The organism is Mucilaginibacter agri (genome assembly GCF_009928685.1).
GTDB lineage: Bacteria > Bacteroidota > Bacteroidia > Sphingobacteriales > Sphingobacteriaceae > Mucilaginibacter > Mucilaginibacter agri.
In genome coordinates, this window is sequence record NZ_WWEO01000043.1 from 115,344 (window position 1) to 576,716 (window position 461,373).

General features: G+C 42.0%; 424 protein-coding genes, 3 tRNA genes, 1 pseudogene and 1 riboswitch (2 of these 429 running past the window's edge). Of the genes and pseudogenes, 298 read left to right on the forward strand and 130 right to left on the reverse strand.

Features of this window, described 5'->3' with window-relative positions:
• From GSY63_RS13365 to GSY63_RS13390, 6 genes are all read right to left on the reverse strand, one after another.
• Nucleotides 1–554: the 5' end (the start) of a M20/M25/M40 family metallo-hydrolase gene (locus tag GSY63_RS13365; RefSeq protein WP_166586325.1), read on the reverse strand. 841 nt of this gene lie to the left of the window's left edge; 554 of the gene's 1,395 nt are visible here — the first part of the coding sequence; its start codon is at nt 552–554; its stop codon lies off the left edge, out of view.
• Nucleotides 555–745: 191 nt separating this feature from the next.
• Complete coding sequence (gene recG / locus GSY63_RS13370) at nt 746–2,851, reverse strand: ATP-dependent DNA helicase RecG (RefSeq protein ID WP_166586326.1); 2,106 nt, start codon at nt 2,849–2,851, stop codon at nt 746–748.
• A gap of 10 nt (nt 2,852–2,861) precedes the next feature.
• Nucleotides 2,862–3,797 carry an EamA family transporter gene (locus GSY63_RS13375; RefSeq protein WP_166586327.1) on the reverse strand — a complete coding sequence of 312 codons (936 nt, stop codon included), beginning with the start codon at nt 3,795–3,797 and terminating at the stop codon, nt 2,862–2,864.
• Nucleotides 3,797–4,177: a RidA family protein gene (locus GSY63_RS13380; RefSeq protein ID WP_166586328.1), complete on the reverse strand. Its 381-nt coding sequence runs from the start codon at nt 4,175–4,177 to the stop codon at nt 3,797–3,799. The genes GSY63_RS13375 and GSY63_RS13380 overlap by 1 nt, the downstream gene beginning before the upstream one ends.
• A 10-nt stretch (nt 4,178–4,187) precedes the next feature.
• On the reverse strand, nt 4,188–4,331 hold the full coding sequence (locus GSY63_RS13385; protein ID WP_166586329.1) for a DUF6728 family protein: 144 nt from the start codon (nt 4,329–4,331) through the stop codon (nt 4,188–4,190).
• Between the two features lie 67 nt (nt 4,332–4,398).
• The gene (locus tag GSY63_RS13390) at nt 4,399–5,757 is read right to left on the reverse strand and encodes an OmpA family protein (protein ID WP_166586330.1); all 1,359 of its coding nucleotides are present in this window, start codon (nt 5,755–5,757) and stop codon (nt 4,399–4,401) included.
• A gap of 150 nt (nt 5,758–5,907) precedes the next feature.
• Here GSY63_RS13390 and GSY63_RS13395 point away from each other — a divergent pair, with 150 nt between their 5' ends.
• Nucleotides 5,908–7,197: an aminopeptidase P N-terminal domain-containing protein gene (locus tag GSY63_RS13395; RefSeq protein WP_166586331.1), complete on the forward strand. Its 1,290-nt coding sequence runs from the start codon at nt 5,908–5,910 to the stop codon at nt 7,195–7,197.
• A gap of 8 nt (nt 7,198–7,205) precedes the next feature.
• Here GSY63_RS13395 and meaB read toward each other — a convergent pair whose 3' ends face one another.
• A complete protein-coding gene (gene meaB / locus GSY63_RS13400) occupies nt 7,206–8,123 on the reverse strand; it encodes a methylmalonyl Co-A mutase-associated GTPase MeaB (RefSeq protein WP_166586332.1) in 918 nt (305 codons plus the stop codon).
• 74 nt (nt 8,124–8,197) lie between these two features.
• Here meaB and GSY63_RS13405 point away from each other — a divergent pair, with 74 nt between their 5' ends.
• The 9 genes from GSY63_RS13405 to GSY63_RS13445 all read left to right on the forward strand — a co-directional run bounded on the left by GSY63_RS13405 (nt 8,198) and on the right by GSY63_RS13445 (nt 17,695).
• The gene (locus GSY63_RS13405; RefSeq protein WP_166586333.1) at nt 8,198–9,076 is read left to right on the forward strand and encodes a glycosyltransferase family protein; all 879 of its coding nucleotides are present in this window, start codon (nt 8,198–8,200) and stop codon (nt 9,074–9,076) included.
• Between the two features lie 40 nt (nt 9,077–9,116).
• Nucleotides 9,117–10,139, forward strand: coding sequence for a glycosyltransferase family 4 protein (locus GSY63_RS13410; protein WP_166586334.1), 1,023 nt, complete (start codon nt 9,117–9,119; stop codon nt 10,137–10,139).
• 11 nt (nt 10,140–10,150) lie between these two features.
• Nucleotides 10,151–11,104: a hypothetical protein gene (locus GSY63_RS13415; RefSeq protein ID WP_166586335.1), complete on the forward strand. Its 954-nt coding sequence runs from the start codon at nt 10,151–10,153 to the stop codon at nt 11,102–11,104.
• 11 nt (nt 11,105–11,115) lie between these two features.
• Entirely contained in the window at nt 11,116–11,919 is an 804-nt protein-coding gene (locus GSY63_RS13420; RefSeq protein WP_166586336.1) for a DUF5672 family protein, read from the forward strand.
• 178 nt (nt 11,920–12,097) lie between these two features.
• Complete coding sequence (locus tag GSY63_RS13425) at nt 12,098–13,930, forward strand: ABC transporter ATP-binding protein (RefSeq protein ID WP_166586337.1); 1,833 nt, start codon at nt 12,098–12,100, stop codon at nt 13,928–13,930.
• Nucleotides 13,931–13,941: 11 nt separating this feature from the next.
• Nucleotides 13,942–14,706 carry a glycosyltransferase family 2 protein gene (locus GSY63_RS13430; protein WP_166586338.1) on the forward strand — a complete coding sequence of 255 codons (765 nt, stop codon included), beginning with the start codon at nt 13,942–13,944 and terminating at the stop codon, nt 14,704–14,706.
• Nucleotides 14,687–15,796 carry a glycosyltransferase family 4 protein gene (locus GSY63_RS13435; RefSeq protein WP_166586339.1) on the forward strand — a complete coding sequence of 370 codons (1,110 nt, stop codon included), beginning with the start codon at nt 14,687–14,689 and terminating at the stop codon, nt 15,794–15,796. Before GSY63_RS13430 ends, GSY63_RS13435 begins: the two co-directional genes overlap by 20 nt.
• Before the next feature lie 57 nt (nt 15,797–15,853).
• Entirely contained in the window at nt 15,854–16,684 is an 831-nt protein-coding gene (locus GSY63_RS13440; RefSeq protein ID WP_166586340.1) for a hypothetical protein, read from the forward strand.
• Between the two features lie 147 nt (nt 16,685–16,831).
• A complete protein-coding gene (locus GSY63_RS13445) occupies nt 16,832–17,695 on the forward strand; it encodes a hypothetical protein (RefSeq protein ID WP_243749227.1) in 864 nt (287 codons plus the stop codon).
• A gap of 102 nt (nt 17,696–17,797) precedes the next feature.
• On the opposite strand, the gene GSY63_RS13450 is transcribed toward GSY63_RS13445, so the two are convergent.
• The 3 genes from GSY63_RS13450 to GSY63_RS13460 all read right to left on the reverse strand — a co-directional run bounded on the left by GSY63_RS13450 (nt 17,798) and on the right by GSY63_RS13460 (nt 21,461).
• A complete protein-coding gene (locus GSY63_RS13450; RefSeq protein WP_166586342.1) occupies nt 17,798–19,210 on the reverse strand; it encodes an MAC/perforin domain-containing protein in 1,413 nt (470 codons plus the stop codon).
• Between the two features lie 335 nt (nt 19,211–19,545).
• Entirely contained in the window at nt 19,546–20,637 is a 1,092-nt protein-coding gene (locus GSY63_RS13455; protein ID WP_166586343.1) for an acyltransferase, read from the reverse strand.
• A gap of 158 nt (nt 20,638–20,795) precedes the next feature.
• Nucleotides 20,796–21,461, reverse strand: coding sequence for a porin family protein (locus tag GSY63_RS13460; RefSeq protein ID WP_243749228.1), 666 nt, complete (start codon nt 21,459–21,461; stop codon nt 20,796–20,798).
• Between the two features lie 125 nt (nt 21,462–21,586).
• Between GSY63_RS13460 and GSY63_RS13465 the strand changes: the two genes are divergently transcribed.
• Entirely contained in the window at nt 21,587–23,320 is a 1,734-nt protein-coding gene (locus GSY63_RS13465; RefSeq protein WP_166586345.1) for a glycoside hydrolase family 3 protein, read from the forward strand.
• 256 nt (nt 23,321–23,576) lie between these two features.
• Nucleotides 23,577–26,741: an ATP-dependent helicase gene (locus GSY63_RS13470; RefSeq protein ID WP_166586346.1), complete on the forward strand. Its 3,165-nt coding sequence runs from the start codon at nt 23,577–23,579 to the stop codon at nt 26,739–26,741.
• Nucleotides 26,742–26,779: 38 nt separating this feature from the next.
• On the opposite strand, the gene GSY63_RS13475 is transcribed toward GSY63_RS13470, so the two are convergent.
• Nucleotides 26,780–27,628: an NAD-dependent epimerase/dehydratase family protein gene (locus GSY63_RS13475; RefSeq protein WP_166586347.1), complete on the reverse strand. Its 849-nt coding sequence runs from the start codon at nt 27,626–27,628 to the stop codon at nt 26,780–26,782.
• A 210-nt stretch (nt 27,629–27,838) separates the two neighbouring features.
• On the opposite strand from GSY63_RS13475, the gene GSY63_RS13480 reads away from it, so the two are divergent.
• Nucleotides 27,839–29,197 carry a M28 family metallopeptidase gene (locus GSY63_RS13480; RefSeq protein WP_208094542.1) on the forward strand — a complete coding sequence of 453 codons (1,359 nt, stop codon included), beginning with the start codon at nt 27,839–27,841 and terminating at the stop codon, nt 29,195–29,197.
• A 201-nt stretch (nt 29,198–29,398) separates the two neighbouring features.
• On the opposite strand, the gene GSY63_RS13485 is transcribed toward GSY63_RS13480, so the two are convergent.
• Nucleotides 29,399–29,605 (reverse strand): hypothetical protein, encoded by a 207-nt coding sequence (locus GSY63_RS13485; protein WP_166586348.1) that lies wholly within the window; start codon nt 29,603–29,605, stop codon nt 29,399–29,401.
• A 204-nt stretch (nt 29,606–29,809) separates the two neighbouring features.
• Here GSY63_RS13485 and GSY63_RS13490 point away from each other — a divergent pair, with 204 nt between their 5' ends.
• Both GSY63_RS13490 and GSY63_RS13495 read left to right on the forward strand, forming a co-directional pair.
• A complete protein-coding gene (locus GSY63_RS13490; protein ID WP_166586349.1) occupies nt 29,810–30,820 on the forward strand; it encodes a sensor histidine kinase in 1,011 nt (336 codons plus the stop codon).
• Between the two features lie 2 nt (nt 30,821–30,822).
• Nucleotides 30,823–31,557 carry a LytR/AlgR family response regulator transcription factor gene (locus GSY63_RS13495; RefSeq protein ID WP_166586350.1) on the forward strand — a complete coding sequence of 245 codons (735 nt, stop codon included), beginning with the start codon at nt 30,823–30,825 and terminating at the stop codon, nt 31,555–31,557.
• 38 nt (nt 31,558–31,595) lie between these two features.
• Here the strand turns inward: GSY63_RS13495 and GSY63_RS13500 are convergent, their stop codons facing one another.
• The 3 genes from GSY63_RS13500 to metK all read right to left on the reverse strand — a co-directional run bounded on the left by GSY63_RS13500 (nt 31,596) and on the right by metK (nt 34,332).
• Nucleotides 31,596–32,375: a lysophospholipid acyltransferase family protein gene (locus GSY63_RS13500; RefSeq protein ID WP_166586351.1), complete on the reverse strand. Its 780-nt coding sequence runs from the start codon at nt 32,373–32,375 to the stop codon at nt 31,596–31,598.
• Nucleotides 32,376–32,419: 44 nt separating this feature from the next.
• On the reverse strand, nt 32,420–32,983 hold the full coding sequence (locus tag GSY63_RS13505) for an NUDIX domain-containing protein (RefSeq protein ID WP_166586352.1): 564 nt from the start codon (nt 32,981–32,983) through the stop codon (nt 32,420–32,422).
• A gap of 98 nt (nt 32,984–33,081) precedes the next feature.
• Entirely contained in the window at nt 33,082–34,332 is a 1,251-nt protein-coding gene (metK, locus tag GSY63_RS13510; protein WP_166586353.1) for a methionine adenosyltransferase, read from the reverse strand.
• 224 nt (nt 34,333–34,556) lie between these two features.
• Here metK and GSY63_RS13515 point away from each other — a divergent pair, with 224 nt between their 5' ends.
• The 29 genes from GSY63_RS13515 to GSY63_RS13655 all read left to right on the forward strand — a co-directional run bounded on the left by GSY63_RS13515 (nt 34,557) and on the right by GSY63_RS13655 (nt 60,172).
• Nucleotides 34,557–35,444 carry a diacylglycerol/lipid kinase family protein gene (locus GSY63_RS13515; protein WP_166586354.1) on the forward strand — a complete coding sequence of 296 codons (888 nt, stop codon included), beginning with the start codon at nt 34,557–34,559 and terminating at the stop codon, nt 35,442–35,444.
• A 5-nt stretch (nt 35,445–35,449) separates the two neighbouring features.
• A complete protein-coding gene (locus GSY63_RS13520; RefSeq protein ID WP_166586355.1) occupies nt 35,450–35,791 on the forward strand; it encodes a translation initiation factor in 342 nt (113 codons plus the stop codon).
• A 383-nt stretch (nt 35,792–36,174) separates the two neighbouring features.
• On the forward strand, nt 36,175–37,002 hold the full coding sequence (locus GSY63_RS13525) for a MotA/TolQ/ExbB proton channel family protein (protein WP_166586356.1): 828 nt from the start codon (nt 36,175–36,177) through the stop codon (nt 37,000–37,002).
• An 89-nt stretch (nt 37,003–37,091) separates the two neighbouring features.
• Complete coding sequence (locus GSY63_RS13530; protein ID WP_166586357.1) at nt 37,092–37,706, forward strand: ExbD/TolR family protein; 615 nt, start codon at nt 37,092–37,094, stop codon at nt 37,704–37,706.
• Between the two features lie 3 nt (nt 37,707–37,709).
• Nucleotides 37,710–38,246 carry an ExbD/TolR family protein gene (locus GSY63_RS13535; RefSeq protein ID WP_166586358.1) on the forward strand — a complete coding sequence of 179 codons (537 nt, stop codon included), beginning with the start codon at nt 37,710–37,712 and terminating at the stop codon, nt 38,244–38,246.
• Between the two features lie 41 nt (nt 38,247–38,287).
• Nucleotides 38,288–39,115: an energy transducer TonB gene (locus GSY63_RS13540; protein WP_166586359.1), complete on the forward strand. Its 828-nt coding sequence runs from the start codon at nt 38,288–38,290 to the stop codon at nt 39,113–39,115.
• Nucleotides 39,116–39,346: 231 nt separating this feature from the next.
• Entirely contained in the window at nt 39,347–40,264 is a 918-nt protein-coding gene (locus GSY63_RS13545; RefSeq protein ID WP_166586360.1) for a PstS family phosphate ABC transporter substrate-binding protein, read from the forward strand.
• A gap of 22 nt (nt 40,265–40,286) precedes the next feature.
• The gene (locus GSY63_RS13550; RefSeq protein WP_166586361.1) at nt 40,287–42,005 is read left to right on the forward strand and encodes a tetratricopeptide repeat protein; all 1,719 of its coding nucleotides are present in this window, start codon (nt 40,287–40,289) and stop codon (nt 42,003–42,005) included.
• 87 nt (nt 42,006–42,092) lie between these two features.
• Nucleotides 42,093–42,464 carry an NADH-quinone oxidoreductase subunit A gene (locus tag GSY63_RS13555; RefSeq protein ID WP_166586362.1) on the forward strand — a complete coding sequence of 124 codons (372 nt, stop codon included), beginning with the start codon at nt 42,093–42,095 and terminating at the stop codon, nt 42,462–42,464.
• A gap of 118 nt (nt 42,465–42,582) precedes the next feature.
• Nucleotides 42,583–43,125 (forward strand): NADH-quinone oxidoreductase subunit B, encoded by a 543-nt coding sequence (locus tag GSY63_RS13560; RefSeq protein ID WP_166586363.1) that lies wholly within the window; start codon nt 42,583–42,585, stop codon nt 43,123–43,125.
• On the forward strand, nt 43,125–43,631 hold the full coding sequence (locus GSY63_RS13565; RefSeq protein WP_166586364.1) for an NADH-quinone oxidoreductase subunit C: 507 nt from the start codon (nt 43,125–43,127) through the stop codon (nt 43,629–43,631). The genes GSY63_RS13560 and GSY63_RS13565 overlap by 1 nt, the downstream gene beginning before the upstream one ends.
• A 4-nt stretch (nt 43,632–43,635) precedes the next feature.
• Entirely contained in the window at nt 43,636–44,847 is a 1,212-nt protein-coding gene (locus GSY63_RS13570) for an NADH-quinone oxidoreductase subunit D (protein ID WP_166586907.1), read from the forward strand.
• Nucleotides 44,840–45,364 (forward strand): NADH-quinone oxidoreductase subunit NuoE family protein, encoded by a 525-nt coding sequence (locus tag GSY63_RS13575; RefSeq protein WP_166586365.1) that lies wholly within the window; start codon nt 44,840–44,842, stop codon nt 45,362–45,364. The genes GSY63_RS13570 and GSY63_RS13575 overlap by 8 nt, the downstream gene beginning before the upstream one ends.
• On the forward strand, nt 45,364–46,725 hold the full coding sequence (gene nuoF / locus GSY63_RS13580; RefSeq protein WP_166586366.1) for an NADH-quinone oxidoreductase subunit NuoF: 1,362 nt from the start codon (nt 45,364–45,366) through the stop codon (nt 46,723–46,725). The genes GSY63_RS13575 and nuoF overlap by 1 nt, the downstream gene beginning before the upstream one ends.
• 144 nt (nt 46,726–46,869) lie before the next feature.
• Nucleotides 46,870–47,265, forward strand: a complete 396-nt coding sequence (locus tag GSY63_RS13585; RefSeq protein ID WP_166586367.1) for a gamma-glutamylcyclotransferase family protein — start codon at nt 46,870–46,872, stop codon at nt 47,263–47,265.
• A gap of 2 nt (nt 47,266–47,267) precedes the next feature.
• Nucleotides 47,268–48,269: a 2Fe-2S iron-sulfur cluster-binding protein gene (locus tag GSY63_RS13590; RefSeq protein ID WP_166586368.1), complete on the forward strand. Its 1,002-nt coding sequence runs from the start codon at nt 47,268–47,270 to the stop codon at nt 48,267–48,269.
• Nucleotides 48,269–49,318 carry an NADH-quinone oxidoreductase subunit NuoH gene (gene nuoH, locus GSY63_RS13595; RefSeq protein ID WP_166586369.1) on the forward strand — a complete coding sequence of 350 codons (1,050 nt, stop codon included), beginning with the start codon at nt 48,269–48,271 and terminating at the stop codon, nt 49,316–49,318. Before GSY63_RS13590 ends, nuoH begins: the two co-directional genes overlap by 1 nt.
• Nucleotides 49,319–49,333: 15 nt before the next feature.
• Complete coding sequence (locus GSY63_RS13600) at nt 49,334–49,831, forward strand: NuoI/complex I 23 kDa subunit family protein (protein ID WP_166586370.1); 498 nt, start codon at nt 49,334–49,336, stop codon at nt 49,829–49,831.
• A 58-nt stretch (nt 49,832–49,889) separates the two neighbouring features.
• Entirely contained in the window at nt 49,890–50,390 is a 501-nt protein-coding gene (locus GSY63_RS13605; RefSeq protein ID WP_166586371.1) for an NADH-quinone oxidoreductase subunit J family protein, read from the forward strand.
• The gene (nuoK, locus tag GSY63_RS13610) at nt 50,390–50,719 is read left to right on the forward strand and encodes an NADH-quinone oxidoreductase subunit NuoK (RefSeq protein WP_166586372.1); all 330 of its coding nucleotides are present in this window, start codon (nt 50,390–50,392) and stop codon (nt 50,717–50,719) included. Before GSY63_RS13605 ends, nuoK begins: the two co-directional genes overlap by 1 nt.
• Before the next feature lie 140 nt (nt 50,720–50,859).
• On the forward strand, nt 50,860–52,758 hold the full coding sequence (nuoL, locus tag GSY63_RS13615) for an NADH-quinone oxidoreductase subunit L (RefSeq protein ID WP_166586373.1): 1,899 nt from the start codon (nt 50,860–50,862) through the stop codon (nt 52,756–52,758).
• A gap of 22 nt (nt 52,759–52,780) precedes the next feature.
• Nucleotides 52,781–54,250 carry a complex I subunit 4 family protein gene (locus GSY63_RS13620; protein ID WP_166586374.1) on the forward strand — a complete coding sequence of 490 codons (1,470 nt, stop codon included), beginning with the start codon at nt 52,781–52,783 and terminating at the stop codon, nt 54,248–54,250.
• A 43-nt stretch (nt 54,251–54,293) separates the two neighbouring features.
• On the forward strand, nt 54,294–55,676 hold the full coding sequence (locus GSY63_RS13625) for an NADH-quinone oxidoreductase subunit N (protein WP_166586375.1): 1,383 nt from the start codon (nt 54,294–54,296) through the stop codon (nt 55,674–55,676).
• A 53-nt stretch (nt 55,677–55,729) separates the two neighbouring features.
• Nucleotides 55,730–56,365, forward strand: a complete 636-nt coding sequence (locus tag GSY63_RS13630) for a DedA family protein (protein ID WP_166586376.1) — start codon at nt 55,730–55,732, stop codon at nt 56,363–56,365.
• Between the two features lie 25 nt (nt 56,366–56,390).
• Nucleotides 56,391–56,939 (forward strand): inorganic diphosphatase, encoded by a 549-nt coding sequence (locus GSY63_RS13635; protein WP_166586377.1) that lies wholly within the window; start codon nt 56,391–56,393, stop codon nt 56,937–56,939.
• Between the two features lie 6 nt (nt 56,940–56,945).
• Nucleotides 56,946–58,289 (forward strand): hemolysin family protein, encoded by a 1,344-nt coding sequence (locus tag GSY63_RS13640; protein ID WP_166586378.1) that lies wholly within the window; start codon nt 56,946–56,948, stop codon nt 58,287–58,289.
• Nucleotides 58,290–58,301: 12 nt separating this feature from the next.
• Complete coding sequence (locus GSY63_RS13645; RefSeq protein ID WP_166586379.1) at nt 58,302–59,009, forward strand: 16S rRNA (uracil(1498)-N(3))-methyltransferase; 708 nt, start codon at nt 58,302–58,304, stop codon at nt 59,007–59,009.
• Entirely contained in the window at nt 59,009–59,668 is a 660-nt protein-coding gene (locus tag GSY63_RS13650) for a DUF4159 domain-containing protein (protein ID WP_166586380.1), read from the forward strand. The genes GSY63_RS13645 and GSY63_RS13650 overlap by 1 nt, the downstream gene beginning before the upstream one ends.
• A 6-nt stretch (nt 59,669–59,674) precedes the next feature.
• Nucleotides 59,675–60,172, forward strand: coding sequence for an acetyl-CoA carboxylase biotin carboxyl carrier protein subunit (locus GSY63_RS13655; RefSeq protein ID WP_166586381.1), 498 nt, complete (start codon nt 59,675–59,677; stop codon nt 60,170–60,172).
• A gap of 79 nt (nt 60,173–60,251) precedes the next feature.
• Here GSY63_RS13655 and GSY63_RS13660 read toward each other — a convergent pair whose 3' ends face one another.
• The gene (locus tag GSY63_RS13660; RefSeq protein WP_166586382.1) at nt 60,252–61,970 is read right to left on the reverse strand and encodes an SUMF1/EgtB/PvdO family nonheme iron enzyme; all 1,719 of its coding nucleotides are present in this window, start codon (nt 61,968–61,970) and stop codon (nt 60,252–60,254) included.
• Between the two features lie 231 nt (nt 61,971–62,201).
• On the opposite strand from GSY63_RS13660, the gene porV reads away from it, so the two are divergent.
• Both porV and ispF read left to right on the forward strand, forming a co-directional pair.
• On the forward strand, nt 62,202–63,386 hold the full coding sequence (gene porV, locus GSY63_RS13665; protein WP_243749229.1) for a type IX secretion system outer membrane channel protein PorV: 1,185 nt from the start codon (nt 62,202–62,204) through the stop codon (nt 63,384–63,386).
• Entirely contained in the window at nt 63,383–63,862 is a 480-nt protein-coding gene (ispF, locus tag GSY63_RS13670; RefSeq protein WP_166586383.1) for a 2-C-methyl-D-erythritol 2,4-cyclodiphosphate synthase, read from the forward strand. The genes porV and ispF overlap by 4 nt, the downstream gene beginning before the upstream one ends.
• A 17-nt stretch (nt 63,863–63,879) precedes the next feature.
• On the opposite strand, the gene GSY63_RS13675 is transcribed toward ispF, so the two are convergent.
• From GSY63_RS13675 to GSY63_RS13685, 3 genes are all read right to left on the reverse strand, one after another.
• On the reverse strand, nt 63,880–67,251 hold the full coding sequence (locus GSY63_RS13675; RefSeq protein ID WP_166586384.1) for a glycosyltransferase: 3,372 nt from the start codon (nt 67,249–67,251) through the stop codon (nt 63,880–63,882).
• Nucleotides 67,252–67,331: 80 nt separating this feature from the next.
• Nucleotides 67,332–67,517, reverse strand: a complete 186-nt coding sequence (locus GSY63_RS13680) for a FeoB-associated Cys-rich membrane protein (RefSeq protein WP_317168571.1) — start codon at nt 67,515–67,517, stop codon at nt 67,332–67,334.
• A gap of 53 nt (nt 67,518–67,570) precedes the next feature.
• A complete protein-coding gene (locus GSY63_RS13685) occupies nt 67,571–68,299 on the reverse strand; it encodes an FkbM family methyltransferase (protein ID WP_166586386.1) in 729 nt (242 codons plus the stop codon).
• A 125-nt stretch (nt 68,300–68,424) separates the two neighbouring features.
• Between GSY63_RS13685 and GSY63_RS13690 the strand changes: the two genes are divergently transcribed.
• From GSY63_RS13690 to GSY63_RS13710, 5 genes are all read left to right on the forward strand, one after another.
• Nucleotides 68,425–69,252, forward strand: a complete 828-nt coding sequence (locus tag GSY63_RS13690; protein ID WP_166586387.1) for a type 1 glutamine amidotransferase — start codon at nt 68,425–68,427, stop codon at nt 69,250–69,252.
• 487 nt (nt 69,253–69,739) lie between these two features.
• A complete protein-coding gene (gene typA, locus GSY63_RS13695; protein WP_166586388.1) occupies nt 69,740–71,554 on the forward strand; it encodes a translational GTPase TypA in 1,815 nt (604 codons plus the stop codon).
• 83 nt (nt 71,555–71,637) lie between these two features.
• Nucleotides 71,638–72,969 (forward strand): flippase, encoded by a 1,332-nt coding sequence (locus tag GSY63_RS13700; protein WP_166586389.1) that lies wholly within the window; start codon nt 71,638–71,640, stop codon nt 72,967–72,969.
• Nucleotides 72,966–73,613 (forward strand): class I SAM-dependent methyltransferase, encoded by a 648-nt coding sequence (locus tag GSY63_RS13705; RefSeq protein WP_166586390.1) that lies wholly within the window; start codon nt 72,966–72,968, stop codon nt 73,611–73,613. Before GSY63_RS13700 ends, GSY63_RS13705 begins: the two co-directional genes overlap by 4 nt.
• Before the next feature lie 14 nt (nt 73,614–73,627).
• Nucleotides 73,628–74,527, forward strand: a complete 900-nt coding sequence (locus GSY63_RS13710; RefSeq protein ID WP_166586391.1) for a glycosyltransferase family protein — start codon at nt 73,628–73,630, stop codon at nt 74,525–74,527.
• A gap of 88 nt (nt 74,528–74,615) precedes the next feature.
• Here the strand turns inward: GSY63_RS13710 and GSY63_RS13715 are convergent, their stop codons facing one another.
• The 3 genes from GSY63_RS13715 to GSY63_RS13725 form a co-directional block, all read right to left on the reverse strand.
• The gene (locus GSY63_RS13715) at nt 74,616–75,362 is read right to left on the reverse strand and encodes a class I SAM-dependent methyltransferase (RefSeq protein ID WP_166586392.1); all 747 of its coding nucleotides are present in this window, start codon (nt 75,360–75,362) and stop codon (nt 74,616–74,618) included.
• Nucleotides 75,363–75,414: 52 nt separating this feature from the next.
• A complete protein-coding gene (locus GSY63_RS13720; protein ID WP_166586393.1) occupies nt 75,415–76,932 on the reverse strand; it encodes a gliding motility-associated C-terminal domain-containing protein in 1,518 nt (505 codons plus the stop codon).
• Nucleotides 76,933–77,020: 88 nt separating this feature from the next.
• Nucleotides 77,021–80,203 carry a S41 family peptidase gene (locus tag GSY63_RS13725; protein WP_166586394.1) on the reverse strand — a complete coding sequence of 1,061 codons (3,183 nt, stop codon included), beginning with the start codon at nt 80,201–80,203 and terminating at the stop codon, nt 77,021–77,023.
• 49 nt (nt 80,204–80,252) lie between these two features.
• Between GSY63_RS13725 and GSY63_RS13730 the strand changes: the two genes are divergently transcribed.
• Nucleotides 80,253–81,551: a glycosyltransferase gene (locus GSY63_RS13730; protein WP_166586395.1), complete on the forward strand. Its 1,299-nt coding sequence runs from the start codon at nt 80,253–80,255 to the stop codon at nt 81,549–81,551.
• The gene (locus GSY63_RS13735) at nt 81,544–82,296 is read left to right on the forward strand and encodes a glycosyltransferase family 2 protein (RefSeq protein ID WP_166586396.1); all 753 of its coding nucleotides are present in this window, start codon (nt 81,544–81,546) and stop codon (nt 82,294–82,296) included. The genes GSY63_RS13730 and GSY63_RS13735 overlap by 8 nt, the downstream gene beginning before the upstream one ends.
• Nucleotides 82,297–82,836: 540 nt before the next feature.
• Here GSY63_RS13735 and GSY63_RS13740 read toward each other — a convergent pair.
• The 4 genes from GSY63_RS13740 to uvrB form a co-directional block, all read right to left on the reverse strand.
• Nucleotides 82,837–85,314 (reverse strand): YfhO family protein, encoded by a 2,478-nt coding sequence (locus GSY63_RS13740; protein WP_166586397.1) that lies wholly within the window; start codon nt 85,312–85,314, stop codon nt 82,837–82,839.
• Between the two features lie 66 nt (nt 85,315–85,380).
• On the reverse strand, nt 85,381–85,677 hold the full coding sequence (locus GSY63_RS13745; protein ID WP_166586398.1) for a hypothetical protein: 297 nt from the start codon (nt 85,675–85,677) through the stop codon (nt 85,381–85,383).
• A 6-nt stretch (nt 85,678–85,683) separates the two neighbouring features.
• Nucleotides 85,684–85,938, reverse strand: coding sequence for a DUF4834 family protein (locus GSY63_RS13750; RefSeq protein ID WP_166586399.1), 255 nt, complete (start codon nt 85,936–85,938; stop codon nt 85,684–85,686).
• A 195-nt stretch (nt 85,939–86,133) separates the two neighbouring features.
• Nucleotides 86,134–88,158, reverse strand: coding sequence for an excinuclease ABC subunit UvrB (uvrB, locus tag GSY63_RS13755; protein WP_166586400.1), 2,025 nt, complete (start codon nt 88,156–88,158; stop codon nt 86,134–86,136).
• Nucleotides 88,159–88,591: 433 nt separating this feature from the next.
• Between uvrB and GSY63_RS13760 the strand changes: the two genes are divergently transcribed.
• Complete coding sequence (locus GSY63_RS13760) at nt 88,592–90,241, forward strand: ArnT family glycosyltransferase (RefSeq protein WP_166586401.1); 1,650 nt, start codon at nt 88,592–88,594, stop codon at nt 90,239–90,241.
• A gap of 103 nt (nt 90,242–90,344) precedes the next feature.
• On the forward strand, nt 90,345–91,037 hold the full coding sequence (locus GSY63_RS13765) for a YjjG family noncanonical pyrimidine nucleotidase (protein ID WP_166586402.1): 693 nt from the start codon (nt 90,345–90,347) through the stop codon (nt 91,035–91,037).
• Between the two features lie 24 nt (nt 91,038–91,061).
• Here GSY63_RS13765 and GSY63_RS13770 read toward each other — a convergent pair whose 3' ends face one another.
• Complete coding sequence (locus GSY63_RS13770) at nt 91,062–91,733, reverse strand: ion channel (protein ID WP_166586403.1); 672 nt, start codon at nt 91,731–91,733, stop codon at nt 91,062–91,064.
• A gap of 419 nt (nt 91,734–92,152) precedes the next feature.
• On the opposite strand from GSY63_RS13770, the gene GSY63_RS13775 reads away from it, so the two are divergent.
• The 15 genes from GSY63_RS13775 to GSY63_RS13845 all read left to right on the forward strand — a co-directional run bounded on the left by GSY63_RS13775 (nt 92,153) and on the right by GSY63_RS13845 (nt 105,546).
• The gene (locus GSY63_RS13775; protein ID WP_166586404.1) at nt 92,153–92,821 is read left to right on the forward strand and encodes a PKD domain-containing protein; all 669 of its coding nucleotides are present in this window, start codon (nt 92,153–92,155) and stop codon (nt 92,819–92,821) included.
• A 104-nt stretch (nt 92,822–92,925) separates the two neighbouring features.
• Nucleotides 92,926–93,438, forward strand: coding sequence for a DinB family protein (locus GSY63_RS13780; RefSeq protein ID WP_166586405.1), 513 nt, complete (start codon nt 92,926–92,928; stop codon nt 93,436–93,438).
• A 638-nt stretch (nt 93,439–94,076) separates the two neighbouring features.
• Nucleotides 94,077–94,931, forward strand: coding sequence for a UDP-2,3-diacylglucosamine diphosphatase (locus tag GSY63_RS13785; protein ID WP_166586406.1), 855 nt, complete (start codon nt 94,077–94,079; stop codon nt 94,929–94,931).
• 81 nt (nt 94,932–95,012) lie between these two features.
• Nucleotides 95,013–95,591 carry a hypothetical protein gene (locus tag GSY63_RS13790; protein ID WP_166586407.1) on the forward strand — a complete coding sequence of 193 codons (579 nt, stop codon included), beginning with the start codon at nt 95,013–95,015 and terminating at the stop codon, nt 95,589–95,591.
• A gap of 37 nt (nt 95,592–95,628) precedes the next feature.
• Nucleotides 95,629–96,633: a glycosyltransferase family protein gene (locus tag GSY63_RS13795; protein ID WP_166586408.1), complete on the forward strand. Its 1,005-nt coding sequence runs from the start codon at nt 95,629–95,631 to the stop codon at nt 96,631–96,633.
• A gap of 36 nt (nt 96,634–96,669) precedes the next feature.
• Nucleotides 96,670–97,653 carry a DUF6427 family protein gene (locus tag GSY63_RS13800; protein WP_166586409.1) on the forward strand — a complete coding sequence of 328 codons (984 nt, stop codon included), beginning with the start codon at nt 96,670–96,672 and terminating at the stop codon, nt 97,651–97,653.
• Nucleotides 97,654–97,698: 45 nt separating this feature from the next.
• Nucleotides 97,699–98,391, forward strand: coding sequence for a phosphoribosylformylglycinamidine synthase subunit PurQ (gene purQ, locus GSY63_RS13805; protein WP_166586410.1), 693 nt, complete (start codon nt 97,699–97,701; stop codon nt 98,389–98,391).
• Nucleotides 98,391–99,131 (forward strand): type III pantothenate kinase, encoded by a 741-nt coding sequence (locus tag GSY63_RS13810; RefSeq protein WP_166586411.1) that lies wholly within the window; start codon nt 98,391–98,393, stop codon nt 99,129–99,131. Before purQ ends, GSY63_RS13810 begins: the two co-directional genes overlap by 1 nt.
• Nucleotides 99,124–100,458: a hypothetical protein gene (locus GSY63_RS13815; RefSeq protein WP_166586412.1), complete on the forward strand. Its 1,335-nt coding sequence runs from the start codon at nt 99,124–99,126 to the stop codon at nt 100,456–100,458. The genes GSY63_RS13810 and GSY63_RS13815 overlap by 8 nt, the downstream gene beginning before the upstream one ends.
• Nucleotides 100,459–100,491: 33 nt before the next feature.
• On the forward strand, nt 100,492–101,049 hold the full coding sequence (lptC, locus tag GSY63_RS13820; protein WP_166586413.1) for an LPS export ABC transporter periplasmic protein LptC: 558 nt from the start codon (nt 100,492–100,494) through the stop codon (nt 101,047–101,049).
• A 127-nt stretch (nt 101,050–101,176) separates the two neighbouring features.
• The gene (locus GSY63_RS13825; protein WP_243749230.1) at nt 101,177–103,285 is read left to right on the forward strand and encodes a peptidylprolyl isomerase; all 2,109 of its coding nucleotides are present in this window, start codon (nt 101,177–101,179) and stop codon (nt 103,283–103,285) included.
• Between the two features lie 72 nt (nt 103,286–103,357).
• Nucleotides 103,358–103,873 (forward strand): DUF2480 family protein, encoded by a 516-nt coding sequence (locus tag GSY63_RS13830; RefSeq protein ID WP_166586415.1) that lies wholly within the window; start codon nt 103,358–103,360, stop codon nt 103,871–103,873.
• 9 nt (nt 103,874–103,882) lie between these two features.
• Nucleotides 103,883–104,668: a DUF3108 domain-containing protein gene (locus tag GSY63_RS13835; RefSeq protein ID WP_166586416.1), complete on the forward strand. Its 786-nt coding sequence runs from the start codon at nt 103,883–103,885 to the stop codon at nt 104,666–104,668.
• 1 nt (nt 104,669) lies between these two features.
• The gene (locus GSY63_RS13840) at nt 104,670–105,248 is read left to right on the forward strand and encodes a DUF3109 family protein (protein WP_166586417.1); all 579 of its coding nucleotides are present in this window, start codon (nt 104,670–104,672) and stop codon (nt 105,246–105,248) included.
• 4 nt (nt 105,249–105,252) lie between these two features.
• Nucleotides 105,253–105,546 (forward strand): hypothetical protein, encoded by a 294-nt coding sequence (locus tag GSY63_RS13845; protein WP_166586418.1) that lies wholly within the window; start codon nt 105,253–105,255, stop codon nt 105,544–105,546.
• Between the two features lie 71 nt (nt 105,547–105,617).
• On the opposite strand, the gene GSY63_RS13850 is transcribed toward GSY63_RS13845, so the two are convergent.
• Entirely contained in the window at nt 105,618–105,938 is a 321-nt protein-coding gene (locus GSY63_RS13850) for a GIY-YIG nuclease family protein (RefSeq protein WP_166586419.1), read from the reverse strand.
• Between the two features lie 134 nt (nt 105,939–106,072).
• Nucleotides 106,073–108,001, reverse strand: a complete 1,929-nt coding sequence (gene dxs, locus GSY63_RS13855) for a 1-deoxy-D-xylulose-5-phosphate synthase (RefSeq protein ID WP_166586420.1) — start codon at nt 107,999–108,001, stop codon at nt 106,073–106,075.
• Between the two features lie 134 nt (nt 108,002–108,135).
• Between dxs and GSY63_RS13860 the strand changes: the two genes are divergently transcribed.
• Genes GSY63_RS13860 through GSY63_RS13870 form a run of 3 tightly spaced genes read left to right on the forward strand, consistent with a single transcriptional unit; the run spans nt 108,136 to nt 113,334 of the window.
• A complete protein-coding gene (locus tag GSY63_RS13860) occupies nt 108,136–108,891 on the forward strand; it encodes a segregation and condensation protein A (protein WP_166586421.1) in 756 nt (251 codons plus the stop codon).
• Between the two features lie 24 nt (nt 108,892–108,915).
• Nucleotides 108,916–110,187 carry a serine hydroxymethyltransferase gene (gene glyA / locus GSY63_RS13865; protein WP_166586422.1) on the forward strand — a complete coding sequence of 424 codons (1,272 nt, stop codon included), beginning with the start codon at nt 108,916–108,918 and terminating at the stop codon, nt 110,185–110,187.
• A gap of 15 nt (nt 110,188–110,202) precedes the next feature.
• Complete coding sequence (locus tag GSY63_RS13870) at nt 110,203–113,334, forward strand: PAS domain S-box protein (protein ID WP_166586423.1); 3,132 nt, start codon at nt 110,203–110,205, stop codon at nt 113,332–113,334.
• Nucleotides 113,335–113,562: 228 nt separating this feature from the next.
• On the opposite strand, the gene GSY63_RS13875 is transcribed toward GSY63_RS13870, so the two are convergent.
• A complete protein-coding gene (locus GSY63_RS13875; protein WP_166586424.1) occupies nt 113,563–114,261 on the reverse strand; it encodes a ComF family protein in 699 nt (232 codons plus the stop codon).
• A 30-nt stretch (nt 114,262–114,291) separates the two neighbouring features.
• Nucleotides 114,292–115,365, reverse strand: a complete 1,074-nt coding sequence (gene rlmN, locus GSY63_RS13880) for a 23S rRNA (adenine(2503)-C(2))-methyltransferase RlmN (protein WP_166586425.1) — start codon at nt 115,363–115,365, stop codon at nt 114,292–114,294.
• A gap of 156 nt (nt 115,366–115,521) precedes the next feature.
• On the opposite strand from rlmN, the gene GSY63_RS13885 reads away from it, so the two are divergent.
• The 14 genes from GSY63_RS13885 to sov all read left to right on the forward strand — a co-directional run bounded on the left by GSY63_RS13885 (nt 115,522) and on the right by sov (nt 136,605).
• Complete coding sequence (locus GSY63_RS13885; protein ID WP_166586426.1) at nt 115,522–116,685, forward strand: amidohydrolase family protein; 1,164 nt, start codon at nt 115,522–115,524, stop codon at nt 116,683–116,685.
• A 38-nt stretch (nt 116,686–116,723) separates the two neighbouring features.
• Nucleotides 116,724–117,011, forward strand: a complete 288-nt coding sequence (locus tag GSY63_RS13890; RefSeq protein WP_208094543.1) for an acylphosphatase — start codon at nt 116,724–116,726, stop codon at nt 117,009–117,011.
• Between the two features lie 24 nt (nt 117,012–117,035).
• A complete protein-coding gene (locus tag GSY63_RS13895) occupies nt 117,036–118,574 on the forward strand; it encodes an oligosaccharide flippase family protein (RefSeq protein WP_208094544.1) in 1,539 nt (512 codons plus the stop codon).
• Complete coding sequence (gene dut / locus GSY63_RS13900) at nt 118,571–119,005, forward strand: dUTP diphosphatase (RefSeq protein ID WP_166586427.1); 435 nt, start codon at nt 118,571–118,573, stop codon at nt 119,003–119,005. Before GSY63_RS13895 ends, dut begins: the two co-directional genes overlap by 4 nt.
• A complete protein-coding gene (locus GSY63_RS13905) occupies nt 118,956–120,740 on the forward strand; it encodes a tetratricopeptide repeat protein (RefSeq protein ID WP_166586428.1) in 1,785 nt (594 codons plus the stop codon). The genes dut and GSY63_RS13905 overlap by 50 nt, the downstream gene beginning before the upstream one ends.
• On the forward strand, nt 120,718–121,521 hold the full coding sequence (locus GSY63_RS13910) for a DUF4292 domain-containing protein (RefSeq protein ID WP_166586429.1): 804 nt from the start codon (nt 120,718–120,720) through the stop codon (nt 121,519–121,521). Before GSY63_RS13905 ends, GSY63_RS13910 begins: the two co-directional genes overlap by 23 nt.
• Before the next feature lie 18 nt (nt 121,522–121,539).
• Nucleotides 121,540–122,844, forward strand: coding sequence for a murein hydrolase activator EnvC family protein (locus GSY63_RS13915; protein ID WP_166586430.1), 1,305 nt, complete (start codon nt 121,540–121,542; stop codon nt 122,842–122,844).
• A gap of 58 nt (nt 122,845–122,902) precedes the next feature.
• Nucleotides 122,903–123,370: a Sec-independent protein translocase subunit TatA/TatB gene (locus GSY63_RS24835; RefSeq protein WP_243749231.1), complete on the forward strand. Its 468-nt coding sequence runs from the start codon at nt 122,903–122,905 to the stop codon at nt 123,368–123,370.
• 39 nt (nt 123,371–123,409) lie between these two features.
• Complete coding sequence (locus GSY63_RS13925) at nt 123,410–123,586, forward strand: Sec-independent protein translocase subunit TatA/TatB (protein WP_166586431.1); 177 nt, start codon at nt 123,410–123,412, stop codon at nt 123,584–123,586.
• Nucleotides 123,587–123,690: 104 nt separating this feature from the next.
• On the forward strand, nt 123,691–125,121 hold the full coding sequence (gene gatA, locus GSY63_RS13930; RefSeq protein WP_166586432.1) for an Asp-tRNA(Asn)/Glu-tRNA(Gln) amidotransferase subunit GatA: 1,431 nt from the start codon (nt 123,691–123,693) through the stop codon (nt 125,119–125,121).
• 61 nt (nt 125,122–125,182) lie between these two features.
• Nucleotides 125,183–126,451 (forward strand): lytic transglycosylase domain-containing protein, encoded by a 1,269-nt coding sequence (locus tag GSY63_RS13935; protein WP_166586433.1) that lies wholly within the window; start codon nt 125,183–125,185, stop codon nt 126,449–126,451.
• A 120-nt stretch (nt 126,452–126,571) separates the two neighbouring features.
• Nucleotides 126,572–128,860 (forward strand): NADP-dependent malic enzyme, encoded by a 2,289-nt coding sequence (locus GSY63_RS13940; protein WP_166586434.1) that lies wholly within the window; start codon nt 126,572–126,574, stop codon nt 128,858–128,860.
• 32 nt (nt 128,861–128,892) lie between these two features.
• On the forward strand, nt 128,893–129,474 hold the full coding sequence (ruvA, locus tag GSY63_RS13945) for a Holliday junction branch migration protein RuvA (RefSeq protein WP_166586435.1): 582 nt from the start codon (nt 128,893–128,895) through the stop codon (nt 129,472–129,474).
• A gap of 30 nt (nt 129,475–129,504) precedes the next feature.
• Nucleotides 129,505–136,605, forward strand: a complete 7,101-nt coding sequence (gene sov / locus GSY63_RS13950; protein WP_449560056.1) for a T9SS outer membrane translocon Sov/SprA — start codon at nt 129,505–129,507, stop codon at nt 136,603–136,605.
• Nucleotides 136,606–136,667: 62 nt separating this feature from the next.
• Here sov and GSY63_RS13955 read toward each other — a convergent pair whose 3' ends face one another.
• The 3 genes from GSY63_RS13955 to GSY63_RS13965 form a co-directional block, all read right to left on the reverse strand.
• Nucleotides 136,668–137,384, reverse strand: coding sequence for a head GIN domain-containing protein (locus tag GSY63_RS13955; protein ID WP_166586436.1), 717 nt, complete (start codon nt 137,382–137,384; stop codon nt 136,668–136,670).
• 110 nt (nt 137,385–137,494) lie between these two features.
• Nucleotides 137,495–139,324 carry an AsmA family protein gene (locus tag GSY63_RS13960; RefSeq protein ID WP_166586437.1) on the reverse strand — a complete coding sequence of 610 codons (1,830 nt, stop codon included), beginning with the start codon at nt 139,322–139,324 and terminating at the stop codon, nt 137,495–137,497.
• A 3-nt stretch (nt 139,325–139,327) separates the two neighbouring features.
• Nucleotides 139,328–141,154: a hypothetical protein gene (locus GSY63_RS13965; protein ID WP_166586438.1), complete on the reverse strand. Its 1,827-nt coding sequence runs from the start codon at nt 141,152–141,154 to the stop codon at nt 139,328–139,330.
• Nucleotides 141,155–141,269: 115 nt separating this feature from the next.
• Here GSY63_RS13965 and GSY63_RS13970 point away from each other — a divergent pair, with 115 nt between their 5' ends.
• The 11 genes from GSY63_RS13970 to GSY63_RS14020 all read left to right on the forward strand — a co-directional run bounded on the left by GSY63_RS13970 (nt 141,270) and on the right by GSY63_RS14020 (nt 153,051).
• A complete protein-coding gene (locus GSY63_RS13970) occupies nt 141,270–142,754 on the forward strand; it encodes a MiaB/RimO family radical SAM methylthiotransferase (RefSeq protein ID WP_166586439.1) in 1,485 nt (494 codons plus the stop codon).
• A gap of 43 nt (nt 142,755–142,797) precedes the next feature.
• Complete coding sequence (locus tag GSY63_RS13975) at nt 142,798–143,187, forward strand: four helix bundle protein (protein ID WP_166586440.1); 390 nt, start codon at nt 142,798–142,800, stop codon at nt 143,185–143,187.
• 52 nt (nt 143,188–143,239) lie between these two features.
• Nucleotides 143,240–144,484, forward strand: coding sequence for a sigma-54 interaction domain-containing protein (locus tag GSY63_RS13980; RefSeq protein ID WP_166586441.1), 1,245 nt, complete (start codon nt 143,240–143,242; stop codon nt 144,482–144,484).
• A 2-nt stretch (nt 144,485–144,486) separates the two neighbouring features.
• Complete coding sequence (locus GSY63_RS13985; protein WP_166586442.1) at nt 144,487–145,011, forward strand: LptE family protein; 525 nt, start codon at nt 144,487–144,489, stop codon at nt 145,009–145,011.
• A 21-nt stretch (nt 145,012–145,032) separates the two neighbouring features.
• Nucleotides 145,033–146,646, forward strand: a complete 1,614-nt coding sequence (locus GSY63_RS13990) for a hypothetical protein (RefSeq protein ID WP_166586443.1) — start codon at nt 145,033–145,035, stop codon at nt 146,644–146,646.
• A 7-nt stretch (nt 146,647–146,653) separates the two neighbouring features.
• On the forward strand, nt 146,654–146,989 hold the full coding sequence (gene secG / locus GSY63_RS13995) for a preprotein translocase subunit SecG (protein WP_166586444.1): 336 nt from the start codon (nt 146,654–146,656) through the stop codon (nt 146,987–146,989).
• A 238-nt stretch (nt 146,990–147,227) separates the two neighbouring features.
• Nucleotides 147,228–147,518 carry a co-chaperone GroES gene (locus GSY63_RS14000; protein ID WP_166586445.1) on the forward strand — a complete coding sequence of 97 codons (291 nt, stop codon included), beginning with the start codon at nt 147,228–147,230 and terminating at the stop codon, nt 147,516–147,518.
• 86 nt (nt 147,519–147,604) lie between these two features.
• On the forward strand, nt 147,605–149,242 hold the full coding sequence (gene groL / locus GSY63_RS14005; RefSeq protein WP_166586446.1) for a chaperonin GroEL: 1,638 nt from the start codon (nt 147,605–147,607) through the stop codon (nt 149,240–149,242).
• A 199-nt stretch (nt 149,243–149,441) separates the two neighbouring features.
• Nucleotides 149,442–150,458, forward strand: coding sequence for a hypothetical protein (locus tag GSY63_RS14010; RefSeq protein ID WP_166586447.1), 1,017 nt, complete (start codon nt 149,442–149,444; stop codon nt 150,456–150,458).
• A gap of 321 nt (nt 150,459–150,779) precedes the next feature.
• On the forward strand, nt 150,780–151,565 hold the full coding sequence (locus tag GSY63_RS14015; protein WP_166586448.1) for a mechanosensitive ion channel family protein: 786 nt from the start codon (nt 150,780–150,782) through the stop codon (nt 151,563–151,565).
• Between the two features lie 58 nt (nt 151,566–151,623).
• Nucleotides 151,624–153,051 (forward strand): L-serine ammonia-lyase, encoded by a 1,428-nt coding sequence (locus GSY63_RS14020; protein ID WP_166586449.1) that lies wholly within the window; start codon nt 151,624–151,626, stop codon nt 153,049–153,051.
• Here the strand turns inward: GSY63_RS14020 and GSY63_RS14025 are convergent.
• Genes GSY63_RS14025 through GSY63_RS14035 form a run of 3 tightly spaced genes read right to left on the reverse strand, consistent with a single transcriptional unit; the run spans nt 153,048 to nt 155,142 of the window.
• Nucleotides 153,048–153,782, reverse strand: a complete 735-nt coding sequence (locus GSY63_RS14025; RefSeq protein WP_166586450.1) for an SGNH/GDSL hydrolase family protein — start codon at nt 153,780–153,782, stop codon at nt 153,048–153,050. The genes GSY63_RS14020 and GSY63_RS14025 overlap by 4 nt on opposite strands.
• Entirely contained in the window at nt 153,779–154,501 is a 723-nt protein-coding gene (lipB, locus tag GSY63_RS14030) for a lipoyl(octanoyl) transferase LipB (protein WP_166586451.1), read from the reverse strand. The genes GSY63_RS14025 and lipB overlap by 4 nt, the downstream gene beginning before the upstream one ends.
• Nucleotides 154,498–155,142 carry a 4'-phosphopantetheinyl transferase family protein gene (locus tag GSY63_RS14035; protein ID WP_166586452.1) on the reverse strand — a complete coding sequence of 215 codons (645 nt, stop codon included), beginning with the start codon at nt 155,140–155,142 and terminating at the stop codon, nt 154,498–154,500. Before GSY63_RS14035 ends, lipB begins: the two co-directional genes overlap by 4 nt.
• Nucleotides 155,143–155,218: 76 nt before the next feature.
• On the opposite strand from GSY63_RS14035, the gene dcd reads away from it, so the two are divergent.
• On the forward strand, nt 155,219–155,755 hold the full coding sequence (dcd, locus tag GSY63_RS14040; RefSeq protein ID WP_166586453.1) for a dCTP deaminase: 537 nt from the start codon (nt 155,219–155,221) through the stop codon (nt 155,753–155,755).
• Nucleotides 155,756–155,807: 52 nt separating this feature from the next.
• Entirely contained in the window at nt 155,808–158,519 is a 2,712-nt protein-coding gene (locus tag GSY63_RS14045; protein WP_166586454.1) for a carboxypeptidase-like regulatory domain-containing protein, read from the forward strand.
• Nucleotides 158,520–158,528: 9 nt separating this feature from the next.
• Here GSY63_RS14045 and GSY63_RS14050 read toward each other — a convergent pair whose 3' ends face one another.
• Nucleotides 158,529–159,437: a hypothetical protein gene (locus GSY63_RS14050; protein ID WP_166586230.1), complete on the reverse strand. Its 909-nt coding sequence runs from the start codon at nt 159,435–159,437 to the stop codon at nt 158,529–158,531.
• 103 nt (nt 159,438–159,540) lie between these two features.
• Here GSY63_RS14050 and GSY63_RS14055 point away from each other — a divergent pair, with 103 nt between their 5' ends.
• A complete protein-coding gene (locus GSY63_RS14055) occupies nt 159,541–159,822 on the forward strand; it encodes an ATP-dependent Clp protease adaptor ClpS (RefSeq protein ID WP_166586455.1) in 282 nt (93 codons plus the stop codon).
• A gap of 134 nt (nt 159,823–159,956) precedes the next feature.
• Here GSY63_RS14055 and GSY63_RS14060 read toward each other — a convergent pair whose 3' ends face one another.
• On the reverse strand, nt 159,957–161,021 hold the full coding sequence (locus tag GSY63_RS14060; protein ID WP_166586456.1) for a branched-chain amino acid aminotransferase: 1,065 nt from the start codon (nt 161,019–161,021) through the stop codon (nt 159,957–159,959).
• 90 nt (nt 161,022–161,111) lie between these two features.
• On the opposite strand from GSY63_RS14060, the gene GSY63_RS14065 reads away from it, so the two are divergent.
• Nucleotides 161,112–161,567 (forward strand): hypothetical protein, encoded by a 456-nt coding sequence (locus tag GSY63_RS14065; protein ID WP_166586457.1) that lies wholly within the window; start codon nt 161,112–161,114, stop codon nt 161,565–161,567.
• On the opposite strand, the gene GSY63_RS14070 is transcribed toward GSY63_RS14065, so the two are convergent.
• Nucleotides 161,564–162,511, reverse strand: coding sequence for a tryptophan 2,3-dioxygenase family protein (locus GSY63_RS14070; RefSeq protein WP_166586458.1), 948 nt, complete (start codon nt 162,509–162,511; stop codon nt 161,564–161,566). The genes GSY63_RS14065 and GSY63_RS14070 overlap by 4 nt on opposite strands.
• 63 nt (nt 162,512–162,574) lie before the next feature.
• Nucleotides 162,575–162,641, forward strand: a riboswitch (Fluoride riboswitch).
• A 26-nt stretch (nt 162,642–162,667) separates the two neighbouring features.
• On the opposite strand from GSY63_RS14070, the gene GSY63_RS14075 reads away from it, so the two are divergent.
• On the forward strand, nt 162,668–163,984 hold the full coding sequence (locus tag GSY63_RS14075) for a voltage-gated chloride channel family protein (protein WP_166586459.1): 1,317 nt from the start codon (nt 162,668–162,670) through the stop codon (nt 163,982–163,984).
• 72 nt (nt 163,985–164,056) lie between these two features.
• Nucleotides 164,057–164,533 (forward strand): universal stress protein, encoded by a 477-nt coding sequence (locus tag GSY63_RS14080; RefSeq protein WP_166586460.1) that lies wholly within the window; start codon nt 164,057–164,059, stop codon nt 164,531–164,533.
• 91 nt (nt 164,534–164,624) lie between these two features.
• On the opposite strand, the gene GSY63_RS14085 is transcribed toward GSY63_RS14080, so the two are convergent.
• Together GSY63_RS14085 and GSY63_RS14090 are read right to left on the reverse strand one after the other, a co-directional pair.
• On the reverse strand, nt 164,625–165,917 hold the full coding sequence (locus GSY63_RS14085) for an HAD-IB family phosphatase (protein WP_166586461.1): 1,293 nt from the start codon (nt 165,915–165,917) through the stop codon (nt 164,625–164,627).
• A 303-nt stretch (nt 165,918–166,220) separates the two neighbouring features.
• The gene (locus GSY63_RS14090; protein WP_166586462.1) at nt 166,221–167,189 is read right to left on the reverse strand and encodes an SDR family NAD(P)-dependent oxidoreductase; all 969 of its coding nucleotides are present in this window, start codon (nt 167,187–167,189) and stop codon (nt 166,221–166,223) included.
• Between the two features lie 74 nt (nt 167,190–167,263).
• On the opposite strand from GSY63_RS14090, the gene GSY63_RS14095 reads away from it, so the two are divergent.
• The 3 genes from GSY63_RS14095 to GSY63_RS14105 all read left to right on the forward strand — a co-directional run bounded on the left by GSY63_RS14095 (nt 167,264) and on the right by GSY63_RS14105 (nt 171,036).
• The gene (locus GSY63_RS14095) at nt 167,264–168,448 is read left to right on the forward strand and encodes a formimidoylglutamase (protein WP_166586463.1); all 1,185 of its coding nucleotides are present in this window, start codon (nt 167,264–167,266) and stop codon (nt 168,446–168,448) included.
• A 59-nt stretch (nt 168,449–168,507) separates the two neighbouring features.
• A complete protein-coding gene (locus GSY63_RS14100; protein WP_243749233.1) occupies nt 168,508–169,653 on the forward strand; it encodes a TlpA disulfide reductase family protein in 1,146 nt (381 codons plus the stop codon).
• A 231-nt stretch (nt 169,654–169,884) separates the two neighbouring features.
• A complete protein-coding gene (locus GSY63_RS14105; protein WP_166586464.1) occupies nt 169,885–171,036 on the forward strand; it encodes a TlpA disulfide reductase family protein in 1,152 nt (383 codons plus the stop codon).
• A gap of 235 nt (nt 171,037–171,271) precedes the next feature.
• Here the strand turns inward: GSY63_RS14105 and purD are convergent, their stop codons facing one another.
• Nucleotides 171,272–172,546, reverse strand: coding sequence for a phosphoribosylamine--glycine ligase (gene purD / locus GSY63_RS14110; RefSeq protein WP_166586465.1), 1,275 nt, complete (start codon nt 172,544–172,546; stop codon nt 171,272–171,274).
• A 117-nt stretch (nt 172,547–172,663) separates the two neighbouring features.
• Between purD and GSY63_RS14115 the strand changes: the two genes are divergently transcribed.
• The 5 genes from GSY63_RS14115 (at nt 172,664) to GSY63_RS14135 (ending at nt 179,729) form a co-directional block, all read left to right on the forward strand.
• Nucleotides 172,664–173,416 (forward strand): hypothetical protein, encoded by a 753-nt coding sequence (locus GSY63_RS14115; protein WP_166586466.1) that lies wholly within the window; start codon nt 172,664–172,666, stop codon nt 173,414–173,416.
• A gap of 207 nt (nt 173,417–173,623) precedes the next feature.
• Nucleotides 173,624–176,929, forward strand: a complete 3,306-nt coding sequence (secA, locus tag GSY63_RS14120; protein ID WP_166586467.1) for a preprotein translocase subunit SecA — start codon at nt 173,624–173,626, stop codon at nt 176,927–176,929.
• Between the two features lie 224 nt (nt 176,930–177,153).
• Nucleotides 177,154–177,603 (forward strand): SPOR domain-containing protein, encoded by a 450-nt coding sequence (locus GSY63_RS14125; protein WP_166586468.1) that lies wholly within the window; start codon nt 177,154–177,156, stop codon nt 177,601–177,603.
• Between the two features lie 2 nt (nt 177,604–177,605).
• The gene (locus GSY63_RS14130) at nt 177,606–178,790 is read left to right on the forward strand and encodes a M20 metallopeptidase family protein (protein WP_166586469.1); all 1,185 of its coding nucleotides are present in this window, start codon (nt 177,606–177,608) and stop codon (nt 178,788–178,790) included.
• 9 nt (nt 178,791–178,799) lie between these two features.
• Entirely contained in the window at nt 178,800–179,729 is a 930-nt protein-coding gene (locus GSY63_RS14135; protein WP_166586470.1) for a hypothetical protein, read from the forward strand.
• A gap of 203 nt (nt 179,730–179,932) precedes the next feature.
• Here GSY63_RS14135 and GSY63_RS14140 read toward each other — a convergent pair whose 3' ends face one another.
• Both GSY63_RS14140 and asnS read right to left on the reverse strand, forming a co-directional pair.
• On the reverse strand, nt 179,933–180,307 hold the full coding sequence (locus tag GSY63_RS14140) for a VOC family protein (RefSeq protein WP_166586471.1): 375 nt from the start codon (nt 180,305–180,307) through the stop codon (nt 179,933–179,935).
• 249 nt (nt 180,308–180,556) lie between these two features.
• Nucleotides 180,557–181,993: an asparagine--tRNA ligase gene (gene asnS, locus GSY63_RS14145; protein WP_166586472.1), complete on the reverse strand. Its 1,437-nt coding sequence runs from the start codon at nt 181,991–181,993 to the stop codon at nt 180,557–180,559.
• A gap of 197 nt (nt 181,994–182,190) precedes the next feature.
• Here asnS and dnaG point away from each other — a divergent pair, with 197 nt between their 5' ends.
• The 5 genes from dnaG to GSY63_RS14170 all read left to right on the forward strand — a co-directional run bounded on the left by dnaG (nt 182,191) and on the right by GSY63_RS14170 (nt 187,029).
• Nucleotides 182,191–184,158 carry a DNA primase gene (gene dnaG, locus GSY63_RS14150; RefSeq protein ID WP_166586473.1) on the forward strand — a complete coding sequence of 656 codons (1,968 nt, stop codon included), beginning with the start codon at nt 182,191–182,193 and terminating at the stop codon, nt 184,156–184,158.
• 3 nt (nt 184,159–184,161) lie between these two features.
• Complete coding sequence (locus tag GSY63_RS14155) at nt 184,162–184,524, forward strand: YraN family protein (RefSeq protein WP_166586474.1); 363 nt, start codon at nt 184,162–184,164, stop codon at nt 184,522–184,524.
• A 13-nt stretch (nt 184,525–184,537) separates the two neighbouring features.
• A complete protein-coding gene (locus tag GSY63_RS14160; RefSeq protein ID WP_166586475.1) occupies nt 184,538–185,608 on the forward strand; it encodes a glutaminyl-peptide cyclotransferase in 1,071 nt (356 codons plus the stop codon).
• A gap of 307 nt (nt 185,609–185,915) precedes the next feature.
• Entirely contained in the window at nt 185,916–186,425 is a 510-nt protein-coding gene (locus tag GSY63_RS14165; protein ID WP_166586476.1) for an RNA polymerase sigma factor, read from the forward strand.
• Nucleotides 186,412–187,029, forward strand: coding sequence for a hypothetical protein (locus tag GSY63_RS14170; protein WP_166586477.1), 618 nt, complete (start codon nt 186,412–186,414; stop codon nt 187,027–187,029). The genes GSY63_RS14165 and GSY63_RS14170 overlap by 14 nt, the downstream gene beginning before the upstream one ends.
• A gap of 39 nt (nt 187,030–187,068) precedes the next feature.
• On the opposite strand, the gene GSY63_RS14175 is transcribed toward GSY63_RS14170, so the two are convergent.
• Together GSY63_RS14175 and pgi are read right to left on the reverse strand one after the other, a co-directional pair.
• On the reverse strand, nt 187,069–187,392 hold the full coding sequence (locus GSY63_RS14175; RefSeq protein WP_166586478.1) for a hypothetical protein: 324 nt from the start codon (nt 187,390–187,392) through the stop codon (nt 187,069–187,071).
• A gap of 258 nt (nt 187,393–187,650) precedes the next feature.
• On the reverse strand, nt 187,651–189,297 hold the full coding sequence (gene pgi, locus GSY63_RS14180) for a glucose-6-phosphate isomerase (RefSeq protein ID WP_166586479.1): 1,647 nt from the start codon (nt 189,295–189,297) through the stop codon (nt 187,651–187,653).
• A 221-nt stretch (nt 189,298–189,518) separates the two neighbouring features.
• On the opposite strand from pgi, the gene GSY63_RS14185 reads away from it, so the two are divergent.
• From GSY63_RS14185 to GSY63_RS14200, 3 genes are all read left to right on the forward strand, one after another.
• Nucleotides 189,519–189,953 carry a hypothetical protein gene (locus GSY63_RS14185; RefSeq protein WP_166586480.1) on the forward strand — a complete coding sequence of 145 codons (435 nt, stop codon included), beginning with the start codon at nt 189,519–189,521 and terminating at the stop codon, nt 189,951–189,953.
• A gap of 98 nt (nt 189,954–190,051) precedes the next feature.
• Nucleotides 190,052–191,144, forward strand: a protein-coding gene (gene prfB / locus GSY63_RS14190; protein ID WP_166586481.1) for a peptide chain release factor 2 whose coding sequence is annotated in 2 segments (ribosomal slippage) — nt 190,052–190,111 and nt 190,113–191,144 — 1,092 coding nt in all. Because the reading frame shifts where the segments join, the coding sequence is not laid out codon by codon here.
• A gap of 946 nt (nt 191,145–192,090) precedes the next feature.
• Nucleotides 192,091–193,008 (forward strand): alpha/beta hydrolase, encoded by a 918-nt coding sequence (locus GSY63_RS14200; protein ID WP_166586483.1) that lies wholly within the window; start codon nt 192,091–192,093, stop codon nt 193,006–193,008.
• Between the two features lie 181 nt (nt 193,009–193,189).
• Here GSY63_RS14200 and GSY63_RS14205 read toward each other — a convergent pair whose 3' ends face one another.
• Entirely contained in the window at nt 193,190–194,050 is an 861-nt protein-coding gene (locus GSY63_RS14205; protein ID WP_166586913.1) for a transglutaminase-like domain-containing protein, read from the reverse strand.
• A gap of 40 nt (nt 194,051–194,090) precedes the next feature.
• Between GSY63_RS14205 and GSY63_RS14210 the strand changes: the two genes are divergently transcribed.
• Both GSY63_RS14210 and GSY63_RS14215 read left to right on the forward strand, forming a co-directional pair.
• Nucleotides 194,091–194,876 carry an O-methyltransferase gene (locus tag GSY63_RS14210; protein WP_166586484.1) on the forward strand — a complete coding sequence of 262 codons (786 nt, stop codon included), beginning with the start codon at nt 194,091–194,093 and terminating at the stop codon, nt 194,874–194,876.
• 31 nt (nt 194,877–194,907) lie between these two features.
• Nucleotides 194,908–195,429, forward strand: coding sequence for a hypothetical protein (locus tag GSY63_RS14215; RefSeq protein WP_166586485.1), 522 nt, complete (start codon nt 194,908–194,910; stop codon nt 195,427–195,429).
• Between the two features lie 46 nt (nt 195,430–195,475).
• Here the strand turns inward: GSY63_RS14215 and GSY63_RS14220 are convergent, their stop codons facing one another.
• Nucleotides 195,476–196,612: a BamA/TamA family outer membrane protein gene (locus GSY63_RS14220; protein ID WP_166586486.1), complete on the reverse strand. Its 1,137-nt coding sequence runs from the start codon at nt 196,610–196,612 to the stop codon at nt 195,476–195,478.
• 780 nt (nt 196,613–197,392) lie between these two features.
• On the opposite strand from GSY63_RS14220, the gene GSY63_RS14225 reads away from it, so the two are divergent.
• From GSY63_RS14225 to GSY63_RS14325, 21 genes are all read left to right on the forward strand, one after another.
• On the forward strand, nt 197,393–198,373 hold the full coding sequence (locus GSY63_RS14225; RefSeq protein ID WP_166586487.1) for a deoxyhypusine synthase family protein: 981 nt from the start codon (nt 197,393–197,395) through the stop codon (nt 198,371–198,373).
• Nucleotides 198,374–198,631: 258 nt separating this feature from the next.
• A complete protein-coding gene (locus GSY63_RS14230; RefSeq protein ID WP_166586488.1) occupies nt 198,632–199,900 on the forward strand; it encodes a c-type cytochrome in 1,269 nt (422 codons plus the stop codon).
• Nucleotides 199,901–199,938: 38 nt separating this feature from the next.
• A complete protein-coding gene (locus tag GSY63_RS14235) occupies nt 199,939–202,983 on the forward strand; it encodes a TAT-variant-translocated molybdopterin oxidoreductase (RefSeq protein WP_166586489.1) in 3,045 nt (1,014 codons plus the stop codon).
• A 23-nt stretch (nt 202,984–203,006) separates the two neighbouring features.
• Entirely contained in the window at nt 203,007–204,479 is a 1,473-nt protein-coding gene (gene nrfD, locus GSY63_RS14240) for an NrfD/PsrC family molybdoenzyme membrane anchor subunit (RefSeq protein ID WP_166586490.1), read from the forward strand.
• Between the two features lie 2 nt (nt 204,480–204,481).
• The gene (locus GSY63_RS14245; protein ID WP_166586491.1) at nt 204,482–205,018 is read left to right on the forward strand and encodes a DUF3341 domain-containing protein; all 537 of its coding nucleotides are present in this window, start codon (nt 204,482–204,484) and stop codon (nt 205,016–205,018) included.
• Nucleotides 205,011–205,586 carry a c-type cytochrome gene (locus tag GSY63_RS14250; RefSeq protein ID WP_317168575.1) on the forward strand — a complete coding sequence of 192 codons (576 nt, stop codon included), beginning with the start codon at nt 205,011–205,013 and terminating at the stop codon, nt 205,584–205,586. Before GSY63_RS14245 ends, GSY63_RS14250 begins: the two co-directional genes overlap by 8 nt.
• 10 nt (nt 205,587–205,596) lie before the next feature.
• On the forward strand, nt 205,597–206,862 hold the full coding sequence (locus tag GSY63_RS14255; protein WP_166586493.1) for a quinol:cytochrome C oxidoreductase: 1,266 nt from the start codon (nt 205,597–205,599) through the stop codon (nt 206,860–206,862).
• 50 nt (nt 206,863–206,912) lie between these two features.
• Nucleotides 206,913–208,106, forward strand: coding sequence for a cytochrome c oxidase subunit II (locus GSY63_RS14260; protein WP_166586494.1), 1,194 nt, complete (start codon nt 206,913–206,915; stop codon nt 208,104–208,106).
• Between the two features lie 18 nt (nt 208,107–208,124).
• Nucleotides 208,125–210,017, forward strand: coding sequence for a cytochrome c oxidase subunit I (locus tag GSY63_RS14265; protein WP_208094545.1), 1,893 nt, complete (start codon nt 208,125–208,127; stop codon nt 210,015–210,017).
• Between the two features lie 90 nt (nt 210,018–210,107).
• Complete coding sequence (locus GSY63_RS14270; protein ID WP_166586495.1) at nt 210,108–211,166, forward strand: COX15/CtaA family protein; 1,059 nt, start codon at nt 210,108–210,110, stop codon at nt 211,164–211,166.
• Nucleotides 211,163–212,050: a heme o synthase gene (gene cyoE / locus GSY63_RS14275; RefSeq protein ID WP_166586496.1), complete on the forward strand. Its 888-nt coding sequence runs from the start codon at nt 211,163–211,165 to the stop codon at nt 212,048–212,050. Before GSY63_RS14270 ends, cyoE begins: the two co-directional genes overlap by 4 nt.
• 2 nt (nt 212,051–212,052) lie before the next feature.
• The gene (locus tag GSY63_RS14280) at nt 212,053–212,637 is read left to right on the forward strand and encodes a cytochrome c oxidase subunit 3 (protein ID WP_317168576.1); all 585 of its coding nucleotides are present in this window, start codon (nt 212,053–212,055) and stop codon (nt 212,635–212,637) included.
• 20 nt (nt 212,638–212,657) lie between these two features.
• Complete coding sequence (locus tag GSY63_RS14285; RefSeq protein WP_166586497.1) at nt 212,658–213,386, forward strand: cytochrome c oxidase subunit 3; 729 nt, start codon at nt 212,658–212,660, stop codon at nt 213,384–213,386.
• A 20-nt stretch (nt 213,387–213,406) separates the two neighbouring features.
• Nucleotides 213,407–213,754 (forward strand): cytochrome C oxidase subunit IV family protein, encoded by a 348-nt coding sequence (locus tag GSY63_RS14290; RefSeq protein ID WP_166586498.1) that lies wholly within the window; start codon nt 213,407–213,409, stop codon nt 213,752–213,754.
• Nucleotides 213,754–214,455: an SCO family protein gene (locus GSY63_RS14295; RefSeq protein WP_166586499.1), complete on the forward strand. Its 702-nt coding sequence runs from the start codon at nt 213,754–213,756 to the stop codon at nt 214,453–214,455. Before GSY63_RS14290 ends, GSY63_RS14295 begins: the two co-directional genes overlap by 1 nt.
• Nucleotides 214,455–215,033, forward strand: coding sequence for a DUF420 domain-containing protein (locus GSY63_RS14300; RefSeq protein WP_166586500.1), 579 nt, complete (start codon nt 214,455–214,457; stop codon nt 215,031–215,033). Before GSY63_RS14295 ends, GSY63_RS14300 begins: the two co-directional genes overlap by 1 nt.
• Before the next feature lie 24 nt (nt 215,034–215,057).
• The gene (locus GSY63_RS14305) at nt 215,058–215,333 is read left to right on the forward strand and encodes a hypothetical protein (protein WP_166586501.1); all 276 of its coding nucleotides are present in this window, start codon (nt 215,058–215,060) and stop codon (nt 215,331–215,333) included.
• A 45-nt stretch (nt 215,334–215,378) separates the two neighbouring features.
• Nucleotides 215,379–215,786, forward strand: a complete 408-nt coding sequence (locus tag GSY63_RS14310) for a DUF983 domain-containing protein (RefSeq protein ID WP_166586502.1) — start codon at nt 215,379–215,381, stop codon at nt 215,784–215,786.
• Nucleotides 215,764–216,426: a DUF2461 domain-containing protein gene (locus tag GSY63_RS14315; protein WP_166586503.1), complete on the forward strand. Its 663-nt coding sequence runs from the start codon at nt 215,764–215,766 to the stop codon at nt 216,424–216,426. Before GSY63_RS14310 ends, GSY63_RS14315 begins: the two co-directional genes overlap by 23 nt.
• A gap of 11 nt (nt 216,427–216,437) precedes the next feature.
• Nucleotides 216,438–217,289, forward strand: a complete 852-nt coding sequence (locus GSY63_RS14320) for an OmpA/MotB family protein (RefSeq protein WP_243749234.1) — start codon at nt 216,438–216,440, stop codon at nt 217,287–217,289.
• 47 nt (nt 217,290–217,336) lie between these two features.
• Nucleotides 217,337–218,113: a metallophosphoesterase family protein gene (locus GSY63_RS14325; protein WP_166586504.1), complete on the forward strand. Its 777-nt coding sequence runs from the start codon at nt 217,337–217,339 to the stop codon at nt 218,111–218,113.
• A 200-nt stretch (nt 218,114–218,313) separates the two neighbouring features.
• Here the strand turns inward: GSY63_RS14325 and GSY63_RS14330 are convergent, their stop codons facing one another.
• Genes GSY63_RS14330 through GSY63_RS14345 form a run of 4 tightly spaced genes read right to left on the reverse strand, consistent with a single transcriptional unit; the run spans nt 218,314 to nt 221,214 of the window.
• Nucleotides 218,314–218,511, reverse strand: a complete 198-nt coding sequence (locus GSY63_RS14330) for a hypothetical protein (RefSeq protein WP_166586505.1) — start codon at nt 218,509–218,511, stop codon at nt 218,314–218,316.
• 15 nt (nt 218,512–218,526) lie between these two features.
• Nucleotides 218,527–219,075, reverse strand: a complete 549-nt coding sequence (rfbC, locus tag GSY63_RS14335; RefSeq protein WP_166586506.1) for a dTDP-4-dehydrorhamnose 3,5-epimerase — start codon at nt 219,073–219,075, stop codon at nt 218,527–218,529.
• Between the two features lie 4 nt (nt 219,076–219,079).
• On the reverse strand, nt 219,080–219,382 hold the full coding sequence (locus tag GSY63_RS14340; protein WP_166586507.1) for a DUF4286 family protein: 303 nt from the start codon (nt 219,380–219,382) through the stop codon (nt 219,080–219,082).
• A 17-nt stretch (nt 219,383–219,399) separates the two neighbouring features.
• Nucleotides 219,400–221,214, reverse strand: a complete 1,815-nt coding sequence (locus tag GSY63_RS14345; protein WP_166586508.1) for a tetratricopeptide repeat protein — start codon at nt 221,212–221,214, stop codon at nt 219,400–219,402.
• A gap of 148 nt (nt 221,215–221,362) precedes the next feature.
• Between GSY63_RS14345 and GSY63_RS14350 the strand changes: the two genes are divergently transcribed.
• The 5 genes from GSY63_RS14350 to GSY63_RS14370 all read left to right on the forward strand — a co-directional run bounded on the left by GSY63_RS14350 (nt 221,363) and on the right by GSY63_RS14370 (nt 227,629).
• Nucleotides 221,363–223,255 (forward strand): alpha/beta hydrolase family protein, encoded by a 1,893-nt coding sequence (locus GSY63_RS14350; RefSeq protein ID WP_166586509.1) that lies wholly within the window; start codon nt 221,363–221,365, stop codon nt 223,253–223,255.
• A gap of 12 nt (nt 223,256–223,267) precedes the next feature.
• Entirely contained in the window at nt 223,268–224,914 is a 1,647-nt protein-coding gene (locus tag GSY63_RS14355) for a sensor histidine kinase (protein WP_166586510.1), read from the forward strand.
• A gap of 3 nt (nt 224,915–224,917) precedes the next feature.
• Nucleotides 224,918–225,607, forward strand: coding sequence for a response regulator transcription factor (locus GSY63_RS14360; RefSeq protein ID WP_166586511.1), 690 nt, complete (start codon nt 224,918–224,920; stop codon nt 225,605–225,607).
• Between the two features lie 102 nt (nt 225,608–225,709).
• Nucleotides 225,710–226,420 (forward strand): head GIN domain-containing protein, encoded by a 711-nt coding sequence (locus GSY63_RS14365; RefSeq protein WP_166586512.1) that lies wholly within the window; start codon nt 225,710–225,712, stop codon nt 226,418–226,420.
• Nucleotides 226,421–226,552: 132 nt separating this feature from the next.
• Nucleotides 226,553–227,629: a serine hydrolase domain-containing protein gene (locus GSY63_RS14370; RefSeq protein ID WP_166586513.1), complete on the forward strand. Its 1,077-nt coding sequence runs from the start codon at nt 226,553–226,555 to the stop codon at nt 227,627–227,629.
• A 64-nt stretch (nt 227,630–227,693) separates the two neighbouring features.
• Here GSY63_RS14370 and GSY63_RS14375 read toward each other — a convergent pair whose 3' ends face one another.
• The 3 genes from GSY63_RS14375 to GSY63_RS14385 all read right to left on the reverse strand — a co-directional run bounded on the left by GSY63_RS14375 (nt 227,694) and on the right by GSY63_RS14385 (nt 231,478).
• Nucleotides 227,694–228,725 (reverse strand): hypothetical protein, encoded by a 1,032-nt coding sequence (locus tag GSY63_RS14375; protein WP_166586514.1) that lies wholly within the window; start codon nt 228,723–228,725, stop codon nt 227,694–227,696.
• A gap of 7 nt (nt 228,726–228,732) precedes the next feature.
• The gene (locus GSY63_RS14380; protein WP_166586515.1) at nt 228,733–230,451 is read right to left on the reverse strand and encodes an ArnT family glycosyltransferase; all 1,719 of its coding nucleotides are present in this window, start codon (nt 230,449–230,451) and stop codon (nt 228,733–228,735) included.
• Nucleotides 230,452–230,557: 106 nt separating this feature from the next.
• Nucleotides 230,558–231,478, reverse strand: a complete 921-nt coding sequence (locus tag GSY63_RS14385) for a PfkB family carbohydrate kinase (protein WP_166586516.1) — start codon at nt 231,476–231,478, stop codon at nt 230,558–230,560.
• Between the two features lie 87 nt (nt 231,479–231,565).
• Between GSY63_RS14385 and GSY63_RS14390 the strand changes: the two genes are divergently transcribed.
• The 15 genes from GSY63_RS14390 (at nt 231,566) to GSY63_RS14460 (ending at nt 249,867) form a co-directional block, all read left to right on the forward strand.
• Nucleotides 231,566–231,639 (forward strand) — tRNA-Asn (locus GSY63_RS14390).
• Between the two features lie 338 nt (nt 231,640–231,977).
• Nucleotides 231,978–232,970, forward strand: a complete 993-nt coding sequence (locus GSY63_RS14395; protein ID WP_166586517.1) for a phosphatase PAP2 family protein — start codon at nt 231,978–231,980, stop codon at nt 232,968–232,970.
• 746 nt (nt 232,971–233,716) lie between these two features.
• The gene (locus GSY63_RS14400; RefSeq protein ID WP_243749235.1) at nt 233,717–234,421 is read left to right on the forward strand and encodes a polysaccharide biosynthesis/export family protein; all 705 of its coding nucleotides are present in this window, start codon (nt 233,717–233,719) and stop codon (nt 234,419–234,421) included.
• Nucleotides 234,421–236,790, forward strand: coding sequence for a GumC family protein (locus GSY63_RS14405; protein WP_166586519.1), 2,370 nt, complete (start codon nt 234,421–234,423; stop codon nt 236,788–236,790). The genes GSY63_RS14400 and GSY63_RS14405 overlap by 1 nt, the downstream gene beginning before the upstream one ends.
• Nucleotides 236,791–236,816: 26 nt before the next feature.
• A complete protein-coding gene (locus GSY63_RS14410; protein ID WP_166586520.1) occupies nt 236,817–238,112 on the forward strand; it encodes a nucleotide sugar dehydrogenase in 1,296 nt (431 codons plus the stop codon).
• A gap of 42 nt (nt 238,113–238,154) precedes the next feature.
• Complete coding sequence (locus GSY63_RS14415; RefSeq protein WP_166586521.1) at nt 238,155–239,159, forward strand: SDR family oxidoreductase; 1,005 nt, start codon at nt 238,155–238,157, stop codon at nt 239,157–239,159.
• Nucleotides 239,160–239,249: 90 nt separating this feature from the next.
• Nucleotides 239,250–240,635 carry a murein biosynthesis integral membrane protein MurJ gene (murJ, locus tag GSY63_RS14420; RefSeq protein ID WP_166586522.1) on the forward strand — a complete coding sequence of 462 codons (1,386 nt, stop codon included), beginning with the start codon at nt 239,250–239,252 and terminating at the stop codon, nt 240,633–240,635.
• A 344-nt stretch (nt 240,636–240,979) separates the two neighbouring features.
• Nucleotides 240,980–241,768, forward strand: coding sequence for an O-antigen ligase family protein (locus GSY63_RS14425; RefSeq protein WP_166586523.1), 789 nt, complete (start codon nt 240,980–240,982; stop codon nt 241,766–241,768).
• Nucleotides 241,769–241,798: 30 nt separating this feature from the next.
• Complete coding sequence (locus GSY63_RS14430) at nt 241,799–242,890, forward strand: glycosyltransferase family 4 protein (RefSeq protein ID WP_166586524.1); 1,092 nt, start codon at nt 241,799–241,801, stop codon at nt 242,888–242,890.
• 145 nt (nt 242,891–243,035) lie between these two features.
• Entirely contained in the window at nt 243,036–243,461 is a 426-nt protein-coding gene (locus GSY63_RS25075) for an acyltransferase (RefSeq protein WP_317168577.1), read from the forward strand.
• A gap of 4 nt (nt 243,462–243,465) precedes the next feature.
• Nucleotides 243,466–245,322 (forward strand): asparagine synthase (glutamine-hydrolyzing), encoded by a 1,857-nt coding sequence (gene asnB / locus GSY63_RS14440; protein ID WP_166586526.1) that lies wholly within the window; start codon nt 243,466–243,468, stop codon nt 245,320–245,322.
• The gene (locus GSY63_RS14445; RefSeq protein WP_166586527.1) at nt 245,291–246,349 is read left to right on the forward strand and encodes a glycosyltransferase; all 1,059 of its coding nucleotides are present in this window, start codon (nt 245,291–245,293) and stop codon (nt 246,347–246,349) included. Before asnB ends, GSY63_RS14445 begins: the two co-directional genes overlap by 32 nt.
• Before the next feature lie 2 nt (nt 246,350–246,351).
• Nucleotides 246,352–247,470 carry a glycosyltransferase gene (locus GSY63_RS14450; protein ID WP_208094546.1) on the forward strand — a complete coding sequence of 373 codons (1,119 nt, stop codon included), beginning with the start codon at nt 246,352–246,354 and terminating at the stop codon, nt 247,468–247,470.
• 43 nt (nt 247,471–247,513) lie between these two features.
• Nucleotides 247,514–248,689: a right-handed parallel beta-helix repeat-containing protein gene (locus tag GSY63_RS14455; protein ID WP_166586529.1), complete on the forward strand. Its 1,176-nt coding sequence runs from the start codon at nt 247,514–247,516 to the stop codon at nt 248,687–248,689.
• A 20-nt stretch (nt 248,690–248,709) separates the two neighbouring features.
• Nucleotides 248,710–249,867 carry a glycosyltransferase family 4 protein gene (locus GSY63_RS14460; RefSeq protein ID WP_208094547.1) on the forward strand — a complete coding sequence of 386 codons (1,158 nt, stop codon included), beginning with the start codon at nt 248,710–248,712 and terminating at the stop codon, nt 249,865–249,867.
• Nucleotides 249,868–249,888: 21 nt separating this feature from the next.
• Here GSY63_RS14460 and GSY63_RS14465 read toward each other — a convergent pair whose 3' ends face one another.
• Genes GSY63_RS14465 through GSY63_RS14475 form a run of 3 tightly spaced genes read right to left on the reverse strand, consistent with a single transcriptional unit; the run spans nt 249,889 to nt 252,273 of the window.
• Nucleotides 249,889–251,055 carry an aminotransferase class I/II-fold pyridoxal phosphate-dependent enzyme gene (locus GSY63_RS14465; RefSeq protein ID WP_166586530.1) on the reverse strand — a complete coding sequence of 389 codons (1,167 nt, stop codon included), beginning with the start codon at nt 251,053–251,055 and terminating at the stop codon, nt 249,889–249,891.
• Complete coding sequence (locus tag GSY63_RS14470) at nt 251,048–251,671, reverse strand: acetyltransferase (RefSeq protein WP_208094548.1); 624 nt, start codon at nt 251,669–251,671, stop codon at nt 251,048–251,050. The genes GSY63_RS14465 and GSY63_RS14470 overlap by 8 nt, the downstream gene beginning before the upstream one ends.
• Nucleotides 251,671–252,273: a sugar transferase gene (locus GSY63_RS14475; protein WP_166586531.1), complete on the reverse strand. Its 603-nt coding sequence runs from the start codon at nt 252,271–252,273 to the stop codon at nt 251,671–251,673. The genes GSY63_RS14470 and GSY63_RS14475 overlap by 1 nt, the downstream gene beginning before the upstream one ends.
• A 500-nt stretch (nt 252,274–252,773) precedes the next feature.
• On the opposite strand from GSY63_RS14475, the gene GSY63_RS14480 reads away from it, so the two are divergent.
• The 3 genes from GSY63_RS14480 to GSY63_RS14490 all read left to right on the forward strand — a co-directional run bounded on the left by GSY63_RS14480 (nt 252,774) and on the right by GSY63_RS14490 (nt 255,810).
• Nucleotides 252,774–253,298: a YceI family protein gene (locus GSY63_RS14480; protein ID WP_166586532.1), complete on the forward strand. Its 525-nt coding sequence runs from the start codon at nt 252,774–252,776 to the stop codon at nt 253,296–253,298.
• A 144-nt stretch (nt 253,299–253,442) separates the two neighbouring features.
• The gene (locus GSY63_RS14485) at nt 253,443–254,993 is read left to right on the forward strand and encodes an MFS transporter (RefSeq protein WP_166586533.1); all 1,551 of its coding nucleotides are present in this window, start codon (nt 253,443–253,445) and stop codon (nt 254,991–254,993) included.
• Between the two features lie 46 nt (nt 254,994–255,039).
• Nucleotides 255,040–255,810, forward strand: coding sequence for a TlpA family protein disulfide reductase (locus tag GSY63_RS14490; protein WP_166586534.1), 771 nt, complete (start codon nt 255,040–255,042; stop codon nt 255,808–255,810).
• A 1-nt stretch (nt 255,811) separates the two neighbouring features.
• Here GSY63_RS14490 and GSY63_RS14495 read toward each other — a convergent pair whose 3' ends face one another.
• Together GSY63_RS14495 and GSY63_RS14500 are read right to left on the reverse strand one after the other, a co-directional pair.
• Nucleotides 255,812–257,212 carry an FAD/NAD(P)-binding protein gene (locus GSY63_RS14495; RefSeq protein WP_166586535.1) on the reverse strand — a complete coding sequence of 467 codons (1,401 nt, stop codon included), beginning with the start codon at nt 257,210–257,212 and terminating at the stop codon, nt 255,812–255,814.
• Between the two features lie 166 nt (nt 257,213–257,378).
• Nucleotides 257,379–257,648, reverse strand: coding sequence for a UBP-type zinc finger domain-containing protein (locus tag GSY63_RS14500; protein WP_166586536.1), 270 nt, complete (start codon nt 257,646–257,648; stop codon nt 257,379–257,381).
• 110 nt (nt 257,649–257,758) lie between these two features.
• On the opposite strand from GSY63_RS14500, the gene GSY63_RS14505 reads away from it, so the two are divergent.
• From GSY63_RS14505 to GSY63_RS14520, 4 genes are all read left to right on the forward strand, one after another.
• On the forward strand, nt 257,759–260,536 hold the full coding sequence (locus GSY63_RS14505) for an outer membrane beta-barrel family protein (protein ID WP_166586537.1): 2,778 nt from the start codon (nt 257,759–257,761) through the stop codon (nt 260,534–260,536).
• A gap of 1 nt (nt 260,537) precedes the next feature.
• A complete protein-coding gene (locus tag GSY63_RS14510) occupies nt 260,538–261,302 on the forward strand; it encodes a GLPGLI family protein (protein WP_166586538.1) in 765 nt (254 codons plus the stop codon).
• 218 nt (nt 261,303–261,520) lie between these two features.
• Entirely contained in the window at nt 261,521–261,700 is a 180-nt protein-coding gene (locus GSY63_RS14515; protein ID WP_166586539.1) for a hypothetical protein, read from the forward strand.
• A 139-nt stretch (nt 261,701–261,839) separates the two neighbouring features.
• Complete coding sequence (locus GSY63_RS14520; protein WP_166586540.1) at nt 261,840–263,171, forward strand: sigma-54-dependent transcriptional regulator; 1,332 nt, start codon at nt 261,840–261,842, stop codon at nt 263,169–263,171.
• Here GSY63_RS14520 and GSY63_RS24845 read toward each other — a convergent pair.
• Nucleotides 263,162–263,476 (reverse strand): hypothetical protein, encoded by a 315-nt coding sequence (locus tag GSY63_RS24845; RefSeq protein ID WP_243749236.1) that lies wholly within the window; start codon nt 263,474–263,476, stop codon nt 263,162–263,164. The genes GSY63_RS14520 and GSY63_RS24845 overlap by 10 nt on opposite strands.
• Between GSY63_RS24845 and GSY63_RS25185 the strand changes: the two genes are divergently transcribed.
• The 6 genes from GSY63_RS25185 to GSY63_RS14550 all read left to right on the forward strand — a co-directional run bounded on the left by GSY63_RS25185 (nt 263,457) and on the right by GSY63_RS14550 (nt 270,868).
• A complete protein-coding gene (locus GSY63_RS25185) occupies nt 263,457–263,510 on the forward strand; it encodes a potassium-transporting ATPase subunit F (RefSeq protein WP_394367171.1) in 54 nt (17 codons plus the stop codon). The two genes, GSY63_RS24845 and GSY63_RS25185, sit on opposite strands and share 20 nt — an antisense overlap.
• An 11-nt stretch (nt 263,511–263,521) precedes the next feature.
• The gene (gene kdpA / locus GSY63_RS14530; RefSeq protein WP_166586541.1) at nt 263,522–265,237 is read left to right on the forward strand and encodes a potassium-transporting ATPase subunit KdpA; all 1,716 of its coding nucleotides are present in this window, start codon (nt 263,522–263,524) and stop codon (nt 265,235–265,237) included.
• A gap of 82 nt (nt 265,238–265,319) precedes the next feature.
• On the forward strand, nt 265,320–267,347 hold the full coding sequence (gene kdpB, locus GSY63_RS14535) for a potassium-transporting ATPase subunit KdpB (protein WP_166586542.1): 2,028 nt from the start codon (nt 265,320–265,322) through the stop codon (nt 267,345–267,347).
• Between the two features lie 19 nt (nt 267,348–267,366).
• On the forward strand, nt 267,367–267,930 hold the full coding sequence (locus GSY63_RS14540) for a K(+)-transporting ATPase subunit C (protein WP_166586543.1): 564 nt from the start codon (nt 267,367–267,369) through the stop codon (nt 267,928–267,930).
• 17 nt (nt 267,931–267,947) lie between these two features.
• Nucleotides 267,948–269,075 (forward strand): sensor protein KdpD, encoded by a 1,128-nt coding sequence (locus GSY63_RS14545; RefSeq protein WP_166586544.1) that lies wholly within the window; start codon nt 267,948–267,950, stop codon nt 269,073–269,075.
• 26 nt (nt 269,076–269,101) lie between these two features.
• Complete coding sequence (locus tag GSY63_RS14550) at nt 269,102–270,868, forward strand: ATP-binding protein (RefSeq protein ID WP_166586545.1); 1,767 nt, start codon at nt 269,102–269,104, stop codon at nt 270,866–270,868.
• Between the two features lie 118 nt (nt 270,869–270,986).
• On the opposite strand, the gene GSY63_RS14555 is transcribed toward GSY63_RS14550, so the two are convergent.
• The 3 genes from GSY63_RS14555 to GSY63_RS14565 form a co-directional block, all read right to left on the reverse strand.
• Nucleotides 270,987–273,209: an ATP-binding protein gene (locus tag GSY63_RS14555; protein ID WP_166586546.1), complete on the reverse strand. Its 2,223-nt coding sequence runs from the start codon at nt 273,207–273,209 to the stop codon at nt 270,987–270,989.
• 364 nt (nt 273,210–273,573) lie between these two features.
• Nucleotides 273,574–273,723, reverse strand: coding sequence for a hypothetical protein (locus GSY63_RS14560; protein ID WP_166586547.1), 150 nt, complete (start codon nt 273,721–273,723; stop codon nt 273,574–273,576).
• A gap of 68 nt (nt 273,724–273,791) precedes the next feature.
• Nucleotides 273,792–273,944 carry a hypothetical protein gene (locus tag GSY63_RS14565; protein ID WP_166586548.1) on the reverse strand — a complete coding sequence of 51 codons (153 nt, stop codon included), beginning with the start codon at nt 273,942–273,944 and terminating at the stop codon, nt 273,792–273,794.
• Nucleotides 273,945–274,111: 167 nt separating this feature from the next.
• On the opposite strand from GSY63_RS14565, the gene GSY63_RS14570 reads away from it, so the two are divergent.
• The 4 genes from GSY63_RS14570 to GSY63_RS14585 all read left to right on the forward strand — a co-directional run bounded on the left by GSY63_RS14570 (nt 274,112) and on the right by GSY63_RS14585 (nt 279,020).
• Complete coding sequence (locus GSY63_RS14570; protein ID WP_166586549.1) at nt 274,112–274,471, forward strand: hypothetical protein; 360 nt, start codon at nt 274,112–274,114, stop codon at nt 274,469–274,471.
• A 166-nt stretch (nt 274,472–274,637) separates the two neighbouring features.
• Complete coding sequence (locus GSY63_RS14575; protein WP_166586550.1) at nt 274,638–277,349, forward strand: carboxypeptidase regulatory-like domain-containing protein; 2,712 nt, start codon at nt 274,638–274,640, stop codon at nt 277,347–277,349.
• 127 nt (nt 277,350–277,476) lie between these two features.
• Nucleotides 277,477–277,989 carry a hypothetical protein gene (locus tag GSY63_RS14580; protein ID WP_166586551.1) on the forward strand — a complete coding sequence of 171 codons (513 nt, stop codon included), beginning with the start codon at nt 277,477–277,479 and terminating at the stop codon, nt 277,987–277,989.
• Between the two features lie 47 nt (nt 277,990–278,036).
• Complete coding sequence (locus tag GSY63_RS14585) at nt 278,037–279,020, forward strand: acetyl-CoA carboxylase carboxyltransferase subunit alpha (protein WP_166586552.1); 984 nt, start codon at nt 278,037–278,039, stop codon at nt 279,018–279,020.
• A gap of 550 nt (nt 279,021–279,570) precedes the next feature.
• On the opposite strand, the gene GSY63_RS14590 is transcribed toward GSY63_RS14585, so the two are convergent.
• Nucleotides 279,571–280,158, reverse strand: coding sequence for a DUF4304 domain-containing protein (locus GSY63_RS14590; RefSeq protein ID WP_208094550.1), 588 nt, complete (start codon nt 280,156–280,158; stop codon nt 279,571–279,573).
• A 185-nt stretch (nt 280,159–280,343) separates the two neighbouring features.
• Between GSY63_RS14590 and GSY63_RS14595 the strand changes: the two genes are divergently transcribed.
• Nucleotides 280,344–280,742: a (R)-mandelonitrile lyase gene (locus GSY63_RS14595; protein ID WP_166586554.1), complete on the forward strand. Its 399-nt coding sequence runs from the start codon at nt 280,344–280,346 to the stop codon at nt 280,740–280,742.
• 15 nt (nt 280,743–280,757) lie between these two features.
• The gene (locus tag GSY63_RS14600; protein ID WP_166586555.1) at nt 280,758–281,174 is read left to right on the forward strand and encodes a putative quinol monooxygenase; all 417 of its coding nucleotides are present in this window, start codon (nt 280,758–280,760) and stop codon (nt 281,172–281,174) included.
• A gap of 390 nt (nt 281,175–281,564) precedes the next feature.
• Here the strand turns inward: GSY63_RS14600 and GSY63_RS14605 are convergent, their stop codons facing one another.
• Complete coding sequence (locus GSY63_RS14605; RefSeq protein ID WP_166586556.1) at nt 281,565–284,708, reverse strand: protein O-mannosyl-transferase family; 3,144 nt, start codon at nt 284,706–284,708, stop codon at nt 281,565–281,567.
• 213 nt (nt 284,709–284,921) lie between these two features.
• Between GSY63_RS14605 and GSY63_RS14610 the strand changes: the two genes are divergently transcribed.
• The 11 genes from GSY63_RS14610 to GSY63_RS14660 all read left to right on the forward strand — a co-directional run bounded on the left by GSY63_RS14610 (nt 284,922) and on the right by GSY63_RS14660 (nt 295,865).
• Nucleotides 284,922–284,992, forward strand: a tRNA-Gln gene (locus GSY63_RS14610).
• 147 nt (nt 284,993–285,139) lie between these two features.
• Nucleotides 285,140–286,084, forward strand: a complete 945-nt coding sequence (locus tag GSY63_RS14615) for a ribose-phosphate pyrophosphokinase (protein ID WP_166586557.1) — start codon at nt 285,140–285,142, stop codon at nt 286,082–286,084.
• A gap of 148 nt (nt 286,085–286,232) precedes the next feature.
• Nucleotides 286,233–286,811 carry a 50S ribosomal protein L25/general stress protein Ctc gene (locus GSY63_RS14620; protein ID WP_166586558.1) on the forward strand — a complete coding sequence of 193 codons (579 nt, stop codon included), beginning with the start codon at nt 286,233–286,235 and terminating at the stop codon, nt 286,809–286,811.
• A gap of 256 nt (nt 286,812–287,067) precedes the next feature.
• Nucleotides 287,068–287,628, forward strand: a complete 561-nt coding sequence (gene pth, locus GSY63_RS14625; protein ID WP_166586559.1) for an aminoacyl-tRNA hydrolase — start codon at nt 287,068–287,070, stop codon at nt 287,626–287,628.
• A gap of 115 nt (nt 287,629–287,743) precedes the next feature.
• Nucleotides 287,744–290,167, forward strand: a complete 2,424-nt coding sequence (locus GSY63_RS14630) for an outer membrane beta-barrel protein (protein ID WP_166586560.1) — start codon at nt 287,744–287,746, stop codon at nt 290,165–290,167.
• A gap of 9 nt (nt 290,168–290,176) precedes the next feature.
• Nucleotides 290,177–290,524, forward strand: a complete 348-nt coding sequence (locus GSY63_RS14635; protein ID WP_166586561.1) for a Spx/MgsR family RNA polymerase-binding regulatory protein — start codon at nt 290,177–290,179, stop codon at nt 290,522–290,524.
• Nucleotides 290,525–290,594: 70 nt separating this feature from the next.
• Entirely contained in the window at nt 290,595–292,565 is a 1,971-nt protein-coding gene (locus GSY63_RS14640; RefSeq protein WP_166586562.1) for a M1 family metallopeptidase, read from the forward strand.
• Nucleotides 292,566–292,666: 101 nt separating this feature from the next.
• Nucleotides 292,667–293,356, forward strand: coding sequence for a hypothetical protein (locus GSY63_RS14645; RefSeq protein WP_166586563.1), 690 nt, complete (start codon nt 292,667–292,669; stop codon nt 293,354–293,356).
• 112 nt (nt 293,357–293,468) lie between these two features.
• Nucleotides 293,469–294,239, forward strand: a complete 771-nt coding sequence (locus GSY63_RS14650; protein ID WP_166586564.1) for a prolipoprotein diacylglyceryl transferase family protein — start codon at nt 293,469–293,471, stop codon at nt 294,237–294,239.
• Nucleotides 294,211–295,608 carry a radical SAM protein gene (locus tag GSY63_RS14655; protein ID WP_166586565.1) on the forward strand — a complete coding sequence of 466 codons (1,398 nt, stop codon included), beginning with the start codon at nt 294,211–294,213 and terminating at the stop codon, nt 295,606–295,608. Before GSY63_RS14650 ends, GSY63_RS14655 begins: the two co-directional genes overlap by 29 nt.
• On the forward strand, nt 295,605–295,865 hold the full coding sequence (locus GSY63_RS14660; RefSeq protein WP_166586566.1) for a hypothetical protein: 261 nt from the start codon (nt 295,605–295,607) through the stop codon (nt 295,863–295,865). The genes GSY63_RS14655 and GSY63_RS14660 overlap by 4 nt, the downstream gene beginning before the upstream one ends.
• 60 nt (nt 295,866–295,925) lie before the next feature.
• Here GSY63_RS14660 and GSY63_RS14665 read toward each other — a convergent pair whose 3' ends face one another.
• Nucleotides 295,926–296,771, reverse strand: coding sequence for a sulfurtransferase (locus tag GSY63_RS14665; protein ID WP_208094551.1), 846 nt, complete (start codon nt 296,769–296,771; stop codon nt 295,926–295,928).
• Between the two features lie 173 nt (nt 296,772–296,944).
• Between GSY63_RS14665 and GSY63_RS14670 the strand changes: the two genes are divergently transcribed.
• The 5 genes from GSY63_RS14670 to rpsJ all read left to right on the forward strand — a co-directional run bounded on the left by GSY63_RS14670 (nt 296,945) and on the right by rpsJ (nt 301,631).
• Nucleotides 296,945–297,823, forward strand: coding sequence for a tetratricopeptide repeat protein (locus GSY63_RS14670; protein ID WP_166586567.1), 879 nt, complete (start codon nt 296,945–296,947; stop codon nt 297,821–297,823).
• A 270-nt stretch (nt 297,824–298,093) separates the two neighbouring features.
• On the forward strand, nt 298,094–298,507 hold the full coding sequence (rpsL, locus tag GSY63_RS14675) for a 30S ribosomal protein S12 (RefSeq protein WP_107826625.1): 414 nt from the start codon (nt 298,094–298,096) through the stop codon (nt 298,505–298,507).
• Between the two features lie 19 nt (nt 298,508–298,526).
• The gene (gene rpsG, locus GSY63_RS14680) at nt 298,527–298,994 is read left to right on the forward strand and encodes a 30S ribosomal protein S7 (protein WP_166586568.1); all 468 of its coding nucleotides are present in this window, start codon (nt 298,527–298,529) and stop codon (nt 298,992–298,994) included.
• A gap of 88 nt (nt 298,995–299,082) precedes the next feature.
• Nucleotides 299,083–301,194, forward strand: a complete 2,112-nt coding sequence (fusA, locus tag GSY63_RS14685; RefSeq protein WP_166586569.1) for an elongation factor G — start codon at nt 299,083–299,085, stop codon at nt 301,192–301,194.
• A gap of 131 nt (nt 301,195–301,325) precedes the next feature.
• Nucleotides 301,326–301,631 (forward strand): 30S ribosomal protein S10, encoded by a 306-nt coding sequence (gene rpsJ / locus GSY63_RS14690; RefSeq protein WP_022830652.1) that lies wholly within the window; start codon nt 301,326–301,328, stop codon nt 301,629–301,631.
• 184 nt (nt 301,632–301,815) lie between these two features.
• On the opposite strand, the gene GSY63_RS14695 is transcribed toward rpsJ, so the two are convergent.
• Nucleotides 301,816–302,265, reverse strand: a complete 450-nt coding sequence (locus GSY63_RS14695; protein ID WP_166586570.1) for a hypothetical protein — start codon at nt 302,263–302,265, stop codon at nt 301,816–301,818.
• A gap of 226 nt (nt 302,266–302,491) precedes the next feature.
• Here GSY63_RS14695 and GSY63_RS14700 point away from each other — a divergent pair, with 226 nt between their 5' ends.
• Nucleotides 302,492–304,867 (forward strand): ABC transporter permease, encoded by a 2,376-nt coding sequence (locus tag GSY63_RS14700; RefSeq protein WP_166586571.1) that lies wholly within the window; start codon nt 302,492–302,494, stop codon nt 304,865–304,867.
• 133 nt (nt 304,868–305,000) lie between these two features.
• Here the strand turns inward: GSY63_RS14700 and GSY63_RS14705 are convergent, their stop codons facing one another.
• Together GSY63_RS14705 and GSY63_RS14710 are read right to left on the reverse strand one after the other, a co-directional pair.
• On the reverse strand, nt 305,001–305,153 hold the full coding sequence (locus GSY63_RS14705) for a hypothetical protein (protein ID WP_166586572.1): 153 nt from the start codon (nt 305,151–305,153) through the stop codon (nt 305,001–305,003).
• Nucleotides 305,154–305,244: 91 nt separating this feature from the next.
• A complete protein-coding gene (locus GSY63_RS14710; RefSeq protein ID WP_166586573.1) occupies nt 305,245–306,042 on the reverse strand; it encodes a hypothetical protein in 798 nt (265 codons plus the stop codon).
• A 139-nt stretch (nt 306,043–306,181) separates the two neighbouring features.
• Here GSY63_RS14710 and GSY63_RS14715 point away from each other — a divergent pair, with 139 nt between their 5' ends.
• On the forward strand, nt 306,182–307,462 hold the full coding sequence (locus GSY63_RS14715) for a prephenate dehydrogenase (RefSeq protein WP_262887367.1): 1,281 nt from the start codon (nt 306,182–306,184) through the stop codon (nt 307,460–307,462).
• A 94-nt stretch (nt 307,463–307,556) separates the two neighbouring features.
• On the opposite strand, the gene GSY63_RS14720 is transcribed toward GSY63_RS14715, so the two are convergent.
• Nucleotides 307,557–309,437 (reverse strand): M1 family metallopeptidase, encoded by a 1,881-nt coding sequence (locus GSY63_RS14720; RefSeq protein ID WP_166586575.1) that lies wholly within the window; start codon nt 309,435–309,437, stop codon nt 307,557–307,559.
• A 331-nt stretch (nt 309,438–309,768) separates the two neighbouring features.
• Here GSY63_RS14720 and rplC point away from each other — a divergent pair, with 331 nt between their 5' ends.
• The 30 genes from rplC to GSY63_RS14870 all read left to right on the forward strand — a co-directional run bounded on the left by rplC (nt 309,769) and on the right by GSY63_RS14870 (nt 325,702).
• Nucleotides 309,769–310,386, forward strand: coding sequence for a 50S ribosomal protein L3 (gene rplC, locus GSY63_RS14725; protein ID WP_166586576.1), 618 nt, complete (start codon nt 309,769–309,771; stop codon nt 310,384–310,386).
• A 1-nt stretch (nt 310,387) separates the two neighbouring features.
• Complete coding sequence (gene rplD / locus GSY63_RS14730; protein ID WP_166586577.1) at nt 310,388–311,017, forward strand: 50S ribosomal protein L4; 630 nt, start codon at nt 310,388–310,390, stop codon at nt 311,015–311,017.
• A gap of 1 nt (nt 311,018) precedes the next feature.
• Nucleotides 311,019–311,309 carry a 50S ribosomal protein L23 gene (gene rplW / locus GSY63_RS14735; RefSeq protein WP_166586578.1) on the forward strand — a complete coding sequence of 97 codons (291 nt, stop codon included), beginning with the start codon at nt 311,019–311,021 and terminating at the stop codon, nt 311,307–311,309.
• An 8-nt stretch (nt 311,310–311,317) separates the two neighbouring features.
• Nucleotides 311,318–312,142 (forward strand): 50S ribosomal protein L2, encoded by an 825-nt coding sequence (gene rplB / locus GSY63_RS14740; protein ID WP_166586579.1) that lies wholly within the window; start codon nt 311,318–311,320, stop codon nt 312,140–312,142.
• Nucleotides 312,142–312,408: a 30S ribosomal protein S19 gene (gene rpsS, locus GSY63_RS14745; protein WP_166586580.1), complete on the forward strand. Its 267-nt coding sequence runs from the start codon at nt 312,142–312,144 to the stop codon at nt 312,406–312,408. The genes rplB and rpsS overlap by 1 nt, the downstream gene beginning before the upstream one ends.
• Before the next feature lie 3 nt (nt 312,409–312,411).
• Nucleotides 312,412–312,840 (forward strand): 50S ribosomal protein L22, encoded by a 429-nt coding sequence (gene rplV / locus GSY63_RS14750; protein WP_166586581.1) that lies wholly within the window; start codon nt 312,412–312,414, stop codon nt 312,838–312,840.
• A gap of 6 nt (nt 312,841–312,846) precedes the next feature.
• Nucleotides 312,847–313,737 (forward strand): 30S ribosomal protein S3, encoded by an 891-nt coding sequence (gene rpsC, locus GSY63_RS14755; RefSeq protein ID WP_166586582.1) that lies wholly within the window; start codon nt 312,847–312,849, stop codon nt 313,735–313,737.
• 46 nt (nt 313,738–313,783) lie between these two features.
• Entirely contained in the window at nt 313,784–314,206 is a 423-nt protein-coding gene (rplP, locus tag GSY63_RS14760) for a 50S ribosomal protein L16 (protein ID WP_166586583.1), read from the forward strand.
• Between the two features lie 92 nt (nt 314,207–314,298).
• Nucleotides 314,299–314,508: a 50S ribosomal protein L29 gene (gene rpmC, locus GSY63_RS14765; protein WP_166586584.1), complete on the forward strand. Its 210-nt coding sequence runs from the start codon at nt 314,299–314,301 to the stop codon at nt 314,506–314,508.
• A gap of 18 nt (nt 314,509–314,526) precedes the next feature.
• The gene (gene rpsQ / locus GSY63_RS14770) at nt 314,527–314,781 is read left to right on the forward strand and encodes a 30S ribosomal protein S17 (RefSeq protein ID WP_166586585.1); all 255 of its coding nucleotides are present in this window, start codon (nt 314,527–314,529) and stop codon (nt 314,779–314,781) included.
• A gap of 1 nt (nt 314,782) precedes the next feature.
• On the forward strand, nt 314,783–315,151 hold the full coding sequence (rplN, locus tag GSY63_RS14775) for a 50S ribosomal protein L14 (protein ID WP_067059744.1): 369 nt from the start codon (nt 314,783–314,785) through the stop codon (nt 315,149–315,151).
• 2 nt (nt 315,152–315,153) lie between these two features.
• Nucleotides 315,154–315,495: a 50S ribosomal protein L24 gene (gene rplX, locus GSY63_RS14780; protein WP_166586586.1), complete on the forward strand. Its 342-nt coding sequence runs from the start codon at nt 315,154–315,156 to the stop codon at nt 315,493–315,495.
• Nucleotides 315,495–316,064: a 50S ribosomal protein L5 gene (gene rplE, locus GSY63_RS14785; RefSeq protein WP_166586587.1), complete on the forward strand. Its 570-nt coding sequence runs from the start codon at nt 315,495–315,497 to the stop codon at nt 316,062–316,064. Before rplX ends, rplE begins: the two co-directional genes overlap by 1 nt.
• Nucleotides 316,057–316,326, forward strand: coding sequence for a 30S ribosomal protein S14 (gene rpsN, locus GSY63_RS14790; RefSeq protein WP_166586588.1), 270 nt, complete (start codon nt 316,057–316,059; stop codon nt 316,324–316,326). The genes rplE and rpsN overlap by 8 nt, the downstream gene beginning before the upstream one ends.
• A gap of 162 nt (nt 316,327–316,488) precedes the next feature.
• Nucleotides 316,489–316,887: a 30S ribosomal protein S8 gene (gene rpsH / locus GSY63_RS14795; RefSeq protein ID WP_166586589.1), complete on the forward strand. Its 399-nt coding sequence runs from the start codon at nt 316,489–316,491 to the stop codon at nt 316,885–316,887.
• A gap of 19 nt (nt 316,888–316,906) precedes the next feature.
• Nucleotides 316,907–317,464: a 50S ribosomal protein L6 gene (gene rplF, locus GSY63_RS14800; protein ID WP_166586590.1), complete on the forward strand. Its 558-nt coding sequence runs from the start codon at nt 316,907–316,909 to the stop codon at nt 317,462–317,464.
• 5 nt (nt 317,465–317,469) lie between these two features.
• Nucleotides 317,470–317,820, forward strand: coding sequence for a 50S ribosomal protein L18 (gene rplR / locus GSY63_RS14805; RefSeq protein ID WP_166586591.1), 351 nt, complete (start codon nt 317,470–317,472; stop codon nt 317,818–317,820).
• Between the two features lie 13 nt (nt 317,821–317,833).
• Nucleotides 317,834–318,352, forward strand: a complete 519-nt coding sequence (gene rpsE, locus GSY63_RS14810) for a 30S ribosomal protein S5 (RefSeq protein WP_166586592.1) — start codon at nt 317,834–317,836, stop codon at nt 318,350–318,352.
• Nucleotides 318,353–318,357: 5 nt separating this feature from the next.
• Entirely contained in the window at nt 318,358–318,537 is a 180-nt protein-coding gene (rpmD, locus tag GSY63_RS14815; RefSeq protein WP_166586593.1) for a 50S ribosomal protein L30, read from the forward strand.
• A gap of 2 nt (nt 318,538–318,539) precedes the next feature.
• On the forward strand, nt 318,540–318,986 hold the full coding sequence (gene rplO, locus GSY63_RS14820) for a 50S ribosomal protein L15 (RefSeq protein ID WP_166586594.1): 447 nt from the start codon (nt 318,540–318,542) through the stop codon (nt 318,984–318,986).
• Between the two features lie 6 nt (nt 318,987–318,992).
• Nucleotides 318,993–320,348, forward strand: a complete 1,356-nt coding sequence (secY, locus tag GSY63_RS14825; RefSeq protein WP_166586595.1) for a preprotein translocase subunit SecY — start codon at nt 318,993–318,995, stop codon at nt 320,346–320,348.
• A 16-nt stretch (nt 320,349–320,364) separates the two neighbouring features.
• On the forward strand, nt 320,365–321,150 hold the full coding sequence (gene map / locus GSY63_RS14830; protein ID WP_166586596.1) for a type I methionyl aminopeptidase: 786 nt from the start codon (nt 320,365–320,367) through the stop codon (nt 321,148–321,150).
• 70 nt (nt 321,151–321,220) lie between these two features.
• Complete coding sequence (infA, locus tag GSY63_RS14835; RefSeq protein ID WP_090643449.1) at nt 321,221–321,439, forward strand: translation initiation factor IF-1; 219 nt, start codon at nt 321,221–321,223, stop codon at nt 321,437–321,439.
• Nucleotides 321,440–321,448: 9 nt separating this feature from the next.
• Nucleotides 321,449–321,565: a 50S ribosomal protein L36 gene (gene rpmJ, locus GSY63_RS14840; RefSeq protein ID WP_074487407.1), complete on the forward strand. Its 117-nt coding sequence runs from the start codon at nt 321,449–321,451 to the stop codon at nt 321,563–321,565.
• Nucleotides 321,566–321,634: 69 nt separating this feature from the next.
• Complete coding sequence (rpsM, locus tag GSY63_RS14845; protein WP_166586597.1) at nt 321,635–322,012, forward strand: 30S ribosomal protein S13; 378 nt, start codon at nt 321,635–321,637, stop codon at nt 322,010–322,012.
• 154 nt (nt 322,013–322,166) lie between these two features.
• On the forward strand, nt 322,167–322,556 hold the full coding sequence (gene rpsK, locus GSY63_RS14850) for a 30S ribosomal protein S11 (RefSeq protein ID WP_166586598.1): 390 nt from the start codon (nt 322,167–322,169) through the stop codon (nt 322,554–322,556).
• Between the two features lie 63 nt (nt 322,557–322,619).
• Nucleotides 322,620–323,228, forward strand: coding sequence for a 30S ribosomal protein S4 (rpsD, locus tag GSY63_RS14855; protein ID WP_166586599.1), 609 nt, complete (start codon nt 322,620–322,622; stop codon nt 323,226–323,228).
• Nucleotides 323,229–323,356: 128 nt separating this feature from the next.
• Nucleotides 323,357–324,349, forward strand: coding sequence for a DNA-directed RNA polymerase subunit alpha (locus GSY63_RS14860; protein ID WP_166586600.1), 993 nt, complete (start codon nt 323,357–323,359; stop codon nt 324,347–324,349).
• Nucleotides 324,350–324,569: 220 nt separating this feature from the next.
• Nucleotides 324,570–325,130: a 50S ribosomal protein L17 gene (gene rplQ / locus GSY63_RS14865; RefSeq protein WP_166586601.1), complete on the forward strand. Its 561-nt coding sequence runs from the start codon at nt 324,570–324,572 to the stop codon at nt 325,128–325,130.
• A gap of 131 nt (nt 325,131–325,261) precedes the next feature.
• Nucleotides 325,262–325,702 carry a DUF1569 domain-containing protein gene (locus GSY63_RS14870; RefSeq protein ID WP_166586602.1) on the forward strand — a complete coding sequence of 147 codons (441 nt, stop codon included), beginning with the start codon at nt 325,262–325,264 and terminating at the stop codon, nt 325,700–325,702.
• Nucleotides 325,703–325,776: 74 nt separating this feature from the next.
• Here the strand turns inward: GSY63_RS14870 and GSY63_RS14875 are convergent, their stop codons facing one another.
• Nucleotides 325,777–326,289: a hypothetical protein gene (locus GSY63_RS14875; protein WP_166586603.1), complete on the reverse strand. Its 513-nt coding sequence runs from the start codon at nt 326,287–326,289 to the stop codon at nt 325,777–325,779.
• Between the two features lie 173 nt (nt 326,290–326,462).
• Here GSY63_RS14875 and dnaK point away from each other — a divergent pair, with 173 nt between their 5' ends.
• Entirely contained in the window at nt 326,463–328,367 is a 1,905-nt protein-coding gene (gene dnaK, locus GSY63_RS14880; RefSeq protein WP_166586604.1) for a molecular chaperone DnaK, read from the forward strand.
• A gap of 190 nt (nt 328,368–328,557) precedes the next feature.
• Here dnaK and GSY63_RS14885 read toward each other — a convergent pair whose 3' ends face one another.
• From GSY63_RS14885 to GSY63_RS14895, 3 genes are all read right to left on the reverse strand, one after another.
• A complete protein-coding gene (locus GSY63_RS14885; RefSeq protein ID WP_166586605.1) occupies nt 328,558–329,271 on the reverse strand; it encodes a TMEM175 family protein in 714 nt (237 codons plus the stop codon).
• Nucleotides 329,272–329,371: 100 nt separating this feature from the next.
• Nucleotides 329,372–329,758, reverse strand: coding sequence for a hypothetical protein (locus GSY63_RS14890; RefSeq protein WP_166586606.1), 387 nt, complete (start codon nt 329,756–329,758; stop codon nt 329,372–329,374).
• Nucleotides 329,759–329,900: 142 nt separating this feature from the next.
• Nucleotides 329,901–332,219: a glycoside hydrolase family 31 protein gene (locus tag GSY63_RS14895; RefSeq protein WP_243749237.1), complete on the reverse strand. Its 2,319-nt coding sequence runs from the start codon at nt 332,217–332,219 to the stop codon at nt 329,901–329,903.
• Between the two features lie 248 nt (nt 332,220–332,467).
• Here GSY63_RS14895 and GSY63_RS14900 point away from each other — a divergent pair, with 248 nt between their 5' ends.
• Nucleotides 332,468–334,870 (forward strand): ABC transporter permease, encoded by a 2,403-nt coding sequence (locus tag GSY63_RS14900; protein ID WP_166586608.1) that lies wholly within the window; start codon nt 332,468–332,470, stop codon nt 334,868–334,870.
• Nucleotides 334,871–335,026: 156 nt separating this feature from the next.
• Here the strand turns inward: GSY63_RS14900 and GSY63_RS14905 are convergent, their stop codons facing one another.
• The 6 genes from GSY63_RS14905 to GSY63_RS14930 all read right to left on the reverse strand — a co-directional run bounded on the left by GSY63_RS14905 (nt 335,027) and on the right by GSY63_RS14930 (nt 340,624).
• Nucleotides 335,027–335,926 carry a nucleotidyltransferase family protein gene (locus tag GSY63_RS14905; RefSeq protein WP_166586609.1) on the reverse strand — a complete coding sequence of 300 codons (900 nt, stop codon included), beginning with the start codon at nt 335,924–335,926 and terminating at the stop codon, nt 335,027–335,029.
• An 86-nt stretch (nt 335,927–336,012) separates the two neighbouring features.
• Entirely contained in the window at nt 336,013–337,128 is a 1,116-nt protein-coding gene (locus GSY63_RS14910; RefSeq protein WP_166586610.1) for a M42 family metallopeptidase, read from the reverse strand.
• 100 nt (nt 337,129–337,228) lie between these two features.
• Nucleotides 337,229–337,633 carry a GNAT family N-acetyltransferase gene (locus GSY63_RS14915; protein WP_166586611.1) on the reverse strand — a complete coding sequence of 135 codons (405 nt, stop codon included), beginning with the start codon at nt 337,631–337,633 and terminating at the stop codon, nt 337,229–337,231.
• A gap of 251 nt (nt 337,634–337,884) precedes the next feature.
• Nucleotides 337,885–339,426: an acyl-CoA carboxylase subunit beta gene (locus tag GSY63_RS14920; RefSeq protein WP_166586612.1), complete on the reverse strand. Its 1,542-nt coding sequence runs from the start codon at nt 339,424–339,426 to the stop codon at nt 337,885–337,887.
• A gap of 469 nt (nt 339,427–339,895) precedes the next feature.
• Nucleotides 339,896–340,360 carry a hypothetical protein gene (locus GSY63_RS14925; protein ID WP_166586613.1) on the reverse strand — a complete coding sequence of 155 codons (465 nt, stop codon included), beginning with the start codon at nt 340,358–340,360 and terminating at the stop codon, nt 339,896–339,898.
• On the reverse strand, nt 340,361–340,624 hold the full coding sequence (locus tag GSY63_RS14930; protein ID WP_166586614.1) for a hypothetical protein: 264 nt from the start codon (nt 340,622–340,624) through the stop codon (nt 340,361–340,363).
• Between the two features lie 430 nt (nt 340,625–341,054).
• Between GSY63_RS14930 and GSY63_RS14935 the strand changes: the two genes are divergently transcribed.
• The 5 genes from GSY63_RS14935 to can all read left to right on the forward strand — a co-directional run bounded on the left by GSY63_RS14935 (nt 341,055) and on the right by can (nt 345,416).
• The gene (locus GSY63_RS14935; RefSeq protein WP_166586615.1) at nt 341,055–341,390 is read left to right on the forward strand and encodes a hypothetical protein; all 336 of its coding nucleotides are present in this window, start codon (nt 341,055–341,057) and stop codon (nt 341,388–341,390) included.
• A 149-nt stretch (nt 341,391–341,539) separates the two neighbouring features.
• A complete protein-coding gene (locus GSY63_RS14940) occupies nt 341,540–343,138 on the forward strand; it encodes a SulP family inorganic anion transporter (protein ID WP_166586921.1) in 1,599 nt (532 codons plus the stop codon).
• 37 nt (nt 343,139–343,175) lie between these two features.
• Nucleotides 343,176–343,871 carry a carbonic anhydrase gene (locus tag GSY63_RS14945; RefSeq protein ID WP_166586922.1) on the forward strand — a complete coding sequence of 232 codons (696 nt, stop codon included), beginning with the start codon at nt 343,176–343,178 and terminating at the stop codon, nt 343,869–343,871.
• A 112-nt stretch (nt 343,872–343,983) separates the two neighbouring features.
• Nucleotides 343,984–344,733, forward strand: coding sequence for a YoaK family protein (locus tag GSY63_RS14950; protein WP_166586616.1), 750 nt, complete (start codon nt 343,984–343,986; stop codon nt 344,731–344,733).
• Nucleotides 344,734–344,744: 11 nt separating this feature from the next.
• On the forward strand, nt 344,745–345,416 hold the full coding sequence (gene can, locus GSY63_RS14955) for a carbonate dehydratase (protein ID WP_166586617.1): 672 nt from the start codon (nt 344,745–344,747) through the stop codon (nt 345,414–345,416).
• Between the two features lie 235 nt (nt 345,417–345,651).
• On the opposite strand, the gene pruA is transcribed toward can, so the two are convergent.
• Complete coding sequence (gene pruA, locus GSY63_RS14960; protein WP_166586618.1) at nt 345,652–347,286, reverse strand: L-glutamate gamma-semialdehyde dehydrogenase; 1,635 nt, start codon at nt 347,284–347,286, stop codon at nt 345,652–345,654.
• Between the two features lie 132 nt (nt 347,287–347,418).
• Between pruA and GSY63_RS14965 the strand changes: the two genes are divergently transcribed.
• Nucleotides 347,419–347,787 (forward strand): glyoxalase superfamily protein, encoded by a 369-nt coding sequence (locus GSY63_RS14965; RefSeq protein WP_166586619.1) that lies wholly within the window; start codon nt 347,419–347,421, stop codon nt 347,785–347,787.
• Between the two features lie 5 nt (nt 347,788–347,792).
• Here the strand turns inward: GSY63_RS14965 and GSY63_RS14970 are convergent, their stop codons facing one another.
• Entirely contained in the window at nt 347,793–348,701 is a 909-nt protein-coding gene (locus GSY63_RS14970; RefSeq protein WP_166586620.1) for a serine hydrolase, read from the reverse strand.
• A 221-nt stretch (nt 348,702–348,922) separates the two neighbouring features.
• Here GSY63_RS14970 and lpxK point away from each other — a divergent pair, with 221 nt between their 5' ends.
• Genes lpxK through GSY63_RS14985 form a run of 3 tightly spaced genes read left to right on the forward strand, consistent with a single transcriptional unit; the run spans nt 348,923 to nt 352,848 of the window.
• Complete coding sequence (gene lpxK, locus GSY63_RS14975) at nt 348,923–349,987, forward strand: tetraacyldisaccharide 4'-kinase (protein WP_166586621.1); 1,065 nt, start codon at nt 348,923–348,925, stop codon at nt 349,985–349,987.
• Complete coding sequence (locus tag GSY63_RS14980; RefSeq protein ID WP_166586622.1) at nt 349,950–350,771, forward strand: purine-nucleoside phosphorylase; 822 nt, start codon at nt 349,950–349,952, stop codon at nt 350,769–350,771. The genes lpxK and GSY63_RS14980 overlap by 38 nt, the downstream gene beginning before the upstream one ends.
• Nucleotides 350,764–352,848, forward strand: a complete 2,085-nt coding sequence (locus GSY63_RS14985; protein ID WP_243749238.1) for a putative porin — start codon at nt 350,764–350,766, stop codon at nt 352,846–352,848. Before GSY63_RS14980 ends, GSY63_RS14985 begins: the two co-directional genes overlap by 8 nt.
• A gap of 74 nt (nt 352,849–352,922) precedes the next feature.
• Here GSY63_RS14985 and GSY63_RS14990 read toward each other — a convergent pair whose 3' ends face one another.
• Complete coding sequence (locus GSY63_RS14990) at nt 352,923–353,306, reverse strand: endonuclease domain-containing protein (RefSeq protein WP_166586623.1); 384 nt, start codon at nt 353,304–353,306, stop codon at nt 352,923–352,925.
• A gap of 70 nt (nt 353,307–353,376) precedes the next feature.
• Nucleotides 353,377–354,558 (reverse strand): asparagine synthetase B, encoded by a 1,182-nt coding sequence (locus GSY63_RS14995; RefSeq protein ID WP_166586624.1) that lies wholly within the window; start codon nt 354,556–354,558, stop codon nt 353,377–353,379.
• A gap of 255 nt (nt 354,559–354,813) precedes the next feature.
• On the opposite strand from GSY63_RS14995, the gene GSY63_RS15000 reads away from it, so the two are divergent.
• Complete coding sequence (locus GSY63_RS15000; protein ID WP_166586625.1) at nt 354,814–355,251, forward strand: peptidylprolyl isomerase; 438 nt, start codon at nt 354,814–354,816, stop codon at nt 355,249–355,251.
• Between the two features lie 89 nt (nt 355,252–355,340).
• Nucleotides 355,341–355,763, forward strand: a complete 423-nt coding sequence (locus tag GSY63_RS15005) for a DUF5606 family protein (RefSeq protein ID WP_166586626.1) — start codon at nt 355,341–355,343, stop codon at nt 355,761–355,763.
• A gap of 120 nt (nt 355,764–355,883) precedes the next feature.
• Here the strand turns inward: GSY63_RS15005 and GSY63_RS15010 are convergent, their stop codons facing one another.
• From GSY63_RS15010 to GSY63_RS15030, 5 genes are all read right to left on the reverse strand, one after another.
• Nucleotides 355,884–356,828, reverse strand: a complete 945-nt coding sequence (locus tag GSY63_RS15010; protein ID WP_166586627.1) for a cation diffusion facilitator family transporter — start codon at nt 356,826–356,828, stop codon at nt 355,884–355,886.
• Between the two features lie 41 nt (nt 356,829–356,869).
• A complete protein-coding gene (locus tag GSY63_RS15015) occupies nt 356,870–357,808 on the reverse strand; it encodes an aspartyl/asparaginyl beta-hydroxylase domain-containing protein (protein WP_208094552.1) in 939 nt (312 codons plus the stop codon).
• A gap of 100 nt (nt 357,809–357,908) precedes the next feature.
• On the reverse strand, nt 357,909–358,382 hold the full coding sequence (gene rlmH, locus GSY63_RS15020) for a 23S rRNA (pseudouridine(1915)-N(3))-methyltransferase RlmH (protein ID WP_166586628.1): 474 nt from the start codon (nt 358,380–358,382) through the stop codon (nt 357,909–357,911).
• A gap of 205 nt (nt 358,383–358,587) precedes the next feature.
• On the reverse strand, nt 358,588–361,140 hold the full coding sequence (locus GSY63_RS15025) for an outer membrane beta-barrel family protein (RefSeq protein ID WP_166586629.1): 2,553 nt from the start codon (nt 361,138–361,140) through the stop codon (nt 358,588–358,590).
• Nucleotides 361,141–361,484: 344 nt separating this feature from the next.
• On the reverse strand, nt 361,485–364,472 hold the full coding sequence (locus tag GSY63_RS15030; protein WP_166586630.1) for a leucine--tRNA ligase: 2,988 nt from the start codon (nt 364,470–364,472) through the stop codon (nt 361,485–361,487).
• Between the two features lie 137 nt (nt 364,473–364,609).
• On the opposite strand from GSY63_RS15030, the gene dctA reads away from it, so the two are divergent.
• The 4 genes from dctA to sucD all read left to right on the forward strand — a co-directional run bounded on the left by dctA (nt 364,610) and on the right by sucD (nt 368,309).
• Nucleotides 364,610–365,869, forward strand: coding sequence for a C4-dicarboxylate transporter DctA (gene dctA, locus GSY63_RS15035; RefSeq protein WP_166586631.1), 1,260 nt, complete (start codon nt 364,610–364,612; stop codon nt 365,867–365,869).
• A 581-nt stretch (nt 365,870–366,450) separates the two neighbouring features.
• The gene (locus tag GSY63_RS15045; protein WP_166586633.1) at nt 366,451–367,008 is read left to right on the forward strand and encodes a PPC domain-containing DNA-binding protein; all 558 of its coding nucleotides are present in this window, start codon (nt 366,451–366,453) and stop codon (nt 367,006–367,008) included.
• 12 nt (nt 367,009–367,020) lie between these two features.
• Nucleotides 367,021–367,143, forward strand: a complete 123-nt coding sequence (locus GSY63_RS25005; protein WP_262887364.1) for a hypothetical protein — start codon at nt 367,021–367,023, stop codon at nt 367,141–367,143.
• A 287-nt stretch (nt 367,144–367,430) separates the two neighbouring features.
• Entirely contained in the window at nt 367,431–368,309 is an 879-nt protein-coding gene (gene sucD, locus GSY63_RS15050) for a succinate--CoA ligase subunit alpha (protein ID WP_166586634.1), read from the forward strand.
• Nucleotides 368,310–368,694: 385 nt separating this feature from the next.
• On the opposite strand, the gene GSY63_RS15055 is transcribed toward sucD, so the two are convergent.
• Together GSY63_RS15055 and GSY63_RS15060 are read right to left on the reverse strand one after the other, a co-directional pair.
• A complete protein-coding gene (locus GSY63_RS15055; RefSeq protein WP_166586635.1) occupies nt 368,695–369,117 on the reverse strand; it encodes a VOC family protein in 423 nt (140 codons plus the stop codon).
• Between the two features lie 22 nt (nt 369,118–369,139).
• Nucleotides 369,140–369,964, reverse strand: coding sequence for an SDR family oxidoreductase (locus tag GSY63_RS15060; protein ID WP_166586636.1), 825 nt, complete (start codon nt 369,962–369,964; stop codon nt 369,140–369,142).
• Between the two features lie 160 nt (nt 369,965–370,124).
• Between GSY63_RS15060 and GSY63_RS15065 the strand changes: the two genes are divergently transcribed.
• The 3 genes from GSY63_RS15065 to GSY63_RS15075 all read left to right on the forward strand — a co-directional run bounded on the left by GSY63_RS15065 (nt 370,125) and on the right by GSY63_RS15075 (nt 372,766).
• Nucleotides 370,125–371,648 (forward strand): serine hydrolase domain-containing protein, encoded by a 1,524-nt coding sequence (locus GSY63_RS15065; RefSeq protein ID WP_166586637.1) that lies wholly within the window; start codon nt 370,125–370,127, stop codon nt 371,646–371,648.
• 28 nt (nt 371,649–371,676) lie between these two features.
• The gene (locus tag GSY63_RS15070; RefSeq protein WP_166586638.1) at nt 371,677–372,141 is read left to right on the forward strand and encodes a hypothetical protein; all 465 of its coding nucleotides are present in this window, start codon (nt 371,677–371,679) and stop codon (nt 372,139–372,141) included.
• 259 nt (nt 372,142–372,400) lie between these two features.
• Nucleotides 372,401–372,766 carry a methionine-R-sulfoxide reductase gene (locus GSY63_RS15075; protein ID WP_166586639.1) on the forward strand — a complete coding sequence of 122 codons (366 nt, stop codon included), beginning with the start codon at nt 372,401–372,403 and terminating at the stop codon, nt 372,764–372,766.
• Nucleotides 372,767–372,803: 37 nt separating this feature from the next.
• Here the strand turns inward: GSY63_RS15075 and GSY63_RS15080 are convergent, their stop codons facing one another.
• Nucleotides 372,804–374,111, reverse strand: coding sequence for a DUF885 domain-containing protein (locus GSY63_RS15080; RefSeq protein WP_166586640.1), 1,308 nt, complete (start codon nt 374,109–374,111; stop codon nt 372,804–372,806).
• Between the two features lie 115 nt (nt 374,112–374,226).
• Between GSY63_RS15080 and GSY63_RS15085 the strand changes: the two genes are divergently transcribed.
• Nucleotides 374,227–374,439: a cysteine-rich CWC family protein gene (locus GSY63_RS15085; protein ID WP_166586641.1), complete on the forward strand. Its 213-nt coding sequence runs from the start codon at nt 374,227–374,229 to the stop codon at nt 374,437–374,439.
• A gap of 138 nt (nt 374,440–374,577) precedes the next feature.
• On the opposite strand, the gene GSY63_RS15090 is transcribed toward GSY63_RS15085, so the two are convergent.
• Nucleotides 374,578–374,910: a hypothetical protein gene (locus GSY63_RS15090; RefSeq protein WP_166586642.1), complete on the reverse strand. Its 333-nt coding sequence runs from the start codon at nt 374,908–374,910 to the stop codon at nt 374,578–374,580.
• Between the two features lie 501 nt (nt 374,911–375,411).
• Between GSY63_RS15090 and GSY63_RS15095 the strand changes: the two genes are divergently transcribed.
• The 8 genes from GSY63_RS15095 to GSY63_RS15130 all read left to right on the forward strand — a co-directional run bounded on the left by GSY63_RS15095 (nt 375,412) and on the right by GSY63_RS15130 (nt 381,390).
• On the forward strand, nt 375,412–375,825 hold the full coding sequence (locus GSY63_RS15095) for a putative periplasmic lipoprotein (RefSeq protein WP_166586643.1): 414 nt from the start codon (nt 375,412–375,414) through the stop codon (nt 375,823–375,825).
• 45 nt (nt 375,826–375,870) lie between these two features.
• Nucleotides 375,871–376,083: a hypervirulence associated TUDOR domain-containing protein gene (locus GSY63_RS15100; protein WP_166586644.1), complete on the forward strand. Its 213-nt coding sequence runs from the start codon at nt 375,871–375,873 to the stop codon at nt 376,081–376,083.
• 155 nt (nt 376,084–376,238) lie between these two features.
• Nucleotides 376,239–377,003 (forward strand): ABC transporter ATP-binding protein, encoded by a 765-nt coding sequence (locus tag GSY63_RS15105; RefSeq protein ID WP_166586645.1) that lies wholly within the window; start codon nt 376,239–376,241, stop codon nt 377,001–377,003.
• Nucleotides 377,004–377,123: 120 nt separating this feature from the next.
• Complete coding sequence (locus tag GSY63_RS15110; protein WP_166586646.1) at nt 377,124–378,221, forward strand: ABC transporter permease; 1,098 nt, start codon at nt 377,124–377,126, stop codon at nt 378,219–378,221.
• Nucleotides 378,222–378,294: 73 nt separating this feature from the next.
• A complete protein-coding gene (locus GSY63_RS15115) occupies nt 378,295–379,032 on the forward strand; it encodes a DUF2490 domain-containing protein (RefSeq protein WP_166586647.1) in 738 nt (245 codons plus the stop codon).
• 137 nt (nt 379,033–379,169) lie between these two features.
• Nucleotides 379,170–380,468, forward strand: coding sequence for a phosphopyruvate hydratase (eno, locus tag GSY63_RS15120; RefSeq protein WP_166586648.1), 1,299 nt, complete (start codon nt 379,170–379,172; stop codon nt 380,466–380,468).
• A gap of 56 nt (nt 380,469–380,524) precedes the next feature.
• Nucleotides 380,525–380,941, forward strand: coding sequence for a DUF7683 domain-containing protein (locus GSY63_RS15125; RefSeq protein WP_166586649.1), 417 nt, complete (start codon nt 380,525–380,527; stop codon nt 380,939–380,941).
• A gap of 92 nt (nt 380,942–381,033) precedes the next feature.
• Nucleotides 381,034–381,390 (forward strand): B-box zinc finger protein, encoded by a 357-nt coding sequence (locus GSY63_RS15130; protein ID WP_166586650.1) that lies wholly within the window; start codon nt 381,034–381,036, stop codon nt 381,388–381,390.
• Between the two features lie 71 nt (nt 381,391–381,461).
• Here GSY63_RS15130 and GSY63_RS15135 read toward each other — a convergent pair whose 3' ends face one another.
• Complete coding sequence (locus GSY63_RS15135; protein ID WP_166586651.1) at nt 381,462–381,833, reverse strand: hypothetical protein; 372 nt, start codon at nt 381,831–381,833, stop codon at nt 381,462–381,464.
• A gap of 321 nt (nt 381,834–382,154) precedes the next feature.
• Between GSY63_RS15135 and GSY63_RS15140 the strand changes: the two genes are divergently transcribed.
• Both GSY63_RS15140 and GSY63_RS15145 read left to right on the forward strand, forming a co-directional pair.
• Nucleotides 382,155–383,495: a DEAD/DEAH box helicase gene (locus GSY63_RS15140; protein WP_166586652.1), complete on the forward strand. Its 1,341-nt coding sequence runs from the start codon at nt 382,155–382,157 to the stop codon at nt 383,493–383,495.
• A gap of 118 nt (nt 383,496–383,613) precedes the next feature.
• Nucleotides 383,614–383,937, forward strand: a complete 324-nt coding sequence (locus GSY63_RS15145; protein WP_243749239.1) for an FtsB family cell division protein — start codon at nt 383,614–383,616, stop codon at nt 383,935–383,937.
• 327 nt (nt 383,938–384,264) lie between these two features.
• Here GSY63_RS15145 and GSY63_RS15150 read toward each other — a convergent pair whose 3' ends face one another.
• The 3 genes from GSY63_RS15150 to fabG are packed head-to-tail and all read right to left on the reverse strand — an operon-like array spanning nt 384,265 to nt 387,429.
• Nucleotides 384,265–386,355, reverse strand: coding sequence for a vWA domain-containing protein (locus GSY63_RS15150; RefSeq protein ID WP_166586653.1), 2,091 nt, complete (start codon nt 386,353–386,355; stop codon nt 384,265–384,267).
• A gap of 54 nt (nt 386,356–386,409) precedes the next feature.
• Nucleotides 386,410–386,652, reverse strand: a complete 243-nt coding sequence (locus tag GSY63_RS15155; protein WP_166586654.1) for a DUF3253 domain-containing protein — start codon at nt 386,650–386,652, stop codon at nt 386,410–386,412.
• Between the two features lie 33 nt (nt 386,653–386,685).
• Nucleotides 386,686–387,429 carry a 3-oxoacyl-[acyl-carrier-protein] reductase gene (fabG, locus tag GSY63_RS15160; protein WP_166586655.1) on the reverse strand — a complete coding sequence of 248 codons (744 nt, stop codon included), beginning with the start codon at nt 387,427–387,429 and terminating at the stop codon, nt 386,686–386,688.
• A 268-nt stretch (nt 387,430–387,697) separates the two neighbouring features.
• On the opposite strand from fabG, the gene GSY63_RS15165 reads away from it, so the two are divergent.
• From GSY63_RS15165 to GSY63_RS15200, 8 genes are all read left to right on the forward strand, one after another.
• Nucleotides 387,698–388,291 (forward strand): DUF5683 domain-containing protein, encoded by a 594-nt coding sequence (locus tag GSY63_RS15165; protein WP_166586656.1) that lies wholly within the window; start codon nt 387,698–387,700, stop codon nt 388,289–388,291.
• Nucleotides 388,292–388,375: 84 nt separating this feature from the next.
• Complete coding sequence (locus tag GSY63_RS15170) at nt 388,376–389,719, forward strand: alpha-L-fucosidase (protein ID WP_166586657.1); 1,344 nt, start codon at nt 388,376–388,378, stop codon at nt 389,717–389,719.
• 229 nt (nt 389,720–389,948) lie between these two features.
• Nucleotides 389,949–390,293 carry a nuclear transport factor 2 family protein gene (locus GSY63_RS15175; RefSeq protein WP_166586658.1) on the forward strand — a complete coding sequence of 115 codons (345 nt, stop codon included), beginning with the start codon at nt 389,949–389,951 and terminating at the stop codon, nt 390,291–390,293.
• Between the two features lie 7 nt (nt 390,294–390,300).
• Nucleotides 390,301–390,873: a Crp/Fnr family transcriptional regulator gene (locus GSY63_RS15180; protein ID WP_166586659.1), complete on the forward strand. Its 573-nt coding sequence runs from the start codon at nt 390,301–390,303 to the stop codon at nt 390,871–390,873.
• 52 nt (nt 390,874–390,925) lie between these two features.
• Nucleotides 390,926–391,600 (forward strand): MarC family protein, encoded by a 675-nt coding sequence (locus GSY63_RS15185; protein WP_166586660.1) that lies wholly within the window; start codon nt 390,926–390,928, stop codon nt 391,598–391,600.
• A gap of 164 nt (nt 391,601–391,764) precedes the next feature.
• A complete protein-coding gene (locus GSY63_RS15190) occupies nt 391,765–392,415 on the forward strand; it encodes a porin family protein (RefSeq protein WP_166586661.1) in 651 nt (216 codons plus the stop codon).
• A 177-nt stretch (nt 392,416–392,592) separates the two neighbouring features.
• The gene (locus GSY63_RS15195) at nt 392,593–394,437 is read left to right on the forward strand and encodes a KAP family P-loop NTPase fold protein (RefSeq protein ID WP_166586662.1); all 1,845 of its coding nucleotides are present in this window, start codon (nt 392,593–392,595) and stop codon (nt 394,435–394,437) included.
• Nucleotides 394,438–394,574: 137 nt separating this feature from the next.
• On the forward strand, nt 394,575–395,762 hold the full coding sequence (locus GSY63_RS15200) for a C1 family peptidase (protein ID WP_166586663.1): 1,188 nt from the start codon (nt 394,575–394,577) through the stop codon (nt 395,760–395,762).
• Between the two features lie 111 nt (nt 395,763–395,873).
• Here GSY63_RS15200 and GSY63_RS15205 read toward each other — a convergent pair whose 3' ends face one another.
• The 6 genes from GSY63_RS15205 to GSY63_RS15230 all read right to left on the reverse strand — a co-directional run bounded on the left by GSY63_RS15205 (nt 395,874) and on the right by GSY63_RS15230 (nt 404,081).
• Complete coding sequence (locus GSY63_RS15205; RefSeq protein WP_166586664.1) at nt 395,874–396,668, reverse strand: SDR family NAD(P)-dependent oxidoreductase; 795 nt, start codon at nt 396,666–396,668, stop codon at nt 395,874–395,876.
• 125 nt (nt 396,669–396,793) lie between these two features.
• On the reverse strand, nt 396,794–397,291 hold the full coding sequence (locus GSY63_RS15210) for an FUSC family protein (protein WP_166586665.1): 498 nt from the start codon (nt 397,289–397,291) through the stop codon (nt 396,794–396,796).
• Between the two features lie 95 nt (nt 397,292–397,386).
• Complete coding sequence (locus GSY63_RS15215) at nt 397,387–399,747, reverse strand: S9 family peptidase (RefSeq protein WP_166586666.1); 2,361 nt, start codon at nt 399,745–399,747, stop codon at nt 397,387–397,389.
• A 186-nt stretch (nt 399,748–399,933) separates the two neighbouring features.
• Complete coding sequence (locus GSY63_RS15220; protein ID WP_166586667.1) at nt 399,934–400,407, reverse strand: DUF4920 domain-containing protein; 474 nt, start codon at nt 400,405–400,407, stop codon at nt 399,934–399,936.
• Between the two features lie 86 nt (nt 400,408–400,493).
• Nucleotides 400,494–403,634, reverse strand: a complete 3,141-nt coding sequence (locus GSY63_RS15225; RefSeq protein ID WP_166586668.1) for an AsmA family protein — start codon at nt 403,632–403,634, stop codon at nt 400,494–400,496.
• Nucleotides 403,635–403,859: 225 nt separating this feature from the next.
• Entirely contained in the window at nt 403,860–404,081 is a 222-nt protein-coding gene (locus GSY63_RS15230; protein WP_166586669.1) for a YdeI/OmpD-associated family protein, read from the reverse strand.
• Between the two features lie 79 nt (nt 404,082–404,160).
• Between GSY63_RS15230 and GSY63_RS15235 the strand changes: the two genes are divergently transcribed.
• Nucleotides 404,161–405,363 (forward strand): polysaccharide deacetylase family protein, encoded by a 1,203-nt coding sequence (locus GSY63_RS15235; protein WP_166586670.1) that lies wholly within the window; start codon nt 404,161–404,163, stop codon nt 405,361–405,363.
• Nucleotides 405,364–405,367: 4 nt separating this feature from the next.
• Here GSY63_RS15235 and GSY63_RS15240 read toward each other — a convergent pair whose 3' ends face one another.
• Nucleotides 405,368–407,698, reverse strand: a complete 2,331-nt coding sequence (locus GSY63_RS15240) for an ATP-binding protein (protein WP_243749241.1) — start codon at nt 407,696–407,698, stop codon at nt 405,368–405,370.
• 1,016 nt (nt 407,699–408,714) lie between these two features.
• Here GSY63_RS15240 and GSY63_RS15245 point away from each other — a divergent pair.
• The 3 genes from GSY63_RS15245 (at nt 408,715) to GSY63_RS15255 (ending at nt 411,206) form a co-directional block, all read left to right on the forward strand.
• On the forward strand, nt 408,715–410,334 hold the full coding sequence (locus GSY63_RS15245; protein ID WP_166586672.1) for an amidase: 1,620 nt from the start codon (nt 408,715–408,717) through the stop codon (nt 410,332–410,334).
• A 77-nt stretch (nt 410,335–410,411) separates the two neighbouring features.
• Nucleotides 410,412–410,738 (forward strand): hypothetical protein, encoded by a 327-nt coding sequence (locus tag GSY63_RS15250; RefSeq protein ID WP_166586673.1) that lies wholly within the window; start codon nt 410,412–410,414, stop codon nt 410,736–410,738.
• 123 nt (nt 410,739–410,861) lie between these two features.
• Nucleotides 410,862–411,206 carry a hypothetical protein gene (locus tag GSY63_RS15255; RefSeq protein ID WP_166586674.1) on the forward strand — a complete coding sequence of 115 codons (345 nt, stop codon included), beginning with the start codon at nt 410,862–410,864 and terminating at the stop codon, nt 411,204–411,206.
• A gap of 47 nt (nt 411,207–411,253) precedes the next feature.
• On the opposite strand, the gene GSY63_RS15260 is transcribed toward GSY63_RS15255, so the two are convergent.
• Together GSY63_RS15260 and carA are read right to left on the reverse strand one after the other, a co-directional pair.
• Entirely contained in the window at nt 411,254–412,312 is a 1,059-nt protein-coding gene (locus GSY63_RS15260; RefSeq protein WP_166586675.1) for a tetratricopeptide repeat protein, read from the reverse strand.
• A 124-nt stretch (nt 412,313–412,436) separates the two neighbouring features.
• A complete protein-coding gene (gene carA / locus GSY63_RS15265) occupies nt 412,437–413,537 on the reverse strand; it encodes a glutamine-hydrolyzing carbamoyl-phosphate synthase small subunit (protein ID WP_166586676.1) in 1,101 nt (366 codons plus the stop codon).
• 199 nt (nt 413,538–413,736) lie between these two features.
• On the opposite strand from carA, the gene panB reads away from it, so the two are divergent.
• Nucleotides 413,737–414,552: a 3-methyl-2-oxobutanoate hydroxymethyltransferase gene (gene panB / locus GSY63_RS15270; RefSeq protein ID WP_166586677.1), complete on the forward strand. Its 816-nt coding sequence runs from the start codon at nt 413,737–413,739 to the stop codon at nt 414,550–414,552.
• Nucleotides 414,553–414,656: 104 nt separating this feature from the next.
• The gene (locus GSY63_RS15275) at nt 414,657–415,406 is read left to right on the forward strand and encodes an RluA family pseudouridine synthase (protein ID WP_243749242.1); all 750 of its coding nucleotides are present in this window, start codon (nt 414,657–414,659) and stop codon (nt 415,404–415,406) included.
• 115 nt (nt 415,407–415,521) lie between these two features.
• Here the strand turns inward: GSY63_RS15275 and yiaK are convergent, their stop codons facing one another.
• Together yiaK and GSY63_RS15285 are read right to left on the reverse strand one after the other, a co-directional pair.
• Nucleotides 415,522–416,511, reverse strand: coding sequence for a 3-dehydro-L-gulonate 2-dehydrogenase (yiaK, locus tag GSY63_RS15280; RefSeq protein WP_166586678.1), 990 nt, complete (start codon nt 416,509–416,511; stop codon nt 415,522–415,524).
• A gap of 164 nt (nt 416,512–416,675) precedes the next feature.
• Nucleotides 416,676–417,716 carry an NAD(P)-dependent alcohol dehydrogenase gene (locus GSY63_RS15285; protein ID WP_166586679.1) on the reverse strand — a complete coding sequence of 347 codons (1,041 nt, stop codon included), beginning with the start codon at nt 417,714–417,716 and terminating at the stop codon, nt 416,676–416,678.
• 179 nt (nt 417,717–417,895) lie between these two features.
• Between GSY63_RS15285 and GSY63_RS15290 the strand changes: the two genes are divergently transcribed.
• Both GSY63_RS15290 and purN read left to right on the forward strand, forming a co-directional pair.
• Entirely contained in the window at nt 417,896–418,387 is a 492-nt protein-coding gene (locus GSY63_RS15290; RefSeq protein WP_166586680.1) for a lipocalin family protein, read from the forward strand.
• Nucleotides 418,388–418,466: 79 nt separating this feature from the next.
• Nucleotides 418,467–419,045: a phosphoribosylglycinamide formyltransferase gene (gene purN / locus GSY63_RS15295; protein WP_166586681.1), complete on the forward strand. Its 579-nt coding sequence runs from the start codon at nt 418,467–418,469 to the stop codon at nt 419,043–419,045.
• Nucleotides 419,046–419,139: 94 nt separating this feature from the next.
• Here the strand turns inward: purN and GSY63_RS15300 are convergent, their stop codons facing one another.
• On the reverse strand, nt 419,140–420,441 hold the full coding sequence (locus GSY63_RS15300; protein WP_166586682.1) for a hypothetical protein: 1,302 nt from the start codon (nt 420,439–420,441) through the stop codon (nt 419,140–419,142).
• A gap of 188 nt (nt 420,442–420,629) precedes the next feature.
• Between GSY63_RS15300 and purH the strand changes: the two genes are divergently transcribed.
• The 6 genes from purH (at nt 420,630) to rodA (ending at nt 427,995) form a co-directional block, all read left to right on the forward strand.
• Complete coding sequence (gene purH / locus GSY63_RS15305; protein ID WP_166586683.1) at nt 420,630–422,156, forward strand: bifunctional phosphoribosylaminoimidazolecarboxamide formyltransferase/IMP cyclohydrolase; 1,527 nt, start codon at nt 420,630–420,632, stop codon at nt 422,154–422,156.
• Nucleotides 422,157–422,271: 115 nt separating this feature from the next.
• Nucleotides 422,272–423,294 (forward strand): rod shape-determining protein, encoded by a 1,023-nt coding sequence (locus tag GSY63_RS15310; RefSeq protein WP_074487496.1) that lies wholly within the window; start codon nt 422,272–422,274, stop codon nt 423,292–423,294.
• Between the two features lie 86 nt (nt 423,295–423,380).
• Nucleotides 423,381–424,229, forward strand: a complete 849-nt coding sequence (gene mreC / locus GSY63_RS15315; RefSeq protein ID WP_166586684.1) for a rod shape-determining protein MreC — start codon at nt 423,381–423,383, stop codon at nt 424,227–424,229.
• Entirely contained in the window at nt 424,207–424,725 is a 519-nt protein-coding gene (locus GSY63_RS15320; protein ID WP_166586685.1) for a rod shape-determining protein MreD, read from the forward strand. The genes mreC and GSY63_RS15320 overlap by 23 nt, the downstream gene beginning before the upstream one ends.
• A complete protein-coding gene (mrdA, locus tag GSY63_RS15325; RefSeq protein ID WP_166586686.1) occupies nt 424,722–426,725 on the forward strand; it encodes a penicillin-binding protein 2 in 2,004 nt (667 codons plus the stop codon). Before GSY63_RS15320 ends, mrdA begins: the two co-directional genes overlap by 4 nt.
• Nucleotides 426,715–427,995 (forward strand): rod shape-determining protein RodA, encoded by a 1,281-nt coding sequence (gene rodA, locus GSY63_RS15330; RefSeq protein ID WP_166586687.1) that lies wholly within the window; start codon nt 426,715–426,717, stop codon nt 427,993–427,995. Before mrdA ends, rodA begins: the two co-directional genes overlap by 11 nt.
• Nucleotides 427,996–428,330: 335 nt before the next feature.
• Here rodA and GSY63_RS15335 read toward each other — a convergent pair whose 3' ends face one another.
• Entirely contained in the window at nt 428,331–429,845 is a 1,515-nt protein-coding gene (locus GSY63_RS15335) for a hypothetical protein (RefSeq protein ID WP_166586688.1), read from the reverse strand.
• Between the two features lie 74 nt (nt 429,846–429,919).
• Between GSY63_RS15335 and GSY63_RS15340 the strand changes: the two genes are divergently transcribed.
• From GSY63_RS15340 to GSY63_RS25215, 10 genes and pseudogenes are all read left to right on the forward strand, one after another.
• A complete protein-coding gene (locus tag GSY63_RS15340; protein ID WP_166586689.1) occupies nt 429,920–430,498 on the forward strand; it encodes a thymidine kinase in 579 nt (192 codons plus the stop codon).
• A gap of 91 nt (nt 430,499–430,589) precedes the next feature.
• Nucleotides 430,590–430,883 (forward strand): putative quinol monooxygenase, encoded by a 294-nt coding sequence (locus tag GSY63_RS15345; RefSeq protein WP_166586690.1) that lies wholly within the window; start codon nt 430,590–430,592, stop codon nt 430,881–430,883.
• 115 nt (nt 430,884–430,998) lie between these two features.
• A complete protein-coding gene (locus GSY63_RS15350) occupies nt 430,999–431,367 on the forward strand; it encodes a response regulator (protein WP_166586691.1) in 369 nt (122 codons plus the stop codon).
• Nucleotides 431,368–431,433: 66 nt separating this feature from the next.
• Entirely contained in the window at nt 431,434–431,868 is a 435-nt protein-coding gene (locus GSY63_RS15355) for a DUF2147 domain-containing protein (protein ID WP_166586927.1), read from the forward strand.
• 194 nt (nt 431,869–432,062) lie between these two features.
• The gene (locus GSY63_RS15360; RefSeq protein ID WP_208094553.1) at nt 432,063–433,010 is read left to right on the forward strand and encodes a hypothetical protein; all 948 of its coding nucleotides are present in this window, start codon (nt 432,063–432,065) and stop codon (nt 433,008–433,010) included.
• A 23-nt stretch (nt 433,011–433,033) separates the two neighbouring features.
• The gene (locus GSY63_RS15365; RefSeq protein ID WP_166586692.1) at nt 433,034–434,587 is read left to right on the forward strand and encodes a phosphatase PAP2 family protein; all 1,554 of its coding nucleotides are present in this window, start codon (nt 433,034–433,036) and stop codon (nt 434,585–434,587) included.
• A 118-nt stretch (nt 434,588–434,705) separates the two neighbouring features.
• Nucleotides 434,706–435,737: a WD40/YVTN/BNR-like repeat-containing protein gene (locus GSY63_RS15370; protein WP_166586693.1), complete on the forward strand. Its 1,032-nt coding sequence runs from the start codon at nt 434,706–434,708 to the stop codon at nt 435,735–435,737.
• A gap of 95 nt (nt 435,738–435,832) precedes the next feature.
• Nucleotides 435,833–435,905 (forward strand) — tRNA-Lys (locus GSY63_RS15375).
• 245 nt (nt 435,906–436,150) lie between these two features.
• A complete protein-coding gene (locus GSY63_RS15380) occupies nt 436,151–436,543 on the forward strand; it encodes an Arm DNA-binding domain-containing protein (RefSeq protein WP_166586694.1) in 393 nt (130 codons plus the stop codon).
• Nucleotides 436,544–436,830: 287 nt separating this feature from the next.
• Nucleotides 436,831–437,107, forward strand: a pseudogene (locus tag GSY63_RS25215) (ATP-binding protein); the annotation flags it as partial.
• A gap of 124 nt (nt 437,108–437,231) precedes the next feature.
• On the opposite strand, the gene GSY63_RS15390 reads toward GSY63_RS25215, so the two are convergent.
• From GSY63_RS15390 to GSY63_RS15475, 18 genes are all read right to left on the reverse strand, one after another.
• On the reverse strand, nt 437,232–438,314 hold the full coding sequence (locus GSY63_RS15390) for a glycosyltransferase family 4 protein (RefSeq protein ID WP_166586695.1): 1,083 nt from the start codon (nt 438,312–438,314) through the stop codon (nt 437,232–437,234).
• On the reverse strand, nt 438,311–439,669 hold the full coding sequence (locus GSY63_RS15395) for an O-antigen polymerase (protein WP_166586696.1): 1,359 nt from the start codon (nt 439,667–439,669) through the stop codon (nt 438,311–438,313). The genes GSY63_RS15390 and GSY63_RS15395 overlap by 4 nt, the downstream gene beginning before the upstream one ends.
• Nucleotides 439,669–440,700 carry a glycosyltransferase family 2 protein gene (locus tag GSY63_RS15400; RefSeq protein ID WP_166586697.1) on the reverse strand — a complete coding sequence of 344 codons (1,032 nt, stop codon included), beginning with the start codon at nt 440,698–440,700 and terminating at the stop codon, nt 439,669–439,671. The genes GSY63_RS15395 and GSY63_RS15400 overlap by 1 nt, the downstream gene beginning before the upstream one ends.
• Entirely contained in the window at nt 440,690–441,787 is a 1,098-nt protein-coding gene (locus GSY63_RS15405; protein ID WP_166586698.1) for a glycosyltransferase WbsX family protein, read from the reverse strand. The genes GSY63_RS15400 and GSY63_RS15405 overlap by 11 nt, the downstream gene beginning before the upstream one ends.
• Nucleotides 441,788–442,429, reverse strand: coding sequence for an acyltransferase (locus GSY63_RS15410; protein WP_208094554.1), 642 nt, complete (start codon nt 442,427–442,429; stop codon nt 441,788–441,790).
• A 128-nt stretch (nt 442,430–442,557) separates the two neighbouring features.
• Complete coding sequence (locus GSY63_RS15415; RefSeq protein ID WP_262887365.1) at nt 442,558–443,508, reverse strand: glycosyltransferase family 2 protein; 951 nt, start codon at nt 443,506–443,508, stop codon at nt 442,558–442,560.
• 12 nt (nt 443,509–443,520) lie between these two features.
• Nucleotides 443,521–444,873, reverse strand: coding sequence for an MATE family efflux transporter (locus GSY63_RS15420; RefSeq protein WP_208094555.1), 1,353 nt, complete (start codon nt 444,871–444,873; stop codon nt 443,521–443,523).
• Between the two features lie 3 nt (nt 444,874–444,876).
• Nucleotides 444,877–446,181: a lipopolysaccharide biosynthesis protein RfbH gene (gene rfbH / locus GSY63_RS15425; RefSeq protein ID WP_166586700.1), complete on the reverse strand. Its 1,305-nt coding sequence runs from the start codon at nt 446,179–446,181 to the stop codon at nt 444,877–444,879.
• Nucleotides 446,182–446,196: 15 nt separating this feature from the next.
• On the reverse strand, nt 446,197–447,261 hold the full coding sequence (locus tag GSY63_RS15430) for an NAD-dependent epimerase/dehydratase family protein (RefSeq protein ID WP_166586701.1): 1,065 nt from the start codon (nt 447,259–447,261) through the stop codon (nt 446,197–446,199).
• Nucleotides 447,242–448,273, reverse strand: coding sequence for a 4-hydroxy-2-oxovalerate aldolase (gene dmpG, locus GSY63_RS15435; protein ID WP_166586702.1), 1,032 nt, complete (start codon nt 448,271–448,273; stop codon nt 447,242–447,244). Before dmpG ends, GSY63_RS15430 begins: the two co-directional genes overlap by 20 nt.
• A gap of 32 nt (nt 448,274–448,305) precedes the next feature.
• A complete protein-coding gene (locus GSY63_RS15440; protein ID WP_166586703.1) occupies nt 448,306–449,247 on the reverse strand; it encodes an FkbM family methyltransferase in 942 nt (313 codons plus the stop codon).
• A gap of 21 nt (nt 449,248–449,268) precedes the next feature.
• The gene (locus tag GSY63_RS15445) at nt 449,269–450,132 is read right to left on the reverse strand and encodes an acetaldehyde dehydrogenase (acetylating) (protein WP_166586704.1); all 864 of its coding nucleotides are present in this window, start codon (nt 450,130–450,132) and stop codon (nt 449,269–449,271) included.
• A gap of 6 nt (nt 450,133–450,138) precedes the next feature.
• A complete protein-coding gene (locus tag GSY63_RS15450; protein ID WP_166586705.1) occupies nt 450,139–451,965 on the reverse strand; it encodes a thiamine pyrophosphate-binding protein in 1,827 nt (608 codons plus the stop codon).
• Nucleotides 451,966–452,068: 103 nt separating this feature from the next.
• Complete coding sequence (locus GSY63_RS15455) at nt 452,069–453,115, reverse strand: NAD-dependent epimerase/dehydratase family protein (RefSeq protein ID WP_166586706.1); 1,047 nt, start codon at nt 453,113–453,115, stop codon at nt 452,069–452,071.
• Nucleotides 453,105–454,214, reverse strand: a complete 1,110-nt coding sequence (gene rfbG / locus GSY63_RS15460; RefSeq protein ID WP_166586707.1) for a CDP-glucose 4,6-dehydratase — start codon at nt 454,212–454,214, stop codon at nt 453,105–453,107. Before rfbG ends, GSY63_RS15455 begins: the two co-directional genes overlap by 11 nt.
• On the reverse strand, nt 454,199–454,972 hold the full coding sequence (gene rfbF / locus GSY63_RS15465) for a glucose-1-phosphate cytidylyltransferase (protein ID WP_166586708.1): 774 nt from the start codon (nt 454,970–454,972) through the stop codon (nt 454,199–454,201). The genes rfbG and rfbF overlap by 16 nt, the downstream gene beginning before the upstream one ends.
• 4 nt (nt 454,973–454,976) lie before the next feature.
• Nucleotides 454,977–456,020: a ferredoxin--NADP reductase gene (locus tag GSY63_RS15470; RefSeq protein ID WP_166586709.1), complete on the reverse strand. Its 1,044-nt coding sequence runs from the start codon at nt 456,018–456,020 to the stop codon at nt 454,977–454,979.
• A gap of 1 nt (nt 456,021) precedes the next feature.
• The gene (locus GSY63_RS15475; protein ID WP_166586710.1) at nt 456,022–457,107 is read right to left on the reverse strand and encodes a Wzz/FepE/Etk N-terminal domain-containing protein; all 1,086 of its coding nucleotides are present in this window, start codon (nt 457,105–457,107) and stop codon (nt 456,022–456,024) included.
• A gap of 399 nt (nt 457,108–457,506) precedes the next feature.
• Between GSY63_RS15475 and GSY63_RS15480 the strand changes: the two genes are divergently transcribed.
• The 5 genes in view from GSY63_RS15480 to GSY63_RS15500 are tightly spaced (at most 3 nt apart) and all read left to right on the forward strand, a layout consistent with a single transcriptional unit that may run on beyond the window.
• Nucleotides 457,507–458,097: a DapH/DapD/GlmU-related protein gene (locus tag GSY63_RS15480; protein WP_166586711.1), complete on the forward strand. Its 591-nt coding sequence runs from the start codon at nt 457,507–457,509 to the stop codon at nt 458,095–458,097.
• Nucleotides 458,098–458,100: 3 nt separating this feature from the next.
• The gene (locus tag GSY63_RS15485) at nt 458,101–459,162 is read left to right on the forward strand and encodes a glycosyltransferase family 4 protein (RefSeq protein ID WP_166586712.1); all 1,062 of its coding nucleotides are present in this window, start codon (nt 458,101–458,103) and stop codon (nt 459,160–459,162) included.
• 1 nt (nt 459,163) lies between these two features.
• Nucleotides 459,164–460,291: an NAD-dependent epimerase/dehydratase family protein gene (locus GSY63_RS15490; protein WP_166586713.1), complete on the forward strand. Its 1,128-nt coding sequence runs from the start codon at nt 459,164–459,166 to the stop codon at nt 460,289–460,291.
• Between the two features lies 1 nt (nt 460,292).
• Entirely contained in the window at nt 460,293–461,282 is a 990-nt protein-coding gene (locus GSY63_RS15495; protein WP_166586714.1) for a CgeB family protein, read from the forward strand.
• On the forward strand, nt 461,279–461,373 hold the start of the coding sequence (locus GSY63_RS15500) for an NAD-dependent epimerase/dehydratase family protein (protein ID WP_166586715.1). The gene runs 796 nt beyond the window's last position; only the first 95 of its 891 coding nucleotides appear in the window; its start codon is at nt 461,279–461,281; the stop codon falls past the right edge of the window. The genes GSY63_RS15495 and GSY63_RS15500 overlap by 4 nt, the downstream gene beginning before the upstream one ends.

Genomic DNA, 461,373 nt, shown 5'->3' on the forward strand with positions numbered 1-461,373 from the left:
TTAGAAGCAGCGTCCGGACCGGAGCGACGCTGATCGCCAGCAGTACCATAAGCTGCTCCGGTTTCTATAAAACGCTCGTCGAACGGTCGGTTAAAGAAAACGATCTTGCCTTTTATTTTATCAGCGCCTAAAGCGTCTAATTCTTTCAGGTCGTGCAGTTCGATAACCTCGGCAGTGATGCCCTCTTTTGGTGTAGCAACCGACATACCCAATGCAGCCAGTGCAACCGGGGTGCGGGTTTTGCCGTCGATGATAAAACCTTGTTCTTTTTCGCCACGAACCCAATGTGGTACCATAACTTCTTGCAGGTATACTTTATCAAAGCCGTAGCTTTCCATCAGCTTTTTGCCCCATTCCACTGCCTTTTGCGCATTGGTCGATCCACTTAAACGCTGACCGATGTTTTTGCACAGATAATGCAAATTATCATAAGCTTGGCCGTTAACAAGTGCTTCGTCATAAATTTTGCGGATAGTTACAGAGTCAGTTTGGGCACTTGCCGATAAGCTAGCCGCACCAATTAATAGGGCAGAAAGTAGGGGTTTTAGTTTCATGCAATAAAGGGTATGTTGTGGGTGGAAAGTTAAAGGTTTCGGGGATAAAGTCAAAGTAACGAATGTGAGGGACTGTATCTTTTTCGCTTATGTCATTGCGAGGTACGAAGCAATCTCGTCGTAAATCTATTCGATATGTATTGCTACGAGGTTACTTCGTACCTCACCATGACAAATCTAAATATTGAAAATTAAGAGATCTTATCCCAAGTTAACCCACCACTCTTAGTTTGCAGCATCTGATGTAAGATCTGGTTTTCAGGATGCGTTAGCTGTGGGTCTTGTTCGAAGATGTCTTCTACCTGGTGGCGAATGTTAGTCAGCAATTCCTGATCTGTGGCCAGGTTGGCCATTTTAAGGTCGAGTACGCCACTTTGCTGGGTGCCTTCAATATCACCCGGGCCGCGCAGCTCTAAGTCGATCTCGGAGATCTTAAAGCCATCATTGGTAGAAACCATGGTGTCCAAGCGGATGCGACCTTCACGACTTAGTTTATGGCTGCTCATCAGGATACAGAACGATTGTTCTGCACCTCTACCAACCCGCCCGCGTAACTGGTGCAGTTGCGACAGGCCGAAGCGTTCGGCATTCTCGATGATCATTACCGAGGCATTGGGCACGTTAACACCCACCTCAATTACGGTAGTAGCCACCATAATATGGGTTTCGCCTTTTACAAAACGTTGCATCTCCGCTTCTTTGTCTGCTGCCGCCAGTTTACCATGCACTATGCTGATGCGATAGTCGGGCAACGGAAATTCGCGCGACATGACTTCGATACCATCTTCAAGGTTCTTCAGGTCGAGTTTTTCGCTCTCCTTAATCAGTGGATAAACTACATAAACCTGCCGGCCTTTGGCAATCTCCTGCTTCATAAAGCCGAACATGCGCAAGCGCTGATTTTCGTAAAGGTGAATGGTTTCTATCGGCTTACGCCCTGCGGGTAGCTCGTTAATTACGGAAACGTCCAGATCGCCATACAAAGTCATGGCTAATGTACGTGGGATGGGTGTTGCCGTCATCACCAGCACATGCGGTGGTAATGCATTTTTGTGCCATAGTTTAGAGCGTTGCTCCACGCCAAAACGGTGTTGTTCATCTATCACAGCAAGCCCCAGGTTTTTAAACTGAACTTTATCTTCTAGCAGGGCATGAGTGCCAATTAAGAGTTGCAGGCGGCCGTCCTTCAGCATTTCGTGGATAGGTTTGCGGGCCTTTTGTTTAGTGGAACCGGTTAGCAGGGCTACCTCAATAAAATCGTCGCCCACTAAGCTTTTGATAGAATGATAGTGTTGTGTAGCCAAAATCTCAGTTGGGGCCATTAAGCATGCTTGGAAACCATTATCTATCGCCATCAGTACCGTCATTAATGCCACCACAGTTTTACCGCTACCCACATCACCTTGCAGCAAGCGGTTCATTTGTACGCCACGCTGCGTATCCTGTCGGATTTCTTTCAATACTTTCTTTTGCGCGTTGGTTAAATCGAAAGGAAGTTTCTGTTGATAAAACGTATTGAAATACTGATCAACCTTACTAAATATAAACCCCTTGAATTTTTGGGTGCGCAGAAGTTTATTCTTTAGTAATTTAAGCTGAATGTTAAACAGCTCCTCAAATTTAAGCCGGTGTTGGGCTTCGTGCAGGGCAGTAGCATCTTCGGGAAAGTGGATGCTGCGGTAAGCCTGTTGCCTGCCCATCAGGCGGTTCTTTTGCAGAATATATTGCGGCAGGTTTTCGTGTATATCCTTGCCGTGCTGTTCCAACAGCGTGGCAGTAAGCTTTTGGATTCCCTTGCTATCCAACGAAAACGTTTTGAGCTTTTCGGTAGAACTATAACCGGGTTGCAGGGTTAAATTACCTTTGCGTTTAAGTGCTTCGGGGCTGTAAGGTTCAATTTCCGGGTGAGCCATTTGGGCCTTACCGTTAAACGAACCGGGTTTGCCAAAAATAATATAAGCCTGGCCGGGGACTAACGTTTTTTCGACCCATTTGATGCCTTGAAACCACGCAAGCTCCATAGTGCCGGTATCGTCTTTCACTTGCGCAACCAAGCGCTTAACGCGCTTGTCGCCAATTAGTTCTTTATGAGTTAGGCGGGCTATTAACTGTACATGTGGCAGGTCGGCATTAATGTCCTTAATCTTATAGAACTTGGTACGATCGATGTATTTAAATGGGAAATGCCTCAGTAGATCTTCGAAAGTAAAGATGCCCAGCTCTTTTTTAAGCATCTCGGCACGGGTAGTACCAACGCCCTTAACATAATCAACCGATGTTTTAAATACCTGATCCAAACCGGAGAGCTTAAATAAGTTGAGTTTGTATTTCTTTTTTGCGATTGAACAGGTTGTCAATCATCCCCCAGTTGAATACGATAACCGAAGCCAAAAGCAGTATATAACCCAGCAACTGTGATTGGTCAAACGCTTCGTGAAAATATACAAAGGCTACCACAAAGGTCATGATAGGGTTAATGTATATGGTGATACCCAAGGTTGATGACGGAATACCTGTTAATGCAAATAAACTAAGTAATAAAGGTATCAACGTAAACAGCACGGCAACCACGGTAATGTTTATCCAGAAATCTGAAGATTGAGGCAAGCCATTAAACTCGTGCGAGTAAAATGGCAATAGCATCAAAGCAGAGATTAGTAGCTGCAAAGCCAGCATATTAATTTTATCGAACTGTGTTAGTACCCGTTGAATGATGAGGTAAATAGCGTAAAATATAGCCACCACAAATGACCACAGCATATCTGTAACCGAGCCGGTAGAAAGAATAACAATGCTTAATAATGCAATGACAATGCCCGCTACTTTAACTTTCGAAAGCTGTTCTTTGAGTATCAAAAATCCACCGCCTGCAGTTAAAAGCGGACAAATGAAATAAGCAAAAGCCGCTACCTTAACACTAATATGGTTTACTACATAAATGTACGAGAACCAGTTACCAGTGATCATAACCCCAGTGGCAAACAGCAACCATAAAGCTTTGCTGCGTTGTTTCGGCTGCATCGCTTTTAAAGTCGATATATCTTTGCTTATGGTTTTTGAACGAAACACCAGATTATAGATCCAGATAATAATTAGCGAGGTAAACACACGGTAATAGAGAATCTGTGATGAAGCATAACCCACATGGTGCAGGTGCTTTAACGGAATAGTTAAAAAGCCCCATATAAAAGCAGCCCCAATGGCCGCCAGCAAATATATAAATGAGGCTCTTTTTTGTTTCATTAAGCCAAAGTAGCAATTACAGATATTTCGACGTTTACATTTTTGGGTAAAGCGGCGGCCTGTACGGTTTCGCGGGCGGGGAAATTATCAGTAAAGTATGATCCATAAATTTCGTTAACTACTGCAAAGTTGCCCATGTCTTTTAAAAAGATGGTGGTTTTAACAACTGAGGAAAAGTCTGCACCGGCTTCGGTTAAAATAGCCTTTAGGTTCTCCATTACCAGTTTGGTCTCAGACGGGATATCGCTGGTAACCAATTCGCCGCTTTGCGGGTCGAGGGCTATCTGACCCGATACAAATAATAAATTTCCGGTGGCTACAGCCTGGCTGTACGGGCCAATAGGCGCAGGCGCCTTTGTGGTGTTTATAATAGTTTTCATAAGTATAGTTTCACTTTTTGATCAGGAATACATCAATCAGTTTCCAGATGATGCCGGCCAGGAACATGATAATAGCCAGTGCATTAATAAAATGCATTACTTTCAGATTAAAGCTCACGGGCCTGTTCGGGTCCTTTTTGCGAAAGAAGTACATAAAACAAAGTTAAACAAAAAAGGCGTCCCACCGGGACGCCTTTTCGTAATACTAATTTTGGTGTTAATTATTTTTGTGAGAACTCAACACGACGGTTTTGAACGCGTCCTTCTTCAGTTGAGTTGTCAGCGATTGGTTTAGTTTCACCAAAAGCTTTAACTTTTAAACGTCTTGCTTCAACACCAGAGTTAACTAAGTAAGTTTTTACTGAGTTAGCACGATCTTTAGATAAACGCATGTTGTGAGCAGCAGTACCTTCAGATGAAGCGAAACCATCTAACTCAACAGTTTTAGCAGTGTTTGAACGTAAGTCAGCAGAAACTGCATCTAAAGTTGGGTAAGAAGAAGTTCTTAATACTGAGCTATCAAAGTCAAACTGGATGTTTGTGTAAGCAGCTGGAGCAGCAGCACCACCAACAGTAACTGTATCTTTTTTCAATGGGCAACCTGCACCATCAACTACAGTACCTGCAGGAGTGTTAGGGCATTTGTCGAATTGATCAGAAACACCGTCACCATCAGAATCTTTTTTCAGATCGTTAACTGCGTTTTCAACGTTAGATACACGGCCTTTTAAAGCTTCAACTTCTTGACGTAAAGCTGCATCATACAGTTCATCATACATCATAGCTACTGGATTAACCCAGTCTAAGTTAGCTTTAGATTTAGGACCGAAAGTGTACTCTAAACCAGCATAACCGTAAGAGTATTTGTCTTTAGAAGGGTAACCTCTGTTTAAACCATCAAGGATGTCATCATCAGTGAAGTTTTCAGTGTAACCTAAGTTCAGAGCCCATGAATCAGCTAAGCGGAATTTAACGCCTACGCCTACAGGGATAACTAAACTTTTAACATAGTGGTTAGAACCATCAGCGTTTTGGTAAACGAAGTCAGTACCATTACCTAAAACCATAGTAGGGTTGTACCATACTAAACCAGCACCTGCAGTAACGAAGAAGTTAATTGCATTTTTGCGGCGTAAGTAATCGATAGTTGCAACGTTAACAACACCGCTTAAAGTTCCGCTGTAGAATTTAGTGTCGAAAGATTGACGGTCATCACGGATACCGTTAAGTGCATCTTCGTTGGTACCTTTTACTTTACCACCGTGGAAATCACCCTGGATACCGAATGAATGAGCTACTTGCCATCTTAATGATGCACCATAACCATAGCTGGTTTTCCAGTTCGTGTAGTCATTAGAACCACCTGTAGCAACAACAGGAGCGGTAACGCCGCCGTTGATACCAAGGCTAAAAGTGTTGTACTGTCCTCTACCGCCAAATACCTTAGCAGTAGTAGTGCCAGAAGACATTTTCGTTGTGTCTGTGGTCGTAGTGGTTGAAGTTTGCGCTTTCACCATCCCTACAGCCATCAAAGACGCAACTGATAAAGCGACTGTTTTCTTTAATGTAGAATAGTTCATAGTTTTTAGATTAAACAATTTTAATTGTGATTTTTTTTTCAAAATTAGTAATTATGTTTGAAACGTTACCAAACACCGTTCCAAAACTGTCATTTACTTAGACAAATAGAATAAAAATTTGTTTAAAAAATGTATAATACAATAATAAGTATGAAATATCCTACCATCAAAAGCGAATTATTTACTAAGAATAGAAATAATTTCGTTTCCCGATTAAAGCCCCAGTCTATAGCTATATTTCATTCTAACGATGAATTTAATCGTAGTGGCGACCAGAATTACATTTTTAAGCAAAATCCCGACTTTTTTTATTTGTCGGGAATAGATCAGGAGCAAAGCATATTAGTGCTTTTTCCAGATTGTCCTAATCCACTATACAAAGAAGTACTCTTTTTAAGACAAACGAGTGAACACATTGCCATATGGGAAGGACACAAGTACACTAAAGAAGAAGCCACGCAAACATCCAGCATCAAAACTATCTTGTGGTTAGACAGCTTCGACAGCGTTTTGCATGGCATTATTAATTATGCCGAGAACGTTTACATTAATACCAATGAGAACGACCGTTATGTGTATGAAATACCAACGCGTGATGTCAGAAAGTATCAAACGCTGAAAGAAAAATATCCGCTGCATAACTTTTTACGTTCGGCACCCATACTACGCGATTTGCGGGTTGTAAAATCGGATATAGAAATTGAACTAACCAAAAAAGCCTGCGAAATTACACGAGATGCATTTGTGCGTGTGCTGAAATTTACAAAACCCGGTGTAGGCGAATATGAAATAGAGGCCGAGATCATCCACGAATTTATCAGGCAGCGGGGAACCGGGCATGCGTATAGCCCAATTATAGCGTCGGGGCCAAATGCCAATGTATTACATTATATAGATAATAACCAGATCTGTAAAGACGGTGATGTGATTTTATTCGATTTTGGTGCAGAGTATGCTAACTACAATGCCGACATGAGCCGATCTATACCGGTTAATGGCCGCTTTACTGCACGCCAACGCGATGTATACAATGCTGTATTACGTGTAATGCGCCAGGCAACCCAACTAATTGTGGCTGGTACAGTTTGGAATGAATATCACGAAGAGGTTGGCAAAATTATGACCAGCGAACTTGTTGGCCTCGGTTTGCTGGATAGTACCGATGTTAAAAACCAGGATCCTGCGGCACCTCTATATAAGAAGTACTTTATGCACGGCACCTCACATCATTTGGGCCTGGATGTGCATGATTACGCCAGCCGTTACAAATCATTTGAAGTAGGTAACATTTTAACTTGCGAGCCTGGTATTTATATCCCGGCGGAGGGTTTAGGTATCCGTTTAGAAAACAATATCCTGATTACCAAAGATGGAAATGTAGACTTGATGGCCGATATCCCGGTTGAGGCAGATCATATCGAAGAGATCATGAACTCGTAAAACCCCTCCTAAATCTTCCCCGATGAAGAAGCGTTTAAGAAATATTCCGCGGTAAACCTATATAAATTAAACTGCGGATCATTAATTAAGGCTTCGGCAATTTGTTGCCGGAGCTTTTTTTTGTCTACTTCGGCCATGCGGCGCTCCTTTATTATATGGTATGCTTTTTCAGCCGCGAGGAAAGCTTTGCGTTCGTTGGTTTTGAACGGGCTATCGGCAATAAATTCAGTTATCGCGTTAATGCCTGTATTTTCTGAGGCTACAGTTTTAAAGACAGGGATGCTATTATGCTGATCGGTTAATAACGTTTTAAGTTTTCCAGCAAATTCATCAGCACCCGCACGATCGGCCTTGTTAATAATAAAGGCATCAGCAATTTCCATTAATCCCGACTTGATGTTCTGAATTTCGTCGCCGGCTTCGGGCACTAAAACTACCAGGGTAATATCAGCCAGTCCGGCAATTTCTACTTCCGATTGTCCTACGCCTACTGTTTCAATTAATATATAATCAAATCCGGCAGCGCGTAATACATCGGCCATCTCTATGGTTTTGCCCGATAATCCACCCAACGAACCACGCGTAGCCAACGACCGGATAAAAACTTGAGAACTATTAAAATGCGGAGCCATACGAATACGGTCGCCCAGTAAGGAGCCGAAGTTAAACGGCGAAGTGGGGTCGATGGCGAGAATAGCCACGTATTTATCATCCGTAATTAATTCGCTGATCAGGTTGTTTACCAATGTGCTTTTGCCGGCACCAGGTGGCCCGGTTATTCCTATAATAGGTATGTTATTGTCGATAGCTAAGTTCTGAAGCAAATTTGCTGCACCATCCAAATCATTTTCCACCATGGTTAATGCCCTTGCCACCGATCTGAAATTGGTGTAATGAGGAGTTATGGTAGTATTGGAGCCTGGCATTTCATAACAAATGTATTGAAATTACGCAATCATACCGCTTATGTACATATACCTTATATTTGCAGGCATTAAAAATGAAAGTAGCAGGTTTTACCTTTATCAGAAACGCGGTTAAAAACGACTATCCGGTTGTTGAAGCCATAACGTCCATATTGCCAATATGCGATGAGTTTGTAGTAGCCCTGGGTAACAGCGATGACGAAACCGAACAATTGATTAAAGGGATTAACTCTCCTAAGGTCAAAATAATCCACACCGTTTGGGACGAATCCCTGCGCGAAGGAGGTTCTGTATTCGCCGTTGAAACTGATAAGGCTTTTAACGCTATATCGCCTGACGCCGACTGGGCCTTTTACATTCAGGGTGATGAGTGTGTGCACGAGCAATATCTGCCGGTTATAAAAAAGGCAATGGAAGACAACCTCAGCAATATGCGCGTAGAGGGATTGTTGTTTAAATACCTGCATTTTTATGGTTCTTACGATTATTACGGGCATTCGCGCCGCTGGTATCGGCGCGAGATAAGGGTGTTACGTAATAATAAAGCAATCCACTCGTACCGGGATGCACAGGGTTTTCGTTGGGGCGACCGCAAGATCAATGTAAAACTTATTGATGCCTATATTTACCACTATGGTTGGGTAAAGCCGCCAAAAGGTTTGGAAAATAAACTGCGTAATTTTAACCAGTTTTATCATGACGACAATTGGCTGGCCGAAAATCTGCCCCAAACCTTTGAGTTCAGTTACCACAATGCCGACCGCTTATTGCCGTTTACAGGTACACATCCGGCTGTAATGCAACCGCGCATAGCGGCAACCAACTGGAACCTAAACATAGATCAGGATAAGCTGAAAAAGCAAATGAACTTTAGGCGTAAGGTCTTGCAAAAAATAGAAGATTTAACCGGTTGGCGCGTAAGCGAATACCGTAATTATAAAATTATTAAATAAGCAAATGTCCAAACCATCGGTTTTAATAACTTTCGATTCTATGAAGGACCTTAACCGCGGGTACTATTCATTTGGTAAAGGGCTGGGCGATGCGTTGATCAGGCAAAATCACGGACGGTTTAAACTAAGTTTCTACGTTTTTAAAATAACTGAAGCACTGTTTGCTGGCAAGGTTGGTATTTATTTATTATCAGTCTGGCACAAAATTTTTTTTTCTGCCGGTAATAAGTTCGATATCGTTCACTTTACAGATCATACTTTTCGGCTGAAGCCGCAACGGGTGAAAGCCCTAAGGATTATGACTTTGCACGATATGAACAAAGTTCATGTTAAAAAAAGCAAACCGGCCAGTATCGAACGGTATCTGAATAGAATGCGAAAAAACATGGCCTATTGCGACAGGGTTGTAACGATATCACAATTCGTAGCTAACGATGTGTTGCACTATTTTCCAGAAGTTAAAGACAAATTAAGTGTAATTTACAACGGCGCAGATAAACTGGTTGTTCCCGAAAATCATCTGCCTGTATTTTTGCCTTCACAACCGTTTTTATATACTATCGGGCTGTTATCTAAACAAAAGGGGTTTCATTTTTTGCCGGCATTGCTTGTTGGTAATGATTATCATTTGGTTATAGCTGGGATAGAAACTCCCCACAAGCAGCAAATTATCGAAGAGGCCGAAAAATATAACTGTATGCACCGAGTTCACATAACCGGCCCTGTGAGCGATGATGATAAAGCCTGGTATTACAAGAATTGTGAGGCGTTTTTATTTCCCTCAATTGCGGAGGGTTTCGGTTTGCCGGTAATCGAAGCCATGTATTTTGGAAAGCCTGTTTTTTTGTCAAAATTTACATCGTTGCCCGAGGTAGGCGAAGATGCAGCCTACTATTTTGATAGTTTCGAGCCACAACATATGCAGGAGGTTTTTGCCAAAGGGATGCATGATTTTAAGGTTAAGAACAGAGCAAATGAGATGGTTATACAGGCCGAAAAATTTTCATGGGATAAGGCGGCTGATCAATATCTCCAGTTATATCATAGTTGTTTACAACGGTAATTAATTGTATCATGTTTAAAAAGAGAAATATTGTAAGCAAGCTGTTTTTAAAGTTTACAGATACCCCAAAGTACAAAGCCTATAAGTGGGATTTAACCAATTATAAGAACACCAATTTTGCCGAATCGTTAAAGGGCTCGGGCCGGATAAATAGCCTTGATAAAATAAAGCTGTTAAGTGAGGCCGCAGGTGAGCTTAATCTAATACATAGTGGCCACGCCGGAGATATAATTTACGCCTTGGCTACCATTAAACGTATACACGAACTTACGGGCGCTGCAATTAATTTATACTTTAAATTAGGCAGGGAGGTAAATCTTCCAAATTATGGCAGCCATCCGGTTGGCAATGTTATGCTTAACCAAAAAATGGCCGATATGCTAATACCGCTGGTAAGTTCGCAACCTTATATAAGTACCTGTGAAGTATATCAAAATCAAGAAGTACAGATTGATCTGGATTACTTCCGGGCCGGCCTCATCCATCAGGACAAAGGCAATATCGCCCGTTGGTGTGGCTACATAACGGGGGTAAATCCACAGTTATATAAAAGCTGGTTAAGGGTGCAGCCTGATATAAACTATGCAGACAGTATTATTATTGCCCGTAGTATGCGCTACCAAAATACATCGATCAGCTATTCGTTTTTAAACAATTACAAGAACCTGAAATTTATAGGCGTTGCAGAAGAGTACGAAGCCATGAAGGTTATATTGCCCCAAATAGAGTGGATTAAAGGCAATGATTTTTTGCAACTATCACAAATAATTGCCGGTTGTAAATTTTTTATCGGTAACCAATCCTTTCCATATTCACTGGCAGAGGCATTGAAGGTGCCACGGATATTGGAAGTAGCTTTCGAGGTTATAAATGTGGTACCCGAAGGTGATAACGCTTATGATTTTCTTTTTCAGGATCATTTCGAGTCGGTGGTTAAACTATTAGATAACGCATCCCCTCAATAAGCAGTAATAACATGTTACAGAAAGTTGCAATTGTAATTCCATTTTATCGCGATGCTATATCCCCTTACGAAAAAATAGCGCTGCAACAGTGCGAAAACGTGTTAGCCGCTTACCCCAAAATTGCTATAAAGCCCAATAGTCTAAAAATACCGGTTGACGCTAACATGGTATCAATTGAAGAAGAAGTAAGTTTTGATGACAGTTTTTTTAAAGGTATTGAGGGGTACAATAAATTAATGCTGTCGCCAATCTTTTATGAGCAGTTTTTGGCATACGAATACATCCTGATATATCAGATGGATGCTTTTGTTTTTAAAGATGAGCTTGCCGACTGGTGCAGCCAAAATTGGGATTATATTGGTGCGCCGTGGATTAGGAAACAAATAGTAAGCAATCCTTTTAAGGCAGCGGTGTTAAAAGCTCAGCAATATTTATCTACCGAGTTTAATCTTAAAAAACGTGGTGTGCCTAACAAATATCAGTTTGAAAACAGGGTTGGCAACGGGGGGTTCTCATTACGAAGAGTAAGACCATTTTATGAGGTTTGCGTTAGTATGGATAAGCAGATTAAAGAATATCTGGCATACACCGCTCATCAATATAATGAAGATGCTTTTTGGAGTATTGAGGTTAATAGAAAGAAGAAGATGCTTAACATCCCTGATTGGCAAACCGGGTTAAAATTTGCTTTTGAATATGCCCCGCAAACTGCCTACGGGCTTAATGGATACCAACTACCCTTCGGCTGCCATGATTGGGATAATTACCTGGAATTTTGGGGGCCGATTTTTGGTAAATTAGGTTACGAAATATAGGTAATTGCCAATAAGCAATCGGCGTCTCCCAACCCAAAGTTTTCCAACTATTTTAGAATAATAAACTTGGTAAAAGCCCTTGTTGTCGTTGCAGATTTTTCAAATTGGTAGCAAGTAAATTTATGTTAAATAAATAATCCCGCCGTTATTAGTACTTTTGCAGAATTTTAGAAACTAGATGAAGACATATTTCAGGCTGCTCTCTTTTGCAAAACCAATTGAGAAGTTTGCCATTCCTTATATCATTTTTACGCTCCTGTACGTATTTTTCAGCACGATGGTGCTGGCATTACTGGGGCCGTTACTTAATACATTGTTTTTAACCAGTGTTAGCGCGGCTGCGCATGGCGTTCAATTAGCAAAACCAACTTCTTTTCTTGATTTTCAGGCCTGGTTTAAATACTATCTGCAGTATTATGTAAGTAATTATGGGGCCTGGGGGGCTTTAAAGTTTGTAGTTGCGGTAATTATAGCTGCGGTTATATTAGGCAACTTGTTCAGGTACTTATCAGCCCGCACTATGGAAAACCTGCGTGTACATACGCTTTTAAATTTCAGAAAAGCAGTTTTTGATAACGTGATGAACCTCCATTTGGGTTATTTCAGCAATGAGCGTAAGGGCGATATCATATCCAAAGTTGCTTCAGACGTACAGGTGGTGCAATATTCGGTAACAGGTACGCTGCAGGTTATTTTTAAGGAGCCGGTTACACTTATTGCCTTTTTGGTTACGCTATTCTTAATTTCAACCAAACTTACCCTGTATTCTTTGTTGGTAATACCAGTTTCGGGGTTTATTATTTCCCGGATTGTAAAGCGTTTAAAGGCGCAGGCAATTGCGGCCCAACAGTCCTATGGAAATATGATTAGCTATTTGGACGAGGCGCTCTCTGGCATAAAAATTATTAAGGCATTTAACGCCGTTGATTTTATCAAAGGTCGTTTTAACAGCGAGAATAAAAATTATTCACGAATAACCAAGTCCATGGCCAGGCGTCAGCAACTGGCATCGCCGGTTTCAGAGGCGATGAGTGTTACCATGGTGGCTTTTATTGTATTGTATGGTGGTTATTTGATATTGAACCACAAATCGGAGCTAAGTCCGGGACAATTCATTGCCTATATCGCTTTATTCTCACAGTTGATGCGCCCAGCAAAGGCTATTTCAGATTCATTTAGCAACATACACTCGGGTATCGCGGCAGGCGAGCGTGTACTGGAACTGATAGACACCAAGCCTGCCATAACTGACGCACCTGACGCCAAACCAATAACCGACTTTATTCAAGGTATACAGTTTAAGGACGTAACCTTTGCCTACGACGAAAAAGTGGTATTGTCGAATATTAATTTTACCGTGCCAAAAGGTAAAACGGTTGCATTGGTGGGTCCTTCGGGAGGTGGTAAATCTACCATGATGGACCTCATCCCACGTTTTATCGAACCTCAAAAAGGCGAGATTTTGATAGATGGCCATGATCTGCGGTCATTGACTACCAACTCCGTTCGTGCGCTAATGGGTATTGTTAACCAGGAGTCTGTATTGTTTAACGATACTATATTTAACAACATTGCTTTTGGTAAGCCCGATGCCACACAAGAGCAGGTAGAAGCTGCCGCACGTATTGCCAACGCCCACAATTTTATAACGGAAACCGAAAACGGTTACCAAACCAATATTGGCGATAGGGGTACAAAGCTTTCGGGCGGGCAGCGCCAACGTATTTGTATTGCGCGCGCTGTACTGGCCAATCCTCCTATTATGCTGTTAGACGAAGCAACCTCGGCATTGGATACAGAGTCAGAAAAACTAGTGCAGGATGCGTTGAACAATCTGATGAAAAACCGTACCTCTCTTATAATTGCACACCGTTTAAGCACCATACAAAGTGCAGATATTATTGTGGTATTGGAAGCGGGTACAATTGTAGAACAGGGTACGCACGCCGAATTATTTGCAGCCAATGGCTTGTACAGGAGGCTTATTGATATGCAAACTTTTAATAGTTGATCTGAGCTTTTATGACAGAAGGCGGCATACGTTTACAATCCGAAGGCAAAAAGCAGCCAAAACTTAGCATTATAACGGTAGTTTATAACGCCGTTTCGTTAATACCTGGTTTTATGGAGAATGTATTGGCCTATCGTTCGGCAAATGTGGAATTGGTAATGCTGGATGGCGGCAGTACCGACGGCACGCTCGAACTGCTGCAACAATACAGCAATAAAATTGACTACTGGCGCAGCGAACCCGATGAAGGTATTTATGATGCCATGAATAAAGCTGTTGAATATACCCGCGGACAATGGGTGTATTTTATGGGGGCCGATGACAGATTGTTGGGCGGCTTTAACAAGGTTGTAAACGCTTTGCGTAATAGCCATGTAGTATATTATGCTAAAGTGGTATTATGGGGCGATATAAGGGGCAAAGCTTATAAGAAGTATGACTTTATTAAGATGGAAATATGCCATCAGAGTATATTTTATCCAAAGAAGGTTTTTGATTATTATCAATACGAAACGCATTACAAAATTCTGGCCGACCAACACTTTAATATCAGATGCTTTGCCGATAAGCGCTTTAAATGGCAATTTTTAGACGATCTGGTAGCTATATATGACACCCGTGGCTTTTCTGCCAATAAGGTAGACACCCTGTATTATCAGCATTATAACCATATGGTTAAAAAGTATCTCGGGTTATGGGTGTATACGAGATACAGGTTCAGGAAATATAAATTAATGCGAAAACAAAATAAGCAAAATGGTAAAGGTTCTTTATGATTATCAGCATTTTAGCGAGCAGCGATATGGTGGTATAACCAGATATTTTGCCAATATTATTTCCGAAATACATCATACCGCTGATATTGAATGCGAAGTTGCAACCCTATATACCAATAACTACTACATCAAGGATATACCTTTACCATTCAAGAGTGGCCTTGTTAAAAAGTTATTAAGTAAAAAGAATAAGCGCGAGATCAAATGGAATCGGGCTTATAGCAAATACTTAATAAAACGGGGAAACTACGATGTTTTTCATCCTACTTATTATCATCCTTATTTTTTACCATATATAAAGAAGCCATTCGTTGTAACTGTGCACGACATGATTCACGAAAGATTCCCGGAAGCGTTTTTGACAGATGATATCGTATCGGGGTACAAACGCCATGTGGTTGTTAAAGCAGATAAGGTAATTGCCATTTCTAATTCTACCAAAAACGATTTAATAGAGCTACTGAATATACCTGAAGATAGAATTGAGGTTATTTATCATGGAGTTAATATCAAGGAGTTTTCGCCAGTAAAAGTTCCCAGAACGCTGGATATACCAGACTCTTTTATTTTATACGTTGGCAGTAGAGACATATACAAAAACTTTAATCGACTGGCCGAAGCATTGGTGCCAATATTTCGACAGCACGATAACATGTATTTGGTTTGCACGGGAGGTATGCCATTTAGCAAGGCCGATATCAAATTTTTAACCGATATTGATATAATCCATCGATGCATAAGGCTAAGTGTAACCGACGATGAACTTACAGAACTTTATCAGCACGCAAAGGCTTTTGTATTTCCATCGTTGTATGAGGGCTTCGGTTTTCCGATATTAGAGGCTTTCCAAAATAGCTGCCCAGTACTATGCAGTAATACCAGTAGTTTTCCCGAGGTGGGCGGAGATGCAGTTAAATACTTCGACCCCGAGAACGTTAACGATATTTCAGATGCAGTTTTGAGCGTGCTGGTTGATGATGAATTAAAGAATAGTCTTGTTGAAGCAGGGAAAAAGCGATTGCAGCTTTTCCCGCTACAGAAATGTATTGATAAAACCATTTCTTTGTATCACCAACTTGCAGGTAGGTGATTGCACAATCGGGCAATTTCCCTCATAAGGTGGTGTTAAATAAAAATGATTTGATAAATGGAGCAAACAGCTAATCTTGATTTCGCTATCAGGGAGGTAGGGATACAGCCCGAGTACGAGTTCTCTGTCTGCACCTTGGTAACTAATAAAGCAGAGTATGCTGAAATGGTGACCTCTTTTATAGATGCAGGCTTTAGTAAAGATATTTGTGAATTTCGGTATATAGATAACAGTACGGACAACAGTTTTGATGCCTACGCTGGGTTAAATTTGTTTTTGCAGCATGCAAAAGGACGGTACATTATTTTATGCCATCAGGATATTTTAATAAACTTCGACGATATAAGCATATTAAGAAATTGTATAGATGATATAGCTGTTATCGATAAAAACTGGGGCATTTTAAGCAATGCCGGTGGGCTTGAGGGAGATTTGTATCGTCGGTATGTATTAAATGTGGCTTACCCCGATGGCTTGCATCAAATGGTAGGGACGCTACCTCACAAGGTTGCCAGTGTAGACGAGAATTTTATCGTCGTAAAACGTTCTGCCAATCTTGCACTATCATCAAATTTGAAAGGATTCCACTTATATGGAACCGATTTGTGTTTAATAGCCGAGCTTTTGGGTTATAGTGCTTATGCAATTAATTTTAAGATTACCCACAAAAGCCTCGGCAACCCTAATAAAGATTATTACCGCATTCAGGAAAGCCTGATTGATAAATATGCGTATTTTATGCGTAGCAGGCGGATAGTAACTACCATAAGCGACTTTTATTTATCGGCTTCTAAGTTCCGTACAAAGTTGTATGAAACTAAATGGGGCAAGAAAATCGCACGAAAATCTGTAAAGATCAAATCAAATAAAAACAGATTTGATAGCTAGGCTCCCAAGCCATATCATACCGAAATTGCAATTAAGCATTTAACTTAATGCTAAAATGGTATTTTTGCCCCAAATCCTACCTGCACTATGTTGTTAAAAAACCATAAATTAACTTCCGCACTTCAATTAATAAACCAACAAATTTCTTTGCTGAAAGAAGAAACAAGCGTTCAAAAAATATTGCAGGCTAATATTCTATCCCGGTTAAATAACGCCAATACGCCTAACATTTTACAAAATATTCAACTGGCCGAGTTTAAGGTATTTTCACAATGGGGAGATGATGGCATTATCCAATTTTTGGTCAACTATCTGGATATTAAAACCAAAACCTTTATAGAATTTGGTGTGCAGGATTATACTGAAGCCAATACCAGGTTTTTGTTAATGAATAATAACTGGAGTGGTCTGATTATGGATGGATCTGCAGAGAACATGGAGCGGGTTAGGCAAGACGATCTGTATTGGAAATATAACCTAACGGCCCTTAACGCTTTTATTACCTGCGAGAATATAAATGATTTGATAGCACAAAATGGATTTAAAGGCGAGATAGGACTGTTGCACGTAGATATTGATGGTAACGATTATTGGGTTTGGAAGGCTATAACGGGTATTTCGCCGGTAATTGTAATTGTGGAATACAACAGTATTTTTGGAAAGGACAATGCCTGGACGGTGCCTTACAAAGCGGATTTTTATCGTACCAAACAGCATTATAGTAATTTATATTTCGGTGCATCGCTACCCGCACTGTGTGACATGGCCGAAGAAAAAGGATATGCTTTTGTAGGCAGCAATAGCCACGGTAATAATGCGTACTTTGTAAGAAAAGACGCTGTTAAAGATTTAAAAATAGTTAATGCTACCGAGGGTTATGTGCTGTCTCAATTTAGAGAAGGCCGTGATAAAGAAGGCCGGTTAACCTATGCGTCGGGCGAGGCTCGCTTAAATGAAATTAAGGGCCTGGAAGTTTTTAACACAAGGAGCGGAAAATCAGAACGTATTTAAATACTACAAGTACCTGGTATCCGTTTTGGTGATTCTAAAACTAGAAAGGGCCGATACAAAGTTAAAGTATCGACCCTTTCTTATAGAAGTTACAGGTTTATATTAGTTTGTGGCTAATGGGAAAACGTAGAATCCAATTCCATGAGAAACCCAGCCCGCACCAGCGTTGTAGTTACTAATGGTGGAAAAAATATGATCATGCGTTGTCGCGTTATAATATATGTATTCAGGAACTGTACCCGGTACTTGAGTTGTATAAGCATAAAACGTAATGCCATCTTTTTGGTAACCTACCCACGATGTTGGAGAAACCGAATCTGGATTGGTTGCGTAGAAGTGGTCTGATGTGTTAGGATTTGAGAATTGATAAACCGGCACAGTCCCACCGTATTGCACATTATAAGCATTGAAACCTAATACTTTATTTGAATATCCAGGGATTATGGCCGTTAGGTTAGGATCGGCGCTAAGAATGTGTTTATTTTGTGATGGATTATAATAACCATAAACAGGTGCTGGAAGTAACGATGCTTTATTGGCTGCGAGATACTGTACTATGTAGTCATGTAATGCTGCTTGTTTGGTAGCATCGGGTACCAATTCTGATAATTCCAATAGACCTGTGGTGCCAATATCAATCAGCTCTGAGTTTGCCACCGTTGAGCTGCTTTGCCAGTTGGAAATATTTACCGTAGGAGGGGTGCTTGAACCCAAAGCGATATCTCCAATCAGCGCTCTTGATGGATCGCCTCCATGTGTTGCATAATGAATAGTTTGGCTGTAATTCTTGCTGCTTTGTGAGGTTGTAGAATTTATTCCGGTATTAATGCTGAAAATTTTTCCAACCCCGACATCTAAACCTGCAGAAGACGCGGTTTGTCTATCCGAGCTTGTAGTGGCAGATTGATACATGATACTAAGTTTTGCTCCCAATATGGCATCTATTAGTACGTGCGTTCCGTAATGGCTAACGATATAGGCAGGCGATTGATTTTGTACATCGGTTAAGAATGTAGCATTTAAATAGTTCTTAAGTAAATCGGTTGTTGCGTTTATCTTAAGGCGTTTTTGTTGAATAATCAGATTGTAGCTACTGTAAACATATTGTGATGAAAATGCCGATGTGTCTTTAAAAGATGCTTTAATTGTAGCTTTAAACAGAGCATTGTCAGATCCGACAGAGATATTTGGCGCTACGGTTTTTAGGTAGCTTATAGCATCTGTGCCAACATTAAGGTTTGCAGTTTGTGTTTTTGATAAATCAGTTTCAACTCTGTCAGGATAATCGGCTTGCAAACGATCAATGTCTAATACTTTAAAAGTACTAGCATTAGGATTCGCATACTCGCCCAGCACGTTGTAGCCATAGCCGAGTACATCCCATAGGCCATCGCCGGATGAGTTTGGTTTTTTAACAGCAGATTTTGTTGGTGTTTGTTCAGACAGGATGTCTTGTTTTTTGCAGGAAGTCCATAATGCTCCCGCAAAAAGAAATAGCAATAAATTTCTTTTCATGTGTAAATAAAATGATAAAGTTTAGGAATTTAAACCTGGCGCAATATATGCCTATAAATTTAATTTACAATAAATAAATTAAGAGTAAAGTTTCTTTATTGGAATTAATTGGTGGTTTTATTTCTAAAATGGAAAATAAACGATGAGAATAGCCCTGTATTTTATTAACTGAAAAGAAATTTTAATTGACGTAATTTATGTAAAAGTTTGGTTCTCAAAAAAATATATACTAAGACGGTTATGCCCCCTCTAATGGAATTTCAGTGATGTAACTTTTATGTTATAATGAATCAAGCAAAAGTAGAAGTGCGTGGCTTAGGGATAGTTTAAGGGTTTTAATTACCGATTAGTCTTCTGACTGGTGTTTTATTAATACCCATCACTAGCAGCCATGTAATACAATAAGCCATTACAAAAGAGAGCATCTTTATAGCGAAAAACGGCAAAGCCGGCTGGCTCTGGATCTCCGGATGGAAAGGTCTCAATATTTCGGGTACCGCAAATACTACAATAATGTAGTGTATAAGGTAAATGCCATAGGTTGTTTCCCTTGGTTTTAAATATCCTATAGATTTTATATTTCCTATTTTTAAAAGCAACGCAAATACTGCGAGAGAAAATAAGATGTTGCTGATCCGTAGTGTATTGATTGGGTCGATACTGTTATTTGCTTTAAGAATGGCAATTTCGTACATAGATGCTCCGTAGGTTAAAAGCACAAAAAGTATGAGCAGGTAATATGGCGTTTTTTGAATCTGGATCTCTACTAAATGCCAATGCTTGCGCATTTGTGCTCCAAGCCACAAGAAAAATACAAACCCTAATATGGCAACTGTATGAATAGGGTCTATCCATTCATAATGTATATTAATACAGTAAAATATAGTAAAACTTAACAGTACGGCGCCGTAATATATATTGTACAAATATTTTTTAAAGATGAGCAGAAGCGTTATACTAACCATAAAGTTGATGATAAACCAATAATTGGTATATAAGTATACTTGCTTTATCTCGTCAAGTATTGCATCCAATGTTAGTCGGTGCTCGTGGTACATTCGGTCTTTAACATGCGTGTTTATGGCAAAACATAACACAAAAATCAGCGACCAAAAAAGCCAAGGGCCAAATGTGTTTCCAAATCGGCGTTTAAGATATTGCCCCGGTGTATAATCCGTAAACTTGTCGCCGATTAAAAAGCCCGATAACAGAAAAAATATTACTGTGCCAAACTTTCCTGCCTGTACAAATAGCCAGTAAGGCCAGTATTTTGATGAAGTAGTAGGAAAATCATAGCTGCCCAAGCTGTGCTCATAAACGATGCTCATCATAGATATACAGCGGATCACATCGATAAAAGCATAATTCTTTTTCTTCTTTGGTTCCTCGTTTATCAGATTTTGTTGCATGGTCGGCGTTTCGGGCATAGGTACACAAACGTGTATGTTGGGCAGATATTTTACAATGCTACCACTTTAACCTTAAACAAATGCGGTTTGTAACAAACCTTTTAAATTAAAACAATAAAGCCACCCGGATTTAACCCCGGATGGCTCACTCATTAATCACTTACACAAAACTAAACTTAAAATCTGAAGCCTAAGCCAAACTGCCAGGCCTGGTTGCGATAATTGGGTACGTAGATATCGCCATCGTCGTTAATACGATTAAGGTCAAGACTGTAACGGGCACGTAGCTCCACGTTACGGCTCAAATCGAAACTTACACCGGCCACACCGCCAATAAGGGTTTTATTATAACCATCAGTAGTATTGTTAAAATACTGTTGCGACGACTGCGAGAACCCGTTATTATAGGTATTGGTAGTGGATACCAAAAACGAAATCTGCGGACCAACCACAATATTAAAGCCCGGCACCACATGAAATTTGGCTAACAAGGGTACATCAATAAAATCGGCACGTTGTTTAAACTGACCGTATCCGGTTTGCGCGGTGTAGCCTTTCTGAGAGTACAATACCTCGGGGGCGAATGACAACGGATATAGTATAGGAAGATCTAAACCGATACCCACGTTTGCTCCAATCTTGGTGTCGGTATCAAATTGATAGTTGCCGCTGCTTTTAATAACGTTGGCAACATTTATACCACCTATAATGCTAAATGCGGGGCGAAAGTTATTGTCGTAAGTACGCTCATGACGGCGCGGTTGGGGGCGGCGATAATATTGGGCGCTAACCGAACCCGCCATTAAAAGCAGGGTGATTGCAACAAAGAAGTGTTTTTTCATAATTGAGTTTTTATTTTTGTAAAATCTATTTTTAGAGGGCATCTAAACACAAAGGTTTATTTGCTGTTAAAAATTTTAATTAAGGCAATGCGCATTGCGTTGTCTGTCACCAATAAACCATCGGGATGACTCCTTATAAAAACTACTTATACTTGCCGCTACTCGCCTTGTTTTGTTTGATCAGTTTAGGTGTATCAGCACAACAGCAACAAACATCTTTTATTCAATCACTATCGCAACAAAACCAATGGGTTGATTCGGTTTATAATAAACTGAGCAAAAAGCAACGCGTCGCCCAATTGCTTTTTGTGCGTGCCCATACTAACAAGGGGCAAGCTTATGCCGACTCGGTTGGCGAAGTGATAAGGCACCAGCAGGTTGGTGGATTAGTTTTTTTTCAAGGCGGACCGGGCAGGCAGGCTGCGTTGACTAACACCTACCAAAAGTTAGCCCATGTACCTTTAATTGTTGCGATGGATGGCGAGTGGGGCTTAGGCATGCGCCTGGATTCTACCATATCATTCCCCTACCAGATGACGCTGGGTGCTATACAGGATAATAACCTGATCTATAAAATGGGGCAGGAAGTTGCCGCCCAGTTTAAACGCATAGGTGCGCAAATGAATTTTGCGCCCGATATGGATGTTAATAATAACCCCGATAACCCGGTGATCAACTATCGTTCTTTCGGCGATAATAAATATAATGTTGCACAAAAAGGTATAGCCTACATGCAGGGCATGCAAAGCGGCGGCTTGTTAACTACGGCCAAACACTTCCCTGGCCATGGCGATACTAACGTAGATTCGCACCAGGACTTACCGCAACTGCCCTTTACCCGCACACGTCTGGATTCGTTAGAGGAGTATCCATTTCGCGAGGCTATAGCAGCAGGTATCAGCGGCATTATGATAGCACACATGAATATTCCGGCTTTAGATACCACACCGCGCTTACCATCTACACTTTCGCATCCCATCATAACCGGCATCCTCAAAGATTCTTTAGGTTTTAAAGGGTTGGTAGTATCTGATGCCATGGAAATGAAGGGCGTAACCAAGTACTTCCCCAATGCCGAAGCTGACGTTCGCGCTTTTATCGCAGGCAATGATATTTTGGAATTGTCCGAAAACTCTGATCGCGCCATTAAACTCATCCGTAAAGCCATCCGCAAAGACAAAGTTGCCAAGGACGAATTTATAGCCCGTGTAAAAAAAGTATTGGCTGCTAAATATTGGTTAGGATTAAACAATTATCAGCCGGTTAATACGGCTAACCTCAGCACAGATATTAATAACCCAGCGGCCAAGGCGCTGGTACAACAACTGGGCGATGCCGCAGTTACCTTGCTTAAAGGCGATACGCTGATCAATTCGTTAAACCCTAATAAAAGAACGGCGTTGATCAGTATTGGCGTTACCGAACTTACCCCATACCAACAGCAACTCGGTCATTACTTTACCAATAGTACGCCATTTTATGTAGGTAAAGATATGCCCGTTGCCGATATGAATGCCATGCTGCAAGGTCTGAAAGGTTTCGATCAGGTAATTATTGGGATACATGATACACGCCTGCGCCCGGGCAGTAAGTTAGACTATAGCACAAATGTAAAGTTGTTGATCGCAGAACTTTCCGCACACCCTAACACGGTTGTCAGCGTTTTTGCAAACCCGTATACTATTGCAGGTTTGCCGGGTATAGAAAAAGCCGGAGCGCTGCTTGCCTGCTATCAAAAAGACGAGTTTATGCAACAGGCGGCCTACAAGGTGATCACCAAACAATTAAAGCCAACAGGTAAATTGCCGGTAAGCGTTAATTTGTTCTTTACCAATGGCATGGGTGTGGTGATGCGGTAGTTAGCTATAGCTGGATTCTCTGATTTGTCATTGCGAGTCCCAACGGCAGTCGGGACGGCAATCTCGTAATCTACAGATCGAATAACATTAGCGACGAGATTGCTTCGTACCTCGCAAGGACAAAATTTAAACGTTATTACAGGTTAACCACATCACATTTCCGGGGTTAACTCCAAAAGAACGACAGTGGCGCGAACATGCCAGCACGTAAAACGTATTACGTTCAACGTATAACCTTTTTGTAACTTTACCCCTAATGAATCAAGCACTGGCAGAAAGATATAATGCAAAGTTTCAGGAGATCATCTCAGGACTGAATGAGGAACAATTGGCGGCCGTTAACCGCATAGACGGCCCTGTGATGGTGGTAGCTGGCCCCGGTACGGGTAAAACCCAGATATTAGCTGCACGGATAGGTAAGATATTACTGGATACCGATGCCCGCCCCGACGAGATTTTGTGTTTAACTTATACCGATGCCGGTGCCGTTGCCATGCGCAAACGCTTGTTCGAATTTATCGGTCCGGATGCTTATCGTATTGGTATTTATACCTTCCACGCATTTTGTAATGAGGTAATCCAGGAGAACCTCGACTATTTCGGCAAGCTTACTTTAGAGCCCTTAACCGACCTGGAATCTGCCGTGCTGTTTCGCGAACTGGTAGATGAGTTTTCGAACGATCACCTGCTGAAACGTTTCACCGGCGATATCTATTACGAAGCTCCGCGCCTAAAGAGGCTGTTCTCTACCATGAAGAATGAGAACTGGGATGCCCAAATGATAGAGAGAGCTGTGAACGAGTATCTCGAAGACCTGCCCAACCGCGAAGAGTTTATCTATAAAAAAGCCAACGCTGCCCGTGGTATCCAAAAAGGCGACTTGAAGCAAAAAGATATTGATGCTGCCCACGAGGTAATGAAGAAGCTATTGGCCGCCGTAGCCGAGTACCGCAACTTCGAGGCAAAAATGAAAATGCGTAACCGGTACGATTATGACGATATGATCATTTGGGTATTGCGTGCTTTCCGCGAAAATGAAGACCTGTTGCGAAGGTACCAGGAGCGGTACCAATATATCCTGGTAGATGAATTTCAGGATACCAGCGGTTCGCAAAACGAATTGCTAAAACATTTGCTTAATTACTGGGATACCCCCAACGTGTTTGTGGTAGGCGACGACGACCAATCGGTTTATCGTTTCCAGGGTGCCAACATGAAGAATATATTGGACTTTGCGAATGATTACGCCAACGTACTGCATACCGTAGTACTTAAAAATAACTATCGGTCTAACCAGGCTATTCTGGATATTTCGAAGATATTAATCGATAATAACCAGGAGCGTTTAACCCGTCAGCTCCGGCTCAACAAAAATCTTACGGCCTCGCATCCGCGTTTTGATAAAATTGCGGCTGAGCCCGAGATTCGCGAATATGACAATATCGACCACGAGCTGGTTGATGTTGGCAATCAGATAGAAAAACTGATAGCCGAGGGCGTTGAACCGGGCGAAATAGCCGTGATTTACCGCAACCATAACCAGGCAGAGGAGTTGATTCACTACTTGGACATGCAGAAGATAGCCGTTAACACTAAACGGAAGATTGACATATTGACACTGTCTTTTGGCGAGAAGATCATCAACATACTCCGCTACCTCGCTGCAGAGTTTGATTCGCCCTATAGCGGCGATGATCTGCTGTTCGAGATTATGCATTACGATTTCTTCAACATTAAGCCCGTTGAAATTGCCCGTGCCAGTATCGAGGTATCGAAGGTTAACTACAGTACCTGGGAGAAAGGCGAGAAAACATCTATCCGCCGTTACATCAGCGAGATTAGTGTAGCGCGTCAGCCTGGATTGTTTGATGCGATACAGAACACCGAGATGAAGCAACTGGTAAGCGATATTGAGGAGTTGCTTAAAGCATCAGCCAGTTTAAGCTTGCAGCAGTTTTTTCAGCAGGTAGTTACCAAATTGGGGATCCTGGCCTACATTATGAAACAGCCCGACAAGGGCTGGCACATGGAAGTACTTACCAACCTCTTCAACTTTATTAAAGACGAACATCGTAAAACACCCGAGACTAAGCTTAAGGACATTATTGCGACCATCGAACTGATGAAACGTAACAACATCAGGCTGGATCTAAACCAGGTGATCTACTCCGAAAACGGGGTTAACTTTCTTACGGCACACGGTTCTAAAGGCTTGGAGTTTGAATACGTATTCCTCATCGGTTGCAATAAAAAAGTTTGGGACACCAAAGGCCGTAATATGGGCTATAGCTATCCCGATACGTTGATACAGGCCGCCACTGATGATATGGCACAAAAGGAAGAATCGCGGCGGTTATTTTATGTAGCAGTAACCCGCGCCAAGCAACATCTTTTTATTTCGTACCCGGCACAAGATAAAAAAGGTAAAGACTTGGAAGCATCGCAATTTGTGGGCGAAATACTGGCCGAGACCCAATTAAAAGTTCAACGACCGCAGGTGAGTGCTGATGCGCTGTTTACCTACATGGCCACACAATTTAACGAGGACGATAAGCCTGCGCTTGATCTGATTGATAATGCATACATCAATGTACTGCTTCAAAACTATACGCTATCGGTATCGCACTTAAATAGCTATCTGGATTGCCCGCTGAAGTTTTACTTCCAAAACCTCATCCGCGTACCATCGGGTTTAAGTTCTGCCGCGGCGTTTGGTTCGGCAGTACACTATGCGCTTAACCGCGTGTTCAGGAAGCTGAAGGATAATAACGACGAGTTTGTTTCGACGGATGATTTTCTGAAAGAATTCCGCTGGTTTATGTACCGCAACAGAGATCTGTTTTCGACAGATGATTTTAAACTGCGCCTAAGCTATGGCGAACGGATACTGCCTGCCTACTATGAACTGCATGTGCCTAAATGGAATAAGGTAGCAATTACCGAGCGAAGCATTAAAAATTTAGCCATTGAGGGCGTACCGGTAAAAGGTAACCTCGATAAAATTGAGTTTAGTGGCAACCAGGTTACCGTAGTGGACTATAAAACCGGAAAGCTAAAATATGCCAAAGAAAAGCTTGCCCGCCCCAGCCCGGATAACGAAAACGGTGGCGATTACTGGCGGCAGGCGGTGTTTTACAAATTACTGGTAGATAACGACCGCACCAACGATTGGTATGCCGTAAGTGCCGTATTCGACTTTATTGAACCTATCAGCGAGGGTGAATATTACCAGGAGAAATTTGTGATCAACCCCAATGATTTAGTATTGGTGAGCAACCAGATTAAAACCGTGTATCAAAAAATCATGAACCACGAGTTTAATACAGGTTGTGGCAAGGCAGATTGCGACTGGTGCCGCTTTGTACGCACCAACTTTAAACAGCCCGGCAAAATATTAGAGGTAAACGAGGAGGACGTTTAGGCAGTGGCAGGGGTAATGGCAGTAGCAGTCGTTTGGTTTTAGTTGTTTAAGCTTAAAAGGTACTCAAATACGTATTTGGGGTTGTAGCTTAACAGTTGTTTGGCTTTATTACAATTATAAACGCGATCAATGCTTTTTGGTAATGCCCAGCCGTTTGACTCGTACATTTTCTCTATGTCAGGATAATACTTTTTAATAACCTCCACGGGATTATGCTTTAACGCAACCACATCCTCTTTGTTAAATGGCGAACCGCTTGTGATGTTGAAGATCTCAAATTCCGCGAAGCTGTGATCCAAAGCGAGTCGTAAGGCTTCCGCTGCATCCCGCTCGTCGAGGCCACGGTACAGGCGGTGGTTAGCTTTCAGATTATCGTCTTCGGGTAAAAAACGACCGACGCGGTAAACTGAGGTTTGCAAACCCTCCTTATAAAAGAAATCCTTGCATAGTTGCTCAGCTGTTTGCTTGGTAATATCGTAGATATCCCGTGGTTGTTCGTTCAGTTCTTCGGTAACCCAAACGGCCTGGTTGGCATCAACCATGGCGTCTCCATAGATTGAAGTTGTGCTGATGTAAAGAAATTTGTTTACTCCGTTTTTAATGCTGGCATTTAGCAGGTTTAGTGTGCCGTAAATATTGGCATCTATAAAACTTTCGCGCGGATAATTGAGCTCGTAATGTTTACCATGTATAGCTGCCGAATGGATTATGACATCGAATTTCTGAGCAATCTGGAGTACAGCTGCCCCGTCTCTAATGTCGGCTACGATATCTGTAGTCGACGAAGAAATCATATCAAGGCCTGTTACCTCATGCCCGAAATCTCTTAAATGATTAACGGTAACCGAACCTAATCTGCCTGCCGAACCGGTAACTAAAACTTTCATAAATGCTTTACTTAGACAGCAAAAATATGGACCATTCATTGGGAATGCATTGTCAAAAATAACTTAAAAATAGTTAGAGATGGAAGATCTGCTCCCGCGATCAACTATTAATATCGGGCTGGCTACCTTCTGTCAAAGTAAAAATCTTGTTTCCTGTATCTTGTCTCTTGCTTCTATATATTACATTGCGATACTAACTCCCTTTAAACTATGAAGTGTAAATTTTTACTCCCTTTACTTTTCGCATTGCCGGCAGCGGCACAAACCACTACAATAAAACAGGATGCGGCCATTAATCAAATGGTTGATGAAGTATCATCAAAAAATATCGAAGCCATTGTGCGTAAGCTGGTGAGCTTTAAAACCCGCCATACCCTAAGTGACACCCTGAGTAAAACAGAAGGTATAGGTGCAGCCCGCAACTGGATCAAAGCCGAAATGGAAGGTTATGCAAAGGCCTCGGGCGGGCGCATGCATGTGGAATTCGACACTTTTACCCAACCCGCTGGTGGCCGTATTGATAAGCCGACGGTGCTAAAAAATGTACTTGCTATTTTAAAAGGAACAGACCCTAATGATAAGCGGATCTATATAGTGTCTGGTCACTATGATTCGAGGGTGAACGATGTGATGGACGCTAAGTCTTTTGCCCCCGGCGCTGTTGATGATGCCTCGGGCACCGCAGTTTCAATGGAAATTGCGAGGGTAATGTCTAAACGGTCTTTCCCTGCTACCATTATTTTTATGGCTGTTGCAGGCGAAGAGCAAGGTTTAAATGGATCTACTAACGTGGCCAAACGTGCCAAAGACGAGAAATGGGCCGTTGATGCCATGTTAAATAATGACATTGTGGGTAATACCTACGGCATGGAAACCGGCTTGAAAGATAACCGCAGCGTGCGTGTATTTAGCGAAGGCGTTGCCTCAACCGTGGCTGATGCCGGTAACGAAAAAGTTTTAGCTGCGTTGATCAATAACGGTGGCGAAAATGACAGCCCATCTCGCGAACTGGCCCGCTACATTAAAGAAGTGGCTGAGCGTTATGTGCCGCAATTGGATGTAAAAATGATCTATCGTCGAGACCGTTTTCTCCGTGGCGGCGATCATACGCCCTTCCTGAAACAGGGTTTCGCAGCCGTAAGATTTACCGAGATGAATGAGGATTTTAACCGCCAGCATCAAAATGTGCGTAAAGAGAACGGCACAGATTATGGCGATATGCCCGAATTTGCCGATTACGACTATATTCAAAAAGTTGCCCGTATGAACCTTTCGGTATTGGCTAACCTGTCTTTAGCCCCGGCCGAGCCACAAAACGTAGGCATAACCACAAGCGGCCTAACCAATAAAAGCACCCTGAAATGGGAAGCACCTGCCGCAGGCAAAAAGCCAGCTGGCTACTACGTGTTAATGCGCGAAACCATCAGCCCTTATTGGGAAAAGAAATTTTATGTAACTGATACTACAGCCACATTAGATTATTCGAAGGATAATTATTTCTTCGCCGTACAGGCTGTTGACGCTGACGGGCATGAAAGCCAGATGGTGTATCCAAAACCTGTTAGGTAGACTGGTATTGCCTTAGGGCGAGCCTAAAAAAATAAATGCTGCCCTCTTGCGATTTAAGCAAGTTGAGCAGCATTTTTATTTTAGTTGGTCTACCCGCGCTGTCTGACTCTAAAAAGTCATTTACTGCATCGGGTACATTAAGTGATAATTACTTTACTACTTGATTGACGCCGAAATTAAACGGCAGCCCATCCGATGCTATTACCAAATAGTTTGTTGAGCGATAGCGCAAACAGCTTTAACTACACCAACGCTTTTATGAAACAGCGAAGTTGCGTGAGCAATTGTATTATCAGCAGCAAATTCTTTGGCTTGTTCTACCTGGTAGCTGATACCCATTACAAGGGCAATCATTACAGGTATAAGTAATAATATAAATGGATTAAGGTTAGAGATAAGCTTTTTCATTTCTGTGATTGTTTTGACATAACAAAGGAACATTTAAATAATTTCATGCTAAAATCATTTAGACCAACTGGCTGCAATTATAGATGAACGCCTTAATAATAAATGTTTCCTGTTCATCGTAACAAAATGCCCGTTCATCGGTCAAACGGGGGTATACATATAATAGCTGCTGGTTAATTTGATGCTAATATTATCTTTAATGCCATGAAAAAAGGCTGGCAAGTTTTCTGGCATGTGTTTTTTTGGGTGAGTGTGATCTCATTTTTTGTGTTCCTTATCCACAGCAACACGAAAATGAGCTGGAACCAGGCACTGGTTATTTTCCTAAGTTATATCGCAGTTAATATAGGTTTGTTCTACATTAACCTCCTGGTATACATTCCCTTGTTTCTTAATAAAAAGAAATTCAGGTTATATACCGTTAGCCTTATTATAACGGTAATATTGTTTGGGTTGGGTAAATACGCTTTCGCAGTTTTTTTCCGACCCAGCACGCTGATGGAGAAGGGTCATGTACTAACCTTTGGCGTATACTTCCTGAGCACGCTGTTTTCCAGCATCATGTTTGTGTTTCTGAGTACTGTGCTGAAGTTTACCATGGACTGGTTTTTAAATGAACGTGTGCAGCGCGACCTTGAAAACCAACGCCTTACTGCCGAACTTTCTTTTCTGAAGTCGCAGATTAATCCACACTTCCTGTTCAATTCTCTAAATACTATTTATTCGCTGGCCTACCAACGGTCGGAAACCACGCCAGAAGCTGTTTTAAAGCTATCCGAAATTATGCGGTATATGCTTTATGAATGTAATGATAACAAGGTTGATCTGGATAAGGAACTTAAATACCTGCAAAACTATATCGATTTGCAAAAGATCCGTTTTGGGAACAAAGCCTTTATAGATTATACGGTTAATGGAGAAGTTGATCACCAGCGGATTGTACCCTTATTGTTGATCTCGTTTGTAGAAAATGCCTTTAAACATGGCGTTGCCAATGACCCCGAGCATCCAATTGTACTAACACTTACCGTTAGCGAAAGTAAACTGAATTTTTACGTGCATAACAAAAAGCACCAGCATAACCGCGATGCGGCAGGTGGGATAGGGTTACACAACGTACAACGCCGATTAAATTTATTATATCCTGATAAGTATACGCTAACAATACACAACGAAGCGGATACTTATTCTTGCGAATTATCATTAGTTTTATAGCCATGATCAAATGTCTGGTAGTTGATGATGAGCCTTTAGCCCTGCACATACTGGAAGATTATATTTCCAAAGTGCCTTTTTTGGAGCTGGTGAAGGCCACCACAAACCCTATAGAAGCTTTAACTTTAGTACAGGATGGAGGCATCGACCTCGTGTTTTTAGACGTTCAAATGCCCGAACTTACTGGCTTGCAGTTTCTGAAAATATCCAATGGCCGTGCAAAAGTAATATTGACTACCGCCTACCCGCAGTACGCATTAGAAGGGTATGAGCTTGATGTGGTTGATTACCTACTGAAACCTATAGCTTTTGATCGTTTCTTTAAATCGGCGCAGAAAGCTCAAACTGTAATTAACCCGGCTGTTGCAAAGGCGGCGGTTAAAGAAGAGCCACAGCAAGCGCAGTACGACGATTTTATGAGCGATTTTATTTTCGTAAAGACGGAGCATAAAATACAAAAGGTGTATCTGCACGATATTATGTTTATAGAAGGATTGAAAGATTATATCTCCATCTTCACGCCGGAAGAACGTATTATCACATTGCAGAATATGAAGAAGATGGAAGACGCATTGCCCGAAAAGCATTTTATCCGCGTGCATAAATCTTACATCGTAGCACTAAATAAGATTGATAGCATAGAGCGTAGCCGTATTAGTATAGCCGATAAAGTAATACCGATTGGCGATACCTACCGCGACGCCTTTTTTGACAAGATAGAGGATAAGAATATTTAACCTCTCCCCAAACCTCGCCGAAGGAGAGGGAGCTTAATTTAGCCTCTCGATTCTTGATTCTTGTCTCTTGGTTCTGACAACGGTTGTCCTAGAAAATTTCTGATCTCATCTTCAGACTTTTGTACAGCTTCTTCAATAGTTGCTGATGATTTCGGATCTATTGGGTCGAGGACCGTAAATTTTAAATGCTCGAAAGTATCTAGCGGAAATGATCCATATCGAACCATTTTCCATGAGTTTTCTACCGCGATCGGTACCAGTAAGGCATCCGGACATTTTTTGAGGATGGTGGCAATACCGGCGGCCCTGAAAAATTTCATGTTGCCATCTTTGGCGCGTGTGCCTTCAGGGAATATTACGGTAGACCAGTTATTCTCTTTCATCCGGGCACCTAATTTCATTAACTCGGTAATGGATTGGCGCTGATCTTTGCGGTCAATATTCGCTCCACCACCTACTTTTAAATTATAAGAAATAGATGGGATACCTTTAGTAAGTTCTATTTTGGAGATAAATTTAGCATGGTATTTACTTAATCGCCATATAATAGGAGGGATATCATACATGCTTTGGTGGTTGGCTACAAAAATCATCGGCCTGTCGAGCGGCAAATTTTGATTATTTGTCCAACTTACACGGTTGCCTAATAAATAATAGGTGCAAGTAAGGCCGCAGTTTAAAATATCAACCGAATATTTATGTGCACGGTAACCCAAAAAACGATAGCAAAACCACTGTATAGGTTGGAAAATTACCAGCAATAAGCCGAACGCGATATAATGTATAGGCGTTAATATGATTCCGAAAAGTCTTCTCATTTGGCGGCAAAGTTATGGTTTTGTGCTAAATGCAAAAACAGCTTTTACGGCAATCGGTTTTCTAATATTAAAAGTTGTATCCGTAAAACAGCGGCAACAGTAAGCGAATCGGTAATTTCATTATTGCAAACCATTCGGTAAACCTGGTTAAAGGGTACTTTGTTAACAATCAGCTGTTCGGTCTCTTCGGGTTCGGCTTCAAACTGCTCCAAACCACGAGCTAAGTATACAATCCCTAATTCGTCTGTCACAGAGTTAGAAAGATGAATTCTTTGTAGTTCCGTCCAGTATTTAGCTTTTAACCCGGTTTCTTCTAATAACTCACGTTTGGCAGCATCCAGTGGGGCTTCGTCTAATGGACCGCCGCCTTCAGGCATCTCCCAGCTGTATTGGTTAATGGTAAAACGATATTGTCCTACCAGGTAAGTATTCATTTCATCATCCAACGGAAATACCCCGATAGCACGGTTTTTAAAATGTACCTTACCGTAAATACCCGGATTGCCTGATGGATTAAGTACTTGGTATTCCGTTATATTGATCCAGGCATTATCGTAAACCGGATTCTCGTCTGTAATTTTCCAGGGGTTGTGGGTTGGGTGGTGCATGGATAAATATAGTAATCGTTAAATGATATCGCTTCTTTGCCAATAAAAAAAGCGACCTGATATTCAGATCGCTTTTCTCAACATAATATCGAATTATCTTATAAACCGAAAGCGGCTTTTACCTTTTCAACGTAATCCAATTTCTCCCAGGTAAACAGTTCAACCTCTTTAGAGATCGATTCGCCGCTAGGGGTGTAAAAAGTTTTGGTTACTGTTTCGCTTGGTTTACCAAAATGGCCATAAGCTGCAGTTTCGCTGTAAATAGGGTTACGCAGTTTAAAGCGGGTTTCGATAGCATAAGGGGTCATGTCGAAAATAGTTTCAACTTTTTTCGCAATCTCACCATCGTGTAAATCTACTTTACCGGTACCATAAGTGTTTACGTAAATACCCATAGGTTGTGCAACACCAATAGCGTAAGATACCTGCACCAACACCTCGTTGCAAATACCTGCCGCTACTAAGTTTTTAGCAATATGACGGGTAGCGTAAGCAGCAGAACGGTCAACTTTTGACGGATCTTTACCAGAGAAAGCACCTCCACCGTGTGCGCCTTTACCACCGTAAGTATCCACAATAATTTTACGGCCCGTTAAGCCGGTATCACCATGTGGGCCACCAATAACAAATTTACCAGTTGGGTTAATGTGATATTTAATAGCATCGTTAAAGAAGTGTGCATATTTAGGGTAACGTGCCTTAACGCGAGGGATCAGGATGCCGATAATGTCTTCGCTGATTTTAGCAAGCATTGCTTTTTCCTCGTCAAAATCATCATGCTGGGTAGAAATTACAATAGCATCAATGCGCTGAGGCTGGTTGTTATCATCATACTCTAAAGTAACCTGCGATTTGGCATCTGGGCGTAAGTATTTGATCTCAGTATTCTCGCGACGGATAGCAGCCAACTCTAGTAACAAGGCGTGTGCGATATCCAGCGCTAATGGCATGTAATTATCAGTTTCGATGGTTGCATAACCAAACATCATACCTTGGTCGCCCGCGCCCTGCTCTTCTTTAGCAGTGCGGTCAACGCCTTGGTTAATGTCTGGCGACTGCTCGTGAATGGCTGATAATACACCGCAAGAGCTGCCATCAAACATGTATTCGCCTTTGGTATAACCAATTTTGTTGATCACATCGCGGGCAATTTTTTGTACGTCTAAATAAGCTTTTGATTTTACCTCACCAGCGAGGATAACTTGCCCGGTGGTAACTAAAGTTTCGCAAGCCACTTTCGATTCAGGATCAAAAGCTAAAAAATTATCTATTAAAGCGTCTGAAATTTGGTCGGCAACTTTGTCCGGATGCCCCTCTGATACAGATTCTGAAGTGAATAAATATGACATAAATTTTTTTTAAGTACAGATATTATAAAGAAAAAAGGGAAGGGGCTGCGCAAGGCAATCTGAAAAAAGGAGCACGGTTTTAGCACTTTTTTATGTGGTTGCAATCCGGTCTTATCAACTGTGTAAGACAAACTAAATCAGTCCACTTCCGATCGGCAAAATTAAAACATTTTTATTTAAAGCCAAATAAGGTTTACTTTTGATGCCATTATTTAAGTCCGAAATTGAAAAAGAGAGCATTGTTTATTATCAACCCGGTTGCAGGCGGCAAAAGCAAGGATAAAGTGCCGGCGTTGATAGACCTCCATCTGGATAAAAATGTTTTTACCTACGATATAGTATTAACCCAGGCCCCGGCCGAAGCGCGTGTATTAGCTAAACAAGGTATAGATAATTATGATATAATTGTGGCCGTTGGTGGTGATGGCACTGTGAACGAAATTGCATCAGCTTTGGCGGGCAGCAAAGCCGTATTTGCAATAATACCATATGGCTCTGGTAATGGGCTGTCGAGGTTTCTGGATATACCAATGGATACGGCTGAAGCTATAAAAAACCTAAACCATTTATACGTAGAAACTATAGATGGCGCACAATTTAATGGCAAATGGTTTTTTAATATGGCAGGAATGGGTTTTGACGCTCATATTAGCGAAGTGTTTTCCCATCAAAAAAAGAGGGGGTTTATTACTTATTTTGAATCTGCTGTAAAAGAAATCGTTAATTATAAACCGCAGGCTTACCTGTTGAACATAGATGGAAAGCAATATGAGCGCGAAGCATTTATGCTCAGTTTTGCAAACTCATCACAGTATGGTAATAATGCCCACGTTTCGCCAAAGGCTTCCGTACAGGATGGGTTGATAGACGTTTGTGTAATTAAACCCTTCCCTCTATACCGTTTTCCGGAGATGGGATTGCGCATGTTCTTTAAAACGGCAGAAAACTCTAAGTATGTAGAGATCATTAAGGGCAAACAGATTGAAGTTAAGCGTCAGCAGGCAGGGCCGGTGCATCTGGACGGTGAACCGCAAACCTCTGGCACTGATATACAAATTGAAGTGATGCCCGGTATATTAAATGTAATAGTGGGCAAAGCCTATAAACAATAAGGGTTATGGCAAATAAAAATAAGCAGACGTTTGGGGTAGTTTATTCAACCGATCCTGATTTTCAGTACCAAACAGAAAACAATAATGGCCAGGATACGTTGCCTCCGCAGCAACAAAATTTGAAGATCTTTCTGGATAGAAAAGGGGGAAGCAAGCTGGTAACACGTATAAACAGCTTTATTGGAACCGATGAAGATCTGGAGGTCTTAGGAAAAAAACTAAAGTCGAAATGCGGGACAGGTGGTTCTGTAAAAGATGGCGAGATACTAATACAGGGCGATTTTAGAGATAAAATACTTGGCTATCTGCAAGCCGACGGCTACAAAGCAAAAAAGGCAGGCGGATAATTTAATAGCTAATAAACAAAGTGTTAAAATTTATTTAATAATTTAGCTTTGTATAACAAGCTGTAAACTAAGTGATATTTTCACTCAGTAATTGTGAAATCGACACTATATCACCTTAGTTACACACTTTTTGTAGGATATTGCTTGTTATTATTAAAAAAAATAGTTTTTATTGTAAAAAATTGTCTGCGGGTGATACAATTTTTTTGACGATTAGATGTTACTTAATAACTTAGAGAACTGCGGATTTCTGATGTTGTTAAATAATTGTTAAGTAAGCTATTGTAATAATTAAAACATTAGCTTTGTTATCCGCATTTAGAGCATGCACATTAATTAACTTATATTATAAACAAAAACTAAAAACTAAAATTTAAAAAGTAATGGCAAACGCACCAAAACCAACTACACCGGTTAAAAAGGAAAGCTCAGGTACTTCAGGCGTATTCGCTACACTTGCAATTCCAATCGCATTTGTAGTAGCAATCTTGATCTATATGTTCATCTTAGGTGACCCAAGTCACTTTAAAGGTGGTAACCCAGAAGGTGATCCAGCCGATTATTTTGGTACAGTACACAAAGGTGGCCCAATTGTACCTGTACTTGTAACTTACCTGTTAATGGTATTTATCTTCTCTATCGAGCGTTTTATTGTAATCGGTAAAGCTTCTGGTACAAGCAGCGTTGATGCCTTTGTTAAAAGAATTCAAGGTTTCTTAAATGCTGGTAACATCGATGCAGCTTCTGCAGAGTGCGACAAACAAAAAGGTTCTGTTGCAAACGTTATCAAATCTGGCTTAAAGAAATACAAAGAAATGGAAACTGAAGCCAACATGGATGTTGAGCAAAAAACTTTAGCTATCCAAAAAGATATCGAAGAAGCTACTGCATTGGAAATGCCAATGTTAGAGCAAAACTTAACTATCATCGCTACTTTAGTATCAATCGGTACCTTAACCGGTCTGTTAGGTACAGTACGTGGTATGATCGCGGCTTTCGCGGCTTTAGGTACTTCAGGTGCAGCAAGTTCATCACAACTGGCAGCTGGTATCTCTGAGGCGTTGATCAACACCGCTATCGGTATCTTAACTTCATGTTTATCAATCATTTTCTATAACATCTTTACTTCTAAGATTGATAAACTTACTTATGCTATTGACGAAACTGGTTTCAGCATTGTGCAAACATTTGCTGCATCTCACAAACATTAAGATATTTAGTGTATAGTTTTGGTCCCCTCTTATTTTTATAAGAGGGGATATATATAACCTTCACTTGATATTTTTAATAAACAGACAATATGCCCAGAGTAAAAATTAAAAGAAAAAGTACAGTAACAGACATGACGGCCATGTGCGACGTTGCGTTCCTGCTGCTTACGTTTTTCATCTTAACAGCAAAACCAAAAGTACCAGATCCGGTAGAGTTGGATGTACCTGCTTCGACAGTTACTATTAAACAACCGGAAGAAAATATCGCTACGCTTGTAGTTGGAAAAGGTAAAGTGTTTTTTGACATCACCGGCGCAAAGGTTCGCGAGGCAACTCTTGAGCAAATGGGTCAGAAATACGGCAATATTTCTTTTACGCCAACCGAGAAGACCAGATACGCGAACATGCAGGCTGTTGGTGTGCCAATGAACCAGATGAAACAATACCTGGATTTGGAGAGCGATCAGCGCGAGGCCTTTAAACAACCAGGTATCCCTACCGACTCGGTAAGTAACGAATTGTTTAACTGGGTTCGTGAAGCTCGTTTAGCTACTAGAGCCTTGAATAACGCAGATCTGCGTATTTCTATCAAAGGTGATAGCAAAGAAGAGTATCCGACCATTAAAAAGGTTATCGATATCCTGCAGAAACAAGAAGTTAACAAGTTTAGTTTAATTACTTCTTTAAGAAGTGCTAAAAAATAAAACATGGCAGAATTAGACACCTCCTCCAAGGAGGGCAAAGGCGGGAAGGTAAGAAGTAAGAAAGCATCAACTCGTGTGGATCTAACAGCAATGGTAGATTTAGCGTTCTTGTTGATCACTTTCTTCATGCTTACCACTACCTTGAACAAGCCCCAGGCAATGGACTTGACAATGCCGGATAAAAATGAGAAAAAGCAGGACGACAACATGGCGGTAGCGGCTTCCAGAACCATGACTATTTTACTTGGCAGCGATGACAAGTTAGAATGGTACATTGGTGAACCTGGTAAATCTGCACCTACAGTTGAAGGATACGGCAAAGACGGCATCCGTAAAACATTGCTTGAAAACAGTCAGAAAGTTAAGGCATCAACCGGTAAAGATATGTTCGTAATCATTAAACCAAGTGATAAATCTGTGTATAAAAACACAGTTGACATTCTTGATGAAATGGCAATCGCAAACATTCAAAGCTATGGTATTGTTGACATTACAAAAGCTGAAGTAGATGAGCTTACCAAGCAAGGCATCTATAAATAATATTAGTTAATTAATAGCGTTTAAAAAATAAAACCTAAAAGATGTTAGGATCAAAGTTAGACATATTGAAGCCCGAATGGCTTGATGTTGTGTTTGCAGGTCGTAACAAAGAATACGGTGCTTACGAGCTAAGAAAAGAAAACCCGAAGAATGTTAATAAGTCTTTGGTGATAGCTATCGTACTGTTTGTTTTTGTTATCTCTTTGCCAACTATCATCAATTGGATTTCGGGTATCATTCCGAAAGCTGACGAGAAAGTCAAAATTACGGATGTGGTATTACAACCACCGCCACCAGTAGATCAAACTAAAAAACCACCTCCGCCGCCTCCTGAGCCGCCTAAACCAAAGGTAGACCAGGTTCGTTTCCCGCCTCCGATTGTGAAGCCAGATAACGAGGTGCGTGAAAAAGATCCACCAACTATCACTGAATTAAAAACTGCAGACCCAGGTCAGCAAGATGTTAAGGGTGACCCTAACGCTGAGATCCGTATTGATGAGCCGGTTGGTAAATCAGACGTTAAACAAGTTGTTGAGGAGGACCCTAACCAGATCTTTACTTCTGTTGAGCAATCTGCAGAGTTCCCTGGTGGTTTAGAGAAATTTGGTGCTTACCTTGGTAAAAACATTCGTTACCCAGCCGTAGCACGTGAAAATAACGTTCAAGGACGTGTAATTGTACAGTTTGTTGTTGAAAGAGACGGTTCACTTACAGATATTCACGTAGTACGCGGTTTAGGTAGCGGTACAGACGAAGAAGCAGTACGTGTATTGAAAGCTTCTCCGAAATGGAAACCAGGTATCCAAAACGGTAGACCTGTAAGGCAACAATACACCGTGCCAATCAGCTTTACCCTGCAAGATCAATAATAATCTTCATGTCATATCAAATTCATGATAAGCAAAAATCGCTCAAAAGGCGGTTTTTGCTTATTTTAGGAGCTACTACATTTGTTTTCATACTGGCCCTTGGCCTTATGATCATGTTTTGGGACAGAATGCCTCTAAATCTATCTAAAGTGCAGCGTATCCTTTTCGGATCGTTGGTAATAATCTATGCCATACTAAGATTTTCACGATTGTTTAAGAAAGATGATGCAAATGAATAATAGCATTAAGCTAATACTGCTAACGTTTGTCGCAATATTGTTATTCATAACATGTAAGCAAAAAGTTAACAGCTATAATGCCAATGACGATGAGCCCCACAAAGGCACTATCACCATAGCAGCAGACGAATCATTTAAACCAATTGTTGACGAAGAGGCGGCTGTTTTTACCGGTATTTATACGGAGGCAAAACCGAAGTTTAACTACCAGACGGAGAATGCTGTATTGCGTAGTTTCTTAAATGATAGTGTTAGGGTGGCTATTTTGTCGAGAGAATTGGACACAAATGAGGTAAGGATTTTGAAAAATCGTACCTTACCACCAGAAATATTGCCATTTGCAGTTGATGCAGTAGCGATAATTGTTAATAAAGCGTCAAATGATACGCTGATAACGGTAAGTGACATAAAAAATATGCTTGCCGGGAATACTAAAACAGACAAGAGTATCGTTTTTGATAATCCGAACTCAAGTTTGGTAAGATATTTGAAAGAGTTTACAGGGAGTAAAGAGTTGGTGCAAAAAAATATCTACGCGTTAAAATCTAACAAAGAAGTACTAAATTATGTTAACCAGCACGAGAACGCCATTGGCATTATCGGTTTCAGCTGGCTTAACGACCCTGATGCTGATTATGCTGCTGCCGCTAACAGCGTTAAAATTGTTGGCGTACGTAATGAAGCAAGTAAAGAATTTGCCAACGAGTACTTTAAACCTTCACAGACTACACTTGCTCTAAAGCAATATCCGCTAAGTCGCCGTTTGTACATTATTAACAGTACAGGCAAATTGGGCTTGGGTAGAGGGTTTGCGGATTTTATAACAAGCGAAAGGGGGCAGCGGATCATTTTAAAGTCGGGCTTATTGCCAGATTCGATACCGCAGCGATTAATTAATATTAAAAAGTAACTAACAAACTATAAATTAAGCCATGAAACTAATAAGTAAAGTAGCGTATGCCGCAGCGGGCTTGGTATTTATAGGTTCATCAGTTTTTGCGCAGAGTCTTGCCGACGCCAAAAAAGCTATTGACGCCGAACAATATCAAAAAGCTAAATCAATCTTAAAGAACCTTACCACTACACAACCTACAAAAGATGAGAATTTCTTTTATTTAGGTTGGGTATACACCATACAAGATTATGCAGATTCTGCCAAAGCAGTATTTAATCAAGGTGTTGCAGCTAACCCAAAATCAGCATTAAACTATGCAGGTTTAGGTGTGCTGGCGCATTTAGATAAAGATAACTCTGGTGCTACTCAAAATTTTGATAAAGCAACTTCAATGGCGGGAAAAGACAGCAAGCCATATTTATACATTGGTAAAGGTTATCTGTTATTAAATAACGGTGCAAAAGCAGTTTCTGCAGCAGATGCAAACGCGGCCATTGCTGTTTTGAACAAAGGCCTTGCTGCAAACCCTAAAGATGCTGATGTTAACATCGCCCTAGGTGATGCTTACCGCTCTCAATTAAAAAGCTCTGAGGCTTATAAATATTACTCAGATGCTACCAATATTAATCCTCAGTCTGCCCTTGCTAACGTAGAGATTGGTGTACTTTGGAAATTTGCCAACAACTTTGAAGATGCTGAAAAGCAATTCCAAAAGGCATTAAGCATCGACCCTAATTTCGGTCCTGCTTACCGTGAGTGGGCTGAAACTGATCTTCGTTGGGCTTTAACTGATCCAAAAATGGCGTCAGAAAAAGTAAAACAAGCTGCTGATCAATACCGTAAATATATCAGCTTAACGGATATGTCTACAGAGTCTCGCATGCGTTATGCCGACTTCCTGATCCAGGCTGGTGATTACAAAACATTGCAAACAGAAGCTGCTGCATTATCAGCGTCAGCTGGTTCAAACCTGCGTGTTTACCGTTACTTAGGCTATTCGGCTTATGAAAACGGTGACTATGCTGCCGGTTTAACTGCAATGAACAAATGGATTAGCCAGGCTGGTGAAAAACGTATCATCCCTCGTGACTACCTTTACTTAGGCCGTTTAGAGTTAAAATCAGGTCAGGATTCACTAGGTATCCAGGCTTTACGTAAAGCGTACCAGTTAGATTCAACTCAGACAGATGTTTTCGTTGAGATCGCTAAAAACTACTATGCTAAAAAGCAATATGCACAGGCAGGTGAGGCTTACAAAGTTTATACTGAAAAAACTAAAGCCCCTAAACTACAGGATTACCTGAACGAGGGCGTTAGCTACTACTATGCATATCAGGATGATTACTACAACACTAATCCTGCTATTAAAGCTAAAGCTGATACCAACATGCTTAACAATGCAGATTCTGCATTCAGCAAAATTCAGCAAAGAGCAACAACTCCAATTCCTGACGTAACTTTATTCCGTGCACGTATTGGTGAGTTGCGCGAAACCGACAGAAACAACATCAAAGGTTTTGCTAAGCCATACTACGAAGCTTATATTACCCAGGTTACTGCACGTGGTGTAAAAGACACTGAGAAGAAAAGCTTAGCAGAAGCTTACGCTTACATGGGTAACTTCTATCAGTTTAAAGAAAAGGATGCTGCGAAGGCTGACGATAACTTCACCAAGGCCCGCGATCTGGATCCAACAAATAAATCAGTCCAGGCTTACTTCGCTAAAAAAGGCGGAGCGCCGGCTAAAGGAAAATAAAAACAACATTCAGCTTAAAAGCTGAATAAAAAAAGACCTCTGCAAAAGAGGTCTTTTTTTATTTTATCTCATTGCTATATTTGCACCATGGAAGTACACAGTTTACCGGTTAATTATCTGCCGATTATATTTCAGATGCTTGTAGCCATCGGTTTTGTGGTAACAACAATGTTTGCTACCCACAAACTAGGCCCTAAGCGTAATACAAAAGATAAACTTACCCCATTTGAGTCGGGTATCGAAGTAGTTGGTAATGCGCGTACCCCTATCTCCATTAAATACTTTCTGGTAGCCATACTGTTTGTATTATTTGATGTGGAGGTAATTTTTATGTATCCATGGGCGGTAAACTTCCGCGATTTGGGTAAAGATGGCATGATCGAAATGTTCATTTTTATGGGTACACTGTTGCTTGGCTTTTTCTACATCCTCAAAAAGGGCGCTTTAGACTGGGAATAGGTTTAGATTGATTCTAAATACGCTTCGCTAAGCCCCACAGTGGCATTAGCAACGTAATTTATTTGTAATTTTGTGTATATCCGTTAAGCGGGTAACATATCTTTTTTGAGATAATTCAATGAGTGATATTAAAATAGTTGATGCGCCTGCGGGTGTAGAGGGGGCGGGGTTTTTCGCCACATCTCTTGATAAAGCCGTTGGTTTAGCACGTTCATATTCGCTTTGGCCTTTGCCATTTGCAACGTCATGCTGCGGTATCGAATTTATGGCCACTATGGCTTCACATTATGACCTTTCTCGTTTCGGCGCCGAGCGTTTAAGTTTCTCGCCGCGTCAGGCCGATTTGCTGATGGTTATGGGTACTATTTCTAAAAAAATGGCGCCTGTGCTTCGTCAGGTATACCTTCAAATGGCCGAACCCCGTTGGGTAATGGCTGTTGGTGCTTGTGCATCAAGCGGCGGTATATTTGATACTTACTCTGTTTTGCAAGGCATTGATGAGGTTATTCCGGTTGACGTTTATGTGCCAGGTTGCCCTCCGCGCCCCGAAGCTATTATCGATGGCTTCATGAATATTCAGAAATTGGTTCAAACAGAATCTTTACGCAGAAGAGATACGCCTGAGTACCAGGCTTTATTAGCTAAATACGGAATTTTATAATGGGTAAGATAACCAACGAAGAGCTGCTTCAAAAGTTAACTGCGCAATTTGGCGATAAAGTAGCCAATGCAACTGAGCCCTATGGTTTGCTTACTGTTGAAACAACACGCGAGCAAATTATTGATGTATTAGGCTGGTTAAAAGAAGATAAAGAATTACAGTTTATCTATTTAACAGATATTACTGCTATACACTACCCGGAGCAACAGGGCAAAGAGGTTGGCGTTATTTACCACGTGCATAGCCTGGTAAATAATATCCGCATCCGTGTTAAGTTGTTTTTGGCTGATGGTGATGTAAATACGCCTTCGGCAACGGTGCTTTGGCATGGCGCGAACTGGATGGAACGCGAAACGTATGATTTCTTTGGTGTTAACTTTACCGGTCACCCCGATTTACGCCGCATACTGAATGTGGATGATATGACGGTGTACCCAATGCGTAAAGAGTATCCGTTGGAAGATCCGAACAGGGTAGATAAAAAAGATTATTTTTTTGGAAGATAGAACGATGCAAGATTTTCCGGCATATACCGACACTAATTTACAAAGTGAGTTATCAACCCTAAACTTAGGGCCAACTCACCCCGCTACCCACGGCGTTTTCCAAAACGTTTTGCAGTTGGATGGTGAGCGTATTGTAAGCGGTGTTTCAACCATTGGTTATATACACCGTGCTTTTGAAAAAATAGCAGAACACAGGCCGTTTTATCAGATTACGCCACTTACCGACCGTTTAAACTATTGCTCGGCCCCGATTAACAATATGGGCTGGCATATGACGGTTGAGAAGCTGTTGGGTATCCAAACACCTAAACGTGTGGACTACCTGCGTATCATCATCATGGAACTTTCGCGTATTGCCGACCATATTATTTGTAATGGGGTATTGGGTGTTGATACCGGTGCCTTTACCGGTTTCCTTTACATGATGGAGCACCGCGAAGCCATTTATGAAATTTACGAGGAGGTTTGCGGATCGCGTTTGACAACTAACGTTGGCCGTATCGGTGGTTTCGAGCGTAACTTTAATGATATCGCTTTTGCCAAAACCCGTAAGTTTTTACAAGATTTCCCCAAAGCGTTAAACGAGTTTCAGAACTTGTTTAACCGTAACCGCATATTTGTTGATCGTACTAAAAACGTAGCGCCCGTTACCGCCGAAACTGCTTTAAGCTATAGCTGGAGCGGCCCGATCTTACGTGCTACCGGTGTTGACTACGATGTTAGAGCGATGAACCCATATTGCTCTTACGAAGATTTCGACTTTGAAGTTCCGGTAGGTACAACAGGCGATGTTTACGATCGATTCCTGGTACGTAACGAAGAAATGTGGCAGAGCTTGCGCATTATTGAGCAGGCCCTGGCTAAAGTAGAAAAAGAAGATCCAAATATATTCCACGCTGATGTGCCTGAGTTTTACCTGCCTCCAAAAGAGGAAGTGTACAACAATATGGAAGCATTGATCTATCACTTTAAAATAGTGATGGGCGAAATTGAAACTCCGGTTGGCGAAGTTTACCATAGTGTAGAAGGAACCAACGGCGAGCTTGGATTTTACCTGGTTAACGATGGCGGCCGCTCGCCTTACCGCCTGCACTTCCGCAGGCCAAGCTTCATCAACTATCAGATGTATGCACCAATGAGCCGCGGCATGATGCTGTCTGATGCCATTATTAACATGAGTAGTTTAAACATTATTGCCGGAGAGTTAGATGCTTAAAGTTGAACATACCCAGGAGCCTGTTGAATTTTCTGCCGATTTGCTGAGCAAATTTGCTGATAAGGTTAGCCGCTATCCGGAGGGTAAACAAAAGTCGGCTTTGTTGCCTATACTGCACGACGTACAGGCCGAATTAGGTTGGTTAAGTCCGGTGGCTATGGATAAAGTAGCTGCTTACTTAAATATTGAACCAATAGAGGTTTATGAGGTTGCTACCTTTTATACCATGTACTTATTGCGTCCGCAGGGTAAATATCTTTTAGAAGTTTGCCGTACCGGCCCATGCTGTTTAGTAGGTGCCGAGAAAATAATGGACCACCTAGAACAGAAATTAGGTGTTAAGGAAGGCGAAGTTACTGCCGACGGTTTATTTAGCTGGAGAGGCGTAGAGTGCCTTGCAGCCTGCGGCTTTGGCCCGGTGTTGCAGATTGGCCCTGAATATACTTTCTACGAAAATTTAACACCGGATTCGGTAGATCAGTTAATTAGTGATTTAACAGCAAAAGCTAATAACTAATGGCACGCAAATTATTACTTGAACATATAAACGTACCGGGCATCAATACTTATGATGTTTACCGCTCTAAAGGTGGTTACGCTTCTGTTGAAAAGGCTTTAAAAACCCTTTCGCCAGAGGATGTGGTAGAAGAGGTTAAAAAATCGGGTTTACGTGGCCGTGGTGGTGCGGGTTTCCCAACGGGTATGAAGTGGAGCTTTTTGGCTAAGCCAGAAGGTGTAGCACGCTACCTGGTTTGTAACGCCGACGAATCAGAACCAGGTACTTTTAAAGACCGTTATTTGATGACCTATATCCCTCACTTATTAATTGAGGGGATGATTGTTGCCAGCTATGCATTGGGCGCTAAAGTATCATACATCTACGTACGTGGTGAAATGATGCCGCAGATCCGCATACTGGAAAAGGCAATTGCTGAAGCTAAGAACGCCGGCTTTTTAGGTAAAAACATATTGGGTACAGGTTACGATCTGGAACTTTACGTTCAGCCAGGGGGCGGTGCTTATATATGCGGTGAAGAAACTGCACTGTTAGAATCATTGGAAGGCAAGCGTGGTAACCCACGTATTAAGCCACCTTTCCCGGCGATAGCTGGTTTGTATGGCTGCCCAACTGTGGTAAATAACGTAGAATCTATCGCTGCTGTTGTGCCGATTATTAACGATGGTGGCGACGAGTATGCGAAAATCGGTATTGGCCGTAGTACAGGTACTAAACTGATCTCTGCAGGTGGTAACGTTAAGAAACCAGGTGTATACGAGATTGACTTAGGTTTACCGGCCGAAGAGTTTTTATACTCCGATGAGTATTGTGGTGGTATTGCCAATGGCAAACGCTTAAAAGCGGTTGTTGCCGGTGGTTCATCAGTGCCAATTTTACCTGCTAACTTATTCTTAAAAACGATAAGCAACGAAGCTCGCTTAATGAGTTACGAATCATTATCAGACGGTGGTTTTGCTACCGGTACCATGATGGGTTCGGGCGGTTTTATCGCGTTCGACGAAGATCAGTGCATCGTTCGTAATACCTGGAATTTCACCCGTTTTTACAGCCACGAAAGTTGTGGACAATGTTCGCCTTGCCGTGAGGGTACCGGATGGATGGAGAAAGTTTTACATCGTTTAGAAAACGGCCACGGTAAAATGAGCGACATGGACCTACTGGTTGATGTTTCTAAGAAGATAGAGGGAAATACCATTTGTCCGCTGGGTGACGCAGCAGCTTGGCCTGTAGCCAGTGCGATCCGCCACTTCAGAGATGAATTTGAATGGCACGTTACCAATGCGGCAACAGCGGTAACACGTAACTATGGTATTGCGCATTATGCTGATCCGCTGGTTATTGCGGAGAAAGCAGGATAAGAGAAATACAGGCGTCATTGCGGGGAAGCCCCCTCTAAATCTCCCCCGATAGGGGAGACTTTTAAAAAAGGAGGCAACGCCCTCTCCTCCGGAGAGGGTTGGGTGAGGCTCTGAATGAAGTGATAGATATTATAAAGTTCTACAATGGAGTATCTGTTTGTTTACGGAACATTACTGAAGGACTTTAAGCATAAGGCAAGATTTCCGGTAGAGGAGCACTTGCAATTTATCAGCGAAGCAACCGTAAAAGGCGCTTTGTATGATTTAGGAAACTACCCCGGTTATGTTGAAGAACCAACCGGAGATGTGAAAGGTGAAATATACCTTGTTAGCGAAATAGATAAGGTATTTGAAATACTTGATGAATATGAAGGCTTGTTTGATAATGAGCCCGAATACATCAGGAAGAAGAAAGAGATAGAAATACCCAACGGCGAAACCATCGAAAGCTGGATATATATTTATCAGCAAGCGATTCGCCCGGAACATAAGAGAATAATGAACGGCGATTACCTCGCTTTTATTAGAAATAAAGGTTAATAATGTTTAAAGTAACAATAGACGGAATACCTGTTGAAGTAGAGCCGGGAACCACCATCCTGAATGCCGCAAGGCAGATCGGGGGCGACATCGTTCCACCGGCTATGTGCTACTACTCGAAACTGGAAGGCAGTGGCGGTAAATGCCGTACCTGTTTGGTTAAAGTGAGCAAAGGTTCTGAAAAAGACCCTCGCCCTATGCCAAAACTGGTAGCATCATGCCGTACCACGGTAATGGATGGCATGGAAGTGCAAAACATTACATCGCCCGAGGTTATCGAAGCACGTAAAGGTGTGGTAGAAATGTTGTTGATCAACCACCCGCTGGATTGCCCTGTTTGCGACCAGGCTGGCGAATGCCACCTGCAGGATCTGGGTTTTGAGCACGGTTCGGCCAAAACACGTTACGAATTTGATCGTCGTAAATTTGAGCGTATCGATATTGGCGATAAGATCCAGCTGCACATGACGCGTTGTATCCTTTGCTACCGTTGCGTTTTCACTGCCGATCAGATTACTGATAAACGTGTACACGGTATTTTAAACCGTGGTGATCATGCCGAGATCTCGACTTATATTCAACAAGCAGTTGATAACGATTTCTCTGGTAACGTAATTGACGTTTGCCCGGTAGGTGCATTAACCGACAAAACTTTCCGCTTTAAAAACAGGGTATGGTTTACCAAACCTGTAGAAGCACACCGCGATTGCGATCACGAAAAATGTAATGGTAAGGTTACTTTATGGTACAAAGGCGAGGATGTTATCCGCGTTACTGCCCGTAAAGATGTATATGGCGAGGTTGAGGAGTTTATCTGCAACACCTGCCGTTTTGATAAAAAGAAAACTGCTGATTGGGTTATTGAAGGCCCGCGTAAGGTTTCTCATAAATCGGTTATCAGCTCAAACCATTACGATACATTAAAGCCGCTGCCTGTGGTTAAAACTAATCCATTATTGCAGGAAGCGAATAAAGATCAATTTGAAAGGGAGACAAGACTATAATGGAACTTTTAGATATCGGTATAAAGTTTATACTTATTGTAGTGATCTTTTTGATCAGCCTGGTAGTTGCTATGTACTCTACCTACGCCGAGCGTAAAGTTGCTGCCTTTTTTCAGGATAGGGTAGGCCCAAACAGAGCTGGTCCTTGGGGTATTTTACAACCGTTAGCAGATGGTGGTAAAATGTTTATGAAAGAAGAGATTATCCCAACCCGTGCAAGTGGTTTATTGTTCATTGTTGGTCCATCGCTGGCCATCATGACGGCCTGTATCGGTTCTGCAGTTATTCCGTGGGGACAATCTTTACAATTTGGTTCCAGAACAGTTGATCTTCAGGTTACAGATATTAACGTTGGTATCCTTTACATTTTCGGTGTAGTATCTTTAGGTGTTTATGGTATCATGATCGGTGGCTGGGCTTCTAATAACAAGTATTCGTTATTAGGTGCTATCCGTGCCGCATCGCAAAATATCAGTTACGAGGTCTCTATGGGCTTATCTATCATTGCGCTTATTATGGTGTCGGGGTCGTTAAGTTTAAAAGATATCGCTGCACAGCAACATGGTTTTTGGGCTAATGGTTATTTCACCTGGAATTTCTTCAAGCAGCCACTAGGTTTCATCATCTTTATAGTATGTGCGTTTGCAGAAACCAACCGCAGCCCATTCGATTTACCGGAATGTGAAACCGAGTTGGTAGGTGGTTATCATACCGAATATTCATCGATGAAACTTGGTTTTTACCTGTTTGCAGAGTACATCAATATGTTCATTTCATCGGCAGTAATGGCTACGTTATATTTTGGTGGCTATAACTATCCTTTTATGGATTCGGTTGCTGCGTCGGTAGGCCCTAACGCTGCGGTTATACTAGGTGTAGTGTTGATGTTTGCTAAAGTATTCGGATTCATCTTCTTCTTTATGTGGGTTCGCTGGACTATCCCGCGTTTCCGCTACGATCAGTTGATGAACCTGGGCTGGCGCACCTTGATCCCATTGGCTATCTTTAATATTGTGTTGACAGGCCTTTTTATGACCTTTTTTAAATAGAACGGAACTAGGATAATGGAACCATTAAGTAATAAGCGAAAAGTACTTGACTTTAAACCACTCACGCTGCTGGAGAGATCATATCTGCCAGAGATTGCGAAGGGGTTGAGCATTACGATGAAGCATTTTTTTAAGAAGCCGGTAACCATCAGCTATCCTGAGCAAAAACGTGAGTTTTCTGAAAACTTCCGTGGCCAGCACTCGCTTAAACGCGATGAAGAAGGCAAGGAGCGTTGCACAGCTTGCGGCCTTTGCGCATTATCGTGCCCTGCAGAAGCCATCACCATGACGGCAGCCGAGCGCCAGCCGGGTGAAGAAAACCTGTACCGCGAAGAGAAATACGCTGCAGTTTACGAGATCAATATGTTGCGTTGCATCTTCTGCGGACTATGCGAAGAAGCTTGTCCTAAAGAGGCTATTTATCTGGACGGGGATATTGTACCTACGGATTTTTTAAGAAAAGACTTTATATACGGCAAAGACAAATTAGTTGAGCCACCATTAAATCAATAAAGAAGTTTTATACCTTTGCCCATCTTTTAAAATGAGCAAAGGTATTTTGTAATACATCATGAGTACATTTTACTTCATCGCATTTTTATCTATTTTCTTTTCACTGCTGGTAATTTTTGCAAAAAATCCGGTGCATAGTGTGTTGTATCTGATACTCACCTTTTTCACCTTTACCATCCATTACGTTTTATTAAACGCACAATTTTTGGCTGTAGTAAACTTTATCGTTTACATGGGGGCTATTATGGTGCTTTTCTTATTCGTGATGATGCTACTCAACCTTAATAAGGACGCCGAACCTGGCAAGCATTATTTGGTTAAGCTGGCCGGTGTAATTGCAGGTGGTTGTTTACTGGTAACCTTAGTTGGTACATTAAAGCTAACAGCAAAGTCAGACCCGGTTATATTGCAAAATGCTAATCTAGGTTTAGTTAAAAACTTAGGTAAAGTTTTATTCAACGAGTTTTTACTGCCGTTCGAGATATCATCTGTGTTGCTTTTATCAGCAATGGTAGGTGCGGTATTATTGGCTAAAAAAGAACAAAGAGCAACTGTATAATGGCAAACATCACAGAAACCATACAAACTGTTCCGCTTAATCATTACATCCTGTTAAGCGCAATTATTTTTTCTATCGGTGTAATCGGCGTATTAATCCGTCGTAACGCTATCGTAGTATTTATGTCGGTTGAGTTGATGCTTAACGCCGTAAACCTGTTACTTACTGCATTCTCTGTTTACAAGGGCGATGCATCAGGACAGGTATTCGTATTTTTCGTTATGGCACTGGCCGCAGCAGAAGTTGCTGTTGGGTTGGCTATCATCGTAATGATCTACAGAAATACGCACTCAACAGATATCAATGTGTTGAGCAGATTGAAATGGTAAGTTTTTGATTTCGAATTTCGTGCCCAAGGCTTTGGGTTTCGAATTTGATCTCAGTAAAATATACAATAAGGTTAAAAAGAAGACAACGTAAAAACGTATCACGTCTAACGTAAAACGTAAAAAACGTCCAACGTAAAACAATGAATAATTATCTCTGGCTTATTCCTTTACTGCCTCTTGCAGGATTTATTATTAACGGACTCGGCCGAAATGCTTTACCTAAAAATCTGATCGGTGCCATTGGTAGCCTGGTTATCCTCGTTGCCTTCGGTTTAAGTGTTGAAGCATTTTTACAAGTACAATCAACCGGTCACCCTATCGAAGTAAACATATTCACTTGGATTAAGGTTGGCAATTTCACCGTTCCATTTGCTTTCCTGGTAGATCAATTAAGCGCCATAATGCTATTGATCATCACTGGCGTAGGTTTCCTGATCCATTTATACTCTATAGGCTATATGCATGATGATGCAGGCTTCGGTAAGTTTTTCGCTTATCTAAACCTGTTCGTATTTTTTATGCTGCTGCTGGTTATGGGTTCTAACTACGTAGTAATGTTTATAGGTTGGGAAGGCGTAGGTTTATGCTCATACCTGCTTATCGGATTCTGGTTTACCAACGCCGATTATGCAGATGCTGCTAAAAAAGCCTTCGTTATGAACCGTATCGGCGACTTGGGTTTCCTGATCGCTATATTTTTAATGATCCATTACTTCGACAGTGTAAGCTTTAACGAAGTGTTTGCTAAGGTGCCAGGTTTACATGGTGCAAAGGTAACGCATGTGCTTACCCTGATCACCATGTTGTTATTTGTAGGTGCCACAGGTAAATCGGCGCAAATTCCATTGTTTACCTGGTTACCAGATGCGATGGCCGGCCCAACTCCGGTTTCGGCGCTGATCCACGCTGCTACCATGGTTACAGCAGGTATTTATATGATTGCACGCTCGCACGTAATGTTCGATCTGGCTCCGTTTACTACCAACATTGTTGCCATTATTGGTTTAGCAACTGCAGTATTTGCTGCGCTGATTGCATTGACTCAAACAGATATAAAAAAGGTACTGGCTTATTCAACCGTATCTCAATTAGGTTACATGTTTTTAGGTTTAGGCGTTGGCGCTTATACTGGCTCATTCTTCCACGTTATTACACACGCTTTCTTCAAAGCGTTGTTATTCCTTGGTGCAGGTTCTGTTATTCACGCGGTAAGCGGCGAGCAGGACATGCGTAAAATGGGTGGCCTTTACAAAAAACTGCCTATTACGTTCTGGACTATGCTGATGGGGACTATTGCCATATCAGGTATTCCTCCATTCTCAGGGTTCTTTTCTAAAGATGAAATTTTAGCACATACATACCAGTATAGCCCGATTATGTATTACATCGGTGTTATTACGGCTATGTTCACTTCGTTCTATATGTTCCGCATGTTGTTCCTTACTTTCTTCGGTAAGTTCAGAGGCACACACGAGCAAGAGCATCATTTACATGAGTCGCCGGCAACTATCACTATCCCGTTGATCGTGTTAGCTATTCTTTCGGTATTTGGCGGTGCCCTAAACATTCCGGCAATATTAGGAGGTCACGAGTGGTTAGCACACTGGTTAACTCCATTATTTGGCGAAGCTAAAGAAGGCGGCCACGAAGGCGGTATTCCAGAAATGGGACTAATGGCTATTTCTGTAGGTGCTGCGGTTATTGCATTGGTCTATGCTTATATCAAATATATCAGCAAGGCAGATATCCCTGTAGCGGATACAGAAGAGCGTCCGCTACTAACAGCATTATCATACCACAAATTTTATATCGACGAATTATATGATACGATTATCCGCAAGCCGCTTGATGCGATTTCGGTGTTCTTCTATAAAGTAGTTGATAAAATGGGTATCGACGGATTAGTGAATGGCTTGGGAAGCGGTACCGTAGAATCGAGCAAAGGTTTGCGTTTATTGCAGACTGGTAATGTCGGTTTCTACATATTTATGATGGTGATAGGTATTATTGCCGTATTGGTTTATAGTTTAAAATTTTAGCCACAAGCGTTACAATTAGGAAATGACGGTTCTTATATTACTTTTTCTACCACTTGTTGCAGCACTTGCCGTGTTGCTGTTTAAAAACGAAACAGCAAAGCATGCGGCGCTTTTGTTTTCTGTTATTGAGCTTGGGCTTGCTGTTTTCTTTATTACCAAATTTGTACCCAATGCAAGCACCCAATTTGCTGTAGACTATCCGTGGATACCTAAACTGGGTATTTATTTCACGGCGGGTATAGATGGTATTAGCATGGTTATGGTATTATTAAATACCTTACTGGTACCAATTATCATTTTAGCATCTTATAACCATAACCATAAAAATGCCAACGCATTTTATGCGCTTATTTTGTTTATGCAAAGCGCCATGCTGGTTGTATTTACAGCGTTAGACGGTTTCTTGTTCTACGTAAGCTGGGAAGCAGCCCTGTTGCCAATTTATTTTATCTGTGCGCTTTGGGGCGGCGAGAACCGCATCAAAATTACCATCAAGTTTTTCATTTATACTTTCGCGGGCTCGTTGTTTATGTTGTTAGGCATTATCTACCTGCACCTACAAACGCCTGCACGTACTTATGATATTCAAGACTTTTATGGCCTTACCCTTTCTTTAAAACAACAGAGCTGGGTGTTTTGGGCGTTTTTCTTAGCGTTTGCTATCAAGATGCCGGTATTTCCTTTCCATACCTGGCAGCCGGATACATATACCGAAGCGCCTACAGCAGGTACCATGTTATTATCGGGTATTATGCTGAAGATGGGTGTGTATGGCGCTATCCGCTGGATGATCCCTGTTGTGCCCCTTGGTTTCGACCACTGGCAATACGTGGTGATCACTTTAGCTGTTATAGGCATCGTGTATGCTTCACTAATTGCCTTTAACCAAAAAGACGGTAAACGTTTAATCGCATATTCGTCAATCGCTCACGTAGGCTTAATTGCCGCAGGTGTTTTTGCCTGGACAATGAGCGGCGTACAAGGTGCTATGATCCAGATGCTGAACCACGGTATCAACGTAGTGGGTATGTTCTTCATTATGGATATCATCAGCCGCAGGTTAAAAACGCGCGACCTGAACGAGATGGGCGGCATAGCGAAGGTTGCTCCGCAATTTGCCATCGCGTTCCTGATCATTGTATTAGGTACGGTAGCATTACCTTTAACTAATGGTTTCATCGGTGAGTTTTTACTGTTGAACAGTATGTATGAGTATAACATCTGGCTGGCTGCGTCTGCTGGTTTAACCATCATATTGGGTGCGGTTTATATGCTCCGTATGTACAAGAAGGTGATGCAAGGTGAAACCAATGCACTTACCCTACTTTTTACCGACATTACCGGTACCGAGAAATTGGTGTTGGGTATTATATGTGTTTTGATTGTTTTCCTTGGTGTATTCCCGAATATTGTGATGCACCTTTCTGATGCTTCGGTTAAAGAACTGGTACAATCTGTTAATGATAAAATTTTACGGGCAGGCAAATATTAATAGCCAAAGCCACGACATAATTATTTAGCGAAGAGTTTAAAAAATGAATACCTTAATACTGATATCTGTCTTACCTATAGTACTGTTGTATTTGGGCTTATACAAAGCTAAAAATGCTTTACTACCGGTTACTGTTATTGGTTTATTAGTAGCTGCCGGCTTGGCCGTGGCTCAATGGAACAGCAATGCACAGCCTATTTATCATGACATGATGTTGTTCGATCGTTATGCGATCGCCTTCTCTGTGATAACTATTGTTTCTACTATATTGATCGTGTTATTGTCGAAAGGCTTTTTCGAAAGAATCAGCGAGCACGTAGCCGAGTACTATGCTATTATGTTATTTGCATTGGCGGGTATTGTGGTTATGGTATCATACTACAACCTAGTAATGCTGTTTATCGGTATCGAGATCATGTCGGTAAGCTTGTACATATTGGCAGGTATCAGAAAGCGTGATGTGGCATCGAACGAAGCTTCATTAAAATACTTCCTGATGGGAGCTTTCTCGACGGGCTTCTTATTGTTTGGTATCGCATTATTATACGGAGCTTCAGGTTCATTCAACCTGGCAGTTATCCGCGACTATACTTTAACTCACCCGCGTAACATCGATCCGCTGTTTTACGTTGGTATCCTGATGATTATTGTAGGCCTTTGCTTTAAGCTTGGTGCTGCACCTTTCCACTTCTGGACCCCAGACGTGTACGAAGGTTCGCCATCGTTGATTACTGCATTTATGTCTACCGTAGTTAAAACTGCTGGTATTGCCGCGTTCCTGAGACTATTCTCTGCTTGTTTTGCGAGTATTGCCGATTTCTGGATGCCGGTATTATTGGTAATCACAGTTGTTACTTTATTCATCGGTAACATCACCGCGTTGTATCAGCATAGCTTTAAACGTATGCTGGCTTACTCGAGCATCTCGCATGCAGGTTACCTGTTATTCGCTATCGTAGCTTTGGGTACTGCTTCTGCTAACTCGGTGTTTATGTATGCTACAGCATATTCAATTGCATCTATCATCGCCTTTGGCGTATTAATATTAGTTCAGCAGCAATCCGGCAGCGATGATTTCGATAGCTTTAACGGTTTGGGTAAAAGCAATCCATTCCTGGCCTTTGTGTTAACTATCGCTATGCTTTCATTAGCTGGTATTCCGTTAACTGCTGGTTTTATAGGTAAGTTCTTTATGTTCTCGGGCGCAATATCGCGCTACCATATCTGGTTGGTTGTTATAGCTGTTATTAACGCTATTATCAGCATTTACTATTACTTTAAGGTTATCATAGCCATGTACTTCCGTAACACCGCGGAGCGTGTTGCTTTGGCTGTACCAGGCTACTTCGGTTTTGTGTTAGGCTTATCGGCATTTGTAACCATTCTTATAGGTATTTATCCGGGTATTATTTCCAACTTCATTTAATCTGGGCTATACTTCATTTTAATATAATATTTGTAGTTTTACGAATATTGTGAATGGAAAGCTTTTGGGATCACCTGCATAATATTACCGATGCTAAATCTATTATAAGCCAGGGGGGCTTTTACCTCTTGCTTGTTGTTGTATTTGCTGAGACAGGATTGTTTTTCGGTTTCTTTTTACCGGGGGATTATCTGCTATTTATGGCAGGGCTGCTATGCGCCACAGGAGCTTTCGACGTGCCTGTGTTCACATTGGTATCGTCGTTAATTATAGCAGGCATATTAGGTAATTACATGGGCTACTGGTTTGGTTATCGAACAGGCCCGCTTGTTTTTAATAAAGATGATTCGATCTTTTTTAAAAAGCGGTATATTGTAATGGCCGAAAAATTCTATGAAAAATACGGAGGAATGGCACTTATATTGGGAAGGTTTTTTCCAATAATCAGAACTTTTGCTCCTATCTTTGCAGGTGTTGTGAAGGTTAAGTTCCGAAAATTTAGCTTATACAACATTATAGGCAGTATAGCGTGGGTTTGTACCTTAACATTGTCAGGATATTTTTTAGGTAAAAAATATCCCCAATTAAAAGATTATCTTCAGTATATTATACTGGCATTAATAATAATTACAACAATTCCGCTAGTTATTGCTTTTTTCAAAAAAACACTATCTAAAAACGAAACATAAGTTAAATCATCACTTTACATCAATAATGAGTACACAACATCCCTGGCACCAGGTTTCTACAGGCGAAAATGTTCCTGAAGTAGTTAATGCAATCATCGAGATCCCTAAAGGATCCAAAGCTAAATATGAGATAGATAAAGAATCAGGCTTGTTGAAACTTGATCGTGTTTTATTCTCTTCTGTAATGTATCCTGCTAACTACGGTTTTATCCCGCAAACTTATTGCGATGATAAAGATCCGTTGGATATATTGGTTTTATGTTCTGTTGACGTGTTCCCAATGTCTATTATCGAGGCTAAGGTTATCGGTGTAATGCACATGGTGGATAATGGCGAGCAGGATGATAAAATTATCGCCGTTGCTAAAAACGACATGTCTGTTAATTACATCAACGACTTGAATGAGCTGCCTCCGCACGCTATGAAAGAGATAGTTCGTTTCTTCCAGGATTATAAGAAACTGGAGGGCAAAAACGTTACCATTGAGCATCTGCTAGGCCGACGTTACGCCCATAAAGTAATTGCTGAAAGTTTGGAGCTTTATACTTCTACTTTCCCCGAGTACCAACAATAATACTGAATGGACCCTGCCAATATAGACATAAACGGTTTTCATATATTTTTAACCATATTTCTGGTTCTCCTCAACGGTTTCTTTGTAGCCGCAGAGTTCGCAATAGTGCGGGTTAGAGGGTCGCAGATAGAAATACAAGCCAAAGCAGGTAGCCAGATGGCTAAAGTTGCCCGCGGCATAATGCATAATCTGGATGGATACCTGGCTGCTACGCAGCTGGGTATCACCATTGCCTCTCTGGGCTTAGGTTGGGCCGGCGAATCTGTCGTGACCAATATAATGCTCAATCTCTTCAAGTTTTTCGGCTTAGAAATTACCTCGTCATTTATTATCAGCACAAGTCACGTTGTCGCGTTTATTGCTATTACGTTTCTGCATATCGTATTTGGTGAGCTGGCTCCAAAAACACTGGCTATACAACGTTCGGTACGTACTGCCATGGCGGTATCTTTACCGCTACGCTTTTTCTACGTAGTGTTCAGGCCAGCTATTTGGGTGTTAAATACCTTTGCCAACTTCATTCTGAGCATTTTTGGTGTGAAGGCTATACATGGCGAAGATGCACATCACAGTTCCGAAGAACTGCAATATATTTTGGAGCAAGGTAAAGAAAGCGGCGCAATCGATTCGTCTGAGCACGAACTGATCAAAAACGTTTTTGATTTTAACGAGCGCGTTGTAAAAAATATCATGGTTCCGCGTACCAAGATATCCGGTATAGATCTGGATACTACTCCTGCCGAATTATTGGAGACCTTAATTACCGAAGGTTATTCGCGTATGCCTGTTTATGATGATACCATAGATAAGATTATTGGTATTGTGCATGCTAAGGACATTTTACCCCTGCTGGCACGCCAGGAGGAGATTTCTTTAAAGAACATTATCCGCAAGCCATACTTTATTCCCGAAACTAAACGTATCAGCGATTTAATGGCCGAGTTGCAACAAAAACGTATTCAGATAGCCATTGTGTTGGACGAGTTTGGCGGTACTGCCGGTATGGTTACCCTGGAGGACATTGTTGAAGAACTAGTGGGTGAGATACAGGACGAATACGACGAGGAAAAGCCTATCGTAGAAAAGGTAAACGATCGCGAATTTATAGTGAACGCCTTGGCTCCCATATATGACGTAAACGAACAGTTACCGCACGATTTGCCGGAGGATGGCGATTTCGATACGGTATCGGGCTGGTTAGGCCATATTTTTGGTAAGATCCCAGATGTTGGCGAGCAGAAAGAAGCTAACGGTTATAATATTACGGTACTGAGAAAATCAGACCAGAACATCGAATCGGTTAAGCTGGAATTGTTGCTTAACGAGGAAGATACTGTGGATTTGCACTAAACTTGATGCACTATGCACCTGTTTTACACACCCGATCTGGTAGCTGGGCAATCGCACTACCAGCTAAATGAAGAAGAAAGTAAGCATTGCATCCGTGTGCTCCGTTTGGAGAAAGACGCACAGGTGCAACTGATAGACGGTAGGGGCGGATTATATACAGCTACTATTGTAGATCCGCATCCTAAACGTACTTTGCTGGGTATTACAACATCTTCACAGGAATACCAAAAGCGAAATCATTATCTGCACATAGCGGTTGCTCCTACTAAAAATATCGAACGTATAGAGTGGTTTCTGGAGAAAGCTACGGAAATTGGTATTGATGAGATTTCGTTAATCATCTGCCAACGATCGGAACGAAAGGAAGCCAAGGTAGATCGTTTGAATAAAATTATTACGGCAGCCGTTAAACAATCGTTAAAGGCTTATCACCCAATATTGAACGAAGCTATAGCGTTACCCAAATTGCTGAGCAAGCCCTTCACCGGGCAAAAGTTTATAGCCCATTGCGAGCCGGGTGATAAGATCGACCTGAAATCGGCCATAGAGCCAAACGGAAATTACCTGGTATTGATAGGACCCGAAGGTGATTTTACCCCACATGAAATAGATGAAGCTTTAAAAAGTGATTTTAAACCCATAACTTTAGGAGATAGCAGGTTGCGTACCGAAACCGCTGCACTTGAAGCCTGCTTTGAAATTAACTTTTTAAACCGCTAATGAAAATAAGGTTAAGCATTATTGTAATAGGACTGGGTCTATTGGTGTGTAGTTTTACGAAACCTGCCTATCGACTGGCCCGCTTAAAGTATAATGGCGGTGGTGACTGGTATGGCGATCGGACTGCACTAACTAACCTTATTAAATTTTGCAACAGTAATCTGCACACCAATTTCGAGGCCGAAGAAGAGACGGTAGAGGTTGGTAGTGCCCAGCTTTTTAATTATCCATTTGTTTTTATGACAGGCCATGGCAACGTGGTATTCTCCGATCAGGAAGTGCGTAACCTCCGCAAATATTTAACTGGTGGAGGCTTTCTGCATATTTGCGATAACTACGGGTTGGATCAGTTTATTCGTCCGCAGATGAAAAAGGTTTTTCCTGAGCTTGATTTTTTGGAGTTGCCGTTGAATCATCCCATCTATCACCAGAAATATGATTTCCCTAACGGATTGCCTAAAGTTCATGAGCACGATAATAAACGGGCGCAAGGTTTCGGGTTAATCTACAAAGGCCGAGTAGTTTGTTTTTACGACTATCAGTGCGATTTAGGCAACGGCTGGGAGGATTATGGAACCTACGCCGGCGATGCGCAGGAAACCCGCCAAAAAGCCCTTAAAATGGGTGCTAACTTAGTTCAGTATGCGCTAATACAATAAAGCTATATGTATCAGATAAAAGTAAACAATAAACAAGACTTTTCTGCCGATCGTAAAAACGGTGCACTGACTATAAACGGACTACCAATTGAGGCCGACGTTGCGAAGATTGGCCCTTCGGTATACCATATACTTCATAACAATTTGTCTTACGAAGCAGAGGTTGTGAGCTTTGATCCGGTTGCTAAAACAGCGGAGATTAAAGTAAATGGAAATTTATATTCCATTACATCTAAAGATCAATTTGACATTTTGTTAGAGCAGCTGGGTTTAAATCATCTAAATAGTGGTATAGTTGGCGATCTTAAAGCACCTATGCCTGGTCTGGTTTTAAAGGTATTTGTAAAAGACGGTGATACACTGCAAAAAGGAGATAGCCTCTTTGTACTGGAGGCAATGAAGATGGAAAACATTATTAAAGCTCCCGCAGATGCAACTGTAAAATCTGTAAAAATTGCGGCGGGAGATAAAGTAGAAAAGGGGCAGGTGCTGATAACTTTCTAATCTGCCTGATGCTATAAAAGGCTATAAAAAGCGAAAGGCCGTTCAATACTGAACGGCCTTTCGCTTTTATGTTGTTAGCTTATTTAGCTTTTGTTTTGTAAGGTTTTGGCTTGCGCTCAACAAAGTGAGGGCGGCTGTCTGGGTGAATTTCAGTTGCACCAACCATAGTCATTGCGCAACGGAAACCAACTTCGGCACTAGCGTCATCCTCATTCATAAAACGACGGGTAGCTGGGTTTAACCATAAAGCCCTGTCATTCCACGAACCACCTTTGTACACTTTTGAGTGGTCGTTAACCAGCGTAGTAACTCCGTATAATACACTGCTGGTAGAGTCTTCAAAACCTCTTGCATCCGGGTTGTATGGTTTACCCGCAGCGGCAGATTTAATTTCGCCATTTGCAGCAACTGCAGCAGGAGTAGTAGTGGCGGCTGGCGTGCCAGCAGGCGGCGCTGCTGCAATACCAGCTGGTAAAGCGTTAGCGTTATTAACTGTTGCAGCTTGTTGTTGCTCAACACTAAGCTCGCTCCATTTTTTCTTTTTGCCTGCTTTTGCAGGATCCTTAATAGGGCGGCCGTATTTGTCTTTAGCTAATAAGCCTTTTTCGGCATCAGCCATACGTTTGTCTTTAAACTCGTTACCACGGAACGGGTTAAAATCATCTACATCCTCAAAAGACATTTGACGATAAGTATCAGCAGTCCACTCATTAACGTTACCAGCCATGTTAAACAAGCCGAAATCGTTTGGTACATATGATCTAACCGGAGCAGTAATATCGGCTTTATCATTCAGGTAACCACCAACACCCATATTGTCACCATCACCACGTTTAAAGTTAGCTAAGATCAAACCGCGGGTTCTTCTTTTGGCAGAGCGAACGCCCATGCCATTCCAAGGGTACATTTTACCGTCGGTAATATTTTCGTTTTCAGTGTTACCGATAAGGCCTAAAGCAGCATATTCCCATTCAGCTTCCGATGGTAAACGGTAAGCTTGTTTTAGGATACCGTCTTCCATGCTCACAGGGCGTGTAGGCTTGCCTTTGCTGCCTTGTGCCGGTTTAGCATTAGGGTTCAAGTCTGGCATCATCTTTTTACCATCAATGCCTGCTCCTTTATATTGTCCGTTTAAATAAATATCCGTGTTAAATGGCTCTTTGCTGCCACCAGCTGCAGTTGCGCCACCAGCAGGTGCTTTTTTACCCCCGCCTTTGCCCGAAGCATCTTTCCATGTAGCCAGCTTGCCGCTTTCACGTAAAATATTTTCGTTCATACGGTCGGTACGCCAGATGCAGTAGTCTTGAGCCTGATCCCAGGTAACACCTACTACGGGATAATCCTGAAAAGAAGGGTGTCTCAGGTAGTTGTCAACATAAGGCTCGTTGTAAGATAGCGGGCTGCGCCATACCAAAGTATCGGGCAGTGCATTGTAATATAGTTCTCTATCACCAGGATAGTTGATATTTAACCAATGTAAATACTCTAACCAATCCACGTTGGCAACTTCGGTATCATCCATGTAGAATGAAGGAACTGTTACACGGCGACGTACGTTATTGTAATCGTAAGTAACATCTTGATCGGCGCTACCACCCAGTACAAATGTACCACCTTCAATTGGTACTAAACCGGGTCCCGGGGCGGGGTGAGTTTTAGCAAATACCTGGAAACCTCCATTGTATTTATCGTTGTAACGCATACCTGTTTTTGCAGATTGAGGATGCTTGCTGCAACTGCTTAGCATTGCACCCATTCCCAATATCACAACTGCGCACCAAGTAAAATTTCTAGTCATATCGTACATGTAGTTATCAGAATGTAAATATAATTATTTTTTAAATATCTAATTCGCAAATTTATTGACAGACGTTCAAAAAAGAAGTCCAATCATTAAGCTTTTTACGGCAAAATAGAACTTGAGTTACAATTATTTATGTAAAAGTGTTGTAATTAGTTTTGTTGCTTATTGTTTAACTGACAGAATAACAATATTATTGTCCTGCTAGCCCCAAAACAGTAGTTAATTTTGAAAAAGCAGTTGTTGCCGAAACTAACAGGTATAGTGCTAATATTTAGTTTATTAGCGCCATTTGAATCCCTTGCCCAGGTTATAGGCCGAGGTGGAACTAACACTAACGGGAGTAATTCCGGCGCTATTGTTACAGGCGTTCCGTTTTTAAATATTGGCCCCGATTCACGTTCGGGCGCACTTGGCGATGCAGGAGTTGCGCTATCGCCCGATGTAAATGCAAGCTTCTGGAACCCGTCTAAACTTGCCTTTTTAGAAAGCAATAATGCGCTCGGTATTTCGTACAGCCCATGGTTGCATAAGCTGGTGCCTGATGTAAGCCTTTCTTATTTAAGCTATGCCCATAAATTGGACGATAGAAATACCATTGGTGCCTCTTTGCGGTATTTTAATTTAGGATCTATTCAATTGGTTGATGAAAGCCAGCAGGACCTGGGTACTTATACGCCCAATGAGTTTTCTGTAGATGGAACATTTGCGCGTAAGTTTGGTAAAGAGTTTTCGTTGGGATTAACGCTGCGATATATACATTCCAATTTATACAACGGTACTTTTTCCGCAGGGCAGCAAACAAACTCGGTTAATGATATCGCTACGGACGTATCTTTCTTTTATCAGCATCCCGGCGAAGAGTTGGGCAAACCATCATTGTTTGCCTTTGGCGCCAACATATCCAATATTGGGCCAAGTATAAGCTACACCAACAACGGTGATAAATATTATCTGCCTACTAATTTAAAAGTCGGTATTGCCAATACGTTAAATATCGACGAATATAGCCAGCTAACTTTTGCATTTGATATTAATAAATTATTGGTACCCACCACTAAGTATGATGCCCAGGGCAATATAACCTCGGGTAATAAATCTGTACCTGCTGCCGTATTTGGATCATTTAGTGATGCACCGGGCGGTTTTAGCGAAGAAATGAAAGAAATAAGTTACTCGCCAGGCTTGGAGTACTGGTATAATAAACAATTTGCTTTGCGTGCTGGGTATTTCTACGAAAACCCAAGCAAAGGAAACCGGCAGTACCTAACCCTGGGTGCCGGTCTTAAATATGATATTTTCGATCTGGACTTTGCTTATCTTGCTGCCAGTCAGCAAAAAAGTCCGTTGGCCAATACCCTTCGTTTTTCGGTGTTGATCAATTTCCAATCGGGTAAACCAAAAACCAAATGAGTAAGATACGTGTAGGATTTGGGTTTGATGTACATCAACTTAAAGAAAATCATCCTTTTATTGTTGGCGGTGTTCATTTAGAGCATCATTCGGGGGCATTTGGCCACTCGGACGCCGACGTGTTATTGCATGCGATATGCGATGCCCTGCTTGGCGCAGCAAACCTGCGTGATATTGGCTATCACTTCTCTAACAAAGACGAGCGCTGGCGTGGAATCAGCAGCCTGGTGTTATTGGAGCATGTAGTTGTACTGTTGCAAGAGAAAGGTTGGTCTATAGGTAACATCGACGCCATGATATGCCTCGAGGCACCAAAGATTAATCCGCACGTACCTGATATGAAAGTTAATATCGCCAAGGCCGCAGGCATCAGTGAAGAAGATATCTCTATCAAAGCAACTACTAATGAGCAGTTGGGCTTTATTGGCAGGGAAGAGGGTGTAGTTGCTTACGCAGTTTGCCTGATAGAAAAATAATAAGAAAGAAACTACTGCTATTCTTTAGCAGTAGTCTCTTTTACACTTACATTACCGGTACGTTTTAGTACGCCCCATCCACTTAACTCGCCTTTTACGGCTTTACGCATCGATTTAAACAACACGTAATACATCAGCTGTCGCCAGATGAAACGTTGCGGAATAATGTATATCAGTTTTTTGTAGTCTTCTTTCTCCATCCAGAAGGCGATAGCAGATACAATACAATCCAACACAATAAATGCGCAGTAATAGAAAAGTATCTTACCCGGTTTATCGCTAAATAAACCGATTATCATCAGCAAATCTGCCAGCGGCGAGAATAGTGGCAACACAATCTGGAATATCAAAATGTTAGGCATGCCAACCATACCGAAGAATTTATATTTCTTATTGAACAGCGCATCGCGGTTTTTCCAGAAACTTTGTATTACGCCAAAGCTCCAGCGGAAACGTTGTTTTAACAGTGCGCCTAACTGTTCAGGTGCTTCGGTATACGCAACGGCTTCGGCACAATTTTTAACAATGTAACCTTGTTTCAGTATGCGCATGGTTAAATCGCAATCTTCGGCAAGGGTATCATAAGTAAAGCCACCTGCTTTAAATATTGCTTCCTTACGGAAAGCCCCAATTGCGCCCGGGACTACGGTGATGCTATTCAGTAAGTCAAACGCGCGACGATCCATATTTTGAGCCGTAATGTACTCGATAGACTGCCAGCGGGTAATCAAATTGTTTTCGTTACCAACCTTTACTGTACCAGCCACAGCGCCGATCTCATCATCCGTGAAATACGTCATGAGGTGGAAGATTGCATCTTCTTTTAGCTGGGTATCTGCATCGATACAAACCACAAAATCGTGATTAGAGCGGTCTATACCGAAGTTCAAGGCAGATGCTTTACCGCCGTTAGGTTTGGTTAATACTTTAACCAAAGGATGGTTGCCATAAGCGGCGTCAACTACTGCAAATGTTGCATCTTTAGATCCGTCGTCTACAAAAATAATTTCCAGCGACGGGTACTGCAGATTTAATAAGCTCTCGATTGTTTTGATAGCCGTAACCTCTTCATTATATGCCGGAACAATGATGCTCACCGGTTGAAGTTTCGGGTTAGCTAACCTTGCAGGAGTTGATTTTTTATCTTCACTATACTGCCTCAACGCCAATATACCGATCATCAGAATACGGCCCATTGCCAGGAATATGGCCGTAAAGAACAAGTACATGATAAACCAGTTGCCCAAAAAGTAGCCTACTATAAAAATGTTATACAAGCTGCCGGTAATACCACTGTTGGCATCGTCCTTAATTGGCGGCATCAGGTCGTCTTTGGTTTTATGCAGCACGTCGGCTATGGTTGTAAATTGATAGCCGTGCGATTTAAAGTAATGAATAATGGCTGGAAGTGCCTTAACTGTTTCCTCTCGCGTATCCCCTCCGGCATCGTGCAGCAATATCATCGAGCCCTTATCGTGATACCTGATGGTACGTGCAATAATACTATCGGCAGTTACACCAGGCTGCCAATCCCATGGATCGATAGATTCGCCGATGTTGATATAGCTTTGGCGGCGGCTTTCTGCAACCGGGATAACCTCGGCCAAGGTAGTAGGCTCGGCATCGGCGTTAAAAGGTGGGCGGAACAGAATTGTGCTTCTCCCGGTAACCGATTCTATTAAGCGCCTGGTCGCGTTTAACTCGAGGTTTACGCGCTGGATACTTACGGTAGAAATATCGGGGTGGAAGAAGGTGTGGTTACCAATCTCGTAACCCTCATCAAATTCGCGCCGCAAAATTGGTATATTCTTTTCGGCCATTACCCCTACTACGAAGAAGGCTGCCGGAACATTTTCTTTCTTTAAAATATCTAGAATGCGCGGTGTGTAATCCGGATCGGGACCATCATCAAAAGTTAACACCACTTTTTTAGGCGAATAACCATAGCGCCTGATCACATATTTGGTAGGCAGCTTAATATAGGTCTGATTGGTGATCACGAAGTTGGTGCTATCCATTTTTACATCAATGGAACCAGTGCGTGGGGTGGTTATGAGATCCAGTACTTCACCATCGCCATCGTAATCAATTTTATCATTTAAACCAACTGTGCTTAAGCGTTTAACATCTACCCCGGTTTTACGCAATGAATCTATCGATAGGTTTTTTTGGAAGAAGGTCCACAAGCGCGGATCTTCTGCCCCCAGACGCCAAAGGGCAACACCTCCGGTAGCCCAATCATCGGCCATACGGATAATGTTGAAATTGGTAGCTGCATCGGTAAAGTAAATGGTATGCGGCAAGCTGTCTTTATCAAAATACTGATAATGCAGGTTGGCCGAAGCAGGGTCGTAAATAACTTTTTTGTTATTTTCTTGCGCCGTGCTGATAGCCTGTTGATATCCGATTGACTTACCTACACTGTTCTCCGTCCAATCGTAACCGCCACCGGCAACGGTTAAGATTATCTTCTCGCTGGGGACGATGCTGCAAACCCTGTCGAGAATTTCTTCAACCCAGTGCTGGTGCGAAATATCACCCGCATTGCTCTGTTCGTTATGCTGATCGAAAGCCATAACGAATATGTAATCATTAAATTTCTGGATTTTTTTAAGGTCGTACTGCTCGTCGTCGGGAATAACGTTTTGGGTAACTAAGAAACCTTTACTGTGCAGGGTGCTATAAAGTTCTTCCTCAAAAGCATTATACTGAGGCGTATTACGGTCTTGTATATCGTCGAACGCCAAGTTAATACCCTTAAGATTGTATTTGGTAAGGTTTTTAATAATGCTGTTGATGAAAACAGTGCGCAGTTGCTTGCTTTTGGTGATACGGACTACGTCGTCCCTGTCGAAAGCACCGCTAACGTTATTAAAGTTAATGTAGTTACTTAGGGAGACGACAATAGGTTTGTGATACTTCTTATTCAGATTTAACAAACCCGTATCCATTTTGGCGGTAATGGTATCGTTATTCGGCGTTACCGAAAAGCCTTCGGTTACCACCATGTCCAGTTTACCCAGGTGGTCTACCAGCGAGTTATAGGCCTGGGGTTCCCAGGGGCGATAAAAACCTGCATTGATACGGTCTTTATTGTTGGGGTGGGTAATCTGGTGCTGCCTGCGTGCACGGGCTAAAGCCTGTATTTCTGCCTTCTCAATCTTAAAATCTTTATATCGTTTTGATCTTTTAAGCTGATCTAACTCTTCCTTACTGAATTTTTTAGGCGCAGGCGCTAAATTTGGTAAGGTTGGATACTGTTTTGAAGTGATGGTAATAGCTGCAGCTACTACGGCGGCGGCCAGAATAATAATTATAGCACGGCTTAACCATTTAAAACGGTTCCAGCGTTTGGGAGTATCAGATTGAAATATTTGCCTATTAGCCATTAATTGGATAAACTTTAAACAAAATTAAAAGTTTGCTATGAAGGTTGTATGAAATGAAAAAAGCCGATGTAATATACAGCTTATTCGGGTTTGATATTAGAAAAATCAACGCCGCATTTGCAGTTAGAACCGCAAGCCTTCTTGGCTGTAAGACTTCTGTACATCATTCTGCCTACATAAAACAGAGCGGCTGCGAAAAGTATTACGATAATGATTGTTTGAACCATGGTGCAAAAATACAATAATATTAAGTACGTAAATAACATTAAGTTATTATTGATACATGGATGATAATGTAAGCTCCCGGACTATTTTGGCATTATTGGCTTATAAATATAAAGTTGGTTTCTTCCTGATCTTTAAAATCAACAAGGGCTTTGTTCTCAAATACCTTTACAGCGTAGCCAAGTTCTTTAAGATAGTTCATTACCAGGGGGCGCATTTCGTTATCCCATAGTTCGCAGTAAATAACCGGTTTATGCCTGGTTAATAATTGTTGCCCGCCCTTAAGTACATAGTATTCGAAGTTTTCGACATCTATTTTAATGCCTGCAATTTTTTCTGCCGATTGTAAATAATCCAAATCGTCCAGCTTTTTTACGGGTACGGTGATAATCTCGCCTTCGTCTGGACTGTCGGTTGCTTCATTATACATATGGCAAAGCCCTTGCATTTTAACGCCATTTATAATAGGGATCACCATTTTCAGTTCGCCGGGCGCATCGGCTAAGCCGATTTCGTGCAGTACCACATTTTTAAGTTTAAAGTGTTTGATAACACGCTTTAACGCACTAATATTCGGTGGAACGGGTTCGAAAGAGTGTAGCGTTAAGGATGGAAATTTCTTAGCCATCGGCACAGATGTGATACCAATATTGGCGCCGATATCCAGCAATGTTGTGCCCTGCGGTATGAGATCCAGAAACTGAAGAAAGCCCTGTTCGTATTTATCGTGTTTAAGTAAAAAAGCTTTAAACCTGGAAAAGTAATAGAGATAGTTCTCGTATCCGAGTAATTTCTGAAGTGTTAAGATGATCTTTTTCTTCATTTATAATTTATTGGCGTTTATTGGTTGGCTAAATATAAAATTTTAATGCAGTTAATATTATAGAGTTGTAGGTTTATGAGGGCTGCGATAATATAAATTTGCACGTGTTAAAAACGAATTGATAGATGACCGACAACAAGCAAGCCATTAAAGTAGCCATATTAGACTTATACAATGGCACAGCCAACAAGGCCATCGGTGGGTTTGAGAAAATACTGGAACAGTATCGACTCCTAAAAAATGTTGAACTTGCCTGGGAGGTTTTTGATGTGCGAAAGTCCAATCAGCTTCCAGACACCAGCTTTGACATTTACATTTCGAGTGGTGGCCCGGGCAATCCATATAGTGAGGCAGAAGAATGGGATAAAAACTATTTCAAATTGGTTGACGAACTCTTTGAACACAATGCTTCTCCCGAGAAGCCCAAAAAACATGTGTTGTTTGTTTGTCACTCCTTTCAACTGATGTGCAGGCAGTATAAACTGGGAGAGGTCTCGCTTCGCAATATATCTTCGTTTGGGGTAGTGAAAGTAGATTTTGTACATGGTGGAAATGAGGATGTAATGTTTAAAGGATTAAGCGATCCATTTTATGCAGTTGACTCGCGCAGCTGGCAGGTAATTAATCCGGATATAGACGCTTTCAAAAAAATGGGTGCCAGTTTGCTTGCTATTGAAAGAGACAGAGGGGATGATTTGCCTCGTGGGTTAATGGCCATCCGTTTCAGTGACTATTTTATAGCCACTCAATTTCACCCGGAGGTCGCGCCGGATATTATGCAAATACGTTTGTTAATGGATGATAATAAACGGGATGTTATTGCTGAGTATGGGGAAGGTGGTTATAGGCTAATGCTTGACGAAGTGTATGATGAAGGGAAACTGATGCATGCGTATAATACGATTATTCCTAATTTTTTGAATGAGGCGATAAATCATGCAAGAGGAATTTGAGACCCCGGATCCACATGGGCCGATACTTGCGGCAATATGGATAGGAGCCATAATTCTATGGGCATTTAAGGGATTCAAAGGCTCGTTTAAATCTCAATTAAATTACAAAGACCAAAGAAAAAATATATGGGTAGGGTATATAACGCAATTGCTTATAATTTTTGTGTTGGCGTATTTTGTCTATAAGAGATAAAATTTGCCGCATGACACACCTCTTTGAGCGCAACTACAAATTGCGCAGTCTGTGCTTCTCCTCTCGAGAGGGAATTATTGTTCAGTACCCATCGCAATAACTTTAAGTAGGGGTGAGTCCGCTGCAACCTAAGTTCGAAACAATCATCAATCTTAATCTAGAACTAACACAGTCTTAACACTTAAGCAGTATTAAATCTCCAAATAAAACATCTGACACTGCAATTACTTGTTAATGCTTTAAAATGCAATAAATTAAGCGTACCTTTGCGCAAAATATAAGAGGCATATTTTCATGCAAAATCAAATTCGTAACATAGCTATTATAGCACACGTTGACCACGGTAAAACTACATTGGTTGACAAGATCCTGCACAGCTGCGAGATTTTTCGCGATGGTCAGGAAACCGGTGAACTGATTCTGGATAACAACGATCTGGAACGTGAGCGTGGTATTACCATCGTTTCAAAAAACGTTTCGGTTAAATATAAAGACGTTAAGATCAACATTATCGATACCCCTGGTCACGCCGATTTTGGTGGTGAGGTAGAGCGTGTATTGAAAATGGCTGATGGTGTATTATTACTTTGCGACGCTTTTGAAGGTGCTATGCCTCAAACCCGTTTCGTAACTCAAAAGGCTTTGGCTTTAGGCTTAAAACCAATTGTGGTTGTAAACAAGGTAGATAAAGAGAACTGTCGCCCTGAAGAGGTTTATGAGCAAATCTTTGAATTGTTCTTTAACCTTGAGGCTACTGAAGAGCAACTGGATTTCCCGGTTATCTACGGTTCTTCTAAACAAGGCTGGATGAGCACAGACTACAAAGTGCCTACAGATAATATCTTCCCGTTAATGGATGCTATTTTGGAAAACATTCCACCAGCTCCTATTGCAGAAGGTACTTTACAAATGCAGATCACCTCGTTAGATTATTCATCTTTCGTAGGCCGTATCGCAATCGGTCGTGTTGCTCGTGGTACTATCAAAGAAAACATGCCGGTATCATTAGTAAAACGCGATGGTACTATCCAAAAATCAAGAATCAAAGAACTTTATACTTTCGAAGGTTTAGGTAAGGTTAAAGCAACTTCGGTTAGCTCTGGCGATATCTGTGCTGTAGTTGGTATCGAAGGTTTTGATATTGGTGATACTATTGCTGATTTTGAAAACCCTGAGCAATTAGAGGTTATCAAAATTGACGAGCCTACCATGAACATGTTGTTCACCATCAATACTTCACCGTTTTTTGGTAAAGAAGGTAAGTTTGTAACATCACGTCACCTGCGCGATCGTTTATACAAAGAGATGGAGAAAAACTTGGCGTTAAAAATCGTTGAGACCGAATCTCCTGATTCTTACTTAGTATATGGCCGTGGTATCCTTCACTTATCTGTACTTATCGAGACTATGCGTCGTGAAGGTTATGAGTTACAGGTAGGCCAGCCACAGGTTATTGTTAAAGAAATTGACGGTGTTAAATGTGAGCCGGTTGAGGTTTTAACTGTTGATGTACCAGGTGATGTTGCAGGTAAGGTAATTGAATTGGTAACCCAGCGTAAAGGCGACCTGTTGGTAATGGAGCCTAAAGGCGATTTACAACACTTAGAATTTGATATCCCTGCACGTGGTATTATCGGTTTACGTAACAACGTATTAACTGCTACCGGTGGCGAGGCTATTATGGCTCACCGTTTCAAAGCTTACGAGCCTTGGAAAGGTCAGATCCCAGGCCGTTCTAACGGTGTATTGGTATCAATGGATACTGGTAAAACTACTGCTTTTGCTATCGATAAATTACAAGACCGTGGCCGTTTCTTCATCGATCCGGGAGTTGATATTTACGAAGGACAAGTATTAGGCGAGCACATCCGCGATAACGATTTGGTTATTAACTTAACTAAAGGCAAGCAGTTAACCAACATGCGTGCATCTGGTAGCGATACCAACGTTCGTATAGCACCTGCTATCAAGTTTTCACTGGAAGAATCTATGGAATACATTCAGGCTGATGAGTACATCGAAGTAACTCCTCAAAGCATCCGTATCCGTAAAATCTACCTTAACGAAAACGAAAGAAAGATTAACGCTAAGAAGTTTACAAGCCAATAATTGGTAGTAAACAACTAATATAATTCAAAGAGCCTGCTGTATTACAGCAGGCTCTTTTGTTTTTTATACATTTGCCAATTAATATGCGCATACCAAGTATCCCCGGATTTGATCAGCAAGCTTTAGAAAAGTATTTTAAGAATGCTGGCATGCTTTTAATGGCGCGTGTTGGCAGCATGATTGTAAAATTCATCATCAACAGCCTTCTGTTATCACGATACCTTGGCCCTAAAGATTTTGGAATACTAAATTATCCGATGGCCATCGTAACTTTTTCTATGGCAATAGCTGCTTTGGGCCTTGATGGATTTATTACGCGTGAATTGCTAAATAACCCTCAGAAAAAAAATACTTTGCTAGGAACAGCGTTTTGGATGCGACTGGCCGCCGGTGTTATTACATTGCCCTTTGTTTACGTTGCTTACCAATTACTTACCGGTATTAAACCTTTAGAAACTCCTTTTAAATATGTATTAATAGTAGCTTTTACGGCCGTTGTACAATCGGTAAATATTATTGACAGCTTTTTTCAGTCGCGTGTACAGGGTAAGCATATCATGTATGTAAATGTTGCCGGCAATGTTATATCGGCAGTCATAAAGCTAATATTAATTTTGTTGAAGTTGCCTCTTATATGGTTTGTTTATTCTTTACTGCTGGATGCCATTATATTGGCCACCGGTTACATCGTAGCTTATATAAAGCAAGGAGAAAAGGTTGGTGATTGGAAGTACGACGGAGAATTGACAGGCTATCTTCTAAAATATTCGTGGCCGCTTGCATTCTCGGCAGTATTGGTAACTATTTATATGAAAATAGATCAAATTATGATACCGATGTATACTAAGGCAAGCGAATTGGGTATTTATAAAACCGCCGCAGATTTAAGCGAAAACTGGTACTTTATCCCCGTTGCCATAGTGTCGTCTGTATTCCCTGCTATCATGAATGCACGCAAAACAGATGTAGACCGATATCATAAACGACTTCAAAATATGTATGACTTGATGGTGCTGCTAAGTTTAGGCATAGCAATAACTATGAGTTTGGGCTCAACATTTATCTATCATCTACTATATAAACCTGCTTTCTGGAACGGTGCGCCTATATTATCTGTACATGTGTGGGCTGGGCTTTTTGTTTTTTTAGGTGTAGCCAGCAGTCAATATCTAATTGCCGAAGGTTATACGAAATTAGCTATGCTGCGTACGGGTATGGGGGCTATAGTAAATGTAGTATTAAACATTTTTTGGATTCCTGAATATGGCATCATCGGAGCAGCATATGCAACGCTGATCGCTTACGGAGTATCCACTTTTTTTATAATTTTTATACCAAAAACAAGCAAACAGGGTTTAATGATGTTAAAGTCATTATTCTTAATTTCACTCATTCAAAAACTAATAAAGCGTTGAGTAATATATCTGCACTTCTGAAACTGGTTTCGCAGCCAGAAAGGCTTCGTTCTTTACTTTCATTCAATAGCAAAGGCTATCTGAACGATATAGGTTGGTTTAAATCTTTCGATTCTAAAAAGCCCGTTGATGGCGATGGCAATCCTATACCTTGGGTTACTTATAGTTTTATCGATTTTATTAAAGGCCGCATTAACAAACAGCTCGCTATTTTTGAATATGGTTCTGGTAACTCTACGCGTTTTTATGCAAAGTATGCAGGTATTGTAGTTTCGGTGGAGCATGATAAAAGCTGGTACGAAACCATGTCGAAAGACAGGCCTGCCAACTCAGAGATTATTTTTTGCGAACTGGAGAGAGACGGTGACTACAGCCGCTTGCCAATTAAGCTGGGAGAGAAATTCGATATTATAATTGTTGACGGCCGCGACCGCGTAAATTGCTGTAAGCAAGCGGTGGAAGCCCTATCGCCAAATGGTGTAATTGTACTCGATGACTCAGAACGCGAGTTTTACAAAAGTGGCGTTGAATTTCTGCTAAGCAAAGGCTTTAAGCACTTGCCGTTTAGCGGTATTTCTCCAGGCTTGTTCTATCTAAAATCTACCTCGATTTTTTACAAAGCAGATAATTGCCTAGGTATATAATCAATTAAGAGATTTTGCAAAATCTTGCTCCTATTGCGCTGTTTGTTTATAACCGCCCCGACCATACCCGGCGGACTATAAATTACCTGCAACAAAATTTGCTGGCCGAAGAGTCGCGTCTGTACATTTTCTCCGATGCTGCAAAAACTCCAGCGGATGAGTCTCGTGTAGAAGAGGTGCGAAACCTGTTAAACACTATAACAGGTTTTAAAGCCATAAAGGTGATTAAACGGAAAGAGAATATGGGCTTGGCCGCCTCCATTATAAGTGGCGTTAGCCAGTTGGTTGATAGTTATGGCAAGGTTATCGTGTTTGAAGATGACCTGTTATCCTCACCTTACACGCTGGAGTATTTTAACGAGGCGCTGCAGCGTTATCAGGATGAAGAGCAGGTAATGCACATCGGCGCTTATATGTACGATCTGAAGGCAGATAAACTGCCCCCTGCTTTCTTTTATCGCGCGGCTACCAGTTGGGGCTGGGCAACCTGGGCCCGGGCATGGAAAAACTTCGAACCGGATATTGATAAACTGATGGGTCAGTTTGATGCGGAAAAGAAGCACCGCTTTTCGATAGAAGGCACCATGAACTTCTGGAAACAGATGGAACAGTTTAAAGCCGGCAAAAACAACTCTTGGGCTATACGGTGGTATGCTTCTATATTTTTAAGGGGCGGCTTAACGCTTAATCCATCGCACTCCTTAATTCAAAACATAGGGCACGATGGCTCGGGCGTGCACTCCAACAACGAGGATATGTACCATGTAAATATCGCCCGTAAGCCGTTGAAAGGGTTCCCGTTGGAGATTAAAGAAAGCAAAGTGGCCTATGAGGCTATTAAACACTTTCTAAAGAATCGTAAAGGTACGTTACTACAGCGCGCGGTGAGGTTTATTAGGCAGCGGTTTTCTTAACCTGAAATTTAGAAATTAAACGACTGGTAGAATTATAAAAGAGTTAATCCTGATAATTCTTAATTCAGAAAATTCTGGTTCAAGACAGCTACTTTGTTGCTGTAACAACAATATAAGGAGACATCAATTTACTTTCAATAGGTATCACTTTAGTAATTACTTTACCCGTCAACCAAAGCAGTTTAAAAAATGCTTTAACAGAACCTGGCTGCTGAGCCTTGTTCTCCAGCCAGATAGAATACCTGCCGTAATAATAGCTTTTCACATCTTTCAATCCCAAGGCTTTGCAGCAGTCGGCAAGCAATTTAGGATCCATGCTGCTGATGTTGTGTTTGCTGTAGTTTTCGGCATCGTACTTACGCTGCACCCAGCCGTTAACGCCGGTGAAATTAGGTAAGGTAATAAATAGCGTTCCGCCCGGTTTCAGGAAGTTTACGTGGCGGGCAATAATATCTTTGGTATCGTTAAAATGCTCAATTAGCCCGGCAGATAAAACCAGGTCGTATAGTTCTTCGGGCTGATATTGAAACAGGTCGCCTTCTATTACCTTTATATCTTGCTCGGTGAGCTCGTTAGCCGCTAAAACTTCTGTTAACGTTGGCTTATGGATGTAGAAATCAAACAGTGTAGTATCGAGGCCAAAATACTTCTTTAGAAAAATGGCATAGTATCCCGGGAAGCCGCCCAGCTCAATAGCCGTTTTAATTTTGTTTTGCTGTAAGGTATCCTTAAACAACTTGTGAAATGTATAATTGGCAGGCACTTTAAAGGCCAATCCTTTTTTAGATTCCCAGTAGTTTGCCCAGAATTTACGATCTGTTAGTTCGTTGCTCATCAAGCGCAAAGAAAATGAAAAAAACTGAAGCGTAATATTTTACCGGTCTATTTTATCTCAGAATATAAACAAAGCCAGAAAATAGTGGCTCGTCAATTTTTAGATCGATTACATAATAGTAAGTACCGGTTACAAGTTTTTGGTTTTGATAGGTGCCATCCCAGCTCTTGGTATAACCAACAGATTGATAAATCAAACTACCGTAACGGGTATAAACCTTTATAGTGCTTTGCGGAAAGTCGGCTAGTTTAGGTATCTCCCATGTATCATGAACGCCATCGCCATTAGGCGTAAACGTGTTAGGGATATCCAGATTGATTTTAAGTTTGGGGAGCACCGTAACCGTTACGTTGGCTGTTGCAGTGCAGCCTCCGGCCTCTGTAGCAGTTAATTGGTAGGTTGTAGTTACCGCCGGGCTTGCAGTTGGATTGGGAATGTCGGCATGATTTAAACCAGTTGTCGGTTTCCAGGAATAGCTGGTAATATCGGTGTTGGCAATAGACAACAAGGTTACGCTTTGGCTAGGGTAGATATTGTAATTGTTGCTGCTAAAATGTATTTCTGGCAGGGGCGCAGTCTTTATAGTAATAGGTGTGCTGGTGTAGGGCATGTAGCAATAAGTGCTGCCTGTTACGGTGCAGGTTACCTGATCGCCATCTTTAAGTTTATCTGTTACAAAGGTTAAGGTGTTATCGCCCGAAATGCTGTTGCCGCCTGTAGTCTGTCCGTTTACCAGCCATTTGTAAATGGGCAAGTCGCCTACATTTAAGGGTATTGCTGTGAACGTGGCAACCTCACCGGGGCAGAGGATGGTTTTATCTGCGCTAACGTTTAGGGATGGCTGCAAGGTTGGGTTAACGGTAATATGGAATATGTGCGGCGTGCCTGTGCACTCACCAAGGGGAGTTACCGTGATATTTGCTCTAAGTGGTTCGGAGGTGGAGTTTGTGCCAACAAATGGCGGGATATCTCCTGTTCCACTGGCTGCAAGTCCAATTTCTGGCTTGTCGTTAGTCCAGGAGTAGCCGGTGCCTGTGCCGGTAAAGACCATTTTTTGGGTAGAAGTGTTATTGCAAATAGTTTGGTTAACCGCGTCTACTACGGCAAGTGGCACTTGTGTGCCTGTTATATATACCGTTTGGCTGGCGTCCGCGCCGTCGGTACTAATTGTTATGCTGGCCGGCCATTGTGGAAAAAGGTTATCGGCACCCATCCTCACGTAAATAGTAACGTTATCTACCTGGCCGTTTACCGGGTGGATGTTAAGTGTATAACCAAATGTGCTGAGGTTATTGGGCGTGGTGGTCATTTCCCAGGCTTGCTGAGTGGTAGCCTGAGTAGAATTATTATTTACATAAGTTACCGGCGGAATAACCAGTTTGATGTCGCCTGTTAGATTACGGCCACTAACCGTAAATTGTTGATAGTTGGCAGAGGCTATACCAGCGCACGTTCTAATCGTACCTGTTGGGGTAGTGAAAGAAAACGTAGGGGTGGTTTGTGCCAGAGCCACATTGCAAATTATAATTATTAAAGCCGGAAAAAATGCTTTAATAAACTTATAATGCATAGTGTAAACATTTGAAGGTAAGTGTAATACACTAAATATAAGCAAAATATAGCAAAAAATAAGGGGCGGTATTGCCGCCCCTTATTTTTTATTTCAACTCTTTCATAATCTCGCTGATGGCCTTATCCAACTGCGGATCGTTGTTGTTTAAGCGGTCGGTAAAGGTGGTATTGATGTTAATATCAGGTTTTACGCCTTCTTTTTCAATATCCTTGCCGTCCAGCGTGAAGCAGCCCCATGCAGGTATACGATAGCTGGAGCCGTCAACCAAACCTTTAGCGCTGGTAAAAATAATCCAGCGGTAGGTTTCGGTACCTATAATTTTGCCGAGACCTAAGGCCTTGAACCCGGTAGCGGTCATTTCGCCATCGCTTAAGGTTTGTTCGTTAACTAATAATATCAAAGGCTTAGCAGCAGGAGCAAAGTTCGGTTGCTGCGTGCGTTTGCCATCGCGATATTGCCATTGCAGATAAGGGCGTTGTGCTAGGAAGTTGAGCACCGCATCGTGTACGTTCCCTCCCGTGTTATAACGAAGATCGAGGATCAAGGCATCTTTCTTGTAAGCGTCGTCAACCATGTCTTCTAAAAACGTTTCGAGGTCGCCTGTGCCCATGGCTTTCATATACGCATAGGCAATGCGGCCATTACTTTTGGTAGTTACTTCTTTGCGGTTGTTGTCTATCCATTCGTCGTACAGGTTACCTCTCAAATCATTTGATGATTCGGGGTGTATCTTTACGTCGATGCTTTTGCCGCCGCGGTCGAAAGTAAGTTGCAGCTCGCTATCTAAGGATGGTTTGGTGAAGTAATAATTACGATCTTGCTTTTCGTCAACAGGTTCGCCATTTACCGCAGTCAATTTATCACCCGCCTGCACATTAATTCCTTTATGGTCGGCATTGCTATGTTTAATAACCGAGGCCACTTTGTAAGGCTCATTATTATCGAAGCTAATACCGGTTTCCATAGTGCGGTAGCGTAACGTGGTGCGTTCCTCTAATCCCGAACTATTGAAGCCCATGTGCGATGAATTAAGTTCGCCAAGCATGTCATTCAGCATCAGGCGCAGGTCGGCACGATTATTTAAGTAGGGTAGGTAAGTGGCATATAGCTTGTGGATAGCGGTCCAGTCTACTCCGTGAAAATTACCATCATAATAGTTCTCTTCTAACCCGGCCCAGGCCTCGTCAAAGATCTGTTTAAACTCGCCATCAAGGTTGCGATCGAATTTATAGTTGATGTCGATCTTATCCACTTTATTTTGATCCAGATTTAGCTTGAAGATGTTGCCGTTCGCCAACACATAGTATTTATCGCCGCTGCTCACAATGTCATAGCCGCCGGCATCTGCGCCGCCAACCTTTTCGGTTTTATTGGCCTCAAATGGTTCGATGGTGGTACGGAAAATGCCGCGCTTGCCCTCCATTTGATCAGATACATAGTACACAAAGGTTTTGGTGCCTTTTTGTATTACATAAGGAGAACCTTGCGTGCCGAAGTTGGGGCTGATGAGTTCAATGCGCTTCATCAGGTTATCGGTATCGATGTCAATGTCTGCAGGCGGCTTCGGCGCAGGTTGTTGCGATACCGGTTTTTTATCGCCGGTTTTTTTGTCTTTTTTATCAGTTGGTTTAACGTCTTCTTTTTTCTCTTCCTTAAACAGGTCGTTAAACTTATCTAACTTAAAATCTTCATCGAATTTTTGAAGCGGCATGCGGTAAATATGCGCATCGTGCTGCCCATAAGGGTAAGCCGGTTGTGTACGCGAAGTAGCAAAATAAATATACCTACCATCCGGCGACCAAAACGGATCTGACTCGGTAACGCCGGTATTAGTGAGGTTAGTGGTTTTACCGCTGTTTACATTATACACAAAAATGTCCAGCTCGAAATTGCGATAAGCGTTATAGAACACATATTCGCCATTAGGAGAAAAACCCGGAGAGGAGTTCTGGAAGCCCCAGATCTCATCATGAGCGATGGTTTTACTAGTTAAAGTTTTCAGGTCTATTACCCTCACCTCATCGCGACCGCTCAGGTAAACACCTTGGGTGCGCGTCTTATTAAGGGTTAGCAAACGATTACTGCGTTTGTCGCTGGTAACTTGTTTTTCGGTGCCTTTGCCGTCTGCACTAATGGTATACCAGTTTACATAACCGCCTAATGTTTGGTTAAAGATCAAGGTGCGATTGTCCGCCAGCCATTTTACCTCGGTTATCCGTTCGGCGTTACCATGGTCGATATGCTGAATAAATTTGCCTTCAATATCGCTTACAAATAGTTCGCCGCGCGATACGAACGCTAACTTCTTACCATCCGGCGATGCGTCCATTGCTTCGATATGGCCGGTAACCTCAAACTCTTGCTGTTTAGGTAACACATTGTTTCTAAATATGGTGAAATTAAGCTTCTGCGTTTGTTTAGACGCCACATCGTATACAAACAATTGATAATCCTTTTCGAAGGCTACCTTACTACCGTTAGCACTTACGTAAGGGCGTTTAACAGAGGTCTTAAAATCGGTAAGCTGGGTTTTGGTGCCGTTGTTAAAGGTATAAAGATTGTACTCGCCGTTCGCCTCGTCCGACACGAAATAAATATCTCCTTTTTGATCAAGCGTAGCCCAGAAATCTTTACCTATCCAATTGGTGTATTGTTTATAAGCCTTGGTTTTAGGGTTGTAAGATTGAATATCTGGATTATACGCCCCCTTGTAATGTTTACGTTGAGGGAAACGGTAGCTCTCCCAGGTATTACTAAAAAATAGCTCGCCGGTTTGCGGGTGCTCAAATATGCCGTGTATGGTGTTGAAATAGTTATCAAACACGCGGACAGGTGTACCGCCATCTTTACTAACCTTATAGGAGCTAAAACCATTGTAACGACTTGAAGTGAAGTAAATAGTTTTGGAATCCCAGCTCCAGGAGTCAACCTCGTCACTGGCTTCGTGGTAAGTTAGCTGTTTGATATCGCCACCTGCCATTGGCATTATATAAACATCATTATTTCCAAACTGGTTAGACGAGAATGCCAGCCACTGACCATCTGGCGATACCCGCGGGCTAGTCTCTTGGCCCTGCATGGCCGTAAGCCTTACAGCAACGGGGTTGTTTACATCTGCTTTCCACAAATCGCCCTCATAACTGAAAATAATTGTTTTGCCATCGGGTGTTAGCGCAGGGTAAGAGGTAAAGTAAACCTCCTGACGCTGAGCAGATGCCGAGGCGTTGATTAGAAATGCTGAAAACAAAAGCAGGTAAAGTTTTTTCATAATTATTGAGCTTTATTTCTGATACTAATAAAATGTATTTTTGGACACAATGAAAGTAGTGCATTTAAACACTTATGATGGTAACGGCGGCGCCGGTAAGGCCTGCCTGAGGTTAAACCGGGCACTATCTGACGAAAATATTGATTCTAAGGTAATCGTGCACTACAAATTTGGTAAAAATCCGGATATAGGCACTTTTAATAAAACCGTATTACAAAAAGGGTACACGGCTGCAACCATTATATTAGAACGCGTGCTGGGCAAGCGCTATTTGAAACCAAACATGCGTACCCCTTTTTCTTTCAGTTGGTTCGGGCGTTCGGTAATAGATCATCCGGATATTAAGGCTGCTGATGTGGTGCATTTGCATTGGGTAAATCATAGTTTCTTGAACCCATCACACCTAGCCGAAATCGCTAAACTGAACAAACCTGTGGTATGGACTTTTCACGACAGTAACGCCTTTACTGGCGGATGTCACGTGCGCTACACCTGCGATCATTACCAACGCGAATGCGGTCATTGCCCACTGCTGAAGAAGAGTTCGGAAGACGATATATCGAACAAAATATGGCATCAAAAAAATGAAGCCTATAAAAAGCTGAACTTTACTATTGTTGCGCCAAGCTCGTGGATGCTCAATTCAGTTCTAATGAGCAGCCTTATGAAGGATAAAGCCATTAAACAGATTCCCAATACCCTGGATACTGGGATATTTAGTCCGCGGGACAAGAAAGAGGCCAAAGCATTGCTTGGCTTACCAACTGATAAATTTATCTTTTTAAGTGGATTCATGCCATCGCGTAAGGATCTGCATAAGGGGACTGAATACCTGATGGAGAGCTTCGAGCTGCTAAAGACTAAACTTGGTATCAAAGCTGATGATGTTGAATTGGTAATATTTGGCAACCGCGCATCTGACCAATTACCTGTATTCCCTTTTAAAACTACGTTTTTGGGAACCATCGGAAGCGAGAAAAAGCTAGCCGAATGCTATGCCGCTGCAGATGCCTTTTTGATTCCATCATTGGAAGATAATCTCCCGTATACCGTTATGGAAAGCCTGGCTTGCGGTACACCAGTAATAGCGTTTACAACTGGAGGTATACCCGATATGGTGAAGCACGAGCATAATGGTTACCTGGCTACCTACAAATCGGCTGAAAGCTTTACCGCGGGAATGGAGTGGGCGATAAATTACGCAGACCAGCAACTCTTACAAACACAGGCTCGGGATACTGTGATGGAATACTTTAGCGAGAAAACCATTGCAAAAAAGCATATTAAGCTGTACGAACAGGCTATTAAATCGGCCAGCACTTCTAACAAGACAAAAGCTAATGTTTAAGCCAAAACTCAGCATCATAACTATAGTTTATAACAACGTACGCGACATAGAACGTACCGTCAAATCGATCATCGGCCAAACATATAACAATATAGAATATGTGGTTATCGATGGTGCCTCCAACGACGGCACATTAGATATCCTAAACAAGTACCGCCAAAGTATTAACGTATTTGTAAGCGAACCCGACAAAGGCATTTACGATGCTATGAACAAAGGGCTTGCCTTGGCAACTGGTGACTACGTACTATTTATGAATTCGGGTGACGAGATCTACGCCCTGAATACCGTAGCCAATATTTTTGCATCTTCTCCCGATGCCGACATTTATTATGGCGAAACTGAGATGATTAATGATGCCGGTGAAAGCCTCGGCCAGCGCAGGCATCAGGCGCCCAAAAACTTTACCTGGCGCGATTTTAAATATGGTATGAGCGTTAGTCACCAAGCTATTTACATCAAACGCTCGTTAACCGAACCCTACGACAAACGTTATTCCTTAAGTGCCGATATTGATTGGATATTAAAGGCGGCTAAAAAAGCGAAGAAGATTGTCAACGTAAATCACTACGTAGCCAAATACTTGGTAGGGGGGATGTCTAAAAAGAAACATCGACAAAGCTTAAAAGAACGCTTCCGGATTATGCGGGAATATTATGGATTGATACCTACCATATTTAACCACGGCATTATTGCCTTTAATTTGGGTTGGTATTGGTTAAAGAATAGAAGAACGAATGATTAATCTCGAAGCGTTATTCCGGGTACGAGAATCCCTCTCTCGTAGGGTCTAATGCTTTGATCAAAGTAATTGCTATAATGACTGTGATGTGCAGTTATTTGCGTCAGTCTGCTCATAGCCGCAGGGGCTTAGTTACTTTTGGCTTGATCCAAAAGTAACCAAAAGATCAAGACGCAAAAAAGCTCCTCCACACAAATCCAATACACGGCCACGCTTTTGCGTCTAGGCCAGCGCGCAAGGTGATGAGCCAACTGGTTTATGTCCGAACTAACGATTGTCTCAACATCGCCTTTCCCCATGCAGCATTGGCAATGTTGCGGTAACAATAGGTATTGCTAAAGCACTGCACATTCATAGCGACAGGGCCCGGCTGCGACTTTTCTTTTTGGTACTTTTTCTTTTGAGAGAAAAGAAAAAGTACGTCCACTGACGATTCATAAAGCACTCGACCCTTCCTAATGAAAAACGAATTAAAAAGCAGTTCAAATAAAAAAAGGCCGATAGTTTAATTATCGGCCTTTTTTGTATATACATTAAGAATACTTACGCTTTTGCAGCCTTCTTTTTATTCTCGGTATAAACAACACCGCCCAAGGCCAATACTAATAATATTGAACCAGCTAATGAGATACCCTCGCCGGTATAGTATGATGCCGGGTGGAAGATAAACTCGATTTTGTGGTTACCCACCGGTAGTTGTGCGGCACGCAGTAAATAGTTGGCGCGGAAATAAGGTGCTTCTTTGCCGTCAATCAGCATCTTCCAGCCTTTGTCATAGTAAATCTCAGAGAATACAGCAATTTGCGTAGCTGTAGAACCACTTTGATATACCATATGATCTGGCGAATAACTGGTTAGCTCGATCGTTGCGTTAGGATCTACGCCTGTTTGTTTTTCATCAATCATGCTGCGGAACTTTTTGTCTACGATGGCCTCTTCTTTTGGAGAGAAACTGCTGATCACCTGCATTTCCTGATCGGCATTGTCAACATAGCGCACATTTTTAACAAACCAAGCATGGCCACAAGCTCCGCTATTTACCTGCATACTTAAAGTTTGGTTTTTGGGGTCTTGGGTGATGATGTATTTAGTATTCAGCATATCCAATACATCCTGATTAACGCTTTTGCTAAACTGATTGTCAAATACTTCCTGAATACGTTTCAACCTTGCAGCAGAATAACCGCCGATTGATTTATGGAAATACGGAGTAATGAAATCCTGGTTAACCGGTTGTGTTAAGTCGAATACGCGGTAATCAGGATCTTTATCACGTAGTATAATATTATCAACCTCGCGTGGTTGTGGTTTCTGTACATCTGTTTTGGCAACAAAGGCATCTTCTTTCAGGTAGCGTTTGTCTATCTGCCACATATCAAACAACGTAGCTGCTAATATGATCAGCGATAATACTGTAGCGTTGAATTTTTGCTTGATGAATGCCCACAGTATACCGAAAGTGATTAGCACCAAAACTAACGAGCGGATGGCATCCATACGTGCCAAACTAATACGATCCTGAACGATTGCATTTGCAATAGAATTAGCAAAACCGCTGTCGCCTTTAAAGGCTTGGGTTAGGTAATCTATAATTTGTTGATGTTGCGCTGTTTTAAATGTAAAGAACATATCTGGCGCGGCAGCTAATAATAGGGTAACGCCACCAACAATGTATAATGCAATTTTTAGCTTTTTGAAAATTTCGGTTCTGTCTTTGGTAACAATGATCTCGTTAACGGCAAGGAAAGCCAGAATCGGGAAGCAAAGCGCGGCGATAACCATGATCGACTCTACCACGCGGAACTTGTTGTAAAGCGGGAAGTAGTTAAAGAACAGATCGGAAAAGAACGATAGATTGCGGCCATAAGAAAGCAGGAAGCTTAGTATAACAGCCGCTAATAACCACCATTTAAGGCGATTTTTAACAATGAACAAGCCTAATACGAATAAGAAAACAACGATAGCGCCGAAATAGAACGGACCTTCGGTAAAAGTTTTATCACCCCAATAAGTTGAAAGGCCAACGCTGCCTAATTGTTGTACATAGTTTATCGCCTGATCTTCGGGCACACCCTTAGAAGTAAAAGCTTTAGCAACATTAGAAGTATTATCAAGCGAATATAGCGTTGATGAACCGCCGCCATACAGGTTAGGCACCAAAATGGTAAAAGTTTCGCCAATGCCTTCGCTCCACTCGTATGCGTAATCTTTATCTAAACCGTTGCTTGGTTCTTTAGCGTTTTTAGTAAGATTTGATTTACCACGTAAACTATCACCAGCATAATCTGCAGTGCTCCACAGGGTTGATGCATTTACAGCAAGGGCCAGCAACGTTGCAGCGCCAAGGTAGCCCACTGCTTTGAAGAAAGAGCCTGTAGTTTTGTTTTTTATAGCATTATAAATTTCGAATATAACCAGGACCAAAATAGCCAGCATTAAATAATAGGTCATTTGAATGTGGTTGGCGCGGATCTCAATAGCAAGAAATAAAGCTGTTAGCGTTGCGCCCGTAAAATATTTGCCCCTTAGGGTTAGTAAAATACTTGCTAGTATAGGCGCAAAAAAAGCTATTGCATAGGCTTGGTTGGCGTGTCCCGCCAGCAATATTATAAAATTGTAAGATGAAAAAGTGACGGCAATGGCACCGGCAGCAGCAAGCCAGGGGTTAAGCTCCAACACACAGAAAAGGAAATAAGCGCCCAGCAACAGTAGTAGAACCGTATCAACCGGAGCTGGGAAAACGGTTTTTAGGCCGTCGATAATGTGGGTAGTAATGTTGTTGGTATATGGCGCCCAGATCTGATAAGTGGGCATACCGCCAAATATCTGGTTGGTCCATAAAATGGTAGTGTCTTTGGCACGGTAATCCATAATCTCTTTTTGAGTGGATTGCGCACGGGTTACGTCGTTTTGTCCGAGGGTTTTGCCCTGGAAGGCCGGCGTGAAATACAAGAAACAAATTACTATGAAAATTCCGATAATGGCGAAGTGTGTCCCATTTCGCTTAAACCAATTGCCCATTCGTGTTTAAAAAATAATTTAATCTCCAAAAATAGAAATTTGAACGAGAATAGAAACGATTAGTTTTTATAGTGTTGGCGAGCACGTTTTGTGCAGGAACAGCAGAATACCAGCAACTTCTACAACAAGGCTGATACCGTAAGCAATGAGCATAACTTTGGTAAGCTCTTCGCGATAACGACGTACGGTAAAGAAATTATAAGTAGAGAGTAACGCCAGAAATACCCAAAAAAGCCAGTGAATAGTGCCGCAGGTTGCAAAAAAAGGCACAATAAAGCATATTAAAACGCTGTTGACTATAATAAGCGAAAATAGCGGTGGTGTGCCGTAATGCCTGCGTTTAAATACTTCCTCGGGTACCATAATTTGTTATTTTACTTCTTCGTAATCAACAAACTCACCTTCAGAATCTGGGATTGCACCTTTTTGAGCAGGTGGAATATGATCTATTTTAATAGAGCCAGCTGGCCTTTGTTGTTGACGATATTGACGCTGTTGTGCACTTTGTTGTTGCTGCGCCTTGTTTACCATACCCTGAAAAAGTGCAGGCAGTAAGAACCTTACCAAGCTGCGCAGGATATACATGATACATATTGAAATGATCAGAAAGCGGATCAAAAGCATATTTCAAAAATTTAACCTTACAAATATAAGTATATAACATTTAACGCAAAACGTGCCTGGTTGTTACGGGATATCAATTTGTCAATTAGCTAATTTGTTGATTTGACAATGAAAAAACAATTTGTTTTTGTAGTCCTTTAAGCCACACCTGTTAATTAACAAATTGACTGATCAACAAATTAGCTAATTAAATAATTACTTTTCTGCCAGCTTTTTCTCCAGTGCAAACATCTCGTCGCGCAGTTTGGCGGCTTGTAAAAAGTCCATGTCCTTGGCAGCGGCAAGCATTTCTTTTTTGGTGTTGTCGATAGCTTTTTTCAAATCGCCCTTGCTCATGTATTGCACAATCGGATCGGCGGCCATGCTCATGATATTTTCTTCTTCTACATAAGGCCGTTGTACGCCACCTTTGAAATCCATTACAGAAGTTTGCTCCATAATTGATTCTTTTGACTTGCCTACGGTTTTTGGTGTAATGCCATGCTCGGTATTGTAAGCAATTTGTTTTTCGCGGCGGCGGCTGGTTTCGTCCATCGTAATCTGCATACTCTCGGTAATGGTATCAGCGTACATAATCACACGGCCACGATCATTACGAGCAGCACGGCCAATGGTTTGGATCAGCGAACGTTCCGAACGCAAGAATCCTTCTTTGTCGGCATCTAAAATGGCAACTAATGAAACCTCGGGTAAGTCCAGGCCTTCGCGAAGTAAGTTAATGCCAATCAACACGTCAAATTCTCCCAGGCGCAATCCCCTTAGAATTTCAACGCGTTCTAAAGTTTTGACTTCGGAGTGGATGTAACGGCATTTGATGCCCAGGCGGTCCATATATTTGGCTAACTCTTCCGACATGCGCTTGGTCAACGTGGTTACCAAAACGCGGTCGCCCATTTTAATGGTTTTATCTACTTCATCTAACAAGTCGTCCACCTGATTAATAATGGGGCGAATTTCAATCTCTGGATCAAGCAAACCTGTAGGCCTGATCACCTGCTCTATCACCACACCTTCCGATTTTTCCAATTCAAAATCGCCGGGTGTTGCGCTTACATAAATAGTTTGTGGGGCTAAACGTTCAAACTCCTGGAAATTGAGGGGGCGGTTATCTAAGGCTGCCGGCAAACGGAAGCCATATTCAACCAAGGAGATCTTTCGGCTCCTGTCACCACCGTACATGGCGCGAATCTGTGGAACAGTCACATGGCTCTCGTCAATCACCATCAGGTAATCATCAGGGAAATAATCGAGTAGACAGAAAGGGCGCGCTCCCGGCTTGCGACCATCAAAAAAACGGGAGTAATTTTCGATACCCGAGCAATAGCCCAACTCGCGGATCATCTCCAAATCGTAGTTAACCCTTTCTTCGAGGCGTTTGGCTTCGAGGAAACGTTGCTCATCTATAAATTGCTGCTTGCGCATTTCCAGTTCTTCCTGTATGGCCCAGATAGATTTGGTGAACCTATCACGAGGAGCCACATACAGGTTAGCCGGGAAAAGTACCATGTTTTGCATCTTTTCGATGGTTTTACCATTGGCAGGGTCGAAGCTGCTTAGCTCTTCAATATCATCACCGAAAAACGAAATCCGGTAGGCATAATCCAGGTAGGCTGGGTAAATATCAACGGTATCGCCCTTTACCCTAAAGGTACCACGTTTAAATTCGGCCGTGGTGCGTGAGTATAAAATCTCCACCAAGCGATGCAAAAATGCATTGCGGCTAATGCGGGTACCCACGGCAAACTTAAACACCGAGTTCGAAAAATCCTCGGGATTACCCATACCGTAGATGCAGGAGATAGACGATACCACGATCACATCCCTTCGGCCTGACATGAGGGCAGAGGTGGTACGCAGACGAAGTTTCTCAATTTCGTCGTTGATCTGCAGGTCCTTTTCTATGTAGGTATTGGTGGTAGGTATAAAAGCTTCGGGCTGATAATAATCGTAATAAGACACGAAGTAGTTAACCGCGTTTTCCGGGAAAAACTGTTTAAACTCACCGTATAGCTGGGCTGCCAACGTTTTGTTGTGGCTTAGCACCAGAGTAGGTTTTTGTGTTTGCTCTATAACGTTGGCTATGGTAAAAGTTTTACCTGAGCCGGTAACGCCTAAAAGCGTTTGATAATTTTCGGCCGCTTCTACACCTGTAACCAATTGTTTAATGGCTTCGGGCTGATCGCCGGAGGGAACGTATTGTGAACTTAGTTTAAAATCCATTACATCAAAAATACGATAACTAAAGGGCAACTGCTAACCAACTTAGCAAAAATTACTTTGGGTAAACCGTGGCTGATTTGTTAATGAGATAATTTGACTATTTGTTTATGATAATTCATAATTGTGTATTCGCCCAGGTATTTTAAGGTGGTGCATGGTGCATTGTTCCACATGCACCACTGTGTTCCTACTTAAAAGTCATTTTGCGTGTTTTTAAATCATAAATAATTGATGGATAGTTTTTTGTGAAGTAAATCAGAAAGGCTGTTTTTGAAAATGCACCACTTTTAATGACTTATAAGTATTTTTTAATGACAGGCATGCACCACTCGTCCTTTTAATTCACTCGCGAATTCTATCGGTTTGCCTACTTACCGCCGACAAAAATTCTACACTATTGGGCAATAGTTTCAGCCTGCAAATAGCAATTTGTATGGTTATAAATAAACGGATATTTCTGCTTTTACTCATTCTGGGAGTTGCAGTTAACCTGTTGGGATTAAATACGCCTTTTTTTACCGACGACCCCGGTTTGTACGCCTCGGTACCCAAACAGATGATCTATCATCATAATTATTGGTGCTTGTTTTCTTATAATCACGACTGGCTGGATAAACCACACTTCCCGTTTTGGATGATTATGATTTCGTATAAAATTTTCGGGATCCACTACTGGAGTTATAAACTACCTGGCGTAGCCTGTTTCTTTCTGGGCGTTTACTATGTATACCTGTTTGCCGGTCGTTTTTACAACGATAATGTTGCTCGCATAGCCGTATTGGTTGCCCTGCTTACTCAACACGGCATTATGTCGAACACCGATGTGAGGGCCGAAGCTTATCTTTTCTGTTTTTTAATAGGTGCTATCTACCATCTCTCAAAACTTAAAGACACCTTCAAAATTCCCCACCTGTTGTTGGCCGCAGTGTTAACTGCCTTTGCAGTGATGACCAAAGGACTTTTTGTTTTAATTGGAATTTATGGCGCATTATTTGGCGAACTGCTGCTTACTAAACAGCTCAATAAACTCTGGCAACCACGTTATGTTGTACTGCTGTTAATTACCATTGTTTTGGTTTTGCCAGAGTTAATAGCGTTGTACCAGCAATTCGATCTCCATCCCGAAAAGGTAGTGTTTGGGCATAAGTTAGTGTCGGGTATAAGGTTCTTTTTATGGGATAGCCAATTCGGCAGGTTTTTAAATACCGGGCCTATCAGGCGCTCATCGGGTAGTGTGTTTTTCATTTTACATACCTTACTTTGGGCGTATGCGCCCTGGTGCTTTGTTTTGTATTATGCCTTGGTAAATAATGTACGTAAGATAATACGCAAGGAGAAACTGGCAGAATATTATACTCTAAGCGGCGGCCTGGTTTTGCTATTATTGTTTTCGTTATCGGGTTTTCAGCTGCCTTTTTATACCAATATTTTATTCCCGCTGTTTTCGATAATCGTTGCCGATGCGCTTAGCGGCAAAACATCGCCACGGTTTCATCAATTTATCATGGCCTCGCAAACCTTGTATATTGTAGTGTTTATATTGCTTATCTGTATTATCAATTTCTTATTCGCCTTAACACCGGCCTTAAAAGTTGCTATTAGTATCTGTTGGTTCGTGCTTCTTGCGATTATCTTGTTTTACATTTTTAAGCCCCGGCAAGCCGGATTGCAGCCCGTGTTTTATATGAGCTGTGCCATTATGATACTGATTAATTCCTACCTTGTAATTCTTTTTTACCCACGCCTTTCCTCATTTAAAGCGGAGATCAGTGCTGCCCGATTTTTAAACTCGGATACAAAAGCCAAGATTTTTGTATTAGAGAATAAGGATAATATTTTTCAGTTTTGCGTTAACAAACCCGTTCAGCTTATTCCAATTTCAGCTTTTGGTCAGCAATCAAATTCAGCTAGTAGTTACTACTACATCCATCAGGAAAGCTTAGACTATTTAAAAGCAAACCACATTAATTACCATCTGGTGAAGGCTTTTAAAGATTATCCCCGCGAAAATATTTTGCCCAAATTGTTAATGGATGATAGGCGGGCATCCGTATTAGATGATGTTTACATTGTTACTAAATAGGGGTATACCTTGGATATTCACTGTAGCACGAAAAGATTAATGCGCATATTTGCATATCGATTTCAATTGACAAATAACCTCATCAACAAATCGACAAATTAATATGAAATACCGCCACATCTTCTTCGACCTCGACCATACCATTTGGGATTTTGATAAAAATGCCGAAGAAACCCTGCACGAACTTTACCAACATTATGGTTTAAAAGACCTCGGCCTGCATTCGGCCGATTTGTTTATTGAGACCTATACTGCGCATAACCACCGGCTATGGGCAGAGTACCACATGGGCCGTATTACTAAAGATTATTTGCGAGAGATGCGTTTTAAGCAAACCTTTCTCGATCTGGGTTTGCAGCCTGAGGTAATCCCAACTGAGTTTGAAGATCACTATGTACGTATGGGGCCTACCAAGCTCAATCTCTTCCCCGGTGCGCACGAAACGTTGGCGTATTTGAAAGATAAATATACCCTGCACCTTATTTCTAACGGTTTCCGCGATTCGGTTGAAACAAAGGTGATCAACACTAATCTTGCCCAATATTTTGATAATGTGATCATTTCCGAAGTTGTTGGTGTTAACAAACCCGACCAGGCCATTTTTCAGCATGCGCTAAACCTGGCAGCCGCCCAAAAGCACGAAAGCGTAATGATAGGCGACAGCATTGAAGCGGATGTGTTAGGGGCACTTAATTTCGGTATGGATGCCATTTATTTTAACCCCGCAGGATTGCCAAAACCTGAGACCGTGAAAGTTGAGATAAGGACTTTAAGTGATTTGATATCCTTACTGTAGCAAAGAAGCAGAAGGTAAGAAAAGCTATTGGATCTCTACAGTATAATGTTGCTTTGTGCCTGCTTGTATATACTTGCCGATAATGATGCCGGTTAAAAAAACAGTGTAAATATGCCCGGTAATGCCCATTAACATTACAGACCTTTTTGCGGTTAGCGTTAGTGGTACGATATCTCCATAGCCAATGGTTAGTAAGGTTGTAAAGCTAAAATATGATAGATTAGAAAAGCGAACCGGCCCTAAGCCAATGTTTGAATAAGAGTGAGGTATGTTAACCTCGATGGTGATAAACAAAATGGCACCGGCAAGGCAAAGCAAAATAAAGCCGCATAATACGGTGGCCATCATTTCGGCCGATACGCGGCGGGTGGTAAATATTTTCTGATACACTTTAACAGATATCAGCATAAAATATAGAAAATAGATAACCAGTATAGCACCCGACCCAACACGGGTAAAATAGCAGCAGTTAAATAACGAAATGGCAAGCGTTAACCCAATCATGCCAGTAATTGCGTAGCGCATTTTCTTCTGATCGAAAAATACTACCACTGCAACCAGCATATTTTGCAGGGGTAGAAAGAGGATAGAGAATGTCATGCTGCGCGGGGTATCGCCAAATATTAACAGCAAAAAGCTAACTACCAGAATTTCGTACTTATTATGGCCTATAAAGGCTCTCAGTTTGTTAAGCATACAGCTAAAGTTTTAAAGAAAAATTAAGTATAGCTGTTATAAATAGTATGCTTCTTTTTAGTGTTACTTAGTTATTTAGCGTAAAACAAGTAAATGTAATTGGCAACAAAAAAACCAATAGACCAACAGCCGGTTTACATCGACCGGGTAAGGCGTTTAGCTCTATTAACATGATAGGGCTTGTACTCTCTTGCGCGTTTGAAAGCGTGCTTAATACTTGCAGGCATTTTAGCCTGTGGTTGGTGTTTTCACCAACCACTCTAGCAAGACGGATATCCATTATTCAGCAGATTAACCGTAGGGATAAAATTAAATTAAAAGTCTCTGATTATCAGCTGATCTGTGCGGGGTTGGATAAAGTTTTTGGTTATATCTCAACTTAATGGCACTTTAGTGCCACTAAACTTTATCAATTTCTAATGAAAAAAATCCTGCTCATTGCCTGTGCGGCAATAACTATTTTATCTGGCTGTAAAAAAGAAAAAGTTCCAACGGCTGCTTTCACTACTTCAAAATCTAATTATTATTTATCGGAACCTGTGTTGTTTAGCAATACATCTGTTAATGCCAGTACTTATGATTGGGACTTTGGCGATGGACAGACATCAAAAGAATCGAACCCGCAACATGCTTACACCAAATCGGGTACTTATCAGGTTAGAATGCTTGTTGGCGGTAACGCAACCCCGGCTGTTAAAAATGTTAAGATTTATGCCGGCAACGCCAGTTATGAAGTAGAAAATGGCACAACCGGTGGTTCAATAGACCTGGTTTCGTTTGCAGCAGATGCCAATAACAACATCATTGATTTTAAAGAGCATGGCATGATTGCCCAGGGTGGAAAATCAGATACCATATTCACTAATAATACCAGTATTTATATGGGCGGCACATTGGGTACGCAAATATTCATTGTAACTCCTTCATATACTATTACCAAGTACAGTCACAATAAACTTGCGCTTACAAACAACAGCCAGGCTTATTTTAGTGATGCAACAGGTTCAAACAATGTTAAAGGCGTGGCTACGCAAAGTTTGCTGGGTACTGCTGGTAAAAAGGTACAACGTATCGGAGAAGTTAAGTAGTGTGGCCGCTGCATGCTAAGGTGGTACTCCAATACCTGCCTTAGCATATTTGGTAATCTATCCAAACTTGACTACATTCAAATTGTTAGTCAGAAAATAAGGCCTTGAATATAAACCAGCAGCGTAAACGGATAGAAGCGGCATTAGACCAGTATCGCCATCGTTTGGATGAGATCCCGGACAATCAATTCGACCTCACCCCTCCAAATGGCGGCTGGAGTTATGCCGAAGTTTATGCGCATATCCTGCAGGCGGATTTCGGATCGCTGATTGCTGCAGAAAAGTGTGCCCGTAAAACAGGCATGCTTACCAGTAAGGGTACTAATATATTCGGCAAAATTGTTTTGCTAACCGGCATCTTCCCGCGCGTTAAAGCGCCCGATAAAATGGCTGCCGTTGTAAAAAAGATAGATAAAGAAGAAGCGCGTAACCTCATTATCCGTGTGCGCAACCGTTTAGAAACGCTGATGCCCCTGCTGCAAAATGCGCCACCAAATTATAAGATTAAACATCCGCGTATGGGCATGCTCGATGCCGGGCAATGGCTAAAGTTTGTACGGATACATACCGAGCATCATTTAAAGCAGTTGGATAGGATAAAGCGGGGGTTAGCCTGAGCGTAGGAGCCTCACCCAACCCTCCCCAGTTGCCGCAAGTTTCTAACTTGTGGCTATACTAATGTAAGGTTTCACCTTACGAAAGCTGAAAGCTTTCAACAGTACAAGTCACAAGTTAGGCTGCGCTAAACTTGCGACAGCGGTGCGGTATTCATCTCGCGCCAGCGGAAATTTTGTCAATTCTTAAATTCTGAAAATTCCGGTTCAAACCAATTTTCAACACATTTAGCACATCTATTCTCAACTTTTTATCATATCGCCGTTAAACCTTAAACAATGCGCCAAGTCTGTTGTATTTTAGGGTATAAAAGAGGTTTAGTTGTAAGAAATGAGATCCGAAATCGAAATCCGATATTCGAAACTGAAAAAGTTTTCGCCAACTGTAACATCCTGATATTTAATACCGTCTTAACAATGAGATAATTTACTTCACTTAATTTTGTCACTAATTAAAGGTTAAAATGAGTTTCAACATTGCTTATTTAATCATAACCGGCCTGGTGCTGTTATTAGCCATCTTATACGTTAGCCCTTATGAATTGATGGTTGACGAAGAAGAGGACGAACTAATATAAAAATCGGGCCATATAAGATTGTTGTGCTGGTAAAACACCGGCCCTGAATTATAGGCTTAATTAATGGCAAAACGCGAAGTTGATATCGTGGTTATTTCTGATGTCCACCTGGGCACATACGGCTGCCACGCTAAAGAATTGCTGAAGTATCTGAAAAGTATTAAACCCAAAGTACTTGTTTTAAACGGCGACATTATTGATATCTGGCAGTTTAGTAAATCTTACTGGCCCGAAAGCCATATGAAGGTCGTTCGTCGCATCCTGAAATTTGTAACAGAAGGCGTGCCGGTATATTACCTTACCGGTAACCACGACGAAATGCTGCGCAAGTTTGCCGACTTTAATCTCGGTACATTCCAACTCCTTAATAAAGTGGTGCTCAACATCGACGGTAAAAAAGCCTGGATCTTTCACGGTGATGTATTTGATGTTACCATGCAGCACTCTAAATGGCTGGCTAAACTGGGCGCAGTTGGATACGATACACTGATCATCATCAACAGTATGGTAAACTGGTTCTTAACTACCATCGGAAAGCAGAAAATGAGCTTCTCGCAAAAGGTAAAGGCTAAGTTTAAAGATGCCGTGAAGTTCATCAATCAATTTGAACAAACAGCCGCCGATCTGGCCGTTGAAAAACAATATGATTACGTGATTTGCGGGCATATCCACCACGCAGAGATCCGCACCATAACTGCTACCGACAATCCCGGTGCTGTATTATACCTCAACAGCGGCGACTGGGTAGAAAGCCTGACTGCTTTGGAATACAACGCAGGCAAATGGGACATCTTCAAATATCAACCCGCCGATTTTGAAACCGAGGTTGATGAAGAAGACAAAACCGACGCCGAAGACCTTGACAACAAGCTCGATGTAAAAACCCTCCTCGAGAGGTTTAAACAAGAGGCGGAGTAAGTCGGCTAGGTGAATGGCAACGAAACATTATCTTGATTCCTGATTCTCGTTTCTTGATTCTAAATCGCGATATTAGATGTAATGAAGCGATCGACATTCTTTATTCTCTTAGGGTTTTTGCTATTCGTAGTTTTTATCTTTTGGTATTATGCCGGTTTTCAAAAAAAACACGACAGCCGTACCCTGGCGCAGGTAGTAGATGCTACCAAATTTGATAAAGGTGTTGCAGATCGATTGCCACTCTATGATTCGCTCTCTAAAATGATTTTGCTTTACGCCGACAGCCTGATGAGCAAAACCGACAACAGAAGAGTTTTTTCTATTGACACTGCCGCCCGGCAGTCAAATAGTAATAAAAGGCTTGCGAGGGTACCCAATTTTAAATCGATAAAAACACTATGGGAAAAAATAGGCGGTGAGTATTTAACCAGTGTTGAATTAGACCGCGTTTATCAACAAAATGATTGCGCTATAAAACTCAATATTCGGAATGGTAAGATCGAACTCAAATCGGGTAACTACAGCATTGGCCACTGGCTGGTGTATAAAACATTTCCCGAGCATGGCGGCAGGTTTAACAAAGACGAGATGCTTTCGCCCGATTGGCGTTATGGTATCATATTCACCAAAAAAATGGAGGAGGTGGCATATCATTATTAAATATATTTTTGTGCTGTTACCTTAACATAAGCTACCTATGAAAATATTGTTCGGCATACAGGGAACCGGGAATGGCCACATCAGTCGCGCCCGCGAAATAGTGCCCCTGTTGCAGCAACATGGCGAAGTTGATCTGCTGATAAGCGGCACACAGGCAGAAGTTTCATTGTCACAGCCTTTAAAATACCAATATCATGGTTTCAGCTTTGTGTTCGGTACCAACGGCGGGGTTGATAAATGGGCCACCTATAAAATTATGAACCTACGCCAGTTATGGAAAGATATGCACAGCCTCCCGCTGCAGCAATATGATCTGGTTATTAATGATTTTGAACCGGTGAGCGCCTGGGCTTGTAAGTTGCAAAAAGTGCCATCGGTGTCGCTAAGTCACCAATGCTCATTTGTATCGCCCAAAACACCAAGGCCTGCCAAATGGAATTATGCTGAGTGGCTGTTTAAATACTATTCGCCCACCACATATCATGTTGGTTTTCATTTTGAGCGGTACGACGATTTTATCCATACGCCGGTCATCCGCAGCGAAATTCGGGCTATGGAAACCGCTAACAAAGGTCACTACACGGTTTATCTTCCTGCTTATAACGATCAATTATTAATCAAACATTTGAGCCAGGTAAAGGATGTAGAGTGGCAGATATTTTCTAAGCGCCAAAAAACACCCCTCCGCGAAGGCAACGTAACAGTGCTGCCTGTTAACAACGATGCTTTTAACACTAGCCTGGCCAACTGTGAGGGCCTGCTTACCGGCGGTGGCTTCGAAGGCCCGGCCGAAGCGCTATACCTCGGCAAAAAGGTGATGATGATACCGATGATAAACCAATACGAGCAACAGTGCAATGCACTGGCGGCGTCGAGGTTGGGCGTGCCGGTGGTGCATCATATCGATCATCATTTTACCGAACACCTAACCAACTGGATAGCAAATGATAAAAAGATTGTGGTAGACTTTAAAGATGAAACTGCACAAATTGTAGATAATTTGGTAAAGCAGTATGCTAAACCACAAGCAATTTTAGCATAAGCCGTTTTTATGGTATCTTTGCGGCAGTACTGGTAAATGATCAATCTTTTCAGAATATACAACCCTATAAATATCGTCTGGCTGGCTTTTGTATTGCTTGTTGTACGGTTGGGCTACATCATTAAAGCACCAGATCATCTCGATTTTATTTTCGTCGAATCATTTACGCGCTCGCTGGTACCGGTGGCTTATGAAAATGCTTTTTCGCCAACAGCAAATATATTGCTGGCTGCCGGGTTGGTATTTGGCCAGGCTATCATCTTTAATTATCTCATTAACTTTTATAACCTGTTGGGTAAACCCAGCTTTTTGCCTGCATTAATGTATGTGGTGGCATCAAGCATGTTTACCCCGTTTTTGATGCTAAGCCCGCCGCTTATCTGTAATTTTTTGATCCTGTGGATGCTGTTCAAGCTCTTCGGGCTGTATAAAACAGATAATGCCAAGTCGGCAGCCTATGATCTGGGGATGATCGTAGCTGTAGGTTCGCTTATATACCTGCCCTTTGTGTATCTCATGCTGGTAGTTTGGCTGGCTTTAATACTGTTCCGCCCGTTTGATATCCGCGATTGGATAGCCAGTGTGTTTGGTTATGTAACCGTGTTTTTCTTCCTGGCGGTGTATTATTATCTTAATAACAGGCTGCAAACTTTTTATACTATATGGCTGCCTCTGGGTACTAAATTCCCTAATAGCATCCATATCAACCAGTGGAATTACCTTATACTGGCGCCGGTATTGCTTATCTTTGTGCTCTGTTTCTTTAAAATACAGCAGATTTTCTATAAAAGCTACGTGCAGATCCGTAAATCGTACCAGTTGTTACTGTTGCTTTTTATAATTGCCGGGCTTGCATTTTATGTAAAAGAGTTTAGGTTGAGTCACTTTTTGTTGTGCGTAGTGCCAACAGCTGTGTTTTTTGCCTACTATTTTTTATACGCTACCAAGCGTTGGTTCTACGAGTTATTGTTTGTGCTGCTGGTTGGCAGCATTATTTATTTTCAGTTTAACACTTTTTAACTTTTACATTCGTTCAGGTTCAAGGTGTTGTATTAGTTTTGTAACATGAAATTTGGAGTAGTTATATTTCCGGGTTCCAACTGCGATGAGGATATCATTTACGTATTGGAGCAAGTTTTAGGTCAGGAGGTGGTTAGGTTATGGCATAAAGATCATGACTTGCAGGGAGCCGACTTTATTGTTTTACCAGGCGGTTTCTCTTTTGGAGATTATCTGCGTTCTGGCGCAATTGCGCGGTTTTCGCCAATTATGCAAGAGGTAATTAAGTTTGCCGCAGGTGGTGGTTATGTAATGGGTATCTGCAATGGCTTCCAGATTTTGGTTGAAGCGCATTTGCTGCCTGGTGTATTGCTGCACAACAATAGCCGCAAGTTTATTTGCCGCAATATTTACCTTAAACCAGAAACCAACAACTCTTTGTTAACTGCACAAGCCGACCTGCAGCAGCCGTTGAAGATACCTGTTGCGCATGGCGAGGGTAACTACTATGCAGATGCCGATACCCTTAAAGCATTGAATGATAACGATCAAGTGTTATTTAGATATTGCGATGAAGCAGGTAACGTAACCGACGAGGCCAACGTTAACGGCGCTATCCAAAATATTGCAGGTGTATGTAACGCAACCCGTAATGTGTTTGGTTTAATGCCTCACCCAGAGCGTGCTGCAGATAGCCTGTTGGCTAATCAGGATGGCTTGGTGATATTTGAGTCGATACTGTCTTTGGCTAAAGCCTAATGCCCAACCTGGTTATTGATATCGGTAATACGCAAACAAAGCTGGCCGTTTTTAATGATCAGGAAATGCTGTGGTTTAACCATTACGATGTAACCGACGCCGGTATTATAAATAATGTCATTGCCGAATATCATATCGAAAAGGTGATCGCATCATCGGTGAAAAGAGATCAACAATGGCAGAGCCAGCTCCATAAACAAGCCAAGTTTTACCAGTTTAACTACCAGATGGCAAAATCGGTGCATAACCATTACCGCACCCCACAAACACTGGGGCTGGATAGGCTTGCTGCGGTGGCAGGTGCGGTTGATTTGTATCCCGGTGCCGGTAACCTGGTTATTGATGCAGGCACCTGTATCACCTATGATTATGTAGATGCCGGTAAAAACTATGCCGGTGGTAGCATATCGCCGGGTTTGAACATGCGCTACAAGGCCATGCATAATTATACTGATGGGCTGCCATTGGTTAATAAAAATGAGGCATTCGATAATAATTATGGCGACGACACCGTTTCGGCCATGGTATCGGGTGTTCAGAATGGAATAAAATACGAGGTAGAAGGCTTTGTTAAAAGTTATCAAAAACAGCAGCCAAACCTCAATATCATACTAACCGGGGGCGACGGTATTTTTTTGGATACTCTATTGAAAAATAGCATCTTTGCCCCCTATATTAAAATTGAACCGTCCCTTGTTTTACGGGGTTTAAACGCAGTTATTAAAGAGCATAATGATTAAATATATCCGTTTTATAGTACTATTTCTGGTGGCTGTTTCTGCTTCTGCAGCAGTTATGGCCCAATCAACTGCTACTACTAGTTCCCCTTACTCAAGATATGGTTTAGGTGAGTTAAACCAGGACCTGCTGCCACAAACCCGTGCTATGGGTGGTATAGCAACCGGTGTTAACCGCATTAATGGTTATAACAACATCAACTCAGAAAACCCTGCTTCATACGGTTTTATGAATTTTACGGTTATTGACGTTGGTGTATATAGCAATATTGTAACCCTTAGCCAAACAGGTGTACAATCGCAAACCAACAGCAACTACCGTTTAAGCCACATTGCATTTGGTATACCGGTAAGCCAGCGTTCGGCATTAAGCTTTGGTTTAAAGCCTTACTCTGAGATGGGTTACAACTTTCTACAAACCCGCAGCAACTTCGGTACAGGCCTTGCATCTGATACCAACGCAGTAAATAACGTTTACACAGGCGATGGCGATTTAAATAAAGCTTATATCGGTTACGGTTTTGGTTTAGGTAAGCACCTTTACCTGGGTGGTAACGTATCGTACATATTTGGTAACCTGCAGCAATTTCGCTCGGTTGAGATCCCTAACTCATACGGGGTGCTTAACAGCCGTATAGAAGAAAGTAACAAAGTAGGTGGCCTTAATTATGACTTTGGTGCCCAGTTTACATTTGATATTAAAGAAGGCGAACACTTTACCTTCGGTTACTCGGGTTCTGCATCAAGCAGCCTTAATACCCAAAATAGTTTTGTGGCCAGCCAGTACCAGAAAAATTTCTCTACGGGCGACGAGAGCGTAGCTGCCGATACTATTGTGAATCAGCAATCGCCTAACGGCAAAATTAAACTACCGCTTATCAATCACTTTGGTTTTACATTCCAAAAAGATCAGAAGTTTTTAGTCGGTGCCGATTATAGCATAGGTAACTGGTCTAAACTAACCATTGCCGGTGTAAATCAGGGTTTGCAAAATACCCAAACGTTTAACATAGGTGGTCAGTATACACCAAACATCAACCAATTGCATAACTACCTGGCTGCTGTTGACTACCGCTTAGGTTTTACATACGAGAAAACCTACGTACAAATCAACGGCACTAATATTAACGAAAAAGCGATCACTTTCGGTTTTGGTTTGCCACTTGCACCTGCCAATAACGGCGGTTTAAGTTTCTATAAGATCAACATATCTGCCGAGATTGGCCAGCGCGGTACTTTAGCAAACGACCTGATCAAAGAAAGATTTTATAACTTTCATATCGGTTTCACACTTAACGATAAGTGGTTCCGTAAGTACAGATTCGATTAATCATAGCTGTTAATGTTTTACAGGTTGGGGTACATGGTTAAGCCTTACATCTGGCTGCTAATGCTTGCCACAACCTTGTTATGTGCCTGCGAAAACGATCTGAAGAAAATTCAGGAGATCTCTGCCAAAGAAACAAGCGCCCCCGTGCAGCGCACAACAGGTGTAGATGTGATCTACAGCGACTCGGCTAAAGTAAAGATCCACATGGAGGCCCCGCTGTTGATGCAGTATACTACTAAGAATCCTTACGACGAAATGCCCAAGGGCGTTAAAATATCTTTTCTGGATAGTAATGCCGTTACCACAAGTACCATTACCTCAGAGTATGGCGTGCGCCGTATAAACGAAAAACTGATAGAGCTTGATAAAAACGTAGTTGCCACTAATGAGAAGGGCGACGTTTTTAGGTCGGATCAATTAATTTGGGATCAAACCACCCGCAAAGTAACTTCGAAAAAGCCGGTTTCCATTACCTCTACAGATGGCAGTGTAATTTACGGAAGTACGCTTACTACCAACGAGAAATTTGATCCCTGGGATATCACACAAACCACCGGAAAATTTAACGTGAAGCAAAACATTACACCATAAAATATTGTTTTAAAGCACTTAAATTTTGTGATGTAATATTTTGGTAAAAATTGTATCTTGCGCGCTCTTTTAACTAAATAGAAATACAAAAACAAAAATAATAAAGTAATACAGGTATATGGGTATAATGAGTTTTCTGCGCAACCGTATGGGGACGATCCTGGTCGTTGTTATCGGTTTAGCACTTTTTGCATTTATTGCAGGGGAAGTAGTGCAGTATGGTAAATCATTTTTCTCTGGCGATCAAACCACAGTAGGCGAGATCAGCGGGGAGAAAATTAAGTATGATGCATTTAATGCAAGGTTAGATCAAAACACAAAACAGTATCAGCAGCAGTTTGGCCAAAGCCTTACGCCGCAGTTAACCAGTTATGTGCAAAACATTACCTGGAACCAGTACTTAAGCCAAATCATCTTCAAAAAAGAAGTTGATAAAATTGGTGTTGTTGTTGGTGCAGATGAAACCCGCAGCATGATTAGTGGCACAAACCCCGATCCGGAAGTTGCCCGTAACTTTACCAACCCGCAAACAGGCCAGCTTGACCGCGCACAGTTGAACCAGTTTTTAAACAACATGCAGAATACACCAGCATCAGACCCAATGCGTGCACAATGGGCTGAGTTTGTTGCCGGACGTATCGAAGCAAAAAAGATGGAGAAATACCTGGCCATTGTTCACAATGGTTTATATGTAAACTCTCTTGAAGCAAACGACGATTACGAAGCAAAAAACAAGCTAGCTAACTTTAAATATGTTACGTTAAGCTACGCTTCGTTGCCAGACAACAAGGTTACCGTTAGCGATGACGATTTCCAGGCTTACTACGATGAGCACAAAGCATCATTTAAAAACGCGCAGGAGTTACGTAGCTTCCAATATGTAAGCTTTAACGCTTCTCCTTCGAAAGAAGATACCGCTGCCATTAAGAAACAAGCAGATAAACTGGCTGCAGATTTTAAAGCAAGCACTAACGATTCGCTTTTTGTACAGATCAACGCTGTTGATAATGCAAATAAAGCTGGCTTGGCATTCCAACGCAAAGGTCAGTTAGATCCGGCTATCGATTCTATCATGTTCAACGCCCCTAAAGGTTTTGTATACGGCCCGTATGTTTCTAACGGAAGCTACAAAGTATCTAAACTGGTTGATGAGCGTGTTGGTCCGGATTCAGTAAAATCACGTCACATCCTTATTAACCCTGCTACCGAAGGTGGTTTACCTAAGGCACAGGCTAAGGCAGATAGCATTAAGAAAGTAATTGAGGCCGGCAAACCATTTGCTGATATGGCTAAAATGTATTCTTCTGATAAGGGTTCTGCCGAAAAAGGTGGCGAGTTAGGTACATTCGGTCGTGGTGCTATGGTGCCTGCATTTGAAGATGCAGTGTTTAACGGCAAAACCGGCGACCTGAAAGTGATCACTACTCAATTTGGTGTTCACATCATCCAAATCGAAGATCAAAAAGGTTCATCTAAAGTAGTTAAAGTAGCTACTGTAGATCGTCCTTTACAGGCAAGCAGCCAAACCCAGTCGGTTGCTTTCAGCAAAGCGCAAACTTTCCTTTCTGCAGCAACCGGAGGTAACTTCGATGCGCAGGCTAAAAAAGAAGGTTTGGAAGTTAAAACTGCACCAGATGTTAACGGCTTAGCAGGAAGCCTGCCAGGCTTAGATAACGCTCGTGAAGTTGTTAAATGGGTATTTAAAGCAGATAATGGCGATATTGCTGACAAAGCATTTACTGTAGGTAACCAATACATTGTACCTCGTGTAACGGAGATTAAACCAGAAGGTATTTTGCCACTGGCTGCTGTTAAAAAACAAATTGAGCCTGCTGTACGCAATATTGTAAAAGCAAAACAATTAACAGAGAAATTACAGGCAGCTGCAAATGGAGCTACCTCGATAGATCAGGTAGGTCAGAAAGCTGGTGCTCCGGTTGTACCTATTCAGAACATCGTATTTGCAAACCCTGTACTGCCAGGTATCGCTCAAGAGAACAAACTGATTGGTTCTATCTTCGGTTCGCAACCAAACAAGGTTAGCAAAGTAATTGAAGGTGCACAAGGTGTTTATGTATACCTGGTTGATGGTTTTGTTAACCCTGCGCCTTTAACCAACTCGGTTAGAGAGAAGCAACAGATCGGTCAGGCTATATTACAACGTGCCGACAACCAGATCTTCGATGCTTTGAAAGATAAGGCTAATGTAAAAGATTACCGCGCTAAATTCTTATAGGATAAAATAGCGTAATTTTATATCCGGAACAGCGTTATAGTACCTGTTCCGGATTTTTTATTTTAAGGAGCTATGGAAATTCAGGAAAATTTTGTGAATAAGGTGGCGCAGAGCGGATTAGTAACGCTAGACCCGGCTGATTTTTATCCGGCTGGCGAACGCGTTGTCTACGATATAGCTGAGAACCTGTTCCACGGGTTAATATTGCGTGAAAAGGATTTCAGGGAGTTTGTTAAAGCACATGACTGGGCACAGTACCAGGATAAAATAGTTGGTATTACCTGTAGTGCCGATGCCATTGTACCGGCATGGGCATTTATGTTGCTTGCTAACCGTATTGCACCGTATGCCAAAGAAGTTGTTTTTGGTGATGCTGATACGGTAGAGGCTAAGTTGTTTGAAAAACAAATAGAGAAAACCGATTTTGAGCAATATCGTGATCAACGCCTGGTAATTAAAGGTTGTGGCGATATACCAGTACCTACGGCGGCTTACGTGGCATTAACCAGTAAGCTTACGCCGCTAGCCAAAAGCCTGATGTTTGGAGAGCCATGCTCTACCGTGCCTATTTATAAAAGAAAAGACTAAAGGTTATAGATGAGGAAGGCTTTTTTTGCGCTGATACTTTTTTCCGGGTTTGTGTTACTGGCATTTAATCAGGTTACCATGCCCGATAAAATTGCTGATACGGCTTTTAAATCGGGTGAGTTGTTGAACTACAAAATGAAGTACGGCATTTTTACAGCTGCCGAAGCTCATTTGAAAATAGAGGACAGCGAGGTAAACTTTAATGGTAAGCCAGCCTTCCATATTATTGCCGATGGCGCCACAGCTGGCAGCTTTGATGTGTTTTACAAAGTACGTAACCGTTACGAATCTTATATAGACAAGGCCACCCTATTACCTTACTTATACACCGAAAACAGGCACGAAGGCAGCTGGCACCATACCGATAAAGTAACTTTTAACAGGGAGGATGATAAGATAACGGCTAATAGCGGCACTTATCCTTTCAGCGGTAAGGTGTTCGATTTTCCGTCGGCCTATTACTTTGCACGTAACCTGGATGTATCAAAGTTGAAAACAGGGGAGACGTTTGATATGCGTTATTTTTTAGATAATGCCGTACAAACACTCAGCATTACCTTTATAGGCCGCGAAAAAGTAAAGTGTGCCCTAGGTACCTTTAACTGCTTAAAGTTTAACCCAACCATTATACCTGGTAAAATTTTCCGTAAGAATAGTAAGTTGTACCTTTGGATAACCGACGATAATAACCGTATACCAGTTAAGGCCCATGTTGAAGTTGTGGTAGGCAGCCTTACCATGGAACTTACCGATGCAAAGGGGTTAAAATACCCATTAAACGCAGTAGCGAAATAAGATGATAGAAGTTGGAAGTGTATTGCTGCACGAGGATGTAGTGAAAGAGAATTTTGTTTGTAACCTTAACAAGTGCAAGGGCGCCTGCTGTATAGAGGGCGACTCGGGTGCGCCGCTTAACCACGATGAGTTGGGCATACTGAGCGAGATCTATCCGAAGGTTAAGCCTTTTATGACAGCTAAGGGTATTAAAGCTATTGAAGAACAAGGAACCCATGTAACCGATTTCGATGGTGACTATACCACCCCTTGCGTTGATACCAATAAAGAGTGTGCTTACGTAACCTGGGAAAATGGCATAACCAAATGTGCCATTGAAAAAGCCTACGAACAAGGTGTGATAAGCTGGCAAAAGCCTATCTCTTGTCACTTATATCCAATCCGTATTACAGCTTATCCCGAGTTTGATGTATTGAACTATGATCGCTGGAATATTTGCAGCCCGGCATGTTCATTTGGTAATGAGTTGAAGGTAAAAGTACACGAGTTTTTAAAAGGACCACTGATCCGCAAGTACGGTGCCGAATGGTATGCAGAACTGGAAGATTTTTTAGAAGGCGCAGACCTATCGCATTTATAATATCATGACAGCCCAGATCATCACCGAGATACAAAAGATAGCCTCTGGCAGCCACGATTGCCTTGTGGTAGAAGATCTCGACCAGCATGTAACCGCATCTCCAGACGATGAACCAGAAACCCTGCGCGATTTTATCCGGTCGGCATTCTCAAACATTGGGATAGAAGTAGAGTTCAGCGGAAAGGGAATTAACGAGCGTGGCGTTGTAATAGATATAGACGAAGACCGTTTCGAAGCCTTGGGGCTGGATGTAAACACTTTGAGGTTTGGACAAACGGTAGTGAAGGCAAAGCAGTAAGGCAAGAGATTCGGGACTTTACTAATTTGTCATTCAGAGCGATAGCGAAGAATCTTATGCGTATTTTGGGTCTAAGCCAGTATAGGCGGCCATTCCATGATATCTTTATTTAAAAAGCGCCAAAGTGGATTTTCTTGTTCAATTAGTTTTGCTTTCTTTTCACGGGACCAACCTTTAATTTCTTTTTCTCGTTCTATTGCGTGATCTATATATTGATGCCTTTCTAACCATACCAAATAGTAACACTTATATTTAGATGTGAAGCTGTTTTTTGAATCAGTGTTGAAGTAGTGCTCATATAATCTTCTGCCAAGATCATTTGTTACGCCTGTGTATAATACAGTTTTGCTTGAATTTGTAAGAATATAAGTGAAAAAGTTGTAATTAGGCATAACCTAATATAACGCTTTGCATGCGAACTAACATAGTGTAGAAGATTCTTCGCTGGCGCTCTGAATGGCAAAAAACCACTTAGCGACATGCCAAGTGGTTTTATATATCTTAATTCCTGATTCCTGATTCTCTTTTAAGAAGCAATAATATGCTGAGCCTGTTTAACGCCCATATCTTTAACCTTTTGTACAATGGCAGCAGCGTCGTAACCGCATTCGGCCCAAAGCTCGGGTTGTTCGCCGTGCTCTACGTATTTATCGGGGATGCCTAAACGTACAACGCGGGCGCTGTAATTATTATCGGCCATAAATTCCAATACCGCGCTTCCCATGCCACCTTCAAGGCAACCATCTTCAACGGTAATTACATTGGTGTATTTCTGGAATACCTCGTGCAATAAAGCCTCGTCTAAAGGTTTAACAAAACGCAGATCGTAATGTGCAGGGTAGTAGCCATCTGCGTTAAGGGTGGCCGTAGCTTTAACGGCTTCGTTGCCAATGGCGCCGATTGTTAAAATTGCAATTTCTTCGCCGTCGCAAATTTTGCGGCCTTTACCAACAGGTATCGCTTTGAAAGGGCGTTTCCAGTCAACCATTACACCATTGCCACGTGGGTAGCGGATCACAAACGGACCCATATCTTCCAGCTGTGCAGTGTACATGAGGTTGCGGAGTTCTTCCTCATTCATTGGTGCAGATACCGTCATGTTTGGGATACAACGCATGTAAGCCAGATCATAGGCGCCGTGGTGGGTAGGGCCGTCGGCACCAGCTAAGCCGGCACGGTCGAGGCATAGCACCACGTTTAATTTCTGGATAGCCACATCGTGCACCACCTGGTCGTAAGCGCGCTGCATAAAGCTGGAGTAAATGTTACAGAAAGGCACCAGACCTTGTGTAGCTAAACCAGCGCTAAATGTAACCGCATGCTGCTCGGCAATACCCACGTCGAAAGCGCGGTTAGGCATGGCCTTCATCATTAAATTTAACGATGAGCCAGATGGCATTGCAGGCGTAATGCCCATTATCTTTTCATTCTGCTCGGCAAGCTCAATAATGGTGTGTCCAAACACATCCTGAAATTTAGGAGGCTGGGGCTTATCGTGCTGTGCCTTTTTAATTTCGCCAGTAATTTTATCAAACAAACCGGGGGCATGCCACTTGGTTTGGTCTTTTTCGGCAAGTGCGTAGCCTTTACCTTTAACGGTAACACAGTGCAAAAGCTTAGGGCCTGGAATCTGGCTTAAATCGCGGATAACCTTTACTAAATGCTTTACATCGTGCCCATCGGTGGGGCCAAAATATCTGAATTGAAGCGCTTCGAAGAAATTGCTTTGTTTAAGCAGGGTTCCTTTAATGCTCTTCTCTAATTTCTTAGCTATTTTAAATGCATCGGGCCCAACCTGCGATAGTTTGCCCAATACAAATGCAATATCATCCCTAAAACGGTTGTATGGTTTAGAGGTGGTAATGTCTGTTAAATATTCTTTCAGCGCACCAACGTTGGGGTCAATCGACATGCAGTTGTCGTTCAATATCACTAATATGTTGGTGTTTTCGATACCTGCATGGTTAAGTGCTTCGAAGGCCATTCCGGCAGTCATGGCACCATCGCCAATTACGGCAACGTGCTGGCGGTCGTTCTCGCCTTTGTAGTGCGAAGCCACAGCCATACCCAAAGCAGCCGAAATAGATGTTGACGAGTGCCCTACACCAAAAGTATCATATAAGCTTTCAGATCGTTTAGGGAAACCGCTGATGCCGCCATAAATACGGTTGGTATGGAAATTATCGCGACGACCGGTTAGTATTTTGTGGCCGTAAGCCTGGTGGCCAACATCCCACACCAATTGGTCGTAAGGGGTGTTTAGCGCATAATGCAGTGCAACGGTTAGTTCCACTACACCAAGGCTTGCCGCAAAGTGGCCACCATTTACCGAAACTTCGTCAACAATATACTGGCGTAACTGCTGGCAAATAAGCTCGAGATCGTCTTCACTAAACTGCTTTAAATCAGCGGGTGAGTTAATTTTTTGTAGTAAATCTCCGGCGGGTACTTGCATTAAATCCTTTACACTATTTGAACTTACAAAGTAAGCTATTTATTTCCTAAAATAACTGACAATGAAGGTTAAAAAATGTTTGATGCAATCAGTCTTCGCCTTTTAAATCTGAATAGCTTATTTTTGAGCTCTTTATGTCTGAGGATCATTTCGAAATAAGATTACCACAGTTTGAGGGACCGTTTGATCTGTTGCTGTTTTTTATCGAGCGCGATGAACTGGAGATCCGTGACATACCTATTGCGCGCATTACCGACGATTTTCTGAACTATCTGCAGCAAATGAGCAGCCTCAATATGGAAGTAGCCAGCGAGTTTATTTTCGTAGCTGCTACCCTGATGCGTATTAAAGCTAAGATGCTGTTGCCAAGGTACGATGCCGAAAGCGGCGGTGAGATTGACCCTAAAGAAGATCTGATCCAGAAACTGATAGAGTACAAGAAATTTAAGTTGATATGTGAAGAGATGCGCCCCTTGGAAGAGGCGCGGTTGATGCAGGAAAAACGAGGCAATATTGCTTACGACCTGCAACAGGTAGAAGAAGTACCCCTGCCGGGCGAAGAATTAAGCACTATAACCCTTTACAGGCTGATGTTGGTTTACGAGCGTTTATCCAAACGCTATCTTAACCGTACCGAGCCCGTAACGCACACGGTTGTGCAATATCCATACACTATAGAGAAACAAAAGAAAGCGCTATCCGATCTGTTAGCTATTAACAAAAGGCTGGAATTTGCAACCATATCTAAAATGTCTGAAAATAAGGTACAATTTGTATATAATTTTCTAGCTTTATTAGAAATGTTGCAGCAGCAATTGGTTGATATACAGGTTGGAACAGGCTATAACAATTTTTGGGTATCAGCCACGGAAACCGCTGACCAGAACTAATACACATCGCTGTTTTTTAATTTTATGAAAAGAGACAAATTAATTTTTAACCTGCTTGATGAAGAGCAGGATCGCCAGGAAAAAGGTTTAGAGCTTATTGCTTCAGAAAACTTCGTGAGCAAGCAGGTAATGGAAGCCGCAGGTTCTGTAGCTACCAACAAATATGCTGAAGGCTTACCGGGCAAGCGCTACTATGGTGGCTGCGAAGTGGTTGATGAGATCGAAACCATTGCAATTGAACGCGCAAAACAGTTGTTTAATGCAGTTTGGGTTAACGTACAGCCGCACTCTGGCGCACAAGCCAACGCTGCAGTAATGCTGGCCTGCTTACAACCAGGCGATAAAATTTTAGGTTTTGATTTGTCGCACGGTGGTCACTTAACCCATGGTTCGCCGGTTAACTTTTCTGGTAAATTATACGAGCCGCATTTCTACGGTGTAAAACAGGAGACCGGCTTAATTGATTACGATCAGTTGAAAGCGGTTGCTTTAGAGCAACGCCCTAAAATGATCATCTGCGGTGCTTCGGCTTATTCACGCGATTGGGATTATGCATTCATCCGCGCGGTGGCCGATGAGGTTGGCGCTTTAGTTTTAGCAGATATTTCTCACCCGGCAGGCTTAATTGCACGTGGTTTATTGAGCGATCCGCTTCCGCATTGCCATATCGTTACCACTACTACCCACAAAACCTTGCGCGGCCCACGTGGCGGTATGATTATGATGGGCCAGGATTTCGAAAACCCATGGGGTTTAAAAACTCCAAAAGGCGAAGTGCGTATGATGTCGGCATTGTTAGATTCTGCTGTTTTCCCTGGCACACAAGGCGGCCCGTTAGAGCACATTATTGCCGCTAAAGCTGTAGCCTTTGGCGAAGCTCTAAGCGATGATTACATGAAATACATTGTACAGGTCAAAAAGAATGGTGCGGCTATGGCCAAGGCACTTACAGACTTGGGTTATAATATCATATCAGGCGGTACCGACAATCATTTGATCTTAATCGATCTCCGTAATAAAAATATTACCGGTAAAGCAGCTGAAGAAGCTTTAGGTGAAGCAGATATCACTGTAAACAAAAATATGGTGCCTTTTGACGATAGATCGCCGTTTGTAACATCGGGTATCCGTGTGGGTACAGCGGCCATTACAACCAGGGGTTTTAAAGAAAAACACATGGAAGACATCGTAGCCCTAATAGACAGCGTTATTAACAATCACGATAAAGAACATTCTTTAAAGAAAATACGTAAACAAGTTCATCTGCTTACCGAGAAATTTCCGTTATATAAGTAAAAGTGATGAAATGAAATGACAGTTGTCCGGAACCCTATTCCAGCAAATGAAAACGAAAGACTAAAAGCACTGCAGTCCTACGATATATTGGACAGCCTGCCCGAAGAGCAATATGATGCTATCGTAAGGCTTGCTTCCTATATATGCGAGGTACCGGTGGCCTTTATTTCATTTATAGATGAGGAGCGGCAATGGTTCAAATCTGAGAAAGGATTAAATTTGGAATCAACCGCCAGGGTTGATTCCTTTTGTCAATATTCTATAATGGGCGATGCGATGGTAGAAATACCAGACGCTAGTAAACACGAGCTGTTTCATGATAACCCATACGTAGTTGCCGACCCGCAAATACGTTTTTATGCAAGCGCTCCTTTGGTAGACCCGCAGGGATTTTCTATCGGTTCGTTATGTGTAATTGATACTCAACCCCGGCAGCTTAATGATCAACAACGCGACGCGCTGAAAACGTTAGCTGCCGAGGTTATATCGCACCTCGTATTGCGCAAGCAGAAAAAAGAACTCGAAGAAAACCTGCAATGGCATAAAGAGTTCTACAACCTCTTCAACAGTTCGCCCGAAATTCATATCATCACCGATAAAGACCTTGTTATAGAGCAGGTCAATCAAGCTGTAATTAATACGCTTGGCTACACCGCCGAAGATGCTGTGGGTAAACCCATTTGGAAATATTTTCCGAACGATAAGCGCGAAGAAATTCTTAAGCTGATGCGCAGCGATGCCAGTAAGCATAGTAAATCATTCGCAATAGAAACCCCGATCGTTATTCCCAATGGCGACTTAAAGTGGATTAGCTGGAGTGTAAAAGCGATAGGACCCAGGTGGTATGCCAGTGGCCGCGACGTAACCGAGCATAAAAAGGTAGAAGAAGAACTCGAACTGCTTTCCTTAGTAGCTAGTAAGGTTAACAATGGTATTGTTATCAGTAACGCCAATGATGATGTAATATGGACTAATGCCGGTTTCGAACTGATTACCGGTTATAATAGCGGAGATGTATATGGTAAGCCACTACGAAATGTGCTGAAAGGGAAACTGGCCGACACGGTTGTGGTAGAGAAATTTGATGAACTGATCCGTACCAGACAATCATACGAGGTTGATCTTTTAATATCCCGCAAGGATGGCGAGAAGGTTTGGGTATCTGTAATTAACTCTGTACTGCGCGATGAGCACGGCGAAGTTTATAAACAGATCCGTGTAATTATAGATATAACAGCCCGTAAAAATGCTGAGCAGGAGTTAGAGATCCTGTCATCAGCTGCCCGTAAATCGCCAAGCGGTATCCTGATAAGAGATGCGGAAACACGGGTTATGTGGATGAACGAGGAGTTTGAAAAGATAACCGGATATCAACTTTCAGAAATGCAGGGCAAGTCATTTGGGCAGGAGCTTGTTGGCCCCGAAACTGACCTTGCCAAGCTGCAGCGGGCAGTTGATATGATGGAACGCCATATCCCTTATGATATGGAAGTAAAACTTTACCGTAGGAACGGAGAGCCGGTATGGGTATTTTTATCAAATAGTCCGCACTTTAACGCAGCCGGAGAAGTTGAGCGCCAGATTATGGTAGCACTCGATATTACCGAACGAAAAAAGGTAGAAGAACAGTTAAACCTGCTGTCGCTGGTGGCCAGCAATACATTAAGCGGTGTTGTTATTAATGATAGCCAGGGAATTGTAGAGTGGGTTAATAACGCGTTTACCAATATTACAGGTTATACAGTAAATGATTTTGAAGGCAAGCATCTCGGCGACGTTTTAAAAGGCGAACTAACAGATGTTAGCATCATCGAAAAGGCCAGAGAGTTATCGGCAAAGAAACAATCTTTTGAAGTGGATCTTTTGGTATACCGCAAAAACGGCCAGCCATTATGGATCTCGGTGATCAACTCCGTTATATTGAAAGAAAACGGCGAGGTAGATAAGTACATCGAAGTTATTATAGATATTACCGCCAAAAAGAAAGTAGAGATAGAGCTGATACACGCTAAGGAAGAAGCCATTACGCTGAGCCGTGCCAAGGATATGTTTATCTCGGTAATGAGCCATGAGATTCGGACACCACTAAATGCAGTTATCGGGATGTCGAACTTATTGATAGACGATAATCCCGCCGAATCTCAGATGGAGAACCTCAATATCCTGAAATTTTCTGCCGAGAACCTGTTAACGCTGATTAATGATGTGCTTGATTTTGCCAAGATAGATACTGGTAATATAGAACTGGAAAAGGTTAACACCAATCTGCGCGAGATAGTGCACGGTGTGGCTGCCTCTATGCAATATAAAACCGGCGATAAGCACATCTATCTTAAAGAAAGTGTTGATGAAGCATTGCCGGAATGTGTATTGGGCGATAAAACCAGGATTACCCAGATATTAATGAACCTGGTTGGTAATGCCATTAAATTTACCGGGCAGGGCGGAGTAACTATTGATTTAAAGGTAATTGAACAATCTGCAACCAGCGTGCGGATACGATTTGCGGTAACAGATACCGGGATAGGTATAGCACACGACAAGTTAAATACTATATTTGAACCGTTTAAACAGGCCGAACTGGATACCACCCGTAAATATGGGGGTACAGGTTTAGGTTTGTCTATTACAAAGCGGCTGGTAGAGCTGCACGATTCGAGAATAAACGTAGATAGTGTGCCCGGACAAGGATCTACATTTTGGTTCACCGTAACTTTTAATAAGGTTAAGGGTGTAAGTGCAAATAAAAATAACGAGGTGGAGTCAGGATTAAATTTACATGCATTAGTGGTTGATGATAACCAGATCAATAGGTTACTGCTTAGTAAGGTGCTAAAGAAATGGGGTGCAACTGCCGACTTTGCCGAAAATGGCGCCCAGGCTATTGAAATGATTGATAAGAATCAAAGCTACGATGTTGTATTAATGGATATCCACATGCCGGTAATGGGTGGACTGGAAGCAGCAACAGAGATCAGAAATATGCAGGCACCGTATTTTCAACAGTTGCCTATCATAGCATTAACAGCCTCTATGCTGAATAATCAAATGGCGCAGATATCTGAAGCGGGTATGAACGACTATGTATTGAAACCGTTTGACCCTAAAGTGCTTTTTGATAAGCTAAGCAAATTCCAGAAACAATAATCTCCAATATTTCGGGGCATAAAAAAAGCAGAGATATCTTTCGATGATCCCTGCTTAACTATCTAATAAACGCTCCGGGTATTTATACGCTACCAGGGGTTAAAAAAGTTTCATTATTTCGGCAATATTTTTCATAAATATTTATTGTTCTGATTATCAGTGAAATAAAATTCATTTTTTTATGAAAATAAGGCGCGTTTGTAAAAAACTTGTGACGATTGGTGGGGCTTACTCTGCATAGGCCATTGTAGCAATACTCAGTTTTACCCCTTCTATTTGCAATAGTATATTGCCGCATGCTTCGAGGGTAGAGCCGGTGGTCATGATATCATCAACCAGCAGAATATGTTTGCCAGCAAGCGCGGCAGGATCATTAATCTTAAATACCTCACTTACGTTTTCAAACCGCTCAAATCGAGATTTCCGGGTTTGCGTTTCCGTTGCCTTGGCGCGAAGCAGGTTTTTGGTAGAAACCTTTGCCTCCATAATTTCTGCAAGGCCTTTGGCGAAATACTCACTTTGGTTATAACCTCGTTTGCGCAAACGCGAAGGGTGGAGTGGAACGGGGATTATCAGATCCGCCGTTTTTAACTTATCGTGAGTACTTAGTTGCCTGCCGGCAATTTTTCCTAGCAGCGTGCCGATCTGTGGTTTGTTGCGGTATTTTAAATGGTGCATTAAGCGCTGCACGTTGCCACCTTTAGTAAAATAAAATAAGGCAAAAGAGCCTTCGAGCGGTAGTTTGCCCCAAAACTGCTGCGCTACAATATGGTCATTACTCCGGTGAAAGTTGGTGTAAGGCAGATTGTACAAGCAGTTGGTACAAATCAGTTCTTCCTGGCGAGATAGAGTCTCATTGCAGGCTTCACACAGCTGCGGAAACAACAATGAGAAAAAATCCGCGATATATCCGCGGGTAAACTTCATTTTGGGTCGGTAATAAAAATATTACAAAGGTTAAAGGGCCTCAGCTTTCTCTTTCTCCTTGTCTTTGATAGCTAGTTGCCCGCAGGCTGCATCAATATCCTTTCCACGGCTGCGCCTCACATTGGTTATTATGCCCTGCTTACGGAGGTAGGCGGCAAAGGTTTCAATTTTATCTTCGCCGGCATTTAAGAAAGCAGCAAAACTAATGGGGTTATATTCTATGATATTAACCTTGCAGGGTAAGTGCTTGCAAAACTTGCCCAGTTCGGCAGCATCTTGCAGGGTATCGTTAAAATTGTCAAAAACAATGTATTCGTAGGTTACAGGGTTTTTGGTTTTAGCATAGTAATACTTAAGTGCGTCTGCCAAAGCGTGCAGGGAGTTCTGCTCGTTAATGGGCATAATGGTATCGCGCTTTTCGTCGTTTGCAGCGTGCAGCGATAATGCGAGGTTAAATTTAACTTGGTCATCACCTAACTTCCTGATCATTTTGGCAATGCCCGCTGTAGAAACCGTAATACGGCGTGGCGACATATTAAGGCCGTCCTCCGCAGTAATTCTTTCTATCGATTTTAATACGTTGGCGTAGTTAAGCAAAGGCTCGCCCATACCCATATATACAATGTTGGTGAGCGGAACGTTATAATTCTCTTTTGCCTGCTGATCTATCAGTACAACCTGGTCGTAAATTTCGTCTGGGTTAAGATTGCGCTTACGCTCCATGTAGCCTGTAGCGCAAAATTTACACGTTAAACTGCATCCCACCTGCGATGATACGCATGCCGTCATCCGGTCGTCGGCGGGAATCAGTACACCCTCAATTAAATGAGTATCGTGTAAAATAAAAGAATTTTTTATAGTTTTATCAGCACTAAACTGTGAGTTATTGATTTTTACGTTATTGATCGTAAAGTTATCATCCAGTTTCTGACGAAGTTCTTTTGAAATATTGCTCATCGCCTCGAATGAAAAGCACGATTTTTTCCATAACCATTCATAAACCTGTTTGGCCCGGAAGCTTTTTTCGCCCATGTTTACAAAGTGCTCTTGCAGAGCGTTTAAGCTAAGGCTTCGGATGTCAATTTTACTTTTATTGCTGTTCACGTTGCAAAGGTACAGAATTTTAAAAAATCAAATTTTAAATCGCCTCCTTTAAATGTAAAAATTAAAAAACAACAACTAATGGTTAATTGCATTTCGTTAATTAGGATCGTTGCATTCAAACGGGTGTATTGAGATGATATAGTAAGTTATTGTTAAATGAAAAGTTACAGAGCCGATTACGTTTTTTCTATTGATGCCGATCCGATTAAAAATGGTATAGTAACTGTTGACGACGCTGGAAAGATCGTTGCAGTTGGTAACCAACCCCCGCCAGATGCCCCTGTTGAGCAACTAAGCGGTATTTTGTGCCCAGGATTTATCAACACCCATTGCCACCTCGAACTTTCGCACCTTAAAGATAAGGTAAGCAAAAGTACCGGGCTGGTAGACTTTATCAGACACGTGCAACAGTTCAGAAACGTTGACCGTTCTGAAGCCATTGAAGCTACCCTAAAAGCCGACGCCGAAATGTATGAGAACGGTATAGTGGCCGTAGGCGATATTTCTAATAGCAACATCAGCCTGGAGGCTAAAAAGCAAAGCAAGTTATATTATCATACGTTTATAGAGCTGTTTAGTTTTCTTCCGGAGAATGCCAAGACAGTTTTTGACAATGGACTGGAGTTGGTAAAGGAGTTTAAACCACTAAGCGCGTCCATTACCCCGCACGCACCCTACTCTGTATCGAAAGACTTATTTAAGTTGCTACGTGAGTACTGCGAAACCCACCCTAACCTAATCAGTATCCACAACCAGGAGTGTGAGGATGAGAACAAATTATACCGTTATAAAACCGGCAAGTTTTTAGAACTGTATGAGGGTTTTGGTATCGATATCAGCTATTTTAAACCGCAGGCCCGTAACTCGCTGCAAACTATTATTCCCTTACTTACCAACAAGCAAAAGATACTGCTGGTGCATAATACCTGCACCAATTTGAAAGATATTTATTTCATCAAGCGTTTCGACAGGCAAATAAACTGGTGCTTTTGTCCGGGGGCCAATCTGTATATCGAAGGTCGTTTGCCTAAAACGGAGTTGTTTTTAGAGCAAGGTTTCAACATTACATTGGGTACTGATAGCCTGGCATCAAACACGAGCCTTAATCTTTTAGAAGAAATGCGTTTACTGCAGGATCAGGTGCCAAGTATTACACTGAGCAGGTTGCTGAAATGGGGTACCATTAACGGCGCACAATATTTAGGCATCGACGACGAAAAAGGGAGCCTTACCGTAGGTAAAACACCGGGGCTTAATCTTATTAGCGACCTGGATGGTTTTAAGATAACTGCCGATACCAGGGTTAAACGTATTGCATAAATTCCATTTTGGGTAATTAACTGTATTTTTGCGCCTGTATGATCAAACACATTGATATTATTGTACAAGGCAAGGTACAGGGTGTAAACTACAGGCAGTCTACCAAAGCCGTTGCCGACCAGGTTGGTGTTAAAGGCTATGTGTTAAACCAGGACGATGGCAACGTTTTTATAGCAGCAGAAGCTGATGAAATGCTGTTAGATATATTTTTAGACTGGTGTAAAGATGGCCCCGAAGCAGCCCGGGTTAGTAACCTAACCACTACTGATGGCGAATTAAAAAACTATCGTAATTTTGAAGTATTGAAGAAACCGCCGGTACAATAAGCCGCTACATAAAAACAGTTTACATTGTCTACAGCTAAAAAATTTGCCGGCCAAACCGCGGTTTATGGTCTTAGTACGATAGCGAGCCGGTTGCTAACCTTTTTTCTTACACCTGTTTACACCCGTGCGTATCCGCTCGCTGCTTACGGCATTATTACCACCATGTACAGCTATGTATCAATGGTTAATGCTGCGCTTACTTTCGGCATGGAGACTACCTTTTTCAGGTATCTCAATAAATATTCGGATGATAAGCAGCGCGTTTATAATAATGCGTTTGCGTCTGTACTTGGGGTTACCATTATTTTCCTGCTGTTTAGCCTGCCTTTTATAGGTAACATTGCCAATTTTATTGATATAGAACACGCTTCTAAACACAACCATAATGCTGTTATCGGCACTACTCAATCCGACTTTTTAAAATATACCTATCTCTTTTTTGCAACCGTAGTGGTTGACGCATGGTGTGCTATCCCTTTTGTGAAAATACGAGCCGACGGCAAGCCCGGCCGTTATGGGGCAATTAAACTTGCAAGTGTACTGATATTTGTGGGCTGCAATCTTGCCTTTATATATGTAGTACCATTTTGGGTAAAACATAATTTTATCGGCGCAGGTTGGATTAGCCAATGGTATGTAAAAGGTTGGGTTGGCTATGTTTTCGTTTCAGAGCTTACATCAAGCATTTTTACACTGATATTGCTGCTGCCCGAGTTGGTTAAGATCCGTTTCGACCTTGATAAGAAAATGCTGATGCAGATGTATAGCTACAGCTGGCCTATTTTAATAGCCAACTTATCATACCTTATTAATGAAAATTTAGATAATCTTTTATTGGGCAAGCTACTACCGGCAAACGCCAATAGTCTGCGCGATGTGGGTATTTACGGAGCATGCCGCAAGATCCCTGTTTTTCTCAGCATATTTGTCAATGCCTTCAGGTTAGGGGCCGAGCCGTTTTTCTTTAGCTACTCAAAAAATAAAAATGCCGCCGATACCTATGCCCGTATCATGAACTATTTTGTAATTACAGTTTGTGTAATGTTTGTAGCATTGATCGGGAATATTGAAATATTAAAGTACTTTATAAAGGGGCACGATGCCACCCAAACTGCACTTTATTGGACCGGATTGCCTATTATACCTCCGCTTGTACTTGGTTATGTGTGTTTAGGTATTTACATGAATCTTTCTATCTGGTACAAATTATCAGATCAAACTAAATTCGGGCTTTATATTTCGGGCGTGGGGGCGATAGTAACCATTGTGTTGAACGTATTATTTATACCCGAATACAGTTACATAGCATCAGCCTGGACCTCGTTTATAGCCTACGCGGTAATGATGGTTTTGTCTTATGTTTGGGGGCAAAAGTATTACCCGATACCCTATAATTTAAAAAAGAATTTAGCGTATATAATAGCATCCATCCTCCTTGTTTATTTATCGTTTAGTGTATTCCATCGTAATATCTTTATTGGAAATGCTTTATTTATAGGTTTTGGTGCTGCAGCATTATATTTAGAAAGAAAAGAATTAATAGCTTTACTAAGAAAAAAATGATCGTAAGAGTTATCAATAAATCTAAAAATCAGTTACCGGGTTACGAAACTATCCACTCGGCAGGTATGGACCTGCGCGCCGATCTGGAAGCTACCGTTGTGTTGCAGCCAATGGAGCGTAAGCTGATCCCGACTGGTTTATATATCGAACTACCAGAAAGCTTTGAAGCGCAAATCCGCCCGCGTAGCGGCCTGGCTTATAAACATGGTATAAGCATTGTAAATTCGCCGGGTACTATTGATGCCGATTATCGCGGCGAGATCAAGGTGCTATTGGTTAATCTTTCTACCGAGGCTTTTGAAATTAATACCGGCGATCGTATTGCCCAAATGATTGTGGCACGCCATGAAAAAGTAAGCTGGGAAGAAGCCGAAATATTAAATGATACCGCAAGAGGAGCGGGCGGTTACGGCCATACTGGCAAAAATTAAAGCCATGAAATTAAAACTGACGTTGATAACAATGGCCTTTTTACCGGCGCTGTGTTTTGCTCAGAACGCCGATAAAAACGCTGTGGCCCAGCCGCACGCCAAAGCCATGACGTCGACCGATAGTTTGATGGTTAAGCAGATGTATTTTACAGCCCTGCGCGAAAAAACCATCGAGAACACAACGCTAGCCGCCGACCTTTTTACCCGCATTTTACAGATTGATGCCAATAATGATGCAGCAATGTACGAGCTGGCTAATCTGAAAAAAATAACTAAGGACGAAGCCACTGCCCAACAATTACTGGAACGTGCTACAACCTTAAAACCAGATAACGAATGGTATTGGGTAGCGCTGGCTTCCAGCTACGAAAAAAGCAATAATATCATTAAGCTCGAGAATGTGTTTACCCAGCTCATCAGGCTTAACGGTGATAACGCCGATTACTATATAGATAAAGCTAACGCTTTATCTATCGATAAAAAATACGACGAAGCACTAGAGACTTATGATGAGTTAGAAAAAATAACCGGCCCTACCGACGATCTGCTGTTGAAAAGGCAAAAGATCTATCTGATGCAGGGTAAGGTTGATAAAGCCACAGCTGGTTTAAAAGCCGCTATTGCAGCTAATCCTAACCAGGTTAAGTATTATTTGATGTTGGGCGAGGTTTACAATTCTAACGGGTTTGTTGATGATGCCTTAGCCACCTTTCAAAAAGCCGAAAAGATAGAGCCGCAAAACGGCTATGTGCATCTGGAACTGGCGGATATGTATCGCAATAAAAAAAGTTACGAAGCCAGCTATAACCAACTAAAACTAGCCTTTGCCATTCCCGAATTAGGAGTAGATCAAAAACTGAGGATCATTATGGCTTATGTGCCACAGTTTCCAGATCCTAATGCCAAAGCCAGCGCGCTGGAGTTAAGCCGGATTGTAACGGTAGCACACCCTACAGAGGCACGTGCTTTTGCTTTGTACGGCGATATGCTGGTTCAAAACCAATATTATAAAGACGCTAAAGCCCAATATCAAAAATCGCTTGCCATTAATGATCAGGTGTATGTGGTGCACGAGCAATTGGTGCGTATAGAGATAGGGGATAATGATATAGATGCCGCAATAAAGGACGGCGAGAATGCACTTTCGCTTTTCCCTAATCAAGCCTGGATGAACTATCTGGTAGGCGTGGCCTGGATGCAAAAGAAAAATTACAACAAAGGATTAGGCTACGTAAAAAATGCAACTTCATTAGAAGTTCAGGATAAGGAGCTACTTTCGCAAAGTTATTCGGCCGTGGGCGATTGCTATCACGAACTGAAAAACGATAAACTGAGCGACGAAGCGTACGATAAATCGTTAAGCTACAATCCAGACAACGCTTATACGTTAAATAACTATGCCTACTATCTTTCGGTAAGAGGAGTAGAACTGGATAAGGCGGAGCAAATGTCGAAACACTCAAATGAGTTGCAGCCATCTACTGCATCATTTGAAGACACTTACGCCTGGATACTGTTTAAACAAAAGAAATACGCCGAAGCAAAAGTGTGGATGGAGAAGGCTTTGGTAAATGATAAGGACCATAATGCCGTACAGGTAGAACATTATGGCGACATAATGTTTTACTTAGGTAAAGTAGAGGCTGCTGTAGAAAACTGGAAAAAGGCTAAAGCCTATGGAGGGCAGTCGTCGGTTTTAGAGCGGAAAATAAATGAGAAGAAATATATCGAATAGCCTGCTGTTGTTAAGCAGTCTGATTATAATGGCAAGCTGTCATTCCAAAAAACAATTGGTTACCCGCAACGCGGTCGACAGTTCTAATGCAAGTCACGCAGATAACGCAGCAAGTGCAGCTAAAAAGAAACTGGCTGCCATTCGTGCGCAACAAGTAAATTTTAACACCTTCGCCGGCAAGGCAAAAACAAAGCTTAACATTAATGGCAATAGCAATGACGTTACGCTGAATATCCGCATCCTTAAAGATCAAAAAATCTGGGTTTCTATTACCGCAATTGCAGGTATAGAAGTTGCCCGCGCCTTGATCACTCCCGATAGTATACAGGTAATGAACAGGCTGCAAAGTGTTTATATTAAAAAACCTTTCAGCTATATTTATAAATATGCCAGCCAGCAGATAAACTATAAAACGGTAGAATCATTACTGGTGGGCAACGCTATCCCCGAGTTATTAAATGATAACGGAACTTTGCAGCCATCAAACGGCAACGTAATCATCAACGGCACTTTACAAGATCTGATCTACCAGTTAACCGTAGGGCCAGATTTGAAGGTTAGCAGTACAACTTTAAACAATAATCAGGAAGAGCAATCCTTAAATATAAATTACAGCAACTTTATACAGGCTACCAACCGCGTTATCCCTTCGCAGATTTCATTTAACTCGAAAGTGAAGGAGAAAAACATAGAAGCCAACCTAAATTATTCGAAGGCTGAGTTTGATCAGCCACTCGAATTTCCGTTCAGTGTGCCTAAGAGGTTTTCAGAGGTAGATTAAAATTGTATTTTTGGTTTGATGAAATTTTTAAGATCCCTACTCTTTTGCATGCTTTCGTTAATGGCCGTAAATGCCTTTGCACAAAGCAGTGCCGAACTAAAACGCAAGCGCGATAAGTTGAACGAGGAGCTGGAAAAGCTACAAGACGAATACCAGGAAACTGCTAAAAACAAAAAGACTACGTTAAAGCAGCTTAATATATTGAAGGCCCAGATCAGCCTTCGCGAAGAAAAGATCAGCACCTTAAACTCAGAAGTGCGCTTATTGGGCAACCAGATTAACGAAAATACCAACAACGTACATACGCTGCAAGGCCAGCTCGATCAGTTAAAGAAAGAGTATGCTGCCATGATTGTGTTTGCCTATCACAACCAGAGCGCCTACAATAAGCTGATGTTTATTTTTGCCGCGCAGGATTTTAACCAGGCTTATAAAAGGTTAACTTATTTGCAGCAGTTCGGTAATTACCGCCAGCGCCAGGCGGAGTCTATCCAGGGCACGCAACATGAGTTGAATGTGAAGATCAATCAGCTCGACCGCACCAAAAGTGAGCAAACTAACCTGTTGAAAGATCAGGAGAAAGAAAAGAAAACACTGGGTAAAGAGAAAGACAGCCAACTGGAAGTGGTGAGCGACCTGTCTAAGCACCAGGGCGAGTTGAAACAACAACTTAAAGAAGCTCAACAACAAAAAGCTAAAATAGAATCGCAAATCCGTGTGGCTATCCGCCGCGAGGTAGAAGAAGCCCGCCGTAAGGCCGAAGCCGAAGCACGTGCCGCTGCCGCGCGTTTGGCTGCTGAAAGAGCAAAGGCCAATGCTGCTAATCCGGGGTCGGCACCTAAAGAGGCTGCACCGGTTGCTGCTAAACCTTCAACCAATAGCGAGTTGCTGAATGCAACGCCAGAGTTTGCCAAATTATCAAACGACTTTTTGGGTAATAAAGGCCGTTTGCCTTGGCCGGTAGCTAACGGCGTAATCACGCAAGAGTTTGGTTTAACCTATATAGAAGGTATTAAAACAGATAACCCGGGTATCGACATCCGCACAAATGCAGGTGCTGCGGTAAGAGCGATATTCTCGGGCGAGGTAACCAGTGTAAACAATATTAGCGGTACATACCTCGTTGTAGTTAGGCATGGTGAGTATTTTACTGCCTACGCCAATCTTCGTTCGGTAAGTGTATCAAAAGGAGATAAGGTAGCTATTAAACAAAATCTTGGTTCTGTGGCCACAGATGGGTCTACAGGAGAAACACAGGTGCATTTTGAGTTATATAAAGGTCAAAATGCTGTAAATCCTAAGTTATGGCTTGCTAGTCAGTAAATTATATTGAACTTTGTAAAAGTTAAAATGTCTATATTTGTAAATTCATTCATATAATATGTTTTTTCACCCCGTATTTTTATTTCTAAACATCGGTACTCCCGAAATGATACTGATACTCTTTGTAGCATTGTTGCTTTTTGGTGGCGAAAAGCTGCCGCAGCTTGCCAGAGGGTTAGGTAAAGGGATTCGCGATTTCAAAGATGCTTCAGAAGGCGTTAAGCGCGAACTGCATAACCAGATCAACAATTTCGAAGAGAAGAACACACCGGTTGTTGAACCAGAGCCGGATAAAGACCTGCCTGTGGTAGCTAATACCGTAGCACTTTCTGATCCGTTTGCCCCGCCGGTTGTAGAAGAACACGAAACACCAGTTGCAGAACATACTGAGGTTACCCCCGAAGCGCAACATGCAGATCTTTCTCATTTAGCGAACAATCCGGAGGTTAATCACGTATCAGAGAACCATATCAGTCTTTCTCACGTAAGTGAAGAACACAAGGCTGACGAAGAGCATAAAAGTTAAGACACAAGAATAATATTAATCATATAAATTAAAATCATCATGGGTGGATTAGGCGCACCAGAAATCATTCTGATTATCATCGCAATTTTAATTCTGTTTGGCGGAAAGAAAATTCCTGAACTAATGAAAGGTTTAGGCAAAGGCGTAAAAGAATTTAAAGATGCTCAGAATGGCGAGCACTCAGATTCTAGAAACGAAGAGAAAACAAACGCGTAATTAGTCGGCGTTTTCTGTAATATTTTATCCGGTTAGTATACCGGGTTAGTAAACTTATTAGTTGAAATATGCTTTCAACTAATAAGTTTTTTTATTTTTAGCCCATGACTAAGACTTATACTTCTTTAAGTGAAATAAAAGGCGATCTGCTGAATGGTGATATCACTGTAGAAGGCCTGGTACGAAATTACCTGGCACAAATAAAGTCTAACGCTCATTTAAATGCTTTTAACGAAGTGTTTGAAGATGAAGCCCTAAATCAAGCTGCCGAAATTGACGGTAAAATTAAAGCCGGTACTGCAGGTAGGTTGGCGGGGATGGTTATCAGCATTAAAGATAATATCTGCTATAAGGGGCATAAAGCAACTGCATCATCCAAAATATTGGATAATTATACAGCTATATACTCATCTACCATAGTTGAAAGGCTATTGGCAGAAGATGCCGTGATCATTGGCCGTTGCAATTGCGACGAGTTTGCCATGGGCGCCTCTAACGAAAACTCTTACTACGGCCCGGTAAAAAACTACGCCGATGAAAGCGTTGTGCCGGGAGGTTCTTCCGGAGGTTCGGCTGTGAGTGTACAGGCTGGTATGTGCCATGCCGCTATCGGTACAGATACCGGTGGTTCTGTTAGGCAGCCAGCATCCTTTTGCGGCATGATAGGTTTTAAACCTACCTACGGCCGCATCTCTCGTCACGGTATTATTGCCTATGCCTCTTCCTTTGATCAGGTGGGTAGCATTACGCAATCGGTAGAAGATGCAGCGCTATTATTAGAAGTAATGGGCGGGCCTGATGCTTACGATAGCACCTTAATTCAAAAGTCAATCCTACAATATAGCACTGAGCTTAACCAGACTGAAAGCCCTAAAAAAATAGCCTACTTGCGCGAAGCACTAGAGCGCCCGGGATTGGACGAGCATATCAAAACTGCCTTACTCAAAGCCATAAATAATCTGAAGGCAGCCGGCCATACCGTAGAACCGGTTTCTTTTGAATACCTGGATTATGTAGTGCCAACTTACTACATATTAACCATGGCCGAAGCGTCATCTAACCTTGCCAGGTATGATGGGGTTCATTATGGATACCGCAGCCCCAAAGCGGTAGATCTGATGTCGACTTACAAGCTATCCCGCTCGGAAGGGTTTGGTAAAGAAGTTAAGCGCCGTATTATGTTGGGCACCTTTATATTAAGCGCAGGCTACTACGATGCCTATTACACCAAAGCTCAAAGGATGCGCCGGTTGATCCGTGAAAAAACTGAAGAAATATTGGCCACTTATGACTTTATATTGACACCCACTGCACCAACTCCTGCGTTTAAGTTAGGTGTGGAGGAGAAGGATCCTGTGGTATCATATCTGGCAGATATTTTTACCGTACAAGCTTCATTGTCGGGTATGCCTGCAATTTCTTTACCTGCAAAGACTAACGAGGGCGAGTTGCCGTTTGGTTTACAACTGGTAGCCAAAAGATTCGACGAACAAGAGTTGCTGAATTTTTCAAAAAGTTTTTTAAATTTAAGTTAAATTAATTATATTAGTGATACCGAATTTAACCTTGAATCACAGGTATTTAACACCTTTGGTAATGATTAGATTTTATACTGTTTTTGCTCTAGTTCTAATTTCAAAAATAACCCTGGCCGCCGCCGGGCCGGGCTTAGAAACCGACTCTACTAACTCCACTAAAAATTTCCCGGTTACTCAGTTTCGTAGAGACACTGCTATTGCTGTGGTTACCCGTGCGAATACAGCACCTGCCGTAGCGTCAGGTGGATTTATGAAAACCCGTTTAACTTCTATCCAAAAAGAAGTGCCGTTGGATTACAACGAGTTTGTGCAGAGCTATATTGATAACTATACCAACCGCCGCGACGAGATGGGCCGTATGATGGGCCTTGCCAAATACTATTTCCCGATCTATGAAAAAGCATTCCGCGATGCCGGGATTCCGGAAGAGATTAAATTTCTTTCTATAGTAGAATCTGCCTTGAATCCCAACGCGGTTTCAAGAGTAGGAGCAACTGGTCCATGGCAGTTTATGTCGACCACGGGGCGTACCTATGGCTTGAATATCAACAACTATGTCGACGAACGCCGCGACCCGGTACAAGCCAGCTATGCTGCTGCTGCGTATATCAAAGATGCCTACCAGGAATTTGGCGACTGGCTTTTAGCCATTGCGGCTTATAATTGCGGTACCGGAAGTGTAGAGCGCGCTATAGAAAAAGCCAATGCGATGGACTATTGGTCTATCCGCCAGTATTTGCCTGTGGAAACCCGTGGTTACGTGCCTGCTTATATCGCAGTTACTTATTTAATGAATTATTCCGATCAGCACCACATTATAGCACAAGAGTGCAGCATGCCACTGCAAACAGATACGGTAATGATCAGGAATTTTGTGTCGCTAAATAATGTTTCCCGGGTATTGAATATCAGTTTAGATAAATTGGCGGCGTTAAATCCCTCATACTTAAAATTAGTTATCAACGGTACAGCCGCAGCGCCGAGGAAGTTAATCATCCCGCAGCAACCTAAAGATAAGTTGATAGCATTAAATGCAGGTTTAAGTAATAACACCCTCAACGTGGCCCCCACACCTGTAATTGCCACCGCAGACTTTAGCGGGGGTGCTGTAGAAGATATTCCCGTAATACATACCGTAAAACGCGGTGAAACTTTGGCAACTATTGCCGACAAATATGGTATAGAGTTAAACGATTTGAGAGAATGGAACCACATGCGTGGCGACAAGGCTTCGCCGGGGCAAACCATAAAACTTAACCCTACGGGTACGCAAACCGCTGCCATGGCTACTAAGTATGCTAAACCGGCTATTGCAGCAGGTTTGTAAGTCAAAAAAATATTTAAATAATTAATTAAATGCCCATCAGTAATATAGCTACTGATGGGCATGTTGTTTTTGTACACAGTTGAAAAAGAATTGTAATTTTACCGCCTGAATTAGAGAAGAATGAATAAAACCAACCGTAAACTCGATGCGCTTAATTACCACTCAAAAGGGCGCCCGGGAAAGATACAAGTAGTACCTACTAAACCCACCAATTCGCAACGAGATTTAACCATGGCTTATTCGCCGGGTGTTGCGCAACCATGTTTGGAAATTGCTAAAAATGTTGACGATGTATATAAATATACCGCAAAAGGCAACCTGGTTGCTGTAATAAGCAACGGAACGGCTGTATTAGGCTTAGGTAATATTGGCCCCGAAGCCAGTAAGCCGGTGATGGAAGGTAAAGGCCTTTTATTCAAGATATATGCTGATATAGACGTGTTCGACCTGGAGCTCAATGCCACTACGGTAGACGAATTTGTGAATATAGTTAAAGCCCTGGAGCCAACCTTCGGCGGTATTAACCTCGAAGACATTTCGGCACCAACCTGTTTCGAAATAGAGCAGCGTTTAAAAGCTGAGATGAATATCCCGGTAATGCACGACGACCAGCATGGTACCGCCATTATTTCGGGCGCAGCGCTGATGAATGCCTGCGAATTACAGGGCAAGCAGCTGAGCGAAATTAAAATGGTTGTTAACGGTGCGGGTGCAGCAGCAGTTAGCTGTTCAAAAATGTACTTGTCGTTGGGCGTTAAACAAGAGAACCTGGTAATGTTTGATATTAATGGTGTGTTAAACCACGACCGTACGGATCTGGATCCAATGCGCATGCAGTTTGCTACCAACCGTACCGATGTTAAGACCTTGAGCGATGCTATGGTAGATGCCGATGTATTTGTTGGTCTTTCAGCGGGTAACGTAGTTACACCAGATATGCTGCGCAGCATGGCACCGCACCCAATTGTGTTTGCTATGGCCAACCCGGAGCCGGAGATTGATTACGAAACAGGTGTTGCTACCCGCGATGACATTATTATGGCTACCGGTCGTTCTGATTACCCTAACCAGGTAAACAACGTATTGGGTTTCCCGTACATTTTCCGTGGAGCGTTAGACGTAAGGGCAACTGCCATTAACGAAGAAATGAAACGCGCAGCGGCACATGCAATTGCTGAGTTGACTAAAAAGCCGGTGCCGGAAGCGGTTAACCTGGCCTATAACGCTAAAAACTTAAAGTTCGGTAAAGATTATATTATCCCTAAACCAATGGATCAGCGTTTGATCACCGAGGTATCTATGGCGGTTGCCAGGGCAGCGGTAGAATCGGGCGTGGCTCGCAAACAGATTATCGATTGGGATGCCTATGCCGAAGAATTACGTAACCGTATCGGTAAAGATGATCGTTTGCTGCGCAACATATCGCTCAAAGCTAAAGAGAACCCAAAACGCGTGGTATTTGCCGAGGCAGATAACTACAAGATCTTAAAAGCAGCCCAAATTGTTAAAGACGAGGGTATTGCTACCCCGATATTATTGGGTAACGCAGAAAAGATCAAAAGCATTCTCGAAGAGACAGAATTGGATCTGGGCGATATCCGCATCATCGACCCACGTAAAGATAATGCGCCTTGTGTAGATGAGTATGCAGAATATTTATACAATAAACGCCAGCGTAGGGGTATTACTCTTTATGAAGCCAAAAAACTGATGTGGGACCGTAACTATTATGGTGCCGCAATGGTGCAGTTTGGCGAGGCAGACGCGTTGATCTCTGGCTTAACTAAAAGCTATGTAAGTACCGTTAAACCGGCCCTCCAAATTATAGGTACCGAACCTGGTGTAAGCCGTGTTGCCGGTATGTACTTAATGATTACGCCTAAAGGCCCGGTGTTTTTTGGAGACACTACGGTTAATGTTGACCCAACAGTTGAAGAATTGGTGGATATTACGGCATTAATGGACCGTTCTGTGAAACATTTTAACATACAGCCACGTATAGCCCTGCTGTCTTATTCAAATTTTGGTTCAAACGACGGCCGTATTCCAGAGAAATCCCGGGAGGCGACACGTATATTACATGAGCGATACCCTGATATGATTGTGGATGGTGAAATGCAGGCAAACTTCGCTATAAACTCGGCATTGCTGAGTGATAATTTCCCTTTCTCAACCCTTGATGGTAAACCGGCAAACACGCTGATATTCCCCAACCTCGAGTCGGGCAATATTGCCTATAAATTGTTGCAGGAGCTCGGTGGCGCAGAAGCGGTAGGGCCTATCCTGTTAGGCTTAAGCAAACCGGTGCACGTGTTGCAATTAGGCAGCTCGGTTCGAGAAATAGTGAACATGGTGACTATTGCCGTGCTGGATGCACAGCAAAAGGAACAAAATGAACAAAAGGCGTAACTTATATTAGAAGTATATTAGCATTACCATAGATGTTCGACTATATAGAGGGTAAATTAGTGTTTAAATCGCCGGCTTATGCGGTTATTGATGTGGCAGGTATCGGCTACCACATTAATATTTCGGTTAATACCTACGCAAAGCTTGGCGATTTAAATCGTTTTAAACTGTACACCTGGTTACACGTAAAAGAAGATGCCCACACCCTTTATGGCTTCGGCGACGAAGGCGAGCGGCGTTTGTTTTTACACCTGATATCGGTGTCGGGCATCGGCCCTAACACGGCAAGGATGATGCTATCGTCCATAACGCCCGAGGAGATACAGGATGCTATTGTGAAAGGGCATGTGCCAACCATTCAGCGCATAAAGGGCATCGGCCCTAAGTCGGCCCAGAGGCTGATACTCGAGCTGCAGGATAAACTGAAAAAAGACGGACCGGATACGCTGATAAATGTTCCGGTAAATTATACTGTAAAAGACGAAGCGCTGAGTGCATTGATTATGCTGGGATTTGCACGCAATATTGCGGAGAAGGTGTTGGACAGTGAGATGAAGAAAAATGTAGACCTAAATGTGGAGCAATTGATAAAAGCTGCACTAAAAAATTTATAAATTTATAGAAGAATTTGTACTAAACGCTTGATTAAAAACCCTACGCTCAAAGTTGTAGTTTTTTATTTATTGCTTGCTGCTTTTGGCGGTAGCCAGTACGCCTTTGCCCAACAGCCAACCCCCACAACCCCTAAAGATACCACCCGTACACCACAACCAGCCACTGCGCCAGTTCGCCGGGATTCTGTTACTGTACAACAACAAATACGAAATTCGGGAACACGAAATACACGTTTAAGAGAAGGTGTTTTAGTGCCCGACCCTCCGAACCTGGTACGTACCATAACTTACGATGCCGCAACCAACCGTTATATTCTGATAGAGAAAGTTGGTAATTTGTATTACAGGGCACCACAATACCTAACTTTTTCACAGTATCTCGAATTAATGCAGCGCCAAAACCAGCGCGACTACTTTCAACAACTTTCTGATAATTACGCATACGCCTCGCAACAGCCGGGCTTTATACCGCAGATTAATATCCGCAGCCGTACGTTTGAGCAGATATTCGGTAGCTCCACCATCGATATCCGCCCGCAGGGATCGGCAGAAATGATATTTGCAGGCCAGGTTAATAGTAATCAAAACCCGCTGTTTAATACCAAGCAGCGCAGTGTGTTCAACTTTAACTTCGACCAAAAGATCCAGATGAACGTAGTGGGTAACATTGGCGACAAGCTGAAGATATCTACCAACTATAATACCGATGCCCAGTTTCAATTTGATAACCAGGTAAAGCTGGATTATACCGGGCATGCCGATGAGATTATCCAGAAGATTGAGGCTGGTACTGTTAGCATGCCATTAAATACCTCATTAATTACGGGTAGTCAGGCATTGTTCGGGGTAAAAACCAAATTGAAGTTTGGTAACCTTAACGTAACCAGTATTTTCTCGCAACAACGTTCGCAGTCGAAAACCATTACCATCACTAATGGATCGCAGCAGGGCGAGTTCAGGCTTACGCCGGCCGATTACGAGGCTAACAAACACTATTTCTTATCTCAATTTTTCCGCAATAATTACAACAAGGCGCTGGCTAATATCCCAATCATCAGTACCAATGTAAACATTACTAAAATTGAGGTTTGGACCACTAACCGTACCAGCACCACTACCGATTCGCGCGATATCTTAGGCCTCCTGGACTTGGGCGAAAATCACCCTTATAATACCACATTGATAAGCGGGGCGGGCGGTTCGGGCCTACCGGCAGGTTTTTTAAGTAATAACTTTCCGCAGCAATCAAACAACCTTTTACGTAACCTGCCTGCAGGCGCAAGGCAGACTAACTCAAATGCTGTCGCACAATACTTCCAGTCTACCGGCGCTACAGATAACTATGCTAAACTTACCTATGCACGTAAGCTTACCGAAAAAGAGTTTACGCTGCACCCACAACTGGGTTATATCTCTTTAAACTACCCGCTTAATAATGACGAGGTTTTGGCCGTAGCCTATCGCTATACCTATAACGGCGTAGAGTATCAGGTGGGTGAGTTTTCTACAGATATACCTGTAGATCCGGTTAATCCTAACGTGTTGTATGTAAAATTGCTCAAGAACGAACTGCTGAAAACCAACTTGCCAACTTGGGATTTGATGATGAAAAACATCTATTCGCTGGGGGCTTATCAGATCAGTCCAACCAATTTCAAAATGATCATCAGCCGCCTGGATGAGAAATCAGGAATTGAAAAGCCGATTATGGACGAGGGTACGCGAACCACCAGCAAACTCTGGCTCCAACTCGCTGGCCTGGATAATTTAAACCAGCAGAACGATAAGCAACCCGATGGTTATTTCGACTTTTTAGAGGGCATCACGATAGATTCGCAAAATGGGCGAGTCATGTTCCCTACGATCGAGCCTTTCGGTTCCGACCTGGCTACCAAGTTTGCACCTGGTGAAACAGATCTCATTAGCCGGTACACTTATCAACCTTTGTATGATAGTACCAAAACCATTGCACAGCAATTTTTTCCGCAATTAAACCGGTATGTTATTAAGGGAACTTTCTCCTCGCAGGGCGGGTCAGATTATCAGTTGAATGCCTTAAATATTCCACAAGGATCGGTTATCGTAAACGCCGGAAGCCTGAAGCTGGTAGAAGGTACAGACTTTACCGTCGACTATAACAGCGGTCGGATTCGTATTTTAAATACCGCCCTGCTTTCATCGGGCCAGCCCATTACGGTAAGGATAGAAAATAACGAATTGTTCGGTGTACAACAGCGGTCTTTGTATGGGTCGCGGTTGGATTATAAGGTGAACAATAATTTGAGCGTGGGAGCTACTATTATGCACCTTACCGAGCAGCCAATCACCCAAAAAGAAATTGTTGGCGAGGAATCTATCTCCAATACCATCTGGGGCTTTGATGCCAATTATAGCGCCAACTCCAGGATGCTGACGCGGTTGGTGGATAAGATTCCTTTGATCAACACAAAAGCGCCGTCTACCGTTACGTTTAATGGTGAGTTTGCCCAGTTGCTACCCGGAAGCCCCAGCGCTTTAAACTTTGCCGGCTCTAAGAAAGGTACGGCCTATCTGGACGATTTTGAGAACAGCCGGTCTATCATCGATATTAAAAGTGCTATCGCCTGGCAGCTTTCGGGTACGCCGCAAATGTTTCCTGAATCGCAAACATTTAACGATCTGAGCTACGGCTATAACCGCGCAAGGCTGGCCTTTTACAATATCGACCCTATATTTTACACCAATACCAGTTCGGTTTTAACCGGGAATACTAAAGTTGAGTTATCAAACCATTATGTAAGGCAGGTATTGCAAACTGAGGTTTTCCCTTACAAGCAATCGGTAACCGGGCAGCCGCTTATTTTGCCAACGCTCGATTTAGCTTACTATCCAACTATACGTGGTCCATATAACTATACCACCACCAGTATTAACAGTGATGGTACGCTTCAAAATCCGCGCAACCGTTGGGGGGGTATGTTCCGCAAAATTGAGACTAACGATTTCGAATCTTTAAACGTGGAGTTTATTTCATTTTGGGTGATGGACCCCTTTATCTATAAACCTAAATCAGCTGGTGGCGACCTGTACTTCAACTTAGGTAGTATCTCCGAAGATATTTTAAAAGACGGTCGTAAGAGTTTGGAGAATGGTCTGCCTGTAAACGGCGACTTAACCCAGGTTGATGAAACTGCATGGGGGCGTGTACCTCGTTTACAACCGGTGATTAACGCATTTGACAATAACGAAAGCTCGCGCGCCTTACAAGATGTAGGTTTGGACGGTTTAAATGATGCCGATGAGCGTGCAAAATTTGCACCTTACGTACAACAAGTAAAGAGTGTGTTAGCGGCTCCGGCTGCAACTGCTGCAACCGCCGACCCTTCATCAGATAACTATCAATACTATCGCGGCCCGGCGCTGGATCAGGCTAACGCGGGTATCTTACAGCGTTATAGCAAGTACAATAACGTTGAAGGTAACTCTAAAACAGCGGCACAGTCACAAGCCGAGCTTGGGTTAGAAACTTCGGCCTCTACCTCTTTGCCAGATGGCGAAGACATCAACAGGGATAATAACATGAGCCAGGCCGATGAGTACTTCCAATATAAGGTATCTATGCGCCCACAAGATTTGTTAGTTGGCCAAAATTATATTACGGATAAGATCACCTCGCAGGTAAAACTGGCCGACGGCACAACCCAATCTGTTACCTGGTACCAGTTTAGAATACCGATTACGGATTACACCTCCAAGGTTGGTAACATCGAAGATTTTAAAGCCATCCGTTTTGTGCGGATGTTTATGACCAACTTTGCAGATACTGCCGTACTGCGTTTCGCCAGTTTACAGTTTGAACGTGGTGAGTGGCGTAACTATAATACAGAGAATAGCACCACTAAGGTAATAGCCGATCCGGCGTTGATCAATCCGCCGCTCGATGGTTCTACCCTCGATGTAAGTACGGTGAATATAGAAGAGAACGGTACCCGTACACCGATCCCTTACGTAGTGCCGCCCGGTATTACCCGCCAGCGCGACTACAATAACCTGCGTACAGACACCAGGCTGAATGAGCAGTCGCTTTCGGTAACGGTGAATAACCTGCGCGACGGTTACTCGAGGGCAGCCTACCGTACGTTTTATAACGACTTGCGATCGTACAAAAACATTAACATGTTTATCCACGCAGAGGGTGCGCAGTTGAAAGATAAAGACCTGAGCGCGTTTATCCGTTTGGGGGTAGATTACCAGGATAACTACTACGAGTATGAGATTCCGCTAAAGGTAACATTGCCAAATACCAGCGACCCCAATGCGATATGGCCCGAGGAAAATAACCTCGACCTGCAACTCGAACTATTAACCAATGCTAAACTGGCGCGTAACCATGCGCGGCTTAACGGGCAGCCCTGGCCACTAACCGAGCCATATACTTTGATAGATGGTAATAATAAGATTACGATTAAGGGCCAGCCGGATCTAAGCCGCCTGCGAACGATTATGCTTGGGGTGCGTAACCCTTACAAAGGTGCCAGTACCAATACTGCGGATGATGGAGCCGACAAGAGCGCCATTGTGTGGTTTAACGAGTTGCGCTTAACAGACTTTGACCAGCGCGGAGGTTGGGCTGCTACCGCGCGCCTTAATGCCAAGCTTGCTGATTTTGCCGACGTATCACTCGCGGGTAGTAAAAGCACCATCGGTTTCGGTGCGATAGATCAGGGCGTGAGCGATAGGAGCCGGAGCGATAACCAGGCATATGATATTGCTACCAACGTTGAGCTCGGCAAGTTTTTTCCGGATAGGAGCGGTATCCACATCCCGATGTTTGTAAACGTATCTAACCAAACCGCCATGCCGCAGTATGACCCTGGTTCGCCGGATATATTGCTCAAATCGTCATTGGCGGCGGCCACAACATCGCAGGAGCGCGACTCGATAAAGAGCGTGAGCCAGGATTATACCATGCGGAAGAGTATAAACTTTACCAATATTCATAAAGTTAAAACCGACCCTGCGGCTAAGAATCATGTGTGGGATATAGAGAACTTTAACGCAACATACGCTTATAGCCAGTACCAGCACCACGATTTTATTACCCAGAGTGATTTGCAGAAAACCTATAGGGTAGCACTGGCTTATAACTATAACAATCAGCCTAAATATTATGCCCCTTTTGATAAGGTGATCAAAAGTAACCTGCTGGCTTTGCTTAAGGATTTTAACTACAGTTTGCTGCCTTCGCGGTTAAATTTTAGTATCAACTTCGATCGTTTTTATTCGGAAAATACGCTGCGTAATAACGACCCGAATAACTACATCCCGATACCGACCACTTTTAACAAAAACTTCCTGATTACCCGGGTTTACGGCATAGGCTGGAACCTTACCAAAAACCTGCAGATGGATATCGACGCTACCAACCTCTCGGTAGTTGACGAACCTGCAGGCCGCGTTAACGGATTAAAACGTGATACGCTTTGGGATAACCTCCTGAAACTGGGCCGTACCACCAACTATAACCACACGCTCAACTTTAATTACAATGTGCCGTTTAACAAAATACCAGGGCTGGATTTTGTGAGTATGGTAGCACGGTATAGCACCCACTTTAACTGGCAAAGCCAGCCAGAGTTTGCTTTAAATAGTTCGGAATACGATGTGGGTAACAGCATCCAAAACTCGCGCACCATACAGTTGAACCCAACCTTGAACATGATGACCCTGTACAACAAGTTTGGTTTTATTCGTAAAAGCGGTGCCGATCAAAACGCTAAGAATGGAAGCGGGGTGAGCAGGTTCTTTATCGGGTTGTTAACCAGTATAAAAAATCTGGGTGGTAACTATACCCGTACAGAGGGTACATTTTTACCTGGTTATTTACCAAACTCAAACTTTGGAGGGCAGGATTTTACGTACAATGCGCCAGGGTTGGGTTTCTTATTGGGTAGCCAGGCCGATCTGCGACCTAAGGCTGCGGCAAATGGATGGATTTCAACAGATACGCTGCAAAATCAGCTTTATGTAAATACGTTGAATGAAGATATGCACTTCAGGGGTGTGATAGAACCGTTCCGTGATCTGCGTATAGAACTTACTGCTTTTAGAACGCGGGATCGTAACTACCAAACCAACTTTAAATACCTGGCTACTACCAATAGTTTCGAAAACCTGAGCCCGATAACTACTGGCGATTACAGTATCTCGTACATGTCTATTGCAACAGCGTTCTCTAAGGTTTCGGGTGTTGACAATACCTCAACCACTTTCCAGAAAATGCTGGATAACCGTACTATTATTTCGCAAAGATTGGCTAAGCAAAACCCTAATTCACAAGGAACGACTGATGGCTACGGCGATGGTTACAGCGCCAATCAACAAAACGTACTGGTCTCATCTTTCCTGGCTGCTTATACGGGTAAAAATGCGGCGAATGCCAGCCTTAATAGTTTCCCGAGTTTCCCGATTCCGAACTGGCAGATCACTTACAACGGACTAAGCCGTATCCCATGGTTCCAGGATTTGTTCGATTCGTTCGACCTGCGGCATGGCTATCGTTCAACGTATACTATTAATAGTTATAATACCCTGCTGCAATACAAAGAGCAAAGCGGCGCTTCGTTTGCCCGCGACGTTAATAACGACTTCCTGCCCTTCTATCAGTTTTCGCAGGTTACCATTTTCGAGCAGTTTGTACCGCTGCTGGGCATGGATATTAGGTTTAAGAATAGTGTTACTACTAATTTTGAGTACCGCAAAAGCCGTACGCTTAGCATGAGTTTATTGAACAGCCAGCTAGCCCAGCAAAACGAAAATATAGTGGTATTGGGCTTCGGTTATCGTACCAAAAATTTCAGGTTCCCGTTTGGTTGGTTTAGTGATGTAAAGCTAAATAACGACATGAACTTTAAGCTGGATGTAGCTATCAGGGATAATAAAACCCTGATATACCGTGCCGATGTGGAGAGTGCGGAAATATCATCGGGAGCCAAGAACATCACCTATAGGCCGTCTATTGATTATGTGATCAATCAGCGGTTTAACATGAGTATCTTCTTCGACTCTAACATCACCAAACCTTATACCTCGCAGGCATTTAACACCGCTTTCAGCAACTTCGGTGTTAACCTTAAACTATTGCTTCAATAAAAAAAGCACCGCCGTTGCCAGCGATGCTTTAGATATATATTCAGTTAATAGTTAACGAAGAATTACATCTTTTGTACGGTGCCCGAGCCCACTTTATGTGAGTTTACCTGTGCGTTGCCAGAGTAAAATACGCTTCCCGAACCTACTAGTGTTGCGTTAATTTGCTTGTCTGCCTTTAAGTATACATTACCCGAACCACTGATGGTAACGCTGGCATTTTGGGTGCTGAATTCTTTAGCCTTGATCTCGCCCGAACCGCTGATTACCGCGCTTACAGATGGGGCGCTACCAGCAATGGTGATACTGCCAGAACCACTAATGGTCGTTTTAAATTCGCCGGTTGCTTTAACCGTTGGAATGTTAATAGAACCAGAACCGCTTAATGCCAGGGCGAAATCTGGGGATGAGATAGCGCCTTCTACAGTTACCGAGCCAGAGCCACTGTTAGCCAAACCAGATAGAGATTTAGCGTAGATAGTAACGTTGGCGGTTTTTATATTATAGCTTTGCGACCAGTTGAAAGTTGATTTTTTGAATTGAACTTTCAATGCGCCGTTCTCAACCACGGTTTCTACCTTGTCTATATAATCTGCGTCGATGTTAAGTACAACACCTTCTTTATCGCCCATTATGATACGTGTTTTAAAAGGGCCGCCTATACCTATTTTGCTATAGCCCGATACATTGCGTGTTTGTTGTGAAGCGTCTTGTGCCGAAGCCTTTAAGGTTGCTGCCATCACTAACACCGCGGCAAACAAGCCAAAGATTGATTTTTTCATAGTTTATAATTTTATTGCGTTTTTATAATAGACAAAATAAATAGTTTAAACGTTGCATCTCCAACCAATATTTTTCTCGGCGGGTTAAAGAGAGGGGTGGAAATAAAATACTAAATATTCTGATTTCGGGCTTTCTGAGCTTCGTAAGCGGCTTTTATTCTTCGTTTTCTTTCACGCGTCTCTATCCGCTGTTGCTTTTTCTGCTGATGAATGAGTTTGTCTTTTTGATGCTCGTCCAGTCGGTTTTTCATATCCTGTTGAAGTTTCTCATCAAAAAAACTTGGTTTAATGCCACTGTACATGGTTTTCCACACGGTTTTAAAGAAAGGGAAATTAGCCGGGCGTTTGTAGTTTACAGAAATTGTTCGCGGTTGCTCACCCGCTACATCGGGGTTATTATGTTTAATGATGAACGAATTTGCGAAAAATGAGGCGATGGTCATTCGTTTCATTTTTTGTTGAACGGTATCGGCCTTTAGCAATTTGATCTTAAGGTTGTTATAAAGTAAGGTAACATTGCCTGTTGCTGCTTCGCTGTTGCCATGTATGTCGAACGTTAATCCATTCAGTTGCCCCGATTTGATCAACACCGAACCCAAGGGAACTGCCGCCGGATTGATGGCCTGCATATTTATCGGGCCCATATTACCTTTATAACTATAAGAGCGGAGTTTATCGGTAAGATTAAAGCTGAACCTGATATCCAGATTCCCTTTATTCATAAACATGCTGTGAAGATTAATTCGGCACATATTGTTTTTTAATAACGAGGCAGAATCATTTGTAGCGTTGTAAACATGCCCGTTAATATGATTAAAGGTAATAAAGCCGGCTCTCTTAGTTTTTTTGTTAAACTCTTCATATTTCAAATTAATATGATTGAGGCTTATGGTATCGATCTTGAGGTTTGGAATGCGATGGATGGCCTCATTGGGGAAACTTCCGATCTTATCTTCGGTTAACTTAGCCGAATCAGTACGCGGGTTACCAAATATGTTGATGTTGCCGTCTTTAAGTATCAGGTTTGAACCCCTGATGGTATGGTATTTATTATATATCTCGAAGTCGAAATTATTAAGCTGCAGCGAGTCGAGATGCGATACAAAACGATCGCGATAAGTCTTTTCAAAAAACTCATTGGGGCCGTATGTTGCTATCAGCGAGCAATTGTAAGCGTTAAGCTGTGCCGTGCGGGTGGAGAACTTAATGAGTTCTGCTTTATAACTGTATAAGCCATTGGCCGACTTACCGCTGTAATTGTTGAGCTCTGCAGCCATTTCGCGGCAATACAGAAAGCGGCTTTTATCAAATTGGGTTGCCGAATCTATCAACAGGTCGGTAGCGCTAAGATTAAGGTCTTTCAATTCCGACACGGCAACCTTGGCACCTTTATGGTCTTCGTATCGCAGCTTTACATCGTTAAGCATCACTGTGCCGATGTGAATCATTTTTAACGATTTGGAGATCTGCTGGTATAAAGTGCGCCTGTCTTTTACAACAGTATCTTTGGCGTGGTTAAGTTGATATGATACACGGAGCATGGGTGCGCTTAAAATAACTTCACCAAGATCCAGTTTGTGCGAATAGTAAAGTCTAAAAGGATGAATATGGTTTAATACCAGCTTTTTTACATGCAGCTCGTATAAGTTGTTGGGAGCAAGGTGTGCACTCTTTAAGCGATTATAAACAGCGGTGTCGGGTTTTAAGGTGATGTTATGAATAACGATTTTGCCTTGCAATACGTGTAATTGCGCATCATCAAAATTAACCTCGTACAGGCTATCTGTACTTTGTGCAACCGTGCTTTTCAGCTTATCAGATAAAATGGGCGACCAATACCGGTTTACCAGCATAGCCAATACCAAAATCACAACTGCAAAAACCAGGATAACGATAAATAGTACTTTTTGCCACCTTTGCTTTAAAAACTTTAACGCCATTAATTAATCAGGTTTTTGGGTTGGGTCATCTGGTTTCTTAGGCGATTCGTCGTTTTTCTTTTTGTCTTTATCAGCCCCTTTAAACTTATGAAATATATGCAGAATATTACTAACCTTACTTTCGGTTTTGGCATCGAAACCAACGCTGGGCTTTAAACCGGTTAATAAAGCTTTGTACAGTAAGCTGAAAAACGAAAGCGTAGCCGGGCGTGTAAAGCTTATTGGCCCCGGTCTGAAAGCGCCCTTTTTGTCCGGGTTGCTGTCCTCAATTACAAAAGAGTTAGCCAGTTTAGATACCATGCCTTTTTTCTTCAATGTATCTGCATCTTCGTCTTTTTTCAAAAAATCAACCTGGAGGTTTTTGTAATAAAACTGCAGCATCCCTTTTGCGCCGTAGTTATTAGCATCAACGTTAAATTTCAGCTGATCTATATCTGCAGATTGCACATGGATCATGGCCAGTGGTTTCACCAGTTTATCTAATACCTGCCCGTTAAATTGCCCCAGTCTGCCCGAGTAATTAAACGCACCAGCCTTATCCGTAAGATTAAACTTAAAATTGATGTTCATATTGCCGGCATTCATAAAGCGGGTATCCAGGTGGGCAACCATATACGGATTAGTCTTTTTAGCATCGGCATCGTTAGTTACGTTGCTGAAATATCCATTAGTGTTGTTAAACGTAATCATGCCGGTATAGTTGCTTTTGGCATCATGTTCTGCATAAGTTATATCGGTGTTGGATATATTAAGCCGCTTAAGTCGCAGGTCTACAGCCACCTTTTGCAGTGCCTGGTGTGGGTCTTTACCAATTTTTGATTTTTTGGTGCGCCCTTTATAAACGTTATCATTATAGATTTCTACATTGGCGTTGCTTACATCCATGGTGTTGGCATAAATCTTCTGGTTGCGTAGAAACTGTTGCAGGTCTATATCATTAATAGCAATGCGTTTAAAGTCGAGCGTAAAGCGGTCTTGCGAATGGCCTAATTTTTCGTAAAATCCCTTACGACTAAAACGCGGGTGCAGACCGACTTTCTCTAATATAATTTTTCGCTGGGCGGTAGAAAAATAGATCTGTTTGAGCTTGATATAATACAGGCTATCCGGCGTGGCCAAACGATAATCGTGCAGTGTAAGTTGAACGCCTTTGGTATAATAAAACCGGCTGGTATCCTTTGCCGACAGCGAATCGAGATAAATATCTGATATGTTAATATCGAGGTGCTTAAAGGCGTTCTTTTTAACTACCGGGTTGCTTTTGTTAATGTAGTTTACGCTGATATCCTTTAAGGCAATAGAATCTATCTTAACCTGTTTAAACACCTTCCTAATCATGTCGTAAGGTGTTTTAGGCTTGCCCACTTTAACGGTATCATTAAAAGGCAATCGCTTATTCACTATGGTTAGGTCGGGTTGGTCTATGCTGATTTGGCTTATCGTGAGGATTTTATCCTGATATGCCCTGCGCGCACCAACGTTTTTAATAGTGAGTTGCTTTACGCCAAGGGTAAAAAGGTTATCGGGCGCCTTGTGTAGCGCAACCAGTTTGTTATACACATTGGTATCGGGTATCAGCTTAAAATTAGTCATCACGGCATCGCCCGATTTAAGGTTAAGATCGAAATTAGAGTATTCGATATGGTATAAACTATCGCTCGAATTGGTGACCAATTCTTTGAGTTTAGCTTGTAAGATAGGCTTCCAGCGGTTGCTTGCAATGTATTTGTGATAGTAGAAGTAGCTTGTGCCGGCTATGAGTAGCAGGATAATAAGTACGATATAAGGCCATCTGCGTGGGGCTTTTGGCGTGGTATGTTTTTCGGGCATCGGATAGAAGTTTATTTTACAACAGTAAAATCATGATTTTGTTAAAAGCTGACAAACTGTCATTGCGTATTTGTTTTTTATGTATTTTTGCAAACATTTTTAATTGATAATACTGATGATGGATTTGGTACTTCCGGATAAAGCACATGACGAGAGCAGACAGGGTGAAGCTTTAATGCTGGAAACTAAGGCTGATAAAAATGGCCGTAAGCTGTACATTGAGAGCTATGGCTGCGCCATGAATTTCTCCGACAGCGAGATCGTAGCATCTATCCTTTTGGATAAAGGTTTCGAAACCACCAATGATTTTACAATTGCAGATGCAATTTTTATAAATACATGTTCTATTCGCGAAAATGCGGAAGTGCGCGTACGTAACCGCCTGAAAGAATTTAAGGTTGCCAAACAACGTAACCCGGGTATGGTGGTAGGTGTATTGGGCTGCATGGCCGAACGCCTGAAATCGAAATTTTTAGAAGAGGAAAAGCTGGTTGACATTGTAGTAGGCCCCGATGCTTATCGCGATTTGCCTAACCTGATAGAGCAAGCCGACGGCGGCCAGCGTTCTGTAAACGTGTTGCTGTCGCGCGAAGAAACATATGCCGATATTAATCCGGTTAGGTTAAATACCAATGGTATCAACGCCTTTGTATCTATTATGCGTGGCTGCGATAACATGTGCTCGTTCTGTGTAGTACCTTTTACCCGCGGCCGCGAGCGCAGTCGCGATGCCATATCTATTGTAAAAGAATGTACCGATCTGTTTAACGAAGGTTACCGCGAGGTTACTTTATTAGGGCAGAATGTGGATTCATATAAATGGAAGGCTGCGGCCTCACCCCAGCCCTCTCCGGAGGAGAGGGAGTTACCTGTTGAGGGCGCTTCTTCTGAAGATTTAGGTGAGGCTTCTGTTGTTAACTTTGCCAACCTGCTCGAAATGGTAGCCCAAATCAACCCCGATTTGCGGGTTAGGTTTTCTACCTCGCACCCAAAAGATATTACCGACGAGGTCTTATATACCATGAAAAAGTATGATAACATCTGTAAATACATACACCTGCCGGTACAATCTGGCAACACCCGCGTGTTGGACATTATGAACCGTACATACACCCGCGAGTGGTATATGAACCGAATCGATGCTATCAGGGAAATACTTCCGGGTTGCGCCGTGTCAACCGATGTGATTACTGGTTTTTGTACCGAAACGGAGGAAGAGCACGCCGAAACGTTAAGCATGATGGATTATGTGAAATATGATTTTGCCTATATGTTTATGTACTCTGAGCGTCCCGGAACTTTGGCAGCAAAACGCTACGCTGATGATATTCCAGAGGATGTGAAAGCTCGTCGCTTAAACGAAGTCATTGCTAAACAAAGGGAGCACGCGCATTTGCGCTTGTTAGAAAAAATTGGTAAGGTACAAAAGGTGCTGATTGAAGGTTATTCAAAAAAATCGGCTAACGACTATTGCGGAAGAAGCGACGAGAACTCGATGGTTATTTTCCCGGTCGACGAACGCTTTAAACCCGGTCAATACGTAAATGTGCTTGCTGAACGCTGTACCACAGCTACTTTGATGGGTAAGATTGTTGATTAGTTGAGGGAATCAGGAATCGAGAATCAAGAATCGGGACAGAAAAATGCCAGTAAGACACAATTTCAAGAATCTGAAGGTTTGGCAAAAGGCAATGGATCTGGCTGATTTGGTATTCGAGTTTTCTAAAGGATTGCCCGTGATGGAAAAGTATAATTTAATCGATCAGATTAACAGATGTTCGGTATCAATTCCTTCAAATATTGCTGAAGGGAGCGGAAAACGGACAAACGTACATTTTGCAGAATTTTTGTCTACATCGATCTCGTCATCGTATGAATTGGAAACCCCGTTGATTATTTGCGAGCGTAGAGGTTACGGTTCCGTGGATGTGCTGAGAAGCGTATTCGAATTGTTAGGTGAAGTTCAAAAGATGCTTTTCAACTTTCGTGAATATATAGTAAACGACAAAGAGTTATCTGAAGTCAAATCTTAATTGTTATTGAACAGAGTCCCGATTCTTGATTCCCGACTCTTGATTCTCTCTTATGGACGTACAAGAAATAAAACAACGCTTCGGTATCATTGGCAATTCGCCATTGCTTAACCGGGCTATAAGCATAGCCAGCCAGGTGGCGCCTACGGATATATCAGTACTGATAACCGGCGAGAGCGGCAGTGGTAAAGAGGCTTTTTCGCATATTATACACCAGCTTAGTCCGCGTAAGCATGGGCCGTTTATTGCGGTAAACTGCGGCGCGATACCTGAAGGTACTATAGATTCAGAGCTTTTCGGTCACGAAAAGGGAGCCTATACTGGAGCCATCGGCGAACGTAAAGGTTACTTTGAGACGGTGAATGGCGGTACTATATTTTTAGATGAGATAGGTGAGATGCCATTAGGTACTCAAGCCCGTTTGCTGAGGGTATTGGAATCAGGCCAGTTTATCCGTGTGGGTTCATCAAAAGTAGAGAAAACTAACGTGCGGGTAATTGCTGCCACCAATGTGGATGTTTATGACGCCGTTAAAGCAGGTAAATTTCGCGAAGACTTGTACTATCGATTAAATACTGTGCCGTTGCGTATACCGCCTTTGCGCGATAGAAAAGAAGATGTTTACCTGCTGTTCCGCAAGTTCGCATCAGATTTTACTGATAAATACCGCACTCCCCCAATGCAGTTGGATGACGATGCACAACGTGTGCTCTCCAATTACTCGTGGCCGGGAAACGTGCGTCAGCTTAAAAATATTGCAGAGCAACTGGCCGTGTTAGAGCGCGACCGTACCATCACCGGTGCAACGCTGTTGAACTATATCCCCCAGGAGGGAAGCGGCTCAAACCTGCCGATGCGCATAGGAAATCAGCCTAAAGAAGATTTCTCCGAAAGAGACATTCTATACAAGGTGCTTTTTGACATGAAGCGCGATATGGTTGAACTAAAAAAACTGGTGGCAGATATGATGGAGCATGGTGGTAGTTCGCCAAACTATGCCAACCATTCGCAGACTATCAGTCAGTTGTACAGGGATATCGAAATTCCTAACAATCAGGATGCACAATTTACTTTGCAGCAGCCCGTTACTGTAAATAACAGCAGCAACGGCAGTAACGAATCTTTTATAACCACGCATGCCGAGGAGGTAGAAGAGTCTTTATCGTTAATAGAAAAAGAGTCGGACCTGATACGCAAGGCATTAAAGAAACATAAGGGTAAACGTAAACTGGCCGCCAATGAACTGGGTATATCAGAACGTACCTTATACCGAAAAATTAAAGAACTAAATTTATAAGCATGTTCAAAGCAAGGGCACTATTTTCTATTGTCGCCATCGTTATATTGTGTTGTATAAGCCAATCGTGCGCATACCGGTTGGATGGGATATCTATACCAGCGGGATTAAAAACCATCAACGTAGAGTATTTCGAAAATAATGCGCCGTATGTACTAACCAGCCTTAGTCAATCGGTTACGGAGGCAATAAAAACCCGCATACGTTCTCAAACCAGTTTAAGTATAGTAAGAGGTGAAGGCAATGCCACCATGTCTGGCAGTATTGTGGGTTATAGCATTGGTCCGGTTGCTGTGCAGGCTACCAATACCAATACTGCGCCGCCTATTGCAAGCAAAAGCCGTTTAACTATTACGGTAAACGTTAAGTATGTAAATGATATTGATAAGAAGCTAAACTTCGAGCAATCTTTTTCACGTTGGGCCGATTTTTCGGGCGATATAGGAAGCCAGGAACAGAAGCTTGTAGCGCAGATATTACCCGAGATAACCGAAGATATTTTTAACAAAGCCTTTGCCAATTGGTAGGCAATTAGTACTTTCAACCACGTGGAGCAGCAGGTAAATGATAATTTGGCGGAAGCCTTGTGGGATGTATTAGCCAACCGGACTGATAGTGAGCTGCATGCGCAGGAATTAAAAAAGATACTTAGTCAGTACCCGCAGAGTAACCTGTTACATGTGTTACTTGCTCGTGGCGGCGATAAGCAATTAGTAAGCAATGCGTCGGTATATTACAACGGGCAATCCTTATACAGATTGGTAAACGTAAAGGAACGACTGCCCGTGGTTGCGCCAAGCCAGATTATAAATCTGGATGAGGTTGCTTTTAATACCGCACCGCTTCCAAACCCGTTGAGCGAAAAAACTTTTGCAGAATACGATCCTGCCCTAGAAGATATTGCTTTGGCCGAAGCTAATCGCCGTAAATTGGGCAGCGAGACCAACTGGGCACAGTTTACAGACGAAGAAACTGTAAGCCAGCCAGAGGATATTGCCGCCGCGCCTAAGGTGCAAGTAAATGCAGAGCCCGAAGCTGAATCAGAAACAATAGTTGAACCCGAAATAACTGAGCAAGAAGTTGTAGCTGAAGCCGAAGCTCATATAGATGTACCGGAACAAGTTGAACCGGAGAACACCATTGAGCCCGAAGCAGAGATAAAACCTGTTGAATCGGAATCGGTATGGAGTGATTGGCAACCAACGCCTGCCAATATCAACCCGCCGGCCGAGCCTTTGTATTATACCAATACGCAGTTAGAAGAAGTGCCCATTGCGCACGAAAACGCACCGGCCGATCCTGTTTTATCTTCTTTGCCGGATGATCCCGAATGGCAGGCTATTCGTTACGAAGAAGAGTTTAGCGAAGGTGGTCACAGTAGCAATGGTCATCACGTGGCAGATCAACCAGCTGCAGAGGATGAAGTTTATGACGAGATTGTAGGAATCGACGATATACAGATTGCTCCGGTGCCTACGGCGAGTGATGAACCTATAGCTTCCATTACCGCAGATGAGCCTTATTATACAAATTACACCGAGCAGTTAAATACCGAAACTCCGGCTGTTCAGGAAACAGAAGAGCATCAAAAACCGGCCTTTAATCTCGAAACTCATATTACCGAAAATATTTACGCCGCTGATTACTTTGCATTTAGAGATGCGCTGGTAAACGAGCCGGCTGCTTTACCCGAGGCAACAACTGCCGAAGACGACAAGCAAACTATGGCAAAGTATCATGATGATAATATGCCGTATTCGTTTTTGTGGTGGTTGGATAAAACGCGCAGGGAGCATTCAAATATTTATCAACCGTATGCCAAGCCTTCGGCCTTGCCAACTATTGACGAGTTAACCGAGGAGAAAGCAGAGCCTGTTTTTATCGATCCAAAGAAAAAGGAAGAGGCCATTATCGATCGCTTTATACAGGAAGAACCGCAAATAAAGCCGCCAAGCAGCGATAAACTGGATAACGAAAACAAAGCCCGTAACAGCGCCGAAGACAGTGAAGAACTGGTAACCGAAACATTAGCCCGTATTTATATAGATCAAATGCTTTTTCACAAGGCCATAGCAACTTATAAAAAGTTAATGTTGAGATATCCGGAAAAAAGTAGTTACTTTGCGGGTCAGATTGAAAAATTAGAAAACAGAACAAACTAGTTATAAAATGTATTTTATTTTAATTATCGTAGCCATCCTTGTATGTATCCTGTTAGGATTTATTGTACTTATTCAAAACCCTAAGGGCGGTGGCTTATCTTCAAACTTTTCTTCATCGTCTCAACTAATGGGCGTGCAAAAAACCGGTGACATCCTTGAAAAAGGTACATGGGTATTAGCAATCACTTTAATGGTATTATCATTAGCCATTAACGTAGCCGTAAAAAGCAGCTCAGTAAAAGCAGGCGGTGCTAATGAGTATCAAAATCAGATCGAAAAAGCATCAAAACCAACAGCACCAGTTAGCACCCCGGTTTTACCTCCGGCACCTGCTAAAAAGTAAGCTGAACAAAATATCAGACAAAAGGCTTTGGAAATTTTCCAAAGCCTTTTTTGTTAGGTAACATAACTGCCATGCTGGCATTGTCATGTTTTTGTAATGTGACTGCGGGATAAACCTATTGTTAAAAGTATGACAATTGTACAGCCCGAGGTGTCAATTTTTAACAAAACGTTCACTTGGCATTATTGATGCTGCACAAGGTGCAATAGAACTAATAAAATAAATTATAAATATAATTATGTCAATTAACATTAAGCCTATTGCTGGCACGGCCAACCGAGTGATTGTGGAGCCTGCACCAGCTGAAACAAGAACCGCATCTGGTATTTACATCCCCGAAACTGCACAGGAGAAACCTCAGAGAGGTACTGTTGTAGCTGTATCTGAAGAAGATGGCGATGGAAAAAAATCGACCGTTAAAGTAGGTGACGTGGTATTATACGGAAAATATGGTGGCCAGGAATTACCTCACGAAGGTAAAGACTACCTGATCATGAGAGAGTCTGATATAATCGGCGTAGTATTGTAATTTAATGATAGAAGGGCGGGTACTATTACTCTTATTTATAGTTCACTCACGCCTTCAAAATTCACTCATTCATAACTAAAAGAAACATGGCAAAGCAAATAAAATATAATGTAGAAGCACGTGACGCTTTAAAGCGCGGTGTTGACATCTTAGCTAACGCGGTTAAGGTAACCTTAGGTCCTAAAGGCCGTAACGTAATCATCGATAAAAAATTCGGTTCACCATCAATCACTAAAGACGGTGTATCTGTTGCTAAAGAGATCGAATTAAAAGATCCTTTGGAAAACATGGGTGCACAAATGGTAAAAGAAGTAGCTTCAAAAACTGCTGACGTTGCCGGTGATGGTACTACTACTGCTACTGTATTAGCACAAGCTATTGTAACTGCAGGTATTAAAAACGTAGCTGCTGGTGCAAACCCAATGGATTTGAAACGCGGTATTGACAAAGCTGTTGCAGCGGTTGTTAAAAACCTGCAAGAGCAATCTCAAACTGTTGGCGAAGACAACAATAAAATTAAACAAGTTGCATCTATCTCTGCTAACAACGACGAAGTTATCGGTACTTTAATTGCCGATGCAATGGCTAAAGTTGGTTCTCAAGGTGTAATTACTGTTGAAGAAGCAAAAGGTACTGAAACCGAAGTTAAAACTGTAGAAGGTATGCAGTTTGACCGTGGTTACCTTTCTCCGTACTTCGTTACCAACGCAGATAAAATGGAAGCTGAACTGGATAGCCCTTATATCCTGATCTACGATAAAAAGATCTCTTCTATGAAAGAGTTACTTCCTATCCTGGAGAAACAAGTTCAAACTGGCAAACCATTATTAATTATTGCTGAAGATTTAGACGGCGAAGCATTAGCTACTTTGGTAGTTAACAAAATCCGTGGCTCACTGAAGGTTGCTGCTGTTAAAGCACCAGGTTTTGGCGACCGTCGTAAAGCAATGTTAGAAGATATCGCTAAATTAACTGGTGGTACTGTTATCTCTGAAGAAAGAGGTTACAAATTAGAAACTGCTGATCTTTCTTTCTTAGGTCAGGCAGAAAAAATCACTATTGATAAAGATAATACTACGATCATCAATGGTTTAGGTAACACTGAGGATATCAAAGCCCGTGTTAACGAGATCAAGGCTCAGATCGAAGTAACTACATCTGATTACGACCGCGAAAAACTGCAAGAACGTTTAGCTAAATTATCTGGCGGTGTTGCTGTACTTTACATTGGTGCTGCAACTGAGGTTGAAATGAAAGAGAAAAAAGACCGTGTTGATGACGCATTACACGCTACACGTGCCGCTGTTGAAGAAGGTATCGTAGCTGGTGGTGGTGTTGCTTTCATCCGCGCAGTCGCTTCTATCGCCGATCTTAAAGGTGAAAACGAAGATGAGAACACTGGTATCCAGATCATCCGTCGCGCTATCGAAGAGCCTCTTCGTCAGATCTGTGAGAATGCTGGTATCGAAGGTTCTATCGTGGTACAAAAAGTTAAAGAAGGTACTGCAGACTTCGGTTACAACGCACGTACCGGAAACTATGAGAACTTAATTGGTGCCGGTGTTATCGACCCAACTAAAGTATCTCGTGTAGCTTTAGAAAACGCAGCTTCTATTGCAGCTATGTTGTTAACAACAGAGTGTGTATTGGCTGACGATCCGGAAGATGCTCAAGTTGGCGCAGGCGGTCCTCCAATGGGTGGCGGCATGGGCGGCATGATGTAATCATCTCCAAACTAATATATAAAAAGGCTTGTCTGGATAACAGACAGGCCTTTTTTGTTTTGCGGCCTTGTTTGCTGAGAATCAGGAGGTTCGATAAATATTTTTTGGATTGAACTATTGATTTTTCGAATAATAATATCAACTTTGTATTATCTTAAATATTAAGATACTTAAATATTAAGATATAATTGAAAGTATTATGAACCGATTGCAGAAAATGGCGCCAGCGCTTACTTTGGTATTCATGGCACCTATGCTTACAGAAGTGCTGCCAGGGGCAACCCGCTTTAGTTCGATATTTGTATTGCCTATCGAAATGTGCGTTTGGGGCGGCGGTGCATTGCTCATCAGGGCCGCAGTGCGTAAATGGAATTTGGGTTGGATAAGCATGTTGCTCATGGCCATTGGCTTATCAATAGCCGAAGAATGCCTGATACAACAAACTTCATTCGCGCCACTGGTTATACGGCTTAAAGGGGTAACCTATGCCCGCAGCTTTAGTATTAACTATGTTTATTTAACCTGGGCGCTAATCTATGAATCCGTATTCGTTGTCTTTCTGCCGGTGTATCTGGTCGAACTGATATTTTCCGATCGTGCCGGGGAAACCTGGGTAAGTAAAGCGGGTTTGATCATCACTTCTATATTCTTTGTTTTAGGCAGCTATCTCGCCTGGTTCTCGTGGACCCGCATTGCCCGTCCGAAAGTGTTTCATTTGCCAATCTACACCCCACCGGCGCCCGCTATTATTACAGCGTTTGTAGTTATACTTATTTTAGTTTTTATAGCCATTAGCGTGCTTAAGAATAAGCAGTACGCCACCACGCCACTTACGCCGCCATTACCCTGGCTACTAGGTTTAGTTGGCGCTGTGTGGGCGGTATTACTATACGGAATTGTATTATTAGCTTTTGGTATTGCACCTAATGTGTCACCGCTAATTTCGGTGGGAATTGGTTTGCTGTTAGCCGTCTTTGCTTTGATCTTTATTCCTCGTTTTGTGGTCGCCCCGCAGTGGCAAAGTAACTATCGGTTTGCCCTTATTTTTGGTGTGCTGCTTGGCTCGTGGGCTATAAGTTTTGTAGGCTTTATGGGGCCCGCTACAAAAGATCTTTATTTTAAAATTATCACCAACATTATAGCTGTTGTATTGATGCTTGTGCTCGGATCAAATGTGGCTAAGCGCAGGGCTGCGAGCAGCGTATCTATCGCATAATCTGTGTACTGCAGTGTGTATTTTAACATACACAAATTAGGAGTGTACTATTTATACTACTTTCCGTTTTAGTATAAATAGTACACCTAAGGCCCTCAATGTTAAGAATATCTAACTTCTTTGTCATCAATATATTTATTTGCACATTTTTAGGCTGATGTGATAATCTGGGCATAGGCTTTGATTATATCTCGATGTTATGAGAAACATCGTTAGCAAACGCAGACATATACCAAGCCGAATTTTTGAATGGGTAATATTCAAAGGTCCAGCCGTTTTGGCAAGTTTCATTTAATAAAAGTCTTATTTTTGTATCCTTAAATGGATATACACATCTTCTACACCAAAGCATACGATTGGATCTTCGCTAATGGTCCCCGGGTTATCGTCGGCATCATCATTTTCTTTATTGGGTTATGGATTATTAAGCTGATCCGTGCGGCCATTCAAAAGCGGATGAGCCAAAATGAGGTGCATTCATCCTTACAACCCTTCTTTCTAAGCCTTTCTATTACCTCGCTCTACCTGATGCTGGTTATACTGGTGATGGAGATTATGGGTATCGAGCTTACCATTTTCACCACAGTAATTGGTGCTGCTACTGTTGCCGCAGGTTTGGCGTTATCTGGAACATTACAAAACTTCGCAGGCGGGATTCTGATATTGTTACTCAAACCGTTTGAGCTGGACGATAATATCATTGCACAGGGACAGGACGGTCGGGTTACGTCCATCCAAATATTTTATACGGTAATCATAACACCTGATAACAAAACGGTTATTATCCCCAACGGAAAGTTATTTAACGAAGTAATTGTTAATGTTACCCGCGAAGGGAAAAGAAGGCTTGATATAAATATTAAACTGGGGTATGCGGCAGATCCGGAACAGGTGAAAAGCATTATAGAAAATGCAATCAGCCAAACTCCTAATATTCTTAAAACGCCCGGTACTACAGTAGGTGTATTAGCCTTAGAAATAGACGGTATAAAATACGTAGTTAATGTATGGGTTGACCCCAAAAATTTCCTTAAAACTAAGCTGAGCCTACAAGAGCGAATCATCGTTGATCTTCGCGCAGCGGGTGTAAAATTGCCTGGTACCTGATCTGGTGTCCAGCGTTTAAATCAGCCGAATCCGTTTAAAACTTCTATATCTTTGTTTGATGCAAAAAGAACAGATCTCTGTTTTCAATATGTTTAAAATAGGTATCGGGCCATCCAGCTCGCATACTTTAGGTCCTTGGCGTGCCGCTCAACAATTTGTTGCTTTGTTGGAGGAGCGTGAAGTTGTAGCTGCTGTAGAGCAGGTTAAAATACTACTTTACGGCTCATTGGCAAAAACTGGTAAGGGCCATGGTACAGATATCGCCATACTGCTTGGGCTTAGTGGCGACGACCCTGTAACATTTGATGTAACACAGATCAACACCAAAGTAGATAAGATTAAACGTGATCATCAGCTAACGCTTGGCGGCAAAAATCAAATTAGCTTTAGTTTTGATGATGACCTGATGTTCTTGTTTAACGAAAGTCTGCCTTTTCACCCCAATGCAGTAACTTTTCAGGCATTTTTGAACGATGGTAAAGCTGTGTCAGAAACCTATTATTCGATAGGTGGCGGCTTTGTGGTTAAAGAGAACGAGCAATCCGATGCCTCAAAAGAAGTTGACTTGCCCTTCCCGATAGATACTGCCGGCGACCTGCTGCACTGGTGTCGCAAAACCGGTTTAAAGATCTCGGAAGTGGTAATGGAGAACGAATTGGCCTGGCGCAGCGAAGACGAAACAAAGTCGCGAACGCTGGATATTTTTAATACCATTAAAGAGTGTATTTATCGTGGCTGCCACACCACAGGTTATTTGCCAGGTGGCTTAAACGTAGCCCGTCGTGCAGCTTCGCTCAATAAAAAGTTGATAGGGGCTAACCCATACCAAAATTTTGACGAATGGGTAACTGCTATTCGTGAAACAGGCTATGGTTTTAAAAATATATTAGATTGGGTAAGTTGCTTTGCACTGGCCGTTAATGAAGAGAACGCTTCGTTCGGTCGTGTGGTAACGGCGCCAACCAATGGTGCTGCCGGAGTTATACCTGCAGTGCTGCAATATTATTTGGTTTTTTGCGATGGCTATACTGAGCAAAAGATCATTCAGTTTTTATTTACGGCATCGGAGATTGGAAGCATCTTTAAAAAGGGCGCAACCATATCTGCGGCTATGGGCGGTTGCCAGGCCGAGATAGGTGTGTCATCAGCAATGGCGGCAGCGGCGCTTACAGAGTGTTTAGGGGGCTCACAGCGACAAGCGATGATGGCCGCAGAGATTGCCATGGAACACCACTTAGGTTTAACCTGCGACCCGATAGGTGGCCTTGTACAGGTGCCATGTATCGAACGTAATACCATGGGTGCTATTAAAGCCATCACAGCGTCGCAGCTGGCTTTGCAAACTAACCCCGATAACGCCAAAGTGAGTTTAGATGCCGTGGTAAAAACGATGTGGCAAACCGCACTGGATATGAATTCGAAGTACAAGGAAACATCCGACGGTGGGCTAGCCATCAACATTCCTCTGAGTTTACCGGAATGTTAAGGCTTTGCGTTAAGACCGCTGGCAACCTGTTTTACTAATTGGTCAACCCATAACTTGTACATCAGCGCAGACGGGTGGAGGCCATCTCCGGCAATAAGCGTAGCATCGGTAGCTGCCGTGCGTGAAATGCCGGTAATGTTAAGGTAGTTTACGCCCGCTTTATCGCTTTCGGCCTGGTTGATGTTGTTATAAACATTCAGTTGATCAGCAATCTGTTGCTTCATACTGGTTGCCGCAAAAGGTGTTACCGAATAATCAGGTATTGATAGCACAAATACATGTCGTTTATTGCCACCAGCAAATTGGATAGCGGTGTTTAGCAATTCAACAAAATCGGGTCTGTAGGTATTGATGTCGAAATTCTGGTATTGGTTGTTTACACCAATCAAGAGGGTAACAAAGGTAAAGGTCTTATTTAAATTGGCAGCCTGAATAGCATACTTCAGATCGTTAGTTGTCCATCCGGTCTTCGCAATAATCACTGGGTCACTTGCCTTAAATTTATTAAGCTTTAGCTGACCAGTTAACTGGTATGGGAATGACTGTGCTTGTGGTACAGATTCGCCGATGGTGTAGGAATCGCCCAGCGCTAAATAGGTAACGGTAGTGGCGGTATCTGTAGCAGGTATTGACGCAGTAGCTGCGGGTAAATTATTAACAGTATCCATTTGTTGTTTGCTGCAACCGGCAACGGTTGAAAGTGCAATTAATATACTTCCTAATATCTTCATCCAGCTATCTCCATATCAAACAATACGGAAATATGGTGTTTAAGGATTTTTTTAACTTCTCCTAGATTAACCTCTTCGCCCAGTTCCTGCTTCATGGAGGCTACTGCTTTATCATCTATGCCGCAAGGCACTATGTTTTTAAAATAGTCCAGATCGGGGTTTACATTTAGGGCCAAACCATGCATAGTTACCCAGCGGCTGCAGCGCACGCCCATGGCACAAATTTTACGGGCACGCTCATTATCGGCATCTAGCCAAACGCCTGTATAGCCCGGATAACGCTCGCCTTTAAGGCCAAATTCGCCAATGGTATTAATTACGGCCTGCTCTAGTGTGCGCAGGTATAAATGTATGTCGGTAAAAAAATTATCAAGATCTAATATCGGGTAACTCACCAACTGGCCCGGGCCATGATAGGTAATATCACCACCACGGTTAATAGGATAATAAGCCGCGTGTTTTTCTTTCAATCCCTGCTCGTCGAGCAATAGGTTATCTATTTTGCCGCTTTTGCCCAACGTATAAACGTGCGGGTGTTCGCAAAATATGAGATAGTTTTTAGTAGCCAGATCTTCTGGTGCTTCATCGCCTGCTACCTGCAAATTGCGAATGGCAATTTTGGTGTTTACGGTATCGGCAAAAATGGCTTCCTGCCTGTCCCATGCTTCTTTATAATCTATCAGGCCCCAGTCCTGGTATTCAACCTGCTTATTTTTCATTGTTGTCCTTTTACGTAACCTACCATGTAATCTTCGTACTGCATGTACTGAACCTGGTACGGTATATCTATTTCACCTTTTAATAGTCGTGCAGAAACTGTTCCCTGGTTTTGAGGGGGGAAAGGCTGCAGTAGTATATTGTCGGCAAATGAAACTTCTTTTTGCCCATAGCACTTGTAAACAGCTTCTTTAGCGCACCAACATACATATAGTTGCTGTATTTTATTTGCGGGATCTATAAACGCCATTTCTTCGGGGCGCATAAACTTGTGGGCAATGCGCTCTACTTTTTCTTTCACTTGTTCTATATCAATGCCTACCGGGCCGCTTTTGCTTACCATTACGGCTGCATAGTCAAAAGAGTGGCTTAGCGAAATGTGGTAAGGCATGTTTACCAGGTAAGGTTTGCCGTGTATATCAACTTGGCTATCTATATATTCGTCGGTGTGCAGCATTTTACGTAGCAAAACCCTCGTACCTAACCAATGCAGGTTTCTTTTTCCTTTGCTCAGCTTTTCAATATAAGCCTTCTCTTTGTTGTTGAGTTGCAGCTGACTGTAAAGGTCATCCGCCTCTTCTTCAATCTTCCAGAGAGCAAATTCAGTATCCGGGTCCACCTGATGGCGGTACGCTATAGCCATAAAAGTAAAATTGCAAAATCAGTGACAAACTTATGTCAAATAATTATAAATTAGTCGTGCTAACTAGTACTTACATATGATTTTATCGGACAAGCGCATTTTAGAAGAGATTGAGAAAGGGCATATCATTATAGAACCCTTTTACCGAGAGAATCTGGGTACCAATTCATACGACGTGCATTTGGGCAAACATTTGGCAACTTACCGTAGCCGTGTGCTTGATGCTAAAGCGCATAACGAGATAGATCATTTCGAAATACCTAAAGATGGTTTTGTGCTGCAGCCCAATACACTTTATCTGGGAGTAACAGTAGAATACACCGAAACACATAAGCACGTTCCTTTTCTGGAAGGTAAGTCGAGCACAGGCAGATTAGGTATTGATATACACGCCACGGCCGGTAAAGGCGACGTTGGTTTCTGCAATACCTGGACACTGGAGATCTCGTGCGCACAGCCTGTTAAAATTTATCCCGGCATGCCTATCGGCCAGCTGATTTACTTTAGCGTAGAGGGTGATATTGAAACCCTGTACAATACCAAAGGGAATGCCAAATACAATAACCCAACCACCCGCCCGGTTGAAAGCATGATGTGGAAGAATAGCTTTTAGCGCACAACATTTTACGCTTCCTGAGCGTTTAATAGGAATACCCCCTTACCTTATGACCTTCAAGAAGATACCCCTTTATTTGCTTGCCTTTATTACCAGTGCAATTGTTTTTGGTTTTGTTAAAGCCGATGACGACCCGATAAAAAAAGCAACTACCCAATTACAGAAATGGCTTGATACCTATCCGCAGGAGAAAGTATATCTGCATTTTGATAAACCTTATTATGCCGTTGGCGATGATATTTGGTTTAAGGCTTACATTACCGTTGGACCAAAGCACGAGCTATCGGCTCTAAGCGGTGCTTTAAATGTAGAACTTATAGACGACCGTGACTCGATATTACAAGCTATCAAACTGCCGGTTGTTTCGGGTCTCGCTAATGGCGATTTTGCGCTGCCAGACACGCTTAACGAAGGTAACTACCGCGTTCGTGCGTATACAAATTGGATGCGAAATGCCGGACCCGATTATTTTTTCGATAAAACTATCCATATAGGCAAGGCGCTGAATAACAATGTTTTTACGCATACTGCTTTTACTTATACCACGCAAAACGGCCAGCCGGTTGTAAATGCAACAATAACTTATATGGATTTAGCAGGTGCGCCATTTGCCAATAAAGAAGTATCGTACCAAATTGTGGCTGGCTCAAAAAATATTGCGAGAGGTAAGGGTATAACCAATAGTAAAGGTGAATTGACATTGTCATTTGCCGGGATGGCGCAAACGCAAAACAAACAGGCGCGTATAGTCAGCAAAATTAAAATAGACGAAAAAAACACTGTTACGAAAGTGCTCCCTGTTACGGCACTATCTGGCAAAGTTGATGTTCAATTTTTTCCAGAGAGTGGTAATCTCGTTAATGGGCTCCCAACTAAGGTTGCTTTTAAGGCTGTTGGTGCTGATGGTTTAGGGAAGAATATAAATGGTGTATTAATCGACAACAATAATCAGGAGATATCAACTATAACAACCCAACACTTGGGTATGGGCATTTTTATGGTAGTGCCGGAGGCCGGTAAAACTTACACTGCTCAAATAACTTTCGAGGATGGCTCTAAAGGTACATTTGCCTTACCAAAAGCTTTGGAGCAGGGCTACACTTTGAGCGTCAACAATACTTATGATCCCGACAATATTTCGGTACGTATAGCAGCCAGCCCTGGCCTTGTTGGTACAGAGGTAAATTTAGTAGCGCAATCGGGAGGGAATGTATATTACGCAGCTAAGAGTAAAGTAGAAAACGGCATAATTGCCACCAAAGTAACCAAAAATAGATTTCCAACTGGTGTTACACAGCTTACGTTGTTTAACGCAGCTGGTGAAGCCGTTAATGAGCGTTTGATTTTTACCACCGGTGCTGATGACCTGAAGCTGGATCTCATCTCTCCTCAGCAAACTTATGCGCAACGTGAGAAAATGAATTTACAGATAGCTGCCAATACACCGGATAACAAACCCGCCGTAGCCAGTTTATCAGCAGCAGTAATAGATGAAACTAAGGTGCCGGTTGATGAGTCGGATGAAACAACTATCCTATCCAGTATTTTGTTGAGTTCGGATATTAAGGGTTATATCGAAAAACCAAATTATTACTTCGCCCACAAGGATGATAAGCAGGAGAAAGCTGACCTCGATGTGTTGATGCTTACACAAGGCTATCGCAGGTTTGAGTGGAAACAGCTAATGAGCGACTCGTTTGCACGGCCGATATATACGCCCGAGACTACTCTGAAAGTATCGGGTCGGGTGCATAACGGCAACAAACCGGTTGTAGGTGGCAAGGTTACTTTGTTTACTACCGCGGGCGGTGCTTTTGTGTTAGATACGCTTACAGATGCTAACGGGCGTTTCGAATTTAAGAACCTGATTTTTAAGGATAGCCTTAAATTTGTTATCCAGGCACGCGATGCCAAGGGTAAAAAGTTTGTAGACATTGATCTGGACAATGTTACCCGGCAGCAACTCACAGCGAATGTTAACGCACCAGATATCGATGTAAATTTTGATAGTAAGATAGTTCCTTACCTGCAAAGCAGTCGCTCATTATATCAAACACAGGTGAAGTACGGGGTGGGTAGCCATAACATATTGCTTAAAGAAGTTACTATTCGCGAGAAGAAAAAGCCGCCGGTTGATCATTCGTCAAATCTTAACGGTGCTGGTAATGCAGATCAGGTGATTAAAGCAGAAGATATTGCGCTGATGGGAGGTTGCCCAGATATAACACAATGCTTGCAGGGCCGTTTATTGGGTGTAACGTTTCGGCAGGGAAATGCTTACACTACTCGTGGCGGCGGCCAAATGCAAATAATTGTAGATGGTATTTACGTTGAAGGAGACTTTTTGACCCAAATTAATTACACCGATATTAGTAGTATTGAAGTACTGAGAAGCGGAGCTTATACGTCGTTGTATGGCAGTAGAGGAGGCAACGGAGTAATTATAGTAAACACCAAACGAGGCAACGAGGGCAATAGCTACCAACGTTTTTCGCCTGGGGTAATTACCTATTCGCCTAAAGGCTTTTACCTTGCCCGTACTTTTTATTCGCCTCAATATGATGATCCTAAAGTAAACGCTACGCTTGCCGACATGCGCAGCACGATATATTGGGCACCTAATTTAGTGACTGATAAGGATGGGAAAGCCAGTTTAGGGTTTTTTAATGCTGGAAGTAAGGGCTCTTACCGGATAGTGATTGAGGGTATAGATAGTGACGGCCATATAGGCCGCCATGTGTATCATTATAAGGTTGAGTAACGTAATCCGTTAGTTTTTGCCGAGGTAGAATTTCTCCCAGAAATCCACAGACTTGGACATCTCTGAGTGGTCGGTGCTGCCCTGTGCACCGCCGCCCATACCGCCGCGGCCGCCGCCCATGCCACCACCGCCGTGACGGCCGCCGCCCATGCCGCCGCCACCCATTCCGCCGCGACCGCCTCCGCCGCCCATGCCTCCATGGCCACCGCCCATACCGCCATCGGGTGAGCCTGCTGTTTTGTTAGCGTTGGGATGAGTTACTCCGTTTATTTTGATATTAAATGCCCATTCGCTTTTATCTGGCGCATCCGCATGGAAGAATTTTAGGGGTATAGCAGCTTCGTAAACTAATTGGCCGCTTTCGTCAAGATTAAGGGCTACTTTAATACCGTAGGTATTGGCTGTAGTAATGATATCGCTTTCAATATCCGGAAACCCGGTTACCTGTATGTTGCGCAGCTTGGTCATTCTGGCGCGCATCATTTCCTCGCGATCCTGCTTGTCTAGCTCGTCGGGGTTGGGTTGTTTATCGCCGCCATTGCTGCCCGCACCACCAAAAGCAGGCTGATTATCGGTGCCCCCAACCGGAAAGGTAATGCTGTACTGTTCTTTCTTTTTGCCTTTGGGGTTAACGCTTAAAGTTAGGCCTGCACCAATAATACGGATCTGCTCTGTACGGTCGTTAACGCGGATGGCCATGTATAGATTGTCCTTGTCGTTGGCCAGCGTATAGTATATTTTTTTGTCTTCGTTGTAATAACGCAGGCTATCACCCCAGTCTTTCAGACTGCCGTCAATAGTAATTTCGGTTGGTGGGGCTTTTAGTGTGTTGTCTGTTTTGGCTTGTGCTTTTGCATGTGCCGAGAATAGCAGGGGTGCTGCCGCAACCAAGGCAAATGCGGTTAAACGCGATCTCATTTGTAATAGGGGTTTTTGTTAAAATGTTCTAATGCGCATGTATAACACATTTTTAGTGTGTTTATTATGGGTTTTTAAGTAAATTTGTAATTACAATACAATTATGCCAACCGAAGTACAGGAAGAGACCCTCACCCTTGAAGAAATATTGGCCGGGCTGAAAGAAGTGCACCGTCTTATTTTGTGGAACGATGATGTGAATACGTTTGATCATGTAATTTACTGCATGATGAAGTACCTGGATTATTCAGAATCGCAATCAGAAAAAATAGCCTGGAAGGTACACAACGAAGGTAAATGTGCCGTGCTGGAAGGATCTTTTACGGAGATGGAAGTTTACCGAAAAATATTACAACAAGAAGGATTAACAGTAAGTGTTGAATAAGGGTAGTATCAAGTAACGAGTATTAAGTAGCAAGATAAAGAAAGCGCCGTAGATATGTGATCTAAGGCGCTTTCTTTATGTAAGCTTGAGTATTGCGGTCTTGTTACTTGATACTCTCTACTTGATACTAAAAATTACACCATATAGTTCCAGCCGAAAGTATCGGTGGCTTTTCCGTAGCGGATATCGTCTAAAGTTTTTAATACCTTTTGAGAGAATTCGCGGGTTGAAGGATCACTTAAGGTGTATTCTTCGCCCTCGTGATTTAATGAACCTACTGGTGCAATAGTTGCAGCAGTACCAGCGCCGAAAGCATCTGTTAATTTACCGCTTTTTGCACCTTCAACAACCTCGGCTATAGATACGCGGCGTTCTTCAACAGGTACGCCCCATGATCTTGCCAATGCAAGAACGGTGTCGCGGGTTACGCCATCTAAAATAGTATCGCGGGTTGATGGGGTTACCAGTTTGCCGTCCAACATAAACATTACGTTTGCCGCACCCATTTCCTCAACGTATAAATGCTCTTTTGCATCTGTCCAGATCAATTGGTCGAAACCTTCTTCGGCCGCCTTTTTAAATGGCAGCATAGAGCCACCGTAGTTACCTGCAGCTTTGGCATAACCAAAACCACCTTCGGCAGCACGGGTATAGTTTGTTTCGAATTTAACACGCAGTGGTTTGGTGAAATAAGGACCAACGGGACCGGTTAAAACCATAAATTTATAGGTTTTAGATGGTGTTACACCTAAATATGGATCCGTAGCAAACATAAACGGACGGATATATAAAGAGTGGCCTGCTTGTGCAGGAATCCAGTCGCGGTCGATATCTACCAAAGCGGCAATGCTCTGTACAAAAAGATCTTCAGGCAGTTCGGCCATGCATAAACGCTCTGCAGATTTGTTGAAACGCGCAGCATTTTTATCCGGACGGAAGACGGAGACCTGGCCATCAGCATGTTTATAAGCTTTCATTCCTTCGAAAAATGCTTGTCCGTAGTGCAGCGCAGAAATGGCTGGGCTAAGGGCAATTTCGCCATAAGGTAAAATTTCGAAGTTCTTCCATTCGCCGTCTTCGTAATCAGCGACCAGCATGTGATCGGCAAAGGTACGGCCAAATACCAGGTTAGTAAAGTCCGTTTCTTGTAAACGGGAATGGGTGGTTTTAGTAATTTTGATGTCCAGTGTGTCTGTCATGGCCCAATAGATTTGAAAAGTGGCAATTTATGAATTTTATAAGCCAAATCTGAAATTATAGCCCGAAAAGTTGGACATTAGCGGCATATTATGGCAACAGCAGTACATACCTATCGGGTAGATCCGAAAAAAGCCGACGCATTTAAACGCCAGTCGAATATCAGTTTATTGGTTCCTTATTTATTCCCAATAGGATTGGTTGTCTATCAATTGGTTAGAACCGGGTACGATTATCGTTTTATTATTCTAAGTGCGGGTGTGACTGTATTAGCTGTTGCACTATTGATTATGAGTATCATAAGATCGAACAAGCGTATCGACACGATGAAACTGGAAGTAAGCGATACCGCCGTTACGTTAACCGAATCAGGGAAACCAAAGCAGGTTTCAATTGCCAATATTACATCAATTGAAACCCACGTAAAAGGCATCGAGCTTAAAACCCAACCCAAGTCGCGAAACGCTTTTGTTGTCTACAACGAATTTGAAAAGTTCGATCAGATCAAAAAACTGATAGAAGCGAAGGTGGCTAAGAATAAACGTTAACTCAACGCTCCTTCAACCCATGCTTTTCCCCAATTTTCAATCTGCTCGGCAGTCCATAACTCCGGGTAAAAGATGCGTTTTTGAAAACGCGGAGGCAGGTATTTTTGCCAGTTGGTACCACCGGTAGCTTTAATTTCTTCGGGCTCGCGGTGTAGGTATTTTACAGCAGATTTATAGTGGGCCAATGGCCAGTTTACGTTAACATGGGTATCCAGTTGACGTAGCTGATCCGCCAATTGTGGAGTAGCCTGTCCGGCAGCTTCTAAATTATGATAGAGCTTATTGAAATTAACATCAGCACAGTTTTTTCCTACCTCGATAAAGGTTGCTGCATACTTTTTCTCGAACTGTTTAAGCGTCAGTGTCTTTTTACCAGTCGATAATTCGGTGGCGCCAAACTTCCAATAAATTTCTTCGAACTGCTGCTCAACGGTTGCGCCTCTTAGCTCTTCGCGTTTATCTTTAGCAACCAGGTTTACAAAATCTGTGGCATAAATCTCGATCATACGGTACTGTCCCGATTGGAAACCACTGGCAGGTAGCAGTGACATGCGGAATTTAAGGAATTGCTCCTTTTCCATCCCCTCAACCATCACCTCGAAGGAGTTAACCAGGGCATTAAAATAGCTGTTGATGCGTTTTAATCGAGCTGTGAAGAACTCCGCGGTAAGGTTTTGTTTAGCAGCAATTTGTTTACATTCGTGCAGGGTAAGTTTAAAATATAGCTCGGTGATCTGGTGGTACATAATGAAGATCTCCTCATCAGGGAACGGCGTTTTGGGGCTTTGCAGGCTCAATAACGTATCTAGGTGGATATAGTCCCAGTAGGTAAGGAAATCAGCATATAGTAACCCATCAAGATATGAAGACATGTCTTGCCCCATGGCTTCATACTTCTGCTGTAACAGCTCTAACCGGTCTGTAATTTCGGGTGTAAAGTGCATGTACAAAAATAGAAAAAGAAATAAGCTATTGCAGCCAATGCTTTTTTAACCCATATTTGTATTGTACTTAAAGGCAATGGTGAGCTGCCTATTTGAACCGCCCTAAAAAGCTGATGACGCCTACTCAGATAATTTTATTTATTTGCATGTAGGTTTATGAAAAAATTTCTCAATTCCCAGCTTTCAACAATCATTTACAGTTTTCGTTGTACCGTTATTGCTTTGCCTGTGGCTATTGCTATTGGCAGTATGGTGGCGCTATTTTTATGGCTTTTAAACTGGGCCATTCATTATAGGTTTGCGCACCCATGGTTGCTTTATTTGTTACCGCTGACGGGTGTTGCCATTCATTTCTTATACAAACTTTACGGCCGCTCTGCCGAGCGTGGAAATAACCTCATTATCGACGAAATTCATGAACCGGGCGGGGGCGTGCCCAAACGTATGGCACCGCTTATTTTAATTACCACGGTAATTACGCACCTTTTTGGCGGTTCTGCAGGCCGCGAGGGCACCGCAGTGCAGATAGGTGGCAGCATAGCCAACTTCTTCGTATCTCTTTTTAAATTAAACGAAGCTGATAAAAAGATGCTACTCACCGCCGGTATTGCAGCAGGTTTTGGAGCGGTGTTCGGAACGCCATTAACCGGGGCCATTTTTGCGCTAGAAGTTATCACCATCGGCCGTATTCAATATAATGCCTTACTGCCCTGCCTTATCGCCGGTTTTGTGGGCGACGCAACAGTTGCCCTCTGGGGAATTCACCACACTGTATATCATATAGACGTGGTTAAAACCAGCGCCGAATATTATCATCGCCATCTCCCGCTCGATCTGTTGTTGCTTATGAAGGTGATATTCGCTTCAGCTATTTTTGGGTTGGCAAGCTGGTTATTCGCTAACACCACGCATGCAGTGAAGAACTTCTCTTTAAAAATGATTAAGATTGATTGGCTGGTGCCTGTTTGCGGAGGGATTGTGATTATTGCTCTTACATTTTTAATAGGCAAGTCCGATTACCTGAGTTTAGGTGTAGAACCAGAACATCCCGGCGCAGTAACCATTGTATCAGCATTTCAGCAAAATGGCGCCGATTTATTTAGTTGGTTGTGGAAACTTATTTATACCGCAATAACTTTAGGTACCGGCTTTAAAGGAGGGGAGGTAACGCCTCTGTTTTACGTAGGTGCAACTTTAGGTAACACACTGGCAGATTTCTTAAACGCACCAGTAAGCCTGTTTGCTGCATTAGGATTTATCGCTGTATTTGCCGGTGCTACCAACACGCCACTGGCTTGTACTTTAATGGGTATTGAATTATTCGGCGGTGAACATGCCATGTTGTTTGCCATAGCCTGTTTTACCGCCTATTTTTTTAGCGGAGATTCAGGAATTTATAGTGCCCAACGTAAAGATGGGGAAAAAGTGATGAGCGACTACTGGCAAAGGATGTTTGAAAAATATAGGCGGTAAAATTTCTGCCTTTAACATTAAAATCAAACATATTTTTCTTTCAGCGTTTATATAGCTATAACATAAACCATCATGACAGCATTTAATAAAATACTTATAGGCATCGACAATAGCAAGTTCTCTGAACATGCCACCAAAACAGGGTTCGATCTGGCTAAGCAGTTTGGGGCAGCAGTTGGTCTGGTGCATATTATAGAACCCGCTTTTATACAGTCGCCCGTTAACGATACTGGTTTAGGAATGCCTATGGATACTAGCGCCGACCTGGTTAGTATGGAGGTTTTAGACGTTCAGAACAAAATCTCAGAAAATATCATTGATGCTACGATTGAAAAATATGGAGAAGGCCTTGAGGTGACCCATTTTACCGATTACGGTTCTACTGCCGACGGTATTATCAATTGTAGTAAAGAATTTGGAGCAGATCTGATTGTTATTGGCACCCACAGCCGATCTGGCTTAGACCGCTTGCTGATGGGTAGCGTTGCTGAACACGTAGTACGCCACTCGGATGTACCGGTACTAGTTGTACCACTCCTAGAGAAGTAGTTTAGTTATTAAGTAAAACAATAAGGCTAGGCGGGAACTCCCTAATAACCTAATAACCTAATAACCTAATAACCTAATAACCTAATAACCACTAGTAAAGCAGTCTGAATTTAATAGTATGAGGGATAGCCTTAAGCTGGTCTAATACCTCGGTATCATAACCCTTGTTTACGTCGGTAATTACGTAGCCTATCTGGTTGTTGGTTACCAGAAATTCACCCACAATGTTAATGTTGTGCTGGGCAAATACATCATTTATTTTGGCCAGGATACCCGGTACGTTTTCGTGAATGTGGATAAGCCTGTGAGCGTTACTTACGCGCGGTGGTTGCAGATCTGGGAAATTAATGCTGGTGTGCGTTTTACCTTCGTTCATAAACGCAATTACCCGTTTAGGGATAAAGTCAACATTACGAGGGTTGTACTTGGCATCGTCGAAAATAATTACACCGTTTTCGCAGGCCGTGTCGGCCAGTTTGCGGCTGGCTACTTTACCAAAACAACCAATAACCTTTAACCTGGGCGCACTGGCCACCTCCTCGGGTGTTGGCTGCACATCTTCGGCGCAAAGGAGCACACCGGCTTCTTCCAGATATTTTTCTTCAATACTATCGCGCTGACGCACGTTGTAGCCTTCCTTTTGCATTTGGGCAATTGCCTCTTCATCAACATTACCGGCTATCAGGCATTTGATCCTGTTTTTGGGGTATGAGATTGCACGGGGCAGGCGGTTGATATATAAAAACTCGTCGAAGCTTGGGGTAATATGGTCGGCTTTTTCGGTTACCGATTTACGTTCTATGTTTTCGGTATAAGCAAAAAACTTTTTGATCATGCCCGATTCTTTCAGCTGAAAATCTGAATAGCCATCGCCAATACCGAATATATCACCCTGAAGATTGAGCTCTTTCAGGAGTTTTACTTTGCCCCCTTCTTGCGATAGCGGGTTGGTACGGTCATATCCAACAATGTTATCGTTATCGTCAAAAATAAAGGTGTTGGCATAGATGTTTTCTTTTTTAATATGATAGTCGCTCACTACCGGAATGATAAATTCTTTAAACCCGCCAGACACGATGAGCACCTCATCCTGGTGGTTTTTAAAGAAAATGCTGTTGCGTGAAAACGAGGTTGATACCTTTTTGCGCAAGTGGCGAACCAGTTGTTTCAAATGGTCGCGGGTGGCTTCGAGTAGTTTTACACGTTGCTCAAGGCTATCGGTAAATGATAGGCGGCCTTCCATTGAGGCGTTTGTCAGATCTTCAATTTTTTTGTAGATCAGCTCACGGTCCGGGTGGTCCTTGAGCGAAATTCGAGCCAGTTCATCGAGGGCTTCTACTTGGGTAAACGTGCTGTCGAAATCGATGATATAATACTGACTCATAATACCTGGTAAATTTTATTGCGCAAAAATGCAAAATTTAACTTGAGCAAAAAGATTAAAATGAAATTAGGAGGGGGGATGATCTTGTACTTAATGCGATTTACCAGAGGTGGTGCAGTGGTGCAAAATTCCACACGCACCACTGTGTTCCTACTTAAAAGTCATTTTCATTTATTTGTTATCAATTATCCAGAATAAGCACAAGCGGGACGCTTGCGGTAGCGAAGGTAATCGGGAGGGTAGCAGAGTGTTTTAAATCGTGTCATTGCTTCGTACCTCGCAATGACATGGTGAAGGGCAAAGCTAACCTTTCAAGGCGCCTACTACTTCATCAATCGTCTTGCTCAAAGGCTTAAACTCAATGCCGATAGCTTGTTTAATCTTACTGTTATCGTAATTAAGCACCTGGCTACCCGATTGCGCGGATATTTTATCTAAAGAGGGGTCTTTGCCTGTTAATTTGCCAACAAGGGCAGCGCCACGCCAGGCTAGTTCCAGCAGCCAGGGTTTGGCTTCGCGGGATGGAGGTTTTATGCCGAAGCGGGTAGCAATGGTGGTAAAAAGATCTTTATAATACCAGTTTTCAGAATTGAGGATATAGCGTTCGGCGGTAATGTTGGTATTCATCAGGGCAATCATGCAACGCGCTACATCGGCTACGTCAACAAAGCCCATAGCGCCGCCGCTATAAAAACTGATGCCTTTGCGTATGGTCTCAAAAATTTGTCCGCTGCCATCGGTGCCTGCGCTGGCGCCGATAATTACAGATGGGTTAACCACTACGGCATCCAGACCTTCGGCAATGCCGCGCCACACTTCCATCTCGCTTTCCAGTTTCGATATCGCGTAGATGTTGTTAACGGGAGTTTCTTCAATAAAATGCTTCTCGGTAATCAGTTCGCCGGTTTTGGCTGTGCCTACGGCGGCAATAGAACTTACGTGTACCAAACGGGCACCGGCATCAATACAAGCGTTAACCACATTGGCTGTTCCGTTAACGTTGGTACTTATCATGGGGTCTTTATCGGCCTGCTTAAAAGATACCCATGCAGCGCAATGATATACTTGCGTAACCCCTTCCATGGCGTTTTCAAGTGCAAAAATATCGCATATATCAGCCTCAACCCAGGTTATGAGATGGCTATAGGGAAGTAGTGTTTGGGGGGTAGCAGAATTGCTACGCCGGGTACAACGTACGGCTAATCCTTGTTCGGCAAGCTGTTTAACCAGCTCAGCACCCAAAAAACCTGTTGCACCGGTTACCAGTATCATGCTTGTAATTTTATTATAAAACAGTGCAAATTAATCGAATTAAATTGATATTTGAGCTTTTGTAAAGCATCCCTATGTCATTAACAGATTTTCTGTCGCCCGTTGATCTAAGCAATATTACACCTAAAGACGGTTTTAATACCAGTCAGTTGGGTCGCAAGATTGACGTGTTTACCGACCAGTTTCCTGATCTGGAAGAACAGCAGTATGATATGGTTATCATCGGCGTAATGGAAGACCGCTATGCCATTAACAACGAGGGCTGTTCTACAGCACCCAATTACGTGCGCGAACGCCTGTACCAACTACACGAAGGTAGTTTTGCCGTTAAGATAGCCGATTTGGGCAACATACGTCGCGGTGCTACTGTTGTTGATACGTACGTGGCGCTTAAAACAGTGGTTAATGAGCTCATCCGCGCTAATATCCTGCCGATCATTATCGGCGGGGGCCAAGATCTTACCTACGCCCAGTTTATGGCATACGAAGACCTGGAGCAGCGGGTTGACCTGGTAGTGATAGACCAGGCGTTTGACTTAGACGATGATTTTGAGCGCGGCGATATTGAAACTACATCGGCTTCGTTTCTAAGTAAAATATTCCTGCACGAACCTAATTACCTGTTTAACTTCAGCAACCTGGGTTATCAAACTTATTTTACCAGTCAGGAAAGTTTGCGTGTGATGGATAAGCTGCTGTTTGATGTACACCGTTTGGGCGAACTGAGCGGGCAGATTAAGGTTGCTGAACCGGTAATCCGCAATGCAAGCATGATCAGCTTTGATATCGGCGCTATTCGCGGTGCCGATGCTATGGGTAACGCTAATGCATCGCCCAATGGTTTTTATGGCGAAGAGGCTTGCCAGATTTGCCGTTACGCAGGTTTTAATGATAAACTAACCTCAATTGGTTTTTACGAGTTTAACCCGGCTTATGATGTAAACGGACAAACCGCTATGCTGATAGCGCAAATGATATGGTATTTTGTAGAAGGCTTTTATAACCGCAAGGCCGATTTTCCGCTCAATCCAAAATCGCAATACCTTATTTATAAAACCACCCTCACGCACGACGATCACGAACTGGTGTTTGTAAAAAGCAAAAAGTCCGACCGCTGGTGGATGCAGGTACCTTACCCGGCCAGCGGCTCGCTTAACGAGCGTTTTCATTTAGTGCCCTGCCGTTACGAAGATTACCAGCTGGCAGTATCCGGCGAAATGCCCGACCTGTGGTGGCGTACTTACCAGAAATTAAACTAAGAACTGTATATATCTATTCGAGGCCTTTTTACGTTTAACTCCCTGATATTATTTAATTAATGAGAAAACTATTTTTATATATAGCCCTGTTTGTACCGGCATTAAGCATGGCACAATCTCCGCAAGCTTTTACTATTAAAGGTAAAATTGCCAATGCAACGCCTCCTGCCAAAGCTTACTTGTTTTACTCGCTTGGTGCTAACAGGTATGTAGATTCATCTAACGTTAGCCTGGGCGCTTTTGAAATTACAGGTACTGTATTAAACCCGGTGAATGCTGTTTTGGTGCTCGACCATAAGGGCGTTGGCGTACAGCGTTTAGATAATACTGCCGATGCTTTAATGATGTATGTAGAGCCAGGAACCATTAATGTGAGCGCCATGGATTCTGTTAAGAAGGCTGAAATAACTGGCTCGCAGATTAATGATGACAATAAAAAGTTAATGGCGCAGCTTACGCCCATCAACGAAAAAAGTAAAAAGATATACCAGGAAGCACAGCGCGCAACGCTGGCCCAACAACAATCGGCAGAGTATCAGAACATGATGCAAGCTCGGTTTAAAGCGGCCCAATCTGAGCAGGAAGGTATATTGATGAACTTTGTAAAAGCTAATCCTAAAAGCTATTTAAGCCTGTTGGCACTAAGTTCGCTTGGCGGCCCATCTGCCGACCCTGCACCGCTGCTGCCGCTATACAATGCCTTAGACCTAAGCCTGAAAGAAACTGAAGCAGGTAAACAACTCGAAACCTCTTTAAATGGGTTAAAAGCTACTGCTATAGGCGCTATGGCTCCCGATTTTACCCAACCCGATGCTGATGGTAAGCCAGTAAAGCTATCATCTTTCCGTGGCAAATATGTGCTGGTTGATTTTTGGGCATCATGGTGCGGCCCTTGCCGCCAAGAGAACCCTAACGTGGTAAAAGCATTTAACAAATACAAAGACAAAAACTTCACCATATTGGGGGTGTCTTTAGATAAACCTGGTGCTAAAGACGCCTGGCAGTCGGCCATCAAAAGCGACGGCCTGGCCTGGACACAGGTATCCGATCTTAAATTTTGGGATAACGAAGCCGCTGCATTATACTTTGTACGCGCCATCCCGCAAAATTTTTTGATAGACCCGCAAGGTAAAATAATCGGCAAAAACCTAAGAGGAGCTGATTTAGATAATAAGCTGGCTAAGCTGTTTCCTGCCTCCATGTAGTTGAGGCAAGCAAGATAAACGAGCAAGGCTGCGGGTAATCGCGGCCTTGCTCGTTTTATATGCCCTTGCCGTCATGCCGAACTTGTTTCGGCACCCCACGGGAAGGGGGCGATTGGGCAGTTTGTTTCAGTACAGTTCATTCATTGCAACCTTGAAACGAAGAAGTTACTTTTTTTAAAAGATGTATTTTATATATTTGAATTTAACCACCTTATTAAAACTCAAATTAGCATGATCAGAAAAACATTATACGCCGCAATGATTGCCTTACCGGCATTAAGCTTTGCGCAAACAAGCCCCAACTTTGTAGTTAAAGGAAAGATAGGTACCTATAATGCACCGGCTAAAGTTTACTTAAGCTACCGTGCTGGTACTAAAAGTGTAACCGACTCGGCCGTGTTGGTAAACGGCGCTTTCGAATTTAAAGGTACATTAACAGACCCAGCACAGGGCGCGTTATACTTTAATGCCAAGGGAGATGGTATCCACTCTCCGGCAGATTACACTGAACTGTATATCGATAACAAAGGAACAACCCTGGTAAACAGCCCCGATCTGGCTAAAAACGCTGTGGTTAGCGGTACCAAACTTGCCGAAGAAAGCGCCAAATATCAAGCCGCTTTAAAACCAACCGACGCAGAATATGAAGCGCTCAGTGCTAAAGAAAAGGCATTGGGTAACGATATAACTCCAGACCAAAAGAAAGAGTTTGATGCGTTAGAAAAAGCTATTGATAACCGCGAAAAAGCAGCCACCAGAAAATTTATTGAGGATAATCCATCGTCGCTGGTAAGCTTAAATGCGTTGCGTAACTATACTTACAGCGCAGATTATAAAGATTTGGAACCACTGTTTCATCACATGAGCGCTGATATACAAAACAGTACTTCGGGTAAAAAATATGCCGACCAGTTAGATAAACTTAAAGGCGTAGCTTATGGTGCAACCGCTCCGGAGTTTGCTATGGCTGATACCAATGGTGTGACGGTAAAACTATCATCATTCCGCGGTAAATATGTTCTGGTTGATTTTTGGGCTTCATGGTGCGGCCCTTGCCGCCGCGAAAACCCTAACGTGGTTAAGGCTTACAACCAGTTTAAAGACAAAAACTTTACCATCCTGAGCGTATCGTTAGATCGCCCGAATGCTAAGGATAAATGGATGGCCGCTATCCACAAAGATGGCCTTGCCTGGACCCATGTTTCTGACCTGAAATTCTGGGATAACGATGCCGCCAAATTATACGGCGTACAAGCAATCCCTCAAAACTTCTTGTTAGATCCCAAAGGGAAAATTGTAGGCAAGAACCTGCGCGGCGACGACCTGGCAGCGAAGTTAAGCGAGCTATTAGGCGGTGTTAAAGGAAGCGATAAAACAGAGTAAGGCGTAGAGCCTCACCCCCAACCCTCCAAAGGAGAGGGGGTACGATATAGAACAAGAAAGGCCTTCGATTATCGAAGGCCTTTCTTGTCTATTGTAACTTGTGTTATTTATTGCGAGCTATAGCGTGGCAACCTCGTCGCTTTTTGTTCTATCTGTATGGCTACGGGGTTGTTTCGTTCCTCAATGAAACATTTTTTAATGTCTCGATTCCTGATTTTCGATTCCCGACTCTCTCTTACAAAAGGTCAAACCCAATATCTTTTCTGAAATACTTACCATCATAATAAATACGGCTGGCATCCAGAGTAGCTTGTTGCAGGGCGGTAAACATATCGTCTTGCAGAGATGTAATGGCTAATACGCGGCCACCTGAAGTCTTGATCTCTTCACCATCGGCATAAGTACCAGCATGGAACGCGATGGAACCGCGCACATTTTCCAAGCCAGTAATTACCTTATCTTTCAGGTACTCGCCAGGGTAGCCGCCTGCTACGCAAACTACGGTAGCGGCAACTTTGTCGGAAATTTTCAATTCTTTGGTGTGCAGATTGCCTTCGGCTACGCCTTTAAGCAGGTCGGCCAGGTCAGATTCTATACGTGGTAAAACGCTCTCTGTCTCCGGGTCTCCCATGCGGCAGTTGTATTCGATAACGTACGGTTCGCCATTGCAATTCATTAGTCCGATGAAAATGAATCCTTTGTAAGGTATGTTATCCTGCTTTAAACCATTTACGGTCGGAATAATCACGCGTTCGTGTACCTTATCCATAAAATCCTTACCTGCAAATGGAACCGGCGAAACCGACCCCATGCCGCCGGTATTTAAACCGGTGTCGCCCTCGCCAATGCGTTTATAATCTTTGGCTTCGGGTAATACTTTATAGTTGGTACCATCGCTCAGTACAAATACCGAGAGCTCGATGCCTTGTAAAAACTGTTCGATAACCACTTTCGAGCTTGCCTCGCCAAATTTGGCTTCGGTAAGCATTTCGGTAAGTTCTTGTTTGGCTTCTTCAAGCGTGGTGCAAATTAATACGCCTTTACCGGCAGCCAGTCCGTCGGCTTTTAACACGATAGGCAGGCCTGCTGTTTCCAGGTAGGTTAAACCTTGCTGCAATGTATCAGCGGTAAAAGTTTCTGAAGCTGCCGTTGGGATGTTGTGGCGGTTCATAAACTGTTTAGAGAAATCTTTGCTACCCTCTAACTGAGCACCCTCTTGCTGCGGGCCGATAACCGGGATATGGCGCAGCTGCTCATCGTTCAAAAAGAAATCGTGGATGCCTTTAACCAGGGGTTCTTCGGGGCCAACTAAAACCATGTCGATATTATTAGCCAGGGCAAATGCCTTGTGGCCTTCAAAATCGGTGACTTTTAAGTTTACGTTGGTGCCAAACTGGGCCGTACCGGGGTTGCCCGGTGCAATAAATAATTGCTGGCATAATGGACTCTGAGATAATTTCCAGGCGAAGGCACTTTCCCTACCGCCAGAACCAATGAGCAGGATGTTCATGGGGGTCAAAGATAGATGTTTGAATTGAGTTTTCGGTTGTCGGTTATCAGTTGTCGCTAGAGCAATACCGCTTTTCAATTTGCCCTAACACTTAAACAATCGTAATTTGCCTTTAGCATGAAAGCCTGTTTACTATTAATATGTATTTGCCTGCTGGGTAAAGTGGGTTTCGCTCAGAAAATAAAGAGCGATCTCGAAAAAGAAAACCTGAAAGGCAATGTAGACTCTGTAATTACGGAGAGCGTAGTGAATTACAGCGATAGTAGTTTAAAGAAGCCGAAGGTTGTTGTTAGACTAATATCAAAATATAATCAAAACGGTAATCTCATCTCAACTGTTTTGTATGCCGAAGCTGCCTCAAATCAGCAGCCTGTAAAGGTATCCTATTTTTATGATGGAAGGCAGAGGTTGCTTAAGAAGATTGCCTATTATGAAAACGGGTTGGTACACCTGCAATCCTTATATAAATACGACGAGACCAGCAGCAGAGTTGAAATTCGCAACTATGATAACACCCAGAAACTGATAAACTTTATTATTTCTTATTACAACAGTTCGGGCAATGTGACAGAAAGTGCCGGATTTAGCGCTGATAGAAAAGAGATATGGCGGCAACGTTACAAATACGATAAAGGAAATACGGTTGGTATCGAATATCTTAATCCTTCGGGGGCAATACTATCTACTAATACCATGGCTTATGATGCATTAGATAATATGATCATCAATACGGAAAAGCAGCCTGATGGAAAAAGTACCTCCAAAATATATCACTACTTTAATTACGATAAAAAGTTTAACTGGCTATCGATGGACGAAACCGATAACAACGGGATCGTTACCCAACGAAGAATAACCTACTTTAAGTAAAGTTGTCGGTTGTCAGCTATTAGTTGTCAGTTGTCAATAAAAGAGCGTTTTTGCCATATAATCAAGGTGTTTGGGTAAGGAGTGTAATACCGAAAACCGATAACAGGCCACAGAAAACAGAAATTTTCCTAACTTTACCTGCCATTATGACTTTTACACTTCTATGGCGTAATTGTTGATTGGTAGTGAATATATATTATAAACAGCATGTTGGGATTTATCAGTAAGCTTTTCGGTAATAAATCGGAAAGAGACTTAAAAAGTATACAACCTTTAGTTGAAAAAATAAAAGCTGAGTTTGCGAAACTCGAAAACATCAGCAATGACGAACTGCGCGCCATGACGCTCGATTTTAAAGAGCGGATTGCACAAGGCCTTGCAGATATCGATAATGACATCCAGTCGGCAAAAGAACAGGCAGAAGATCCTGAACTTGCTGTTGACGCTAAGGTTGACCTTTATACCCAGATAGACAAGTTAGAAAAGGACCGCAACAAAGCACTCGAAGAGTTACTGATGAGCATCCTGCCCGAAGCTTTTGCTGTGGTTAAAGAAACCGCCCGCCGTTTTGCCGGTAATAAAACCATTGAGGTTACTGCCTGGGAAAGCGACCGCGAGCTGGCTGCTAAAAAAGCAAACGTTATTATTAAAGGCGATAAAGCCATACACCACAATACCTGGATAGCTGCCGGAAACGAAGTTACCTGGGATATGGTGCACTATGATGTACAGCTGATTGGCGGTATTGTATTGCACCAGGGTAAAATTGCCGAGATGACCACGGGTGAGGGTAAAACCTTGGTGGCTACCTTGCCGGCTTACCTTAATGCTATTGCAGGCCAGGGTGTACACATTGTAACCGTGAATGATTACCTGGCACGCCGTGACTCGGAGTGGATGGGCCCATTGTACGAGTTCCATGGTTTAACTGTTGATTGTATCGACAAGCACGAGCCAAACTCTGAAGAGCGCCGTAAAGCCTACATGGCCGATATCACCTTCGGTACCAACAACGAATTCGGTTTCGACTACCTGCGCGATAACATGACCCGCACACCGGAAGAATTAGTGCAGCGCAAACTGCATTTTGCGATGGTGGATGAGGTTGACTCCGTGTTAATTGACGATGCCCGTACACCATTAATTATTTCTGGCCCGATCCCTCGTGGTGATGAGCATGAGTTTTATCAGTTGAAACCACGCATCCAGCGTTTGGTTGATGCGCAAAAAGCATATATCAACGGTGTATTAAACGAAGCTAAAAAAGGCATTAACGAAGGTAAAGCCGGTATTGATAATGGCGGTTTAGCTTTATTACGTGCACACCGTGGTTTGCCTAAGAGCAAGGCGCTGATCAAATTCCTGAGCGAAGGTGGTAACCGTACCATCCTGCAAAAAACAGAAAATTACTACATGCAAGATCAGGGCAAGGAAATGCCTAAGGTAGATGCCGACCTGTTCTTCGTAATAGATGAAAAAAATAACTCGGTTGAACTAACCGAAAAAGGTATCGAGTTAATCACAGCTTCGGGCGAAGACCCTCACTTCTTTGTAATGCCTGATGTAGGTGGTGAAGTTGCTGAGATTGAAAAATCTAACCTGAGCGCCGACGAAAAAGTTCATCGTAAGGATGAATTGATGCGCGATTTTTCTATCAAATCTGAGCGTATCCACTCGGTTAACCAATTGTTAAAGGCTTATACTTTGTTCGAAAAAGATACCGAGTATATCCTTGATGAAGGAAAAGTTAAAATTGTAGACGAGCAAACCGGCCGTGTATTAGATGGTCGCCGTTACTCTGATGGTTTACACCAGGCTATAGAGGCTAAAGAGAACGTTAAGGTTGAAGATGCTACCCAAACTTTTGCTACAGTAACACTGCAAAACTACTTCCGTATGTATCACAAACTTTGCGGTATGACGGGTACTGCGGTTACAGAAGCAGGTGAGTTCTGGGAGATTTATAAACTCGACGTAGTGGAGATCCCTGCTAACAGAGGTATCCAACGCGATGACCGTCAGGATCTGGTATACCGTACCGTTCGTGAAAAATACAACGCCGTTGCCGACGAGATTGTTAAGCTTACACAAGCCGGTCGCCCGGTGCTGGTGGGTACAACATCTGTTGAGATATCTGAATTAGTGAGCCGTATGCTTAAGCTGCGCGGCATTAAGCATAACGTACTGAACGCCAAATTGCACCAGAAAGAGGCTGATATTGTGGCCGAAGCTGGTAAAGCGGGTACCGTAACCATTGCTACCAACATGGCCGGTCGTGGTACGGATATTAAACTGGGCGAGGGTGTTAAAGAAGCCGGCGGTTTAGCTATCGTTGGTACCGAGCGCCATGAGTCTCGTCGTGTCGATCGCCAGTTACGCGGTCGTGCCGGTCGTCAGGGCGATCCGGGTTCTTCACAGTTCTTCGTGTCATTAGAGGATAACCTGATGCGTTTATTCGGATCAGAGCGTATCTCTAACCTGATGGTGCGTATGGGTATCGAAGAGGGCGAAGTAATTCAGCACTCGATGATCACCAAATCAATAGAGCGTGCACAGAAGAAAGTAGAAGAAAACAACTTTGGTATCCGTAAGCGTTTGTTAGAGTATGATGATGTGATGAACTCGCAACGTACTGTAATTTATGCAAAACGTAAAAACGCCCTGTTTGGCGAGCGTTTGGATGTAGATTTGAGCAACACCATTTTTGATGTAATTGAAGATGTGGTTACCGAATACAAAGAAGCTGCAAACTACGATGGCCTTCAGTTAGAATTGATCCGCCTGTTCTCTTTAGATGTAGAACTTAGCGCAGATGAATTTGCAGGCGCTAACATTGCTAAATTAACCGATAAAATATTCGCCGAGGTAACCGAGTTTTACCACCGCAAACAACATGCTATTGCAGAGCAGGCTTTCCCAGTATTGAAAGATGTATTTGATACCCGCGGCCAGTATGTAGAAAATATTGTAGTGCCGTTTACAGATGGTATCCACGGTATACAAGTTGCAGTGCCACTTAAAAAGGCAGTTGAAAATCACGGTTTGGAAGTGTTTAAATCTTTCGAGAAAAACGTAACCCTGTCGCTGATTGATGATGCCTGGAAAGAGCATCTGCGCGAAATGGACGAGTTAAAGCAATCGGTACAAAACGCCGTTTACGAACAAAAAGATCCGTTATTGGTTTACAAATTCGAAGCGTTTGAATTGTTCCGCTCTATGTTGGCTAATGTGAATAAAGAGATGGTAAGTTTCTTATTCAGAGGTGGTATCCCGCAACAGCAGGAGCCAGATGAGATTCAGGAAGCAAGGCCTCAGCCTAAAACCGATATGCGTAACATGCGCACCTCGAAACCAGAGCTGATGCAGGATGCAAGCGGTATCGAACTAGCTGATATGCCAGACATGCCAAAAGCAACTCCTATACGCGTTGACCCTAAAATAGGCCGTAACGACCCTTGCCCTTGCGGTAGCGGTAAAAAGTATAAAAACTGCCACGGCGTAGGCGAAGCGTAATTCGTTTACTTTGTCATTCTGAGTGCTAACGAAGAATCTTCTGCGCTAGTTTAATCGCTTTAAGAAGATTCTTCACTACGTTCAGAATGACAAATCATTGTTGTAGGAAATTGAATAACATGTCATTGCGAGCGATAGCGTGGCAACCTCGTCGAATACAGAGCTACGAGGTTGCTTCGTAGTCCCTCCTCGCAATGACATACTTTTTTAGACATTATTTACAAATGAAAAACACAGTATCCCCTTACAAAACCCTTTTGTATATCACCGGATGCTGTTTTTTTATGCTTTTATCAGCCACCACATTTGCCCAAACCCGGGGCAAAGTAGAGGTGATAAAAGATCCCCGAGTGGATACGCTGATTGCACGTAAATTAACCGCTAACAGCGGCAGTGCGCAAAGCGGTTTCTCCTCATCGGGCTATCGGGTGCAAATCTACACCGGTTCCGACCGTGCTGCTGCTTACAAAGCCCAAACCAAATTTGTACAGAACTATCCCGACGTACAGTCGTATATTACTTACCTCGAGCCCAACTTTAAAGTAAGGGTAGGCGATTTTCGTACCCGGTTGGAAGCCACCAAAATGATGGAACAACTGCGGCCATGGTTTCCGTTGATGTTCATTATCCCAGAGAAAATTAATCCTCCAAAACTGGAGTCAGATACACAGTAACAATGATTAAAGAACGTATACAGCTTATAGCTGAAGAAATTTTTAATAACGTGGTCGATTATCGTCGCCACCTGCATACTAACCCCGAGCTTTCTTTTGAGGAGGTTGCTACCTCGGCTTTTGTATCCGCTAAGTTAGATGAGCTGGAAATACCCTACGTGCGCATGGCCGATAACGGAATTGTTGGATTAATTACCGGAACAAAACCGTCGGACAAGGTAGTTGCCCTGCGAGCCGATATGGACGCGTTGCCAATTACCGAGGCTAACGATGTACCTTACAAATCGAAAAACGTAGGTGTAATGCATGCCTGCGGGCACGATGCGCATACGTCGTCGTTGTTAGGAACGGCTACTATTCTTTCTAAATTACGTAACGAGTTTGCAGGTACTGTAAAATTGATATTTCAACCCGCAGAAGAAAAACTGCCCGGAGGTGCTAACCTGATGATACAGGAAGGCGTGTTGGAAAATCCGAAACCGCAGGCGGTTATTGGTCAGCACGTAATGCCTTTTATTGATGCCGGTAAAGTGGGGTTCCGCGCTGGTAAATATATGGCTTCTACTGATGAGATCTATGTAAAAGTTATTGGTAAAGGCGGCCACGGCGCCCAGCCTCAGCAAAATATAGATCCCGTCATTATCACCGCGCATATGCTAACCGGATTGCAACAGGTGATCAGCCGTTTTGCTGATCCTAAAAATCCGTCGGTACTATCGTTCGGTAAAGTAATTGCCAACGGTGCAACCAACGTTATCCCTAATGAGGTTTACCTGGAGGGTACTTTCCGCACTATGGACGAAAAATGGCGCGCCGATGCGCATATCCGCATGAAGAAACTGGCTGAAGGTTTATGCGAAAGCATGGGGGCTAAATGCGAGTTTACTATTATGAAGGGTTATCCATACCTTATTAATGAAGAAAAGCTGACCGCCAATGTTAAAGGCTTTGCGGTTGATTATTTAGGTAAAGACAACGTGCTCGATCTGGATATCTGGATGGCTGGCGAAGATTTTGCTTACTACTCGCAAGTGGCCGATAGCTGTTTCTACCGTTTAGGTACCCGTAATGAGGCCCGCGGAATCACCTCTTCGGTACATACGCCAACATTTGATATCGAAGAGTCGGCCTTAATGGGTAGCACTGGTTTAATGGCTTACATTGCGTTGAAACAGTTAGGGAACTAACCCCATTACATGAAGAAACTACTTTTAAGCATAGCTTTTATGCTGACGGGGTTCTGCGCTTTGCATGCCCAGGAGATTAAGCGCTTTAACCCCGATACCATCAAATCGGTAGTGATCGATACGGCGGTGGTTAATATTAAATCGCACAAGCTAAACGCGCAGGATTTTATTGACGCGGTATTGGCCGATACCAGCTTTTATAAAGCCTTTCATAACATGAAAGGCTACGACTTTATTGCGGAGAACAGGATCTATACCTTCGACAAGAAGAACAAAGTTGATGGTAAGATCTACCGCAAAATCCATCACGGCGATGTTAACGGTAAACACGTAATTGAAACACTCGCCAAGCGCGATAGCGGTAACGTTTACAAAAAGAATGGCAAATACCAGCTGTATACGGTAGAGATGTTCGACTACATCTTCCAGAATGCCTACAATTCGGATTTCTCAGCGGGCGAAGGCTTGCCTGGAGGGGGTAAGAACGAATCGTATAAGGACAAGCTGAAAACACTGATCTTCCGTCCGGGTACAAAGGTTACAGGCATTCCGTTCCTGAGCAGCAAAACAGAGATTTTCGGCAAGGATATGCGCGAGTACTATCTCTATCAGTTTGCACGTGGTACCTACCTCGACTCAATTCCCGTATACCGCTTTAAAGTGATCCGTAAGCCCAGCACCAGCGACGATGATGTGATGATAAACGAGATGACCACCATCTTTGATACCCGCACTTTCCAGATCCTGGGCCGTTACATCGATATGAAGTTCAGCAACATGTTCTTCGATTTTAACGTGCAAATGAATCTCGAGCTTAACAGTTACAATGGTACGCTATTGCCAGCCAAAATAAGCTATCAGGGCAACTGGAACGTGCCTTTTCATAAAGAAGAGCGGGCTGCGTTTTTGATTTTGCATAAGGGTTATAAGAAGGAATAGAATCAGGATTCAAGAGACAAGAATTGAGACGAGAGACAGCATACCGCAGAGACACAAAAGGTTGTGTCTCTTTTTGTTTAGCTATAAATTTTTGTCATCCAGAGCGATAGCGAAGGATCTTCTTCATTAAGCATTCGCAGAAGATTCTTCCTTCGTCAGAATGACAAATTGGAGGAGATAACCGCTACTGCCACTCACCACAGTTACTTACTTTCCGCCAGCGATAACAAATTGCCATCCGGGTCTTTAAACCAGGCTACTTTGGTGGTGCTGTCAGCCGTCCAAATCCCTAACTCATCCTGACCGGGCAGGCCGAAGTGCTCAAACTTTATACCTTTTGCTGATAAGATTTCGATAGTCTTTTTAATATCATCAACACCCCAACCCAGTACCGTAAAAGGATGCGGTGTAAATGACTGCACTTTGCTAACGCGGAGCAGCGTGCCGTTGGCATCGAACTCCAAGGCATACGGATTGGCCGATACCTGCGGCAGGCCGAGAATTTGTCCGTAGAATTCTGAGGCTTTTTCAAAGTCCAGGGTGGGCACAAATGCGTGCAGCGGTTGATTAGCAAGCATGGTTAATGTGTTGGTTTATATAAAGATAAGAACAAAACTTCGCGAGTTAAAATTCCCTCCTTGGGGAGAGGTGCGGGCGATTGTGCGTAAAGGCGGAGAGGGGTTTCAGTAAGCCAAAGAATAGCATTCAACGCTTACCCCTCCCTAACCCTCCCGGGGGAGGGAACTTTATGCTTAGAAACAAAAAAAGCCGCTCATAAAGCGGCTTTTGTATCTTAAAGCCTCCCCTTCGGGGAGGTTTGGAGAGGTTTAAAACTCTGCGTTTTTCGGGAACCTTGGGAAAGGGATCACGTCGCGGATGTTACCCATGCCGGTAACAAATAGTACCAAACGCTCAAAGCCTAAACCAAAACCAGCATGCGGACAAGCGCCAAAACGGCGGGTATCCAGGTACCACCAAAGCTCTTCTTTAGGGATGCCAATTTCATCCATGCGTTGCTCCAGTTTATCCAAACGCTCTTCACGCTGCGAACCACCTACAATTTCGCCAATACCCGGGAACAGGATGTCCATAGCGGCAACGGTTTTGCCATCGTCGTTCTGGCGCATGTAAAAAGATTTGATCTCTTTCGGATAATCAGTAAGGATCACCGGTTTTTTAAAATGTTTTTCAACCAGGTAACGCTCATGCTCCGATTGCAGGTCTGTTCCCCAACCTTCTACCAGGTAAGTGAACTTTTTCTTCTTATTCGGGGTCGATTCCTTTAAAATTTCGATAGCCTCGGTATAAGTCAGGCGTTGGAAATCATTGTCTAAACAGAATTGAAGTTTATCAAGCAGGCTCATTTCAGCACGCTCGTTCTGCGGTTTTTGTTTGTCTTCGTCGGCTAAACGCTGGTCTAAAAATTCGAGGTCTTCATTGTTGTTTTCAAGCGCGTAGCTAATTACATATTTCAATAAAGCCTCGGCTAAGTCCATGTTATCAGCCAGGTCATAAAAAGCCATTTCAGGCTCGATCATCCAGAACTCAGCTAAATGACGGGTGGTGTTTGAGTTCTCGGCACGGAAAGTTGGGCCGAAAGTGTAAATATCACTCAAAGCCATCGCACCAAGTTCACCTTCCAGCTGACCAGATACGGTTAAGTTGGTCGATTTTCCGAAGAAATCTTGTTTGTAATCAATCTCGCCATCTTCGGTACGTGGCAAGTTATTCAGATCGAGGTTGGTTACACGGAATGCTTCACCGGCACCTTCGGCATCCGACTGGGTAATTACAGGGGTGTGCAGGTAAACAAACCCACGCTCCTGGAAAAACTTGTGCACTGCAAACGACAGACTGTTACGCACACGGAATATCGCGCCGAATGTGTTGGTACGGAAACGCAGGTGTGCAATCTCGCGTAAAAACTCCAGGCTGTGTTTTTTAGGCTGCAGCGGGTATTTCTCCGGATCGCTGTCGCCCAGTACCTCAATTGCAGTTGCTTTGATATCGAATTTCTGGCCTTTACCTAACGATTCAACCAATGTACCGGTAACGCTAAGTGCTGCGCCGGTAGTAATGCGTTTAAGTAGGGCTTCGTCGGTGTTTTGAAAGTCAACTACAATCTGGATATTATTATTAGTAGAGCCATCATTTAAAGCGATAAACTGATTGTTACGGAATGTACGTACCCAACCCTTAACTGTAACCTCAATGTTTGTTTCTGTGCTTTCCAGCAGTGCTTTAATTTTAATGCGCTTACTCATATCCAATAAAAATGTGAATGGCAAAAGTAATGTTTTGCCATGTGATTTCACAGATTTACGTTTGATTGCTGTTATGTTAGTAATCGCATTATTAACAGGTTGATACATCAATCGAAAAAAATATTAAATTACACACAGGGTTCAATCTTCAATTGCATATTTTTGTTGTCCCTTAAAAGAGCCGTTTCTAAAAAAGCATGATCACTAAACTCACCGTCGACAAAATAATGGAAGCTACCGACATTGTGGAGGTAGTGGGCGAGTTTGTAAACCTTAAAAAACGCGGCTCCAACTACGTTGGCCTTTCTCCCTTTGTAAACGAGAAAACACCTTCTTTTACCGTGTCGCCTGCGAAGGGAATCTTTAAAGATTTCTCTTCTGGTAAAGGCGGTTCGGCGGTTACCTTTTTAATGGAACTGGAGAAGTTTACCTATCCGGAAGCTCTAAAATGGCTGGCAAAAAAGTACGGCATCGATGTTGAAGAAACTATAGAGTCTACCGAAAACAAGGAGGCCGATAACCGCCGCGAGAGCTTAATGATCGTGTCGGGTTTTGCGGCTAAGTTTTTTCAGGAAGCCATGTGGGATACCGAAGAAGGGCGAAACATTGGCTTGAGTTATTTTAAAGAGCGTGCCTTTACACCCGAGATCATGCGCAAGTTTGAGCTCGGCTACTCGCCCGATCAATGGGAAGCATTTACCGGCGCAGCCCTCAGTGCAGGTTATCAGGAAGAATTTTTAGTAGAAAGCGGCTTATCCGTAAAACGTGATAACGGAACCTTGTACGACCGTTACCGTGGCCGGGTAATGTTCCCTATACATAGTTTTACCGGCCGGGTTATTGCCTTCGGTGGGCGTACACTCAAAAGCGATAAAAACGTACCCAAATACGTTAACTCGCCCGAGTCGGAGATCTACCATAAATCGAACGTACTTTACGGATTGTTTTTTGCCAAAAAGGCTATTCGCGATCAGGATATCTGCTATCTGGTAGAAGGCTACGCCGATGTGCTTTCGGTGCATCAGGCTGGTATCGAAAACGTGGTGGCATCGTCTGGTACATCGCTTACCGTAGAGCAGATTCGTTTAATTGGGCGTTTAACCCAAAACATTACCATTTTATACGATGGCGATGCGGCGGGTATCAAGGCATCACTTCGTGGATTAGACTTGATCCTGGAAGAAGGTCTAAACGTAAAAGTGGTGTTGTTCCCCGACGGGCACGATCCCGATTCGTATGTACGTAGCGTAGGCAGCAGCGCCTTTAAACAGTACATCGACCAAAATAAGAAAGACTTTATTTTCTATAAAACCAGCATCCTGCTTAAAGATGCCGGTAACGATCCGCTTCGCCGTGCAGAGGTGATACGCGAGGTAGTAGAGAGTATTGCCAAAATTCCAGATCAGATCAAAGCTTCCATCTTTATTAAAGAGTGTAGCTATCAGATGCAGATTGAAGAGCGGGTGTTGCTATCCGAACTGAACAAAATGCGGATGGCCAAGGCCAAAAAGGCTGGTCAGGGGTCGGGGCAACAACGCGATCAGCAATACCAGCCGCAGGAAGAAAGCCCCGAGCCGGATGATTATTATGCTATTGAAGCAGCGCAAGCCAAAGAAGCGGCTGCCAAAGAGGCTGATAATGGCTTAAACCAGGAGCGCGAGATTGTACGACTGTTATTACTTTATGGTAACCGGATGATTGACTGGGATGGCATTACCAACACCTATATCGGTCCGTTTATGATAGCCGAATTGAGCGATGTTACGTTTGATAACCCGGTATGTAAGGAGTTTACCGATATATACCGCGGTAAGGTGGAAAATGGTGAACTGCCAGATGATCAATTCTTTATCCACCACGAGAACAAGCAGATAGTTGACTTAACTATCGATATGTTAACCACTAAATACACGCTAAGCGAAAACTGGTACGAGATGCACAAGATATTGATCAGCGATGAGGTTGATCATTTGCGTGCGGCTATCCTTGGCGCAATTTTTCACCTCAAGAAACAAAAGGTGGGCAAACTGCTCGAGGGTATTCGTAAAGAACTCCAAACCACCCAAAGCCCCGAAGACCAGGATATATTGATGAGCCGCTATCTGCAGCTTAAAAAAGTAGAAAAACACATTTCCGATTACCTGGGCTCTGTTATTATTAAATAAGAAATGGCGCAACACCTCGACTTAGGACGAAAAGGTGAACTGATGGCCAAAACACATCTGCTAAATCTGGGTTATGAAATTCTGGACGAGAATTGGACCCATGGTAAAGCAGAAATTGATATTATTGCCTGGAAAAACAGCGTTATTATATTTATAGAAGTGAAAGCCCGCACGGGTACCGGCTTTGGGCAGCCCGAAGATTTTGTGGATGCAAGGAAACAAAAATTACTGTCGGATGCTGCAGATGAATATATTTACCTGATGAACCACCAGGGCGAAGTACGTTTCGATATTATTTCGGTACTTTTCCGCGGTGAAACTCACACGTTAAAACACATAGAAGATGCATTTTGGCCCACGGCCTGATAATATATCATTAATGAAAATTGCTAAAATATTAGTTATCGCAGCAGCTGTTTCTGTAATAGTTAGCTGTAAAAACAAAAGCGCCGACACTGGCTTCAATGTAATGATTAGCCCTGATGCGGGGTCATCATATAAGGCAGGTACCGATGTACCCATTAAAATAAGCTACAGCGCTTCCGTTAAACCCGACTCGGTGGTATATCTTTTAGATTCAGTGCATCTGGCAGTGAAGAAAGACTCGTCGGTAGTTACGCTGAAAACTGACACCCTAAAAATGGGTATCAAAACCATTACGGTTAAAGTTTACCAGGGAGGTAAGGACGAGGATGCTGCTACCAATATTATAGTATTAGCACCCAAAGAACCTGAGATATTAACCTATAAGGTAGAGCGCGAGTTTCCGCACGATACCACCAGCTATACCGAAGGCTTGATTTATCACAATGGTTTCCTGTACGAAAGTGATGGCGGCCGTGTGGCGGAAGGACTAGGCCAATCGAGCTTGCGCAAAACCGACCTCAATGGCAAGGTGCTGCAAAAGGTTGATATCGACCCTAAGATTTTTGCGGAGGGTATTGCCATTGTAAACGATAAAATCGTTCAGCTTACCTATACCGAAAAGATTGGCTACGTGTACGATCTCAATACCTTCAAATTGGAGAAAACCTTCACCAACAATGTTGGTGTGGAAGGCTGGGGTATGACCTCGGACGATAAAAAGCTTTACATGGACGATAGTACCAACCGTATCTGGTTCCTCGATAAAACTAATTATCGCCAGATTGGCTACATTGATGTTTATGATGATAAAGGCCCTATAAATCAGATTAACGAATTGGAATATATAGATGGTAAAATTTACGCCAACATCTATACAACCGATACCATGATCGTGATCGACCCTAAAACCGGGGCCGTATTACAACGCGCAGATTTCTCGACACTGTACCCCGGCAAAAACGACCGCAACCCAAGCGCCGATGTATTTAACGGCATTGCCTGGGACGCCGCCGGCAAAAGAATGTTTGTAACCGGTAAGAAATGGGATAAGTTGTTTCAGGTGAAAATGAGTGACGGCAAGTAGTCAATAAAAACTGTCGCATAGGATGACAAAAGATAAATAACGAAAAGAGGCTGCATGAAAATGCAGCCTCTTTTCGTTAATGGCGTTCATCCCTCCTTGGGGAGGGGTGCGGTTGCCATGAGCGAAAGCAGGGAGGGGTAAAGTTTGCTAAGCCAATTATATAACCCCTCCCTGCTACTACACGATTCCACCCCGCCCCTCCCCGAGGAGGGATATAACATTATCTTCTAAATATTTTCTAACTTCCTTTGTAACATAATTCAATTCCTTACACTAACTCTGTGTAATTATTAAAAGCAAAGTTTAAGTGGAATCCAAAGAAACCCGGTTTATGCAACTGATTGAAGAGCACAAAGGAATGCTCTTTAAGATCAGCCGTATTTACCAGGATGACGAGGCCGACCGCGACGACCTGATGCAAGAAATGATATTGCAGTTGTGGCTTGCTTTCGATTCGTTTAAAGGTAACAGCAAATTCAGCTCCTGGATGTATAGGGTTGCTTTAAATACGGCTATCCAGTTCTTCAAAAAGCAAAAACGCAGGCCTGATAGCGAGCAACTTCCTGAAAAACTGGATCACCTTGAAGCACTACCAACCGACACAGAAAAAGACGAACAGTTGGCCTTGTTTTTTAAGGCTGTGCAACAATTGAGCAAAGTGGAAAAAGCGCTGATTTTCCTCTACATGGAAGATCAACCCTATGAAGATATTGCCCAAAGCCTCGGCATTAGCGAAGGGAACGTAAGAGTGCGCTTAAACCGTACTAAAAGCAAATTAAAGGACATTGTAAAAAGCATGAATTATGAATATAGATGATTTAAAGGATGCCTGGAAAGAAGATTGCCCAGGCAAAATAAATTCATTGCATGATGCTATAAGTGGTAAAACATCGTCGGCAATTCAACGGGTGCGCCGCAATATGCGCAACGAATTGATCGGTACCATAATATCTTATGCTATAATGGCCGGGTTTTTATTCAGGCACCCGCAGGTGCCGCTATTTTTTAACATAGCCTGCATTATGCTTTTTGCACTCACGGTTTTGCTGTGTTATTATTTTACCCGTTTCTACATATTTTATAAAGCCATCAGTAGATATGATACCAATCTAAGAGATAGTGCGGGCAAAGCAGCTTACGAGTTAGAACTTAACATGGAGTTGTATAAAGCCTTTAATCTATGTACCACACCCCTTGCAGTTGCAGTGGCTTTAGGGATAGTTTGGGGCAAAGGCGCATCCGATTTTTTGGTAGCAATATTTAGTGTTGGCTTTACACCACTAAGTGCGCTAACCACTTTTGGCTCTATATTGATCTCTTTTCTGGCGACATATTTTTTTATCAATTTGCATGTTAACCGCACTTATGGAAGACCGCTTAAAGAGTTAAAAGCAATCATGGCCGATTTGCAGGCGGAATAAAAAAGGGGAGCAATCATAAGCTCCCCCGTCTTTCAATAGTTAAATTACAGGTCTGTGCCCGGGGCGTGCCAATTCCCATCGCTCCAGTTTATCGTTGGCAAAATACAGCCAATAGCTTTCCAAGGGACCATTGTCGTCAAATTGGGTATATTGTACAACCTCTACCAAGGTGTTGCTGTCGGGGATGCGTTCGGCCTGTACCGTGTTGTAAGGTTTTTTGTGCATAGCTTTAGTAACATCGGCTTTGCTCATACCGATAGCCAATACTGAGGTGTTTACTTTAGATACAAGATCTACTTGTTGGTGAATAGCTCCGCACGAAGTTAATACAGCAGCAAATAAAGCCGCCAATAAGGTTTTCATAGGTTTAGTCATGGTTGAAAAGTGTTATAAAGTTTATAATACTATGATGACTAAGCGATACAAAGGTTTAGTATGTTGGTGGTATTTTATTGTGCAGAAAATGAGACGGTTGGCGTTACATAAATAAAAAAGCGTCATTGCGAGGTACGAAGCAATCACGAACTATACAGAGCGGCTCTGCTTATCGGGGATTGCTTCGTACCTCGCAATGACGCGTAGAGAGGAAAGTCTTGTCTCTCGATTCTCGACGCTATGAAATTACTTCCACTCTTTATACTGATTGATCAACCCATTGGTCGACGAATCGTGCGAAGTGATCTTGTCGTTGTTATTCAGTTCGGGTAGAATCTGACCGGCCAGTTGCTTGCCTAATTCAACACCCCATTGGTCAAAACTGTAGATATTCCAGATAATGCCCTGGGTAAATATTTTGTGCTCATATGCCGCGATTAATGAACCTAAGCTTTCCGGTGTGATTTCTTTAATCAGGAAGGAGTTAGTAGGGCGGTTGCCTTCAAATACTTTAAACGGTGCAATTGTAGCAATTTCTTCTTCAGTTTTACCCCCTTTTTTCAGTTCGGCAACTACCTCTTCCAAGGTCTTGCCATTCATTAAAGCCTGGGTTTGTGCAAAGAAGTTCGATAGCAACATTTTATGATGTTCGCCTAGCGGGTTGTGCGAAATAGCCGGTGCGATAAAATCTGCAGGGATCATTTTAGTACCCTGGTGAATAAGCTGGTAAAATGCGTGCTGACCGTTGGTGCCTGGCTCGCCCCAGATAATCGGGCCGGTTGAGTAATCTATGGCGTTGCCGTTACGGTCTACAGATTTACCGTTGCTTTCCATATCTCCCTGTTGGAAGTAGGCAGCAAAGCGGCTCATGTATTGGTCGTAAGGTAAAATTACATTGGTTTCGGCCTCGAAGAAATTGTTATACCAAATGCCGATTAAACCCATTATAACAGGGATGTTGCTCTCAAATGGCGTGGTGCGGAAGTGCTCGTCCATTTTATGAGCACCGGTTAGCAGCGCTTTAAAGTTATCAAAGCCAATGCTCAGCACAATCGATAAGCCGATAGCGCTCCACAACGAGTAGCGACCGCCAACCCAATCCCAAAACTCAAACATGTTGGCTGTATCGATACCAAACTCCGATACACCTTTTGAGTTGGTAGAAAGCGCGGCAAAGTGCTTGGCCACATCCTCGTCCTTACCGCCCGAATTAATAAACCAGTCGCGAGCACTATGTGCGTTGGCCATGGTTTCTTGAGTGGTGAATGTTTTAGAAGCAATCAGAAACAGGGTAGTTTCCGGATCAAGGTGTTTTAACGTTTCAACTATATGCGTGCCGTCAACGTTAGATACAAAGTGTGCGTTAAGGCGTGTTTTGTATGATTTTAATGCCTCGGTAACCATTACCGGACCCAAATCGGAACCGCCAATACCAATGTTAACCACGTCGGTAATCTCTTTGCCGGTATACCCTTTCCACTCGCCGCTAATCACGGCCTTGCTAAAGGCTTTCATATGGTCGAGCACGGCGTTTACTTCAGGCATAACGTCTTTACCGTCCGAGTAAATCGGGGTATTGCTTACGTTGCGCAGTGCAGTATGCAGCACCGAACGGTTTTCGGTAACGTTAATTTTTTCGCCTGCAAACATGGCTTCAATTGCCTTATTTAAGCTACACTCGTTTGCTAATTGAATCAGCAAAGCGATTGTTTTTTCGTCCACCCGGTTTTTAGAGTAGTCGAACAAAATATCATTAAACCTAATCGAAAAATTCTCAAATCTTTGATTGTCAGATTTAAACAGATCTTTCAAATGCGTAGCAGTAATATCAATGTAATGATCTGCTAAGTACTTGTAGGCGTTGGTTTCGGTGAAATTTGTGTTTGGCAGCATATTTGAATTGTTTTGTCAAAAATAGCAGTAAATGTTTAAAGCAGTATTTAAAATAAATCTGTTTTTTGGTTAGATAACGCCAAATACCGCAAGTTGTGCTGCGCGGAAATCATTTCAATGCAATTATTTTTTCCAATCCGTTTTCAGTGATACAAAGCCGATAAAAAGGCGCGACATTTAGTTCTGTACGCGTAAATAATTTATCTTAAAAATTTAATATTATGTTCGAGAAATTATTCCTGCTTGTAAAAAGTAATGCCGGCAACGCCGTGATCAACAACCCGGATATTCCGGCCGAAAAAAGCGAAGCAATTATGAATGATGCTTCAAGTTCTATTATAGAGGTATTAAAAGGCCAGCTGGAAAGCGGCCGACTTAAAGACCTGGTGAAAATGTTTCAGTTTCCAGATATTAAAAATAGCGCTATGGTAACCAGTATCGTAAACCGGTTTGCCAATAAGCTTAACAAGTTTTATAGTATAGATCCTAAGGCTGCCCTAATTGCCGCAACGGCACTGATTATGCCCGTAATGCAGCAAATGGTAGAGCAATCTAACGGCGATAAAAACAGCGAGTTTGCGGTACAAAACTTTATATCGAAACTTAGCGGAGGCGCCGATCTCACCATGCTGGTGAACAACTACCTTGCTGCGTAAGTAGCCGGGGTGCCGAAACATAATATTAAAAAGGCTTGCTAATTCTAGCAGGCCTTTTTTGTGAGAATGCTGACCGAGTATTTTATATCTTTGCTACTATGACTAAAGAACAGATCCAGGATTTGAGGGATAGAACAGCTTCCCTGAGGAGGCATCTTTGACATCGATAAAAAGCTGACCGAACTGCAAGCTGAGCAGGAAATAACCATAGGCCCACATTTTTGGGACCATCCAAAAGAAGCTGAAAAAGTACTCGCTTCTATCAAAGCCAAAAAAGTATGGACGGACGCCTATCAACGTGTAGCTTCTACGGTTGATGATACAGGTGTACTGTTTGAATTTTACCAGGGTGGCGATGCTACCGAAGCCGAAATGAAAGAGCAGTTTGACCTGGCTACCAAAGCCATGGAAGAGCTGGAGTTTAAGAATATGCTCTCGGCCGAAGAAGACCAGCTGAATGCCGTTCTACAGATTACAGCGGGTGCAGGTGGTACCGAAAGTTGCGACTGGGCCGGTATGCTGATGCGGATGTACATTATGTGGGGCGAGAAGAATGGCTACAAAGTAACCGAGCAAGATTACCAGGAAGGCGACGTGGCCGGTGTTAAAACCGTTACCCTGCAACTGGAGGGCGAGTTTGCGTACGGGTATCTTAAAGGCGAGAATGGTGTACACCGCCTGGTGCGCGTATCGCCGTTTGATGCTAATGCGAAACGCCATACATCATTTGCCTCGGTATATGTATATCCATTGGTGGACGATACTATTGAAATAGACATTAACCCCGCCGATGTGGAGTTTGAAACATTCCGCTCGGGTGGTGCCGGTGGGCAAAACGTAAACAAGGTAGAAACTGCCGTACGTTTATATCACAAACCTTCGGGTATTATTATCAAAAACCAGGAGTCGCGCTCGCAATTGCAGAATAAGGAAAACGCCATGCGTTTACTAAAATCGCAGTTGTATGAAATTGAAATGCGCAAGCGTATGGAAACAACCAACGCCATTGAGGGTAACAAGAAAAAGATAGAGTGGGGGTCGCAGATCCGCAACTACGTGCTGCACCCTTATAAGCTGGTAAAAGACCTGCGCACCGATTATGAAACATCAAACGCCCAGGCAGTGCTCGACGGCGAGCTCGACGAGTTCCTGAAAGCTTACCTGATGGAGTTTGGCGGAGATAAAGGATAATAATTCGTTTCTCCGTTATTGGTTAATATTTAAAAGGTTGTGAACAGAACAGCTCAAATAACATCAGCTTTTTATGTGGTGATTTTATTAGCGCTTGTATCATGTTTCGCTGTACAAGGCATTCTCAACTAAGGGTAATCGCTGTTTGTTGCCTTGTTATAATTGGGGGTATATTTTCATCAATATTGACGTTAATATATGCTTTTAAAAGTTTGATAGGTCATGGAGGTAAAGCGATGCTCTTAATAAATAGCATCGCTTGCTTTATATTTTGGATAGGGGTATTTATTTTCTTTAAAACTGTTTAGAAGTACTGATTTGCAATTCAATATAGTGTGAGAAAATCTTTGGCGCTTTAAAGAATATGAATAGAAAGGCTTGGCAATTATTGGGCTTGTATTTGTTTTTACTTGGAGTTATTGCTTTCTTCAATCATTCACCAGCCTTTAAAAGTGGCCCATGTTCGCCTAATCTTGATTTTCTATCAAGCTTTTTATTCGGGCCGTTGGCAATGGTATTATTAGTTGTCAGCATAAATAGCTTTAGAACCAAAAGGATGGGTAAAGTAAATATCTTAATAAACCTAATAGCGTTGTTAGGTTGGGGTAGTTTTCTGATTTATAATTCTATTTAACATCAAAATATTAACAGCTTTATAAGGCATGAATAGTAAAGCCTGGCTTTTAACGGCGTTTTACATAGTGCTTGGGATATTGATAATATTGTCTCCCATGACCGATGGACCTTGTAATCCAGGAATAGGAATGCTTTTCTTCTTTGTTTTTTTCTTAGTGTCTCTCACAATGCTGTGCATTAGTATTTATAATGTGAGCTATAAGCAAAAGGGTAAAGCATTGCTGATTATTAACCTGTGTGCGATAACATTTTGTATTCTTACTTTGTTTCTACGCTGATATTTACCACATTTAGCCTAAGCAATCTTACAATGAAAAAACTACTTGCCGCGCTCATGTTATTATCCGCTGCCACAACTTTCGCCTACGCCCAACGGGCAGAGCCTATCGCCTTATATCCGAACGGTGTGCCTAACAGCAAACCGGCACCCGGTGTTTACCGGGAAAAGCTCGATACGGCAAGTATGTGGGTAACCCTGGTAACTAATCCGCAGCTAACTCCGTTTTTCCCGGCTAAGGGCACTGCCAATGGCACTGCTGTTGTAATTTGTCCAGGTGGTGGCTATGCGGGTTTGGCTATAGATAAGGAAGGCTACAAAGTTGCAGAGAAGTTTAATCAACTTGGCATCACTGCTTTCGTGCTTAAAAACCGATTGCCAAGCGATTATATAATGGTTGATAAAACTATTGGCCCATTGCAGGATGCCCAACGCGCCATACAAATGGTAAGGCAAAATGCGGCTAAGTGGGGGATCGATCCTTCAAAAGTGGGTATTATGGGTTTTTCTGCAGGGGGGCATTTAGCCTCTACCGAACTTACTCACTATGCAAAGGCAGTAATTGCCAACCCGGATAATATCAGCCTCCGTCCCGATTTTGCGATGTTGATTTACCCTGTAATTACCATGGGCCCACTTACGCATCAGGGTTCGCGCGATAACCTCTTGGGTACAACGCCACCGCAAGAACTTACCGACCTGTATTCCAACGAAAAGCAGGTAACTAAGGATACCCCGCCAACCTTCATCATCCACGCAGAAGACGATGACGTAGTGCCGATCCAAAATACCCTGATGTTTTACGACGCGCTACAGAAAGCAGGCGTTAAAGCCGAAATGCACGTTTACCAAAGCGGTGGCCATGGCTTCGGGCTCCACAACCCTCGCTCGCACGAAGATTGGTTTGTAAGCCTAACCGGCTGGCTACAGGCTAATGGATGGGCTAAATAAAAGAGTCAGGAATCGAGAATTAGGACAAAATAGTACTTCATTTAATTTTGTCATTTCGACGATAGGAGAAATCTTCTGCTTAATACTTTAACGATGTACAAGATTTCTCCTATCGTCGAAATGACAACAGCATTTACGAATGCACGAAACTCACTAATTCACTCCCTCTTTCAGTCAATCATTATTCCAACACAATCTCCAGCAACTCATTCAACTCATTAACCTTATCGGTAGATCCTAAGGCCTCATAGGAGCTGATGAGGTTGCGTAATATGCGGCGAACAATGTCAGCGTTAGAGCAGGGTTCGTAGAACTGCTTGTCGGGGGTAACACCTAACTGTTTCAAAAACATGTCAACATCGCGGCGGCCAAACACCAAGCCCTTGTTAAAGGCGTTAATGTAAAACAGGATGCCGCTTTCAAACTCGCTTTCTTTACTTTCGTCGAGGTAGGCCAGTATAAAGTGCTGGGGCAGGTTTACACCATAAACGGGGATGTCGAGTTTTTGGGCAACGATAGAATAGATAATAGCCAATGAGATCTGGTTCCCTTTGTGCGATTCGAGCACCTGGCTCAGATAGCTGTTCTGCGGATCCTGGTGGCTGGTTGTATTGCCGCTAAAGCCATGGATGTTATAAAATATATGGTTTATCAGCCTGATCTGTTCTACGGGGCTGCCTTCGTGCTGCATTTGTATCCAGATATCACGTTTGATGTCTTCGATCTGATTAATGATCTTTTGATCGTCGAGATCGGGATACTGGTATTTGTTAACAATAAGGGCTCCTTGTAAAAGATCGAAACTGCCTCCATGATACCAAAGTTTCAAATCGTTTTTTACCATGTTGAACTGGATCTCGTGTACCAGGTTGGCTATTCGTTCCTGTAGGATAGGATCAAAAGCTTCTTCAAAAGCCGATTCGAGGTATGAGATGGCAACATCGCCGTATTCAAATAATTTATCGTGTACATGGTCGAATATTTCCCTGTCAGGGTCGTCCAGTAATTTTATGAGTGAGTTTATTTCTGAAGGGTTAATCATTGATGACATAAATATTAATCCTTTGTATAATTTTACAGCCATGTTTAAATGGCAATTCGCTAAAGATTATTTGCTGCACCAGTTCAACGCAAAAACCAGGCATGGGTTACATTCACCCTTTGTCTACCGGCTGGTAGATGAAGTAATTTACGATTTTAAGGACAAAAAAGTGTATGCCGAAGTCGAAAATTTCAGAAAAAAACTTTTGGCTGACGATAGTACCATCACCGTAACCGACCTTGGCGCGGGTTCGCACGTTAATAATAACAAGCAAAAAAAGGTACGTCAGATTGCCAAAAACGCGCTTAAGCCCCGCAAACTTGCACAGTTGCTTTATCGCTTAGCCGCCGATAATAAACCCGATACCATTATAGAATTAGGCACCTGTTTAGGTATCACCTCGCTGTATCTGCAATATGCGGCACCGCAGGCAAAGATCTATACTTTAGAAGGTTGCCCCGAAACTGCCGGCGTAGCTCAGCAAGGTTTTAACAATGCAGGCGCTAAAGACATTACGCTAATTGTCGGTAATTTCAACGATACTCTGCCGGGACTAATTAATGAACTACCCAAACTAGATTTTGTATTTATAGACGGCAACCACCAAAAGCAAGCCACCCTCGACTATTTCCATTGGGCATTACCTAAAGTTCACGAGAGTTCGATGCTCATCTTCGACGATATTTACTGGAGCGAGGGCATGAAGCAAGCCTGGGCCGAAATTAAAGCCCACCCAGATGTTACCATTACGGTAGATCTGTTCTGGATAGGATTGGTGTTTTTCAGAAAAGGTAAGCCGAAGGAAGATTTTAAGATAAGGTTTTAATTTGTCGATTTGTTAATTAGCTAATTTGTCAATGAAAGCAATTGGAATAGCTTTATTAATTGTAGGTTTTAATTTAAAAGCATGTGCTGAGACTAATAATCTTCCACAATGGTTTCTACAATCATTTAGTTCTTTAAAATTAGAGAAGCAATACAAGGTTATTCAACCCTGTAAGCCCGCCTTTCTTGAAGCTGACTTTAATGGAGATAAACAAAATGATATTGCTGTACAGATAATTGATTTAAAAAGCAAAAAGAGAGGGCTTTTAATTATTAACGGTGGACAAAATAATTACTTCATTTTCGGTTGTGGAAAAAAGTTTGCCGATGAAACTTTTTCCGATACTAATTGGCTCAATGGTTGGAGAGTATTTAAAAGTAGATATGCTTATAAGCCAACCTTTAATACCGATGGAGATATAACAGGTAGCAAAAGAGTAAACCTTAAATTTCCCGCTATTAGTATTTATAGTAGGGAAGATGGAGATGAAATTGCAGGTCAATATATTTATTGGAATAACAATAAATATATTTCTACGCACCAAGGGGAGTAGTTTTCATTTCATTGACAAATCGACAAATTGTCTAATTAATAAATTGCTAAAAAGATTCTCCCAAACTCAAGTACAATCCGCTCTGCCTGTTTTCACCCGGGCGTTTTTCGCCGAAGCCGTAGTCTACACGCATAGATAGGCCTTTTTCTACGTCGAAGAAATAGCGAAGGCCGCCACCGTAGTTAGGTTTCAGGTCGTCGAAGCTTAAAGATTTGTTGTAAACCGTACCCGTACCTACAAAACCAACCACGCCGATGCGGTCGCTTAAGCGGTAACGGAGTTCGGTTTGGCCGGCAATGAGGTTACGGTCGCGGTAACGGCCATTGTAGTAGCCGCGCATCATTTCGTCGCTGCCCAGGGCAGGCATCAGGTAAAACGGCGAACGCGAGCCAGTCAGGTTTTGATCCTGTATATCCAATCCTAAAACAAAGCGCTTACTTAGTTTAAAGAACTGTGCATACTCGATATTGAAAAATCCACCAGTATAACTGTTGTTACCAAATATTCCCTTCATCAGGTTAAAATAGCTGGTGATCACCATACCTTTAGTGGTATAAGTGTTATTGTTTCGGGTGTCATAAATTAAGCTTGGGCCGATGAAAACACTGGCACCGCCGCTTGGATCTTCCATGCGCGGGTCGGTTTCGTAAATGCCGCCGGGTTCCTTATCGTTAAAGCTGTAGTTGAAGCCACCGGCTACTACGCCTAAATAAATATTGCTGCCGAGGTGCTTGTCGGCCTCAAAGTTTACTTTGAAACGTTTTTGGCCAATATGATCCTGATTGGCTTTAAGCGTATTATTACCTATACCATAAAAATCATTGGGGAAATTAATAAAGCTAGCCGCAGCGATGTAGTGCCAGGCATTTTGCGGTGCCCAGTAGCTGGTGCTCAGGCTTACACGTTCTTGGCCTTTGGTAGTAATGGTGGCATAAGCGAAAACATTAGACACACGCGTGCCCGGGTGGATGGTATCGGTGTAAAACGAATAAAGAGCGGATCCGCCGACTTCAACACCCGTTTCCGGTGCTGAGCCTAATACGGGCAATAAAAAGAAACTGCTTTTGCGGGTACTGTCCTTCTCAAACAACATACGGCGCACAAAGCCGGGCAGTAATTTCTTTTGAGCAATAGCAGGGGTAAGTATAGTAAGTAGAAATAGTAAAGTAAATAGTCGTTTCATGTACGAGGTTGAATGTGCAAAGAAAGGAAAATAGAGTCAAGAATTGAGAGTCAGGAATCAAGACAAGTTTTTTAGTAAAAGGTTTTAATTATTCCGTCTTTGCAGGGTACAGCCTGTCCCGATGGCTATCGGGAAAGCAATCCCCGACTTAAAGAGGCTTCATAGCGTATAGTCCGTTTTCCATTAGGAAGGGTAGGGGGATTTATGAATCGTCTGTGGATGTACTTCTTTCTTTCCGCAAGAAAGAAGTACCAAGAAAGAACTCGTGGCTGCTTTATTTTCTACTGAAGTCAGTGCGTTGGCAGGGGCGGTGCTATCCGAAAATCAAGAGGCCACAATTATTAGGTTATGTTCGTCGGTGCACTTTCTCTATCCGTCATGCTGAACTTGTTTCAGCACCTCACATGTTAAGTATGCTTGTGATAGGGAGCTTTGCTATTCATCAAACAAGCACAACCTCAAAAAATCTAAACCCGATTGCAGCGGATACCGGCCCGTGCCTAAGGCCCGCAGGCGTATGAGCGGAACGCGGGGCTGACGGCAACGAAGAACTACTGACATTGATTTACTAAGATTAAATAATAGTGTATAAAACCTAACTTATCTTTTACTCGTCCTGTGGGATCCTGAAACAAGTTCAGGACGACGGGTGTAGGTAGTTCGTATTTACTTTATCCACATCTGTAGAAACAATTATTGCCTCAAAATTCCCAAAACATTCTTCTATAAAAAGTTTTATATCAAAAGTACTACCTTTGCACTCCATTTATTTAATTGATAATGAGTACTACAAGAGGCCCTATATCTCAATTTATTGAGCGTAACTATCTGCATTTTAATGCAGCGGCTTTGGTTGATGCAGCCAAAGGATACGAAACCCACCTGCTGGAAGGCGGAAAAATGATGATCACACTGGCAGGTGCCATGAGCACCGCCGAGTTAGGTATTTCGCTGGCAGAGATGATCCGCCAGGGTAAGGTTGACATTATTTCGTGTACCGGTGCCAACCTCGAAGAGGATATCATGAACCTGGTTGCGCACTCGCACTACAAACGCGTGCCTAACTACCGCGATCTGAGTCCGCAAGAGGAGTGGGATTTATTAGAGAACCACTATAATCGTGTTACAGATACCTGTATCCCGGAAGAAGAAGCTTTCCGCCGTTTGCAGAAACATATTTACAAAATATGGAAAGATGCAGATACTGCAGGCGAGCGCTACTTCCCGCACGAGTTTATGTACAAAATATTATTGAGCGGCGAGTTAGAGCAATACTACGAGATTGATCCTAAAAACTCATGGATGCTGGCTGCTGCCGAAAGAAACCTCCCGATTATCGTTCCGGGATGGGAAGACTCTACTATGGGTAACATCTTCGCGTCTTACGTAATTAAAAACGAGATTAAAGCTACCACCATGAAGAGCGGTATTGAGTACATGGCATGGCTGGCAGATTGGTATCCGAAGAATTCAGGTGGCAAAGGCGTTGGCTTTTTCCAAATAGGTGGCGGTATAGCCGGCGATTTCCCGATTTGCGTTGTACCGATGCTTTACCAGGATATGGAAATGCCCGAAATTCCGTTCTGGAGCTACTTCTGCCAAATCTCTGATTCTACTACTTCTTACGGTTCTTATTCAGGTGCTGTGCCAAACGAAAAGATTACCTGGGGTAAGCTGGATATTAACACACCAAAGTTTATAGTGGAGAGTGATGCAACTATTGTTGCACCATTAATTTTTGCCTGGGTACTAAAGCAATAAGTGATAATTGCAAATATTGGCAAAATTTGTGTAACAAATATCATACGCTTGCAATATAGCAAATGCCCTTTAGCGCTAAGTTAAAGGGCATTTTCGCATTTATTTAGAAAGATTATAAATTAAGATTATGTGTCATTAGTTTGTCAGCGATAATGTAATAAATTATACTTTTGTGGACTGCAAAAAATGCTTATCAGCTTATCATCTGCAAGCTATTGCATTAATATAAAATAGAATTATTTAGCACAAATACACTGTATGAGAAATATCTCATTGATTTTAAAACAATTTTCCAGGACGGTTTTACTGGTTGCGGGCTTTGCTGCTATGGGTTTTACGGCCCACGCGCAGGGAGATGCAGCTAAAGGTGAAGCTTTATTTAAGGCAAATTGTACCGCGTGTCATAAAATCGATGTACGCATGACGGGTCCGGCGTTGGGGCCAGCTATTTCATCAGAAACTGATGACAAATGGTTAACCCACTGGATTCAGAACAACCAAGCTTTGATTGCAGCTAAAGATCCTAAAGCACTTAAGATCTATAATGAGTACAATCAGGCTGGTATGAACGTGTTCACCAACCTGTCTGACGGCGATGTGGCAAACATTATTGCTTACGTACGCGACGACTGGAAAAAAATGCAGACTGCTCCTGCTGCGGGTGGCGCTACTGGTGCGGCTGCTGCAGAAAGCGGACCAAGCGACATGCTGATCTTCGGTTTAATTGGCGTTATCGTTATTGCCTTAATTGTTATCCTGGTATTAAACAGGGTAGTGGGTACACTAGAGAAACTGTTACTTAAAAAACAAAACTTACCAGAAGAGGAAGTTGAAGAAGAAGAGGTTGTTAAAGTTGATCGTTTAGCTACGCTGAAAAAGATCGCTAAAAACAAGAAACTGGTATTCTTTATCATTCTTTGCGGTACTATAGCTATGGGTAGCTGGGCTTGGGTTACCATGTGGAACACTAACGTTCACCAGGGTTACCAACCAGAGCAACCTATTAAATACTCGCACGAGTTACACGCAGGTGTAATGAAAATCAATTGCCAGTATTGCCACAGTGGTGCTTACAAGAGCAAGAATGCTTCTATTCCATCACTTAACGTTTGTATGAACTGCCATAAAGTGGTTAAAACAGAGTCGCCTGAGATTCACAAGATCTATGACGCCTTGGGTTACGATCCGGCAACTCAGAAATACGATAGTACTAAAGCTAAGCCAATCCAGTGGGTGCGTATCCACAACCTGCCAGACTTCGCTTACTTTAACCACTCTCAACATACTAAAGTTGGTGGTATCGAGTGTCAACGTTGCCATGGTCCAATCCAAACCATGAAACAAGTTTACCAATACTCACCACTTACTATGAAATGGTGTATCCAGTGTCACAAACGTACCGGTGTTAATGGTAAGGGTAATGCTTACTACGAAAACATGGTTAGCATTCACGATCGCATTAAAAAAGGCGAGAAAGTTACCGAAGCCGAAATGGGCGGTACAGAGTGCGCGAAGTGTCACTATTAATAAATTAAAACTTAGCAATTACAGTTTATATAGCTTAAATGGAAAGCAATAAAAAATACTGGAAAGGTATAGAGGAGCTGAACAGAACACCGGAGTTTGTTGAGAAAAATAAACACGAGTTTGCGGAACCTATTCCTATCGAAGAAATATTGAGCGGTGATGGATTAAAATCTAAAACCCCTCGTCGCGACTTTTTAAAGGCGCTGGGCTTTGGTGTTGGGGCTGTATCACTTGCTGCTTGTCAGAAAGTGCCTGTTCACAAATCAATCCCTTACTTAATTAAACCAGAGGAAGTAACCCCGGGTATAGCTAACTTTTATGTTTCAAGCTACGAAGGCAGCGCTATCCTGGTTAAAACACGCGAAGGTCGCCCTATTAAAATTGAAGGTAACCCTAACGATGTGTTTGGTAAAGGCGGTACATCTGCAGGTGTGCAGGCTTCGGTATTGGATCTTTATGATTCAAGCCGTTTAAAAAATCCTATGCAGGATGGTGGCGACACCGGATGGAGCCAGTTAGACTCGTTTGTAAAAGGACAGCTTGCAGGTATCAAAGCCAGCGGCAAAAAAATCCGCTTAGTATCATCTACAGTCAACAGCCCATCAACACTGGGTGTAATTGCAGATTTCATAGCACAATATCCAACAGCTAAGCATATTGATTATGATGCGGTATCTTATACCGGTATCATCCAGGCTAATCAAAACAGTTTTGGTAAAGCAGTATTGCCTCACTACAACTTTGATAAAGCCGATATCATAGTAAGCTTTGGCGCCGATTTCTTAGGTTCATGGATTTCACATACTGAGTTTAGCCGCCAGTATGCTTCTAACCGTGCAGCTAAAGCGCTGGAAGAGAAAAAAATGTCTCGCCACATCCAGTTCGAAAGCGGTATGAGCTTAACCGGTAGTAATGCCGATGTACGTATGCCAATTAAGCCATCTGAAGAAGGTTTGGCTATTATTAGCTTATACAATGCATTAAGCGGTACTACTTTACCAGGTTCTAAAAAAGTAAGCGACGCTAACACAGATAAAGCGATTACCCTTGCAGCTAAAGAATTATTAGCAGCTAAAGGCCGCGCTTTAGTGGTTGCAGGCAGCAATGATGTTGCTACCCAAGTGTTGGTTAACGCTATCAACGCTTTATTAGGTAGCTACGGTACTACTATCGATTTAGATAACCCATCATTACAATATGCCGGTAACGACGCTGAGTTTGTTGAGTTTGTTAACGAAGTTAAACGTGGCGAGGTTGACGCAGTATTCTTCCTGAATGCTAACCCTGTTTACGATTTCTATAATGCTAAAGACTTTACCGAAGCCCTTAAAAAGGTTAAGCTGAAAGTATCTTTTGCACCATATGCTGACGAAACCGCTTCATTATGTAACGTAGTCGCTCCTAACAGCCACTACCTGGAGTCATGGGGTGATGAAAACGCTGTAACCGGTTACTATACCATCGTTCAGCCAACTATTAACCCGGTTTACAACACCCGTCAGGCAGAGCAAAGCTTGCTTACCTGGTCTGATAACCCGGTTAAAGAATATTACACTTACGTACGCAACACCTGGGATAAAGGTCTTTTATCAATTGCTGGCTTATCGGGCCAACACGGTTGGGAAACTTTATTGCAAACAGGTTTTGTTAAAGCACCGGCTAAAGCTGCAGGTTTATACAGCTTCAATCGCGATCTTAACGCTGTTGCACAAACCATACTTACGCACAGCTCGCAAATTGCTGCAAGCGGCGATGGCAAATTAGAGCTTCAGATTTTTGAAAGCCCTAACATCGGTGACGGTAAGAAAGCAAACAACCCTTGGTTACAAGAGTTGCCAGATCCGGTTTCGAAAGTAACCTGGGATAACTTTGCTGCCATGGCAGTTAAAACTGCTGAGAAATTAGGCATTGAAGAAGGTGACTACATCACTATTACTGCTAACGGTTACTCTATCGACTTACCTGTGTTATTGCAACCAGGCCAGGCTCAGGGTACTATATCAGTAGCCGTTGGTTACGGACGTACCAATGCAGGTAAAGTAGGTGATGGCGTTGGTCAGAATGCATTCCCATTCTCAACCTTCCGCAACGGTACTTTCCAAACTACCGCGGCTGCTGAGTTTAAGAAAACAGGTGCATTGAAATATGTATTTGCTCAAACTCAAACTCACCACTCATACGAAGGTCGTAGTGTAATCCACGAAGGTACTTTGGCCGAATACAAAAAGGCTCCGGCTTCTATTGTAGGTAAAGGCGAGGGTAAAGAAACCTACGATTTGTGGGATGAGTACGAACGCCCGGCTTATAACTGGGTTATGGCTATCGACCTTAACGCTTGTACCGGTTGCGGATCTTGCGTGGTAGCTTGTACTGCAGAAAATAACGTTCCGGTTGTAGGCCGCGAAGAAGTACGTAACCGCCGCGAAATGCACTGGCTGCGTATTGACCGCTACTATAGCTTTAACGATAACGGTAAAACTGTTACTAAAGAAAAAGAAATCAACAAGCTTGATGATCTTGACCACGTATCGGTTACTTACCAACCAATGCTTTGCCAGCATTGCGATCACGCACCTTGCGAAACTGTTTGTCCGGTATTAGCAACTACGCACTCGTCTGAAGGTTTAAACCAGATGACTTACAACCGTTGCGTAGGTACCCGTTATTGCGCAAACAACTGCCCGTACAAAGTGCGTCGTTTCAACTGGTTTAACTACTGGAACGATTCTCGTTTCGAAAACTACGTACAAAACGAATACACCGAGCTGGTATTAAACCCGGATGTTACTACACGTTTCCGTGGGGTAATGGAAAAATGCAGCATGTGTGTACAGCGTATACAAGCAGGTAAGCTGAAATCTAAATTAGAGAAACGCCCATTGAGAGATGGCGAAATCAAAATGGCTTGTCAGCAATCATGCCCAACCAACGCTATTGTGTTTGGTAACTTAAATGATCCTAACTCAGAAGTGTCAAAAGCATTGAAGAGCGAAAGAACTTATTATGTACTGGAAGAGCTTAACGTGAAACCAGGTATAGGTTACCAGGCAAAAATTAGAAATACAACTGAATTAGGCGCTTAATTTTTACAAAAGAGATTTAATATATGTCATCTCATAGTGAATCAATAATCAGGGAACCGTTAATTACGGGTAAAGACATTACGTATGCCCAGATTACCAACGATGTATTGTTTCCGGTTGAAAACAAACCAAACAAAGCGTGGTGGATCGGCTTTATCGTAGCGTGCCTTGGTGCATCGTTATGGTTAGTTTCCATCAGCTGGACGTTTTGGTACGGTATAGGTGAGTGGGGTTTGAATAAAACGGTAGGCTGGGCCTGGGACATCACCGGTTTCGTGTGGTGGGTAGGTATCGGTCACGCCGGAACCCTGATCTCGGCGGTATTATTACTGTTCCGTCAAAACTGGCGTAACTCCATCAACCGCTCTGCTGAGGCGATGACCATATTTGCGGTTATTTGTGCGGCATGTTACATTTTCGGCCACATGGGGCGTGTTTGGTTAGCTTACTGGACATTACCACTGCCCAACCAATACGGCTCTTTATGGGTTAACTGGAACTCGGCGTTGATGATGGACGTGTTTGCGATCTCTACATACTTCTCTGTATCATTAGTATTCTGGTATACAGGTTTATTACCAGATATCGCATCTATCCGCGACCGTGCTACCGGCCTTCGCCGTCGTATTTATTCTATCTGTTCATTCGGTTGGACAGGTTCAGTAAAAACCTGGCAACGTTTCGAGACCGTGTCATTAATCCTGGCAGGTATCTCAACACCACTTGTACTTTCGGTACACACCATCGTATCCTTTGACTTTGCTACGTCATTGGAACCAGGATGGCACACTACCATATTCCCGCCTTACTTCGTTGCGGGTGCAATCTTCTCAGGTTTCGCCATGGTGCAAACCCTGTTGCTGATTGCCCGTAAAGTATTAGGTCTGGAAAACTATATCACCATGTTCCACATCGAATCGATGAACAAGATCATCATCTTAACCGGTTCTATTGTGGGTGTGGCTTATATCACAGAGTTTTTCATCGCATGGTACTCAGGTGTTGAATACGAGCAATACGCGTTCATTAACCGTTCAACCGGTCCATACTGGTGGGCTTACTGGAGCATGATGACTTGTAACGTAATTACCCCGCAGTTATTCTGGTTCAAAAAGATCCGTTTAAGCATTCCTGCATCATGGGTGCTTTCAATCATCGTGAACATCGGTATGTGGTTTGAGCGTTTCGTAATTATCGTAACCTCTTTACACCGCGATTACATCCCATCTAGCTGGGTAATGTTCTATCCTACATGGGTTGACGTTGGTATCTTCGTAGGTTCAATCGGTGTATTCTTTGTGATGTTCCTGTTGTTTATCCGTGTATTACCTTCTGTGGCAATGGCCGAGGTGAAACTGTTGCTGAAAACTTCGAGCGAGCAGTCTAAACTGAAACTGATAAAAGAAGGTCACCTTGATCCAGAGCAGGTAGAGTACTATAAAGAATCATTAACAAAATTCGACAGCGTTGAGCTGGCCGACTACGATAAAGTATAACCATGAGCAAGACTAAAATGATATTGGGTCTTTTCGATGACCCGGATGAAATGATGCATGGGATCGAAAAATTGCAAAAGAACAGTGTTCCGATCTATGATGTGTATACCCCGATGCCAATCCACGGTATTGAGGATAAATTAGGCGTCAAAGAATCTCGCTTAGGCTATGCAGCTTTTTGTTTCGGTTGCCTTGGTGGTAGTGTAATTTTCAGCATCGTTTATTACACACTGGTTCACGACTGGCCAATGAACATTGGTGGTAAACCACACTTTGCAATGCCGGATTTTGTTCCGTTCACTTTTGAGTGGACTATTTTATGGACCGCTTTCGGTATGGTATTTACCTTCTTCTACGCAACTCACCTTTTCCCTGGCCGTGCGCCACGTGTAATGGATCTGCGTGCAACAGACGATCGCTTTGTGATCGCTATTGATGCAAAAGGAAATATACCGCATGATGATATCACCAAAATCTTAACCGATGCCGGTGCAGTTGAAGTAAAGCATAACGAACGAAAATATGTTAGCTATGAATAAATTTAGAATATTGGGTTTAACAGCTATTACTATCGCTGCTGCCATTTTCGTTACTTCTTGTAAAGACAAGAAAAGTACCGGATGGGAGTATGCTCCCAATATGTATGAACATATCGCTTATGATCCGGATCAAAAAAATCCGAATTTTAAGGACGGTAAAACAGCGCAGCTTCCGCCAGCCGGAACTATACCACTAGGGTTTACTCGTTTTGATTATCCAAACACCCGTGCCGGTTACGATCAGGCAAGTGGTGAGGTTCAAAATCCGTTAAAAAATACTCCGGCTAACTTTAAAGAAGGTGAAGTATTGTTCTCACACTTTTGTGCTCCATGTCATGGTGTAACCGGACAGGGTGATGGTACAGTGGTAGCGCATGGCTTCCCTCCTCCACCGTCATATTCAAAAGGCCAGTCATCACGCGGTGGTGCGATGAAAGACCTTACAGACGGTAAAATTTATCATACAATTACTTACGGTGTAAATGCCATGGGTTCTTACGCATCGCAATTATCACCAGAGGAGCGCTGGAAAGTAGTATTGTATGTTCACCATTTACAAACCTTATAAGTATTAATTAATGAAAACTGAACATAGTTTTAATGAACAATTTGAGTTTGCAGGTAAAGCAAAAACCTGGAGCTTAATAGGTATTGTTATCGGTGTAGTTGGAATTTTGTACGGCTTTTTGTTAGATCATAGCGAAATGGGTGTACAGCGTACATTCTCTAACTTATTGCTGATGAGCTATTACTTTGTTTGTATCTGTATAGGCGGTGTATTTTTCCTTGCTTATCAGTATGCAGCTCAGGCAGGTTGGTCTGCAGCCTTTTTAAGGATACCACAAGCCTTTGTGCGTGTGTTACCTATAGCAGCACTAATTTTTGTGCTTGTTGTAGTAGCAGGTTTGTTTACTACACATAATATTGTTGAAGAAGGCAAGACGGTAGTTGCGCCTTATTTATATGCACACTGGGCAACCCACGGTTTAACAACTCCGGGCAGCGAGAATTACGATGCTATTATCGCAGGCAAATCTGCAGTGTTAAGCATCCCGTCGTTTATCGGTGCTATTGTTGTGTTCCTGGTAGCTTACACTGCATTTGGTTTAATGCTGGTTAAATATTCTCAGTTAGAGGACGAAATGGGCGGCATGAGCAACTACAGCAAAAGCTTTAAGATTGCGTTGATATTCTTAGTGGTATTCGGTTTTACTTACCCGGTATTTGCTTTCGACGGTATCATGTCCTTAGAAGCACACTGGTACTCAACCATGTTCGGCTGGTATAACTTAGCAGCTTTACACGTAGCTACTTTATCTATCATTGCGTTAACCCTGATCTTGTTGAAGAAAAGCGGTTATTTTGACTGGATCACAGAAAACCATATCCATAGCTTAGGTAAACTGATCTTCGGTTTCTCTATCTTTTGGACTTATGTATGGTTTGCACAGTTCTTCCTTACCTGGTATGCTAACATGCCTGAGGAGTCTGTATATTTCTACAAAAGATGGGAGCCTGAGTATAAATGGTGGTTCTGGTTAAATATCATCCTTAACTTCTGTGCACCATTATTTATGTTAATGTCTCGCGATGCAAAACGTTACTACAGCCGTATGACTACTGTATGTATTGTACTGATCATTGGTCACTGGTTAGATTACTACCTAATGATTATGCCTGGTACTGTGGCAGAGCACAGAGCATTTGGTGTTCAGGAGATTTGTATTTTCCTTGGCTTTGCAGGTTTGTTCAGCTTCCTGATGCTTAACGCATTAAGTAAGTTTAAATCTCTTGCCCCGGTAAAACATCCGTTTATGGACGAGAGCCTTCATCACCAAATATAATATTTGCTAACTTTGTAATTCATTGAGAATACCAAACCCGATCTATTAAAATGGCATTCAAGAAACTGATAAATAATAAATTACTTTCGCTGTTCAGCGTGCTGATGTTATCCGGCAGCATGGTAATGGCGGCCGATGCAACCAGCCCAGCTGCTGCAACCGGTGCCGAGAACGCACCAAGCGTTTGGACTGGCGTATCTTACTATGTACTGCTGTTTTTAGTAGTATGTTTCATAGTAGGCATCATTGGTAAAATTCTGCAGGTTTATGATCTAACCTTAAAACTGCAACGTAAAAAAGGTATCAAATGGAATAATGTAATGGGTACGCTGATGTTGGCGTTCCTGGTTATAGGTATGGTTGGTGTTTACTGGTCATTCAGTGTTCAAGGTTCCATGATTTTACCAGAAGCCGCTTCATTACATGGTAAAACTATCGATAGCATGTTCTGGACTACTTTCGGTATTACCGTAATTGTATTTATCAGCACACAGATCTTACTGTTTACGTTTGCCTTTATTTATCGCGGTTCTGATAAGCGTAAAGCTTACTATTTGCCGCACGATAATACTATCGAGAAAATCTGGACTATTGCTCCGGCTATCGTTTTAACAGTATTGGTAATCTTTGGTTTCTTTACCTGGAGATCTATCACTAACACTGTTGATGCTAAAGGCGAACCAGCTTCAATTAATATTGATATTACCGGCCACCAATTTGCCTGGGAAATTCGTTACCCGGGAAGAGATGGTAAGTTGGGTATGAAAAACTACAAGTTAGTTAGCGGTACCAACAAAGTAGGTGTTGATTTCAAAGATCGTAACAGCCTTGACGACTTAGCAGCCGATACTATCGTATTGCCGGTTAATAAATCGATCAGATTAAACATCATTGCACAAGACGTTATCCATAGTGTTTACATGCCAAACTTCCGTTTGCAAATGAACGCTGTACCAGGTTTACCTACATTCTTCAAATTTACACCGACTATCACTACTGCAGAAATGCGTAACAGATTGGATAAATCAGATTTTGAGTATCACCTGTATTGCAACAAAATTTGCGGAGGAAGCCACTATAACATGTGGAGAATTGTAAGGGTTGTAACTGAGGCCGAATACCAAGACTGGCTTTCGCACCAAAAACCATACCTGAGCGATCAGCTTAAACAAGAGCTGAAGATGGTTGACGCAAACGCGCCACAGCAGGATGGAGTTAAAAACAGGTTAGCATTAAATAATTAATATTCAGGAGTAGCTATTATGTCAACATTAGCAGTTCACGATCATCACGACGGAGTTGAACATCATGATCACGATCATGGACATCACCATAAAGAAACTTTTATAAGTAAGTATATTTTTAGCATGGATCATAAAATGATCGCCAAGCAATTCCTGATCACAGGTATTATTATGGCGGTTATCGCAATGATCTTGTCTATCCTGTTCCGTATCCAGTTAGCATACCCGGACAAAGCGTTTCCTTTTCTGGAAACAATTTTAGGCCGTTTTGCACCAGGCGGACGTTTAGATGCTAACTTCTACCTGTCGCTTGTAACTATACACGGTACCATTATGGTATTCTTTGTATTAACTGCAGGCTTGAGCGGTACTTTCAGTAACCTGCTTATCCCATTCCAGTTAGGCGCTCGTGATATGGCTTCGCCGTTTATGAACATGCTATCTTACTGGATGTTCTTTACTGCGAGCGTTATTATGCTGGCTTCATTCTTTGTACAAAAAGGCCCTGCCGGTGGTGGTTGGACAATATATCCTCCATTATCTGCATTACCTAAGGCAATGCCAGGTTCTGCAGAAGGTATGACCCTGTGGTTAATCAGTATGGTATTGTTCGTAGCATCACAGCTTATGGGAGGTATCAACTATGTAAGTACTGTATTAAACATGCGTACTAAAGGTATGGACCTTTGGAAAATGCCTTTAACTATCTGGGCGTTCTTCTTAACTGCTATCTTAGGTATCCTTGCATTCCCTGTATTAGTTGCAGGTGTTGTATTATTAGTATTCGACCGTAGCTTCGGTACCAGTTTCTACTTATCAGAAATTGTTGTACAAGGCCAGGTAATGAACTACGAAGGTGGTAGCCCAATCTTGTTCCAGCACTTATTCTGGTTCTTAGGTCACCCTGAGGTATATATCGTTATTATGCCTGCAATGGGTATTGCATCAGAGGTTATGTCTGTTAACAGCCGTAAACCAATTTTCGGTTACCATGCAATGGTTTACTCATTAATTGGTATTACAGTATTATCATTTATCGTATGGGGTCACCACATGTTTGTAACCGGTATGAATCCGTTCCTGGGTGGTGTGTTCATGATCACTACATTGATCATCGCTGTACCATCTGCGGTTAAGACATTCAACTGGTTGGCAACATTATGGCGTGGTAATATCCGCTTCACACCGGGTATGCTTTTCGCTATCGGTTTGGTATCATTCTTTATCTCTGGTGGTATTACCGGTATCTTCTTAGGTAACGCCGCTTTAGATATCAACTTACACGATACCTACTTTGTAGTTGCCCACTTCCACTTAGTAATGGGTTCTGCTGCGATATTCGGTATGCTTGCCGGTGTTTACCACTGGTTCCCTAAAATGTTCGGCCGTATGATGGACGAGAAATTAGGTTACCTGCACTTCTGGTTAACATTTATCGGTGCTTACCTGGTATTCTTCCCAATGCACTTTATGGGCTTGGACGGTGTACCTCGTCGTTACTATGCATTCACTGAAATTGAGTCGTTAAAACAATGGTTATCTGTTAATACCTTTATTACATGGGCAGCAATTATGTCCGCCCTGGCACAGGTAGCTTTCTTGTTCAACTTCTTCTATTCAATATTCTTCGGTAAAAAAGCAACTCAAAACCCTTGGAACTCTACTACATTAGAGTGGACTACTCCGGTTGAGCGTATCCATGGTAACTGGCCTGGCGAAATCCCAACCGTTTACCGTTGGCCATACGATTACAGTAAACCAGGCGCTGAGGAAGACTTTATACCACAAACTACTCCGTACTCACAAACTATGACTTCAAACCTTCCTCATGATTTTGAAGATAATCCAACTGGATTAACTCAATACAATGAGTGGTTGAAAACTCAAAAAGTACAAGAAGAAGTAAAGTAATCACAGATTAAAAGATCTGAATATATTAGGGTATCTGCGCCGTTACATTTACCGGACGGATACCCTAAGTTTTTTAGGAAAATTCTATAAATGAGTAAATCATCAAAGCGAACAAAATTTAAGCAAATTAACTTACTTGCTATTATTTCGCTTTTTGTTGTGATACTGGCCGGTGGCGTTGTTCGTAGCAGTGGATCGGGCATGGGTTGTCCGGACTGGCCTAAGTGTTTTGGCCGGTACATTCCACCTACAGATGTCTCACAACTCCCTAAAGATTATAAGCAGGCTTATGTGGCCGGCAGGTTAAAAAAGAACCTTCGCTTTGCTAAAACGCTTGATGTATTTGGTTACAGTAACCTGGCTAAACGCATCCGCGAAGACAAGTCGATAATGGTTCCAGAAGATTTTAATGCCGCCAACACCTGGACAGAATACGCCAACCGTTTGGTGGGTGTTATTGCTGGGATATTCCTGATACTAAGTGTGGTTTATTCTTTTAGCTATGGCAAGGATATTAAAGCTATACCCGTATTAAGTATCATCAACCTTATCCTGGTTGGTTTTCAGGGATGGCTTGGATCTATAGTGGTTTCTACCAACTTAACCAGTTGGATAGTTACGGTACACATGTTATTGGCGCTGGCAATTCTGGCGGTGAGCATTTATACATACCATTTGGCCAGTACTTATAACAGGCAAGCTGGAAAGAGCAATGGTTTGATTCTGATTATTGCTGTACTATCATTAATTATTAGCGTAGTACAGATTGTAATCGGCACAGATGTACGCGAAGAAGTAGATGCGGTGTCGAACCATTTACAAGGATATCGTGAAGATTGGATAAAAAACGTGGGCGCCGTATTTGCTAACCACCGCACGCTTGCTGTAGGTGTTTTAGTAATCAATGTGGTGCTATATGGCTTGATCCGCAAGAATTTTAACCGCCATTCGATGCAACAGCAATTAATGAGCTTTACGTTTCTGATGATATTGCTGCAAATCGTAACCGGCGTAATTTTATCATACTGGATGCTGCCACCAGTTGCACAGGCAGCGCACATTTTATTAGCCAGCTTAGTATTTGGGGCGCAATTTTATTTGTTGCTTAACCTGCAAAAGGCATCGGGAATGAAGGGGGGAACGATATGAATTTTAAAGATTTCAAAAATCTGGTTAAACTCCGATTGACCTTTTTGGTAGTATTTTCAGCTTCTATATCTTTTTTAATAGGAAGTAGGGTTACTAATCAGGAGACAATTGGTTATACGGGCTGGGGCCACATCAATTGGATGAATTGGGTGATGCTAATAGTTGGTGGTTTCCTGGTAACAGGTGCTGCTAACTGTTTTAACGAGATTATAGAAAAGGATCTGGATAAACTGATGACCCGTACATCAGACCGTCCGTTGCCATCGGAAAGGATGACTACCGGACAGGCGCTGGTTATAGGATTGTTTATGGGCCTGTTAGGCACTTACCTACTGGGTAAACTTAACCTGATAACCGGCTTTTTATCAGTGTTTTCGATCATACTTTATGCATTTGCTTATACACCATTAAAACGTAAGTCACCTATTGCAGTGTTTGTTGGCGCTATTCCAGGTGCTTTGCCACCACTAATTGGTTACGTAGCGGCACATCCAAGTATTGATGAAATAGCACTGATACTATTTGGTATTCAGTTTATGTGGCAGTTTACACATTTTTGGGCTATTGCCTGGGTATTGGACGATGATTATAAATTAGGTGGTTTCAGACTTTTACCTACCGGAAACCGCGATTTAACGAGTGCAATAGTTACCTTTGTAACTGCACTGATATTGCTGCCTGTGAGCCTGTTACCTACCTATATGGGTTACGGCGGTTATTATGTAGGTGGTGTATCATTAGTGTGTAGTTTGATATTTTTGTATCAGGCCTTTAACCTGATGCGCACGTTAGAAATTAAAGCCGCCCGACAATTAATGTTCGGCTCGTTTTTGTACCTGCCGGTTGTGCAGTTAATGTTTTTATTTGATTTTATAGGTAAGTGATAATGATGGCTCAGATACAGCAAGAGAAAGACAGGCTTAACCTGGCGCCTAAAAAATTTAACATGTGGATTTTTCTATTCACATCGTTTATGTTCTTTATGGCGCTTACGAGTGGCTTTATCGTTTATGTGGGAGGTAGTAAGACGCACGAGCTTACTATTAAACTTCCGCAAATTTTTATGTACAGTACAGGTGCTATTATATTAAGTAGCCTTACTATGTTTTTAGCAAGCCGCGAAGCCAAACATTTGCAATTTGCAAAGCAGCGCTTGTTTTTATGGTTGACTATATTTTTAGGGATTGCCTTTTTTGTGTTACAGGTTTTTGCCTGGAAAGCGCTTATAGATATGCACCAGCATTTGGTTAACCCTAATGCTTCTATAAGTTTCGTTTATGTAATATCCGGCGCACATTTGCTACACATTTTAGCAGGTTTGCTGTTAATAATAAATACCCTGGTGAAATCTTACAAGAATACACCACAGGTACTCAATCTGTATAACATGGAAATGTCATCAATATTTTGGCATTTTATTGATATTATATGGATTTATCTCTATGTTTTTTTACTTTTGAACCAACGTTAAACAATTCTATTTAAGTACACATGAGTACAGCAGTATCACCAATTGACGAAGTTAAAACCACACCATGGTCTGGCGGCCGTTCGCCATTCTCGGTTGAATATGGTAAAATAATGATGTGGTTTTTCCTTTTATCGGATGCCTTTACATTTTCGTCATTATTAATTGCTTATGGTGCTTTGCGCTTTAGCTCAAGCACATGGCCTGCGCCTGATATGGTATTCCAGTCAGTGCCGTTTTTAATTGAACATGGTGCACCTTTGGTGTTCGTAGGTTTAATGACCTTTATCCTCATCATGAGTTCGGTAACAATGGTACTTGGTGTGGAAGCTGGGCACCGTGGTGCTAAAAAGGAAGTTGCTGTTTGGCTAGTATGGACGGTAATAGGTGGTTTCATGTTCCTGGGTTGCCAGGCGCTTGAGTGGACACACTTACACCACGACGGATTTTGGTGGGGTAGCATACCTAAAGACGAAGTTTTAAAAGAATTTTTCGTGTTAAAGAATGGTCAGTTGCCAGCGGGCGCTCATACGTATGCCCAACAGTTTGCAAACCTGTTCTTCACAATCACCGGTTTTCACGGTTTCCACGTATTTACTGGCGTTATTATTAATATCATCATTTTAGTTAACGTATTGATGGGTACTTACGAAAGACGCGGTAGCTACTTAATGGTTGAAAAAGTTGGCCTTTACTGGCACTTTGTAGACCTAGTTTGGGTATTTGTATTTACTTTCTTCTATTTAGTTTAAAACATTAACTGATCAATTATATGTCATCAGAAGCAACACACGCAGCTCACCACGAAGGCGAAGAGCATGGATCAATGACCAAAAAGAAAATCTGGGGTGTATTCTGGATACTTTTGGGTATTACTACTATCGAATTTATTATCGCATTATATTTAGTGCCACACGGCATTATCCCATTAAAAGCAGCTAACCCTGTTTATATCGTATTAACGCTGTTTAAAGCATTCTACATTATCGCTTACTTTATGCACTTAAAGTTTGAGAAAGTAGGTTTGATTTATGCAGTAGTTGTGCCTGTTCTGTTCATCATCGGTTTGATCCTGGTACTTACTAACGAAAGCCACCACTGGATCGATCTGAGAGCGTAATGAACAAAAGCTCAGCACTTGTTAAAAAGGTAATGATCCTGGTACTCATCTTAGCAGTACCAGGATTTTTATATTATTTACTAACCGCAAAGGGTAAAAACCGCTATAAGCCACTGCCATTTTATGGTCCTAAAGTGGTTGCCAAAACCGGGCACAAGTTTCACGGTAAGTACATCCCGGATACTATTTACCATACACTAGCGGACTTCAATCTGGTAGATCAGAATAACCAGCCGGTATCCTTAAAGTCTTTTGATAATAAGATTTTCATAGCAGGATTCTTTTATACCCATTGCCCCGAAGTTTGCGATAGTGTAAACGCCAACCTGGATAGTTTGGTAAAGGGATATGCCCACAATAAAATGGTGCATTTTGTTTCCATTACTGTTGACCCAACGCGCGACTCGGTTGGTGCTTTAAAAAAATACGCTGATAAGTTTGCATCAACGGCTAAATGGCAGTTTTTAACCGGCGACACTACAACTATTTATAACCTGGCAGCCAAAAGCTTTTTGGTGAATGCTACTCATGTTGGCGACGGGCAATTTGCGCTGGATGATAAACTGATACTAATTGATGCTAATAAACGTGTCCGCGGTTATTATTCGGGTTCGTCTATAATAGATATGAACCGACTTAACGACGAAATTAAGGTACAGATAGCCGAAGAATTAAGAAAAATTAAAGCTCCTGATTTGTAATGATCAATAATGATAAACTGATATTCCGCTTTGTGGCGGGTATCTCGATATTTGTATTTTTAGTGGTGGTTATCCTAAGTATGAAAGTGCTGCCGGTTCCACATCCGCTACCTTCTTTTACCATCTACCTGCCAAAGCTTAATGCGATACTAAACGGCACCTGTAGTGTATTACTATTATTGTCTTTATATTTTATCCGTAAAGGCGATGTAGCAGTGCATAAAACCATCAATATCGTTGCCTTTTGTTTATCATCGTTGTTTTTGGTATCATACATTATATTTCATTGGTTATCACCAGATACCAAATTTGGCGATTTAAATGGAGACCATATTTTATCTTCTGACGAGCTTGCGGCTGTTGGAGGTATAAGAAAGATTTATTTAACTATTCTCATTACCCACATTATATTGGCTGCTGGCGTACTACCTTTAATACTCTTAAGCTTTTATCGCGGTTTGCAAATGCAGGTGGCAAAACATAAGAAATTGGTAAGATGGACGTTCCCTATATGGTTATATGTTACCGTAACCGGGGTGATAGTTTATTTGATGATATCACCGTATTATAACTTTTAAATTTTTTAGCTGTAAATTTGCGTTATGAAAAACCTGAAATTGTTAATCGCGTTTATGTTTGTAGCATTAAGCTTACTAGCCATACAGCCCGCAAAGGCGCAATGCGCTATGTGTACGGCAACGGTAGAGTCTAACTCTAAAAGCGGCCATAACGAAACCAACGGATTAAACAATGGCATTATGTACCTGTTGGCGGCGCCTTACCTGGCGGTAGCAGCAGCAGGGTATATCTGGTACAAGAAATACCGTCGTAAAGATGTTGATCTTAACATGCGCCCCGACAAGATCCATCTCAATTAACATCTGCTGAGGTTTGCCTCATATTTATAGCTAAGCCAACTTAAAATGGGCCAAACTCCTAAATCAAAAGCCATGTTGCAGGGCAAATGCCCGCGTTGCCGCAGAGGCAATATGTTTAATGGCGCTACCTACAGTTTTGGTGGTAATAACATGCGCGAATTTTGTTCGAACTGCGGGATGAAATTTGAAATAGAACCCGGTTACTTTTACGCGGCCATGTATGTTAGCTATGCTTTAAATGTGGCTGAATCGGTTACCATCGGTGTGGCCACGTTTGTATTAACCCAAAACAGTACTTCTCCCTGGTTATATTTAGCCACCATACTAGGAGGCTGCTTTTTACTTGCTCCTTTTAACTTCCGATATTCCAGAATTGTGCTTTTGTATTGGTTGTCACCAAAAGTTAAATATCAACCCTATTTGGATACAGATGATAAGCCAGAAAACGTTTGATTTTATAAAAGATATAAGCCTGAATAACAACCGCGAGTGGTTTCAGGACAACAAAGACCGATATGATGATGCCCGCGAGAACATGCTCGAATTCGCATCTGCCCTGATAAAAGAGTTGTCTCAAACAGATCCGGGCGTGGCCGAGATCGACCCTAAGAAAGCGGTTCAACGCATCTATCGGGATATTCGCTTTAGCAAGGATAAAACCCCTTATAAAAGTCATTTCGGCATAGGCTTGTCGTCGAAGTTTAACAACAAGCCCGACACTACAGGTTACTATATCCACATTACTCCAGGCGGTTCGTTTGCGGGTGGGGGATACTGGCAACCATCATCAGAACATATCAAAGCCATCCGCCAGGAGATTGATTACAATGCTGCCGAACTAAAGGCTATTGTTGATGATAAAGAATACCAGAAGTTGTTTGGTGATATCAGGAATGAAAATAGCCTGAAGACTATACCGCGCGGGTACGATCCGGCTCATCCGGATGTGAGTTTGCTGAAGATTAAGGATTTTATCGGGATGCATAATTTCAGCGATGCGGCTTTGTTAAAGCCAGACAGCTATAAAACCGTTGCCGATGTATTAGCCAAAATATATCCGCTCAACGAGTTTCTGAATAATGCTATTGCCTAATTTTTAACCCTATGATAAAACTGAAATATTTGTTTCTTGCAGCTGTGCTATGCTTAACTATGCACTCGTGCAAAGTTCTTTCTACCAAGGCGTACAAATCTATGGTTGCCGAGCGCGATTCCCTTTCTACACGCGTTACCTCGTTAGAGGCACAGGTAGACCAATTAAAAGCTGATACCGCCCGTATGCACCACGAAATTGCAGACCTGAATAGAAAATACGAAGAATTGAATGACGGCTATAACCTGTTAAATGCGAGTTATACGGAAGCTAATGGTAAGCTGAGTAAAAGTTCATCGAGGGTAAACCAACTTTCGAGCGATCTGCAAAAACGTGAAGCCCGTTTAAAAGAGGTGGAAGATATCTTGAAACGCCGTGATGAGGCTACTAACGCGCTTAAAGCAAAGTTGCAGCAAGCATTACTTGGGTTTCAGCAAAGCGGTTTAACAGTTGATATACGAAACGGTAAGGTATACGTATCGTTAACAGATAAGCTATTATTCCCTTCGGGAAGTATTGTTATTGACGATAAAGGTAAGGCTGCTTTAAAGCAAGTTGCCGGCGTACTTAACAAGGAGCAGGATATTAACCTGGCTATAGAAGGCCATACTGATGATAAAAAGGTAATTAACCTAGGCCAAATTAAAGATAACTGGGACCTGAGTGTATTGCGGGCTACATCGGTAAGCCGTTACCTGGTGGAGATAGAGAATATGGACCCTAAAAGGATCACCGCAACGGGTAAAGGACAGTACCAACCTATTGACCCAGCCAACACGCCTGAAGCCCGCGCCCGCAATCGACGGATTGAAATTGTACTGACGCCAAAACTCGACGAACTGTACAACTTAATAACAAAATAATTGACAGCCCCTGCTACAAAGCAGGGGCTTTTTTGTTATTATGCATTATGAAAACTTATGCCATCATATCAGACATTCACGGAAATTTGCGTGCCTTGCTGGCCGTGCTGAAGGATATTAAATCGCGGGAGATAGAAACCATTATTAACCTGGGCGATCACTTTTATGGCGCTTTGGAGCCGGAAGGCGTAGCAGAGATTTTACGCCAGAACCCGATGGTCAACATCCGGGGTAATACTGACAGGGCAATTCTGGAAAGTCTGGAACGCGACGGTATGAAATCGGCCAAGCCCGAAATGGAGCGGGTAAAAGGAGAACTATCTAAGCAGAGCATCGAATGGATAAAGGCATTACCATTAACGGCTACGCTCGACAAGCTTTTCTTTATATGCCATGGCACGCCCGAGAGTGACAATGAATATTTATTGGAAGAAGTTACAGCCAACGGCGTTTTTGTTTACAACGACGAAGACCTGATAGAAAAAGTAAAGGATATTAAAGAGCGGATTATCCTGTGCGGGCATTCGCATGTTAACCGTACAGTTTATCTTTCTAACAATAAAATTATTCTTAACCCCGGTAGTGTTGGTCTGCCCGCTTATCTGGGTTCTGAAAAGTATGAGCATCGCTTCGCCATGGAATCTATGAGCCCACATGCCAAATACGCCATTGTACATACAAACGGCGATCATATAAACATAGAGCAGGTACAGGTTACTTACGACTGGCACGCTGCATCAGACGCCGCCCGCGAAAATGGGAATGCTAATTGGGCCGAATTTTTACTACACGGCAGGATGCCGAAGGATTTGAGGGTGGATTAATTAATGTGACAGATTAATTATAATGTCATTGCGAGGAACGAAGCAACCTCGTAGCTATACAGATCGAATAACAATTGAGGGGTTGCTTCGTACCTATTAAGTGTAACATCGTCAGAGTTTATTCCATACTAGAATTATTTCACCCAATAAGGAATTCAAATTTTCTTCTATCGATGGATCGACAGCTTTGAGTATTAAGCCTACCTCAGACTTTTGGGTGCCGTATAATCGACGTGTTCTACTGAGTCAATTATCAAATCAAAGGTGATATTATTGAAGTTAATTTGGATAAAATTACCAGCTGTAATTTCGCCATCAATAATATCACCTGTAAGTATCAGGCCAATACCAACGATAGTAAAAAACTTACTTATTTTAAAGTTCGCCGCTATTGCCATTTGCTACTGCCATATCTAAAAAGGGCTTACAAAATCTTTAAAAGCAGGCAATACCTCGTCTTTTGGTGAAAGTAATACTTCTGCATCTGCAATACCCCAACCGATACCCAATGACGGATCGTTCCAGATTACACCGATTTCTGAGGCTTTGTCGTAAAAGTTTGTAACCTTATAGGTAAAGATGGTATTATCTTCAAGCGTAGCAAAACCGTGTAAAAAGCCTGGTGGTACCCAAAATTGTTTGTGGTTTTCGCCCGTTAGTTCAATGCTTACATGCTGGCCATAGGTTGGCGAATCCTTACGGATATCAACCGCAATATCTAAGGCCCTGCCTTGCAATACGCGTACTAGTTTACCTTGTGCAAAAGGAGGGGCTTGTGCATGTAACCCGCGCAGCGTTCCCTTTTGGGAGAACGATTGGTTGTCCTGTACAAAATCGGCAGTAATGCCAACGTCAGCGAATTTTTGTTTGTTATAGCTTTCGTAAAAATAACCACGATCGTCGGGGAAAATACGTGGTTCTATGATTAGCAGGCCTTCTATAGCCGTTGTAGTAACTTTCATTTGGTTAGTCTATTTGCTCCATTAGGGTGTTAAACAATACAAACCGGTTCTCAAATTGCTGATTATGGGCAATGTGGATTGGGTTCATGTGGTAAAGCATAAAATGCTCATGCTTACTTACGTGATCCGTAAAATATTGGATGCAGTAAGTAACACCTTCATTGGGCGAATTTAGTACTCTTAATATCTGAAAAGATTGAAAATCGCCTGTGGCAATAATATTGGGGATGTGGTTTTCTTTTACCCATGCAAGCCATTGCTCGTGAATGGTGTCGTCAACCACGAAGGTTTCGTTGTAAATGATCATTAGCACAAAAATATAAATTATGACGAACTGTCGGGCTTATCTCCTCTTAATAATCTAAAACGTTTTCTTGCCTCGTTAATCCACAGACTGCCGGGATAGTCGGTTATTATTTTTTGGTAATAACTTTGGGCTAATGTTTTATCATTCAGTTGGTTTTCATAGATATCGCCAAGCATGTAAACAGCATCGTCGGCCCATATGTCAAAACGATGTGCTTCTGCTATTTGTTTTAAAGAAAGCACTGCTGTTTGATAATCCTTTTGCTGAATATAAATCCTCGCTTTGGCCATTAAAATATCATCCGTTAAAGAATTTCCGGGATATTTTTTGTCAATGCTATCTAACGTCATCAGTGCTTTTTGTGGCTGCTCTTTAAATATCCAAAGGTCGGCCCGGGCATACATTCGCAGGGCATTACCGGTGGTATCAAACGTAGTGTTATCGGTAATCATCAGCGAAAGATTAAGCGCATCGTTAGCAATCAGCTGAGAGGTTGCAGCTTTTAACACATTAAGTTGTCCTTTTGCCCAGGTAAAATCGCCGGTATAGTAAGCAAGTTTGGCGTTACGGAAGGTGGCATCCTGCCCAATGGGAGTGCCTGGGTTAGCTTTCTCTACCTGGCTGTAAACCAAGGTTGCCTCCCAGGGCTGGTTATCCATTAAATAAATATCGCCCAGATCTAACTTACAGGATGATTGCAGTGCTGGCCTTATGTTGGGCAAGGCAATGGCATCTTGCAGTAGTTTTTGAGCTTCTTTATACTTATGCAGCTTAAATGCCTGCAGGTTTGCCAATCGTTGCATAGCGAAAGCGGTACTACCGTTTCGGCCAAACTCGTTAAGTAAGCTCAGGTAATCCTGTTCGAGGCCAAACAGATCGGCATCGGTGTATTTGCCGGCAGTTATCTTCTGATTTTTAACATCGAGCAAATCAATTTTTGCCGGTATATAATAAGGATCCTCCTTAGTGCCTTTTTCTATAATGAAGTTATATCCACGGATGGCCTCATCATAAGCGCCATTGTTAGAGAGCGTGCGGCATAGTTCGTAAATGCTGCTCCCCTTGTCGTCCCTGCGTCGACTTAGGGCAAGTGCCTGGTTCAATGCTTGATCGTACTCTTTTTGCTGCATATACATCCAGGTGAGTATATCAGCATAAATAGTTACCTCGGGTTGTTTTTGGATTCTTTTAAGCAACTCAAACCGTAATTGGTTATAGTCGGCATCGCCTTCGTAAACGGTAGCAAAAGTGTTTTCTGCCTGGTTAAGGTAGCCTGGATTAGCGGGCAAAAAATTGAGGTACTCATTGGTGATAGCCATCTTATCGCGTTTGTAGCGGTAAAGGCTTATGAGTTCCATGGTGTATAACTGATCGTTATGTAATAGCTTGCGGCCTTGTAAAAAAATCTTGATAGCATAGTCGGCATTCTCAGCCTGGTAAAATTCGGCAGCAAGGCTGGTTATTAAAGCCTGATCGGGTGGAAGGTTTTTAACGAGGTTATCATAAACCTCATCTGCCTTCTGCGAATTGCCCTGCTCACGGTATATGCGGCCAAGCGTTACCGTGTATTGGTAATCGGCGGGGTGCCTTTTTAAAAGCTTTTTGGTTATGCTCTCGGCCTCGTCAAATTTCTTTAATGAGATAAGGCTGTTAACATAATAGCTGAAGTAATTTTCATTATCCTGTTTGTAAAGTTTCTGATAGATATCGAAGGCTTTCTGCTCGTCGCCATTAAGCTTGTATTGCTGGGCAAGTTGCAACTCGCCGTTTTGCGCCCGCGCCCTAATGTTGGCAAACAGGCAAATAGCTATCAGTACTAAATAACGCTTCATCTAAACCAAAAATACTTAATAAAATACAATACATTCACCACTAATTAATAACGTGGCTAACGGGTAAAATTGTAGTGACAATTTTGTAGCGAATTATTAAATTTAACTACTTTGACCTAATTAGATATAGCGACGGCCTTAGTGCAACATGATAAACCACGTTAAATTTTTTTTCTTAAGCCTTATAATTATCGTAATCAGCTCGTGTAAGCAAGCGCAGGTTAGGCAGATACCTGTACGCGATTTTTTTAAGACGCCTGAGAAAACCTACTTCAAATTATCTCCAGACGGTAAGTACGTTTCTTACCTTAAACCCTATAAAGAGAAACAAAACCTTTTTATCCGCACACTTAGCGACGGTAAAGAAATTATGGTAACCTCGTTTACCGATTATGGTGTGCGCGATTACTTTTGGACCTATAATAACCAGATTGTACTGAATCAGGATATTATTGCCTTAGATCAGTTTAAGATGTATGCACTTGATGTGCCTACCCGTAAACTGCGAGATGTGCTTTCATTGGGCAACGTAAGGTTTAGGGTATTAAGCCGGAACAAAGTAAGTCCAGACATTATTACCTGCGCCCTCAACAAACGCGACCCGGCCAACCTTGATGTTTACCGTTTAAATATCCGTACAGGTGAGTTAGTGCCTTACATTGTAAACCCAGGCAATCTTACAGACTGGTATCCGGATCCGGATGGCAAGATCAGATTGGTTAAGGCTTCTGATGGCGTAAACGAGACTATCTTGTTCCGGGCTGATGATAAAGCGGCATTCAAACCAATCATTGTAAACAACTTTAAGAACCTGGTGCAACCAATTGCGTTTACCGGCGTTAAAAATAATTTTTACGCAATCTCAAATGTAAACAGAGATAAGGCCGCCCTGGTAGAAATTAATGCCGAGAACGGACACGAAGAAAAAGTGTTATTTGCCACAGAAAAAGGTGACGTAGAAGATTTTGGTTATTCAAAGAAGAAACGAGAGATAGAATACATTACCTGGAACGATGCCAAACCGCAGATAAACTTTTTAAGTGGTGATGCGCAGCGTTTATATAATAAATTGATAAGCCAATTACCGGGAAATGAAATAAAAATTGCAGACCGCGATAGCGACGAGTGTAAGTTTATTGTAAGCAGTAGCACCGATAAAAATCCGGGTTCTTATTACCTATATGAAAGCGGAAGCCAGCAACTTACCAAACTGGGGGATGTTAACTCCAGCATTGCGCCGCACGAGTTATGTGATATGAAGCCAATAACATTTAAGGCTTCGGATGGGCTTGATATAAAAGGATACTTGACACTGCCCCAGGGCGAAAAGAAAACCAACTTACCAGTAGTAGTGTTATTACTGCGTAATGGTTTATGGAGCCGCACTAGCTGGGGGTATAATGCCGAAGCTCAGTTTTTAGCTAACAGAGGTTATGCTGTATTTCAGGTTAATTATCGCGGAACGGTTGGCTATGGTAAAGCTTTTCACAGTGCGGGCTTTAAACAGGTTGGCGGAAAAATGCAGCAGGATATTACAGATGGTGTGCATTGGCTGATAAACCAAAAAGTGGCCAATCCTAAAAAAATAGCCATATTTGGTAGCAGCTTCGGCGGTTTTTCGGCGTTGTATGGTATGTCAAACCATCCCGAACTTTATAACTGTGGTATAGTACAGTATGGTTTGATAAACTTCTTTACCTATATTAAAGATGCACCGCCGTTTTTAAAGCCCTATCTAAAAATGACCTACGAAATGGTAGGCAATCCCGAAACTGATGCCGATCAGCTAAGAGCAATATCGCCGGTTTTCCATGCGGATAAAATAAAGGCGCCGTTGCTTATATTTCAGGGCGCTAAAGATCCAAGGGCCAATATTAGTGAGTTAAACCAATATGTGCGGGAGCTAAAACGGCATAACGTGCCGGTTACTTATGTGCTTAAAGACAACGAGCGTACTTATTTCCGTAGCGAACATAACCGAACCGAGATGTACACCCAGATAGAGAAGTACCTCGATGACAATATGCGTGGCAAACCATAAAACTGTTAGCTTATGAAACCGCAGCAACAGGGCTACCAGAAAAACTTTTCACTCATCATCGCATTCTTTGTCCTGATTTCGGTAACGCTTGTTATAGCCCTCTTCATAGTCTACAATTTAACACGGCGCTATGTCGAGAACGAGTTTGCGTCTAAGAAAATAGATGTACTGGAGCAAACGCTAAAACCCTACAATGATCTTTTTCTGAACAAGGTTTATGAGATCACCTCTTACCAAGGCTTTTTGGACTCCGCCTCTGCAGGTAAATATTCGGCTACGGTATTTAAAGATTATCCTTTTGTAAAGCGCACCATGTTTTATGATGTGCGCATTGGCAGCGAACCTTTGTCACCCGGTTCTTCCAGTTATCGACTGGGCATTACTGTAAAATCAATTTACGAATACAAGCTCCACAAAGGGCGCCTGCTCAGTATTCGCCGGCCAGATGTAGAAGATGTGGATTTTAGGCAAATGGCGGTAAAATTTGGTAACTACATTGCTAATACAGATACATCGCGTGTGCCCAACCAGGATGAAATTTTTAAAACCTTCTACGACATCAAACCAGATAAGATCAGTTATCTAAATGTTCCACGCAGACAGGAGATAAAGGCTTACCGTACACTGCAACAAAATGGCCAGCCGTCATCATCGTTTTATAAACAAAACATGATCACCTTTTATCTGGATCCTTATGCTTTGCATGTTACCAATAGCCACCCCGAGCTGTATCAACATATCAGCATTAAGCCGGTAGTATATGATCCGCTTGATGATGAGAGTAAACAACACGTTACTGAGCTTGCATTTCCTGGTGCTTTTTCAGATTACAAGTTGTATTTCCTGGCATCTGCAGATTATTTGCAGGTTGAAGTCAACAAGCGGTTTATGCCTACAGCTGCTGTGGTTTTTCTGATCTATCTTTTATTGGTGTTTTTGGGCTGGCTTATTTACCGGAATCTGAGCACTAACCTTAAAATATTTAAGCTGCAGTACGATTTCATTAACAACTTTACCCACGAGTTTAAAACGCCGGTAAGTGTAATAAAAATTGCGGGTTCTAACCTGCGCAGCGAGGCAGATCTTACCGAACGCCAGCGTAAACATTATGGCCGCATACTGGATGAGGAAGCCGATAAGCTTAATGATCTGATGAATAAATTGCTTTCGTTTACGCAGATAGAAAACAGGTCTATCAAGCTTAAGCGCGAAGAGGTAAACATTGAAGAATTTGTTACCGGTTACATCGAAACCTTCCGTATTAAATATCCGGACTTTAGGATCGCTTACCGAATAGAAAACGTATATAACTTTTATACAGACCCGGTTCTATTGGGTAGCTTATTTCAGAATTTAATTGAGAATGCCTACAAGTATTCGCACCCGCAGCATAAAGAATTGTTTATAAGCGTTATACACGAAAAGCGGGATATTGTATTTACTTTTATGGATAAAGGGATAGGCATTCCTAAAAATGAGATCAAAAACATATTCAAGAAATTTTACCGAATAGAGAATAAATATAACCAAAATGGTAGCGTAGGCCTGGGTTTGGCTTTTTGTAAAGAACTGGCTAATTTTATGGGCGGGGATATAACCGTTAAAAGTGAAATTAACCAAGGCTCGGAGTTTACGGTTACCTTACCATACGAAACATAGTATATGAATCAAGAAATAAAAATTGCACTGGTAGAAGACGATGAGAACCTGCGTTTTCTGGTTGCCGAAAGATTGCAGACAGAAGGTTACCGGGTTTTAGAGGCATCAAATGGTGACGATGCTGAAAAAATGATTATGGATGAAAATCCGGATATCGTATTGTTAGACTGGATGTTGCCAGGTAAGCAGGGATCTGAAGTTTGCGAAAATATCCGCAAGAACGGATTTGATAAGCTGGTAATTATGATGACGGCCAAGGCCCAGGATGTTGACAAGATCGAGGCTTATAACTTTGGTGTATCAGACTATATTACCAAACCATACAATATGGATGTATTGGTGGCGATGATCGATAATAAGATCAAATTTTCGCTTAATAGCGATAAGCCGGAAACCTATCGTTTCGCCAATATGGAGCACCATCCAAATACTCACCTTTTAATTAAAGATGGCAAAAAGATAGAGCTTACCATTTTAGAGAACCGCATTTTACTTTACTTCCTCAAAAACCGGAACAAGGTAATAAACCGCGAAGAACTGATGATGGAGGTATGGGGCTACAATGCCGATGTTAATACCCGTACGCTGGATATGCATATTGTAAGGCTTCGTAAAAAAATAGAAGATAATCCAGATTCGCCTCAATACCTGCAAACGGTAAGGGGAGTAGGCTACAAATTTTCGCACGATTAGGCTTTAATAGCTGCAAAGCGCATTGGTGTTGTTAAATAAATTTGATAAAGCTTGTAACCTGTTGCCACTTTATGGCATCTTATGGTTATAAACACATATATTATGAAAGCACTGACCAAAGCAATTTTCGCTTTTTTATTAGTAGCAAGCGTCGAAAACGCGTTTGCTGATACTCAAGACCGCCATTTAACGGGCTTTAATGCTATAAATGCAGGCGGATCCTTTGATGTATATATTACACAAGGAAATACCGAATCTGTTAAGGTAGAAGCGCCCGCAGACGTAATGGATAAATTAATAACCGAAGTTAATGGCGGTGTGTTAAAGATCTATACTAAAAGTGGCAGTTGGGGTAATTTTAACTGGTTTGGTGGGAATCATAAAAAAACAGTTGTATATGTAACTGCCAAACAACTTAACAGTATCACAGAATCAGGGTCGGGCGATGTTTTTTTTAAGGATGGAATTACTGCCCCTTCATTAAAATTAAAAGTTAGCGGCTCAGGCGATATGGTTGGTAAGGTAGATACTAAAGACGTAGAGATCGGTGTATCCGGTTCGGGCGATATGAAGCTTTTGGGCCGCGCAGTAAACGCAAGCGTGGGGGTATCTGGTTCCGGTGATTTCTCTGGCAGTGGCCTCGTTACAACAAATACAACTGTTCGGGTATCTGGCTCGGGCGATGCCGCTGTAAACGTAAATGAAAAGTTGGATGCCTCGGTATCAGGTTCTGGTGATGTTAGTTACTCTGGTTCGGCTAAAAACGTTAATGCCTCTGCTTCTGGAAGTGGAAGTGTACATAAAGGTCGGTAGTTAATACCCACCTCTTTTCTAAAGACATAACCGGATGGCGTAGTCATCTGGTTATGTATCTCACAATCTTCTATAAACGTAAATTACGCTAAGCAATAAAATGCTCAGTGTGGGTTCTCTATGCTTCAAGTTATGAGAAAAGTATATTTGATTGTAGCCATTTGGGTAACGGCTCAAGCCGTTGTCGCTCAACCATTAAAGGTGAGTGCTTTTATTGATTCTTTCGTGGTGAAGAACAATTTTAACGGCACTGTACTTATTGCAAAGGAGGGCGTTGTGGGTTACAAAAAGAGTTTTGGCCTGGCTAATTTTCAACTTAATGTGCCTAACAATCCCGATACGCGTTACAAGGTTGCATCTATTACAAAGGCTTTTACATCGGTACTTATTCTGCAGCTTTACGAGCAAGGAAAAATTGATCTTAACAAAACCATAAGCGCCTACTTGCCCGATTATAAAGGCGAAGGCGCAGATAAGGTAAGTGTCGTGCAGTTGTTAAACATGACTTCAGGTATCCACAACATGGATACGGGTGCAACCTTTGAATCTGTGCTTAAAAACGGCATTCCGCAGTATCAGCATCCATATACCAGCGACGAAATGCTGACTTTATTTAGCAGCGGCAAATTAGAGACAGAACCCGGCAAGGTTTGGGATTACAACAATGCCGACTACATCATTCTCGGCAAAATCATTGAGCATGTTACCGGAAAAACTTTTGAAGAGAATTTGACTACAAATATCCTCCAGCCTTTGCAGATGGCTAATTCTGGAATTGCCCATCAGCAAAATATCATTGACAGAATGGCTGATACTTACTTTTATAGGGCTGATATTAAAGCACTGGTAAATGATCTGCCTGTTTATATAGAAAATTGGTATGCTGCCGGAGCAATGTATTCAACCGTTGATGATATACTCAAGTTTTCTAATGCCTTGTTTGGTAAAAAGCTGTTAAAACAAGCAACCTTAAACCTCATGTTTACATCGGGTCTTGGGGAATATGGGTACGGCGTTTGGGTTTATAAAGACTATGATATCAATCATAAAATGTATACGATAATAAAGAGACCGGGTTCTATCATGGGTGCACAGGCCATGTTATTTCACGTTTTGGAAAACGGGTCTACCATTATTATTCTGAGTAATACCGGCACCACAAGTCTGGACGATTTTGCTGCCAGGATAGCTGAGAAAGTTGTTGACTGAAGAAATGTTTTGTGTTGCCAATTAAAAGAAAGGCGGCTTATCGATTAGATAGCCGCCTTTCTTTTTAATCTTTAAATTTTACCAGCCGCTTTCGGCCGATATCATAAGTTATCCTGAAGGCTTGCTGGCTATCGCCCCATTGCCCCGGCGACTGCATCAGGCTGATAACAAATTGGCCTTTGATGCCATCGAATAAAAACGGAGAATAGATTATGTCGAGCCTGTTATACATCTTCTTTTCGTAAAAGGCATCGCCATAAGTAATATGATGGCCCTGGCCAGCATAAAACTCATCAAAGAAAGCAAAGCGGCGTAAGCCTGCGTAAACGCTGGCTACAAAGCCCGCAGGCACCTTAAAGCCACCACCGTCATTAACACGGGTACGTTCGAGTGAGATCATCCCCCCGGCCTCGACAGAAAGGGAGTCGAATGTGGATTGCTTGAAATTTAATCCGCCACGAATCTGTGCCGCGCCATTATCACGGATGTGGTCTCCGGGAATGGATACTGCCGGGCCAGCATCATGTAACATCGTGAAATAGTTCATGATATAGAACGGCCCTTTAGGGTTTGGAAGGTATTTACCGAGCATGCCGAAAATAAACTGTTCGCGATCTACAGCGGTCTGGCGGCTTACCCAGTCGATAAATAGGGTCTGGTAGCCGTATTCGGTTTGGTAGCGGGTTAGTAAACCCTCGATGTTTGGGCGATAATAAAGCAAAGTATCGTTAAACATTGCCCTTGGAATTTGAGTTACCAAGCCATAACGTGGAAACATACCTGCATTGAATAACCATTTATGGCTTTCGTGGCTGTAGTAGGCCACAGGATCAACTTTTAAAAAATAAGGTTGAGCCCCAAATTCGTGGATGCCGTTTGCACCAATGATAAAGTGATTTGTACTATCGAGATTGATACCTAAATCCAACTGGGTACGCATGCCCGAATAAGTGCGTGAGCGTTCTGTAAACGCCTTGTACTCTCTGTTATCTAAAAAGCCAAAACCATTGAAGTGGATATCGAGGCTGCCTTGCGCTTTTGCTGCAAGTACGGATAAAAATAGAAAGCTGAGTAAGAGGTAGATTTTTTTATTCATCTATAAATTATTGAACGGTAAAATTAACGATCCTGCTGTTTCTGCCGCCAGGAAAAGGAGTGGTTCTGATAGAGAAAATCAGCTCATAATGTCCTTTTTGCATTGGAGCAGGTAATGGAAATGTAAAATGTATAGTTTGGTGAGGTTGAAGCCTAATTTGGTTGAAATTTGGCGGTGCCAAGAGAGCATAGATTAAACGGTCGTCTTGAATAAAACAACCGCCCATAAATACCTGGTGCCTTTGCCCTGTATTGCTAAAATCCAGCACGGTATTATACGGATTGGTGATGGTTAAATTGAATGTTTTGATTTCGCCTGGCGTTGCAACCACTTTGTAATTATCGCTTTTGATATCAACACGTTGGTAGGTACGGGTATCGTCAATCCATGATGTATAGTAGGTGCCGTTGTGGGTTTTCAAGGTATCCATTACAATGGCAGTATCCACCACGTCCGAAATATATAATGTGCGCTTGTGTTGTAGGCTATCTTCCAGCGGCCAAATATCAAATTGCGTGCGGCGATAGTAACGGCTGTCATAACCGAATCCTTTTAGCGATTGGGTATAGAAACTGTACTTAGAGGGTTCCTGAAAACCCGAAAGAAATACCACTGGCGCATCGCCCGCTTTTTGCTTAATCTGTTGCGCCCACTCGCGAAACCCGAAAAAACTTTTGAAAGGCCTTAAATGTGCAATAACCGGGAGGCCGGAAATCAGAGCCAATCTTAATAATACGATCAATAGGATGTTAGCTACGGCAAGTTTGTTAAACCAGGCCGGTGGCGTAAAGCCTTGTTTAAATCGGATTAATGCCAGCATGCTTAGCGGTACGAAGGCAATCAGCGTCCAATGCGGTTGCACATTGCCTTTAAGAGTGTTTATTAAGAAGAAAATAAGCGTGCCTATCGCGTTAACTAATAAGGTGCGGATAAATGCATCTTTAACACGTGTTTTAAAAGCATAATAAAATACAAGCCACCCGATAAGTGGCCCTGCCATTAATAACTGGCCAGGTATAAATTGGTAGGTATGCGCAAAATCATAAACCTCTGACGAACGCTCGAACAAGTGGTAATTTACCGATGGATACCCATGGCTAACCTGCCAGTAAATGTGCGGTATAAATAAAACAGTAGCTAGAATCGGTATCACCCAAAACGACCAGCGTTTAAGTACCTTGATGTTGGCGGCCAGTGTAAAAGCAATCAGCAATACAGCATGATACTTGCTGTACAACAAGCAGGCAAGTGTAAGTGCAATTAATATTGCTAATTGCCAGCTGTCTTTTTTTAGATATTGCTGATAGAAGTAATAAAACAATACGGTGAAAAAGAACAGCGGAGCATCAGGCGTGGTAATAAAACCATAAATATGGAATATGAATACGCCGCCAACTATTAGGATAAACTGCCGTGCATCAACACCATAACCGCGAATAGTTAACCACAACAATCTTATGGCCAGCGTGCTGCTGATAACGGTTATTAACCGTAACCCAAATTCGTTCTGAAAAATCGAATAACCGATGCGGATAAAAACAGCTACCATCGGAGGGTGATCATAATATCCCCAATCCAATAATCGTGAGTATAGCCAGTAGTAAGCCTCGTCGGAGTGCAGGCCAAGTGTAAAAGCCTGAGCCGCGTTCAATAATGTCCAGCCGAGCAGAAAAAACCAGATCAGTTTCTCTGGATTGGCAGCTTTGCTGGATTGTGTTAAATTCATATAGATGTTAAGATACCGACGCGTACAAAGGTATATTTAAAAATTAACGCCTGTTTATTTATTACAATAAACAGGCGTTAAACGATATAATGGACGCAATTATTGCTTAAGCTTCAATTTCGAATTTAGAAAGGTTCACAAATTCTTGTATACGTGCAGCAACTTCTTCTTTAGCAAGGTTCTTGATTTTTTCTGTACCAAATTTCTCCACGCAGAAAGACGCCAGCGCCGAACCGTAAACAATAGCATTTTTCATGTTGTTAAAGTTTACCTCGCCAGCTTTGGCCATATAGCCAATAAAGCCACCAGCAAAAGTATCGCCGGCTCCGGTTGGATCAAATACCTCTTCAAGCGGCAACGCAGGTACTGAAAAGATCTTGCCTTCGCCAAAAAGTAAGGCGCCATGCTCGCCTTTTTTAATGATCAGGTATTTAGGCCCCATGGTTAAAATCTTGTTAGCTGCTTTTACCAATGAGTATTCACCAGAAAGCTGACGGGCTTCCGCATCATTAATGGTAAGCACATCAACCATTTTAATTGTTTGCAAAAGATCATCCATTGCAATATCCATCCAAAAGTTCATGGTGTCCATAACAATTAACTTTGGGCGGTTCTGTAAACGGTTAATTACCGTTTGCTGAACCTGCGGGGTAAGATTACCCAGCATTAAATACTGGCAGTCCTGATAACTCTCCGGAATGATCGGATCGAAGTCAGCAAGTACATTTAACTCCGTAATAAGCGTGTCCCGGCTGTTCATATCGTTGTGATATTTACCGCTCCAAAAGAAAGATTTCTCTCCCGGTTTCACCTGAAGGCCTTCTGTATCAATATGATGTTGGTTGAGGTCTTCTATCTCACTTTGCGGAAAATCATCGCCGACAACGGCTACTATCTTTACCTTATCATAAAAATACGATGCCGACAGGCTTGCATACGTTGCAGCGCCTCCAACAATTTTATCAGTCTTACCAAAAGGTGTTTCAATTGCGTCAAACGCCACAGTACCAATAACTAACAAACTCATGAAAAAATATTTTAATTTTTTTTTGTGCAAATATTGTGAAATTAAAGGAGAAATTATACTTTTGCACCACTCCAAACGGAAAACGATTCCTGAGTAGCTCAGCCGGTTAGAGCATCTGACTGTTAATCAGAGGGTCGCTGGTTCGAGCCCAGCCTCAGGAGCAAAGCCCCGCAAGTCCGCGGGGCTTTTTTTATGCCCTGAATTTCGATACACGCGTTGTTTGGCTGCACATTACAGTGCTGACAAAAGTACATGGAATTAGACTTTAAAATTCTGAATATGCATCGTCAACTGTTTATTCGAGGGCGAAACAGAATTGTATTTAGGCTCCTAAATTTGGAATAGTCCGGTTGCCTACCGGAGTGCCATATAAATAAATGGGCTTTGCTTTCGATAGTTGTAAACGTTTCAATGCCAGTATCTATCGAATTTGTAGCAATTTTAACCTGCTGGCAATTAGGTTTACTCGTTATATTAGCGCCCACATTTATCCCTATTCATGACGATATCGACAAAACGTACCGCCATTTTATTCCTTTTTTCATTCATTTCTTTTTCTGGTATAGCACGAAAGCAAGATTCCGTTGGTGTTGCAGCGGATATCGACAGTACCAAAATATTAACTGATACTGTTAAAGACGGCCGGTTTAAAACTGCCGGAGAGGTCTGGAAAACAGTTGTGTTTGGTGTGCCTGGTGATTTTGTACAAATGGGTAAGACCGTATCAAAAGACTGGAGAGTAACCGCAGCTTATGCAGGTGGCATAGCCTTATTTGTGCTAGCCGACAAACCGGTTACTCAGTGGTATCAGGATAACGTAGAGAAAAACGTTAAATATAAGTTTCCAAAACTTGCCAATCCTGGAAATTCCCGGTTCTTTTACGGAAATGATGCTTACCTAAATTATTCTATCATGGGTCTGTATGCGGGTTCGCTTATAGCAAATTATAAAACCGGGCAAATGGCTGCGCTTAATTCAACAAAAGCGTTAGTCTATTCTTACCTTATTTCGCAGGTTTTTTTAAAATCCATATTTGGCAGGCGAAGGCCGGATTTAACCCTCAGTGACGGCAAGCCAGCAAAATTGCCCTACACGGATAATCCATACGATTTCTTTGCCATCCATAGGCTAAATTTTACTACTGGACCAAGCGGTACTTCTTTTCCATCTATGCATGCTACGGCCTATTTCGCGGTAGCTAAAGTTATGGCGATGGAGTTCAATAACTATTGGATACCATATGGCGCTGTTACTGTGCTCTTTTTTGCCGATGTAGACGCTCATCAGCATTGGGTGGGAGATATGGTGGCCGGCGGCATAGTGGGTACATTGATAGGAAAAGGTATAGTACTCAGCTCGCGTGCCTGGGAAAAAAAGCAAGCTCAAAGGAAATCCATACAAAACCGACAAAACAAAATCAATTTCAACTATCAGGTACTACCTGTTGTATCGGGCGGAATGACCGGATTAACTTTACATATGTCGCTTTAAATTGGTCGGAGATACCAAGCTCTACAGGGTCTTGTAATTTATCGATCTGCCTGCTATGTAATTGCAATTTCTTGCTATGCTCATAATTACTGTATATATTAGATAGTAATTATAGCCGTTCCACGCAGAATATTCGGTTGAAAGCCTTTTAACCTTGTTTTATACCAATTTTAAATTTAAGAATATATTAATATGTGTTAGAAACAGAGATACACCTTATTGGCAAATTTTCAGTAAAAATGATTATTAGTCCAACAACTGCCCGGTAAGCACTTGTGCAGTTTAGTTTCCGCGGGTAACATGTTAAACGCTATATTATTTTCCAACTCCTGCCGTTATAGTCACGATAGAGGAATGCTATCAAACAACTTCTCTCATTATTTATATGATTTTGAAAGATGAGGCGGGTTGCACTTTATGCCGGATGCTATTTTGATTGCCCCGACTTGGAAAACCTAGCCGCAGATTAATAAATTTATCGAACGAAGTTATTTATAACATTCTTGTTACGAAAATATATTGTGTGGCGGTATGGCGTGGATTAACTGTTAAATTAAATTATTTATGGTTTGTTTTGATATATTTGCTCAGCATTTGCGCCTTATCAACATAGCAAACGAGCCTCTATGCTTCTGATATAGCCTATCAATGAGAAATTAATGAAATTAAGATTACTACTGTTCGCTCTCGCCTCAATCATATTATCTTCCTGTAGTTCTAAAAGGAATTTGGTTTATTTCAGTGATTTGGCTGATTCTTCAATTTATAAAACCAGGATCCTAAATATTGCCGAAAGTAAAATTAAAAGTGGTGACATTCTTGGCATTAATGTTAGCACTTTAAGCCCCGAATCAAACATTTTGTTTAACAGCGGCGTAAATAATAATCCTATTAGGCCAATAGATCCAACGCAACCAACCCCAACAAGCTCGCAAACACCAATTGGTTATGAGGTTGACCGCGCCGGCAATATCAATTTCCCTGTTATCGGAAAAATTAAACTTATTGACTTAACTAAGGAAGAGGCAAGCGATAAGCTTTATAACGCCTTAAATGGTTATGTTAAAAATCCAATAGTAAACGTGCGCTTTCTGAACTTTAGAGTTACGATTATTGGCGAGGTAAACAAGCCCGCTACGTTTAATATTCAGAATGATCAGGTAAGTGTTTTAGAGGCGTTAGGGCTTGCGGGAGATCTTACCCTTTATGGTCGGCGCGAAAATGTTTTGTTAATAAGACAAACAGGAAATGACCGCACCATGGTTCGCTTAGATTTAAACAACAAAGATATACTGAACTCTCCTTATTTCTATCTACAGCAGAACGATGTTTTGTATGTAGAGCCTGATAAATCAAAACTGCAGTTAACTAACAATACACGTACAACTTCAATAATTGTGGCCAGCGCCACTATTATAGGTATCCTGCTTTCGAGACTATTATTTAACTAATGAACAATCAAAATACTTCAAATTCAAAACTGGATATTTCCTTCAAGGATATTTTTGTTCAATATCTGCGCGTCTGGCCTTGGTTTGTGATTTCGTTAATAGCAACCATGATCTGTGCCGGTATTTATTTACGATATGCGATTTCACAATATAGTATCAATGCGACAATACTAATTAAAGATGATAAAAAGGGTGCCGATCTTGCCGACGCTGCATCAGCAATAGACTTGGACATCTTTAAGTCTACCAAGAGTGTAAACAACGAAATTGAAGTACTTAAAAGCAGGCGATTAATGCAGAAAGTTTTAAGTGATCTTTCACTTAGAGCAACATGTTATGCGGTAGGCACTATTAAAACTACCGAATTATATGGAAAATCCCTGCCTATAAATATCGTAATCAATAAACTTGATTCACTCGCTTATTTAAAAAGTATAAAGTTAACAGTATCAGACGGAAATGTTTTTGAGGTAGATGTTGATCATGAAACCAGTATAGTACATTTTGGTGAGAGAATTAATTTGCCGTACGTTTCGTTTACGGTTACAAGTAATGCCCACATTCAAAAAGGTAAAGCTTTTTTAGTGAAATTTAATGATCTGAGGAAGTTGGGGCTTTATTACGATAGTAAACTTAATCTAACAGTTGTTAATAAGGACGCAAGTGTATTAGCACTAAGCTTGGTTGATCCAGTTCCAGAAAAAGGAACGGATATATTAAATAAGCTGATAGATGACTATAATCAGGAAGCCATTGAGGATAAAAATCTACTAGCGCAAAATACAATCGGATTTATAGATGGGCGTCTTAAATATTTGCTTACCGAGCTTACCGGGGTAGAAAAAAATGTAGAGGGCTTTAAAAAAAGCAATCAAGTTAGCGATGTTTCTGTTGATGCTCAGGCCTTTATGGATCAATCTACAGAATATGCAAATAAGTCAAATGATATTAATATTCAAATTGGTGTGCTGGATGCCATTGAAAGCTATTTAAGTAAAGACGAAAATAGATATGGTTTAATACCAAGTTCACTGGGCATTCAAGATCCGACACTTAATAGCCTGATAGAACAACTCAATTCTCTCCAATTAGAAAGAACCCGGCTCCTCAAAACGGTGCAGGAGGCAAGTCCCATTATTACCGGGATTAACGATCAGATATTAAACTTACGGAAAAATATCCTAGAGAATCTGAAGAATATAAAGAGTGGATTTCAAATCACTCGTAATAGTATAGATCAAAAGTATGGGGCCTTTAAATCACGTATTAAAACTGTACCGACTATTGAGCGAGGTTTAACAGATATAAAGCGTGAGCAGGCGGTGAAGGAAGCGCTATATGCTTTTTTATTGCAAAAAAGAGAAGAAGCGGCCATTTCCCTCTCGTCAGCTGTTGCAAATTCGAGAATTATAGATAGAGGTTATGTTGATGATATTCCTGTTGCACCCAAAAAGCAAATAATTTTTTTACTTACATTGGTTGCTGGCTTAGGTGCGCCCATTTTAGGTGTTTATATTCGCGAGCTTTTAAATATTAAAGTACAGTCTATAAACGACGTAACGAAGATTATTCCAGAGGTTCCGGTATTGGGTGAAATAACGCATAACGATACTTTAGAGACGTTGATTATCAAGGGCAATAATCGATCTGAAATGGCAGAAAGGTTCCGTTTAATCAGATCAAATCTTCAATTTACTTCTACGGGTAAAAATAAAGTAATTATGGTTACCTCCAGCCGAAGTGGCGAGGGTAAAACGTTTTTCTCGATAAATCTTGCCGCAAGTTTGGCTTTAACCGGTAAAAAAGTAGCTGTTCTAGAATTTGATATCCGAAAGCCAAAAATGTTAAAAGATCTCAACCTTGCCCCCTTTCCAAATGGAATCACTAATTTCTTAATAGATCCAAAACTCACGATTGAAGATCTTGTACATGATTTTAAGGAAGTACCAGGTTTACATATTATTTCATCCGGCCCTATTCCTCCTAATCCATCAGAACTGCTGTTGGGACAAAGAGTGGACGGCTTGATGGATCAGCTGAATGAAAAATATGATTTTGTAGTTGTTGATACATCACCAATAGGTCAAGTGGCGGATGCTTTTACCCTAGGTAAGTATGCGGATTCGAGTATTTATATCGTCAGGTATAATTACACATTTAAAGAGCAGCTCCATATTGCCAGGGATATATACCAAAATGCTAAAATGAATAATTTGTTAATGGTTATGAATGATCTTAAAAAATCGCGCGGAGGTGCTTATGGTTATGGCTATGGTTACGGCTACGGTTACGGAGGGTATGGCGGTTATGGTATGGATGACGAATCCTCGAAAAAAGGAAGAAATAAGCAACAGAAAAATCGAAGATAAATTTAACTACGAATAAAATAATTGATATGGATATTGAGCTCAACAATGTAAAAATAAGTGTTATAGGCTTAGGATATGTTGGATTGCCGTTAGCTGTTGAATTTGCTAAGCGTTACAAAGTGGTTGGATTTGACATCAATGAATTAAGGATTACAGAACTAAAAGCAGGGAAAGATCGCACATTAGAAGTTGACGACGAATTATTAAGTGAGGTTATCAATACGACAAATAGTAATAATGGCCTGATTTGTTCTAGTGTATTGGACGATATCGGCGATAGCAATATTTATATCATAACTGTTCCTACACCGGTTGATAAAAACAACCGACCTGATCTTACACCCTTATATAAGGCAAGTAAAACGGTTGGAAAGGTACTGAAAGCGGGTGATATTGTAATTTATGAATCCACTGTTTATCCCGGCGTTACCGAAGAAGAATGTGTGCCTGTTTTGGAAGAAGTTTCGAAACTGAAATTTAACGTTGATTTTTTTGCAGGCTATTCTCCGGAGCGCATCAATCCGGGCGATAAAGAACATACTGTAGCTAAAATCCTTAAAATTACATCTGGATCAACCCCAGACGCAGCAGAGAAGATAGATCAGCTTTATAAATCGGTAATAGTCGCAGGGACATACAAAGCCGCATCCATCAAGGTAGCGGAAGCCGCGAAGGTAATAGAAAATTCGCAACGGGATATCAACATTGCGTTTGTTAATGAATTAGCCAAGATATTTAACCGTTTAGGAATTGATACCGATGAGGTATTACAAGCCGCAGGTACAAAGTGGAATTTTTTGAAATTTAAGCCAGGATTAGTTGGTGGCCATTGCATTGGTGTAGATCCATATTATCTGGCGCAAAAATCGCAAGAAATTGGTTATCATCCCGAAATAATTTTAGCGGGTCGAAGGCTGAACGATGGCATGGGTGAGTATGTAGCTCATGAGGTTGTTAAACTGATGGTGAAAAAAGATATCCCAGTTAAAAACTCCAAAATATTGGTGCTCGGAATCACCTTCAAAGAAAATTGCCCGGATGTACGCAATACGAAAGTAATTGACATTTTAAAAGCGTTAAAAGACTACCAGGCCAATGTTATACTTCACGATCCGTGGGCTGAACCTGCAGAAGTTTTACATGAATACGGCTGGGAATCTATAAAGGGGCTTCAATTAATTGATAATTGTGATGCGGTAATACTAGCCGTATCACATGATCAATTTATAGACCTGGATATTAAATCGCTTTGCAAATCGAACCATGTAATCTATGACGTTAAAGGCATTTTGCCTAAAAATTTGATAGACGCAAGACTATAGCTTTTTAAATAAGAAGATTTCATAAACTATTTTAAATTAATCATGTACAATAAAGCCTATCACACAAAAAATTTAACTCAATTCAGCTTTTTAGTTACCGGTGGAGCTGGGTTTATAGGCTCTAATATTGTAGAGTATTTATTGAAATACAACGCCAAGAAAGTAAGAGTAGTTGATAATTTTTCAACAGGGTTGAGGCAAAATATAGAGCAATTCTTAACAAATCCCTCCTTTGAACTGATAGAGGGCGATATTCGTGATCTCGAAATTTGTAGATTGGCGCTCGAGGGTATCGATTATGTAAGCCATCAGGCTGCTTTAGGTTCTGTACCAAGATCTATTAACGACCCGATAACAACTAACGAGGTTAATATTAGCGGATTTTTAAATATGCTTGTTGCAGCGCGTGATGCAGGCGTGAAACGGTTTGTATACGCCGCCAGCTCGAGCACCTACGGAGACCATCCAGACCTGCCGAAGGTTGAAGATAAAATAGGTAATCCATTATCTCCCTATGCAATAACGAAGTATGTTAATGAACTTTATGCTTTAGTATTTTCAAGAACTTACGATTTTCATTCGGTTGGGTTGCGCTATTTTAACGTGTTCGGTCCACGGCAAAACCCTAATGGTGCGTATGCTGCAGTGATCCCGCTATTTGTAAAGTCCGCTTTAAATAAGAAGGCTGCACTTATCAATGGTGATGGCAAAACGAGCAGAGACTTTACCTTCGTTGAAAATGCAGTACAGGCAAATATTAAAGCCTTATTTATTGAAGATATCGTTAAATCTGAAGTAATTAATATTGCATATGGTGAAAGCACCACTTTAAATGAACTTTGGGAAGAAATATGTAAGCTCTGCCAGATAAACATCGATCCAATATACAACACGGAGCGAAAAGGAGACGTTAAGCATAGCCTCGCTGACATTTCTAGAGCTGCGCTATTGATAGGCTATAATCCTGAGTTTTCAGCTCTGCAAGGGCTTGAAAATGTTGTCAAATGGTATACTGAACAAAATAGCTTTAAAAGAACCGAAGTATAATCAGGGCTATAATTTTGTAGCTATTACGTCAGATATATTTATTCATATTTGACGTTGATTTTTATACCGTCGATCTGCAAATATTTTTTAATGCAAAAAGGAAATGTCGATTTTGTTGAAGAAGTGAGAACGAAGCCTGGAGAAAGGAGTAGGAAAATTAAATTGCTGCTAAAAGGAATGTTAACTAACACAACTGTTATTAATATTCTTTTGGTCTCTGGGGTTAATATTTTTGTAAAAGGATCGGGTTTTTTGAAGGAAAGCCTCGTAGCACATACATTTGGCCTTTCAGCACTTTTAGATACCTTTTATATCGCGGTGCTTATACCCTCATTTATTAACAATGTATTTGTTGATTCGCTAAGTAATATTTTTATCCCTAATTATATAGCAGAATTAGCCTCAAGTAAACAAAAGGGAATATTTCAATCCGTTAGTTTTATCATTGTCACTTGTATTGCCATTGTATTTTGCATAATATGCATCCTCTCTACTGATACGTTTTTACCGTATTTATATCCTGGGCATGCTGCCAGCTATTACAACCTTATTTTGGTTCAATTTTACTGGATACTACCGGCCTTGTTCTTTTGGGGATATTCTTCCTTACTCAGTTCACTATTGATAGTCGGAGGCAAGTTTCTATACACTACAATTTATCCCATATTAACTACATTTAGCGTAGTCGCCTGTATCATATTTTTCAATGACCAATTAGGTGTTTCAGTTTTGGCCATTGGAATGCTTATGGGGAGCTTTTTGGAATTCTTATTTCTTTTATTAAGCGCAATTTATTTTAAAGAGATTCAATTTAAATATCCTCGTCTAAATTCCAACCTCAGGTTGATGATAAGACAATTACCAGCTAAAGCGTCATCGGGATTTCTAATTGGAATGAATAGCTTTGTAGATCAATTTTTTGCGGCGCAGTTATTAGTTGGATCCATAACAGCAATAAACTATGGAGTTAAAATTCCTTCTTTTGTTGCCGGGGTATTAGTAATGGCTTTAGGTAATGTACTGCTTCCTCGCTTTGCGAAAGAAGTCAACAACAATCTTTTAAAAGCGTACGATGACCTTTTTAAAATTCTGAAAATTACATTTTTTGCTACCGTCTTACTAAGTGCGGTTGTATTTCTATTTTCCGATCAGATAATTTTTTACTGTTTTCAAAGAGGCAAATTTCTGCACAGCGACACCATGATTGTTTCGAACGTGCAGAAAATATTTTTACTGTATGTGCCATTTTATATTTGCAGTATTGTACTGGTTAAATTTTTGACAAGTATTAACAAAAACCATCTTATGGCTTGGGTTTCATTGTTAAGTTTGTTGTTAAACTTTGGGTTAGATTTTTTGCTGATTAAGCCATTTAATTTATATGGGTTAGCGATAAGTACATCTGCAGTTTATTTTGTTAATTGCTTGATATTGTTTTGTTGTGTGGTCTATCAAAGAAAAAAATGCAGTATATAAGGTATATTATATTAAGCTTGTTTTTTTGGAACATCCCCTCCTTTACACTCAATTTAGGATACAGTGATTTAAGTTCGATATTAAGTTATCTTTCCTTTATACTGCTCATTGCATACCATATCTCAAACGCCAAAAGTACCCCCATCCGGCCATTAATATGGTTAGGAATATTATATTATTTAATCGCTGGACTTCAGCTTAAAACCGATCTGGAGATTTACATGTTGGAGGCGGTTAAGTTTTTTATAATAGTTATTTGTAGTAACACCCTTTTAAAAGATTGTACCGAAAAGGATTTTTTCATGTTTCTATTAGTAGGCTCTTTGAGTATAATCATACAACCTTTGTTCTTTCCAGATAACTATGGCAGGGCCAGTGGTTTGTACATTAATCCTAATTACGCTGGGTTTGTTTGCCTTATTGGGTATTGTGGTTCTCTAGGATTGCAAAATCATTATGTAAAAAGAACGGGGCAGTTTCTGTTTTCTTTTTTAGGGTTGCTAACTTTTTCGCGAACATTTATTTTGATTTGGGTAATACTAAATCTTATTCACGCTTCGGTCAATTTAAAGAATATAAAAGGTTTAGTTATCGGTGTTGTTGCTATTATTGGTATTCTTTCTTTCGCGAAAACATTTAATCTGAATGGTCTTAGATTTAGTCAGTTTCAAGATGTTTTGGACTCGAAATCCAAGATTGCCGATTTAAATCAAGACTCCCGTACCGACACTTGGGCGAAATATTATGATAAGATACTCGATAGCCCTATCTCAGGTAATGGGTTTGGGGCGCTTAGAGGAATTGATCAGGGAGAAGGCGTTCACAACTCTTATCTGCTGATTTTAGGTGAGGCTGGAATTGTGCCTTTTATGGTGTTTACAATCTATTTTATTTTTATGATCTTTAAGAGTTGGAAGTTTTTAAAAACAAAAATACATTTGCTTTTTGCCAATATAGCAATCGCTATGTTTCTGCTTACTAGCCATAATTTTTTTAATAATTATATAATCTTACTGAGCTGTATTTGGGCGTACAATAAAAGTTATTTGCAATCAGATATCGATAATGAGGAAATAGAAGTTAAGGTTGAGGTTTTATATGACGGGGTTTTGCCTAAAACTTTTTCCCGATAAAACAGTAAGTTTTGTTTATAATATAACATTTTGAAAATATCGTTTCTTATTGGTGGTATGGACTCGGGCGGAGCTGAACGAGTGATATCAATTTTGTCAAATTGGTTTTCAGCCCGACATAAGGTGAATATAATAAGTTGGAACAATAACGAGTCGTTTTACGCCCTAAACGAAAATATCATTCATCAGAAATTAGATTTAACCTACAACAACTCGTATCGGAATCATTTAGCATTTAATATAAAGAGAGTAAATTCCTTACGTAAGCTCTTAAAATCAACTAAACCAGATGTACTGATTAGTTTTATTACCCCTAATAATGTTTTAGCCATTTGCGCTGCGAAAACTGTTGGTATACCAGTTATCGTCTCTGAAAGAGGGGAGTTATTTTCTGCCGACATATCTCCCTTTTGGCAGCGCCTAAGAAAAATGACATATAGGTTTGCTGATGCCTTGGTATTACAAACGCATGAGGCGAAAGAAATTGCCATTAGAAAACATTTGCAAGCCAGGCGAAACGTTGTAATTGCAAATCCAATATCTGTTGATACAGAACCAATACCAGAAAAGGAGAAAGTTATTTTATTTGCAGGACGTTTGTCAAAAGATAAAAGTGTTAAAGATTTATTAACTGCGTTCAGTCGGTTAATAAATCAGTATCCTGACTATAGTCTGTGGATTGTAGGAGAAGGTACGGAGAAGGAGGCATTAATGACGACTGCTGTAGAAATAGGGATAGTGAGCAAAACAGTTTTTTGGGGTACTCAGAAAGACGTAAAGCCTTTTTATCATAAAGCCTCAATATTTGTTTTGCCTTCTATCAGCGAAGGGTTTCCAAATGTTTTATTGGAAGCGATGAATTACAAAGCAATAGTAGTGTCTAGCAACTGTCCAATGGGGCCTAAGGAAATAATCCAGAACGGTGTTAACGGATTTCTTTACGAGCCAGGAGATATAAACCAGCTTGAACTATATTTGAATCGGATCATGAGTAATCCCCCCGAATTGAGTAAGTTGACCGATGTTGCTTTAAAGAGTTTAGATAAATACGCTATAGATAATATAAGCCAGGAGTGGGAGAATATTATTAACGAAGTTAAAAAAGCTATTAACAAATTTTGAGTGAATAATAACGGAATTTAAACAATTAGTTATGCTTGGGGTATTTAAAATATTCAGGAATAAAATATTATATCATAGATATGGCGCGGTAGAATTCTATAGGCGCCAAGGGGTGAAAATTGGCGACAATTGCCGCCTTTACAGCATGATTATTAGCTCTGAACCCTTCCTAATTGAAATAGGAGACAAAGTAACGATTACAAGCGGAGTAAGGATCCTCACGCACGACGGTAGTACGTGGCTGATGAACGATAAAAAAGGCAGAAGGTTTCTATATCGTAGTGTAAAGATTGGTAACAATGTTTTCATCGGGGTAAACTCTATAATTATGCCTGGTGTAATAATCGAAGATGATGTAATTGTTGCGGCAGGTTCTATCGTTACCAAATCAATACCAGGCGGCGTGATTGTTGGCGGAAACCCCGCAAAAATTATTGGCAGTTACCAGGAATATATCCAAAATGGGTTGTCAACTCTGCATACCAGTGAAGATTTTGACGTTACAGTTTCTTACCAGGAAGCTATCGAAAAGATTGTTGACCGTACTCACAAACCATTTTTAAAAGCTTAGTATTATGTGTGGAATATACTTTACTACAAAAATATTTAACGACGAAATCATTGTTAGAAAACTTGATAGGATAAAATTCAGAGGGCCTGATTTTTCTAATTTTATTAATGTCGACAACAAAGCTATATTGGGACACAACCGCTTAGCTATTATTGATCTCGATGCTCGCTCCAATCAACCCTTTAAATATCTTCATCTTTGGATCGTATTTAACGGAGAGATCTATAATTTCTTAGATCTGCGCACAAAGTTAACTGCTAAGGGGTTTACATTTTCTACCGACTCAGATACCGAGGTAATTTGTGCGGCTTACCTGGCTTATGGTGAAAATTGCGTTACACATTTTAATGGTATGTTTTCTTTTGTAATCTATGATCAGGAAAATCAACGCGTGTTTGGGGCAAAAGATCGTTTAGGGAAAAAGCCATTATTTTATCGTGTTCATAATTCAACGCTCGAGTGTGCCTCTCAGCCAAACGAAATTCTCATAGGTAATGATCTGGAAATAAGCGATAAATCTTTAGAATCGTTTCTAACTTATAGTTATATACCATCGCCCGAAAGCGTTTACAAAGATGTCTTTAAACTAAGCGGGGGGTACTACTTTACCTATACATTGGGGAATAACGATATAAAGCTTACTAAGTACTGGGATTTAAATTATGCTGACTCATTGAGCTTTTCGCACTCCTATAATGATGCCCTCGAACATCTCGAATCGTTATTAACCAATGCGGTTAAGATAAGAATGTTGTCTGACGTTCCCTTGGGAGCCTTCTTGTCGGGTGGAATTGATTCGAGTCTTATTTCGGCAATAGCCAACAGGGTGAGCAGCACTCAGCTAAAAACATTCTCGGTGAAATTTAATGAAGGACGTTTCGACGAAAGTGTACATGCTGCCAGTACCGCAAAATATTTAGGTACGAATCATACCACTATAGAATGCAATTACGAGGATGGAATTGATCTTATACAGAAATTACCCGAGTTTTATGATGAACCTTTCGGCGATTCATCGGCCATACCTTCAATGTTGTTGTCAAAATCGGCAAAAAAATATGTCACTGTAGCATTAAGCGGCGATGGTGGGGATGAAGGCTTTCTGGGATACAATCATTTTGATATAATTAATAAAGCAAGCTCTTTATATAGAGTACCTTATCTAATAAGATTTCTCGCAGGCAATGTTCTTAATATTTCCAATAGTTACAAGGCTCAAATAATCAGTGCGTTTTTGCAGTACCCTGACATGAATATGTTCATTCAAAAGATATTTGAGACCTTTCAGCCCATATTTAATTATCCTGTGTCAACAAATCATAAGGATGTAGGTGCTATTAAGAAGTTAAAATATAATGACCTACAGAAAGCGGCTGATATCAATATTAAATTATGGCTCGAAAATGATAGTAATGTAAAGGTAGATCGTGCGTCAATGTCGGCTTCCCTTGAGGTACGAAGCCCATTGTTAGACTATCGTATTATCGAATTTGCGCGTACATTACCAGTTGATTTCCGTTATCAAAAAGGAAACAAAAAGCGTATCCTGAAAGATCTTACCTATAAATTTATACCAAAAGAAATGTTAGACCGGCCTAAAACAGGCTTTACTATGCCTTTTGAAGAATGGTTTAGGGATAAACTGAAGCCATTTGTTTATGATACTATTACCGAAGAGAATTTAAAATTGATTCCACTGGATTTAAATACAAAGTATATTTTAAATAGTATTGATCTGCACATGCAGAGAAAAAAGAATTTTTACCCCACAATATGGAATCTTATTGTGCTAATTACATGGCTTAAATATCAGGCTGCTCCAAATTATCATGCGCAAGAAAAAGGTCTTTTTTATTCTTAGTTCGTTAAGAGCTGGTGGATCTGAACGGGTATTCTATTTATTGGTGCGTAATTTCGATAAGAGTTTATATGATGTAACGCTGATTTTATTAGACAGCCGGGATAATTTTTTTGAAACGCCGATAGTAGGAGTAAACCTCATTGAATTAAATACAATAAAGGCATCAAAATCTTTTTTCAAATTGGTTTCTCTATTACGTGCCGAAAAGCCCGATGCAGTTTTCTCTACAGGCAGCCATATAAATATTCTGCTTGGATATGTTTCGTTCTTTGCAAATATTCCCAGGTTAATTGCGCGCGAATCTAATATACCTAACCTTATGCATGTTTATGCAGGGATGAAGGCCAAAATTACCGGCCATCTTATAAAGCTGGTTTACCGGAAGTTTGATGTCATTGTTTGCCAATCGCAGGAAATGAAAGCCGCTCTTAACCAAGTTTACAATATAAAAGACACTAAAATGGTGGTAATCCCTAATCCTGTAGCTCAACCCAAGGTACAGGTGCATGTCCCGATCGACAATGGAGAGATAAACAAAATGATTTTTGTAGCTAGGCTGTCGCACGAAAAAGGACATTTTAGATTGTTGGAATGTTTAGCAGATTTACCAGTAAATTATCATCTTACCCTTGCTGGCGATGGGCCTTTAAAGTACAACATTGAACAAAAGATAATTGAATTGGGTCTTGAAAAACGGGTTTACATGCTTGGCCAGATAAGCAATGTACCCGAAATTATTGCAGCTCACAATTTATTTGTATTGTCGTCTTTTACAGAAGGGTTTCCTAATGTGGTTATAGAAGCCTTGTCTGTCGGAGTGCCAGTAGTGGCTTTTAATGTTGGCGGGCTGTCGCACATTATCAACGAAAAGAATGGATATGTTGTAGATCAGCATAAATTATCTGATTTCAAACAACGTATAGTTGAAGCATGTAACAGGCGCTGGGACGGAGACCATATTGCCAATGATATCCAGGCAAGGTTCGGCATAAATAAAATTAGTAGTTGTTATGCTCAATTGATATAGTAATGAGGAGTAATAGAATTCTTATAATGCTTCCCAGTGACGAACTTGGGGGCGCAGAGCAGATATTAAGAATGATAGCCTCTTATCATTTGAGTATAGGTGACGAAGTGTACATATATTTTGGCGTAAAAAGAATTGATGACGGTTGGAGTAATTTAGATACCAATAAGAATGCGCATCTTTTTTATGGTAAAGGAGGTAATATCTCAGGGCTATGTTACTCCTTCATTTTTATGCTGAAAGTTAGAAGTTTCTTTTTCGAAAGGGTATATAGTTCTAACGTTTATTATAATGGGATATTAGGGTTTTATAAAAAATGTGGCATTTTACGAGCCAAATACTTAATAGGAAGAGAATCAACCTCAATTTTCGAACGGTATAGCGGTGCCAAATTGTTAATGTACAAATTCTTTTATCGACTTGGCTACAAGAATCTCGACTTATTAATATGCCAAACAGAGTTTATGAAGCAACAGTTGCAAAATGGTATAGCCAATATTGCCCGTAACATTAATTTACAAGTGCTCCATAACCCAATCGATCTGCGATCAATAATAACTCAGCCTGAAGCGCAATCCGAACAATTTATAAACAGGATGAAATATATAGTTTCGGCTGGACGTTTAATAAAAGAAAAAGGATTTGACATATTGATAAATGCCTTTCATAAGATTAGTAATAAATACAAGGACGTTAACTTAATAATATTGGGCGAAGGAAAGGAGCGGGATGCTTTGCAAAAGAATGTCTATGATCTTGAGTTAAATGCCAGGGTTATATTACCGGGGAGATTTGATAATGTTTACCCATTATTTAAGCATGCAAAGTTGTGCGTAGTTTCTTCTCGGATAGAGGGTTTCCCAAATACACTTTTGCAAATGATGTCACAAAATACCAATGTTATAAGTACGTTATGCGTGCAGGAAATATCAAATATTAAGGGGCTGCCCACATGTTATCCAAACGATGTAAATGGCCTTGCCACATTAATGGATGAGAATTTGTTGGATAATGAAGAAAATTTGAATGAGAGAGTAAAAGAATTTGCAGCATATCTTGGTAAAAATAACATCGAAAGTTATATGATGTCTATTTCGAAATATTTGGATACTAACGATTAAACAAGTTGTTGAAATAGAGAAATTCTCTAATAAAATTTACGATATGTTAAAAAGTATAAAGTATGCCTGGTGGATGATTTTGTTATTTACAAATGCTTGTTTTTTAAGCTGTACGGCTCAATCCAACATTCCCTTATCTCGCGAAGCTGTACCCGAATCCATTCTTGGGAAAGAGAAGTCGATATCATTCGATACAGAAATTTTGAATACTAGTAAATCAGCATATGATGCAACTAAAGCTTTGCCGGCAAAGTATGTAACAGATGGATCAGTAGATTATACTTTGTATCTTCAAAATGCCATCAATCAGAATCAGAATTTGATTTTGCCAGACTTTCCGGTTCTTATTAACTCGGGGGGGTTACGTATTATAAAGTCAAACAGTACTATTGTTTTTAGAAAAAACTCGAAGTTAATACTACAGGCAAACGATAAGCCATCTTATACTATGATTGCTATTTATAATTCAAATAGCGTTACAATTTATAATGCCAATCTTGTAGGCGATCGCGAAAAACACAGCGGTACAACAGGAGAATGGGGCATGGGAATTACTATTAGAAATTCTAACAATGTTAAATTGGTAAGCCCCCATATTAGCAATTGCTGGGGTGATGGTATTTATATAGCAGGAGATAATAAGGGCTCAACCAGCCATAATATTAGCATTTACAATTCCAGATTGGAGTTTAACCGTCGAAACGGAATATCAATTATAAGTGTAGATAGCTTAAAGATTTTAAATGCGATATTGTCTAATAATTTTGGAACCGACCCCGAGGCTGGGCTTGATATAGAACCCAATTCTAACAATGATGTTATTGATCATATTGAACTTAATAATATTTGTACATTTAACTCCCGGTTCGGTATGATAATTGGCTTAGGTAAATTGCCAGGCCAAATTAATAAAAATGTTAATGTAGTAATAGCAAATCACTATGACGAGCAGTCACATACAGCTTTTTGGCTAGGAGGATTTAAAAATTCATATCCAGGTAATCCCCTAACTGGTAGAGTTGAAATTATCAACCCGATTTGGAGAAATAATATCCGGGCCTTTAAAAACGATACTTATTATGACTATGGCCCTAGCGTGCAGTTTAAGAATACACAGGTTTTTAATAAAAGTAATTCTGGAATATCAGCCAATCAGCCGGATACACTTCTAAAAATAAAAGGCACATTTAATAATAATAACAAAGTCTCATTCCATTAATAGGCGGGTGCAATGTAATTATGTTGTCAAAACTTATAAGAATAACAACCGTACCTCTTTCTTTAGATAAATTACTTACCGGGCAGCTTAAATACATGGTGGGCAAAGGCTTCGATGTATATATGATAAGCTCTATGGGGAACAATGTACATTTTTTGGAAGAACGCGAATCAAGCACTTTTATAGCTGTGGAGATGACACGTTTCATTTCTCCAATCAAGGATTTAGTGTCCCTTTTTAAGCTGGTGCGTGTTTTTAGAAAGCTTAAACCAGATATTGTTCACACGCACACTCCAAAGGCGGGTTTACTTGGTATGATGGCCGCGCGTATAGCTAACGTGCCTATTCGATTGCATACTGTAGCCGGGTTGCCATTAATGGAGGCAACCGGTATGAAACGAAGATTGCTGGAATACACCGAGTGGCTAACTTACAAGTGCGCAATTAAGGTATACCCCAACTCCACTAATCTGAAGGAATTTATTTTAAAAAGTAAATTTTGTAGTTCAGATAAATTGAAGGTGATAGGGAATGGAAGCAGTAATGGCATTAATACCAATCATTTTAAAATAAGTCCCGAGCTGGTATCTAAGGCTGATTCTATAAAAGAGAATTTTGGCTTAACTGAATCAAATTTCACGTTTATATTTATCGGGCGTCTTGTAAAAGACAAGGGAATAGAAGAACTTATTCAGGCGTTTACATCACTGGCAGAGCGTCATGCACAGATCAGATTATTATTGGTCGGCCCTTTCGAACCCGAGCTTGATCCTTTATCGGCTGAGTGCCTGGCTATGATAGGCAATAGCAATGCAATAATTAACGTAGGTTATCAGGATGATGTGCGTCCGTATTTGGCGATAAGCAATGTGCTGGTCTTTCCTTCGTACCGGGAGGGCTTCCCTAACGTTCCAATGCAGGCGGGATGCTTTGAACTGCCAGCCATCGTAACTGATATTAATGGTTGTAATGAGATTATCGCGAATGAAGAAAACGGGTTAATTATTCCACCGAAAAATATTGACGCTTTACAGAATGCGATGTCCCGTCTTTTGACAGGTGAAGCCCTTTACGGGAAACTACAAAAAAACTCCAGGCCAATGATTGTAGATCGGTATGAACAAAAGCATTTATGGTCTTTGATATACCGCGAATACGAGAGTTTACTGGGCGGATAAATTGCCCAATTACGTGGCCGATTAATGAACAGAGGCCTTTATCATATTTTTTGTACCAACATTATCGAATACAGAACGTACGATATTACTTACTTTAAATAGTTCTGCAATTGTTAAACTAGAGCCCGAAGGCAAGCACAATCCAGTCTCAAATAACTCTTCACTTACTCCATTTCCATAATATGGGCAATTGCTAAATACGGGCTGCATATGCATTGGTTTCCAAAGCGGGCGTGAGTCTATATTTTCAGCCTCCAAGGCCAATCTCAAATCTTCTCTGGTAACCTCGCTTTGTCGGTTTATTCTTATACAGGTTAACCAATGGTTAGAATAAAAGCCTTGTGGTTCTTTTAAGAATTCTATTTCCGGCAAATCAGCAAACTGTTCTACATAAAATTTATGATTGGCCCTGCGTTGTCCAACCCTTTCATTTAATACTTCCATTTGCCCTAGCCCTATTGCTGCACATACGTTGCTCATCCGATAGTTATAGCCTATCTGAGTGTGCTCATAATGGGGCATATCTTCCCTTGCCTGGGTTGCCAAAAACTTGGCTTTCTGGGTAAATTCCGGGTAGTTAGAAACTAAAGCACCGCCGCCAGATGTAGTTATGATTTTATTGCCGTTAAAAGAGTAAATACCAATTGCGCCAAATGTGCCTGCAGCCCGGCCAAACAAAGTAGAACCCAATGCCTCCGCCGCATCCTCTACAACGGGTATACGATATTTATTAGCAATGCTTAATATTTCGTTCATTTTTGCAGGCATGCCATATAAGTGAACGGGTATAATAGCTTTAACGTTTTTGCCTTTAGACAAACGGTCTTTTATAGCTATTTCTAACATTGCGGGATTCATATTCCAGGTGTCCAACTCGCTGTCAATAAAAACAGGAGTAGCACCCAAATAGCTTATAGGGTTGGCACTGGCCGAAAATGTCATCGACTGACATATTACCTCATCGCCTGGTTTTACGCCCAGTACAACTAATGCAAGATGGATGGCCGCAGTGCCCGAGCTTAGTACCGCAGCAAACTTACTTCCGGTAAAATCACATATGTCCCGTTCAAAAGCATCTACATGAGGCCCAAGGGGGGCTATCCAGTTGCTTTTAAAAGCCTCGTCAATGTATTTTTGCTCATTTCCACTCATGTGTGGAGTGGAAAGCCATATCCTGTCTTCAGTCATAAATTTCTTCAATTGGCTTTTTATATTTTATTATCCGTCCCGGATTACCCACTACAACCGCGTAGTCCGGTACGTCTCGTATAATAACAGATCCGGCTCCTATTGTAGCCCATTTGCCTATACTAATTCCCTGAATAATGCACGCGCCTATACCTATATGGGTGCCTTCGCCAACTGTTACGTTGCCGGCCACACCAACCTGGGGGGCGATATGTACAAAATCACTTATATTACAATCGTGGTCTACAGATGCGCTAGTGTTGATAATTACGTTGTTTCCTATCAAAGCGTTTGCGTTGACAGAAACATTAGACATAACTACAGTACCCTTGCCAATGTGTGCCGACAAAGAAATGCTGCTGCTCGCATGAATAGCCGTAATTGCAGGCGGAAAATCTAGTTCGCCTACAATTTTTTTGCGCAAATTGTTATCGCCTATTGCAACTATCACCTTATCAGACCCGGTTTCTTTAAAATGGTTAATATTACCTTTTACCTTATGATGCACCAGGTATGCTTCTGTATTGTCGTCCCATATTGTTAATATTGGATCAGATTGTTCTAAAATTTCCAAGACAACCTTTGCATGTCCTCCGGCACCTATAATATGCATCATTAATTCCCCGTAAATTTTTCCATAGTCACTGAGGTTTCCGAAGAAATATCAGCTTGATCGTTAACCTTATTAAAGGTTAACTTCAGGATTTTAAGGTCCAGTTTAAAGCTCAGGTTTTCTACGTACCAAACATCGTATTCAAATTTATCAGACCAGTTAATGGCATTACGGCCATTAATTTGTGCCCAGCCGGTAATGCCAGGCCTGGCATTATGTCTTTTGTTTTGCCTATCTGAATACAGCGGCAAGTATTCAGGCAGCAGTGGTCGGGGGCCCACTAATGACATTTCGCCTTTAATCACATTTATCAATTGAGGCAACTCGTCTAACGAAGTTCTCCGCAACCATTTTCCGAAGTCGGTTAACCTTTCTTTGTCGGATAATAGATGGCCTTCGCTATCGCGATTGCTATTCATCGTTTTAAATTTGATTACCTTAAAGATTTTGCCATTCTTTCCAGGGCGCGCCTGTAAGAAGAATGGACTATCCTTATTTATTATTAAGATACTCAGACTTAATAGGACAAATAATGGGCTTAGAAAAACAAATAAAAAAAGTGAAACTATTGTGTCAAATATACGTTTAAAATAGGTTTTATACATAGAAATACCAATCGATTAAAATACCAACTTTTATAGTATTAAACAAGTTGGAAATAGAACTAGTTTAAAGCAACCTATTTTTTCTTTTAACAAATTATTTCTCCTTGTTATTCTCGCAATTGTAAATTAATGTTTGTTAAACGAAATTTTGCAATTTTTTAAAGAGACAGTTTCTTGAGCTTGTTTTGCTATCCTATCTGAATTTACAAAATTATTACACTATTAACAGCCGCGCATTACATTTTGGGCTGTAATGAATAAACTGTTTTTATTATTATCGAATGGATGACACTCTCTTTTGCTTGAAAGATAGCTGCCTTACAATATTCTCCTCCGCGCAATCATCTTTTTTGCAGTATAATCATCTTAGCGATACTTTAACATATTAGGGACTGGTTTGGTCCGTTCGCTAAGTTTTTCCGGCCCAGAAGGCAACGCTGTGATGTTGAGTAGCGTACTGTTTATAGAAAAGATCAATTTTTAAACATTAACAAATTCCTATGAAAAAGATAGTTAACACTGGCTTGTTTGCAGCAATAATTAGTTTCTGTGCTTTTACTTTTTTTGCCGGTAACTGGAAAATAAAGGAGAGTGGCGCATCGGTTAAATTCTCGGGTGGTAAAATCAGTGGATCTTTCGAAACGCTTAGGGCGGATATTCAATTTGATAAGAACCAGCCAGAGCAGGCTAAAATTTCGGCCACAATTGATGTCAATAGCATTGCTACCGGTTTCTTCATTAAAACCAACCATGCAAAAGATGCTTTGGGCGCCGATAACTACCCTACAATTAAATTTGTATCCACATCTGTTAGTAAAGATGGAGTAGGTTATGTAGCCAAAGGCAACCTTACCATGAAAGGTGCTACCAAGCCCGCCACTATTCATTTTACCTTTGATGATAAGGGGAGCGAAGGTGTATTTAAAGGATCATTCAAAGTAATCCCTAAAGATTATGGTATCGACAGAAGCGGCACGCCAGATGACGTAACTATTGATCTGATTGTACCGGTAACTAAAGCTTAATAATTTATATAACTATTAACTGAAGGCATCTGTCGATTTATTGGCAGGTGCTTTTTTGTTGCAAGGTGTGCTAGCTATAGTGTAAGCGAAACCATTTATGTAGCTTTATCATTATACCCAATGCTTTTCTAAACCCATATTTTTATGGCAACAGTATCGTTAAAAAGCCCGGAGGGTAAGTGGATAATGAGTTCGGCCATCCTGGCTTCGGCTATGGCTTTTATTGATAGTACAGCTCTTAATGTGGTACTACCCTCGCTGCAACAAAGCTTGGGTGCAAGCGGCGCAGATTTGTTTTGGATCTTAAATGCTTACCTCTTAATGCTTGCCGCGCTAATACTTATCGGTGGCTCATTGGGTGATCAGCTGGGGCGTAAGAGGGTATTTATGATTGGCATTTTTATCTTCATTGCCGGTTCTGCTGCCTGCGGTCTTGCATCAAGTGTAGTGTTGCTAATTCTGTTTCGTATTATACAGGGTGTGGGTGGTGCGCTGATGATACCGGGGAGCTTATCGCTCATATCGGCCTCGATAGATGAAAAGGAGCGGGGAAAAGCTATCGGGACGTGGTCGGCCATAACAACGGTGGTAACCGTAGGCGGGCCAATACTGGGCGGCGCGTTGGGCGATGCGGGCTTGTGGCGGTATATCTTTTTTATCAATGTTCCCATTGGTGTTATAGCATTAATCATACTGGCATTTAAAGTCAAAGAAAGCCGCGACACAGATGGCGGGCGCGCGGTTGATTACCCTGGCGCAGTTACTATTGCACTGGGCTTAGCCATGCTTACTTTTGGTTTTTTACGCATCCCTGCTGTTGGTTTAAGTCATTGGCAAGTATACAGTTCGCTAATAGCTGGGGTGTTACTTTTAATTGCTTTTGTAACGATACAAGCTAAGAGCAAACACCCCATGATGCCCTTAACCTTGTTTAGCAATTTAACTTTTAGCGGGGCCAACTTGCTAACGTTCTTTCTATACGCAGGGCTCGGTGCGGGAATGTTGTTTCTTTCTTTAAACCTGGTGCAGGTGCAAGGCTACGATCAGCTGCAATCTGGCTTAACCTTTTTACCATTCACCATATTAATGGTTAGTGTAGCCCGTTTTGCCGGCGCTCTTGCAGATAAATACGGTCCGCGTTTGTTGTTGATTGGTGGCCCTGCAACTGCAGGATTGGGACTGCTCATCTTATCTTTTGTAAAGCAAACTAACGGACCAGGTGATTATTGGACTACTTTTTTTCCCGGTGTAATCGTATTTGGCCTGGGCATGTCGTTTACCGTTGCGCCACTCACGGCTACGGTAATGGGATCGGTTAGTGATCATTTTTCGGGCACGGCCTCGGGTGTTAATAATGCTATTACCCGTATAGCTAATGTTTTTGCCAATGCCATATTTGGCGCGCTAGCTGTTGTGTTTTTTTCGAGTGCTTTAGAGCAACAACTTAAACACACCACGTTGCCCGTAAATCAGCGAAAAGAGATAATGGCTGTAGCTCAAAATCTGGGTAATGCCAAGGTGCCTGCGAGTATTCGGGCTGGTGATAAAGCTGCTGTAGCGGAAGCCTTTCATCTTAGCTTTATTAATGCTTACGGCAACATATTGCGTGTTTCGGCTGGGTTGGGCTTTTTAGCTGCTTTGATGGCTTTTATATTTATTAAGAACAGCGCAGTTAAAAAAGATAATTCTGGTTGATATTTCAATCACAAGGTTTACATTTATACAACCAAACAACCTTGTCATGTTCAAAAAATTATGTCTTGCCCTTTTGCTTCTTACCGAAATGGCTTTCGCCTATCACACTACACCTGAGCCCGTTCAAAAACCTGCTGCTATATTGAAAGATGTAATGAGCTTTCTATATTATAAAAGAGATTATCTAAGGCTAACCGAAGATTTTACGGGTTACGACGCTAGTATGAATAAAATAAGTACTGCCGAATTTTTTAGACAGTTTGCCACAGGTAATTATCTTCCATTAAGATTAAAATCAAATTTCGGTGGAAACGAGTATAGGCTGTACCCGCTAAACGCCAAAGTTAATAAGGATCTTCGGAGTGTATTAAAAGGCGAGGGCGAGACCGATTATAGGCACTTTAAAATGGAGGCTAAACCTTTGCCCGGTTTAAACTATACCAATATTAACGGTAAGGTTTATAATCAGCAAAATACTAAAGGTAAAATCGTTGTATTAAAATGCTGGTTTATAGCCTGCACAACGTGTAATGCAGAGATTCCGGAACTTAATAATCTGGTAAATAGATATCGCAATCGTAAAGACGTACTGTTTGTAAGTCTTGCATTTGATCCCAAAGATAAGTTGGTTGCATTTTCAAAGAAAACGCCTTTTAACTATGCCATAGTACCGGTTAAAGAAAGTTATATAGCTCACCAGCTAAACATCAACGAATACCCTACCCATTTGATAGTGAACAAGCAAGGTTTGGTTACAAAAGTAGTTAACACTGCCCATGAGTTAACTGTTGCATTAGATCACGAGGCCGCAAAATAGCTTAGGTTGTCACCTCTTTTGCTAATAATTCAACTAAGCTATCTGCAACGTTCACCGCCTGTACGCGCATTTCGGGAATGCCGGTGGTTTCCCATATCATTCCTTTAAGATTGTTACCGAGGGTGAAGATATTGGGCACTTTTTCACCTCTCGCATCAATCACATTGCAGGTATCAATGTCTACGTTTAAGGCGATATTCAACGGATCGGCTGTTATCAGGCCGTTATTGTGCATGTTGTTTAATAGGGTGCCGGGCAACCTCACATCAATTTGCGATCCGGTGCAGTTGATCACCCGCTCAACTTCGAGAAATTTTTCTGTGCCGGCCTTTTTATCAGCTATAATTACTTCGGCATAACCGCCCTTATCTATAGCGCTACGCATACGGCCCGTTAGCGGAATTAGCTTGCCCGAATTAATCAGATTTGAAATCTTTTGGTACATCGCCGCAGGGGTTCGGTGTCGCCAGGCATTCCATAAAGGGCTAATCCTTTTCAGAAAACGCTGTTTATCTTCCAGGCTGAACCCAATCCAAATGTCTTGCAGCTTATGCCTTAAAGAATTAACAACCGCAATGGGCGAAATGCCTAATCGCTTACTGCGTTTCATGTGTTTATTAATGGTATTTACCAAATCATATAGTCGGTAAGGCTGGGAGATATCTTCTAATATATCCATATCGTATGGAGGGACCGGATAATCGGGCATAATGGCGAACCCATGTGGCGACACCGTATAAATATTTTTGCTGAAGCCATTTTCCAGCAACGAGATTACCGCATCTATCATGGTAAGGCTGTTGCCTATAATCAGTACATCACGCTCCGATCTAAGGTCTTGCAAGCAGACATCATTCCACGGATTTTTATAGTAGAGGTTGCTATTATAAAATGACAGATCGGCAAGCGGTGGGTTTCTAGGAATGGCATTTCCGGTTGCCAATACCACGTAGTCGGCTACTATGGGTGCCGAGTTTTGCAGTTCTAAATTTAAAACCTCGCCATCACGGGTTACATTGGTTACTTCATCTTCAATAAGCTGTAAGCCCACCTGCTGATGTTTGCTTGTCAAAGCCTCTTTCCAAATAGTGTTCAGATATCGGGCAAATACTTTACGCGGCGCGAAAGTGTCTTTAAGAGTTTGGAGCGGGATGCTTTTAAAATCATCCTGTAATTGTATCCAGTTTAAGAAATGGTCACTCTGTTCGGGCAGCGCGCTAATGCTCTCAACAGGTACGTTCAATAAGTGGCCGTTATAATTTGTTGAATAGGCGATGCCTTTTATCAGCGGGAAATGAGTATTAATGATGATAATCTGAAGGGGATTCGTTACCCTTTTCATTAAATGAACTGCTGTCATGGTGCCGCAAAAGCCGCCGCCAATAATGGCAATAGTGCGCATAAAGTACGTATTACTAATTATGAGTTATTGTTATAGGTTATAACTTGTAAGCGAAGCCATAACTCCATTTTATAACGCGATATTAGGTAATATTTCCTTTTTATGAATGTAAAAAATCCGTGTCAGTAAGAGGTAGGAAAGGTTACGGAAATAGAAGGATTTTCAGTTATTCGTATTCAGCAAACTGCTCGTCTTTGTAACACCACATCCATTTTTCGCCAGGTTCTGACGAAATCACTACAGGGTGGCCGGTATGATGATAATGAGCAGTCATATGCTTTAACGGCGATTGATCGCAGCATAAAGTAACACCGCAAGTTTGGCATGTACGCAGGTGTACCCAATCGCTGCCTACCTTAATGCATTCGGCGCATTCGTATTTATCGGCAGTTTTTAATTCGGTAATGTTACTCAGGTGCTCACAAAGGTTGCTCATAGTGGTAGTTATTGTGTTCTTAATAAAGATAAAAAATCTTTATTAAGAACACAATAAAGTGCTTTACGTACTAATAAATTAGTTATATATTGGGGGCACTAAACCACATAATGAAGATCACACTACCTACCCTGATACTGTGCTGCTTATTTTCAATTGTTACCAGGGCCCAAAGCCAATATGCTATAAAAGGCTCGGTAACGGATACAGCATCCAAACTCAAATTAACCCATACATCTGTAGTAGTTCTTAATGCTAAAGACTCAACATTAAAAGCATTTACGCGTGCCGCTCCGGATGGCTCTTTCGCTATCAATGGCTTAAGTAAAGGCAAATTTATCTTATTGCTTACCTACCCAGGTTATGCCGATTATGCAGAGAACTTTGCACTGGATTCGGTCAAAAAGGAATACAATTTCGGCGGGGTTAACCTGTTGCTAAAGTCGAAGTTACTGGCTGATGTAATTATAAAAGGGAAAAAGGCTGCTATAAAGATCAAAGGCGATACCACCGAATTTAATGCTTCAAGCTTTGAGATACAACCCAACTCTAAGGTAGAGGATCTGTTAAAGCAACTGCCCGGCATAACCGTAGATAAAGACGGAAAGATTACCGCCCAGGGCCAAACTGTAACCAAGGTACTTGTTGACGGCGAAGAGTTTTTTGGCGATGACCCAACCCTGGTTACCAAAAACGTGCGTGCCGACATGGTTGATAAAGTGCAGCTTTACGACAAGAAGAGCGATCAGGCGGCATTTACCGGTATAGACGATGGGCAGAAAACCAAGACACTCAATATCAAACTAAAAGAAGATAAAAAGAACGGCATGTTTGGTAAGGCCAACGCAGGTGTGGGTACAGATGGCTATTACGAAGGGCAGTTACTGTACAATGTATTTAAGGCGAAAATGAAATTCTCGGCCTATGGCACGGTGTCTAACACTAGTAAAACCGGTTTAAGTTGGCAGGATAGTCAAAAGTTGGGTACAAACAACAATGTGGAGGCATTTGATGGCGGCTTTTACATAACCAATGATGACTTCAATAGCGGCGGTTATAATGGCGAGGGGATACCCAAAACTCAATCGGGTGGTTTGCATTACGATAACAAATGGAACAGCGATAAGGAGATCATCAATACCAATTATAAGTTTAGCAATATGGATATTGAGGGGACAAAAAATGTACAAACCCAAAATAGCCTGCCAACGGGTATCATTAATACCAATAGCAACGAGAAATTTGGCAACAATACCTGGCGTCAAAAATTGGATGCTGCTTACACTATAAAGTTAGACACCTCATCTAACTTAAAATTCACGATAGATGGTACTACTAAACATATCGATAACAAAAGTGATTTTGATGCGACCAGTTTTAGGGGGAATAATGTTTTACTGAACAATCAAACCAGGTCATTAACCAACGCGGGCGATCAGCAATTACTCAATGCCTCTGCTTTTTATACCCGGAAATTTAAGAAGGTTGGCCGCACTATTTCTGTGAACCTTAGCGAGGCTTATAGCAACAGCGATACTCACGGGCTCCTTAATTCGGAGATTGACTACTATAACACACTTGGCTTGCCGGATAGTACGCAAACCATAAACCAGTTTAAAAAGAACGAAATAACAAGTTCTGTATTTACCAGTAACATCACCTATACCGAACCGCTGTCTAAAACTTTCTCGGTGATTGTAAACTATGGTATAGGTGTAAATAATAGCAATGCAGATCGTCGGTCGTACAACCAAAATGGGGCGGGACTTTACACCGACTTAGATTCGACGCTGAGTAACCATTATAAATTAGATCAAACCATCAATCAAGGGGGGGCTATATTCAACTACAAGAAAAAGAAAACCACGTTTAATTTCGGGACTAAGGTCGCCGCCGTTAACTTTAAACAGCTTAATGAGTACACCGGCATTAACTTCAAGCGAAACTTTGTAAACTGGTTGCCGCAAGCTTTATTTCAATATAAAATCTCTCAGCAATCTGGTATATACCTCAACTATAACGGTCGCACCACTCAACCAACTATCGATCAAATAAACCCTCTGGTCGTAAATACCGATCCGCTGAATATTACCTTGGGTAATCCACTGCTTAAGCCATCGTTTAGGCATAGTTTAAATGCTTCTTACAATTCTTACAAAGTGCTTAGCGATCAGTACATATATATAGGGGGCCAATATTCTTTAACCACCAATGCTATTGTAAATAATACCGTAACAGACTCGGCGGGTAAAACTACTTATCAGGCTATTAACCTGCGCAACAAGCGGCCTGCTAACTATTATTTCTATGGTAACTACGGTCGTAATCTGTTTGCCGGCATTAATGGTGGTATTAACATCAATATCAACGGAAACGATTCTTATAACTATGTAAACAATGTGCTCAACGAGTCGAAGTCACAAACCTACGGCGTCTCGCTAAACTTACGGAAGTACAAGGAGAAGAAGTACAGTTTCTACGCATCCGCTGGGCCTAATTATACCATCAGCAAAACGTCGCTGCAAAGTCAGATCAATAATAATGGTCGGGGCTTTACATCATACGGCCAGGTGCAGTTGTTTTTACCTTTTAAATTTCAGGTTTCTTCGGATGTTAATTACGGGTTCAGGGCTAAAACACAAACCTTCAGCGATAACTACTATCGAACCCTGCTAAAGGCATCAATTGCCAAAACCTTCCTGAAGCAGGATAATTTGAAGATTTCTATCGATGGAAATGATCTGCTGAACCAAAACACCGGTTTTAACAGATCGGCGTTTGGTAATCAGATAACCCAAACAACCTATACCACTATTAAACGATATTTCATGTTCTCTATAACCTATGATTTTAACAAAATGGGTGGCGGCGCACCTCAAAAAAAATAACATGAAGAAACTTACATCAACAATTATCGCCTTGCTAATAGGCCATGTTTTATTTGCACAAGGTGTGCGCTTTGCTACATCGGGTACTATTGAGTTTGAGAAGAAAGTGAACATGTACGCCATTTTACAAAAGCGCGTAACCAAAGACAATGAAAGCTTTTATGCTGCTTATATAGACAGCTATAAAAAGAAGAACCCGCAGTTTAAAACGTTTAAAAGCACACTGGCCTTTAGCGATAACAAAACATTATTTACCCCTGTTGAAGATGAAAACGGCCCGAACAATTTAATCGGAGGTCAGAGCGTACAGTACAATACCATTTTTACGGATGTTTTTGCCCATGCCAGCATTACCCAAAAGCATGTATTTGAAGAAACCTTTTTGGTGAAAGACAGCACTCGCAAAATCAACTGGAAGCTTACAAGTGAAACCCGCGAAATTGCCGGCTATACTTGCCGACGTGCTAATGCACTGGTTATGGACTCTATTTACGTGGTGGCTTTTTATACCGATCAGATCCCCGTTTCAGGTGGCCCGGAAAGCTTTATGGGGTTGCCGGGTATGATATTGGGTGTCGCACTTCCGCACGAGAATGTAACCTGGTTTGCCACCAAAGTTACCGATGCGCCCGTTGTCGATAATGCCTTAAGGGCACCTAACAAGGGCAAGCCCGTTAACAATGCACAGTTAAAAGCAAGGCTGCAAACGGCACTTAAAAGCTGGGGCTCATACGCTAACGAAACCTTTAAGGCGCTGCTACTTTAATATTGCTGGGTTAGGTGCACAAAAGTGTGCCATTTTGGAAAATCACCCATTTCAAAATGAAAAACAGAACCGCTGGTTTGTAATGAAGATGTATAATTAAGGTGCTTATTTAACGCCAATGTCTTAATAATACGCGCCAAGGCAATTGTGGCATGTAGTTTGGCTTACGTAGTGCATGGAAGTTAATTACTTCTATAGTACACATAAAAGTTTTAGTAATGATAGCATTTTACATAGCGCTCAAAGTAAGCGCTCTGTTAGCGGTTATGATATTGCCGTTAATAGCATCCTCAAAAAAGAAACAATTACCTACCCCCGTTATGAGCACTTTAGTGGTGACCGAAAATGGTTACATGCACTACCTGAGCAACAACTATGTTAACGATACTGTAAAATAACATTTGAGTAATTAGAATTTATAAGCCCCTTAACCAAAGGGGCTTTTTCGTTAACCGTATTATTATTAAGATATTTGCAACGCATTAAACAACCAATGCCCATTAATACATATCACACTTACCCGCCAATATACATAGCATGCAACAAACAGTATTAATAATTGACGACGAGAAAAAGCTCTGCGGGTTGCTTGCACGTATCATAGAACTGGAGGGCTATAAAGCGTTACAGGCCTACACAGGTAAAGAAGGTTTAAAAATCTTAGCTGCTGAAAATGTACAGGTTGTACTAAGCGACGTTAAGCTTCCCGACATTAACGGTGTTGACCTGGTAAAACAGATTAAAGAAAAGAGGCCCTATGTTGAGGTGATATGCCTTACCGCTTATGGAACCATACAAGACGGTGTGCTAGCCATGAAAAACGGCGCTTTTGACTATATAACCAAAGGCGACGACAACGATAAAATACTTCCTTTATTAGCTAAGGCAACTGAAAAAGCTAACCTGCAATACAAGCTTTACCAGATAGAAAATAAGGTGATCAGTCAGCATAGTTTTGAGGGGATCATTGGTACTTCAAAGGCTATTAAGGAGGCCGTAAACCTGGCTCGAAAGGTATCGGCAACAGATACCACTGTTTTGCTATTGGGCGAAACCGGTACAGGTAAGGAAGTTTTCGCGCAATCCATCCATTATAATAGTAACCGAAAGACTAAAAACTTTGTGGCCTTAAATTGCAGCGCATTTTCGCACGAGTTATTGGAGAGCGAATTATTCGGCCACCGGGCAGGCGCATTTACAGGTGCCATGAAGGATAAAAAAGGATTAGTTGAAGAAGCCGACGGAGGAACGCTGTTTTTAGATGAAATAGGCGAAATGAACATCGACCTGCAGGCCAAACTGTTGCGCGTGCTCGAGTCGGGCGAGTATATTAAAGTAGGCGATACCAAAACCCAGAAGATCAACGCCCGGATTATAGCTGCAACCAATCGCGGTTTGCAGGAAGAAATTACCAAAGGCCGTTTCCGGGAAGATCTGTTTTACAGGCTTTCGGTGTTCACCATTAACCTTCCCTCGCTTAACGAGCGTAAAGAAGATATAGCTCCATTGGCAGCTTATTATCTGAAAGAATACTCCGACAAAACGAACCGTAATATCACCGGCTTCGATCACAATTTTATAGCCCGTTTAGAAACCTTTAACTGGAAAGGTAACATTCGCGAGCTGAAGAACCTGATAGAGCGCGCCGTAATTTTGTGCGATGGAGACATCCTGACTTCCGATCTGCTGCCGGCTGATCATCTGATCCAGGACGAGTCATCTGCCAACGTATTTGAAATGGCTACGGTTGAGAAAAACCATATCCGTAAGATATTGAACTATACCAAAGGCAATAAAACAGAGGCCGCCCGCCTGATGAATATCGGCCTAACCACTCTTTATCGCAAAATAGAAGAATATCAGCTATAATTTATAGCCTGTTGAATTGATAAAAAGACCCTACCATTTTGGTAGGGTCTTTTTGTTTTATACCAACCCATTTTGAGATATTTTTCATTTAAAGTACTGATAGTCAATAGATAATGGCTGATGGCAGATGGCTTGGTACAAGGTTTGGCTAGGTGTAGGAAATTAAAAAAGATATGAACACCATTCTCTTGTTTCTGGCCATACTGCTTTGCAGCTGGTTGATTTTTAAATCTATTGATTGGTTCGAAAAAATATAAAGTCATGATAGCCTTATTCATCGTTTCCATCGCAGTTTTCTTATACATGGTATACGTACTGCTTAAACCCGAAAAATTTTAAAGTAACCCACAATGAACACTGAACTACTTGGAATTATTGCCTCGTTTGTGATCACCTTGGTGATTGCAATTCCGCTTGGCAAGTACCTCGCAAAAATGTATGCCGGCGAAAAGATCTGGACTGACTTTTTAAAACCTATCGAAACCGGGATCTTTAAACTATCCGGTATCAACCCTAAAGAACCCATGAACTGGAAACAGTTTCTGAAAGCCATGATGACTATCAACGTCCTATGGTTGGTTTACGGGTTCTTTGTTTTGATATTTCAGGATAAGCTGCCGCTTAATCCCGATGGTAACCCGGGCCAAAGCGCCGATTTGGCTTTTAACACCATTATTAGCTTTGTGGTTAACTGTAACCTGCAACACTACTCGGGGGAGACCGGTGCTACTTACCTTACCCAGCATTTCATATTTATGTTTTTGCACTTTACAAGTTGTGCTACTGGTATGGCTTGCGCGGTTGCTGTATTTAAAGCGTTTAGAGACAAAACCACTACCGACCTCGGTAACTTTTGGGAATTCTTTGTAAAATCGATTACTCGTGTCTTGTTGCCTTTATCAGTTATTATAGCAACCATATTAGCTTTTAACGGTACCCCCAGCAGTTATGCCGGTAAGGATAAATTTATATCACTGCAAGGCGATACTGTAAATGTATCACGTGGCCCCGCCGCGGCAATGATTGCCATTAAGCATTTAGGTACTAACGGTGGCGGGTGGTTTGGCGCAAACTCTGCCCATCCATTAGAGAACCCTAACTACTTAACCAACATGACTGAGATTGCCGCTCAGTTTATAATCCCGGTAGCGATGATACTGGCATTTGGTTATTACATCCGTCGTAAAAAATTGGCATGGGTAATATTCGGCTTTATGATGCTGGGTGTGCTGATGCTGATGCTGCCGACAATAAGCAGCGAATTAGGTGGCAACCCGCTTATTGCCAAAATGGGCATAAGTCAAACCACCGGTGCTATGGAGGGTAAAGAAGTTCGTTTCGGCCCTGCTGCTACCGCCTATTGGAGCACGCTTACTACCGTTACCTCAACAGGTTCTGTTAACGGTATGCACGACAGTACGATGGCGCTAACCGGTATGTGGCAACTATTGGCCATGATGATTAACGGCTTCTTCGGTGGTTGTGGCGTGGGGATCCTTAACTACTTTATTTACCTAATTATAGCCGTATTTATCTCTGGTTTGATGGTTGGCCGTACACCAGAGTTTTTAGGCCATAAGGTAGAGGCCCGCGAAGTTAAGATTGCCGCTTTGATCACGTTGCTTAGTCCGTTCCTGATATTAGTCGGTACTGCAATATCAAGCTATGTATTCACCAATCATTTAGGGGGCAACTGGGCTGTTAAACCGTCAAGCTGGTTAAATAACCCCGGCTACCATGGTTTTTCCGAAATGCTGTATGAGTACACCTCATCAAACGCTAACAACGGTTCGGGATTCGAAGGGCTCGGTGACGGCAATATCTTCTGGAATTTTACCACCGGTATTGTGCTGATCATGGGTCGTTTTTTACCAATAATTGGTCCGGTTGCTATAGCCGGTTTGCTGGCTCAGAAGAAATATATTCCCGAAAGTGCCGGTACGTTAAAGATCGATACCAAAACTTTTGGCCTCATGACCTTTGCCGTAATCCTTGTATTAAACGCGTTATCCTATTTCCCTGCACTCGCTTTAGGACCGTTGGCAGAATATTTTTCAATGAAATAAAAACCCCTCCCAACCCTCCACGAGTGGAGGCCTTTTAAGCCCGCTCCAAAGGAAAGGGTTGGGTGAGGCTAAATTAACTAAGATGAAATCTCAATCAAATAAATTATTTGAGCCTGCCCTGGTGCAGACTGCTTTAAAAGAATCTTTCATTAAGCTGGATCCCCGAATGATGATTCGCAACCCGGTGATGTTTACGGTGGAAATTGGTACGGTAATCATGATCCCGGTTACGGTATACAGTTTCTCGCACCATGGTCAGGGTTCGGTGGCTTATAACTTCCTGATTCTACTTATCCTGTTTTTAACCGTATTGTTCGCCAACTTTGCCGAAGCTATTGCGGAAGCGCGTGGTAAAGCCCAGGCAGATAGCCTCCGCAAAACTCGCGAGGAAACACCTGCTAAACTGGTTTTGGCAGATGGTACTATCGTAACCAAATCATCGAGCGAATTGCGCAAGGGAGATGTGTTCATTTGCGAAACAGGTGATACTATCCCAACAGATGGCGAGATTATTGAAGGTATTGCTACTATAGATGAGTCAGCAATAACCGGTGAATCTGCTCCGGTTATCCGCGAGTCAGGCGGTGATAAATCGTCAGTTACCGGCGGTACAAAGGTGCTGTCAGACGAAATCAAGGTTTTGGTAACTACCCAACCGGGCGAAAGCTTTCTGGATAAAATGATTGCCCTGGTAGAAGGTGCATCGCGCCAAAAAACGCCTAATGAAATTGCCCTGACTATCCTGCTGGCAAGTTTTACCCTGGTATTCATCATTGTGTGTGTAACCTTAAAACCATTTGCAGATTACGCCAATACGCCGATAACTATAGCCGCGCTGATCTCCCTGTTTGTGTGTTTGATTCCTACCACAATCGGCGGCTTGTTATCGGCCATTGGTATTGCGGGAATGGACAGGGCATTGCGTGCCAACGTAATTACCAAATCCGGTAAAGCAGTTGAAACTGCAGGGGACATCGACGTGTTGCTGCTGGACAAAACCGGCACCATCACCATTGGTAACCGTAAAGCCACTCAGTTTTGGCCAGCCAGTGCTGTTGCACCAGACGATCTGATCACAGCTTGCGTATTATCGTCATTAGCTGATGAAACACCGGAAGGTAAATCGATCATAGAACTGGCTTCTGCACACTTTAAGTTGCCCGAAGCTCCTGTTGGTTCTGAGTTTGTGAAATTTACTGCCGAAACCCGCTCAAGTGGCATCAATACACCTCAGGGTTTGCGTATCCGTAAAGGTGCGTTCGACTCCATCCGCAACATTGCTCAAAAGGCAGGCAACCCATTTCCTGTAGAAGTGGAAGAGAGGGTGAAAACGATTTCTTCAAACGGTGGTACACCTCTGGTGGTTTCGCAAAACGAAAAGATCTTAGGCGTAATCGAATTGCAGGATATTATCAAGACCGGCATTTCCGAACGCTTTGAGCGCCTGCGCAAAATGGGTGTTAAAACCGTAATGGTAACCGGCGACAATCCGCTAACAGCCAAGTTTATTGCCGAAAAAGCTGGTGTTGACGATTTTATTGCCGAGGCTAAACCCGAAGACAAAATGAACTACATTAAGGCAGAACAGAATACCGGTAAGCTGGTAGCCATGATGGGCGACGGAACTAACGACGCCCCCGCACTTGCCCAAGCCGATGTAGGTGTGGCGATGAATAGCGGTACCCAGGCTGCCAAAGAGGCCGGTAACATGGTGGACTTAGACAACGATCCAACTAAGCTGATTGAGATTGTAGAGATTGGTAAACAATTGCTGATTACCCGTGGTACGCTAACCACTTTTTCTATCGCTAACGACGTTGCCAAATACTTTGCCATTGTACCCGCACTGTTCGTGGCTTCTATACCAGCCCTACAAAGTATCAATATCATGAAATTGCATAGTCCCGAGTCGGCTATTTTATCTGCAGTAATATTTAATGCTATCATTATCCCATTGCTGATTCCATTGGCATTGAAAGGTGTGGAGTACAAACCGATAGGGGCGAGTGCGCTACTTCGCCGCAACCTGATGCTGTATGGGGTGGGTGGTGTAATTGCACCGTTTATCGGCATCAAATTAATTGACCTTGCCGTAGGATTAATATTCTAATCGAATTAAAATTAAGACAATGAAAACTTTCATTATACCAGCCATCAGATTAACCATCGTATTAACAATTCTGCTGTGCGTAATTTATCCTTTAAGCATTATGCTTATCGGCAAAGCTTCGAAAGGTGCCGGTAATGGCGAAACCATAAGTGTAAATGGCAAAGTGGTTGGTTATGCCAACATTGGCCAAAGCTTTACCAAGCCTCAGTATTTCTGGGGCAGGCCATCGGCTGTGGCTTATAATGCAGCAGGCTCGGCCGGCTCAAACAAAGGCCCAAGCAACCCTGACTATTTAAAGGATGTAAGCAACCGCATTGACACCCTGCTTAAATATCATCCCTATTTAAAACGTAGTGATATTCCAGCCGATTTAGTAACCGCTTCGGGTAGTGGGTTAGATCCTGATATCTCTCCGGATGCGGCCAAAATTCAGATTAAGCGTGTGGCCGAATATCGCAAGCTGGATGAGCAAAAGGTAGCAGCATTGTTAAATAACCAAATCGAAAAACCGCTTTTGGGCATGTTTGGCCCAAGTAAGGTTAATGTGCTTAGACTAAACATAGCACTCGATCAGTTGAAATAAAAATAGGTAGTCCTACCATGGAAGAGCGGAGCGATAACACGGTAAAAACTTTCATCGACCTTGTTAAAAAGTCGAGAAGGGGTAAGTTTAAGATCTACATTGGCATGAGCGCCGGTGTGGGTAAAACTTACCGTATGCTGCAGGAAGCGCATGCTTTATTACGCAACGGTATCGATATCCAAATTGGATATATTGAGACGCACAACCGCGCCGAAACTCATGCCTTGCTCAACGGCATTCCACTGATACCGCGCCGAAAAGTTTTTTACAAAGGCAAGGAATTAGAAGAAATGGATCTGCACGCTATTTTAAACCGCCACCCCGAAGTAGTTATTGTAGATGAACTGGCCCACACCAATATTGAGGGAAGCAAGAACTCCAAACGCTGGCAGGATGTATTGGATATTTTAGAAGCTGGCATCAGCGTAATCTCGGCGGTAAACATTCAACACCTGGAGAGTATGAACCAGGAGATTGAAGCCATAACCGGGATTACTATCGGCGAACGTATCCCCGATAAGGTACTGGAATTGACGGATGAGATCGTTAATATCGACCTTACCGCCGATGAATTGATAGATCGCCTGAAGGATGGTAAAATTTACGATAAAAGCAAAGTAAATATCGCTCTGCAAAACTTCTTCCAACCCGATAAAATTTTGCAACTGCGCGAACTGGCTCTGAAGGAAGTTGCTCATCATGTAGAGCGAAAGATAGATATAGAAATTCCAAAGCAAATTAAATTGCGGGGCGAAAAATTTTTGGCCTGCATGTCTTCAAATCAAGAGACCGCCAGGGTGGTAATCCGCAAAACAGCGAGACTGGCTTCGTATTACCGGTCGCCTTGGGTGGTGTTGTATGTGCAGAGCAGCAGCGAAAGTGGAGATCGCATTAAGCTTGATAAGCAACGTCACCTTATCAATAATTTAAAACTAGCCACCGAGTTGGGAGCAGAGGTTGTAAAAGTTAAAAGCGATCAGATTACCCAAACAATTATTCAGGTTGCCGACGAACGCGAAATAACAACCATTTGTATTGGTAAACCTCATTTAAATTTATTTCAGGTGATACTCCGAACGGCGATTTTTAACCAGTTGCTCAAGCATATCGCAGCAAAAGAAACCGACTTAGTGATCCTATCTTAAAACCAATTATATTTATCCTTTAAGCCATGAAAATTAAAAATAAACTCCGCCTCGGCTTCGGCTTTTTGTTCGTCGTCGTGATGTTCTTCGGGGCCGTATCCATATTCTACATCCACCAGATCTCAGATAATGCCAAAGTTATTCTCAAAAATAATTACGAGTCGCTAAGCTTTGCACGCGAAATGCGCACCGTATTAGATGAGAGCAAATTGCCATTGAACGGTGATGCCCGGTCGAAATTTGCCCATCAATTGCAGCTGCAACAAGCCAATATCACCGAAAAAGGTGAGGAAGCGGCAACGGCCTTCTTAAAGGCCGATTTTAACACGCTACAATCCGCTATTTCAACGCCCATTCAGCTAGACAGTGCCCAGTTTGACGCTCGCGCCCGGTTGCGCAAAATAGAACAGTTGAACATGCAGTCTATTGTACATAAAAATGAGCGGGCGCAGGCATCGGTAAAAGAAGCTACCATGTTTTTGGGTCTTGTTGGTGGTTTCACTTTCCTGATCTTGTTTAGCTTTAGTGTAAACTTCCCGGGTTTTATCGCTAACCCATTGCGCGAATTGATTGATGGTATCCGCGAAATCAGCGCCCGAAACTACAACCAGCATCTTAACTTTAATAAGCACGATGAGTTTGCCGAAGTGGCCTCAGCTTTTAATGATATGGCCGACCGGCTTAATGAGTGGGAAAATACCAACCTGGCCAAAGTGCTGTCGGAAAAGCAACGTATTGAAACTATTATTGAGCAAATGGACGATGCTATTATCGGTTTAAATGAAAAACAAGAGATTCTGTTTATCAATACCGTTGCATCGAACATATTAAATATCAGCGAGAAAAAAATAGTAGGCCAGCCGGCTGAAAAGTTTACCGGAAGTAACGATCTGTTTAAATCAATACTGGCGAGTAACTCGGGTATACGTTCGTTTAAAATTGCGCTGGCAGGCAAAGAATCTTACTTTCAACTAGAGAGCCGGGAGATCGTAATACCTAACCTCGAGCCGCAACCGACAGATGGAATTATTGTAGCCAGCAAATCGGCGGGTAAGGTTTATATTTTGCGTAACATCACCGAGTTTAAAGAGAGGGACGAAGCTAAGACTAACTTTATCGCCACCATTTCGCATGAGTTGAAAACGCCGATCTCGTCTATAAAAATGAGCCTAAAATTGTTGAATGACGGCAGGGTAGGCGAAACTAATGTACAGCAACAAGAATTACTGGCACATATAAAAGACGATAGCGAACGCCTGCTCAAAATAACCAGCGAATTGCTCGACCTTTCGCAGGTAGAGACCGGGAATATCCAGCTCAACTTTGTGGTGTCTGATCCTGTAGAGATTGTGGACTATGCCTTAAACTCCGTACGATTTAACGCCGAGCAGAAAGGGATCACATTACAGGTTATTGCCCAACCCAACCGGTCAAAAGTGCATGCCGATATGGAAAAAACAGCCTGGGTGCTGGTAAACTTCCTTTCGAATGCATTGCGTTACAGCTCCGAAAAATCGAAAGTACAGATACAGTTAGCAGAAAAAAACAAGCAGGTGATCTTCACTGTAAAAGACTTTGGTAAGGGTATAGATGAGCAGTACCAAAAACGCCTGTTCGATCGCTATTTCCAGGTACCAACCGATGGTCAGAATAAATCCGGCTCGGGTCTTGGCCTCGCTATCTCCAAAGATTTTATAGAAGCCCAACAAGGAAAAATTTGGGTGGAAAGCGCAATTGGAGAAGGTAGCAGTTTTAGTTTTTCATTGCCGGCGCACCAAGAGAAGGTGTTGTAAAGTTTAATAAACCAATCTTCGTTGTCGTTCTGAACGTAGTGAAGAATCTTCTGCTACAGACCTGGCGGTTGTGTATATCGAAGAAGATTCTTCGCTGGCGCTCTGAATGACAAAGGATTTATCTATTAAAGAACTCCACATAAAACGTAGAGCCTTTATTCAGTTCGCTATCAACCCAAATTTTGCCACGGTGTTTATCAATAATGCGTTTTACTATTGATAAGCCTACTCCCGAGCCTTCAATATCTCGGGCATTATCCATGCGGTTAAACAATTCGAATACTTTAGGCAGATACTGAATATCAATACCAATTCCGTTATCGCTAATACTGTATACTACTCCCGTTTCGGTAGCCGTGCCTTCAATAGTTACTTTGGGTGAACCCGATGGTATCGAATACTTAATAGCGTTACTGATAAGGTTTGCAAATACCTGGTTTATCATTACCGGGTCGCCGTGTATGGCAGGTGTTTTACCGATCTGTATATCAATATCGGGCGAATTATAAGCCACCAGCAAATCTTTGATCAGTTCATCTATCACAGGCGCCATATCAATCTCTACAGCCTCAATTTCCGAGCGACCTAATTTAGAGTAGCCAAGTACCTCATTGATCATGAGGTTCATTTTATCGGCACCCACTATAATGCGTTCCATAATTTGCTGGGCTCTAGGCTCCAGGTTGCCATTACGCGTTAATATTTGCGAATAGCTTTTGATGGTAGAAAGCGGGTTCTTTAAATCGTGCGAAATGGTGTAACTAAAAGTGTCCAGCTCTTCATAAGCCAGCTTTAACTTTTCGTTAAGGGCACGGATTTCGCCGGCTTTTTGATTTATGGCATAGGTAATTTCCTCGCGCAGGCGTGCAGCAGATTTAATTTCTTCGTTGCTCCAGTTTTTTGAAGTACCCGAAACGGTTTGTGTCCATTCGGCAAACGAGTTACGCGGAGAGATATGCGTCAGACCATTGGCATTTAGCTCAACTGGTTTTTCGGGATTTCCCGCCCATTTTATAGTTTGTATCTGCTCTGGCTTAAACCATATCACGTACTCGTTCATTTCATGCGATAGCACAGATAGCATCAAACCACTGGCAACATCTCTATAAGCTGCTGCTTGTGGATATACGCTTGCAAGATTATTAGTGTAGTGAAACGAGTCGCCGAGGTTGCCTTTAACCCAGGTTAACAGATCCCTTAACTCATCATCATCCGGAGTTATCCCCAATTTAATGATGCTATTCTCGTAAACAACAATTGCCCCGTCGGCATCAACAGCATCTAACACGGTAACCTCCTGCTGTGTTAAAGCATCTTCAATACTCATGCTTTTGAGCAGGTATTTAGAAATCTGATCTACAGCGGATTTATAGCGTTGTGTGGTTTGTTGATTTTCTTCATCCTGACGGAACTCTAAGGCCGACGACAGGATCTGCCCAATAAGTTTGGATGATTCCCTCGATTTAAAGTCAATAAACCGCGGCGAATAATTATGGCAGGCAATCAACCCCCATAATTCCTTTTTATAAATGAGCGAGATGCTGAAACTCGACCCCACCTCCATGTTTTTCAGATACTGAATATGGATTGGAGATACTGCCCGTAATTGCGAAGGTGTAAGATCTAACGGCTGTCCATTATCTGCCGAAGTAATAATTTTCGATGGCGTAGTGTGTACATCGGCAATTAAACGGGTTAGGTTTAATTTATACAACTCGCGAGCTTGTTTAGGGATGTCGGATGCCGGATAGTGCAACCCCATCCACGAATCGAGGTCGGCGTTTCTGGACTCTGCAACAACCTCGCCATGTCCGTCTTCGGCAAAACGGTATATCATCACCCTGTCGTAATCGATAATCTGCTTAATCTGAGCAGCTGTATTATCCAACAGGCGTTGTAAATTTTTATCAGCCAGCATCTCGGATACAGATCGGCCGATTATTTTCTGCAGATCTATATTGAGATCTGAGTCCGCCGGTTCAAACTCCAGCAAAAAGAATTGCTCGGTTGGGGATATGATCAGATAAAAGGGTTTCCCCTGCAAATCAATTGAAAAGGGATTAGTTTGATCAAAACTCTTGTTATGCTTGCCAAGCGTTATGAGTTGACAGATAAGATCTTTAGAGTCATTATTGGCAGTCAGTTGTTCAATATCGTTAATATGTTCGCCAAGCAAATTGGGCTTTATGCCGGGTATAAATGACGCAATATTATCGCTATGATAAGTGATAATGCAATCCTGATTAACTACTATTAAAAAACCATGCGATTGTATCTGTCCCGGTATATGAATGGGTTCTTTATCGCAGTTACTTAGATCAACAGGCGTGTTTATAGGCATTGCATTAATTAAGAATGTAAACAAATATGATAAATAATTTCAAAGTTTGTTCAATGGTTAACGTAAACTGCGTGTGTTATATTTAAAACTAACAGGAGTATTGGCCAGCTTGTTTTAGTAAAAGTTGCAAGGGAGCTTATACAAAAAATGCATCCCGGCTCTCACCCCAGGATGCACTACAATAGTTTGATAATATCTACTGTAATCTACTAAATCTCAGATCCCATGTTTAAAAGGATCCGACTTAGTAACTACAAAACGATGGCAATATTTTATAGAATGCTATCGCGACCGGCAAATTTTAATATAGAAGCGGTTTATCAGCGATATTGTTACAAATTGACGAGCTTAATTCGCCAAAGTTCTAATGTCCCGGATCTTGTTTGTGCTCATCATGCGGGAAACTGCTTCCGCGGTCGCTGCTGCGGCCATGGGGATCGCGGCTTACAAAGCAGCTGCTTAATGAGCAACTGAATAATACAAGTAGTGTCAGGGAAAAAAATCTTGTTTTCATAGCATGTAGTATTTGCATAAAAATAAAGAATTATAGCCATTAAAAAAGGAGCTCTCGCTCCTTAAATATTAGTGGTGATATCCGTCATAATGATGGTCATCATGGTGGTCATAACCTCTATCGGGTGGGCGACGGCCATGGTGATCGCGGTTTACAACACAGCTGCTCAACGAGCCCGCTAAACTTAGTAATAATGCAATGCTGAAAATTGTCTTTTTCATGTTTTTCGTTATTAAGTAGTATATGGTTGAACATCTAATTTTAGAAAAAGATTAAAATGTCACGCTTTCGTTACCATAAAGTTTAAATATAAAACAATGTACTATGTATTGCATAGTACATAAAAACATTTTATATTTGATTTTAAGAAACCATAAAACTTAAAGTGATGAAAAAAATGAATTTGCTATTTATTGGTATCGCAGGCATAATAAGTCTCACCGCCTGTCACAACCGGAGCCACCGTGTTATTGCTATGAGCAATAACAATACATCGGTGCGGATAGAGTACGTTGGAGACGTTTTGTTTAATAACGAACAAACGGGCATTGCGGCCATTTCGCCACACGGTTATGTTAAATATGAACGCGACGGACGAGATTTATTTGCTGAAAATCGGAAGGGCAAAATTTATTACGAATTTAATGGTGACGATGACAAGCTTGACCTAAATACCAGCGAAAGGCAGTTTGTATCTGAGGCAGTTAAAGACATGGTTAAATACGGGCACAATATTAAAGGCAGGTAGGCGGCGTCATACTGCAGGTAAAAGGTAACATCTTTATATAATAGCTACATCCGTTTAAAGATTTACTATTATTGCTTTTTAGTTATAAAATGTTAAATCGCTATGCGGAATAATAATGTTTAGCCACATTTGCCCGTTATATAAAGCGCAATAAAAATTAGAACTTTTGAAAAGATATACTTACCTGCTGCTGTTTTTTGTATTCGTTAGTTTAACTGCTTTTGCCCAGCGCGATAGTGTTCCGCTTAATAGCATTATAGAGAAGGCTGTTAAAACCAACAATGATCACCCAATAGAGAAGATTTACCTGCATACAGATAAGCCTTATTATGCGGTTGGTGATACCATTTGGTTTAAAGCCTACTTAACAATGGACATTCACGCACCCTCAGAACTTAGTAAAGTTGTTAACGTAGAAATTATTAACCCACGAGATTCTGTAATAGAGGAGTTGAAATTACCTGTTGCCAACGGTACCGCTTTTGGTAACATCACCCTAGCCGGTTTAAATTATCGCCAGGGTAACTACCGCATCAGGGCTTACACGCAATGGATGCTTAACTATAACACGTCGTACATGTTCGATAAGATTATTACCATCGGCAGTGCGGTTGATAAAGATCTTAATACTAATGTAACTTACTCGGGAAATATCAACGATAAAAACTCGAAACTTAATGCCCGTATATTATTCCGTGGCACCGACGGTGTAGCATTGACAAGCCGCAAGGTGGACTGGCGTGTAGAAAAAAATGGCGACGTTATCCTTAAAGGCCGGGGCAATACAGATGCTAATGGATACTTGAGCGTATGGATAAGCCCGAACAAGCGTGAAGACATTATTGGCGGCTCATTAATTACGGCAATAGAAACCAACACCAAAAAGACGGCTACAAGTGCTTTTACTTTAAAAAATGCTTTTAACGGTGTCGATGTTCAGTTTTTCCCAGACGGGGGTATGCTCGTTGCTAATGTGCAATCCCAACTGGCTTTTAAAGCTATTCAAAGCAACGGGCTGGGTGTCGATATTAAAGGTAACATAGTCGACAATCAGGGCAAAGAGGTATTAACTTTTGCTTCGCAGCACCTGGGTATGGGTAAGGTTTTGTTTACGCCACAACCAACTACTTCTTATACCGCTAATGTGCAGTTTCCAGATGGTAGCAAAGCAAGTTATAACCTTCCACGCGTAGCTCAGGAGGGTATTAGCCTGGCTGTAAATAATGCGAATCCGCACACTATGATCCTGCAGATTTCAGCCAGCCCCAACTTCTATCAAAAGAATAAGAATAAAACATTTTACATCATCGCCAAAAATGGCGGCTTTGTAACCTTTGCAGCGCAATCTATACTTACCGACGCCGTAAATACAGCCGCTGTACCTAAAAGCAAATTTAAAACAGGTGTTGTAGAAGTGACCTTGCTGTCATCGGCAGGGGAGCCTTTGAGCGAACGCCTGGTATTTGTTAACCACGACGACATGTTGAACATCGGTTTAACTCCCGATAAGCCATCATATGCCACTCGTGGAAAAGTAAGTATAGGAGTAAGTGCTAAAATGGCCGACAAGCCAGTGGCCGGAAGTTTCTCGGTTGCGGTAATTGATGAAACCAAGGTGCCTTTTAATGAGGATGCTGAAACGACTATCTTAAGCAATATGTTGCTAACCAGCGATGTGAGTGGCTATGTAGAACAACCCAGCTATTATTTTAATAAACCCGATATTAAAAAGAATGATGACCTGGATGTTTTGATGATGACCCAGGGTTTCAGGCAGTTTAGCATTTCCGACGTAGTTGGCGGAAAAATAGCCGGTCTTAAATTTGCTCCGGAGCAAGGTATCACCATGTCGGGCAACTTGCGTAAATTGAATGGTATGCCGGTATTTAAAGGTGCGGTGCGCTTAATGATACCAGACAGAAATTATTCGGCCGAAACTACAACCAATGCCGATGGTGAATTTGCCTTTAAAGGAGTAGTTTTTTCAGATTCATCTAAAGTTACCATCAGCGCGCGCAATAATGTTGACTCGAAAAATATGAAGCTGACCATGGACGCAGGTTTCTACCCGGTTCTCGGCAAAACCGAAAATTATCCCGACGAGGTAGTTAATATTGACAGTACTTTGGCGCCATCAATTAAAAACAGCGAGAAGCAATACCAGTTTAACCAGGTGTTGAAGGAAGTTGTTGTAAAAGCCAGTACGATTAAAAAGGTCACCCACCAGGATTATCCGGCATTATCGGGACTAAATTCTTTTGCCGATCACGACGTAAATATGGAAATGCTGAGCGGCTGCAACAACTTTTTAATGTGTTTAAGCACAGCCCTTGTAGGTATTACTTACCGTGATAATAATTTTTACATCACCCGTGATTATAATAATGGTAACAAAAAGCCGGTACAGTTTTATGTAAAAGGTATGCCAGTAGATGTAAACTTTTTGGCCAGTATAACCCCAAGTGAAGTATCGTCTATTGAGATATTTAACAGCGATGGTTTTTCGGGTATTAACAGGATGAATAATAGTAATGGTGTTGTATCTATCAATATGAAAGAAGCACCTAAAGGTACCAAAGTAAGCGCTAATGATCTGAAGCAATTATTCCCTGATCCTAACGTGATAACGTTTACGCCCAAGGGTTATGCAAGGGTGCGTCAGTTCTATTTGCCTAAATACGATGTAAGCAAAAGCGTACAAGCTGCCGACTTACGTACCACCATTTATTGGAACCCCGGAGTTATAACAGATGCCACCGGTGCCGCAACGCTTAATTTTTATAATGCTGATGGCAGGGGTACATATAAAGCAGTTATCGAAGGTATCGATGTAGATGGTAACATAGGCCGTAAGGTTGTTCGTTACACGGTTAAATAGCCTTAATACACATATTGAAAAGGAGCTTAAAATCTAAGCTCCTTTTTTATGCGGTAAATATAAATGCTTAGCTATATTAGCGGCCTGCGGTGGCCAAACACCTTAATGCCTTTTTTGTTAAAAGCTTATGATTAAAATACTACTCCGTTCGGCAATTCTGTTTTGTTTATTAGCTAGCGCCCAAACCTTATGGGCCCAGACCGATAGTGTGACTGTTAAACACTCTACCGTTAAAATACTCACAGATCAGCAGTATAACGCTTATTTAAGCGGCGATGATATTAACAACCTGGCCTACGTAGCAACATTATATCGCTACCCATATCCAGATCAGGTTTTAAAATATAAAACACATTTGAAACTTTCGGCACAACAAATTACCAAGCTCAATGAGATCAACAGCACGTTGAAGATGAAGAAAACCGAAGTAGGTCTTTCTATAGTGCAAAATGAGCGGGTGATTGACAGCCTGTTCCGCACCCGCAAAATTAACGAAGCTACCATTGTGTTTTACACCAACCGTTATGGATTATACCAGGGCGAGTATCGAGGCGCGCTATTAATAGCCGGTTACAATACCCGTAAAGTGCTTAATCCGGTGCAGTTAACGCAGTATAACGAGTTGCTAAATCATAATTGATTATTGCCGATTGATTTACGTAAATTAGCCCCCCCATTTAATAGTTTATGAAGATTACGTTTGACTTTGAAAAACCGCTTTCGGACCTGCAATCGCAGATTGAGAAGATACAGCAGGTTGAAGAAAAAACCAAGGTGGATATGTCGGCAACGCTGACTGAACTGGAGGAAAAATTCGAGGCTACCAAAAAAGAAATATATAGCAACTTAACCGGCTGGCAAAAAGTACAGATCTCGCGCCACGCCGAGCGCCCTTATACCCAACAGTATCTAGAGCTAATGTGCGATGATTTTATCGAGCTACATGGCGACCGTACCGTTGGCGACGATAAGGCGATTATAGGTGGCTGGGGTTCGATAGGAGGCCATACGGCCATGTTCATCGGGCACCAAAAAGGCCGTAACACCAAAGAGCGCCAATACCGCAACTTCGGTATGGCTAACCCCGAAGGTTACCGCAAAGCTTTAAGGCTGATGAAAATGGCTGAGAAGTTTAATAAGCCTATCATTACCCTTATTGATACCCCGGGAGCATTCCCAGGCCTTGAAGCCGAAGAGCGTGGACAAGGTGAAGCCATTGCCCGCAACCTGCTGGAAATGTCGGTATTAAAAGTGCCGGTAATTTGTGTGGTGATTGGCGAAGGTGCATCGGGTGGTGCTATTGGTATTGGCATTGGCGATAAGGTTTACATGCTGGAGAATACCTGGTATTCGGTAATCTCGCCAGAATCATGCTCGTCTATCCTGTGGCGCAGCTGGGATTACAAAGAAAAAGCAGCAGAGGTATTGAAGCTAACCTCGGGCGAGATGTTTAAAAACAAACTCATCGACGGTATCATCAAAGAACCGCTTGGTGGTGCACATCAAGATCCGATTGCTATGGCTTCGGTATTGAAAAAGCAGTTGATCAAAGACGTAAAAGCACTTCAGGAAAGAAACATCGACGAGCTGGTTAACGAACGAGTTGATAAATTCTGTTCTATGGGTGTAGTGATAGAAGACGAAGCCCCAGCCTCAGAGCCGGAAGCGTAATTGGATTTCGGAAGTTCGATTTCGGATTTATAATATTTAACAAAGCCGCAAGTTTAACCGCTTGCGGCTTTGTTGTTTTTGGGTATGTGCCAATTGCGAGTTTAAGTGGTGCAATGGTGCGTTGCACCACATGCACCACTGTGTTCCAACTTAAAAGTCATTTTATTTGCATTTGTGCTTTAATTAATTGGTAATCAGTGTTTTTTTTCACGTGCCTTTAAGTCATAAAATGGAAGAATGCACCACTTTAAGTACTTAAAAGTCTTTTTTCTTGGTGAAATTCTGTAGGTGGATACATAAATGATGTTACTGCGGCGTCATCGATGAAAGGGTTGGTGACAACATCAACCTTTTCTTTTGGCCGAGATCCGCGCCGGCGGCAAAGTCAAAGTTGTAGGTAGTATTTGCCATAAGCAATAGGTGTCGGGCTGAAGCCCTCGAAGCATGGTGTAGCGCCTCTGTGCGCGAAACTTCGAGAGCCTAAGCGTGACAAGCCGGTAACGAATACACTGCGGAAGTATTCAAGAAGTATTTGAATAGATATTTCCGATCACATTAATCCAGCTTCCCGTACAGCATTCTTAAAGCGGTCGCCCCAAAAATCAAGGCCCTCAAAAAAAGTCACACACTTAGAAGATGTATCCAATTGCTCCAAAGTTGGCAGAACGTGTTGCTCAAAATCTGTTCGCATTTCATTGATGAAGTCTTCGAGTGGTGTTGATGGGAGGATATGATAACCAGTTTTGTTTCTATGGAATTGGCTTTTTCGAATTTCAGTAAGAAAGCTTTTCTCTCTTAATTGTATAGATGAATCGAAGAAACTGGGTTTTGAGTGATTTTTGACATTGGGATTTAATGCTATGGCAATATTGAAGCAGAAATGCACATCGTTTTTAGTATTCCAGGAGAAGTTTTGAAGATTGATAAATGTTACCAGTTCATCTCTGCTTTTCCACCAGGTTTGTCCGTTTGTTAAATAACCATGTTGCTTAAGTATAGGTTTAAAATAGGTTTTGATAAATGTATTTTGCTTCTCTTTGGCGGTTAACATAATTTCATCTAAAGCGAGGTCTTTAACAGGGCTGCATTTATCTTGCGTTTGAACCAGGCCTTTAAGTTTACTAAACGAAAAGCTCACAGCTCCAATATACGAAGTTTTCCTCCCCTGTTCAGCCTAAGGTTGGTGTTGTCACCAACCTTTTTCTTCCCTGTTTGAATTCGTAACTTTCTGTTTGATATACATTAGTCAATAAGCTATTTATCAACCGACATTTATCTAAACATCGGTAGGTAAACCATGTTGAAGTATTAAAACAAAAACTTATGGAAATAAAACGCAGCGGTTCGCAGCCATCGGGCAAAGGCCCGGCAGAATATTTTACAGGTACGGTTAGGATAGACCCGCTATTTAGTCCGCCTGAACCGGCGCGTGTAGCTATGGCATTGGTAACTTTTGAGCCAGGTGCACGTACTGCCTGGCACACGCATCCGCTCGGGCAAACTTTAATAGTTACCGCGGGCGCCGGTTGGGTGCAACGCGAAGGAGGGCCAATAGAGGAGATTAGCCAGGGTGATGTAGTCTTTTTTGAGCCTAACGAGAAACATTGGCACGGTGCAAGGGCAACTACAGCCATGAGTCATATTGCTATTCAGGAGAAGTTGAACGGCTCGCCGGTAGATTGGATGGAGCACGTAACTGACGAGCAATACAGCAATCAATAAAAAAAACGGTTTATCATGGAAAATAAAAATATAACGTTAGCATCGTTCAAAAGCCTGTTGGTACTCATTACATTCACCATGACATTATTTGCCTTCGGAAAAGCATCCGCCCAAAACAAGGATCTGATTGTAAGGGTAGCGAAACTGCAGATTGATTCGGCGCAATTGGATAGCTATAATGCGGCCCTTAAAGAACATGCCGAAACTGCAGTTCGCGTAGAGCCCGGCGTAATTACCCTATATGCAGTTGCCGAAAAGGAGAACCCAACGCACATTATGGTGTTCGAGATCTATGCCAATGCTGCGGCCTATCAGGCGCACTTACAGGCCCCGCACTTTAAGAAATATAAAGAGGTTACCAAAAACATGGTAAAGTCGCTGCAATTGGTAGAAACGGATCCGATAGTGTTGGCGGCAAAGCCGAAGTTGTAGGGGGGCTACTTTCAATTTGTCATTCAGACGTGATGAAGAATGACAAAAAATACGACAACCTCCTTTTGCATATTTCTCATTCCCTTCTCGAGAGGGGTGAGGGGTGTGTTCTTACCTTGTCGTCCGAGCGGGGTCTCTTGAAAGGATCCTGCGTTACGCTCGTACAGGCTTGTCCTAAACGCATGGTCCTCTGTCGAGAGACCCTGCGTAGACTTATTTTGTCATCCAGAGCGCTAGCGAAGGATCTTCTGCGTAAAGCGCATCCGCCAAGCAAGGCGTACACTTGGTAATCGAAGAAGATTCTTCACTACGTTCTGAATGATAAAGTTATTCTACAAAAAAGCCGTCCCAACATCAGTCGGGACGGCTTTTTAATATCCTCAAGAAAGCTTATTGGCCTCTCGAAAGTAATGAACCCAGTTTGCCTTCGTATTCTTTCAGCTGGGCGTTGTATTTGTTGGTAAGATCGGTCTGGTGGTAATCTTTGGTCATAGAAGCCAGTCCGCTTAGTATCGACATCGATAACTGTACATCACGCTGCTGAATACCATCGCTGTTGTTTGCCAGCAGGTCAGCATTGTACGATAAGATGTTCAGGATGTAATCATCAATTTCGTTAGCCCATTTATTACCTAGTTTAAACTCGCCAACCTTGTAAGCGCCTTCAACAATGTAGTATTTGCGGGCTGCAACTTCGGTGTAAGGGTAAAGGTTAGGCATAACCTCGTCGTATTTCTTCAACACATTTTTAGCCAGATCTGCGTGTCCTTCCTGCACCAGGTGATCATTCAGCATAATAAACTGTTTCAGAATGATAGGGTAGAACATCGTTAACGACTCATGATCCAGGTAACGGGCATTTTTCATATTTCCCCATTTAAACTTGGTCATCATGTTGTTGTACATTTTCAGCGTGTTAGCGGCGTCTCCTGCAGCAACGGTAGTATCTGGTTTAAATGGCAACAAACGGTTAGCAAAACCTTCGTTGTAAAGGTATTTATCCATACCCATCAGGTTTTCGCTACCTACTGTAATAGCAAAGTACACCGGGCGTTTCCAGTTGTTGTGGGCCAGAATATCTATCATAGCCAGGTTATCTTTAGTAACGTAGTTAGATGGATATTTCCACTCCATTGCGGGTAAAACGCGGTCTTTATCGCTTGCAGAAATAGTTCCGTTTTTAACCAGGCTATCTGCATTTATGGTAAGCTTAAAGTTTTTGGTAGGCAGGTAGTTAGCCGTTTCGCCGCTTTGGTATTCAACTTTGGTTTCAGGGTTATCTGAAGTCATAAAGTCGAAAACCTCTTTCAATTCAACCGGAGTCGAAATGTTTTTATCATTGAAATAAAGCACATCACGTACACCAGCCTCAAATTTGTCATTTGGCATGCTGATAGGCAACGGTGCCGATTCATTCATTTTTTGCTTCATCTGGCGGATATACCAGTCGGTACCTAATAAGCTCAGGTTCACGATACGTACATCCGGACGAACGTTTTCTACTTCTTGTGCATACCACAATGGGTAAGTATCATTATCGCCATAAGTGAACAAAATGGCGTTTGGCGCGCACGACTCGAGATAGTTAGTAGCCATATCGCGCGGTGTGTATTTGGTAGATCGGTCGTGGTCGTTCCATTCCTGGTCGGCCATTAACACCGGTGCAGCCAGTAAACAAACACCGGTTGCAATATAGGCGCTGGTGGTAGCGTTTACCTTTTTGCTTAAAAACTGAGCGATAGCCAATACGCCCAAGCCAATCCAAATGGCAAAGGCATAGAAGGATCCGGCATAAGCATAGTCACGCTCACGCGGCTGGTTAGGATCCTGGTTTAGGTAAAGCACAATGGCTAAACCTGTCATAAAGAATAGTACGGCAACCACCCCGGCATCGCGTTGATTGCGCTTAAAGTGGAACCACAAGCCCAGCAAACCAATAATCAAAGGCAATGCAAACAGGCGGTTATATGAGTTGCTATGCGTAACACTGTAAGGCAATTTCTTGGCTACGTTAAGGCCGCTTATCCAGTTACCATCGGTGCCGTTGCTATCGCTTTGGCCATCCATTTCATTGGTACGGCCCACAAAGTTCCATAAGAAATAACGGGTGTACATTTGGTTAACCTGCCAGCTGAAGAAGAAGGCCAGGTTATGCACCAGCGTCGGGCTTTCCTGTTCGCCAAGGTGCAGCCATCCGCGGTAAAACTCTGGGTCGCCGCCGGCCTGGCTAAATGTGCGTGGGAAAATGGTGTTACGATCGTAGATCTGGGTGATTTTTTTACCAGCAACTTCATATTTGGTTTTACCACGACGGTAAAGGGTTTGTCCTTCAGATTGATCAACCGGTTTCGAATCAAAGTATTGGCCATACATTAAAGGCGTATCGCCATACTGGTCGCGGTTTAAGTAGCTGTTTAATGCAAAGGCATCTTCCGGATCGCTGTTGTTAAGGTTAGTGCCTGCTTTAGCGCGGATAATGATCATCACAAAAGAGCTGTAACCTAATAGGATAACAATAGTGCTCAATAACACCATGTTTAAGATATAGCGTTTGTTGCGGATGTGGATTACATACTCTAACAAAGCTACTAAAGCAATACCGGCAATTAAACCAATAATACCTGCGCTAATGCCTAGTAACAAGATAAAGCAAATAGCCGAAGCAATTATAATTGGGGTAGATGGGTTGATGGTATAATAAATGCCTAATATAATGGCAGCTAAAAGCAGGATGTAGAACACAATAGCACCGCTGCCAAAGCCAAAGCCAAGGGTGTTTACAAATAACAGATCAGAATAAGCTGCACCTTTAACAGTGTATTGGATAATGCCCCATAGTATTAAACCTAAAGCTATAACACCTAATACAAAAGACCATACCGTACCTTTTGCTGTAACCTTATCGGCACGGCGGAAGTAAATAACCAACGCTATACATGGTATAACCAATAAGTTAAGCAAGTGTACACCGATTGATAAACCCATTACATAGGCAATAAAGATCAACCATTTATCGGCGCCCGGCTCATCTGCATGGGCATCCCATTTCAATATAGCCCAGAAAACAATGGCAGTACATAAAGACGACTGCGCATAAACTTCCGACTCTACAGCCGAGAACCAGAAGGTATCTGAAAAAGTATAAGCCAAAGCGCCAACTAAACCGGCGCCTACAATAAGTATAGTATTAAGCGTGCTTACCTCTTCGCCGTATTTGGTTAATATTTTACGGGCCAACGCTGTAATACTCCAGAATAGGAATAAAATAGTGGCGCCGCTGGCCAATGCCGAACCAACGTTGGTCCAGTAGGCTACGAGGTGTATATCGCCCATAGAGAAGAGCGAAAACGCTTTACCTATCATAGTAAACAGCGGGGCACCCGGTTGGTGGGCTACCTGTAAGCGATAAATACAGGCAATGAATTCGCCGCAATCCCAAAAACTGGCCGAAGGCTCGAGAGTTAAAATGTAAGTTAACGAGGCTATCAGAAAGGTAATCCAGCCAAATAGGTTGTTGATCTTATTATAATTCATGATCGAATATACAGTATAGCTATAATTAAGCCGACGAAATTAGCAAAACTATTACGATGTTTTTTCATCATTCATCTAATCTTTAACATAATTTAACTAAGTGCGAGAGGTTTACAATTTTGATTGAAATTTTTTTTAAAAATACTTTTGAGTTTAAAAATATCGTCCTATATTTGCATTCCATTTCGGAAACGACGTTTACGGAATAAGGATTGCCTGATAGTATAATGGTAGTACGACGGTTTTTGGTACCGTTTGTCTAGGTTCGAATCCTGGTCGGGCAACAAAAAATAAGATTCGGATTTTAGTTTTTCGCTTCAGTTAACTGATTGAGAAATTGAAATCCGAATTGTTTTATCAGGGTATCTCATCGGAGATTTTTGATGAAACAAATCCGAAATTGAAACTTCGAAATTCGAAATAACAAAAGGATGCCTCAACAATTTAACCCGGTTAAACTATTCTCAGGCTCAGCTACAGTAGCGCTTGCAAACAAAATAGCAGATGCTTATGGCCGAGAATTAGGCGATGTAGTATTATCACGTTTTAGTGATGGCGAATTTCAACCGCACTTTAATGAGTCTGTAAGAGGATGTGATGTATTCCTCATCCAATCTACCGACCCCCCAACCGACAACCTGATGGAGTTACTGATGATGGTTGATGCCGCACGTCGCGCGTCGTCACATTATGTAACCGCAGTTATCCCTTACTTCGGCCTTGCGCGTCAGGACCGTAAGGATAAGCCAAGGGTGGCAATCGGCGCAAAATTGGTGGCAAACCTGTTAGTTGCGGCGGGCATCAACCGCATTATGACCATGGACCTGCACGCAGCGCAGATTCAGGGATTTTTCGACGTTCCGGTTGACCACCTGGATGCTTCGATCATATTTGTGCCTTATATTAAAAGCCTTGGGTTAGAAAACCTAACCATTGCTTCGCCCGATATGGGAGGATCATACAGGGCGCGTACCTTTGCCAAGTTTTTTAACGCAGAGGTTGTAATTTGTGATAAACGCCGTAAGCGCGCCAATGAAATTGAGTCGATGACCATTATTGGTGATGTAACCGGCCAGGATATAGTGCTGATAGATGATATATGCGATACCGCCGGAACGCTTTCTAAAGCAGCCGGTTTAATTATGGAGCGCGGTGCAAAAAGTGTTAGAGCCGTTTGTACGCACCCATTATTATCGGGCAAAGCATATGAAACGATAGAGAATTCGGCTTTAACAGAATTGATCGTAACAGATACAATTGCGCTAAAGCAGCCAAGCGAAAAGATTCGCGTGTTATCAACAGCAGATTTGTTTGCGAGCGCTATAATGAACGTGAACGAACATGGCTCGATAAGCCAGTTGTTTAAGGTAGATTAATTTTAGTTCATAGCCTATGGCTTATAGATCATAGTAGCTACGGACCATATAACGATAATAAATTCACTGGGGAGATCAGAAGCTGGTAAGTTTGCCATGAACCATGATCTATAAACCATGAATTATTGACAATTAAATAAATAAAAAAATGAATTCAGTTGCTATTAGCGGTTCTCCAAGAGAGAACGTAGGGAAACGCGATGCCAAAGAGCTGCGCTACCAGGGTTTGGTACCTGCAGTACTTTACGGAGGTGCTACACAAACTCACTTTGCAGTATCTATTGCTGACATGAAGCCAGTAATCTTTACTCCGGAAGTTAACTTTATCGATATCACTGTTGGTGGTGTTACTACTTCAGCTATCATTAAAGATCTGCAGTTCCATCCATTAACAGAACAACTTTTACACGTTGACTTCTTACAATTAGATCCTGCAAAACCAGTTACTATCGAAATTCCAATCCGTTTAACCGGTACTTCACCAGGTGTTAAAATGGGTGGTAAATTGGTACAAAAATTACGTAAGCTGCGTGTTAAAGCTTTACCTAAAGATCACATCAACAACATTGATGTTAGCATCGAAGGTTTAGAAGTTGGTAAATCAGTACGTGTTGGCGAAATTAAAGTTGCTAACCTTACTATCACCAATGCTGCTGAAGATACTATCGTATCTGTAACTACTTCACGTGCATTACGTCAGGCAGAGCAAGAAGCAAACAAAAAATAATTTGATATGATTGCGCCGCTTTCGGTGTGATTACACAGATTTGGAACAGCGATGAGATTTTCTTATCGCTGTTTTTTTATAGTTTTGGTTTCGATAAATAGTGTCATTGCGAGCTAGCCCCTCTAAATCTCCCCCGGAAGGGGAGACTTTTTATAGGCCCTCTCCTCCGGAGAGGGTTGGGTGAGGCCGAAGCGTGCAATGATGATTGTGATTATAATAAGTTGACAGTTTAATTCCCCCTTTAGGGGCTAGGGGTATGAAATATCTAATAGTAGGTTTAGGCAACATCGGGCCGGAGTATGCAGATACACGGCATAATATCGGCTTTATGATATTAGACGAGCTGGCTAAGCAAGAGGGTTTAAAGTTTTATAACATGCGCCATGCATACTATACAGAGTATAGTTACAAAGGGCGGATGTTGCATTTAATAAAACCTACCACGTATATGAACCTCAGTGGCAAAGCCCTTAATCACTGGATGAAAGAGCTTAAAATTCCGCAAGAAAACGTGTTGGTTTTAGTGGATGATATCGCCCTGCCATTAGGTACCCTGCGCCTTAAACCCAAAGGCAGTGCCGCAGGCCACAATGGTTTAAAACATATTGAACAGGTGCTTGGCAATAATAACTACGCGCGCCTGCGTTTCGGCGTTAGCGATAACTACCCTAAAGGCCGCCAGGTTGATTATGTACTAAGTGGTTTTGACGATGACGAAAAACCTGAACTCCCAGCTCTGATCGACCGTTCTATCGAAATGATCAAAGCCTTTGCCACCATTGGCACCGAACTCACCATGACCAAGTTTAATAAGTAATTATTTAACAAAACTTTAACTATTTTTTTAGTTAAAAAATGTTAAATCATTTTAGCGTAGGGGTAAATTAGGTTATAATTGTAGTAAAGTATATCGCATTACTTAACCCAACCTAATGAAAAACGTCCTGTCACTATTAGCATTGCTATGCATTGCTGCAACCAGTTATGCTCAAACCGCTACGCAAACCATAAAGGGTGTTGTTTTAGATTCGCTAAAAAAACAGCCGATGGGGTACGTAACCGTTGCCCTACGCCATACCAAAACCAACTTGCCGGTAAAAAGCATGCTAAGCAAGGATAATGGTACTTTCGAGTTTAGCAATCTCCCATTAAAATCATATCAGTTAGTACTGGCCTCAGTTGGCTTTAAAAATAAGGTGATCGATATCGATAGCACCAAAAAGCAGATCAACCTTGGCGATATCCTGATGGCTGCTTCAACCAGCGATCTGAAAGAAGTGAGCGTAACCGCGGTTCGCCCAATTGTAAAGCAGGAAGTTGATCGCATAGCTTATGATGTACAGGCCGACCCATCGAACAAAGTGGAAACCGCGCTCGACATGATGCGCAAGGTGCCCCTAGTATCTGTAGACGCATCGGACAATATCAAACTAAAAGGTAACACCGATTATAAGATCCTCATTAACGGTAAACCGTCATCGCTGGTGGCCAGAAATCCATCAGATGTATTGAAGGCTATGCCCGCCAGCAACATCGAAAAAATTGAAGTGATCACTACGCCACCGGCCAAATATGAGGCTGAAGGTTTGGCCGGTATCATCAATATCATCACTAAAAAGAATGCCGACCAGGGCTATAACGGTAGCTGGACAACTCGTTATAATACCGTTTGGGGCTTGGGTTCTAACTTAAATGCTACGGTTAAACAAGGTAAATTTGGTCTGAACGGTTACATAGGTTTTAACAGGCAAAACAAGCAAACCACTCAGTTTGGCAATACAACTAATACCATTATTCCGGTTGTATCTTCTTTACAACAAACAGGTACCAATTATCGCGACGGTGGCCGTAACAATTATGGCAGTGCCGAATTGAGCTATGAGATAGACACCTTGAACCTCCTTACAGGTAATATCGAATCTTATACCTATAAGTTTAATCAACACAGCGAGCAAAACTCGGGTCAGTACGATGCCGAAGATGTTATTCAGCAAGGTTACCGTTTAGCCAATGCCAGCAGTGGTAACTATCACGGTACAGATTTGGGGCTAAACTATCAGTTGGGTTTTAAACATAATAAAGAGCAGTTACTAACCATGTCGTACAAATACTCATCAAACGGTAGTACGCAAGATGCTGCTAATATTTTTACCGAACGTTTTAACTACGGTTTGCCTAACTATAATCAATACAATAATTCGGGTACACACGAGCATACCATGCAGGTAGATTATGTGCAACCCGTAAAAAAGGTAACCATTGAAGCAGGGGGTAAGGCTATTTTGAGAAAGAACTTCAGCGATTTTACTAGCGATACGCTAAGTTCTATCACCAACCAGTATGTTAATAATAGCCTGCAAACCAATAATTTCGATTACCAGCAAAATGTTTATAGCGCCTACAACTCGTACCAGGTTAAATGGACAAAATGGACTTTGAAAGCCGGATTGCGTTTAGAGCATACTAATGTAGATGCCCACTTTACTTCAATAGGCAGCGTAGCAACGCAAGACTATAATAACTTTATTCCATCGGTATCCATCCAACGCCAGTTAAAAAGCAGCAGCATTAATTTCGGGTTCTCAAACCGTATCTCGAGGCCAAATATCTGGCAGTTAAATCCTTTTGTTGATGCATCTAACCCTAAGTACATTAATGTAGGTAACCCCGCACTACGCCCGGTTGTTAACCATAGCTTCGAGTTAAACTATAGCAATTTTGCCAAAGGCTCTATTACCGCTGGTATCAGTTATTCATATGCTAATAATACCATTCAGAGTGTAACCACTATCAGGCCGGATACCGTGAGCGTAACTACTTACGAAAACGTTGGGCAAAATAAAAGATTGGGCGGAAACCTTAATATTAACTATCCCATCACTAAAAAACTGAACCTTAACATCAACTCACAATTGGTTTATGTTTGGTTAAAAGGTACAGCCAACAATATTTTCTACAGCCATAAAGGTATTCAAGGATACATCTTCGGTAACGCGGGTTATAAGTTCGAGAAAGGCTGGCGCGTTGGGGTTGATGGTGGCGTGGATAGCCGCTACGTATTATTGCAGGGTAAGGATAATTATTGGGCAGGCGGATCTTTCAGTGCTTCTAAAGATTTCCTGAAAGAGAAGGCTAATATTGGTATCTACGTTAGCAACCCATGGAAAAAATACCGTACCAACGATAGCTATAACCGTACCAACGAATTTGAGCAAACCAGCTATAACCAAAACTACTATCGCAACATTGGCTTTAACTTCACTTATAAGTTCGGCCGTTTGAATAGCCAGATTAAAAAGAACCAGCGTGGTATTGAAAATGACGATAGCAGTGGTAACCGTGGCGGAAATCATTAATTTTGCTGCATGAAAGTATACGGTATCACCAATTGCAATACAGTAAAAAAAGCGCTCGACTGGTTAAAAGCCAACAATGTAGCTTACGAGTTTCAAGACTTTAAGAAATTGGGTGTTAGTGCCGACAAACTACAAGAGTGGAACCAGAAGGTTGGCTACGAGAAGTTTTTAAATAAGCAGGGCCTTACCTGGAAGCAACTTGACACGGCGGTTAAAGAAAGCGTAAAGGGCGAAGCAGAAGCCTTGCCATTATTACAGCAAAAAACCAGCATGATTAAAAGGCCGGTAATAGAGGATAACGGATTTTTATACTTTGGTTTTGACGAAAATGCTTATAAACAGCACTTTTTGAAATAAAGTAATTTATAAAGTGGTTTTTCGTTATACTTTTGCTTTTGGCAATTGTATAACCTGCTGACCATTTTTAATGAGATATTCTTTTTTGACCGGCCTATGGCTTGTCTTTTTTTCTGGTATTACTATTTGTAGCGCTCAGCAGGTAATCAATCAGCCCGAGTTGTCGAAGTTTGACAACACCGAACTCTTTAACCCGGTATTTTACACCCATAACGGTAACGAATACCGGGCTGCCAATGGCGAACCAGGCCCGCTGTACTGGCAAAACCGCGCCGACTATCAGCTAGCTGCCCGCCTTAACGATAAAACCAACGAAATTACCGGAACAGAGGTGCTTACGTATACCAACAACAGTCCGCAAAAAATGGACTTCTTGTGGATGTATGTAGAGCAAAACCTCTATCAAAAAGGCTCGCGCGGCGAAGCAATGGAATCGCCCATGGGCAGTCGCAACCACTCTAAAGGCGAAGCCTACGGCGGATACAACATTCAATCGGTTACTATAAATAATACGCCTGTTAAGTATCAGATTATTGATACCCGCATGCAGGTTTTTTTGCCATCGGCATTGACGGCCAAAGGGGGAAAGGTGTCCCTTAAAGTAACTTATTCGTTTACCATTCCTTATTATGGATCCGATCGGACCGGCATAGCTGAAACCCGTAACGGTAAAATATTTACTGTTGGGCAATGGTACCCGCGCATATGTGTGTATGACGATGTGATGGGTTGGAATACCGTCCCCTATAACGGGCCTAGTGAGTTTTACCTCGAGTACGGCGACTTTGACGTGAGCATCACCGCACCGGCAAACCACATTGTGGTAGCGTCGGGCCAATTGCAAAATCCCGAAGAAGTTTATACCCCGCTACAACAACAACGCTGGGCAGAGGCGGCTACGAGCGATAAAGCGGTAATGATCCGCACCTCGTCCGAAGTTAAAAGTGCCGCTTCAAGGCCGGCCGGAAAGCCGGAGCTTACCTGGCATTATAAGATCACTAATTCGCGCGATGCAGCCTGGGCTTCATCAGCTTCATTTATTGTTGATGCCGCCAAAATGGATTTGCCCGGTGGTAAAAAGGCTATAGCCATGTCGGCCTACCCCACAGAAAGCAAGGGTGGCAACGGGTGGGAGCGTTCTACCGAGTATGTTAAAAAGTCTATCGAATATAATTCGGCAAAATGGTTTCCTTATCCTTACCCTGTTGCGGTAGCTGTTGCCGGCGCTGTAGGTGGTATGGAGTATCCGGGTATTGTGTTTTGTGCATTTGAGGCTAAAGGCCAACCGCTTTGGGAGGTTAACGACCACGAGTTTGGCCATACCTGGTTCCCGATGATAGTAGGATCTAACGAACGTTTATACGGCTGGATGGATGAGGGCTTTAATACTTTTATCAATGGCCTCTCAACCCGCGACTTTAATAACGGCGAATATAAGGAGGCCGTAAAGCCACTCGACTGGACCACTAATCAAGCAATGCACCTGCTAAATCCCGAAATGGAGCAGGTGATGAATACGCCCGATAATATCAGGGAAATAAACAACGGCACGCTTTTGTACGAAAAGCCTGCCGAAGCACTTAACATTTTGCGCAACCAGATCCTCGGCCCGGAGCGGTTTGACCTGGCTTTTAAAACTTACATAGAACGCTGGGCATACAAACACCCAACCCCCGATGATTTTTTCCGTACGATGGAAAACGTATCTGGCGAAAACCTTAACTGGTTTTGGCGCGAGTGGTTCTTAAACAACTGGCAACTGGATGTAGCGGTTACCTCAGTGCGATACGTGGATGATAATCCTGCCAAGGGCGCTTTGATCACCCTGGATAACCTGGATAAGATGGCCTTGCCGGTAATACTGGACGTAAAAACTATGAGCGGGAAAGTAACCCGTGTAAAGCTGCCGGTGGAGATTTGGTCTACCGGAAGCAGGTGGACATTTAAGTTTCCGGGTAAGGAAGAAATAGCAACAGTAACTTACGACCCAGAGCACGTTTTCCCGGATTATAACACGGACAATAATACCTGGAAGCGATAATGTGTTTTCTTTGACAAATAAGTAACTTACAGGTGCAATTTTAACATTTTAGGCTAAAACCTTAAATGTTAAAATAAAGTTATACCTGTATATTTACCGCTATGAAGTCTATCTTATCCGCTATTTTATTTTGCTTATTCATAAGCGCATCATCATACGCACAAACCCTGCGCGGCACGGTGTCCGAAACTGGTACCAATATTAAGCTGCAGGATGTGTTTATTAAAAATACCGCCAACAAACAATTGGCGCTGTCAGAAAAAGGGGGCAAGTTTAGCATTCCTGCCCAGGTGGGTAATATTATCGTATTTTCTTCGCCAGGTTATATTTCCGATACCTTATATGTAACTGATCTGAAGACCCGAAATGTTCAATTAGCTTTGCAATCTATCGCATTGCGGGAGGTAAGTATCAAATCGACCAATAAGTTCGATCCGCATACCGAATATCCAGAGGTTTATGAACGAAGCAAAGTATATGCACTTTCGCCAAGCACCTGGTTTAGTAAAGAGGGTAAAGATGCCCGCCGACTTAAAAAATACTTTCAACACGAAGCTGAAGAACGCGCTGTCGATTCAGCATTTAATATAGCCTACGTTGGTAGCCTGGTGCCGCTTAAAGGCCAGCAACTCGAAGACTTTATGACCGTTTACCGCCCAACCTATGCTTTCTTAAGAAACAATGCCGGCGAAAGCATGGCTGTTTACGTGAACGACAGCTACAAAAAATGGATGGCCCTGCCTCCGGATCAGCGCAAAGTACAGCATTTGACAACGCCGGAATCGAATTAGAATCAAGAGGCAAGAATCAAGAAATACAAATAAAGGCTGCAGAGTAATCGCAGCCTTTATTTGTTTATCAATCATTTTCTATATTTAACCATACTCTTTAACCTCATACATTTTGCATTTTCCGGTAGATATCACCATAGGTAAGGCACACATTCCGGTACACTTTGTTTGCGAGACTTTGGCCTATGCAATTGGCTATCGTTATTATACCTATCTGCGTAGGCGAAGTCACGATTCTATTAGTGATAACAGCCGTATGGTTATTTTTGTGGGGGCTGCATTGGGAGGTTTTTTAGGCTCGCATATTTTAGGCGTATTAGAAAAGCCAGATATACTTAGCCAGATGGATTGGGTGTATTTTATGGGTAACACTACCATTGTAGGCGGTTTGTTAGGAGGATTGATCGGGGTAGAATTGGTGAAGAAGCTTATCGGCGTTACAAAATCGTCTGGCGATATTATGGTTTATCCGCTCATATTAGCCATGATAATTGGGCGAACAGGTTGCTTTTTAGCAGGTTTGCAAGACGGTACTTATGGCGTTGCCACATCTCTACCCTGGGGTGTAGATTTTGGCGACGGCATATATCGACATCCTACTAATTTATACGAAATACTATTTTGGCTCTTATTGTGGCTTATACTATTAAATACAGAACGGCGGCATCAATTTGCAGATGGATATAGGTTTAAGCTGCTTATGATCAGCTACCTGTTGTTCCGCTTTGCAGATGAGTTTATAAAGCCCGATTATTTTTTCAATTTTGGGTTGTCATCTATTCAATTGGCCTGTATTGCCGGAATTTTGTACTATTATAAAGTATTTACCTATCCTTCAAAAATAATCACAACCCATGCCCGAACGTCCGTACATTTATTATGATTTTACAATAAGCATTTGCTCAACTTGTTTAAGACGGGTTGATGCCAAGATTGTATTTGAAGATGGCAAAGTATATATGCTTAAAACCTGCAGGTTACACGGTTTCGAAAAGGTGCTTATCGCCACAGATATCGAATATTATAAAAACTGCCGTAACTATGCCAAGCGCAGCGAAATGCCGTTGAAGTTTAATAAAGAAACGCATTATGGTTGCCCTTACGATTGTGGGCTTTGCCGCGATCATGAGCAACACTCTTGTTTAACCGTAATAGAAGTTACCGATCGTTGTAATCTGGCATGCCCCACCTGTTACGCAATGTCTTCACCCCATTACGGACGGCATAGAACATTAGAGGAGATTGAGCAAATGCTGGATGTAATTGTAGCCAACGAAGGTGAACCCGACGTAGTGCAAATAAGCGGCGGCGAACCAACAGTGCATCCCCAATTTTTTGAAATACTCGATATCGCCAAACGCAAGCCCATTAAGCACCTAATGCTAAATACTAATGGCATACGTATAGCTAAAGACGAAGCGTTTGTAAAGCGGCTTGCATCTTACATGCCCGATTTTGAAATTTATCTTCAGTTTGATTCGTTTAAAAAAGAAGCTCTCGAACAATTGAGGGGCGAAGATCTGCGTGAGGTAAGAATAAAAGCAATTGAAAACCTTAATAAGTATAATTTATCTACTACACTGGTAGTTACCCTCCAAAAAGGTCTTAATACAGACGAGATAGGGAAGATTATAGAATACGGGCTAAAGCAGCGTTGCGTTAGAGGTGTCACCTTGCAGCCAACGCAACAGGCAGGCCGCCTCGAAAATTTTAACCCAGAGACCGACCGCTACACTATGACGGAAGTGCGTAGCGCTATTTTAGAGCAAACCAATATTTTTACGCCCGAAGATCTGCTTCCGGTTCCTTGTAATCCGGATGCGCTGGTAATGGGATACGCTCTAAAAATAGGCAGCAAGGTTTTCCCGCTTACCCGGATGATAGATCCTAACGATCTGTTGGATAATTCACGAAATACCATTGTGTATGAACAGGATGAAACGTTGAAAATGCATTTACTGCACATGTTTAGTACTGGTAACTCCGTTGATGTTGCCAAAGAGCATCTGCACTCTATTATGTGCTGTTTGCCCGAAATTGATGCACCTGGCTTAAGCTATGACAATTTATTCAGGGTGATTATCATGAACTTTATTGATGCCCAAAACTTTGACGTACGGGCTATTAAGAAGTCGTGCGTGCATATCGTAAATAAAGACATGAGCATAATCCCATTTGAAACCATGAATATGTTTTACAGGGATGATAAAGCTGAATATTTGGAAATGCTAAGAAATGAGATTTCTATATGAGTGAACAGGAAAAATATAAAAAGCCATATAGCGAAGTAACCATATTAGGGGTTAACCTTGCAATATTTGCGTTGTACACCATATTGGGTGTATTGGGAAAGGAAGATGCACTTATCGCTTCTTTTTTTGCGGCGGTTATTCATTTTGTGATATGTACAATTATGGCGATTGTAGCACGCAGATGGGTTTGGTTTTTAGCTGGGGTGCTGATATTGATTATTGGTTTCGGAACTTGCGTAAACACTTTAAAAATCTAATAAATTAATACCCTTAATAGTAAATTGATCAATTTACTATTAAGGGTATACAGGCATTATTTAATACCGTTCCTCTTTCCCAACCGGCAAATCCCTGCGCGACCACTCGCTCCATGAGCCTACGTAAAGTTTGGCACCAGGTAAGCCGGCATGCTCCAGGGCAAGCAGCGTGTGGCAGGCGGTAACGCCAGAGCCGCAGTGAACGATGGTATCTTCGGGTTTAACATTACCTAATGAGTTTTTATAAGCAGCCTGTAGTTCTTCTGCCGAACGGTATTTGCCCGACGCGTCAAGATTGGAAGCAAAGGGCACATTTATAGCGCCCGGTATATGGCCGGCAACTGAATCTATCGGCTCGGTTTGGCCGAGGTAGCGTGGGTTCTCGCGTACGTCTATTACTAAACGGGCATCATCATGGGCGGCTTTGCCAACCTCGTCGATATCTACAGTGCCGCTAAATTCAAGCGGAACAGGGTAGGGTTGTGCGGCTGGTTGCGGAACAACCACATCCGTGCTCAAAGCAACGCCGTGATTTATGGCAGCTTGCAAGCCGCCATTTAATACCTGTACCTGTTGGTGCCCGATAGCTTTAAGCATCCACCATAAACGGGCAGCGCTGTTTGCACCAGCTTTATCGTCATATACTACTATATGCGTTTCGGGCGTAATGCCTAAACGGGTAAGCAGGCCAGCAAAGGCTTCGGGGCTCGGTAAGGGATGGCGGCCGCCGTTGGCTGCATTTTCGGGCACATTGGCCAGGTCGCGGTCCAGTTCTACAAAGAGGGCACCATCAAGGTGGCCTGCCAGGTAACGGTCGTAAGCCCCGGCGAAGCCGCGGGCATCGAGTATGATCAGATTGCTTTTGTCTGCCAAAAGCAGATCGTTGATTTCAATAAGTGGAGACATAAACAAATATATAAATTAGTCAATAGTCATTTAACCGGATTATGTTTTACACTGCACCATCCCTCGTAGGGCGTTGCTGAGAAGTGAACGTGAAATATTTCGATCGCTTTGTCACCCGTTTTGGTTATTCCTATTTAAATGATTGTGGTTAACTTAGATACAAACTTCATTTAATGAAACGCCTCATTCTTATCGTTTTTATTGCTATAGTTCATTTTGCCCAGGCGCAGCAGCAACACCCGCGCGCCATGGTAGACTACGACTTCATTTTCGACCGGCCCTTCACCACCTGCGAAAAGAAATGGGTGATATTCCCTAAAGCAGCTGATGCTAAAAACTATGCCTTTGGATATATTTACATGGATGAGCAAGCAGGGTTTACTTTCCGTTTGCAAGGCGCCTTTTATATAGACGAGGATAAGAACTTTATATTGGATAGCGCTGCCACGCCTAAGAATAGTATTACAAACTATCGCCTGGAGTCAAATACAAGGTTGGTGGCATTGGTGCCGCTCATTCATTACGCCCAGCTCAAAATTACGGCCGAGCCCGAATGGGTGAAAAGCTATTATACGATCTCGCACGATGAAGCTTATCGTGATTTCAGGAGGGGTTTTAACTTTAATGCAGCCCGCCAGTGCGACAGTGCGTTGGTTTATCTCGAAAAGGTTTATCAGAAAAATCCCAACTACAGCGGGCTTACGTTCGAGTTTGTTTACGCCTGCAATGAGCTTAATCAATACGACCGGAGCATAACGATACTGCAAGAGGCTATAAAGAACGAGCCCGATAATGGCATGTTTTACCGCGAGCTGGGTTACGCTTATCTTGGCAAAAAAGATTACGACGATGCGATTACCACCTACCAAAAAGGTATAGATGTTTTAGGCGATAAAGCCGATTCGCAGAAGAGCGAAATGGCTATTAACCTGGCACAGGTTTACAAATTTAAAGGAGAGACTGACTCATACCAGGAGTGGGGTAAAAAAGCAAAACTATGGGCGCCGCTTAATTCAGCAGTTTATAAGCATATCGTAAGTCTGGGATTTTAGTCCGAAGTTCGTTCCTGGTATAATAACGGCTATGGGGCAGCGGTGCTTAATTTCACAATAACTTAATAACACAATAACCTCCTCCTAACAAAATCATAACTACCACAGCTACTGCATAATGGCAGTTTTTTGCTTTATTGCGAGGCTAACTCGCAGTTGCTGGCCTGTTTAAGAAAAAAACTTTCACGAACCTCTTGAAAATCAGAAAATAAGTGCGTACTTTTGCAGTCCTTAAAATAAGGATAAAACTGTAAATATTAAAAGGAAGAAATGCCTACTATTCAGCAATTAGTTAGAAAAGGTAGAGTAGCTCTGGTTGACAAGAGTAAGTCACCAGCGTTGGACAGCTGTCCACAGCGAAGAGGCGTGTGTACCCGTGTATACACCACTACCCCTAAGAAACCAAACTCAGCAATGCGTAAAGTTGCGCGTGTACGTTTAACCAATGGTAAAGAGGTGAATGCCTACATCCCAGGTGAAGGTCACAACTTACAAGAGCACTCAATCGTGTTAATCCGCGGTGGCAGGGTTAAAGATTTACCAGGTGTACGTTACCACATCATCCGTGGTGCATTAGATACATCAGGTGTAAACGGCCGTAACCAACGTCGTTCTAAATATGGTACTAAACGTCCTAAACCAGGTCAGGCAGCTGCTGCACCTGCAAAAGGTAAAAAGAAATAATTAAAGGGGGATAGTAACAATGAGAAAGTCAAAACCAAAAAAGAGAATCCTTCTTCCTGATCCAAAATTCAATGATGTTTTGGTAACCAGGTTCGTAAATAACATGATGTATGATGGTAAAAAATCTACCGCATACAGCATTTTCTATAACGCTGTTGAGATAGTTGAGAAAAAAACTAACGAAAACGGTTTAGAAACTTGGAAAAAAGCATTAAACAATGTTATGCCGGCTGTTGAGGTTAAATCTCGCCGTGTGGGTGGTGCTAACTTCCAGGTTCCAACAGAAGTTCGTCCTGAGCGTAAAGTAGCTTTAGGCATGAAATGGTTAATCAGCTACTCACGTCGTCGTGGTGAAAAAACCATGATGGAGAAATTAGCTGGCGAGATCATCTCTGCTGCTAAAGGCGAGGGTGCTGCCGTTAAGAAAAAAGAAGATACGCACAAAATGGCTGAAGCCAACAAAGCGTTCTCACACTTCCGTTTCTAAGAAAAATTAAGTTATAGGTTATTAAGTTATTGGGTTATCTAAGTAGCTCAATAACTTATAACTCAATAACTCAATAACAAAAAAAGACATGTCAAGAGATCTTAAATATACAAGAAACATAGGTATTGCCGCTCACATTGATGCTGGTAAAACCACTACAACCGAGCGTATCCTTTACTATGCTGGTGTGAGCCACAAAATTGGTGAGGTACACGAAGGTGCTGCTACTATGGACTGGATGGCGCAGGAGCAAGAGCGTGGTATTACCATTACCTCTGCTGCAACTACCGTATTCTGGAACTACCGTGGTAACAAATACCAGGTAAACGTAATTGACACCCCGGGCCACGTGGACTTTACCGTTGAGGTAAACCGTTCGTTACGTGTACTGGATGGTCTGGTTTTCCTTTTCTCGGCTGTTGACGGTGTTGAGCCTCAGTCAGAAACTAACTGGCGTTTGGCTAACAACTACAACGTACCTCGTATCGGTTTCGTTAACAAAATGGACCGTTCTGGTGCCGATTTCTTAAAAGTTGTTAAGCAAGTACGTGATATGCTGGGCAGCCACGCTGTACCATTGCAAATCCCTATCGGTGCTGAAGATGGCTTTAAAGGTGTGGTTGATTTGATCAACTTCCGTGGTGTGGTTTGGAATGAGCACGATAAAGGTATGACCTTTACTGAAGTGCCTATCCCTGATGATTTGGTTGACGAAGCTAACGAGTGGAGAGAAAAATTACTTGAAGCTGTTGCTGAGTTTGACGATACATTAATGGAGAAATTCTTTGATGATCCAACTACCATCACTGAGCGCGAAGTATTAGATGCATTACGTCAGGCTACTTTAGCAGGTAAAATCGTTCCGATGACTTGCGGTTCATCTTTCAAAAACAAAGGTGTACAAACCATGCTTGATTATGTAATGGAGTTATTGCCTTCACCTATGGATTCAAAAGGTGTTGTTGGTACTAACCCTAACACTGGCGAAGAAGTTATTGTTAAACCGGATGTTAAAGAGCCATTTGCAGCGTTAGCATTTAAAATTGCTACCGACCCATTCGTAGGTCGCTTATGCTTTATCCGTGTTTACTCTGGTAACCTGGATGCTGGTTCATATGTACACAACATGCGTTCTGACAATAAAGAGCGTATCTCTCGTATATTCCAAATGCACGCTAACAAGCAAAACCCAATTCCTAACGTAGGTGCTGGTGATATTGCTGCGGTAGTGGGCTTTAAAGATATCAAAACTGGTGATACCCTTTGCGACGAAAAACACCCAATCGTGTTAGAGTCAATGGTATTTCCTGAGCCGGTTATCGGTTTGGCAATTGAGCCTAAAACTCAGGCCGATGTTGATAAATTAGGTTTAGCTTTAGGTAAATTAGCTGAAGAGGATCCAACCTTCCGTGTAAACTCTGACGAAGAGACCGGCCAAACTGTAATTTCAGGTATGGGCGAGCTTCACTTAGATATCATCATGGACCGCTTAAAACGTGAGTTTAAAGTAGAGGTTAACCAAGGTGCTCCACAAGTAGCTTACAAAGAGTCTATCACCGGTACTACTCAACACCGCGAAACTTACAAGAAACAAACTGGTGGTCGTGGTAAATTTGCTGATATCCAAATCGTTGTTTCTCCTGCTGATGAAGGTAAAGAAGGTTTACAATTCGTAAACGAAATCACTGGTGGTTCAATCCCTCGTGAGTTTATCCCATCTGTAGAGAAAGGTTTTGCAGCTTCAATGTCAAACGGTGTATTAGCTGGTTACCCATTAACTAACTTAAAAGTTAGATTAATTGATGGTTCATTCCACGCTGTCGATTCAGATGCGTTATCTTTCGAGATCGCTGCTAAATCTGCATACCGCGAGGCATTGCCAAAATGTAAACCAGTATTGTTAGAGCCGATCATGAAAATCGAGATCCTTACCCCAGAAGAAAACATGGGTGATGTTATCGGTGACATGAACCGTCGTCGTGGCCAGCTTTTAGGTATGGACACTCGTAACGGTGCGCAGGTTATTAAAGCAACAGTGCCACTTTCAGAGATGTTTGGTTACGTAACTCAATTACGTACTATCACTTCTGGCCGTGCAACTTCAACTATGGAGTTTGATCACTATGCTGAAGCACCTCGTAACGTACAAGACGAAGTTGTTGCTAAAGCAAAAGGCAGAGTTAAAGGCGCTATTGCGTAATTATAAAGTTTAAGGTTACTGAGTTATCAGGTTATTAAGTTAATCGTAACTCAGTAACTTAATAACTCAATAACAAATAAACCAACTGTCGGTAATAAATAGCTCTTACCGGCGGTTATAAAACAAACAAAATGAGCCAAAGAATCAGAATTAAACTGAAATCTTACGATTACAACCTGGTTGACAAATCAGCTGAGAAAATCGTTAAGACAGTAAAGCCAACCGGCGCTGTAGTTAGCGGTCCGCTTCCTTTACCTACTGAAAAGAAAATCTTTACAGTATTACGTTCTCCGCACGTAAACAAAAAAGCGCGTGAGCAATTTCAACTTTGCTCATACAAGCGTTTATTAGACATCTACAGTTCTAACTCTAAAACTGTTGATGCTTTAATGAAACTTGAGCTTCCAAGTGGTGTTGAAGTAGAGATCAAAGTGTGATAGTACCGGAAGATCCGATATTACAAAGGCTGCCTTGCAAAAGGTGGCCTTTGTTGTTTTGAGCGAACTTGTCATTCTGAACGATATTGAAGAATCCTCTTCGATACGCATGTCTACTTGACTGAAGCAGAAAATTCCTCGTACTTCGGAATGACAGAATGGGAGGAAGACATTCGTGGCATCGTCAGTAATCCTCACCGCTATCCCTGTTCTCCAGAAAATTTAACCATAAACCTTCCAATTCGTCAACTAACTCTGGTTTAATGGATATACCAGAAGCCTGGGGCGTCCAGGTTTGTAAGGCTAGGTTACCGGTTTTTAAAATATCCAGGGTGAGAATCCGTTCTTCATCGGGATTAAGTAACACGTCGAGCGTTACAGCCACGCGGTAATAATGCCGGCCATTGCGGTAAGCCAGGTAAGGTTCGGAGGCTACATAGCCCGACGCAAATATGCCTTTAGGTTCAATACCAACCCTCACAATATAGGCCCTGTCGCCAATCTGTATGGTTTTATGGCTGGCTACGCTCCAATCTTCTTCCAGCTTGCCGGTGGCTGCAAGGGTTTTAATGTCATCATTAATATCTTCCAATTTAAATTTGATGGGGTTCCACCCAAAAAGAAAGGCTTTCATTTATTCTATAGCTGCGTTTTCAATAATAATCATTTTCTTAGCTAAAAGTTCGAGCCGACTAATTACTCACCCGTTCATCAACGAACAGCTGTTGTATCAAAACCGTACACTAGTTTCATAGACTAAACATTTAAATATTTGATTATAAGGTAATTATATATGTGGTATTGTCTTGGCTTTTAATTACTATCATTTTAAGCGCACAATTATTTAACCTTAATAAACCATGCTGAAAAATTACTTCAAAATAGCCTGGCGTAACCTTATTAAAAATAAGATTTACTCATCTATTAATATCCTGGGTTTGGCTCTAGGCATGGCCGTTGCCATTTTAATTGGATTGTGGATCTGGGATGAATTGTCTTTTGATCACTATCATCAAAATCACGACCGGGTGGGCCAGGTTATGGTTACCCAAACTTTCGACGGGCGTACCACTACGGGGCAATCGATGTCGTTACCTGTTGCTCCTGAGCTGAAAAATAAATACCCGGCAGACTTTAAATACATAAGCCATGCTTCGTGGAACGAAACCTTAATAATAGGTTCGGGTGAAAACAAAGTGTCGCAAAAGGGCATGTGGGTAGAGGCTGATTTTCCTAAAATGTTGACGCTTAAAATGGTGCAGGGAAATCTTGATGCGTTAAAAGATCCGTCATCTGTTCTGTTAACACAATCTGCTGCAAAAGCGTTGTTTGGAAATACTAACCCCATGGGGAAAACTGTGCGGCTTAATAATAAAATGGATTTGAAAGTAGCGGGTGTATATGAAAACCCACCGCGAAATTCTACTTTCAATGATGTGGATATGTTTCTTTCGTGGGATAAACTGGTAGGTTCTGATCCCTATTTTAAAAGAGCAGAAACAAATTGGGGCGATCACAGTACACAATTGTTCGTTCAGTTAAGCGACCATGCCGACTTTGATAAAGTAACTGCTAAAATAAGGGCTCTTTCGCACGATCATTTTAAAGAAGGTAATGAATGGCTGCTGGTGCATCCGATGGATAAATGGCACTTGTATAGCCATTTTGAAGAGGGCAAATTAGTTGGCGGGAGAATCCAGTACGTGTGGTTATTTGGTATTATAGGCGTTTTTGTATTGTTACTGGCTTGCATTAACTTCATGAACCTTAGCACAGCGCGATCAGAAAAGCGCGCCAAAGAGGTGGGCATCCGTAAAGCTATAGGGTCGGTACGCCAGCAATTGATTGCGCAGTTTTTAAGCGAATCTGTTATGATGGCATTGATCGCTTTTGTTTTCGCGATGATTATCGTAATGCTGTTTTTGCCGATGTTTAACAACCTCGCCAATAAGCAAATGATGTTTCCGTGGGAGAATGGCCCTTTTTGGCTGCTATGCCTTGCATTTTCTTTACTTACGGGGATAGTATCAGGGAGTTACCCGGCTTTTTATTTGTCGGGTTTTAATACAGTTAAGGTATTAAAGGGGACGTTTAAAACAGGAAGATTTGCTGCCCTGCCGCGTAAGGTATTGGTGGTAATACAGTTTACGGTTTCGGTTACACTAATTATTGGGACTATTATTGTCTTTAAGCAAATTCAGTTTGCTAAAAACAGACCGGTAGGCTATACCCGCGAAGGCCTAATTACCATTGATGTAAACACACCAGATTTGAAAGGACATTATGATGCGCTACGGGGCGACCTGCTTAAAACAGGTGCCTTAGAAAATATGTCCGAGTCATCGAGCCCGTCAACAGATATCTGGAGCAATCAGATAGGCTTTGATTGGAAAGGCAAGAATCCATCTACCAACCCCATATTTGGTATTGTGGCCGTAACGCATGATTATGGCAAAACTATTGGCTGGCAGATTAAAGATGGTCGCGATTTTTCGAGAAGCTTTGCTACCGACACGGCCAGTTTGTTGGTAAATGAGGCTGCAGTAAAATTAATTGGTATTAAAAACCTGGTGGGCGAAACTCTTAAATGGAATGGTAAAACCTATATTGTGAGAGGGGTAATCAAGAACATGGTAGCAAATTCGCCATATGTGGAGCCTATGCCTACTATATTTACTTTAGACTATGGATGGGCAAGTAATGTTATTACCATGAAGATAAAGCCAAGCATGGCTGTTGCAACTGCCTTATCCAGAATAGAACCTGTATTTAAGAAGTATAACCCGGCAAGCCCATTTAGCTACAAGTTCATAGACGATGAGTATGCCCACAAGTTTGCAGATGAAGAACGTATCGGTAACCTGGCGACATTCTTTGCCATACTGGCCATCTTTATTTCGTCGCTTGGTCTGTTCGGTCTGGCCTCGTTTGTGGCAGAACAGCGTACTAAAGAAATAGGCGTGCGTAAGGTGCTTGGTGCATCGGTTTATAACTTATGGAGTATGCTATCGAAAGATTTCCTGGGCTTGGTTATTATATCGTGCATTATCGCCATTCCACTTGCCTGGTACTACCTCAGCGACTGGTTAAAAGCATACGATTATCGTACCGAAATATCCTGGTGGATATTTGCAGCAGCCAGTTTTGGTGCCATGGCAATTACCTTGTTAACGGTAAGCTTCCAATCTATCAAAGCTGCTGTGGCCAACCCGGTGAAGAGTTTAAGGTCGGAGTAAAACTATTCCTTTCATTGAGCCGTCATGCCGAACTTGTTTCGGCATCCCATAAGTTAGGATAATTTGTTATGTATACTGCATACTTAGCATGTGGGATCCTGAAACAAGTTCAGGATGACGGTTTGAGATTTATTTACTCTTCCAACAACGCCACCTGCGACACATCGAACATCTCGCGGTGATCGTCGCCGTCTATGAGGTCTACAATAATTTCGTTTTCAATAATATCATTAATGTACCCATTACCGCGTGGGGTTGATACAAAATCGCCGATTTGAAATTCCATAAATAAAAAATGCTTTCAGGTAATAACTGAAAGCATTTTTTATTGTTTGAGATTATCTTGATTCTCGATTCTTGTCTCTTGATTCTAAGAACTAGTATCCCGGGTTACCTGTCAGCTCTTCGAGTTTATTGCGTGCGGTTTGCAATTCGCGGGCAAGTTTCTTTTCCTTATCGTTGGCCTTGGCTTTATAAGTTTTGTATTCCTCGTCCAGATCTTCGTATAATTTAATGCGGTATTTGGCTTCGCGGCTGTAACTGCCCGAGCGGATAATGATAAATGCAGCAACTGCGCCAAAGGCAACAACCAAGCCCCACATTAAAGTATTGTAGGCAGATTTGGTCATGTCGATTCCCAGCAAACTAATGGTATCTACCCTTTCTGTTGATAGATTGAGATGTTGCTCTTGCGATGCTAATTGTTTATACAGGGTAGCTACGCTATCGTTTAAACTGGCAACGTTGGCCTGCAAAGGTTTAATCTTTTTACGCTCGAAGGCAAGCGTGTCCGACACACTTTTATAAAAGGCAGCTACCACCGGGCGCAGGTAGCCGTAAGTTCGGTTCAGTAAAAATTGATATTGGCCGTTTATGCTGCGATCATTAGGTTCAACGGGACCCGCTGGTACATAAGTATGTGTAGCTGCAACAGGTAACGCAGTAGTTGGAGCCGGCTTGGCAGGGTAAGTACCTGCCGGATTGGTTGCTGCGGGTTTTACGCCGCTAACAGGTTGTGCAGTAGTTTGTTGGGTGTTGGTAGGCTTGGGCTTGTATACCACTGGTGACTTCGCAACGGCAGCCTTTTGAGTACTGTCTTGTGCAAAAGCAAATTGAGTGGAAACAGTGATTAGCGCTGCCGCAATTAAACCTTTAAAAAACAGCTTGTTATTCATAGTAGGTAATTTATAAGTACTGCATTTTGTCATTCCCGTGTAAACGTAAATGGGTGTTCGCAAGTTCTACTAAGTTATTAAAACTTCTTTAATAGTACTAAAATTGTGTATTTAATGCGGTATTGCTACTGCTTATCGCCTGGGTACTTATATTAGCGGCATGAATATCGGGATTATTGGTTTGGGCGATATGGGCCGTTTGTATGCTAAAGCATTTGCTAAAGCAGGCTACCAGGTTTGCGGTTGCGACCTGCCCCAAAATCGCCAGAAACTGGAAGAGGACCTTTCGGGTTTCCAGATCGAAATTTTGGATAACGGGACAGAAGTCGCTGCAAAAAGCGATCTGCTTATCTATTCGGTAGAGGCGGAGAAGTTGGAGCAGGTGGTAGCGCTATCTTATCAAGCTATAAAGCCTAATGCTATTGTTGCAGGGCAAACTTCCGTTAAATCGATAGAGGTTACCACATTCGAGAAGTACCTGGCGCCGGATGTTAACATCATCACGTTCCATGCAATGCACGGACCCGGTTTCGAGCCACGCGGACAAAAGCTGATCCTGATTCGACACCGCAGTGATGATGAGGCTTATCAACGCATGCTCGACCTGTTTACTAAACTGGGTACCGATGTTGTAGAGCTACCCGACTATCACGAACACGACAAGATAGTAGCCGATACCCAGGCTGTAACCCATGTCGGTTTCGAAAGTATGGGTACCGCGTGGAAGGCCGCGGGCTTTTTTCCCTGGGATAATGCATCGTATAACGGAGGTATTGATAATGTAAAAATCCTTACCACCCTGCGAATATTCAGCTATAAGGCGCACGTTTATGCTGGTTTGGCTATCCTGAATCCGTATGCACGCCAACAGGTAAAGCGTTATGCCCTGTCCGAATCGGAGTTGTTTAAGCTGATGATTATGGAAGAGGAGAAGACTTTCCGCGAACGCATTTACAAAGCGCGCGATTTTGTATTCCACGAAAGCCGTAAGCTTATTATGTTTAATGATCAGGTGATGAAAGATTTCTCATTGGCGGATAGCAACATGCATCCCAAGCCAAACTCGCACCTTAGTATATTAAGTATGGTGGATGCATGGTATCACCTGGGCGTAAACCCTTACGATAACCTCATTGCCCAAACGCCTCCATTCCGTTTGCGTTTAGGTATTGCCGAATATCTGTTTAAAAATGAGGACTTGCTCGAAGAGTCGATAGAAACCGCTCTATATGATAAAACGATCCGTGGCGATGATCTGGAGTTTCATTCTGCAGTACGCGAATGGAGTTCTATCATAGGTTACGGCGATATGGAGGGCTACAAAAAACATTTCAACGACGTGCAAACTTTCTTTGCTGATCGATTAGAAGAAGGCAAGAAGCAGAGTGCAGAATTAATTAGAAGGTTGATGATGGATTAATTCCTTCGATAGAATAAGAAAAGCGACCCGTTAACCAGGCCGCTTTTCTTATTTATGCGTTGAAATCTTGATTCTTGTCTCTCGATTCCTGACTCTATTTCGTCCAGCTGTTGTTGCTTTCGTCGGCATCCATAAAAATACCGTTATCTAACTTAATAGCTGTGATTTCTTTGTTGCCGGTCAGGTTAATTACTACCGCCTTTTGGTTGTGCTGCCAAACAATTGGCGTTTGGTGGAAGGCTTTGGTGCTGCCATCGGCATAGGTAACTACTACATCAAACGGAATAGCAAAACCACCAACGTTTCTGATATCCACTTGCGCACCTTTACTCGCGTTGGTGGTTACCTTGTCGATAGCTAAATCATTATAATAATTAGTGAAGAACCAGTTGTTAAAGAACCAGTTAAGGTCTTTGCCCGATCCACTATTCATCGAGTTAAAGTAATCCCACGGGATAGGGTGTTTGCCATGCCAGTTATCCATATAAGTATGCAGGGATTTTTTAAATAACTCATCGCCAAGCATGTCTTTTAAAGCCAGGTAGCTTAATGATGGCTTGCCATATTCGTTATTGCCTAAAGCACCGCTGCCCAGTTCGCTGGTTGGGGTAATTACCGGCAAATCCTGAGCAGTGGAAGCATCATGAATCCAGCGGTTTACGCGGAAACCTTTGTATAATTTCTCCGCAGCCTCTTTACCAACCTCGGAGGTTCCGATCAGTAATTCGAAAGTAGTTGCCCAGCCTTCGTCCATATAACCATAACGGGTTTCGTTGATACCCATATAGAAGGGGAAGTAAGTATGTGCTATCTCGTGATCCTGCACAAACTGTGCGAAATGCACATCGCTTTGGTGACTGTCGTTCACCATCATTGGATATTCCATATCTGCAAAACCTTGAAATGCAGTCATTTTAGGGAAAGGGTAGGGAATGCCCGGCCAGTTGTGCGATAACCAGCTTAAGCTGTTACGACCATGCTGAACGGAATGATGAAAATCTTCAGCGCTATTTAAAAATGCGGCCTGCATGCTGGCTCGGCGATGGGTACTTTCATCTACCACAGTGCTTGCGGCATCCCATACATAATGGTCGCTGATACCAACAGCTACATCGGTAATATTATTGGCTGTCCATACCCAGGTATTGGTAGGGTTTTGCGCGGTAATGTTTTTCTTAGCCAGATCTTCTACTGTGGCTACATGAATAGTAGAATCGCTGGTGAAAGAAGCTTCGAGGCGTTTCTGATATTCGGGTTGTAATACTTGCTTAGCATTTTGTAGTGTACCGGTTGCCCAAACTAGGTAATTTTTAGGTACGGTTACGGCTAAAGTATAGTCGTTAAAGTCGTTATAAAACTCCAAAGCATCGTTAAACGGCAGGCGGTCCCATCCGTTATAATCGTCATAAACAGAAACACGAGGGTAGAAATAAGCGAGATAATAGGTAGTAGAATCTATCATTCCTTCGCGGTTACTTTCTTTAGAGATCTGGTAATGCCAGGCAATGTTAAGCTTAACAGAATCGTGCGGCATTAAAGGTTGTGTTAATCTAACCGATTGATTAGTAGCTGCCGCGGTTTTGTTATTCCAGGGAATGGCGGTGTTGTTAACTTTAAAGGTATCTATCTGCATGCCAGTAGTTAAATAATCGGCAGAAGCAGGGCTCATCCTTACAGCTCCCGGGCGGTGTACGTTGATGATCAGCTTCATGTTTAAGCTTTTCAGCGTGTCGGGGCTGTTATTAATATAGGTTATGGCCTCGGTGCCTTTAATGTTACGATCGGGCGCGCTGGCGGTTACATGGATATTGTAGATGCCATGATTTTGCCAGTAATTTTTTCCGGGACGCCCATCTAATGAGCGTGTTGCATTTCTATAAGCGCGTTTTATATCACGCGGCATATATAATGCCTGGGCCGATGCTGCAGCTACTGTAAACAACAGCACAGCATTTAAAAGAAGCTTTTTGTACATATGAGGGGTTAATAGTTTTTTGGCAATTTTAATAAATAACTATAGCAAATTAACGTAATAATTATACTTTTGCGCCCCTTGTTTAATGAAATTGCAAATGCACCTTTGCACGATGCACCTTAACCGGATTCCTAATCGGTGCTAACAATGGCGATAGCGAACCCAATGCTATTTGAGTTACAAAACGTTAGCTCTAAAATTAATGAAAAAATAATTCCGTAAGTGTTTGAGAGTTAATTAATAATTCCTATCTTTGCCGTCCCTTTAGGGGGAACTAATGCCTTGAACGAAGCCCTACTGCTTCGATGGGCAAAATAAAAACAAAAAGAAAATGTCAGGAATTATTGGTAAAAAAGTAGGGATGACCAGTATTTTCGATGAAGCCGGAAAAAACATTCCGTGTACTGTAATCGAAGCTGGTCCTTGTGTAGTAACACAAGTACGGTCTGTAGAATCAGACGGATACGCTGCAATCCAGTTGGCGTATGATGAAAAAAAGGAGAAGAACACTTCTGCTCCTTTGAAAGGTCACTTCCAAAAAGCCGGTACTACACCAAAGCGCAAGCTTGTAGAATTCAAAACATTTGAGGACGAAAAGAATTTAGGCGACACCGTTACTGTCGATATCTTCAACTCAGGTGATTTTGTTGATGTAGTAGGTACCTCAAAAGGTAAAGGTTTTCAAGGTGTTGTGAAACGCCACGGATTTGGCGGTGTGGGTATGCAAACTCACGGACAGCATAACCGTTTAAGAGCTCCAGGTTCACTGGGTGCATCTTCATGGCCTTCACGCGTATTTAAAGGTATGCGTATGGCTGGTCAAACCGGTAACGTTCGTGTAAAGGTTCAAAACCTTGAAGTTGTTAAGGTTTACCCAGAACAAAATTTGTTGGTGGTTAAGGGATCTATTCCTGGCGCTAAGGGTTCATTCGTAATCGTTGATAAATAAGATGGAAGTTAATGTATTAAATGTATCAGGTAAGCAAACAGGTGCCAAGGTGCAACTTCCTGATTCGGTATTCGGTATCGAGCCCAACGATCACGCTATTTACCTGGATGTTAAACAATATCTGGCAAATCAGCGTCAGGGTACGCACAAATCAAAACAACGTAATGAAATTGCTGGTTCAACCCGCAAATTACATAAACAAAAAGGTACAGGCGGTGCACGTGCCGGTAGCATCAAATCTCCATTATTTAATGGTGGTGGTCGTGTTTTCGGTCCTCAGCCTCGTGACTATAGCTTTAAATTAAACAAAAAGCTTAAATCACTGGCTCGTAAATCAGCCTTGTCATACAAAGCTCAGGATAGCAATGTAGTGGTATTGGAAGACTTTAGCTTTGACGCTGTTAAAACTAAAAGCTACATCCAATTACTTGCTGACTTAAACTTAACTAACGAAAAAACTTTGTTAGTACTGCCTGCAGCAAATAACAATGTGTATTTATCAAGCAGAAATCTGAAAAAAACCAAAGTGATCACAGCTGATCAGTTAAACACTTATGATGTGTTAAACGCTGGTAAATTGATTTTGACTTCAGGTTCTGTTAAAACTTTGGAGGAAGCTTTCGCTAAGTAATATGGAAATTTTAAAGAAACCCTTACTTACAGAAAAAGTAGCTCAGTTAACTGAGAAACTTAATCGTTATGTTTTCAAGGTTGATCACAGAGCTAACAAGATCCAGATCAAATCTGCAATTGAAAACATGTATGGTGTTAACGTTACAGCGGTAAATACCATGAAATATGTCGGAAAACTGAAAACCCGCAACACTAAAGCAGGCGCCGTATCTGGCCGTGCTGCTACTTATAAGAAAGCGGTTATTTCGTTGAAAGACGGAGAAACAATAGATTTTTATAGCACAATATAAAAAGAGAGATGGCAGTTAAAAGATTTAAACCGGTTACGCCGGGTACCCGCTTCAGAGTAGGTGCCGATTATTCGGACGTAACAACCAATGTGCCTGAGAAGTCACTGGTTGTATCGCACAAAAAATCAGGTGGTCGTAACAATTCCGGTAAAATGACCATGCGTTATATCGGTGGGGGACATAAGAAATCATACCGATTGATCGACTTCAAGCGCAACAAATTTGACATTCCCGCAAATGTTGCCACTATTGAGTACGATCCAAACCGTTCAGCACGTATCGCCCTGCTTGTTTATGCAGATGGTGAAAAACGTTACATGATCGCTCCAGAAGGATTACAAGTAGGACAAACCGTATTATCAGGTGAGGCAGTAGCCCCTGAAGTAGGTAACACCCTGCCGTTAAAAAACATCCCTCTAGGTTCAATCATCCACAACATTGAACTTAATCCTGGTCAGGGTGGCACAATCGCTCGCTCTGCAGGTACATACGCACAACTGTCGGCACGTGATGGCAAATATGCTATCATCAAATTGCCTTCTGGCGAAACCCGCATGATCCTGGCTACCTGCCTTGCTACCATCGGTACTGTTTCAAATGCCGAGAAAGCAAACGAGGTGTTAGGTAAAGCTGGCCGCAAGCGCTGGTTAGGCCGCAGACCAAGAGTACGTGGTGTTGCTATGAACCCTGTCGATCACCCTATGGGTGGTGGTGAAGGCCGTTCATCAGGAGGTCACCCTCGTTCACGTAAAGGTTTATTAGCTAAAGGCTACAAAACTCGTGACAAAAAGAAAACATCGGATCGTTATATCATTGAAAGAAGGAAAAAATAATGGCTCGTTCAATTAAAAAAGGACCTTATATTGATTTCAACCTGGAAAGAAAAGTTCTTGTCCTGAATGAATCAAATAAAAAATCAGTTGTAAAAACATGGTCACGCCGTTCCATGATTTCTCCTGACTTCGTTGGTCATACATTCGCAGTACACAACGGTAACAAGTTTATCCCTGTGTACGTAACAGAAAACATGGTGGGTCACAAGCTGGGAGAGTTTGCACCAACCCGTACATTCCGTGGTCACGCAGAAAAGAAAAAATAAGGCATGGAAGCAACAACTAAAATCAAAAAGTCTGTATTAATCAGACAACAGAAAGAAGCTGCAAAAGCTGTTGTAGGCGGCGCTTCTATCGCTAAACTGCAAAACTGCCCAACTTCTCCGCGCAAAATGCGCTTAGTAGTTGATTTGATTCGCGGTATGAATGTAGAGCAAGCTTTGTATACATTAAAGTTTACTAATAAAGAAGCAGCTATACGTGTTGAGAAATTATTGTTATCAGCTATCAAAAACTGGGAAGCAAAAAATGAAGGCAAACGTGTAGAGGATAGTGGTTTATTCGTGAAAGAAGTTTCTGTAGGCGGTGGCCGTCAGTTAAAAAGACTTCGTCCTGCTCCGCAAGGCCGTGGATACCGTATCCGCAAACGCTCAAATCACGTAACACTTATTGTGGATAGTAAAAACGAAAACAATTAATTTAAAATGGGACAAAAAGCACATCCAATAGGAAACAGATTAGGTATCATCAGAGGATGGGATTCTAATTGGTTCGGCGGTGACAACTACTCTGATAAATTAGTTGAAGACGAAAAAATCCGCAAATATCTTTCTGTACGTATCGCAAAAGGCGGCGTATCTAAAGTAGTTATTGAGCGTACATTAAAACGTATTACCGTTACTATACATACTGCCCGTCCGGGTATCGTTATTGGCAAAGGCGGCCAGGAAGTTGATAAGATCAAAGAAGAGTTAAAGAAACTGACTAAAAAGGATGTTCAAATTAACATTTTCGAGATCAAACGTCCTGAGCTTGACGCGCAACTGGTTGCTGAAGGTATTGCTAAGCAATTAGAAGCAAGGATTTCATTCCGTCGTGCCATGAAAACTTCGATAGCTTCAACCATGAGAATGGGTGCTGAAGGTATCAAGATTATGACGTCTGGCCGTTTAGGCGGAGCAGAGATGGCCCGTACCGAGCAATATAAAGAGGGAAGGATTCCGTTACATACCTTCCGCGCTGATATTGACTATGCTTTGGCTGAAGCTTTAACTACTTATGGTAAAATAGGTATTAAAGTATGGATTTGCAAAGGCGAGGTTTACGGCAAACGTGATCTTTCTCCAAACATTGGTGCATCAAGCAGCAGCAGCGGTAAGGGCGGTCGTCCTGAAGGCGCAGCAGCATTCGGCGCACGTGGTGACAGAGATAACCGTGGTGGTGGTGATCGCAGAGGCGGCGACCGTAGAGGTGGCCAAGGTGGCGATCGCAGAAACAGCGGAGGTCCAGGTAATAACAACCAACGTGGTGGCGGTAATCGCCCAGGTGGTCAAAACCGTCAAGGTGGTGGCAACCGTCCAGGTGGTAATAGATAATCAAGTCGAGAAGACATCGTTTTAACGACATAAAAAGCTTAACATAATGCTACAGCCAAAAAGAACGAAGTTCAGAAAGATGCAAAAAGGCAGGATGAAAGGTTTAGCCACCCGTGGTGCTGAGCTTTCATTCGGATCTTTCGGTGTAAAATCACTCGAGTCGGCATGGATCACCAGCCGTCAGATCGAGGCTGCACGTATTGCTGTAACACGTTTCATGAAACGTGAAGGCCAGGTGTGGATCAGGATTTTCCCTGACAAGCCTGTAACTAAAAAACCTGCAGAGGTACGTATGGGTAAAGGTAAAGGTGCTCCCGAATATTGGGTAGCAGTTGTACGCCCGGGACGTATCATTTTTGAGGCCGAAGGTGTGCCTTTAGAAGTTGCCAAAGAAGCTCTGCGCCTGGCAGCACAGAAACTGCCAGTACAAACTCGTTTTGTAGTGCGCAGAGATTACGCAGAGGCATAATTATTGAGTTTTAAGTTTTAAGTTGTATGGTACATAAGTAATACTTACAACCTACAACTTAATTCATTACAACTTACAATTAAAATAAAGACATGAAAAACTCAGAAATTTTAGCGCTTTCGGCTGAGGAGCTGACGGCAAGAATTGGCGAGGAAAAGAACAATCTCACTAAGTTGAAATTTGCTCACGCTGTTTCGGCAATTGAAAACCCAACCCGTATCACTAAGGTACGTAAGGATATTGCTCGTTTAAATACGGAATTAACCAAGCGCAAAGCGGCGTCAGCTTCTGAAAAAGAATAATTAACAGCGTCGAAGACAATGGAAAGAAATTTAAGAAAAACACGTACAGGGCTGGTTGTTAGCAATAAGATGGATAAATCTATTGTTGTAGCTGTGGAACGTAAGGTGAAACACCCTATTTATGGTAAATTCTTGAAAAAGACTACCAAATTTATGGCTCACGACGAAACTAATACTTGTGGTATTGGTGATACCGTATTGATTATGGAAACACGCCCGTTGAGCAAAAGCAAAAACTGGAGATTAGTTCAAATTTTAGAGAGGGCTAAATAAGATGGTACAACAGGAATCAAGATTGAATGTAGCCGATAACAGTGGCGCTAAAGAAGTTTTAGTGATCCGTGTGTTAGGTGGTACCGGCAAGAGATATGCCTCTATAGGAGACAAGATCGTAGTTACCGTTAAAAGCGCGATACCATCAGGTAACGTTAAAAAAGGTACCGTATCTAAAGCCGTAGTGGTTAGAACCAAAAAGGAAATACGCCGCAAAGATGGTTCATATATCCGTTTCGACGATAATGCAGCCGTGTTATTAAACAACCAGGACGAACCAAGAGGTACACGTATCTTCGGCCCAGTTGCAAGAGAGCTGCGTGAAAAACAATTTATGAAGATTGTATCATTAGCACCGGAGGTATTGTAACAATGGAAAGAAAGAAAAACGCACAACCGAAACTTAAAATCCGCAAAGGCGATTTAGTAACGGTAATAGCTGGTGACTCTAAAGGTTCACAAGGTAAAATAACTGAAATTAACTTAGCTAAGAACCGCGCTACGGTTGAAGGTGTTAACCTGGTATCTAAACATACTAAGCCAAACGCTGCAAACCCTAACGGTGGTATCGTTAAACAAGAAGCTGCTATCCACATCTCTAACCTTGCTTTGGTTGATCCAAAAACAGGTAAAGCTACCCGTGTTGGCCGCAAAAAGAACGATGCAGGTAAATTGGTAAGAGTTGCTAAAAAATCAGGGGAGGAAATTAAGTAATGACCTACACACCAAGATTAAAATCAAAATACAAGGAAGAGATCCGCACCGCACTGAAAGAAAAGTTTCAGTACAAAAGCGTAATGCAGGTTCCTAAGCTTGAAAAAATTGCTATCAACCAGGGTGTTGGTGCTGCCACCACTGATAAAAAACTTATTGATGTTGCCATCAACGAGTTAACAACTATCACCGGCCAGCAAGCAGTATCTTCTAAGTCTAAGAAAGATATCTCTAACTTCAAATTGCGTAAAAACATGCCGGTAGGCGTACGTGTAACTTTACGCGATAATACCATGTACGAATTTTTAGACCGTTTAATTGCTGTTGCCCTGCCACGTATCCGTGACTTCAAAGGTATCAACGATAAAGGTTTTGACGGACGCGGTAACTATACATTAGGTATCACAGAGCAAATCATTTTCCCAGAAATTAACATTGACAAGATCAATAAAATTATGGGTATGGATATTACCTTTGTAACCTCGGCAACAAATGATGTTGAAGCATTAGAGTTGTTGAAACAATTTGGTTTACCATTTAAAAATCAAACTCCAGTTAACAATGGCTAAAGAAGGTGTAAAAGCACGCGAAGTAAAACGTGCTAAGTTAGTAGCAAAATTTGCTGAGAAAAGAGCAGCCCTTAAAGCAGCAGGTGATTATATCGCTTTAGATAAATTACCTAAAGCAGCATCACCAGTTAAATTGCACAACCGTTGCAAATTAACCGGTCGCCCAAGAGGTTATATGCGTCAGTTTGGTATTTCACGTGTAACATTCCGTGAAATGGCTTTAGCTGGCAAAATCCCGGGTGTTAAAAAAGCAAGCTGGTAAAAAACATATCAGGATTTCGGATTTCGAATGTTCAATTTCGGAATCCGATTTGCTCATAAAAATAAATTCGATATCGAGAGTCGATATTCGAAATACGATTAACCGATGGAAGGTCGTTCCGGATAGGCCGGAAAGGAAACCACCATCAATTTTTTATAAAAAATGAATACAGATCCAATCGCAGATTATCTTACACGAGTAAGGAATGCTATTAAAGCCAACCATAGGGTTGTTGAAATTCCTGCATCTAATCTGAAGAAGGAAATCACTAAAGTGCTTTTCGACAAAGGTTACATTGCAAATTACAAATTTGAGGAAAATGGCCCTCAAGGTATTATCAAAGTTGCTTTGAAATATCACCCGGTAACCAAAATTTCGGCTATCCGCACTATTTCGCGCGTTAGTAAGCCAGGTTTAAGAAAATACGCTGGCACAGCTAATATGCCACGTGTATTAAATGGTTTGGGTATTGCCATCCTATCAACTTCAAAAGGCGTTATGACCGACAAAGAGGCACGCGCACAGAATGTAGGTGGTGAAGTTTTATGCTTCGTTTATTAATAACAGGAGGAATTAAGCAATGTCAAGAGTAGGAAAAGCACCTATAACAATCCCTGCAGGCGTTACAGTAACAGTATCAGAAGATAACCTGGTAACTGTTAAAGGCCCTAAAGGTGAATTACAACAGGCGGTAGATGCCGATATCAAAATCGAGCAGCAAGACGGAAGCATCGTAGTAGTACGCCCTTCTGATCAAAAACGCCATAAAGCATTACACGGTTTATACCGCGCTTTATTAAACAACATGGTAGTTGGTGTAACAACAGGTTACAAGCTTGAACAAGAGCTTGTAGGTGTGGGTTACCGCGCTACTAACACTGGTAACACACTTGATTTAGTGTTGGGATTTTCTCACCACTACGTGTTTGAATTACCTAAAGAAATTAAAGTATCAACTACTGCTGAAAAGGGTAAAAACCCAACTATTATTCTCGAATCAATTGATAAACAATTGATCGGTCAGGTAGCCGCTAAAATACGTTCACTACGTGCACCAGAGCCATATAAAGGTAAAGGTATCAAGTTTGTAGGTGAAGTATTAAGAAGAAAAGCAGGTAAATCAGCATCTAAAAAATAATCGTCATGGCAGCTAAATTATCAAGAAGAGACAGAATTAAAAAAGGGATCAGAAAGCATCTTTCAGGTTCGGTAGAGCGTCCGCGCTTATCTGTATTCAGAAGCAACAAGGGTATCTATGCCCAGATCATCGACGATGTTAACGGAAAAACACTAGTATCAGCATCATCTTTGTCAAAAGATTTTTCTGCATCAGGTACTAAAGGCGAGCAATCAGCTGCTGTAGGTAAACTGGTAGCCCAGAAAGCAATCGCTGCAGGCATCACTGCTGTAGTGTTTGACAGAAATGGTTACTTGTATCATGGCCGTGTTAAACAACTGGCTGACGGTGCACGTGAAGGCGGTTTAAATTTTTAATTGAAGCAAAGAGATGTCAACAATAAATGTTAAAAGAGTAAAAACCAGCGAGATTGAATTAAAAGATCGTTTGGTTAGCATACAACGTGTTGCCAAAGTAACCAAAGGTGGCCGTACTTTCAGCTTCTCAGCCATTGTGGTTGTAGGCGATGAAAATGGTGTTGTAGGTTACGGTTTAGGTAAAGCAAAAGAGGTAACTGAAGCAATTGCTAAAGGTATCGATGATGCAAAGAAAAACCTTGTAAAGGTGCCTATCATCAATAACACTATCCCTCACGAGCAAATCGGTAAATATTCTGGTGGTTTTGTATTCTTAAAACCAGCAGCAAACGGTACCGGTGTAATCGCAGGTGGTGCAATGCGTGCAGTATTAGAATCAGCAGGTGTACATAACGTACTTGCTAAATCAAAAGGTTCATCAAACCCACACAACGTGGTTAAAGCAACAGTATACGCTTTAGCGCAAATGCGCGATGCTTATACCGTAGCTCAACACCGCGGTGTTAACTTAGGTAAAGTATTTAACGGATAATTATCATGGCCAAGATCAAAATAACACAAATAAAAAGCGTTATCGACAGAAGCGAACGTCAGAAAAGAACCGTAGCCGCTTTAGGTTTGAAAAAAATCAACCACAGCGTAGAGGTTGAAGCTAATGATGCTATTATCGGCATGATTAGAAAAGTTAATCATTTGGTAGCAGTCGAAAATATTTAATCATGAATTTAAGTAATCTGAAACCTGCAAAAGGTTCCATAAAAGATAGCAAAAGAATCGGTCGTGGTACCGGTTCTGGCAAAGGTGGCACGTCAACACGTGGTCACAAGGGTGCTGGTTCACGTTCAGGTACATCAACTAAAGTTGGTTTTGAAGGTGGTCAGATGCCATTACAACGCCGTGTGCCTAAGGTGGGCTTTAAAAACCCTAACCGCGTAGATTACGTAAGCGTTAACCTTGATGCTTTACAACAATTAGCAGATAAACATGCTGTAAATGTTATTAATTTCGATACATTTAGAGAGCACGGTTTAGCTTCTAAAAATGACCTGATCAAAGTTTTAGGTCGTGGCGAACTGAAAGCAAAGCTTGATGTAACAGCTCATGCGTTTTCAGCTACAGCTCAAAAAGCTATTGAAGCAGCCGGTGGTTCCATCGTTAAGTTATAATTTTCAATGAAAAGATTTTTCACCACATTATCAAACATCTGGAAAATCGAAGATTTAAGAGTGCGTATTATTAACACACTCTTATTTCTTTTAATATACCGGGTAGGATCATTTATTGTACTGCCTGGCGTTGATCCGGCTTCTTTAAACTCTTCGCGTGCTAAAGAAGGCTTGTTAGGCTTATTAAATATGTTTGCAGGGGGCTCATTCTCTCGTGCATCCATTTTTGCTTTAGGGGTAATGCCTTACATTTCTGCATCTATCGTGGTGCAGTTATTGGGTATTGCTGTGCCTTATTTTACCAAGTTGCAAAAAGAGGGCGAAAGTGGCCGCAACAAATTAAACCAGTGGACCCGCTACCTAACCATCGCTATTACTGCTGCGCAAGCTATCGGTTACATCCGTACCCAGATTGCTCCAGAAGCTATTAGCCCGGTGTTAGGTGCAACTATGTTCAATATCATTTCGGTATTCGTATTAACTGCAGGTACATTATTTGTAATGTGGTTAGGTGAGAAAATCACTGATAAAGGTATCGGTAACGGTATATCATTAATTATCATGGTGGGTATTATTGCTCAGCTTCCTTCGGCTATCGTAACCGAATTTAGCTCAAGGGTAACTGATACCAACAGTGGTGGTTTATTGATCTTCATTGTAGAGATCGTAGCGCTTATTGCTGTAGTAATGTTTACTATCCTTGTTGTACAAGGTACCCGTAAAATTGCTGTGCAGTATGCAAAACGTATTGTTGGTAACAAACAATATGGTGGTGTGCGCCAGTACATCCCGTTAAAGGTTAACGCTGCCGGTGTAATGCCGATCATTTTTGCGCAAGCTTTAATGTTTATCCCAACTACAATTGCTTCGTTTTTCCCTAAAATGGCATCAAGCACAGTGCTGATCCTGTTATCAAACTATACCTCATGGTTACACAACCTAGTATTTGCGATCCTGATCATCCTGTTCACTTACTTCTATACAGCTATCACTGTAAATCCGAAACAAATGTCGGATGATATGAAGAAGAACGGCGGCTTTATACCAGGTGTTAAACCAGGCGATGCTACAGTTAGCTTTATTGATGATGTGATCTCTAAGATCACTTTACCGGGATCTATCTTTTTAGCGATGATCGCTATTATACCTGCTCTTGCTAACCTGGCACACATTAACAGCCAGTTTGCAAGGTTCTTCGGTGGTACATCACTGATCATCCTTGTAGGTGTAGTATTGGATACATTACAACAAATTGAAAGTCACTTGCTGATGCGCCACTATGACGGTTTGATGAAAACCGGTAGAATTAAGGGCCGCACTGCAATACCTACTGCCGCTGGCACTACGCCTCCGGCTATCTAGTACTGAAATATTTAACATGGCAAAGATCCATTATAAGACTATCGAAGAGATAGAGCTCATAAGAGAAAGTTCTTTACTTGTTTCAAAAACACTTGGAGAGGTAGCTAAGGTTATCGCTCCAGGTGTTAAAACTATAGCTTTAAACAAGCTTGCCGAAGAGTTTATCCGCGACAATGGCGGTGTCCCTGCTTTCCTTAATTATCATGGCTTCCCTTATTCGTTGTGCATTTCGCCTAACGACCAGGTTGTGCATGGTTTTCCAGGCCAGCAGGAATTAAAGGAAGGCGACCTGATCTCTGTAGATTGTGGTGTTATCCTTAATAAATACTACGGCGACTCTGCTTATACTTTTGCCATTGGCGAGGTTAGTGAAGAGGCTAAGAAATTAATGCGTGTTACGCAGGAGTGTTTAGTGCTTGGTGTACAAAAGGCCGTTGCCGGCATGCGTACAGGTGATATTGGCTATGCTGTGCAAGAGCATGCTGAAAAGCATGGTTTTGGTGTAGTTAAAGAATTGGTAGGCCACGGTGTGGGCCTTGCGTTGCACGAGAAACCCGAAGTACCTAACTATGGTAAACGCGGTGCCGGTACCAAACTGGAAGAAGGAATGGTAATTGCAATAGAACCAATGATTAACGCTGGTAAAGCCAATGTGAAGTTTTGGAATGACGGGTGGACGGTATCTACCAGCGATGGCAAACCATCAGCGCATTATGAGCACACGGTAGCCGTTAAAAAGGGCCAGCCGGATATCCTTTCTACATTTTCATATATAAATGAAATTTTAGAAAGAAAAAAATAATATATCAAATATTTTTTTTAATTTTGCATCCCGCTTTAGGGGTGGATAAATAAGTAATTATCAATAAAATATGGCCAAACAATCTTCGATTGAGCAAGACGGAACAATAAGGGAAGCATTGTCGAACGCAATGTTTAGAGTTGAACTGGAAAACGGCCACGAGATAATTGCGCATATATCAGGAAAGATGCGTATGCACTACATTAAAATTTTGCCTGGCGACAGAGTGAAATTGGAAATGAGCCCATACGATTTGAGTAAAGGAAGAATAACCTACAGATATAAATAATTAACAGAGATGAAAGTTAGAGCATCGATCAAAAAGCGTAGTGCTGATTGCAAAATCATCCGTCGTAATGGGAAACTTTATGTTATCAACAAAAAGAATCCTAAGTACAAACAACGTCAGGGATAACAAGAACTTTGTAATGGCCGTACAACGGTAGCCGCCGTTCGGACGTTACTTTAAAAACAAATTACAAATATGGCAAGGATATCAGGTATTGATTTACCAAGAAATAAGAGAGGCGAGATCGGACTAACGTACATTTACGGTATTGGTCGTACAACCGCACAAAGCATTTTGAACCAAGCTGGCATCAGTTATGATGTTAAAGTTCAAGATTGGACCGATGAGCAATTAGCTGCCATTCGTGGTATCATCAATGATCAGATTAAAGTAGAAGGTGCATTACGCTCTGAAGTGCAACTGAACATCAAACGTTTAATGGATATCGGTTGTTACCGTGGTACCCGTCACCGTAAAGGTTTACCTCTGCGTGGTCAGCGTACTAAAAACAACTCTCGTACCCGTAAAGGTAAACGTAAGACAGTTGCTAACAAGAAAAAAGCTACTAAATAATAATAGATAGATATGAGATGCGGGATCTTAGATATGGAAAATATCTTTCGAGCATCTTAAATCTGGAATAACTAAAGATAAAAATCAGTTATGAGTGCCGGGTCGGAGTAATTTATCTCACATCTCAAGTCTCATATCTAAAATCTAAAAGATAATGGCTAAAGCTAAAAAAGTAACCAAAAAACGTATCGTTATTGTTGAACCTGTAGGTCAGGCACACATCAACGCTACTTTTAACAACATCATCATCACCCTTACCAACAACACTGGTCAGGCAATTTCATGGTCGTCTGCAGGTAAAATGGGTTTCAAAGGTTCTAAAAAGAACACCCCATATGCTGCTGGTCAGGCTGCTGGCGATTGCGGTAAAGTTGCTTACGATTTGGGTTTACGTAAAGTAGAAGTTTTTGTAAAAGGCCCGGGTGCAGGTCGTGAGTCGGCTATCCGTACTTTGCAAACAACTGGTATCGAGGTTACAACCATCAAAGATATCACCCCACTTCCACACAACGGATGTCGTCCAGCAAAACGCAGAAGAGTTTAATTAATAAAGTTTAAAGCTAAGATTCGGCAGCTACAGGCTGCCTGATACTTTAAAAACACAACAATGGCAAGATATACAGGCCCAAAAAGCAAAATCGCACGTAAATTCCGCGAGCCGATCTTCGGTCCGGATAAAGTGTTAGAAAGAAAAAACTATCCTCCCGGCATGCACGGTGTCTCTAAAAGAAGAGGCAAGCAATCAGAATACGCAGTGCAGCTGATGGAAAAACAAAAAGTAAAATACACTTATGGTGTATTGGAGCGTCAATTCGAAAGCTTATTTCACCGCGCTTCTGCTCGTGAAGGTATCACCGGTACTAACTTACTTCAATTATTAGAAGCTCGTTTAGATAACGCCGTTTACCGTTTGGGCATTGCTCCAACCCGTTCTGGCGCACGCCAATTGGTTGGTCACAAACACATTACTGTTAACGGTGAGGTTGTAAACATTGCTTCTTATACTTTAAGAGCAGGTGATGTTATCGCAGTACGTGAGAAATCAAAAACTCTGGAAGCGATCAGCAACTCTGTAGCTGGCAGAAAAATAAACAAATACAGCTGGTTTGAGTGGGATGCAGCTACCTTAACCGGTAAATTGCTTAACTACCCTAACCGCGATGAGATTCCTGAGAACATCAAGGAAAACCTGATCGTCGAGTTGTACTCTAAATAAAAATTAGATATTAGATTTGAGATATTAGATTTGAGATGGCGGGATTTTATAATTTCTCACATCTCATATCTATTATCTCTTATCTATTATATATATAAATTAAGTAAACAATAATCAAAAGGATATAAATGGCAATTTTAGCATTTCAAAAACCAGATAAGGTAATCATGCAGAAGTCAACTGACTTTGATGGTACATTTGAATTTCGTCCGTTAGAGCCAGGTTTCGGTATTACTATTGGTAATGCTTTACGTCGTATCTTACTTTCTTCATTGGAAGGTTATGCAATCACTTCAGTACGTTTCTCTGGGGTATCGCATGAGTTTTCAACCATTAAAGGCGTTGTTGAAGATGTTACCGAAATTATCCTGAACCTTAAACAGGTTCGTTTTAAGAAAACCGGTACTTCTGGTGATTCAGAAAAAATCTTTGTGATCATCAACGGTCAGGACAGTTTTAAAGCTGGTGACATCACCAAGTTTTCAAACAACTTTACCGTATTAAACCCTGAGCTGGTTATCTGTAACATGGACTCATCAGTAACGCTTGAAGTTGAGCTTACTGTAAACAAAGGCCGTGGTTACGTTGCAAGTGAAGAAAATAAAAATCCGGATGCTTTAGTAGGCGTTATCGCTATCGATTCTATATACACACCTATCAAGAATGTGAAATATACAATCGAAAACTATCGTGTTGAACAAAAAACTGACTACGAAAAATTAGTTTTGGATATTGTTACCGATGGTTCTGTACACCCAGAGCATGCATTAAAAGAAGCTGCTAAGATCTTGATCCAGCACTTCATGCTGTTCTCTGACGAGAACATGATGCTTGAGGCACAAGCTAAAGAAGAAACTAAAGAAGTTGATGAAGAAATCCTGCACATGCGCAAGATCCTGAAAACCGAACTGGTTGACTTAGATCTTTCTGTACGTGCACTGAACTGCCTTAAAGCTGCAGACATCCGCAGCCTGGCTGATCTGGTTTCTTACGACGTTGCTGATATGTTAAAATTCAGAAACTTCGGTAAAAAATCATTAACTGAAATTCAGGACCTGGTTAAATCAAAAGGTTTATCTTTTGGTATGAACCTGGCAAAATACAAACTGGACGAGGAATAATCGTTTAGATAGGAGATTTGAGATGTGAGTATTGAGATAATGCTCGCATCTTAAATTTTATAAAGCAAAACAAACGAGTAAAAGGATCTGCGCAGAGGGAGTTAATCTCAAATCTCAAATCTAATATCTCACATCTAATAATAACAAATAAGCGAGCGCATAATTCCGCGGGCTTGACTTTAAGTCGCCCAACGGTATGCACGTGCAAACTTTAAACAAAATGAGACACGGAAAAAAACACAATCACTTAGGCCGCACAGATAGCCACAGAAAAGCTATGCTTGCTAACATGGCCTCATCGCTTATCCAGCACAAGCGTATCACTACTACTTTAGCTAAAGCAAAAGCTTTACGCGTTTATGTTGAGCCTATCTTAACTAAAGCTAAAAGTGACAACACGCACTCACGCCGTACAGTATTTAGCTACCTGCAAAGCAAAGATGCAGTTACTGAACTGTTCCGCGACATCGCTGTTAAAATTGCTGACAGACCAGGTGGTTACACCCGTATCATCAAAATGGTAAACCGTTTAGGTGACAACGCTGAAATGGCAATGATCGAATTAGTAGATTACAATACCGTTTATGGTAAAGAAGCTGCCGCTCCTGCTAAGAAAACTACACGTCGTCGTGCTGGTTCTGGCAAAGCTAAAGCTGCTGCTGCCGAAGTAACTCCTGCTGATGATGCAGTAGTTGCAGAAGCTCCTGCTACTGAAACTGCAGCTCCAGAGGCTCCTGAAGCTCCTGCTGCTAACGAAGAAAATGCAGAAAAAGGTGAGTAATTTATAATTACCGATATTTTAAAAGGCCTCCGATTTATCGGGGGCTTTTTTCGTTTACAGATGTCGCGAGCTAACCCACTAATTGTCCTGTATTGCCCCCTTTGGAAAAACCTTGTTGGTTATATTTGTTTATGATCTCTATAACAGATAAACACGACCGGCAAAATCTAATTAACCGCATTCAGCAACTCAACGAAAACAGCATGCCTTTGTGGGGTAAAATGTCGGCATATCAAATGCTAAGGCATTGCAGCTTGTGGCACGAAATGGCTTTACGCCAGCGAACCTATAAACAAGCTTTTATCGGTAGACTATTTGGTAAGGTCGCCTTGAAATCTATGCTGAAAGACGAACCATTAAAACAAAATATGCCAACCGTACCATCGTTCATTGTCAAGGGTGAAGGCGATATATCGTCGGAGAAGCAAAAGTTGATCTCCTTAATCGACGATCATGCGCAGTGTACTAATAGTGGCTTTATCCATCCATTTTTCGGTAAAATGAGTTTAGAGCAGGGAATAGCAATCGCTTCCAAACATCTGGATCATCATTTGAAACAGTTTGGGGTGTAGCCTATATTTGGCAGATTGAAAATTAATTGGCCGTTTTATATAGATAATTCTTTGGTAACAAGAAAATAGGATCATTAGCTAATCCAAATTGGGAGAGGAAGTTTTAGTCTCTCCCATTTTCCTTTGATTATTTGATAGGCTTCCACTGCTCCTGATCCGCATAAACTGCCACAATAGTACGCTCTATAAATGAAAACAATTTTTTTATTAGCTGTGAATACAGGTAAAGATATGTGGCTAACGGGAACCCTTGGACCATCTGATGTTTTCCAGTCCCGTACACTTAATCCGGCGGTATCAAGTAAATTAATTTTGTGATTTTTCTTTAACTGTTTACCGATAAATTTTATGCTTTGCTTGCTAAGTTTTAACGAAAGAGTTCCATACTTACCCTGTAAGTCAGTAGTGGCGAATCCATTATCTTCGAGATAATTAAGGGTGTCAGACAACTTTTCAGGTTTATCATACTTGAGGTACCACTTCAAAAAATCATATTGTTCTTTTTTTGTAGGCAATGATTGACCTAAACCTTCAAATTTAATCAGTGCTGTTAAAATTGCTAACAATACAAATACCTTAACCCTCATTTTCCAAATCTAAAACTTTTCTGTCAACCTGTCACCGTAATCTCATCTTGGCCTGACTAAAGGTTATATTTCTGCCATGCTTTAATTATATTTTCTGCCAAAGCCAACTTGGCACATGCATTGATAAATAGGCATAGGAATTGACTTAATTAATAAAAAGAAAAATCAATCATATGTCTAAAATCATTGGAATCGACTTAGGAACAACAAATTCCTGCGTGGCCGTAATGGAAGGTAACGAACCCGTAGTTATTGCCAACAGCGAAGGTAAACGCACTACACCATCTGTAGTTGCTTTTGTTGATGGTGGCGAGCGTAAGGTGGGCGACCCTGCTAAACGCCAGTCTATTACCAACCCTACTAAAACTATTTACTCTATTAAACGCTTTATGGGTAACTCGTTTAACGAGGTTACTACAGAAGTTGGCCGTGTACCTTACAAGGTAGTTAAGGGCGATAACAACACTCCACGTGTTGAAATTGGCGACCGCAAATATACTCCGCAAGAAATTTCTGCCATGATTCTTCAGAAAATGAAGAAAACTGCCGAAGATTTCTTAGGTCAGGAAGTAACTGAAGCGGTTATTACCGTACCAGCTTACTTTAACGATGCGCAACGCCAGGCCACTAAAGAAGCCGGTGAAATTGCAGGCTTAACTGTAAAACGTATCATTAACGAACCTACTGCTGCTGCCCTTGCTTATGGCTTGGATAAAGCACATAAAGACATGAAAATTGTTGTGTTTGACTGCGGTGGTGGTACACATGACGTTTCTGTATTGGAACTGGGTGATGGCGTTTTCGAAGTAAAATCAACCGACGGTGATACACACTTAGGTGGTGACGATTTTGACCAGGTTATTATCGACTGGTTGGCAGACGAATTTAAAAGCGACGAAGGCATCGACCTGCGTAAAGACCCTATGGCTTTACAACGCTTAAAAGAAGCTGCTGAGAAAGCTAAAATTGAGTTATCAAGCACTGCACAAAGCGAAATCAACTTGCCATATATTACTGCTGTTGATGGTATGCCTAAACACTTGGTTAAATCATTAACCCGTGCAAAATTTGAGCAACTGGCTGATAGCTTAATTAAACGTACTATTGAGCCTTGCCGTACTGCATTGAAAAATGCTGGTTACAGCACTTCAGATATCGACGAAATTATCCTGGTAGGTGGTTCAACCCGTATCCCTGCTATACAAGAAGCTGTTCAGAAATTCTTCGGCAAAGCACCTTCAAAAGGTGTTAACCCTGATGAAGTTGTGGCTATCGGTGCTGCAATTCAAGGTGGTGTATTAACCGGCGAAGTTAAAGACGTGTTATTGTTAGACGTTACCCCACTTTCATTAGGTATCGAAACTATGGGCGGTGTAATGACTCGTTTAATCGAATCTAACACTACTATCCCAAGCAAAAAATCTGAGACTTTCTCAACTGCGTCTGACAATCAGCCATCAGTAGAGATCCACATTTTGCAAGGTGAGCGCCCTATGGCAGCACAAAACCGTACACTAGGCCGCTTCCACCTGGATAGCATCCCGCCTGCGCCACGTGGTGTGCCTCAAATCGAAGTAACTTTTGATATTGATGCTAACGGTATCTTACACGTATCAGCAAAAGATAAAGCTACCGGTAAAGAGCAAAAGATTCGTATCGAAGCTTCATCTGGCTTAACTGATGCAGAGATCAAAAAGATGAAAGACGAAGCTGAAGCAAACGCTGATGCTGACAAAAAGGCTAAAGAAGAAGTTGAAAAACTAAACGGTGCCGATGCGCTGATCTTCTCTACCGAGAAACAACTGAAAGAGTATGGTGACAAGATTCCTGCTGACAAAAAAGCACCTATCGAATCATCATTAGAAAAACTGAAATCAGCTTTCTCTGCTAAAGATCTGGACGCTATCGAAGCTGCACAAACCGAGCTTAACGCTGCCTGGGCTGCTGCATCTGAAGATATGTACAAAGCTAGCGGCGACGCAGGACAACAAGGTGCGCCTCACGAAGGTGGCCCTGAAGCAGGCGGTGCACAAGGCGGCGACACTGTAACAGATGTTGACTTTGAAGAAGTGAAATAATTATAATAGTTTTTTTTGAGAAAGCCCCGCTGGAAACAGTGGGGCTTTTTGCTTTTACATCTTTTTGTGTCATTGCGAGCGATAGCGTGGCAATCTCGTCGCCAATGCTTCTTTGATTTGAATAGTTACCAGATTGCTAAGTCATACTTCTTCGCAATGACAAAGCGTTAAATAGGGCGGATGGTTTAAACTACGACGGATTCCCTTCGCCCAATCCTTCCTCAACAACAATCGCGTTTTCCTTAACGGCGGCTAAATATTTTCGTTTATAACGGATGCGTAGAAAAGCAAAGATCGGCCATATCAACATCGGGCTCATTTCTGCCAATGCAGATGATAAAGGCCATATAAACATGCCTAAAACAAATACAGCCGGTACGGTTATAGCCCGGGCCATGAACAGTTTTTGAAACAAAAGTGTAGGTTGATGCTCGACTATATGGTTGTTGGGCGAAAATACATACCTGATGAGCAAGCAGTTGGTAATACCGGTAAATATGATGTTCGAATTGTAGAAGTAATACGGAATCGCATAAGCAACATTTTCGCTGTAATAGGCAGATGAAAAGGGCATCAGTACCAAGCTAAACAAGAACAGAAAGTTTAGCATGATCATGCGGTTGGTATACTGATTTACAAACCCGAAAATACGATGATGGCTGCGCCAATAAATAGCAATAACCCAAAAGCTAAGTGCAAAACCAAAAAACTTAGGAAGCAAATGCGCCAATTGATCCCACATTTGCGCAACTGTATAATCATGATGGATCTCAGGTGCCTTTATTTCGATGATAAGCAATGTGATTGCAATAGCAAACACGGCATCACTAAATAATATGATGCGGTCTATCTGAAAATCTTTACGTTCGGGGTCGTGCTGTTCTAAAAAATGTTCTTTGCTCATGGTTTGGATAGGCTTAAAATAGCGAATCTGGCTTAAATAAAAAAGCACCCGTTCTTAGCGGGTGCTTTTCGTGTCTAAAGATTAATATAAAATCAGGGAATTAGAATGGCGAGTCGCTGTAATCAGCGGTGCCGCTATAGGTAAATGGGGCTTGTCCGCCAGGAGTTACCGTAATGTTGAGTGTTGCTATGAGGTTTGTATTGTCGATAGAATATGTGCCTGACGCGCTACCCGAACCAGTCTGCGTACCGTTGGTGTAGTAACTAAGATTTGCGATATGTCCTGAAGTTGCAGTGCCGGCTCCGTTTACGTAGTAATCAGCGCCATTGTAACTAAAATGGAAATATTCCTGAACGGTAAATTTCTTATTACTAAAGTTTGCAGTGGGTTTAAAAGCCGACTTGCGATTTGTAGTGAATGCCGATAAGGAGATAAAGCAAACAACGAATAAACAAACAGTGATAAGTTTTTGAATTGAATTTTTCATGATGATAAGTTTTAGTTAGATCTATTTTACGTGTTAAGTGAGGTAAAGGTTACTCACAATTCTTGCATCGAAAAGGGCAATAAAAAAGCGCCCATTTTTTTGTGGGCGCTTTTGGGCTATTCTAAATCTACTTGTTTAAAATCTAATGATAGGCAACGGTTATTGCGCTATTTGTGTTATCAAACATTACTACGTCACCACTTAAAGCTTTTATTTCACCATTTACAGAGACAGTTCTTACGTTACCCGATATATTACTTTGGAACTGGTGAAGTACTAATTTGATTTTAGTGTATTTGGAGGTTAATAATCCAGAAATAACGCCAAATTTGATGCGTTTATTCGCTGGGTCGAAACTAATTTCTCGTTTATGGTAAGTGCCGTGCTCATAATCATAAGATGAACCATCATCTTCGTAATAAACAAACTTACTGGCTTCCTTACCGTACCATACGTTTACCTCTAAAATCCCGTCGCCCTTTTCGTTGGTGTTTTGGATGATGTTTTGCATCGGGACAATAGCGCCGCCTTTGGCAAATACAGGCAGATCATTCAATGGTGCATCAACAGTGTAAGCTTTGCCGCCTTCATAATGTTCACCGCTGCTTATTCGATACCATTCGCCTTTAGGCAGATAAACGGATGCGGTATGCTCTGTACTGATAACAGGAGCCACTAATAAACCATCGCCAAATAAGAACTGGTTTTGATAAGTTGGATTGTAAACCATCGTGTCCTGTGTATAGTTAATAGCCAACGTACGGCTCACAGGGAGCCCTGTTTGATGCGATTGGTAGAAACTGGAGTACAAGTATGGGAGCAATTTATAACGCTGCTCAATGTCTTTTTTAATGATTTTTTCGTTGGCCTCACCCCAGCGCCAAGGCTCACGCATTTTGGTACCCTGCATGGCGTGGTTACGGAACATGGGAGTATACACGCCCAGCGAGTTCCAGCGTACCATCAGCTCGGGCGTAGGGTCGCCGCTGAAGCCACCGATATCCACGCCGACTAAACTCATCCCTGTAATACCCAAACTATTTACCATGCGCTGTCCTAACAGCATGTGTGCGTCGTAGGCCGAATTATCGCCTGTCCACACAGCCGAATAACGTTGCGTGCCCGAATAAGCCGCGCGGGTTAATACAAACGGGCGTTTATTGCCAAGGATCTTTTTGGTGCCCTCGTGAGTGGCGCGGGCCATCTCCATCCCGTAAACGTTGCGTATTTCGGGCATATAGTAATTGCCGAATTTAACCATCCAAGGGATGTTTTGTCCCCAGGCGGCAGGTTCGTTCATGTCGTTCCAGAAACCTTCCACACCGGGCTCGGTAAGGGCTGTAAATGAAGCTCCCCACCATTTGCGTACATCGTCGCGGAAGAAATCGGGGAAATGGCAACGACCCGGCCAAACTTCGCCGATAAATTTTTCGCCATTGGGGTAGGTGGCAAAATAGTTTTTCGCTACACCTTCATCGTATTGTTTATAACCAGGTTCAACCTTAATCCCCGGATCAACGATAGTTACCAATCTAAAGCCCATCGATTTCAATTTATCGATAAATGATTTCGGATCGGGGAAGGTCTCATGATTCCAGGTAAAGATCTTGTAGTGGTCCATGTAATCAATGTCGCAATACATTACGTCAGCCGGGATGTTATGATCGCGGAAGGTTTTGGCTATGTCCAGAATTTCCTGTGCGCTCATATAACTCCAGCGGCACTGCTGGTAGCCGAGAGTCCATAGCGGTGGCATTTCCATGCGGCCGGTTAGCCAGGTATAATCTTTAATAATATCGGCCACATTTTGCGCGCCAAAAAAGTAATAGTTCATGTCACCGGCATCAGCACCAAACCAGCTCATCTGATGATCGGTGGTTGCACCGAAATCGAAATAACTTTTGTGCGTATTGTCGAAAAACAGACCATAAGTTAAGCCGCCGTGCATGCCCACAAAGAAGGGGAAGGTTTCGTATAATGGATCGCTTTTGGGATTGTGATCCGGCACGTCGCTATTCCAGTTGGTATAGCTGCTACCGCGACGGTCAAGATCGCCCGTCTTTTCACCAAGACCAATAAAGCGTTCGTCTTTATAAAGCTTGCGATAGTTGATCACACGCGTACCCTGCCAGTTAACACCAAAACGGCTATCATCCTGGCTTAGCTCTTTGCCATCGGCAGTATAGAAATTAAATCTTAAAGGCGATTTCTGGATGCTCAGTTTCAGCGCGGAAGTAGTAACCTCGATATGATCGCTGTTTTCTTTAGAGTCGATACTGCCCTCCGGTTTTTGGATCACGGCAAACGAAGTATCGGACACGCCTGTATTTTTGCTGATGCTAACCCGGATAACAGTAGGGCTGTAAATCCAAACCCTGGCCGTGGCCTCCGCAGTTTTGATAACTAAGGCGTTGTTTTGTTTGGCTGCGCTTTGTGCACTACCTAAAATTTGAACCTCCATATGTTGGGCAAATAATGATGAATACGTAATGAACAAAACAACGGCTGAGAGCAAATATCGTTTCATTGGAAATTGAAATAATTGGTTAAGAAGCCAAATGTAAATAATTATCGGGAACGTTCCCGGAGAAAGTACATAAAGAGTCAGACCGATTTATAATTTAAGAAACTAAATAATTAGTTATTTATAAACTAATTATTTAGTTTTGATAGAGGTTCGATAAAATAACGATAAATCATTTGCCAATTATGATCAGAAATCTTATTAAAACAGCTTTTCGCAGTCTTTTAAAAAACAGAACTTTCACCATCTTAAATGTTTTGGGGCTTACTCTTGGGTTGGCAGCCTGCCTGCTTATCGTATTTTATATAGCCGATGAGTTGAGTTATGACAACTACAATACAAAGGCCGATCGTATTTACCGGGTGAATACCGATTTTAAATACAATGATGTTACCACTTCGTACGCCATTGTTGCGCCTCCTGTTGCCGCTGCTTTAAAGCACGATTTTCCAGAAATTGAACAGGCAGCACGTTTAACGCCCTCAGCCAATACACGTGTTAAAAAAGGAGATGAAAACTTACAGGAGTATAAAGTGGTTTACAGTGATCCGGCCATCTTCAGTATTTTTACTTTGCCATTTATTGCCGGCGACGCGGCCACTGCATTAAAAGAGCCGCATACCGTTGTTATTAACGAAACAACAGCTTTGAAATACTTTGGCAGCACCAATGTGATAGGGCGCTCGCTAACGCTTATTAACGATAGCACAGATTATAAAGTGACCGGTGTAATGCACGATATGCCGATCCAGTCGCATTTTAATTTCGATTTCTTTTTGTCGATGGCATCTAATCCGCGCAGCACCGATAATAACTTTAACCATTTCAACTATCAAACTTATATACTGCTTAAACCCGATGCTAACCCGCAACGATTGGAGGCCAAGTTTGGCAACTTTATGAAGCTGCATCTCAATACATCTACTTTCAATTATGATAAGTTTGCCAGCAACGGCAATTTCATCAGGTTAAACCTTACTCCATTAAAAGATATCCACCTGCACTCTAACCGGCAGCGCGAATTAGGTGTTAATGGCGATATTAGCTATATCTATATTTTCGGTGCCATTGCCTTGTTTATTTTGCTGATAGCCTGTATCAACTTCATGAACCTTTCAACGGCGCGTTCTGCCAACCGCGCACGCGAAGTTGGGGTAAGGAAAGTGTTAGGTTCGCCCCGGATATATCTCATTTATCAGTTCCTCGCGGAATCGATATTAATTACCCTGTTTGCCGCCGTTTTAGCATTACTGCTTGCTTGGGTACTATTACATTCTTTTAATGAAGTAGCAGGCAAAAACCTAACTGTCACTTCACATAATACTGTTTATTTACTGCCTGCATTATTGGTTATTGTAATTATAGTGGGAGTAATAGCAGGCTCATATCCTGCGTTTTTTCTGTCGGCATTTAAGCCAGTTAATGTATTGAATGGTAAATTAACGGGTTTAAGGGGCGGCGGTTTACGGAGTGCTTTAATCGTGTTTCAATTTGCCATTACCATTTTCCTCATTATCGGTACACTTACTATTTATAATCAGCTCAATTATATTCAAAATAAAAACCTGGGTTTTGATCGCAACCATGTGCTTATTGTAAAAAATGTAAACCTTCTCGAAGATCCTAACATACTAAAGGCGGAGGTGAAAAAGTTATCAGGTGTTATAGATGCCTCTGTGACCGGTTTTTTGCCCACGGCAGATAACAGGCAGCCCGCTAATATATCTGGCGAACACAGCAGCAGTGCACCTTTTATGAGCGAACTATGGGAAGTTGATGCCGATTACCTAGGTACACTGGGTATGAATCTGGTATCAGGCCGAAACTTTTCGGACAAAATGAAAACGGATTCGGCGGGTATACTCATTAATGAAACAGCCGCCAAAATGCTGGGTTACATGGGTAATAATATACTAAACAAAAAAGTATTTTACACCGACCGCGCAGGGCTAAAACATGAATACCAAGTGCTTGGGGTGGTAAAAGATTTCAACTTTAATTCGTTGCGCGATAATATTACGCCGCTGGCAATGATACTGGCGCCCGATTTCAGGGCCTCGTTAAACATCAGGATTGAGTCGGGTAACATAAAAGCGTTAATGACACAGGTAGAGAAGAAATGGAATACTGTATCAGCCAACCAGCGTTTTGAATATTCATTTATGGACCAGGATTTTGATACGCTTTACCGGACTGAACAACGTACTGGCGACATATTTTTGTCGTTTACATTCTTGGCTATTCTTATTGCTTGCCTGGGCTTGTTTGGCCTGGCCGCTTGTACCGCAGAACAACGTAGCAAAGAGATCGGTATCCGCAAGATATTAGGCGCCAATGTTGCCCGGATTACAACCTTGCTCACCAAAGATTTTATAAGACTGGTGATAGTAGCAATAGTAATAGCATCGCCACTTGCTTGGTTAGCTATGCAGCACTGGCTGCAGGGATTTGCTTACCGACAGGAGTTTTCGTGGTGGATTTTACTAATTGCAGGTTTAGGAGCTATTTTGATTGCCGTTATCACGGTAAGTTTTCAATCTATTAAAGTGGCGGTTGCCAATCCAATTAAGAGTTTGAGAAGGGAATAAGAATAGTATAAAAATCCCCGCCTTTTGGGCCGGGGATTTTTAGTGTCAATATATTTTTGTCATTCTGAATGTAGTGACGAATCTTCTGCATTTTGCAAGAAGACTTACAGAGCGAAGAAGATTCTTCCTATCGTCAGAATGACAAATGAAAGAGTATTACGACCAAAGGTTTGATGGATATACACCGTTGGCAACCAGGTCTGAAATGCTTTTTTGTACAATCGGTTTATCTTCTTTGTAAGTTACACCAAACCATTTTGATGAAGTAGGAATAACTTTAAATGAGGCCGTGCCGGTTTTGATCAGTTCGTCAGCCACTAACGGGATAAAGAACTCAGCTTTAGGATTGTCTTTATTTTTCTCAACAAAGCGTTGGAACATTGGCAGGCTTTGTTCGAAAACAGCGGGAGTGAAACCCCAGAAATTCATAGACACGCGGGTATCAGTTGGTAATTCGGTTTCTACGCCGCCTTCTTCATACACAACACCGTCGCCTTTAAAGTAAACCTGTGTACGCTCATTGATTTCAACCATGTTACCTTCGTCGTTTACTTTACAAACGCCGCGAGAAACCGAACCATACTCAGATAAGGTTTTATCAATCTGGTAACCGATCAGTGAATATTTATCGTCCGCTACTTCGGTAGTTAAAAACTTGGCCATTTTTTCGAATGCATCATAACCGTAGTAGTCATCTGCATTAATAACGCAGAAAGGCTCTTTTACCTGGTTACGAGCAGCTAAAACTGCATGGGCAGTACCCCAAGGTTTTGCACGTTCAACTTCGTAGTCGATACCAAAAGGTTTAAGGTCGTAGCTTTGAAAAACGTAATCAGTTTCAACTTTGCCAGCCAGCTTAGGTTCGAAGATAGCTTTGAAGCTGTCCAGAAATTCTTCGCGAATGATGAAACTGATTTTACCAAAGCCTGCTCTGATCGCATCATGGATAGAATAGTCAATAATAGTTTCGCCATTCGGGCCAAAGCCGTCAACTTGTTTCATGCTGCCATAACGGCTGGCCATTCCTGCGGCCAATATCAATAGAGTTGGTTTCATATTTTTCTAAAGCTATACTTTTGATAGATGTATATACGGTAATTTAAAGAGTGATGTTCTAATTTAACTTATTCAGTTTTATCTTTTTATTTAAAATATTTAAAGTCCTGGCCGTTTTCGATGTTAAGTAGGGTTTCATAGATCAGCCTGATCACATTGTCAACGTCTTCCTTGTGGATCATCTCAACAGTTGTGTGCATGTAGCGCAACGGCAAAGAGATCAGAGCAGACGGCACGCCATCGTTAGAATAAGCGAAGGCATCGGTATCGGTACCTGTGGAACGTGAGGAAGCCTGGCGCTGGAATGGGATCTCATTTTTCTGCGCCGTTTCCACTAATAATTTATTCAGATTGTTTTGCACAGCAGGGGCGTAAGACACCACCGGACCGCGTCCACAAGCCAAATCGCCCTGAACAATCTTATTGATCATCGGGGTTTGGGTATCATGCGTAACGTCGGTAACGATAGCTACGTTAGGTTTAATGTGGTGAGCTATCATTTCGGCACCACGTAAGCCAATTTCTTCCTGCACGGCGTTAACGATATACAGGCCGTAGGGCAAAGTCTTTTTATTTTCTTTCAGTAGGCGAGCTACCTCGGCAATCATGAAACCACCGGCGCGGTTATCTAGTGCACGACCAACGTAGTAACGATCGTTTAACACCATAAACTCATCCTCGTAAGTGATTACACAACCTACATGGATGCCTAGTTTCTCAACTTCTTCCTTAGAAGTGCAGCCGCAATCTAAAAAGATATTTTTTAGCGTTGGCGCTTCTTCCTTCTCGCCGCCTAAGCGGGTGTGGATAGCAGGCCAACCAAATACCGCTTTTACAATTCCGTTATCGGTATGAATGTCAACACGTTTTGACGGCGCAATTTGATGATCGGAACCACCATTACGGATTACATATATTAAACCGTCGCTGGTGATATAATTTACAAACCATGAAATCTCGTCGGCGTGTGCTTCGATAACTACTTTATACGGGGCATCCGGATTGATGATACCAACCGTTGTCCCGTAGTTATCTACATAATGGTCGTCGATGTATGGTTTGATATAATCCAGCCACATTTGCTGACCTTTCCACTCGAAGCCTGTAGGAGAGGGATTGTTTATATATTTTGCTAAGAAAGATAAAGACGATTCTGTAACAACAGCCACATGCTGTTTTTGCTCATTTTGTTTTTCAGACATAGTAATTAATAACACTTACTGCTTATGCAGTGAACAAATATAATAAAGCAGTTTAAAGATAAGTAACGAATGAAGTCCTAAATTGGTTCGGGGTTAAGCGTTAAATTGCTTTCTCAAATATCTCGAAGTTAATGCCTTTACGTTCAAAAACCTCGCCGGTTGACGTGAAACCGGCTTTTACATAAAATTGGGTTGCTGTACTACGGGCATTGCACCAAAGGCGCGTGCCACCTTCAGATTGTGCAAATTCTGTGATGTATTGTAGCAATTGCCCACCAAGGCCCTGACCTTGCTTATCGGCCTGTACAGCCAGCTTGCGAAACTGAAAATCAGTCCCATCTTTAAACAACGATACTACGGCCACCAGTTTATTGTCAAGAAACCCACCGAAGTGCCAGCCGTGCTGATCTTCGTCCATTTCCATGTTAAACATATACTCGCCCGGGTAAAGTTCATCGCGGCGCAAGCGCCAGGTAAGTTGAGGGGTTATTTGTTCGATGTCCATAGTGCTTATAATAGCGTCATTGCGAGGTACGAAGCAATCCCCAATATTTCGAGCAGGTGCTAAGATTAGCGTCAGTCCGCTCATAGCCGCGGGGGCTTAGTTACTTTTGGCTTGATCCAAAAGTAACCAAAAAATCAAGACAGAAAAAAGCTTCCGCGCACAAGGCCCACGCATGGCCCGCTTTTCTGTCAGGCCATCGCTCTTCCGGATCTATCGTCTTGTTTCTTGTCTCTCGATTCTTGCTTCTCTCCTTACAAAGGTATATTCCCGTGCTTTTTCCGCGGCATGTTCACCACCTTATTCTCCAGCATTTTAAAGGCGTGGATTAGTTTTAAACGTGTGTCGGCAGGTTCTATAACCTCATCTATAAAACCGCGTTCGGCTGCGCGGTAAGGGTTGGCAAACTTGTCGGAGTAGAGTTGCTCCATTTCCTTCCACTTGGCTTCCGGATCTTCGGCAGCGGTGATCTCACGCTTAAAGATAATTTCAGCAGCTCCCTTAGCTCCCATAACCGCAATCTCGGCCGAAGGCCAGGCGTAGTTCATATCGGCGCCAATATGTTTGGAGTTCATAACATCGTAAGCACCGCCATAAGCCTTGCGGGTAATTACGGTAACACGGGGAACGGTAGCCTCGCAGAAAGCGTAAAGCAATTTTGCGCCATTGGTAATAATAGCGTTCCACTCCTGATCGGTGCCCGGTAAAAAGCCCGGTACATCTTCAAACACTAAAAGCGGAATATTAAAGCTATCGCAGAAACGCACAAAACGCGCCCCTTTGGTAGATGAATTAATATCCAGCACTCCGGCCAGATAAGCAGGCTGATTGGCCACGATACCGATACTCCGGCCCGCCAAACGCGCGAAGCCCACTACAAGATTGGGAGCGAAATCTTTATGAACCTCCAAAAATGAACCGCCGTCTATAACCTCTTCAATTACTTCGCGGATATCATAAGGCTGTGACGCATTCTGGGGCATAATAGAATTTAACGAAGGCCGCTTCTCGTCCCGGCTTTCGTAGGGCAGGGCAGGGGCCGTTTCTTCGCAGTTTTGAGGCATGTAGCTCAACAATTTTTTGATATGTTGTATGGCATCGATCTCATTAGCGCAGGCAAAGTGCGTAACGCCCGATTTAGTAGCATGTGTATTGGCGCCGCCCAACTCCTCGGAAGTAACTTCCTCATGGGTAACCGTTTTAACCACGTTGGGGCCTGTTACAAACATGTATGAGGTATTCTCGACCATTAATATAAAATCGGTAATGGCCGGGGAGTACACCGCCCCACCGGCGCAGGGACCCATTATGGCCGAAAGCTGCGGGATTACCCCCGACGATTTGGTATTGCGGTAAAAGATATCGGCATAGCCACCCAAGGATACGACACCCTCTTGAATACGTGCGCCGCCCGAGTCGTTTAAGCCGATAACTGGTGCGCCATTCTGTAAAGCCAGATCCATAATTTTGCAGATCTTTTCGGCATGGGTTTCAGAAAGTGAGCCGCCAAATACGGTGAAATCCTGCGAAAAGGCATAAACCAATCTTCCGTTGATGGTGCCATAGCCGGTAACTACACCGTCACCGGGGTAATGCTGTTTTTGCATACCGAAGTCGGTAGAGCGATGCGCCACCAGCATCCCAATTTCCTGAAAAGAACCTTCGTCCATTAAGAAATGCAGGCGCTCGCGGGCGGTTAGTTTTCCTTTTTTATGCTGACTGGCTATACGCGCCTCGCCGCCACCGGCAAGGGCTTGTTCGCGTTTTTGTTGCAGGGTTTCTATTTTCTTATCCACAGTACTGGTAGTAAGTTGGGTTAGTGGTTAAATGTAAGGATTGTTAAATGAAATATGCAAGCGCAGGTTGGCGACGATACGGCCTCGCGTTTTAAATTTTTAAACCCAGGGTGGTGCATGGTGCAAAGTTCCACATGCACCACTGTGTTCCAACTTAAAAGTCAGTTTTTAGTGTTAAAAGTTGATAATTAACTGAATATTAAAAACTTAATAGCATGACTTTAAAGTAAGTACAATCAGGCCATGTTCCATTTTTGATGACTTTAAAGTCTTTTTGGTGCCGAAGTTGCGCCAGCGAATCTTTGCTATTTCTGCCAATTCAAGCGTCCACGCTTGAGTTATTTCCTAACTGGAGCGTCCACGCTCCGAATCATCGCAGGAGCGCGGACGCTCTTTTTAAAAATGGTTTGAGCTCCGGACGCTTAAACCGGCGGAAGAGCGTGCGCTAAACTTGCGACAGCTGTGAGTTTCATGGATAAGGGACTTCAAATGTTTCGCCACAAATGCCTTGCACCGTCAATTTACCATTGGATATTTGATAATCGTTAATAATATCGGGAAACGTAATTACTTTGCCGACCGCTAAGAAATACCTGTTTATTGTGACCACGGTTGTGTCGGTTACAACCAGATAATTTAAGTCAATCTTCACAACTTCTGTAATCGGCTCAGTTAGGCCGGAAAGAAATCCTATTCGCCCATTTAGGGTCGAAAAAAGAACAATAAAATCGTCAACTCCAATACATAATATGTTGTCATCTACAAAGTCTACAACAATTGGGGGGATCATTATTGAAGCATCGACACTAAAACCATAAGCTTTGTCTTGTATTAGTAATAACCAATATTGATTTGCACGTCTATGCTCAAGAACCGTATAACATCCCGGAGTGCCGTCATATTCATGTTTGCTAACTTCTTTGAAACTATACATTTAACCTGCTTTAAGATGTTCTTTATTTGGCCATGACAGCAACTGATTTTTATAGCCACCTTGATTAAGCAAAAGCTGCTCATAATCACAAGACGCTACGACGGAAAGATCTCGATCCCACAACCACTTTAGGGCGCTATTTATCAAATCAATATGTGCATCGCTCGCGAATTCGTCTTTGAAAAAAAACTCTAATATAAATTGAAAGTGTAGAAAACCATTTGGAAACTGGCATTGTAGGTTTTCATCAAATTCGTCGTTCATATTAATTGATAGTTCTAAGAAATCAGATTGAAAAAAAGAATGGGAGATTTGCTTTAAATTTAGATAAAGAGATAAACCTCTGCGCAAATCTTCTATAGTAATTTTCCCTGTGCAATATAAAACGCATAAGCTCCCGGCCATGAAAATTGAAGTTAATTGACGGTGATTCGGTTATTAGCTTTACAAGATAGAACTTTTTTTATTCAGAGCGACAGCGAATAATCTTCTTCAATAGAGAAGTCCGCTAAACAAGTCGAAGAAGATTCTTTGTACCTCTGAATGACAACTCATTTATATCTTCCATTCCTCCCTCGCTAACCCTATGCTTGCGACAGCTTTTCTTCTCTAATAAAATCCTAATAATTAAATTACACATCAATTACCTAATTAAATCTTGCATTAAAGGATTTTTGTATATTTGCGATAGACGATGAAACTGAGAGATTTTAAATTAGGCCTATGCATACTGTTTATGGGCATCTTCTTTACGAAGATGTTTATATCGGTGGCGCCTGTATTTATGAGTCTTAACAACAAAACAGTTAACGCCGTTATTACCCAGTTAGAGCTTGAATCAAAAAACGACAAGGAAGACCCTGATAAGGGGATGACCAAAGAGAAAAAGTTTTTTGACGAAGAATTTAACCTGATGGTAGCCGATCATAAGCCGTTAGTGGTTGAGATCAACATTCTGCACAACTTAGAGAAATCTCTATATACCCAGGTATATCATCCTGTGGTGCCCACCCCGCCTCCCAACGTTTAATTGAATTGCAACCCCGATACATCGGGGAGTAGCTTGGCGTACTCAACTTTTTAGCTGAGGGCAGTGTCCTTATGGATTATTGTTTCCCGCCGCACTCTTCGAAGAGATCAATCTTATTCAATTAAAATTTAATTATTCGTACCATGCAAATGACGCAAGGTGGGGCTGCTGCGGACAACCTCAACCTCAAAAAATATTTCCTGCCTAAGAATTTAAAAAAGGACTTTCCCGCCAGTATAGTAGTGTTTTTAGTGGCTTTGCCGCTATGTTTAGGTATTGCCTTAGCCTCTGGCGCCCCATTGTTTTCGGGCGTGCTCACGGGTATTATAGGTGGTATTGTAGTGGGTTGTTTAAGCGGCTCGCAGCTAAGTGTTGCTGGTCCGGCTGCCGGTTTAACGGTAATTGTGTTAAATGGCATTACCAGTTTAGGTGCGTTCGAAACCTTTTTACTGGCGCTGGTTATTGCCGGTGTTTTTCAAATTATACTTGGTTTCGTTAAGGCAGGAACCATTGCCAACTATTTTCCTTCGGCAGTTATCGAAGGTATGTTGGCGGCTATTGGTATTATCCTCATCATGAAACAGTTTCCGCATGCGGTTGGCTATGATGCAGATTTTGAGGGCGATGAAGGCTTTAAGCAAATAGATGCCGACAACACATTCTCGGGCATCTTCCGTGCGGTATCAAAAATAAATTTCGGAGCGGTAATTATTGCGGGCGTGTCGCTTGCGCTGATGATCTACTGGCCTAAGTTTAAAAAGCTGGCCGTGGTGCCTGCACCGTTAATGGTTGTATTGGCAGGTGTTGGATTAAGCCTTTTGTTCGCTAACAGCGGCCTTGCCTTGCGCGATAAGCAATTTGTACATATCCCGGTGGTTGGTAGCATGGGCGAGTTTTTTGGCCTGCTCAAATCGCCAAACTTTGCCGAGATCGGTAACAAACAGGTATGGATAACGGCTTTCACCATTGCAGTGGTAGCCAGTTTAGAAACATTGCTAAGTCTGGAAGCGGTTGATAAGATCGATCCAATTAAAAGAATATCACCTACAAACCGCGAGTTATTGGCGCAGGGGGCTGCTAATATAATAAGCGGTTTGCTTGGTGGTTTACCTATGACGGCTGTTATCGTACGTTCGTCGGCCAACGTAAATGCTGGTGCGCGCACTAAAATGAGCGCTATTATACACGGCGTATTCTTGTTAATGGCATTGGTACTTATACCATCGCTCATTAACTATATCCCACTTTCGTGCCTTGCGGCTATCCTGTTAACCACAGGGTTTAAGCTGGCCAAACCGGCCTTGTTTAAACACATGTGGCACCAAGGGTTAAACCAGTTTATCCCATTTGCGGTAACCATATTGGCAGTTGTTTTAACCGATTTGCTGATAGGCGTGGGTATTGGTATGTTAATCGGTATCTTCTATATCCTGCGTACTAATCTGCGTAATCCATACTTCTACCACATTGTTAAAAACGGCGATAAGAAAGTGATCCGCATTCAATTAGCCGAAGAGGTTTCGTTTTTAAACAAAGCGGCTATACAGGTTACCTTAACCAGCTTGCCGAAGGAAACCGAGGTAATTATCGATGGATCAAACTCCCGATACATCGATCCCGATGTGCTGGAAATTATCCGCAACTATAAGCACAACGCTTATACCAAGGGCATTATCGTAACCTTAAATGAGGTTAAAGAGAAATACGATGTGCCGAAATTAAAAGAGTTAAAGTTACAGTCTAACTAAAAAACAAACTATCATGTTAAACGGAAATCAAAAAGAAATGAAAACTGCCATTGAAGGCAATAACATACAATTGGCGCAAAAAAACAGCTATGATGCTTTAATAAAAGGCAATGCCGAGTGGGTGGAACGACGCCTGCAGGATGATCCTGAATATTTTACAGAATTAGCAAAAGGCCAGCAACCCGAAGTGTTGTGGATAGGCTGCTCAGACAGCCGCGTACCTGCCAACGAAGTAACCGGAACTAAGCCGGGCGAAGTGTTTGTACACCGCAATATTGCCAATGTTTGCGTACACTCGGATATGAATATGCTGAGCGTGTTAGACTACGCCGTAAACGTGCTGAAAGTAAAACACGTAATTGTAGCAGGCCATTACGGTTGCGGCGGTGTAGCAGCAGCCATGAGCCACAAACAATTTGGCTTAATAGATAACTGGTTGCGTAATATTAAAGATGTTTACCGCCTGCACAGTAATGAGCTTGACCGCATTACCGACCCAACCGCCAAAGTAAACCGCCTGGTTGAACTTAACGTGGTTGAGCAGGTATATAACCTTTGCAAAACAACCATTATCCAAAACGCATGGCAGGTACGCCACGACTTGCAGGTGCACGGTTGGGTAATTGATTTAAGCAGCGGTTTAATTAAAGATTTAAAAGTAACCAATAGTGCCGCGCACGATTTAGGTTATGTATATGAGCTTAACGATGCCCCAGTGGCAGCCGCTCATTAAAGAGCATGTCTAACCACCACAGTTAGTCAGTTTTTAGTAGTTTTTTAGCTCCCGGTTTGCAGCAGTAGGCCGGGAGTTTTTTTTTGTTTACTTTGCATTAGCAACAAGTATTATGCTGAGGCAAACTAAAGACGACAGAACACTTCGTGAAAACTTAATGCTGGCATCGTCAACCGCATTTGTATCGGGCGTTATCAACGTGGCAGGTATGGTTGCTTTCTTAGCATTTACATCAAACATTACCGGGCACGTTGCCAACCTGGCCAATAACTTTGTTCAACGTAATTTTAGGGAAGTTGCTGTTTTTATGTTGTGGCTGCTCATGTTTTTTCTGGGAGCCTTTACTGCAAATTTTATTATCCGTTCGTTAGAGCATAAGAGCATTTACAGGGCGCATGCTACCCCCGTAATTTTAGAAATAGTGATTCTTTTAACGGTGGCTGTTTACGGCCATCACTTTTACGATGAAGATCAATTGGAACGGGAACTGATTATCGGCGCGCTTTTGTTTGCCATCGGCCTTCAAAATAGCCTGGTCTCAATCATCTCGGGCGGCCTCATCAAGTCGTCGCATTTAACAGGATTGTTTACCGACCTGGGTGGTGAAGTATCTGAATGGCTGCACCCTCGTACCGGAAAAAACCCGGTGGTGAAAAACAAGATCCTGATCCGCATAACCATTTTAACTTTCTATTTTATTGGCGGGGTATTCGGCGGTTTCTTTTTCGATAGATACGATTACCTTATTTTTTACTTTATCCCCCTGATATTACTTACTATCTTGTATTACGATTTAAGACCAATTGCCTTACACCGGCTCGATCGGTTATTGTGGGGAACCAATAAACGCAAAACATCTTAACCTCCTATATTATGTGTGCAAAAATTAATAAACACCACGCTCATGATACCAGCCACATCACCTATGAGTCGTTGCTGGAAGGCAACAAACATTTTGTTGCTGAAACACTGGAAGAAGACCCGGATTATTTTGACAAACTGGCCAGCGGACAGGAGCCCCCTGTTTTATGGATAGGTTGTGCCGATAGCCGCGTACCTGCCAACCAGATTACCAATACCAACCCGGGCGAAATATTTGTACATCGTAACATTGCCAATGTGGTTGTACATTCGGATATGAACATGCTTTCGGTACTGGATTATGCCGTAAACGTATTAAAAGTAAAACACGTTATTGTAACCGGTCATTACGGATGTGGCGGGGTATTAGCTGCCATGAGCCATAAACAATTTGGCTTGATTGACAACTGGCTGCGCCATATCAAAGACGTTTACCGTTTACACGCTGATGAGTTGGATAGCATTGAAGACGATGGCGAACGCGCCAACCGTTTGGTAGAATTTAACGTGATAGAAGGCGTTTACAATCTCTGCAAAACATCCATCATCCAAAATGCCTGGAAAAATAACCAGGAACTAAGTGTGCACGGTTGGGTTTATAGCTTGGCCACAGGATTTATTACCGATTTAAAAGTTAGTGCTTCCAATGGTTCAAGCCTTGGGGGCGTGTTTAAGTTTGAATAAAGTTAGGGGAGTCGGAACCCGGACGTTAAGAATCGGGATTGGCTCCAAAAGTGTCATTGCGAGCGATAGCGTGGCAACCTCGTCGCTTGTGTATTTGCTCTATAAGCTACGAGGTTGCTTCGTACCTCTCAATGACACTTTTTTTATAATGATCTAAAACACAAAGGGTCGTCAATTTTATTGACGACCCTTTTTTATAGTCTCGATTCTTGACTCTCGATTCCTGATTCCCTTCTTAAAGTTCTTTAGTCAAAAACGGATATCTGTAATCTTTCGGTGGATCAAAAGTTTCTTTGATGGTACGTGGAGATACCCAACGCAGCAGGTTTTGCATAGAACCGGCTTTGTCATTTGTGCCAGAACCGCGGGCACCGCCAAATGGCTGCTGACCAACTACTGCACCTGTTGGTTTATCATTTACATAGAAGTTACCTGCTGCATTGCGTAAGCGATGTGTTGCTTCTGCAATAGCATAACGGTCTTGCGAAATGATAGAACCTGTAAGGGCGTATTTCGATGTATTGTCGATAATGTCCATTACGTTGCTAAAATCGGCATCGTCATAAACATAAAGTGTTAATACAGGGCCGAAAAGCTCCTCGCACATGGTTATGTAGTAAGGGTCTTTTACTTCTAAAACTGTCGGGGTAATAAACCAGCCGTTAGTTTTATCATAAGTACCACCAGAGATCACATTTACGTTCGGATCGGCAACGGCAGCGTCAATATATTTAGCCAGTTTATCGAACGAGCGCTCGTCGATAACGGCATTGATGAAGTTTTCGAAATCTTCAACCGGGCCAATTTTAAAGGTGGCCATTTCGGCTTGTAGTTTTTCTTTTACAGCAGGCCAAAGCGATTTAGGGATATACGCACGCGAAGCAGCAGAACATTTTTGTCCCTGGTATTCAAATGCACCACGTAAAAGGGCAACGCTCACAACGTCAACATCGGCACTTGGGTGGGCAAGCACAAAGTCTTTACCACCGGTTTCGCCAACAATACGTGGGTATGATTTATACAGGTGGATATTGTTCCCAATAGTTTTCCAAAGGTTTTGGAACACTCCGGTAGAACCGGTGAAGTGTAAACCAGCAAATTCAGGATGGCTGAAGATGATATCACCCGCAACAGGGCCATCAGTATAAATAAGGTTGATAACTCCCGGAGGCACACCAGCTTCCAGAAAAACCTGCATTACGACATCAGCAGCATAGATTTGCGTAGGCGCTGGTTTCCAAACAACAACGTTACCCATCATAGCGGCAGAAGCACACAGGTTACCTGCAATAGCGGTAAAGTTAAATGGAGTAATAGCGAATATAAAACCTTCTAAGGGACGAAATTCTACACGGTTCCAGATGCCTTTGCCGCTGGTTGGCTGCTGAGCATAAATCTCAGTCATGTAGTGTACGTTAAAACGCAGGAAGTCGATCAGCTCGCAAGCTGCATCAATTTCGGCCTGATAAGCATTTTTAGACTGGCCTAACATCGTAGCCGCGTTAATTTTAGCGCGGTAAGGTCCGGCTAACAGGTCGGCAGCTTTTAAGAAGATAGCAGCGCGATCTTCCCAAGGCATGTTTTCCCAGGCTTCTTTAGCATCAAGGGCAGCCTTAATAGCAGCGTGCACATGCTCGGCATCACCCTCGTGGTAAGTAGCCAAAATGTGTTTATGATCATGAGGTGGACGAATTTCCAGCGTTTTGCCGGTACGAACCTGCTCACTTCCGATGTACATCGGTATATCAATTTGTTTTGCACGTCCTTCTTGCAAAGCCTGGGTTAAAGCGGCACGCTCTACACTGCGCGGACCGTAGTTTAAAACCGGCTCATTAACAGGCGCGGGTACATTAAAAAATCCTTTTAACATAAATGAATATTTGTTGCGTGCAAAGATAAGGCTTGTAACCCGGTATTTTGTTTAGCAAGCGTAAATTTGGGTTCGGGTGTAGTTTTCTATCGATGATATTACAATATTTGAGTAATCAACATCCTGAATATCATGGCAACAGTAATCCCCATCCTCCGCATTTACGATTACGATAAAACTATCGAGTTTTATGTAAAGTGGCTCGGTTTCAAGGTAGACTGGGAACACCGATTTGAACCCAATACGCCCGTTTTTATGCAAGTATCAAAAGGTGACATTATACTAAACCTGTCCGAACATCACGGCGACGGCTCACCAAATGGCCGGGTGCGGATCTTGAACTTTAAAGGTTTGCGAGAGTATCATAGGCAATTGATAGACGCGAAATACAAATACAACCGCCCCGGGCTGGAGGTGCCCGAGTGGGATCCATCAGCTATTAACGTAACGGTTATTGATCCGGTAGGTAACCGATTAACTTTTGAAGAAAGGGAAGGCTAGTCTCATTACTCGTTCTTCATAAACTTACCGACGCCATCAGCTGGTTTCCAGGTGCTTTTGGGCTCGTAGTAATGCCATAGCACGGTTGAGATTTTCGTAATTAACATCTCGGCTTCGTTGTCGGTGGTCCAGCGCTGGTCTTTGATGTTGTTGGTCATTACCGAGAAAACGTAATCGCCATGTGGGGCGTTTACCAGTACTGTTTCCGATTTGGCTTCGTTAACTGCGCCCTGTTTAGATGCTGTGTGAATGTATGGCGGTATTGCAGAAAGCGCCCGCTCGTCCCAATAAATGCGGGTGAGGTTGCGCATCATGCGCTCGCTGGCTGCCGGGCTTACAGCTTGACCGTCGTTAATCATGGTAAATAGCTTACACATTTCGTAGGGCGAGCTCATTCCCCAACCATATTTTTTCCTGAAGGCTTCTCTACCCGGCACACGCGAGTTAACCCTGAACACGTTGAATCCATTTTGTTGCAGCCAATTGTTAATGTAGTCGCCACCTACCAGTTTTTGCAACCAAAGGCTGGCAGTATTGTCGCTCATAGTAATCATCAGCATGGCCACTTTGCTCAATTGTATGGTATCCCCGTTTTTAAACGAACCCAAAATATCCTCGCCCGCGTAAAGCAAGGAGTCGCGGTATACCAGTTTCTGGTTGTACTGTAGCTCGCCTTTTTCTATTTTATCCATCACCCCACATTGGATAGCCGTTTTTACCATGCTGGCAGTTGGAAAAATGCTGTCAGCGTTAAAGGCAGCAGTCTTGCCTGTTTTGAGGTTATGCACATAAATGCCTATATCGCCATTGAAGCCTTTCACGGCTTCTTCTAGCTGTTTGGTGAGTTTTTTATCGGTTTGTGCGAAGGTTGGGATGGTTAATAAGAGCAGGAGATATGGGATGAGGTTTTTCATGGTTGGAAAATACGAATTATAGAATCAAGAGACAAGAATCGGGAATCAAGATGCCTCACTCAAGCCCTCTCCGGGGAGAGGGAGCAAAACAAAAAAGGCGGTTTCCAGAAAACGGAGAATCAATACAATTCGCCGCGTGGGGTGTTGAAACAAGTTCAACATGACGAATGAAAGAAGCAGTACTCTTAATTCTTTCCCTTATCTTTACAGGTTCAAAACAAATGAAGAAACTGCGCTGGCTTTTATGGCCCTTTTCATTGCTTTACGGCCTGGTTGTGGTTATCCGCAACTGGTGTTATGATGTGGGCTGGTTTAAAAGTACAGGGTTTAATTTGCCGGTGATTTCGGTAGGGAACCTTGCAGTTGGCGGAGCCGGGAAATCGCCCATGACGGAGTATCTGGTCCGTTTGCTGAAATCAGATTACAAACTTGCCACGCTTAGCAGGGGCTATGGCCGAAAAACGCAAGGCTTTTTATTGGCCGAAGAGCACAGTACTTCTGCAGATATTGGCGATGAGCCTGCTCAATTTAAACACAAGTTTCCGGATGTTACGGTAGCCGTTTGCGAAGATAGGGTTAAGGGGATCAATCAACTTAAAGATAATCACGAATTGATTATTATGGACGATGCCTATCAACACCGGGCGGTAAAGCCAGGCTTCAGTATTTTATTGTTCGACTATAAAAAGCTTAACGACCCCAATTTGCTGCTGCCGGCAGGTGATCTGCGCGAACCTTTCAGTGGAAAAATGAGGGCGGACATTGTAGTAGTGAGTAAATGTCCTTCAAATATATCGGCAGAAGAGCAGGAGCGGGTTTCTGAAAAGATAATACCGTATCCATATCAGCACTTGTTTTTTACTTCGATCGATTATCTTGGTCTGAAAACATTGGATGGAAATACGGCCAACACAAGGCTGACCAGCAATACCAAGATTTACCTGCTTACCGGTATTGCGGGCGCTGGGCCGCTGGTTCAATATCTGCAGAGTATTAGCTCCACTATTGTTCACCATAATTATCCGGATCATCACCCCTTCAGCTTGAAAAATATTACTAAACTTGCTGATGAATTTTTGGCCGATGCATCAGAAAATAAAGTGGTGATCACAACAGAAAAGGATGCCGAACGTTTAAAACAACCTGCGTTGTTACTGCTTTTGAGTAAGCTGCAAATATTGGTTATACCTATCAGTATTGCGTTTCTTAATAACGGACAACCGCAATTTGATCAATTGATAATAGATTATGTTAGAAAATATAGAACGCACCGCAGCGTACATTAAAAGCCGCATTGGCGATTTTGAGCCCGAGATAGGTATTATATTAGGTACCGGATTGGGTGGCCTGGTAAACGAAATTGAGGTAGAAAAGCAATTGCTTTATGCCAACATTCCCGATTTTCCAATCTCAACCCTGGAGTTTCATTCGGGTAAGCTGATATTTGGTACACTGGCCGGTAAAAAAGTAGTGGCTATGCAAGGTCGGTTACATTACTACGAAGGCTATAATATGCAGCAGATCATATTCCCGGTTAGGGTAATGAAATGGTTGGGTATTAAAACCCTGTTTGTATCTAATGCCAGTGGCGCACTTAATCCCGATTACAGGAAAGGCGATCTGATGATCATTCACGATCATATTAACCTGCAATCGCACAATCCGCTGGTAGGTGCCAATGAAGAAGAGATCGGAATGCGTTTTCCGGATATGAGCGAACCCTACAAATTTAGCCTGATAGAAAAAGGCATGAGCATTGCCGCTGCCAATAATATAACCTGCCATAAAGGCGTTTATGTAGCCGTAACTGGTCCGAGTTTGGAAACCCGCGCCGAATACAGATATTTACGTATTATAGGCGGCGACGCTGTTGGTATGAGTACCGTGCCCGAAGTTATTGCGGCCAACCACATGGGCTTACCCGTATTTGCAATATCTGTATTAACAGACGAAGGTTTCCCTGAGACGCTTAAACCTGTTTCGATAGAAGAGATATTGGCCATCGCACATGAGGCCGAACCCAAAATGACACAAATACTTAAAGAACTGATTGCAGGCCTTGATGCTTAACAAGCTGAAATATTTATTGGTACTGCTGCTTTGCATGCAGGTTGCAGGGGTAATGGCGCAGGTTAATACCTTCCCCAACAGCCCGGGCCAGCAACAGCAAAATTATATGCGCGATACGGTAAGAGCTACTAAAAAGCTTACCGACGAGCAGATGATGGATACCTTGCGTAAAAAGGAAGACAAAAAAAAGGACACGGTAATATTTAGTTCGAAATTTATTAAGGTAACCAATGAGCACCTGCTTGCAGATAGCACACAGGTTTTCGCGCTGGATACCGGCCTTGTAAACTTTGAAAATTATAACCCACTGTACCAGGTGCGTAGTCCACGTATAGGCTTGGGTAGTACGGGTTTAGCGCAGCGACCTCTGCTTTTTGAGCCGAGTAAAACCCTGGGTTTCGATATAGGGCAGCATTCTTTCGACCCATATCTCTTAAATCCTTCGGATATACTCTACTACCGGGCACGTGTGGCATACACCAATTTATATCTTGCAAACGGTGGCCGAACGGAGCAGATATTTAAATTGGTGCACACTCAAAATATTAAGCCCAACTGGAACTTGGGACTTAATTTTAACGATATCGGATCTCGGGGGTATTACAAGCGGCAAAATGTAAGCGAGATAGGGGCGGGAATATTCAGCTGGTACGAATCGAAGAATAAGCGCTATAATATGCTTGCCAATGTAATATTCAATACCATAAAAGCACCGGAAAACGGTTCGATATTAAATGATACTGTTTTTACGAAAAGTAGCTCGGTTTTTAGCAAAACAGACCTGGACACACGCCTGCAAACATCGTCTGACGCGATAACAACCCGGGGTATTTACATTAAGCAGTTTTATTATCTGGGGCGTATTGATAACATGCGTAAGGGCTCTGATACCTCCAAAGTGCTGCCAACCAATAGGGTAGGGTATACCTTTTATTATGGCAGTCAGCAATATAAATTTTTACAGAATGAACCCGATACTTACCGGGTTTTTCCAGATTACTACTATAGTGCCAACGTATCCCGCGACTCGCTGAATGTTAAACACCTGCAAAATGAGTTTACGTACTCTTTTTATCTTCGCGGAAAGTCATCTAGTTTTGTTAAAAATGAGTTGAAGGTAGATTTGGGTCTATCGTCCGACGTGTACCATTACACTCAAAACGTGATGGACTCGATAGTGAATAATTTTGGCCAAAAAATATTAAAAACAGATCGTAAAGCCGACGAGACGCTACAGAACATTACGCTGAAAGGCAAGTTAGGTTATCGCTTTAGCGACAGGGTTGGCCTCGATGCAGATTTTCAGCAAGTGGCAGTAGGCTACAACTTTGGCGACTTTTTGTATGATGTTAAGCTGAATCTTTCGGGAGGTAAAAAAGCCGGTCGGATTTTGCTCGAAGCGTATTCGCAAAGTAACCGTGCACCGTTTGTATATACCAACTGGATATCCAACCACTACATATTTACCAGCTACGATTTTAATAAGCAGAAGACAACCAGCCTGGCCTTCAACTACATTAACGATAAGCTGCAATTCGACCTCAAGGCCGAGTACTTCCTGATAAACGACTACTTGTATTTTACGGCACAACCCGGCGGTGCAGATGCCCATCCGGCGCAAGCCAGCAGCCCTATCAGTTTGCTGAAGGTGAGTGTGGGTAAAAATTTAACCTGGCGCAGGTGGCATTTTGACAACTACGTTGTTTACCAAAAGACAGATAACCAAGGTATTTTGCGCACGCCCGAAGTTTATACTTACAGCAGCTTGTATTATTCCAAATTGCTGTTCAATGTACTTAACTCTAACATCGGGTTTAACGTACGCTACAACACTACTTATACGGCACCGTCATACGCGGTGGGCTTAGCCCAGTTCTATAATGGCCCGGATGTTACCTTTAGTTCGTACCCTGTTGCAAGTGTTTTTGCCAAAGCAACGCTTTTCCGCACCAATCTTTTTGTTCAATATGATTATGCCAACCAAGGCTTGTTTAGCCAAGGTTTCTACACCGTTAACCGCTACCCCATGTTTGATCACCTGTTGAAGTTTGGGGTAAGCTGGACGTTTTATAATTAGGGTTTAGAGGAGTGATTAATAGAGTACTCAAAGTTCCCTCCCTCGGGAGGGCTAGGGAGGGGTTTCTAAAATAGTTAATCCTTTTTCTTAACAAGTTCCAGTATTACTGTCTCTATAGTCCTAATCACATTAAAAATATCATTCTTAATCTGAGTTTCGCTAAATCGAAGCAATGTAATTCCAAAACTTTCTAATCGTTGTTGCCTGACAATATCTTTTTCAACAACATCATGATGGTCGTGATAGCGGCCATCAATTTCAATGGCCAATAGTATTTCTTTGCAATAGAAGTCTACAATGTAATTATCGATACAACGCTGACGATCAAAATCAAAGCCTAAGAGTTTATCTGCTTTCAGCTCATTCCATAACAACGCTTCTCCGAAAGTCATATTCTTGCGAAGCTTTCGGGCTAAGGTTTTTAATTGAGGATTGTATGGAATAATTTTATTAGCCATTTTAATCGTATATACCCCTCCCTAACCCTCCCAAGGGAGGGAACTTTGCAATTACACGCATGACTTTCCCCTACGTCTTCTGCTGTTTTTTCTTCGCAGCCGGAAACAACACGTTGTTTAATATCAAGCGATACCCAGGCGAGTTAGGGTGGAGTTTAAGATCTGTTGGAGGGTCGCCTACGGCGTGCTGGTAGTCTTCGGGGTCGTGGCCGCCGTAGAAGGTCCATTGGCCTTTGCCATACTCGCCGTGAATGTAGCGGGCTTCATTGGCTGTTTTCATCTCACCCATTACGGTAACGCCGGGCTTCAGCATGGCTTTGTTATAGGCAGTTGTTAAACCCATAAAGCCTTTAATTACCTTGTCGTGGTTTTGGGTGAGCATGCTCGGTACCACATCCCATTTGGCCGAAAAATCAAACAACGTAAAAAAATCGTTGGTACGATCTACCTGACGAGTAGTGGTTACGTCAATATTGCTGAACGAGTGGGAGGTAGGATTTTGATCGAGCATGAAATTTTTGAAGGCAAAGGTCTGTGTAAAGTCCAGTTTGCTTTGCTCTTGCGGATCGCTGGGGTCACCATCAAACATGGTTTCGCAGATGTCGGTGTTGGCAGCTGCCAGGGCGATATCAAAGGTATCTGTACCCGAGCACATGGCAAACAGGAAGCCGCCACCGGCACAAAAATCGCGTATATGCTGTGCCACGGCCAGCTTCATTTGTGATACCTTTTTAAAGCCCAATTTGTGCGCCATAGCCTCCTGAACTTTCACGTCCTCCACATACCAGGGCGCATACCTATAGGCACCATAAAATTTGCTGTACTGGCCGGTAAAGTCTTCGTGGTGCAGGTGCAGCCAGTCGTATTTGGGCAGGTCGCCGCGAATTACTTCTTCGTCGTAAACCACATCGTAAGGGATCTCGGCATATTTTAAAACCAGGGTAACCGCATCGTCCCAGGGAAGTTTATTTTTGGGTGAATACACTGCCATTTTTGGCGCTTTCTCCAGCTTCACCATGTCCATGTTTACAGATGGGTCGGCAATCTCGGTTAAAATGGCGTTTACTTTGGCATCGGCCAGTACCTCAAAACTAACGCCGCGTATTTTGCATTCATCTTCTATGTTTTTGCTGTAGGCCGTCATAAAACTACCGCCACGATAATTAAGCAGCCAATCTACCTCCTGGTTACTCTTTAATACCCAAAAAGCAATACCGTACGATTTAAGGTGGTCTTTTTGTACCTCATCCATCGGTATCAAAATAGATGCAGCCCTGCCTGCAACGGACAAAAGAAGGAGGACTAGTGATAGAATGACTCTTATTCGTTTTGGATGCATATATTCAAATGTAAGCAATTTGATTTGTGGATGAATTTTGATTTGGAAATTTGAGGATGTGCCGATTTGAAAATTGGCTCAGGGTAGTATAACATTTTTCAAATTTTCAAATCAACACATCTTCAAATTAGAATTGTTACCTTTGCACTCCTCTATAAAATATTAGAAATGAGCAAAGCAATAATCAAAACCGAAAAGGGCGACATGACCGTTCAGTTTTACGATCAAGACGCACCAAATACAGTAGCTAACTTTTTAGGTTTAGCAAAATCAGGATTTTATGATGGTGTAACTTTTCACCGTGTTATCCCTAACTTCGTTATTCAAGGTGGCGACCCAACCGGTACAGGGGCAGGTGGCTCGGGCAAAAGAATTGATTGCGAATTAACCGGCGGTAACCAATACCACGACCGTGGTGTGTTATCAATGGCACACGCTGGCCGTAATACCGGCAGCTCTCAGTTTTTTATCTGCCATAGCCGCGATAATACTGCACACTTAGACCGTAACCACACCGTGTTTGGTAAAGTGATTGAAAACGTAGAAGTGGTTGACGCTATCCGCCAGGGTGATAAAATTACCGGCATCGAAATAATCGAAGAATAAACTCAGTTGCCTGTTGTCGGTTGTCAGTTGTCTGGAAATCCAGAAAAGTACCGACAACCGACAACAGATAACCGACAACAGAAAGAGATATGAATTTAAATGGAATAGTATCGGTATCGGGTAAACCAGGTTTGTGGAAGGCATTGGCACAAAACAAAACAGGGTTTATTTTAGAGAGCCTTGATGCGCAGAAAACCAAATTGGTGGTTAACGTTGCAACTGCCAAATTAGCGGCTTTAGACGAAATTACCATTTTTGGTAACGACGAAGATATTAAACTGACGGATGTTTTAGAAGCGATGAAAGCATCTGCAACCGCAGCGCCTGATGTTAAAGCAGATGGTAAAAAGCTACGTGAGTATTTTTACGAAATAGCGCCAGACCACGATGAAGATCGTGTTTATAGCTCTGACATTAAAAAAGTAATCACCTGGTTTGGTATCCTAAAAGAAAGACCAGAATTTAACGAAGAGCCTGCTGCGCCTGCAGCTGAGGCTGAAGAAGCTAAATAATTTGATTTCGGATTTCGGATGTTCGATTTCGGATCTTAATATCCTTAATCAAACCCGAAATCCGAGTTTTTTTATCGATTGCCTGGTAAATTCGAAATTGAACATTCGAAATCCGAAATATCAACAATCCTGCTGCTGACATTTCTCGTCAACAAACTCGGCCTCAAAGGTGCAGTGGGTAATATCCATGTGTAGCAGCCTATGGCGCAGGTCGTGCTTAATTTTATCAAACAGCGACATATCTTCCGGGTTGATCACAATATGTGCTGTAAGCGCATTTTCGGTAGTGCTTAGTGCCCAAACGTGTATATGGTGAACATCCACTATCCCTTTGGCACTCATAAGCTCTTGTTTGATCTTCTCAAGGTCCATTTCGGCAGGTACGCCATCCATCTCTAAGCGGAAGCTGTGTTTTAACAAACTCCATGTGCCTGCCATTATAATTACGGCTATTATTAAGCTTACAATGCTGTCTATTACATACCAGTGGGTAAAGTAGATCAATACACCCGATATCACTACACCTAACGATACAATGGCATCCATAGCCATGTGGAGGTAAGCGCCTTTAACGTTAATGTCTTTGTCTTTATCCTGCACAAATAAATAAGCGGTAAAGGCATTAACGCCAATACCCACAAATGCAACCCAGGCAATAGTGCCACCTTCTAAAGGGTGGGGGTGTGTGAAGCGGATTACGGCTTCGTAAACAATAAAACCTATTGAAACCAACAATATAACTGCATTAAGCAGCGATACAATAATTGTAGAACGTTTATAACCATAGGTATACCTGTTGTTTGCAGCAACCTTGGTAAGCTTAAACGCAAGCAAGGCCAATGCCAGGCTGGCAACGTCGCTCAGGTTGTGGCCGGCGTCGGTTAACAGGGAGAGCGAGCCTTGTAGCAGGCCAACAATAACCTCAATAATTACAAATACAGAGTTGAGAATAATGCCCCAGATGAAAGCCTTATTCAGATGGTCGAGCTTGGGAGCGTGATCATGGTGGTGGCCGAAGCCGTGCGAATGATCGTGCCCGTGCGAATGATCGTGGTTGTGCGCCATGACGCAAAACTACTATTAATCTTCGTCAGTAAGGGTAAAAATCAAATTACATGCCTCAAAAACAGCGCATAAACAATCAGAAACATCAGCACATACTTCACAGCATAATACAGGCGCTCGTTATATGCTTTAAGCCTTTTACCAACCAGCCTTATGGAGTAAACGTATTTAAAGATCTTGTTAAGGTTACCGGTTTTGTCATCGCCCATATTTGGCGAGGCAGCTGCCGACATTACAAACCAGCCGAAGAAACGGTTCCACCCACGTCCGAACATGGTTTTAACCGGGCGTTCTACATCGCAAAATAAAATAAGGCGATCTATATCGGTTTGGTTTTGGGCGTGGTGAATATAGGTTTCATCGAACATTACATCTTCGCCGTCCTTCCAGGCATAGCTTTGGCCGTCTACTACGATATTGCAATTCTCGGAGTTGGGGGTGATTAAACCTAAATGATAACGCAACGAGCCTGCATAGGGGTCGCGGTGCTGCATAAGTTGACTGCCTGCAGGTAAAACGGCAAACATGGCTGCTTTAATGTGAGGCGTATTTTTAAGTAATTCTACCGTTTTAGGGCAGTATTTTTCGGCCGATGGATGGAAGTTGCCATACCATTTAAGGTAAAAACGTTTCCAGCCGCGACGGAAAAAGGAGTTAAAGCCTATGTCGTTATACTTGTCGGAGCCTTTGATCAGTTCTTCGCGTTCGAGCAGGATCGCTTCGTCGCGTATGGTTTCCCAGTTGGCACGCAGGGCTGCCAGTTCGGGGAAATAATCTGTTTTAATGTAAGGCTTGTTCTCTACCTCCGATAGGGCATACATCGGCACATTGATGGGGGCCATAAAAGTAGAGTGATCTGTAAGCTGCCGAAAGAATTTGTAGCGGACCTTGCCGCGGTAATGCACAATAATAGTAGCAATAATGAGGCTGTACAGGATGATGAATTTCACCGAAAACAGCTCGTGTATAAAAGAATCCATAGGCTGGTAGATGAGTGTTTACTCAAATTTATTTTATTCGGGCATCTAATCCAATACCGAAACCAGCGAATTTTAATTTTGACGAAACAATTACTTAACGCTACTCGTGGTGGTAGGGTTCGCCTTTAAGGATGGTGTAAGCGCGATAAAGCTGTTCTATAAAGAATAAACGGACCATTTGATGAGAGAAGGTCATGCGGGAGAGAGAGAGCTTGTCGTTAGCGCGGTCGTAAACCGACTGATCGAATCCATAAGGGCCACCTATAACAAACACCAGGTTTTGTACCGAGCCAATGGCTTTTTTATCAAGATATGCCGAAAATTTTGCGGAGGTAAACTCCATGCCCTTTTCATCCAGCAATATCACATGATCGGTATTGGCGATCTTTTTCAGGATCATCTCTGCTTCCTTAATTTTCTGCTGATCGGTGGTGAGCGCCTTGGTGTTTTTCAGTTCGGGCAAATCGATAATATCCAGCTTAATGTAATGCTTCAGCCGTTTAATGTATTTCTCGATGCCTTCTTTTAGATAAGCATCCTCGGTTTTTCCAACGGTAAGCAGGGTGATTTTCATTTTTAAAAATATTGACGCAAATATACCCCTTATGAACGTTGCTGCAAATTGCACAGACCGTAGTGTTCCCCTTTAAAGGAAGGCAAAGACGGTGCTTATATTACTAACTTAAATAAGGGGTAGATCGGTTGCAGAGCCATCATGAAACAAAAAAGCCATCCCGGCATTAGCAGGATGGCTTAAATAATAAATTGTGCTGGTTATATTATCTAACGCCGCCGCCCGGGCCGCTTGGCATGCCGCCGCCCTGGTCGCCTTGTTTGGTATCGTCGTTGTTGATCTTTTTCTTATCAGCGCTAAAGGTAGTTTTACCAAAGTTGTAGCTAAACGTTACACCAAAAGAACGGAATGGAAACGCTGTGCTGCTGGTTTGGTTGAAGCCCTGGCTTAAAGCAGTTGGCGCGCTCGTTATATTTTGATCGAAGTATTTGTACTTAGCAAAAGGAGTAACCGTGTTTACACCAATTGAAGCTTTTTTATTCCAGATCTGTTTTTTAGCACCAATTACATACATGCTGAATGATGGGCTTGTACCTTGTATAGTACGCCGTGGCGAGTTGGTGAAAGCAAAAGCTTCAGCAACATAACCTTTACCCAAATCGGCAGATGCACTTACAAATGCAGTGAATTGTACATAAGTTCCGTTCTGTGATTGTGCAAGTTTGAAAACACCGCTTGGATCTGGTTTATAAGTGTAAGCATTGATACTACCACGTAAGGTTAGGGCCTTAATTGGGTTTACCGAACCAAATACGCTTGCTCCCCATGAGTTGTTTGAGCCTATATTTCTGTAAGTACTGCGGGTAACATTAATTGAATCGCCGGTACCTGGGTTAACATCTTTGATAGGTGTAAGAATGCTTTCAATCAGATCACCAGTGTGTTTATAATAAACAGAGGTGTTGATGATAGACGAACCAATAAAGGTGTTATAGTTTAACTCCACTGTTTGAGAAATCTCTGGAGATAAATACGGGTTACCTTCAGTTTGGCTTTGGAAGTTAGATTTGTTAACAAACGGGTTTAAGAAAGTTAAACTAGGGCGTTGTATACGTTTGCTATAGCTCAATTTAAGGGTTTGAGTAGTACTCAGCGCTTTTTGAAATGTAATGCTTGGTATAAACGTGGTGTAGTTTTGCGAAAAAGGCAACAGGTTTAAGTGGTTAACGTTATCCGGTTCGCCTTTAATGTCGGTATTTTCTACACGGGCGCCTGCCAGTATTGAGTAGCTTTTAGGCAATGTAAATGTAAGCACGCTATAACCGGCTACCACATTTTGGTTATAGTTGTACATGTTTGAGTTTAGGTTATCAAACACATAGTTGCCGCTGTAGGTAGGGTCCTGGAATATTTGGTAATCACTGGCTAACCTTCTTAAAATGGTTTTACCCCCAGCTTCAAACTTAAATACCTTACTTACCGGCAAAGTATAATCGGCCTGTATGGTATACTCATTGTTAGTGCCATCGTTACTGCCTTTTTGGTTAGGCTTTATGGTGCTGTTAAAGTATTCGTTAAGGTAATCTGTGTTAATTACACTGTGGCTCCACTGGCCAGAGATGGTTAACTCGTGGCCTTCCTTTTTAAACTTGTGGGTATAGTCTGCACTCCAGTCAAATCCTCCGAATGAGTTGTGGGAAGTGTTATCGCCAGAGTAAGAGCCGTTTTGAGTGGCATCCGCATAACCAGCTTGTACGGTTTGTGAATTACCGTTAATGTTAAAACCACCCTTGTTTAAACGTAGGGTAGAAGTAAAGTTGTTATAAGCATTTACATCGTAACCGGCAGTGATAGAGCCAATTGTGCCATAACGTTTAATGGTGCTTTCCGAATTACTTTTAGTAGTACCGGTAGGGTTGTTGCTGATATCGTAGAAATCCTGCTCAAAAGTAGTTAACGATTTTTGCGGCCAGGTGTAATTACCACCAACGTTTGCACTTAAGCTAAAACGGTTTTTATTAAAGTTGATGTTGGCGTTACCATTGTTTTGGCGTGTGCCAATACCACCACTTACCGAACCGCTAAAGCCCGACATGTTTTTTTGTTTGGTAATGATGTTGATGATACCAGCTGAACCTTCTGCATCATATTTTGCAGATGGCGAGGTGATAACCTCTACGCTTTTGATCTGGTCTGCAGGGATGGTTTTCAATACATCAGACACGCTGGCTGCCATTGCTCCTGATGGTTTACCGTTGATTAAAACACGTACGTTTTGGTCGCCGCGTACAGATACGTTACCATTGATGTCTACAGCAACCAAAGGCACTTTCTGCAATACGTCGCTGGCATTACCACCTGTTGAGGTAATATCTTTTTCGGCATTAAACACGATTTTATCAATACGGCTTTCAACTAATGATGCCTGGCCGGTTATCTTTACCTCGTTTAAGGTTTTAGCACTCGGCGCCACTACAATGTTGCCCAGGTTTTTGTCTAATTTAGAAGCTGTAGTGCTAACCGGATCTATCACCTTAGTTGGATAGCCCACAAAGGTTACGGCTATTTTATAGTTACCTGGTTTAACATTTTCCAGTTTGAAACCACCTTTAGAGTCAGTTAGTACACCGTTAAGTGGCACCTTGCCACCGCTACGGAAAATACTTACGGTAGCATAATCGAGGGGTTTTTTAGAAACGGAGTCGATAACCGTTCCGGAAATACGGCCTGTAACGGTAGAACCACCACCCACGCCCATCTGGGCCTTAGCTGATAATACCGAACAGAATATTGTAAAAAGTAAAAGTATACGTTTCATTTATTAATGATTTTGGGGATTAGAGGCGAAATTAATTTAATTGTTACAGCCAAAAATGAAGATTCTATGTTTTTCGGCAAGCATGACACGTTTGTTACAAATAATTGTGTGTAACTGACACAATATGAGTATTGTTAAGAGGAAGTTTGAGAGGGTGATTTGGAAAAGGGATAGGGGTTAATTACAAAAATGTCATTGCGAGCGTAGCGCGGCAACCTCGTGGTTTACAGGGCGGACCTGAAAAGCGACGAGGTTGCTTGGTCGTACCTCCTCGCAATGACATAAGGATAGATGAGTACAGAATTAAAATTCTTGATTCTTGTATCTCGATTCCTGACTCTCTCTTACACTACCATATTTACAATCCTGCCTTTAACAACAATCACCTTTTTAGGGGTTTTGCCATCAAGGTAGCGTTGTACATCAGTGTTGGCTAAAACAAATGCCTCGGTATCTTTCACATCCAGCGAAAGCGGGATATTAAGGTTCATTTTTGTTTTGCCATTGATAGAGATCGGGTAGGCAAACTCATCTTCAACCAAATATTCAGGGTTAAATTTAGGGTAAGCAGCGTACGATAATGTGCCTGCCTCGTTACCTAAAAGCACCCAGAGTTCTTCGCAGATGTGCGGCGCGTAAGGTTCAAGAATGATCACCATCTCTTGCAGAATGGCGCGTTTGTTGCATTTCAGATCAGTTAGTTCGTTAACGGCAATCATGAAGCTGGAAACAGACGTGTTGAACGAGAAACGCTCGATATCCTCTTCCACCTTACGGATGATCTTGTGTAACGATTTTAACTCGGCTTTAGTAGGGGCTTCGTCAGATACGTTAAATTCCCATGCATCATTATGGAACAATCTCCAGAACTTACGCAGGAATTTAAACACGCCCTCGATACCATTGGTATTCCAAGGTTTGCTTTGCTCCAGCGGGCCTAAAAACATTTCGTACATACGCAGCGTGTCGGCGCCGTAACGCTCAATGATATCGTCAGGGTTAACCACGTTGAATTTAGATTTCGACATCTTTTCAACTTCGACACCGCAGATGTATTTGCCTCCTTTTGATACAAAGAAAGCATTTTCGTATTCTTTTCTCCACGTCTTAAATTTCTCCCAATCTAAAGTCTCATTATTAACTAGGTTCACGTCAACATGTAAATCGCTAACAATTTTGTTATGAATGTTAAGATTTAATTTGACCCTCATTCTAAGAGTTTCTAACTCTTCTTTTAGATATATGTTATTTATATTGTTTTCTAACAATACCCGTTCTTCTACGTTGTTATTTAGGTCATCTAAGTTATCGAGTGATATAAATATCATCGGTAATGACCTAATTGCAGATGCTTTTAGCTCTTCCTCTAAATCGAAATTTTGTACATATTCCGTCGGCTCCAATTCAAATGTTAATCTATACACAAAGTTAGATCTGCCCTGAATCATCCCTTGGTTAATCAATTTTTTGAAAGGCTCTTCTTCAACAACCTTACCAATATCTTTTAAAAACTTGTTCCAGAAACGGCTGTACAACAGGTGTCCGGTTGCATGCTCGGAACCACCGATATACAAATCCACATCTTTCCAGTACTCAATCGCTTCTTTCGATGCAAATTCAGTATTATTTTGCGCATCCATGTAGCGGTACCAATACCAGCTGCTACCAGCCCAACCTGGCATGGTGCTTAATTCGTATTCAAAGCCATTATAGTTCCAATCTGTAGCGCGGGCCAGTGGTGGCTCGCCGCTTTCTGTTGGTAAATATTTATCAACCTCTGGTAACAACAAAGGCAATTCGTTTTCGCTGATTAAGTGAGGCAGGTTATCTTTAAAATAAACCGGAACAGGCTCACCCCAATAACGCTGACGGCCAAAAATGGCATCGCGCATGCGGAAGTTAACGCGTGCTTTACCGGCGCCAACTTCTTCCAGTTTGGCAATCACAGCAGCAGTTGCTTCTTTATATTCTAAGCCGTTGATGAAATCAGAATTGATGTATTTACCTTCCTTGGTCGGGTCGGCTTCTGTTTCGATGTTTTGAATGTCGATGATCGGGATAATCGGCAGGTTAAAATGCTTCGCAAACAAATAATCGCGCTGATCGCCCGATGGAACGGCCATTACAGCACCGGTACCATAGCCAGCTAATACGTAATCGGCAATCCATAACTGGATTTTCTCGCCGTTCAACGGATTCAACACATAGCTACCGGTAAATGCGCCCGATACTGTTTTTGTATCGGCCATGCGATCCAGCTCCGATTTCTTTTTGGTTTGGGTGATGTATGCCTCAACTGTAGCTTTTTGCTCTGGCGTGGTAAGTTGTGCAACCAACTCATGCTCGGGAGCCAATACCACAAATGTTACCCCGAAAATGGTATCAACGCGGGTAGTGAAAACTTCGATATAATCGGTGGCGTGTTGCGTGTTGTGTGGCTCGTTCCCCGCACCAGGCAACCCGAACCTAACAGATGCTCCCACGCTTTTGCCTATCCAGTTGCGCTGCATTTCTTTCAGTGGTTCCGGCCAGTCAATAGTGTCTAAACCTTGCAGTAAACGCTCGGCGTAGGCAGTAATGCGCATGCTCCACTGCATCATTTTCTTTTGTTCAACGGGGTAGCCGCCGCGCTCAGAGAAGCCATCTTTTACCTCGTCGTTGGCCAATACGGTACCTAAAGCGGCACACCAGTTTACGGTGCTTTCGCGCAGGTAGGTAAGGCGATATTTTAATAATTCCTGTTGTTGTTCTTCAGATGATAGCGCTTTCCACTCATCGGCCGTAAAGGTTAAAACCTCTTCGTCGCTCACCGCATTAATGCCTTTTGAACCTTTGCTTTCGAAGTGTGCAACCAACGTGGCAATTGATTCTGCTTTGTCTGCATCTTTATTATACCAGGAGTTAAACAGCTGCATAAAGATCCACTGCGTCCATTTGTAGTAGTCGGGCGAGCTGGTGCGCACCTCGCGGCTCCAGTCGAACGAGAAACCGATCTGGTCTAACTGGCGGCGATAGGTGGCAATGTTATCCTCGGTAGTAATAGCAGGGTGTTGGCCGGTTTGTATAGCGTATTGCTCTGCCGGTAAGCCAAACGAATCGTAGCCCATTGGGTGCAAAACGTTAAAGCCTTTGAGGCGTTTATAGCGCGCAAAAATATCAGAAGCGATGTAACCCAGCGGGTGACCAACATGCAAACCTGCTCCCGATGGATAAGGAAACATATCCAGCACAAAGTATTTTGGTTTTGACGATTGGTTGTCGGCTTTAAATGTTTGATTGGTAGCCCAAAACTGCTGCCACTTTTTCTCGATGTCTTTAAACTGATAATCCATTATTGCTAACGCTATAAAAAATGCGATTGCGAATTTAAGAAAAATGACGGCTTATCTAATAGACTTTGCGTATTACTTACACTTTAGCAATGTGTTGATTATTTAATTATCCCCTAAATAAGTATTATTGTTAACTCATGAAACGCTTATTATCCAACCTTACCTTCCAGGTAGTTATCGCCATAGTGCTTGGCGTAATTGTAGGTATTTATTTTAAGGAGTTTGCGCCAACCGCGCAAACCATTAGCAAAGTGTTTATCAGTATGATTACCATGCTGATCGCACCTATCATTTTCTTCGTCATCGTACTGGGTATCGCGGGTATGAACGATATGAAAAAAGTAGGAAGGGTAGGCGGTAAGGCTATTCTGTACTTCGAGATTGTAACCACTTTTGCATTAACCCTTGGCGTGGTATTCGCCAATGTGCTGCGCCCGGGCGATGGTATGGTGGTGGCGACAGTTAACAAAGCTGCCGATGCCAAACTAGAAGCTTATAAAGCACAGGCTGCCGAAATGCACTGGGGCGACTTCTTTGCCCACATTGTGCCGGGTAATGTTATCGAAGCTTTCTCCAAAGGCGATATTCTGCAAATCCTGTTCTTCGCCATATTGTTTGGCTATGGCCTCAGCAAAATGGGCGATGCGGGCAAGCCAATTGTCGATGGCATCGACAGGCTATCTAAAGTGTTCTTCAACATTATGGGTGTGGTGATGAAGGTGGCGCCAATCGGTGCATTCGGCGGTATGGCATTCACGGTGGGTACTTATGGTATATCAACCCTGCTGCCTATGCTTAAACTGCTGGGCGCCGTGTACCTCGCAATGCTGGTGTTTATCTTCGTGGTACTTAACGTTATTTGCACTATTTATAAATTTAGCCTGTGGCAATACCTTAAATTTATCCGGCAGGAAATTTTGATCGTTCTGGGTACATCTTCGTCCGAACCCGTACTGCCCAGCATGATGGAAAAAATGGAGCGGTTTGGCTGCGCCAAATCTGTGGTAGGTTTGGTGATTCCCACCGGATATTCCTTTAACCTCGACGGTACTACGATATATCTTTCTATGTCGGTTATCTTTCTGGCACAGGTATTTCATATCCCGCTTTCGTTGGGGCAGCAGTTAACTATTATCGGCATTTTAATGGTTACCTCTAAAGGTGCGGCAGGTGTTACCGGCAGTGGTTTTATTGTGCTGGCATCTACACTTACGGCTATCAAGGTTATTCCCGTTGAAAGTGTTGCCATACTTTTGGGTGTGGACAGGTTTATGTCTCTAGCCCGGGCCTTAACCAATGTTATCGGTAATGGTATTGCCAGTGTGGTGATTGCGAAGAGTGAAAAGGAGTTTGATGAAGAGAGGTATGAATTGGCGATTAGCCCCCCGGCCCCCTAAAGGGGGCGGATTTCGGAATTCGGATGTTCGATTTCGGATTTGATAAAATATGAATTACGTTACTACAATTAACAATATTACCTTTCGCAATGGTTATTCATTGGATCTCGAGCATCCTATAAAAGAAGTGCTGCAGATTGATAATGTTATTGTTATCATACTTGAACCTCCTGCGAACATCATTTATAACTACAACGTTTTTGCTTTTAGTACAATTGGCGATTTTCTATGGCGAATAGAGGATGTAAAACTTTATTATAGGGGCTCTGATGATTGCCCATATACTGGATCGATAATAAATAATGATGGAGAGTTGGTACTGTTTAATTGGTGCGATACAGCTGTTATAATAAATCCACTAACTGGCGAGGTAATTCGTACTTATCAAACTAAATAACGCGGTGTCGTTTGAAGTTAGAGACTTCGAACGTTTCAACCTATGGTCGGTACTATCACCGGCTATTTGATTTCCTTCTAACCATCTTTCCACAACCTACCACTGTCACCTCAAAGTCCGTTTCTTAATTACCATAAACCTTTGTGTTGCTAAAAAGTTAGTCTTGCAGTAAAGAGATAAAGCTATGACTACATTTAACAAACTAGTATTAACAGCATTTTTCGGGTTATTAAGCACTTCATTATTCGCGCAGGAATATCTACCTGCAACCAACCCTGCTAAAACTGGCCGGTCGCCGGGTGTGAAAGTGAAGTTGCTGAACGATAATGGCGGCACCAAAGTTTATGTGCTGGTATTTGCCAAAGGCGATGAAGTAATGTCGGGCCTTACGGAGTTTGCGCAAAAGTATAAGGTAACCAGTGCCTCGTTTACGGCTATTGGCGATGCTACGTCGAGCAAGTTTGGCTGGTTTGATAAGGATAAAAAGATGTTCAAGGTATTTTCGTTGAACGAGCAGGCAGAAATAACCTCAATGGTTGGCGACATTTCTATCATTAACGGTAAACCCTCGGTGCATGCGCATGTAAACGTTGCCGATCAAAACGGCATGGTGCACGGTGGTCATTTGATCGAGGCGTTTGTTTATCCAACTTTAGAGGTGGTAGTAACTGTAACCCCAGCCATACTACATAAGCAATATGATGCGGAGTCGAATATTAATTTGCTGCATCCGGAGCTGTAAAGCAATGAGTGAATGAAAATAGGGGTTGTGCTGTACTCGCCATTTTTCGCATTAGGGATTGCAGCGAATACCGGCCACGAGCCTAATGCCTGCAGGCGTATGAGCGGAAAGCCCGGACCGCAGGCAATGCCATAGTTAATGAGCAGTTGATTAGTTATTGGTGAGTAGTTTATCGAGACGTAGTAAGAATTTTATCCAGGCGATATTAACTTAGGCAAAGCATCCTATAAGCTGCTAATCGAAGAAGATTCTTCACTACGTTCTGAATGACAAAACGCTTTTTAAAGCGGTGTTAAACAATAGCTAAAAACCCGCTCCAACACCTGCCATGTAAAACGTTTAACGTATTACGTTTTTAAGACACAAATAATTTGACTTTATAGTCAATAACTTTAGCTTTGCCGTTGAATAAAGAAAAAACCATGAGCGTTCTCGTAAACAAAGATTCAAAAGTTATAGTACAGGGTTTTACCGGTAACGAAGGTACCTACCATGCCTCGCAAATGATCGAGTACGGAACCCAGTTGGTTGGCGGTGTAACGCCAGGCAAAGGCGGTCAGGAACATTTGGGCAAACCGGTGTTTAATACTGTTAAAGATGCGGTTGATAAAACCGGTGCTGATGTATCTATCATATTTGTACCTCCTGCATTTGCAGCCGATGCAATTATGGAAGCTGCCGAAGCTGGTATTAAAGTTATTGTATGTATTACCGAAGGTATCCCTACAAAGGATATGATTGCGGTTAAAGAATATTTAACAGACAAGGATAGCCGTTTAATCGGCCCTAACTGTCCGGGCATTATTACTGCCGACGAAGCTAAGATTGGTATTATGCCAGGCTTTATCTTCAAAAAAGGTAACGTGGGTGTGGTTTCAAAATCAGGAACTTTAACTTACGAAGCTGTTGACCAGGTTGTTAAAGCTGGTTTAGGTATCACTACCGCTATCGGTATTGGTGGCGATCCGATTATTGGTACTCCAACCAAAGAAGCGGTTGAATTATTGATGAACGATCCGGACACTCACGGTATCATTATGATCGGCGAGATTGGTGGCGGCATGGAAGCTGATGCTGCCCGTTGGATCAAAGAAAACGGTACTAAACCTGTTGTAGGTTTCATCGCTGGTCAAACTGCGCCTCCGGGCCGTCGTATGGGTCACGCTGGTGCTATTGTAGGGGGTGCTGATGATACTGCTGCTGCCAAAATGAAAATTATGGCTGAGTGCGGTATCCGCGTAGTACAATCGCCTGCCGAAATTGGCGCTGCTATGGCAGAAGAGCTGGCTAAATTAGCATAAGCTTTTAGAAGCAAAAATCGAGAATCAGGAGTCAAGACCTGATCTTAAATTATAGAAAATCCCGGTCCGGTTGGATCGGGATTTTTTTTGTTTGAATCTGAACCTGAATTTATAGAATTAGTGAATTGTCAGAATTTTTCATTCCCCTCCCCGGAAGAGTCCGTTGGATAGCGCATTGGCAGGGGTAAACCATCTACGATAAGTAATCGGATTCTTTATCGGCACATTTACAAATTAGTGAATTAGCGGATTTTTTTCATTCCCCTCCCTGGAGGGGGCGCGGTGGAAATGCGCATTGGCAGGGGTGGGTTATCTGCGACAAATATTAGAATTCCACGCACCTGCACATTTGCTCATCTGCATACATGCACGTCTGCACGCCAAATCATCCCTTCTCCATAAACATCCATCTTTGTCCTTCCAGATCTTCTGCGCGGTAACGCGTACCTGGCCCACCGGTTTCTATTGCTGATAATATCGTTGCTCCCGAAGCTTTGGCATGTTCAAAATGCGCTTCCACATCGTCCACATAAACCAATACACCGTTAATAACATAAGGCACCGACTGCCATTTAGCCGAAGCCTCGCAAACTTCACGGTGGTGTCGCGGACTTTGATAATCTGGCGAGGGTTCGGCAAGCATAATTACACCTTCGCCCATTGCAAGCTCGCCATGCGTTAGTCGGCCGTTATCGTCAAGCCATTTGGTTTGTTCTGTAAAACCGAAAACCCGGCTTAGCCACTCCATCGCTTTTACGCCATCTTCGTAGGCCAGCATAGGGATTATTGGTGGATAGGTATTTGCCATGATATTTTATTTAACGTTTAAGCTATTCCTCGAGCCCGAAATTCTTACTTACCATATCAAAAAAGGCCTCGTTGTCCATGCTCTTCCATGCAGCGTAAACGCCTTCTGCATCTTTGCCGGCAACGTAGCGGAGCTGGTCGGAGCCATCGGTGGCTGCTCCGTAAATGATCTCCGCCATTAGCTCGGCCGTTGAATAGTTTTCCTTATTGGCGTCGAACCTTGCCCATACTTTAGCAAGTGCTTCGTCGTAGTCAGATTTTTCGCCGGGTTTAATAGTGGTATGCAAAGAGCGGCCTGCAAAATCTGTAATAACACCTCCGGGTGCAACTACCTTAACTTTAATGCCGAAAGGTTTAAACTCGTATTTCAGCGATTCTGAAAGGCCATCCAAACCAAATTTAGTGGCATGGTATAGCGAATTAAATGGAAAGGCAACCAAGCCACCAATAGAAGTTACGTTGATGATAATACCGTTCTTTTGGGCTTTCATGGTTGGTACTACAGCCTTTATAACACGGATAACACCAAATAGATTTGTATCGAACTGTTTCATTACATCGGCTTCTGTAGCCGATTCCAGAGGGCCAACAAGGCCGTAACCTGCGTTATTAAGTAATACATCTATTTGGCCAAAATCGTCAACTACAGCTTGTGCGGCTGCGGTAACACTTTCCGCATCGGTAACATCCAGTTGGTAAAGTTTAATATTGTTATGCTGTTCTAACTCGGGTTGATTGCCGGTGTTGCGCATAGTTGCGGCCACATTCCAGCCTTTATTTGCAAAATAAATTGCAGAGGCTTTACCAATGCCCGCTGATGCGCCGGTTATTAAAATGCTCTGTTTCATAGCGATGATTTATGTTTATTTAAAAGTAGATAAAACTAACCCGCAATTACAATACCGATAATGAAGTTTCAAATTCCCCTCTCTAGAGTGGGCAGGAGCGTGTCTTTTACGAATTATTACACCAGAAATTTTATAAATTGACACACCCAATCTGCTATTTATGAAATACAAACTTACCCTGCTGCTTTCTATCTGCACTTTAATAACCTTCGGGCAAACCTATAAGCTCCCTGTTTTTTCCGACGCCGATCGGGGTAAGAAGATAGCTGCGAGTTTTGCTGCTATAGATCAGATTTATAAAGATTACGCGGCGGCCAACCATTGGCCGGGCGTGGCTTATGGTATTGTGGTTGACGGGCAACTGGTGCATGTGGGAGGCATTGGATATACAGACCTGCCCAATAAAACTGAGGTGAATTCGAAATCGGCCTTTCGCATTGCATCCATGACGAAGAGCTTTACTGCAATGGCCATTTTGAAGCTACGCGATGAAGGCAAACTGAAATTGGACGACCCCGCCAGTATGTACGTGCCCGAAATGAAAAATAGCAAGTTGCTTACCAAAGATGCCGCCGCGATAACCATCCGAAATTTGCTTACCCACACAGCAGGCTTCCCCGAAGATAACCCCTGGGGCGACCGCCAATTGGCCGACAGTGACGATGATCTACTGAATATCTACAGAAAAGGTGTGTCGTTTTCTAACGACCCGGGTTTGGGTTACGAGTACAGTAACCTTGGTTTTGCCACTTTAGGCTACATCATCAAGAAAGTATCGGGCAAAAGTTATGAAGATTATATCAGCGAAAATATATTGAAGCCCCTTGGCATGACCCATACCTATTGGGAGTACACAAAAGTGCCCAAAGAACAACTGGCGCATGGTTACCGTTGGTTAAATAACAACTGGGTAGAGGAGGCTTTACTGCATGATGGTTCTTACGGCGCTATGGGCGGTTTAATTACCACTATTGAAGATTTTAGTAAATACATGGCACTGCACCTAGCTGCCTGGCCCCCGCGAGACGATGCAGAAACCGGACCGATTAAACGCAGTTCGATAAGAGAAATGCAGTATCCCTGGGATGTATCGGCGTTAAACTTACAAGCCAAGCTAAGCAACGGCAAACCCTGCCCAACCATGGCTGCCTATTGCTACGGCCTGCGCTGGACCAAAGACTGCGATAATCGCGTGTACGTAGGCCACACCGGCGGTCTGCCCGGTTTCGGCAGCCAATGGAATATTTTGCCTGAGTATGGCATCGGTATTGTATCATTTGTAAACCTTACTTACGCCAATGCAGGTGCGCCTAATAAGCAGGCTTTAGATACGTTGCTGGCTCTGTCGGGTGCGCAACCTCGGCTGTTGCCTCCATCGGCCATTTTAAACCAGCGCAAAAGTGAGTTGATTAAGCTATTGCCTAATTGGGCCAATGCCAAAGCAAGCCCTATATTCGCGCAAAATTTCTGGTCAGATTATTTTGTGGATGAGCTTAAGGCCAATGCCAAAGCAGCTTTCGCCAAAGCAGGAAAAATTGTTAGCGTAAGCGAAATGGTTGCCCTAAACCAGCTTCGTGGCTCGTTTATAATGCAGGGTGAAAATGCTAATATCAAGGTAAGTTTTACGCTGACACCCGAAAATCCGGCTTTAATACAGGAGTATCATTTAGAGGTGGTGAAGTAGAAAAGCATTATTAATACATAAAATACAAATGTCATACAGTAAAGATCATTTTACTCTTTCAACAAAACTCACCAAAGCTGAAGTAGAAGAAAAAATATCAAATGGAACTCTCCGGCGATCATCACTTTTAGTGGAGAAAACGGATAAGCTTTTTATCGGACAAATAAATAACCAGGGATTCAGGATTATTGGTGCAACGCCCATAGCGAGTTTATGCGTGGCAAGGGGCGTTTTTAAAGACGCAAACGATATCACCGAAATACAAGTTGAGACGAGTTTACATAAGCCTTTTTTAATTCTATTTACGTGCTGGTTTGTTGTTTTAACAATGGTGATAGTTGGCTTTGCGATTAAAAATTCTGAAATAATATCCTACATCAGTAGATTTCTGATACTGATGTTTGCTGCTACAATATTTCGATTACTTCTTCATTTAGGATATGTCAGATCCAGAGATAATACGATTTCAATGATCGAATCAATAGTCGCGTAGTTTGAAGCAGAATTGTCGGAATTTAATTACTGGGTGAGTTTAGATAAGCGGATATTTCCTCAAAAAGGGTCTGAGATTTGCATGATGCTTACCCGGCATGTGGGCTGCCGAAACAAGTTCGGCATGACGTTATGGTGTCGCGTCAAACCCATGTAAATTATACCAAACGGTACAAGCCAAGCCGTGTTTTATGCGTATATTTATATAACAAAAATGAGTATCCGATCCTTCACTCATTCAAAACTCAATCATTAAAAATATGGAATACAATAAGCTAACACCCGAAGAAGAAAGGGTAATATTATACAAAGGCACAGAGCGCCCCTTTACCGGCGAACTGTTAAATAATAAAGCACAGGGCGTGTATGTTTGCCGCCGTTGCGATGCACCGCTATACAACTCGGCCGATAAGTTCGAATCGTTTTGCGGATGGCCAAGTTTCGACGATGAGATACCAGGTGCGGTACGTCGGGAAACGGACGCCGACGGTAGCCGTACCGAAATACTTTGCGCCAATTGCGGTGCCCACCTGGGTCACGTATTTACAGGCGAACGCTTTACTGAAAAGAATACCCGTCATTGCGTAAACTCAATATCAATGAAGTTTGTGCCGCTGGCTGATTAAACCGATTAAAAAAACAAGAAAGGCTAATCCGAAGGGGTTAGCCTTTCTTGTTTACATTCTCTTTCACCAAAAACAATGGCAAAGAACCATGACTAAGTATGCGGTTATGAAAGTCTTTAATATCAAACTTTTGGCCTTGTTGTTTTTGCAGCTCGGCTTTCCATTTTAGTATTTGCGCTGCGCCATATTTGTAGGTAATAGCCTGCACAGGCCAGCGCCTAACCCTCTTGATTTCACGCATAGCAATATCATCCTGGTTGCGGATATGCTTTTTCCAGAAAGCCAGGGCTTGATCATCTGTCCAGCCGTAATAATTAATACCGATGTCCATCGGCACGCGTACCGAGCGCACAATGTCCCATTCCCATCGGCCTAACTCGTCGTACATGGTTTGATATAGGCCCAGGTCTTTACCAAGGCTTTCGGTATAAGCGCCCCAGCCTTCGGCAAAGCCGGGGTAGTTAAATAGCTTTTGTACTTGAGACGACTGGGTTGCATCGGCAATAGATAGCTGGTAATGGTGGCCGGGGATGGCTTCATGCATAAACAGCCAATCTACCTGGCGTTTGTTATAAGGTTTGTCAAATAGGGTATAATAAAATGTGTTATCGTCATAATAACCCGGAGCCTGCATCAGCATCTTATTGGTACTTCTTTTTATAGAAAGCTTGGGTATAGTGCGATTTGTGAAAAGATTGTCCATGCGATTCATAATCACCTGCTCGTCGCGCTCAAACGCCTGTTGAACTGTTGCCGGGTTATTGATAAAGAAAGTAGAATCATTCAGGTGTTTATAAAAGGCATCTTCGCTTAGTCCGCTTTGTTGTTGAATGTTTTTGATATGCTGTTCTACATCTTCAACCTCTTTCAGTCCAAAGGCATAGATCTGATCTGGAGTGGCGGTGTCGCTAAGCCATCGTTTTAAAAAGTAAGCATACCATTGTTTGCCATCAGGCATGCTGTACAAGCCAACCAAGGTTGTGTTTTTCAGAAAGGCCTGCGAAATGTTTTTCTCCAATCCTAGCCTTTCGAGGTTAATGGCCGATTCGTATTTGATCAGCTGGTAGTCTTGCTGCTGCGTTTCAGATAGCTTATTGTAGTTAAATTTGCCAAGCTGATTTTGTGCATCCTTAAAGAAATTAGCCTGTAATCTGATGCTATCTGCCGATTTAATGAGTTTAAAATTATCTGCATAGCCCAATTGGAGTTCGGCTATGCGAAGCGCACTATAACCGCTTACAAATTGTTGCGTAAAAGCATCGAATTTGCTTTGGGCGAAGCCTGCAGAAGCAAGCAGTAAAAAGTAAATGAATAATAAGGTCGAACGCATATCTGTAAACTGCATAAGTGTAAGCAGTCGTCAAATATAAACGTTGGGCGATAATTACAGAGAGGTGAATATCCGGACGGTGATAAATCGTATTTTTACAGCTATCGCATCAAGTTACCGAGTTAAACAAATGTACGCCCACACCAAACACGAAATAGTTGCCTGCGAACGCTGCCGTTCGCCGTTTGAGTGCAAGGCCAACTCGTTTACCAAATGCCAGTGTATGACTGTGCAGCTCAACATCAACGAAACCCAATACATCAGCGAGCAATACGACGGCTGCCTTTGCGCCGCATGCCTCACAGAGCTGAGGGATGAGTATAGAGCTGAGATTAATGAGTGAGTGATAAAAGGAGTGAATGATAGAATAAGTTAAGTTTTATCATCTCCTGTCTGTCGTTGTTCCAATAAGACACAAAGTATTGTGTCTGTAGGTATTTGTCTTGATTCCTGATTCTCGATTCTCGATTCTTGCTTCTCTTTACCCCTTCACATACACCTCTCCCTTATACGGATGTATGGTAGAGTAAAAAGTGTAACCTGCTACGTGCATCAGGTAATAGGTCATGATGTCGCACCAGCAAATCTCGTCCTCAAATTCGGGCACTCTAGGGAAGGAGCCTTCTTGCCGGCTTTCGTCTTTGTTGTATTTGTACTCGCCGCCATGTTGTACAATCCAGTCTTTGAACCGCTCGAACTCGTCAGGTGCCGAGAACACGATCTTGAAAAAGGTTTCCTCTTTAACAGACTTCAGATCGTCGTTAATGTAATGGTGAAACTTGTGCCTGTGGCGAATAATCTTTGCGGTGAACATGACTTGCTGCGGTAAATGTTTAAGCCTAACAAAAAAGGGTAGGTAGGGTTTGCGTAGCAGTGGCTGTCGAGATATTATTTACTTATTCAAAACTCTCTCCTTACTCATTAATATATTTTCACCGACAATCGCCCACCATACACCCAATCAACTAACGAATCGCCGAACCAATTAACCCGCTTCATGAAATCGTTTACCGATAAAATGCCCCCGCTTACCTAAAACAACTGTGTTGAAAATGCCCTTTGAAGCACCTTTGTAAGGTAATCAACATACAATATCATGAAAACGCTACTCATCAACTTTGTTATTTATTTTATAGAACGTGCCGAAATTTTAATGCACGTATTTCGCGAGCTAACAAACTAATTGGCAGGGCGATGCGATATTCGTCGATACAATAGCATTATTTGTCTATACTCTATTGACCGTCCCAGATTATAAATGCAATTTTATAACAGTAATCGCAAAAACGCCTCCAATTACGTTACAATTGCCGCTATGAGAAACCTTACATATCTGTTAATATTGGTGCTGTTTTTGGCAGCTTGCAGAAAAGGGGATGTAAAACCTCTGGCAGTTGCATGCGCCGATACCCTGCAGCATGATATTGTAAGCGTAAGCGGCCCAACTAAAACCACTGTAAATAAAGAAACCACGTTCGACATTAGCTGGAAGGCCATTAACGGCTGCGATCAGTTTGTGAACCTTACGCAAGATTCGGCTGAGAACCTGATTTATATAAAAGCATTTGCATCGCACGATAGTTGCAGCGTTTGCGAAACACCTGCTAGTACTTATAAAACGGCTTCCTATAAATTTAAGGCCACTAAAGCCGGTACTTATTACCTTAAGTTTTACAAAAGCGGTAGCGATAGCCTCACTATCATCACCGATACGCTGCTGGTAGAATAGTCAGGCATCGTTATTGCACAGTATCCCTAAACAAAAGAATTTGTTATGAAAAAGGGAGATGCCGTACACTGGAGCTGGGGCAAAGGCGAAGCCAAAGGTAAAATCGAAAAGAAAATTGAACACCCGGTTACCGAGCACATTAAAGGCGCTACGGTAAAACGAAACGCATCTAAAGATGAGCCTGCCTACGAACTGAAAACCGATAAGGGCCAAAAGGTGCTGAAATCGGAAAGTGAGTTGAAGAAGGCCAAGAAATAGAGGCCTCACCTAAATCCTCTCCAGAGGAGAGGACTTTTTTGCCCGCTCTTTACTGGAGAGGGTCGGATGAGGCTTTTCCCAACTTCACCGCTTTTTATCTGCCATTCGCCGAAAAAGTGTATCGTTTTTTGCCAATGAAAAGCGATATTTAAACTATGGCAAAAACCCCTATTATCACGGTTAAAAACCTGGTAAAGCAGTATGACGACTTTACCGCGGTTAAAGACATTAGCTTTGAGGTTTTCGAAGGCGAGATCTTCGGCCTCCTCGGGCCTAACGGCGCCGGCAAAACCACCACTTTAGAGATCATCGAAACCCTACGCGACAAAACATCGGGCGAGGTTACTGTTGATGGTTTTAATGTGGATACAGATGCCGGTAGTATTAAAAAACGCATCGGTGTGCAATTACAGGCAGCCGGTTATTATCCCAACCTTAACCTTACTGAACTTATTGATCTTTTTTCAGGTCTGTATGGTATAAAGGTTAGTCCGGCAGAAATGTTGGAGAAGGTTAACCTTACCGACAAGGCCAAGGCTAAATACAAAGACTTATCGGGTGGACAAAAACAGCGCTTCTCTATAGCCACCACCTTGATTAATAATCCACGTGTAGTTTTCCTCGATGAACCGACCACCGGCCTCGACCCGCAGGCGCGTCGTAACCTGTGGGATCTGATCCGCGAAATACAGAAAGCCGGTACAACGGTTGTGATCACCACCCATTATATGGACGAAGCCGAAGTGTTATGCGATCGCGTAGCTTTTGTCGACGGCGGACACATCATCGGCATAGACACTCCCGATCATTTTATCGACACCCTGGTTGCATCAGGCTTTGAGCGCAAGAAAACCGTAAAGCAAGCCAACCTGGAAGATGTATTTATCAATTTGACAGGTAAGGAGTGGAGAGAGGGGTAACCCCTCCCGGCCTCCCCGAAGGGGAGGAGTAAATAATCACAATCAATAGTTAAACAATCACAATATTTAAAACTCCCTCTCCCCAGGAGAGGGTTGGGGTGAGGCTAACCTAAAGAACCAATGATCAATAAATACAGCAATTTTAACGCAACAATGGCTATTGCAAAAGCCAGTTTGCTATCCATATTACGCAGCCCCTCGGCGGTTGTGTTCAGTCTGCTTTTTCCGTTAATATTTATTACCGTGTTTGCCAACATTGGCGGCGGCGGTGTTACGGTAGATGTTGGCGTAGCTAAAGGCAGTGATACGTTGAACCCCATTTACCAGGCTTTGAAAAAAGTAAGCGTAGTAAACCTGGTTACTAAGCAAGCTGCTGTAGAGATGCAGAAGAACCTCGAAAAAGGCTCGCTGGATGCCATGATCGATATTCGCAAAAATATGGGTAAACCAGTATTTACAGTTAACGTAAAATATACCCGTGCTTCGGCAGAAAAAGGCAATATTCTCAAATCATTGCTGCAAAGCATTTTTTACCAGGTTAATACCGGGGGCAGTAATGCACCGCCGCCCGTTGCCGAACTGAAACAAGCAACCGTAAGCGGTAGGGCATACAAATACATCGACTTTATTTTGCCAGGCCAGTTAGGCTTCTCGTTGTTAAGCACTGGGGTGTTCGGTACAGCCTTCGTATTCCTGAGCCTGCGCCAAACACTGGTGATCAAACGCTTTTTCGCAACCCCGGTTAAACGCTACAGCATTGTATTGGGCGAAATGATAGCCCGTGTGGTATTTGCCATGGCGGGCGCTATATTTATTATCTGCGTTGGTCATTTCGCTTTTGGCTTTACGCTGATACACGGCTGGGTAACGGTTGTTAATATGCTAATACTCTCGCTGGTGGGGCTTGTTATATTTATGGGCTTTGGTTTCACGGTGTCGGGCATTGCTAAGAATGAGAGTTCGATACCGCCATTATCCAACATTATTACCCTGCCGCAATTTTTATTGTCGGGCACATTCTTTTCAACCAGCGCATTCCCTAAATGGTTGCAGCCAGTAAGTAATGCCTTGCCCTTAACGCACCTAAATAATGCCATGCGCCAGGTTGCGTTTGAAGGGGCCGGCCTGGGCGATGTTACTCACCAACTGTTAATACTATTGGTATGGGGCGTTGGTATTTATGCTGTAGCCATTAAAACCTTTAAGTGGGAAGCTTAATGAGTATTTTCTAATTGTAACACTATTGTTATCTTTGCGGCCAATTTTAACACTAAGTTAACATTGGCCGCAAATGTTTAATATCCGTTTATATCTTACTATTGCTCTCTTTGCCATTACGGGCAGTTGTTTTGCGCAATCAAACAAAACCGGCACCTGGGGTTTGGCTACGCTGGTGTTGCCCGGTAGTACAGAACACCGTTGGGGAGGCTACGCCGAGTTGCAAGGCCGTACAGATGAAACATTGTTTCGTAACTTCTTTTATTATGAGGTGAAAGGTGGCGTAAGCTATAACTTCGATAATAATTCTTATGCATTGATCGGCACGGGGCATTATACAACTTATGACTACCTCGATCTGGATAAAGGTCCGCTTGTAAAAGAGAATCGCTTGTGGGAGCAATTTACATCGGTAGAGTTTGTTGGCCGGGTAAAGCTGGAGCACCGCTACCGGGTAGAGCAACGCTGGCTCAACAGCGACGCGGGAAATACCTACCGTAACCGTTTTCGCTATCGCTTAAACGCTTTGGTACCTATCAATCATACTAAGTTTGTTCCCAATACTGTGTTCTTATCGGTTTTTGATGAGATCTTCTTCAATAATAAAACACCGAACTTTGAACGAAACCGTGTTTGTGCGCTCTTAGGCTATCAGTTTACTAAAGCTTTAAACTTACAGGCAGGCTGGATCAATCAGTTTAATAATTTGCCGGCTTCAAGCAATGATAAAAACAATATGATGGTAATGGTGATGTACAATATTCAGCGTAAGAAGAGCAGTTCGGGTATTTTACCTACCACCAAAGATTAAATTAAGGTTACGTAAACCGAATTTTACTTACGCTGTTTTAACTTAACCTAATTTTAACCTTTCTTTTTTAGGTTTTTGATTTATCTTAGCACGCGAAATATTGTATTGTATACACTTACCATAAAAAAGTAATAAAAATGAGCTTGATCATTGATGTCCATGCCCGCCAGATTCTGGATTCTCGCGGTAACCCCACAATTGAAGTTGAAGTATTAACCGAAAACGGCGCCCTTGGCCGTGCAGCAGTACCTTCTGGTGCTTCAACGGGTGTACATGAGGCAGTTGAGCTGCGCGATAACGACAAAGCTGTTTACATGGGTAAAGGCGTTTTAAAAGCCGTTGCTAATGTAAACGACATTATAGCAAAAGAACTACAAGGTATCGATGTGTTTGAACAAAACGCTATTGACAAGATCATGATTGATCTTGATGGTACCGAAAACAAAGGTAAATTAGGTGCTAACGCTATCTTGGGTGTTTCTTTAGCGGTTGCTAAAGCTGCTGCACAAGAAAGCCGTCAGCCTTTATACCGTTACATTGGTGGTGTAAATGCTAACACTTTACCAATCCCGATGATGAACATCGTTAACGGTGGTTCACACTCTGATGCGCCTATCGCATTCCAGGAGTTTATGATTATGCCGATTGGCGCACCTTCATTCTCTGAGGCTTTAAGATGGGGTACTGAAGTATTCCACAACCTGAAAAAGATTTTACACGACAGAGGTTTATCTACAGCAGTGGGCGACGAAGGTGGTTTCGCTCCAACTTTCGAAGGTACTGAAGATGGTGTTGAAACCATTTTACAAGCAATTGAAAAAGCTGGTTACAAACCAGGTGAAGATATCTATTTAGCGTTTGACTGTGCTGCCTCTGAGTTTTACAAAGACGGTAAATACGACTATACTAAATTTGAAGGCGAAAAAGGTGCTATCCGCACCAGCGAAGAGCAAGCTGATTACCTGGCTTCATTAGCTGCTAAATACCCAATCGTTTCTATCGAAGACGGTATGGCTGAAGACGACTGGGCTGGCTGGAAATTATTGACCGAAAAAATTGGCGATAAAGTACAATTAGTAGGCGACGATTTGTTTGTAACTAACGTTAAACGTTTACAAAGAGGTATCGACGAAGATACTGCTAACTCTATCCTGGTTAAAGTAAATCAAATCGGTTCGTTAACTGAAACCATCAACGCGGTAACTTTAGCACAAACTAACGGTTATACTTCTGTAATGAGCCACCGTTCTGGCGAAACTGAGGATGCTACAATTGCAGACTTAGCTGTTGCTCTGAACTGCGGTCAGATCAAAACCGGTTCTGCATCACGTTCAGACAGGATCGCTAAATACAACCAGTTATTACGTATCGAAGAAGAATTGGGCGAGAACGCAAAATTCATCGGTAAAAACTTCAAATTCTTGAAGAAGAAATAATTTGAGTTGAAGATGGGTTGACCGGTTGGTTAAGTTGATCGGTTAACTTTCGAGATATGAAAGAAAAGCTGGCTTATGTCGGCTTTTCTTATTTTCGCGATATGGAATCAAATTACCCGAAGTGGTTTAAGCGAGAAATTCAAGTTTGGCAAAAACAAGGAGAAGAACTCGTAGATGAAATATTAATACCGGAAATAGATGTTTCAATTCTACAGCAATACTATAGCGCCGATGGGGACGATCCTATTATTGATTTAATATTAATTGATGAAGACGATGTGGAGTTCTTTAATTATATCTTGGAGACTGAAGTTGAGTTTGATTTCGATAGATATGAATATTGGTTATCTGCCTACACAACAGATCCAAGCGAATCAAAAAAAGATGGTGGTTTTATGGGACTATATCCAGCCCCTAAATTTTTGCCGGGGTTTCCAGATGCGAAACGTTTAAAACCAAAATTATCCGAATAAAGGAACGATTGATAGCTTTCAAAATATCGAAGCCCTCCCTAAATCCAATCTGTAAAATATTATTAGATCGCAATAAAATTTGATTCAAACTAATGCACTGTTACACCCACCCCAATCAGCAGGCGAATGCTATTTGTAAAAACTGCAATAAAGGCGTTTGCCCGCTTTGCGCCATCGAACTGGAGGACGGCATAGCCTGTTCTGAACATTGTGCCGAAAAAGTAAAAATGATTAACGGCATGATCAATAGAAATCAAAGTATACAAGGAAAGACCAAAGGCGCTTATTACCGCGCCGCGTTTATTTACGGGGCGCTGGGTTGCCTTTTCTTCGCAACCGCTTTTATGTATTCCGATCTGAAATTTTACGGTTTCGCTGCCGGGTCAATTTTTATTATCGGGGCCGTTTTAACTATCATAAGCGGCCGCAAGATGAGTCGGTCGAATTAATAAGCAATTTGTTTTAAAAAGAAAGAGCCCCCTGATATTATCAGAGAGCTCTTTCTTTTTTCATATTATGCCTAATTATTTGTTAATAATGTACTCACATCCCAATACCCGGTTGTACCCTGGGTGGTGGCGTTGTTATAAATCACCTGATTGTCTGCATTATAAACAGTGATATTTATTTTTTGCGAATGGTCTACAGCAGTGATATAAGCTTGTAAGGTATAACCGGTTTGGTAAGTAAATTCTGCCTTGGCAGATGTACCTGTTACGTCAAACGCACGGTATTGGTCGGGCATGCCATAGCCAACTTTGCAATTGTCGCAGGTTACCTGGATGTAGCCTGTACGTTTAACATTGTCAGTAGTATCATCGTTAGTGTGGTTTTTGCTGCATCCAGCAGCTGCTATAATAAGTGGGATAAATAGAAATGCTAGTTTTTTCATAAATGGATCGTCTAAAATTTTATTTTAAATAGATGCCAAATACAATACAACAATAACACCGACACGCTGCCATACACCTCATAGGAGTGAATATGTACTTGGTACACTAAGTGTGGGTTAAATAAATTGCCTCTTCGGAAATAACGGGCATTTGTTGAGAAATGAAGCCTGGGCATAAATGATTGCAAAAGGACATAGAATACCGCCTTTCTTTTGTGACATGCTACTTGCAAACTAATGTGTACCTTTGTATTATAATCTGGCATCTGATTTAAAAACATACTCCCCATTTAGCCAGATGCTTACATTATCAAACAATACATGTTATTTCAAGATTTAAATTTAATTGAGCCCATCCTCAAGGCCTTAAAAACCGAGGGATATACTACACCCACTCCCATACAGCAACAATCAATTCCTATTATATTACAGCGTAAGGATTTGTTAGGTTGTGCGCAAACCGGCACCGGTAAAACTGCGGCATTCTCTATTCCTATTCTGCAAATTCTGCACGAAGAACGTACGCAACATAAAGAGCCTAAGGCAATTAAGGCGCTTATACTTACCCCAACCCGCGAGTTGGCTATCCAAATCGGCGAGAGCATTGCTGCTTACGGTCGCCACACCGGTTTAAAGCATCTGGTGATATTTGGTGGTGTTTCTCAAAATCCGCAGGTTGATGCGTTGCGTCGCGGCGTTGATATTTTAGTGGCTACACCTGGTCGTTTATTAGACTTAATGAACCAGCGTTATGTACATCTCGACCATGTCAAACTATTGGTATTGGACGAGGCCGATCGTATGCTCGATATGGGTTTTGTGCACGATGTTAAGAAGATCATTGCTAAGGTGCCATCTAAAAGGCAAACGCTTTTCTTCTCGGCTACCATGCCTAAAGAAATCCAAACCCTCGCTGATACCATTTTAAATAAGCCAGAGAAAGTAGAAGTTACCCCGGTATCTTCTACTGCTGATACCATTAACCAGTCGATATTCTTTGTAGATAAAGGTGATAAGCGTTCGTTGCTTTCGCACATTTTAAAGGATAAAGAGATTAAACGGGTGTTGGTATTTACCCGCACTAAGCATGGTGCCGATAAGGTTGTGAAAGACCTCAATCGTACAGGTGTTACTGCCGAGGCCATTCATGGTAATAAATCACAAAATGCCCGTCAGCGTGCATTAACAAACTTTAAAAACAGTGCTACCCGTGTACTGGTGGCTACTGATATTGCCGCTCGTGGTATTGATGTTGATGATCTTACACACGTTATCCAATACGAACTACCTGAAGTGCCCGAAACCTATGTACACCGTATTGGCCGTACCGGTAGGGCAGGTGCTAATGGTATCGCTTTCTCTTTTTGCGATGAAGAAGAAAAAGATCTGTTAAAGGATATTCATAAAACTATTGGGAAAACTATCCCTGTTGACGAAACGCATCCTTACCCACTTAAAGGCGGCACGCTGCAAGATCGTATCCGCCAGGATTTGAAAAAGAACCCAACTCATCAAAAGCCTTCGTCGAGCGAACGCAATCGCAATCGTGGCAGAAGGCCTTCGGGTGGTGGTGGCGGCCGTTCATCGGGTGCTAACCGCAATGCAAATGCTGGTGGAAACCGCACAGGTGGCGGCGAACGTAATAGTGGCGGAAGAAGATAATTTAATTACCTTTGAAGCCCCCATTAATTACAATAGTAATTGATGGGGGCTTTGTTATTTTAAGGCAACATATTCTCTGTAAATCTGTTGCACGAGTTAAATATATTTCACTATTTTTATGAAGAAAATTCAACCACTTGATATGCAGCGTCTTCTTGATCTTTTGCGTAACAAATACTTCCTGGTAACACTGGCATTTGTGGTATGGATGATTTTCTTCGATAAAAACGACCTGTACTCGCAATACCAATACCACCAACAGGTAAGCAAACTAAAACAGGAAAGCGAGTTCTACCAAAAAGAAACTGCCAAGGTATCCAAAGACCTTGACGAGCTTACCTCCGACAAAGCCAAACTCGAAAAATTCGCCCGCGAAAAATACCTTATGAAAAAAGATAACGAGGATATTTTTGTGGTAGTGAAAGAGAAGAAAGAAGAGTAGTTATTAGAAGCAAGAATCGAGAATCAGGAATCAAGACAGATCTTCTTTTTTATCTGGGTCATTCTCAAGATACTTGGTACATTTATTTCCGAATCCACTACTATCGTAACGTAACCGTCTTAGGGCAGCATTGGTAATGTTGCGGGTGGCAGAGGTATTGCTAAAGCACTGAAAGTTGATAGCAACAGAATCCGGCTGCGACTTTTCTTTTTTGGTACTTTTTTCTTTTGAGAGAAAAGAAAAAAGTACTTCCACTGACGATGAATAATACCCACACCCGTTCCTAATGAAAAACGGACTCTGAGTTAGCACTTCATCACTACCACCTTATATATCCCCTTCCCGTTTCCTCAAAAACCACTCCGTACTCAATAACGCCAGAATCAGCACAAATACCCACTTAATATCAATAAGCTCATTGTAGCGCTTGTCTTCATTAACCAGCGTTTTGATATTGTCGTTCTGGCGAATCATTGCAGCTAGTTTATTGATTTCCGCAGGCAATACTATCTGCCCGCCCGATTGCTTGCTGATGTTTCTTAACAACTGGTGGTTAGCTGTGCTCTGACGGGCTTCCAGGTCGATAGATTTTACGTTCAGCTGCCCGTTAGCCGAAAGCTTTTGCTTACCTATTTGTGTACCGGCGATATAAGTATATTCGCCGGGAGCTAATATGCCGGCATCAAGCTGGTAGCTTTGTCCTGCGCGACTAAATTGATAGCTGTAGCTTTTGCCTTTCGCATCTTTAAGGTCAAGCTTAACATCAGGCGTATTGGTTAGCGCCAGAGCTTCGTTGTACAACTCGGCATTGATGATCACGTGTTCACTTTCATCAAACACATTTTTGGCAGTATAAACTCTGAAGCGCTGCCTGTTGGCATTGGCGGTAAGGTACTGTATGCTTTGCGAGATCAGTTCGTCTAAAGCGCTGTGCGTGCCATAAGTTTGATACTCCGCAAGCTGCCAGCGCCACAGGCCCTCGCCAGCAAGTACAGCAGTGCGGCGACTATGGTCGTCTTCAAAAGCCCAGAGCGGGTATTGGGTGGCAATGCTGCCTATCTTCTGTTTAAATAAAATATTGACTGTAGAGCCCGCAGTGTAACTGCCATAAGGTGCCAGTAACGGCGGCAGCTGCTGCAATTTGGTAAGTGTAGAATCACTCAAGGTAAAGCTGTTAAAATCGGCTTGAGGCTGCGCAAAGGCTTCCTGCACATCTTGCCGGCTGGAGCTGATCTTAATCAGTTTCTGCTGCAGGTCGAAGTCTGCAGGATTGGTCTGCGCTCCAGCCATATACCATACAGGCACGGGGCTGTTCGCCAAATACTTTTGCAAAGGCATATAAGCAGAGGCCTGCAGTTGATGAAGTATCAGCAGGTTATAATCGCTCAATTTAACCTTCGATAAGTCGGCGGCATCTATAACCTTTAACTCGTAATTACGGTTGTTCTCTATTGCTTGTTTCAGCGTGCCAATGTCGGGGTGGGGGCTGTTATATATCAGCAATATCTTTTGGCGGGCGTCCAGAATATGTATATAAACGGTTTCGGTATTGTTTTGAACCGATGCCTCATTTTTAACCGGGGTGATACTGAATGTAAACTTATGCAGCCCTTTTTTGTCTGCATTTAATTTAAGCAAAATGGTTTTTTGCCAGTTGTTAGCATCAATAGGCTCGTTCTTATTCAATACAGACCGGCCATCTTCGGTAACGTTGAGCTGTATAGTTTCTCCATTGCTCAAATACGCGCCGGCTTGCACTTCGATCTCAAAATCATTACCCAATAGGGCAGTTTTATTATAATTGATGTTGTTGATCAACAGGTCGCGCCTAATGGTGGTATCGCCCAGGGCTACGGTGTAGATACTTGCTTTGAGGTTACGCGCTTCATACTGCGGATCGCTTCCCTGGTTATAAAGACCATCTGTAGCTAATATTACGGCACCGATATTCTGATTTACAAATTGCTCATTAAGCTGATGTAAGGCAGATGATATATCAGTTTGCTTGTTGCTAAAGTTGTTTGCAAGGCCTTGTTGAAGGTCTTTCCCGAAATGCACTTCACGAACGTCGTACTTGTCGCCAAGCGTTTGCTTTAACTTACCCAGGTCGTTCGTAACTTGTTTTAAGTCGGTTCCCTTGGGATTAAATTTTTCAATAGACGATGAGTTATCCTGCGCAATTAACACCAGCGGTTTTTGCGGCTGATAGGTAACTGTTTTAATGAGGGGGGATAATAACAGAAAGGCAATAATAGCTACAGCTGCGGCCCTTATAGTAGCCAGTGCATAACCTAGCTTGTTATTAAAATTGGTAGGTTGTTTATAAAGTACCCAGGCATATAAAATGCCTAACAGCAAGCATGGTATAACCCACCAGCCCGAAACGGTACCCCATGTAATAGCAAATAAAAACAGCATATCTGTATTTCAAATATGCTGTTTTTATTTTTTAAAAAGAATGTATGTTAACCGCTAAACAATTTTAATGCGGATAGGGCCGTGGATATTATTGATATCAACAGGCTCATTACCTTGTGTGATGGTAACTTTACCTTGCTGCTGTAAATCAATGGCTATCTCTCTTACATCATCCATGTGTTTGCGCCAATTAGGCGCGAACAATGCTCGGGCTACGTCAGAGGGGCAAATAGATTTGTCAATCCCGCGTTCGGTTGCCATGCTAATGATTGTTTTAGAGATCGACGCTTTGTCCATGCTGAAAACTTGTAACAGGCAACTGAAAACGTATTAAAGCATACCGCCATCAACTGCCAATACCTGGCCGGTAATGTAGCTTGCCATATCAGATGCCAAAAATACACAGGTATCAGCAACTTCGGTAGTTTCGCCACCACGTTTAAGCGGGATGCCGGCTGTCCAGCCTTCAACTACTTTAGGATCTAATACGTCGGTCATTTCGGTGCGGACAAAGCCCGGTGCAACAACGTTGGTACGGATGTTACGTGAGCCAAGCTCTTGTGCAATAGATTTAGAGAAACCGATAATACCAGCTTTAGAAGCTGCATAATTTGCCTGGCCAGCATTACCTTGTACGCCAACTACAGAGCTGATGTTGATAAAAGCACCTGCACGGTTTTTCATCATAATTTTAGACGCTGCTTTGGTAACGTTGAAAACAGATTTCAGGTTAACGTTCATCACGTCGTCCCAGTTTTCTTCGGTCATACGCATCAGTAAACCATCTTTGGTAATACCTGCGTTGTTAACAACAATATTAAGGGTGCCAAATTCGGCAACAATATCAGAGATAAGTTTTTCGGCTTCGTCAAATTTCGAAGCGTCAGAGCGGTAACCTTTTACTTTGGTTCCGTAAGCTTGTAACTCTTTTTCTAAAGCCTCGCCTTTTTCAATAGACGATAAGTAGGTGAATGCCACATTGGCGCCATGCTCGGCAAATTTCTGAGCAATCATGCGGCCAATACCTTTTGAAGCGCCGGTAACCAATGCGGTTTTTCCTTCTAACAGTTTCATAATTTCAAAAATGATTTCGGGCGGTGAAGATAATGAATTTAACCCGGAACTGCGAAAGGTTGGTAATATGCCTCTAACATTGCCTAAGAGTTTGTGCCGGAGTATAAATCTTTCTTAAATACAATTTCCCGCTTTCGGTAACGTTAATGAAATTACTGCGTTGTGGAATCACAAGCACAGTAGTTAACCAAATTATTATCACAATTATCCACCTTGCATGATCCCTAAATGGTCTGTTCTAGTAAAAATTTTATTGATCAGCTGCTGTGTGAATTTTATTGGCTTTACAGCAAAAGCGCAGCACGATAGCCCAGCCAATACTATTGACAGTGTATCCGTAAACATGCGAACTCGGATGAATAATCAAGACAAGCCAAATTTTCCGGATAATAGCCACAGCCCACACAAAGCATGGGTGCGCTCTGCAATTCTACCTGGATTAGGGCAAGTGTATAACGGCCAATGGTGGAAAGTGCCTTTTATTTATACTGGTTTCGGGCTATTGATTAAATCTATGGTAGATAATCGCAATAATTATCATTTGTATTATAACGAAGCGGAAGCCCGCTTAAATGGAACGACACGAAACCCTAAGTTCAAGGGGTTTTCCGGTGGCTATAATGATTTTATAAATGCCGCCAACAACGCAGATCGCAATTTCCAGATAAGCGTACTAGGCTTTGTGGCCGTATGGGGAATTAACTGTGTTGATGCTTATATAAGCGCAAAATTTATTCATTCATACTCGGTTGATAATAACCTAAGTTTTAAAGTTTCCCCATCTACGATAACTCAACCGGCCTATGCAGTCAACAATAGCAGCCCGATTGCACCGGGTTTAAAATTGAGCCTAACGCTGTAGCAATCCTTGTTTTTATTTCGCCTACTCTTGCATCCCTCACTCATGCTGTTATATTTGTATAACCGACATTTATAAAACATGCTTATGAGGATCAAATTAGTACTATCGTGTGCGTTACTTTTAACGGCCGTGTTAAAAGGCTATTGTCAAAATACCGATTATCAGCCAACTGCCGCAAATCTTGCTGCACGGCAAAGTTTTACCAATGATAAATATGGTTTATTTATTCACTGGGGGCCGTTCAGTATTCCGGGAGATGGCGAGTGGGTAATGGAAACGCGCGGTATCACCGTTAAAAATTATACCCGGCTCGAGAAGTTTTTTAACCCTGTTGATTTTGATGCGGCCAAATGGGTAAGCATGGCCAAACAGGGTGGCATGAAATACATTACCCTCATTACCCGCCACCACGATGGCTTTAGTATGTGGGATACCAAATACAGCGACTTTAACATCATGAACACGCCATATAAAAAGGATATTGTGAAAATGATGGCCGACGAATGCCATAGGCAAGGCATTAAGCTGGTGCTGTATTATTCGCTTTTAGACTGGCGCCGCGATGATTATCAATATTGGACAGGTCGTACAGGTCAGAAGTCGGGCCGTACGGTGCATGGCAACTGGAGCGACTATATTCAGTTTATGAAAAATCAGCTTACCGAACTGCTCACCAATTATGGCGAAATAGGCGGAATTTGGTTTGATGGCTATTGGGATCAAATGCCCGAAGAAAGTAAAACCCGTAAAGACAGCGATGTAAAGGTTGACTGGCATACCCGCGAGATTTACGACCTGATCCATAAACTGCAACCGCAATGCCTTGTTGGTAACAACCACCACATGACCCCATTGCCTGGCGAGGATTTCCAGATGTTTGAACAGGACGTTCCGGGCGAAAATACAGGTGGATTGAGTTTTCAAAAAATCTCTAACCTGCCGCTCGAAACCTGCGCTACCATGAACAACAGTTGGGGTTTTAACCTGGTTGATACCACTTACAAAACACCGAAGCAATTGATCGGCTTGTTGGTAAAGTCGGCCGGCAACGGCGGTAACCTGCTGCTTAACATCGGCCCAATGCCTAACGGCGAAGTTCAGCCAGAATTTATCGATCGTATAAACTGGATGGGCAACTGGCTTAAAACTTATGGCGCGAGTATTTATAACACTAAAGGAGGTTACCTTCGTCCGCAAAAATGGGGTGCTATTACCCAAAACGGCAACAACGTATACATTCACCCGCTTGCCCCAACCAGCAGTACCGTTACGCTGGAGCAAGTGCCTTATAAAAAGATAACCAAAGCTTACCTGTTAAAAACCAACGAACCGGTTAAGTTTACACTGAAAAATAACGTATTAACGCTGGATGTAAACCAGCCCGAAGCCAACGATCCGGATAAAGTGGTAGTGTTGGAGACAAAGTAGAATTTTAAATAATTTTTGTCATTTCGAACGATAGGAGAAATCTTCTGCACCTATTCAGTGTAGAAGATTTCTCATTTTACGCCTATTAGAGATACCAGTGAGGCTAAAAAGAGTTCTGTCTCGATTCTTGTCTCCCGACTCTTGATTCTCTTCCCCCATTTATTAAACTACTTTAATTTTATTCCCGGCAGGGTTCCCGTCTTTTGTTATACACTAAAAAAGTAATTTTATGATAACATCAGTTGAGGAAATGATCGAGAAATATGTATCATCATGGAACGAGCAGGGGCTCGAACAATACAAGGCCGCATTTGCTACCTGCTGGGCGGAAGATGCCACCTATACCGACCCTGATTACGATTTGAAAGGCGTTAACGCTATTGCCGAACTGGCGCAATTCTCATTAGAGAGAATCCCTTCACGCACATTCTCTGTGCTTACCAAGCCGGAGTATCATCATCATGTTGGGCGTTATAACTGGCAGGTACATTTACCCGAGGGGACCAAAGACGGATTTGATTACTTTGAGTTTAACGACGATTTTAAAATAACCCGAATTGTAAGCTTTTTTTAAGATCAATATGTACCAGCGCATCCTCTCCAATTTTGCCATGCACGTCCATTTAACGGTTGCCGAAGCTGAATATGTAACAGCCCGGCTGCAAAAGAAGCAGGTTAAAAAAGGGGAGGTGCTGCTAAACGCAGGCGAAATTTGCCGCAATATTTACTTTATTGATAGCGGCTGCCTCCGCATGTATTACACCGATACAGACGCAGAAGACCATAACATTTTATTTTGTCCCGAAAATTGGTGGTCGGTTGATATTGCCAGTTTTTCGGGGCAAAGGCCTGCGTTCTACAACATAAGTGCCCTGGAAGATACCTCCGTATTTTATCTCAGTTTTGCCACGCTCGAACAACTATATGTCGATGTGCCTAAGATGGAACGCTTCTTCCGGATACTTACGCAAAATGGGTTCAATTTGTATCAGCAGCGTATTACGTCTAACCTTTCCCAATCGGCCGAAGAGCGTTACGAGCTGTTTCAAAAGCAATACCCGAAGTTAGAGCAACGAATAGCGCAAAAACAGATCGCCTCTTACCTGGGCATTACGCCAGTGTTTTTAAGCATGATACGGGGGCGAAACGGATAATATATAAATTCGGAGGTTTTTGCTATTTTGACGGCATTCTAAAGCCTACGCTATGCATAACTTCGAAGAATCGTTTATAAACCTTGTTTTCATTGGTATAATTGCTTTGTTCCCGGTGGTTAATCCCATTGGTTCGGCATTTATTTTAACACCTTTCTTTGAGAACTTAAGCAAGGCCGATAAACGGAAGGCGGTGGCCAAGATTACTTTTTACGCGTTCTGCGTTTGCACGGTATCGCTGTTTGCAGGGCATTGGATCCTTCTACTTTTCGGGATCTCTATACCCATTGTACAATTAGCGGGTGGTGTAATGATCTGTAAAATAGGCTGGGACTTTCTTTCATCAGACCAAAAGCCTGATCCCGACCCTGAAATGGCCGATCCCGATGTGGAGGTCTCGGCTTACAAACATATCGCTAATAAGCTGTTTTATCCGATTACTTTTCCAACGACTACCGGGGCGGGAACAATATCCGTACTATTTACCTTGAGTGCGCATAAAGCCGAAGTAGGTAGTTCCGAGTATTTTATTAATATGGGTGCTATTCTGATTTCTATCGTGGTGATGTGCATCATGATCTACGTGTTTTACCTCAATACCAAAACCATATTGCGTTTCCTAGGCCCGGATGGCGAAAATATTGTAAACCGCATCTCGGCCTTCATTATTTTTTGTGTTGGGTTGCAAATTGGCTACACAGGCTTAAAAGTGCTTTTTAAGCTCTGATAATCCCGCTAGGTGCCCAACAACGTTGCATTTCAAAATATGCAACCATAATTAAGGTCGAAGATATTTCTTTACGTTTTTATCTTCTTTTTCTTTACTCCATGTAATTGGCCGACGCATTTGTAATGTGCCGCCAAAAATGTTGGAATAAAAATACCTTGAAGATGAAAATTAAATTAACACTGATCTTATTCGTTTTATTATTTGCGGGTGCCAAATCGTTTGCACAACAGGTAAGGTTAAATGCTTACGGAGTTTATGCATTTGAAGATAATGTAGACTCGTACTACGATGCTAATAACTATTACAACGGCAAAATAAACGGCAGTTTTATGTGGGGAGCCGGTGCCGAGTACATGGCGCTGCCGCATACCGGTGTAGAGTTACTTTATATGCGACAGGATACCAAAGCGCCGTTGACTTATTATTACCGGGGCGCGCAATTTGCCAATTTTGATCTTGCGAACAATTTTATCATGATTGGAGCTAATCAATATTTCAGAAAACCCGGTGGCATTGTCGAGGGCTTTGCAGGGGCTTCTGTAGGTGCCGACGTTATCAGCATAAAAAATCCGAATACCAACTATAGTGATACACCAACAAAATTTGCTTTCGGGCTTAAAGCCGGAGCAAACTTTTGGATTAGTCCGGTGGTGGGTATTAAGTTACAGGCCCAATTACTGTCTGCGGTGCAATCTGTAGGTGGTGCAGCTTACTTCGGCACGGGCGGCGCCGGTGTTGGCGTGGGTACTGCATCATCTATGCTCCAATTTGGACTAGGCGGCGGGCTTGTGTTTAATTTGAATGCTAAGTAATATACAGTTAGCATTGAACTCGCTTTGATGAGGTGTGCGGCTTAGGCGGAAATACTATCACTAATAATTGCACACAGATAATAGCTACAGTTTATTATACGATCATATTTTGTGTGTTATTAATTCGCTTGCAGTAGGTACTTTTAATAAGAAGTTTAACGCGTTAAACCAGAGCTTATGAGCGATGCGCAGCCCCCACCGTCAGCAGAACAAACTTATACCACCGGGACACCAAATTCAAACCAGATATTTATCAGGGGCGCGGGTAATACAGATCAGCCCACAAGCCTGGTTAATGATACCTTGGGATTTAAGCCCTATGTAGAGGCGGTATTTTCCTATCTCAAAAACCCGCTTACAAAGCCGCCGTTTACGCTATCCATAGAGGGCGACTGGGGCTCGGGCAAGTCTTCATTTATGTTTCAGCTGGAGGAAAGCCTGCACGCTGCTAAGATGCGCACCATAAAGTTTAATGCCTGGCGACATGATAAGGTAGAGTCAATGTGGGCTGCTTTTGCGCTGCATTTTATTAAAGAACTAACAGGTAAGCTGCCGTGGTATCAGCGCGTGTGGGTGCATTTTAGGCTGCGTTACAGACGGTTTGATCTCGCTAAAGGCTGGTTTTCGGTAGTGAAGAATGTCGTTTTATTCGCATTTTTTTGCTGGTTAATTGTGTTGGTTCGCAAGCAGCTTCCTGCGCTCGAAAATTTGAGCTTTATTAAGGAAGACAAGATTAACCTGGCTGTAATCCTACCTTTATTTGGAAGCGCAGGAGTTTTTATTGGGCTGTTGTTCTTTCTGCATGAAATATCCGAAGTAACCGGCAATCCATTTAAAGCAGATCTGCAAAGATTTATTACTAAACCCAATTACGAAGGCAACGCAGCTTTTATAGAAGAGTTTCACCGCGATTTTGATGTTACCGTTAAACTTCTGGCAAGAGGTGAAGAAAAGATATTTGTTTTTGTTGACGACCTCGACCGTGCCGAAGTGCCCAAGGCTGCAGAATTAATGCAGGGCCTTAATATGATGATCTCCAATAATCCGCGCCTGATCTTCATCATCGGTATGGACCGCGAAAAGGTGGCCGCCGGAGTGGCCGCTAAGTATAAAGATCTGCTACCATTCTTGAACCCGGAGCAGGGCCCTCTTAATACGGTAGTAGGGTTAGAGCAGGCGAGGGCTTTTGGCTACACTTTTCTGGAAAAATTTATACAGCTTTCCTTTAAGATCCCTATACCCTCTAAAGATGCTACCGAAGATTTTATTCGCTCGTTAAGTGGCGCACAGGAGGTTTTGCAGCCTGCGGCCACCACCATTAGTTATCAGCCTGTACTTACTATAGCCGATGGGGAGGATACCCAACAGTTTCAGGAAGTGATTATGTTGCTGGCGCCGTTTTTTGATTATAACCCGCGGAAAATTAAACAGCTTATCAATGTGTTTCGATTAAAGGCACACATAGCCAATAGCACCGGTTTGTTTATTGATGATAACCCAGAAGTTGCACCCTTAAATATTCCGCGCCTCGGTAAGTTTATAGCGCTAACCTTAAAATGGCCGCAACTGGTAGACGATTTAGTGGCCTCACCTTTCCTGATCCGTGAGATTTTGAAGGAGAAGACAGGGCTGGATTCGCCGGTTAGTGGTTGGGAAAGCAACAAAGAGTTTATGCGCCTGCTTCAGCTTGGCCCGGATACGTATGGTAGCAATCGGGATTATAGCATCGAATATTTAGATGTTCTCCCATTAATCGAAACTTCGCCGTCTTATATACCTAATGCTGCTGGAGACCAAGACAGGACTGATGAGCGGGCTTTCGAATCGTATGACGGAGGGGATGGAAGTCGTCGTAACCCGCCCCCTCGACAAAATGTATCATCAAGTCCCAATTATTCTGAAAGTAGTTACGCTCCACCTCCTGTCGGTAGTAGTGCTCCCAGTCCCGATAATACTGACTATAGTAAAGTTAGGTCAACAGATATACCCAACGCACCACGCAACGCGCCACCCGCGCCATAGATGGTTAATCCTCTCAAAATCTTTACAATCCATTCACCAATTCTTCATGGTTTTTAGTTAATTTGCTCTTTCGACCCCGTTGCGATGCGGGCGCGATGAAAAGAGAAAGAGATTATTAATTAATACTAACCACCTGAATGAACTATAAACACTTAATTCTAACCGCCGGATTGGCTGTTTCTTCCGTATGTGCTTTTTCGCAAGACAATCTGGTTAATTCGTTAAAAGACAACAAAACTGCTACCAGGAAAGAGAAATTTAAATTTACCGAGGTTATTAACCTCGAGAACACTTCGATCAAAAACCAGGGCTCATCTGGTACCTGCTGGAGCTACTCAACCAATTCTTTCCTGGAGTCTGAAATGATTAAAGCAGGTAAAAAGCCGGTTAATTTGGCCGAGTTATATACTGCCCGTTGCGCCTATATCGAGAAAGGTAAAAACTATGTGCGTATGCACGGCGCTGTTTCTTTAGGAGATGGCGGCGAGCTGCACGACGTAATTAACATGTACCGCAAGTATGGTGCAATGCCATTGGAGCAGTACACCGGCCTAAACTATGGTACAACCACCAACAAGTTTGGTGAGCTTGGTGCCATGATGGAAGGCATGCTGAAAGCAACTGTACAAAACCCTAATGGCAAATTAACACCTAACTGGTTAACTGCCTACACTTCTGCTATTGATAGCTACCTGGGCCAGGTGCCAGAGAGCTTTGAATACCAAGGCAAAAAATATACGCCACAAACATTTGCGCAACAAGTTGTAGGCTTAAACCCGGATGACTATGTGGAGTTCTCTTCATTTACAGATCATCCTTACTACAAGAAGTTTACGCTGTTGGTTCCAGATAATTGGTCGTTTGATCAGGTTTATAACCTGCAATTAGATGATGTAACAAACTGCATCGACAACGCACTGAAAAACGGCTATACAGTAGCTTGGGCAACTGATGTAAGCGAAAAAAGCTTTAGCTGGGTAAACGGTGTTGCCTTTGTGCCCGAAACTCCATATGAGTTGATGACCTCCGAAGATAAAAAGACCATGTTTGATGGCCCGAAACCAGAAATGGTGATAACCCCGGAAGTGCGTGAAAAAGCGTTTGACGATTATACCACCACAGACGATCATGGTATGCACATTGTGGGTTTAGCTAAAGACCAAAACGGTAAAGAGTACTACATTGTTAAAAACTCATGGGGTCCGAGTAACGATTACAAAGGCTATCTATATGTAACCAAGGCATTTGTTCGTTACAAAACCACTGCGTTTTTACTGAACAAAAAAGCTTTACCTGCTGATATTTTGAAGAAAACAGGCATTTAAAATACGCTGATATATGAAGAAGCCCGGTTGGAACTAATCTAACCGGGCTTCTTTGTTAGAGACGAGTTAACCCCTCCCTAGCCCTCCCGAGGGAGGGAAGCTATGCTTATCTTATAACATTGTTTTCAACAGGCCACCTTCAGCACGAATGGCTGCGCCGTTAGTTGCAGATGCCAGCGGACTTGACAGGTATACTACAGTGTTGGCAATTTCATCGGTACTTAAAAAACGTTTGATAATTGATGTTGGCCGCATGTGCACAAAGAAATCCTGCTCCACCTGCTCTTCGGTTTTGTTTTGATCTTTGGCGAGGCTTTCGATAAAGCCCCCAACGCCTTCTGATAGGGTAGGGCCAGGCAAAACCGAATTAACGGTTACGTTGGTGCCTTTGGTTAGTTCGGCCAAACCACGTGCAACGGCAAGTTGGGCCGTTTTGGTCATTCCGTAATGAATCATTTCTTCTGGAATTTGTACGGCAGATTCGCTGGAAATGAAGATGATCCGTCCCCAGTTTTTCTTCAGCATTTTACCAAAATAGGCGCGCGAAAGGCGGATACCGCTTAGCACGTTGATCTCGTAAAATCTCAACCAGTCGTCGTCGCTGATATCAGCAAAAGCCTTGGGCTCAAATATGGCCACGTTGTTGATCAGGATATCGACCTCTGGTAACTTGTTTATCAATTCGGCAACCTGATCGGGCTTGGCAAAATCAGCTACGATGCCAGTAACTTCCTGGTTGCCTGTTTCGGCCTTAATGCTTTCTATTGCTGCGTTTACGCGCTTTTCGGTACGGCCGTTAACTACAACATGTGCACCCTCGGCGGCGAACAGTTTAGCAATGGAATAACCAATACCTGCGGTAGAGCCCGATACCAGGGCAGTTTTATCTTTCAGTTGTAAATCCATAGTTCAGATTATTTGATAGACTAAGCTAACATATCTGTTAATCAAAAGATTGATACTTCAGAAAACATGGAATTAGATTGACAAAAGAAACCGCCTACTTGCTGAAAAGGAAGCGTATAGATTTGCTATTCGCTGTTATTGTTCTCAACTACAGCATTTTTCAGGTATTTTGAAATAACGGAGTGGAAGATATACGTTATGAGTATACCAATTAAACAGCCGGATACAACACCTGCTGCCCGCTCTAAGGCAACGTCCCAAAAGTATTCTCCCGGTTGGTGCATGGTAATGATAAGCAGCGCCACACCCGCCGAGCGCGTAGCGGCCTGTAGTTTAAGCAAATCGCAAATTATAATAGAAAGCGTGATGCCGATACAGATCATGAATAGGTTAATGGGGTGGATATAGAAGAGGGTTAGCCCAATGCCTGCACCAACCAGATTGGCGTAGATGCGATTGGTAGCGAGGTTCATCGCATCCTTATCATCCGGTGCCAGCACCAGTATGATAGAAATTAAACACCAGGCGCCGAGTGTTGGGTAAAGCCTATACAGGTAAAAGCCAATAGCGGTACCTAACAGGCATTTTAAAATGTATACTAATAAGTTGGCGAGTTTTGGCATCAATTGTCTACGATTACCAGGTTGGTATAAAATTAAGAGGAAATATTTTTGTTGCAACAAAAAAGGGATGATCAATTGATCATCCCTTTCTGTTATTATCTCATCATCCGTTCCTCACCGTTGCGTGGGTCAGGTTTTGTTTTGAGAAGGTAATCGTAAGGTGTTTCGGCACCTAACAGGTTTTTAACGAAGTAATCCCAACGGCGGCGCATCATGTATGGGCCGTAAGTTCCGTAGCCATGCGGGCTGTTAGGGAATATCACAAGGTCGAAGCTTTTGTTTGCTTTTTCCAAAGCTTCTGCAACTAATAATGTGTTTTGCGGAGGTACGTTGTTGTCCATTAAACCATGAGCTAGCATCAGTTTACCTTTCAGGTTTTTAGCATAGTTTTGGTTGGCTTGCGCTTCGTAGTTAGATACGCCATCGGCATTGTTAACTAATAGGCCGTCATAGCGTTCGCCCCAATCGTCCTCGTAGTTACGGTTGTCGTGGTTACCCGATTCGGAGATACCAACCTTAAAGAAATCAGGGTAACGGAACATAGCGGTCGCAGTAGCGAAACCACCACCAGAGTGACCCCAGATACCAACACGTGTGGTGTCCATATAAGCATTTTTGCCCGCCAGTTGTTTGATAGCTGTGATCTGATCCGGAATAGTGTTTTCGGCCATGTTACCGTAGCTCATGTCGTGGAAAGCTTTTGAGCGCCAAGGGTTGCTGGTACCTTCTAACACAACCACCACAAAGCCTAATTCTGCCAATGCCTGGTTATCGCCACGTGATGCAGCGAACGACCAGCTACCCACGCTGCCACCTTGCGGACCTGGATAGATATAATCAATAACCGGATATTTCTTACTTGGATCTAAATGAGTAGGGGTAAACATTAAACCATAAAGGTCTGTTTTGCCATCATGCGCTTTAACAGTGATCGGGGTAACTGGTTTCCAACCGGTTGCTTGTAAACGGCTAATGTCAGTTTTCTCTAAAGTAGAGATCAGCTTACCATCAATACTACGCAGTACGCTAACAGAAGGAACATCCGGTTTAGAATAGCTGTCTACAAAATAAGTACCTGCCGGCGAAAGGGTAACCTGGTGGTTGCCTTCTTCTGGGGTTAAAATGGTAAAATGTTTACCGTCTAAAGTTGCTTTGCAAAGCTCGGTAAAGTATGGATTGGTTTTATCCAAACCATCGGCCAGGAAGTATACTTCGCGTTTTTTCTCATCAACCTTCAGCAGTTTGGTTATCATCCAATCGCCTTTGGTAATTTGGTTTTTAAGCTTGCCTGTTTTGCTGTCGTACAGATACAGGTGTCCCCAGTTATCACGTTCTGAATACCAGATAATCTCGTTGCTTTTGGCTAGATAGCGCCAGTTAACACCACCTTGACCAGATTCGAATTGGGTAGCTACGGTTTCTTCAAATATTTCGCGCACGGCACCGGTTGCGGCATCAGCTATACGCACTTTCTCTTGTTTGTGATCGCGTGACGTAGATACGAAGGCCAATTGAGAAGCATCAGCATTCCAGTCCACATCGTTTAAGGTAGTACCCGATGCAATATCATCACTCAGCGTACTGCGATGCGGATCGGCAGGTACTTGCAGTTCGATAACTTTAGGCTCATCAACATTAATGATCACGCGTTTGATCATGGCAACGTCTTTATCTCCGGGCAAAGCATATTTCCAGGCTTTAAGTTCCGGGTGGCCTACTTTAGTGCTAACCAGGTACATTTCGCCAACGTTGCGCTCGTCTTGTTTAAAGGTAGCTATCTTCTTAGAGTCTGGCGACCACAACAAAATTGCGGCGTCGCTGCTTTTCCAGCCAGCGTTGTCAGTAGCGTAGCCAAAATCTTTAACACCATCTGTAGTTAATTGGGTTGTTTTATTGGTTGCAACATCGCGAACCCAAAGGTTGTATTCTTTTATAAACGCGGCTTTTTTGCCGTCTGGAGATAAGGTTTCGGGAGTTTTGCCCATGCCTCTGCCTCCGCGGCCGCCTGCTGTTTCTATTTTAGAATGATCTTCTGTAAGCTGGTAGCTTGTCAGGTCGCACTTCCATTGTTTATCTCCTACCTTAAAAATAATGGCTTTGCCATCTGCGGTGTAATTGATAGTTTGAAAAGGCAGCATCAAAGCTGTATATTTTTTACCATCTGCGGCAGATAAGGCGTCGGCTACTTTTTGTTGATCGAAAGCGGCAGAACGAGCGCCGGTAGCAGGGTTTACCAGTAAAAATTCGCTGCCTTTTGCGTTAAGGTCGCGAAACCAAAACTTATCTCCAGGTAGCCAGTTGGGGCGTACACTGCTGTGGTCAATAAAAGGTTCGGTGTTATAACTCAGCATACTTTCGGCACGGGCGTAATCGCTGGCCGATAATGCTGTACCTTGCTGCGCGTGTGCAGCAAGTACCGCCGCCGAAGCTAAAGCGGTAAGTAAGAATTTGTTCATTTTTAAACTTGCGGTTTTTTGGGGGTCTTAAATTTTTGCAAAATAATGTTTTTCAAGTATAAAAATATTATAGCAGGTAGCGCCATATGGCTGTCGTGTTGCACAAAGTTGTTACAGAGCGCAAATAAAAAAAGCCCACAGATATTTAAATATCTGTGGGCTTCGAAATTTCTTATTTTAAGAGTATTATTTAACTACTAAAACGCCATCGGCCATTATAGAGATGTCCTTTTTAGGCTGATTTATGGCAGCAATTTCTTCTTTGCTTTTACCGGCATCGGCAGCGTAATGTTTTAGGCTGGCCACCGAAGTTTCGCTCATTTTGGCTTTGCCTTCAACTACTACCGTTTTGCCAACTATGTTTTGCGGCATAAAATAAGCATAGTCTGTAAACTGAACCATAATTGGCGAACCATTGGCTTGCGAGAGCTTCATAAAACAGCCTTTCTTTTTACAAACCTCAACAACGGTCCCAGTAATTTTACCGTTGTAAACGGAGTCGGTATTTAGGGTTTGGTTAAGCGCCTCGGTATTTAAAGCGTTATCGGCAGTAACAGTTTTGCCGTAAGTAACGCCAGCATTGGCAGGGGTAATGGTGCTTTGAGCAAATGCCACGGCAGTAAAGCACAAGCCTAACATAAATAATACAACGGTTTTCATTTATTGTTAAAGTGTTTTATGGCAGGGGTACTAAAGCGAAGATAATACTTTTCGCCTAATTAGAATCATTTTAAATAAGATAGTTCTTAATTGTCATTATCATCGGCCGTGCCTTGCAACTCGTCTTCTTTTTTGCCATTGCCTACGCGGATGCGCGGTTTATCCTGTGTGCCGGTAATAGTCATCGGTATGCCGATGATGCCCAGCGGCGGTAACCCCAACCTAAATTTAAGGTTCAATGATTTGTTCAATCCTACCTGGCCTTCAAACCGCGCCCTGAAACCAGCCATACGCATTTTGGTACGTTCTATGGTGATGATATTATTGGCGATGGTAGTTTTAAGCTCTACTTTAGAAACATCGGGGTTTTTAGAAATGCTGTCTTTGCCGGTGCTTTTGCCCATGGCGTTAAACAGTTTAAAGCCTTTCATTTTGAGTTGCTTGGCCGATAGCACCCCGCCACCTTTAAGCGATGGATAAACAGGCTGCATGTTAGCGTTGAGGCGTCCGCTTAGTTTATAGTCTAACGATACCAGTCCCTCAGCACTTGCCGCCGAAGTGGCCATATCATGAAATAGTTTGATTTGGTTATATGCCTTTTTAATATCAAAATCTGTTGCGCTGATGTGGTAATTAAAAAATGCTTTCTGCGGACTGGTGCTGGTATAATCAGCATCCATTGCTATTGGCGCACCTATTAAATTAAAGCCGGTTTGTTTAAGGTTGATGGCGCCATTGTTGATAGTCATTTGGCTTTTGGCGTCTTTAATAATCAGCCCGTTGTACTTTACCGTTTTAACGTTAGCGGTAAAATTTAAGTCGAGGTTTTTTGGTACCATTACCACGCCCGTGGCTGTTGTAGTTTTAACTTCATCGGGCTGGCCGCTTGGCGCATAGGCCATAAAATCGTCCACAATCAGTAAGTCGCTGTTGAAATTGAAATCGCCTTTTAAACTGGCATCCGGTTTAAGGGCATAGTTAATAACATTTGATAACGCGCCGTTTAATACAATTTGCGATTTGCCATAGTGCGCGGTAAACTCGTCAAACTGCATTTTGTCTTTGTTAAAACTAAACAAGCCCTTGCTAATGGTAAATGGTTTGGGGAATAACTCGGTTGTAAACGAAACGTTGTTTACCCTTAACGTACCTTTATTAGCCAGTTGATCGTAGCGCCCGGCTGTTACATCGCTTTGCTTACCTTTTAACGATACATTGGCGGCAATAGTACCGTTAACATCGTACCCTTTCAGCGCAAAAACTTTGTAGATTTTGCCCACATTGATAATGCCCTTTGAGTAAATATTATATTCCAGATTACTGAAATTATGCAGGTTGGCCTTCAGCATAAAAGGTTCACCCTCAAACTCAAAGGAGATAGGCTTAATGATAATCTTTGTGCCCCCAACTGTGCCAGTGTTGTTAACTACATTAGCATTAACCTGTATTTTCTCTATCGGGTGCGGATAGTATTTGGTTTTGATGCTACCATCAGCCACTTTAAAATTCGCGACTGTTAGTGGAAAGTGTTTTTTTGCAGGAATATAATTGCCTTTGCTGGTTAAGTCCACATCGAGGTTGCCTTTTAAATCAACGCCGAGTGTATCAATAGGGTAGAATTTTTTAACATCGTCCAGGTTGAACTTAGTCTTCAGTTGGGCATCGATAGGGAAATCTGCCGCGTTTGCCAATTTAAAGTAGCCTTTAATGTAGTTATCGAGCAAGGTGGCGTTAATGTTATCCATTGCCAGGCTCACGTGTTTGTAATTATGATCGGGGCAGCTGGCGTTTACATTAAAGCTAATATTACTTAAGGCCTGCGGCATGCCTGCATATTTGAAATAACCATTGCTGAATGTTGACCTGAGGGTAAACTTCGGGATACTGGTAATTACCGTGTCTCTACGTTTTCTTAAGCCACCGGTTATTTGCACATTTTTGGCGTATTTACCTTCGGCCAGCAGGTGCAAAGAGTAGCGGCCTTTTACATCAATGGGTTTTACGCCGAAAGCCTTGTCCCATTGCTCCAGATCTAGTTCGGTATTAATGCGGGCATAAATGTCTGGCTCTTTAACACCCTTTACCCTGATAATAGAACTGAAATAGTCTTTACCGATATTGAAGTAAATAGAATCGACATTCACATACAAACTGTCGGGATTTAAACCCGGTAAACTGGTTTGAAAATTAAGGTATAGATTTTTAACCGGTGCTGGCGCTTGCTTATTAGCTACAAAACCATTGCGTACCTTAAAATTCATGCTGAGGTTGGGCATCGTCTTAGTGGCCGCAATGTATTTACCTATCAACGATACCTGCAGGTTACCAATTCCGTCAACGGAAGTGTTGGCGAGCATTTTTTGGTATTCGGCCGGCATGGCGGTAAACATATCGGTTAGTTTGGCGTCGTGCGTATCAACCTTAAAGTCCATGTCATAGCCATCTTTCAAGAACTCAAAGCGGCCTTTGAATTGCACGGGTAGCTGATTGATACGCAGATCGTTTTTCTGAAAAATAAAGGCCAGCGATTTGGTATTGATGCGGGTAACCAGATCGGCGTTTACCTTTTTAGATAGGATATAAGGTTGGTGATTATAATAAAAGTCAACTGAAGCTATTTCGGTGTGGGTATGCAGGTCAAAAATATCTTTAGTAAGATCGCCGCTACCCTGATAATTAAAGTCGCGGGCATTGATCCTCATCGGCAACGATTGGTCGTTGTACACCAGCCTGCTTTTCTCAATCAGAATTTGCTTGATGCCTAAGGAAGCCCCGCTTGTATCGGCCGGATTTTCTGAGCTCTGTTTGCCGGGTTTGTAGATATCATAGTTAGGTTTACCGCTGCTATCAACCTGTATGTTGATGAAAGCGTTGCTTAGATAGATTTTATCGATAGTTATCTTCTGCTGAAAAACCGACGAAAGATCGATGCCCAGCGAAAGTTCTTTGGTGGCCACCAGCGTATCGTTTTGAAACGGCGCACTGCCTTTCAAGTTTACATCGTAAAGGGTCAGCGTAAGTGCAGGGAAATGCTTGAAGAACGACAGGCCAGTGCCCGAAAACGCAATGTTACCGTTAATGTTGCCGTTGGCCCAGCCCTGTATTTTTTTGGTAATAGTTTGCGGAAACAGCGTTGGCAGTAAAAATATGATCAGTATGAGGCCCGCTAAAGTAATTCCGGTTATTTTAAGGGTTTTGATCAAAACCCTTTTTACTGATGATGCCATTAATGATAGTTAAGGTGGATCGGAAACAAAGCTTCGTCGCTTACAAAATTAAGCAATTATGCCTGTGCTTTACAACTTTAACATGTATAAGATCATTTTTTAACCGCTGGGATAAAGTCGATAATCGATTGTTTTCAGTGGACAATAGGTTTGCCTTTTGATGAATTATGTTTCTGATTAATAAAGCGCATCTACTTAAAGGCAAGATAATAGGGAGTTCAATTTTTATGTCTTCAGTGTCTTTTGCTTGTTGCGGAGCATAATTAAGGCTTTGTCTGCACGTACTTTTCGTGTCTCTTCCTGTTTGGCCGAGCCTACCCAATCGCAATAGCCCTGTTTATAGGATTTAGATAAGCTCTCGAAAAACTCATTGGCTTCCGGTTCTTTATTCAATAATACTTGCAATTCGGCAGGTGTGCCTTCAATATGTTCGCCTTTTTTTAGCATGGTGTGTTTGGGATATTTTATGGAATATAGCGAAAAACTGACAATAGGCTTCAGCAATTTTGTTTACTTCACAATACTTATGAAAGTCACAACCTCAATCTTAAGGTTCATTATTTTTCCGGCACTAATCGGATTTAATAATCTTGCTTTTGCAAGTGCCGATACAACGGCTACCAACCCGCGGGAGATTTATATCAAAATCAAACTTGCCAAACCATCCGCAGTAAAGGTTACTGCAGCGCCTTTGAAATATAACAAGCACTTTGCCTTTAGTTTTACGGTAGATGACGGGTACCGCTCAGCTTATTTAACTGCCTTTCCATTGCTGAATGGCGGTAAGGTTAGTGGCCCGTTCCCAGATGAATGGAAGAATGACGAAGGTGGAGATGGCGGTATTTCCAAAGGTTTATTTTATTCAGATGGTTGCGGAAACCTCGTGCCTTTTAAAATGGCGGTTGCGCTTAATGCTGCTTCGGTAGGGGATATGCCGCTGAACAGGGGGCATCTTTCGTGGCCGGAAGTAAAGGAGTTGTACAATGCCGGGTGGGATATCCTGAACCATGGTTACCACCACGCCACTAAGCATGGTACCGACTACGATACCGAAGTGGCCGAAAATATAAGCTTCGTTAAAAAGCAGTTGGGTTTAACAATGACACAATTTGTTGTGCCCGGTGGCGAAAGCGACCCAGGCTACGAACATTTATACGAAAAAGCAGCCTTTAAAAATGGCGAACTTGGTGTAGCGTCTATTGGTGGCGTAAGCCCGATAACGAGAGTTGATGGGGCGGTTAAATTGGACTCGCTTATCCACCAGCGCGATTTTATCTGTAGCCGGAAAGACAATGCAGTAGTCGCCCACGAGTTAAAAATCATTGACTCGTTAGTTAAGCAACCTCACCCTGTTTGGTATGATCAGTTTAGTCACGGCGTTGGTAACAGTAACTTGTGGGGAATTAGCCTGCTATTCCCCGAGTTCAAATATTACATGGCTGCGCTTGCCGACAAATACGGTGTTAAAGGTGCCGACAATATGTGGATGGCCCCATATCAGGAGGTATACGAATACATCTGGCTGCGCGATCGTATTCGTATCAACACCCAACTAAAGGGGAGTGATTTGCTTATCAAGGTAAGCCTGCCGGCTATCCCGTTTGCTATGCGGCACAAGGCAATCAGCTTAAATGTACCGGCATCTTTTACCATACTTTCGCAAAGTAAGGGGTTGAAGGTTACACACGGTTCGAAAGACAAGCACGGGTTAATAAACGTGGAGTTATAATAATCTACTCCTGTTTAAAAACGTAATGTAATACCTTGCGATATAGCTCGTCGGGTAAAAAGGGTTTGGTTACAATATCGTCGATGCCACATTGTTTTACCTGATCTTCTATCTCTTTAAGCAGGTTGGCGGTAAGGGCAACTATAGGTATGGTAACACCACTTGCTCTTATTTCTTTTGAGGCCTGGTAACCGTCCATAACGGGCATGTGAAGGTCCATTAATATCAGTTTGTGGCGATCAATGTCGAGTTTACTTAAGGCTTCAACTCCGTTTGTTGCTACATCGATGCTGGCCCCCCAGCGTTTTAAATAGGTTTGCGCCACCAGCACGTTCATGGGGTTGTCTTCTACCAGCAGAATATCTATACCATTTAACGGTTTAGTTTCTTCGCCCGGAAGGGTTGATTGGTTTTTTTGTTTGGCGGTTTTAATGCTCTTTTCAAAAACCTGTGTAAAATAAAATATCGAACCCTTGGCTTCAACGCTGTGTAATTTAAGTGAAGAACCCTGTAGTTCTAAAATTCGTTTGCAGATGGCCAATCCTAAACCTGTTCCGCCAAAACCTCTCGAAGTGGATGAGTCTGCCTGTGTAAAGCGTTCAAATATTAAATCGTGCTTATCAGCCGGAATACCAATGCCGGTGTCTTTTACCTTAAGAGTTAGCGTTATAGAGGTATCTGTTTGCTCGTTTACTTCCACCGAGACCTGTACATAACCTTTTTGGGTAAATTTTATGGCATTGTGAACCAGGTTGGTTATCACCTGCGACAAGCGGGTAGGATCCCCCAATACCTTATTCCCGAGCGCTGCGTCGACATAAATAGTAAGGTCGATACCTTTATCCTGTGCTACGGTTTTCATGCCTGTAACGATGTTCTGCAAGATACCGGACACATCCATATCAATATGCTCGAAGGTAATTTTGCCTGCTTCTATCTTGTTATAATCCAAAATGTCGTTTACAATAGCCAGCAGGTTATTGGCCGAAAATAGCATTACATCGAGTTGTTCGATCTGGTCGGGACGAGGGTCGTTCTTCAGCAACAGATGGCTCATGCCAATTACCGAGTTCAATGGCGTGCGGATCTCGTGGCTCATTGTGCTTAAAAATTCGCTTTTAACCCGTAAACCCTGCTCGGCCTGCCTACGGGCATTGGTAAGCGCAAAGGACACCCTATGGGACAATACCAGCGATTGCAAAAAGAAGAAGCTTATGTAGCAAAAGAAGCTGATTAATTGCCACTGCGCTATAACGCCCCAATAATGAAATAGTGATATACCAAACACGATCATGAGCGCCAGTGCACTTTGTAACGCATACAGCGCTCCCGGTCGTTTGTTTTTATAAGCTACCCAATACACATAAGGGATATATACCAGGCAATAAAGCATAACCACCAAAAACGGATTAAGCAGTTGCGTAAAGTAGATGGCAGGCAGCACCAGCGCCGCTAATGCAAACAGAATGCTGGTTCCCCCGATTACATTTACTATTTTGGCATTAACATCCATAGGGTACAGGTAACGGGTATACCAGCCAAATAAGGCGATGCCGGTAAAAAGGCTCATATACTCTGCCCTGGTAGTTATGTACCAGTTGATATTCGGTATCAGGGTGTGCAGTACATAATTATCGGTGCCAATTACGCGGTAAGCATAAACCAAACAAAATAAAGAGAATAGTAAAATGGCTTTATCGCGGTTACCGCGCAGGTATAGGCCCAGAAAGAAAATACCACCCATCATAAGGCAACCGGTTAACAACAGATCTATAGCTTCGCTACGCCGGCGGGCCAGTTCTACAATCCATTTATTGCCAATAATAATTTCTTTGTTTATTCCGCCTTGCGCGTGTACAAAGTTTGATACCTGTAAAATCAACTTTAAGGTATCGGTACCTGGTTGTATATCTACCGAATGGTATTGCCAATAGGGAACGGAGCCAGCTGCTGTGGTATCTACTGTTCCATTTTCTGCCGCTAGTTTGCCGTTAACATAAAACCTGTACGATGTGTACATATCGGGTACGGCCAAGCGTAGTACTTCAGCGCTGCGAGGCAGTAGCACGGTAACTTTATAGGTAGCATAGCCAAATGCGGGCAGTTTTTTGCCGTTTAGTTCTGCGCTATTCCATTTAAAAGGAAACTCAACAAGCGAGCCTTTGTGGTTTGTGGTATCCTGAGGATAGATCAGTTGCCGCCAATAAAACAGCCACTGCCCATTGATGGCGACGCTTTTACCGAATGTTTGATTTCGAAGGTCTAAGACCCCATTTGTTGCAGTTGGGATACGATCTTGGTTTAAGTTAGAACCGTACGCAAAACAACAATGCAATAATAGTAAAACTAGGTATAGTGGCTTAAGGGGCGTCATCAGTATAGTACAAACTTAAATATTAAGAAACTCACTTGTATCATAATATGGGTATGTAAACTAAAATATTTTACTGTTTTACAACCTGAGGGTAGTAACGTTTGAGTTTGGCACGATTGATATTAGCGCCGTTTGGCGGTGTTGAACTACGGGAAAAATAATTTTGTCAGTCGTTTGGCAGTCTTTTGAGATTGTTTTTGTCATGATTTTATGACAATGGCAGTATGGTGACAAATTGTCGTTAAGTTTTTTTCATTTGCTTAAGGCATTATTTTTTGATGACGAAAAGTATCAGTTAGGAAATAAAATACTTGCTACGGAGATGGTAAGTTACAGTAGGGGTGAATATTAAAATATATCTGTCGTATTTTTTATATGTAAACATGATTAGCCGTAGATATCATAAACTTTTTGAAGCTCGTATCTGAAAATTCTATGTAATTGTGATCTTATTTTTCTGAAAATGGATAGTTTTTGGATGTCGACGGCAAAAAAATAACTTATAATTTAAATTGGCTCAATTTTTCAGGGCGAATGTCCCGTTTTAATAATTTCAGAAAAAGCCATTTTTTCTTTCAAAGGCTCAATTATAACTGTCAATATTTTATGGCATGTTTATAGTCGAATGTCAGGCATAGAAGATATGTATTTTGCTTGTAACTTACTGTTTTACAGTATGTATATGTATTTAGTAGAGTATTTTTCTTCATGAAAAAATTAGCGTTCATTTATAATTAAAAATTAAAAACTATGTCAGTAGTATTAGGAGTTGCGGTATTATTAGCTGCTATTTTAGCACCAGTGTTTTTTGCTCCAAAAAGCAAAGCAAACGCATAATTACCCAAACAGTTAAGCGATAAAGAGGACGACCGGATTGATGGCCGTCCTTTTTTTGTATAAATGTTGTGAGGTAGGGGCCAGTGCTTTTATAAACGCCATAATTTTTGTTAATTGAGGATCAAATCACCCTAATTAACATGCAACGCAGAAACTTCTTAAAAACGGGCTCGCTGGCTGGCCTGTCCCTGGGCACATTAGTAAGTTCGGCATATGCCGCCCCGCGGGTAAATGAATTGGAGGCAACAGCCGCAATCACCGATGTTTTTGAATTAAAGGAAGCAACTATAGCCGATCTGCAGCATAAAATGCAGACTAAACAACATACATCGCGCAGCATTACTGAGCTTTACTTAAAACGAATTGCTGCAATTGATAAAAGTGGGCCTAAGCTTAACGCGGTTATAGAATTAAATCCCGAAGCTCTTGCCATAGCCGACTCGCTAGACAAAGAGCGTGCGAAAGGTAAAGTCCGCGGGCCCATGCACGGCATCCCGGTTTTAATTAAAGATAATATTGATACCGGCGATAAAATGCACACCACTGCAGGCGCGCTTGCTATTAGTGACAACTTTGCCAAACAGGATGCTTTTATCATTAAACAATTGCGCGAAGCCGGTGCTGTTATTTTAGGAAAAACTAATTTGAGCGAATGGGCCAACTTTCGTTCTTCGCACTCTACCAGCGGGTGGAGTAGCCGTGGATTGCAAACTAAAAATCCCTATATTCTCGATCGTAATCCAAGTGGCTCCAGCGCGGGTTCAGGGTCGGCAGCATCAGCCAGTTTGTGCGCAGTGGCTATAGGTACCGAAACAAATGGGTCGGTAGTGTCGCCATCATCCGTTAACGGCTTGGTGGGCATTAAGCCAACGGTTGGTTTGTTAAGTCGCTCGGGCATTATACCAATTTCTAAAACGCAGGATACAGCAGGGCCTATGGCTCGCACGGTTACCGATGCTGCCATGCTGTTAAGTGCACTCGCCGGTGTGGATGAGCAGGATAGCTATACCCTGCCCAGCAAAGGAAAAATTGAAAAAGATTACACCAAATTTTTAGATGCAGACGGTTTAAAAGGTAAACGCCTGGGTATCGAAAAGTCGGCCTTGCAGGGTAATCCGGCTATGCTGAGCTTGCTCAAAGCCGCCACGGAAACTCTAACGGCCAAAGGCGCTACTATTGTGGAGATAGAATTAGTAAAAGAACTGAAAGTGATTGGCAATGCATCTTACACTGTATTATTATATGAGTTTAAAGATGGTGTAAACCAATACCTAAGCAAGGCCAATTCTAAAATAAAAACACTGGAAGAGGTAATTGCCTACAATAAGCAGAACGAAGCCACAGCAATGCCTTTCTTTAAACAGGAAACACTGGAATCGGCACAATCCAAAGGCGACTTGAACACGCCGGAATATCTTGAGGCTGTAAAAAAATCAAACGGCACATCGCGGGCGGCAATCGATAAAATATTGCAGGATAATCAGCTAGATGCTATCATTGGCCCAACCAATGGTTTTGCAGTGTGTATCGATTTAATCAACGGAGATTATAACAACGGTTTCTCATTTTCTTCGCCAGCTGCAATGGCAGGGTATCCGCACATTACGGTGCCGATGGGCCAATGGCACGACCTGCCGATGGGGCTCTCTTTTTTCGGCACAGCTTACACCGAACCACAACTGTTAAAAATGGCCTACGCTTACGAGCAAGCCAGTAAAAAGCGTGCTGCACCGGAGTTTAAGGGGCCGATAGTGGGGTAGAGCCAGACTCACCGCCAACAAAAGTGGCTTTACTGTGTTGAATTACCATAACTCAGTTCAATACTAAAACATTTTTTATGGAACCGTTAATTAACAATGGGAAAAAGAAGCTGAAATATCTGCTCATTATCCCGCTTATACTTATACTAGCTATCATAAGCGCGAGTGTGAGGGCGCAAGTTCCACCACCGCCGCCGCCTGCCCCACCACCGCCGGGAGAGGTTATAAATGATATTAATCCGTTTAAAAAGAGTACAAAGAAAAAGAGTACCAAAAAGAAAGCGACGACTAAGAGCAGCAGTAAACCGGCCACTCCTCCGGGAGCACCGCCGCCACCGCCAGATCCCTTACATTTAACCAAAAAGGTGCCGCCTCCACCAGGGCCAAGGCCACCAATAAACTAAGTAATAATGGAGAGCTTCCCGAAACGGAGGCTCTCTTTATTTGCCGCATTTGTGGAAAAGTTCAATACTTTCTTTTAAATTAAAAACGTTATTTCGTAAATCGCATATACTAAAACATCTAATATGACTAACGAAACAAATTCAAAAAGGAAACTTCGAACGAAGTACTTGTTGATGATTCCGGTTGCCATGGCATTAGGAGTAACCGGTGCCTATGCACAAGCTCCACCGCCGCCGCCTGCTCCTCCATCGCCAGTCGAAGTTTTTAATTCGATAAACCCGTTTAAGAAAAAGAAAAAGGCTGATACCACCAAAACCAAAACCGACAGTGGTAAAATTAAAGCAGATACAGTACAAGCTGCACCCAGTGGCCCGCCTCCGCCACCAAATCCTTTAGATCTGTTTAAGAAGAAAAAGAAAAGCGCCGCAGCGCCTAAACCGTCGAGCGCGGTTAGCGGGCAGGCGTAAAATAGTTGATTAATAAGAAGGCCTCTCCAGTTGGAGAGGCTTTCTTATTAATATTGTGAAGAGCAGAATTTATTGGTGTCGCTTAATTGTATGGGATTCGGCCCAAACCATTTAACAAAATTATCCCATTTGTCCTTGTTTTGATCAACCCATGTTTTGAACCCGTCTGGATCGCCCTGGCTTAGTAACCAGCGATTGTAGGTATCTAGGAGGCCCGCTTTTGCAATCTGATCCTGGTAGCTGAACAGTGCGTTAGGGTAGGTTTTGTCAAATCCTTTTTGATCGTATAATTCCAGAAATTTAGTTCTGATGATACTTAATGAATTTAAGTCAATATTGGTTTGCCCAATAGAGGCCATGCCAATTGTCGGTTCATAAATTAAACCATATGGCAGCTTTTTAGGATCTGTAACTACGCTTTGTTTAGTGAAGCTTATCGACATTTTATCACCAGAAAAGGTGATCTGCGATTTATAGGTATCGTATAGTAATTTGCTTATCTCTTGCGTACGTTGTGAATTGCGTTCGAGATTTATAAAGATTTCGCCATAGATCATGCCCCACATTTTCTCAGTAGAAGAACAATAAAGCCTCGATGCGCGGTAATAGTTAGATGGAAAGGTTGGGTCTGTCACAATACCCTTTTCGTAAAAACTAAGTGCTTTACTGTAATCTTTCTTTACCCAATAAATATTACCCGATTCGAGATATAACTCACCGGAATTTGGAAATTTCTGTATGCCTTCGTTGTAAATGCTGATAGCCTTATCATTTTGGTCGGCAAGGTCGTAGCTATTTCCTAACAATTGATAGACACGTCCAAAAGCATCGGGTCTGTCTTTTAACTTTGTTAAAACTTCTATCGCTTTATCGTATTTTTTCTGACTATAGTAAGAATAGGCGGTCTCGTAGGGGTATTCGATGTTGTTTGGATCGAGTTTAATGGCGTCGTTCAATAGAACTAAGGCTTCATCAAATTTACCGTCGTCTTCTAATTTTACGGCTTGTGTGCCTTTTTGGCGGGCTAGTTCGATGTTGCTTTGAGCTGAGGCCTTGAATAGACTGCTTAGTAATAAAAAAGCAATGGCAAGAATTGTCTTATTCATTGTGATAAATTTGTAAAGATTAAGTTGAGTGAAAGATAGGATATTTCTCTTTTTCAAAATAATCTTCAACAAAAAAAGCGACCTGTCAACCAGGTCGCTTTTTTTATTTATAGATAAAAGATTCTTATTTCAACATATCCACAAAGTCGTCAAACAGGTAGCGGCTATCGTGCGGGCCTGGTGAAGATTCTGGGTGATATTGTACCGAGAAGGCGTTTTTGCCTTTAACACGGATACCTTCTATAGATTGGTCGTTTAAATTAACGTGGGTGATCTCCACCTTGTCTGATGCGCGAACCGCATCTGGCACTACCCCAAAACCATGGTTTTGTGAGGTAACCTCACAGTGGTTCTTAATGATGTTTTTAACCGGGTGATTTAAACCACGGTGGCCGTTGAACATCTTTTTAGTAGGGATGCCGTTAGCTAAAGCCAATAACTGGTGGCCTAAGCAAATACCGAACATCGGTTTATCAGAACCCAAGATATCTTTAACGGTGTCAATAGCGTAAGGCATTGCCGATGGATCGCCGGGGCCGTTTGAGATAAAGTAACCATTAGGTTTAAAGTCTGCTTCCATCTCGTCGAAAGTGGTTTTAGCGGGATAAACCTTAGCATAAACATTACGTTGAGCAAAGTTGCGGAGAATGTTTTTCTTTACACCTAAATCCAATACTGCAACACGCAATGGCGCATCTTCTTCACCTACTGTGTAAGTTTCAGTAGTTGAAACTTGCGATGAAAGCTCCAATCCATCCATTGAAGGTACTGCAGCTAGTTTTGCTTTCAGTTCATCAATGTCTAATATCTCTGAAGAGATAATCGCATTCATCGCACCTTTTTCACGGATGTAGCGTACCAGCTCACGGGTATCAATGTCAGAAATGCTCACCAGGTTTTGCTCCTGAAAGTAATCCTGGATAGATTCGTCGGCTTGTTTGCGGCTGTAAGCGATGTTATAGTTCTTGCAAACCAATCCGGCAATCTGAATTTTTTCAGATTCAACTTCGTCGTGGGTGATACCATAATTGCCAATGTGTGCATTAGTAGTAACCATAATCTGGCCGAAGTAAGAAGGGTCGGTAAAAATCTCCTGGTAGCCGGTCATACCTGTGTTAAAACAGATCTCGCCGGTGGTGGTGCCTATCTTTCCGGCAGCTTTACCATGAAAAACGGTACCGTCAGCCAGTAATAATACAGCCGGTAACTTGGTGTAGTTGGTCATTATTAAAAAAAGTTGAATGATTAATAATGAGGTGCTTAGTGTAAGAAATAGCTCCTCTGAAATGGGCAGAAAACATGAAGTAGTTGACCTCTGGATTCACGCTGCAAAAATACGACTTTTTAATCTGTATGTTAAGTAAAATTTAAATAATTTCTGAAAGTAGTTTCTACCTTTGCTTCGCATCTAAATATATTGTGCTATGTCTGTAAATAAAGAGATTAAACGCGTTACCACCAATACGCTTCAGGAAATGAAAAACCGGGGCGAAAAAATAGCCATGCTAACCGCATACGATTATTCGATGGCTAAAATTGTTGACGACGCGGGGATCGATGTAATATTAGTTGGAGATTCGGCATCGAACGTAATGGCCGGGCACGAAACCACCTTGCCTATCACGCTCGACCAGATGATCTATCATGCATCATCGGTAGTGCGTGGTGCAAGCCGATCGTTAGTAGTGGTCGATCTGCCTTTCGGTACTTATCAAGGTAATTCTAAAGAGGCGCTGAACTCGGCCATCCGCATTATGAAGGAAGCCGGTGCCCACGCGGTAAAAATTGAGGGTGGTGTAGAAATAGCCGAATCGGTAAGCCGTATCCTTACAGCAGGTATCCCGGTAATGGGGCATTTAGGTTTAACACCGCAATCCATCTATAAATTTGGCACCTACACAGTGCGGGCCAAAGAAGAAGCAGAAGCGAAAAAGCTAAAAGAAGATGCCCTGAAACTTCAAGAGTTGGGTTGTTTTGGTGTTGTGTTAGAGAAAATACCGGCGGCCCTGGCCCAGGAAGTAACCGACAGCTTGCAGATTCCAACTATCGGTATCGGCGCGGGGCAGCATTGCTCGGGCCAGGTATTGGTAATTCATGACATGTTGGGTTTAAACAAAGGTTTTCGCCCACGTTTCTTACGCCAGTACGCCAATTTGTACGAGGTGATGAACGGTGCCATTAAAGGTTATGTAAGCGACGTGAAGGCAAACGATTTCCCAAGCGAGAAAGAGCAGTATTAGGCCCCCCGCCCCCTAAAGGGGGAGGAATAAATTTCAAAACAAAACAATACACGATAACTGTTATACCTTCAGACCTCGGACCCACGACCTCTGAATTCAAAAATATGATGCAAAACGTACCTGCCGATATTACCGATAACGATATCCTTTATGAGGACAACCACCTTATTGCTGTTAACAAACGCGCAGGTGATATTGTACAGGTTGACGATACCGGCGATGAGCCACTGGACGAGAAGGTAAAGCGATACATCGCTAAAAAGTATAACAAGCCTAATGGGGCTTTTTTAGGCGTAGTACACAGGCTAGACCGACCTGTTAGCGGTGTGATTTTATTTGCTAAAACCAGTAAGGCTTTAGAGCGTATGAACGAGTTGTTTAAAACCCGGCAAATGCGTAAAATCTATTACGCCGTGGTACGCAACCGGCCAGAGCCACATTTTGGCAACCTGGTGCATTGGTTGGTTAAAAACCCTAAAAAGAATGTTACCACCGCTCATGGGCACGAAGTAAAAGGCAGCCTGCGGTCAGAATTGCATTACCGTTTGGTTGGCGAACTGAATGGTTATTACTTAATACAGGTTAACCCAATCACCGGTCGGCCACACCAGATCAGGGTGCAACTGGCTTCTTTAAATAGCCCAATTGTAGGCGATAATAAATACGGTTATCCCCGCGGAAGCCTGCGCAAAAGCATTTGTCTGCACGCCCGCCGATTGCAATTTATACATCCTGTAAAAAAGGAACCAATCGATATTAAGGCCCCGCTGCCTAAAGATGGTTTCTGGGAAAAGTTTGCACACCTGATTCAGGATAGTGATGAGGATTCGGTATTGAAGGGAAGTGACGAATAGTCTTGTTATTTAACATCATGTCATTAGGAGCGATAGCGCGGCAACCTCGTCGCATACACTATCGATCTGGATAGCTATGAGATTGCTTCGTTCCTTGCAATGACATAACGAGGGTTTACAATCCCAAAACCTTTTCCCAAATCACTTCATCAACCGGTATACCTTCTTTCAAATTCCGTTTCCGTGTTATTAACGTGCCTTCGCCGGGGAAACGGATAGAGTTATCAGCATCAACTGGACTGCTGGATTTGCTGTAGTTGATAATTTGTTCAATGAGGTTGTCGGTAAATGCGCCGTTGTCGGGTTTAATACAGATAAACACTTGCGATACGCCGCTTTCGGTTTTGCCCTCAGATATTTTAGCCGTGGAGTTGCCACCGCTTAAAATGGTAACCAGCAAATCTAACATTAACGACAGCCCCGAACCTTTCCAGAACCCAATAGGTAATAGACGTTGCGTTTCGATGATTTCGGCCGCGTTTACAGATAGTTTGCCAGCTTTATCGTAGCCTCCGGGTAAAGGCAGTGTTTCGCCGGATGAACGGTATTGCTGCAACTTGCCAAATGAGTATTGCGAAACGGCCATATCTAAAACTACGTCGCCACCTTTACGAGGCACGGATATAATTAATGGATTGTTACCCAATCTCGGATCAATACCTCCCCATGGTGGAACGTTAGCAATGGTGTTAGTAAAACAAATGCCGATATAGCCAGCTTCGGCGGCTTGCCAACCGTAAGAACCGCCGCGCATCCAGTGGTTCGTGTCTTTAATTGCCACACAGCCAATGCCATGCTGCTCGGCGAGTTTTATAGCTCTGTCCATACAGAAACGAGCATTTAACATTCCCGGTCCGTAATTGCCATTCCATCGTTCTAACAAACCCAGCCCGATTTCGGCGGTCGGTTCGGCATCAGGTTTTACATGGCCTTCTTTCACAAACTTTACAAACACCGGGAAGCGGTTTAAGCCATGCGTATAAACCCCATCGCGGCTATTCTCCGCAAATATGGTGGCAATAGCTTCGGCCTTGGCAGGTGTGAAGTTCAGTTTAAGCAATACCCGGTTAAACTCGGCCTGCATTTGTTGGAAGGGGATGCGCATCGTTTAGTTTTGAATGAGGAGGGAGTGAATGAATGAGTAGTCCAAAACAAAATTGTCATTGCGAGGAGGAACGACGTGGCAATCTCGTAGTTATACATATCGAGTAAGCATTCGACGAGATTGCCACGCTATCGCTCGCAATGACAATAGGCTTTAAGAACTAATTAAATCGTTGCCATGTCAATTACAAAGCGGTAACGTACGTCGCCTTTAATCATGCGATCGTATGCAGTGTCGATGTAATCGATAGGGATAACCTCCACGTCAGAAACAATGTTGTGTTCCGCGCAGTAGTCTAACATTTCCTGTGTTTCTGCAATGCCGCCAATTAGCGATCCGGCAATGCTCCTGCGTCTGCCAATAAGAGGGAATGCTGCCAGCGTTGGTGATTCGGGCGGAACGCCTAATAAGATCATCGTGCCATTAACTTTAAGCATTTGTAAATAGAAATTATACTCGTGCTGTGCGGAAATGGTATTGATAATAAAATCAAAAGATCCGGCTGCAGATTTTACTTGTTCTTCGTCGCTGGTTACCACAAAGTGATGAGCGCCTAACTTTTCTGCATCGGCTTTTTTGTTTGGCGAAGTACTTAATACAGTAACATCTGCACCTTTTGATACCGCCAGTTTAACAGCCATGTGGCCTAAACCACCTAAACCTAATACAGCAACCTTATGGCCTTTGCCAATTTTCCAGTGCATAATAGGCGAGTAGGTTGTAATGCCCGCACACAATAATGGAGCAACCCCTGCCAATGGCAATTTCTCAGAAATGCGAAGCGTGTATTGCTCGTCAACCACAATTTGGTTTGAATAGCCACCGTAAGTTGGGTTGCCTTCTTTATCGCGGCCATTGTAGGTACCTATCATGCCAACATCACAATACTGTTCTTCGCCTGCCAGGCAGTTAGGGCAATGGCGGCACGAATCAACAAAACAACCAACGCCGGCCAGGTCGCCAACTTTAAATTTGGTTACTTCGGCTCCAACTTTAGTAATACGGCCAACAATTTCGTGACCGGGAACCATTGGGAATATCCCATGTCCCCATTCGTCGCGCACCTGGTGAATGTCTGAGTGGCAAACGCCACAGTAGGCAATTTCGATCAGAACGTCTTTAGGCCCAACCTCACGGCGGTCGAATTTAAAAGGCTCCAGGTTAGCATGTGCTTTTGGAGCTGCATAAGCTTTTGCTGCTATCATAGTTTATTAAGATGTGTGTTGTGTATTTGTAAAGTTGGGCATTCTATATTTAAATAAAAAATCGCCATCCGGAACTTAAATCATAATGAGGATGATAGGAATGGAATATTACCGTAAAATAACAATTGCCCGCTGCCGTTTACTAAGCAGGGATTTGCTATTTTTGCCCGCTGATGCCAATGAAGAAAACTTTAATTGTATTGATCGTAGCCGGGTTAACCATATTAACCGTAAACTCCTGCAAGAAAGATAATCAGGATTCGATTTCTAATTTCCTAACCGTTTCTCCGTGGCAACTGGCCTCGGTGCAGGTATCTACCTATGTAGGCTCTTCGCTCATAGAAACAGATACATTGAACACTAATTGCTCGTTGAAACAGACCTTCACTTTCAGTACAGATAAAAGCTGCTCTTATCAAAATTTTATTTGTCGCGATACCACTAATAAAGGCACATGGGCGCTCAGCGATGATAAGCTAACATTAAATGCAGCGATGGTTTGCAGGGATACTGTAACTGGTGGCCGCGATACTACTGATAGCCCTTTTAGAAATGCGCAAATTGTATCGCTAGGAGGATATTCTTTGGTGTTACAAACCGGCGACGTTAATTCGTATTATACATCTACGCAAACAAGGGTTATCAAAAGGTGGGGCTTTATTCATCAGTAGTAACTCATATTAAGCAGCTTGGGTTATAAAGTATGCTTCAAAATTTTATATTTGGGTAATTAATAATAAAGGGGATAATTTGAAAAAGAGAATCGCCATTTTTGCTTCGGGCTCGGGCTCCAATGCGCAAAAAATTTTGGAGCATTTTAAACGTAGTACAGTTGCCGAGGTGGTGCTGATACTGAGTAATAATCCACAGGCTTACGTTTTACAGCGGGCCGACAATTTCGAAATACCTTCGCACGCATTTACCCGCCACGAGTTTTTTGAAACCGACAGTGTTGTTAAGCTGCTTAAAAATCTGCAGGTAGATTTGATTGTGCTTGCCGGCTTTTTGTGGTTGGTGCCACAATCGCTACTGAAAGCATTTCCTAACCGCATTATTAATATACACCCATCGTTGTTGCCTAAATATGGTGGCAAGGGTATGTATGGCGATAAAGTGCACCAGGCTGTACTCGATAACCACGAAGAAGAATCGGGCATTACCATCCATTTTGTAAATGAGCATTTTGACGAGGGGGAGGTAATCCACCAGTTCAAATTCAGGATTGAACCTACCGATACACTCGAAATTGTTAAGTTTAAAGGCCAGCAGTTGGAGCACCATCATTTTCCAAGAGTAATAGAGGGGTTGCTGACTAAGATTAAGAGTTGATTTTAGTTCAAACCGTCATCTTGTCCCAACATTCGTCGGGAAAGCACGGCTATTTGAGATTGCAGTGAACAGCTACTGCCATTCCAAATTGTCACTATTTCGCCGCCGTTCTAAACTTCACCGTATAACTTACCAGTGGATAACCGTCTGCAGAACGGAAGCCGCCGCCTGTTACTACGAAATCATAGTCGGTATCTGGTTGCAGGCTTACGTTAAAGGTAAATGATTTTTTGTCTGGCGAGAAGCCAGACTGGCCGGTAACGGGGTAGCTATCTTTGCCACCGGGGCCATAATCTACTGCTGTACTTCGGCCCATCACTGCCGAAAAATTTATTTTAATTTCTTTGGTAGCCGGATCTACCAGCTTGTTTGGCCAGACTGATACGCCAACTACTATCGGGCGCTTAACTTCATAGGCTTGGTGCAATTGCGGCAAGGTTTTGAGGAAATATCCCGAGTTGGCTAAAAACTTTTCAACGGCCGCGGTATCTGCATAGTTAAGTTCTACCATTTCCTTCACAGCCTTGCGTTTATCGTGGTGGTTATTATAATAGGAGCGGCATATTACGTAGCCCATGTAATAACCCAGGTCGCCCACCTTGCCATTGTTAACGCCATTATATAGCCAATTGCGATAATTGTTGGTAAACATTTCGGTGGCAAACTGCTCTTTCAATCCCGGTTCGTGTTCTGTACCGTAGCTCATGTAAGGCAGTGGGAGCGTTTGGGTGGTAACCAGTTCGGTTATAAAATCGCAGGTGCCTTCGTAAATGCATTGCGATAATAAATTATAGGGTTCGCCGTGCTCCTGGGTATGTACGTATTCGTGGATATTAAGCGGCACAATATTTTTAAAAGGGTCGCTCGCGAAGTAAGCACTTAGATTGTTTCGTAAGTTAAGGGGGAGTTCAGATATATCAACCTGCGAATTGCCCGTAGCCAGTTCTGCGCCAATGAGTACCATGCCGTTGCCACTGGTGCCACCAGAATTTAATACGCCAATGGTGAAGTAGATCGTAGCGGGTTTAAGATCGGTATATATCGACCTGAGGATTTTTAAGTCAGGATCAAACTGTGTTGTAAGCGTTTTAACTTTAAGCGTGTTCTCCCTTATCGAGTTCCAGAATTTGGGGTAGTGGCGTATAGCAGAAACATAATCCTGAGCTTTGTAATCCTTGGCTTCCATAAAAGCACGTAATCCCTCAGTGCCTACGCTAATATATAGTTTCTGAATGTAGTAAAGCTGCTTAAGGCTGTCGTTGGTAGTACGGATGCTATCATAGGCGTTCCAAAAGTTATCTATATCAGCGGTAATTACCTTTTTGGTGTTGTCTTGCCCGTAGGAAAGTGAGTAAATACAAATAAGGATCAGTGTTAAGGCAGGTAGTTTTTTCATATTATTTATAGACGAAACCGACGCAGATATGTTGCGCTGATGCTAAGCTAAAAAATAAATGATAATGCGGTTGATGTTACCCTATCCCAAAGAAAATTTCGCTGTAAATTTTCCTGCGTATAAATGACTAACTTATAGTTAACTAATCATTCAAAATCACTACTTTTGCGGCTCGAAAATTTCCCTCAATGAGTCAGCCCGTAAAAATTAAAAATGCGCTAATATCGGTTTATTACAAAGATCATTTGGAACCGGTTATTCATGAACTTAATCGCTTAGGCGTTAAAATATATTCCACCGGCGGAACGGAATCTTTTATCCGCAGTTTAGGTGGCGAGGTTATCGCAGTAGAAGACCTTACTTCTTACCCGTCTATTTTAGGCGGTCGTGTTAAAACGCTGCACCCCAAAGTGTTTGGTGGTATTTTAGGCCGACGCAGTTTAGATCAGGACTTGCAACAACTGGAGCAATACGAGATCCCGGAAATTGACCTGGTGATTGTAGACTTATACCCGTTTGAAGAAACGGTAGCATCTGGCGCAGGCCACGATGATGTGATTGAGAAGATTGATATCGGTGGTATCTCTTTGATCCGCGCTGCTGCAAAAAATTATAAAGATGTTGTGATCATTTCGTCGAAAGATGAATACCAAACATTGGAAGGTTTGCTAAAAACGAAAAACGGCGAGACCGATATCGAAGATCGCAAGACTTTCGCATTGAAAGCTTTCAACGTATCATCAAACTACGATACCGCAATTTTCAACTACTTTAACCAGGACGAGCAACTACCTGTATTTAAACAAAGCATACAGCAAAGCCAGGTTTTACGCTACGGCGAAAACCCGCACCAGCAAGGTGTGTTTTATGGTCAGTTAGATGCTATGTTTACGAAATTGCATGGCAAAGAGTTATCATACAATAACCTGGTTGATGTTGACGCAGCAGTAGCTTTGATCGACGAATTTACCGAGCCAACTGTTGCCATTTTAAAACATACCAACGCCTGTGGTATCGCCTCGCGCAGCTTTATTAAAGAAGCCTGGATCGATGCTTTGGCTTGCGACCCGGTTTCGGCTTTTGGTGGTGTAATTATCGCTAACGAAGAAATTGACGAAGCAACCGCTATTGAGATCAGTAAACTGTTTTATGAAGTGCTGATTGCCCCTGCCTACACCAAAGAAGCTTTAGAGGTATTAACCAGCAAAAAGAACCGCGTGATCCTGATCCGCAATACGGTTGAACTGCCAGTTAAGCAATTTAAAACCTTATTAAACGGTGTAATTGAGCAAGATAAAGACGCTGTTATTGAAGGCCCGGCGCAAATGACTGCGGTTACCAACGCACAGCCAACCGAACAGCAGTTAAAAGATTTGTTCTTCGCTAATAAAATTGTGAAACATACTAAATCAAATACCGTTGTACTGGCTAAAAACGATCAGTTGCTGGCAAGTGGTGTTGGGCAAACCTCAAGGGTTGATGCTTTACGCCAGGCAATAGAAAAAGCAAAAAGTTTCGGGTTTGATCTTGAAGGTGCGGTAATGACTTCTGATGCTTTCTTCCCATTCCCTGATTGTGTTGAAATAGCAGCGGATGCGGGTATTGTGGCTGTTTTACAGCCGGGAGGTTCTATCAAAGATCAGGATTCTATTGATATGGCAAACCAAAAAAATATTGTGATGGTAACCACTGGAGTTAGACATTTTAAACACTAAATTTAGAAACGATTACAATAATCTGCCTTTTTTAACGCTTTAAAAAGCAAGCTATTAAATGCAGCTTATTAAGTAATTTTTTTTCAAATTTGCAGATTATTAGAAACACATATAAATGGGTTTATTCAACTTTTTTACGCAAGAAATTGCGATTGACTTAGGTACAGCAAATACCCTGATTATACATAACGACAAAGTGGTTGTAGATGAACCATCAATCGTTGCTTTAGACAGACAAACCAATAAAGTTATTGCCATTGGGCGCCAGGCCATGCAAATGGAAGGTAAAACGCACGAAAAGATCCGTACCGTGCGCCCGCTTAAAGATGGTGTAATTGCCGACTTTGATGCTGCGGAACACATGATCCGCGGGATGATCAAAATGATCAACAAAGGTAAAAGCTGGTTTTTTCCGTCGTTAAGAATGGTAATATGTATCCCTTCAGGTATTACCGAGGTTGAAAAACGTGCCGTGCGCGACTCGGCAGAAATTGCAGGTGCCAAAGAGGTTTACCTGATCTACGAACCAATGGCTGCTGCGGTAGGTATTGGTATCGACGTAGAAGAACCAATGGGTAACATGATCATCGACATCGGTGGTGGTACTACAGAGATTGCCGTTATCGCATTATCAGGTATCGTTTGCGACCAATCTATCCGGGTGGCAGGTGATAACTTCGATGCTGACATCGTTCAGTACATCCGTCGCCAACACAACATCATGATCGGTGACCGTACTGCCGAAAAGATCAAAATTGAAGTAGGTGCTGCATTGCCAGAGTTGGCAGATCCACCGGCTGATTTCGCAGTACAAGGCCGCGACTTAATGACTGGTGTGCCAAAACAAATCACTGTATCATATACCGAAATTGCGCATTGCTTAGATAAATCGATCTCTAAGATTGAAGAAGCAATATTGAAAGCGTTGGAGATCACTCCGCCAGAGCTTTCGGCCGATATTTACCAAACAGGTATCTATTTAACCGGTGGTGGTGCATTGCTGCGTGGTTTAGATAAACGTGTGGCTGCCAAAACCAAACTACCTGTACACGTAGCCGAAGATCCGCTTCGCGCTGTGGTACGTGGTACCGGTACTGCCCTTAAAAATATTGGTAACTTTAAGTTTTTAATGCAATAAAAAGCAATGATAGAATGAGTGAATGATAGAATGACTGAGTACTATTCTATCATTCACTCATTCTATAACTCAATCATTTAGAAAGCATGCGTAACCTATTGATCTTCATCAGCAAGTACAACGCATTCTTCCTGTTCCTGATATTTGAGATAAGTGCGCTGATTATTTACATTAAGTATAACTCTTTTCAGAAAGCTACTTTTATCAACAGCTCTAACCAGGTTACAGGTAATATCTATGGCCGTGTAAACAAGCTGAACCAATACCTTGCCCTGCGCGAAAGCAATGACAGCCTTATGGCCGAAAATGCCCGCCTGCGTGGTAAGCTGCCTACAGCATTTTACGTTGATACTGCACAGAAACATACCGTTACCGACAGTAACTATCATCAACAATACACTTACATTGCTGCCAAGGTAATTAACAACTCGGTTAACCGCTCTAACAATTATATCACTATTAACAGGGGTACCAACGAAGGTATTACTAAAGATATGGGTGTTATCAGCAGTGGTGGACTGGTTGGTATTGTGGTAAACGTATCAGAGCACTTTGCAACAGTAAGATCGTTTTTGCATAAAGACACCAAGATTAGTGCCATGGTAACGGATACTAAGGATATTGGCTCTATGATATGGAGTGAAGACCTTGGCCCGCACACCGGTTTATTAATAGATATCCCTAACCACGTTAAGCCTCACGTTGGCGAACCGGTGGTAACCTCGGGTTTCTCTTTATGGCCTCCGGGTATACCAATTGGTAAAATAAGCAAGCTTAATGCTAAAGGCGGCGGCTTTTTCCTCAACATGGAAGTAAACCTGGCTGTAGATTTCAGCCGGTTAGAATATGTTTACGTAGTAATTAATAAACTGGCTTTAGAACAGGCCACACTAGAGGCCCAGCAAAAGAAAAATGATCAGGATACTAATAACTAATTTAATAAGGTTTGTGGCGATGGTTTTTCTGCAGGTTTTCCTGTTGAAAAACTTAACGCTTTATAACCTTTCTACGCCGTACCCTTATATCATATTTATACTGCTGTTGCCGTTCGAAACACCGAATTTGCTGCTGTTTCTGCTATCGTTTATACTGGGTTTAACTATCGATGCTTTTTATGATACACCTGGCTTACATGCAGCAGCTTGCGTGCTAATGGCCATGGTGCGGGTAATGTTCATCAGCATCACCGTGCAAAAAGACGGGTTCGATAACGAGCCCGAACCAACGCTGAGTGTAATGGGTTTCAGATGGTTTTTTGCCTATGCATCCATTCTTACATTGTGTCACCATTTTTTCCTATTCAACCTCGAAGTATTTCGCATTTCTGAAATACAATATACTTTATTACGTTTCATATTAAGTTCAGTATTTACCATATTTTTAATGCTGATTTCAGGCTTCTTATTTTTCAGGAGTAGAGAACGTAAATGAACAGTTTTTTTGCGCGCCGATACGTTATTACCGGGATATTTATAATCCTTTGCCTCACCCTGCTGGTGCGGCTTTTCTATATGCAGATCATAGACGACAAGTATTTGCTGGCGTCTAATAGTAACGTAATCCGCAAGGTTATTATGTACCCTGCACGCGGCCCGATATTAGATCGCAACAATAAAATACTGGTGCAGAACGAACCGGTTTATGATATCATTGTAACTCCCCGTAAGGTTAAGGAATTTGATACCCTGGAGTTTTGCAAAATGATTGGTATCGATAAAGAGGGGTTTGATAAACGCTTTGCTAAAGCCGTTAAATATTCGCCATACCGTAGTTCGATATTTGAGAAACAATTGCCGGCAAGGCTATGGGCTTCTTTGTCTGAGCGGATTTACGAATTTCCGGGCTTTGATGTTCAGCCCCGCACCATCCGTACTTATCCCGATTCTACAGCAGCTCAATTCTTAGGATACGTGGGCGAGGTTACCGATCGGGATATCGAAAAATCTAACGGCTACTATCGCCCCGGCGACTACATTGGCCGTACCGGTGTAGAAAAAGCTTACGAAGACTTATTACGCGGCCAGCGTGGTGTACTCAATCAAATGGTCGATTCGCGTAACGTACCCAAAGGTAAATTTGCCAATGGTGCATATGACACCGTTGCAGTTGCGGGTGAAAGATTACAATCATCGCTCGACATCCGTTTACAGAAACTGGGCGAAAAGCTGATGAAGAACAAGGTGGGTAGTATCGTAGCCATCGAGCCATCAACAGGCGAGATCCTGGCTTTTGTGAGCAGCCCTACTTACGACCCCAACCTGATGGTTGGCCGCGAGCGCGGTAACAACGTAGCCAAGCTGTACGACGATCCATATAATCCGCTTTTCATCAGGCCTATTCAGGCGTATTATCCGCCGGGCTCATCCTTTAAACCGCTAAGTGCACTAATTGCCTTGCAGCAGGGGATACTTACTCCGCAAACTACCTATTTCTGTGCAGGTGGATATTGGGCCGGTAATCACATGGTTAAATGTACGCACCATCACGGTACAACAGACCTTACGTTGGGTATTGCTGGTTCTTGCAATGTTTATTTCTGTAGCGTTTTCGATAAACTTATTAACGAACACGGTGGCAAGCAAACAGAGGCAACCTTTACAGATTGGAAAGCCCGTGTTAACCAGTTCGGATTCGGTGTTAAGCTCGGCGTCGACTTGCCGCACGAGGGCCGGGGCAACGTACCTACAGCTTTGCACTACGACAATATTCATGGTAAAAACCATTGGCGCGCAAGCACCATTATATCTCTGGCCATCGGTCAGGGTGAATTAGAGGCTACGCCTTTGCAGTTAGCCAATATCGAATGTACCATTGCCAATCATGGCTATTACTATACCCCACATCTTATCCGTGCTATTGGCGATAAAAATATTGTTAAAAAAGAGTTTACTTCGAAACACGACGTCGGCATCGATCCACAATATTTCGAGCCGGTAATTGAAGGTATGCATCAGGTTGTGCAGGTGGGCACAGCACGTGGTTCTATGATTCCGGGTATAGACATGTGTGGCAAAACCGGTACTGCGCAAAACCCGCACGGTAAAAACCACTCGCTGTTTGTGGCTTTTGCACCGCGTATAAATCCTAAGATTGCCATAGCCGTAGTGGTAGAGAACTCTGGTGATGGTGGTACATGGGCTGCGCCCATTGCCAGCTTTATAGTTGAGAAATATTTAAGAGATTCGATAACTACCCGCCCGTCGGGCATAACGCCTGAATATTATGCCAACGCAAATTTATTGCCGCCGCTGCCGGGACAAAAGCCTGCTGTAAAACCAAAGGTAGGAGCGGATAGTACGAAACAACAAAAAGGCGATACCACTAATAAACCGGCAGTACAGGTTAAAGCTGCTTCCAGAAAGAATAAGAAAGATACCCTGCTGCGCACTTTAGCGGCTGCTCAAATAAAACGAAAAGACGATGAGCAATAGCAGCACAAATCAACGTGGTTTCTTTTTTAATGTCGATTGGCTAACGGTATTGCTATATCTTACTTTATGTGCTATCGGTTGGTTTAATATTCACTCAGCAGTTTTCGACCCTAAGCATCCGGGTTTTGTTGATTTTGATACTAACTATGGTAAGCAGTTTATATTCATCATGTCGTCAATTATATTGGCTATTGTAATACTACTGCTGGATAATCGGTTCTTTATCACGTTTGCATCCATATTTTACATCATCACTGTTATACTGTTGATAGCGGTACTCGTCGTCGGGCGAAACGTGGGCGGTAACCAGGCTTGGATTCCGTTGGGTAGTTTCAGGCTTCAGCCTTCCGAGTTTGCCAAGGTAACAACCGTATTGCTGCTGGCGCGCTACCTGAGTGGTACCAACATCCGTATTACCGAACCACGGTCGTTCTTCTCGGCAGCCGCCATTATTGGTTTGCCAATGTTGCTTATTATGCTGCAGCCAGATACCGGTTCTACACTGGTGTTCTGCTCATTGATATTTGTGCTTTATCGCGAAGGTTTATCACCCTATTTCCTGATCATTATAGGCTTGATGATTGTCCTCTTCGTGCTGACGCTGCTTTATAATCAGATCTATCTGGTCATCGGCGTAGTGATATTAGGGCTGCTTATTATGTGGACACTGAGGCGTTTCAGGCAGGTGATGTTTACGGTGTTCATTGGGATGCTCATTTCTGTAGCTTTTATTTTTAGTGTAAAGTATATTTACCTGCACGTATTAAAGCAGCACCAAAAAGAGCGTATTGATATTTTACTAGGCCTCACAACGGATTTACGTAAGAAGGGTTACAACGTTAATCAATCTAAAATTGCCATCGGCTCGGGCAAGCTTTGGGGTAAAGGTTACTTACAGGGCACCCAAACTAAATACTCATTCGTACCCGAACAGAGCACCGACTTTATATTCTGCACCGTAGGAGAGGAGTGGGGTTTTGCTGGTTCGGTGGTGCTCATTGGCCTATATCTCTTTTTGCTGCTACGGCTTCTCATGCTGGCCGAACGACAGCGATCCCCATTCTCGAGGATCTATGGCTATGGAGTCGCATCTGTGTTATTTTTTCACGTCATCATCAATATTGGGATGACGGTAGGCGTAGTCCCGGTAATCGGTATTCCTTTGCCATTTATCAGCTATGGTGGTTCTTCGTTATGGAGTTTTACCATCCTGCTGTTTATAATGATAAAGTTGGATTCGAACAGGATGGGTACGATCTCACCTAATTAGCCCTCTTTATCAATCCCCCTTGTGATTGTTGTAGCAATAACGTTGCCATGTCATCGTATTTGTTAAGAGTTCTATGAAACAAGTATAAAAGAAAAAAGAGGTGGCCCAGACAGAAAAGCGGGGCCGAGGGCAAGACCTGTGCAGTGGAGCTTTTTTCTGTCTTGATCTTTTCGTTACTTTTGGATCAAGCCAAAAGTAACTAAGCCTCCGCGGCTATGAGCGGACTAACGTAAATTATCGCAACAGATACGCTAATCGAAGCACCAGCTTTTGTGGGAAAGGGCTTCGAGTGCCCTCAGCCTGACAAATTATTTCTTAACTTAAGTTAATGTTACTTACGCAAACCTTCTTTTCAACAACTCAAAAAACTTCTCCGTAGTTCCCGGCTTATCCGCCCAGCGGTTTTTCTCTACGTAATTGCTGTTTAAGAAACGTTCGGCATCATCAAAGTTGTTGAAACGGTTAAGAATTTCAATGGCTTCGCTGTAAGCTAGGCTGTATCCATTAAACAAATCACGAACGAACAACATTTTGTCGTTAAGCGTAATGGCACCTTTAAGGTCTTTAATAGGTGGTAGGGCCGAAGGTGTCGCCTGGGTGTTGTTAGCCCGTTGTGCCGAAATCCTTTCGTTTAATGTTAATGGTCTTTCGGGCTCCGCGGCTGGGGTTGGCTGCGGCTCTGGTTGCCTGTTCAACTGGTAGGTCGGCATAGGTTCAGGCGTAGCAGTGTAAGTTGGCGTCTGCGGGGGCGTTGTGAAAGCGGGCACTTCCTGCTTTGGCTCTGGTGTGCTCTCAGTTTCTATTGTAGGCGTAACCATAGTTTCAGGTACATCAGGTTCCGGCTCAGCAAAGGTTTGTTCTTGCAGAGGCGTATGTTGCGGCTCCTGTCCTGTTTGGGCCTCATCGCGGTACGACGCGTTAATGGTACCCGCCTCGTCCTTATCGGCAGACGCAAAAGTCTCGGCTTCGTCGAGGGTTAAATCATTGCGAAGAACTTCGGGTTCAGTCCTGATAAAAGAAAAAGTATCACGGCCTGTTTCAGGTTCAATATTTATTTCAGGCTCCGGATTATTAGTTGGTATCTCAAATGAGAAAAGTTCCGGTTCTTTTTCGGGGATAGCTTCTGCAACGACATCCTCTTCCGGCTCGTCAACTTCTGGTGTAGTTTCTTCTGTATCGGTGTGGAATAGGTATTCTTTCTCGGCTTTAGGGTCTTCCTGATCAACTTCCGGTTCTTCAAAAGCATCTACTGGTTCTTCTTTTTCAGTAGCTACAGGCTCTTTTGTTTGATATGAAGGCTCATCAATTTCAATAGTTTCCTCGTGTTCCGTATGTTGATATTCCGGTTCGGTATATGCTTCTTCTGTTTGTTCAGTTACAAGTTCATATTGCGGTTCGGCAGCCAGATTTTGCTCTTCTTGCGGGCCTGCCTTTTCATTAACAAAATCAAAAACAAACTCGGGTGTGGTTTCTCCCGGCTCCTCGCCGGCAGGTTCTTCTATGTCGTAATATTCTTCGAGGGTAGGGGCTTCAATTTCAGTAAAATGCTGCTCGGGTACCTCTTCTGCAAAGGCTACGGGCGGCTCAACAACCAACTCTGGTTCGGCTGGTTGAAAGCTTGCTTGTGGCAATATTTCAGCGCTTGGCTGGTGCGGAGGAAGGCTTTTAGTAAGCTGTAAATTAAGCTTTCTTAATATCTCGAGGTGGTCTGATAAGAAGTGCGAATTGGCGGCAAACAGCTCGAGTTCAAGGTCATCTATGTTATCGGTCTGAGTCTTAAGGTAATCATATTGCTCGTTCAGTTCCTGTAAAATATTGCCTATTTTTTTAAATACGTCCTGCTGCCTCATGGTTATATGTTAGGAAAAATGCTATTCAAAAGTAGTATTAAATTCTGATATTAGCAGGCTTTAAGGAGTTATACATGCTGTTCAGTGAAGATGTTTTTAGGAGAAAAAGTGAGCTTGGCGGAAGCATAGAAGTTATCTGCGGATCTATGTTTTCGGGCAAAACCGAGGAACTGATCAGGCGGCTAAAACGTGCACAGATCGCAAAGCTTAAGGTAGAGATATTTAAGCCCAAAACCGACGTAAGGTACGATGAAACCAACGTGGTTTCGCATAATCAAAATGCTATTCCTTCTATTCCGATAGATCACTCATCTGCTTTGTTGCTCATGATCTCAGACAATGTTGACGTTGTTGGGGTTGACGAAGCCCAGTTTTTTGACGAAGAATTGCCGCATGTATGCAACGTGCTGGCCAACCGCGGCATCAGGGTTATTGTTGCCGGTTTGGACATGGATTTTAAAGGTAATCCCTTTGGCCCTATGCCTGCTATTATGGCCATGGCCGAGTCTGTTACCAAAGTTTATGCAGTTTGCGTACAGTGCGGCAGCCCAGCTCTTTATTCCTACAGGTTGGTGCCCGACGGTGCCCGCGTATTACTTGGCGAAAAAGAAAGTTACGAGCCACGCTGCCGCGCCTGCTTTAATGCGGGTTAATTGCCATCTCAATTTCACAATGCTGTTACAAAATTACTTAGTTGAACCAACTGACGGGTTTTGGCGTTATTAAGCTATTAACCTACCAGTTATGAGCAGCGTGAAAGTGATGAATATTTGGCAATGCAACCCCGATGCCGAAGATACATTTGAGCAGGAGTTGAAGCGGCTTTTTGATACATCCGTTGTGGAAGGCGGATGTATGTCTTATGAAATTTATCAACCCAAAGATTCGCAAAGCGAGTATATAGTGCTCGAAGAGTGGGCCGATGAGGATGCTCTAGGCCGGCATCAAAATTCGCCTCAATACAAACACTTCATTCGTATTGTTCCGGTTTTGCAGGCGTGTCCGCCCAAAAACAGTCAATTAAAGCGGCTGATTTAACTGAAATCGAGAAAAATTTTTTGCTATTAAAACAAAATAGCCATATCCGGTTGTTAATCTGATACATATTATGGCGATGCCATACTTTAAATGATGCTATAATCGACTATGAGCCATGTCTAAAAAAATTCTGGTTATTGAGGATGATAAAGATATAAGGGATACTATTGCCCTTTTTTTAAAGCAACTGGGGTATGAAGTAGTTGACTCGGAAGGGGCTAAAATCTTAAAGAATATCAACGAGATAAAACCAGATCTGATTTTACTAGACAATTGGTTGTCCGACTGGAAAAGCGATCCTAATGGTCAGCAATTGAGCAAGAGTCTTAAAACCAATCCGGCAACCGGAGATATACCTATAGTAATGATTTCGGCCGTAAGTAATATCAAAGAAATTGCAGAGGAAGGGCTTGCTGATGGCTATTTAAAAAAGCCATTTGATCTGGACGATTTAAGCAACATCGTTAAAAAATTCGCAAAGTAATTTCCGGCATAGTTGTAACTCCATTAGCGAAGGCCTATATTCGTTTTAACCAATTTTAAACTTATGATGAAGAAACTTTCTTTAGGCATTTCTATGCTTATATTATTTGTGCTATCTGCAAGTGCGCAAAATGGCGATGCAATCATCGGCAAATGGCTTAACCCAAGTGGCGAAGGACAGGTGCAGATTTACAAAAAAGGCGATAAATACTTTGGTAAACTTGCCTGGATAAAATTTCCCAACGATGCCAATGGCAAGCCAAAAACAGATGTAAAGAATCCAGACGCATCATTACGCAGCCGCCCTGAGTTGGGTTTAGAGTTGCTGAAAGATTTTACCTACGATGGGGATAAGGTTTACGAAAACGGAACTATATACGATCCTAAAAGCGGTAAAACCTACAGTTGTAAAATGGCTATAGATGGCACCAAGCTAAAAATAAGAGGTTATATCGGCATCTCATTGCTAGGCCGTACCGAGGTTTGGACGAGAGTGGAGTAGAAGACAAACAGAAATAAATGATATTTAAAAGATGGCTTCAGGCCATCTTTTTTTGTTTGTAACTAACTGACTTTGTGTCGATAATACACATAGCTTTTTAGAAAGATATGTTTGGAAATAATGAACCGGAATGATAAATTTGTTGTGTAACGATTTTGTTGCGACTGGATTTTTACCCCAATTTTAGACCATATATGATTAAACCTTTACTTGTTAAAACGAGCAAGTACTTTATTGCTTTGTCCTTTTTCGTCGCCTTATTTAGTGAGGCATCGGCTCAAACCGAAGCTGATGCAATTATGATTCCTAAAAATTATTTGTGTACCGGGGTAATGTATGGCCACAGCAGCTGGGACCATTACTGGGAGGGTACCTTTAAACGCGATAACGGAAATATCGGCACACTTACTACCCAGATGTATAGCCTGATGGCTAACTATGGTGTATCAAACAAATTAAACGTTTTGGTAAGCCTGCCTTATATTACCACCCATGCTTCGGCGGGTACGCTCGAAGGCCAGAAAGGTATTCAAGACCTTATGGCCTCGGTTAAATATATGCCGGTAGAAGCACAGGTTGGTAAAGGCGTAATATCGCTTTATGCCATTGGTAGTGTTTCGGTTCCCTTAAGCAATTATGTTGCTGATTTTCTGCCCCTTTCAATCGGGGTGCACAGTACCAACATTATGGGCCGCGCTATGGCCGATTATCAGTTGAGCAATTTCTTCGTTACCGGGTCTGCTCAGTATGTACGCCGCAGCAATATCACCATCGACAGAAACTCTTATTATACTACCGAAATGCATTACACCGACGAAGTGAAAATGCCTAACGTAGCGGTTTACAACTTCCGCACAGGTTACCGTAGCGAAAGCTGGATTGCGGAGGCAGTAGTAGATAACAATACCACACTTGGCGGTTTCGATATCCGTAAAAACGACATGCCTTTTCCGAGCAATAAAATGAACTTCACCAGTGCCGGGGTTAACTTTAAGTACACCTTTAGTAAGCCGGCCGGCTTGGAGCTTACAGCCGGTGGCGACTATGTATTACACGGCCGCAACGTGGGTCAAACTACAACAATACATGGCGGTATCTACTATTTATTTTCAGTTAAGAAAGAGAAGAAGGACAAGAAATAGCTTATAGGATTTAGCATAGCATAATGAAAAAGAATTTTTACTACATATTACCCGCACTGGCGATTGTGATGATCGGAATGTCGTCGTGCAAAAAAGATATCGTTGAGCATAACCTGGAGTTTAGCCCGTTAACGCCATCATCTCTTGATCTTAAAGCAGAGAATTGGAAGCCGGTTCTATTAACCAGCAATAGCCAGTTTGCTGTCGCTGCACCCGATGCTGTTACTTCGCCAGCCTACGTTGCCGATTTAAACGAGATCAAAGCCTTGCAACGCGATATTACAGACGATCAACGCAAACTTATTGCTTACTGGAGTGCTGGTTCTGTTTTACGTTGGAACGAAATTTTGCGCGAACTGGTGGCAAAGCATAACCTGCCGCCCTATCAAAATAGCGACGGCACGTATCCTGCGCCAAGTGCAGCCAATCCGTTTGCTTACCCGCAATTCCCGTTTTCTAATCCGCCGTATGCTGCACGCTCTTATGCTTATGTAAGCGCTGCGCAGTACGATGCGCTTATAGCTGCATGGCATTATAAGGTGTTATATAACAGGCCTGCCCCTTACAAAAATGATGCAGGAGTACAGGCGTTGATCCCCAAATCAGATTTGCCTTCATATCCTTCGGAAGATGCCGTGGTTGCCGGAACAGTGATTGAAATGATGAAGCTGCTGTTCCCGACGGAGATAGCCTATATTGAACAAAAGGAAGCGGATGAAAAAATGTATCGCCTGATTTCTGGTGCCAATACACGTGCAGAATGGGATGCCGGAGAAGCTCTAGGCAGGCAGGTGGCAGGTTTATTTACTGCGCGTGCTCGCACAGACGGCGCTGGTGCAGCCATTGGTACGCCTGCCTACTGGCAACAACTGGAAACTAATACCGCTGCCACCGGCCAGGTGCCGTGGATTAGTTTGGAATATCCTAAACGCCCGCCAATGCTGCCATTGTTTGGTAAGGTAGTGCCTTTTTTATTCCCCGCTACCACCGTAGCTAGTTTGAGACCGGGCCCGCCGCCATCAACCAGTTCTGACGAGTTTAAAAAAGAAACCGAAGAGGTGTTGTACTACAGCCAGCATGCTACTCGCGAAAACAAAGCTATAGTAGCTTTTTGGGCCGATGGTGCTGGAACCTACTCGCCGCCGGGTCACTGGAATGCCATTGCCGCCGAAGAGTTTGTAAAGCAAAATTATAGCGAAGTGCGCTGGGCACGTAACCTGGCCTTGATTAACATGGCCGAAATGGATGCCGGTATTGTATGCTGGGACACCAAGTATTTTTACTTTAATCCACGCCCTACACAAACCGATGCTAATATTAAAACGCTTACAGGTATCCCTAACTTCCCGTCATATTCTTCGGGCCACTCTAACTTTAGTGCCGCTGCCGCAACTGTGTTAACTTATTTGCTGCCTGATAGGGGCACTAAGTTTACAGATATGGCCCACGAAGCAGCCATGTCGAGATTGTACGGAGCTATTCACTATCGCACCGATTGCGATGCCGGTTTAGTTACCGGTAAACAGGTAGGAGATTACGCCGTTGCGCGCGCAAAAGCTGATGGAGCCGACCAATAATTAACCAACTATAAATCCAAATCTCTCAGAAAGCTGCGAACATTAGTTTGCGGCTTTTTTTGTACTCTAAATATTGGTTGTAGATTAGAGCTGCATTTAAATTGGTTTGAATATAGATATGGTTAAGAAAACGGTTGTTCGATATATTGCTGTAATGGTGTGGCTGGTTATGGTCGGCAAGGTTAGCCATGCTCAAATTGTCAGAAAGTTGGAACAGGGGCCCGATTGCAGCATCAGGGGTATGTCAATAGTTGATAACAATGTTGCTTGGATAAGCGGAAGTAAAGGATATGTGGGCCTTACCTTAAATGGAGGAAAAACCTGGAAGTGGCAACAGGTTAAAGGTTTTGAGAAAAGTGATTTTAGGGACATCGAAGCATTTTCTGATAAACGGGCTGTAATTATGAGTGCGGGTACGCCGGCTTTAATTATGCAGACAACAGATGGCGGTGAAAACTGGGAAGTAAATTATCGTAATGATGATAAAGCTTACTTTTTAGATGGGATGGATTTTTTTGATGCTAAACATGGCGTAGCATTCGGCGACCCTATTGATGGAAAGTTTGTTATGCTCGAAACCAATGATGGCAAAGTCTGGCAGCAATCTCAATCTGCTCCGGTAGCATTACCCAATGAGGCCGCATTTGCCGCCAGTGGCACCTGTATTAATATTGTAAAAGAAGATAAAAGCATCAAGATAGTAACCGGCGGCCCTGTAGCCAGGATGTTTAAAGGAAAAGCCGGCAACTGGACGATCGCAGATTTGCCGTTAACACATGGTGCCGATAGCAAAGGTGCTTTTGCAACCGCAGATGGGGGAGGCTATACCGTTGTAGTAGGGGGTAATTACAAGCAACTGAATAATCGTGATTCTACTGCGTGTTACTTTGATAAGGCAGATAACAATTATCGGTTGAGCAATACAATGCCGATGGGATATCAGTCGGGAGTGTGCTGGCTGGGCGGGTCAAACTTCTTATCAACAGGCACCTCGGGTACTAACATAACAGCCAACGGTGGAAAGAATTGGAAGCAAATAAACACAGAAAGCTTTAATGTTTGCAAAAAGGCAGCTAGGGGTACCTTGGTTTTGCTGGCCGGAGATAAAGGACAATTAGCTGTTCTGGATGCGTATGTGTCTCATAATTAAGCATTAATAAAAAGTTAAAAATAATTTAAGATTAGGCTTGCACTTAAAGCTCAATAATCCTATATTTGCACCACTTTAATCGGAAACGGTTAGATGATTCCGTAGCTCAGCTGGTAGAGCATTACACTTTTAATGTAGTGGTCCTGGGTTCGAATCCCAGCGGGATCACATTCACGCCCTCCGGCAAAACGAAAGCCCTTTAAACTACTTGTTTAGAGGGCTTTTTCATTAACTATCTTTTCAATAACCCTCACTAAAGCCAGGTTTCTGAACACCTCTGAGTAGTTTTTACCTTAGGGGTTTGAAACATGCCAACGATTTATGAATGAATGTTTTATGGGGTTTGGTATTCTCGAAGCCGGCATTCAATAATTCAGAGCTTAACCAACAATTGGATTTAAATTTTATACCGTATGAAACTTTGCAAACGTTCCGGGTTTATTTCACTATTAAATCCAATTTATGCGGCTATCACCGTGAATAAGGAAAAAGCGTTTGTTGCACTTAAACAGGACATTAGTTTAGAAGTTTGGGATTTCGGAAAGGGAGGGGCAAATTGCACCCGGGAGGAAGCCCGGATGATCAATGCTTATCTGGATGAGGTGCGGTTGTCACTGGACAACTGTTACGAGGGGCTGTTGTTAAAGGGAAAACTAGTCAATACACGCGCTGTGAAAAATGCCTTCCTGGGTCAGGACGACGAAGCCTTCACACTCAATAAGCTGATGACCTATCATAGTGGAACGGCGGGCAAAAGATTGGCCTTACGATCCTTAAACATTACTTCGTTACCCAGTGCTACCTGACCGCTTTTGTTGCGGCTAATTACCACGCGGACGACCTCTTGCTAAAAGATTTCGATCACGGTTTTATCTAGGGCTTTGATGCTTTTCTTCGTAGCCACCGGCCACAGAGCTACCACTAGCCTTTGAATGACAAAGGGGGCAAAGTGCATTAAAAGGCTTAGGAAGATGGTGCATTTGGGGCGGAATATGGAATGGGTCAGTAATGACCCTTTGCCAATTCACGATCAAAATGAAAAAAGTGGCGGACCGCTCCTATGAAAGCGCCGGCTAAGATCGAACGATAATAACTTCTCATGCTTGACGACTTTGGTATACAGCCTTTAGACGCACAAAATAGGGCGACATTAATGGAGATCTGAGGACAGGCACGGTAAGACCTCGCTGATCTTCACTTCGCAGTTGCCTGTGAGCAAATGGTTTGAAGTGATCGGTGAAGAAACGGTTGCAGATGTGATTCTTGATCGGATTGTTCATGATGCACACCGTATCGAGCTAAAGGAAGAATCTATGAGAAGAAAAAGTAACATAGATCCGGAAACAGCCATCAATGAAATTACCTTTTAAATAATTATTTTGTATGTGCTTTTATAGCATTTGCTGTAACCCAAAAGGTCTCTGGGGCAATTTAGCCCAAAACAGGGTGGTCACTATCACCATAAATATACAGTTAATCCTTTTCACAAGTTGTTTACCTGGATTGGAAACTATCAATTACAGCCTTCCATTTTTTGCCTATATTTTCGGTAGAGTACTCCAGCGCATTTCTTCTTGCGTTTGCCCCGATTTCAGCTCGCAGTTTTTCATTTTGGATTAACAGGCTTAGCTTTTCTACTATACCGTTCTGATTTTTATTTTGTATTATAAACCCATCTTTTTCCTCTTTTATTAATGCCCCTGTGCCTTCACAGTAATACGCAATAATTGGAACGCCACAGCTTTTAGCTTCGAGAATTACCATTGGCATTGCCTCATTATGCGATACCATCAGATAGATTGAACTTTTTAAATATTCGTTTTCAATATTTTTTATAGGTGAATTTATAGTGATATAATCATCCACTTCGTTTTCTTTAAATAACCCGGTTAAATAGGTTTCAAGCTCTCCCTCTCCAAAAATGTCGATATGCCAATCTGGATATTTAATTTTTAAATGTTTAGCTATAGGAACTAATCTTTCGTAGCCCTTTTCCTGGCTCAAACGACCAACTAAAAGGATCCTTTTGCTATCAAGTGCCGATATACGATCACTTAAAAATGGCAAGGCGTTAGGAATAACAACAGTATTTTTATTTAAACCTTTGACTTTCTCTCTAGCGGCATCGGTTAACACTACAAGGGCATCCAAATATTTATATGACAGTTTCATTAAAAATCTGGTACTACGCGGAAGATTAGAAAAGTCCCAATGCTCACACCCTATTATCCTGATCTTTTGCTTAGATTTTACAAATGGCAAAATAGTATTGAAGTTATGCCCAGTACTTATAATAAGTTGTGGCGACAATAAAGAAACCTGTTTTTGTAAATTTTTATATGCGGATAAATACCATCTCGGTTTTTTAGTAATTTTAATAGGAATACTGGGCAAATTAAGATGCTTGATATAAATCTCATCTCCGAAACTGTAAAATGGCGTATCCTCATTTGAGGAGCTGAAACTAATAATGAAAACCTCGTAATTTAGTGTTGCTAAAATACTACTTAAAACACAAGTTGTACGCTCAGTTCCCCCCCTTTTGGTAATATCCCCCAGAAGTATTAATATTTTCATTTATTTTTATATATACTAAATTTTAGTTTGTATTGCCTTGATAAATAAACGATTATCAAGCTCCATATCAGATACCGGAGGAAAAAGAAGAATTCGGCTCTTACCAGGAATACAGCATAAGACATCATTACGCCATAGCATACTAATGCATAAATATTTTTTGTTGCTTTAGCCAACATCATACTTATAAAAAAACCTAATCCCGACATTAACATTATAACACCTACCGAGCCAAATGACATATAGATATCGGCTATAATATTTGTTCCCAAACCCAGTTCACCAACTTCGCCCAATGTAAGTTTAGTTATTACGATAGATGAAGACATATCAAAAGGATTTAATCCGCATAAGGAAATAACAAAGTTTTGCAGAAAGGGAACCGGTGCCAAAAAAGAAGAGGACATAGAAAGCCCATAGGTTAACCCACTCTTGTTAACATATTCAATAGCTGTGTAACTATTTCTATTATTAATTATAAGATCCATTGCAATGTCCACAACAGAAAATGTTCCTTCTTGCTGATATCCTCTGAGCAAAACTAAAAGAAACATAAATGCCATACCTACAATAATTAACAAAATGAATTTGGGAAATGATACAGGCCGATAAAACAATGTGTATAAACCAGCTACAAGTAAGATAATTTGCATTGGAACTGTTCTGCTTCCTGTACTTATTATTATAAATACTATTGAACCGGCAGCTATGAGCGTAGTTTTGCCTATGTTTTTTAATTTTAACTCGTATGGATTTTTGTGTTGCAGGTTATTAAATTCAAGTATAATGGCCGATAGTATAAATGCAGGTACAAAAATAAATATGTAGTTTGCCATGCCAGAGCCCAGAGCCCCATCGCCCGAATAAGCGCCTTTTAAAGCAGTATATCCTCCTGATAAAACGTATAATATAAATATAAAGCTGGCAAAATAGCTCAAATGCTGATTAGGAACATAACTTTTAGAAACGTACCCGGATTGACTATTAGCAGGCTTGCTGTACAAAAAACTACCGGTGATATAAGAAGTGATTCCTAATAATGAAAGTGCAGATGCTTGAGGGATAACATTGGCGTCAAAATCGAATTGAAACGCGAAAAAACGAGTAGGGTCGTTTTCATACATGAAAACAGGATAAAAAAGGGTTACAAAGAAATAACCCACAAAAAAAACTGAATCGAAATCAAGATAATTTTTCTTTCTTTTAAGTATAAAAAATGCAATTATATTTATAAAGTACAGAATTGAGCAAAATACGCTATAACCGTAATTATAGGTAGTTGGGGCGAAGTAATACACCAATATTGCTTCGAGAAGTAACACAAAACTTACTAACTGCGATGGTTTTAGTTCCATTATTTAGTTCTTTCTGAACGGAACAGAAGATAAATCTTATTAAAGCGATAGCGTACACTCATCATTAATTTTAATCCCCAATCGCTTTTCAAGCCAATTAAAAAGCCACCAACTTTAGGCACGTCTCTGTCAAAAGAGGTATCAAACACATTGCTGTTCATAAATCTATGAATCTTTTTCAATAAATTTAAACGATCAGATTTATCTCTATTTTCTGTGGGGCGGTACATGGATATTAAAGCATATTTACTAAAGGACACATAACGACCATTGATGGCTTTAAGAAATTTTTCATTAAAATACTTCTCGTTTATTCTATTAAATAGCTTATGTTCTATCTCTAATAATATTTCTAATTTTTTGCTTGAGTGGTGGGTATTAGATAAGGAAGTATCTTGCGCTCTATTATAATGGTAATAGCAGCAATCTAATAAAGTTATAGAATTTATGTTTAAACAATATTGTAATGTGAAAATTTTATCCTCTCCATAACTTATTTGCGGATCGAAGCGAATTTTATTTTCTTCAATAATTTTCTTTTCAAATAATTTGTTGCAGGCTCCTCCCAGGCATTCTCTAAATTCAACCTCATACAATGCCTCTGTAATAGATTCATCCCGGTATCTTTTATGGGGTAAATGCAAATAACTTACCCGGTCATGAAAATCATTAGTAAAACCCTGGTACATCAATTGCGTCGGATTATTTTTTAACTCATCAAAATATGCCTGAAAAAAATCAGGTTCAACCCAATCGTCACTATCAATAAAAGCAACATATTGCCCGCAAGCATTGTTTAAGCCATTATTACGAGCATTTGAAACACCTTGATTTTTTTGATGAATTACATTAACTCTGTGATCTTTTGCCGCAAAGCTGTTGCAAATTTGTCCACTTGCATCAACAGAGCCGTCATTTACAAGAATTAATTCAAAATCTGTAAAGCTTTGTGTTAACACACTTTCGATACATTTTTCAAGAAATGCCTGCGCGTTATAAACAGGGATTATTACAGATAACTTAGTCTCCATTAGTGATTGCTCTTTTCAACGCCTGTAAATACTGCATTCCCCATTTAAGATCGGGCTCTATATAGTTGCCTTCTGCCCATTCATTCCACGATTTTAGAAAAACGATGCGTTTCTGTGGGTCTTTTTCTTTAACCATATCTATTGCACGGCTTGCATGTTCTTCAAAAAACTCTGGAGTAGTATTAGAAATCACTAAACCTTCTACGCCGCTTCGTGGGGTATGATCCCACCCTGGTATAATACTTGGAATTATATTTTCGCGACGATCTTCATCATCCAAAAAATATTTCGCCATCGTTTTATAGGAGTAAACTAATGGGACTGATTTAAACAGCCTATTGAGCCTCGATTTTAATTTTTGCTGAATGTTACGCTTGTTAAAAAAGGCAATAAGGCGGGTGGTAATAACCGCGTCTACACCAGCCTCTAAGACTTCGTCTGCCGAGTTGTTTATTCCGTTAGTTTGACCAACAAAATAGATGCCTTTAAGTCCATTTTCTTTGGCCAGTTTTCGCCAGCATTCCATAAAAGTTTTCACCTCCGGGTGCGCCAGGGGTAAATAAATTACAAAGAGTGGCTTACCATCAACTTGAATATACCGATCGTCTTTAAAAGCTTGCAACACTGTATAAAAGTGTGCAGTGTAATCTTCCACACCAGGATATAACTGTTCAATAAGCATATTCCGGTTTTTTAACCCATGTGCAAAGCCTTTCCAGCTTTCATTGGCCCAGGCTAAACAAAATGGAAAATCGGGTTCACCGCTTGCCAAAACTTCATTAAATGGCCTTTCAAGCAATCTCTTGCCATTTCCAAACCAATAATGCCAATAGCAAAAGCCTTCAATACCATGTTCTTTAGCTAAATCGGCCTGGGCTTTCCTGGTTTCTGGTACTCTAAGATCGTAGTAACCCAAATCAGCAGGAACCCTGGGTTGATAGTGTCCTTTAAATAGGGGTTTGGCCTTGCCAACATTTCTCCATTCTGTAAATCCTTTTCCCCACCATTCGTCATTCTCTGGTACCGGATGAAATTGAGGTAAATAATATGCTATAACGCGGGCCTTGTTTTTGCTATTTTCAGACATTTAGACTAATCTTTTAATTATTTTTGATGGAATGCCGCCTACAACGCAATTGGCGGGTACGTTTGAGGTAACAACCGAATTAGCTCCTATAATTGAGTTCTCCCCTATGTGTACGTTTCCTAATATTGACACATTTTCTCCAATCCAAACATTGTCTTCTATAATAACGGCTCCTTTTGAATATAATGGCCTTTCTGATGGGATAATAGCTAGCGCGCTGTTAGTAACTTCTCCATGGGTATGATCGGTAATTAATACATTACTACCCACTAAAACATTGTTACCAATTTTAATTAAATTAATGCTTCCTAAATGACAGTTGAAATTAAAAATAACGTTATTACCTATTTTAATTTCGGGTGTGTAAGTACTATCCTGAAATTTATCCCAGGCTTCAATACGAAAATGACTCCTGCTGGAAAATCTATCGCCTATTTCTATATATTGAGGGCCTTTCAATATTACAGGATATTCGAATGCGAAATTATCGCCCAATTTATTTAAGAGCATTTTTAAATAACAACCATAGCATATTTGAAAAAAGCCAGATATCTTTTTACTTAAATACTGGATAAACTTAGCAGGTAGTATTGTTAAAAAAAATAAAATTATTGACTCTAATACCTTCCTTTTATTTACCATTTGCTTAACACTTAATATTATATCTGTATAAATATGGTACTTATGTAGCCCAATTTAAAGTTTGTTTTGTATGTAATTTAATAATAAGAAGGTAGTTGATACTTAAAAATAAAAATTTCGGAAGTCTATTACTTTCCTATTAATTTTTTAACTGTTTTTCTTAAGTCAAGCTTTTTTATTTCAAAAAAAAGTTTGAGTTCAAAAGCGATGTAGGTGTATTTTGAAAATTCTTTTTTAATTCGCTCTTTGTAATTATGGTTGCTGAAAACAAAAACTTGATCTTTGTTTTGGGCCGATTTATAAATATCCAAAAAAAATGGTAGCAAGAACTTATAAAGCGTCCTGTTTTTTTCTTTGGCAGATGCTTTGATTTCATCATCAGTTATAAAATACTCATCCAGTAGCGAAAAGTAATTGGTTATAAATATTTCAGTTAAATCATAACCTCCCTTTTGTGGCGGTGCAACAGATAATGATAAGTGATCGTTTACCAGTAAATAACGATGACCTTTGTTAAGTAACTGCATTTGCACGTCAACCTGCGTCAGGTTTAGTGCAGCAGCCTTTGAAAAAGATGTAAGGTTATCAAAGGCCTTTTTTGAGATACTAAAAGCACCAACCCAGGTACACCAGAATGATATTGCTGAAATAAACGATACTTTATTATCTAATATTTTTCTATTTTCTGCCCCAGGTAACCGTTCATTTAAGAAAAAAGGGATTAAATTATTCTCAACACAATATTTAGTTATGGTTAACATTGTGCCTAAACTGCCTTTTTTTAAAGGCAATGTATCGTTATTTAATTTTAGAATAGCTCCCGATCCAAGGCTTAATACTTTTTCGAAATTATAACTTATAATATTCTCTTTATTTCGATTATACTTAATTTTATTGGGGTATTTTTCCAGATAGCTACACATCACGTCCGTAGTATTATCTGAAGAGCAGTTATCTGACACCACAATTTCTATCTCGTCGGTATCAAGAAACTCCTGCTCATTAATTATACTTTCTATGGTTTCGGCTAACAAACCACTACGATTATAGGTTGGAATACATATGGACAAATAGATCATATACTTATACAATTAATAATGCCAAGCCGCTTTGTTTTTAATAAATAGCCATAAACTCCAGGGTAAACAAACTAAAATAATTAAAGATGAATAACCCCATACGATACCATTTAACCCAAACATTTTACCTAACATCAAGGTAGACGTACAAGTTAAAATACCCATTACGATAGATGACAGTAAAAACGGCTCCTTTTTGTGGCAACGCAAGTAGGTAGCAAGTGCCGATACGTATTGGTTAACGAGTGTTATAATGCAAAGTAATAGGAGAGGGATGAATGGTAAAAATCTGTAACCTATTTTTAGGCCCAGCATTTGAGATATGTAAATAAATGCGATAAATATTACCAGGCTCACTAAACATATGAGGGTGGCATTTTTAACCGTTTTATTAAAATTAGTATCAAGTGCTTCATATTCTTTTTTTGCAATCAGACTAGAAAAAAGTGGAACTTTAGTGTTGATCCAGCTTAAAGAGATTGATAATACACCGTTAAGTGCAGATAAGGTAACACCCATTTCGCCCGCAACTTTAGCGCCTTCTGTTGCAAACAATACCGGGTTAAAAAGTTGAAAAATGAAGTATCCGCTTATCCAGCTCACTGCTATTTTCCATTGGTAGGGAAAAATTTCCTTATAATAATTCAGAGTCCATTCTTTAAGGTCTTTCCAAATAAAATATAATATCTTGATTTTACCAGAGAATGTTATCTGGACATAGTTAATGCCTATAGCTATTAAAGATGCAATTGCAGCTGAGTAAAGTTTAAAGCCAAAGAAAAATAGGGCGTAAAACGATATAAAGTATGAAGCTTTTTGTATAAACCTAAATCTGGCCATATCTTTTACCATCCCTAGGCCATCGAAAAAGGCTAACAGCGGATCAATAAACAGGTTTAAAGATGTGGCCAGGCAAAGTAATATCCAAGGATATTGCCAGTTAACTGCTACAGTTTTATTTCCAAAGCGTGCGAAGAAATAAAATCCTGCAAATATTAAAATCATAAATAGTGCTATAGAAATTATACCGAACCACTTTACACAAAACCGTAGTAAAGAAGAAAGCCTGGATTTGTAATAAACTTCTCCTTCAAATTTTAAATCACTTGTTAATTTTAAGTGAGTGGCTTCGTAAGCGGTATACTGGGTAATTATTCCACTTAGCCCTAATTCAAAAAATACTTGTATAGCCAAAATACTTGCAAACGTATAATAATAGCCCTGCTCATCGGATGATAGATATCTCGTAACAAAAAATATCGAGATTAATCCACCCCCTGCTTGTATAATCCTGCTAAGTATTGTGTAAGCTACCGCTCCATCTACACCAACCTTACTGCCAATTTTCTTTGCAAATGAAATCACTCTTTAACTGATATAATTTTTTATAACCTGGGCTATGTAATCGTAATGACTTTCATTTAAGCCGGGCCATACACCTAACCAAAAAGATTGATTCATTATAATATCTGTATTGGTTAGGTCGCCAGATACTCTGTGATTAATATTTGCATAAGCCGGTTGCCTAAGCAAATTACCGCCAAATAATAATCTGGTTCCTATTTTCTGCTCTTCGAGATGCTGAACAAGCATATGCCGATCTGCAGCATCACCCTCCCTTAGCGTTAGTAAAAAGCCAAACCATGATGGCTCACTATTAGGGGTTGGTTCTGGTAAAATGAAGATTTCTTCAAACTCTTTCATACGCTCATACAAAGCAGCATAATTTTCGCGGCGGCGTTGTACAAAATGGTCTACCTTTTTTAATTGAGATACGCCAAAGGCAGCCTGCATATCTGTAACCTTTAAGTTAAAACCTATATGTGAATAGGTATATTTATGATCGTATCCAAAAGGAAGTGTGCCAAGTTGTTGTGAGAAGCGGCAGCCGCAGGTATTGTCTTTACCTGGTTCGCAGTAACAATCGCGCCCCCAATCTCTAAAGCTTTCGGCAATTTTTGCTAATTCGGGGTTATTAATTAAAACGGCTCCTCCTTCGCCCATAGTAATATGGTGGGCAGGATAAAATGAAAATGTAGATATATCGCCGAAAGTTCCAGTCTTTTTGCCCCGGTAAGTTGCTCCAAGTGAATCACAATCATCCTCTACAACCCATAAATTGTATTTCTTAGCCACACGTAAAACCTCATCCAGGTTAAATGGATTGCCTAACGAGTGCGCAATCATAATAGCCTTGGTTTTAGGCGAAACAGCCGCCTCAATATTCTCAGCTTTAACGTTGTGCGTTGCAATGTCTACATCTATAAAAACAGGTATTGCACCAAACTGGATAATTGGATTTACAGTAGTCGGAAATCCGGCAGCAACGGTAATTACTTCATCCCCGGGTTTAATTGCCCTATCGCCAAGTTTTGGAGATGTAAGGGCATAAAAAGCTACCAGGTTGGCAGATGATCCGGAGTTTACCAGTAATGCTTTTGCAGCATCAAAGTATTTTGCAAAACTATATTCAAAATCATTTGCGAAACGCCCTGCGGTTAACCAGCCATCTAAGGCGGCATCAACGCCCATTAATATATCCTCCTCATCTAATACTTTACCGGTTACAGGAATATAATTCTGACCTGCAATTATTGGCCTGCTCACATTAGTAGCTATTATTGACGATAATGATGATTGAATATTTGCGTCAATATTTTTATAATTACTCATAAAGAAATATATATTTTATGATTTTTGATTAACAGTTTTATGCCACTCAATGGTTTTACTGATGGCTTTATCCAAACTAAATACCTGTTTAACCCCAATATCTCTTTTAATGGCTGTAATATCAGGGACAGATAGGACAGGACTGGTTGAAGGTTGCTTAGAAGATTTTATAATAACATCTATTTTATTGTTAAAGTTAGATGTTATTTTCTTTGATAGGCCATGTAATGATATGGGCTCTTCCCCTCCCAGGTTATAAGTTGCACCTGTTTTGGCTTGCGCTAAAATTTTAAGCAACCAAAAAGCCACGTCGCTTCCATACAAATAGCTTCTTATTGTGTTTTCATTTCCTAAAATACGTATTGGCCCCCCTAAAATACTATCTCTGATAAAGTTGTTAATCGCCCAAGGTTTCTCTAAGCTTTGATAAGGGCCCAAAAAAGCAAAAGGCCGTACAGTTACAATAGGAAACTGTTGTTGATTACGATATATAGCACAAACAGTTTCGGCCAGGCGTTTGGCCTCTCCATAAGTTGCACTTACCGAATTACTATCCAAGAAACCGAAGTGATTCTCTTTAATATAAGCTGTTTCTGTATATACCTGTCCATATACATAATTAGAACTGATATACAAAAATTTCGTTAACTCAGGCAATCGCAAACAAGATTCTAATAGTGCCTGGGTACCTTTGTAAATAGTATCAATCGTTTTTAATGGATTTGATATGTGCTCGCGGCTATCGGGCGAAGACGCTGCATGTATAATCCATTTTATATCTTCGGGCAAGTTGTTAACGTTCCTTACATCTTGCTCAATTAAATGTAGAAAAGGTTTGTCGGCTAAATGAGGTACTTCGTCTTTGTAATTATCTATATTACGGGCAAGCAAATAAAGCTTAATGTTGAAATTATACTCCTCATTTAATAATGAAACGGCTTCAGCTATCCACTTTCCCATAAATCCTGTTCCGCCTGTAACAAGAATTACTTGATTTCTCAGCACTTCTAACGATTCCTGATAATCACATAATGATTGTAAGCAATCATTATGTAAAGATTTAATTAACTCTTGCTGCATTCTTCCTGATTTTTACCAGCTCCAAAACTACTTCAATTATTAGATCTTCTTGGCCTGCTACAACTTTTCTTTTCCCTAATTTACGATAAACATCGCGCTGGTCAACGCCATATTCACTCGAAATGCGACTAACGTGTTTAGAAAATCCAGAAAATACGCCCGAAAGCCCGCTAATAATGCTTTCAGATTTAATAACCGGAACTAATGGCATAATTTCTCGCTCTGCTAAATCTGCAGCATCAAGAATTTTATAAAGATCAATACCAGTAGCATATCCTAATTTTTCTAAAACAGCAACCAGCACCTCTATTTGGGCGTTACCCGCGCCGGCACCAAACCCTTTAGCTGTGCCATCTAACATAGTAGCACCCGCCTCTATAGCAGCCAGCGAGTTGGCAATACCCATTCCTAAATTATTGTGGCCATGAAAACCTATTGGGATCGATAATCCGTCAACCAAAGCTGTAATGCGGTCGACAACATCTCCTGGCAAAAAAGCACCTGCCGAATCCATTATAATAATGCCTTCGGCACCGTACAATTCCATTTTTTGAGCTTCTTCAACCAATAGTTCGGGGGTAGCCATATGGGTCATCATTAATACACCATAAGTTTCTTTACCTCTTTCGCGGGCATAACCAATATGCCTTTGTGTAATATCAGCTTCGGTGCAGTGAGAAGCTATCCTAATTACGTCTACGCCTATATCAACTGCCAGCTTGAGATCCCTGTTTATGGTTGCAAAACCAGGTATAACGTGTATACCTAATTTAGTATTGGTTAAATTTTTACGTGCAGTTTTTAATAAAACAACATCGCTTTCCAAACTCTCGCCTACTTGTAACGACGAGGCGCCTAAACCGTTACCATGTCCAACTTCTACAATTGGCACACCGGCCTTATCCGCAGCAGCTGCATATATTGCAATTTGTTTTGCTGATAATTGGTGCGCTACAGCATGATTACCATCGCGTAGGGTAGGGTCACTTATCAGTATATATGGCTTACTCATTTTAATAACAAAAATTATAACTGACAGCGAACTTAAACAACCAGCTTATTAATTTTTTCGGCGTGAGCCCCAGGGTGTAAAAAGAAATAATTAGTTTCTACGGTGTGTTCGTCAACGATTCTTATAGCTTTTAACTTATCCTTGTCGGTAACATAACAGTTATAACCAAGGGTATTGAAATAAGCTATCATATCATTTGGATGATAACCAAACTTAGCTGCCCATTTACGTAACATTTCTGCAAAAACAACTGGCTTGTGTTGCGATAAGATATCTTTTGCCCCTTTAAATACCATAAATTCAGCGCCCTCTACATCACATTTAATAAAGTCAATTTTATCAATGTTGTTTTCTTCGACATAAGCATCAACAGTGTTTGTAATACACTCCAGCTCTTGTATTTCGCTGTTCTCTGTAATGTTCGCAGCAGAAGAAGCTCCAGGCATTAATGGAGAATAGTAAAACTTTATCTTATCTTTTTTATCAGAGAAAGCGAAATTTTCTAGTTTAATATTTCCAAATCCGTTTAGCGCTACATTATTACTTAGTTTGGCAAAAGTTTCTGGTATTGGTTCAATCCCGAAAACCTTACCATCGCTTAATATAGCGGCAATATGGTTAGTGTACCAACCTATATTGCCGCCAATATCCAGAACCGTATAGTTTTTCTCAATCAGTGCATATAACATTGCAGAGTCTTCAGGTTCGTAAGTGCCAAAATTAAACGTTTCTATAGGGGTCTCTCTATTATCAATTCTGTCACAATAAAAGCTGATACCACCTGGGTGATAAGAGGTTGCACCCGATGTCATTATCATTTTGCCACCCTCTAATGTAATTTTACAAATATCTGTTTGAGATAAAAAATCAGCGTACTCAAATTGCAACAAATGAAATTCGTGCATTTTATTGATGTATTCTGCCTTACTAATCTGTTTGTTGATGTAAAGCTCTCTTGTTTCTTTTAATGACATTAAAATAATATTTTTATAAGTTTAGTTTTTCTTAGCATATTCTTCTGCTACGGCAATAGCTGCACAATTAATTATATCTAAATTACCTGCATATTTCGGCAAATAATCTCCAAGTCCCTGCGCTTTAACCATCACTACAATTCGTTCGTTTTCATAAATTGGTGACACCAGCAAATTGTAACCAGGCACATACGAATTAATTTTTTGAACCATCTGGTTAACCGCCTCGGTTAATGCCTTTATATTGGGATTTTTAACCTTAGCAAATATAGTTGTTTGCATATCAATACAAGGATTAGCAGGGTTTAGGTTTAATATCGCCTTTGTGCGCTTCGCACCAGAAAATATTCTTATTCCTTCTTCTGTGGTTTCGATATACTCATCAAGATTTAAGCGTGTAGCAGGGCCCGCGCTTCTGGACGATATACTTGATACAACTTCAATATATTCAACTTCGGGGTGTATTTGCCCTATAAGATATGCGATAGGGATGGAGGCTTGTCCGCCACAGGTAACCATATTTACATTCTGTTGTTCAATCGCGTCGCCGAGATTTACAGCCGGGATACACAAGCCGCCCAGCTTTGCTGGCGTCATATCTACCACAATTTTGCCTAACTCCTTTAATATTGCCCAGTGATGTTTTGCATCCCTTGCCGAAGTGGCATCAAAAACCAAATCGCAGCAGTCAGGATCTTTAACAATTGCATCAATGCTTTGGTCTGAAACTTTTACCCCCAGGCTTATAGCCTTAGCCATGCCTGGCGATGATAAATTTCGGCCTATAAAAAGCGCACACTCCAGGTACTCCGAACGTTGGATTTTTATTAATAAATCTGTCCCGATGTTTCCACTACCTAAAATTGCTACCCGTAATTTGCTCATGAGTAATTAAACTATTATGTTTTCAGATTTGGGGTGTATTCCAATAATCATATTCTCCCTTAGTTCGTCGCGCGGAATAACCGGCGACAGGTCTTCTAAAGGAGGAGAAACCAGCGTGCCATCAGGCATTATTGCCAGCGAAAGTTTTGGTACGAACATCTGCTGTGGATGCATAAACACTTCGCAAATAACTGGCCCATCAATCTCTTGAACTTGGGGTAATATGGTATCAAAATTTTCCCATGTTCTTATTTGGAATGCAGGTATATTGAAGGCCTTAGCCAAGGCACTAAAGTCCGGACATGATACGCCTGATTTTTTATCAACTCCCGCACGTCTTCCGTCAAAAAGAGCATTTTGGGTATGCTTAATCATCAGATAGCCATCATTATTAAAAATAAACAGCTTAATAGGCAAATGAAGTTGAACCATTGTTTGTAACTCCTGCAAATTCATCATCATGCCGCCGTCGCAATTTAAGCACATTACCTCGCCTCTTTCACGGGCTATCGAGGCTCCGATAGCTGCAGGTAACCCATAGCCCATCTCGCCTAAACCTGTAGATGTCATTAAGCGTTGCCCATCTTTAATTTTTAAAACCTGGTGTCCGCTTAACAATGCTGTTCCCATGTCCGTTGTTATTATTTGATCAGCTTTCAAATAATTATGCAGCCTATCCATAAAATAGTAGGAGTTTATAAACCCATCCTTATCAGGATGATCGGTACTATTTACCCATGGATAATTTTTACGATAAATATTACACTGCTTAATCCAATCTTCAAATTGCCCTGAAATAGAGTCCGGAGTAAACTTCAACATTCTTTCCAGAAAATCTTTGGCATCTGCGTTTATTTTAAACCTATAGCGCTCTTCATATTTATCAATTTCGTGCTTATCTATATCAATTACAGCAATATCCGCGTCCCTGGCCAGTTCATTTATATCATAACCTATTTGCGATATAGCCATACGTGTACCTACACAAATAAGCAAATCGCAGTTTTGTACAACAAAGTTAGCGCAACGCTGTCCATAAGTACCTGCACGTCCATATACTAATGGATGGTTAGAATCAACCATGTCAATACCGGCCCAGGTAACTAAAGCCGGGATTTGATATTTGTCTAAAAACTGTGTTATATAAGCCTGTGCACCTGCCAGTTTTATGCCGTGCCCAAGCCAAAATAATGGTCGCTTAGCCGTCTTTAATTTTTCAATCAGGCTTAATACTTCAGTATCTAGTGTGCTTTCTACCTTAATATCCAGTACCGGATTCGTACTTGTATCATAAGCAATTAAACTTGCTTCATCTATAACAGCCGATTGGATATTCATGGGTACATCAACCCAACAAGGGCCAGGCCTGCCATGTGTGGTAAGCGCATAAGCTTTTTCAAGCTCGTAACGCGTTTGTTCTGGCTCTATAACCATGGTTGAGTACTTGGTTACTTTGTTAACCATCAATGCACTATCATAACCCTGTACGCCCCACATACGCACATCTTTATGTAGTTCTACAAATTTCGAGTTTTCGTTACCGGATATTACTAAACCTGGTATAGAATCAGCCCAGGCGCTAACTACACCGGTTACACCATTAGTTGATCCCGCACCTGTTGTTAATAAAGCTGCGGTTACCTTGCCACTTGTACGATAATAGGTTTGCATGGCCATACATGCAGCCTGCTCGTGATGTACACATATAATTTCGGTATATCCTTTTTTCTGTATAGAATCAAAAATATGAGCGTTACCAGCCCCAATTATGCCAAATACATGTTTAATTTCTTTTTCAGCCAAAAAATCAGCTATCCAGTCACTTATTTTCATTATATAAACTTGACTTATAAAATTTTATTTATCCCCATTACTACACAATTAATCTGTAATAAACACTGGTTATCTTATTATCCGCCTGTAGTTAAATCCAAATTTAGCAATAACTTTCAAGCGCTTTCTTAAATCCTTCAACAACTCCTGTACTAGGCATCCAACCTAAATTTTTCATCTTATCTATATTCGGTGTGTTTCTAGCCAACGGACTATTGAGATAGCTATTATCAGCTTTAACACTCACCCTAATCACTTTTAGCGGTGGCGTTCCTAACCCGGCAACAATTTCTGCTAATTTAATAATACTATATTCTTCATCAGGATTACCAACATTATAGGCTTCCGAATTTTTACCTTTTAAAAGCACCGTAAAGAAACCTATGGTAGCATCTTTTAAATAGCAAAAAGCCCTGGTTGCTAAACCATCACTTTTCATCTGTATATTTCTGCCGGCCAAAACGTCGGCAATAAAATCAGCATATACCCTGCCATCGTTTAAATCCATGCCAGGCCCATAAGTATGAAATGGCCTAACTATTTTAGCGTTTACACCATATTGATGCGCATAACTTACACACATATTTTCGCCCATTCGTTTACTCTCACCATAGCAAGCCCTCACCATAGTGGGGTCTAAATAACCATAATAATTTTCTTTAACAGGGTTATGCTCATTAGTAACATGGCCGTATACCTCGCCCGAACTAAAATATAGGAAAGATATAACGTCATTTTTTCTGGCTAGTTCTAACATATTAAGTGTGCCTGTTACGTTGGCATTTAGTGTTCCTACAGGATCAGCACCATAATATTTAGGGCTAGCCTGGCTGGCTGCATGTATAATGTAATCTATTTTTTCGGTTAGCGTTACAGGTGTACAAACATCTTGTACCAGAATTTTTAAGTGATCGTCGGTTAAAAATTCGGCAAATTTTTGCTCTGCTTTTTCCTTATTTCTAACAAGGGTTATAACGTTAACATTTATTAGCGGTTTAACGCGGTTTAGATATAATAACGTTCTAACCATATAGATAGGTAAAAACCCACTAGCGCCGGTAATAAATACTGTTTTGTTGGTAAATAGTTCCCAATCAATTTCAGCGTCATATATCGACAATAGATCTTCTTCTATGATTTTATTCATCATTGTCATAATTAAAAAAATCATTGATCTGGCGTTCAGTAAAATCAATAATAGTTTCCGGACTATTATAAAACTGCTTATACCAGTTAATCGTATAATTACCAGCATCCGCAGCCGAAAGCTTTGGTTTCCAGTTGAGGTCGTTAATTGCCTTGCTAATATCTAATTTCAATAAACCGGCTTCATGAGGTTGGTTTTTTGCTTCTAAAACTTCATAAACCCCATCGCCCCATAAGTTTATCGCAAGCTTTGTCATTTCCTCTACGGTTAATGCGTCTTCTGCATATGGGCCAAAATTGTAGGGTTGGGCGTATTTAATGGGATCTGCATTTATTTTTGCCCCTAATAACAGGTAGCCCGCAAGGGGCTCCAGAACATGTTGCCATGGACGTACCGACGACGGGTTTCTGATAATGATAGTTTGCTTCCCCCCCAAAGCCCTTGCTATATCCGGTATTAAGCGGTCTTTAGACCAATCTCCACCTCCAATAACATTACCGGCACGGCCTACTGCAATTGCTTGCTGGTGCTGACTGTAGGTGGCTTTATTAAAAAAGGAGTTCTTATAAGAGTCAATAACCAGCTCGGCACAAGCTTTACTTGCACTATAGGGGTCATAACCACCCAGTTTGTCATTCTCACGATAAGGATAAAGCCATTCGTTATTATGGTATACCTTATCGGTTGTAATTAATACACTAATACAGGGCTTAGCCAAATTTCTAAGCGCATCTAATAGGTGAGCTGTACCAATTGCGTTAACTGCAAATGTTTCGGCAGGAAATTCATAAGATAGCCTTACAAGCGGTTGTGCTGCTAAATGAAAAACAAAATCTGGCCGAAATTCCGTAACAGCTTTGTTTAGCGCGGTCGCATCACGCAGATCTGAAATTACAGAATCGCAAATGCTATCACCATTTATAAGGTTATATAAATCATTATTTGTTTTCGGTGGTAATGCATATCCTTTAACTTCGGCACCTAAAAAGTTTAATATTTTTAAAAGCCAAGCCCCCTTAAATCCTGTATGGCCTGTTAGAAATACCTTTTTACCACTGTACGTTTCTTTTAGTTTTGCAACAACGTTTACCAGGTTTTCCATACGGCAGTATTATTGTCCCACATCGCATTTAAATCGTGCTTGTCTTTTAAGGTATCCATCGGTCTCCAGAAACCTGGGTGTTTGTAGGCTTTCATTTCGCCGTCTGAGGCAATTTGCTCCATGGGTTGTTGTTCCCAAACGGTAGCATCGCCGTTTTTTATATAGTCAAACACGCCGGGGTTGCACACCATGTATCCACCGTTTATCCATGACCCGTCGCCTTTAGGCTTTTCTAAAAAAGATTTTACGGTCATATCTGTATCTAAATCTAATGCACCAAAACGCCCAGACGGTTGTACAGAGGTAACTGTACATAATTTGCCATGTGTTTTATGATAGTTTACTAATTCTTCAATATTTATATTGCTAACACCGTCTCCATACGTCAGCATAAATGTTTCGTTATTAACATGAGGTTGTATTCTTTTAATCCTTCCACCTGTCATCGAATCAGTTCCGGTATCTACTAAAGTAATTTTCCAGGGCTCTGCTTGTGAGTCATGCACCTTGATGGAGTTATCCTTCAGGTCGATAGTTACATCTGATTTATGCAAGAAATAATTAGCAAAGTATTCTTTGATTATATATCCTTTATAACCCAGGCAAACTATAAAGTCGTTAAAGCCATAAGTTGAATAAGTTTTCATAATATGCCATAAAATAGGCATACCACCAATTTCTACCATAGGCTTCGGTTTTATCGCAGTTTCTTCGGATAACCTTGTTCCTAAACCGCCAGCAAGTATTACTACTTTCATATATTTATTCTATAGATAGTTCTATTGATTCCGTTAACGGAAAACTGCAACACATTAAACATTCATCTGGTTTTAATTCGTCATGTTGCAGTTTAACGCCAACCATTTTAACTTCGCCTTTATTTATCCTGGCTTTACATAATTTACAATTTCCAGTTTGGCACGAGTAGTCGAGCTCGAGCAGAGCATCAAGCCCTGCCTCTAAAATGCTTTTGCCCTTAATGACTTTAATTTCAGTGCTTTGGCCATTGCAATTTAAAATTACATTTCTGGTAATTACATCTGTTAAGAGTTTAGCATCTCGCTCAATCTCAAAATCTTCTGAAAGGATTAGATTATCATTGATTCCAAAATATTTTAATGTTTCTTTTATCGACTCCTTTAAACCGGCAGGGCCGCAGATATAATGAACGGTATTACTTAGATCTTTTTCTTTCCCCATTACTTTCAAAACGGTTTTAGCATCTATTCTGCCTTTTACAACGTAAGGCTCATCGGCAGAAACATAAAATTGTGTGTAAAAATGCCAGGGCGAAAAGAGCTCACCGAATGAAAGTTTTAACTGGTTGATGGTGTTTTTAAATATTACATTTTCCGTCGTTCTGTTACCATAAACAAGGGTAACATGTTTAACGCACCTGGTGTGCAATGCATACTTAGCTATTGATACTAAAGGCGTAATGCCACTCCCTGCACCCCACAACACGATGTGAGTTTGATCATCTACAAATTCATTATTCAATGTAAAATCACCCAGCGGTTCCATGGCTTCTATCATGTCACCAATCTGTACTTTATCAATGATGTGATTTGAAACTATCCCGCCAGATACCCTTTTAACAGTAACTTCGATATTACTATCAACCAAAGGTGCGGAAGAAAATGAATAGGGGCGGATATACCTGCGGCCATTGATACGAAAAATAAGTGTTAAATACTGCCCAGGCTCGTATTTGAGTTTTTTTAGGGCAGGTTGCTTAAAAACCAAAGTGACGGTATCACTCGTTTCGGGCCTTATTTCTACTACTTTTAATGTATAATAAAGCATTTTAAGCCATAACTTTCTTGTAAACACGGCCAATCATCAATGCGAAAATTACCGCAAATGCTCCTACAAAGCCACCTAATATTCCTGACTTTATTCTACCTAATCTATGTTTCTCAAGTGGCAATATTGGCGAATCGATGATTTGAATCAATGGTGTTTCTTTTCTTAATGACACCTTTGCGAGTTCTAAATTAGCCACCAGTTGTGTTAAAACAGCTGTACTTGCCTGAACATCAACTTGCTTTTGCTGCGAAGTTGCTTTTAATACCAGCCTGGAAGGATTAATATTGGGATTGGCATCATTTAACGAGGCTATCCCTGTTATTGTGCTGTTAAGGCGCCTTTTAACACTATCTGTTTGATTTTGTAAGATGTTTACGTTTTGGACAGATTTTTTGGTTTTAGTAGCGATATAAAAATCAGACACTGTTTCTACCAGCTTTTCGGCAAAAAGTTTAGAAAATAGCTCGTTTTCAGTTGTTACACTTACTGTTATAATACTGAGTTTTTTGTCTGCTTTGTCAACGGTAAGGTTTTTAGCTGCAAGTGCACTGTAAAGTTCTCCTAAAACGCTGTCTTGTTGAAGGGAGAATTTTGTCCTGTCATAATTGGGAAGAAAACTTATATTTTTCAACTTAGGCTTATCTTTCCAGGCATCTCTAAGCTTATTGAAAGAAATATAATAATCAGCCAATGATTCATTCTTGTTTTTTATCGTAACTTCACTTAGCAAAGTCTTTTCGATCATAGATCGTGATTTTAAAAGCTGAAGCAGGTTATCGCCTGAAAAGGCGCCACCTCCACTGCTTCCTAAATCGAACCCAAATTGGCTTGCCAAACCAAAAGCTCCGCCTAGGCCCCCACCAGACTTATCGTCTTCTAATGCAAAAATAAGATTGGCTTTATAGGTAGGCTCTTTTATAAAGGCATAAACGAAGCCTAAACAGCCACATATAAATGCGATACTTATAATTAATATTTTCTTTGATTTCAGGTAGCGCAAAAAGCTTCTGAATTTCAGGATCAGTTCCTTTAAAGAAACTTCTTTAACTTGATCTGTATCGTTAACAGATGTAGTATTTGTCATTATAATAGCCTCGCTAAAGTAAGATGTAGTTGGAATTGGTAAATTTAGATGTTTGCAGAGATTATGTCGATAAAGAATAATTCAAATACATTCATGAGATTATGTGATGCTAAGTTTAAACACGTTAGAGGCAATAAAATGGATACAAAGATATAAAAATTGTTAGTATCACGTTTTTGGGAATTGAAATAAATCCTCTTCTCCACTTTGTTATTGACACCTATTGCTAATAAGCATGTTGTGCTGCCCATTGCATTAACTAATGTTTAGGTGTATGTATGTTTAACATAAATTAAATAATTCTAATTAAAAATTTACTTTTGCAGCTAAATAAGTGAACTAAATTAATACAGTTTATTAGAAAAAACTTAAACCGTTCTCGATTATTGTTATATAAATATGTTTAGAAAATATGGTATAGTCGGCGTTTGGAGACTTTTATGCTCACTGATTTATACAAAAATTTTTTACAGAGATGCGCGCCTTATAAGACTTCCCTTTGATATAAGAAACAAACACCTTATTGCAATAGAAGAAGGTTTAACAACTGGTTTCGGATGCAGGATTGAAGCTGTTGACTCACCCGGTACACATACAAAATTGCTTCGCCTCGGAAAAAATATCCAAATGAACGATTACGTCCATATCACCGCTGGCAATAATGTTACTATAGGCGATAATGTATTAATAGCAAGCAGGGTCTATATATCAGACACTTCGCATGGTAGATATGGCCCAGATGAGTATAACTCGCCGTTTGATATACCGGTAGCAAGGCTCTTATTTTTTAAACATGTCATTATAGAAGATAATGTTTGGCTTGGAGAAGGTGTTTGTGTGCTGCCAGGCGTCACAATAGGTTTCGGAGCCATTATTGGCGCAAATGCGGTAGTAACAAAAAATGTTCCCGCTATGAGTATAGCAGTTGGCGCCCCGGCCAAAGTGATAAAAAAGTTTGATGAGGATACTGGAAGGTGGGAAAAAGTTTAAGTAATGCATAGATATTTAGATAACATCATATTTTATTTGCAGCGGTCGGGTGGTGGTTCGGTATATTGGGGCGAACTAGTAAAACGGCTTAATGGCCTACAGGATGTAAGTTTTATAAATCCAGATACATCAACTTCAAATATAATTTCAAATAGCCTTAAGTTATCGCCGGTCATAATCGAGAAGCTTCCGCTTAAATTATTACGTTATTCACCTATAATCGTTAATTTAAAGGATGAAGGTATATTACATTCATCATATTATCGCTACACTAGGCAAAAAAACATTACCAACATTACCACCGTTCATGATTTTACTTATGAAAAGTTTGGTAAAGGTATTGCTGTGGCGGTTCACCACAGGCAAAAAGGGCTTGCTATTAAGCATTCAAAAAAAATAATATGCATATCCAATAGTACGAAGAACGATCTGCTTACTTATTTCCCGCACTTGTTAGCAGGCAAAGAAATTTCGGTTATTTATAATGGTGTATCAGATATATTTTCAGTTATAGATGTAAAAGAGAGCCTTAAGCAAAAACTTCGACTATCTGATAGCTACGCTCATGTTTTATATATCGGGCATAGAACGCAGTACAAAAACTTTGACTTTGCTATAGAAGTGGTAAACAGCCTGCCGATAAACTACAAATTGCTGATAGTTGGTAATCCATTAAATTCATCGGAGCAGAAGGCATTGGATAGTAAGTTAAAAGATAGATACGTCTTTCTGGGAAATGTTTCAAACGATGAATTAAATGAGATTTATAACATTGCGCATTGCTTGTTATATCCGTCGAGCTATGAGGGATTTGGCATACCGATAATTGAAGCGTTTAAAACTAAGTGTCCCGTAGTGGCCCAAGATATACCGGTTATTAGAGAGGTCGCCAATAATGCCGCATTATTAAATAATGGATTAAACGTAAAGGATTTTGGCAGGGCAATTATGTCGTTGGAAAAGGATAGCGTAAAAGAGGTATTAATACAGGAAGGAATTGTCATAGCATCAAGGTTCTCGTGGGACAAATGTGTACAAGAGACACTCGATTTTTCAAATATATAATATGAAAATTTTAATTACGGGAGGCGCTGGGTTCATCGGGTCTAATTTGGCTTTGAAACTGATCGATTTAGGTCATGATATTACCGCATTGGATAACCTTTCACCTCAGATACACGGCGATGAACCAGAAACGGGTTCACCATTATTTATTAGCATAAAAGATAAAGTAACTTTTATCCACGGAACCGTTACGTCAGAAGCAGACTGGAAAAAGGCACTGGATGGGCAGGATATAGTTGTGCATTTGGCAGCAGAAACTGGTACTGGTCAGTCTATGTATGAAATTAAAAAGTATGTTGATGTTAATATTGCCGGCACAGCCATATTACTTGATATTTTAACAAACCAAAAGCATACTGTAAAAAAGGTAGTACTAGCATCCTCTCGTTCTATATATGGCGAAGGGAAATACCAGTTAAAAGATGGCGGCATCGTATATCCGGGCCAGCGTTCTGCCTTAGATATGGATAAGGGGGATTTTGAGATTAAATATAATGGCGAAAATGTGTTACTAATGCCTACAGATGAGGGTTCAAAGATTCATCCTTCATCTGTGTATGGTATAACCAAGCAAAATCAGGAGCAAATGATCATGACAGTGTGCCAGTCAATAGGCGTTGCTGCGGTCGCGTTCAGATACCAGAATGTTTATGGCCCGGGGCAATCTTTAAAAAATCCTTATACCGGGATTTTATCCATCTTTTCCACACAAATAAAAAATAACAACGGCATCAATATTTTTGAGGACGGAAAAGAAAGCCGCGATTTTGTGTATATAGATGATGTAGTTAATGCAACTATTTTAGGTATAGAGAAAAACGAAGCCGATAATGAAGTGTTTAACGTTGGTATGGGCATCCCTGTAGATGTACTTACGGTTGCCGATACTTTGGTAAGGAACTACAAAACAAACACGCCTTTATCTGTTTCCGGTAATTACAGATTGGGAGATATCAGGCATAATTATGCAGATATAAGCAAGATCAAATCAAAGCTGGGTTTTGAGCCAATGTTTACTTTCGAAAAAGGTATCGAGCGATTTACAAACTGGGTAAACGCTCAGGCTATAGAAGAGGATAATTACCAACGATCTATTGACGAGATGAGAGCGAAAGGTTTGTATAAGTAATATGAAGGATTTACAAAATGAATCTGTATTGTTATTTTGTCCTAAATTCTTCTCGTACGAGTTAGAGATCAAGAGAGCTTTGGAAAAACTTGGGGCTAATGTAGTTTGGTATGATGATAGGCCCGGGAATGATTTCCTGTCGAAAGGTTTGATCAGGATTAATAAGAAATTTCTCAAAAGCAAGATTGAAAAATACTATCAGAAAATCCTGAAGGATTTAGGCAAACAGCATATCGATTACTTATTTTTTGTAAATCCGGAAGCAATATCAAAAACTATTCTCAAAGATTTTCGTGAAGCATTTCCAAATGCTAAATGTATTCTTTACATGTGGGACTCTTTTGATAACAGAAGGCAAAATGTAGAGCTATTACCTTTATTTGATGATAAATTTACATTTGATTTTAACGATGCCGAAAAGTATAAGTTAAAACTAAGGGCTTTATTTTATACTGACGTTTATAAAAGGGATAAGAAAAAGGATGTCGATAAATATGATATATTGTTTATTGGTACTGCCCATACTGATAGATATCATTTGGTTAAAACTGCCACTAAAGGCATACTACCTCATAGAAAGAAAATGTATTTTTATTTAAGCAGCAAGGTTTTATATTATACAAAAAAAGCCTTCGTTAAAACCTTTAAAAATGTTAGCTACTCTGACATATCCTTCAAAGCGCTCAATCATACTGATATCGCAAAACTGATGTCAGAAACCAAAGCAGTGTTAGATATTAATCATCCTAAGCAAACGGGGTTAACAATGCGAACTTTGGAAACATTAGGAGCTGGCAGAAAGCTTATTACCCTTAACCAGGAAGTTATGAAATATGACTTTTATGATCCACAAAACATTTTAGTAATAGATAGGCAAAACCTTGAAATAAGCCTAGATTTTTTAAACAACGAAGTTACAGACCTGCCCTCAGAAATATTATACAAATATAGTATAGAGGGTTGGATTAAAGAAATATTTGATATTTTATGATCTTATTGACGGGGGCTAATGGGTTCTTAGGCAGTATTATTAAATCAAAACTTAATAATCAGCCAGTAATTACGCTGGGCAGAAGTGCTAA

Coding starts and splice junctions, on each gene's coding strand:
- GSY63_RS13530 (WP_166586357.1), top strand. CDS start 37,092: ATGCCCAGAGTAAAAATTAAAAGAAAAAGTACAGTAACAGACATGACG.
- GSY63_RS15205 (WP_166586664.1), bottom strand. CDS start 396,668: ATGGATTTACAACTGAAAGATAAAACTGCCCTGGTATCGGGCTCTACC.
- GSY63_RS14700 (WP_166586571.1), top strand. CDS start 302,492: ATGCTGAAAAATTACTTCAAAATAGCCTGGCGTAACCTTATTAAAAAT.
- GSY63_RS13435 (WP_166586339.1), top strand. CDS start 14,687: ATGGTAAAGGTTCTTTATGATTATCAGCATTTTAGCGAGCAGCGATAT.
- GSY63_RS15070 (WP_166586638.1), top strand. CDS start 371,677: ATGTCATACAGTAAAGATCATTTTACTCTTTCAACAAAACTCACCAAA.
- dut (WP_166586427.1), top strand. CDS start 118,571: ATGATCGTAAGAGTTATCAATAAATCTAAAAATCAGTTACCGGGTTAC.
- GSY63_RS13600 (WP_166586370.1), top strand. CDS start 49,334: ATGGAACCATTAAGTAATAAGCGAAAAGTACTTGACTTTAAACCACTC.
- GSY63_RS15025 (WP_166586629.1), bottom strand. CDS start 361,140: ATGAAACGTATACTTTTACTTTTTACAATATTCTGTTCGGTATTATCA.
- GSY63_RS14475 (WP_166586531.1), bottom strand. CDS start 252,273: ATGTATAAAACCTATTTTAAACGTATATTTGACACAATAGTTTCACTT.
- GSY63_RS15015 (WP_208094552.1), bottom strand. CDS start 357,808: ATGGATTCTTTTATACACGAGCTGTTTTCGGTGAAATTCATCATCCTG.
- GSY63_RS14930 (WP_166586614.1), bottom strand. CDS start 340,624: ATGAACGACGAATTTGATGAAAACCTACAATGCCAGTTTCCAAATGGT.
- fabG (WP_166586655.1), bottom strand. CDS start 387,429: ATGAAACTGTTAGAAGGAAAAACCGCATTGGTTACCGGCGCTTCAAAA.
- GSY63_RS14345 (WP_166586508.1), bottom strand. CDS start 221,214: ATGAAGCGTTATTTAGTACTGATAGCTATTTGCCTGTTTGCCAACATT.
- rodA (WP_166586687.1), top strand. CDS start 426,715: ATGAGCAATAGCAGCACAAATCAACGTGGTTTCTTTTTTAATGTCGAT.
- GSY63_RS14115 (WP_166586466.1), top strand. CDS start 172,664: ATGAAAGCCTGTTTACTATTAATATGTATTTGCCTGCTGGGTAAAGTG.
- GSY63_RS13635 (WP_166586377.1), top strand. CDS start 56,391: ATGAGTACACAACATCCCTGGCACCAGGTTTCTACAGGCGAAAATGTT.
- GSY63_RS15110 (WP_166586646.1), top strand. CDS start 377,124: ATGATCAATAAATACAGCAATTTTAACGCAACAATGGCTATTGCAAAA.
- GSY63_RS14070 (WP_166586458.1), bottom strand. CDS start 162,511: ATGCACTTTACACCCGAAATTACAGACCGGTTAGAGCTGTTACAGCAG.
- GSY63_RS15410 (WP_208094554.1), bottom strand. CDS start 442,429: ATGGTAAATAAAAGGAAGGTATTAGAGTCAATAATTTTATTTTTTTTA.
- GSY63_RS13415 (WP_166586335.1), top strand. CDS start 10,151: ATGTTTAAAAAGAGAAATATTGTAAGCAAGCTGTTTTTAAAGTTTACA.
- ispF (WP_166586383.1), top strand. CDS start 63,383: ATGAGTAAGATACGTGTAGGATTTGGGTTTGATGTACATCAACTTAAA.
- GSY63_RS15490 (WP_166586713.1), top strand. CDS start 459,164: ATGAAAATTTTAATTACGGGAGGCGCTGGGTTCATCGGGTCTAATTTG.
- GSY63_RS15260 (WP_166586675.1), bottom strand. CDS start 412,312: ATGAATAAGACAATTCTTGCCATTGCTTTTTTATTACTAAGCAGTCTA.
- GSY63_RS15300 (WP_166586682.1), bottom strand. CDS start 420,441: ATGAAAAAACTACCTGCCTTAACACTGATCCTTATTTGTATTTACTCA.
- GSY63_RS13470 (WP_166586346.1), top strand. CDS start 23,577: ATGAATCAAGCACTGGCAGAAAGATATAATGCAAAGTTTCAGGAGATC.
- GSY63_RS14235 (WP_166586489.1), top strand. CDS start 199,939: ATGGAAAGCAATAAAAAATACTGGAAAGGTATAGAGGAGCTGAACAGA.
- GSY63_RS14305 (WP_166586501.1), top strand. CDS start 215,058: ATGAAAAACCTGAAATTGTTAATCGCGTTTATGTTTGTAGCATTAAGC.
- GSY63_RS14300 (WP_166586500.1), top strand. CDS start 214,455: ATGATCAATAATGATAAACTGATATTCCGCTTTGTGGCGGGTATCTCG.
- rpsJ (WP_022830652.1), top strand. CDS start 301,326: ATGAGCCAAAGAATCAGAATTAAACTGAAATCTTACGATTACAACCTG.
- GSY63_RS14215 (WP_166586485.1), top strand. CDS start 194,908: ATGAAAGCAATTGGAATAGCTTTATTAATTGTAGGTTTTAATTTAAAA.
- GSY63_RS14020 (WP_166586449.1), top strand. CDS start 151,624: ATGCAAAAAGAACAGATCTCTGTTTTCAATATGTTTAAAATAGGTATC.
- GSY63_RS13795 (WP_166586408.1), top strand. CDS start 95,629: ATGAAAATATTGTTCGGCATACAGGGAACCGGGAATGGCCACATCAGT.
- GSY63_RS14640 (WP_166586562.1), top strand. CDS start 290,595: ATGAGATATTCTTTTTTGACCGGCCTATGGCTTGTCTTTTTTTCTGGT.
- nuoF (WP_166586366.1), top strand. CDS start 45,364: ATGGCACGCAAATTATTACTTGAACATATAAACGTACCGGGCATCAAT.
- rplW (WP_166586578.1), top strand. CDS start 311,019: ATGGAAATTTTAAAGAAACCCTTACTTACAGAAAAAGTAGCTCAGTTA.
- GSY63_RS14000 (WP_166586445.1), top strand. CDS start 147,228: ATGTCAATTAACATTAAGCCTATTGCTGGCACGGCCAACCGAGTGATT.
- GSY63_RS14950 (WP_166586616.1), top strand. CDS start 343,984: ATGCTGAGGCAAACTAAAGACGACAGAACACTTCGTGAAAACTTAATG.
- rpsQ (WP_166586585.1), top strand. CDS start 314,527: ATGGAAAGAAATTTAAGAAAAACACGTACAGGGCTGGTTGTTAGCAAT.
- GSY63_RS14940 (WP_166586921.1), top strand. CDS start 341,540: ATGACGCAAGGTGGGGCTGCTGCGGACAACCTCAACCTCAAAAAATAT.
- GSY63_RS14720 (WP_166586575.1), bottom strand. CDS start 309,437: ATGTACAAAAAGCTTCTTTTAAATGCTGTGCTGTTGTTTACAGTAGCT.
- GSY63_RS15090 (WP_166586642.1), bottom strand. CDS start 374,910: ATGTTCACCGCAAAGATTATTCGCCACAGGCACAAGTTTCACCATTAC.
- lpxK (WP_166586621.1), top strand. CDS start 348,923: ATGAAGAAACTGCGCTGGCTTTTATGGCCCTTTTCATTGCTTTACGGC.
- GSY63_RS14875 (WP_166586603.1), bottom strand. CDS start 326,289: ATGAGGGTTAAGGTATTTGTATTGTTAGCAATTTTAACAGCACTGATT.
- GSY63_RS14205 (WP_166586913.1), bottom strand. CDS start 194,050: ATGATTAACCCTTCAGAAATAAACTCACTCATAAAATTACTGGACGAC.
- rplO (WP_166586594.1), top strand. CDS start 318,540: ATGAATTTAAGTAATCTGAAACCTGCAAAAGGTTCCATAAAAGATAGC.
- GSY63_RS14105 (WP_166586464.1), top strand. CDS start 169,885: ATGATCAGAAAAACATTATACGCCGCAATGATTGCCTTACCGGCATTA.
- GSY63_RS14915 (WP_166586611.1), bottom strand. CDS start 337,633: ATGGACATCGAACAAATAACCCCTCAACTTACCTGGCGCTTGCGCCGC.
- GSY63_RS13745 (WP_166586398.1), bottom strand. CDS start 85,677: ATGGTACCCGAGGAAGTATTTAAACGCAGGCATTACGGCACACCACCG.
- GSY63_RS14935 (WP_166586615.1), top strand. CDS start 341,055: ATGAAACTGAGAGATTTTAAATTAGGCCTATGCATACTGTTTATGGGC.
- GSY63_RS14460 (WP_208094547.1), top strand. CDS start 248,710: ATGTTGTCAAAACTTATAAGAATAACAACCGTACCTCTTTCTTTAGAT.
- GSY63_RS13735 (WP_166586396.1), top strand. CDS start 81,544: ATGTTTAAGCCAAAACTCAGCATCATAACTATAGTTTATAACAACGTA.
- GSY63_RS14635 (WP_166586561.1), top strand. CDS start 290,177: ATGAAAGTATACGGTATCACCAATTGCAATACAGTAAAAAAAGCGCTC.
- GSY63_RS14990 (WP_166586623.1), bottom strand. CDS start 353,306: ATGGCTAATAAAATTATTCCATACAATCCTCAATTAAAAACCTTAGCC.
- dcd (WP_166586453.1), top strand. CDS start 155,219: ATGATTTTATCGGACAAGCGCATTTTAGAAGAGATTGAGAAAGGGCAT.
- GSY63_RS15335 (WP_166586688.1), bottom strand. CDS start 429,845: ATGAGGCAGCAGGACGTATTTAAAAAAATAGGCAATATTTTACAGGAA.
- GSY63_RS13655 (WP_166586381.1), top strand. CDS start 59,675: ATGTATCAGATAAAAGTAAACAATAAACAAGACTTTTCTGCCGATCGT.
- GSY63_RS13730 (WP_166586395.1), top strand. CDS start 80,253: ATGAAAGTAGTGCATTTAAACACTTATGATGGTAACGGCGGCGCCGGT.
- GSY63_RS13555 (WP_166586362.1), top strand. CDS start 42,093: ATGGAAGTACACAGTTTACCGGTTAATTATCTGCCGATTATATTTCAG.
- GSY63_RS15200 (WP_166586663.1), top strand. CDS start 394,575: ATGAACTATAAACACTTAATTCTAACCGCCGGATTGGCTGTTTCTTCC.
- dctA (WP_166586631.1), top strand. CDS start 364,610: ATGAAACGCTTATTATCCAACCTTACCTTCCAGGTAGTTATCGCCATA.
- GSY63_RS15485 (WP_166586712.1), top strand. CDS start 458,101: ATGCATAGATATTTAGATAACATCATATTTTATTTGCAGCGGTCGGGT.
- GSY63_RS15320 (WP_166586685.1), top strand. CDS start 424,207: ATGATCAGGATACTAATAACTAATTTAATAAGGTTTGTGGCGATGGTT.
- GSY63_RS13395 (WP_166586331.1), top strand. CDS start 5,908: ATGAAATATCCTACCATCAAAAGCGAATTATTTACTAAGAATAGAAAT.
- GSY63_RS15060 (WP_166586636.1), bottom strand. CDS start 369,964: ATGAAACAGAGCATTTTAATAACCGGCGCATCAGCGGGCATTGGTAAA.
- GSY63_RS24835 (WP_243749231.1), top strand. CDS start 122,903: ATGTTTTTTCACCCCGTATTTTTATTTCTAAACATCGGTACTCCCGAA.
- GSY63_RS13545 (WP_166586360.1), top strand. CDS start 39,347: ATGAATAATAGCATTAAGCTAATACTGCTAACGTTTGTCGCAATATTG.
- map (WP_166586596.1), top strand. CDS start 320,365: ATGGCAAAGATCCATTATAAGACTATCGAAGAGATAGAGCTCATAAGA.
- rpsD (WP_166586599.1), top strand. CDS start 322,620: ATGGCAAGATATACAGGCCCAAAAAGCAAAATCGCACGTAAATTCCGC.
- GSY63_RS15190 (WP_166586661.1), top strand. CDS start 391,765: ATGAAAATTAAATTAACACTGATCTTATTCGTTTTATTATTTGCGGGT.
- rpsN (WP_166586588.1), top strand. CDS start 316,057: ATGGCTAAAGAAGGTGTAAAAGCACGCGAAGTAAAACGTGCTAAGTTA.
- GSY63_RS13570 (WP_166586907.1), top strand. CDS start 43,636: ATGCAAGATTTTCCGGCATATACCGACACTAATTTACAAAGTGAGTTA.
- GSY63_RS15030 (WP_166586630.1), bottom strand. CDS start 364,472: ATGGATTATCAGTTTAAAGACATCGAGAAAAAGTGGCAGCAGTTTTGG.
- GSY63_RS13550 (WP_166586361.1), top strand. CDS start 40,287: ATGAAACTAATAAGTAAAGTAGCGTATGCCGCAGCGGGCTTGGTATTT.
- GSY63_RS14170 (WP_166586477.1), top strand. CDS start 186,412: ATGAATATAGATGATTTAAAGGATGCCTGGAAAGAAGATTGCCCAGGC.
- cyoE (WP_166586496.1), top strand. CDS start 211,163: ATGAATTTTAAAGATTTCAAAAATCTGGTTAAACTCCGATTGACCTTT.
- GSY63_RS13980 (WP_166586441.1), top strand. CDS start 143,240: ATGGACGTACAAGAAATAAAACAACGCTTCGGTATCATTGGCAATTCG.
- GSY63_RS14910 (WP_166586610.1), bottom strand. CDS start 337,128: ATGTCTGAAAAACAAAATGAGCAAAAACAGCATGTGGCTGTTGTTACA.
- GSY63_RS13810 (WP_166586411.1), top strand. CDS start 98,391: ATGCCCAACCTGGTTATTGATATCGGTAATACGCAAACAAAGCTGGCC.
- GSY63_RS14090 (WP_166586462.1), bottom strand. CDS start 167,189: ATGATACTGGTAACCGGTGCAACAGGTTTTTTGGGTGCTGAGCTGGTT.
- GSY63_RS14320 (WP_243749234.1), top strand. CDS start 216,438: ATGATAAAACTGAAATATTTGTTTCTTGCAGCTGTGCTATGCTTAACT.
- GSY63_RS14450 (WP_208094546.1), top strand. CDS start 246,352: ATGAGGAGTAATAGAATTCTTATAATGCTTCCCAGTGACGAACTTGGG.
- GSY63_RS14075 (WP_166586459.1), top strand. CDS start 162,668: ATGAAAAAATTTCTCAATTCCCAGCTTTCAACAATCATTTACAGTTTT.
- GSY63_RS15360 (WP_208094553.1), top strand. CDS start 432,063: ATGATTAAACCTTTACTTGTTAAAACGAGCAAGTACTTTATTGCTTTG.
- GSY63_RS13790 (WP_166586407.1), top strand. CDS start 95,013: ATGAAGCGATCGACATTCTTTATTCTCTTAGGGTTTTTGCTATTCGTA.
- GSY63_RS14245 (WP_166586491.1), top strand. CDS start 204,482: ATGAGCAAGACTAAAATGATATTGGGTCTTTTCGATGACCCGGATGAA.
- GSY63_RS15115 (WP_166586647.1), top strand. CDS start 378,295: ATGTTTAATATCCGTTTATATCTTACTATTGCTCTCTTTGCCATTACG.
- GSY63_RS13475 (WP_166586347.1), bottom strand. CDS start 27,628: ATGAAAGTTTTAGTTACCGGTTCGGCAGGCAGATTAGGTTCGGTTACC.
- GSY63_RS14285 (WP_166586497.1), top strand. CDS start 212,658: ATGAGTACAGCAGTATCACCAATTGACGAAGTTAAAACCACACCATGG.
- GSY63_RS13490 (WP_166586349.1), top strand. CDS start 29,810: ATGAAAAAAGGCTGGCAAGTTTTCTGGCATGTGTTTTTTTGGGTGAGT.
- GSY63_RS14670 (WP_166586567.1), top strand. CDS start 296,945: ATGAAACGCCTCATTCTTATCGTTTTTATTGCTATAGTTCATTTTGCC.
- GSY63_RS14280 (WP_317168576.1), top strand. CDS start 212,053: ATGATGGCTCAGATACAGCAAGAGAAAGACAGGCTTAACCTGGCGCCT.
- rplC (WP_166586576.1), top strand. CDS start 309,769: ATGTCAGGAATTATTGGTAAAAAAGTAGGGATGACCAGTATTTTCGAT.
- GSY63_RS14125 (WP_166586468.1), top strand. CDS start 177,154: ATGAAAAACACAGTATCCCCTTACAAAACCCTTTTGTATATCACCGGA.
- GSY63_RS14035 (WP_166586452.1), bottom strand. CDS start 155,142: ATGGCTATAGCGTACCGCCATCAGGTGGACCCGGATACTGAATTTGCT.
- rplB (WP_166586579.1), top strand. CDS start 311,318: ATGGCAGTTAAAAGATTTAAACCGGTTACGCCGGGTACCCGCTTCAGA.
- GSY63_RS14860 (WP_166586600.1), top strand. CDS start 323,357: ATGGCAATTTTAGCATTTCAAAAACCAGATAAGGTAATCATGCAGAAG.
- GSY63_RS13575 (WP_166586365.1), top strand. CDS start 44,840: ATGCTTAAAGTTGAACATACCCAGGAGCCTGTTGAATTTTCTGCCGAT.
- GSY63_RS15075 (WP_166586639.1), top strand. CDS start 372,401: ATGGAATACAATAAGCTAACACCCGAAGAAGAAAGGGTAATATTATAC.
- GSY63_RS13910 (WP_166586429.1), top strand. CDS start 120,718: ATGAGAAGAAATATATCGAATAGCCTGCTGTTGTTAAGCAGTCTGATT.
- GSY63_RS14290 (WP_166586498.1), top strand. CDS start 213,407: ATGTCATCAGAAGCAACACACGCAGCTCACCACGAAGGCGAAGAGCAT.
- GSY63_RS14230 (WP_166586488.1), top strand. CDS start 198,632: ATGAGAAATATCTCATTGATTTTAAAACAATTTTCCAGGACGGTTTTA.
- nuoH (WP_166586369.1), top strand. CDS start 48,269: ATGGAACTTTTAGATATCGGTATAAAGTTTATACTTATTGTAGTGATC.
- GSY63_RS13830 (WP_166586415.1), top strand. CDS start 103,358: ATGGAAATTCAGGAAAATTTTGTGAATAAGGTGGCGCAGAGCGGATTA.
- GSY63_RS13840 (WP_166586417.1), top strand. CDS start 104,670: ATGATAGAAGTTGGAAGTGTATTGCTGCACGAGGATGTAGTGAAAGAG.
- GSY63_RS14385 (WP_166586516.1), bottom strand. CDS start 231,478: ATGAGTTTGTTAGTTATTGGTACTGTGGCGTTTGACGCAATTGAAACA.
- GSY63_RS13845 (WP_166586418.1), top strand. CDS start 105,253: ATGACAGCCCAGATCATCACCGAGATACAAAAGATAGCCTCTGGCAGC.
- GSY63_RS13785 (WP_166586406.1), top strand. CDS start 94,077: ATGGCAAAACGCGAAGTTGATATCGTGGTTATTTCTGATGTCCACCTG.
- GSY63_RS13385 (WP_166586329.1), bottom strand. CDS start 4,331: ATGTACTTCTTTCGCAAAAAGGACCCGAACAGGCCCGTGAGCTTTAAT.
- GSY63_RS14410 (WP_166586520.1), top strand. CDS start 236,817: ATGGATATTGAGCTCAACAATGTAAAAATAAGTGTTATAGGCTTAGGA.
- GSY63_RS13520 (WP_166586355.1), top strand. CDS start 35,450: ATGGCAAATAAAAATAAGCAGACGTTTGGGGTAGTTTATTCAACCGAT.
- GSY63_RS15055 (WP_166586635.1), bottom strand. CDS start 369,117: ATGGCAAATACCTATCCACCAATAATCCCTATGCTGGCCTACGAAGAT.
- GSY63_RS14200 (WP_166586483.1), top strand. CDS start 192,091: ATGAAAAAACTACTTGCCGCGCTCATGTTATTATCCGCTGCCACAACT.
- GSY63_RS14415 (WP_166586521.1), top strand. CDS start 238,155: ATGTACAATAAAGCCTATCACACAAAAAATTTAACTCAATTCAGCTTT.
- GSY63_RS15225 (WP_166586668.1), bottom strand. CDS start 403,634: ATGGCATCATCAGTAAAAAGGGTTTTGATCAAAACCCTTAAAATAACC.
- GSY63_RS14055 (WP_166586455.1), top strand. CDS start 159,541: ATGCCAACCGAAGTACAGGAAGAGACCCTCACCCTTGAAGAAATATTG.
- GSY63_RS15125 (WP_166586649.1), top strand. CDS start 380,525: ATGAAAGAAAAGCTGGCTTATGTCGGCTTTTCTTATTTTCGCGATATG.
- rplE (WP_166586587.1), top strand. CDS start 315,495: ATGACCTACACACCAAGATTAAAATCAAAATACAAGGAAGAGATCCGC.
- rlmH (WP_166586628.1), bottom strand. CDS start 358,382: ATGAAAATCACCCTGCTTACCGTTGGAAAAACCGAGGATGCTTATCTA.
- rpsE (WP_166586592.1), top strand. CDS start 317,834: ATGTCAACAATAAATGTTAAAAGAGTAAAAACCAGCGAGATTGAATTA.
- GSY63_RS15185 (WP_166586660.1), top strand. CDS start 390,926: ATGCATAACTTCGAAGAATCGTTTATAAACCTTGTTTTCATTGGTATA.
- GSY63_RS14515 (WP_166586539.1), top strand. CDS start 261,521: ATGATAGCATTTTACATAGCGCTCAAAGTAAGCGCTCTGTTAGCGGTT.
- GSY63_RS14660 (WP_166586566.1), top strand. CDS start 295,605: ATGAGTGAACAGGAAAAATATAAAAAGCCATATAGCGAAGTAACCATA.
- pruA (WP_166586618.1), bottom strand. CDS start 347,286: ATGTTAAAAGGATTTTTTAATGTACCCGCGCCTGTTAATGAGCCGGTT.
- GSY63_RS13925 (WP_166586431.1), top strand. CDS start 123,410: ATGGGTGGATTAGGCGCACCAGAAATCATTCTGATTATCATCGCAATT.
- GSY63_RS14160 (WP_166586475.1), top strand. CDS start 184,538: ATGAAAATTGCTAAAATATTAGTTATCGCAGCAGCTGTTTCTGTAATA.
- GSY63_RS14555 (WP_166586546.1), bottom strand. CDS start 273,209: ATGCCTATAAACACGCCTGTTGATCTAAGTAACTGCGATAAAGAACCC.
- GSY63_RS14140 (WP_166586471.1), bottom strand. CDS start 180,307: ATGCTTGCTAATCAACCGCTGCACGCATTTGTGCCCACCCTGGACTTT.
- rpsS (WP_166586580.1), top strand. CDS start 312,142: ATGGCTCGTTCAATTAAAAAAGGACCTTATATTGATTTCAACCTGGAA.
- sucD (WP_166586634.1), top strand. CDS start 367,431: ATGAGCGTTCTCGTAAACAAAGATTCAAAAGTTATAGTACAGGGTTTT.
- GSY63_RS13430 (WP_166586338.1), top strand. CDS start 13,942: ATGACAGAAGGCGGCATACGTTTACAATCCGAAGGCAAAAAGCAGCCA.
- GSY63_RS14550 (WP_166586545.1), top strand. CDS start 269,102: ATGAAAATTAAAAATAAACTCCGCCTCGGCTTCGGCTTTTTGTTCGTC.
- rplQ (WP_166586601.1), top strand. CDS start 324,570: ATGAGACACGGAAAAAAACACAATCACTTAGGCCGCACAGATAGCCAC.
- GSY63_RS13715 (WP_166586392.1), bottom strand. CDS start 75,362: ATGAGCAACGAACTAACAGATCGTAAATTCTGGGCAAACTACTGGGAA.
- GSY63_RS13975 (WP_166586440.1), top strand. CDS start 142,798: ATGCCAGTAAGACACAATTTCAAGAATCTGAAGGTTTGGCAAAAGGCA.
- GSY63_RS15355 (WP_166586927.1), top strand. CDS start 431,434: ATGAAGAAACTTTCTTTAGGCATTTCTATGCTTATATTATTTGTGCTA.
- kdpB (WP_166586542.1), top strand. CDS start 265,320: ATGAAATCTCAATCAAATAAATTATTTGAGCCTGCCCTGGTGCAGACT.
- GSY63_RS13875 (WP_166586424.1), bottom strand. CDS start 114,261: ATGAAGTTTACCCGCGGATATATCGCGGATTTTTTCTCATTGTTGTTT.
- secY (WP_166586595.1), top strand. CDS start 318,993: ATGAAAAGATTTTTCACCACATTATCAAACATCTGGAAAATCGAAGAT.
- GSY63_RS14185 (WP_166586480.1), top strand. CDS start 189,519: ATGTTCGAGAAATTATTCCTGCTTGTAAAAAGTAATGCCGGCAACGCC.
- GSY63_RS14615 (WP_166586557.1), top strand. CDS start 285,140: ATGCCTCAACAATTTAACCCGGTTAAACTATTCTCAGGCTCAGCTACA.
- GSY63_RS14265 (WP_208094545.1), top strand. CDS start 208,125: ATGTCAACATTAGCAGTTCACGATCATCACGACGGAGTTGAACATCAT.
- GSY63_RS15370 (WP_166586693.1), top strand. CDS start 434,706: ATGGTTAAGAAAACGGTTGTTCGATATATTGCTGTAATGGTGTGGCTG.
- GSY63_RS14130 (WP_166586469.1), top strand. CDS start 177,606: ATGATTAAAGAACGTATACAGCTTATAGCTGAAGAAATTTTTAATAAC.
- GSY63_RS15285 (WP_166586679.1), bottom strand. CDS start 417,716: ATGATAGCAGCAAAAGCTTATGCAGCTCCAAAAGCACATGCTAACCTG.
- glyA (WP_166586422.1), top strand. CDS start 108,916: ATGAAAAGAGACAAATTAATTTTTAACCTGCTTGATGAAGAGCAGGAT.
- GSY63_RS24845 (WP_243749236.1), bottom strand. CDS start 263,476: ATGTATAAGAAAACTGCGATGGAAACGATGAATAAGGCTATCATGACT.
- GSY63_RS14985 (WP_243749238.1), top strand. CDS start 350,764: ATGCTTAACAAGCTGAAATATTTATTGGTACTGCTGCTTTGCATGCAG.
- GSY63_RS14980 (WP_166586622.1), top strand. CDS start 349,950: ATGTTAGAAAATATAGAACGCACCGCAGCGTACATTAAAAGCCGCATT.
- GSY63_RS14155 (WP_166586474.1), top strand. CDS start 184,162: ATGGCGCAACACCTCGACTTAGGACGAAAAGGTGAACTGATGGCCAAA.
- GSY63_RS13645 (WP_166586379.1), top strand. CDS start 58,302: ATGCACCTGTTTTACACACCCGATCTGGTAGCTGGGCAATCGCACTAC.
- murJ (WP_166586522.1), top strand. CDS start 239,250: ATGCAAAAAGGAAATGTCGATTTTGTTGAAGAAGTGAGAACGAAGCCT.
- GSY63_RS13885 (WP_166586426.1), top strand. CDS start 115,522: ATGAAAAGTTACAGAGCCGATTACGTTTTTTCTATTGATGCCGATCCG.
- GSY63_RS14315 (WP_166586503.1), top strand. CDS start 215,764: ATGATAAGCCAGAAAACGTTTGATTTTATAAAAGATATAAGCCTGAAT.
- rpsH (WP_166586589.1), top strand. CDS start 316,489: ATGAATACAGATCCAATCGCAGATTATCTTACACGAGTAAGGAATGCT.
- GSY63_RS14175 (WP_166586478.1), bottom strand. CDS start 187,392: ATGAAAACCTTATTGGCGGCTTTATTTGCTGCTGTATTAACTTCGTGC.
- dnaG (WP_166586473.1), top strand. CDS start 182,191: ATGATCACTAAACTCACCGTCGACAAAATAATGGAAGCTACCGACATT.
- GSY63_RS13970 (WP_166586439.1), top strand. CDS start 141,270: ATGATGGATTTGGTACTTCCGGATAAAGCACATGACGAGAGCAGACAG.
- GSY63_RS14025 (WP_166586450.1), bottom strand. CDS start 153,782: ATGAAGATATTAGGAAGTATATTAATTGCACTTTCAACCGTTGCCGGT.
- GSY63_RS14445 (WP_166586527.1), top strand. CDS start 245,291: ATGCGCAAGAAAAAGGTCTTTTTTATTCTTAGTTCGTTAAGAGCTGGT.
- rplD (WP_166586577.1), top strand. CDS start 310,388: ATGGAAGTTAATGTATTAAATGTATCAGGTAAGCAAACAGGTGCCAAG.
- GSY63_RS13935 (WP_166586433.1), top strand. CDS start 125,183: ATGATTAGATTTTATACTGTTTTTGCTCTAGTTCTAATTTCAAAAATA.
- GSY63_RS14060 (WP_166586456.1), bottom strand. CDS start 161,021: ATGACAGACACACTGGACATCAAAATTACTAAAACCACCCATTCCCGT.
- GSY63_RS15170 (WP_166586657.1), top strand. CDS start 388,376: ATGAGGATCAAATTAGTACTATCGTGTGCGTTACTTTTAACGGCCGTG.
- GSY63_RS13700 (WP_166586389.1), top strand. CDS start 71,638: ATGCGCATACCAAGTATCCCCGGATTTGATCAGCAAGCTTTAGAAAAG.
- GSY63_RS14655 (WP_166586565.1), top strand. CDS start 294,211: ATGCCCGAACGTCCGTACATTTATTATGATTTTACAATAAGCATTTGC.
- GSY63_RS15445 (WP_166586704.1), bottom strand. CDS start 450,132: ATGAGCAAATTACGGGTAGCAATTTTAGGTAGTGGAAACATCGGGACA.
- GSY63_RS13495 (WP_166586350.1), top strand. CDS start 30,823: ATGATCAAATGTCTGGTAGTTGATGATGAGCCTTTAGCCCTGCACATA.
- rpsK (WP_166586598.1), top strand. CDS start 322,167: ATGGCTAAAGCTAAAAAAGTAACCAAAAAACGTATCGTTATTGTTGAA.
- GSY63_RS14995 (WP_166586624.1), bottom strand. CDS start 354,558: ATGGATGAGGTACAAAAAGACCACCTTAAATCGTACGGTATTGCTTTT.
- GSY63_RS13525 (WP_166586356.1), top strand. CDS start 36,175: ATGGCAAACGCACCAAAACCAACTACACCGGTTAAAAAGGAAAGCTCA.
- GSY63_RS15175 (WP_166586658.1), top strand. CDS start 389,949: ATGATAACATCAGTTGAGGAAATGATCGAGAAATATGTATCATCATGG.
- GSY63_RS15275 (WP_243749242.1), top strand. CDS start 414,657: ATGATGCAAAACGTACCTGCCGATATTACCGATAACGATATCCTTTAT.
- GSY63_RS15180 (WP_166586659.1), top strand. CDS start 390,301: ATGTACCAGCGCATCCTCTCCAATTTTGCCATGCACGTCCATTTAACG.
- GSY63_RS14665 (WP_208094551.1), bottom strand. CDS start 296,771: ATGTCTCCACTTATTGAAATCAACGATCTGCTTTTGGCAGACAAAAGC.
- rpsG (WP_166586568.1), top strand. CDS start 298,527: ATGAGAAAGTCAAAACCAAAAAAGAGAATCCTTCTTCCTGATCCAAAA.
- GSY63_RS14470 (WP_208094548.1), bottom strand. CDS start 251,671: ATGATGCATATTATAGGTGCCGGAGGACATGCAAAGGTTGTCTTGGAA.
- GSY63_RS14395 (WP_166586517.1), top strand. CDS start 231,978: ATGACGATATCGACAAAACGTACCGCCATTTTATTCCTTTTTTCATTC.
- GSY63_RS15045 (WP_166586633.1), top strand. CDS start 366,451: ATGACTACATTTAACAAACTAGTATTAACAGCATTTTTCGGGTTATTA.
- GSY63_RS15430 (WP_166586701.1), bottom strand. CDS start 447,261: ATGCAGCAAGAGTTAATTAAATCTTTACATAATGATTGCTTACAATCA.
- GSY63_RS15290 (WP_166586680.1), top strand. CDS start 417,896: ATGAAGAAAACTTTAATTGTATTGATCGTAGCCGGGTTAACCATATTA.
- GSY63_RS15140 (WP_166586652.1), top strand. CDS start 382,155: ATGTTATTTCAAGATTTAAATTTAATTGAGCCCATCCTCAAGGCCTTA.
- GSY63_RS14085 (WP_166586461.1), bottom strand. CDS start 165,917: ATGAGTCAGTATTATATCATCGATTTCGACAGCACGTTTACCCAAGTA.
- GSY63_RS14540 (WP_166586543.1), top strand. CDS start 267,367: ATGAAAACTTTCATTATACCAGCCATCAGATTAACCATCGTATTAACA.
- GSY63_RS13565 (WP_166586364.1), top strand. CDS start 43,125: ATGGGTAAGATAACCAACGAAGAGCTGCTTCAAAAGTTAACTGCGCAA.
- GSY63_RS14565 (WP_166586548.1), bottom strand. CDS start 273,944: ATGAAAAAGACAATTTTCAGCATTGCATTATTACTAAGTTTAGCGGGC.
- GSY63_RS13725 (WP_166586394.1), bottom strand. CDS start 80,203: ATGAAAAAACTTTACCTGCTTTTGTTTTCAGCATTTCTAATCAACGCC.
- nuoK (WP_166586372.1), top strand. CDS start 50,390: ATGGCAAACATCACAGAAACCATACAAACTGTTCCGCTTAATCATTAC.
- GSY63_RS14600 (WP_166586555.1), top strand. CDS start 280,758: ATGGAAAATAAAAATATAACGTTAGCATCGTTCAAAAGCCTGTTGGTA.
- GSY63_RS14270 (WP_166586495.1), top strand. CDS start 210,108: ATGAGTAAATCATCAAAGCGAACAAAATTTAAGCAAATTAACTTACTT.
- GSY63_RS14605 (WP_166586556.1), bottom strand. CDS start 284,708: ATGAATTATAATAAGATCAACAACCTATTTGGCTGGATTACCTTTCTG.
- GSY63_RS15390 (WP_166586695.1), bottom strand. CDS start 438,314: ATGAAAATATTAATACTTCTGGGGGATATTACCAAAAGGGGGGGAACT.
- GSY63_RS13585 (WP_166586367.1), top strand. CDS start 46,870: ATGGAGTATCTGTTTGTTTACGGAACATTACTGAAGGACTTTAAGCAT.
- GSY63_RS15450 (WP_166586705.1), bottom strand. CDS start 451,965: ATGAAAATAAGTGACTGGATAGCTGATTTTTTGGCTGAAAAAGAAATT.
- uvrB (WP_166586400.1), bottom strand. CDS start 88,158: ATGGATTTTAAACTAAGTTCACAATACGTTCCCTCCGGCGATCAGCCC.
- mreC (WP_166586684.1), top strand. CDS start 423,381: ATGCGTAACCTATTGATCTTCATCAGCAAGTACAACGCATTCTTCCTG.
- carA (WP_166586676.1), bottom strand. CDS start 413,537: ATGACCAACTACACCAAGTTACCGGCTGTATTATTACTGGCTGACGGT.
- GSY63_RS14225 (WP_166586487.1), top strand. CDS start 197,393: ATGAGTACTACAAGAGGCCCTATATCTCAATTTATTGAGCGTAACTAT.
- GSY63_RS14065 (WP_166586457.1), top strand. CDS start 161,112: ATGGCAACAGCAGTACATACCTATCGGGTAGATCCGAAAAAAGCCGAC.
- GSY63_RS14255 (WP_166586493.1), top strand. CDS start 205,597: ATGAAAACTGAACATAGTTTTAATGAACAATTTGAGTTTGCAGGTAAA.
- kdpA (WP_166586541.1), top strand. CDS start 263,522: ATGAACACTGAACTACTTGGAATTATTGCCTCGTTTGTGATCACCTTG.
- GSY63_RS14885 (WP_166586605.1), bottom strand. CDS start 329,271: ATGAGCAAAGAACATTTTTTAGAACAGCACGACCCCGAACGTAAAGAT.
- GSY63_RS14015 (WP_166586448.1), top strand. CDS start 150,780: ATGGATATACACATCTTCTACACCAAAGCATACGATTGGATCTTCGCT.
- GSY63_RS13815 (WP_166586412.1), top strand. CDS start 99,124: ATGATTAAATATATCCGTTTTATAGTACTATTTCTGGTGGCTGTTTCT.
- GSY63_RS14585 (WP_166586552.1), top strand. CDS start 278,037: ATGAAGATTACGTTTGACTTTGAAAAACCGCTTTCGGACCTGCAATCG.
- GSY63_RS13500 (WP_166586351.1), bottom strand. CDS start 32,375: ATGAGAAGACTTTTCGGAATCATATTAACGCCTATACATTATATCGCG.
- GSY63_RS14010 (WP_166586447.1), top strand. CDS start 149,442: ATGAACCGATTGCAGAAAATGGCGCCAGCGCTTACTTTGGTATTCATG.
- GSY63_RS13740 (WP_166586397.1), bottom strand. CDS start 85,314: ATGGGCAATTGGTTTAAGCGAAATGGGACACACTTCGCCATTATCGGA.
- GSY63_RS14895 (WP_243749237.1), bottom strand. CDS start 332,219: ATGGAGGTTCAAATTTTAGGTAGTGCACAAAGCGCAGCCAAACAAAAC.
- GSY63_RS15470 (WP_166586709.1), bottom strand. CDS start 456,020: ATGCTTTATTATACATTAAAAGTAGTAGAAATAAGGCCCGAAACGAGT.
- lptC (WP_166586413.1), top strand. CDS start 100,492: ATGGTTAAGCCTTACATCTGGCTGCTAATGCTTGCCACAACCTTGTTA.
- rplN (WP_067059744.1), top strand. CDS start 314,783: ATGGTACAACAGGAATCAAGATTGAATGTAGCCGATAACAGTGGCGCT.
- GSY63_RS14490 (WP_166586534.1), top strand. CDS start 255,040: ATGTTCAAAAAATTATGTCTTGCCCTTTTGCTTCTTACCGAAATGGCT.
- GSY63_RS14695 (WP_166586570.1), bottom strand. CDS start 302,265: ATGAAAGCCTTTCTTTTTGGGTGGAACCCCATCAAATTTAAATTGGAA.
- GSY63_RS14350 (WP_166586509.1), top strand. CDS start 221,363: ATGATAAACCACGTTAAATTTTTTTTCTTAAGCCTTATAATTATCGTA.
- GSY63_RS13410 (WP_166586334.1), top strand. CDS start 9,117: ATGAAGGACCTTAACCGCGGGTACTATTCATTTGGTAAAGGGCTGGGC.
- GSY63_RS15480 (WP_166586711.1), top strand. CDS start 457,507: ATGTTTAGAAAATATGGTATAGTCGGCGTTTGGAGACTTTTATGCTCA.
- GSY63_RS15100 (WP_166586644.1), top strand. CDS start 375,871: ATGAAAAAGGGAGATGCCGTACACTGGAGCTGGGGCAAAGGCGAAGCC.
- GSY63_RS14080 (WP_166586460.1), top strand. CDS start 164,057: ATGACAGCATTTAATAAAATACTTATAGGCATCGACAATAGCAAGTTC.
- GSY63_RS15365 (WP_166586692.1), top strand. CDS start 433,034: ATGAAAAAGAATTTTTACTACATATTACCCGCACTGGCGATTGTGATG.
- GSY63_RS14505 (WP_166586537.1), top strand. CDS start 257,759: ATGAAGATCACACTACCTACCCTGATACTGTGCTGCTTATTTTCAATT.
- GSY63_RS15380 (WP_166586694.1), top strand. CDS start 436,151: ATGAAACTTTGCAAACGTTCCGGGTTTATTTCACTATTAAATCCAATT.
- GSY63_RS13760 (WP_166586401.1), top strand. CDS start 88,592: ATGGTTATAAATAAACGGATATTTCTGCTTTTACTCATTCTGGGAGTT.
- GSY63_RS13800 (WP_166586409.1), top strand. CDS start 96,670: ATGATCAATCTTTTCAGAATATACAACCCTATAAATATCGTCTGGCTG.
- rplV (WP_166586581.1), top strand. CDS start 312,412: ATGGAAGCAACAACTAAAATCAAAAAGTCTGTATTAATCAGACAACAG.
- GSY63_RS15475 (WP_166586710.1), bottom strand. CDS start 457,107: ATGACAAATACTACATCTGTTAACGATACAGATCAAGTTAAAGAAGTT.
- GSY63_RS13835 (WP_166586416.1), top strand. CDS start 103,883: ATGAGGAAGGCTTTTTTTGCGCTGATACTTTTTTCCGGGTTTGTGTTA.
- GSY63_RS13860 (WP_166586421.1), top strand. CDS start 108,136: ATGTCTGAGGATCATTTCGAAATAAGATTACCACAGTTTGAGGGACCG.
- GSY63_RS14325 (WP_166586504.1), top strand. CDS start 217,337: ATGAAAACTTATGCCATCATATCAGACATTCACGGAAATTTGCGTGCC.
- GSY63_RS13605 (WP_166586371.1), top strand. CDS start 49,890: ATGAGTACATTTTACTTCATCGCATTTTTATCTATTTTCTTTTCACTG.
- GSY63_RS15415 (WP_262887365.1), bottom strand. CDS start 443,508: ATGATCTATTTGTCCATATGTATTCCAACCTATAATCGTAGTGGTTTG.
- mrdA (WP_166586686.1), top strand. CDS start 424,722: ATGAACAGTTTTTTTGCGCGCCGATACGTTATTACCGGGATATTTATA.
- GSY63_RS15405 (WP_166586698.1), bottom strand. CDS start 441,787: ATGTCTGAAAATAGCAAAAACAAGGCCCGCGTTATAGCATATTATTTA.
- rpsM (WP_166586597.1), top strand. CDS start 321,635: ATGGCAAGGATATCAGGTATTGATTTACCAAGAAATAAGAGAGGCGAG.
- GSY63_RS14260 (WP_166586494.1), top strand. CDS start 206,913: ATGGCATTCAAGAAACTGATAAATAATAAATTACTTTCGCTGTTCAGC.
- rplX (WP_166586586.1), top strand. CDS start 315,154: ATGGAAAGAAAGAAAAACGCACAACCGAAACTTAAAATCCGCAAAGGC.
- GSY63_RS13750 (WP_166586399.1), bottom strand. CDS start 85,938: ATGCTTTTGATCCGCTTTCTGATCATTTCAATATGTATCATGTATATC.
- GSY63_RS15095 (WP_166586643.1), top strand. CDS start 375,412: ATGAGAAACCTTACATATCTGTTAATATTGGTGCTGTTTTTGGCAGCT.
- GSY63_RS14570 (WP_166586549.1), top strand. CDS start 274,112: ATGAAAAAAATGAATTTGCTATTTATTGGTATCGCAGGCATAATAAGT.
- GSY63_RS14050 (WP_166586230.1), bottom strand. CDS start 159,437: ATGAGATCGCGTTTAACCGCATTTGCCTTGGTTGCGGCAGCACCCCTG.
- typA (WP_166586388.1), top strand. CDS start 69,740: ATGCAAAATCAAATTCGTAACATAGCTATTATAGCACACGTTGACCAC.
- rplR (WP_166586591.1), top strand. CDS start 317,470: ATGGCAGCTAAATTATCAAGAAGAGACAGAATTAAAAAAGGGATCAGA.
- GSY63_RS15155 (WP_166586654.1), bottom strand. CDS start 386,652: ATGGACAAAGCGTCGATCTCTAAAACAATCATTAGCATGGCAACCGAA.
- GSY63_RS15400 (WP_166586697.1), bottom strand. CDS start 440,700: ATGGAGACTAAGTTATCTGTAATAATCCCTGTTTATAACGCGCAGGCA.
- GSY63_RS13940 (WP_166586434.1), top strand. CDS start 126,572: ATGAATAAAACCAACCGTAAACTCGATGCGCTTAATTACCACTCAAAA.
- GSY63_RS14480 (WP_166586532.1), top strand. CDS start 252,774: ATGAAAAAGATAGTTAACACTGGCTTGTTTGCAGCAATAATTAGTTTC.
- GSY63_RS13425 (WP_166586337.1), top strand. CDS start 12,098: ATGAAGACATATTTCAGGCTGCTCTCTTTTGCAAAACCAATTGAGAAG.
- GSY63_RS15455 (WP_166586706.1), bottom strand. CDS start 453,115: ATGATGAATAAAATCATAGAAGAAGATCTATTGTCGATATATGACGCT.
- GSY63_RS14965 (WP_166586619.1), top strand. CDS start 347,419: ATGGCAACAGTAATCCCCATCCTCCGCATTTACGATTACGATAAAACT.
- GSY63_RS14545 (WP_166586544.1), top strand. CDS start 267,948: ATGGAAGAGCGGAGCGATAACACGGTAAAAACTTTCATCGACCTTGTT.
- GSY63_RS14560 (WP_166586547.1), bottom strand. CDS start 273,723: ATGAAAACAAGATTTTTTTCCCTGACACTACTTGTATTATTCAGTTGC.
- GSY63_RS14135 (WP_166586470.1), top strand. CDS start 178,800: ATGAAGAAACTACTTTTAAGCATAGCTTTTATGCTGACGGGGTTCTGC.
- purD (WP_166586465.1), bottom strand. CDS start 172,546: ATGAACATCCTGCTCATTGGTTCTGGCGGTAGGGAAAGTGCCTTCGCC.
- GSY63_RS13685 (WP_166586386.1), bottom strand. CDS start 68,299: ATGAAGAAAAAGATCATCTTAACACTTCAGAAATTACTCGGATACGAG.
- GSY63_RS15135 (WP_166586651.1), bottom strand. CDS start 381,833: ATGAAAAAACTAGCATTTCTATTTATCCCACTTATTATAGCAGCTGCT.
- GSY63_RS13535 (WP_166586358.1), top strand. CDS start 37,710: ATGGCAGAATTAGACACCTCCTCCAAGGAGGGCAAAGGCGGGAAGGTA.
- GSY63_RS14375 (WP_166586514.1), bottom strand. CDS start 228,725: ATGAATAAAAAAATCTACCTCTTACTCAGCTTTCTATTTTTATCCGTA.
- secG (WP_166586444.1), top strand. CDS start 146,654: ATGTATTTTATTTTAATTATCGTAGCCATCCTTGTATGTATCCTGTTA.
- dnaK (WP_166586604.1), top strand. CDS start 326,463: ATGTCTAAAATCATTGGAATCGACTTAGGAACAACAAATTCCTGCGTG.
- GSY63_RS15085 (WP_166586641.1), top strand. CDS start 374,227: ATGTACGCCCACACCAAACACGAAATAGTTGCCTGCGAACGCTGCCGT.
- GSY63_RS15010 (WP_166586627.1), bottom strand. CDS start 356,828: ATGGCGCACAACCACGATCATTCGCACGGGCACGATCATTCGCACGGC.
- GSY63_RS13450 (WP_166586342.1), bottom strand. CDS start 19,210: ATGAAAAGAAATTTATTGCTATTTCTTTTTGCGGGAGCATTATGGACT.
- purQ (WP_166586410.1), top strand. CDS start 97,699: ATGAAATTTGGAGTAGTTATATTTCCGGGTTCCAACTGCGATGAGGAT.
- GSY63_RS15130 (WP_166586650.1), top strand. CDS start 381,034: ATGCACTGTTACACCCACCCCAATCAGCAGGCGAATGCTATTTGTAAA.
- purH (WP_166586683.1), top strand. CDS start 420,630: ATGAGTCAGCCCGTAAAAATTAAAAATGCGCTAATATCGGTTTATTAC.
- gatA (WP_166586432.1), top strand. CDS start 123,691: ATGACTAAGACTTATACTTCTTTAAGTGAAATAAAAGGCGATCTGCTG.
- GSY63_RS13650 (WP_166586380.1), top strand. CDS start 59,009: ATGAAAATAAGGTTAAGCATTATTGTAATAGGACTGGGTCTATTGGTG.
- GSY63_RS13465 (WP_166586345.1), top strand. CDS start 21,587: ATGACTCCTTATAAAAACTACTTATACTTGCCGCTACTCGCCTTGTTT.
- rpsC (WP_166586582.1), top strand. CDS start 312,847: ATGGGACAAAAAGCACATCCAATAGGAAACAGATTAGGTATCATCAGA.
- GSY63_RS15065 (WP_166586637.1), top strand. CDS start 370,125: ATGAAATACAAACTTACCCTGCTGCTTTCTATCTGCACTTTAATAACC.
- GSY63_RS13440 (WP_166586340.1), top strand. CDS start 15,854: ATGGAGCAAACAGCTAATCTTGATTTCGCTATCAGGGAGGTAGGGATA.
- GSY63_RS14095 (WP_166586463.1), top strand. CDS start 167,264: ATGTCATTAACAGATTTTCTGTCGCCCGTTGATCTAAGCAATATTACA.
- GSY63_RS14580 (WP_166586551.1), top strand. CDS start 277,477: ATGATTAAAATACTACTCCGTTCGGCAATTCTGTTTTGTTTATTAGCT.
- GSY63_RS14310 (WP_166586502.1), top strand. CDS start 215,379: ATGGGCCAAACTCCTAAATCAAAAGCCATGTTGCAGGGCAAATGCCCG.
- GSY63_RS13890 (WP_208094543.1), top strand. CDS start 116,724: ATGATCAAACACATTGATATTATTGTACAAGGCAAGGTACAGGGTGTA.
- GSY63_RS13505 (WP_166586352.1), bottom strand. CDS start 32,983: ATGCACCACCCAACCCACAACCCCTGGAAAATTACAGACGAGAATCCG.
- dxs (WP_166586420.1), bottom strand. CDS start 108,001: ATGCAAGTACCCGCCGGAGATTTACTACAAAAAATTAACTCACCCGCT.
- GSY63_RS15195 (WP_166586662.1), top strand. CDS start 392,593: ATGAGCGATGCGCAGCCCCCACCGTCAGCAGAACAAACTTATACCACC.
- GSY63_RS13955 (WP_166586436.1), bottom strand. CDS start 137,384: ATGAAAAAATCAATCTTTGGCTTGTTTGCCGCGGTGTTAGTGATGGCA.
- GSY63_RS14365 (WP_166586512.1), top strand. CDS start 225,710: ATGAAAGCACTGACCAAAGCAATTTTCGCTTTTTTATTAGTAGCAAGC.
- GSY63_RS14340 (WP_166586507.1), bottom strand. CDS start 219,382: ATGATCATTTACAACGAAACCTTCGTGGTTGACGACACCATTCACGAG.
- GSY63_RS13380 (WP_166586328.1), bottom strand. CDS start 4,177: ATGAAAACTATTATAAACACCACAAAGGCGCCTGCGCCTATTGGCCCG.
- GSY63_RS13590 (WP_166586368.1), top strand. CDS start 47,268: ATGTTTAAAGTAACAATAGACGGAATACCTGTTGAAGTAGAGCCGGGA.
- can (WP_166586617.1), top strand. CDS start 344,745: ATGTGTGCAAAAATTAATAAACACCACGCTCATGATACCAGCCACATC.
- GSY63_RS15340 (WP_166586689.1), top strand. CDS start 429,920: ATGCTGTTCAGTGAAGATGTTTTTAGGAGAAAAAGTGAGCTTGGCGGA.
- rfbC (WP_166586506.1), bottom strand. CDS start 219,075: ATGAAAGTTACTACAACGGCTATAGAAGGCCTGCTAATCATAGAACCA.
- GSY63_RS13460 (WP_243749228.1), bottom strand. CDS start 21,461: ATGAAAAAACACTTCTTTGTTGCAATCACCCTGCTTTTAATGGCGGGT.
- eno (WP_166586648.1), top strand. CDS start 379,170: ATGAGCTTGATCATTGATGTCCATGCCCGCCAGATTCTGGATTCTCGC.
- GSY63_RS14360 (WP_166586511.1), top strand. CDS start 224,918: ATGAATCAAGAAATAAAAATTGCACTGGTAGAAGACGATGAGAACCTG.
- GSY63_RS14355 (WP_166586510.1), top strand. CDS start 223,268: ATGAAACCGCAGCAACAGGGCTACCAGAAAAACTTTTCACTCATCATC.
- GSY63_RS15000 (WP_166586625.1), top strand. CDS start 354,814: ATGAGCAAAGCAATAATCAAAACCGAAAAGGGCGACATGACCGTTCAG.
- GSY63_RS13480 (WP_208094542.1), top strand. CDS start 27,839: ATGAAGTGTAAATTTTTACTCCCTTTACTTTTCGCATTGCCGGCAGCG.
- GSY63_RS13985 (WP_166586442.1), top strand. CDS start 144,487: ATGTTCAAAGCAAGGGCACTATTTTCTATTGTCGCCATCGTTATATTG.
- GSY63_RS14380 (WP_166586515.1), bottom strand. CDS start 230,451: ATGAATTTAACACAATCCAGCAAAGCTGCCAATCCAGAGAAACTGATC.
- asnS (WP_166586472.1), bottom strand. CDS start 181,993: ATGAGTAAGCGCATTAAAATTAAAGCACTGCTGGAAAGCACAGAAACA.
- GSY63_RS13560 (WP_166586363.1), top strand. CDS start 42,583: ATGAGTGATATTAAAATAGTTGATGCGCCTGCGGGTGTAGAGGGGGCG.
- GSY63_RS14485 (WP_166586533.1), top strand. CDS start 253,443: ATGGCAACAGTATCGTTAAAAAGCCCGGAGGGTAAGTGGATAATGAGT.
- GSY63_RS15245 (WP_166586672.1), top strand. CDS start 408,715: ATGCAACGCAGAAACTTCTTAAAAACGGGCTCGCTGGCTGGCCTGTCC.
- secA (WP_166586467.1), top strand. CDS start 173,624: ATGTTGGGATTTATCAGTAAGCTTTTCGGTAATAAATCGGAAAGAGAC.
- GSY63_RS15345 (WP_166586690.1), top strand. CDS start 430,590: ATGAGCAGCGTGAAAGTGATGAATATTTGGCAATGCAACCCCGATGCC.
- GSY63_RS15215 (WP_166586666.1), bottom strand. CDS start 399,747: ATGAACAAATTCTTACTTACCGCTTTAGCTTCGGCGGCGGTACTTGCT.
- GSY63_RS15350 (WP_166586691.1), top strand. CDS start 430,999: ATGTCTAAAAAAATTCTGGTTATTGAGGATGATAAAGATATAAGGGAT.
- GSY63_RS14495 (WP_166586535.1), bottom strand. CDS start 257,212: ATGCGCACTATTGCCATTATTGGCGGCGGCTTTTGCGGCACCATGACA.
- GSY63_RS14620 (WP_166586558.1), top strand. CDS start 286,233: ATGAATTCAGTTGCTATTAGCGGTTCTCCAAGAGAGAACGTAGGGAAA.
- GSY63_RS14250 (WP_317168575.1), top strand. CDS start 205,011: ATGAATAAATTTAGAATATTGGGTTTAACAGCTATTACTATCGCTGCT.
- infA (WP_090643449.1), top strand. CDS start 321,221: ATGGCCAAACAATCTTCGATTGAGCAAGACGGAACAATAAGGGAAGCA.
- rpmC (WP_166586584.1), top strand. CDS start 314,299: ATGAAAAACTCAGAAATTTTAGCGCTTTCGGCTGAGGAGCTGACGGCA.
- GSY63_RS14220 (WP_166586486.1), bottom strand. CDS start 196,612: ATGAAACGACTATTTACTTTACTATTTCTACTTACTATACTTACCCCT.
- rpmJ (WP_074487407.1), top strand. CDS start 321,449: ATGAAAGTTAGAGCATCGATCAAAAAGCGTAGTGCTGATTGCAAAATC.
- GSY63_RS14500 (WP_166586536.1), bottom strand. CDS start 257,648: ATGAGCAACCTTTGTGAGCACCTGAGTAACATTACCGAATTAAAAACT.
- GSY63_RS13770 (WP_166586403.1), bottom strand. CDS start 91,733: ATGCTTAACAAACTGAGAGCCTTTATAGGCCATAATAAGTACGAAATT.
- rplP (WP_166586583.1), top strand. CDS start 313,784: ATGCTACAGCCAAAAAGAACGAAGTTCAGAAAGATGCAAAAAGGCAGG.
- GSY63_RS15495 (WP_166586714.1), top strand. CDS start 460,293: ATGAAGGATTTACAAAATGAATCTGTATTGTTATTTTGTCCTAAATTC.
- dmpG (WP_166586702.1), bottom strand. CDS start 448,273: ATGAGTAAGCCATATATACTGATAAGTGACCCTACCCTACGCGATGGT.
- panB (WP_166586677.1), top strand. CDS start 413,737: ATGTCTGTAAATAAAGAGATTAAACGCGTTACCACCAATACGCTTCAG.
- GSY63_RS14905 (WP_166586609.1), bottom strand. CDS start 335,926: ATGAAACCAACTCTATTGATATTGGCCGCAGGAATGGCCAGCCGTTAT.
- GSY63_RS13915 (WP_166586430.1), top strand. CDS start 121,540: ATGAAATTTTTAAGATCCCTACTCTTTTGCATGCTTTCGTTAATGGCC.
- GSY63_RS13965 (WP_166586438.1), bottom strand. CDS start 141,154: ATGCCCGAAAAACATACCACGCCAAAAGCCCCACGCAGATGGCCTTAT.
- GSY63_RS14045 (WP_166586454.1), top strand. CDS start 155,808: ATGACCTTCAAGAAGATACCCCTTTATTTGCTTGCCTTTATTACCAGT.
- GSY63_RS15080 (WP_166586640.1), bottom strand. CDS start 374,111: ATGCAGTTTACAGATATGCGTTCGACCTTATTATTCATTTACTTTTTA.
- pgi (WP_166586479.1), bottom strand. CDS start 189,297: ATGCTGCCAAACACAAATTTCACCGAAACCAACGCCTACAAGTACTTA.
- GSY63_RS15210 (WP_166586665.1), bottom strand. CDS start 397,291: ATGCCAAAACTCGCCAACTTATTAGTATACATTTTAAAATGCCTGTTA.
- pth (WP_166586559.1), top strand. CDS start 287,068: ATGAAATATCTAATAGTAGGTTTAGGCAACATCGGGCCGGAGTATGCA.
- GSY63_RS25075 (WP_317168577.1), top strand. CDS start 243,036: ATGATTATTAGCTCTGAACCCTTCCTAATTGAAATAGGAGACAAAGTA.
- GSY63_RS13960 (WP_166586437.1), bottom strand. CDS start 139,324: ATGGCGTTAAAGTTTTTAAAGCAAAGGTGGCAAAAAGTACTATTTATC.
- rpsL (WP_107826625.1), top strand. CDS start 298,094: ATGCCTACTATTCAGCAATTAGTTAGAAAAGGTAGAGTAGCTCTGGTT.
- GSY63_RS13485 (WP_166586348.1), bottom strand. CDS start 29,605: ATGAAAAAGCTTATCTCTAACCTTAATCCATTTATATTATTACTTATA.
- GSY63_RS14370 (WP_166586513.1), top strand. CDS start 226,553: ATGAGAAAAGTATATTTGATTGTAGCCATTTGGGTAACGGCTCAAGCC.
- GSY63_RS14465 (WP_166586530.1), bottom strand. CDS start 251,055: ATGACTGAAGACAGGATATGGCTTTCCACTCCACACATGAGTGGAAAT.
- GSY63_RS13660 (WP_166586382.1), bottom strand. CDS start 61,970: ATGACTAGAAATTTTACTTGGTGCGCAGTTGTGATATTGGGAATGGGT.
- GSY63_RS13825 (WP_243749230.1), top strand. CDS start 101,177: ATGAGTTTTCTGCGCAACCGTATGGGGACGATCCTGGTCGTTGTTATC.
- GSY63_RS14870 (WP_166586602.1), top strand. CDS start 325,262: ATGATCTCTATAACAGATAAACACGACCGGCAAAATCTAATTAACCGC.
- GSY63_RS15005 (WP_166586626.1), top strand. CDS start 355,341: ATGAATTTAAATGGAATAGTATCGGTATCGGGTAAACCAGGTTTGTGG.
- GSY63_RS14405 (WP_166586519.1), top strand. CDS start 234,421: ATGAACAATCAAAATACTTCAAATTCAAAACTGGATATTTCCTTCAAG.
- ruvA (WP_166586435.1), top strand. CDS start 128,893: ATGTTCGACTATATAGAGGGTAAATTAGTGTTTAAATCGCCGGCTTAT.
- GSY63_RS13870 (WP_166586423.1), top strand. CDS start 110,203: ATGACAGTTGTCCGGAACCCTATTCCAGCAAATGAAAACGAAAGACTA.
- rfbH (WP_166586700.1), bottom strand. CDS start 446,181: ATGAGTAATTATAAAAATATTGACGCAAATATTCAATCATCATTATCG.
- GSY63_RS14890 (WP_166586606.1), bottom strand. CDS start 329,758: ATGAAAAATTCAATTCAAAAACTTATCACTGTTTGTTTATTCGTTGTT.
- GSY63_RS15255 (WP_166586674.1), top strand. CDS start 410,862: ATGACTAACGAAACAAATTCAAAAAGGAAACTTCGAACGAAGTACTTG.
- GSY63_RS15395 (WP_166586696.1), bottom strand. CDS start 439,669: ATGGAACTAAAACCATCGCAGTTAGTAAGTTTTGTGTTACTTCTCGAA.
- GSY63_RS15105 (WP_166586645.1), top strand. CDS start 376,239: ATGGCAAAAACCCCTATTATCACGGTTAAAAACCTGGTAAAGCAGTAT.
- GSY63_RS14970 (WP_166586620.1), bottom strand. CDS start 348,701: ATGAAAAACCTCATCCCATATCTCCTGCTCTTATTAACCATCCCAACC.
- GSY63_RS13775 (WP_166586404.1), top strand. CDS start 92,153: ATGAAAAAAATCCTGCTCATTGCCTGTGCGGCAATAACTATTTTATCT.
- GSY63_RS25005 (WP_262887364.1), top strand. CDS start 367,021: ATGAAAATAGGGGTTGTGCTGTACTCGCCATTTTTCGCATTAGGGATT.
- yiaK (WP_166586678.1), bottom strand. CDS start 416,511: ATGCGCATCCCCTTCCAACAAATGCAGGCCGAGTTTAACCGGGTATTG.
- rplF (WP_166586590.1), top strand. CDS start 316,907: ATGTCAAGAGTAGGAAAAGCACCTATAACAATCCCTGCAGGCGTTACA.
- GSY63_RS13390 (WP_166586330.1), bottom strand. CDS start 5,757: ATGAACTATTCTACATTAAAGAAAACAGTCGCTTTATCAGTTGCGTCT.
- GSY63_RS13630 (WP_166586376.1), top strand. CDS start 55,730: ATGGAAAGCTTTTGGGATCACCTGCATAATATTACCGATGCTAAATCT.
- GSY63_RS13540 (WP_166586359.1), top strand. CDS start 38,288: ATGTTAGGATCAAAGTTAGACATATTGAAGCCCGAATGGCTTGATGTT.
- GSY63_RS13455 (WP_166586343.1), bottom strand. CDS start 20,637: ATGCCCGAAACGCCGACCATGCAACAAAATCTGATAAACGAGGAACCA.
- GSY63_RS15250 (WP_166586673.1), top strand. CDS start 410,412: ATGGAACCGTTAATTAACAATGGGAAAAAGAAGCTGAAATATCTGCTC.
- GSY63_RS15220 (WP_166586667.1), bottom strand. CDS start 400,407: ATGAAAACCGTTGTATTATTTATGTTAGGCTTGTGCTTTACTGCCGTG.
- GSY63_RS14900 (WP_166586608.1), top strand. CDS start 332,468: ATGATCAGAAATCTTATTAAAACAGCTTTTCGCAGTCTTTTAAAAAAC.
- GSY63_RS13405 (WP_166586333.1), top strand. CDS start 8,198: ATGAAAGTAGCAGGTTTTACCTTTATCAGAAACGCGGTTAAAAACGAC.
- GSY63_RS13720 (WP_166586393.1), bottom strand. CDS start 76,932: ATGCATTATAAGTTTATTAAAGCATTTTTTCCGGCTTTAATAATTATA.
- GSY63_RS13640 (WP_166586378.1), top strand. CDS start 56,946: ATGGACCCTGCCAATATAGACATAAACGGTTTTCATATATTTTTAACC.
- GSY63_RS15310 (WP_074487496.1), top strand. CDS start 422,272: ATGGGTTTATTCAACTTTTTTACGCAAGAAATTGCGATTGACTTAGGT.
- GSY63_RS15440 (WP_166586703.1), bottom strand. CDS start 449,247: ATGTCATTAAAAGAAACAAGAGAGCTTTACATCAACAAACAGATTAGT.
- asnB (WP_166586526.1), top strand. CDS start 243,466: ATGTGTGGAATATACTTTACTACAAAAATATTTAACGACGAAATCATT.
- GSY63_RS14630 (WP_166586560.1), top strand. CDS start 287,744: ATGAAAAACGTCCTGTCACTATTAGCATTGCTATGCATTGCTGCAACC.
- groL (WP_166586446.1), top strand. CDS start 147,605: ATGGCAAAGCAAATAAAATATAATGTAGAAGCACGTGACGCTTTAAAG.
- nrfD (WP_166586490.1), top strand. CDS start 203,007: ATGTCATCTCATAGTGAATCAATAATCAGGGAACCGTTAATTACGGGT.
- GSY63_RS14295 (WP_166586499.1), top strand. CDS start 213,754: ATGAACAAAAGCTCAGCACTTGTTAAAAAGGTAATGATCCTGGTACTC.
- nuoL (WP_166586373.1), top strand. CDS start 50,860: ATGAATAATTATCTCTGGCTTATTCCTTTACTGCCTCTTGCAGGATTT.
- fusA (WP_166586569.1), top strand. CDS start 299,083: ATGTCAAGAGATCTTAAATATACAAGAAACATAGGTATTGCCGCTCAC.
- GSY63_RS15235 (WP_166586670.1), top strand. CDS start 404,161: ATGAAAGTCACAACCTCAATCTTAAGGTTCATTATTTTTCCGGCACTA.
- GSY63_RS14925 (WP_166586613.1), bottom strand. CDS start 340,360: ATGTATAGTTTCAAAGAAGTTAGCAAACATGAATATGACGGCACTCCG.
- GSY63_RS13905 (WP_166586428.1), top strand. CDS start 118,956: ATGATACCGCAAGAGGAGCGGGCGGTTACGGCCATACTGGCAAAAATT.
- rfbG (WP_166586707.1), bottom strand. CDS start 454,214: ATGGAAAACCTGGTAAACGTTGTTGCAAAACTAAAAGAAACGTACAGT.
- GSY63_RS13375 (WP_166586327.1), bottom strand. CDS start 3,797: ATGAAACAAAAAAGAGCCTCATTTATATATTTGCTGGCGGCCATTGGG.
- GSY63_RS14330 (WP_166586505.1), bottom strand. CDS start 218,511: ATGGCAATAGCGGCGAACTTTAAAATAAGTAAGTTTTTTACTATCGTT.
- GSY63_RS13850 (WP_166586419.1), bottom strand. CDS start 105,938: ATGCCTAATTACAACTTTTTCACTTATATTCTTACAAATTCAAGCAAA.
- GSY63_RS14210 (WP_166586484.1), top strand. CDS start 194,091: ATGTTTAAATGGCAATTCGCTAAAGATTATTTGCTGCACCAGTTCAAC.
- GSY63_RS13765 (WP_166586402.1), top strand. CDS start 90,345: ATGAAATACCGCCACATCTTCTTCGACCTCGACCATACCATTTGGGAT.
- GSY63_RS14595 (WP_166586554.1), top strand. CDS start 280,344: ATGGAAATAAAACGCAGCGGTTCGCAGCCATCGGGCAAAGGCCCGGCA.
- GSY63_RS14510 (WP_166586538.1), top strand. CDS start 260,538: ATGAAGAAACTTACATCAACAATTATCGCCTTGCTAATAGGCCATGTT.
- GSY63_RS14520 (WP_166586540.1), top strand. CDS start 261,840: ATGCAACAAACAGTATTAATAATTGACGACGAGAAAAAGCTCTGCGGG.
- GSY63_RS15145 (WP_243749239.1), top strand. CDS start 383,614: ATGAAGAAAATTCAACCACTTGATATGCAGCGTCTTCTTGATCTTTTG.
- GSY63_RS13620 (WP_166586374.1), top strand. CDS start 52,781: ATGACGGTTCTTATATTACTTTTTCTACCACTTGTTGCAGCACTTGCC.
- GSY63_RS14455 (WP_166586529.1), top strand. CDS start 247,514: ATGTTAAAAAGTATAAAGTATGCCTGGTGGATGATTTTGTTATTTACA.
- GSY63_RS13680 (WP_317168571.1), bottom strand. CDS start 67,517: ATGTTATTTACGTACTTAATATTATTGTATTTTTGCACCATGGTTCAA.
- metK (WP_166586353.1), bottom strand. CDS start 34,332: ATGTCATATTTATTCACTTCAGAATCTGTATCAGAGGGGCATCCGGAC.
- GSY63_RS15230 (WP_166586669.1), bottom strand. CDS start 404,081: ATGCTAAAAAAAGGCGAACATATTGAAGGCACACCTGCCGAATTGCAA.
- GSY63_RS14645 (WP_166586563.1), top strand. CDS start 292,667: ATGAAGTCTATCTTATCCGCTATTTTATTTTGCTTATTCATAAGCGCA.
- GSY63_RS15150 (WP_166586653.1), bottom strand. CDS start 386,355: ATGCTGTTTTTATTTGCTATTACATGGGGTACCGTTTCGGGCTGGTGG.
- GSY63_RS13625 (WP_166586375.1), top strand. CDS start 54,294: ATGAATACCTTAATACTGATATCTGTCTTACCTATAGTACTGTTGTAT.
- GSY63_RS14705 (WP_166586572.1), bottom strand. CDS start 305,153: ATGGAATTTCAAATCGGCGATTTTGTATCAACCCCACGCGGTAATGGG.
- GSY63_RS14710 (WP_166586573.1), bottom strand. CDS start 306,042: ATGAATAACAAGCTGTTTTTTAAAGGTTTAATTGCGGCAGCGCTAATC.
- GSY63_RS13675 (WP_166586384.1), bottom strand. CDS start 67,251: ATGGCTAATAGGCAAATATTTCAATCTGATACTCCCAAACGCTGGAAC.
- GSY63_RS13690 (WP_166586387.1), top strand. CDS start 68,425: ATGACCGACAACAAGCAAGCCATTAAAGTAGCCATATTAGACTTATAC.
- meaB (WP_166586332.1), bottom strand. CDS start 8,123: ATGCCAGGCTCCAATACTACCATAACTCCTCATTACACCAATTTCAGA.
- GSY63_RS13420 (WP_166586336.1), top strand. CDS start 11,116: ATGTTACAGAAAGTTGCAATTGTAATTCCATTTTATCGCGATGCTATA.
- GSY63_RS14945 (WP_166586922.1), top strand. CDS start 343,176: ATGAAAACTGCCATTGAAGGCAATAACATACAATTGGCGCAAAAAAAC.
- rfbF (WP_166586708.1), bottom strand. CDS start 454,972: ATGAAAGTAGTAATACTTGCTGGCGGTTTAGGAACAAGGTTATCCGAA.
- lipB (WP_166586451.1), bottom strand. CDS start 154,501: ATGAAAAATAAGCAGGTTGAATACCAGGACTGGGGCCTGATAGATTAT.
- rpmD (WP_166586593.1), top strand. CDS start 318,358: ATGGCCAAGATCAAAATAACACAAATAAAAAGCGTTATCGACAGAAGC.
- GSY63_RS14100 (WP_243749233.1), top strand. CDS start 168,508: ATGAGAAAACTATTTTTATATATAGCCCTGTTTGTACCGGCATTAAGC.